At 70.4% G+C, this 461,373-nt stretch carries 394 protein-coding genes, 2 tRNA genes, 3 rRNA genes, 10 pseudogenes and 3 riboswitches (1 of these 412 cut by a window edge); of the genes and pseudogenes, 158 read left to right on the forward strand and 251 right to left on the reverse strand.

The window, feature by feature from the left end:
- Positions 1–779 precede the first annotated feature (779 nt).
- Positions 780–1,613, reverse strand: coding sequence for a YhjD/YihY/BrkB family envelope integrity protein (locus AB5J55_RS05460; RefSeq protein ID WP_369269564.1), 834 nt, complete (start codon positions 1,611–1,613; stop codon positions 780–782).
- Positions 1,614–2,844: 1,231 nt separating this feature from the next.
- On the opposite strand from AB5J55_RS05460, the gene AB5J55_RS05465 reads away from it, so the two are divergent.
- The 7 genes and pseudogenes from AB5J55_RS05465 (at position 2,845) to AB5J55_RS05495 (ending at position 9,814) form a co-directional block, all read left to right on the forward strand.
- The gene (locus AB5J55_RS05465; protein ID WP_369269565.1) at positions 2,845–3,276 is read left to right on the forward strand and encodes an Asp23/Gls24 family envelope stress response protein; all 432 of its coding nucleotides are present in this window, start codon (positions 2,845–2,847) and stop codon (positions 3,274–3,276) included.
- Positions 3,277–3,313: 37 nt separating this feature from the next.
- Positions 3,314–3,541, forward strand: coding sequence for a hypothetical protein (locus AB5J55_RS05470; protein ID WP_369269566.1), 228 nt, complete (start codon positions 3,314–3,316; stop codon positions 3,539–3,541).
- Positions 3,538–3,981 (forward strand): Asp23/Gls24 family envelope stress response protein, encoded by a 444-nt coding sequence (locus AB5J55_RS05475; RefSeq protein WP_369269567.1) that lies wholly within the window; start codon positions 3,538–3,540, stop codon positions 3,979–3,981. Before AB5J55_RS05470 ends, AB5J55_RS05475 begins: the two co-directional genes overlap by 4 nt.
- Positions 3,978–4,224: pseudogene (locus AB5J55_RS05480) on the forward strand (hypothetical protein); the annotation flags it as partial. The gene AB5J55_RS05475 and the pseudogene AB5J55_RS05480, both read left to right, overlap by 4 nt.
- Positions 4,225–4,669: 445 nt before the next feature.
- Entirely contained in the window at positions 4,670–5,041 is a 372-nt protein-coding gene (locus AB5J55_RS05485; protein ID WP_369269568.1) for a low affinity iron permease family protein, read from the forward strand.
- A 553-nt stretch (positions 5,042–5,594) separates the two neighbouring features.
- Complete coding sequence (locus AB5J55_RS05490; RefSeq protein WP_369269569.1) at positions 5,595–6,314, forward strand: HAD family hydrolase; 720 nt, start codon at positions 5,595–5,597, stop codon at positions 6,312–6,314.
- 41 nt (positions 6,315–6,355) lie between these two features.
- The gene (locus AB5J55_RS05495; RefSeq protein ID WP_369269570.1) at positions 6,356–9,814 is read left to right on the forward strand and encodes an NB-ARC domain-containing protein; all 3,459 of its coding nucleotides are present in this window, start codon (positions 6,356–6,358) and stop codon (positions 9,812–9,814) included.
- A gap of 14 nt (positions 9,815–9,828) precedes the next feature.
- Here AB5J55_RS05495 and AB5J55_RS05500 read toward each other — a convergent pair whose 3' ends face one another.
- The 4 genes from AB5J55_RS05500 to AB5J55_RS05515 all read right to left on the reverse strand — a co-directional run bounded on the left by AB5J55_RS05500 (position 9,829) and on the right by AB5J55_RS05515 (position 12,967).
- Entirely contained in the window at positions 9,829–10,422 is a 594-nt protein-coding gene (locus AB5J55_RS05500) for a GTP cyclohydrolase I (RefSeq protein ID WP_369269571.1), read from the reverse strand.
- A 58-nt stretch (positions 10,423–10,480) separates the two neighbouring features.
- Positions 10,481–10,951, reverse strand: coding sequence for an NUDIX domain-containing protein (locus AB5J55_RS05505; protein WP_369269572.1), 471 nt, complete (start codon positions 10,949–10,951; stop codon positions 10,481–10,483).
- The gene (locus AB5J55_RS05510) at positions 10,948–11,559 is read right to left on the reverse strand and encodes a cytidylate kinase family protein (protein ID WP_369269573.1); all 612 of its coding nucleotides are present in this window, start codon (positions 11,557–11,559) and stop codon (positions 10,948–10,950) included. The genes AB5J55_RS05505 and AB5J55_RS05510 overlap by 4 nt, the downstream gene beginning before the upstream one ends.
- A gap of 508 nt (positions 11,560–12,067) precedes the next feature.
- On the reverse strand, positions 12,068–12,967 hold the full coding sequence (locus AB5J55_RS05515; RefSeq protein WP_369269574.1) for an NAD(P)-dependent oxidoreductase: 900 nt from the start codon (positions 12,965–12,967) through the stop codon (positions 12,068–12,070).
- A 363-nt stretch (positions 12,968–13,330) separates the two neighbouring features.
- Here AB5J55_RS05515 and AB5J55_RS05520 point away from each other — a divergent pair, with 363 nt between their 5' ends.
- Complete coding sequence (locus AB5J55_RS05520) at positions 13,331–16,570, forward strand: BTAD domain-containing putative transcriptional regulator (RefSeq protein ID WP_369269575.1); 3,240 nt, start codon at positions 13,331–13,333, stop codon at positions 16,568–16,570.
- Positions 16,571–16,594: 24 nt separating this feature from the next.
- On the opposite strand, the gene AB5J55_RS05525 is transcribed toward AB5J55_RS05520, so the two are convergent.
- Both AB5J55_RS05525 and AB5J55_RS05530 read right to left on the reverse strand, forming a co-directional pair.
- On the reverse strand, positions 16,595–17,740 hold the full coding sequence (locus AB5J55_RS05525; RefSeq protein WP_369276101.1) for an RNA polymerase sigma factor: 1,146 nt from the start codon (positions 17,738–17,740) through the stop codon (positions 16,595–16,597).
- Positions 17,741–17,748: 8 nt separating this feature from the next.
- On the reverse strand, positions 17,749–18,168 hold the full coding sequence (locus AB5J55_RS05530; RefSeq protein WP_369276102.1) for a YciI family protein: 420 nt from the start codon (positions 18,166–18,168) through the stop codon (positions 17,749–17,751).
- A gap of 187 nt (positions 18,169–18,355) precedes the next feature.
- Here AB5J55_RS05530 and AB5J55_RS05535 point away from each other — a divergent pair, with 187 nt between their 5' ends.
- A complete protein-coding gene (locus tag AB5J55_RS05535; RefSeq protein ID WP_369269576.1) occupies positions 18,356–19,153 on the forward strand; it encodes an IclR family transcriptional regulator in 798 nt (265 codons plus the stop codon).
- A gap of 6 nt (positions 19,154–19,159) precedes the next feature.
- On the opposite strand, the gene AB5J55_RS05540 is transcribed toward AB5J55_RS05535, so the two are convergent.
- From AB5J55_RS05540 to AB5J55_RS05560, 5 genes are all read right to left on the reverse strand, one after another.
- Positions 19,160–21,598 (reverse strand): FAD-dependent oxidoreductase, encoded by a 2,439-nt coding sequence (locus tag AB5J55_RS05540; protein ID WP_369269577.1) that lies wholly within the window; start codon positions 21,596–21,598, stop codon positions 19,160–19,162.
- Positions 21,599–21,846: 248 nt separating this feature from the next.
- A complete protein-coding gene (locus AB5J55_RS05545; protein WP_369269578.1) occupies positions 21,847–22,818 on the reverse strand; it encodes an ABC transporter substrate-binding protein in 972 nt (323 codons plus the stop codon).
- A gap of 13 nt (positions 22,819–22,831) precedes the next feature.
- A complete protein-coding gene (locus AB5J55_RS05550; protein WP_369269579.1) occupies positions 22,832–24,835 on the reverse strand; it encodes an ABC transporter permease in 2,004 nt (667 codons plus the stop codon).
- The gene (locus tag AB5J55_RS05555) at positions 24,835–25,920 is read right to left on the reverse strand and encodes a glycine betaine/L-proline ABC transporter ATP-binding protein (protein ID WP_328883176.1); all 1,086 of its coding nucleotides are present in this window, start codon (positions 25,918–25,920) and stop codon (positions 24,835–24,837) included. Before AB5J55_RS05555 ends, AB5J55_RS05550 begins: the two co-directional genes overlap by 1 nt.
- Positions 25,921–25,940: 20 nt before the next feature.
- Positions 25,941–27,410: an aldehyde dehydrogenase family protein gene (locus tag AB5J55_RS05560; protein WP_369269580.1), complete on the reverse strand. Its 1,470-nt coding sequence runs from the start codon at positions 27,408–27,410 to the stop codon at positions 25,941–25,943.
- Between the two features lie 215 nt (positions 27,411–27,625).
- Here AB5J55_RS05560 and purU point away from each other — a divergent pair, with 215 nt between their 5' ends.
- Entirely contained in the window at positions 27,626–28,507 is an 882-nt protein-coding gene (purU, locus tag AB5J55_RS05565; RefSeq protein ID WP_369269581.1) for a formyltetrahydrofolate deformylase, read from the forward strand.
- A gap of 75 nt (positions 28,508–28,582) precedes the next feature.
- Here purU and betA read toward each other — a convergent pair whose 3' ends face one another.
- On the reverse strand, positions 28,583–30,253 hold the full coding sequence (gene betA, locus AB5J55_RS05570; RefSeq protein ID WP_369269582.1) for a choline dehydrogenase: 1,671 nt from the start codon (positions 30,251–30,253) through the stop codon (positions 28,583–28,585).
- Positions 30,254–30,419: 166 nt separating this feature from the next.
- Here betA and AB5J55_RS05575 point away from each other — a divergent pair, with 166 nt between their 5' ends.
- Positions 30,420–31,202, forward strand: a complete 783-nt coding sequence (locus AB5J55_RS05575; protein ID WP_369276103.1) for an IclR family transcriptional regulator — start codon at positions 30,420–30,422, stop codon at positions 31,200–31,202.
- Positions 31,203–31,211: 9 nt separating this feature from the next.
- On the opposite strand, the gene AB5J55_RS05580 is transcribed toward AB5J55_RS05575, so the two are convergent.
- The 5 genes from AB5J55_RS05580 to AB5J55_RS05600 all read right to left on the reverse strand — a co-directional run bounded on the left by AB5J55_RS05580 (position 31,212) and on the right by AB5J55_RS05600 (position 35,829).
- Positions 31,212–32,342 carry an aromatic ring-hydroxylating dioxygenase subunit alpha gene (locus tag AB5J55_RS05580; RefSeq protein WP_369269583.1) on the reverse strand — a complete coding sequence of 377 codons (1,131 nt, stop codon included), beginning with the start codon at positions 32,340–32,342 and terminating at the stop codon, positions 31,212–31,214.
- Positions 32,343–32,392: 50 nt separating this feature from the next.
- Positions 32,393–33,556, reverse strand: a complete 1,164-nt coding sequence (locus tag AB5J55_RS05585; RefSeq protein WP_369269584.1) for an NAD(P)/FAD-dependent oxidoreductase — start codon at positions 33,554–33,556, stop codon at positions 32,393–32,395.
- Positions 33,553–33,915, reverse strand: coding sequence for a bifunctional 3-phenylpropionate/cinnamic acid dioxygenase ferredoxin subunit (locus AB5J55_RS05590; protein WP_369269585.1), 363 nt, complete (start codon positions 33,913–33,915; stop codon positions 33,553–33,555). The genes AB5J55_RS05585 and AB5J55_RS05590 overlap by 4 nt, the downstream gene beginning before the upstream one ends.
- 196 nt (positions 33,916–34,111) lie before the next feature.
- Positions 34,112–34,747: an MBL fold metallo-hydrolase gene (locus AB5J55_RS05595; RefSeq protein WP_369269586.1), complete on the reverse strand. Its 636-nt coding sequence runs from the start codon at positions 34,745–34,747 to the stop codon at positions 34,112–34,114.
- Positions 34,744–35,829: an S-(hydroxymethyl)mycothiol dehydrogenase gene (locus AB5J55_RS05600; RefSeq protein WP_369269587.1), complete on the reverse strand. Its 1,086-nt coding sequence runs from the start codon at positions 35,827–35,829 to the stop codon at positions 34,744–34,746. The genes AB5J55_RS05595 and AB5J55_RS05600 overlap by 4 nt, the downstream gene beginning before the upstream one ends.
- A 230-nt stretch (positions 35,830–36,059) precedes the next feature.
- Between AB5J55_RS05600 and AB5J55_RS05605 the strand changes: the two genes are divergently transcribed.
- Positions 36,060–37,379 carry an alginate lyase family protein gene (locus AB5J55_RS05605; RefSeq protein WP_369269588.1) on the forward strand — a complete coding sequence of 440 codons (1,320 nt, stop codon included), beginning with the start codon at positions 36,060–36,062 and terminating at the stop codon, positions 37,377–37,379.
- Between the two features lie 16 nt (positions 37,380–37,395).
- On the opposite strand, the gene AB5J55_RS05610 is transcribed toward AB5J55_RS05605, so the two are convergent.
- The 3 genes from AB5J55_RS05610 to AB5J55_RS05620 all read right to left on the reverse strand — a co-directional run bounded on the left by AB5J55_RS05610 (position 37,396) and on the right by AB5J55_RS05620 (position 42,974).
- Complete coding sequence (locus tag AB5J55_RS05610; protein WP_369269589.1) at positions 37,396–38,628, reverse strand: glycoside hydrolase family 88 protein; 1,233 nt, start codon at positions 38,626–38,628, stop codon at positions 37,396–37,398.
- A 123-nt stretch (positions 38,629–38,751) separates the two neighbouring features.
- On the reverse strand, positions 38,752–40,641 hold the full coding sequence (locus tag AB5J55_RS05615) for a glycoside hydrolase family 97 catalytic domain-containing protein (RefSeq protein WP_369269590.1): 1,890 nt from the start codon (positions 40,639–40,641) through the stop codon (positions 38,752–38,754).
- Positions 40,642–40,673: 32 nt separating this feature from the next.
- Positions 40,674–42,974: a Tat pathway signal sequence domain protein gene (locus AB5J55_RS05620; RefSeq protein WP_369269591.1), complete on the reverse strand. Its 2,301-nt coding sequence runs from the start codon at positions 42,972–42,974 to the stop codon at positions 40,674–40,676.
- A 334-nt stretch (positions 42,975–43,308) separates the two neighbouring features.
- Here AB5J55_RS05620 and AB5J55_RS05625 point away from each other — a divergent pair, with 334 nt between their 5' ends.
- Positions 43,309–43,953: a hypothetical protein gene (locus tag AB5J55_RS05625; protein ID WP_369269592.1), complete on the forward strand. Its 645-nt coding sequence runs from the start codon at positions 43,309–43,311 to the stop codon at positions 43,951–43,953.
- Between the two features lie 115 nt (positions 43,954–44,068).
- Positions 44,069–44,386, forward strand: a pseudogene (locus AB5J55_RS05630) (SUKH-4 family immunity protein); the annotation flags it as partial.
- A 484-nt stretch (positions 44,387–44,870) separates the two neighbouring features.
- Here the strand turns inward: AB5J55_RS05630 and AB5J55_RS05635 are convergent.
- Positions 44,871–45,959, reverse strand: coding sequence for a sugar ABC transporter substrate-binding protein (locus AB5J55_RS05635; protein WP_369269593.1), 1,089 nt, complete (start codon positions 45,957–45,959; stop codon positions 44,871–44,873).
- Complete coding sequence (locus AB5J55_RS05640; RefSeq protein WP_369269594.1) at positions 45,956–48,493, reverse strand: SpoIIE family protein phosphatase; 2,538 nt, start codon at positions 48,491–48,493, stop codon at positions 45,956–45,958. Before AB5J55_RS05640 ends, AB5J55_RS05635 begins: the two co-directional genes overlap by 4 nt.
- A gap of 556 nt (positions 48,494–49,049) precedes the next feature.
- Here AB5J55_RS05640 and AB5J55_RS05645 point away from each other — a divergent pair.
- From AB5J55_RS05645 to AB5J55_RS05665, 5 genes are all read left to right on the forward strand, one after another.
- Positions 49,050–50,138, forward strand: coding sequence for a sugar ABC transporter substrate-binding protein (locus AB5J55_RS05645; RefSeq protein WP_369269595.1), 1,089 nt, complete (start codon positions 49,050–49,052; stop codon positions 50,136–50,138).
- A 46-nt stretch (positions 50,139–50,184) separates the two neighbouring features.
- A complete protein-coding gene (locus tag AB5J55_RS05650) occupies positions 50,185–50,958 on the forward strand; it encodes an ATP-binding cassette domain-containing protein (RefSeq protein ID WP_369269596.1) in 774 nt (257 codons plus the stop codon).
- Positions 50,959–51,068: 110 nt separating this feature from the next.
- Entirely contained in the window at positions 51,069–52,235 is a 1,167-nt protein-coding gene (locus AB5J55_RS05655) for a sugar ABC transporter permease (RefSeq protein WP_369276104.1), read from the forward strand.
- 117 nt (positions 52,236–52,352) lie between these two features.
- Positions 52,353–52,985, forward strand: a complete 633-nt coding sequence (locus AB5J55_RS05660; RefSeq protein WP_369276105.1) for a DedA family protein — start codon at positions 52,353–52,355, stop codon at positions 52,983–52,985.
- A 214-nt stretch (positions 52,986–53,199) separates the two neighbouring features.
- Positions 53,200–58,425: a family 43 glycosylhydrolase gene (locus tag AB5J55_RS05665; protein WP_369269597.1), complete on the forward strand. Its 5,226-nt coding sequence runs from the start codon at positions 53,200–53,202 to the stop codon at positions 58,423–58,425.
- A 34-nt stretch (positions 58,426–58,459) separates the two neighbouring features.
- Here AB5J55_RS05665 and AB5J55_RS05670 read toward each other — a convergent pair whose 3' ends face one another.
- On the reverse strand, positions 58,460–60,028 hold the full coding sequence (locus AB5J55_RS05670) for a LamG-like jellyroll fold domain-containing protein (protein ID WP_369276106.1): 1,569 nt from the start codon (positions 60,026–60,028) through the stop codon (positions 58,460–58,462).
- A 708-nt stretch (positions 60,029–60,736) separates the two neighbouring features.
- Between AB5J55_RS05670 and AB5J55_RS05675 the strand changes: the two genes are divergently transcribed.
- Positions 60,737–61,114 (forward strand): DUF779 domain-containing protein, encoded by a 378-nt coding sequence (locus AB5J55_RS05675; protein ID WP_369269598.1) that lies wholly within the window; start codon positions 60,737–60,739, stop codon positions 61,112–61,114.
- 76 nt (positions 61,115–61,190) lie between these two features.
- Positions 61,191–62,426 (forward strand): phosphodiester glycosidase family protein, encoded by a 1,236-nt coding sequence (locus tag AB5J55_RS05680; protein WP_369269599.1) that lies wholly within the window; start codon positions 61,191–61,193, stop codon positions 62,424–62,426.
- Between the two features lie 3 nt (positions 62,427–62,429).
- On the opposite strand, the gene AB5J55_RS05685 is transcribed toward AB5J55_RS05680, so the two are convergent.
- The 6 genes from AB5J55_RS05685 to AB5J55_RS05710 form a co-directional block, all read right to left on the reverse strand.
- Complete coding sequence (locus tag AB5J55_RS05685) at positions 62,430–62,624, reverse strand: hypothetical protein (RefSeq protein WP_328429264.1); 195 nt, start codon at positions 62,622–62,624, stop codon at positions 62,430–62,432.
- A 126-nt stretch (positions 62,625–62,750) separates the two neighbouring features.
- Positions 62,751–63,614: a phosphatidylinositol-specific phospholipase C/glycerophosphodiester phosphodiesterase family protein gene (locus AB5J55_RS05690; protein WP_369269600.1), complete on the reverse strand. Its 864-nt coding sequence runs from the start codon at positions 63,612–63,614 to the stop codon at positions 62,751–62,753.
- A 193-nt stretch (positions 63,615–63,807) separates the two neighbouring features.
- The gene (locus AB5J55_RS05695; protein ID WP_369269601.1) at positions 63,808–64,884 is read right to left on the reverse strand and encodes an acyl-CoA dehydrogenase family protein; all 1,077 of its coding nucleotides are present in this window, start codon (positions 64,882–64,884) and stop codon (positions 63,808–63,810) included.
- Entirely contained in the window at positions 64,881–66,065 is a 1,185-nt protein-coding gene (locus tag AB5J55_RS05700; protein ID WP_369269602.1) for an acyl-CoA dehydrogenase family protein, read from the reverse strand. Before AB5J55_RS05700 ends, AB5J55_RS05695 begins: the two co-directional genes overlap by 4 nt.
- Positions 66,062–67,039, reverse strand: coding sequence for an NADPH:quinone oxidoreductase family protein (locus AB5J55_RS05705; protein WP_369269603.1), 978 nt, complete (start codon positions 67,037–67,039; stop codon positions 66,062–66,064). The genes AB5J55_RS05700 and AB5J55_RS05705 overlap by 4 nt, the downstream gene beginning before the upstream one ends.
- 103 nt (positions 67,040–67,142) lie before the next feature.
- Complete coding sequence (locus AB5J55_RS05710) at positions 67,143–67,718, reverse strand: helix-turn-helix domain-containing protein (RefSeq protein ID WP_369269604.1); 576 nt, start codon at positions 67,716–67,718, stop codon at positions 67,143–67,145.
- A 77-nt stretch (positions 67,719–67,795) separates the two neighbouring features.
- Between AB5J55_RS05710 and AB5J55_RS05715 the strand changes: the two genes are divergently transcribed.
- From AB5J55_RS05715 to AB5J55_RS05735, 5 genes are all read left to right on the forward strand, one after another.
- Positions 67,796–68,743, forward strand: a complete 948-nt coding sequence (locus AB5J55_RS05715; protein ID WP_369269605.1) for an NAD(P)/FAD-dependent oxidoreductase — start codon at positions 67,796–67,798, stop codon at positions 68,741–68,743.
- Positions 68,744–68,772: 29 nt separating this feature from the next.
- Positions 68,773–70,311, forward strand: coding sequence for an ATP-dependent DNA ligase (locus AB5J55_RS05720; RefSeq protein ID WP_369269606.1), 1,539 nt, complete (start codon positions 68,773–68,775; stop codon positions 70,309–70,311).
- Between the two features lie 16 nt (positions 70,312–70,327).
- On the forward strand, positions 70,328–70,810 hold the full coding sequence (locus tag AB5J55_RS05725; RefSeq protein WP_369269607.1) for an NUDIX domain-containing protein: 483 nt from the start codon (positions 70,328–70,330) through the stop codon (positions 70,808–70,810).
- 76 nt (positions 70,811–70,886) lie between these two features.
- Positions 70,887–72,281 (forward strand): NADP-dependent succinic semialdehyde dehydrogenase, encoded by a 1,395-nt coding sequence (locus tag AB5J55_RS05730; RefSeq protein ID WP_369269608.1) that lies wholly within the window; start codon positions 70,887–70,889, stop codon positions 72,279–72,281.
- A 25-nt stretch (positions 72,282–72,306) separates the two neighbouring features.
- Entirely contained in the window at positions 72,307–72,543 is a 237-nt protein-coding gene (locus AB5J55_RS05735) for a DUF6213 family protein (protein WP_369269609.1), read from the forward strand.
- 163 nt (positions 72,544–72,706) lie between these two features.
- On the opposite strand, the gene AB5J55_RS05740 is transcribed toward AB5J55_RS05735, so the two are convergent.
- Positions 72,707–73,933: an acyl-CoA dehydrogenase family protein gene (locus AB5J55_RS05740; protein WP_369269610.1), complete on the reverse strand. Its 1,227-nt coding sequence runs from the start codon at positions 73,931–73,933 to the stop codon at positions 72,707–72,709.
- Between the two features lie 180 nt (positions 73,934–74,113).
- Here AB5J55_RS05740 and AB5J55_RS05745 point away from each other — a divergent pair, with 180 nt between their 5' ends.
- Positions 74,114–74,758: a TetR family transcriptional regulator gene (locus AB5J55_RS05745; RefSeq protein ID WP_369269611.1), complete on the forward strand. Its 645-nt coding sequence runs from the start codon at positions 74,114–74,116 to the stop codon at positions 74,756–74,758.
- A 6-nt stretch (positions 74,759–74,764) separates the two neighbouring features.
- On the opposite strand, the gene def is transcribed toward AB5J55_RS05745, so the two are convergent.
- The gene (gene def / locus AB5J55_RS05750) at positions 74,765–75,319 is read right to left on the reverse strand and encodes a peptide deformylase (protein WP_369269612.1); all 555 of its coding nucleotides are present in this window, start codon (positions 75,317–75,319) and stop codon (positions 74,765–74,767) included.
- 111 nt (positions 75,320–75,430) lie between these two features.
- On the opposite strand from def, the gene AB5J55_RS05755 reads away from it, so the two are divergent.
- From AB5J55_RS05755 to AB5J55_RS05785, 7 genes are all read left to right on the forward strand, one after another.
- Positions 75,431–76,669, forward strand: coding sequence for a MurT ligase domain-containing protein (locus AB5J55_RS05755; RefSeq protein ID WP_369269613.1), 1,239 nt, complete (start codon positions 75,431–75,433; stop codon positions 76,667–76,669).
- 34 nt (positions 76,670–76,703) lie between these two features.
- Positions 76,704–77,432, forward strand: a complete 729-nt coding sequence (locus AB5J55_RS05760) for a type 1 glutamine amidotransferase (protein WP_369269614.1) — start codon at positions 76,704–76,706, stop codon at positions 77,430–77,432.
- Between the two features lie 201 nt (positions 77,433–77,633).
- A complete protein-coding gene (locus AB5J55_RS05765) occupies positions 77,634–78,659 on the forward strand; it encodes a 6-phosphofructokinase (RefSeq protein ID WP_369269615.1) in 1,026 nt (341 codons plus the stop codon).
- A 108-nt stretch (positions 78,660–78,767) separates the two neighbouring features.
- Entirely contained in the window at positions 78,768–79,718 is a 951-nt protein-coding gene (locus AB5J55_RS05770) for a cytochrome c oxidase assembly protein (protein ID WP_369269616.1), read from the forward strand.
- Between the two features lie 181 nt (positions 79,719–79,899).
- Positions 79,900–81,234, forward strand: a complete 1,335-nt coding sequence (locus AB5J55_RS05775) for a DUF6777 domain-containing protein (protein WP_369269617.1) — start codon at positions 79,900–79,902, stop codon at positions 81,232–81,234.
- Between the two features lie 39 nt (positions 81,235–81,273).
- A complete protein-coding gene (locus AB5J55_RS05780; RefSeq protein WP_369269618.1) occupies positions 81,274–83,169 on the forward strand; it encodes a protein kinase in 1,896 nt (631 codons plus the stop codon).
- 12 nt (positions 83,170–83,181) lie between these two features.
- Positions 83,182–83,352 (forward strand): hypothetical protein, encoded by a 171-nt coding sequence (locus tag AB5J55_RS05785; RefSeq protein ID WP_369269619.1) that lies wholly within the window; start codon positions 83,182–83,184, stop codon positions 83,350–83,352.
- A gap of 3 nt (positions 83,353–83,355) precedes the next feature.
- Here the strand turns inward: AB5J55_RS05785 and AB5J55_RS05790 are convergent, their stop codons facing one another.
- The 4 genes from AB5J55_RS05790 to AB5J55_RS05805 form a co-directional block, all read right to left on the reverse strand.
- A complete protein-coding gene (locus AB5J55_RS05790) occupies positions 83,356–84,570 on the reverse strand; it encodes a histidine kinase (protein WP_328429243.1) in 1,215 nt (404 codons plus the stop codon).
- Positions 84,571–84,730: 160 nt separating this feature from the next.
- Positions 84,731–86,443: a cation acetate symporter gene (locus AB5J55_RS05795; RefSeq protein ID WP_369269620.1), complete on the reverse strand. Its 1,713-nt coding sequence runs from the start codon at positions 86,441–86,443 to the stop codon at positions 84,731–84,733.
- A 22-nt stretch (positions 86,444–86,465) separates the two neighbouring features.
- The gene (locus AB5J55_RS05800) at positions 86,466–86,825 is read right to left on the reverse strand and encodes a hypothetical protein (protein WP_369276107.1); all 360 of its coding nucleotides are present in this window, start codon (positions 86,823–86,825) and stop codon (positions 86,466–86,468) included.
- Positions 86,826–86,827: 2 nt separating this feature from the next.
- Positions 86,828–87,592 carry a LytR/AlgR family response regulator transcription factor gene (locus AB5J55_RS05805; protein WP_369269621.1) on the reverse strand — a complete coding sequence of 255 codons (765 nt, stop codon included), beginning with the start codon at positions 87,590–87,592 and terminating at the stop codon, positions 86,828–86,830.
- Between the two features lie 89 nt (positions 87,593–87,681).
- On the opposite strand from AB5J55_RS05805, the gene AB5J55_RS05810 reads away from it, so the two are divergent.
- From AB5J55_RS05810 to AB5J55_RS05835, 6 genes are all read left to right on the forward strand, one after another.
- Positions 87,682–88,179, forward strand: a complete 498-nt coding sequence (locus AB5J55_RS05810) for an Lrp/AsnC family transcriptional regulator (protein WP_369269622.1) — start codon at positions 87,682–87,684, stop codon at positions 88,177–88,179.
- Between the two features lie 153 nt (positions 88,180–88,332).
- Positions 88,333–89,145, forward strand: a complete 813-nt coding sequence (gene ddaH, locus AB5J55_RS05815; protein ID WP_369269623.1) for a dimethylargininase — start codon at positions 88,333–88,335, stop codon at positions 89,143–89,145.
- Positions 89,142–90,359, forward strand: coding sequence for an ornithine--oxo-acid transaminase (gene rocD / locus AB5J55_RS05820; RefSeq protein ID WP_369269624.1), 1,218 nt, complete (start codon positions 89,142–89,144; stop codon positions 90,357–90,359). The genes ddaH and rocD overlap by 4 nt, the downstream gene beginning before the upstream one ends.
- A 434-nt stretch (positions 90,360–90,793) precedes the next feature.
- On the forward strand, positions 90,794–93,253 hold the full coding sequence (locus tag AB5J55_RS05825) for a SpoIIE family protein phosphatase (protein ID WP_369269625.1): 2,460 nt from the start codon (positions 90,794–90,796) through the stop codon (positions 93,251–93,253).
- Between the two features lie 88 nt (positions 93,254–93,341).
- Entirely contained in the window at positions 93,342–94,574 is a 1,233-nt protein-coding gene (locus AB5J55_RS05830; protein ID WP_369269626.1) for a PP2C family protein-serine/threonine phosphatase, read from the forward strand.
- A 322-nt stretch (positions 94,575–94,896) separates the two neighbouring features.
- Positions 94,897–95,625: a lysophospholipid acyltransferase family protein gene (locus AB5J55_RS05835; RefSeq protein ID WP_369269627.1), complete on the forward strand. Its 729-nt coding sequence runs from the start codon at positions 94,897–94,899 to the stop codon at positions 95,623–95,625.
- Between the two features lie 15 nt (positions 95,626–95,640).
- On the opposite strand, the gene AB5J55_RS05840 is transcribed toward AB5J55_RS05835, so the two are convergent.
- The 7 genes from AB5J55_RS05840 to AB5J55_RS05870 all read right to left on the reverse strand — a co-directional run bounded on the left by AB5J55_RS05840 (position 95,641) and on the right by AB5J55_RS05870 (position 101,095).
- Positions 95,641–96,414 carry an urease accessory protein UreD gene (locus AB5J55_RS05840; protein WP_369269628.1) on the reverse strand — a complete coding sequence of 258 codons (774 nt, stop codon included), beginning with the start codon at positions 96,412–96,414 and terminating at the stop codon, positions 95,641–95,643.
- The gene (ureG, locus tag AB5J55_RS05845; protein ID WP_369269629.1) at positions 96,402–97,079 is read right to left on the reverse strand and encodes an urease accessory protein UreG; all 678 of its coding nucleotides are present in this window, start codon (positions 97,077–97,079) and stop codon (positions 96,402–96,404) included. Before ureG ends, AB5J55_RS05840 begins: the two co-directional genes overlap by 13 nt.
- A gap of 219 nt (positions 97,080–97,298) precedes the next feature.
- Positions 97,299–97,973, reverse strand: coding sequence for an urease accessory protein UreF (locus AB5J55_RS05850; protein WP_369269630.1), 675 nt, complete (start codon positions 97,971–97,973; stop codon positions 97,299–97,301).
- A 19-nt stretch (positions 97,974–97,992) separates the two neighbouring features.
- The gene (locus AB5J55_RS05855) at positions 97,993–99,714 is read right to left on the reverse strand and encodes an urease subunit alpha (protein ID WP_369269631.1); all 1,722 of its coding nucleotides are present in this window, start codon (positions 99,712–99,714) and stop codon (positions 97,993–97,995) included.
- Positions 99,707–100,018 (reverse strand): urease subunit beta, encoded by a 312-nt coding sequence (locus AB5J55_RS05860; RefSeq protein WP_369269632.1) that lies wholly within the window; start codon positions 100,016–100,018, stop codon positions 99,707–99,709. The genes AB5J55_RS05855 and AB5J55_RS05860 overlap by 8 nt, the downstream gene beginning before the upstream one ends.
- Positions 100,019–100,028: 10 nt before the next feature.
- A complete protein-coding gene (locus AB5J55_RS05865) occupies positions 100,029–100,331 on the reverse strand; it encodes an urease subunit gamma (RefSeq protein WP_147997413.1) in 303 nt (100 codons plus the stop codon).
- A 116-nt stretch (positions 100,332–100,447) separates the two neighbouring features.
- A complete protein-coding gene (locus AB5J55_RS05870) occupies positions 100,448–101,095 on the reverse strand; it encodes a TetR/AcrR family transcriptional regulator (protein ID WP_369269633.1) in 648 nt (215 codons plus the stop codon).
- A 106-nt stretch (positions 101,096–101,201) separates the two neighbouring features.
- On the opposite strand from AB5J55_RS05870, the gene AB5J55_RS05875 reads away from it, so the two are divergent.
- The gene (locus AB5J55_RS05875; protein ID WP_369269634.1) at positions 101,202–102,218 is read left to right on the forward strand and encodes an ABC transporter permease; all 1,017 of its coding nucleotides are present in this window, start codon (positions 101,202–101,204) and stop codon (positions 102,216–102,218) included.
- 130 nt (positions 102,219–102,348) lie between these two features.
- Here the strand turns inward: AB5J55_RS05875 and AB5J55_RS05880 are convergent, their stop codons facing one another.
- Positions 102,349–102,636, reverse strand: coding sequence for a type II toxin-antitoxin system Phd/YefM family antitoxin (locus AB5J55_RS05880; RefSeq protein ID WP_369269635.1), 288 nt, complete (start codon positions 102,634–102,636; stop codon positions 102,349–102,351).
- 68 nt (positions 102,637–102,704) lie between these two features.
- Here AB5J55_RS05880 and AB5J55_RS05885 point away from each other — a divergent pair, with 68 nt between their 5' ends.
- The 3 genes from AB5J55_RS05885 to AB5J55_RS05895 all read left to right on the forward strand — a co-directional run bounded on the left by AB5J55_RS05885 (position 102,705) and on the right by AB5J55_RS05895 (position 104,686).
- A complete protein-coding gene (locus AB5J55_RS05885) occupies positions 102,705–103,340 on the forward strand; it encodes an ATP-dependent Clp protease proteolytic subunit (protein ID WP_369269636.1) in 636 nt (211 codons plus the stop codon).
- Between the two features lie 7 nt (positions 103,341–103,347).
- Entirely contained in the window at positions 103,348–103,656 is a 309-nt protein-coding gene (locus tag AB5J55_RS05890) for a hypothetical protein (RefSeq protein WP_369269637.1), read from the forward strand.
- A gap of 342 nt (positions 103,657–103,998) precedes the next feature.
- Positions 103,999–104,209, forward strand: a riboswitch (cyclic di-AMP (ydaO/yuaA leader).
- Between the two features lie 3 nt (positions 104,210–104,212).
- On the forward strand, positions 104,213–104,686 hold the full coding sequence (locus AB5J55_RS05895; protein WP_369269638.1) for a C40 family peptidase: 474 nt from the start codon (positions 104,213–104,215) through the stop codon (positions 104,684–104,686).
- Positions 104,687–104,751: 65 nt separating this feature from the next.
- On the opposite strand, the gene AB5J55_RS05900 is transcribed toward AB5J55_RS05895, so the two are convergent.
- Positions 104,752–105,375, reverse strand: a complete 624-nt coding sequence (locus AB5J55_RS05900) for a LysE family translocator (protein ID WP_369269639.1) — start codon at positions 105,373–105,375, stop codon at positions 104,752–104,754.
- Positions 105,376–105,468: 93 nt separating this feature from the next.
- On the opposite strand from AB5J55_RS05900, the gene AB5J55_RS05905 reads away from it, so the two are divergent.
- Positions 105,469–106,386 (forward strand): LysR family transcriptional regulator, encoded by a 918-nt coding sequence (locus tag AB5J55_RS05905; protein WP_369269640.1) that lies wholly within the window; start codon positions 105,469–105,471, stop codon positions 106,384–106,386.
- Between the two features lie 15 nt (positions 106,387–106,401).
- Here AB5J55_RS05905 and AB5J55_RS05910 read toward each other — a convergent pair whose 3' ends face one another.
- Positions 106,402–106,860, reverse strand: coding sequence for an ATP-binding protein (locus tag AB5J55_RS05910; protein WP_328883115.1), 459 nt, complete (start codon positions 106,858–106,860; stop codon positions 106,402–106,404).
- Positions 106,861–107,073: 213 nt separating this feature from the next.
- Here AB5J55_RS05910 and AB5J55_RS05915 point away from each other — a divergent pair, with 213 nt between their 5' ends.
- Both AB5J55_RS05915 and AB5J55_RS05920 read left to right on the forward strand, forming a co-directional pair.
- Entirely contained in the window at positions 107,074–107,940 is an 867-nt protein-coding gene (locus AB5J55_RS05915; RefSeq protein ID WP_369269641.1) for a helix-turn-helix domain-containing protein, read from the forward strand.
- Positions 107,941–107,949: 9 nt separating this feature from the next.
- Positions 107,950–108,177 (forward strand): DUF397 domain-containing protein, encoded by a 228-nt coding sequence (locus tag AB5J55_RS05920; protein WP_369269642.1) that lies wholly within the window; start codon positions 107,950–107,952, stop codon positions 108,175–108,177.
- An 82-nt stretch (positions 108,178–108,259) separates the two neighbouring features.
- Here the strand turns inward: AB5J55_RS05920 and AB5J55_RS05925 are convergent, their stop codons facing one another.
- Positions 108,260–109,387 (reverse strand): 8-amino-7-oxononanoate synthase, encoded by a 1,128-nt coding sequence (locus AB5J55_RS05925; RefSeq protein ID WP_369269643.1) that lies wholly within the window; start codon positions 109,385–109,387, stop codon positions 108,260–108,262.
- A 146-nt stretch (positions 109,388–109,533) separates the two neighbouring features.
- Here AB5J55_RS05925 and bioB point away from each other — a divergent pair, with 146 nt between their 5' ends.
- From bioB to AB5J55_RS05945, 4 genes are read left to right on the forward strand one after another with little or no spacing between them, the layout of a single operon-like run.
- Positions 109,534–110,754, forward strand: a complete 1,221-nt coding sequence (gene bioB, locus AB5J55_RS05930; protein WP_369269644.1) for a biotin synthase BioB — start codon at positions 109,534–109,536, stop codon at positions 110,752–110,754.
- A complete protein-coding gene (locus tag AB5J55_RS05935) occupies positions 110,747–112,045 on the forward strand; it encodes an adenosylmethionine--8-amino-7-oxononanoate transaminase (RefSeq protein WP_369269645.1) in 1,299 nt (432 codons plus the stop codon). The genes bioB and AB5J55_RS05935 overlap by 8 nt, the downstream gene beginning before the upstream one ends.
- A gap of 2 nt (positions 112,046–112,047) precedes the next feature.
- The gene (bioD, locus tag AB5J55_RS05940) at positions 112,048–112,764 is read left to right on the forward strand and encodes a dethiobiotin synthase (protein ID WP_369276108.1); all 717 of its coding nucleotides are present in this window, start codon (positions 112,048–112,050) and stop codon (positions 112,762–112,764) included.
- Between the two features lie 29 nt (positions 112,765–112,793).
- A complete protein-coding gene (locus AB5J55_RS05945; protein WP_369269646.1) occupies positions 112,794–113,285 on the forward strand; it encodes a hypothetical protein in 492 nt (163 codons plus the stop codon).
- On the opposite strand, the gene AB5J55_RS05950 is transcribed toward AB5J55_RS05945, so the two are convergent.
- On the reverse strand, positions 113,282–115,723 hold the full coding sequence (locus AB5J55_RS05950; RefSeq protein WP_369269647.1) for a LuxR C-terminal-related transcriptional regulator: 2,442 nt from the start codon (positions 115,721–115,723) through the stop codon (positions 113,282–113,284). The two genes, AB5J55_RS05945 and AB5J55_RS05950, sit on opposite strands and share 4 nt — an antisense overlap.
- A gap of 114 nt (positions 115,724–115,837) precedes the next feature.
- On the opposite strand from AB5J55_RS05950, the gene AB5J55_RS05955 reads away from it, so the two are divergent.
- Together AB5J55_RS05955 and AB5J55_RS05960 are read left to right on the forward strand one after the other, a co-directional pair.
- Complete coding sequence (locus AB5J55_RS05955; protein ID WP_369269648.1) at positions 115,838–116,524, forward strand: esterase/lipase family protein; 687 nt, start codon at positions 115,838–115,840, stop codon at positions 116,522–116,524.
- A gap of 96 nt (positions 116,525–116,620) precedes the next feature.
- Positions 116,621–117,316, forward strand: coding sequence for a class I SAM-dependent methyltransferase (locus tag AB5J55_RS05960; RefSeq protein WP_369269649.1), 696 nt, complete (start codon positions 116,621–116,623; stop codon positions 117,314–117,316).
- Here AB5J55_RS05960 and AB5J55_RS05965 read toward each other — a convergent pair whose 3' ends face one another.
- On the reverse strand, positions 117,317–117,691 hold the full coding sequence (locus AB5J55_RS05965; RefSeq protein WP_369276109.1) for a fic family toxin-antitoxin system, toxin component: 375 nt from the start codon (positions 117,689–117,691) through the stop codon (positions 117,317–117,319).
- Positions 117,692–117,695: 4 nt separating this feature from the next.
- Positions 117,696–117,935 carry a toxin-antitoxin system HicB family antitoxin gene (locus AB5J55_RS05970; protein WP_369269650.1) on the reverse strand — a complete coding sequence of 80 codons (240 nt, stop codon included), beginning with the start codon at positions 117,933–117,935 and terminating at the stop codon, positions 117,696–117,698.
- A 223-nt stretch (positions 117,936–118,158) separates the two neighbouring features.
- Between AB5J55_RS05970 and AB5J55_RS05975 the strand changes: the two genes are divergently transcribed.
- The 9 genes from AB5J55_RS05975 to mug all read left to right on the forward strand — a co-directional run bounded on the left by AB5J55_RS05975 (position 118,159) and on the right by mug (position 128,536).
- Entirely contained in the window at positions 118,159–119,040 is an 882-nt protein-coding gene (locus AB5J55_RS05975; RefSeq protein WP_369269651.1) for an ABC transporter ATP-binding protein, read from the forward strand.
- Positions 119,041–119,044: 4 nt separating this feature from the next.
- Complete coding sequence (locus AB5J55_RS05980; protein WP_369269652.1) at positions 119,045–121,618, forward strand: ABC transporter permease; 2,574 nt, start codon at positions 119,045–119,047, stop codon at positions 121,616–121,618.
- Between the two features lie 46 nt (positions 121,619–121,664).
- Positions 121,665–122,570 carry an LLM class F420-dependent oxidoreductase gene (locus AB5J55_RS05985; RefSeq protein WP_369269653.1) on the forward strand — a complete coding sequence of 302 codons (906 nt, stop codon included), beginning with the start codon at positions 121,665–121,667 and terminating at the stop codon, positions 122,568–122,570.
- A gap of 56 nt (positions 122,571–122,626) precedes the next feature.
- Positions 122,627–123,052, forward strand: a complete 426-nt coding sequence (locus tag AB5J55_RS05990; RefSeq protein ID WP_369269654.1) for a GNAT family N-acetyltransferase — start codon at positions 122,627–122,629, stop codon at positions 123,050–123,052.
- Between the two features lie 183 nt (positions 123,053–123,235).
- Positions 123,236–124,579, forward strand: coding sequence for a hemolysin family protein (locus AB5J55_RS05995; RefSeq protein ID WP_369269655.1), 1,344 nt, complete (start codon positions 123,236–123,238; stop codon positions 124,577–124,579).
- Complete coding sequence (locus tag AB5J55_RS06000) at positions 124,576–125,589, forward strand: hemolysin family protein (protein ID WP_369269656.1); 1,014 nt, start codon at positions 124,576–124,578, stop codon at positions 125,587–125,589. Before AB5J55_RS05995 ends, AB5J55_RS06000 begins: the two co-directional genes overlap by 4 nt.
- A 61-nt stretch (positions 125,590–125,650) precedes the next feature.
- On the forward strand, positions 125,651–126,433 hold the full coding sequence (locus tag AB5J55_RS06005; RefSeq protein ID WP_369269657.1) for an SGNH/GDSL hydrolase family protein: 783 nt from the start codon (positions 125,651–125,653) through the stop codon (positions 126,431–126,433).
- 98 nt (positions 126,434–126,531) lie between these two features.
- A complete protein-coding gene (purB, locus tag AB5J55_RS06010) occupies positions 126,532–127,974 on the forward strand; it encodes an adenylosuccinate lyase (protein ID WP_369269658.1) in 1,443 nt (480 codons plus the stop codon).
- 13 nt (positions 127,975–127,987) lie between these two features.
- A complete protein-coding gene (mug, locus tag AB5J55_RS06015; RefSeq protein WP_369269659.1) occupies positions 127,988–128,536 on the forward strand; it encodes a G/U mismatch-specific DNA glycosylase in 549 nt (182 codons plus the stop codon).
- Between the two features lie 32 nt (positions 128,537–128,568).
- Here the strand turns inward: mug and AB5J55_RS06020 are convergent, their stop codons facing one another.
- The 3 genes from AB5J55_RS06020 to AB5J55_RS06030 are packed head-to-tail and all read right to left on the reverse strand — an operon-like array spanning position 128,569 to position 130,688.
- Positions 128,569–128,997 (reverse strand): hypothetical protein, encoded by a 429-nt coding sequence (locus AB5J55_RS06020; RefSeq protein WP_369269660.1) that lies wholly within the window; start codon positions 128,995–128,997, stop codon positions 128,569–128,571.
- 41 nt (positions 128,998–129,038) lie between these two features.
- Complete coding sequence (locus AB5J55_RS06025) at positions 129,039–129,764, reverse strand: ABC transporter permease (protein WP_369269661.1); 726 nt, start codon at positions 129,762–129,764, stop codon at positions 129,039–129,041.
- Positions 129,765–129,767: 3 nt separating this feature from the next.
- Positions 129,768–130,688 (reverse strand): ABC transporter ATP-binding protein, encoded by a 921-nt coding sequence (locus AB5J55_RS06030; RefSeq protein ID WP_369269662.1) that lies wholly within the window; start codon positions 130,686–130,688, stop codon positions 129,768–129,770.
- A gap of 109 nt (positions 130,689–130,797) precedes the next feature.
- Here AB5J55_RS06030 and AB5J55_RS06035 point away from each other — a divergent pair, with 109 nt between their 5' ends.
- The 3 genes from AB5J55_RS06035 to AB5J55_RS06045 all read left to right on the forward strand — a co-directional run bounded on the left by AB5J55_RS06035 (position 130,798) and on the right by AB5J55_RS06045 (position 133,933).
- A complete protein-coding gene (locus tag AB5J55_RS06035) occupies positions 130,798–131,967 on the forward strand; it encodes a sensor histidine kinase (protein ID WP_369269663.1) in 1,170 nt (389 codons plus the stop codon).
- Positions 131,968–131,981: 14 nt separating this feature from the next.
- Positions 131,982–132,644: a response regulator gene (locus AB5J55_RS06040; RefSeq protein ID WP_369269664.1), complete on the forward strand. Its 663-nt coding sequence runs from the start codon at positions 131,982–131,984 to the stop codon at positions 132,642–132,644.
- A gap of 131 nt (positions 132,645–132,775) precedes the next feature.
- Positions 132,776–133,933: an ROK family protein gene (locus tag AB5J55_RS06045; RefSeq protein WP_369269665.1), complete on the forward strand. Its 1,158-nt coding sequence runs from the start codon at positions 132,776–132,778 to the stop codon at positions 133,931–133,933.
- 122 nt (positions 133,934–134,055) lie between these two features.
- On the opposite strand, the gene AB5J55_RS06050 is transcribed toward AB5J55_RS06045, so the two are convergent.
- A complete protein-coding gene (locus tag AB5J55_RS06050; RefSeq protein WP_369269666.1) occupies positions 134,056–134,817 on the reverse strand; it encodes a GntR family transcriptional regulator in 762 nt (253 codons plus the stop codon).
- A 171-nt stretch (positions 134,818–134,988) separates the two neighbouring features.
- Positions 134,989–135,873: an RNA polymerase sigma-70 factor gene (locus AB5J55_RS06055; RefSeq protein ID WP_369269667.1), complete on the reverse strand. Its 885-nt coding sequence runs from the start codon at positions 135,871–135,873 to the stop codon at positions 134,989–134,991.
- A 203-nt stretch (positions 135,874–136,076) separates the two neighbouring features.
- Here AB5J55_RS06055 and AB5J55_RS06060 point away from each other — a divergent pair, with 203 nt between their 5' ends.
- Positions 136,077–136,907: an alpha/beta fold hydrolase gene (locus AB5J55_RS06060; protein WP_369269668.1), complete on the forward strand. Its 831-nt coding sequence runs from the start codon at positions 136,077–136,079 to the stop codon at positions 136,905–136,907.
- A 45-nt stretch (positions 136,908–136,952) separates the two neighbouring features.
- Here AB5J55_RS06060 and AB5J55_RS06065 read toward each other — a convergent pair.
- A pseudogene (locus tag AB5J55_RS06065) lies at positions 136,953–137,789 on the reverse strand (EamA family transporter); the annotation flags it as partial.
- 410 nt (positions 137,790–138,199) lie between these two features.
- Between AB5J55_RS06065 and AB5J55_RS06070 the strand changes: the two are divergent.
- The 5 genes from AB5J55_RS06070 (at position 138,200) to AB5J55_RS06090 (ending at position 147,084) form a co-directional block, all read left to right on the forward strand.
- Positions 138,200–139,615: a PLP-dependent aminotransferase family protein gene (locus AB5J55_RS06070; RefSeq protein ID WP_369269669.1), complete on the forward strand. Its 1,416-nt coding sequence runs from the start codon at positions 138,200–138,202 to the stop codon at positions 139,613–139,615.
- Between the two features lie 131 nt (positions 139,616–139,746).
- A complete protein-coding gene (locus tag AB5J55_RS06075) occupies positions 139,747–141,321 on the forward strand; it encodes an alkaline phosphatase (RefSeq protein ID WP_369269670.1) in 1,575 nt (524 codons plus the stop codon).
- 180 nt (positions 141,322–141,501) lie between these two features.
- Positions 141,502–142,911 (forward strand): SWIM zinc finger family protein, encoded by a 1,410-nt coding sequence (locus AB5J55_RS06080; protein WP_369269671.1) that lies wholly within the window; start codon positions 141,502–141,504, stop codon positions 142,909–142,911.
- Positions 142,908–145,607 carry a DUF6493 family protein gene (locus AB5J55_RS06085; RefSeq protein ID WP_369269672.1) on the forward strand — a complete coding sequence of 900 codons (2,700 nt, stop codon included), beginning with the start codon at positions 142,908–142,910 and terminating at the stop codon, positions 145,605–145,607. Before AB5J55_RS06080 ends, AB5J55_RS06085 begins: the two co-directional genes overlap by 4 nt.
- Before the next feature lie 97 nt (positions 145,608–145,704).
- Entirely contained in the window at positions 145,705–147,084 is a 1,380-nt protein-coding gene (locus AB5J55_RS06090) for a GNAT family N-acetyltransferase (protein ID WP_369269673.1), read from the forward strand.
- Between the two features lie 3 nt (positions 147,085–147,087).
- On the opposite strand, the gene AB5J55_RS06095 is transcribed toward AB5J55_RS06090, so the two are convergent.
- Positions 147,088–148,329 (reverse strand): PLP-dependent aspartate aminotransferase family protein, encoded by a 1,242-nt coding sequence (locus tag AB5J55_RS06095; protein ID WP_369269674.1) that lies wholly within the window; start codon positions 148,327–148,329, stop codon positions 147,088–147,090.
- A gap of 118 nt (positions 148,330–148,447) precedes the next feature.
- On the opposite strand from AB5J55_RS06095, the gene AB5J55_RS06100 reads away from it, so the two are divergent.
- Together AB5J55_RS06100 and AB5J55_RS06105 are read left to right on the forward strand one after the other, a co-directional pair.
- The gene (locus AB5J55_RS06100; protein WP_369269675.1) at positions 148,448–148,954 is read left to right on the forward strand and encodes an Lrp/AsnC family transcriptional regulator; all 507 of its coding nucleotides are present in this window, start codon (positions 148,448–148,450) and stop codon (positions 148,952–148,954) included.
- A gap of 64 nt (positions 148,955–149,018) precedes the next feature.
- Entirely contained in the window at positions 149,019–150,707 is a 1,689-nt protein-coding gene (locus AB5J55_RS06105; protein ID WP_369269676.1) for a DUF885 domain-containing protein, read from the forward strand.
- Positions 150,708–150,789: 82 nt separating this feature from the next.
- Here the strand turns inward: AB5J55_RS06105 and AB5J55_RS06110 are convergent, their stop codons facing one another.
- The 3 genes from AB5J55_RS06110 to AB5J55_RS06120 form a co-directional block, all read right to left on the reverse strand.
- Positions 150,790–151,623 carry an SDR family oxidoreductase gene (locus AB5J55_RS06110; RefSeq protein ID WP_369269677.1) on the reverse strand — a complete coding sequence of 278 codons (834 nt, stop codon included), beginning with the start codon at positions 151,621–151,623 and terminating at the stop codon, positions 150,790–150,792.
- Positions 151,624–151,686: 63 nt separating this feature from the next.
- A complete protein-coding gene (locus AB5J55_RS06115) occupies positions 151,687–152,202 on the reverse strand; it encodes an immunity 21 family protein (protein WP_369269678.1) in 516 nt (171 codons plus the stop codon).
- Positions 152,203–152,259: 57 nt separating this feature from the next.
- A complete protein-coding gene (locus tag AB5J55_RS06120; RefSeq protein WP_369269679.1) occupies positions 152,260–152,736 on the reverse strand; it encodes a rhodanese-like domain-containing protein in 477 nt (158 codons plus the stop codon).
- 95 nt (positions 152,737–152,831) lie between these two features.
- Here AB5J55_RS06120 and AB5J55_RS06125 point away from each other — a divergent pair, with 95 nt between their 5' ends.
- Positions 152,832–153,278: an Lrp/AsnC family transcriptional regulator gene (locus AB5J55_RS06125; protein ID WP_369269680.1), complete on the forward strand. Its 447-nt coding sequence runs from the start codon at positions 152,832–152,834 to the stop codon at positions 153,276–153,278.
- Between the two features lie 37 nt (positions 153,279–153,315).
- Here the strand turns inward: AB5J55_RS06125 and AB5J55_RS06130 are convergent, their stop codons facing one another.
- The 5 genes from AB5J55_RS06130 to AB5J55_RS06150 form a co-directional block, all read right to left on the reverse strand.
- Entirely contained in the window at positions 153,316–156,312 is a 2,997-nt protein-coding gene (locus AB5J55_RS06130) for an AAA family ATPase (protein ID WP_369269681.1), read from the reverse strand.
- Positions 156,309–157,472 carry an exonuclease SbcCD subunit D gene (locus AB5J55_RS06135; protein ID WP_369269682.1) on the reverse strand — a complete coding sequence of 388 codons (1,164 nt, stop codon included), beginning with the start codon at positions 157,470–157,472 and terminating at the stop codon, positions 156,309–156,311. The genes AB5J55_RS06130 and AB5J55_RS06135 overlap by 4 nt, the downstream gene beginning before the upstream one ends.
- A 137-nt stretch (positions 157,473–157,609) precedes the next feature.
- Entirely contained in the window at positions 157,610–158,236 is a 627-nt protein-coding gene (locus AB5J55_RS06140) for a YigZ family protein (protein ID WP_369269683.1), read from the reverse strand.
- Positions 158,237–158,304: 68 nt separating this feature from the next.
- Positions 158,305–158,850, reverse strand: coding sequence for a histidine phosphatase family protein (locus tag AB5J55_RS06145; RefSeq protein WP_369269684.1), 546 nt, complete (start codon positions 158,848–158,850; stop codon positions 158,305–158,307).
- Positions 158,847–159,572, reverse strand: a complete 726-nt coding sequence (locus tag AB5J55_RS06150) for a hypothetical protein (protein WP_369269685.1) — start codon at positions 159,570–159,572, stop codon at positions 158,847–158,849. Before AB5J55_RS06150 ends, AB5J55_RS06145 begins: the two co-directional genes overlap by 4 nt.
- A gap of 346 nt (positions 159,573–159,918) precedes the next feature.
- On the opposite strand from AB5J55_RS06150, the gene AB5J55_RS06155 reads away from it, so the two are divergent.
- Together AB5J55_RS06155 and AB5J55_RS06160 are read left to right on the forward strand one after the other, a co-directional pair.
- Positions 159,919–160,338, forward strand: a complete 420-nt coding sequence (locus AB5J55_RS06155; RefSeq protein WP_369269686.1) for a CoA-binding protein — start codon at positions 159,919–159,921, stop codon at positions 160,336–160,338.
- Between the two features lie 135 nt (positions 160,339–160,473).
- Positions 160,474–161,697 carry a 4-hydroxybenzoate 3-monooxygenase gene (locus AB5J55_RS06160; protein ID WP_369269687.1) on the forward strand — a complete coding sequence of 408 codons (1,224 nt, stop codon included), beginning with the start codon at positions 160,474–160,476 and terminating at the stop codon, positions 161,695–161,697.
- Positions 161,698–161,711: 14 nt separating this feature from the next.
- On the opposite strand, the gene AB5J55_RS06165 is transcribed toward AB5J55_RS06160, so the two are convergent.
- Together AB5J55_RS06165 and AB5J55_RS06170 are read right to left on the reverse strand one after the other, a co-directional pair.
- Positions 161,712–163,097 (reverse strand): SMI1/KNR4 family protein, encoded by a 1,386-nt coding sequence (locus AB5J55_RS06165; RefSeq protein ID WP_369269688.1) that lies wholly within the window; start codon positions 163,095–163,097, stop codon positions 161,712–161,714.
- Positions 163,098–163,183: 86 nt separating this feature from the next.
- On the reverse strand, positions 163,184–163,543 hold the full coding sequence (locus AB5J55_RS06170; RefSeq protein ID WP_369269689.1) for an ArsR/SmtB family transcription factor: 360 nt from the start codon (positions 163,541–163,543) through the stop codon (positions 163,184–163,186).
- Between the two features lie 80 nt (positions 163,544–163,623).
- Between AB5J55_RS06170 and AB5J55_RS06175 the strand changes: the two genes are divergently transcribed.
- A complete protein-coding gene (locus AB5J55_RS06175; protein ID WP_369269690.1) occupies positions 163,624–164,739 on the forward strand; it encodes a cation diffusion facilitator family transporter in 1,116 nt (371 codons plus the stop codon).
- 10 nt (positions 164,740–164,749) lie between these two features.
- On the opposite strand, the gene AB5J55_RS06180 is transcribed toward AB5J55_RS06175, so the two are convergent.
- Both AB5J55_RS06180 and AB5J55_RS06185 read right to left on the reverse strand, forming a co-directional pair.
- Positions 164,750–165,307, reverse strand: coding sequence for a YbaK/EbsC family protein (locus tag AB5J55_RS06180; protein WP_369269691.1), 558 nt, complete (start codon positions 165,305–165,307; stop codon positions 164,750–164,752).
- Positions 165,308–165,350: 43 nt separating this feature from the next.
- Positions 165,351–165,923, reverse strand: a complete 573-nt coding sequence (locus tag AB5J55_RS06185) for a helix-turn-helix domain-containing protein (protein ID WP_369269692.1) — start codon at positions 165,921–165,923, stop codon at positions 165,351–165,353.
- Positions 165,924–166,030: 107 nt separating this feature from the next.
- Between AB5J55_RS06185 and AB5J55_RS06190 the strand changes: the two genes are divergently transcribed.
- On the forward strand, positions 166,031–166,888 hold the full coding sequence (locus tag AB5J55_RS06190; protein ID WP_369269693.1) for an EamA family transporter: 858 nt from the start codon (positions 166,031–166,033) through the stop codon (positions 166,886–166,888).
- Position 166,889: 1 nt separating this feature from the next.
- Here AB5J55_RS06190 and AB5J55_RS06195 read toward each other — a convergent pair whose 3' ends face one another.
- Complete coding sequence (locus AB5J55_RS06195; protein WP_369269694.1) at positions 166,890–167,744, reverse strand: acyltransferase; 855 nt, start codon at positions 167,742–167,744, stop codon at positions 166,890–166,892.
- A 115-nt stretch (positions 167,745–167,859) separates the two neighbouring features.
- On the opposite strand from AB5J55_RS06195, the gene AB5J55_RS06200 reads away from it, so the two are divergent.
- A complete protein-coding gene (locus AB5J55_RS06200; protein ID WP_369269695.1) occupies positions 167,860–168,390 on the forward strand; it encodes a gamma carbonic anhydrase family protein in 531 nt (176 codons plus the stop codon).
- A gap of 66 nt (positions 168,391–168,456) precedes the next feature.
- On the opposite strand, the gene AB5J55_RS06205 is transcribed toward AB5J55_RS06200, so the two are convergent.
- From AB5J55_RS06205 to AB5J55_RS06220, 4 genes are all read right to left on the reverse strand, one after another.
- Positions 168,457–169,101: a DedA family protein gene (locus AB5J55_RS06205; RefSeq protein ID WP_369269696.1), complete on the reverse strand. Its 645-nt coding sequence runs from the start codon at positions 169,099–169,101 to the stop codon at positions 168,457–168,459.
- Between the two features lie 72 nt (positions 169,102–169,173).
- Positions 169,174–170,721: a carboxylesterase/lipase family protein gene (locus tag AB5J55_RS06210; RefSeq protein WP_369269697.1), complete on the reverse strand. Its 1,548-nt coding sequence runs from the start codon at positions 170,719–170,721 to the stop codon at positions 169,174–169,176.
- Between the two features lie 187 nt (positions 170,722–170,908).
- A complete protein-coding gene (locus tag AB5J55_RS06215; protein WP_369269698.1) occupies positions 170,909–172,771 on the reverse strand; it encodes a ricin-type beta-trefoil lectin domain protein in 1,863 nt (620 codons plus the stop codon).
- 389 nt (positions 172,772–173,160) lie between these two features.
- On the reverse strand, positions 173,161–173,598 hold the full coding sequence (locus AB5J55_RS06220; protein ID WP_369276110.1) for a DUF4442 domain-containing protein: 438 nt from the start codon (positions 173,596–173,598) through the stop codon (positions 173,161–173,163).
- 199 nt (positions 173,599–173,797) lie between these two features.
- Here AB5J55_RS06220 and AB5J55_RS06225 point away from each other — a divergent pair, with 199 nt between their 5' ends.
- Positions 173,798–175,099, forward strand: coding sequence for an MFS transporter (locus AB5J55_RS06225; RefSeq protein ID WP_369269699.1), 1,302 nt, complete (start codon positions 173,798–173,800; stop codon positions 175,097–175,099).
- On the opposite strand, the gene AB5J55_RS06230 is transcribed toward AB5J55_RS06225, so the two are convergent.
- The 3 genes from AB5J55_RS06230 to AB5J55_RS06240 all read right to left on the reverse strand — a co-directional run bounded on the left by AB5J55_RS06230 (position 175,061) and on the right by AB5J55_RS06240 (position 178,202).
- Entirely contained in the window at positions 175,061–175,906 is an 846-nt protein-coding gene (locus AB5J55_RS06230; RefSeq protein ID WP_369269700.1) for a spermidine synthase, read from the reverse strand. The genes AB5J55_RS06225 and AB5J55_RS06230 overlap by 39 nt on opposite strands.
- Positions 175,907–176,019: 113 nt before the next feature.
- Positions 176,020–177,189 (reverse strand): elongation factor Tu, encoded by a 1,170-nt coding sequence (gene tuf / locus AB5J55_RS06235; protein ID WP_369269701.1) that lies wholly within the window; start codon positions 177,187–177,189, stop codon positions 176,020–176,022.
- A gap of 290 nt (positions 177,190–177,479) precedes the next feature.
- Positions 177,480–178,202 (reverse strand): DNA alkylation repair protein, encoded by a 723-nt coding sequence (locus tag AB5J55_RS06240; RefSeq protein ID WP_369269702.1) that lies wholly within the window; start codon positions 178,200–178,202, stop codon positions 177,480–177,482.
- Positions 178,203–178,251: 49 nt separating this feature from the next.
- Here AB5J55_RS06240 and AB5J55_RS06245 point away from each other — a divergent pair, with 49 nt between their 5' ends.
- Positions 178,252–179,046 (forward strand): TVP38/TMEM64 family protein, encoded by a 795-nt coding sequence (locus tag AB5J55_RS06245; RefSeq protein WP_369269703.1) that lies wholly within the window; start codon positions 178,252–178,254, stop codon positions 179,044–179,046.
- Positions 179,047–179,071: 25 nt separating this feature from the next.
- On the opposite strand, the gene AB5J55_RS06250 is transcribed toward AB5J55_RS06245, so the two are convergent.
- Positions 179,072–180,241 (reverse strand): acetyl-CoA C-acyltransferase, encoded by a 1,170-nt coding sequence (locus tag AB5J55_RS06250; protein WP_369269704.1) that lies wholly within the window; start codon positions 180,239–180,241, stop codon positions 179,072–179,074.
- A 140-nt stretch (positions 180,242–180,381) separates the two neighbouring features.
- Here AB5J55_RS06250 and AB5J55_RS06255 point away from each other — a divergent pair, with 140 nt between their 5' ends.
- The 3 genes from AB5J55_RS06255 to AB5J55_RS06265 all read left to right on the forward strand — a co-directional run bounded on the left by AB5J55_RS06255 (position 180,382) and on the right by AB5J55_RS06265 (position 182,598).
- Positions 180,382–180,852 (forward strand): winged helix-turn-helix transcriptional regulator, encoded by a 471-nt coding sequence (locus AB5J55_RS06255; protein WP_369269705.1) that lies wholly within the window; start codon positions 180,382–180,384, stop codon positions 180,850–180,852.
- Between the two features lie 150 nt (positions 180,853–181,002).
- Complete coding sequence (locus tag AB5J55_RS06260) at positions 181,003–181,878, forward strand: undecaprenyl-diphosphate phosphatase (protein WP_369269706.1); 876 nt, start codon at positions 181,003–181,005, stop codon at positions 181,876–181,878.
- Positions 181,879–182,418: 540 nt separating this feature from the next.
- Positions 182,419–182,598, forward strand: a complete 180-nt coding sequence (locus AB5J55_RS06265) for a hypothetical protein (RefSeq protein ID WP_328883049.1) — start codon at positions 182,419–182,421, stop codon at positions 182,596–182,598.
- Positions 182,599–182,644: 46 nt separating this feature from the next.
- Here AB5J55_RS06265 and AB5J55_RS06270 read toward each other — a convergent pair.
- A pseudogene (locus AB5J55_RS06270) lies at positions 182,645–183,103 on the reverse strand (DUF4291 domain-containing protein); the annotation flags it as partial.
- Between the two features lie 260 nt (positions 183,104–183,363).
- On the opposite strand from AB5J55_RS06270, the gene AB5J55_RS06275 reads away from it, so the two are divergent.
- The gene (locus tag AB5J55_RS06275) at positions 183,364–185,424 is read left to right on the forward strand and encodes a restriction endonuclease (RefSeq protein WP_369269707.1); all 2,061 of its coding nucleotides are present in this window, start codon (positions 183,364–183,366) and stop codon (positions 185,422–185,424) included.
- A 174-nt stretch (positions 185,425–185,598) separates the two neighbouring features.
- Here the strand turns inward: AB5J55_RS06275 and AB5J55_RS06280 are convergent, their stop codons facing one another.
- The gene (locus AB5J55_RS06280; protein WP_369269708.1) at positions 185,599–187,857 is read right to left on the reverse strand and encodes a tetratricopeptide repeat protein; all 2,259 of its coding nucleotides are present in this window, start codon (positions 187,855–187,857) and stop codon (positions 185,599–185,601) included.
- 840 nt (positions 187,858–188,697) lie between these two features.
- Between AB5J55_RS06280 and AB5J55_RS06285 the strand changes: the two genes are divergently transcribed.
- Complete coding sequence (locus tag AB5J55_RS06285) at positions 188,698–189,321, forward strand: hypothetical protein (RefSeq protein WP_369269709.1); 624 nt, start codon at positions 188,698–188,700, stop codon at positions 189,319–189,321.
- Between the two features lie 327 nt (positions 189,322–189,648).
- A pseudogene (locus tag AB5J55_RS06290) lies at positions 189,649–190,768 on the forward strand (winged helix DNA-binding domain-containing protein).
- Between the two features lie 158 nt (positions 190,769–190,926).
- Here the strand turns inward: AB5J55_RS06290 and AB5J55_RS06295 are convergent.
- Positions 190,927–191,136, reverse strand: a pseudogene (locus AB5J55_RS06295) (DUF4291 family protein); the annotation flags it as partial.
- A gap of 66 nt (positions 191,137–191,202) precedes the next feature.
- Here AB5J55_RS06295 and AB5J55_RS06300 point away from each other — a divergent pair.
- Positions 191,203–191,688, forward strand: coding sequence for a nuclear transport factor 2 family protein (locus tag AB5J55_RS06300; RefSeq protein ID WP_369269710.1), 486 nt, complete (start codon positions 191,203–191,205; stop codon positions 191,686–191,688).
- Between the two features lie 109 nt (positions 191,689–191,797).
- The gene (lnt, locus tag AB5J55_RS06305) at positions 191,798–193,378 is read left to right on the forward strand and encodes an apolipoprotein N-acyltransferase (protein ID WP_369269711.1); all 1,581 of its coding nucleotides are present in this window, start codon (positions 191,798–191,800) and stop codon (positions 193,376–193,378) included.
- Here lnt and AB5J55_RS06310 read toward each other — a convergent pair.
- Both AB5J55_RS06310 and AB5J55_RS06315 read right to left on the reverse strand, forming a co-directional pair.
- On the reverse strand, positions 193,302–194,207 hold the full coding sequence (locus AB5J55_RS06310) for a Gfo/Idh/MocA family protein (RefSeq protein ID WP_369269712.1): 906 nt from the start codon (positions 194,205–194,207) through the stop codon (positions 193,302–193,304). The two genes, lnt and AB5J55_RS06310, sit on opposite strands and share 77 nt — an antisense overlap.
- Positions 194,179–195,405 carry an FAD-dependent monooxygenase gene (locus tag AB5J55_RS06315; RefSeq protein ID WP_369269713.1) on the reverse strand — a complete coding sequence of 409 codons (1,227 nt, stop codon included), beginning with the start codon at positions 195,403–195,405 and terminating at the stop codon, positions 194,179–194,181. Before AB5J55_RS06315 ends, AB5J55_RS06310 begins: the two co-directional genes overlap by 29 nt.
- A 124-nt stretch (positions 195,406–195,529) precedes the next feature.
- On the opposite strand from AB5J55_RS06315, the gene AB5J55_RS06320 reads away from it, so the two are divergent.
- The 3 genes from AB5J55_RS06320 (at position 195,530) to AB5J55_RS06330 (ending at position 197,300) form a co-directional block, all read left to right on the forward strand.
- Positions 195,530–196,120 carry a TetR/AcrR family transcriptional regulator gene (locus tag AB5J55_RS06320; protein WP_369269714.1) on the forward strand — a complete coding sequence of 197 codons (591 nt, stop codon included), beginning with the start codon at positions 195,530–195,532 and terminating at the stop codon, positions 196,118–196,120.
- Between the two features lie 57 nt (positions 196,121–196,177).
- The gene (locus AB5J55_RS06325) at positions 196,178–196,687 is read left to right on the forward strand and encodes a DinB family protein (protein ID WP_369269715.1); all 510 of its coding nucleotides are present in this window, start codon (positions 196,178–196,180) and stop codon (positions 196,685–196,687) included.
- Between the two features lie 112 nt (positions 196,688–196,799).
- Entirely contained in the window at positions 196,800–197,300 is a 501-nt protein-coding gene (locus AB5J55_RS06330) for a hypothetical protein (RefSeq protein ID WP_369269716.1), read from the forward strand.
- Positions 197,301–197,411: 111 nt separating this feature from the next.
- Here AB5J55_RS06330 and AB5J55_RS06335 read toward each other — a convergent pair whose 3' ends face one another.
- The 5 genes from AB5J55_RS06335 to fabG form a co-directional block, all read right to left on the reverse strand.
- Positions 197,412–197,888: a hypothetical protein gene (locus tag AB5J55_RS06335; RefSeq protein WP_369269717.1), complete on the reverse strand. Its 477-nt coding sequence runs from the start codon at positions 197,886–197,888 to the stop codon at positions 197,412–197,414.
- Positions 197,889–198,008: 120 nt separating this feature from the next.
- Positions 198,009–198,692, reverse strand: coding sequence for a uracil-DNA glycosylase (locus tag AB5J55_RS06340; protein ID WP_369269718.1), 684 nt, complete (start codon positions 198,690–198,692; stop codon positions 198,009–198,011).
- A 118-nt stretch (positions 198,693–198,810) separates the two neighbouring features.
- Complete coding sequence (locus AB5J55_RS06345) at positions 198,811–200,391, reverse strand: ABC transporter substrate-binding protein (RefSeq protein ID WP_369269719.1); 1,581 nt, start codon at positions 200,389–200,391, stop codon at positions 198,811–198,813.
- A gap of 227 nt (positions 200,392–200,618) precedes the next feature.
- On the reverse strand, positions 200,619–201,380 hold the full coding sequence (locus AB5J55_RS06350) for an SDR family oxidoreductase (protein WP_369269720.1): 762 nt from the start codon (positions 201,378–201,380) through the stop codon (positions 200,619–200,621).
- An 18-nt stretch (positions 201,381–201,398) separates the two neighbouring features.
- Positions 201,399–202,160 carry a 3-oxoacyl-ACP reductase FabG gene (gene fabG / locus AB5J55_RS06355; protein WP_369269721.1) on the reverse strand — a complete coding sequence of 254 codons (762 nt, stop codon included), beginning with the start codon at positions 202,158–202,160 and terminating at the stop codon, positions 201,399–201,401.
- A gap of 298 nt (positions 202,161–202,458) precedes the next feature.
- Here fabG and AB5J55_RS06360 point away from each other — a divergent pair, with 298 nt between their 5' ends.
- On the forward strand, positions 202,459–203,004 hold the full coding sequence (locus tag AB5J55_RS06360; protein ID WP_369269722.1) for an excalibur calcium-binding protein: 546 nt from the start codon (positions 202,459–202,461) through the stop codon (positions 203,002–203,004).
- 56 nt (positions 203,005–203,060) lie between these two features.
- On the opposite strand, the gene AB5J55_RS06365 is transcribed toward AB5J55_RS06360, so the two are convergent.
- On the reverse strand, positions 203,061–203,477 hold the full coding sequence (locus AB5J55_RS06365) for a DUF3037 domain-containing protein (protein ID WP_369269723.1): 417 nt from the start codon (positions 203,475–203,477) through the stop codon (positions 203,061–203,063).
- A complete protein-coding gene (locus tag AB5J55_RS06370; protein ID WP_369269724.1) occupies positions 203,474–204,238 on the reverse strand; it encodes a HipA family kinase in 765 nt (254 codons plus the stop codon). The genes AB5J55_RS06365 and AB5J55_RS06370 overlap by 4 nt, the downstream gene beginning before the upstream one ends.
- 219 nt (positions 204,239–204,457) lie before the next feature.
- Between AB5J55_RS06370 and AB5J55_RS06375 the strand changes: the two genes are divergently transcribed.
- Complete coding sequence (locus AB5J55_RS06375; RefSeq protein ID WP_369269725.1) at positions 204,458–204,943, forward strand: Rieske (2Fe-2S) protein; 486 nt, start codon at positions 204,458–204,460, stop codon at positions 204,941–204,943.
- Here the strand turns inward: AB5J55_RS06375 and AB5J55_RS06380 are convergent.
- A complete protein-coding gene (locus tag AB5J55_RS06380; RefSeq protein ID WP_369269726.1) occupies positions 204,930–205,580 on the reverse strand; it encodes a cysteine hydrolase in 651 nt (216 codons plus the stop codon). The two genes, AB5J55_RS06375 and AB5J55_RS06380, sit on opposite strands and share 14 nt — an antisense overlap.
- Positions 205,581–205,715: 135 nt before the next feature.
- On the opposite strand from AB5J55_RS06380, the gene AB5J55_RS06385 reads away from it, so the two are divergent.
- Positions 205,716–206,183 (forward strand): pyridoxamine 5'-phosphate oxidase family protein, encoded by a 468-nt coding sequence (locus tag AB5J55_RS06385; protein ID WP_369269727.1) that lies wholly within the window; start codon positions 205,716–205,718, stop codon positions 206,181–206,183.
- A 6-nt stretch (positions 206,184–206,189) separates the two neighbouring features.
- Here AB5J55_RS06385 and AB5J55_RS06390 read toward each other — a convergent pair whose 3' ends face one another.
- Complete coding sequence (locus AB5J55_RS06390; RefSeq protein ID WP_369269728.1) at positions 206,190–207,098, reverse strand: LysR family transcriptional regulator; 909 nt, start codon at positions 207,096–207,098, stop codon at positions 206,190–206,192.
- A gap of 38 nt (positions 207,099–207,136) precedes the next feature.
- On the opposite strand from AB5J55_RS06390, the gene AB5J55_RS06395 reads away from it, so the two are divergent.
- Positions 207,137–208,162: a DMT family transporter gene (locus tag AB5J55_RS06395; RefSeq protein WP_369269729.1), complete on the forward strand. Its 1,026-nt coding sequence runs from the start codon at positions 207,137–207,139 to the stop codon at positions 208,160–208,162.
- A 25-nt stretch (positions 208,163–208,187) separates the two neighbouring features.
- On the opposite strand, the gene AB5J55_RS06400 is transcribed toward AB5J55_RS06395, so the two are convergent.
- Positions 208,188–209,519, reverse strand: coding sequence for an aminotransferase class I/II-fold pyridoxal phosphate-dependent enzyme (locus tag AB5J55_RS06400; RefSeq protein WP_369269730.1), 1,332 nt, complete (start codon positions 209,517–209,519; stop codon positions 208,188–208,190).
- Between the two features lie 59 nt (positions 209,520–209,578).
- On the opposite strand from AB5J55_RS06400, the gene AB5J55_RS06405 reads away from it, so the two are divergent.
- Together AB5J55_RS06405 and AB5J55_RS06410 are read left to right on the forward strand one after the other, a co-directional pair.
- The gene (locus AB5J55_RS06405; protein WP_369269731.1) at positions 209,579–210,262 is read left to right on the forward strand and encodes a pyridoxamine 5'-phosphate oxidase family protein; all 684 of its coding nucleotides are present in this window, start codon (positions 209,579–209,581) and stop codon (positions 210,260–210,262) included.
- A complete protein-coding gene (locus tag AB5J55_RS06410) occupies positions 210,262–210,894 on the forward strand; it encodes an FMN-binding negative transcriptional regulator (RefSeq protein ID WP_369269732.1) in 633 nt (210 codons plus the stop codon). Before AB5J55_RS06405 ends, AB5J55_RS06410 begins: the two co-directional genes overlap by 1 nt.
- Positions 210,895–210,966: 72 nt before the next feature.
- On the opposite strand, the gene AB5J55_RS06415 is transcribed toward AB5J55_RS06410, so the two are convergent.
- The 3 genes from AB5J55_RS06415 to AB5J55_RS06425 form a co-directional block, all read right to left on the reverse strand.
- Positions 210,967–211,917 carry a DMT family transporter gene (locus AB5J55_RS06415; RefSeq protein ID WP_369269733.1) on the reverse strand — a complete coding sequence of 317 codons (951 nt, stop codon included), beginning with the start codon at positions 211,915–211,917 and terminating at the stop codon, positions 210,967–210,969.
- Positions 211,918–212,096: 179 nt separating this feature from the next.
- Positions 212,097–213,101, reverse strand: a complete 1,005-nt coding sequence (locus tag AB5J55_RS06420) for a DMT family transporter (protein WP_369269734.1) — start codon at positions 213,099–213,101, stop codon at positions 212,097–212,099.
- A 108-nt stretch (positions 213,102–213,209) separates the two neighbouring features.
- Entirely contained in the window at positions 213,210–213,794 is a 585-nt protein-coding gene (locus AB5J55_RS06425) for a Clp protease N-terminal domain-containing protein (protein WP_369269735.1), read from the reverse strand.
- 269 nt (positions 213,795–214,063) lie between these two features.
- On the opposite strand from AB5J55_RS06425, the gene AB5J55_RS06430 reads away from it, so the two are divergent.
- Positions 214,064–214,495 (forward strand): SRPBCC family protein, encoded by a 432-nt coding sequence (locus tag AB5J55_RS06430; RefSeq protein WP_369269736.1) that lies wholly within the window; start codon positions 214,064–214,066, stop codon positions 214,493–214,495.
- A gap of 106 nt (positions 214,496–214,601) precedes the next feature.
- On the opposite strand, the gene AB5J55_RS06435 is transcribed toward AB5J55_RS06430, so the two are convergent.
- Positions 214,602–215,228 carry a PadR family transcriptional regulator gene (locus AB5J55_RS06435; protein WP_362378765.1) on the reverse strand — a complete coding sequence of 209 codons (627 nt, stop codon included), beginning with the start codon at positions 215,226–215,228 and terminating at the stop codon, positions 214,602–214,604.
- A gap of 165 nt (positions 215,229–215,393) precedes the next feature.
- Here AB5J55_RS06435 and AB5J55_RS06440 point away from each other — a divergent pair, with 165 nt between their 5' ends.
- A complete protein-coding gene (locus AB5J55_RS06440) occupies positions 215,394–216,203 on the forward strand; it encodes a PhzF family phenazine biosynthesis protein (protein WP_369269737.1) in 810 nt (269 codons plus the stop codon).
- A 109-nt stretch (positions 216,204–216,312) separates the two neighbouring features.
- Here the strand turns inward: AB5J55_RS06440 and AB5J55_RS06445 are convergent, their stop codons facing one another.
- Positions 216,313–217,113 carry a CPBP family intramembrane glutamic endopeptidase gene (locus tag AB5J55_RS06445; RefSeq protein WP_369269738.1) on the reverse strand — a complete coding sequence of 267 codons (801 nt, stop codon included), beginning with the start codon at positions 217,111–217,113 and terminating at the stop codon, positions 216,313–216,315.
- 194 nt (positions 217,114–217,307) lie between these two features.
- On the opposite strand from AB5J55_RS06445, the gene AB5J55_RS06450 reads away from it, so the two are divergent.
- The gene (locus AB5J55_RS06450; protein ID WP_369269739.1) at positions 217,308–219,101 is read left to right on the forward strand and encodes a substrate-binding and VWA domain-containing protein; all 1,794 of its coding nucleotides are present in this window, start codon (positions 217,308–217,310) and stop codon (positions 219,099–219,101) included.
- A 46-nt stretch (positions 219,102–219,147) separates the two neighbouring features.
- Here AB5J55_RS06450 and AB5J55_RS06455 read toward each other — a convergent pair whose 3' ends face one another.
- Entirely contained in the window at positions 219,148–220,665 is a 1,518-nt protein-coding gene (locus AB5J55_RS06455; protein ID WP_369269740.1) for a glutamate--cysteine ligase, read from the reverse strand.
- A gap of 148 nt (positions 220,666–220,813) precedes the next feature.
- Here AB5J55_RS06455 and AB5J55_RS06460 point away from each other — a divergent pair, with 148 nt between their 5' ends.
- The 3 genes from AB5J55_RS06460 to AB5J55_RS06470 all read left to right on the forward strand — a co-directional run bounded on the left by AB5J55_RS06460 (position 220,814) and on the right by AB5J55_RS06470 (position 222,518).
- The gene (locus tag AB5J55_RS06460) at positions 220,814–221,017 is read left to right on the forward strand and encodes a hypothetical protein (protein WP_369269741.1); all 204 of its coding nucleotides are present in this window, start codon (positions 220,814–220,816) and stop codon (positions 221,015–221,017) included.
- A gap of 227 nt (positions 221,018–221,244) precedes the next feature.
- Positions 221,245–221,847: a hypothetical protein gene (locus tag AB5J55_RS06465; RefSeq protein ID WP_369269742.1), complete on the forward strand. Its 603-nt coding sequence runs from the start codon at positions 221,245–221,247 to the stop codon at positions 221,845–221,847.
- Positions 221,848–222,311: 464 nt separating this feature from the next.
- The gene (locus AB5J55_RS06470; protein ID WP_030053671.1) at positions 222,312–222,518 is read left to right on the forward strand and encodes a DUF5999 family protein; all 207 of its coding nucleotides are present in this window, start codon (positions 222,312–222,314) and stop codon (positions 222,516–222,518) included.
- Between the two features lie 135 nt (positions 222,519–222,653).
- Here the strand turns inward: AB5J55_RS06470 and AB5J55_RS06475 are convergent, their stop codons facing one another.
- The 6 genes from AB5J55_RS06475 to AB5J55_RS06500 form a co-directional block, all read right to left on the reverse strand.
- Complete coding sequence (locus AB5J55_RS06475) at positions 222,654–223,727, reverse strand: endo-1,4-beta-xylanase (RefSeq protein ID WP_369269743.1); 1,074 nt, start codon at positions 223,725–223,727, stop codon at positions 222,654–222,656.
- A gap of 55 nt (positions 223,728–223,782) precedes the next feature.
- Positions 223,783–224,547 carry a carbohydrate ABC transporter permease gene (locus AB5J55_RS06480; RefSeq protein WP_369276111.1) on the reverse strand — a complete coding sequence of 255 codons (765 nt, stop codon included), beginning with the start codon at positions 224,545–224,547 and terminating at the stop codon, positions 223,783–223,785.
- Between the two features lie 74 nt (positions 224,548–224,621).
- On the reverse strand, positions 224,622–225,620 hold the full coding sequence (locus AB5J55_RS06485; RefSeq protein ID WP_369269744.1) for a carbohydrate ABC transporter permease: 999 nt from the start codon (positions 225,618–225,620) through the stop codon (positions 224,622–224,624).
- Positions 225,621–225,626: 6 nt separating this feature from the next.
- Entirely contained in the window at positions 225,627–226,922 is a 1,296-nt protein-coding gene (locus tag AB5J55_RS06490) for an extracellular solute-binding protein (RefSeq protein WP_369269745.1), read from the reverse strand.
- Positions 226,923–227,593: 671 nt separating this feature from the next.
- Positions 227,594–228,934 (reverse strand): diaminopimelate decarboxylase, encoded by a 1,341-nt coding sequence (lysA, locus tag AB5J55_RS06495; RefSeq protein WP_369269746.1) that lies wholly within the window; start codon positions 228,932–228,934, stop codon positions 227,594–227,596.
- A 13-nt stretch (positions 228,935–228,947) separates the two neighbouring features.
- Complete coding sequence (locus tag AB5J55_RS06500) at positions 228,948–229,391, reverse strand: SAV_915 family protein (protein WP_369269747.1); 444 nt, start codon at positions 229,389–229,391, stop codon at positions 228,948–228,950.
- A gap of 324 nt (positions 229,392–229,715) precedes the next feature.
- On the opposite strand from AB5J55_RS06500, the gene AB5J55_RS06505 reads away from it, so the two are divergent.
- Positions 229,716–230,279 carry a universal stress protein gene (locus tag AB5J55_RS06505; RefSeq protein WP_369269748.1) on the forward strand — a complete coding sequence of 188 codons (564 nt, stop codon included), beginning with the start codon at positions 229,716–229,718 and terminating at the stop codon, positions 230,277–230,279.
- Positions 230,280–230,317: 38 nt separating this feature from the next.
- Here the strand turns inward: AB5J55_RS06505 and AB5J55_RS06510 are convergent, their stop codons facing one another.
- The 7 genes and pseudogenes from AB5J55_RS06510 to AB5J55_RS06540 all read right to left on the reverse strand — a co-directional run.
- Positions 230,318–232,861 carry a DUF4118 domain-containing protein gene (locus AB5J55_RS06510; protein WP_369269749.1) on the reverse strand — a complete coding sequence of 848 codons (2,544 nt, stop codon included), beginning with the start codon at positions 232,859–232,861 and terminating at the stop codon, positions 230,318–230,320.
- A 2-nt stretch (positions 232,862–232,863) separates the two neighbouring features.
- Positions 232,864–233,547 carry a response regulator gene (locus tag AB5J55_RS06515; RefSeq protein ID WP_369269750.1) on the reverse strand — a complete coding sequence of 228 codons (684 nt, stop codon included), beginning with the start codon at positions 233,545–233,547 and terminating at the stop codon, positions 232,864–232,866.
- Positions 233,548–233,680: 133 nt separating this feature from the next.
- Complete coding sequence (locus AB5J55_RS06520) at positions 233,681–234,349, reverse strand: potassium-transporting ATPase subunit C (RefSeq protein WP_369269751.1); 669 nt, start codon at positions 234,347–234,349, stop codon at positions 233,681–233,683.
- A 5-nt stretch (positions 234,350–234,354) separates the two neighbouring features.
- Positions 234,355–236,487, reverse strand: a complete 2,133-nt coding sequence (gene kdpB / locus AB5J55_RS06525; RefSeq protein ID WP_369269752.1) for a potassium-transporting ATPase subunit KdpB — start codon at positions 236,485–236,487, stop codon at positions 234,355–234,357.
- Positions 236,487–238,148, reverse strand: a complete 1,662-nt coding sequence (gene kdpA, locus AB5J55_RS06530; protein WP_369276112.1) for a potassium-transporting ATPase subunit KdpA — start codon at positions 238,146–238,148, stop codon at positions 236,487–236,489. Before kdpA ends, kdpB begins: the two co-directional genes overlap by 1 nt.
- 32 nt (positions 238,149–238,180) lie before the next feature.
- On the reverse strand, positions 238,181–238,270 hold the full coding sequence (gene kdpF / locus AB5J55_RS06535) for a K(+)-transporting ATPase subunit F (protein WP_016434100.1): 90 nt from the start codon (positions 238,268–238,270) through the stop codon (positions 238,181–238,183).
- A 242-nt stretch (positions 238,271–238,512) separates the two neighbouring features.
- Positions 238,513–238,903 (reverse strand): annotated as a pseudogene (locus tag AB5J55_RS06540) (amino acid permease); the annotation flags it as partial.
- A gap of 697 nt (positions 238,904–239,600) precedes the next feature.
- On the opposite strand from AB5J55_RS06540, the gene AB5J55_RS06545 reads away from it, so the two are divergent.
- Positions 239,601–241,556, forward strand: a complete 1,956-nt coding sequence (locus AB5J55_RS06545; RefSeq protein ID WP_369269753.1) for an APC family permease — start codon at positions 239,601–239,603, stop codon at positions 241,554–241,556.
- Between the two features lie 102 nt (positions 241,557–241,658).
- A complete protein-coding gene (locus AB5J55_RS06550; RefSeq protein ID WP_369269754.1) occupies positions 241,659–242,180 on the forward strand; it encodes a hypothetical protein in 522 nt (173 codons plus the stop codon).
- Here AB5J55_RS06550 and AB5J55_RS06555 read toward each other — a convergent pair.
- Entirely contained in the window at positions 242,158–242,742 is a 585-nt protein-coding gene (locus AB5J55_RS06555; RefSeq protein WP_369269755.1) for a DUF1707 domain-containing protein, read from the reverse strand. The genes AB5J55_RS06550 and AB5J55_RS06555 overlap by 23 nt on opposite strands.
- A gap of 108 nt (positions 242,743–242,850) precedes the next feature.
- Here AB5J55_RS06555 and AB5J55_RS06560 point away from each other — a divergent pair, with 108 nt between their 5' ends.
- Both AB5J55_RS06560 and AB5J55_RS06565 read left to right on the forward strand, forming a co-directional pair.
- Entirely contained in the window at positions 242,851–243,246 is a 396-nt protein-coding gene (locus AB5J55_RS06560) for a molybdopterin-binding protein (RefSeq protein WP_369269756.1), read from the forward strand.
- A gap of 101 nt (positions 243,247–243,347) precedes the next feature.
- Positions 243,348–243,767 carry a molybdopterin-binding protein gene (locus AB5J55_RS06565; RefSeq protein ID WP_369269757.1) on the forward strand — a complete coding sequence of 140 codons (420 nt, stop codon included), beginning with the start codon at positions 243,348–243,350 and terminating at the stop codon, positions 243,765–243,767.
- A 120-nt stretch (positions 243,768–243,887) separates the two neighbouring features.
- On the opposite strand, the gene gcvP is transcribed toward AB5J55_RS06565, so the two are convergent.
- Positions 243,888–246,773 (reverse strand): aminomethyl-transferring glycine dehydrogenase, encoded by a 2,886-nt coding sequence (gene gcvP / locus AB5J55_RS06570; RefSeq protein WP_369269758.1) that lies wholly within the window; start codon positions 246,771–246,773, stop codon positions 243,888–243,890.
- Positions 246,774–246,949: 176 nt separating this feature from the next.
- A riboswitch (glycine riboswitch) is annotated at positions 246,950–247,046 on the reverse strand.
- A 114-nt stretch (positions 247,047–247,160) separates the two neighbouring features.
- Here gcvP and AB5J55_RS06575 point away from each other — a divergent pair.
- The gene (locus AB5J55_RS06575) at positions 247,161–247,568 is read left to right on the forward strand and encodes a PRC-barrel domain-containing protein (protein ID WP_369269759.1); all 408 of its coding nucleotides are present in this window, start codon (positions 247,161–247,163) and stop codon (positions 247,566–247,568) included.
- Positions 247,569–248,117: 549 nt separating this feature from the next.
- Here AB5J55_RS06575 and AB5J55_RS06580 read toward each other — a convergent pair.
- The 13 genes and pseudogenes from AB5J55_RS06580 to AB5J55_RS06640 all read right to left on the reverse strand — a co-directional run.
- Positions 248,118–249,449, reverse strand: a pseudogene (locus tag AB5J55_RS06580) (DNA polymerase IV); the annotation flags it as partial.
- Positions 249,450–249,579: 130 nt separating this feature from the next.
- Positions 249,580–250,242, reverse strand: coding sequence for a MerR family transcriptional regulator (locus AB5J55_RS06585; protein ID WP_369269760.1), 663 nt, complete (start codon positions 250,240–250,242; stop codon positions 249,580–249,582).
- A gap of 261 nt (positions 250,243–250,503) precedes the next feature.
- The gene (locus AB5J55_RS06590; RefSeq protein ID WP_004002801.1) at positions 250,504–250,977 is read right to left on the reverse strand and encodes a bifunctional nuclease family protein; all 474 of its coding nucleotides are present in this window, start codon (positions 250,975–250,977) and stop codon (positions 250,504–250,506) included.
- A gap of 85 nt (positions 250,978–251,062) precedes the next feature.
- Positions 251,063–251,800: a MerR family transcriptional regulator gene (locus AB5J55_RS06595; protein ID WP_369269761.1), complete on the reverse strand. Its 738-nt coding sequence runs from the start codon at positions 251,798–251,800 to the stop codon at positions 251,063–251,065.
- 41 nt (positions 251,801–251,841) lie between these two features.
- Complete coding sequence (locus AB5J55_RS06600) at positions 251,842–252,747, reverse strand: FHA domain-containing protein (RefSeq protein WP_369269762.1); 906 nt, start codon at positions 252,745–252,747, stop codon at positions 251,842–251,844.
- Positions 252,748–252,808: 61 nt separating this feature from the next.
- Complete coding sequence (locus tag AB5J55_RS06605; protein ID WP_369269763.1) at positions 252,809–253,663, reverse strand: DUF881 domain-containing protein; 855 nt, start codon at positions 253,661–253,663, stop codon at positions 252,809–252,811.
- Positions 253,664–253,668: 5 nt separating this feature from the next.
- Positions 253,669–254,001, reverse strand: coding sequence for a small basic family protein (locus AB5J55_RS06610; protein WP_003988855.1), 333 nt, complete (start codon positions 253,999–254,001; stop codon positions 253,669–253,671).
- Positions 253,998–254,912 (reverse strand): DUF881 domain-containing protein, encoded by a 915-nt coding sequence (locus AB5J55_RS06615; RefSeq protein ID WP_369269764.1) that lies wholly within the window; start codon positions 254,910–254,912, stop codon positions 253,998–254,000. The genes AB5J55_RS06610 and AB5J55_RS06615 overlap by 4 nt, the downstream gene beginning before the upstream one ends.
- Before the next feature lie 97 nt (positions 254,913–255,009).
- The gene (locus AB5J55_RS06620) at positions 255,010–257,505 is read right to left on the reverse strand and encodes a sugar phosphate nucleotidyltransferase (RefSeq protein ID WP_369269765.1); all 2,496 of its coding nucleotides are present in this window, start codon (positions 257,503–257,505) and stop codon (positions 255,010–255,012) included.
- A gap of 112 nt (positions 257,506–257,617) precedes the next feature.
- The gene (locus AB5J55_RS06625; RefSeq protein WP_369269766.1) at positions 257,618–258,226 is read right to left on the reverse strand and encodes a CDP-alcohol phosphatidyltransferase family protein; all 609 of its coding nucleotides are present in this window, start codon (positions 258,224–258,226) and stop codon (positions 257,618–257,620) included.
- 110 nt (positions 258,227–258,336) lie between these two features.
- Positions 258,337–258,453 (reverse strand): 5S ribosomal RNA (rrf, locus tag AB5J55_RS06630).
- Between the two features lie 94 nt (positions 258,454–258,547).
- Positions 258,548–261,667 (reverse strand): 23S ribosomal RNA (locus tag AB5J55_RS06635).
- Positions 261,668–261,982: 315 nt separating this feature from the next.
- Positions 261,983–263,508: ribosomal RNA gene (locus AB5J55_RS06640) — 16S ribosomal RNA — on the reverse strand.
- Together the 16S, 23S and 5S rRNA genes form the textbook arrangement of a ribosomal RNA operon.
- A gap of 556 nt (positions 263,509–264,064) precedes the next feature.
- Between AB5J55_RS06640 and AB5J55_RS06645 the strand changes: the two genes are divergently transcribed.
- Both AB5J55_RS06645 and ptsP read left to right on the forward strand, forming a co-directional pair.
- A complete protein-coding gene (locus AB5J55_RS06645) occupies positions 264,065–264,514 on the forward strand; it encodes a PTS glucose transporter subunit IIA (protein WP_369269767.1) in 450 nt (149 codons plus the stop codon).
- Positions 264,515–264,596: 82 nt separating this feature from the next.
- Positions 264,597–266,267, forward strand: a complete 1,671-nt coding sequence (gene ptsP, locus AB5J55_RS06650) for a phosphoenolpyruvate--protein phosphotransferase (protein WP_369269768.1) — start codon at positions 264,597–264,599, stop codon at positions 266,265–266,267.
- An 81-nt stretch (positions 266,268–266,348) separates the two neighbouring features.
- Here the strand turns inward: ptsP and AB5J55_RS06655 are convergent, their stop codons facing one another.
- The gene (locus tag AB5J55_RS06655; RefSeq protein WP_369269769.1) at positions 266,349–267,242 is read right to left on the reverse strand and encodes a hypothetical protein; all 894 of its coding nucleotides are present in this window, start codon (positions 267,240–267,242) and stop codon (positions 266,349–266,351) included.
- 107 nt (positions 267,243–267,349) lie between these two features.
- Complete coding sequence (locus AB5J55_RS06660) at positions 267,350–269,317, reverse strand: acetoacetate--CoA ligase (protein ID WP_369269770.1); 1,968 nt, start codon at positions 269,315–269,317, stop codon at positions 267,350–267,352.
- 212 nt (positions 269,318–269,529) lie between these two features.
- On the opposite strand from AB5J55_RS06660, the gene AB5J55_RS06665 reads away from it, so the two are divergent.
- Entirely contained in the window at positions 269,530–271,908 is a 2,379-nt protein-coding gene (locus AB5J55_RS06665; RefSeq protein ID WP_369269771.1) for a TIM-barrel domain-containing protein, read from the forward strand.
- On the opposite strand, the gene AB5J55_RS06670 is transcribed toward AB5J55_RS06665, so the two are convergent.
- Together AB5J55_RS06670 and AB5J55_RS06675 are read right to left on the reverse strand one after the other, a co-directional pair.
- Positions 271,899–272,435, reverse strand: a complete 537-nt coding sequence (locus tag AB5J55_RS06670) for an NUDIX domain-containing protein (RefSeq protein WP_369269772.1) — start codon at positions 272,433–272,435, stop codon at positions 271,899–271,901. The genes AB5J55_RS06665 and AB5J55_RS06670 overlap by 10 nt on opposite strands.
- Before the next feature lie 49 nt (positions 272,436–272,484).
- Positions 272,485–273,067 (reverse strand): annotated as a pseudogene (locus AB5J55_RS06675) (M15 family metallopeptidase).
- A 194-nt stretch (positions 273,068–273,261) separates the two neighbouring features.
- Here AB5J55_RS06675 and AB5J55_RS06680 point away from each other — a divergent pair.
- The 5 genes from AB5J55_RS06680 to glpK all read left to right on the forward strand — a co-directional run bounded on the left by AB5J55_RS06680 (position 273,262) and on the right by glpK (position 279,516).
- On the forward strand, positions 273,262–273,687 hold the full coding sequence (locus tag AB5J55_RS06680) for a Zn-ribbon domain-containing OB-fold protein (protein WP_369276113.1): 426 nt from the start codon (positions 273,262–273,264) through the stop codon (positions 273,685–273,687).
- A complete protein-coding gene (locus AB5J55_RS06685) occupies positions 273,684–274,874 on the forward strand; it encodes a lipid-transfer protein (protein ID WP_369269773.1) in 1,191 nt (396 codons plus the stop codon). The genes AB5J55_RS06680 and AB5J55_RS06685 overlap by 4 nt, the downstream gene beginning before the upstream one ends.
- A 167-nt stretch (positions 274,875–275,041) precedes the next feature.
- Positions 275,042–276,694, forward strand: a complete 1,653-nt coding sequence (locus AB5J55_RS06690; RefSeq protein ID WP_369269774.1) for an EAL domain-containing protein — start codon at positions 275,042–275,044, stop codon at positions 276,692–276,694.
- 484 nt (positions 276,695–277,178) lie between these two features.
- On the forward strand, positions 277,179–277,976 hold the full coding sequence (locus AB5J55_RS06695) for an MIP/aquaporin family protein (protein WP_369269775.1): 798 nt from the start codon (positions 277,179–277,181) through the stop codon (positions 277,974–277,976).
- A 19-nt stretch (positions 277,977–277,995) separates the two neighbouring features.
- Positions 277,996–279,516: a glycerol kinase GlpK gene (glpK, locus tag AB5J55_RS06700; RefSeq protein ID WP_369269776.1), complete on the forward strand. Its 1,521-nt coding sequence runs from the start codon at positions 277,996–277,998 to the stop codon at positions 279,514–279,516.
- A 116-nt stretch (positions 279,517–279,632) separates the two neighbouring features.
- Here the strand turns inward: glpK and AB5J55_RS06705 are convergent, their stop codons facing one another.
- Genes AB5J55_RS06705 through AB5J55_RS06725 form a run of 5 tightly spaced genes read right to left on the reverse strand, consistent with a single transcriptional unit; the run spans position 279,633 to position 287,576 of the window.
- On the reverse strand, positions 279,633–280,238 hold the full coding sequence (locus AB5J55_RS06705; RefSeq protein ID WP_369269777.1) for an ATP/GTP-binding protein: 606 nt from the start codon (positions 280,236–280,238) through the stop codon (positions 279,633–279,635).
- Positions 280,219–283,869, reverse strand: a complete 3,651-nt coding sequence (locus AB5J55_RS06710) for a hydantoinase B/oxoprolinase family protein (RefSeq protein ID WP_369269778.1) — start codon at positions 283,867–283,869, stop codon at positions 280,219–280,221. Before AB5J55_RS06710 ends, AB5J55_RS06705 begins: the two co-directional genes overlap by 20 nt.
- Positions 283,870–283,893: 24 nt before the next feature.
- A complete protein-coding gene (locus tag AB5J55_RS06715) occupies positions 283,894–284,289 on the reverse strand; it encodes a DUF742 domain-containing protein (RefSeq protein WP_362381343.1) in 396 nt (131 codons plus the stop codon).
- 9 nt (positions 284,290–284,298) lie between these two features.
- Positions 284,299–284,736 carry a roadblock/LC7 domain-containing protein gene (locus AB5J55_RS06720; RefSeq protein WP_062704455.1) on the reverse strand — a complete coding sequence of 146 codons (438 nt, stop codon included), beginning with the start codon at positions 284,734–284,736 and terminating at the stop codon, positions 284,299–284,301.
- Entirely contained in the window at positions 284,733–287,576 is a 2,844-nt protein-coding gene (locus AB5J55_RS06725) for a nitrate- and nitrite sensing domain-containing protein (RefSeq protein WP_369269779.1), read from the reverse strand. Before AB5J55_RS06725 ends, AB5J55_RS06720 begins: the two co-directional genes overlap by 4 nt.
- A gap of 378 nt (positions 287,577–287,954) precedes the next feature.
- On the opposite strand from AB5J55_RS06725, the gene AB5J55_RS06730 reads away from it, so the two are divergent.
- Entirely contained in the window at positions 287,955–288,533 is a 579-nt protein-coding gene (locus tag AB5J55_RS06730) for a hypothetical protein (RefSeq protein ID WP_369269780.1), read from the forward strand.
- A gap of 70 nt (positions 288,534–288,603) precedes the next feature.
- Here the strand turns inward: AB5J55_RS06730 and AB5J55_RS06735 are convergent, their stop codons facing one another.
- The 4 genes from AB5J55_RS06735 to AB5J55_RS06750 all read right to left on the reverse strand — a co-directional run bounded on the left by AB5J55_RS06735 (position 288,604) and on the right by AB5J55_RS06750 (position 296,779).
- On the reverse strand, positions 288,604–293,310 hold the full coding sequence (locus AB5J55_RS06735; RefSeq protein ID WP_369269781.1) for a hypothetical protein: 4,707 nt from the start codon (positions 293,308–293,310) through the stop codon (positions 288,604–288,606).
- Positions 293,311–293,443: 133 nt separating this feature from the next.
- On the reverse strand, positions 293,444–294,325 hold the full coding sequence (locus tag AB5J55_RS06740) for a hypothetical protein (protein WP_369269782.1): 882 nt from the start codon (positions 294,323–294,325) through the stop codon (positions 293,444–293,446).
- A 31-nt stretch (positions 294,326–294,356) separates the two neighbouring features.
- A complete protein-coding gene (locus AB5J55_RS06745; RefSeq protein ID WP_369269783.1) occupies positions 294,357–295,883 on the reverse strand; it encodes a hypothetical protein in 1,527 nt (508 codons plus the stop codon).
- 191 nt (positions 295,884–296,074) lie between these two features.
- Positions 296,075–296,779 (reverse strand): GntR family transcriptional regulator, encoded by a 705-nt coding sequence (locus AB5J55_RS06750; protein WP_369269784.1) that lies wholly within the window; start codon positions 296,777–296,779, stop codon positions 296,075–296,077.
- Between the two features lie 139 nt (positions 296,780–296,918).
- Here AB5J55_RS06750 and AB5J55_RS06755 point away from each other — a divergent pair, with 139 nt between their 5' ends.
- The 5 genes from AB5J55_RS06755 to AB5J55_RS06775 are packed head-to-tail and all read left to right on the forward strand — an operon-like array spanning position 296,919 to position 301,353.
- Positions 296,919–298,217 (forward strand): MFS transporter, encoded by a 1,299-nt coding sequence (locus AB5J55_RS06755; protein ID WP_369269785.1) that lies wholly within the window; start codon positions 296,919–296,921, stop codon positions 298,215–298,217.
- 47 nt (positions 298,218–298,264) lie between these two features.
- Positions 298,265–299,083: a putative hydro-lyase gene (locus AB5J55_RS06760; RefSeq protein ID WP_369276114.1), complete on the forward strand. Its 819-nt coding sequence runs from the start codon at positions 298,265–298,267 to the stop codon at positions 299,081–299,083.
- Between the two features lie 31 nt (positions 299,084–299,114).
- On the forward strand, positions 299,115–299,873 hold the full coding sequence (locus tag AB5J55_RS06765) for a LamB/YcsF family protein (protein WP_369269786.1): 759 nt from the start codon (positions 299,115–299,117) through the stop codon (positions 299,871–299,873).
- Positions 299,870–300,487 carry an allophanate hydrolase subunit 1 gene (locus AB5J55_RS06770; protein ID WP_369269787.1) on the forward strand — a complete coding sequence of 206 codons (618 nt, stop codon included), beginning with the start codon at positions 299,870–299,872 and terminating at the stop codon, positions 300,485–300,487. Before AB5J55_RS06765 ends, AB5J55_RS06770 begins: the two co-directional genes overlap by 4 nt.
- Positions 300,484–301,353, forward strand: a complete 870-nt coding sequence (locus AB5J55_RS06775) for a biotin-dependent carboxyltransferase family protein (protein WP_369269788.1) — start codon at positions 300,484–300,486, stop codon at positions 301,351–301,353. The genes AB5J55_RS06770 and AB5J55_RS06775 overlap by 4 nt, the downstream gene beginning before the upstream one ends.
- A 328-nt stretch (positions 301,354–301,681) precedes the next feature.
- Here the strand turns inward: AB5J55_RS06775 and AB5J55_RS06780 are convergent.
- From AB5J55_RS06780 to AB5J55_RS06800, 5 genes and pseudogenes are all read right to left on the reverse strand, one after another.
- Positions 301,682–302,512, reverse strand: a pseudogene (locus tag AB5J55_RS06780) (SGNH/GDSL hydrolase family protein); the annotation flags it as partial.
- The gene (locus AB5J55_RS06785; protein WP_369269789.1) at positions 302,509–303,732 is read right to left on the reverse strand and encodes a glycosyltransferase; all 1,224 of its coding nucleotides are present in this window, start codon (positions 303,730–303,732) and stop codon (positions 302,509–302,511) included. The pseudogene AB5J55_RS06780 and the gene AB5J55_RS06785, both read right to left, overlap by 4 nt.
- A complete protein-coding gene (locus tag AB5J55_RS06790) occupies positions 303,729–304,859 on the reverse strand; it encodes a glycosyltransferase family 4 protein (protein WP_369269790.1) in 1,131 nt (376 codons plus the stop codon). The genes AB5J55_RS06785 and AB5J55_RS06790 overlap by 4 nt, the downstream gene beginning before the upstream one ends.
- A gap of 199 nt (positions 304,860–305,058) precedes the next feature.
- Positions 305,059–306,477, reverse strand: a complete 1,419-nt coding sequence (locus AB5J55_RS06795; protein ID WP_369269791.1) for a HEAT repeat domain-containing protein — start codon at positions 306,475–306,477, stop codon at positions 305,059–305,061.
- A 300-nt stretch (positions 306,478–306,777) separates the two neighbouring features.
- Positions 306,778–307,170 (reverse strand): ankyrin repeat domain-containing protein, encoded by a 393-nt coding sequence (locus AB5J55_RS06800; protein WP_328429059.1) that lies wholly within the window; start codon positions 307,168–307,170, stop codon positions 306,778–306,780.
- A gap of 318 nt (positions 307,171–307,488) precedes the next feature.
- On the opposite strand from AB5J55_RS06800, the gene AB5J55_RS06805 reads away from it, so the two are divergent.
- Both AB5J55_RS06805 and AB5J55_RS06810 read left to right on the forward strand, forming a co-directional pair.
- Complete coding sequence (locus AB5J55_RS06805; protein WP_004002760.1) at positions 307,489–307,683, forward strand: hypothetical protein; 195 nt, start codon at positions 307,489–307,491, stop codon at positions 307,681–307,683.
- A gap of 40 nt (positions 307,684–307,723) precedes the next feature.
- The gene (locus tag AB5J55_RS06810; protein WP_369269792.1) at positions 307,724–309,358 is read left to right on the forward strand and encodes an ABC transporter ATP-binding protein; all 1,635 of its coding nucleotides are present in this window, start codon (positions 307,724–307,726) and stop codon (positions 309,356–309,358) included.
- Between the two features lie 139 nt (positions 309,359–309,497).
- On the opposite strand, the gene AB5J55_RS06815 is transcribed toward AB5J55_RS06810, so the two are convergent.
- Positions 309,498–310,997 (reverse strand): PLP-dependent aminotransferase family protein, encoded by a 1,500-nt coding sequence (locus AB5J55_RS06815; RefSeq protein ID WP_369269793.1) that lies wholly within the window; start codon positions 310,995–310,997, stop codon positions 309,498–309,500.
- A gap of 40 nt (positions 310,998–311,037) precedes the next feature.
- Between AB5J55_RS06815 and AB5J55_RS06820 the strand changes: the two genes are divergently transcribed.
- The 4 genes from AB5J55_RS06820 (at position 311,038) to AB5J55_RS06835 (ending at position 314,638) form a co-directional block, all read left to right on the forward strand.
- Positions 311,038–311,763 (forward strand): YitT family protein, encoded by a 726-nt coding sequence (locus tag AB5J55_RS06820; protein ID WP_369269794.1) that lies wholly within the window; start codon positions 311,038–311,040, stop codon positions 311,761–311,763.
- Positions 311,760–312,530 carry a glycerophosphodiester phosphodiesterase gene (locus AB5J55_RS06825; RefSeq protein ID WP_369269795.1) on the forward strand — a complete coding sequence of 257 codons (771 nt, stop codon included), beginning with the start codon at positions 311,760–311,762 and terminating at the stop codon, positions 312,528–312,530. Before AB5J55_RS06820 ends, AB5J55_RS06825 begins: the two co-directional genes overlap by 4 nt.
- Before the next feature lie 69 nt (positions 312,531–312,599).
- Positions 312,600–313,985 (forward strand): MFS transporter, encoded by a 1,386-nt coding sequence (locus AB5J55_RS06830; RefSeq protein ID WP_369269796.1) that lies wholly within the window; start codon positions 312,600–312,602, stop codon positions 313,983–313,985.
- Between the two features lie 278 nt (positions 313,986–314,263).
- The gene (locus AB5J55_RS06835) at positions 314,264–314,638 is read left to right on the forward strand and encodes an RNA polymerase-binding protein RbpA (RefSeq protein WP_003977404.1); all 375 of its coding nucleotides are present in this window, start codon (positions 314,264–314,266) and stop codon (positions 314,636–314,638) included.
- A 170-nt stretch (positions 314,639–314,808) separates the two neighbouring features.
- On the opposite strand, the gene fxsA is transcribed toward AB5J55_RS06835, so the two are convergent.
- From fxsA to AB5J55_RS06855, 4 genes are all read right to left on the reverse strand, one after another.
- A complete protein-coding gene (gene fxsA / locus AB5J55_RS06840; RefSeq protein ID WP_369269797.1) occupies positions 314,809–315,363 on the reverse strand; it encodes an FxsA family membrane protein in 555 nt (184 codons plus the stop codon).
- A gap of 52 nt (positions 315,364–315,415) precedes the next feature.
- Positions 315,416–316,216, reverse strand: a complete 801-nt coding sequence (locus AB5J55_RS06845; protein WP_369269798.1) for a polyprenol monophosphomannose synthase — start codon at positions 316,214–316,216, stop codon at positions 315,416–315,418.
- 556 nt (positions 316,217–316,772) lie between these two features.
- Positions 316,773–318,377 (reverse strand): amidohydrolase, encoded by a 1,605-nt coding sequence (locus AB5J55_RS06850; RefSeq protein ID WP_369269799.1) that lies wholly within the window; start codon positions 318,375–318,377, stop codon positions 316,773–316,775.
- Between the two features lie 46 nt (positions 318,378–318,423).
- Positions 318,424–318,864: an Lrp/AsnC family transcriptional regulator gene (locus tag AB5J55_RS06855; RefSeq protein WP_328429053.1), complete on the reverse strand. Its 441-nt coding sequence runs from the start codon at positions 318,862–318,864 to the stop codon at positions 318,424–318,426.
- A 268-nt stretch (positions 318,865–319,132) separates the two neighbouring features.
- Between AB5J55_RS06855 and AB5J55_RS06860 the strand changes: the two genes are divergently transcribed.
- Entirely contained in the window at positions 319,133–319,567 is a 435-nt protein-coding gene (locus AB5J55_RS06860) for a hypothetical protein (RefSeq protein WP_369269800.1), read from the forward strand.
- A 37-nt stretch (positions 319,568–319,604) separates the two neighbouring features.
- Here AB5J55_RS06860 and AB5J55_RS06865 read toward each other — a convergent pair whose 3' ends face one another.
- From AB5J55_RS06865 to AB5J55_RS06875, 3 genes are all read right to left on the reverse strand, one after another.
- Positions 319,605–320,708, reverse strand: coding sequence for a phosphotransferase family protein (locus tag AB5J55_RS06865; protein ID WP_369269801.1), 1,104 nt, complete (start codon positions 320,706–320,708; stop codon positions 319,605–319,607).
- A 12-nt stretch (positions 320,709–320,720) separates the two neighbouring features.
- Positions 320,721–321,824, reverse strand: coding sequence for a hypothetical protein (locus AB5J55_RS06870; RefSeq protein ID WP_369269802.1), 1,104 nt, complete (start codon positions 321,822–321,824; stop codon positions 320,721–320,723).
- 350 nt (positions 321,825–322,174) lie between these two features.
- The gene (locus tag AB5J55_RS06875) at positions 322,175–323,347 is read right to left on the reverse strand and encodes an acyl-CoA dehydrogenase family protein (protein WP_369269803.1); all 1,173 of its coding nucleotides are present in this window, start codon (positions 323,345–323,347) and stop codon (positions 322,175–322,177) included.
- Positions 323,348–323,685: 338 nt separating this feature from the next.
- On the opposite strand from AB5J55_RS06875, the gene AB5J55_RS06880 reads away from it, so the two are divergent.
- Positions 323,686–324,927 carry a glycoside hydrolase family 18 protein gene (locus AB5J55_RS06880; protein ID WP_369269804.1) on the forward strand — a complete coding sequence of 414 codons (1,242 nt, stop codon included), beginning with the start codon at positions 323,686–323,688 and terminating at the stop codon, positions 324,925–324,927.
- Between the two features lie 68 nt (positions 324,928–324,995).
- Here AB5J55_RS06880 and AB5J55_RS06885 read toward each other — a convergent pair whose 3' ends face one another.
- The 5 genes from AB5J55_RS06885 to AB5J55_RS06905 form a co-directional block, all read right to left on the reverse strand.
- Positions 324,996–325,655, reverse strand: a complete 660-nt coding sequence (locus AB5J55_RS06885) for a TetR/AcrR family transcriptional regulator (protein ID WP_369269805.1) — start codon at positions 325,653–325,655, stop codon at positions 324,996–324,998.
- A 147-nt stretch (positions 325,656–325,802) separates the two neighbouring features.
- Positions 325,803–325,943: an SCO1431 family membrane protein gene (locus tag AB5J55_RS06890; protein ID WP_328429045.1), complete on the reverse strand. Its 141-nt coding sequence runs from the start codon at positions 325,941–325,943 to the stop codon at positions 325,803–325,805.
- Between the two features lie 63 nt (positions 325,944–326,006).
- Complete coding sequence (locus AB5J55_RS06895) at positions 326,007–327,368, reverse strand: peptidase C39 family protein (RefSeq protein ID WP_369269806.1); 1,362 nt, start codon at positions 327,366–327,368, stop codon at positions 326,007–326,009.
- Positions 327,369–327,619: 251 nt separating this feature from the next.
- Positions 327,620–329,161, reverse strand: coding sequence for an amino acid permease (locus AB5J55_RS06900; RefSeq protein ID WP_369269807.1), 1,542 nt, complete (start codon positions 329,159–329,161; stop codon positions 327,620–327,622).
- Between the two features lie 38 nt (positions 329,162–329,199).
- Positions 329,200–330,153: a hypothetical protein gene (locus AB5J55_RS06905; RefSeq protein WP_369269808.1), complete on the reverse strand. Its 954-nt coding sequence runs from the start codon at positions 330,151–330,153 to the stop codon at positions 329,200–329,202.
- A gap of 243 nt (positions 330,154–330,396) precedes the next feature.
- Between AB5J55_RS06905 and AB5J55_RS06910 the strand changes: the two genes are divergently transcribed.
- Positions 330,397–331,017 (forward strand): uridine kinase, encoded by a 621-nt coding sequence (locus AB5J55_RS06910; protein ID WP_369276115.1) that lies wholly within the window; start codon positions 330,397–330,399, stop codon positions 331,015–331,017.
- Between the two features lie 429 nt (positions 331,018–331,446).
- On the forward strand, positions 331,447–333,303 hold the full coding sequence (locus tag AB5J55_RS06915) for an AAA family ATPase (RefSeq protein WP_369269809.1): 1,857 nt from the start codon (positions 331,447–331,449) through the stop codon (positions 333,301–333,303).
- Positions 333,304–333,327: 24 nt separating this feature from the next.
- Here the strand turns inward: AB5J55_RS06915 and AB5J55_RS06920 are convergent, their stop codons facing one another.
- From AB5J55_RS06920 to AB5J55_RS06960, 9 genes are all read right to left on the reverse strand, one after another.
- The gene (locus tag AB5J55_RS06920) at positions 333,328–334,416 is read right to left on the reverse strand and encodes a hemolysin family protein (protein ID WP_369269810.1); all 1,089 of its coding nucleotides are present in this window, start codon (positions 334,414–334,416) and stop codon (positions 333,328–333,330) included.
- Complete coding sequence (locus AB5J55_RS06925) at positions 334,413–335,738, reverse strand: hemolysin family protein (RefSeq protein WP_369269811.1); 1,326 nt, start codon at positions 335,736–335,738, stop codon at positions 334,413–334,415. The genes AB5J55_RS06920 and AB5J55_RS06925 overlap by 4 nt, the downstream gene beginning before the upstream one ends.
- 221 nt (positions 335,739–335,959) lie before the next feature.
- On the reverse strand, positions 335,960–336,418 hold the full coding sequence (locus AB5J55_RS06930; protein ID WP_369269812.1) for a PH domain-containing protein: 459 nt from the start codon (positions 336,416–336,418) through the stop codon (positions 335,960–335,962).
- 19 nt (positions 336,419–336,437) lie between these two features.
- Positions 336,438–337,286 carry an ATP phosphoribosyltransferase gene (hisG, locus tag AB5J55_RS06935; protein WP_369269813.1) on the reverse strand — a complete coding sequence of 283 codons (849 nt, stop codon included), beginning with the start codon at positions 337,284–337,286 and terminating at the stop codon, positions 336,438–336,440.
- A gap of 49 nt (positions 337,287–337,335) precedes the next feature.
- A complete protein-coding gene (locus tag AB5J55_RS06940; protein WP_030946750.1) occupies positions 337,336–337,608 on the reverse strand; it encodes a phosphoribosyl-ATP diphosphatase in 273 nt (90 codons plus the stop codon).
- A gap of 34 nt (positions 337,609–337,642) precedes the next feature.
- Positions 337,643–338,128 (reverse strand): 6,7-dimethyl-8-ribityllumazine synthase, encoded by a 486-nt coding sequence (gene ribH / locus AB5J55_RS06945; protein ID WP_003988915.1) that lies wholly within the window; start codon positions 338,126–338,128, stop codon positions 337,643–337,645.
- A gap of 25 nt (positions 338,129–338,153) precedes the next feature.
- Positions 338,154–339,530: a bifunctional 3,4-dihydroxy-2-butanone-4-phosphate synthase/GTP cyclohydrolase II gene (locus tag AB5J55_RS06950; protein ID WP_369269814.1), complete on the reverse strand. Its 1,377-nt coding sequence runs from the start codon at positions 339,528–339,530 to the stop codon at positions 338,154–338,156.
- The gene (locus AB5J55_RS06955) at positions 339,527–340,168 is read right to left on the reverse strand and encodes a nicotinamide riboside transporter PnuC (RefSeq protein WP_369269815.1); all 642 of its coding nucleotides are present in this window, start codon (positions 340,166–340,168) and stop codon (positions 339,527–339,529) included. The genes AB5J55_RS06950 and AB5J55_RS06955 overlap by 4 nt, the downstream gene beginning before the upstream one ends.
- Complete coding sequence (locus AB5J55_RS06960; protein ID WP_369269816.1) at positions 340,165–340,797, reverse strand: riboflavin synthase; 633 nt, start codon at positions 340,795–340,797, stop codon at positions 340,165–340,167. The genes AB5J55_RS06955 and AB5J55_RS06960 overlap by 4 nt, the downstream gene beginning before the upstream one ends.
- A 146-nt stretch (positions 340,798–340,943) precedes the next feature.
- Positions 340,944–341,074: riboswitch (FMN riboswitch) on the reverse strand.
- Positions 341,075–341,289: 215 nt separating this feature from the next.
- Here AB5J55_RS06960 and AB5J55_RS06965 point away from each other — a divergent pair.
- The 3 genes from AB5J55_RS06965 (at position 341,290) to AB5J55_RS06975 (ending at position 345,463) form a co-directional block, all read left to right on the forward strand.
- Positions 341,290–343,611: a chitinase C-terminal domain-containing protein gene (locus AB5J55_RS06965; protein ID WP_369269817.1), complete on the forward strand. Its 2,322-nt coding sequence runs from the start codon at positions 341,290–341,292 to the stop codon at positions 343,609–343,611.
- Between the two features lie 96 nt (positions 343,612–343,707).
- Positions 343,708–344,595, forward strand: coding sequence for an RNA polymerase sigma-70 factor (locus tag AB5J55_RS06970; protein WP_369269818.1), 888 nt, complete (start codon positions 343,708–343,710; stop codon positions 344,593–344,595).
- A gap of 112 nt (positions 344,596–344,707) precedes the next feature.
- A complete protein-coding gene (locus tag AB5J55_RS06975; protein WP_369269819.1) occupies positions 344,708–345,463 on the forward strand; it encodes an SDR family oxidoreductase in 756 nt (251 codons plus the stop codon).
- A gap of 63 nt (positions 345,464–345,526) precedes the next feature.
- Here the strand turns inward: AB5J55_RS06975 and AB5J55_RS06980 are convergent, their stop codons facing one another.
- Complete coding sequence (locus AB5J55_RS06980) at positions 345,527–346,768, reverse strand: ROK family transcriptional regulator (RefSeq protein ID WP_369269820.1); 1,242 nt, start codon at positions 346,766–346,768, stop codon at positions 345,527–345,529.
- A gap of 131 nt (positions 346,769–346,899) precedes the next feature.
- Here AB5J55_RS06980 and AB5J55_RS06985 point away from each other — a divergent pair, with 131 nt between their 5' ends.
- Together AB5J55_RS06985 and AB5J55_RS06990 are read left to right on the forward strand one after the other, a co-directional pair.
- Entirely contained in the window at positions 346,900–348,111 is a 1,212-nt protein-coding gene (locus AB5J55_RS06985) for an MFS transporter (protein WP_369269821.1), read from the forward strand.
- 109 nt (positions 348,112–348,220) lie between these two features.
- A complete protein-coding gene (locus AB5J55_RS06990) occupies positions 348,221–349,630 on the forward strand; it encodes a uracil-xanthine permease family protein (protein WP_369269822.1) in 1,410 nt (469 codons plus the stop codon).
- Here AB5J55_RS06990 and AB5J55_RS06995 read toward each other — a convergent pair.
- The gene (locus tag AB5J55_RS06995) at positions 349,612–350,751 is read right to left on the reverse strand and encodes a glycoside hydrolase family 6 protein (RefSeq protein ID WP_369276116.1); all 1,140 of its coding nucleotides are present in this window, start codon (positions 350,749–350,751) and stop codon (positions 349,612–349,614) included. The two genes, AB5J55_RS06990 and AB5J55_RS06995, sit on opposite strands and share 19 nt — an antisense overlap.
- A gap of 173 nt (positions 350,752–350,924) precedes the next feature.
- Here AB5J55_RS06995 and AB5J55_RS07000 point away from each other — a divergent pair, with 173 nt between their 5' ends.
- Positions 350,925–351,611, forward strand: a complete 687-nt coding sequence (locus AB5J55_RS07000; RefSeq protein ID WP_369269823.1) for a DUF5995 family protein — start codon at positions 350,925–350,927, stop codon at positions 351,609–351,611.
- 80 nt (positions 351,612–351,691) lie between these two features.
- Positions 351,692–352,621: an LLM class F420-dependent oxidoreductase gene (locus AB5J55_RS07005; protein ID WP_369269824.1), complete on the forward strand. Its 930-nt coding sequence runs from the start codon at positions 351,692–351,694 to the stop codon at positions 352,619–352,621.
- A gap of 6 nt (positions 352,622–352,627) precedes the next feature.
- Here the strand turns inward: AB5J55_RS07005 and AB5J55_RS07010 are convergent, their stop codons facing one another.
- Positions 352,628–354,343 carry a flavin monoamine oxidase family protein gene (locus tag AB5J55_RS07010; RefSeq protein WP_369269825.1) on the reverse strand — a complete coding sequence of 572 codons (1,716 nt, stop codon included), beginning with the start codon at positions 354,341–354,343 and terminating at the stop codon, positions 352,628–352,630.
- A 50-nt stretch (positions 354,344–354,393) separates the two neighbouring features.
- Positions 354,394–355,182 (reverse strand): carbon-nitrogen hydrolase family protein, encoded by a 789-nt coding sequence (locus tag AB5J55_RS07015; protein ID WP_369269826.1) that lies wholly within the window; start codon positions 355,180–355,182, stop codon positions 354,394–354,396.
- Positions 355,183–355,499: 317 nt separating this feature from the next.
- Between AB5J55_RS07015 and AB5J55_RS07020 the strand changes: the two genes are divergently transcribed.
- Complete coding sequence (locus AB5J55_RS07020) at positions 355,500–356,039, forward strand: Repetin (protein ID WP_369269827.1); 540 nt, start codon at positions 355,500–355,502, stop codon at positions 356,037–356,039.
- On the opposite strand, the gene AB5J55_RS07025 is transcribed toward AB5J55_RS07020, so the two are convergent.
- The 6 genes from AB5J55_RS07025 to AB5J55_RS07050 all read right to left on the reverse strand — a co-directional run bounded on the left by AB5J55_RS07025 (position 356,008) and on the right by AB5J55_RS07050 (position 362,792).
- Positions 356,008–357,204 (reverse strand): MFS transporter, encoded by a 1,197-nt coding sequence (locus AB5J55_RS07025; protein WP_369269828.1) that lies wholly within the window; start codon positions 357,202–357,204, stop codon positions 356,008–356,010. The two genes, AB5J55_RS07020 and AB5J55_RS07025, sit on opposite strands and share 32 nt — an antisense overlap.
- Positions 357,205–357,324: 120 nt before the next feature.
- The gene (locus AB5J55_RS07030) at positions 357,325–358,791 is read right to left on the reverse strand and encodes an HAD-IA family hydrolase (protein ID WP_369269829.1); all 1,467 of its coding nucleotides are present in this window, start codon (positions 358,789–358,791) and stop codon (positions 357,325–357,327) included.
- Positions 358,792–358,852: 61 nt separating this feature from the next.
- Entirely contained in the window at positions 358,853–359,935 is a 1,083-nt protein-coding gene (locus tag AB5J55_RS07035) for an ABC transporter ATP-binding protein (protein WP_369269830.1), read from the reverse strand.
- 3 nt (positions 359,936–359,938) lie between these two features.
- Positions 359,939–360,751: an ABC transporter permease gene (locus tag AB5J55_RS07040; protein ID WP_369269831.1), complete on the reverse strand. Its 813-nt coding sequence runs from the start codon at positions 360,749–360,751 to the stop codon at positions 359,939–359,941.
- A complete protein-coding gene (locus AB5J55_RS07045) occupies positions 360,739–361,638 on the reverse strand; it encodes an ABC transporter permease (protein ID WP_369269832.1) in 900 nt (299 codons plus the stop codon). The genes AB5J55_RS07040 and AB5J55_RS07045 overlap by 13 nt, the downstream gene beginning before the upstream one ends.
- Positions 361,635–362,792, reverse strand: a complete 1,158-nt coding sequence (locus AB5J55_RS07050; RefSeq protein WP_369269833.1) for an ABC transporter substrate-binding protein — start codon at positions 362,790–362,792, stop codon at positions 361,635–361,637. The genes AB5J55_RS07045 and AB5J55_RS07050 overlap by 4 nt, the downstream gene beginning before the upstream one ends.
- A gap of 216 nt (positions 362,793–363,008) precedes the next feature.
- On the opposite strand from AB5J55_RS07050, the gene AB5J55_RS07055 reads away from it, so the two are divergent.
- A complete protein-coding gene (locus AB5J55_RS07055; RefSeq protein WP_369269834.1) occupies positions 363,009–363,749 on the forward strand; it encodes a GntR family transcriptional regulator in 741 nt (246 codons plus the stop codon).
- Positions 363,750–364,238: 489 nt separating this feature from the next.
- On the opposite strand, the gene AB5J55_RS07060 is transcribed toward AB5J55_RS07055, so the two are convergent.
- The 6 genes from AB5J55_RS07060 to rpe form a co-directional block, all read right to left on the reverse strand.
- Positions 364,239–364,691, reverse strand: a complete 453-nt coding sequence (locus tag AB5J55_RS07060) for an Lrp/AsnC family transcriptional regulator (protein WP_048581051.1) — start codon at positions 364,689–364,691, stop codon at positions 364,239–364,241.
- A 10-nt stretch (positions 364,692–364,701) separates the two neighbouring features.
- Positions 364,702–366,174, reverse strand: a complete 1,473-nt coding sequence (locus AB5J55_RS07065; protein ID WP_369269835.1) for an amino acid permease — start codon at positions 366,172–366,174, stop codon at positions 364,702–364,704.
- A 489-nt stretch (positions 366,175–366,663) separates the two neighbouring features.
- Positions 366,664–368,106 carry a GuaB1 family IMP dehydrogenase-related protein gene (locus AB5J55_RS07070; RefSeq protein WP_369269836.1) on the reverse strand — a complete coding sequence of 481 codons (1,443 nt, stop codon included), beginning with the start codon at positions 368,104–368,106 and terminating at the stop codon, positions 366,664–366,666.
- 131 nt (positions 368,107–368,237) lie between these two features.
- A complete protein-coding gene (locus tag AB5J55_RS07075; protein ID WP_369269837.1) occupies positions 368,238–368,552 on the reverse strand; it encodes a barstar family protein in 315 nt (104 codons plus the stop codon).
- A 104-nt stretch (positions 368,553–368,656) separates the two neighbouring features.
- Complete coding sequence (locus AB5J55_RS07080; protein ID WP_369269838.1) at positions 368,657–369,700, reverse strand: sugar-binding transcriptional regulator; 1,044 nt, start codon at positions 369,698–369,700, stop codon at positions 368,657–368,659.
- 78 nt (positions 369,701–369,778) lie between these two features.
- Complete coding sequence (rpe, locus tag AB5J55_RS07085) at positions 369,779–370,465, reverse strand: ribulose-phosphate 3-epimerase (protein WP_369269839.1); 687 nt, start codon at positions 370,463–370,465, stop codon at positions 369,779–369,781.
- Positions 370,466–370,599: 134 nt separating this feature from the next.
- On the opposite strand from rpe, the gene AB5J55_RS07090 reads away from it, so the two are divergent.
- A complete protein-coding gene (locus tag AB5J55_RS07090) occupies positions 370,600–372,777 on the forward strand; it encodes an MMPL family transporter (protein ID WP_369269840.1) in 2,178 nt (725 codons plus the stop codon).
- Positions 372,778–372,953: 176 nt separating this feature from the next.
- On the opposite strand, the gene AB5J55_RS07095 is transcribed toward AB5J55_RS07090, so the two are convergent.
- The gene (locus AB5J55_RS07095) at positions 372,954–374,372 is read right to left on the reverse strand and encodes an RsmB/NOP family class I SAM-dependent RNA methyltransferase (protein WP_369269841.1); all 1,419 of its coding nucleotides are present in this window, start codon (positions 374,370–374,372) and stop codon (positions 372,954–372,956) included.
- A gap of 75 nt (positions 374,373–374,447) precedes the next feature.
- Complete coding sequence (fmt, locus tag AB5J55_RS07100) at positions 374,448–375,380, reverse strand: methionyl-tRNA formyltransferase (RefSeq protein ID WP_369269842.1); 933 nt, start codon at positions 375,378–375,380, stop codon at positions 374,448–374,450.
- Positions 375,381–375,695: 315 nt separating this feature from the next.
- On the opposite strand from fmt, the gene AB5J55_RS07105 reads away from it, so the two are divergent.
- The gene (locus AB5J55_RS07105) at positions 375,696–376,238 is read left to right on the forward strand and encodes a hypothetical protein (RefSeq protein WP_363041129.1); all 543 of its coding nucleotides are present in this window, start codon (positions 375,696–375,698) and stop codon (positions 376,236–376,238) included.
- 177 nt (positions 376,239–376,415) lie between these two features.
- Here AB5J55_RS07105 and AB5J55_RS07110 read toward each other — a convergent pair whose 3' ends face one another.
- The 14 genes from AB5J55_RS07110 to pyrR form a co-directional block, all read right to left on the reverse strand.
- Entirely contained in the window at positions 376,416–378,569 is a 2,154-nt protein-coding gene (locus tag AB5J55_RS07110) for a primosomal protein N' (protein ID WP_369269843.1), read from the reverse strand.
- A 125-nt stretch (positions 378,570–378,694) separates the two neighbouring features.
- Positions 378,695–379,903, reverse strand: coding sequence for a methionine adenosyltransferase (metK, locus tag AB5J55_RS07115; protein WP_369269844.1), 1,209 nt, complete (start codon positions 379,901–379,903; stop codon positions 378,695–378,697).
- Between the two features lie 231 nt (positions 379,904–380,134).
- Positions 380,135–381,346 (reverse strand): bifunctional phosphopantothenoylcysteine decarboxylase/phosphopantothenate--cysteine ligase CoaBC, encoded by a 1,212-nt coding sequence (coaBC, locus tag AB5J55_RS07120; protein ID WP_369276117.1) that lies wholly within the window; start codon positions 381,344–381,346, stop codon positions 380,135–380,137.
- A gap of 107 nt (positions 381,347–381,453) precedes the next feature.
- On the reverse strand, positions 381,454–381,726 hold the full coding sequence (gene rpoZ / locus AB5J55_RS07125; RefSeq protein WP_003988945.1) for a DNA-directed RNA polymerase subunit omega: 273 nt from the start codon (positions 381,724–381,726) through the stop codon (positions 381,454–381,456).
- Positions 381,727–381,790: 64 nt separating this feature from the next.
- Positions 381,791–382,348 (reverse strand): guanylate kinase, encoded by a 558-nt coding sequence (gene gmk / locus AB5J55_RS07130; protein WP_369269845.1) that lies wholly within the window; start codon positions 382,346–382,348, stop codon positions 381,791–381,793.
- Between the two features lie 58 nt (positions 382,349–382,406).
- Complete coding sequence (locus AB5J55_RS07135) at positions 382,407–382,730, reverse strand: integration host factor (protein WP_369269846.1); 324 nt, start codon at positions 382,728–382,730, stop codon at positions 382,407–382,409.
- A gap of 319 nt (positions 382,731–383,049) precedes the next feature.
- A complete protein-coding gene (pyrF, locus tag AB5J55_RS07140) occupies positions 383,050–383,895 on the reverse strand; it encodes an orotidine-5'-phosphate decarboxylase (RefSeq protein ID WP_369269847.1) in 846 nt (281 codons plus the stop codon).
- Complete coding sequence (locus tag AB5J55_RS07145; protein WP_369269848.1) at positions 383,892–385,007, reverse strand: quinone-dependent dihydroorotate dehydrogenase; 1,116 nt, start codon at positions 385,005–385,007, stop codon at positions 383,892–383,894. The genes pyrF and AB5J55_RS07145 overlap by 4 nt, the downstream gene beginning before the upstream one ends.
- A 55-nt stretch (positions 385,008–385,062) precedes the next feature.
- Positions 385,063–388,371 carry a carbamoyl-phosphate synthase large subunit gene (carB, locus tag AB5J55_RS07150; RefSeq protein ID WP_369269849.1) on the reverse strand — a complete coding sequence of 1,103 codons (3,309 nt, stop codon included), beginning with the start codon at positions 388,369–388,371 and terminating at the stop codon, positions 385,063–385,065.
- On the reverse strand, positions 388,364–389,521 hold the full coding sequence (carA, locus tag AB5J55_RS07155) for a glutamine-hydrolyzing carbamoyl-phosphate synthase small subunit (RefSeq protein ID WP_369269850.1): 1,158 nt from the start codon (positions 389,519–389,521) through the stop codon (positions 388,364–388,366). The genes carB and carA overlap by 8 nt, the downstream gene beginning before the upstream one ends.
- The gene (locus AB5J55_RS07160; protein WP_369269851.1) at positions 389,518–390,105 is read right to left on the reverse strand and encodes a hypothetical protein; all 588 of its coding nucleotides are present in this window, start codon (positions 390,103–390,105) and stop codon (positions 389,518–389,520) included. Before AB5J55_RS07160 ends, carA begins: the two co-directional genes overlap by 4 nt.
- On the reverse strand, positions 390,102–391,388 hold the full coding sequence (locus tag AB5J55_RS07165; RefSeq protein ID WP_369269852.1) for a dihydroorotase: 1,287 nt from the start codon (positions 391,386–391,388) through the stop codon (positions 390,102–390,104). Before AB5J55_RS07165 ends, AB5J55_RS07160 begins: the two co-directional genes overlap by 4 nt.
- 5 nt (positions 391,389–391,393) lie before the next feature.
- Positions 391,394–392,371, reverse strand: coding sequence for an aspartate carbamoyltransferase catalytic subunit (locus tag AB5J55_RS07170; protein ID WP_369269853.1), 978 nt, complete (start codon positions 392,369–392,371; stop codon positions 391,394–391,396).
- A 135-nt stretch (positions 392,372–392,506) separates the two neighbouring features.
- Positions 392,507–393,079, reverse strand: a complete 573-nt coding sequence (gene pyrR, locus AB5J55_RS07175; RefSeq protein WP_328882898.1) for a bifunctional pyr operon transcriptional regulator/uracil phosphoribosyltransferase PyrR — start codon at positions 393,077–393,079, stop codon at positions 392,507–392,509.
- A 254-nt stretch (positions 393,080–393,333) separates the two neighbouring features.
- Here pyrR and bldD point away from each other — a divergent pair, with 254 nt between their 5' ends.
- Positions 393,334–393,837, forward strand: coding sequence for a transcriptional regulator BldD (bldD, locus tag AB5J55_RS07180; protein WP_004002691.1), 504 nt, complete (start codon positions 393,334–393,336; stop codon positions 393,835–393,837).
- Positions 393,838–394,014: 177 nt separating this feature from the next.
- Here the strand turns inward: bldD and nusB are convergent, their stop codons facing one another.
- From nusB to AB5J55_RS07250, 14 genes are all read right to left on the reverse strand, one after another.
- Positions 394,015–394,449 (reverse strand): transcription antitermination factor NusB, encoded by a 435-nt coding sequence (nusB, locus tag AB5J55_RS07185; RefSeq protein WP_328882897.1) that lies wholly within the window; start codon positions 394,447–394,449, stop codon positions 394,015–394,017.
- 1 nt (position 394,450) lies between these two features.
- Positions 394,451–395,017: an elongation factor P gene (gene efp / locus AB5J55_RS07190; protein WP_328428997.1), complete on the reverse strand. Its 567-nt coding sequence runs from the start codon at positions 395,015–395,017 to the stop codon at positions 394,451–394,453.
- A 51-nt stretch (positions 395,018–395,068) separates the two neighbouring features.
- A complete protein-coding gene (locus AB5J55_RS07195; protein WP_369269854.1) occupies positions 395,069–396,175 on the reverse strand; it encodes an aminopeptidase P family protein in 1,107 nt (368 codons plus the stop codon).
- Between the two features lie 289 nt (positions 396,176–396,464).
- A complete protein-coding gene (locus tag AB5J55_RS07200) occupies positions 396,465–397,355 on the reverse strand; it encodes a Pro-rich N-terminal domain-containing protein (protein WP_369269855.1) in 891 nt (296 codons plus the stop codon).
- 167 nt (positions 397,356–397,522) lie between these two features.
- Positions 397,523–398,614, reverse strand: a complete 1,092-nt coding sequence (gene aroB, locus AB5J55_RS07205) for a 3-dehydroquinate synthase (RefSeq protein WP_369269856.1) — start codon at positions 398,612–398,614, stop codon at positions 397,523–397,525.
- Positions 398,611–399,093 (reverse strand): shikimate kinase, encoded by a 483-nt coding sequence (locus AB5J55_RS07210; protein WP_328884544.1) that lies wholly within the window; start codon positions 399,091–399,093, stop codon positions 398,611–398,613. The genes aroB and AB5J55_RS07210 overlap by 4 nt, the downstream gene beginning before the upstream one ends.
- Before the next feature lie 32 nt (positions 399,094–399,125).
- Positions 399,126–400,310, reverse strand: a complete 1,185-nt coding sequence (gene aroC, locus AB5J55_RS07215; RefSeq protein ID WP_369269857.1) for a chorismate synthase — start codon at positions 400,308–400,310, stop codon at positions 399,126–399,128.
- A gap of 184 nt (positions 400,311–400,494) precedes the next feature.
- Entirely contained in the window at positions 400,495–400,824 is a 330-nt protein-coding gene (locus AB5J55_RS07220; RefSeq protein ID WP_369269858.1) for a hypothetical protein, read from the reverse strand.
- 51 nt (positions 400,825–400,875) lie between these two features.
- The gene (locus AB5J55_RS07225) at positions 400,876–401,733 is read right to left on the reverse strand and encodes a shikimate dehydrogenase (protein ID WP_369276118.1); all 858 of its coding nucleotides are present in this window, start codon (positions 401,731–401,733) and stop codon (positions 400,876–400,878) included.
- Positions 401,734–402,577: 844 nt separating this feature from the next.
- Positions 402,578–404,299 (reverse strand): endolytic transglycosylase MltG, encoded by a 1,722-nt coding sequence (gene mltG, locus AB5J55_RS07230; protein ID WP_369269859.1) that lies wholly within the window; start codon positions 404,297–404,299, stop codon positions 402,578–402,580.
- A 124-nt stretch (positions 404,300–404,423) separates the two neighbouring features.
- The gene (gene ruvX, locus AB5J55_RS07235; RefSeq protein ID WP_369276119.1) at positions 404,424–404,888 is read right to left on the reverse strand and encodes a Holliday junction resolvase RuvX; all 465 of its coding nucleotides are present in this window, start codon (positions 404,886–404,888) and stop codon (positions 404,424–404,426) included.
- A gap of 35 nt (positions 404,889–404,923) precedes the next feature.
- On the reverse strand, positions 404,924–407,596 hold the full coding sequence (gene alaS / locus AB5J55_RS07240; RefSeq protein ID WP_369269860.1) for an alanine--tRNA ligase: 2,673 nt from the start codon (positions 407,594–407,596) through the stop codon (positions 404,924–404,926).
- Entirely contained in the window at positions 407,596–407,946 is a 351-nt protein-coding gene (locus tag AB5J55_RS07245) for a hypothetical protein (protein WP_369269861.1), read from the reverse strand. Before AB5J55_RS07245 ends, alaS begins: the two co-directional genes overlap by 1 nt.
- Before the next feature lie 8 nt (positions 407,947–407,954).
- Entirely contained in the window at positions 407,955–408,410 is a 456-nt protein-coding gene (locus AB5J55_RS07250; RefSeq protein ID WP_328428987.1) for a DUF948 domain-containing protein, read from the reverse strand.
- Positions 408,411–408,574: 164 nt separating this feature from the next.
- Between AB5J55_RS07250 and AB5J55_RS07255 the strand changes: the two genes are divergently transcribed.
- Positions 408,575–410,731 carry an AAA family ATPase gene (locus tag AB5J55_RS07255; RefSeq protein ID WP_369269862.1) on the forward strand — a complete coding sequence of 719 codons (2,157 nt, stop codon included), beginning with the start codon at positions 408,575–408,577 and terminating at the stop codon, positions 410,729–410,731.
- Between the two features lie 29 nt (positions 410,732–410,760).
- Here the strand turns inward: AB5J55_RS07255 and rpsD are convergent, their stop codons facing one another.
- The 5 genes from rpsD to AB5J55_RS07280 form a co-directional block, all read right to left on the reverse strand.
- A complete protein-coding gene (gene rpsD, locus AB5J55_RS07260; protein ID WP_019758012.1) occupies positions 410,761–411,375 on the reverse strand; it encodes a 30S ribosomal protein S4 in 615 nt (204 codons plus the stop codon).
- 304 nt (positions 411,376–411,679) lie between these two features.
- The gene (locus tag AB5J55_RS07265) at positions 411,680–413,035 is read right to left on the reverse strand and encodes a replication-associated recombination protein A (RefSeq protein ID WP_369269863.1); all 1,356 of its coding nucleotides are present in this window, start codon (positions 413,033–413,035) and stop codon (positions 411,680–411,682) included.
- A gap of 45 nt (positions 413,036–413,080) precedes the next feature.
- Positions 413,081–413,743, reverse strand: coding sequence for a vitamin K epoxide reductase family protein (locus AB5J55_RS07270; RefSeq protein WP_369269864.1), 663 nt, complete (start codon positions 413,741–413,743; stop codon positions 413,081–413,083).
- A 207-nt stretch (positions 413,744–413,950) separates the two neighbouring features.
- The gene (hisS, locus tag AB5J55_RS07275; RefSeq protein ID WP_369269865.1) at positions 413,951–415,213 is read right to left on the reverse strand and encodes a histidine--tRNA ligase; all 1,263 of its coding nucleotides are present in this window, start codon (positions 415,211–415,213) and stop codon (positions 413,951–413,953) included.
- 12 nt (positions 415,214–415,225) lie between these two features.
- Positions 415,226–415,933, reverse strand: coding sequence for an MBL fold metallo-hydrolase (locus tag AB5J55_RS07280; RefSeq protein ID WP_369269866.1), 708 nt, complete (start codon positions 415,931–415,933; stop codon positions 415,226–415,228).
- A gap of 180 nt (positions 415,934–416,113) precedes the next feature.
- Here AB5J55_RS07280 and AB5J55_RS07285 point away from each other — a divergent pair, with 180 nt between their 5' ends.
- Together AB5J55_RS07285 and AB5J55_RS07290 are read left to right on the forward strand one after the other, a co-directional pair.
- Positions 416,114–416,932, forward strand: a complete 819-nt coding sequence (locus AB5J55_RS07285; RefSeq protein WP_369269867.1) for a peptidylprolyl isomerase — start codon at positions 416,114–416,116, stop codon at positions 416,930–416,932.
- A gap of 135 nt (positions 416,933–417,067) precedes the next feature.
- Positions 417,068–418,297 (forward strand): DUF349 domain-containing protein, encoded by a 1,230-nt coding sequence (locus AB5J55_RS07290; RefSeq protein WP_369269868.1) that lies wholly within the window; start codon positions 417,068–417,070, stop codon positions 418,295–418,297.
- A 65-nt stretch (positions 418,298–418,362) separates the two neighbouring features.
- Here AB5J55_RS07290 and relA read toward each other — a convergent pair whose 3' ends face one another.
- From relA to pdxS, 11 genes are all read right to left on the reverse strand, one after another.
- The gene (gene relA / locus AB5J55_RS07295; RefSeq protein ID WP_369269869.1) at positions 418,363–420,897 is read right to left on the reverse strand and encodes a GTP pyrophosphokinase; all 2,535 of its coding nucleotides are present in this window, start codon (positions 420,895–420,897) and stop codon (positions 418,363–418,365) included.
- A 363-nt stretch (positions 420,898–421,260) separates the two neighbouring features.
- Positions 421,261–421,800, reverse strand: coding sequence for an adenine phosphoribosyltransferase (locus AB5J55_RS07300; protein ID WP_369269870.1), 540 nt, complete (start codon positions 421,798–421,800; stop codon positions 421,261–421,263).
- Positions 421,797–422,921, reverse strand: coding sequence for a protein translocase subunit SecF (gene secF / locus AB5J55_RS07305; RefSeq protein ID WP_369276120.1), 1,125 nt, complete (start codon positions 422,919–422,921; stop codon positions 421,797–421,799). The genes AB5J55_RS07300 and secF overlap by 4 nt, the downstream gene beginning before the upstream one ends.
- A 2-nt stretch (positions 422,922–422,923) precedes the next feature.
- Positions 422,924–424,684, reverse strand: coding sequence for a protein translocase subunit SecD (gene secD / locus AB5J55_RS07310; RefSeq protein ID WP_369269871.1), 1,761 nt, complete (start codon positions 424,682–424,684; stop codon positions 422,924–422,926).
- A gap of 132 nt (positions 424,685–424,816) precedes the next feature.
- The gene (yajC, locus tag AB5J55_RS07315) at positions 424,817–425,314 is read right to left on the reverse strand and encodes a preprotein translocase subunit YajC (protein WP_369269872.1); all 498 of its coding nucleotides are present in this window, start codon (positions 425,312–425,314) and stop codon (positions 424,817–424,819) included.
- A 175-nt stretch (positions 425,315–425,489) separates the two neighbouring features.
- The gene (gene ruvB / locus AB5J55_RS07320) at positions 425,490–426,560 is read right to left on the reverse strand and encodes a Holliday junction branch migration DNA helicase RuvB (RefSeq protein WP_369269873.1); all 1,071 of its coding nucleotides are present in this window, start codon (positions 426,558–426,560) and stop codon (positions 425,490–425,492) included.
- Positions 426,561–426,654: 94 nt separating this feature from the next.
- Complete coding sequence (ruvA, locus tag AB5J55_RS07325; protein ID WP_328882876.1) at positions 426,655–427,260, reverse strand: Holliday junction branch migration protein RuvA; 606 nt, start codon at positions 427,258–427,260, stop codon at positions 426,655–426,657.
- Entirely contained in the window at positions 427,257–427,796 is a 540-nt protein-coding gene (gene ruvC, locus AB5J55_RS07330; protein ID WP_190073905.1) for a crossover junction endodeoxyribonuclease RuvC, read from the reverse strand. Before ruvC ends, ruvA begins: the two co-directional genes overlap by 4 nt.
- 137 nt (positions 427,797–427,933) lie before the next feature.
- A complete protein-coding gene (locus AB5J55_RS07335) occupies positions 427,934–428,686 on the reverse strand; it encodes a YebC/PmpR family DNA-binding transcriptional regulator (RefSeq protein WP_062707727.1) in 753 nt (250 codons plus the stop codon).
- A 48-nt stretch (positions 428,687–428,734) separates the two neighbouring features.
- Positions 428,735–429,343, reverse strand: a complete 609-nt coding sequence (gene pdxT / locus AB5J55_RS07340) for a pyridoxal 5'-phosphate synthase glutaminase subunit PdxT (protein ID WP_369269874.1) — start codon at positions 429,341–429,343, stop codon at positions 428,735–428,737.
- 13 nt (positions 429,344–429,356) lie between these two features.
- Complete coding sequence (gene pdxS, locus AB5J55_RS07345) at positions 429,357–430,262, reverse strand: pyridoxal 5'-phosphate synthase lyase subunit PdxS (RefSeq protein ID WP_328428971.1); 906 nt, start codon at positions 430,260–430,262, stop codon at positions 429,357–429,359.
- 147 nt (positions 430,263–430,409) lie between these two features.
- Between pdxS and AB5J55_RS07350 the strand changes: the two genes are divergently transcribed.
- Positions 430,410–430,853 (forward strand): VOC family protein, encoded by a 444-nt coding sequence (locus AB5J55_RS07350; protein WP_369269875.1) that lies wholly within the window; start codon positions 430,410–430,412, stop codon positions 430,851–430,853.
- On the opposite strand, the gene AB5J55_RS07355 is transcribed toward AB5J55_RS07350, so the two are convergent.
- From AB5J55_RS07355 to pgsA, 4 genes are all read right to left on the reverse strand, one after another.
- On the reverse strand, positions 430,850–431,392 hold the full coding sequence (locus AB5J55_RS07355; RefSeq protein WP_369269876.1) for a hypothetical protein: 543 nt from the start codon (positions 431,390–431,392) through the stop codon (positions 430,850–430,852). The genes AB5J55_RS07350 and AB5J55_RS07355 overlap by 4 nt on opposite strands.
- Positions 431,393–431,590: 198 nt before the next feature.
- On the reverse strand, positions 431,591–432,769 hold the full coding sequence (locus AB5J55_RS07360; protein WP_369269877.1) for a glycosyltransferase family 4 protein: 1,179 nt from the start codon (positions 432,767–432,769) through the stop codon (positions 431,591–431,593).
- Positions 432,766–433,692, reverse strand: a complete 927-nt coding sequence (locus tag AB5J55_RS07365) for a phosphatidylinositol mannoside acyltransferase (RefSeq protein WP_369269878.1) — start codon at positions 433,690–433,692, stop codon at positions 432,766–432,768. The genes AB5J55_RS07360 and AB5J55_RS07365 overlap by 4 nt, the downstream gene beginning before the upstream one ends.
- The gene (pgsA, locus tag AB5J55_RS07370; RefSeq protein ID WP_369276121.1) at positions 433,689–434,435 is read right to left on the reverse strand and encodes a phosphatidylinositol phosphate synthase; all 747 of its coding nucleotides are present in this window, start codon (positions 434,433–434,435) and stop codon (positions 433,689–433,691) included. The genes AB5J55_RS07365 and pgsA overlap by 4 nt, the downstream gene beginning before the upstream one ends.
- 218 nt (positions 434,436–434,653) lie before the next feature.
- On the opposite strand from pgsA, the gene AB5J55_RS07375 reads away from it, so the two are divergent.
- Both AB5J55_RS07375 and AB5J55_RS07380 read left to right on the forward strand, forming a co-directional pair.
- Positions 434,654–436,852 carry an elongation factor G-like protein EF-G2 gene (locus AB5J55_RS07375; RefSeq protein ID WP_369269879.1) on the forward strand — a complete coding sequence of 733 codons (2,199 nt, stop codon included), beginning with the start codon at positions 434,654–434,656 and terminating at the stop codon, positions 436,850–436,852.
- Positions 436,853–437,032: 180 nt separating this feature from the next.
- Positions 437,033–438,694 carry a hypothetical protein gene (locus AB5J55_RS07380; protein ID WP_369269880.1) on the forward strand — a complete coding sequence of 554 codons (1,662 nt, stop codon included), beginning with the start codon at positions 437,033–437,035 and terminating at the stop codon, positions 438,692–438,694.
- A 137-nt stretch (positions 438,695–438,831) separates the two neighbouring features.
- On the opposite strand, the gene AB5J55_RS07385 is transcribed toward AB5J55_RS07380, so the two are convergent.
- Positions 438,832–439,380, reverse strand: a complete 549-nt coding sequence (locus tag AB5J55_RS07385) for an HIT domain-containing protein (RefSeq protein ID WP_234762993.1) — start codon at positions 439,378–439,380, stop codon at positions 438,832–438,834.
- Positions 439,381–439,458: 78 nt separating this feature from the next.
- Between AB5J55_RS07385 and AB5J55_RS07390 the strand changes: the two genes are divergently transcribed.
- Complete coding sequence (locus AB5J55_RS07390; protein ID WP_369269881.1) at positions 439,459–440,118, forward strand: potassium channel family protein; 660 nt, start codon at positions 439,459–439,461, stop codon at positions 440,116–440,118.
- A 28-nt stretch (positions 440,119–440,146) separates the two neighbouring features.
- On the opposite strand, the gene thrS is transcribed toward AB5J55_RS07390, so the two are convergent.
- The 3 genes from thrS to AB5J55_RS07405 form a co-directional block, all read right to left on the reverse strand.
- Complete coding sequence (gene thrS / locus AB5J55_RS07395; RefSeq protein ID WP_369269882.1) at positions 440,147–442,123, reverse strand: threonine--tRNA ligase; 1,977 nt, start codon at positions 442,121–442,123, stop codon at positions 440,147–440,149.
- 121 nt (positions 442,124–442,244) lie between these two features.
- Positions 442,245–443,474, reverse strand: coding sequence for a hypothetical protein (locus tag AB5J55_RS07400; protein WP_369269883.1), 1,230 nt, complete (start codon positions 443,472–443,474; stop codon positions 442,245–442,247).
- Positions 443,471–444,037, reverse strand: a complete 567-nt coding sequence (locus tag AB5J55_RS07405) for a DUF4365 domain-containing protein (protein ID WP_328428959.1) — start codon at positions 444,035–444,037, stop codon at positions 443,471–443,473. Before AB5J55_RS07405 ends, AB5J55_RS07400 begins: the two co-directional genes overlap by 4 nt.
- Before the next feature lie 168 nt (positions 444,038–444,205).
- On the opposite strand from AB5J55_RS07405, the gene AB5J55_RS07410 reads away from it, so the two are divergent.
- A complete protein-coding gene (locus AB5J55_RS07410; protein ID WP_369269884.1) occupies positions 444,206–444,931 on the forward strand; it encodes a 3'-5' exonuclease in 726 nt (241 codons plus the stop codon).
- A gap of 74 nt (positions 444,932–445,005) precedes the next feature.
- On the opposite strand, the gene AB5J55_RS07415 is transcribed toward AB5J55_RS07410, so the two are convergent.
- Positions 445,006–445,077: transfer RNA gene (locus tag AB5J55_RS07415), tRNA-Val, on the reverse strand.
- A 39-nt stretch (positions 445,078–445,116) separates the two neighbouring features.
- Positions 445,117–445,575 (reverse strand): SRPBCC family protein, encoded by a 459-nt coding sequence (locus AB5J55_RS07420; protein WP_369269885.1) that lies wholly within the window; start codon positions 445,573–445,575, stop codon positions 445,117–445,119.
- A gap of 100 nt (positions 445,576–445,675) precedes the next feature.
- Here AB5J55_RS07420 and AB5J55_RS07425 point away from each other — a divergent pair, with 100 nt between their 5' ends.
- Complete coding sequence (locus tag AB5J55_RS07425; protein WP_369269886.1) at positions 445,676–448,153, forward strand: SCO7613 C-terminal domain-containing membrane protein; 2,478 nt, start codon at positions 445,676–445,678, stop codon at positions 448,151–448,153.
- A 62-nt stretch (positions 448,154–448,215) separates the two neighbouring features.
- Here AB5J55_RS07425 and AB5J55_RS07430 read toward each other — a convergent pair whose 3' ends face one another.
- From AB5J55_RS07430 to AB5J55_RS07460, 7 genes are all read right to left on the reverse strand, one after another.
- Positions 448,216–450,951 (reverse strand): Tat pathway signal sequence domain protein, encoded by a 2,736-nt coding sequence (locus AB5J55_RS07430; RefSeq protein WP_369269887.1) that lies wholly within the window; start codon positions 450,949–450,951, stop codon positions 448,216–448,218.
- A gap of 89 nt (positions 450,952–451,040) precedes the next feature.
- A complete protein-coding gene (locus tag AB5J55_RS07435; protein WP_369269888.1) occupies positions 451,041–451,670 on the reverse strand; it encodes a hypothetical protein in 630 nt (209 codons plus the stop codon).
- Positions 451,671–451,682: 12 nt separating this feature from the next.
- Positions 451,683–452,576, reverse strand: coding sequence for a carbohydrate ABC transporter permease (locus AB5J55_RS07440; protein WP_369269889.1), 894 nt, complete (start codon positions 452,574–452,576; stop codon positions 451,683–451,685).
- Positions 452,576–453,574 (reverse strand): carbohydrate ABC transporter permease, encoded by a 999-nt coding sequence (locus tag AB5J55_RS07445; RefSeq protein WP_369269890.1) that lies wholly within the window; start codon positions 453,572–453,574, stop codon positions 452,576–452,578. Before AB5J55_RS07445 ends, AB5J55_RS07440 begins: the two co-directional genes overlap by 1 nt.
- Positions 453,574–454,863 carry an ABC transporter substrate-binding protein gene (locus AB5J55_RS07450; RefSeq protein WP_369269891.1) on the reverse strand — a complete coding sequence of 430 codons (1,290 nt, stop codon included), beginning with the start codon at positions 454,861–454,863 and terminating at the stop codon, positions 453,574–453,576. Before AB5J55_RS07450 ends, AB5J55_RS07445 begins: the two co-directional genes overlap by 1 nt.
- A 381-nt stretch (positions 454,864–455,244) precedes the next feature.
- A tRNA-Val gene (locus AB5J55_RS07455) sits at positions 455,245–455,316 on the reverse strand.
- Between the two features lie 87 nt (positions 455,317–455,403).
- Positions 455,404–455,862 (reverse strand): TIGR02611 family protein, encoded by a 459-nt coding sequence (locus AB5J55_RS07460; RefSeq protein ID WP_369269892.1) that lies wholly within the window; start codon positions 455,860–455,862, stop codon positions 455,404–455,406.
- Positions 455,863–456,053: 191 nt separating this feature from the next.
- Here AB5J55_RS07460 and AB5J55_RS07465 point away from each other — a divergent pair, with 191 nt between their 5' ends.
- Both AB5J55_RS07465 and AB5J55_RS07470 read left to right on the forward strand, forming a co-directional pair.
- Positions 456,054–456,467 carry an SsgA family sporulation/cell division regulator gene (locus AB5J55_RS07465; protein WP_004002642.1) on the forward strand — a complete coding sequence of 138 codons (414 nt, stop codon included), beginning with the start codon at positions 456,054–456,056 and terminating at the stop codon, positions 456,465–456,467.
- A gap of 322 nt (positions 456,468–456,789) precedes the next feature.
- Entirely contained in the window at positions 456,790–457,350 is a 561-nt protein-coding gene (locus AB5J55_RS07470; protein ID WP_369269893.1) for a CGNR zinc finger domain-containing protein, read from the forward strand.
- 66 nt (positions 457,351–457,416) lie between these two features.
- Here AB5J55_RS07470 and AB5J55_RS07475 read toward each other — a convergent pair whose 3' ends face one another.
- Positions 457,417–457,569 carry a hypothetical protein gene (locus AB5J55_RS07475; protein ID WP_004002639.1) on the reverse strand — a complete coding sequence of 51 codons (153 nt, stop codon included), beginning with the start codon at positions 457,567–457,569 and terminating at the stop codon, positions 457,417–457,419.
- A gap of 155 nt (positions 457,570–457,724) precedes the next feature.
- On the reverse strand, positions 457,725–458,171 hold the full coding sequence (locus AB5J55_RS07480) for a hypothetical protein (protein ID WP_369269894.1): 447 nt from the start codon (positions 458,169–458,171) through the stop codon (positions 457,725–457,727).
- A gap of 226 nt (positions 458,172–458,397) precedes the next feature.
- Between AB5J55_RS07480 and AB5J55_RS07485 the strand changes: the two genes are divergently transcribed.
- Positions 458,398–458,922 (forward strand): DsbA family protein, encoded by a 525-nt coding sequence (locus tag AB5J55_RS07485; RefSeq protein WP_369269895.1) that lies wholly within the window; start codon positions 458,398–458,400, stop codon positions 458,920–458,922.
- A 30-nt stretch (positions 458,923–458,952) separates the two neighbouring features.
- On the opposite strand, the gene AB5J55_RS07490 is transcribed toward AB5J55_RS07485, so the two are convergent.
- The 3 genes from AB5J55_RS07490 to AB5J55_RS07500 form a co-directional block, all read right to left on the reverse strand.
- Entirely contained in the window at positions 458,953–459,777 is an 825-nt protein-coding gene (locus AB5J55_RS07490; protein ID WP_369269896.1) for a GNAT family N-acetyltransferase, read from the reverse strand.
- A 64-nt stretch (positions 459,778–459,841) separates the two neighbouring features.
- Positions 459,842–460,663, reverse strand: coding sequence for an aminotransferase class IV (locus tag AB5J55_RS07495; protein WP_369269897.1), 822 nt, complete (start codon positions 460,661–460,663; stop codon positions 459,842–459,844).
- Positions 460,660–461,373, reverse strand: partial view of a chorismate-binding protein gene (locus AB5J55_RS07500; protein ID WP_369269898.1) — the 3' portion only. It continues 333 nt past the right edge of the window; the window shows 714 of its 1,047 coding nt (coding positions 334–1,047); its start codon lies beyond the right edge, outside the window; its stop codon occupies positions 460,660–460,662. Before AB5J55_RS07500 ends, AB5J55_RS07495 begins: the two co-directional genes overlap by 4 nt.

The following is a 461,373-nucleotide window of genomic DNA, read 5'->3' on the forward strand; positions in this document are numbered from 1 at the left end:
CCGGCGCGGTTGGCCACTTGCCGCCTGTCGGGGAACCGCAGCGAGGGCTAACGTGCGACATGCCGCCCCTGCCCCCGGCAGCGTCGCACCGCCGGCGCGCTCCCAAGGGGCGCACCCTGCGCATCGGTGCCGGAACCCGCCGCGTCACGAGCAAGGCCGTTCCCATACGCGACCGCCGTCACGCGATCCCGGTCGCGCCCCGATGCGCCGCGAGCGGGCACCGATCTGCTGTCCGCCGTGTCGCACGTATCCCACACCAGGCGGTACACATGTACGCGCTGATCCTTCCCGCTTCGACTCCCTTCGTCCTGCTCGCCATCGTGATGGCCCTGTCCTGGTGGGAGGACCACTTCCTGCCGACATCGCCGACCGAGCCGGCGGAGGCCCCCGCCGAGGCTCCGTTCACCCCGGCGGCTCCCGGTACGGCCGCAGCCGCAGGTAATCCACCCCACTCCCCATCCCCCGCGCGAACGACCGCCTGTACGGCGATCACGCGCGGGAACCCATCCAGCGGACACGCACAGGACAGTCATGAGCGTCGGTCAGACGATCAAGCACAAGGCAACAAGCGGCACGGTTCTCTCACGGAGCGGCCGCTGTCACCCGAGCCCGCGAGCGCGACGTGACCCAATGGACCACCGCCCAGGAGCAGTTCGCCGGATCACCGCGGCAGGCCGTCACCGAGGCGGACGCGCCTGCCCTCACCTTGCATGCCAGCAGCATGGTCAGGGCAGGGCGGAGGGCGGTTCGTTGCCCCAGACCGGTTGCAGGGCCGCATCTCACCTGCGCCGTTTCAGTGCGTGTGCCATGCGTGGGAGTTCCTCGTACACCACTCGGCCGACCAGCGCCCCGCCGAAGACGACGACACCTACGCCGACCAGCCAGGACTGGACGACCAGGACGGTTCCGACGGGGCCGTAGGTGACGGCGTTGGATGCGATCAACGGCGAGAAGACGAGGCTGGAGAAGACCCTCAGGCCGAGCAGCCCGATCACGGTGGCGACGGCGCCGGGCAACAGGGCACGCCAGCGGATCCTTCCGCCGAGCAGCAGGCGCTGGGACCACCACAGGAACAGCACGGCGCTCAGCGAGGCCACGGCCCCACCTGCCAGGGGTTCGCGGCGCAGGGTCGTGGTGGCGGAGACGAACAGGTATCCGGTGAGGACGGCGAGCCACACCACGTGCCGCCACCTTGCCCACCAGCGGTTCGGTGGCAGGTCCCAGACCTTCTCGTAGCCGGTCTGCACGGCCGCCCCGAAGGTCAGACCGAACACGGCGAGAGCGGCCATGCCGAGCGCGGTCGTGGTCCGCAGCGCCTGGCCGGGCGGGATGAACAGCTGCTCGACCTGCCGCCTGGAGGCCGTCGACACGCCAAGTCCTTCCCCCAGCCACTGCGCGAACCCCCGCCCGTGCCCGGGATCGGCGGCGGAGACAATGATCAGCAGCGGCACCAGCGTGAGGAACCCCAGCGCGGCAAACCCCAGGGAACGCGACCACAGCTCGATATCCCTGCTCCGCCGCCATTCCCGCCCGACTGGCGAACGGCTGATCACGTGACGTAGCCGCCCGACCCAAGACGAACGGTCCGCGGCACCGGAAGGCTTCATCGGCATGCCTGTCGACTACCACGTTCGGAACCCTTGCCGCGCGAGGGCGCGACGCAGAAATCCCACCAACCCGGATCAACGGCTCAGGAGGCAGGCCATGGCTAGGACTCCACCGACCTGGGCGTGACGCTCAGTGGCCAGGACGGCGCACAGTCCGACCAGCATCTACCCTGCGAGGGAGGAGAGCGCCACAGTGGGCGAAGTCCCCCAGGCCGGTGGCATGGTTCTCCAGCGTTGAGCTGTCGTTTGGCGCGTCAGGGCACTGCAGCCGATGCCGCGGTTTCCGTGACGACGACGGCAACGGTCACCGGGCCCTGGCTGTCACTGATGGCTGCGTCGGTTACCGCTGCCCGGACGGCGCCGGCGACTTCCAGGGGTTGGTGTCCTGGCGCGACCGCGAGTTGGACCTCGATGCGCCTGCCGAGTGGATCGTCATGGTCCTCCACTCTGACCGGGCGGCTCCCCAGAACGGCGGTGAGGCGGGCGACGCCAGGAACGGCCGTCGCGATGTCAGCCAGCTCCCCGATGGGCCCCGCAGGGGTTCTGTTCGGGTCGCCGGGGCCGAGCTTCGCGCGGGTGCAGCTCCCGACGGGGGCGTCGTGGCCTTCTCTGCGGTCCGCGGCCTGACCGCTGTCTCCGTACCCTCATGGAGATCCATGACGCGCAGATCAGCGGCCACAGTGGTCAGCCCGAGCCGTTCAGCGGCGGCGCTGAGCAGTGTGCTCCTCAGCTGTTCGGCGGCCGGCTGTAGTGGCCGCGCAGCGGATGCGGAGAAGGATGCCTCGATCCTGAGCGGGCCAGGGGGTAGCGCGCCGGCCGGCGGGCGGACAGCCGGTTCGGACAGGGGGTCGTGCGGTGCCGGTCCGATGCGCATGGTCTCCAGCCAGATCCCGGGAACCTCAGCGGCCGTGCGCCAGAGGGTCCGGACGGCCGCTTGCTCGGTGATCCATGCCCGTCGCCGGGCCCTCCGAGCGGGAGCAGACGACCCAGGTAGCCCGGCCGACCGCCTGCGTCCTCGCCTCGGTTTTCACCTGCCCCCCTCTCCCAGGGGCGTTTGCCTTCCTGCCCTTGCGTCCGGAACGCCTTCAAGGGCTCCAGGCAGCCACGCTCACGGCGCCCGTCCGACCGCCCCGGCTCACGAGCCCACGCCAGCGACCTCGCCTCGAATAAACGTACTAAAATGAGTACAATTTGACCAGGCATCGACAGGTTTGCTCCTTAAAGGAGGAATGGCCCTATGGCTGAGAACTCAGGCGTAAAGCACGGTGGTGCGCCCGGCTCTCGCGGCCGGACGACTGTCGCCGATGGAGTGGTGGAGAAGATCGCCGGGATGGCGGCACGGGACGTGCTGGGCGTTCATGCCCTTGGCAGTGGATTCTCGCGCTCAGTGGGATCGATGCGGGAGCGGATGCCCGGCGCCGGCAGTGGCCAGTCCGTCACACGCGGGGTCAGTGTCGAGGTGGGAGAGGTACAGGCGGCCATCGATCTGGAGATCGTTGTCGACTACGGAGTCTCGATCACGGACGTGGCCGGTGCAGTCCGGGAGAACGTGATCTCCGCAGTGGAGCGGATGGCGGGGCGGGAAGTTGTGGAAGTCAACATCATGGTCAGTGATGTGGAGCTGCCCGACGAGGAGGACGAAGGGGAAGAGAGGCAGCGGATCCAGTAGCCGGGGCGGGGCCGCTGCTTGAGTGAAGGAGCGCGTGATGAGCAGGGCCGTGGTGGGGTTGATTGCCGGAATGGCGCTGGGCTTCGCCGGGTACTTCGGTGGCTTCGGAGCCTTCCTGGTGGTGCTTGCGGTGGGCGCCGCCGGACTCGTGGTTGGGCGGCTCATGGAGGGCGACCTGGAACCGGGTGACTTCGTCCGACGCCGCGACAATCAACAGCGGATCCGCGATGACCAGCGCCGAGCTCGGAGAGACTGGCGGCAGTGACCAGCGAAGTCGATCGGCGCCCGGCCGTCCCCCGCGGCGAGCGGGGCGCGACCACAGTCCACGACCGGGTCACTTCGAAGATCGCTGCCCAGGTGGCGCGCAGGGCGCTGAGTCGGTTCGTCGAGTCGGCCGGTCACGTACCTCCCGGCCGCCGGACGCCGCGCGTGACGACGTCCGTGCGGCGGGCACCGGAGCGTAATGGCAAAGGGCGGGAAGGCGATCCTGCCGAGAGCCGACCGATGCTCGGCGAAGTCCGGGTGCGCATCGCCGTGGAGCTGGGCTATCCGTCAGACATCGGGGCTCAGTGCGCTGCGGTGCGCCGAGAGGTCACCGAAGGTCTCAGGGAGTGGGCCGGCATGGGTGTATCCGACCTCTCGGTGTCGGTCGAGAAGCTGCACTCGGTTCATTCTCGGCGCACGGACCAGGAGAGGGTGAGATGAGCGCGAACACCCGGCGGCAGCCGACCGGCGACATCGACCGTCCCTCCGATCCTCAAGGCCTTCGTCCACGGCGGACCCCCGGACACCGGCGCGACAGCGACAGTCCGTGAATCGGGCAAGTCCCCGCACCGCTTCTGGTCTGCGCGGCGGATCCCCGCGAACATCGCGGCCCTGCTGTCGGTCGCAGCCACGGGATTGCTCCTGCACGACGTGGTCTCGGTGCGGGCAGGCCGGCCCGGGATGCGTTGCGCAACAACCGGCTGGGCCAGGTCCCCATCAACAGCGAAGACAGCGGGACGGCCCAACTCAACGGCCGCGCCCCGGAGGACGTGATCGAGAAAGAAGCGCAAGCCCTGGACGGAGTCTCGCGGGCTCACGTGCGGCTGACGGGTCGGCGTACTGCTCCGGTCGCACGAGTGCGGCTGTGGCTGGAGCCTCACGGGGAGCCGGAGCAGACCCTGGCTCGGCTCAACCGGGAGACGCTCGCACAAGCACGGGACTCGACAGGCTTGGACCGCCTCCCGTCGGACGTTCGCCTCCGGGAAGTCCGTCACGGCGCCCATCGCGTCGACTAGGAACCCTTCGCCGCGTACCAGGACGGAATCGCGCCGAACCCGCGGGGAGAACTCCCCATCCTGGCCGGGCGTGGCAGTCACCGGGCATGCCACGGTCGCTGTAGAGAATGGGCATGATTCTCAAGCATCCGTCCGACCGCGGGGGCTCGCGGAGTCAGCCGTTCGAGAGGCTGGCCGAGAATGCCTCACGGTTCACCAGTTCAGCAGCGTTCTTCGGGATCTGCCTGCTCCTGGTTGCCGTGGCTGTCACGTTGCACGTGATCAGTCTGCCGGTTACCTGGCTTCTGTTCGTGGGCGAGGCGATGTCGGCGGTGACCCTCCTCCTGGTGGCGCTGCTGAAGAACTCCGAACTGCGGGCCGAACGTGCCGTCCAGCGCAAGCTGGACGGCATCGCAGCCGCCCTGTTGGAAGCGCAGGAGGGCGGCGGTCCTGGGGAGGCACACCGGAAGCTGCGGTCCGCCCTCGGCAGGGAAGAGGAGTCCTGATGCGCCCGGTTCACGCTTGGGCCTGTGGGTTGTTGTGATCACTCTTCGGGTCCTGTTCCCGTGCCGGGGGCTGGGCGGTTACGCGCCAGCAGCCGGTGGTGGGAGATGCCGCGTGAGTTCGGCCCGCCAGGGGAAGACAAGCTCGGCGCCGCCGAGCAGAAGCGAGCCCGGCACAGGGAGCGGCCCGCCGGAACAGAACTGGCAGAACGTCAGCAACGGCTCCAGCCACGAAGCCGCACCGCCCCCGCCCTCGGGGCCGAACGCTGCTCAATGCGATGCGCACGAAGCCGAAAGCCGACCGTCACCACCTCGGTGCCGGCCGCCGCCTGACCGGCTGTCATCTCAGCGTCGTCCCGCCGCCGGTTCCTTCTCGATCAGTGACACAGGCTCGTCGGTAGGCCCATGACTCTCGCGCTCATCCTCGGTGGCGCGAACCCGCGTTCGCCAAGGTTCGGACACCCTTGCCGACAGCCTGGCTCCTCGCCACGGACACCATTCGTGTGAATTTCTGTGACGGCCGAGACCGGAGAACAGAGAGGACTAGGCTGCCGCCATGTTTCCGCCCCCACTAGTTGTCGGCTTCGACCTGGACATGACGCTGTTGGACACACGTCCAGGTATCAAGGCGACGTTGGACGCACTGGCCGCCCGCACCAAGACGTATATCGACAGCGATCTGGCCGTCACACGCCTGGGTCCGCCTCTGGGGACCGAACTCGCCCAATGGTTCTCCAGCGCGCAGGTACCCGAAGCACTCGCCATCTTCCGCGAGTTGTACCCGACTCACGCTGTGCCGGCGACCATTCCCTTGCCCGGTGCGATTGACGCCGTGCGTGCCGTGCGTGAGCGAGAAGGTCGGGTACTGGTGATCACGGGAAAGTACGAGCCCAACGCGAAACTGCACCTGGAGCACGCCGATTTGCAACCCGACGTACTGGTCGGCGAATTGTGGGCTGGGGAGAAAGGGGCAGCGCTAAAGGAACACGGTGCGGCCGTATACGTGGGCGACCATCTCGGCGACATCGAAGGGGCACGTGTCGCGGGAGCGTGCGCTGTCGCGGTGGCGACGGGGCCCTATGACGTGACTGAGCTACGCGAGGCGGGAGCGGACACGGCTCTGGCGGACCTCACGGAATTTCCCGACTGGCTCGACACCCATGTGCGAAGCCTCGCATCGGACGACGACAGCTGGGGGAGCACGGTCGCGGTGGAAGGCGTCCGCCCGAGCGGCCGTGCCGAGGCGATTTCCCTGGCGGAGACCCGCACGCCCTGAGCCGACGAATCGTATGCCTGGCCGGTGGGCACCATACCCACGTGAACGGTCATCCCCGGCACAACAGGCAATCACCCTGGGCGCGTATCGGATGGACGTTCGCGGGGGCGGCCTCAGCCGCACTGTGCGGAGCGCTTCCCGTGTGGGCCCTGTTCGGCGGTGAGTTCGACACCGTAGCCGGCTGGGCCAACATCCTCGCCTTCCCTCTGGGTGTACTGGGCCTCGTCCTGTCTGTCGGTATCGGCGGCCCGTCGGTTCACACACCACGAGGCCCGCAGGGCGGTGTTCCCTGGATGGCCCCGCCGCTGGACCGGATGATCGAGCGTCCGGAACTGGGCGGCCAGTTGCTTGCGGCGCTCACCGGAGAAGAGGGGCGCGAGGTCGGGCTGACGACCGGCCTGCAGGGAGCGGGTGGCTTCGGCAAGACACGGCTCGCAACCTGGGTGTGCCACCGACCCGAGCTGGTTGGGCGATACTCGGGCGGACTCCTGTGGGTCACGGTCGGGCAGGAAGTAAGAGGCGCCGCTCTGGCCGTTCGCATCAATGACCTGGCCTTTCTCCTGAGCGGTCAGCGCCCGGCAGTCTCGGAACCGGAAGCTGCCGGAGCTGAGCTGGGGCGCCTGCTCGACGAGCACGCCCCGGTGCTGCTCGTCGTGGACGATGTTTGGGACGAGTCGCAGCTGAGTCCTTTCCGGTTGGGCGGACACGGATGCACCCGGCTGTTCACGACGCGAGTGCCCGACCTGCTGTCGGCGGAAGCGGTGCGCATCCGCGTGGACGCCATGTCGGACGACCAAGCAAGACGCCTGGTGGCGGACGGGGTCACCGAACTGCCGCCCGCCGAGTTGTCGCAACTGGTGGCTCTGGCGGGCAGATGGCCAGTCCTGCTGAACCTCGTCAACGGTGCCCTGCGACGTCGCATAGCCTGGGGTCAGGCCCCGGACGCGGCGGCCAGGGAAGTGGTGCGGCAACTTGCCACGGACGGGCCCCAGGCGTTCGACGCCGCCCGCCCCATGGACCGCAATACGGCCGTGGCTGCCACCGTGCAGGCGAGCGCCGCCCTGCTCGACGCGGCAGACTACGAGCGCTACCTGGATCTGGCGATCTTCCCGGAAGACATCGACGTCCCTCTGTATCTGCTCGAGCTGCTGTGGGAGGGACGCCGCGCCGAGGACCTGTGCGGCGAGCTCGTCGGGCTGGGGCTGGTTTCCGAGTACCGCCTGGACGCACCGGAGCCCCGGCTCGTCATGCATGACGTGGTGCGCGCCTACCTCAGGCGGCAACGAGGGCAGGACGAACTTCGCCAGGTTCACGGCAGGCTGGTGGAAGCAGCGACCGTGCTACTGCCCGACGGAGCAGCGCAGGCTTGGTGGGAACTGCCACCACACGTCACGTACTTGTGGCACCACCTTCCCTACCACCTGGCCCAGGCGGGACTCACCAACGAACTGAGCAGTCTGCTCACCGACCTGCGCTGGACCGAGGTCAAGACCCATCGGCTCGGGTCGGTCGTCACGGTGCAGGCGGATCTGAGCCTGACCGATGAGCCCGTGCTCAGGACCCTGCACGAGCAACTGCGCCAGGCCGCACCTTTGCTCGGGTCCATCGACCCGCCGTCCGCACTGGGCGCGACACTCGCCAGCCGGCTGCAAGGCACCGTCGCGCTGGAGGACGTACTCGAACGCTTTCGCGCCCATCTGGACACCCCTCGTCTGGAGCCGGCGTGGCCGCTGCCGGACCGTCACGCCGTGGATCAGCCGAGGCCGGGCGGACACACCGGCGGAGTCACCAGCTGTGCCTTCTCGCCCGACGGTCAGAGCATCGCCACCACCAGCGACGATGCAACCGCTCGGATATGGAGGCTGTCCGATCGCGCCGAGACCGCTGTCCTGACGGGACATCAAGGCGGCGTCTGGAGCTGCGCCTACTCGCCCGACGGCAGTGTGCTGGCGACGACGAGCACCGACCACACCACGCGCCTGTGGCACATGGTGTCAGGGCAACAGATCGCCGTCCTGCGGGGACACACGGACTGGGTACGCGACTGCGCCTTCTCACCGGACGGAGCGCTGCTCTCCACTGTGAGTGCGGACCGCACCATGAGGCTGTGGCGCGTATCGGACGCAACCCAACTACGGGTCTTCGAGGGACACACGGACGAGATACGCGCCTGTGACTTCTCGCCCGACGGGTCGCTGATCGCCACGGCGGGCGCCGACGGGGCCGTCAGACTGTGGAACGTCACCACCGGGAGACAGCAGTCAGTGAGCGCCAACATCGGCCATGGCGTGTGGTGTTGCGCCTTCTCCCCCGACGGGAGGCGGGTGGCGGCCGCCGGTTACGGTGCGGTGCGATTGCTGACTTTCCCCGGTGGCAGCGCGCGGGACATCACAACCGGCCAGACCGACGAGGTGGACTCCTGTGCCTTCTCCCCCGACGGCAGCCTGATCGCAACCACCAGCTACGGTTCGGCTCAACTCTGGCGCACCGGCGACGGCAGCCAGAAGGTCAGGCTCGTAGGTCATACGGGAGCCGTGTGGTCCTGCGACTTCTCGCCGGACGGGACTCTGCTTGCGACCGTCAGCAATGACCAGACCCTGCGCGTGTGGCGCGTCTCCGACGGCTCGCCGCACGCGGTGATCGCCGGAAACGTAAGCAAGGTCAACAGCTGCGCATTCTCGCCCGACGGCAGCCTGATCGCGACCACCAGCTACGACTCGACCGTTCAGCTGCGCAGCGTCGCCGACGGCGGGCTGCTTCGCACCCTCTCCGGCCATGACAACCGCGTCATCAGCTGTGCCTTCGCTCCTGACGGGAGGGCACTGGCAACGACCAGCTATCGATCGGTACGCCTGTGGGACGTCCACACCGGCACCGAACGGGCCTCCCTCGACGGGCACACCGACTGGATCCGTAGCTGCGCCTACTCTCCGGACGGCCGGCTGCTCGCCACTGGCTGCGCCGACCACACGGTCAGGCTGTGGCATGCCGCAGACGGTTCGCCGCGCGCCGTTCTCGACGATCACTCCAGCGGAGTCAGGAGTTGCGCCTTCTCCCCCGACGGCCAACTGCTCGCCGCAGGCACGGCGAACGGCGTGGTGAAACTGTGGCGGGTGACGGACGGCATCGAGTACCTCGCCCTGCACGGCCACACAAGCGGGGTACAAAGCTGCGCCTTCTCCCCCGACGGGCACCTGCTGGCGACTGCCAGCGGCGATCGCACGCTGAGGCTATGGCGTGTCAGTGACGGTCAGGAGCACGTACGGCTGGCTGGGCACACGAGTTGGGCCGACCGGTGCGCCTTTTCCCCCGACGGCTCGCTGATAGCAACGGCGAGCAACGACCAGACCCTTCGCATATGGGACGTCGGAACAGGCCGTTGCTGCTGCGCGCTCCGCGTGGCCGGCCCTCTCGTCTGGGTCGCCTGGCACCCGGACGGGCGGCTGGTATGCGCCGTCGGAGGGGCCGGAGTCTATCTGTTCCACTACGTCTCCGGCTGAGGACACCCAAAGATCTACACACCGTTCTCCCAGGAAGTGAAGGCGTGTCGGTGGAACTCGTCCCGGAGTTGCGCATCCGATTTGAGGTGCCCCCACAGCGCCGTCACGCTCGGAAAGTCGGACTCCGGGCCTCCGCGGGATATGACGCAGAAGTGCTTGCCGCGGAGTACGACACCGACCCCCAACGGTTCCACCATTTCGACGAACTCCGCCACGAACTCATTGCAGAGGCGCTCGTCCATGGTGTAGCGGCAAGCGAAATGCCGGAACATCTTCACTATCTTCGAGTAGCCGATGAACGACCGGTCGGGCACGTACCCTATGGTTGCCTTGAGCCACGCCGGCGCATAGTGATGCTCGCACGCTGAAAAAGCGGTCGCTTTGATCGTCACCAGACCGACGCAGCTCTCACCTTTCACGGGGAATAACCGCAGCTCATCCCTCTTGTAGGCGTCCCGGGGCTCCGACAGCGCTTTCTCCTGCCAGCGTGCAAAACGATCCGGGGAACGCAGGATGACTTCTTCCGAGTCCTCACCGAAGGCCTCGCCGATCATTTGCTGAGCCTTCTCCAGCTTGGCCCTGTCCACGCCGGTAAGGTGATGTTCCATGACGGTCCCCTCCTGATCGCTGCATTGGGTAGCGCCGATCCGATCGATGCACCGCGTATCAGATCTGACCCATCTCCACGAGGCGCGGGATCACATGCTGGGCCATGATCGAGCTCACTTTGAAGCCCTTGGATTCGAATTCGGAGTCGATCCAGGCGTATTCCTTGATCTCATTGTGCGGCTGCGGTCGCCCGGCAATGTGCACACAGTAGGCGTGCAGGACGATGGGGGTTCCCTCAAAGACGGCAAGGTCTTCATACGAGCCGATGTACTGATAGTCGGCCACCTCGACACCCAACTCTTCCTGGAGTTCCCGCACCAGTGTCTGACGTTGGGTCTCCTCCCCCTCCATCTTCCCGCCGGCCATGAAGTACTCGTCCGTTCGCTGGCCTTTCTTGCGTACGACCATCACCTTGCCGTCGCTCACCACAGCCGCCCCGACCTTCTGGATGGCGTCCAGATTCGGGTCTCGCTTACGATCCTCGGCTTTCACAATACTTCCCTCACCCATCTTCTCTGTCAGAATCATTGTGGGCGCAATTTCCGCTCGACGGCCCGGCGAAGCTCCGGCTGGAATCCGGAAATACCGCGATCCGAGTCCGCGCGCGTGGCTTCGGTGATGAAGTGGCTGTTTTCGAGGTCGACGTCGAAATGCTGCCGAGCACCGTACAGGTCGAATCCATAGATCGACAGAAAACGCGCCCGCGTATCGTCATCCTTGTGCTTGATGAATTCCGAGTACCACTCGAGCGTGTTTCTGCACTCGTCCGAAACCGCCGCCTTCAGCGTTCGCGACCGATGGTCGGATTCAATCCACACGAACAGGCAGTTTTCCGGAGGAGCCAACCACGGTAAAGCCCACGCGTCGATCACCAGCCCCTCTTCGCAAGCGGCCTCATCGAGCAGGCGCGTATCCAGCTCTCGATCCAGGTTCGTGGTGTCCCGAAGTCTGGCAATTTCCTCGCCATACTTCTGCCAGAATCCCGAGTCGACTTCGGAGCGTGGTATCCCGATCATGTCGGCGATGATGGCGGTGGCCGAAACGTACCGATAGCCCAGCTCAGCAGAAAGCAGTCGACTGTGCGTGGTCTTTCCTGCCGCCGTGAGACCCGAGACTGCAATATTCAGACCGCGCAATGCCACCCCTTGTTCGATCGAGTGATCACGAGATGCTTTGCATGATTGCCGCGCCAGCCACGATACCGGAGACCGTCCCGCTTTTTCGATACTGCGTCAAATGGGAAGAAGACGTCCGGACCTGGAGTCGATGCCAGGGCTCTCGGCGAGTTGCCACGGCCGGTGAACCAGGCTGCCCGCGACCGGTGAAAGCTGGGTCAGGGCCCCGGTTACGGCCGCCGGGCCGCGCCGTCCGTTCCGTGAACCCCGTTGGTCCACTGTCGGTCTCCCAGCCGGGCTGGAAGACACGGGCTCGGGGGCGGTTGCAGCGGTCCGCGGTGATCATCGTGCAGTAGAGGGTCTGATGGACGAGAAGACGGCCGAAACAGCGGACGGCCCGAAGATCGGAAGGCCGGAAATCCGGACCGCGTTCCGCGGCGCCGGTGTTCGGGCATGTGGAAGGGACCGGCCCCGAGGAGGATTCGGAACCGGCCCCTTCGTCAGGGGGTGAAGCGAGTACCGGACCTGGTCACTGCTGCGGACGGCGGTACGCCTTCACGACACTGGCGTAACTGTTCTTGGCGTGGCCCTGGGCGATGATGCCCTCCATCAACCCCGCGGAGTACTTGGGCAGTTCGCTGTCGACGCCGAGTGCCTCGCTCTCCTCGACGAGGTGCTTGAGCGCGCCCAGGTGTGTCTCCAGGGTGGCGTCGTTGGCCGGGAACTTCTCGTCGCCGGCGTCGATCTGCGCGGCGTAGTCGGCCGTGAACATCTTGATGGCGTCGAGCCACATGTGCGCCCACGGCAGGAACTCCTGCGCCTTGACGCCGCCGGTCTCCACGATGGCGACGCCGTGCAGGAAGCTGTTGAGGGCACCCCACATCAGGCCGAGCAGCGACACGTCGAAGAGGGCGGGCTTGCCGTGGTCGGTGCCGAGGTAGGTGGTGCCGCCACCGAGGAGCTTCAGCACGGGCTCGTGGGCGTCGAAGACGGCCTGGTCGCCGGCGTAGAAGAGGACCGAGGTCTCGGCGCCGATGCCGGGCGGGGTGATCATGATGGCGCCGTCGAGGTACTTGGCGCCGTTCTTCTCCGCCCACTCGGCGGCCCGGCGGGCCTGTTCGGACGAACCCGTGGTCAGGTTGACCACGGTCTTGCCGTGCAGCTCGTCGCCCAGCGAGCCGATGACGTCGTGCACCACGTCGTACGTCGACACACACACGACCACGAGGTCGCTCGCGGCGACTGCGTCGGCGGGGGTCGCGGCGAGCACCGCGCCGTCCGCGACGAGGCCGTCGGCCTTGTCCGCCGAGCGGTTCCACACGGTGGTGGCATGCCCCGCCTTCAGGAAGGCGGCGGCCAGGGCCTGCCCCATCAGGCCGAGGCCGAGCACCGACACCGACACCGACACCGAGGTGTGGTTGCTAACCATGGATCAATTCCTCCAGTAAGAAATGGCGTTGCTGAACGGGCCGCCCGCGGGGCGTGCCGTTAGGAATGCGGTGGTCCGGGTGCCGGAGCCCCGTGCGAGGCGAGCCACTTCGCCGCGAGGTGCCCGAACCGTCCCTTCCTGATGCCGCCCATGATGATCGCCGGCCACGGTCGCTCCTGCCCGGCCACCTGCCCCGTACCTTCCGCCACGCCGCCGAACCGCATTCCTCGGGGAACCTTCGCGCATGCCCCTTCGGAATCGCTTCGGACGGCTTCGGAAATGCTGCGCCCAGGCACTTCGGGCAGGTGGTCGAGCTCTTTTCGTCGCAAGTCGCGGCAGGTGGCGGCCGGTTACGCTGAGATCATGGAATTCGGGGTGCTGGGGCCGCTGGAGGTGCGCACGGACAGCAGACGTGTCGTGCGGGTACCCGAAGTCAAGGTGCGGATGCTCCTCGCCGATCTGCTCGCACACCGCGGGCAGGTCGTCCCGGCGGGCCGGCTCATCGAGGGCCTGTGGGGCGGCTCGACGTTCACGGCACGGCCCACGGCGTCGCTCCAGGCCAAGGTCTCCCAGCTGCGGCGCGCGCTGGAGGACGCGGAGGCGGGCGGCCGTCAACTGGTCGCGCACCGGCCGCCCGGATACGTCCTGGACATCCCTGCCGGAGCGCTCGACGCCGGGCGGTTCCGCGAACTCGTCGCCCGGGCCAGGTCCGGCGAGGACCCGGTGACGCGGGCGGCGCTGTACACCAAGGCGCTGGGGCTGTGGCGCGGCCCCGCTTATGCCGAGTTCGCGGACCAGCCGTCCGTGCGGCCGACGGCGGCGAGCCTGGAGGAGGAGCGCCTCACGGCGGTGGAGGAACACGCCGGGGTACGTCTGGAGCTGGGCGAACACAACCTGCTGGTGGGCGAGTTGACGGAGCTGGTGCAACGGCATCCGTTCCGCGAGGGGCTGCGAGGCGCGCTGATGTGGGCGCTGTACCAGTCGGGACGCTCCTCCGAGGCGCTCGACTGCTTCAACGATCTGCGGCGCCGGCTCGACGAGGAGTTGGGGCTGACCCCCGGTCCGTCCCTGGAGGCACTGCAGCAGGCCATCCTGCGCCACGACCCCGTTCTGACCCGACCGGAGCCGCCCGCGCAGTCGGTCGCCGGGGTTCAGGCCGGTCCTGGGCCGATCGGTTCGGCCTCGCCCCTGGTGGGCCGCGAACAGGATGTTCAGGCGATCCGGACGCTGCTCCTACAGAGCCGTCTGGTGACGCTGACGGGCCCGGGAGGGGTCGGCAAAACCCGCCTCGCCGAGGCCACGGCGCAGAGCCTGGCCGACGCGTTCGGCGAGGGCACCCGGCTGGTGGAACTCGCGGACGCCGGGGGCCTGGAGCGGTTCGCCGACGCCGAGTCGCTGGCCGAGCAGGTCATGGCGACGGTGGGCATCCGCGAGAACACCTCGGACGACGACGCCAAGAGCCCGACGGAACGCCTGGCGAGCGCGCTGGCCGGCCGACGGCTGCTGCTCGTGCTGGACAACTGCGAACACGTCGTGGAGGCCGTCGCGCAGCTGGCCCGCCTGCTGCTGGGCCGGGCCCCGCACCTGCACATCCTGACGACCAGCCAGGAACCGCTGCGCACCCGGGACGAGACGGTGTATCCGGTGGCCCCGCTGTCGCTGCCCCCGGAGGGCCGACCGGACCTCGACGCGCTGACGAGCGCGGGCGCCGTACGTCTCTTCGTCGACAGGACCAAGGCCACGGACCCGGAGTTCGTGCTCGACGCCACCACCGCGCCGCTCGTCGCGGATGTGTGCCGGCGCCTCGACGGCATCCCGCTCGCCCTGGAACTGGCCGCCACGCGCGTGCGATCGCTGGGCATCAGGGAACTGCACGACCGTCTCGACGACCGCTTCAAGGTGCTCAACAGCGGTTACCGGGACGCCCCTTCACGGCACCGGACCCTCCAGGCCACGCTCGACTGGAGCTGGGGCCTGCTCGACGTCCGGGAGCAGACCGTGCTGCGCAGGCTGTCGGTGTTCAGTGAGGGCTCCGGTCTGCGGGCGGCCGAGGACGTGTGCTCCGGGGGCGGCGTGTCCCCCGCCGACGTCCTCGATGCGCTGAGCCTGCTCGTGGAGCGCTCACTGGCGGTCCGCACCGAGGGACCGCAGGGTCCGCGCTACCGGCTGCTGGAGTCCGTCGCGGTCTACGCGCGTGACAGGCTCGCCGAGTCCGGTGAGCACGCCGAGACCGCGGCCCGGCACCTGCACCACTGCGTCCGCCTCGCCGAGCGCGCCAGGCCGCATCTGCACGAGCGGGAGCAGTCCCGCTGGTTCCAGTACCTCGACCTGGAGGCGGGCAATGTGCAGCGCGCGCTGGCCGAGGCCGCCCGGGCCGGGGCCGCGCAGGAGGCGTTGCGCCTGGTCAACTCGCTGACCTGGTACTGGTACGTCCGGGGTCGGCTGGGTGAGGCCCGCAGGGCGCTGGCCACGGCCCTGGACACACCGGGCGAGGCCACGCCCGAGGAGCGCGGGGAGGCGGAGCTCTGGTACACGGGCATCCGCCTGCTGCTCGGCGAGCACGACCGGGAATGCGGCGCCCTGGACGCGTACGATCCCGCGTCCACCCTGGAGTCGACCAGGGCGCAGTGGTTCCTGGCGCACGCGCAGTGGACGGTGGGGGCGCTGGCCGCGGGCGAGCGGCGCGTCGAGCGCGTCCTGGTCCGCTTCCGCACCCTGCGCGACGCGTGGGGCACCGCCGCCGCGCTGACCACACGTGCCTGCTTCGCCCTGGCCCGCGGTGACCTGGAGTCGCTGCGCGGCAACGCCGAGGAGGCTCGCGCCCACTTCGCGGAACTGGGCGACCTGTGGGGCCGGTTGAAGACGACCGATGTGCTCGGCAGGCTCGCCGAGATCAACGGCGACTACGACCGGGCGGCCCGGTTGCACCGGGAGAGCCTACGGATCGCCCAGGCTCTGGAGACCTGGCCTGAGATGTCCACGAAGCTGTCGGGCCTCGGCAGGATCGCCCTTCTCACCCGGCGCTACGACGAGGCCGACGACCTGCACACGCGTGCCCTGCGGCTCGCGGTCGAACAGGGCAATCAGCCCGCCGAGCAGTTCGCCGCGCTGGGCCTCGCGCTCAGCGCCCGGCGCCAGGGCCGACTGGACGCCGCCGAGGAGTGGCTGCGGCCCTGGCTGGCCTGGAACCGCCGGCGCGGCGACGGACCGGGCCTCGCTCTGGTCCTGGCCGAGCTGGGCTTCATCGCCGAGCAGCGCGGCGAGGCGCGCCGGGCGCTCGCGTACCACCGGGACGGCCTCGCGGCCGCCTCGACGACCAAGGACCCCCGCTCGGTCGCCCTGGCCCTCGAGGGCCTGGCGGGTGCGTACTCCCTGGCCGGGGCCGTGGAGCGGGCGATCCGTCTGCTCGGTACGGCGGCGGCGACCAGGGAGCGGGCCGGGGCCCCGCTTCCCCCTGCGGAGCAGGGCGACGTGGAGCGCATCTCCGGCCGTCTGCGTGCCACGATCGACGAGGCCGCGTACGCCCACGAGTTCACCGTCGGCGCCCAGCGGGACCACGAGAGCCAGGTCGCGGCGGAGTCGACGCACCCGGCGCCCCGGTGAGCCGGCGGCGGCATGCCGCGGGGGTCAGCGTCGTCGGCGGGTGTTGAGGCGGGCGGCCTGGCGGGTCAGGTAGTCGCGTTCGGCGAGGTTGGGGGCCTTCTGGGCCGCCTCGGCGTAGAGCCGTGCCGCCGTCGCCAGGTCGCCGTCGCGCTCGTGGAGATAGGCCGCCACCGCGGTGTGGCGGGGCAGCGAGTCGTCCAGTTCCGCGAGTGCCGCGAGGCCCGCGCGCGGTCCGTCGGCCTCGCCCACGGCGACCGCTCGGTTGAGGCGGACGACCGGGCTGTCGGTCAGACGCGTGAGTTCGTCGTACCACTCGACGATCTGCACCCAGTCGGTCTCCTCGGCGACGGGCGCGTCGGCATGGAGTGCCGCAATGGCGGCCTGGGCCTGGAACTCGCCGAGCCGGTCGCGGGCGAGCGCCGTCTGCAGGATGTCGACGCCTTCGGCGATCGACTTGGTGTCCCACTTGCCGCGGTCCTGGTCGGCGAGCGGCACCAGGCTGCCGTCGGGCGCGGTCCGGGAGGCGCGCCGGGCGTGGTGGAGCAGCATGAGGGCGAGCAGCCCCGCCACCTCGGGGTGGTCGATCGCGGCCGCGAGCTGCCGGGTGAGCCGGATGGCCTCGGCGGCGAGGTCGATGTCGCCGGAGTAGCCCTCGTTGAAGACGAGGTAGAGCACGCGCAGCACGGTGGCGACGTCGCCGGGCTGGTCGAACCGCACGCCGGAGACGGTGCGCTTGGCGCGGCTGATGCGCTGCGCCATGGTCGCCTCGGGCACCAGGTAGGCCTGGGCGATCTGCCGGGTGGTGAGGCCGCCGACGGCGCGCAGGGTGAGCGCGACCGCCGACGACGGTGTGAGCGAGGGGTGGGCGCACAGGAAGTAGAGCTGGAGCGTGTCGTCGACCGCGGGCGCGGGCCCGGGCGCCGGCTCCTCGTCCACGAGGCCCTCACGCCGGCGGCGGGCTGCGTCCGACCGGGTCGCGTCGAGGAACTTGCGCCAGGCCACGGTGACCAGCCAGCCCTTCGCATCGCGCGGAGGGTCGGCCGGCCAGACGCGGAAGGCCTCGACCAGGGCGTCCTGTACGGCGTCCTCGGCCGCCGCGAAGTCGGCTCCGCGGCGGACGAGGACGGCGAGCACGCTCGGTGTGAGGCTCCTGAGCAGGGCCTCGTCGATCGATGAGGTCACTTGAAGGAGCACTCCGTGACGGTGGGCGCCGCGGCCAGGAACGGGCGCACCTCCAGCCACTCGTGGATCGGCTTGCCGCCCGCGCCGGGGGCGGCGGACAGTTCCCCGGCCAGCTCGACGGCGCGCTCGTGGCTGTCGACGTCGATCACCATCCACCCGGCGATGAGGTCCTTGGTCTCGGCGAACGGGCCGTCGGTGACCGGCGGGCGCCCCTCCCCGTCGTAACGGACCCAGCTCCCTTCGGGGGCGAGCGCCTGACCGTCGACGAACTCGCCGGTCTTCTCCAGCCGGGCCGCGAAGTCGTTCATGTACTGCACATGTGCGGAGATCTCCTCCGGCGTCCACTGGTCCATGGGCACGTCGTTGACCGCTGCAGGAGCGCCGCGGTAGTGCTTGAGCAGCAGGTACTTGGCCATGATGTTCTCCTCGGTGCTGGTGCGACCCATTGTGGTCGCGTTCACCCCGGGGACGGAGCAGGGCGCGGGTTCTCGACATCCGCGGCAGACTTTTTTCGCCGACACCTCCGAGGCCCCGATCACGATGAAGTGAGCTGACTCACACTCTTCGCTGGGCAGCCTTCGGGGCCCGGCCTATAGTTGCGCTATGAGCAACCACGCGGCAGATGGAGAAACAGCAGGTCCCGCGGTGGGCGGCGTGCAGTCCGTCGACCGTGCTGTCAGCGTCCTGGAGATCCTCGCTGAACGCGGTGAGGCGGGAGTCAGCGAGGTCGCCGCAGAGATCGACGTCCACAAGTCGACCGCGTTCCGCCTCCTGGGTGCGCTGGAGTCGCGCGGTCTTGTCGAGCAGACGGCCGAGCGGGGCAAGTACCGGCTCAGCTTCGGGATCGTGCGTCTGGCGGGCGCGGTGACGAGCCGCCTGGACATCACACAGCAGGGCCGGCCGGTGTGCGAGCGGCTCAGCGAGGAGATCGGCGAGACGGTCAACATCGCGGTCCTGCAGGAGCATTACGCCGTCAACCTCTATCAGGTACGGGGCCCGGGAGCGGTCGGTGCGCACAACTGGGTCGGGAGGCTGACCCCGGTGCACGCCACGTCGAGCGGCAAGATCCTGCTGGCCCACCGGCCGGCGAAGGAGCGCGCCGAAGTGCTGGCGGCGTCCGGGATGCAGAAGATGACCCCGCACACGCTCACCGCGAAGACCAAACTGGAGAGGAACCTCGCCGAGACCCGGGAGCGCGGATACGCGGTGACGCTGGAGGAACTGGAGATCGGACTGCACGCCGTCGCCGCCCCGATCCGGTCCCGCGAGGGCGACGTAGTCGCCGCCCTCAGCGCCTCCGGCCCCGCTTACCGCCTCACCGAGGAGCGCATCCACGAGCTCGCCCCTGCGCTGATGAGGGGCGCGGACGAGATCAGCCACCGGATGGGCTCTCCGGACTGAACACCCTCACCCACGGAGCCGGGACATCGACGGATCGAACAACGGCTCCTCGGCCACGACCGCCTCGACCCGCTGGTCGAAGTAGCCGATGTGCAACGCCGTACCGGGAGCCGTGAGCCCGCTCGGCAGCCACGCGTAGGCGATGCCCTTGCCGATCGTGTAGCCGTAGGCCGCGCTGGTGACGTAGCCGACCGCGCGGTCGCCGTCGTACACCGGCTCCTTGCCCATCACGACGGACTGCGGGTCGTCGATGGTGAGGCAGGTCAGCTTCCGTCGCACCTCCGTCCTACGGCGCTCCAGGGCCGCCTTCCCGATGAAGTCGTCCTTGTCGAGCTTGACGGCGAAGCCGACGCCGGCCTCGTAAGGGTCGTGCTCGTAGGTCATGTCGGTGCCGAAGGAGCGGTAACCCTTCTCCAACCGGAGGCTGTTGAAGGCGCCGCGACCCGCGATGACGCCGCCCAGCGGCTCGGCCGCCCGCCACAGGGTGTCCCACAGCTTCAGGCCCTGGTCGGCGGTGGTGTAGAGCTCCCAGCCGAGTTCGCCGACGTACGACAGGCGCATCGCCGTCACCGGGACGCTGCCGATGTAAGCGCGCTTGGCGCGGAAGTACTTCAGCCCGTCGTTCGAGAAGTCCTCGTCCGTCAGCGGCTGCAGGACCTTGCGGGCGAGCGGGCCCCACAGGCCGATGCAGCAGGTGCCGGGGGTGATGTCGCGGACCTGGACCGTGCCGCCGGCGGGGAGGTGGCGGGTGAACCAGTCGAGGTCGAGGTTGCCGTTGGCGCCGACCTGGAACCGGTCGCGGGCCAGGCGGGCGACGGTGATGTCACTGCGGATGCCGCCGTCGTGGTCCAGGAGGAGGGTGTACGTCACGGAGCCGACCGACTTCGCGACCTTGCCCGTGCACAGCCGCTCCAGGAAGGCCGCCGAACCGGGGCCGGTCACCTCCAGGCGCTTGAGGGCCGTCATGTCGTACAACGCGACCGTCTCGCGGGTCACTTGGGCCTCGGCACCGACGATGGGCGACCAGTACTGCGCGGCCCAGTCGTTGGGGGTGGGGACCGAACGGCCCTCGGTCAGCGCCGCGTTGGCCTCGTACCAGTGCGGGCGCTCCCAGCCGTTCGCCTCCAGGAAGAAGGCGCCGTGCTCGCGCTGGCGGACGTGGAAGGGGCTGGTGCGGATCGGGCGCGGGTCGCCCGAGGGCTGGAGGGGATGGAGGATGTCGTAGACCTCGACGAAGTTCTGGCAGTCACGGGCCAGGACGTACTCCGGGGAGAGCTGGTGCGGCTCGAAGCGGTTGACGTCGCACTCGTGCAGGTCGAAGGAGGAGCAGTACCCGTCGACCAGCCACTCGGCCATGGCCCGGCCGACGCCCGCCGAGTGGGTGACCCAGACGGCCTCGGCGACCCAGAAGCCCTTGACGTCCGGGGACTCGCCGAGGAGCGGGAAGTTGTCGGTGGTGAAGGAGAACAGGCCGTTGATGCCCTCCTCGACCTTGGCGTCCTTCGTGGCGGGCAGCAGGGACCGGGTCTCGGTCCAGGCGTCCTCGAAGTCCTCCTGCGTGAACTTCAGGACCGAGGGCATCTCGTCGGCCTCGTCGACGGAGAGGATGTCGTCGGCGGAGATCGGCATCGGGCGGTGGCCGTAGTAGCCGATGCCGATGCCGTCGAAGCGTTCGCGGTAGTAGAGGTCGGCGTCCTGGTGGCGCAGGATCGGGCGGACCGCCTTCTCGGTCTGGCCGGCGAGGGCCGGGACGGGGCCGGTCCAGGCGAGTTGGTGGGCGAGCGGGGTCAGCGGCAGGTTCATGCCGACCATGCGGGCGATCCTCGGGCCCCAGATGCCGGCACAGCACACCACGATGTCGGCGGGGATCTCGCCCTGGTCGGTGTGGACGCCGGTGACGCGGCCGTCGGCCTGCCGGACGTCGAGGACCTCGTGGCGGGCGAGGAAGCGCACGCCGCGTTCGGTGGCCCGGCGGATCTGCGCCTCGACGGCGAGCACCGCCTTGGCGAGCCCGTCCGTCGGGACCAGGAGACCGCCGAGGACCCGGTCGGGGTTGACCAGGGGGTGCTGCTCGACGCACTCCTCGGCGCTCAGCAGCCGGGACTCGATGCCCCAGGCGGTGATCCAGCCGTGGCGGCGCCGCAGTTCCGTCAGCCGCTCGGGCGTCGTTGCCACTTCCAGGCCGCCGACCTGGAGGAAGCACGGCTGGCCGTCGACGTCCAGGGAGCAGAGCTTCTCGACCGTGTAGCGGGCCAGCTCGGTCATGGTCTTGGAGGAGTTGGTCTGGAAGACCAGGCCCGGGGCGTGCGAACTGGAGCCCCCGGTGGCGGGGAGCGGGCCCTGGTCGACCACGGTCACTTCGGTCCAGCCTCGCGCGGAGATCTCGTCCGCGAGCGCCGCACCGACGACTCCCGCTCCGATGATGACCACTCGGGGACCCGCCATCGCCGCACCTCCGGTTGGCTAACCAGTCGATCCGATCCAGTTGCCGCTCACGCAACTTGGTTCAGGTTGCGCAACTCAATGTGCCCGTCGTGCAGGTGGGTGTCAAGGGGTGCAGCCTGCAGCCGGCCCGAGGCACCCCGGCCGGTCCGCGACCTCGGGAAACACGCCCGGACACAGCGATGCCCGGTGGGCGGTGCGCATCCCGCTCGCACCGCCCACCGGGCATCCGTGAAGGGCCCGCCAAGGGCCTACTTGAGCCAGGCGTCCACCTTGTCGCGGTTGGCCTCGACCCACTTCTTGGCCGCGGCCTCGGGGGTCATCTTGTCGACCGCGATGTACTTCGCCACGGCGTTCTGGTCGTCGTTGGTCCAGGTGAAGTTCTTGACCAGGTCATAGGCGGGGCTGCCGGACTTGGCGAACTTCGCGCTGACGATCTTGTCCAGCTCGTACACGGGGTAGTCGCAGGCGATCTTCTCCGCGTCGGCGTCACAGCCCGTCTTGTACTCCGGCAGCTTGACCTTGACGAGCGGCACCTCGGACATGAACCACTGCGGCTCGTAGAAGTAGCCGATCACCCATTCCTTGTTCTTCTCCGCCTTGCGGAAGGCCTGGATGAGGGCGGCCTCGCTGCCCGCGTACACCACCTTGTAGTCCAGCTTCAGGTTCTTCACCAGGGCCTCGTCGTTGGTGACGAACGACGGGTCGCCGTCGAGGAGTTGGCCCTTGCCGCCGGACTCGGACGTCTTGAACTCGGCGGCGTACTTGTCGAGGTTGTTCCAGTCGGTGATGTCCGGGTGCTCCTTGGCCAGCCACGGCGGCACGTACCAGCCGATGAGGCCTTTGTTGCCGGTCGGGCCGGCGTCGACGGCGGTCTTCTGGTCGGTGATGTACTTCTTCTTCAGGTCGTCGTGGCCCCAGTTCTCGATGACGGCGTCGACCTCGCCCGTCCCGAAGCCCTGCCAGGCGATCTCCTCCTTCAGGTCCTTCTTGACCACCTTGCAGCCGAGGTCCTGCTCCGCGACGTACGCGACGACCGCCGCGTTGGCCTCGTAGCCCACCCACGGGTTGATCGCGAGGTTGAAGGTGCCGCACTTGCCGGAACTGTCCGAGCCGCCGGCGCTGTCGTCACCGACCTTCGCGCCGCTGCATGCGGTGAGGGTGAGACCGAGGACGGCGATGCCGGCCACGCCGTATCTCCAGTGTGTTGCTTGCCTTGCCATGATCAGTGACTCCTTATGCGCCGGCACGTCGCGCCGCTGCCTGGGTGATCCGGTCGAACATGACTCCGAGAAGGACGATGGCGAGCCCCGCGGCGAGCCCCTTCCCGTACAGCTGGCCCTGCGAGAAGCCGGCCACGACGTCGTAGCCGAGGGCGCCCGCGCCCACCAGGCCGCCCACCACGACCATCGACAGCACATAGATCAGGCCCTGGTTGGTCGCCAGAGTCAGGGCGCTGCGTGCCATCGGCAGCTGGACCTTGGTGATGATCTGCCAGGTGTTGCACCCGGCGGAGGTGGCCGCCTCCACGGTGGTCGCCGGCACGTTCCGCACCCCGTCGGCGATGATCTTCATGGCGACGGGGGCCGCGTAGACGACGGCGGCGACGATCGCCGTGAAGCGGGTCGCGCCGAACAGGGCGAGGAACGGCACGAGATAGACGAACGGCGGCATGACCTGGGCCGCGTCCAGGGTGGGACGGATCAGCCGGTCCACCAGCGCGCTGCGCCCCATCCACACGCCGAAGCCGATGCCCAGCAACATCACGAGGACCGTGGCGACGACGGTCGACGCCAGCGTGGTCATGCTGTCCGACCACACCCCGGTGCCGACCAGCAGGCCCACGCAGACCGCCGTGGTGATGCCGGCGCGCAGGCCGCCGACGACGACGCCGAGCGCGATCAGGGCCGCGCCGACGAGCCACCACGGGGAGTCCGTGAGCAGCGTCTGGAACGGGTTGAGCAGACCGGTGGTGATGACGTCACGGATGGCGTTGGTGAGGCCCCCGAGGTTGTCCTGCGCCCAGGTGGTCACGTTGTCCGCCCCGCTGGAGATGGCGCTGCCGATGCCGCCCTCGCCGGGGAATTCCGCCGCCCACACATAGGTGTGGGAGATGAAGATCAGGACGGCCGTGACCGCCGCGCCCACGCCCAGCAGGGGGCGCCGCCAGCCCAGGAAGCGGTTCTTCGAACGCCGGGCCTCCTCCTCTCGTCCGCTCGCCGCGGTGGTGACCCGGTCCAGCACGATGGCCATGACGACGATGGCCAGCCCCGCGTTGAAGGCCGTACCGACGTCGAGGGACTGGAGTGCCTGGACGACGGTCTTGCCGAGGCCGGGCGCGTCGATCAGGGCCGCGATGGTGACCATGGCCAGGGCGGCCATGATGGTCTGGTTGACGCCCATCACCACGGTCCGTTTGGACATCGGCAGCAGCACCTTCGTCAGGGTCTGCCGTCGCGTGGCGCCCATCGAGTCGGCCGCCTCGACCGTGGTCGTCGGTACGGAGCGGATGGCGTGCGCGGTGATACGGATCGCCGGCGGTGCCGCGTAGATCAGCGTCGCGATGGTGGCGGAGGCCGGGCCGATGAGGAAGAACAGCGTCAGCGGGGCCAGATAGACGAAGGTCGGCATCGTCTGCATGAAGTCCAGGAAGGGCGTCACGATCCGGTTGACCCGGTCGGACAGCCCCGCCCACACACCCAGCGGGATCGCGAACAGCAGCGCCACGAAGACCGCGGAGACGGTGAGCGCCAGGGTGTCCATGCTCTCCTGCCACAGGCCCTGAAGGCCCAGGAAGGTGAAGCCGGCCACGGCGAGTAGCGCGACCCGCCAGTTGCCCACGGCCCACGAGACGTAGCCGGCGATGCCGACGACACCCAGCCAGCCGATCTGCGGGACGGGCCGACCGGGGGTGGGCTGCGAGATCAGTTCCTGGACGAAGGTCACCAGGGAGTCGATGACCAGCCGGATCTCGTTGAAGAAGTACAGGAAGAGCGGGTTGGAGTTGCGGTTCGCGCCGACCGAGTCGTTGACGTCGTTGAACCACCGGTGCAGATCGGTCAGGTCGGCCGCCGCCAGGGTCAGGGTCTGCTTGCCGCGCAGCACGAGGAACAGCACCAGCCAGACGACGAGGATCGCGGCGACCACCATGGGCCGGCTGATCCTGCGCTCGGCCCTGGCGGGAGCGGCCGGTTCCTCGACGGCTCCGGTCTTCTCGGGTTTCTCCACTGCGACGGTCATCACGCGTCGCCTTCCCGCCCGGCGACCACCGCGAGGATCTCCTCGTCGCCGACGATGCCGAGCAGCTTGCCGTTCTCGACGACCTTGACCGGCTTCTCGGCGGCCAGTACGGCCCGGGTGGCCTCGCGCACCACGACGTCCGGTCCCAACTCCGGTCCGTCCAGGGCGTCGTCGGGCTGCGCCGGGCGCATGATCCAGCGCAGGGTCAGCACGTCGCCGCGCGGCACGTCCTTCACGAACTCGCGTACGTAGTCGTCCGCCGGGGCGCCCACCAGCTCGTCGCCGGTGCCGCACTGGACCATTTTGCCGTCGCGCATGATCAGGATGCGGTCGCCCAGCTTGAGGGCCTCGGAGAGGTCGTGGGTGATGAACACCATGGTCTTGCCGACCTCGTGGTGCAGACGGATGACCTCGTTCTGCATGTCGCGCCGGATCAGCGGGTCGAGCGCGGAGAACGGCTCGTCGAAGAAGAGCACGTCCGGCTCGCCGGCCAGCGCGCGGGCGAGTCCGACGCGCTGCTGCATGCCGCCGGAGAGCTGGTCGGGGTAGGAGTTCTCGTAGCCGGCGAGGCCGACCAGTTCGACGACCTCCATGGCCCGCTTGGCCCGTTCGGCCCTGCCCATGCCGCGGATCTCCAGCCCGAACGCCACGTTGTCGACGACGCGGCGGTGGGGCAGCAGACCGAAGTGCTGGAACACCATGGAGAACTTGCGGCGCCGCAGGTCGCGCAGGCGTCCCGCGTCGGCCTTGCGGATGTCCTCGCCCTCGAAGACGATCTCGCCGGCGGTGGGTTCGATCAGCCGGGTCAGACATCGCACCAGCGTGGACTTGCCGGAGCCGGACAGGCCCATGACGACGAAGACCTCGCCGGGCGAGACGTCGAAGTGGACGTCCCGTACGGCTGCGGTGCATCCGGTGCGGTCCATGAGCTCGCGTCGGGTGAGGCCGCGCAACTCCTCGGAGTCAGGCACCTGGTCGGCCTTCGGCCCGAACACCTTCCACAGCCTGCGTACGGATATGACCGGGGTGGAGCCCGAGTCCTGCGGCGTGCCGCGCCGCTGCGGCACCTCGGTCTGTGTGGTCACGTTCGACCTCTTTTCGGCGTTCAGCCGCGGAACCAGTGTTGCGGCCGGGGTTGGATGTTCTGCCAGATGTGCTTGGGCTCCCGGTACTCGTTCAGGCCGGCCGGCCCCAACTCCCGGCCCACGCCCGAATGCCCGAACCCACCCCATTCCGCCTGCGGCACATAGGGGTGGTAGTCGTTGATCCACACCGTGCCGTGACGCAGCCGCCGGGCGACGCGCTGGCCCTTGCCCGCGTCCTGCGTCCAGACGGCTCCGGCCAGTCCGTACTCGGTGTCGTTGGCGATGCGTACGGCGTCGTCCTCGTCGGTGAAGCGCTCGACCGTGAGCACGGGTCCGAAGGACTCCTCGTGCACCACGCGCATGTCCTGTCGGCACTCGTCGAGGACGGTGGGCAGGTAGTAGTGGCCGTCTCCCAGCGCGGGGTCGTCCGGCCGGGCACCGCCGCAGCGCAGCACGGCGCCCTCGGCGAGGCCGGCCGCGACATACGCCTCGACCTTGGCGCGGTGCTGTGCGGAGATCAGCGCCCCGGTCTCGGCCTCGGGGTCGAAGGGGCCGCCGAGGCGGATCTGCCGGGCACGGCGGACGACCTCGTCGACGAAGCGGTCATGCAGGGAGTCCTCGACGATCAGCCGGGCGCCGGCCGAGCAGACCTGCCCGGAGTGCAGGAAGACGGCCGTGAGCGCGAAGTCCACGGCCGTCTCGAATTCGGCGTCGGCGAAGACCACGTTGGGGTTCTTGCCGCCGAGTTCCAACGCCACTTTCTTCACGCTCGCGGCGGCGGTGGCCATGATGCGTTTGCCGGTCTGAACGCCGCCGGTGAAGGAGACCATGTCGACGGCGGGGTGCTCGCTGAGCGGTGCGCCCGCCTCGGGCCCGGCGCCGAGGGCCAGGTTGGCGGCGCCGGCCGGGAGCCCGGCTTCCTCCAGGGCCTTCATCAGCAGGATGGAGGTGGAGGGGGTCAGCTCACTGGGCTTGAGGACGATCGTGTTGCCGGCGAGGAGCGCCGGGGCGACCTTCCAACTGGCCTGCAGCAGCGGGTAGTTCCAGGGTGTGATCAGCCCGCACACGCCGACCGGCTCGTGGACGACGCGGCTTACGGCGTCGTCGCGGCCGGTGTCGATCACACGGCCGGCGTCGGTGCCCCCGATGCCGCCGTAGTAGCGGAAACAGGAGACGACATCGGCGATGTCGTACTCGCTCTCCACCAGCCGCTTGCCGGTGTCCAGGGACTCGGCGCGGGCGAACTCCTTGGCGTCGCGCTCGATCAGGTCGGCGGTGCGCAGCAGCAGCGCGCCACGCTCCCGCTCGGGAGTGCCCGGCCAGTTCCCCTCGTCGAAGGCACGGCGGGCCGCGGCGATCGCCGCCTCGGTGTCGGCACGTGTCCCTTCCGACACGGTCGCCACGAGCGTGCCGTCGGCGGGGCACCGGATGTCCCGCTGCCCGCCGGCCACCGGCTCCCGCCATTCACCATCCACGTACAGGTCTGCCACGCGCCGAGCCTTTCAACGAAGTCGTTGCGCATCGTGCACCCGATTGCTTGTGGTGGAACACCCTTGCGAATGACCAGACGGACGTCAAGAGGTTGGCCGATGACGATTTGACCATGCGATCACGTTCCCGGCCACCCTTGACCGGAAGGGGCACCGAGCAGACCATGTTGCGCATCGCTCACCATGTTGTGCAATGCGCACCGACGGAGGCCGACGTGTCCCCCAAGTTCCCCCGATCGCCATCCGGCCGCGAGTACGTTCTCACCCTCTCCTGTCCCGACAGTGCCGGTCTCGTTCACGCCGTGAGCGGCTTTCTCGTCAGGAACTCCGGAAACATCCTGGAAAGCCAGCAGTTCGACGACCGACTCCAGGGCCGCTTCTTCATGCGGGTCCACTTCGACGTCTCCGATCCCGACGCCACTCCGGAAGGCCTGCGAAACCGGTTCGGTCCCGTCGCCCAGGCGTACCGCATCTCCTGGACCCTGAGCGAGGCGGCGACGCCGGTCCGGACACTGATCATGGTGTCCAGGTTCGGACACTGCCTGAACGACCTGCTGTTCCGCATGCGCACCGGCGCCCTCAACATCGAGATCCCCGCGATCGTCTCCAACCACCGGGACTTCGAGGGGCTCGCGCAGACGTACGGCGTCCCCTTCCACCACGTCCCGGTGACCAAGGAGACCAAGCCCGGCGCCGAGGCGCGGCTGCTGGAGCTGGTGCAGGAGCTGGACGTCGACCTGGTGGTGCTGGCCCGCTACATGCAGATCCTCTCCGACGACCTCTGCAAGCAGCTCGAGGGCCGCGCCATCAACATCCACCACTCCTTCCTGCCCAGCTTCAAGGGCGCACGCCCCTACGACCAGGCGTACCAGCGCGGCGTGAAGCTGGTCGGCGCGACCGCCCACTATGTGACGCCCGACCTCGACGAGGGGCAGATCATCGAGCAGGACGTGGTGAGGGTGGACCACTCGCTCGACCCCGGCGAGCTGGTCACGGTCGGACGGGACGTGGAGGCGCAGGTGCTGGCACACGCCGTGAAGTGGCACAGCGAGAGCCGCGTCATGGTGGACGGCAACCGCACGGTCGTGTTCCGCTGAACGACTCGGCCACATGGGTGAGTGGGCCGGCTCCCCGGCCCACTCGTCGTATACGACGGCCCTTCAGCCGCGCGTCTACTGCGCCTGCTTCCGGACGTCGGGGTAGCGGTAGTACGCGGCCGCGGACGGCTCCAGCGGCTTTCTGCCGAGGATGAGGTCGGCGGCCTTCTCCGCGATCATCATCACCGGGGCGTAGATGTTGCCGTTGGTGACGTAAGGCATCACTGAGGCGTCCACCACGCGCAGGCCCTCCAGGCCGTGCACCCGCATGCTGGTCGGGTCGACGACGGACATCTCGTCGGTGCCCATCTTGCACGTGCAGGAGGGATGCAGGGCCGTCTCGCCCTCCTCGGCCACCCAGGCGAGGATCTCCTCGTCGGTCGCGACGCCCGGCCCCGGCGAGATCTCCCCGTCGTTGTAGGGCGCGAGTGCGGGCTGTTCGAGGATTCTGCGGGCCACGCGGATCGCCTCGACCCATTCGCGGCGGTCCTGCTCGGTGGAGAGATAGTTGAAGCGCAGCGCCGGGTGCTCGTTCGGGTCCTTGCTCTTGATCTTCACGGAGCCGACGGCATCGGAGTACATCGGGCCCACATGCACCTGGTAGCCGTGGCCGCCGGAGGGCGAGGAGCCGTCGTAGCGGACGGCGACGGGCAGGAAGTGGAACATCAGGTTGGGGTAGTCCACGTCCTCGTTGCTGCGGGCGAAGCCGCCGGCCTCGAAGTGGTTGGTGGCGGCCGGGCCCTTGCGGAAGAGCCACTGGAGCCCGATGAAGGGGGCACGCCACTTCGCCATGTACGGCTGCATGGAGACGGGCTGCTTGCAGGCGTACTGGACGTAGACCTCCAGGTGGTCCTGCATGTTCTCGCCGACGCCCGGGAGGTCGCGGACCACGTCGACACCGAGGGCACGCAGCTCCTCGGCGTTGCCGACGCCGGAGAGCTGGAGCAGCTGCGGGGAGTTGATCGCGCCGCCGCAGAGGATGACCTCCTTGGCGCGGACCTGCTTGAGCGGGCCGCGGCCGCGCCGGCACTCGACGCCGACGGCGCGGTTGCCCTCGAACAGGACCCGGGTGACGAGGGTGCGGGTCATGACCGTGAGGTTCGGCCGACCCATGGCCGGCTTGAGGTACGCCTTCGAGGCGGACAGGCGGCGGCCGCGATGGACGTTGCGGTCGAACTTCGCGAAGCCCTCCTGCCGGTACCCGTTGACGTCTTCGGTGGGGGCGTACCCCGCCTCCTCGGTGGCCTTGAGGAAGGCACCGAACAGAGGGTTGGTGGCCGGGCCGCGTTCGAGCACGAGAGGGCCGTCGTGGCCGCGGAACTCGTCGTCCGGGTCGGCCGCGAGACAGTTCTCCATCCGCCGGAAGTACGGCAGACAGTGCGCGTAGTCCCAGGTCTCCATGCCCGGGTCGGCTGCCCAGCGCTCGTAGTCCATGGGGTTGCCGCGCTGGAAGATCATGCCGTTGATGCTGCTGGAGCCGCCCAGCACCTTGCCGCGGGCGTGATAGACGCGCCTGCCGCCCATGTGGGGCTCGGGCTCGGACTCGTACTTCCAGTCGTAGAACCGGTTGCCGATCGGGTAGGTCAGCGCCGCGGGCATCTGGATGAAGACGTCCCACGGATAGTCGGTGCGGCCCGCCTCCAGCACCAGCACCCGGTTGGCCGGGTCCGCGGAGAGCCGGTTCGCCAGTGCGCTGCCGGCCGATCCGCCGCCGACGATGAGGAAGTCGAAGTGCACAGAAGCCATGGTGCCTCGTCTCGCTCGCGCCGTTGATACGCGAGGCATGCTAGCGGTGGGTTCGCGATACGCACCAGGTTGCGAACCGCGCAACTTTTTAAGGGCTGATCACGGCTCTGTTGCTTGCCGTGGCGTTGTTTACTGCGCGTATAGTTTTACTGTGAGCAACTACAGCATGGACACGGAAACGTCGAACTCGCAGGCCGGCGGGGTCCAGTCGGTGGATCGTGCCATCAGCGTGCTGGAGATCCTCGCCCAGCGTGGTGAAGCAGGCGTCAGCGAGGTCGCGGCCGAGATCGATGTGCACAAGTCCACCGCCTTCCGCCTGCTCGGCGCCCTGGAGGCGCGCGGTCTGGTGGAGCAGGCGGGCGAGCGTGGGAAGTACCGGCTCGGTTTCGGCATCGTCCGGCTGGCGGGCGCGGTCACCGGCCGTATCGACATCACCCAGCAGGGCCGGCCGGTCTGCGAGCGCCTCGCCGAGGAGCTCGGCGAGACCGTGAACATCGCCGTCATGCAGGAGCACTACGCGATCAACCTCTACCAGGTTCGCGGCCCGGGCGCGATCACGGCGCACAACTGGGTCGGCCAGCTGACCCCGCTGCACGCCACGTCGAGCGGCAAGATCCTGCTGGCCCACATGCCCGCCAAGGAGCGCGCCGCGCTGCTGTCCACCACGGGCATGAAGAAGGTCACCCCGAACACCATCACCGCGAAGACCAAGCTCGAGAAGAACCTCGCCGAGGCCCGCGAGCGCGGCTACTCCTTCACGCTGGAGGAGCTGGAGATCGGCCTGCACGCCATCGCCGCGCCGGTCCGCAACCGGGACGGCGAGGTCGTCGCTGCCCTCAGCGCCTCCGGGCCGGCCTACCGCTTCACCGAGGAGCGCCTGCACGAGCTCTCCCCGGTGCTGCTCAAGGGCGCCGAGGAGATCAGCCACCGAATGGGTTACCTGGGCTGACCCGTCCGGCTACGCCCCGGGGACGCCGAGACGCTCGTTCACCCAGTCGTGGAACGCACCGATGTGGTGCTCGCTCGGCACCAGCACTCCCCCCTTGGCGTACAGCCGGGAGCTCATGCCGGGCTGCGTGCGTTCGCACGCGTCGAAGTCCTGGCGGTTGACCCGGTCGAAGAGTTCCACGGACCGGCTGACGTCCTTGCCGCTCTCGACGACATGCGGGAGGTAGAGCCAGTCGCACTCGACGATCGTGCGGTCGACGGACACCGGATACATCCGGTGGAAGATCACATGGTCGGGGACCAGGTTGATGAACACCTGCGGCCTGACGGTGATCGCGTAGTAGCGGCGGTCCTGGTCCTCCGCGACGCCGGGGATGCGGTCCAGGCCCTCGGACCCGTCGACCGTGAAGCCCTGCACGTCCGCACCGAACTCGGCACCGTGGCCGACGTAGTACTGGGCGGCGTAACCGTCCGCGAACTCCGGCAGCACCTCGGTGAGTTCGGGGTGGATGGTGGCGCAGTGGTAGCACTCCATGAAGTTCTCGATGATGAGCTTCCAGTTCGCCTTGACGTCGTAGACGATCCGCTTGCCCACCGAGAGGTCCTCGACACCGTAGCGCTCGATCGACTCGACGTCACCGAGGCGGGCGACGATCTCGCCGACGACCTCCTCCTCGAAGGAGGGCGGGTTCTCCGCGAGGCACACCCAGACATATCCGAGCCACTCGCGCACGGCCACGCTCACCAGGCCGTACTCGGTGCGGCCGACGTCGGGCATCTTGGTGAGGTTGGGTGCCGCGACGAGCTTGCCGTTCAGGTCGTACGTCCAGGCGTGGTACGGGCACTGGAAGGCCCGTTTGACCTCGCCGGTCTCCTGAGTGCAGAGCTTGGCTCCGCGGTGCCGGCACACGTTGAAGTACGCGCGGATACTGCTGTCCCTCGCCCGGGTGACGAGGATGCTCTCGCGGCCCACGTCGAGGGTGCGGAAGGCGCCGGGCCTGGCAAGGTCGGACGCGCGCGCGACGCAGAACCACATGGTCTCGAATATGCGCTCCTGCTCCTGGGCGAAGATCACCGGATCGGTGTAGGAGGAGCCGGGGAGGGTGGCGATCAGACTGTCCGGCAGGCTGGTCGAGGTCACGGTGCACTCCTCGGAGAACGTCGTGGCGGGGTGATGCCTCAGGGGCGGGGTCAGGACGTCGCCGCGGCGAGCTGCTTGCGCCAGCGGGTGAACAGGCGCGGCTGGTTCATGCCGAGCACGGCGACCGGGTCCCCGGCACGCCGGTAGACGGCCAGCACGTCACGGTCGTCGGCGGCGCCCGCCTCGACGGTCACGCTGTCGGCGCCGGCGGCGTGCCCGACGAACTGGATCTTCACGCCGTACTGGTCGGACCAGAAGTACGGTGGCCGGGGCACACCCGGTGCCACCGCGCCCCCCGCCAGCAGCGTGGCGACCGCGGCGTCGGGCCGCTCCCGCGCGCCGGTCCAGTGCTCGACACGGCGGTGGAAGCCGGCACGGGGGTCGTACCAGTTGGCGCAGTCGCCGACCGCGACGACACCGGCCAGGCTGGTGCGGCCGTCCGCCCCGCACTTGACGCCGTTGTCGAGTTCGACGCCGGAGCCGTCCAGCCACTGCACGCACGGTCGGGCGCCGACCCCGACCACGACGATGTCGGCGGGGAGGCTGCGCCCGTCCTCCAGCAGGACGGCGTCGACGCGGGTCTCCCCGCTCAGCCCCTTGACGCCCACACCGCACAACAGTCGTACGCCGTGGTCGGCGTGGAGCGCGGAGACGACGGCACCCATGGTCTCGCCGAGCGGTCCGGCGAGCGGTGTCGGCGCCACCTCCACCACGGTCACCTCGAGCCCGAGGGCGTACGCGGTGGAGGCGACCTCCGCCCCGATGAAGCCGCCGCCGATCACGACCAGCCGTCCGCCGCGGGCCAGTTCGTCGCGCAGGGCGCGGGCGTCGTCCAGGGTGCGCAGGGTGTGCACCCCGGACAGCCCCTCGGAGCCGGGCAGGGTGCGCGCCGCGGCGCCGGTCGCGAGGACGACGCCATCAGCGCGCACCTGGTGTCCGTCGGCGAGCCGGACGGCGCGCTCCGTGCGGTCGAGTCCGACGGCACGGGTGCCGAGCAGCCACTCGGCCCGCAGGTCCTCGTCGTCCGTCTCCAGCGCGAGTTCCGTCTCGCCGAGGGTGCCGGCCAGGAATTCCTTGGACAGCGGAGGTCTGTCGTACGGGCGGTGGAGCTCGTCCCCGATGACGACCAGCCGTCCGTCATAGCCCTGCTTGCGCAGGGAGCGCGCCGCCGACAGACCGGCCAGCGAGGCGCCGACCACGGCGACCGTCCTCACGCGACTCCCCCGGCGAGCCGGGCTGCGACGCAGGGCGGCAGGTTGGGGGCGTCCATGGACAGCCGGACGTGGACCACGCCGTCCTGGACGACGACCTCGTGGGTCCGGACCGGGAGCTTCGCCGGCGGGGCGTCGACCGCGCCGGTCCGCAGGTCGAACTTCGAGGCATGCAGCGGGCATTCCACCTCGCAGCCCTCCAGCCAGCCGTCGGCGAGCGAGGCGTCCTGGTGGGTGCAGGTGTCGTCGATGGCGAAGAGCTCGCCATCGTCGGTGTGGAACACCGAGACCGGCGGATCGATATCGAGCCGGAGGGCCTCGCCTCGCGGGAGATCCGCGAGACGGCACGCGGGAATCATCATGACACCTCGGTGCGTATAGCGAAACGGATTGCGATGAGCGCAACGCCAGTCTGAAGGCCGCCCAGAAGCGTTGTCAAGGCATCCATGGACCTCGTTCGGACAGGCCGTCCACGCGATTTCCGGGCAGCTCGAAACGCCCGAACCACCTGCGGAAACAGGTGGAACGGGCGCCGTACGAAGACCATCCGGGGGGCGGTCAGAAGCCGCGGTCGATCCACTCCTGGAGGTGCGGGGCTTCCGCGGCGACGGTCGTGGTCTCCCCGTGCCCCGTGTGCACGACGGTGTCGCCGGGCAGCGTCAGCAGCCGCTCCCGGATCGACTCGACGATGGTCGGGAAGTGGCTGTACGACCTCCCCGTCGCCCCCGGCCCGCCGGCGAACAGGGTGTCGCCGCTGAAGAGTGCCCCCAGATCCGGCGCGTACAGACAGACCGCGCCGGGGGCGTGGCCGGGCGTGTGCAGCACGGTCAGTTCGATGCCGGCCACCGTGAGCACCTGGCCGTCGGCCAGGTCGCCGTCGGGCATCCGGTCGGGGTGGATCTGCTTCCACAGCGGCAGGTCGTCGCCGTGGAGCAGGACCGGGGCACGGGTGCGCTCCGCGAGTTCCGGAGCGGCGTCGATGTGGTCGTTGTGGGCGTGCGTGCACACGATGGCCCGCAACGTGCGGTCCCCGAGGGCTTCGGCGATCGCCCCGGCGTCGTGGGCGGCGTCGATGACGATCGCCTCGGTGTCGTCGCCGACGATCCACACGTTGTTGTCGACGTCCCAGGTGCCACCGTCCAGGGAGAACGTCCCCGAGGTGACGAGGCGTTCGATGCCGGCGCCGGCCGTCACAGGACCACCACCGAGCGCAGCACGTCGCCGTGGTGCATACGCTCGAAGGCCTTCTCGACGTCGTCCAGCGCGATGGTCTCCGTGACGAAGGCGTCGAGGGGCAGCCGCCCCTGCAGATGGAGGTCGATCAGCATCGGGAAGTCCCGGCTCGGCAGGCAGTCGCCGTACCAGGACGACTTCAGCGCGCCGCCGCGCCCGAAGACGTCCAGCAGCGGCAGCTCCAGCTTCATCTCCGGCGTCGGGACACCGACCAGGACGACCGTGCCGGCGAGGTCGCGGGCGTAGAAGGCCTGCTTGTAGGTCTCCGGACGGCCGACCGCCTCGATGACGACGTCGGCGCCGAATCCGCCGGTCAGCTCCCGGATCACCTCGACCGCGTCGGAGTCCTTGGAGTTGACGGTGTGCGTCGCGCCCAGCTTCCTGGCGGTCTCCAGCTTGCGGTCGTCGATGTCCACCGCGATGATCTTCGCCGCGCCCGCGAGGTCGGACCCCGCGACCGCCGCGGCCCCGACGCCACCGCAGCCGATGACGGCGACCGAGTCGCCCCGGCCGACGTTGCCGGTGTTGATGGCCGCGCCGATGCCCGCCATCACCCCGCAGCCCAGCAGCCCGGCCACGGCCGCCGACGCGGCGGGGTCGACCTTCGTGCACTGCCCCGCCGCCACCAGCGTCTTCTCCGCGAACGCGCCGATGCCCAGCGCCGGGGACAACTCGGTGCCGTCCGGCAAGGTCATCCTCTGCTTCGCGTTGTGGGTGGCGAAGCAGTACCACGGCCGGCCGCGCAGACAGGCCCGGCACTGCCCGCACACCGCACGCCAGTTGAGGATGACGAAGTCACCGGGGGCGACATCGGTGACGCCCTCCCCCACCGACTCCACGACACCGGCGGCCTCATGACCGAGCAGGAAGGGGAAGTCGTCGCTGATGCCGCCCTCGCGATAGTGCAGGTCGGTGTGGCACACCCCGCAGGCCTCTATCTTCACCAGCGCCTCGCCCGGGCCCGGATCCGGCACGAGGATCGCCTCCAGGCTGACGGGGGCGCCCTTGCCCCGCGCGACGACAGCACGGACCTGGTGCGTCATGGCCACTCCTCGGCTGGTCGAGACCGGAATCAGATGTTGCTCATTACGGCACGCATCTCGTACGTCGCAACACAGCATCAGGGAGAGCCGAACGGCGGTCAAGGGCCCGGCAAACCGCGGCACGACCCCTTCCATCGACTCGATCGCCGTGGCATGCTCCCGCCAACACACATCTGAACACTATTCACACCCTTGAACTTCGACAGTCCTCGACAGTCAGGGAGTGGCTCATGACTGCAAGATCCCGCTTGCGTGTCCTGCTGGTGGTCCTGGCCGCGTTCACCACCGGCGCCGCCCCCGCCGCCTCGGCCCCGGCAGAGGCACAACCACCATCACAATCGCAGGCACAGGCACAGGCACAGGCACAGCAGGCGCCGCGCATCCCGCACACCGCCGTCCTGGACGGCCGGCGCCTGCACCGGACGAAGATCCGCCTCGATCGCGGCGACCCTCAACTCCGGCAGGCGCTGCGGGCGTTGCGGACACGCGCGGACAGCTGGCTGGACCAGGGCCCCTGGACGGTCGTCGACAAGCCCCGACCCGCGCCCGGTGGCGACGTCCACGACTACCTCAGTCAGGCGCCGTACTGGTGGCCCACCAAGGCGCCGACTCCGGACAACCCGTGGGGCTGCCCGTATGTGCAACGCGACGGCGAGCGCAACCCGGAGGTGGACTCCGGCACCGACCGCCAGGACGTGGAGAAGACCTTCGACTCCACCTACGACCTCTCGCTCGCCTGGTACTACACCGGCGACAAGCGGTACGCCGAGAAGGCCGGGCAGGTGCTGCGGACCTGGTTCCTCGATCCGGCCACGAGGATGAACCCGAACCTCGACCACGCCCAGTTCATTCCGTGCAAGTACGACGGCCGCGCCATCGGCATCATCGACTTCTCGCAGTCGTACACGAGCGTCCTCGACGCACTTGCCCTGCTGCAGACGGGCGCCCCCGGCTGGACCGCGAAGGACCGCGCCGGCATGGCGAGGTGGAACACCACCTTCCGCGACTGGCTCAGGAACAGCGACTTCGGCAAGCAGGAGGCCGCGGCCACCAACAACCACGGCACCTTCTACGACATGCAGCTCGCCGGTCTCGCGTACGCGACCGGCGACGAGGAACTGGCCCGCCGGACGGTCCTGGACGCCCGGAGCAAGCGCATCGCGCCGCAGATCGCGTCCGACGGCAGCCAGCCGCAGGAGCTGACCCGGACCAGGAGTTGGCACTACTCGACGTTCGACCTGGTCGCCTACACCCGGCTGGCCGCCATCGGCCGGCACGTGGGCGTGAACCTGTGGGCCTACCGTGGGCCGGACGGGCAGAGCCTGTTCAAGGCGGTGGACTATCTGCTGCCCGCCGCGACGGGAGCCGTCGCCTGGCCGCACCCCGAGATGGAGTTCCACCGGTACGCGGCGACCGACGTGGTGCACGCGGCCGCCGACGCCGGGGACAGGCAGGCGCAGCGAGCCGTACCGCTGCTGGAGGCGCCGCCGGGCGGCGACCTGTGGGCCCTGCGCCCGGCGGCGGAACAGCTGGACTCCATCGCGGGGTGACCGCCGGACCGCCGGTTCAGACCCTGGAGAGGTCGATCGCGCGGTCGACGTCCTGCGGTTGCAGCACCCGCAGGATGCCTTCCAGCAGGTAGTAGTCGGCGTAGGGAAGGGAGATCTCGATCCCGTCCTCGGCCGGCCGGTTGCGCGTGCAGCGGGCCACCACCGCTTCCGCGCGGGCCGAGTTCCTCGTCAGGCACGTCTCCGACAGCGCGGTGAGCAGTCGCAGTGCCACCTCGCGGTAGGCGTGCCTGCCGGTGGCCGCGGACAGGTCGAGCAGTCCGCACGCCATGATCGCCCCGGCCGACGCGTCCTTGATGTCGTACGGCTGTTGCGGCGCGCGGTAGTCCCACACCGGGACGTGGTCCGGGGTCAGCGCCCCGACCGCGAAGTCCGCGAGTCTGCGGGCGGTGGCCAGGAACTCGGGGTTCCCGGTGCGGCGGTACATCGTGGTGAACCCGTACAGCCCCCACGCCTGACCGCGCGACCAGCAGGACGCGGGGCTGTACCCCTGCACGGTGTTCGGGCCGATCGCGGCGCCGCTGTTCGGGTCGAAGTCGTAGACGTGGGGCGTCGATCCGTCCGGGCGCAGGAAGACCCGCTGAGCCGTCTTCGAGTGCTCCACGGCGATGTCCAGATACTTGGCGTCGCCGGTCCGGCTGCTCGCGAACGCCAGCAGGTCGAGGTTCATCATCGTGTCGATGATGACGCGGCCGGCGTTCCTCTCGTCGTTCAGCGCGCCCCACGCTCTGATGAAGCGCCCGCGCGGGTTGTACCGCTGGATCAAGGAGTCGGCCGCCCGTACGGCACCGGTCCGCCATGCCTCGTCGCCCGTCAGCCGCCAGGCGGTGACCCAGGACGGGTAGAAGAGGAAGCCGAGGTCGTGCGTGCCGGTGTCGTACTGGCGCGGCGCCAGCTTCTGCGCCGAGGCCAGTGCCTGCGTGCGGAAGGCGTCGTCCTTGCTGTAGAGCCACGCCATCCACAGCGCGCCCGGCCAGAACCCGCCGACCCAGTCGCCGTCCTGCGAGTAGGTCCACTTCTCGAACTTCGTGCCGACGGGGAAGGCGCTCACGGTCGGTGCGACGGCGTGCAGCTTCTCGACGGCGTAGTCGGCCGCCGCGCGGAGCTTGCGCAGGGTCGGTGCCGGTGTCCGAACGGCGTTCACGTCCGCGGCCGTGGCGGGTGTCGAGGCAGCACCTGTCGCTGCGGCGCCGACCGCCATGGCCAGCATCGTCCGCCGGGAAACGCTCATGCCGGTTCCTCCAACTGGTCAATGGGAGAACGGAGTTGACCGAGCGTTGCACGTCGGACGCACTGCTGTACACCCACGTGAGCCATGTTCATCAGTGTGAATAGTGTGGCGAGTCGACGGCGCTCACCTGTGGCAGCTGCTGGTCCCCGGGCGCCATGGGCAGGCGATTGCGGCGAAGCCGCCGTTGGCCATGACATCCACGCCCAGCGTGTCGCCGCCGCGCAGCACCTGCCGGTTCCGGACGAGCCCGTCGGCGCCGTCCTCGACCGTCTCGACCAGCCACCGTCCGGGGCCGATGGTCAGAGGCACCTCGGCCGTGCGGGCGGTGCCTGCGTAGACGCCGCCGAGGAACCAGCGGTCGCCGCTGCGGCGGGCGAGGACGGCCTCCTGACCGGGTCGGCCCGTGAGCAGCCGGGTGTCGTCCCAGGCCGCCGGGACCTGGTCGAAATAGGCCCGGGCCAGGGGCCGTTCGTCGTACGACTCGGGAGTGCCCGCGAACATCTGCTGGCCCGACTCGTAGGCGACGGTGAGCCCGACCTCGGCCGCGTCGGAGTTGGGGCGCAGGCCGACGCGCTGGAAGGCGCCCGGGGTGAAGTCCATGGAGCCGATGACGTTGCGGGTGAAGGGCAGAGTGGTGAGGTGGGCCGCGGTGTTGGTGCGCTTCTCCTCGCCGGCGACGCCCTCCAGGGTCATGACCTGCGGCCAGGTGCGCTGGATGCCTTTGGGGATCGTGGAGCCGTGGAAGTCGACCATGAGGTGGTGGGCGGCGGTCTCCGCGAGGATGGCGTCGTACCACCTGAGCATCGGCTGCGCCTCGGAGTTCATGAAGTCGATCTTGACTCCCTTGACGCCCCAGCGCTCCAGGGTGGGCAGCCACTGGGCGCGCTCCTCGGGTGTGTCGAGGTCGCGCTGGTGGATCCAGACGATGATGCCGACGCCCTTGGCGCGTGCGTAGTCGACGAGTTCGGGCATCCAGCTGTCGGTCTGCCAGTTCGGGTCGGTGGTGTCCCACTCGTCGGCCTTGAAGTACCAGCCCGCGTCGACGGCCTCGTAGGGCCAGTTCCGTTCGGCCGCGTAGTCGACGTAGGCCTTCTGCGCGGTGAGGCTCTGACCTGCCTCCTTGCCGCCCGCGAGCCAGGTCCACAGGACCGTGCCCGGCCGGATCCACGAGGTGTCGGCGACCTTGGAGGCGGGAGCGAGGTCGTCGGTGAAGGTCGATCGGGTGACGGTGGCGAGGTCGCCGGTGACCATGACCCGCCAGGGGGTGGCGAGCGGGCCGTCGGTGTGGATCCGGCCGTCGGCCAGCTTGATGCGGTAGGTACCGGTGCCCTTGTCGTGCACGAGTCGGGCGCCGGAGTAGGTGCCGGTGAGGTCGGACTCGGCGAGCAGGGTGTAGCCGCCGTCGGTCGCGAAGAGTGCCTGGTCCGAGTACTCGCCGGTGGGGGCGGTCGCGGCGGTGTACTGGGCGAACTGGCCCTCGTTGTCGACCCGGTAGGTGCCCAGCCACGCGCTCGCGTCCGGCGGAAGGTCGAAGGCGGAGGTCTCGCCGAGCACGTCGCCGTACCCGGCGGGCAGAACGTACCGGTAGGCGACGCCGTCGGCGGAGGCGCGGACGACGAGGTCCAGCCGGGCGCCGGTGGCGGTGGCGAAGGACAGCCGGGTCTCGTTCATACGGACCCTGCGGTCCAGCCGCTTCCCGGACTTGGTCCGGTACCGCTCGTCGACCAGCCGGTCCTTGCGGTGCAGGAAGCTCAAGTCCCTGGAGAGATCGGCCTGTTCGGTGACGATGCCGACCGGCGACGGCTGGATGACCGTCCGGCCGGCGCGGGACACCTCCAGGCTCAAGGTGCCGTCGTCCAGCGTCACTTGAACGCGGGGCGCAGCCTTGTGCTGGGGGCCGGACACGGACCAGACGTGCTCGTTCTGCTCGGCCCGCGCGGGTGCGGTCGTGAGGAGTGCGGCAACCAGCCCGGCGCAGAGCGCGGCGGCCGCGGTTCTGATCGGAACAGCCATGAGGGCCCTCCGTGGTGTGGATTCGATGGTTGCTAAGGCAGTCCCCAGGCCGGACCCGGCTCGCTGACGGCGACGGGGGCGATGACGAGGTCGGGGCGGGAGCCGGAGTGCACGAGGACCTCACGGCCCTTGGGCAGGTCGATGGCGAGGGTGCCGTCGCCCAGGTCGTGGGTGCGGGCCGGCGTGCCGTCGTCGAGCAGCACGGTGAGTCTGCCGGTGAGGCCGTGGCGGAGCTTGAGCGGTTCGCCCGCCAGGCTCCTGATCCGGATGAACCGGGTGGTCCCGGCCTCGCGGACGGCGCTGACCAGGAAGGCTCCCTGGGTGCGGAAGTCGTGCAGGGTGAGGTCCGCCCAGGCGCCGGGGACGGCCGGGAAGACGCGGATCACGCCGCCCCAGCTCTGGCAGAACATGTCATGCAGGGACTGCGAGGCGGACAGCGGCGTCTCGATGACCGGCCCGGCCTCGGTGTAGTGGGTGTTGGCCTGGCAGGGGTAGCGGGTCGAGGTGTCGAAGAACTTCCGCAGATATCCGATCGCCGTGTCGCCGTCGCCCGTCATCGCGTAGATCGAGGCTGCTCCGGTGTAGCTGTAGCCGCGGTGGGCGCCGGTGATGGCGTGCCAGTGCTCCACCGACTTGGTGATCAACTCCCGGCTCCCGGGCTGGTCCCAGTTGACGAGGTACAGCGGGTACACCATCAGCAGGTGCGAGTAGTGGCGGTGGGACTGCGCGTACGGGGTGTCGGCGCCGATCATGAAGCCGTTGGCGTCCACGGGGTACGGCGTGAGCCTGGCCAGTACCTCGCGCCAGCGCGGGATCAACTCGTCGTCGATATCGAGGAGTTCGGCGGAGTCGATGAGTGTCTGGCAGCCCCAGCGGATGAGGGCCAGGTCGTAGTTCGTGTCCTGGGGCGGTACGACGGGGTACTCGGGCGAGAGTGTGCTCGGCAGGTGGAGCTTGCCGTCGCTGCCCGGGGCGAGGAAGTGCAGGTAGTAGGTGATGGCCCGGCGCAGCACGGGGTAGATCGTGTCGCGCAGCAGGTTCCTGTCCATCGAGTGCCGGTAGGACAGCCAGACGTTGTGCAGCGCCCAGGTGAGGTTGCCGGCCTCGCCGCCGGTGCCTATCACCGGCACGTTCCGGGTGGCGAACATGTCGGAACTGCGGCCGACCCCGGAGCTGTCCGCGCGGTAGGCGGCGGGCACGTTGGCGATGAGCTGTTCCTGGTTCTGACGCACGGTGGTGGCGAGCGCGTCGAGTTCCGGGTGGTTGAAGCCGTGGATGAGCCAGTACTCCAGCTGGATGTTGAGGTTCCACCAGACCGCGGGCCAGGGAGTGGGTTCCAGCCAGGGGCCGCAGGTGGCCATGACCGGGCCGTCCGCGCGGCTGGCGGAGGCGACCTTGTAGAGCTGGATCCAGTGGAAGCTCTGCAGCCGCTGGTCGGGGAGCGAGACGAAGCTCTTCCGGTAGAAGGCGTGCCACCAGCGGGTGTGCCGACGCTTGAGGGTGCCGTAAGACGTCGCGCGCCGCAGGTTGCGCAGCGAGTCGGCCTCGGCGGCGGTGTCGGAGGGGAAGCTGTGTCCGACACCGAGCAGCAGGTCGTCGCCGGTCCTACGGTGCGCGGTGGCGGTCTGTCCGCCGCCGGTGAGGGGCTGGAGGACCTGCTCGGTGCCGTCGGCGGTGGTGTGCGTGGTCCAGGGCGGGTTGCCGGTGTAGCCGGTGGGCGGCGCCTCGCTGATCTTGCGGGGGCTGATGGCCTCCTCGGGGTGGAACGTCCAGGCGACCCGTTCGCCGCCGTCGGCCGTCGCGCGTACGGCCAGGACCTCGTCGTGGATGAGGGCGGCGAGGGTGAGCGTGCCGGCCGTGGTGGTGACGGTGCCGGTGAGTTCGGCGTTCCACAGGCTCAGTCGCCAGTCGACGGCGGTGATGGTGCCGACCGGGTCGAGCGTCAGGTGCCCCACCGGCAGCCGGCAGGTGCCCCAGCCGCTGCCGAACTCGGGGCGGTGGTCCTGGACTCGGCCGTGCTGGACGGTGAAGCGGATCCCGTTGGCGCCGGGCTCCTGGTAGACCATGCTGCCGAGCAGCCCGTCGCCGAGGAACGGGCCCTGGTACCAGCGGGTGGGCAGTTTGGTCCACAGCAGGTCCTGTCCGCGCAGGAACTTCGACCAAGCTCCGTCGGTGGTCATGGTGTTGCGGAGTTTCCAGGGGCGCCTGCCCGCCCGTAAGGGCACTTCCGCGTGGGCCGTCCCGGGAAGGGCCGCCGCTGCCGCGCCGCCGAGCGCGGTGCCGAGCACGGCTCGGCGGGCCACCTGCGAGCGTCTCTCCGGCTGTGAGGTCATGTTCGTCCTCCAGACCTGACGATCGTCGATACAGCAGATACATCGGGTGTATCGGGGAACCTAGCAGGCCTCGTACACCTGTCAATGACCTCAACTGCACCAGAATTAGGGCTGATAGAGCACAGCAAACCCCGCTGACCTCCGAGCCTACGTCAGCGAACCCTGTTCAAGTTCCTGACTCATCCGATGTATGCACTGAGACTCCGTGAGCCCGACAGCCTCCTCCGGTCATCACGGGGCGCCGGGCGGCCGAGTTGGCAGCGCCAAATCCGCTGAGGTTAGGAGGGCCGCGAGGCCCGGCCGGGGTGTCAGTGGTGGGTGACAGGACGGCCGTATGAGTGAAGATCTTCACGACGTACTGGCCGACCCCGCACGGCTGTCGACCGCCGACCGAGCGGTGGTGCGCGACCGCATCGCCGCCGCGGACGACACGCCGAGCGTGGGGCGTGAGGTCTTCCTCCAGGCCGAGGCGATCTTCGGTGGCGCGGACGTGACGCCCGCCGGGTTCGCCGCCCGGCTGCACTTCGCGGCCAAGGCGACCGGCCACGAGGAGTATGCCGAGCAGATCGCGAAGGCCGAGCCGGGGATGCCGTGGCGGACGGTGTGGGCGTGGTGGCGGCCGGCCAACTGGTTCATGGCCCACCCCAGCCTGAACGGCGACTACTACCAGGTCCACCGGCGCCTGCACGAGGGCCGGGAGCTCGTGGCCGACCAGCGCGGCCCGCTCCGGCTCGACGCGGAGACGGGCCGCAGAGTGCGGGTGCGGGAGGGAGGAGCCCTGCCGGAAGCCCCCTTGTCGCGGGAGGCGATTCGACGCACCCGAGCTGTACGACTGGAACTTGAACGCACCGCCGACCTGGGAGGGCGCGGCCGCGTTCGCCGCCGAGGGCGGCAGGATCCGCTATCTCATCGAGGGCAACCACGGCATAGCACTCTTGGAAACGGACGCGGAGGTGCTGCGGGACTGGCCGCACGGTGACGGGATCGACTACACCTCGTCCGAGGAGGCGCCGCCCGAGCCGGAACCGGAATCACACCGCCCGACGGGCCCGCTCACCCCGGACCGGGTCGACGACGCCTTCGGGGAGCGCCATGTGCTGCGCATACCCGAGAGCGACCTCCCCGAGGGGCTCGAACATCCGGGCAGCAGGCGGCACTTGCGGGACATCGGCCTGCCCGCGTTGCGGGTGTGCCACGGCGCCCAGTACGAGGCCCGTCCGACCGACGCCATGCGGCCCGCGTCCGACGGCGCCCTGTCCGAGGAAGGCCTGCCCGAGGGTGTCGCCGCGGCGGACCTGATCGTCTTCGGCGCATGCGAGTACGGCGAGCTCTATCTGCACCGCCACGACGGGACCGTGCGCATCTGGAGCGGACTACAGGGTCCGACGAAGCGGACTCTCGTGCCGCTCGCCCCTGACCTCGACGTCTTCACCCGCATCCTCGAAGCGATCTACCGCTACAGCAACGCGTGCTGGCACCCCTACCCCGTGGAAGGGAGCCAGGATTGGGTGGCGCACCTCTTCCTGGAGGAGATGGACGAGCTGGCCCCGGGTCTGTTCGACCGCGACACGCCCAGCGGCACCACGTGGAGCCGGCTACGCGGGCATCACCGAGTTGGGGGTGGACGGCTTCTAGCGTGCACCCGCTCTCCGCGATCACGGCGTCCTGAAGTCCTCCAGCCGTTCTCCTTCGGCCTGGGACGGCTCGGTCCTGGGGACGTCCGGGTGTTGCTGCACGGCCGTGCGCTCCGCCGGTTCGTCGCGTTCGCCCTCGGCCTGGGAAGGGGTGTGCGAGTACAGCCAGCGGTCGTAGTCCGAGGCTCCGGTCTTCATGGCTGACCTCCGTTGGTCGCTCATCTCCATGCTGCGCCCGGCTCGTCGCACCGACCAGCCCGGCTCACCCGGTGATTCCGAGCGCGGCACAGGCGGAGCGGAGCCTGGGCGTCGTGCAGATCTCCTGGCTGGTGTAGAGGCCTCCGTCGACGAGGGTCTGCTTGACGTTGGCGGCCGTCACCGCTTTCGGAGTGAGCAGGATCGACGGGATGTCCTGGTGCGTGGGACTGTCGGTGGTCGTCGTCGAGACCTCGTCGGCCCCCTCTCCGTTGCCGAGGGCGACGGCCATGGCGGCGGCCGCGGCGGCCTCCTTCTCGAACGGCTTGTACACCGTCATGTACTGCTCGCCGGCGACGATGCGCCGCACGGCCTCGAGGTCGGCGTCCTGCCCGGTGATCGGGGGAGGTTTGCGGACACCGGCCTTCTTGAAGGCGGAGACGACACCTGCGGCGATGGCGTCGTTGGCCGCGACGACACCGCTGATGCGGTCCGCCCCCAGGGCGGAGATGGCCGCGGTCATGTTGGCGTGGGCGTTCTCCTGGCTCCAGCCCACCGTGTCGTACGACCTGGCGATCTTGGCCTTGCCCGCGATGACGGACAGCGCGCCCTTGCGGAACCAGGCCGCGTTGGCGCTGCTCGGATCGCCGTTCATCATCACGACTGTTCGGCCGTTGCCCCTCTCCCGCATGGCCTTGAGGATCGCCTCGCCCTGCAGCCTGCCGACCTGATCGCCGTCGAAGCTGACGAAGCCGGAGATCGGGCCCTCGGCGAGCCGGTCGTACGCGACGACCGGGACACCCGCCCTGCGCGCCTCCATGATCGGGGAGCGCAGCGCCTTGCTGTCGGCGGGGTCGAGGATCAGGACCTTTACCCCCTTGGTGATCATGGAGATCATCTGTTCCCGCTGCCGCGCCGCGTCGTTCTCGGCGTTGGCGTACGCCATGGTGCAGTCGGGGCAGAGCTGCCTGAGGTGCTGCTCGATCAGCGGCTTGTCGGACTGCTCCCAGCGGGGTGTCACCCGGTTCGGGAGCAGCAGGCCGACCGTGAAAGTGTCCCCGCCGGCCTCGTCGTCCCCACTGCCGCAGGCGGCCAGGGGCACCGCAAGCAGTCCCGCGACGAGTGCCGCGACGAGGTGCAGCGTACGGGTCCTCATGGCAGCTCGCCTCGTTCCGAAGAGAGGCCCGACTCGGCGGGAGCGGGCCCGCGCCGCGGCACGGTGACCTCGCTCCACACCTGCTTCCCGCCGGCCACCGGCACCGAGCCGAAGGAGTCCGACACCGCTTCGACGAGCAGCAGGCCACGGCCGCCGGTCGACTCCCAGTCCACGATCACCGGCTTGGCGGGCGCTCGCGGCGAGGCATCGCTCACGCTGACCCGTACCCGGTCGCCGCGCAGCATCAGGTCGAGGGTGACCGATCCCTGAGTGTGCACCAGGGCGTTGGTGACCAGTTCGGACACTACGAGCAGCACCGCGTCGGCGGCTTCCTGGACGTGCCACTTGCGCAGGGTGCGCGCGGTGAAGCGGCGGGCGTGCATGACCGCGTCGGGCAGCCGCCACACCACCCAGCTGGACCGGATCGGCCGGGTCCGCATGCCGTCGTAGCGCAGCAGCAGCAGCGCCACGTCGTCCTCGCGCCGGCCGATGTCGCCGAGCAGCGCGTCGGCCATCCGTGCCGGGTCCGCGGGGTCGGCCGCGGCGAGGGCGCCGCGTGTCCGCTCCATGCCGACGTCCAGGGGCAGATCGGCGGCCTCGACCAAGCCGTCGGTGACCAGGGCGAGCACCGAGCCCGGGGTCAGTGCGACCGCGGTCATGGGGAAGTCCGCCTCGGCAAGGATGCCCAGTGGCGGCCCGCCCTCGACCTGCACCTCCTCGGTGCCGCCGTCAGGGTGGCGCAGCAGCGGTGACAGGTGCCCGGCCCGCACGAACAGGGTGTTGCCCTCCTCCATGTCCAGTTCGACATAGCAGCAGGTGGCGAACAGGTCGGTCTCCATGCCGACCAGGAGGCGGTTGGCGTGGGAGACGACCACATCGGGCGGGTGGCCCTCCACGGCGTACGCCCTGACCGCCGTACGCATCTGGCCCATGATCGTCGCGGCGGCGGCGCTGTGCCCCTGCACATCGCCGATGACCAGCGCCACCCGGTCCTGGGACAGGGCGATGACGTCGTACCAGTCACCGCCCACCTGGAGGCCGCGCCTGGCGGGCAGATAGCGGGCGACGGCCGTTCCGCCGGGCAGTTCGGGCAGGCGACGGGGCAGCAGGCTGCGCTGCAGCATGGTCGCGAGTTCCTGCTCGGCGTCGTAGGCGTGGGCCCGCTTGAGGGCCTGCCCGATCAACGCCGCGGTGGCGGTCAGCAGGGACCGCTCCTCGGGGATGAACTCGTGCGGCTGGTCCCAGCCGACCAGGCACACGCCGGTGACCCGGCCCTTGGCCGGGAGCGGCAGGACGGCCAGGCCGCCGGCACCGATGCCCGCGAGTCCGGGTTCGAGGGCCGAGCCCGCCGGCCACAGATCCATCCGGCCGTCCTGCAGGGCCATCTGCAGGGTGGGCAGGGCGCCGACCGGCGCGTCGGGCCACTCGGAACGCCACTGGGCCCGCCACAGATCCGGCCAGGCGTCGGGCTGCGGCGGGTCGAGCAGCGTCACGACGAGCCGGTTCTCGCGCACATCGGCGAGCGCCACCCGGTCGGCGCCGAGGGGCTCACGCAGCGCGGTGACCGCCACCCGGCCGACGTCACGGACCGTCGCGGCGTCGTCGAGTGCCGCGGTCAGCCACTGGATCCGGGAGACGTCGTCGGCGCTGCGGCTCTTGACCGAGGTGGCCGTCACCACGCCCAGCACCTGCTCCGGCCGGTCGTCGGTGTGCGGTACGACCCGGCAGATCAGGCTCAGCCAGCGCATCTCGCCGGTGGGGCAGCGGACCCGGAACTCCAGCTCCCGGCGGCCGGACGTCTGGGCGGACGGCTCCAGGACCGACATCAGCGCGGGCATGTCCTCGGGGAGGGCGTGTGCGAGGAGGGTGTCCGCCTTGCCGCCGAAGTCGTCCGCGGTCGTGCCGACCAGTTCGAGCAGGGTCCCGTCCGCCTCGATCAGCCCGGTGTCCGGCTCCAGTACGAAGGAGCCGACGCGCAGGCTCCGCAGGGCACGGCTCGGCAGGCCCGAGGCCACGGGCCGGCCGGACTCGGCCTGCAGCAGACCCGCGAGCGCGTCGGCGTACCGCTCCAGGAAGCGCTGTTGCCCGGCGTCGAAGCCGTCCGCGGAGGCCCCCACGACAACCAGGCAGCCCAGCCGGATGCCTTCCCTCTCCAGTGGCAGCGCGCCGAGCGACGCCGTCCTCGCTCGCGGCGGGGTGGGGGCGCCCACCGGGTAGGAGGCCAGGGCCGCGGCATTCAGCCACAGCGGACGGTCGGTGCGGAAGGCGTGCGCGGCGGCCGATCCGCCCGACAGGGCGAGCCGCTCCGGCAGCCGGTACTCGGGAGCGGCGCCACCGGCTGTCTCCAGCAGCTGAAGTTCGCCGTCGCCGGCGTTGGGCACGTAGACGGCCGCCAGCGCCGCTCCGGCGAACGTCAGGGCCCGGTCGCTCGTGGCGGCCTGCTGCCCCGTTGGCGGTGAACCGGTGTCTGCGGTGCCGACCTCGGATGCCCCCGGGGCCGAAACTCCGGTCCGGGCACGGCCGTCATGAGGCATGTCCGCAACCAACCTCCCGTCCGTGCCGGAGGTGCCGGAGGAGATCGGGGCACCTCCAGCCGCCCCGGTCGCTCCCCCACCAGAATCGCATACATGGATGAGCCGGACATATCTGCCTCATTGCTCTAGGTCGTCATCATCGCTCTCGGTCGTCAGCATCGCTCTCGGTCAACTTCATCGCTCTCAGTCCTCCGACGGCCGACCGCCGACCGCGCGGCACGGCGCATCCACCACCCGACGGGACGCCTTCGCTGCGTTCGCAGATCACCGCGGCCGGTGTCAGACTGACGACTGAGAAGGCCAGGTGTCGCCATGCTCGATGCGGCTGCCGTCGCTGCAGGACCGGCCGGGTTGAGCCACCGCCGCGCCGGGGTCGGTGAAGGCGCGCCGCACTGGCCGCACGCCTCGGCCCCGTGGACCCGCACCCCCGACACGGCGGTGCACGCGCACCGCTCCCTCCGCACTCGCCACGCAGGCCGAACCCCGGACACCCGTTGACGGCCGGTCACGGGCGCCGCCTCGTCACGCAAGGTGAAGCACAAGGGAGATCTCTCGCATGAAGGCCCGCATACGGGACGCGGTTGTCGCCATGACCGCCGTGTCCACGGCCGTCGCCCTCGCGGCCTGCGGGGCGGACGGCGGGAGCGACGGCGCGGAGAGCAGCGAGCCGGTGATCGGTGTGCTCCTGCCGGACGCCACCACGGCCCGTTGGGAGACCCAGGACAAACCGCTGCTGAACAAGGAGATCAAGAAACGGTGCGCGGAGTGCGCGGTCGATATGACCAACGCCAAGGGCGATGTGGCCCTGCAGCAGGAGCAGATGAACTCGATGATCACCAAGGGAGTCGATGCCATCCTGCTGGTGCCGCTGGACGCCAGGTCGCTCGCCGCCTCGGTCCGGAAGGCGGATGAGGCAGGCATCCCCGTCATCGCCTACGACCGTCTCGCCGAGGGCCCGATCTCAGGTCACGTCTCCTTCGACGGCGAGGAGGTCGGCAGGCTCCAGGGCAGAGCCCTGCTGACGGCCATGGGCGACGAGGTCCCCGGCGCCCAGATCGTCATGATGAACGGCGATCCCATCGACCCCAACGCGGTGTTGTTCCGGAAGGGCGCGTTGGACGTGCTCATGGGGAAGGTGAAGATCGGCAAGTCGTACGACACCCTCCAGTGGCGGCCCGAGACCGCCAACCTGAACATGTCCGGCGCCATCGCCGCCCTCGGCGTCGGGAACATCCAGGGTGTGTACGCCGCGAACGACGGCCTCGCCTCCGGCAGCATCTCCGCCCTCAAGGCGAACAAGGTGGAACCGCTGCCCCCGGTCACCGGGCAGGACGCCGAGCTCGGAGCCGTGCGGCGCATCGTCGGCGGCGATCAGTACATGACCGTCTACAAGCCCTTCGAGCCCGAGGCCGCGGCCGGCGCCGCCCTGGTCGTGGCCGCGGCGCGCGGGGAGAACCTCGACCGGGTGGCCAAGGACGAGGTGACGACGCGCGGTGGGCGGACGGTCCCCGCGGTCATGCTCACCCCCATATCCGTCACCGCCGACAACATCAAGGACACCTTGGTGAAGGACGGGGTGTACACGGTCCAGCAGATCTGCACCCCTCAACTCGGCGCCGCATGCGATGCGGTCGGGCTGACCTGACCACCGGTTCGCCCCCGGCCGGACCCACGGGAAGGAGATCGTCTCCGTGTCCGCTCCCCCACTGCTGGCGTTGCACGGCGTGTGCAAGCGCTACGGCGCCGTCGAGGTCCTCGAGGACATCGACCTGGAGATTCACGCGGGCCAGGTCGTCGCCCTCCTCGGCGACAACGGAGCCGGCAAGTCCACTCTGGTCAAGGTGATCTCCGGCGTCACCCCCGCGGACAGGGGCGTCATCGAGTGGGAGGGCCGTACGGTCCACATCAGGCGTCCCAAGGACGCCCGGGACCTCGGCATCGCCACCGTCTTCCAGGACCTCGCGCTGTGCGGGAACCTCGACGTCGTCGGCAACCTGTTCCTCGGACGGGAGATCCGCAGGTTCGGGTTCCTCGACGAGATGGAGATGGAGCGCCGCACCCTCCAGCTGCTGGAGCCGCTGACCAAGGGCGTCCCCGAGCTGCGTGCCCCCGTCGTGTCCCTGTCCAGCGGTCAGCGGCAGACGGTCGCGATAGCCCGCTCGCTCCTGGGCGATCCACGGCTTCTCCTGCTGGACGAACCGACCGCGGCCCTGGGACTCCAGCAGACCACCGAGGTCATGGACCTCGTCGACCAGCTGCGCGACCGCGGCCTGGGTGTCCTTCTCATCAGCCACAACATGGGCGACGTCAAGGCGCTCGCGGACCGGGCCGCCGTACTGCGGCTGGGCCGCAACAACGGCTTCTTCGACGTGAACACGGCGTCCCAGGAGCAGATCATCTCCTCCATCACCGGGGCGACGGAGAACGCGCCCCGCCGGCAGGCCCACCAGGAGGCGGGATGGTGAAAGGGACGCGCGACATGGCGGACAGCCCTCAGACCGAAGCCGCCGCACCCGCCACCGAGGCCCGTCAGGCCCACCGCGGGCAGGCCGCTGCCCGTGCCATCGAGAGCTGGATGGCCTTCTCGCGGCGCAAGCTCAGGGCCGGGGAGCTGGGCTCGGTCCCGGTCGTCGTCGTGCTCGCCGTCGTGTGGATCACCTTCCAGTCCCTCAACGAGAACTTCCTCTCCCCCCGGAACCTGTCCAATCTCAGCGTGGACATCGTGGGCACGGGCCTCATCGCGGTCGGCATCGTCTTCGTGCTCCTGCTCGGGGAGCTCGACCTGTCCGTCGGCTCGATCAGCGGGCTCGCGGCGGCCATCTTCGCCGTGCTGAACGTGAACAACGGCGTGCCCGAATGGCTCGCCCTCATCATCGCGGTCCTCGCCGGCATGGCGGCGGGAACCGTGCAGGGCTACTCCTTCGCCAGAACCCGGGTACCGGCGTTCGTCGTCACGCTCGCGGGGCTGCTCACCTGGAACGGCCTCATGCTCTACATCCTGGGCACCAGCGGCACGATCAACCTCGACGAGAACGGGCTCGTCGCCAAGCTGACCAGCTACTACTTCACCAATGACGCCGTCGCCTACGGCATCGCTGCGGTCGCAGTGGGCCTCGTCTTCCTCGTGTCCTACCAGGACAGACGGCGCCGCGTGGCCGCGCGGATGCCGCACCGCTCGTTGCAGGTCATCGCGCTACGTGCCGGAGGGCTCGCGGTGATCGCGTTCGCCGCCGCGTACCTGCTCAACCGCTTCCAGGGTCTGCCGCTCGCCCTGCTGATCTTCCTGGTTGTGGTGGCCGGCCTCGACATCGTCCTGCGCCGCACGCACTACGGACGGCAGGTCTACGCCCTCGGCGGCGGGGTCGAGGCGGCCCGCCGCGCCAGCCTCCGCGTGACGCGGGTGCAGACGGCGGTGCTCGCGGTCTCGGGCACGATGGCCGCGATCGGCGGCCTGTTCCTGGCCTCGCGCATCACCTCGGTGAGCCAGAGTTCGGGCTCGGGAGTGCTGCTGCTCAACGCCATCGCGGCGGCCGTCATCGGCGGCACCAGCCTGTTCGGCGGCCGTGGCTCCACCTGGTCCGCGGTGCTCGGCATGCTCGTCATCCAGTCGATCGCGTCGGGCATGGCGATCACGGACACCCCCGCCGCCGTCCAGTTCATGATCACGGGTGGGGTGCTCTTCGCCGCCGTGGTCATCGACGCACTGTCGCGACGGTCGCAAGAGGCACATGGGCGCGCTTGACCCCGCCGAGGGGACCGCGCTGTCGCGGCGGGTGCCGCCCTGCGCAAAGGCGCCTTTGTCCCTCCCACGGGATGCTGGACGGGGGCGACCGACGAGGACGGCCGGGAGGTGATGGCGATGTGGGCCGTCAACCCGATGGACGGCGACTCCGTGCTGGCGACCTTCGGCGCCCTCGGGGTCCTCGCGGTGATCTTCGCGGAGTCGGGTCTGCTGGTGGTCGGCTTCTTCCTGCCCGGCGACACACTGCTGATCCCGGCGGGCGTGCTGTGCGCGGCGAGCGCCGACCAGCCGGCGGGGCTGGTGCTGTGGCAGGTGCTGCTGTGCGCGGCGGTCGGCGCCGTGGCCGGAGGCCAGGTCGGCTATCTGCTCGGGCGGCACGGCGGGCGGACGTTCCTGGCCCGCACCTCGAAACGGCGCGTCCGGGAGACGGCGGAGCGGGCGGAGAAGCTCCTGGCCCGGTACGGCTACGGCAAGGCCCTGGTGATCGGCCGTTTCATCCCGATGGTGCGGACCGTCCTGCACCCGGCGGCCGGTGCGCTCGGCGTACCCGTAAGGACCTTCACCGTCTGGCAGATCGTCGGCGGCCTGCTCTGGTCGCAGAGTCTCGTCCTCGCCGGATACCTCCTGGGGGCCTCCGTCCCCGACATCGACGACTACCTGCTGCCGATGGTCGCCCTCGTCGTCGTGATCTCCCTGCTGCCCCTGGTTCCCCTGCTGACCGAGGCCCGCCGGGCGAGGCGCGATCGCTGACCGGCCACCGCTCGACCGAGGCTCAGCCCCAACACGCCCCCGATACCCGCCTCCTGACCCCGCGCGGATCCCTTGTTCGACCAGTCGGACATCGTTCGAAAACTCTTGACGCTGCACCACACGCCGATTGACACTCTCGCAACACGACGTCACACAGCCGAAACGGCAGGGTGCCCATGGCCGCGGCCCCGCCATGCCTCAGCAGGGAATCCACATGCCGTACATCGCACGCGTCCGTGTCCGCGCGAGACGCCTGGCGGACCAACTCGCCGGGCTGACCGCGGCGTCACTGTTGCTGGGCCTCACCGCACCCGCCCTTCCCGCGCAGGCGGCGGAGACGACCGGGGCGACGGAGATCACTGACGGTCTCGCCCTCTGGTACAAGCTCGACGCCACCTCAGGCAGCACGGTGACGGACGCCTCCGGCAACGGCCGCACCGGCACGGTCAGCGGCACCGCCGACTGGTCGGGCACCGGTCAGGGCCTCGCCTTCAACGGCTCGGACACCTACCTCAAGGTGCCGAACGACGTGATGAAGGGCATGGCCGCGATCACCGTCTCGCTGGACGTGCAGATCGACTCCGCGCAGAGCACGCCGTACTTCCTCTACGGCTTCGGCAACTCCAGCGGCGGCAGCGGGAACGGCTACCTGTTCACCACCGGCAACTCCTTCCGGACGTCCGTCGCGACCGGCAACTGGTCGACGGAGCAGACCACCCGGCCCGCCGACTCGCACAATCTGACCCGCTCGGTGTGGAAGCACGTCACCTACACCCAGACCGGCAGCACCGGCGTGCTGTACGAGGACGGCGTCGAGGTCGGCCGCAACACCTCGGTCACCATCACCCCCGGCGCCATCGGCTCCGGCACCACCACCGCCAACTACATCGGCAAGTCGGTCTACTCCGACGACAAGCTCTTCAAGGGCCGGATCCGCGACTTCCGCGTCTACGACCGCGCCCTCGCCGGCTCCGAGGTCGAGCAACTCGCCCTCCCCGTCGCCACACAGGGCGTCGCCGACGACACGGCCGCGCTGAGCCTCGGTGACACCGACGCCGTCACCGCCGACCTCGACCTGCCGAGGACCGGGACGGTCGGCGGCTCCGCGATCAGCTGGACCAGCGACAACCCCGGCGTCGTGTCCGGTTCCGGCGCGGTGACCCGCCCCGCCGCCGGTGAACCGGCCGCCCACGCCACCCTCACGGCGACCCTGAAGAAGGGCACGGTGACCGACACCAGGTCCTTCGACATCACGGTGCTCCCCGCCTTCGACGACCGGACCTCCGCCGAGCAGGCCGCCGAGGCCCTCATCGTCCACAACCTCGACGACGTACGCGGCAACCTCACCCTCCCGGCGACCGGTTCCTACGGCACCGACGTCACCTGGGCCTCCGCGAAGCCGGACGTAGTCTCCGCCGACGGCCTGGTCCACCGCCCCGCGCACGGCGCCGGCGCCACCACCGTCGCGCTCACCGCAACCGTCACCAAGGGCGAGGCGAAGGCGACCCGCACGTTCACCGCGAACGTGCCCGAGCTGCCGAAGCAGGAGGCCCTCAAGGGCTACATGTTCAGCTACTTCACCGGCGAGGGCACGGCCGACGGCGAGCACCTCTACGCGGCCCTGAGCAAGGGCAACGACCCGCTGCACTGGCGGGAGTTGAACGACGGCAAGCCCGTCCTGACGTCCACGCTGGGTGAGAAGGGCCTGCGCGACCCGTTCATCATCCGCTCCCCCGAGGGCGACAAGTTCTACCAGATCGCCACCGACCTGAGGATCTACGGCAACGGCGACTGGGACGCCGCCCAGCGCACCGGCAGCAAGTCCATCATGGTGTGGGAGTCCACCGACCTCGTCCACTGGACGAACCAGCGCCTCGTCAAGGTCTCGCCGGACAGTGCGGGCAACACCTGGGCGCCGGAGGCGTTCTACGACGCGCAGCGCGGTGAGTACGTCGTCTTCTGGGCGTCGAAGCTGTACGACAACGAGGCGCACTCCGGCGACACGTACAACCGGATGATGTACGCGACCACCCGCGACTTCCACACCTTCAGCGAGCCCAAGGTCTGGATCGACCGCGGCTACTCCGTCATCGACTCCACGGTGATCCGGCACGACGGAACGTACTTCCGTCTCTCCAAGGACGAGCGGAACAACTCCTCCTCGACCCCCAACAGCAAGTTCATCTTCGAGGAGAAGAGCGACTCGCTCCTGAACCCGTCCTGGGACGCCGTCGCCGAGGGCATCGGCAAGGGTGCGATGAACGCCGCCGAGGGGCCGCTGGTGTTCAAGTCGAACACCGAGGACAAGTGGTACGCGTTCCTCGACGAGTTCGGCGGTCGCGGCTACGTCCCCTTCGAGACGACCGACCTCGCCTCCGGTACCTGGACCCCGTCCACCGGCTACGACCTCCCGGCCAAGCCCCGCCACGGCACGGTGCTTCCGGTCACCCAGGCCGAGTACGACCGTCTGCTGCGCGCCTACCAGCCCGACCAGCTCGTCGAGAGCGTCGAAGCCGTGAAGGTGAGGACCAGAACCGGGCAAGCTCCCGTCCTGCCCGCCACCGTCATCGCCGGCTATGCCGACGGCGTCGAGCGTCCCGTCTCCGTCAGCTGGGAGGACGTCCCGGAGTCGAAGTACGCGCAGGCCGGCACCTTCACGGTGACGGGCAGCCTGCCGGACGGCGCCGCGCTCCCGGCCCGCGCCGAGGTCACGGTGTCGGAGGAGGGCCCGGACGTCCCGGCCGACCTGCTCCTGCACTACGACTTCGACGAGACCGGCGGCAGGATCGCCCGTGACTCCAGCGGCCACGGCCACCACGGCACCTACGTCCGTACGCCCGACTTCGGCTCGGGCGTGCACGGCGGCTCGTTCAAGATGTCCGGCGGATCGAGCAGTTCGACCACCTCGCCGTACGTCCGCATCCCGAACGGGGTGCTGAAGAACGCCGACAGCGTGACCGTCTCGACATACGCGAAGTGGAAGGGCGGTGACAGCTTCCAGTGGCTGTTCGGCCTCGGGCCCGACAGCGACAAGTACCTCTTCGCCACCCCCTCCAACGGCGGCTCCAGCCTCTACTCGGCGATCACCAAGGCGAGTTGGTCCGCGGAGTCGAAGCTGACGGCGGGCTCGCAGCTCACGCCGGGCGAGTGGCGGCACGTCACCGTCACCCTCGACGGCCCGACCGGCACGATGGTCCTCTACGTGGACGGCATCGAGGCGGCCCGCACGACGACCACCGTCAAGCCGTCCGAGCTGTACGACGCGAACAAGGACCACAGCGGCTACATCGGCAGGTCCCTGTACGCGGCCGACCCGTACTTCGGCGGCGAGGTCGACGACTTCCGCGTCTACGACCGGGCCCTCACCGCAGCGCAGGTCATGGAGCTCAGCGGCAACACCGCGGGTATCGCGAAGGTGACGGCCCCGGCGCTGAAGGTCGACGCGCTCGTCGACAACTCCGGCAGCACGATCACGCTGCCGATGAAGGAGGGCACCGATCTCACCGCCCTCGCCCCGGAGTTCACCCTGGCCCACGGCGCCGCGATCAGTCCCGCCTCCGGCAGCGTCCAGGACTTCAGCAAGCCGGTGACGTACGAGGTGACGGGCTCCGACGGCAAGAAGCGCACCTGGTCGGTCTCGGCGCTCGTCATGAGGAGCCCGGTGCTGCCCGGTCTCAACGCCGACCCGAACATCGTCCGCTTCGGCGACACCTTCTACCTGTACCCGACGACCGACGGCTTCGAGGGCTGGAGCGGTACGCAGTTCAAGGCGTACTCCTCCACCGATCTGGTCCACTGGAAGGACCACGGCGTCATCCTCGACCTCGGCCCGGACGTGTCCTGGGCGGACAGCAGAGCCTGGGCGCCGACGATCGCCGAGAAGGACGGGAAGTACTACTTCTACTACTGCGCCGACGCCAACATCGGTGTCGCGGTGTCCGACTCGCCGACCGGGCCGTTCAAGGACGCGCTGGGCAAGCCGCTGCTCAAGGCGGGCGACCACCGGGGCCAGATGATCGACCCGGCCGTGTTCACGGACGACGACGGCCGGTCGTACCTCTACTGGGGCAACGGCCGCGCGTACGTCGCGCCGCTCAACGACGACATGACCTCCATCGACACCTCGAAGGTCACGGACATCACGCCGAGCGGCTACAACGAGGGCACCTTCGTCATCAAGCGTGACGGCACCTACTACTTCATGTGGTCGGAGAACGACACCCGCGACGAGAACTACCGCGTCGCCTACGCCACCGGCCCCTCGCCCACCGGCCCCTGGACCAAGCACGGCGCGATCCTGGAGAAGGACCTCTCCCTCGGCATCAAGGGCCCCGGCCACCACTCGGTCGTACACGTCCCGAACACCGACGACTGGTACATCGCCTACCACCGTTTCGCGATCCCCGGCGGTGACGGTACGCACCGCGAAACGACCGTCGACAAGCTGGAGTTCGACGCAGACGGCCTGATCAAGAAGGTCGTGCCCACCCTGACCGGCATCGACCCGGTGACCGTCGTCCACGCCGGTCCGGACGGCAACGGCAAGGAGGGCGCCGACATCGCGCTGAACGGCTCGGTCTCCGGCGCGGCCGCCCCGAAGTGGACGGTGGCGGAGGAAGCTCCCTGCACGCTCGCCGACGCCACGGCCGCCCGGACCACGCTCACCTGCTCGGACGACGGCACCTACAAGGTCACCCTGACGGGCGGCCGCAGCAGCGACACCGCCGCCGTGACCGTCGCCAACGCGGCCCCCACGATCACCTCGACGACCGGCCCCACCGCCGCCGTGCCGACCGGCAGGCGAACCGTCGTGACCGCCGCCTTCGGCGACCCCGGCGCCCGGGACACCCACACCTGCACCGTCGACTGGAAGGACGGCACCCAACCGACGACCGGCACCGTCGCCGGCACCACCTGCCGGGCCCAGCACACCTACACCAAGGCCGGCATCCACCGCCCGGTGATCACGGTCGAGGACGACGACGGCGCGACGGACAGCGCCACGCTCCCCGAGCTGATCATCTACGACCGCACCGCGGGCCCCGCCCTCGGCACCGGCGTGATCGCCTCCCCGACCGGCGCCTACCCGGCCGAGCCGACCCTGACCGGCAAGGCGGCCTTCTCCTTCGGCGTCACCTACGCCCACCCGAGGGGCACCACGGCCCCCACCGGCAAGGCTGCCTTCGACTTCGGCCCGGCAAAGCTGAAGTTCCGCTCCACGGCCTCCGACTGGCTCGTGATCACCGGTGACCAGGCGGTCTACCAGGGTTCCGGCACCGTCAACGGCGACGTCGGCTACGCCTTCCGCATCACCGCCACCGACGGCCCGGACACCTTCCGCATCCGGATCTGGAAGAAGTCCGCCGGCGACGTCCTCTACGACAACACCACCGCCACGAAGCCCACGGGCTTCATCTCCTTGGGCACTGGTCGCCGCTAGCCCCTGCCGGCACCATCACCCGTGCACTGAGCTCTCAGCAGAAGCAGGGTCCGCCGCCCGAGCCCAGGAAGGCGATGTCGCGGTCCCGCAGGGCCCCGGCGTAGGCCTGCACCTCGTCGACGTCGCCGTGCAGGTACTCGCCCCAGCCGTCTCCGGCCTTGCCCCGGCCGATCTGCAGGGCACCGGAGCTGGGCAGGCCGTTGGGGAAGGTGGCGGTGGCGTCGGCGTTGGTGTAGCCGTCGAGGTAGAGCTGGATCCGGTCGGTGGCGTCGTCGTAGACGACTGCGAGCCGGTGCCCCTGGCCCTCGCCGCCGTCCGCGGACTCGATCTGCGAGACCACGACCTCGGGCGCGCCGGCCTCGTCCCTCAGCGGCATCACCAACTGCCACGCATGGACCGCCGGGTCGTAGCGCACCTTGAAGGCGTCCGTGTGCTCACCGGCCTGCGACAGCACGGTCATCGGCGCGGCCGGTTCGGCGTCGGCAAGGCGGACGACCACGCCGACGGTGAAGCTGTCCGAGGTGTCCACGACGGCACTCCCGGTGGTCGCGTGACCGGTCGCGCCGTCCAGCTGGAGGTGACCGTCACCGACGAGGGGGTAGGGCACGAAGGGGCAGTCCGGATCGAGGTCGGGGAGGCAGGAGCCGTCGGGGCCGCGGTGGATCGAGGCTCCCGGTCCGAGCGTCAGCGGCGCCTTGCCGCTCTGCTCGGGGCTCGCGCCGTCCGTGGCGGTCTCCAGCGACCAGTGACCGAGCAACGTCGGCTTGCGGTAGGCCAGTTCGGTGACCACCGCGGGAACGACCACCCGGTCGTAGGCGCGGACGTCGCCGACGGCGCCGTGCCAGCGGTCCCCGTAGCCGCCGCCCTTGCGGGAGCGGCCGATCTGGAAGGCACCCGCTGTCCGGTCCGGTGTCGCCTCGGCGGGCGTGCCGACCTCGTTGCCGTTGACGTAGAGCCGCGCCTCGCCGGTCTCCTTGTCGTACAGGCCCAGCAGATGGGCCCACTCGCCGGTCTCCGGGGCGCCGCCGGTGATCCGGGTGCCGCCGATCGAGAAGGACCACTGCGGGCCTTCGTGCCGGGTGCGCAGCCCCAGGGTGAAGGCCGCGTGCGCCCCCGCGTCCTGGCCGGCCACGGTCATGTTCCGGTCCGTCCGCGCGGGGCGCGCCCAAGCGCTGACGGCGAAGGTCTTTGCGGTGTCGACCGCCGGGGCGTGCGGGGTGAGGAAGGCGTGGCTGCTGCCGTCGAGGCTCGCCACGGAGGCCAGCGACGTTCCGCGCGGCGCGGTCGTGCCGAAGACCACCCGGGAGCCGGCGTCGGCGGCAGGGCCGGCCTCGGCGGCGGCCGTGGTGGAGCCCGCCGGGTCCGCCAGGTTCCAGTGGGCGACGGGGGCTCGGCCCGACTTGATCCGGATCCAGTACGTGGTCGTCGTACTGCTGCGGCCGGCACGGTCGATCGCGCGGACGCTGAGGTAGTCCGTGCCGGACTTCAGCGGGAGGTGCCGGATGGTGACGGGGCCGCCGAGCTCGTCGGGGCGGGCGGTCAGTTGCGGGCCGCCGATGAAGCTGTAGACGTACTGCGCGACATCGTCCGACGGGGAATCCATGGTGAAGCTGCCGTAGACGCCCACGCCGTCCCGGATCTGGTCCTCCGGATAGTCGGAGGACGTGACGACGGCCTTCTCCGGGCTGGTGTCGTCGTACACGAACTGGCAGACCGAGCCGCCGCCCTCGGAACTCCACGCGGAGAGCGCGGTGCCGTCGTCGGCACGCACGTGCCAGGAGACGACCGTGTTCGCCGGAATGTCGTCCGGCATCCGCCAACGCTGGGGTGAGCCGGACAGCGTCTCCGACGTGGTGTGGGTGCGGCGCTGTTCCACACCCTCGGCGTCGGTCCACCAGGCCTCGAACTCGCCCTTGACCATGTTGGCCTCTACGGGCTGGTTGTCCTCCTCCGGGTCGTACAGCACCGCCTCCAGCGTCGGCGCCGCCCCGACGTACGCCTTCTGCTCCCCCGCGGCGCACGCCTTCGTACCGGTCTGCAGATCCTGGACCAGCGGCTGACGCGGCGGCAGGTTCTCGGCGGCGTGGGCGACTCCGGGCGCAGTCAGGACGGCCGCGGTGACGAGGCAGCCCACCGCGATGCGGCCGGGTCTGTGCCGACTCCCGCTGCTTCTGGCAGTGTTCACGCTTTTCCTCCCCTGGTGAGCCCGTTGATCACACGGGCCGCAGGAGGTTAACAGTGCCCACTGACATGGACAGAGCCATTTTTGGTGCAACCCTCTCGCAACGTTCCCCGTGCTCCCCTTGCTCCCATGGATGAGGAGACCCCGCCGTACGACGAGACCCCCCGCGTCGAACTCACCCCCGCGGCCGCCGACCTGCTTCGCCGACTGCGGGCGACACACGGCCCGCTGATGTTCCACCAGTCCGGCGGCTGCTGCGACGGCAGCGCGCCCATGTGCTACCCGGAGGGCGAGTTCCGTACGGGCGGCTCGGACGTGCTGCTCGCGGAGCTGCACGTCGAGGGGGTCGAGGAGCCGGTGACCTTCTGGATGGCGCGCAGTCAGTACGAGGTGTGGAGCCACACGCGGCTGATCGTCGATGTCGTGGAGGGCAGAGGCAGCGGTTTCTCCCTGGAGGCACCCGAGGGGGTACGTTTCCTCACCCGTTCTCGCGTCGTCGGCGCCTAGAAACCCCGCAGCTCATTGCCGTCTGGTGCACTTCCCCTGAGTCCTGCCACATTTGACGAGACATCAGGGGGAGACTGTGACGCGTCGTCAGAAACGGTTCGGCACCGCCAGAGCGGCCCTCACGCTGCTCACGGCACTCAGCGCGCTGGCCGGTACGGCCGTTGTGGGCGCGGCACCGGCCGGCGCCGCGCAGGGCACCCCGGTCGGGCCGGGTGTCTCGTACGACGAGTTCGACATCGCGGCGGCGAAGGGCACGGCGCATGCCCATGTCCTCACCGTCGACCTGCGCAACCCGCGCGTGCGCCTCGACCTGCTGCATCCGGGGGCGGTGGCGGCCCGGGCGACCATCTCCGAGCAGGCCGGCGCGCAGGGCGCCGTCGCGGGCGTGAACGGCGACTTCTTCAACATCAGCGAGGTCCAGCACCCGGGCGTCCAGGCGACCGGCGCGAGCGTGGGACCGGCCATCGCGCGCGGCACGGCGCTGAAGGGCGCGGTGCCGACCGGACAGCGCTTCGGGCCCGCGCTGCCTCCCGGCACCACCACCGAGGACGTGTTCGGCCTGGGCGTCGACCGCCGGGCCCGCCTCGACGACCTGAGCCTCGACGGCTCGATCCGCACACCCGAGGGCCGGCTTCCCCTGCGCGGGTTCAACCAGTACGCCCTGCCGGTGGGGTCCATCGGGGCGTTCACCGCCCAGTGGGGCAGCGTCTCCCGGGTGCGCGCCACCTGCGGGACGGACACCGACCGGGCGGCTCCGTGCAGCACGGACACCTACGAGGTGACGGTCCGCCGGGGCCGTGTCGTGTCGACCGCCGACACACCCGGCAGCGGGCCGATCGCGCCGGACACGACCGTACTAGTGGGCCGCGAGGCGGGTGCGCAGCAGCTGCGGAAGTTCTACGCGGGCGAGCGCGTGACGGTGCGGCACCGGCTGGTGGCGTCCAAGTCACGCGTTCCGTTCCGCTTCGCGCTCGGCGGCTATCCGGTCCTGGACGACGGACAGCCCCTGCCCGGCCTCGACAACCGGGCCTCGGCCGTGCGCACGGCCGTGGGCATCGCGGACAACGGCCGGCGCCTGCTGCTGCTCGCGCTGGACGGCGCGCCCGAGTACCGCACCGGTCTGACCATCGCGGAGGTGGCCTCCGTCATGCGGGAGTTGGGTTCGGTCGACGCGTTCAGCCTGGACGGCGGCGGTTCGTCGACGCTGGTCGCCCGCGCGCCGGGAGCGGGGGCCGTCTCGGTACGGAACCACCCGTCCGACGGAGTGGAGCGCCCTGTCCCCAACGGCATCGGAGTCTTCTCGGCTCGCTGACCGTTACGGTCTGAGGCCGCTGACGATGTCCGCAGTGGCCGTCAGACCGCTGTTGATGGTGGGCGCCATGCTCGTGCTGGCCAGGTAGAAGCCGAGCAGCAGGCACACCAGCGCGTGGGTGATCTTCAGTCCGCCGTTGCGGACGAAGATCACCGCCAGGATGAACAGCAGCAACACCACAGAGATGGAAATGGCCATCGTCAACCTCCTCCGCCACGCCGCCTTGTCAAGGTTCGCGGCGTTCGGCCGCAAGTGTGGCGTAGCGGAGGGTTCGTCCGGGCGGCTGACCTGTCCTCCGAACGTGTGGTGTTCTCGCGCGGCGTTCTAGAAGGTCCGCCGGGCGTCGAGGAAGGCCTCCAGGCCGGCGAGGTCGTCGGTGTTGAGGAAATCGACGCCGGCGGCCAGCAGTTCGCCCCACAGCGCGTCCCGCGCCGGGCCGGCCACGTCCGGAGTGGCCCAGAACCGCACCTTCTGCCCGCGGGAGTGCGCCGCCCGGACGATGCCGCGCAGCTTCTGCCGCTCGGCGTCCGGGAAGGCGCCGACGCCCAACCAGGTGAAGTTGAGCGTCCAGTTGTCGCTGATGAGCGAGATGAAGGAGGCGGGCGCCGAGCTGCCGAGGTCGGCGAGGCGGCCGTCGTAGAAGGCGCGGCGGACGGTCTGGGCCTCCATCGGCGTACGGGCCGCACGGTCGCCGGAGATCACGGCGGTGACCGCCCCGGGGAGGACCCGGCCGTGGGCGTACGTCGTGAACAGGTGCTTGTAGCGCTTGAGGTGCTTGTCGAGTTCGAGGTACGTCGACGCGCCCTCGGTCTTGATGTCGATGAGCAGTTGGATCGGCTTGCGGTGTCCGCGGTGGACCCAGCCGTGGTTGGCCCGCACGCGGGCGGCCAGCGGGTCGAGGTAGAGGGACTCCAGTGTGCGGGTGGGGTCGAGGTCCTCGGGGTCGTGGGCGACGAGGAGCTGGTCGCCGACGAGGTAGATGTCGGCCTCAAGACTGCCGAAGCGGTGGTCGAGGGCGTCGAGGAGGGGGCGCGGGTGCTCGTAGTCGTTGTGGGCGTGGGCGCGCCACAACGGGCGGGGGCCGTGCTTCTGTTCGCCGGCCAGCGCACCGGTGGCGGGCAGGGCGACCGCGCCCGCGAGGGCGGCGCCGAGGGTGGTGAGGGCTCTGCGACGGGTGGTGAGGGCCATGTGCTGCCTCCCTGGCAGGGGCGTTTCAGGCGTTGGGAACCGCTGCGAGTATGCGATTCCGAAGCCTCAAACAGCAGAGCTGCGCGGCGAGTTGGCCGGACTGCCGTCCTGTGTTCACTTCACCCGTACTGCGCACACGAAAAAGCCCGCCCCAGGTCGGGCGGGCTTTTCGCGCGGTTCGCTCAGGTGGACGTCAGGGAGCCTGCAGGTCGACAAGTTCGGCCAGGGCCGCACGGTGGGCGCCCGCCGTGCCGTAGGCGATGGAGTCGGCCTTGGCGCGCTTCAGATAGAGATGGACCGGGTGCTCCCAGGTCATGCCGATTCCGGCGTGCAGTTGCAGCGCCTCCTCGGCGGCGTGCACGGCGACGGGCGCCGCGTACGCCTGGGCGACGGCAACCGCCACGTCGACGTCGTTCCCCGTCGTGAGCGCGTCGGCGGCGCCCCGGGCGGCCGCGCGGAGGTTGACGACCTCCAGCCACAGCTGGGCGAGCCGGTGCTTGAGCGCCTGGAAGCCGCCGACGGGCCGGTTGAACTGCTTGCGGTCTTTCAGATAGCGGACCGTCTCGGTCAACGTCCATTCGGCGAGCCCGAACTGCTCGGAGGCGAGCAGCCCGGCTCCGGCGCGCAGGGCTCGGCCCACGGCGGGTTCGGCGGCCCCCAGCAGCCGGCCCGACGCCCCGTCCAGGCGCACCGTGGCCACCGGCCGGGTCAGGTCCAGGGACACCTGCGGGGTGACGGTCACGGCCTCGGAGTCGACCGCGTACAGCCCACCGTCGTCCGCGGGCACGAGCAGCACGTCGGCGACGGCCGCGTCCGCGATGCCGGTCAGCTCCCCGTGCAGGACGCCGCCCTCGTGCCGTACGACCTTGTAGGCGCCGCCCGGAACCACGTTCAGGGCCACGGCGAGGGCGCCGATCCGCCGCCCGGACGCCAGCTCGGCCAGCAGGCCCGCGTCGGTCTCGCAGCCGAGCAGGGCCTCGGTGGCCACGACAGCGCTGGTCAGGAACGGCACGGGCGCGACCGCGCGCCCCAACTCCTCCAGTACGACGGCGACTTCGCGGTGGGTGGCGCCTTGGCCGCCCTGCTCCTCCGGGACCAGGAGTCCGGCCAGGCCCATCCCGTCCGCGAGCGCCTTCCAGGCCGCGAGGTCGTGCGGGGCGTCCGACTCGGTGCGCGCGATGACGCCGGGCGCGTCGCAGTGATCGGCGAGCAGGTCCCGTACGGCGGCCCGCAGTGCCTCTTCCTCCTCCGAGTACAACAGGTCGCTCATCGGGCGAGGTCCTTCCATGCGACGTCCTTGTCGGTGCGCGGCTCGGACGGCAGGCCCAGGACGCGCTCGGCGACGATGTTCAGCAGGACCTCGCTGGTCCCGCCCTCGATGCTGTTGCCCTTGGAGCGGAGGTAGCGGTATCCGGCGTCGCGGCCGGTGAAGTCCACGAGCTCCGGGCGGCGCATGGTCCAGTCGTCGTACAACAGGCCCTCCTCGCCGCGCAGTTCGACCTCCAGGCCGCTGATCTCCTGGTTGAGGCGGGCGAAGGCGAGCTTCATGCCGGCGCCCTCGGGGCCGGGCTGGCCCGCGACGAGCTGCTGGCGCAGCCGCTCCGCGGTGAGGCGGGAGACCTCGGACTCCACCCACAGCTTCAGCAGCCGCTGGTGCAGGTCGTGGGTGCGCAGCTCGGGCCGCTCGCGCCAGGTCCTGGCGATCGGGCCGATCATGCCGCCCTCGCGGGGCAGCCGCATGCCGCCGATCGCGACGCGCTCGTTGTTGAGCGTGGTCTGCGCGACCCGCCAGCCGTCGCCGACCTCGCCGAGGCGACGTGAGTCCGGGATGCGGACGTCGGTGAGGAAGACCTCGTTGAACTCGGCCTCACCGGTGATCTGCCGCAGCGGCCGGACCTCGACGCCGGGGTCGGTCATGTCGCAGAGGAAGTAGGTGATGCCCGCGTGCTTGGGCACGTCCGGGTCGGTGCGGGCGATGAGGATGGCCCAGCGGGCGATGTGGGCGCTGGACGTCCAGACCTTCTGCCCGTTGACGACCCAGTCCTCGCCCTCGCGGACGGCGCGCGTCCGGAGCGCGGCGAGGTCGGACCCGGCGCCGGGCTCGCTGAAGAGCTGGCACCAGACCTCCTCACCCGTCCACAGGGGCCGCAGATACCGCTGCTTCTGCTCCTCGGTGCCGTACTTCAGGATCGTCGGCGCGGCCATGCCCAGCCCGATCCCGATGCGCCGCGGGTCGTTGTCGGGGGCGCCCGCGGCCTCCAGCTCGGCGTCCACGACGGCCTGGAGGGAGCGGGGCACACCGAGTCCGCCGAGGCCCTCGGGGTAGTGCACCCACGCCAGCCCCGCGTCGAAGCGGGCGCGCAGGAAGTCCAGGCGGTCGGTGCCGGTGGGCGGATGGGCGTCCAGCAACTCGGCTGTCCGGCGGCGGAGTTCTGATGCGTCGATCGTCATGCGGCGGCTCCGTTCTCCAGCGACGGCACGACGGCGATACGGCCGGTGGTGACACCGTCGGCGACCTTCTGGACGGCGGCCGCGGCCCCGCTCAGCGGCACCCGCTCGCTCACCAGCGGCTTGATCGCGCCCCGGGCGGCCAGCTCGGTGAGCTGCTCGTGGCAGTGCTGGATCAACTTCGGGTTCTTGGTGTTGTACAGACCCCAGTGCAGACCGAGGATCGAGTAGTTCTTCACCAGCGCGTGGTTGAGCGCCGGGCTGGGAATCGTGCCGCTTGCGAAGCCGACGATCACGATCCGGCCCTCGAAGGCGACGACCTTGGCGGACTGGGCGTAGGCCTCGCCTCCGACGGGGTCGTAGATGACGTCGGCGCCCCGCCCGCCGGTGGCCTCCTTCACGGAGCCGATGACGTCCTCGGCACGCCGGTCGATGACGACGTCACAGCCCAGCTCACGGGCCACGGCCGCCTTGTCCGCGCCTCCCACGACACCGATGACCCGCGCCCCGGCCGCCTTGCCGAGCTGCACGGCCGCGCTGCCGACCCCTCCGGCGGCAGCGTGGACGAGCAGCGTCTCGCCGGCTTCCAGACCGGCCCGCCGGTGCAGGCCGAACCAGCCGGTCTGGTAGCCGATGTGCAGGGCGGCGGCCTCGGCGTCGTCCAGCGCCTCGGGCGCGGGCAGGACGGCGGCGGCGTCCGCGACGGCGTACTCGGCGAAACCGCCGTACGGCAGCGCGGGGTTGGCGAGGACACGGCGCCCGTCCTCGGTCTCGCCGCAGATCTCCACACCCGGCGTGAAGGGCAGTGGTGGCCTGACCTGGTAGTGGCCCCGGCACAGCAGGGCGTCCGGGAAGTTGATGTTCGCGGCGCGCACCTTCAGCAGGATCTGGCCGTCACCGGGCGTGGGCGTCTCGACGTCCTCGAGCCGCATCACCTCGCTCGGCTCGCCGTTGTCGTGCACTTGCCATGCCTGCATGCGGTGCCTCCACGGGGGACTGCTTCGTCTGACCGGGGTCGGTTCGCATACTAAGCGGTCGCTTGCCGATCAGGGAACAGTCCCGTGGGGACAGTCATGTGCGTCACGGCTTCTTGGGCCGCGCCCGCACATGCATCCGCTCCCCCTGCGGCCCGAACAGACTGAGGAACTCCACCGGCCCCTCCCCGGTCGACCCGAACCAGTGCGGCACCCGCGTGTCGAACTCGGCAGCCTCTCCCGCCGAGAGCACCACGTCGTGCTCGCCGAGCACCAGCCGCAGTCTGCCCGAGAGGACGTACAGCCACTCGTAGCCCTCGTGCGTACGCGGTTCCGGTTCGAGCCTGCGCTGCGGTTCGAGCACCTTGAAGGCCTGGAGGCCGCCGGGCTGGCGGGTGAGCGGCCAGTGCTTGCGGCCGTACTGCTCGATCGGCTTGGTGGCGCGCACCCGCGGATCGCCCACGACGGGATTGCCGACCAACTCGTCCAGCGGCACCTGGTGCGCCCGCGCGATCGGCAGCAGCAGTTCCAGACTGGGTTTGCGCAGGCCGGACTCCAGCCGGGAGAGCGTGCTCACCGAGATGCCGGTCACCTCGGACAGCGAGGCGAGGCTCACCTCGCGCTCTTTGCGCATCTGCCGCAGCCTGGGACCCACGCCCGCGAGAACTTCATCGGTACTCATGCCGGTATTGCAGTTTCGGCAAACTTGTTTGTCAATCCCGCGCCCTCGGCGGCACGGTCTGGGTGGAGGTGGTCACCATGACCGAAACGTACGAAGTGATCGTCGTCGGAGGCGGTGCGGCAGGCCTCTCGGCCGCCCTCGTCCTGGGCCGTGCCCGGCGCCGCACACTGGTCGTCGACGCGGGCGAGCCGCGCAACGCGCCCGCCGCGCACATGCAGGGCTATCTGACCCGGGACGGCATGTCCCCCGCCGAGTTCCTGACGATCGGCCGCGAGGAGATCGCCCGGTACGGAGTGGAGCTCGTCCGCGACACCGCCGTGGACGTCACCAAGGGCGAGGACTTCGCGGTCGAGCTGGCGAGCGGACGCACCGTGCGTGCCCGGCGGCTGGTGATCACGACCGGCCTCAAGGACGAGCTGCCCGCCGTCCCCGGCGTCGCCGAGCGCTTCGGGCGCGATGTGCTGCACTGCCCGTACTGCCACGGCTGGGAGGTGCGCGACCAGGCCTTCGGGGTGCTGGCGACCGGCCCGCTGAGCGTGCACCAGGCGCTGATGGTCTCCCAGTGGTCCAAGGACGTGACCTTCTTCCTGCACGAGGTCGCCGAGGACGACCTGCCGGACGACGACCTGCGCAGGCTCGCCGCGGCCGGCGTGCACGTCGTTCCCGGCGAGGTCGCCGGGCTCGTGGTCGAGGACGACCGGCTCACCGGAGTGCGACTGGCTGGGGGCACCCCCTCCGAGGAAGGCTCGGTCCACGACCGCCAGGCGCTGTTCGTCGCGCCCCGCCCGATCCCGCAGACCGCGCTGTTCGAGCGGCTCGGCGCCGAGATGACCGAGACTCCCTTCGGCGCCTACCCGGTGGTCGACGCGACGGGCCTGACCTCCGTGCCGGGCGTGTGGGCCGCGGGCAACGCGATGGGGTTCGCCGAGCAGGTCGTGAACGCGGCGGCGGGCGGCTACCGCGCCGGGGCCACGGTCAACGGGGAGCTGCTGATGACCGACATCGACCTGGCCGCGGGGGTGTAGAGCGGCCGCCTCCGTTGCACCATTGCTGCATGCTGCTGACCCGGCTGGCCCAGGTGTCCCAGGAGGTCGCCGCGACCTCTGCGCGGTCCCGGAAGATCGCTCTGCTCGCGGAGCTGTTCCGGGACGCCGAGGCGGACGACGTACCGATCGTCATCCCGTATCTGGCGGGACGGCTGCCGCAGGGGCGGCTCGGCATCGGCTGGAAGGTGCTGAGCCGGCCGGTCGCCCCGGCCGCCGAGCCGACGCTCACCGTGCGCGAGGTGGACGCCCGGCTGACCGGGCTCGGCAAGGTCTCCGGCACGGGTTCGCAGGCCGAACGGGGCCGTTTGGTCGGCGAGTTGATGGGCGCGGCCACCGAGGACGAGCAGCGCTTCCTGTTCGGGCTGATCACGGGCGAGGTGCGGCAGGGCGCGCTGGACGCGGTGGCGGTGGAGGGGCTGGCGCAGGCGACCGGGGCGCCTTCGGCGGACGTGCGCCGGGCGGTGATGCTCGCCGGGTCGCTCCAGACGGTGGCCGAGGCCCTGCTCGCGGACGGCCCCGCCGCCCTCGAACGCTTCCGGCTCACCGTCGGCCGCCCGGTCCTGCCGATGCTGGCGCACAGCGCCTCCTCGGTGGCCGAGGCGGTCGACAAGCTCGGCACCTGCGTGGTCGAGGAGAAGCTGGACGGCATCCGCGTCCAGGTGCACCGAGACGGCGACATCGTGCGGATCTACACCCGCACCTTGGACGACATCACCGACCGGCTCCCCGAACTGACGGCGACCGCACTGGAGTTGAGGGGAGATCGCTTCATCCTGGACGGGGAGGTCATCGCCTTCGACGACCGGGGCCGCCCCCGTTCCTTCCAGGAAACCGCCGGCCGCGTCGGCTCCCGCGTGGACGTGGCGACGGCGGCCAAGGAGGTCCCCGTCTCCCCCGTCTTCTTCGACGCCCTGTCCGTCGACGACCGCGACCTGCTCGACCTTCCCTTCGCCGAACGGCACGGGGAACTGGCCCGGCTGGTCCCCGAGCCGATGCGCGTGCGCCGCAGCCCGGTGTCCGGGCCCGAGGACCTCACGCTGGCCGAGGACTTCCTCGCCGAGACCCTCGAGCGCGGCCACGAGGGCGTCGTCGTCAAGGCGCTCGACGCCCCCTACAGCGCGGGCCGGCGCGGCGCCTCCTGGCTGAAGGTCAAGCCCGTGCACACCCTCGACCTGGTGGTACTGGCCGCCGAATGGGGCCACGGCCGCAGGACCGGCAAGCTCTCCAACCTCCACCTGGGCGCCCGCACGGCGGACGGTTCCTTCGCCATGCTCGGCAAGACCTTCAAGGGCATGACCGACACGATGCTGACCTGGCAGACCGAGCGGCTCCAGGAACTCGCCGTGGAACACCAGGGCTGGGGCGTGACCGTACGCCCCGAACTGGTCGTCGAGATCGCCTACGACGGCCTGCAGCGCTCCACCCGCTACCCGGCCGGCGTGACACTCCGCTTCGCGCGCGTGGTCCGCTACCGCGAGGACAAACGGCCCGAGGAGGCCGACACGGTCGAGACCCTGCTCGCCGCCCACCCGGACGTGAAGCCGTGACCGCGGGGGTGACGCCGTGACGCCGTCCGGCGAGAAGCGCGAGAAGCGCAGCGCGGGCCTGCTGCTGTTCCGCCACACCGATGACAGTCTGGAAGTGTTGCTCGGCCATATGGGCGGCCCGTTCTTCGCCAAGCGCGACGCCGGGGCGTGGACGGTCCCGAAGGGCGAGTACGAACCCGACGAGCCCGCCTGGGACGCGGCTCGCCGCGAGTTCCAGGAGGAACTCGGGCTGGCGCCACCCGACGGGGAGGCCGTGCCCCTCGGCGAGGTGAAGCAGTCGGGCGGAAAGATCGTCACGGTATGGGCGGTCGAGGCCGACCTCGACCCGGCGACGGTCGTCCCCGGCACGTTCGTGATGGAGTGGCCGCCGCGTTCGGGACGGACCCAGGAGTTCCCGGAGCTCGACCGGGTGGCGTGGCTGGGCGTCGACCGGGCCCGCGAGGTGATCGTGAAGGCCCAGGCCGCGTTTCTCGACCGGCTGGCGGAGCACTCGGCCTGAGCGGCCGTACACGCGTTGCGGTAGCCACCGCCGCGCGGGAAGGTCGAAGCATCAGCACGCTCCCAGGAGGTCGGTCATGCCCATCGCGACGGTGAACCCGGCGAACGGCGAGACGCTCAAGACGTACGAGGCCATGGGTGCCGAGGAGATCGAGCGCAGGCTCCAGCTCGCCGAGGCCACATTCCGCACGTACCGGACCACCAGCTTCACCGACCGGGCTCGCCTGCTGGTCCAGGCCGCGAGTCTCCTGGAGGACGACCAGGACGACATCGCCCGGACGATGACCACCGAGATGGGCAAGCCCATCAAGCAGTCGCGCGCGGAGGTCGCCAAGTGCGCCAAGGCGATGCGCTGGTACGCCGAGCGGGCCGAGGAACTGCTCGCCGACGAGGAGCCGCCCGAGTCCGACGTGAAGGACTCCGGCGCCTCGCGGGTCCGGGTGCGCTACCGGCCGCTCGGTCCGGTGCTCGCGGTGATGCCGTGGAACTTCCCGCTCTGGCAGGTGATCCGCTTCGCGGCCCCGGCGCTGATGGCTGGCAACGTCGGCCTCCTCAAGCATGCCTCGAACGTCCCCCAGACCGCCCTCTACCTGGAGGACCTGTTCCACCGCGCGGGCTATACGGAGGGCTGCTTCCAGACCCTGCTCGTCGGCTCCGGACAGGTCGACGAGATCCTGCGTGACGACCGCGTCAAGGCGGCCACCCTCACCGGCAGCGAGCCGGCCGGCCGCGCGGTCGCCTCCACCGCCGGGGAGATGATCAAGAAGACGGTGCTGGAACTGGGCGGCAGCGACCCGTATGTCGTCATGCCGTCGGCCGACGTCGACCGCGCCGCGCAGATCGCCGTGACCGCGCGCGTGCAGAACACCGGTCAGTCGTGCATCGCCGCCAAACGGTTCATCGTGCACACGGACGTCTACGAGGCGTTCGCCGAGCGGTTCGTGGAGGGCATGAAGGCGCTGGTGGTCGGCGACCCGATGCAGGAGGAGACAGAGGTCGGCCCGCTGTCCAGCGAACGGGGCCGGGACGACCTGGAGGAGCTCGTCGACGACGCCCGGCGCAGCGGAGCGGCCGTGCTGTGCGGCGGCCACCAGCTGCGCCGTCCCGAACTGCCCGGCTGGTACTACGCCCCCACCGTGCTCGCCGGCATCACCCGCGAGATGCGGATCCACCGCGAGGAGGCATTCGGACCGGTCGCCACGCTGTACCGGGCCGACGACCTGGACGAGGCGGTACTGATCGCCAACGACTCACCGTTCGGACTCAGTTCGAACGTGTGGACGCGCGACGAGGCCGAGGTCGACCGGTTCGTACGGGACCTGGAGGCCGGAAGCGTGTACGTCAACGGGATGACGGCGTCCCATCCGGCGTTTCCGTTCGGCGGAGTGAAGCGGTCCGGATACGGGCGTGAGCTGTCCGGGCACGGAATCCGCGAGTTCTGCAACATCACCACGGTTTGGCAGGGTGCGTGAGCGCCGCGCGACTACGATCCCGGGTGTGAACCGCGAAGTTACTCTGCCGCTGATCGTCGATCACCGCGGGACCTTGCAGGTGGCTGCGTCCGATGTGAGCAAGCTGCTGCGCACGGTGGGTGGTCGGTGGCTGCACCTTGTCGAGGCCGGGGAGGACGGGCTCGACGAGGACACGGTGGCCGCGCTGACCATCGAGCTGGCGAAGCTCGCGGATCGCATCGACGTGGCGTGCATCGCGCACAGCAGCGGTGGTGCGCCCTAGGGTTTCGGCGCATTGCCGGGTGCGGGTCGTGTGTGGCTGGTCGCGCAGTTCCCCGCGCCCCTCTCAAAGGTCGGCGTCCGCAACGCCCCTCAGGGGCGCGGGGAACTGCGCGCTCAGCCACGAACCAGCTGCAGACCGCGTACCTCGGAAACCTCCTCGGCGCTTATCGGATCGGCATCCCCGACAACGTACGGGCGATCACCAGCCGCTGGATCTCGCTCGTGCCCTCGAAGATCGTGTAGATCGCGCTGTCCCGGTGCATCCGCTCCACCGGGTACTCCCGGGTGTAGCCGTTGCCCCCGAGGATCTGTATCGCCTGGGCCGTGACCTTCTTCGACGTCTCGCTCGCGAACAGCTTCGACATCGACCCCTCGGCCGCGGTGAACGGCTTCCCGTTCACCGCCATCCAGGAGGCACGCCACACCAGCAGCCGCGCGGCATCGATCTGCGTCGCCATCTCGGCCAGCTGGAACGCCACACCCTGGTTGTCGATGATCGGCCGCCCGAACTGCTCACGCGTCATCGCGTAGTCGAGGGCGACCTCGTACGCGGCACGGGCCGTACCCACGGCCATCGCACCGACGGCCGGCCGCGAGGCCTCGAACGTGGCCATCGCCGCGTTCTTCACGCGCTCGCCGCCCGCCTTGGCCCGCTCGCGAGCCCGCGCCAGGCGCTCGTCCAGCTTCTCCTTGCCGCCCAGCAGGCAGGAGCCCGGCACCCGCACGTTGTCGAGGATGACCTCGGCGGTGTGCGAGGCACGGATGCCGTGCTTCTTGAACTTCTGGCCCTGGGCCAGACCCGGCGTGTTCGGCGGGACGATGAAGGACGCGTGCCCCTTGGAACCCAGGTCCGGGTCGACGACCGCGACGACCACGTGCACGTTGGCGATACCGCCGTTGGTCGCCCACGTCTTCGTGCCGTTGATCACCCACTCGTCCTTGGCCTCGTCGTAGACGGCGCGGGTGCGCATCGAGGCCACATCGGAGCCGGCGTCGGGCTCGGAGGAGCAGAACGCGGCAAGCTTGACATCGTTGGCATCGCCGTACATCTGGGGCACCCAGGTGCCGATCTGCTCCTCGGTGCCGTTCGCGAGGACGCCGACGGCGGCGAGGCCGGTGCCGACGATCGACAGGGCGATGCCCGCGTCACCCCAGAACAGCTCCTCCATCGCCATGGGGATGCCGAGACCGGTCTGGTCGAAGTACTGCTGGGCGTAGAAGTCGAGCGAGTAGATGCCGACCTTCGCGGCCTCCTGGATGACCGGCCAGGGAGTCTCCTCACGCTCGTCCCATTCGGCGGCCGCGGGGCGGATCACGTCGGCCGCGAAGCCGTGCAGCCAGTCCCGGACCTCCTTCTGTTCGTCGTTGAGCTCCATGGTGAACTCGGCCATGTCCCCTCCAGCGGCGTACGTGCATGCTTGATGCTTGTTACTAGCGGTAACCTTAGTTTGTTACTCGCGGGTAGATAAAGTCAACCCGCGACGCCCGGTCGGCAGTCCGTTCGATGGTTGCGGCTGGTTGAGTGTTAGTTTGCGCATGCGTCATCGATTCACCACGGGTGGGGAGAGCTCATGGACACCACGCAGCGGACCGAGCAACAGCGGTCCGCCGACCGCCGTCGGCGCGAGCTGCTGGAGGCCGCCGACAGAGTGGTGCTTCGCGACGGCCCGCAGGCCTCGATGAACGCGATCGCGGCCGAGGCGGGGATCACGAAGCCGATTCTGTACCGGCACTTCGGTGACAAGGGCGGACTCTACGCGGCATTGGCCATGAGGCATACGGACGCGCTGCTCGACTCGCTGCGGGCGGCGCTGGACGCCCCCGCGGACCGGCGTGAGCGCGTCGAGGCCACCTTGGACACGTACCTCGCGGCGATCGAGGCGCGGCCTCAGGTGTACCGGTTCCTGATGCATCCGGCGGAGGGGGGCCAGCCCGGGGACCCCGGCTTCGACGTCGGCAAGCACTCGGCGCCGCTGCTGCGCAGGATGGGCGAGGAACTGGCCACCGTCATCGAGGAGCGGTTGGACCTCGGGCCCGGCAGTCAGCAGCTGGCCCGGGTGTGGGGGCACGGGATCGTCGGGATGATGCATGCCGCGGGTGACTGGTGGCTCGGGGAACGGCCGTGCTCGCGGGCGGAGTTGGTGCGCAGTCTGGCCGACCTGTTGTGGGGGCGGTTGGCTGCGGCGGGGGACAAGATGGGCGGTCCGGGGTTCTGACGGTCCCTAGGTAGGCAGCGCCGGCCTGTGCCAAGAGGCTCGGGCCACCTGTCGCATCAGGCGTCTACGGCGCCAGCCCGTTACGCGGTCCGCGTACAGCGTGCCGTCCAAGTGGTCGTGCTCGTGCTGCAGGCAGCGTGCGAAGAACCCCGTGCCGTGGATCGTCACCGGCTCCCCCGTCATTGTGAAACCCTCGACCACCGCGTGGTCGTACCGCTCCGTGCCCGCCTCCAGGCCCGGCAGGGACAGGCAGCCCTCGGGGCCGCGGAGCACCACGCCGTCCGCCTCCACGAGTCGTGGGTTCACCACATGCCCGAGGTGCCGGACGTCCTCGTCGTCGGGGCAGTCGTACACGAACACCCGCAGCGGCTCGCCGATCTGGTTCGCGGCGAGACCCACGCCACGCGCCGCGTACATCGTCGCGAACAAGTCCTCCACCAGCGTCGCCAATTCGGGGCCGAAGTCGGTGACATCCTTGCAGGGTGCCTGCAGCACCGGGTCGCCGAGCACGGTGAGGGGACGGACGCGCCCGCGCGCGCCCGGAATGGAGCCGTTTCGCATGGCCGCAAGGGTACGGCGATTCGGGAGTGCGAATGGATCTCGATAGGCTGACCACCACCACGTTGCCGTCAGGCAGAGGCGCGGCGCGTACGCAAGGAGGATCGAGGACTGATGTCAGGCAACTCGGACCCGCTTTCGCCGCGGGCCAAGCTGGCCGTGACCGCGGGTAAGGCGGTCGCGGCGGCATCGCGTGCCGCGGGGCGCGGTAGCGGTTCGGTGATCGGCGGCCGGGTGGCACTCAAGCTCGACCCCGACCTCCTCGCCCGGCTCGCGCAGAACCTGGACGTGGTCCTGGTGTCGGCGACCAACGGCAAAACCACGACCACCCGGCTCATCGCGGAGGCCCTGCGGGCCGCCGGGCCGGTCGTCTCCAACGCCCTCGGCGCCAACATGCCCGCCGGCATCACCTCGGCGCTCGCGGGCAGCTCGGAGGCTCGCTACGGCGTCATCGAGGTCGACGAGAAGTACCTCGCCGGGGTCGCCCGGGACACCGACCCCAAGTGCATCGCGCTCCTCAACCTCTCCCGCGACCAGCTGGACCGCGCCGCCGAGACCCGCATGCTCGCCGAGAACTGGCGCGAGGGGCTCGCCGGCTCGAAGGCCGTGATCATCGCCAACGCCGACGACCCGCTGGTCGTGTGGGCGGCCTCCTCGTCCCCGAATGTGATCTGGGTCGCCGCCGGGCAGATGTGGAAGGACGACGCCTGGTCCTGCCCGTCGTGCGGCGGTGTGATGCAGCGCCCCGGCGACGACTGGTTCTGCGGTGAGTGCGGCTTCCGGCGGCCCACGCCGAGCTGGGCGCTGTCCGGTGATCACGTCCTGGACCCGCACGGGTCGGCCTGGCCCATTCACCTCCAGCTGCCCGGGCGCGCCAACAAGGCCAACGCCGCCTCCTCCGCCGCCGTGGCCGCCGTGTTCGGAGTGCCGCCCCAGGTCGCCCTGGAGCGGATGTACCAGGTGCAGGCCGTCGCGGGGCGCTACGACGTCGTGCAGTTCGAGGGGCGGGACCTGCGGCTGCTGCTCGCCAAGAACCCGGCCGGCTGGCTGGAGACGTTCTCCCTCATCGACCCGCCGCCGACCCCGGTGATCCTCTCCGTGAACGCGCGCAGCGCCGACGGCACCGACACCTCCTGGCTGTGGGACGTGGACTACACGCGGCTGACCGGGCACCCGATCTGTGTCGTCGGCGACCGCAGGCTCGACCTCGCGGTGCGGCTGGAGGTCGCGAACCAGCAGTTCCAGGTCTGCGACACCCTCGACCAGGCCGTGCAGCTGTGCCCGCCGGGCCGGATCGAGGTCATCGCGAACTACACCGCGTTCCAGGACCTGCGCCGCCGCGTCGGCAACTGACGTACTCAGACGTACTCACAAGGACAGTGACTTCATGAGCGACAACAGTCTGCGGATCGTCTGGATCTACCCGGACCTGCTCAGCACGTACGGCGACCAGGGCAACGTCCTCGTCGTGGAGCGCCGGGCGCGGCAGCGCGGCCTGGACGTGGCTCGTCTCGACGTGCGCAGCGACCAGCCGATCCCGACCTCCGGCGACATCTACCTGATCGGCGGCGGCGAGGACCGGCCGCAGCGGCTGGCGGCCGAGCGGCTGCGCCGGGACGGCGGTCTGCACCGGGCCGTCGAGAACGGCGCCATCGTGTTCTCGGTGTGCGCGGGCTACCAGATCCTCGGCCACGAGTTCATCAACGACCTCGGCCAGCGCGAGCCCGGTCTCGGCCTGATCGACGTGGTGTCCGTGCGCGGTGAAGGGGCCCGGTGCGTCGGTGACGTGCTCGGCGACATCGACCCGCGTCTCGGTCTGCCCCCGCTGACCGGCTTCGAGAACCACCAGGGCGTCACCCACCTCGGCCCCACCGCCCGCCCCCTCGCCAAGGTCCGTTTCGGCAACGGCAACGGCACGGGCGACGGTACGGAGGGTGCGTACAACGACACCGTCTTCGGTACGTACATGCACGGCCCGGTGCTCGCCCGGAACCCGCTGATCGCCGACCTGCTGCTGAAGCTCGCGCTCGACGTGAACGCGCTGCCGCCGACCGACGACCGCTGGTACGAGGCGCTGCGCAACGAGCGCATCGCTGCCGCGCAGCAGCCCGCCTGACGGTTCTCGCACCGGCTCGTACACCTGGGTTCCAGTCTGCTGTCACCAGCCCGTCTGACGGTGCGTCCGCACAGGTGAGCGGGGTCGTCCAGCAGGCGGACGCATGGTTCGGCCCCGCCCCCTGATGCCGCTAGGGTGGCGGGGATTCGAGCCGGACAGCGTGGTCCGGTCCCGGCCCACGTTGAGAAGGTTTTTCGGGCTATGCGCATTGGTGTCCTCACGTCCGGCGGCGACTGCCCCGGCCTGAACGCCGTCATCCGGTCCGTCGTGCACCGCGCCGTCGTCGACCACGGCGACGAGGTCATCGGCTTCCGGGACGGCTGGAAGGGCCTCCTGGAGTGCGACTACCTCAAGCTCGACCTCGACGCGGTGAGCGGCATCCTGGCTCGCGGCGGCACGATTCTCGGCTCATCCCGGGTCCAGCCCTCCCATCTGCGGGACGGCGTGGAGCGGGCGAAGGGCCACCTCGAGGAGCTCGGCCTCGACGCGATCATCCCGATCGGCGGCGAGGGCACGCTGAAGGCGGCCCGGCTGATGTCGGACAGCGGCCTGCCCGTCGTCGGCGTGCCGAAGACCATCGACAACGACATCGCGGTCACGGACGTCACCTTCGGTTTCGACACGGCCGTCGGCGTTGCGACCGAGGCCCTGGACCGGCTCAAGACCACCGCCGAGTCCCACCAGCGGGTGCTCGTGGTCGAGGTCATGGGCCGGCACACCGGCTGGATCGCGCTGCACTCCGGCATGGCGGCCGGCGCGCACGCCATCGTCGTGCCGGAGCGGCCCTTCGACATCGAGGAGTTGACCCGGGTCGTCGGCGAGCGGTTCGAGGCGGGCAAGCGCTTCGCGATCGTCGTGGCGGCCGAGGGGGCCAAGCCGAGGCCGGGCTCCATGGAGTTCGACGAGGGCGGCAAGGACATCTACGGGCATGAGCGGTTCGCCGGGATCGCCCGTCAGCTGTCCATCGAGCTGGAGGGGCGCCTGGGCAAGGAGGCTCGGCCGGTGATCCTCGGACATGTGCAGCGCGGTGGTACGCCCACCGCGTACGACCGGGTGCTCGCGACGCGGTTCGGTTGGCATGCGGTGGAGGCCGTGCACCGGGGTGAGTTCGGCAAGATGACGGCACTGCGCGGCACCGACATCGTGATGGTGTCGCTGGCGGAGGCCGTGGAGACGCTGAAGACCGTGCCGGAGGACCGGTACGAAGAGGCTGAGTGCGTGCTGTAGCTCCGGTTCGCCCTGGAACAGATGCCCCCGGTCGCAATGCCGACCGGGGGCAGTTCTAGTCTGTGTGCGGACAGACTTGCACAACCCCCACGAAACAGGAGCCGGCGGATGGATCACAGCGGGCACGGCATGATGATGGATTTGCCGCCGTTCACGCTGGGGCGGGGGCTCGCGTGGTCCGCGGACCCGTTCTTCCTCGTCGCCTGCCTGGTGGGGCTCGCGCTGTATGCGTGGGGTGTCGTGCGGCTCGCGCGGCGTGGGGACAAGTGGCCCGTGGGGCGGACCGTGTCGTACGTCGCCGGGGTGCTGTCCGTGATGCTCGTCATGTGCACCGGGCTGAATGACTACGGGATGGTCATGTTCAGCGTGCACATGGTGCAGCACATGGTGATCAGCATGTTGTCGCCGATTCTCCTCCTGCTCGGTGCGCCGATGACGCTGGCGTTGCGTGCGATGCCGCCGGCGGGGCGGGGGCGCAAGGGGCCGCGGGAATTGCTGCTGGCCCTGCTGCACAGCCGGTACATGCGGATCATCACGCATCCGGCGTTCACCATTCCGCTGTTCATCGCCAGCCTCTACGCGCTGTACTTCACCCCGCTGTTCGACTTCCTGATGGGCTCCAAGACGGGCCACATCGCGATGATGGTGCACTTCCTCGCCGTGGGTGTGGTGTTCTTCTGGCCGATCATCGGCGTGGATCCCGGTCCGCACCGGCCGGGGTATCTGATGCGGATGCTGGAGTTGTTCGCGGGAATGCCGTTCCACGCGTTCTTCGGCATCGCCTTGATGATGGCGTCGGAGCCGATGGTCGAGACGTTCAAGAACCCACCCGCCTCACTCGGCATCGACGCGCTCTCCGACCAGAACGCGGCCGGCGGCATCGCCTGGGCGTTCAGTGAGATTCCGTCCGTGCTGGTGCTGATCGCGCTGCTGTTCCAGTGGTACGGCTCCGAGCAGCGGCAGGCCAAGCGCAAGGACCGGGCCGCCGACCGGGACGGCGACAAGGAACTCGAGGCGTACAACGCCTATTTGGCCTCATTGAACGCACGCGGGAACTGAGGAAACCGAAAGGCTTCGCCTTTCAGTAGCATGAAGCGCGTCGGGGGAACCGCCGGGGGGAGCGGTAATGGCGTTTCGCGTTTTCGTGCACAGGTCCGAAATAGCGGCGATTCGGAGGATCGCCGTCCTGTTGGTCTTCATTCTGGCGCTCAGTGGGTGCGACCGGAACACACCGTTGTCCGTGGTGAAAGCGGTGGCCGCGGGAGTGCCGTCGCTCGCGCCCTTCTTCAACGAGAGCCAAGGGCTGGGGCGGGACGCGCAGGTACGGGCGCAGACGGCGCACGGAGGTCTGCAGCAGGGCGACACTCCTGGCCTGTACGGGGGTTCGAAGCAGCCGACGATCTGCGATGTCGCACGGCTGAAGGAGTTCCTCACCGACCCGGCCAATGAGCGCAAGGCTCAGGCGTGGGCAGCCGCGCTCTCCCTCACGACGGCCGAGATTCCGGATTATCTCGGCCGCCTCACACCCGTACTCCTGCGTCACGACACTCTCGTGAAGAACCACGACTACAAAAAGGGAAAGGCCGTCCCCTTCAACGCGCTGCTTCAGACGGGAATCGCGATTCTCGTCGACGAGCGGGGTCTTCCGGCGGTGAAGTGCTCGTGCGGAAATCCGCTGCGGCCCTTCGAGGGTGACACGACGCGGATAAAGGTCGAGTTCGACGACCGCAACGAGGAGTGGAAGGGCTATGAGAAGTCGTCCGTGGTGGCCGTGCGGCCCGCGACGCGGGAAGTGGAGCAGCTCGCTCTCGTCGATGTCCATGAACCCGACCGCGGCGTCAACCGGCCCGTCGGCACCACGGGCGAGGACGACACGACGTTCGACACGCGTGAACGGCGTGCGGTGCCCGACCTGGCCGGGACGACGTTCGGGCAGGCGAGCCGACGGCTGGCCGGCAAGGGGCTGGCGGCCGCCTTCGCCGGCGGAGGGCTGCCGCCGGACAACGCCCGGGTCATCGCGTCGGATCCGCCGGCCGGTGCGGAGTTGCGGTTCGGGGAGTACGTGACGTTGAGCGTGGCCGGAGGGGCGATGTCCGGTGGCTCGTCGAGTGGGACGTCCACTCCCCCGCAATCGGGGGCGGGGTCGGAGACCGGGTCGTCCGGGTCGACGCGGGATCCGTCGGGCTCCACGCCGTCGACGTCCCCGTCGTCCTCCACGTCCACGTCCCCGCCGTCCGGCTCGGCCCCACCGCCGTCGTCCTCCGTGTCCGGCAGCTCCGGACCGACCAGTCCGGGTCCCACCAGCGGGCCCCCGTCCGCGGGCCCGCCGTCCTCCGCGGCGCCGCCCTCGTCCGTTACGCCGTCCGCCGATCCGCCGCCCAGCTCGGCGAAGCCCCCCTCACCCAAGGACCCCACGTCCAGCTCGCCACCTCCGCCCACGACCGGCTCACCACCGGGGACCAGCTCGCCCCCGGCCAGTGCCCCGGTCACCAGCAGCGCGCCGCCGCCCGAGACCAGCCGGCCCGCGACGAGCGCCCCGCCCACCGGTGGGCCCACCGCGAGCACGACCGCCTGACAACCACGCAGCGCACCCGCAGAACCCGGGAGTCACCGGATGCCTTCAGGATCATCGACGTCGGGAGTGGGCCGGGTCGTCGCCGGCCGCTATCTGCTGCTGAAGCGGCTCGGCAGCGGCGGTATGGGCCATGTCTGGCTCGCCCACGACCAGAGACTCGCCTGCGAGGTCGCGCTGAAGGAGATCGTGTTCCGGGATCCGGTCGAGGCCGGGGAGCGCGAGGCCCGGGTGGCCCGTGCCCGTACGGAGGCCCGGCACGCGGCGGGGCTGCGCGGGCATCCGCATGTGGTGACCGTGCATGACGTGCTGGAGCACGAGGGGCTGCCGTGGATCGTCATGGAGTACGTGACGGGCGCCGTCGATCTGCGTGACCTGATCGATCAGCGCGGCCCGCTGGCGCCCGCGGAGTGCGCCCGCATCGGGCTGGCCGTACTCGACGCGCTGACGGCCGGACACGAGCGGGGCGTCATGCACCGGGACGTGAAACCGGCGAACATCCTTTTGGCGCCGGACCGCACCGGGGCGCCGTACGGGCGGGTGCTGCTCACGGACTACGGCATCTCGGTGCAGCCGGACGCCGGCGAGACGCGGTACACGCTGGCGTCGGTACTCGTCGGCACGGCGGGCTATCTGGCGCCGGAGCGGGTCACGGGCGGGGCGCCGACGCCGGCGACCGATCTGTTCTCGCTGGGCTGCACGCTGTACCACGCCGTCGAGGGCCGGGGGCCCTTCGACCGCGAGTCACATCTGGCCCAGGTCACGGCGGTGGTCATGGAGGAGCCCCCGCCGGCCGCGCGGGCCGGGGCGCTGGCGCCTGTCCTGCGGGCGCTGCTGGAGAAGGACCCGGCACTGCGGCTGTCCGCGGTGGAGGCGGAGGCGGTCCTGTCGCGGATCGTCGCTCCGGAGGTCGACGCCTACGCGCGGACTCAGACCGATCTGGGTTCGCAGCCGCACTGGGGCGGCGTGCCGCCGGGGCGCATGCCCGACGCGGCGCGCTTCGGCTCGCTGCCCGTGTCCGAGCGCCCCGGCGGCCCACCGGGCTTCGGTCCCGCGTCCGGTGAACGCGGCGGTCCACAGGGCCTCGGCCCCGGTCCCGGTCCCGACGTGCAGCGCCGAACCCGTCCCCGCATCCTGCACGCAGTCCTCGGCGGCATCCTCGGGCTGGCGCTCGCGGGCGCGGGCGTCTGGTACGCCATGGCCCAGTCGCCTGATACCAAGGGGACCGCGCGGCCGTACGGCGACACCGTCGGACTCGGCAGTGCGCTGAAGGACGGTGACTGCGTGCTCGCCGACTGGCCCGGCACGGCTCCCTTCCGGGGCACGCCCCGGCTGAGCCTTGATCCCAGTTGCCGGGAGAAGGTGCCCGACGGGCAGGTGGTGGCGTTCGTCGGGGCCGCGTCCGCCGCCGAGGCACGGGAGAAGGGACCGCGGGCGTGCGAGGAGCGGACGGAGGACGTCCGCGGGAGGCTGGCGGACGTCCGCAGCTTCGCCGTCGTCCCGACCGAGGCGGGGTTCGACGCGGCCGGGCGGCGCACCGCCTGTCTGGTGCTGGGCGCGCACGGGCCGGTGTACGGGCCGCTGGGCGGGCATCGGAAGCCGGGGTCGGCCTTCGCCGACACCGCGACCATGCAGCGGCGGGACTGTCTGGAGGTCCGCTCCCACCGGGACGCCCGCCTGGTGTCCTGCGCGGGCCCGCACGACGAGCAGGTGCTCGGGTTCACCCGACTGGGCGCCGACGTCACGCTGACCGAGGCACGCACCGAGTCGGACACGGCATGCGCCCGCGAGGTCCCGCCGCGCGACTACGGCTTCGATCCTTCCGTCTACACGGCGGGCTCCTGGACGAGCGAGGGGGCCTGGAAGACAGGCACTCATTTCGTCGTGTGCACCGTCAGGAAGCAGAACGGGGGCACCATGGAGGGGGACGAAGCCTAGGAGGGTGTTGCGATGCCCGGTTCTACGGACGGTTCTACCAAAACGATGGGGGTGGTCACCGTCGGCGGACTCGTCGTGGTGACGGCCTACACGGTGGCGCTCGGGAGCAATGGCTGGCTGTGGTTCGGGTGGGTGGTGCTGGGGCTGATCACGCTGGGGATGGTGGCCAGCCGCGGCAGCTGAGCCTCACTCCCGGGTGAGCCGCCCCGCGGAGTGCACGCCCGGCTGGTACTTCGGCAGCCGGGCGGTGATCTTCATGCCCGCTCCCGGGGCGGTCTCGATGACGAGCCCGTAGGCGTCGCCGTACACCTGCCGGAGACGGTCGTCGACATTGGACAGCCCGATACCGCCCGACGGGCTGACCTCGCCGGCGAGGATGCGGCGCAGCAGGACGGGGTCCATTCCGGCGCCGTCGTCCTCGATGACGACGAGGGCCTCGGCGCCGGCGTCCTGTGCGGTGATGCTGATGTGGCTCTTGCCCGCGGACGCCGCCTTGCCCTCCAGGCCGTGCTTCACGGCGTTCTCGACGAGCGGCTGGAGGCAGAGGAAGGGCAGTGCCACCGGCAGCACCTCGGGGGCGATCTGCAGGGTGACCGACAAGCGGTCGCCGAAGCGTGCCCGCACGAGCGCCAAGTAGTGGTCGATGGCATGCAGTTCTTCGGCCAGGGTCGTGAAGTCGCCGTGCCTGCGGAAGGAGTAGCGGGTGAAGTCGGCGAACTCCAGGAGCAGTTCGCGGGCGCGCTCGGGGTCGGTGCGGACGAAGCTGGCGATCACCGCGAGCGAGTTGAAGATGAAGTGCGGGGAGATCTGCGCGCGCAGGGCCTTGATCTCGGCCTCGATCAGGCGGGTGCGGGACTGGTCGAGGTCGGCCAGCTCCAGCTGGACCGAGACCCAGCGGGCCACCTCGCCCGCCGCGCGCACCAGCACGGCCGACTCCCGGGGCGCGCAGGCGACGAGGGCGCCGTGGACCCGGTCGTCGACGGTGAGCGGGGCGACCACCGCCCAGCGCACCGGGCAGTCGGGGGTGTCGCAGGTGAGCGGGAAGGCCTCGCCGCGGCCCGACTCCAGGGGGCCGGCGAGGAGTTCCATGATCTCCGTACGGTGATGTCCGCCGACTCCGTCCCAGACCAGGACGTCCTTCTGGTCCGTCAGACACAGCGCGTCCGTGCCGAGCAGTGAGCGCAGCCTGCGGGCCGACTTGCGCGCGGTCTCCTCGGTGAGTCCGGCGCGCAGCGGGGGTGCGGCGAGGGAGGCGGTGTGCAGGGTCTCGAAGGTGGCGTGCTCGACGGGGGTGCCGAGACCGCCGGAGTTCTCGGGACGGGCGGTGCGCCGGCCGAGCCAGAAGCCTGCGGCGAGCAGCGGGAGGATGGCCACGCACAGGCCCGCGATGAAGCCGCTCATGCCGTCTCCGCTTCGCGCCGTCCGACGATGACCCGCCTCACGGCAACGCGGCCGCACGCCGCCCGACGATGACCCGCCTCACGGCAACGCCGCCGCACGCCGCCCGGCGACGACCCGCCCCACGCCGACACTGCCGCACGCCGCCCGACGATGAGATGCCTCATGCCTTCACCTCCGCCCGCAGTTCCTCCGGCAGATGGAACCGCGCCAGGATCGCCGCCGTCCCGGCCGGCACCCGGCTCGGCGTGGCCAGGGAGACCAGCACCATGGTGAGGAAGCCCAGCGGCACCGACCAGAGCGCGGGCCAGGCGAGCAGCGCGTGCAGGGCTCCGGAGCCGGGGAAACCCGCCATCGTCGCCGCGACGGCCAGCAGTGCGGAGCCGCCGCCCACCAGCATCCCGGCGGCCGCGCCTGGCGGGGTCAGCCGTCGCCACCAGATGCCGAGGACGAGCAGCGGGCAGAACGAGGACGCCGACACGGCGAAGGCGAGGCCCACCGCGTCGGCGACGGGGAGCCCGCCGACCAGGGCGCTCGCGGCGAGCGGGACGGCCATGGCCAGGACCGTGCCGAGCCGGAAGTGCCGTACGCCGCGGGACGGGAGGACGTCCTGGGTGAGCACGCCCGCGACGGCCATGGTCAGGCCCGACGCCGTCGACAGGAACGCGGCGAAGGCGCCGCCCGCGACCAGCGCGCCGAGCAGGTCGCCGCCGAGGCCGCCGATCATCCGCTCGGGAAGCAGCAGGACGGCGGCGTCCGCGTCGCCGGAGAGGGTGAGTTCGGGGGCGTAGAGGCGGCCGAGGGCGCCGTAGACCGGGGGCAGCAGGTAGAAGGCGCCGATCAGGCCGAGCACGGCGACGGTGGTGCGGCGGGCGGCGACACCGTGCGGGCTGGTGTAGAAGCGGACGACGACGTGCGGCAGCCCCATGGTGCCGAGGAAGGTGGCGAGGATCAGTCCGTACGTGGCGTACAGCGGGCGTTCGCCGCGGCTCTCCGCCTGCGACGGCGACAGGCTGCCGCTGCCGCCGCGGTCGGGGTCGGGGACGGGGGCGCCCTTGTCGAAAGTCAGACGGGTGCCGGCCTCGATGTGGTGGGTGCCGGCGGGGAGTCGGACCTCCTGCTCCTCGTGCGTGCGGCCGTCGACCGTGCCGTCCACGGTGACCGTCAACGGGCTGTCGAGCTTCAGGTCGACGGTGTCGTCGACGCGGACGACGCTCTGTTCGCGGAAGGTCGCCGGTTCGTCGAAGGCCTCGCGGGGGGCGCCGTCGCCCTGCCAGGCGAGGATCAGGAAGAGGGCGGGGACGAGCAGGGCGGTGAGTTTGAGCCAGTACTGGAAGGCCTGCACGAAGGTGATGCTGCGCATGCCGCCGGCGGCGACGATGGCGACCACGACGACCGCGACGATGACTCCGCCGAGCCAGTCGGGCGCGCCCGTGAGCACGGTCAGCGTCAGCCCGGCGCCCTGGAGTTGGGGCAGCAGGTACAGCCAGCCGGTGCCGACGACGAAGGCGCCCGCGAGCCGCCGTACGGCCTGCGAGGACAGGCGGGCCTCGGCGAAGTCGGGGAGGGTGTATGCGCCGGAGCGGCGCAGCGGGGCCGCGACGAAGAGCAGCAGGACAAGGTACCCGGCGGTGTAGCCGACCGGATACCAGAGCATGTCGGGACCCTGGACGAGGACCAGGCCCGCGATGCCGAGGAAGGAGGCGGCGGAGAGGTACTCGCCGCTGATCGCGGCGGCGTTGAGGCGCGGGCCGACGGTGCGGGAGGCGACGTAGAAGTCGGACGTGGTGCGGGAGATGCGCAGGCCGAAGGCGCCGACGAGGACGGTCGCGAGGACGACGAGGGCGACGGCGGGGACGGCGTAGCTGGAGTTCACGACCGCATCGGTTCCTTCGGGCTCAGCGGTCTTCGACGAGCCGTACGAAGTCCCGTTCGTTGCGCTCCGCTCGGCGCACGAACCAGCGGGCGAGCAGGACCAGCGGTGCGTAGAGGCCGAAGCCGAGGACCGCCCAGACCAGGTGGCGGGCGTCCGGCATCGCAGCGAACAGCAGCGGCAGGGGGCCGATGAGCAGGCCCAGGACGGCGAACACCGCGAGGGCGGTGCGCAGTTGGGTGCGCATCAGGGAGCGGACGTAGGTGTGGCCGAGGGTGGTCTGCTCGTCGATCTCGGTGCGGGGCCGGTAGTACCCGGAGACGCGGCGGGTCTGCCGGGGCGGGCCGGTCACGACGACGCGGCGTTCGGCGGGGTTTTGGCCCATCGTCACGGCCTCCTCATCAGCAGGTCCCGCAGCTCGCGCGTGTGCCGTCGGCTGACCTGGAGTTCCTCGGAGCCCACCATGACGCTGACGGTGCCCGCGTCCAGGCGGAGTTCGCCGATGTGGCGCAGGGCGACGAGATGGCGGCGGTGGATGCGGACGAAGCCGCGGGAGCGCCAGCGATCCTCCAGGGTGGACAGCGGGATGCGGACGAGGTGGCTGCCCTTGTCGGTGTGCAGCCGGGCGTAGTCGCCCTGGGCCTCGACGTGGGTGATGTCCTCGACGGCGACGAACCGGGTCACGCCGCCTAGCTCCACGGGTATGTGGTCGGGGTCGGGCTCGCTCACCGGTATGCGGGGCGCGGCGTCGCGGAGCTCGGCGGCGCGCAGCTCGACGGCCCGGCGGACCGCCTCGGCGAGCCGCTCCTTGCGGACGGGCTTGAGGACGTAGTCGACGGCCTTGAGGTCGAAGGCCTGTACGGCGAAGTCCTCGTGGGCGGTGACGAACACGACCAGCGGCGGCTTGGCGAAACCGGTGAGGAGCCGCGCCAGGTCCAGACCGTCCAGGCCGGGCATGTTGATGTCGAGGAAGACGACGTCGATCGCCTCCGGCCCGCCCGGCCCCGACTCCAGCGCGCGGTTGATGCGGCGCAGCGCCTCGGTCGCGTCGCCGGCGCCCTCCGCGCTGCCGATGCGGGGGTCGGCGTTGAGGAGGTAGAGCAGTTCCTCCAGCGAGGGGCGTTCGTCGTCGACAGCCAGGGCGCGCAGCATGAACCCGGAGTGTAGGAGCAATTCGCACGCTTGGACATGCGCTCCGTCCGGACGTTCGCGCTGGGTGGCGGGCCGCTTACAGTGCCCTCATGAACAGCGGCGCGGCGTCCTTCGACGAACTCGACCGGAAGATCATCACCGCCCTGATGGCGAACGCCCGGAAGAGCTTCGCCGAGATCGGCACGAGCGTCGGACTGTCCGCGACGGCGGTCAAGCGGCGCGTGGACCGGCTGCGCGACACGGGCGTGATCACCGGGTTCTCGGCCACGGTCCAGCCGTCGGCGCTGGGCTGGCGTACGGAGGCGTACGTCGAGGTGTACTGCGAGGGCGCGGCCCCGCCGCGGCGGCTCGCGGAGGTGGTCCGCAACCATCCGGAGATCACGGCGGCGATGACGGTGACCGGGGGCGCGGACGCGCTGCTGCATGTGCGGGCGCGGGACGTGGAGCACTTCGAGGAGGTGCTGGAGCGCATCCGTGTCGAGCCGTTCATCCGCAAGACGATCAGCGTGATGGTGCTGTCCCACCTCATCCCGGAGAGTCCGGAAGCGGGGGCCGCGGGCCTCGCCACTCCGGAGGAAGGCGCCTGATCCCGGGGCGGCGCAGCATACGTGCGCCTGCTCGGCAAAAGACGCAGCATTCCTGCGTGGATACGCAATTTTCGTTGCTTGTCGCTCGTCAGGGTGCCTTCTTACCTTGGTGTCAATCCTCATCGACACCGTAGGAAGCGGAGGAACCCCTCTGTGACCGATACCCGTGTGCCGCACCGACGGCGCTTCCTCGTCTGCGAACCCAGACATTTCGCCGTGCAGTACGCGATCAACCCCTGGATGCAGCCCGACGTCCGCGTCGATGTCGATCTGGCCCATGGGCAGTGGCAGTCGCTGATCCGCGCCTACCGCTCCCACGGCCACGACGTCGACACCGTGGAGCCGGTCCCCGGTCTCCCCGACATGGTCTTCGCCGCGAACTCGGCCGTCGTGGTCGGCGGCCGCGTCTTCGGCTCCCTCTTCCACGCCAGCGAGCGCCGCCCCGAGTCCACGCACTACGACACATGGTTCAAGACGGCGGGCTTCGACGTGTACCGGCCCGAGGCCGTGTGCGAGGGCGAGGGCGACCTGGTGTGGACGGGCCGCTATGTGCTCGCCGGCACCGGCTTCCGTACCACCCGGGAGGCGCACCGCGAGGTGCAGGAGTTCTTCGGCCACCCGGTGATCAGCCTGACGCTGGTGGACCCGTACTTCTACCACCTCGACACGGCGCTGTTCGTGCTCGACGACGACAACATCGCCTACTACCCGGAGGCGTTCTCGCCTGGCAGTCGTGAGGTGCTCGCGCGGCTGTATCCGGACGCGGTGCTCGCCACCCGCGACGACGCCACGGCCTTCGGCCTGAACTCCGTGTCCGACGGCCGTCACGTCTTCATCGCGCCGCAGGCCGAGGCCCTGGCGGCCCGGCTGGACGAGCGCGGTTATGTCCCCGTCCCCGTCGACCTGTCGGAGTTCCGCAAGGCCGGCGGTGGCATCAAGTGCTGCACCCAGGAGATCCGCTCATGACCGCGCCCGCGCAGACCCGTTCGTCCGCCGATCTGATCCGCGCCGAGGAGCCGGTCCTGGCGCACAACTACCATCCGCTGCCCGTGGTCGTCGCCCGTGCCGAGGGCACCTGGGTGGAGGACGTGGAGGGCCGCCGCTACCTGGACATGCTGGCCGGCTACTCGGCCCTGAACTTCGGCCACCGCCACCCGGCACTGGTCGAGGCGGCGCACGCCCAGCTGGACCGCCTGACGCTCACCTCGCGTGCCTTCCACAACGACAGACTCGCCGAGTTCGCCGAGCGCCTGGCCGAGCTGACGGGCCTCGACATGGTGCTGCCGATGAACACCGGCGCCGAGGCCGTGGAGAGCGGCATCAAGGTGGCCCGCAAGTGGGCGTACGAGGTGAAGGGCGTCCCGGCCGACCAGGCGACGATCGTGGTCGCGGCGGACAACTTCCACGGCCGTACGACGACGATCGTGTCGTTCTCCACGGACGAGACCGCGCGGCAGGGCTTCGGCCCGTTCACGCCGGGTTTCCGGGTCGTGCCGTACAACGACCTGGCGGCGCTGGAGGCGGCGGTCGACGAGACGACGGCGGCGGTGCTGCTGGAGCCGATCCAGGGAGAGGCGGGCGTGCTCATCCCGGACTCCGGCTACCTGGCCGGTGTGCGCGAGCTGACCCGCCGCAAGGGCTGCCTGTTCATCGCGGACGAGATCCAGTCGGGCCTCGGCCGCACGGGCCGTACGCTCGCCGTCGAGCACGAGGGCGTCGTCCCGGACATGGTGCTGCTGGGCAAGGCCCTGGGCGGCGGCATCGTGCCGGTGTCCGCGGTGGTGGCCCGCCGGGACGTGCTCGGCGTCCTGCGGCCGGGCGAGCACGGCTCCACGTTCGGCGGCAACCCGCTGGCCGCCGCGGTCGGCACGGCCGTGGTCGGGCTCCTGGAGACGGGCGAGTTCCAGCGCCGGGCCGCCGAGCTGGGCACGATCCTGCGCAGCGGCCTGTCGGACCTGGTCGGCAAGGGCGTCGTCGGCTTCCGTGCGCGGGGCCTGTGGGCGGGCGTCGACATCGACCCGGCGGTCGGCACGGGCCGGGAGATCGGCGAGCGCCTCATGCGCGAGGGCATCCTGGTCAAGGACACCCACGGCTCCACGATCCGTCTGGCCCCGCCCCTGACGATCACGGCGGAGGAGCTGGTCGAGGCGCTGGGAACCCTGGAGAAGGTACTGAGGTAGCCCGGCCCGACGGCCCGGTTCCCCACGCGGGGGCCGGGCTGCCGGCGTCCGGTCGTGCCGCTGAAGTCCCCGGCCCAGGGGCCCCGCCGCGCGAGAGCGCCAAACACCGACACCGGCCCGGCTCCCGCCATCCGACTCAGCCTCACCCCCACCCAGCCCCGCAAAACGCTGGAGAAGGCACTGAAGTGGCTCAGCCCACCCGACAGCCCGGTTCTCCACACGGGGCCGGGCTGCCGGCGTCCCGGTGGGGCCGCCGAGATCCCCGGCTGAAGGGCCCCGCCGCGCAAGTCCACCCAACACCGACACCGCCGCGGCCCCCGCCAACCGGCTCCACCTCGCCCCCACCCGGCCCCCGCAAAGAGGCAACGCCCACCGGAAGGGTGAAGATGGGGACAAGAGGTGGTAGACCGCTCTAAGCGACAGAGAGGTCGGCCGTGGGCACACACGAGGAGCGGGGCGTTGCCCGGCAGTGGTTCGACGTGGCGGACGCCGCGCCTGTGCTGCTCGATGCGCAGGGTCGGGTGACGGGGTGGACCAGGGAGGCACAGCGGCTCCTGGCGTACGGGGCCGATGAGGCGGTGGGGCGGAACGTCGCCGAGCTGCTGAGCGCCGAGGACGCGGCGCGGGTGCCGGAGGTGATGGAGCGGTGCCGCGCGGACGGCGGGTGGGTGGGGTTGCTGACCGGCCTGCGCGGGGACGGGCATACTGCCGGGATCATGGTGCGGATCACCGCGGCCCTCGACACCGAGGGCCCCTCGCGGTGGCTCGCCCTCCTGTCGGAGCTGGACGAGGCACCCGGCTGGGACATGAGCCGGGCCGTGCTGGAGCAGATGGTCGCCCGCTCCCCCGTCGGGATAGCGATCGTCGACACGGATCTGCGCTACGTCTGGTCGAACGATGCCCTCGCCCGGTACGGGGGCGGCCCGCCCCACCGTCGGCTCGGGCTGCGGCTCGCCGACATACAGCCCGGACTGGACTCCGAGTCCATCGAGGCGCAGATGCGCCGTGCGCTGACGACCGGCGAACCGATCGTCGGCTACGAACACGTGGGGCACGCCCGCTCCCAGCCGCTGCGCGAGACCGCGCACATGATGTCGTTCACCCGGCTCGACGACGGTCACGGCCACCCCATGGGCGTGTACTACACGGTGGAGGACATCTCGGACCGGCACCGGGCCCGCCAGCGCCTGGCCCTGCTCGACCGGGCCGGCGAGCGCATCGGCCGCACGCTGGACATCAACCGCACCGCCCAGGAGCTGGCGGACGTGGCCGTACCGGGACTGGCCGACCTCGTCACCGTGGACCTGCTGGAGTCGGTGCTGCGGGGCGGCGAGCCCGCGGCCGGGCCGTTCGGCGACACCGAGCCGGTGACGCTGCGCCGCGCGGGACATCGTTCGGCCACCGAGCGGGTGCCGGAGGCCGTCGTGGGCATCGGCGACCTGGTCGCCTACCCGGCGGGCTCGCCTCCCATCCGCTCCCTCAGGACGGCCACGTCCTGGCGCGAGGAGAGACTCGATCCGCTCGGTGAGGCATGGGCCGAGCACGCGCACGGCGGAGAGGCCGCCATCTTCCTCGAACTGGGCCTGCACAGCGTGATGATCGTGCCGATCCGCGCGCGGGGCGTCACCCTGGGCGTCACCTCCTTCTTCCGGCGCCATCGCCAGGAGGCCTTCGAGGAGGACGACCTGAACCTGGCCGAGGACCTCGTCTCACGGGCAGCCGTCTGCGTCGACAACGCCCGGCGCTACACCCGCGAACGCGACGCGGCGCTGGTCCTGCAGCGCAGCCTGCTGCCGCACGTCCTGCCCGAGCAGGACGCCTTGGAGGTGTCCGCCTGCTACCGGCCGGCCGACGAGCTGACCGGCCTCGGCGGCGACTGGTACGACGTCATCCCGCTGTCGGGCGCCCGCGTCGCCCTGGTGGTGGGCGAGGTGCCGGGCCACGGCATCGACGCCGCCGCGGCGATGGGGCGGCTGCGGACCGCCGTACGCACCCTCGCCGTGCTGGATCTGCCTCCCGAGGAGGTGCTGGCCCATCTCGACGACCTGGTCGCGAGGTCGGCTCGCGAGGAGGGCGTCCAGGTGGGCGAGGAGGAGGCGGCCGTCGCCCAGTCCGTGGGGTCCGGGTGCGTGTACGTCGTCTACGACCCGGTCGACGGGCAGTGCACCATGGCCGCCGCGGGCCATCCCGCGCCCGCCGTCGTCATGCCCGACGGCTCCGTGGCCTTCGTGGACCTTCCGCAGGGCCCGCCGCTGGGCGTGGGCGGTCCCCCCTTCGAGTCGGTCGAGCTGGCCCTGGCCGAGGGCAGCACGCTCGCGCTGCACACCGACGGGCTGCTGGCGCGCGGGGACACCTGGGCCCTGGACACCGACCGGGACCGGCTGCGGCAGGCGCTGGAGCAGCGCGCGACCTCGATCGAACTGCACTGCCGGGCCGTGGTCGACGCCCTGACCCCCGACCGCCCGCACGACGACGTGGCCCTGCTGATGGCCCGCACCCGGCTCCTGGGCTCCGAGCAGGTCGCCGACTGGGACCTGCCCTCCGACCCCGCCGCCGTCGCGGACGCCCGCAAGACGGCCTCCCGGATGCTGGCGGACTGGGGCCTGGAGGAACTGATCTTCACGACGGAACTGGTCGTCAGCGAGCTGGTCACCAACGCGATCCGGTACTCCGACGGCCCCATCCGGCTGCGTCTGATCAAGGAGCGCGCACTGGTCTGCGAGGTCTTCGACGGCGGCGCCACGGCCCCGCATCTGCGCCATCCGCGCACCACCGACGAGGGCGGCCGCGGGCTCTTGCTGGTCTCCCAGGTCACACAGCGCTGGGGCACCCGCTTCGTCCCCGACGGGAAGATCATCTGGGCCGAGCAGTCCCTGACGGATCCGTCACCCTGAACTGACGAATCTCGACAGATGGAGTACATCGGTACATACCGTACACAGCATGGGAAACTGATCTGATCCCGGTGGTGAGGCGGGAGCCATGAACGAGAAGGCGATCGACTACGAGGCGGTGTTCCAGGCCCTGCCCGGAATGGTGGCACTGCTGACCCCGGAGTTGGTCTACGCCGACGCCAACGAGGACTTCCAGCGCCTGTCCGGACGCAGCCGCGCGGGGCTGGTGGGCCGGTACATCTTCGACGTCTTCCCCGAGAACCCGAACGACCCCGCCGCCACCGGCATGCGTGACGTCCGGGCGTCGATGCTGCGCGTGGTGGCCACCGGCGAGCGCGACACGATGGCGCTGCAGCGCTACGACGTCGAGGACGCCTCCCTGCCCGGCCACTGGGAGGAGCGCTACTGGAGCCCGATCAACGCGCCCGTCTTCGGCCCCGACGGGCAGGTGGCATTCGTCGCGCACCGGGTCGAGGAGGTCACCGAACTCATCCGCCTTCGGGGCGGCACCAGCGGCGACAGCCGGGTGAGAGTCCTGGAGGCCGAGCTGTACACCCGCGCCCGGGAGCTGCAGGAGCTCAACGAACGGCTGCGGCAGTCCCACGCCCGCGAACGCGAGGTGGCACTGGCCCTGCAGGAGGCGATGCTGCCCGCCCGCCGACAGGTGGGCAGCCACCGGGCCGCCGTGCGCTACCGGCCCGCGATGGGCGCGCTGAACGTGTGCGGCGACTGGTACGACCTGATCGACCTGGTGGGCGGCAACCGCATCGGCGTCTCCGTGGGCGACGTGGTCGGCCACGGCCTCGATGCGGCCGGCGTGATGGGCCAGCTGCGCAGCGCGCTCAGTGCCACCTCCCGGGTCGCGGACGGCCCGGCGCAGGCGCTCGACGTGCTGGGGCGGTACGCCCATGTCGTCGACGGCGCCGAGTCGGCCACCGCCGTCACGACGTTCATCGACTTCGACGCCCGGACCATCACCTACAGCAGCGCGGGCCATCCGCCGCCGGTTCTGGTGCACGCCGACGGCCGGGTGGAGTTTCTGGACCTGGCCACGGATCCACCCCTGGACGCCCGCCCCGACCCGAGGCCGAGACCGCAGGCCGCCATCACCTACTCCGACGGCGCCACACTCGCGCTGTACACCGACGGACTGATCGAGCGCCGCCGCGAGGACATCGACACGGGCCTGGCCCGTCTCGCCGACTCGCTCGTGCGCAACCGCACCTCCGACCCCGAGGCCCTCGCCGACGCCGTCCTGCTGGAGCTGCTGCCGCCCGGGGGCGCGACGGACGACACGGCGCTGATCATCGTGCGGCTGTGATGGACGAGCAGACCAGGCGACTCCCCGCAAGGGCGACCCACCTGCCACGCCGCACCCGTGATCACGCCAAACCCCGCCATGGAGTTGCCGCACACCGACCCCGGACACCAGGCTGGTCCGGCGGTCCTCCCCATCCGCAAACGCCGCCGCCCGCCAACTACCTGACATCCACTCAGAACGGTCTCTGCCGGTCGGCATCCGCCCGTCCCGGCCCGGTTCCGGCCTGTCACCCCTGCGCCTACACTGGCAGCCCCACGGCACGCTGGTTGACCTGCCAGAACGCGGCGGCCCAAGCTGATCCGCCGGAGTGAGGAGCGCCCCCTTGTTCTACTACGTACTGAAATACGTGTTGTTGGGACCTCTGCTGCGACTGGTCTTCCGGCCCCGAATAGAGGGCCTCGAACACGTACCGGCCACGGGTGCGGCCATCGTCGCGGGCAACCACCTGTCGTTCTCCGACCACTTCCTGATGCCGGCGATCCTCAAGCGGCGCATCACCTTTCTCGCGAAGAAGGAGTACTTCACGGGTCCGGGCATCAAGGGCCGTCTGACCGCGGCCTTCTTCCGCAGCGCCGGCCAGATCCCGGTCGACCGCACCGGCAAGGAGGCGGGCCAGGCCGCGATCCGCGAGGGTCTCGGGGTCCTGAGCAAGGACGAACTCCTCGGCATCTACCCGGAGGGCACCCGCTCGCACGACGGCCGGCTCTACAAGGGCAAGGTCGGGGTCGCGGTGATGGCGCTCAAGGCACGCGTCCCTGTCATCCCCTGCGCGATGATCGGCACCTTCGAGGCGCAGCCGCCCGGCAAGGTCATCCCGAACGTCCACCCGGTGAAGATTCGCTTCGGCGAGCCCCTCGACTTCTCCCGCTACGAGGGCATGGAGAACGAGAAGGCGATCCTGCGCGCCGTGACCGACGAGATCATGTACGCGATCCTGGCACTGTCCGAGCAGGAGTACGTCGACCAGTACGCGGCCGTCGCCAAGGCGGAGCAGGAAGCCGCAGCCAAGGCGGCGAAGCAACGCAAGCTGCCGCGGCTGCCCATAAGTTGACGCGCCCCGGGGGACTCAGCCGAGTGAGTCGAGCGCCTCGTCGAGCAGCCTGCGCAGCCGCAACGCATCCGCCGCCACGGCACTCACCAGGGCGGCGGGCCCGGCGAGGGGCATGACAGCGGCGTTCTCCCCCAGCACCCGAGCCGGCACCGGAGCGTCCGCGAACTCGGGCCGTACGACGACGAGTTGCCCGACCGCCCGAAACCCGCCCAGCCCTGCGGGCCCGTCCCAGCCACCCGGCGCACCGGGCCCGCAGGCCAGCTCCTGATCAAGAACGACCCGTCCGGCGACACCCACCCGGATCCGGCTCCCGAGCCGCCCCGGCTCCTCCCCCACCCGCCCGAGCACCTGCTCCTCACGCAGCACGAGTCGCCCGGTAGCACCGACATCGACGCGGGTCGTCACCCGCAGATCGCTGCCCCGGGCGGAGATCAACTGCTCGGGCAGCCAGTGCAGCTCACCCCCGTCGGCCACGGACAGCCGTACGTCGTAACGGGCCTCGCCCTTGCTCTGTCCCGGCAGCGCGATCGTGGCCGCTGCCGACTGGACGCGCAGCCGCGCGCCGGCCTCCACGTCGGCCTCAATGGCGAACTGATCTCCACCGAGCGGCCCGCTCATCGCCCCGACGAGTACCACCCGTGCCTCGGCGCCGCTCCCCCGCGTCCGCCTGAGCGCCAGTGGCCCGTCACCGTCGAGCACGGGCAGCGAGGTGCCGCCCCGCCCGTCGTCCCGGGCGACGATCCGCGCACGTGCCCGCACCCCACCGGCGGTGGCCGTCACGCCGTCCACGCCACGAGCTGAGCCCGCACCCAGTCGGCGACGTCCTTGACTCCGGACTCGCTCCTCAGCGACTGGAACACGACCGGCAGTTCGGCCCGCTGCGCCTTGGCGTCGGCTGCCATCCGTGCCAGGTCGGAACCGACGTGCGGAGCGAGGTCGGTCTTGTTGACCACGAGCAGATCGGCGGTAGTCACCCCCGGACCGCCCTTGCGCGGAATGTCGTCCCCACCGGCGACATCGATCACGAAGATCTGCGCGTCGACGAGCCCCTTGGAGAAGGTGGCGGTGAGGTTGTCCCCACCGGACTCCACGAGGATGAGCTGAAGCGGACCGACCGCGTCCTCCAGGTCCTCGACGGCCTCGAGGTTCGCGGAGATGTCGTCCCGGATCGCGGTGTGCGGACAGGCCCCCGTCTCCACGGCCGTGATCCGCTCGGGCGGCAGCACAGCCTCCCGCAACAGAAACTCGGCGTCCTCGCGCGTGTAGATGTCGTTCGTGACAACGGCCAGGGACAGCTCATCCCGCAGCGCCCGGCAGAGCGCGGCAACGGTGGCCGTCTTACCGGACCCCACGGGCCCACCGAGCCCGATCCGCAGGGCACGACGCGCCCCGTCGGGACGGTGGGCGTCGGCACTGACGGCGGAGGGACCGTCGTGGGAGTGGTCGAGGTGCATGGAGCGGCTCCTTTTGGGGCTTGGCTTCTCGGCTTTGGGGCTTGGCTTCTCGGCTTTAGGACTTGGCTTCACGGCTTTGGGACTTGGCCTCTCAGCGCCGGTCCAGGCATTCCAGCCCGTCCGGCGTTTGAGGACGAGGCCGTTCAGGCCGAAAGCGGGGGTCTGGGGGCGGCAGCCCCCAGGGACGGGACGGGTAAGGGCGGCGGGGGCGAGAACCACTCAGGACGCAAACAACCGCACGCCCCACGCCGCATGCACCTCCGCCCCGACCTCCAACAGCGGAGCAGAAGCCGCAGGCAACGCGTCCACCCCGCCATCGACAGCACGCCGCCCCGCCTCGACCGCCCGATCCACCACCCGGTCCACCTCAGGCGCCAACCGAGCCAGCACCCCCGTAGCGTCAAAGGGATCCAGGCTCAGCAACCGCACCGTCGCACTCGCCGGCCCACTCACACACTCGTAAGCCGCGCAGTAGGCCGCCTCCACGGCACCCAACCCCGCGGCCCGAGCCGCAACCCCCAGCACGACCGGCTGATGAGCCCCTTTGGGAAACCGCTGCGCCAGCTCATCCAGCTCCCCGGACGGCCAAGTGGCCCGAGCGGCCCGCATCAACTGCCGCCCCAGCTTCCGCGCGGCGAGCCGCAGGGCGGGCGAAGGCGTACGCGCGTCGGCCGCCGCGTCGAGGTCCACCGCAGCACCCCCGAGCGCAGCCGCCGCGGCGAGCGAGCCCGCGACCAGGCCCGCCGTGTGCAACCGCCCCCGGCAGAAGTCCTCCAGGCTCGCGGCCCCGGTGATCCGCCCCGCCTTGACGGCCGCCTCGGCACCGCCGGAGTGCGCGTGGCCCCCGGCGGGAAAGCGGCCGTCGGCAAGGACGAGGAGTGCAGCTCGTGACATCGGAACCAGCCACCAACCCTCAGAACAGGAAGTACCGCTGCGCCATGGGCAGTTCGGCGGCAGCCGTGGCCTCCACCAGCTCCCCGTCGATGTGCACGGCGAAGCTGTCGGGATCGATCCGCACCTCGGGCCGAGCGTCGTTCTCCCGCATGTCGGCCTTGGTGACCCCACGCGTCGACTCGATGGCCACGAACCGCTTCCCGAGCTGAAGCCGTTCCGGCAGCCCGTCCTCGATCGCGAGCGGGGCGACGAAGTTGACCGAGTTCGCCGCCGGCGCCCGCCCGATCGCGCCGAACATCGGGCGGGGCAGGATCGGCTGCGGCGTCGGGATGGAGGCGTTGGCGTCGCCCATCTGCGCGTACGCGATCTGCCCGCCCTTGATGACGAGTTGGGGCTTGACCCCGAAGAACGCCGGCTCCCACAGCACCAGGTCGGCGAGCTTGCCGGTCTCCACGGAGCCGATCTCGCGGCCGAGGCCCTGCGCGAGCGCGGGGTTGATCGTGTACTTGGCCACGTACCGCCGCACCCGCTGGTTGTCGGCCCGCCCGTCGCCCGGCAGCGCGCCCCGCCGCCGCTTCATCACATGGGCGGTCTGCCAGGTCCGCATGACGACCTCGCCCACCCTCCCCATGGCCTGCGAGTCGGACGAGATGATCGAGATCGCGCCGAGGTCGTGGAGTATGTCCTCCGCCCCGATGGTCGACGGGCGGATCCGCGACTCGGCGAAGGCGAGGTCCTCCGGCACCGCCGGGTTGAGGTGATGGCACACCATCAGCATGTCGAGGTGTTCCTCGGCGGTGTTGACGGTGAACGGGCGCGTCGGATTCGTCGAGCTCGGCAGCACGTGCGGCTCGGAGACGACGGTCATGATGTCCGGCGCGTGCCCGCCGCCCGCGCCCTCGGTGTGGTACGCGTGGATGCCCCGGCCGGCGATGGCGGCCAGCGTGTCACCGACGAAGCCGGCCTCGTTCAACGTGTCCGTGTGGATGGCGACCTGGATGCCGGTCTGGTCGGCGACGGTCAGCGAGGCGTCGATGACGGCCGGGGTGGTGCCCCAGTCCTCGTGCAGTTTGAGGCCGAGCGCGCCGCCGCGGATCTGGGAGAGCATCGCCTCGTGGGAGACGGTGTTGCCCTTGCCCAGCAGGCCGAAGTTGACGGGGTGGCCCTCCATCGCCTCCAGCATCCGGGCCAGATGCCAGGGGCCGGGCGTCACGGTGGTCGCCTTCGAACCCTCGGCCGGTCCGGTGCCGCCGCCGACCAGGGTCGTGATCCCCGACGCGAGGGCCTCGTCGGCGATCTGGGGGCAGATGAAGTGGACGTGCGCGTCGATGGCGCCGGCCGTAAGGATCCGTCCGTTGCCCGCGATGATCTCGGTCTCGGGGCCGATGACGAGGTCCGGGTGCACCCCGTCCATCGTGTCGGGGTTGCCCGCCTTGCCGATGCCGGTGATCCGGCCGTCGCGGATGCCGACGTCGGCCTTGACGATGCCCCAGTGGTCGATGATGACGACGCCGGTGATGACCGTATCCGGGGTGCCCTCCGCGCGCGTGGCCCGCGACTGGCCCATGGATTCGCGGATGACCTTGCCGCCGCCGAACACCGCCTCGTCACCGGCGAGTCCGGGGCCGCCGGAGCGGTCCTCCTCGATCTCGACCAGCAGATCGGTGTCGGCGAGCCGGATGCGGTCACCGGTGGTCGGGCCGAACAGGTCGGCGTACGCGGCACGGGAGATCTCAGGCATCGAGGGCACCTCCGGTCTCCCCGCGCAGGCCGGGCACCACACGGGCGCCGGTGAGCGGGACGAGTTCGACGTCGACGGGGATGCCGGGCTCGAAGCGCACGGCGGTGCCGGCGGCGACGTTGAGCCGCTTGCCGCGCGCGGCGGCGCGGTCGAAGTCCAGACCGGGGTTGGCCTCGGCGAAGTGGTAGTGGGAGCCGACCTGGACCGGCCGGTCGGCGGCGTTGAGGACGGTCAGCCGGGTGACCTCACGGCCCTCGTTGTATGCGATCGGGCCGTCGGCGAACAGGATCTCTCCGGGGATCATCGAGGCCCCTTCACACGATCGGGTCATGGACGGTGACGAGCTTGGTGCCGTCCGGGAAGGTCGCCTCGACCTGGACGTCGTGGATCATCTCGGGGATGCCGTCCATGACGTCGTCCCGCGTGAGCAGTTTGCGTCCGGAGGACATGAGCTCGGCGACCGTACGGCCGTCGCGGGCGCCCTCGAGGATGTGCGAGGTGATGAGGGCGACCGCCTCGGGGTGGTTGAGCTTCAGCCCGCGGGCCCGGCGCTTCTCGGCGACGTCGGCCGCCACGTGGATGAGCAGCCGCTCTTGCTCGTGCGGGGTCAGTTGCACGTCCCACCTCACAGTCCTCGCTCCGGACCGTGCGGGGTCCGGTTGCCGCAGCCGCCACGGGGCAAAGTGCCAGGTGGCGTGGATCGGCAGGCTAGTTGGACCGAGTTTCGGGCACGTTAACCCGGCTGTGATCCATCGGTCGTTCCCCGGTCGTCCCGCATGCTCATCAGCGCCCGCAGCCCCTCCCGGAGTACGTCGACCGGGGCGGGCCCGAAGAGGGACTGCTGGGCGATGAATCCCAGGACCGCGGCGATCATCGTGCGCGCCACATGGTCCGGCGCCGCGTCGGCCCGCATCATCCCGGCCTCCTGGTAGCCCTCGACGATCCGAGCCCAGGCCGTGCGTACCGAGCCGTAGCCCTCCCGCAGGATCGCCGCCAGTTCCTCGTTGCGCAGGGTCTCCGTCCACACCTGGATGACCAGCCGCGGAAACGCGGGCCTGCCGTCGACGACCAGGGACTCGCGCGCGGCGAGGGTCCTGCCGAGGACCGCGGCGACCAGTTCGTCCGGCGGCGGGGGCGGGCTCTGCCGTGCCGCCTCCTCGAAGGCCCCCCGGACCGACCCGAGCACCTCGGCGACGATCGCGCCGATCAGCGCCTCCTTGCCGCTGAAGTAGCGGTAGACCGCCCCCGCCGAGAGGTCGACCTCCTTCAGCACGTCCTGCATGGACGTGGCGTGGAAGCCGTTGCGGGCGAAGCAGATCGCGGCGCCGTCGAGGATCTGCCGGCGGCGGGCGTCGAGGTGTTCCTGGGATACGCGGGCCATGGTCACAAAGTAAAACGAACATTCCTTCTTGACAAGGAACGGCATCAGCAGGACGGTGGGAGCGTCATCAAAAACGAACGATCCTTCTTTTTAGCCGGGAGACCCCATGCCCACCCCGTCCGCTACGCCGCCCAGGTCCGCCGCACCCAGGCGCCTGATCGCGGTCGTCGTCCTCGTCCCCGTCCTCGCAGCCCTCGCCCTCTGGGCCTTCGCCTGGCCCGCCGCCCGCACCGCTCCCCGCGACCTGCCGCTCGGGGTGGCCGGACCGGCCGCCGCCACTGCCCAGGTGGAGAAGCAACTCGGCCGGCACGAGGGCGCGTTCGAGATCCACCGGTACGCAGACGCGTCCGCCGCCCGGGACGCGATCGAGGACCGGACCGTATACGGCGCTGTCGTCGTGACCCCCCAGGGCCCCGAACTGCTCACCGCGTCGGCGGCGAGCCCGGCGGTCGCCCAGCTGCTGCAACAGGCCGTGACCCAACAGGCCGCCGCCGAGGGCACCCAGGCCAAGGCCGTCGACGTCGTCCCCACACCCGTCAACGACCCGCGCGGTGCGGCCCTCGGCGCGAGCGTCCTGCCACTCGCCCTGGCCGGCATGGCGGCGGGCGCCGCGGTGACCCTGCTCGGGCTGCGCGGCATCCGGGCCGTGAGCGCCCTGGCCGGTGCCGCCGCCCTGATCGGCGTGGTCGCGGCCGCGCTCGCGCACAGCTGGCTGGGGATCCTCACCGGCGACTGGTGGGCGGAGGCCGGGGTGTTCTCGCTGACGACGCTGGCCGTGAGCGCGGCCGTCGCGGGGCTCGCCGCACTGATCGGCAACGCGGGCATCGGCATCGTGTCGTTCCTGGTGATGTTCCTCGGCAACCCCTTCTCCGGGGCGGCCTCGGCGCCGCAGATGCTGCCCGAGCCGGCCGGCGTCATCGGCCAGTGGCTGCCGCCGGGCGCGGGCACGACCCTGCTGCGCTCGGTGTCCTTCTTCGACGGCGCGGCGGCGATCGGCCCCGCCATGACGCTGACCTGGTGGGCCGCCCTGGGTCTGGGCGCCGTAGTGCTCGGGAACGCCCTGAGGTCCCGTACGCCCAGCGCCGAGCCCGCGTCCGAGAGGGAGCTCACCGCCGTCGGCTGAGCCACCGCCCGGCCGCACCGAACCGACCGTGCACCCCCGCTGTAGCGGACGGGGGTGCACGGTCCTGGCGTTCCGGGGTGTGGCGGACGGACGTCCGAACGCCGGGGCGGCGTCCGGAAGGGCGGCGGCCCTACGAGGGGCTCGACCCCCGATGCTCCGCGGCGATACCGAAGCGCTGTCGTTCGCGGGGAGCGGATCCGACCTCGCGGAGGCTGGAGACCGCGCTGATCACCTGCTCCTCGGTGAGCTCCGCCGACTCCCCGAGCTGCTCGAGTCGTTCGAGGTCAGAGGCGGAGACAAGGGCGACGAGGGGCTTTCCGTGGCGCGTCACGACGACGCGTTCACCGCCGTACACCACGCGATTGATCAGTTCGGCGAGCTCAGCCCTGGCTTGCGTCACCGGAATCTCGTAGGCCATGCTCCCTACATTACGTCATGTACGTCCTGTACATTTTTTACAGGCACCCCGGCAAGGGAGCGTGAGCCATGACCCGACCGTCCGCCCGCTATGTACTGCCCGAGTTCACCGAGCGCACGAGTTCAGGCCTCAGGACGCAGGATCCGTACTCGAAGCTGCTGGAGGAGCGGATCGTCTTTCTCGGCACGCAGATCGACGACACCTCGGCGAACGACGTGATGGCCCAGTTCATGCATCTGGAGCACAAGGACCCCGACCAGGACATCTCGCTGTACATCAATTCGCCCGGCGGCTCGTTCAGCTCCATGTCTGCGATCTACGACACGATGCAGTACGTCACCTGCGACGTGGAGACGATCTGCCTGGGCCAGGCCGGCGCGTCCGGTGCGGTGCTGCTGGCCGCGGGCACGCCGGGGAAGCGGTTCGCGCTGCCCGGGGCCCGTGTGGTGATCCATCAGCCGGGGCTGCCCGAACCGATCGATGGCCAGGCCGACGACCTGGCCATCCAGGCCGACGAACTGACGCGGATTCGGGCCCGGCTGGAGGAGATGCTCGCCCGGCACACCGGGCGCACCCGCGCGCAGGTGACCGAGGACATCGAGCGGGACAAGATCCTGAACGCCCAGGAGGCGCTGGAGTACGGACTGGTGGACCGGATCATCCCCAGCCGCAAGGCGACGCTCGCGCCGCCCACGGGGCGGTGATCGGCCGGTGCTGCCACCCGAGTTGCCGCCCCTGCCCGCGCTGACCCGCGCGGAGGGTGAGTTGATCGACCGTTATCTCGACGTGGTGGACCTGCTCGGCCGGATCAACCCGGCGCAGGACGGCGACACCTACCGCGGACTGCGGGCCGCCCAGGCGCTCGTCCGCAAGGCGGCCGAGCTGCGGGACGCGCTGGCGCTGATGCACCAGCGGGGCGAGACGGAGCTGCACGCTCCCACGCTCGCGCGTGCGCTGCGCGTGCTGGACGGGGAGCGCCGCACGGCTCGTGTCACGGTGCCGCCGCGCTCCGACAGTTGACGACGCGCACAGGCCGATCCCGGACGCCTCGATCCCACTGACGAGGCGTCCGGAACAAGGCTCAAACGGACCAAACGGCGTACCCCCAATCGGCGTAGCAACGGCTCCTTTTGCTGGCCCATCAGGGTTGCGCAACGGGCATGAGCCCAGGGCGGAACAAGGCGCTCCATCGCTGGTCCGGGACTCCTTCGCCCCCTGGACGCCCTCTCGAACACGCGGGTACCCACCCGAACGGGTGAGTGGTGACTAACACCACAAATCCCCGGTTCCGTTGGGTATTTCGCTCATCCGTGCGTCAAGATCCCTGTCTGACGACAAGCCCCCGCCGCAGCGGCGGGGCGGTCCGGGCGGACGCCGAGTCCTGCCGCCGCCCGGATGACCGGTCGACAGGAGTGGATCGGCAGGAGTGGAGGACCCGAGCAAGACGGGTCGCCGGAGCGGACGTTCGTTCGATCCGAGCAGCCCTTGGGGTGAAGCCGCGGCAACGCGGCCGGGCAACTTCGCCAGCCCGAATCCGACAGGTCATCCTTCACAGGCGGCTGACGAAGGGTTGCGCATGACTGCGCTCAATCGTGTCCCGTCGCTCATGGCCCGGGCCGGCACGGCCTCGGCTCTCACCATCGCCGCAGTGGGCGGCTCGATAGTGGCGCCCGGCTTCACGTCCGAAGCAGAGGCGGCCACACCGGCGACGAAGGCACTTCAGGTCGCGGCCTCCAAGAAGGGCTCCCCGTACAAGTGGGGTGCCACGGGGCCGAACCGGTTCGACTGCTCCGGGCTGACGCTGTACTCGTTCAAGAAGGCGGGCAAGAAACTGCCCCGTACGGCGGCCCAGCAGTACAACAAGACCCGCCACATCTCCGCCAAGAGCCGCAAGGCCGGAGACCTGGTGTTCTTCCACTCGGGGTCGTACGTCTACCACGTCGGCATCTACGCCGGGAAGGGAAAGATCTGGCACTCCCCCAAGAGCGGGGACGTTGTAAAGCTGCAGAAGATCTGGACCAGGAGCGTCTGGTACGGCCGGGTCAAGTGACCCTCCCGGGGGCGATGGCGGCGGCCTGACACGCCGTCATCGCCCCCGAGGCACCAGAAAGGCCGTCAGACGGCCATCAGCGGCCCGGCGAGGAGTCCCACGCCGAAGGCCGTCAGCGCGACGCCGGTGACGGTCGTGACCGCCCGGGCGGCGCGCGGCTGGCGGAGCCATCGCCCGAGCCGGTCCACCAGCAGGGCGACCACCTGGAACCACACCATCGCGATCGCCAGCACGATCAGGGCGAGCAGCAGCGTCCGGGGCAGCGCGGGAGCGCCCGCGGGCACGAACTGCGGCAGCACGCTGAGGAACGTGAGGGACGCCTTCGGGTTGAGGGCGTTGGTGACGAAGCCCTGCCGCAGCGGTCGCCCGGTGGAATCCTCGCGCGTGTCCGTCACTTCACTCACTTCACTGCGCCGTTGCCGCAGGGTCTGGACGCCCAGGTACAACACGTAGGCCCCGCCGACCACCTGGAGCGCACGGAACAGCGCCGGTACGGCGGCCAGGACCGCGGCGACCCCCAGCACCGCCAGCGTCACATGCACCAGCAGCCCGGCCCCGATCCCGAACGCGCACGCGATGCCGGCCCGGCGGGAGACGAGGGCGTTGCGCACGACGACGGTGAAGTCGGCGCCGGGCATGGCGACGAGGCCGGCGGAGACCCCGGTGAAGGCGATGAGCTGAGCGTCCATGGCACCCAGCGTGCCGCGCGGAAGCCTTCAGCAGGTATTTCGAATATCCTGGGCTGCCCTAAAGCATTGGTTTAGGCAGACGAGGAGCCCGGCATGTACGACCCGACCAGGCTCGCCGCCCTGGTGGCGGTCGCCGAGGCGGGTTCGATCACCCGGGCGGCCGAGCGGCTCGGCTACACCACGCCCGCGCTCTCCCAGCAGCTGGCCAAGCTGGAGCGCGAGGCGGGCACCGCCCTACTGGTACGGCACCACCGCGGGGCCCGGCTGACGGGTGCTGGCGAGCTGCTGGTGGCGCGGGCCCGGCGGGTGCTCGACGAGCTGGAGCGGGCACGGCACGAGCTGGCCCGGCTGACCGGCCTGTCGGGCGGCACGCTCCGGCTCGGCACCTTCCAGACCGCGGGGGGCATCCACCTGCTGCCGCCGGCCCTCAGCGCCTTCCGGCGGGCCCATCCGGACGTGGAGCTGACGGTCGCCGACTACGAACCGTCGGCCGGCGTCGCGGCCGTGGCGGCCGGTGAGGTGGATCTGGCCCTGACGCACGCGTATGAGCCGGGCGACCCGATCCCGCTGGCGTCCTCGGTCCGCGTCGAGCCGATCCTCGTCGAGGAGCTGGTCCTGGTGTCCGCTCCGGGCCACGCCCTCACCAGCGGGACCGCACGGCTGCCGCTGGCCGAGCTCGCCGGGCAGCCGCTGATCAGCATGGCGCCGGACGCTCCGGCCCGGCGGGGCGTGGAGGCGGTGCTGGCCCGGGCGGGGGCCCTGCCCTCGGTGCTGGTGCCGACGCCGGGGTATCTCCTGGTGTGCGCGCTGGCCAGTGCGGGGCTCGGGGTCGCGGTCGTACCGGAGATGGTGGCGCGTACGTCGGTCACTCCGGTCGGGGTGCGCGCGCTGGAGGGCGCACAGCTGCGCCGTACGATCTCGGTCGCCCACCGGAGCGAGGAGGCGGCTCCGGCCGCGGACGCCTTCCGGGCTCTGCTGCGCGGCACGTTCGGCCGGTCGCGGCAGACCTGAGGGGCGGGCTCGCGGCTACGGTTCCTGGGGTCCGGCGGTCGGCACGGGTTCCGCGGGCACCGTCCACGGCAGTTCGATGGAGATGGTCTTGCCGCCTTCGCGGGTCGGGCGCACTCTCAGCTTGCCGCCGCATTCCGCGGTCAGCCAGCGGATGATGACCAGGCCACGGCCGTTGTCCTGCTGGACGGCGGCGGGCAGCCGCTTGGGGAAGCGGGGGTGGCTGTCGGTGACCCCGATGCGCAGGTGTTCGTCACGGTCGAGCACGAGGTCCACCGTGAAGGTGGGTGACTGCCCGAGGGTGTGCTGTACGGCGTTGGTGGTGAGTTCGGAGACGATCAGGCGGATGGTGTCGGCCACTTCCGTGTCCGGTGGCAGTCCCCACTCCGCGAGGGTGGTGACCACGTAGGTCCGGGCCGCGGAGACCGAGGCGGGATCGCTCGGCAGAGTGACGGATGCTTCCAAATGATCTGCCATGGCGATGTCGTCCCTTTCCCAACGGGACCGCAGTCCGACACGGAGCGGAGGGTTCGAGTACGGTCCCGGACTGGTGCTTCGTCGCCAGACTGCCATTACCAGGGCCGTCACGGTGCCGATCCCCCAAGATATGCATATATCTGTCGCTCGAAGCGGTGAACTCTGCGACGGCAGACCGTATTTGGGCGGCTCGGTTGGAGTAAGGAGTTGCCCATGCAGCACGGTCCCGCGGTGCGCCGCCGGAAACTGGGCGCGGAACTGCGTGCGTTGCGCACCGGGGCGGGGCTCACCAGTGGTGAGGCGGCCCGGCTGGTGGGCTGGCACCAGTCCAAGGTGAGCCGGATCGAGACGGGCGCCAGCGGGGTGAAACCGGCCGATGTGCGGTTACTGCTCGACGTCTACGGCGTACAGGATGCCCAACTACGTCAGTTGCTGCTGGTGTTGGCGGGCTCCCACGAGGGTGGCGGCCGGGATCACTGGTGGCACGCCTACCGCGGAGTGCTGCCGCCGACGTACCGCGACTTCATCAGCCTGGAGTCCCAGGCGAGCGCGATGCGCACGCTGGAGACGTCCGTGGTGCCCGGGCTGCTGCAGACGCCGGAGTACGCCCGTGCGGTGACCCGGGCCGCGGTGGGCGGGCTCGACGACGCCGATGAACGTCTGGACGCCCTGGTCGCCGTCCGTCTGGCCAGGCAGGACGTGCTGCGCGCCGAGCCGCCGCTGGAGCTGAGCGCGGTGCTCGACGAGGCGGTGCTGCACCGGGAGATCGGCGGGCCCGAGGTGATGGAGCAGCAGTTGAGGCGGCTGATGGAGGCGGCGCGACTGCCGCAAGTCCGGCTGCAGGTCCTGCCGTTCGCGGCCGGCGAGCATATCGGCATCACCGGGCCTTTCGTTATCTTCTCATTTTCGCGCACTTCTGATCTGGATGTGGTTGTTCTCGACCACTTGACGAGTAGCCTCTACCTCGAACGGAAAGAAGACCTCCAGGCCTACACGGAGGCCTTCAACGCCCTTCGGATCCACGCCCTTTCGCCCGAGGAATCGATGGATTACATCGCCGCACTGGCTGGCGGCGCGTAAGGAGGCACCATGACCGCTCTGCCTCGGAAGGTGAGTTCAAGCACCGAACTGCCTGGTGCACGCTGGCTGCGCAGCAGCTACAGCACCGGAGCCAACAATTGCGTCGAGACGGCGCGGCCGCACTCGGGTCCCTGGACCGGACTGCTCGCCGTGCGCGACTCCAAGGACCCGGCCGGACCCGCGCTGCTCTTCTCCCCCGAGAGCTGGGCGGGCTTCACGGCGGCGCTCCAGTCCTGACAGTTTCCCGATCAGCCTGACCGATTCCGATCATTTCCGATCGGTTCCGCCGGGCGCGACGGCAGGGCCGTGTCACGCCGACTCATGGTCGTGTCTCGCCGATGACCCGTACAGCGCGTTCGATCTGCCCCTCGGAGAGGTCCGCGCGGGCGGTCAGCCTCAGCCGAGAGATGCCGTCGGGGACGGAAGGAGGTCGGAAGCAGCCAACGGCCAGGCCTGCCGCTCGGCACTCGGCCGACCAGCGCACGGCCCCCTCCGGGGACGGTGCGCGCACGGAGACGACCGCCGCGTCCGGCCGTACGGCTTGGTGGCCCGCGGCGGTCAGGCGTGCGTGCAGTTCGCTCGCCACCTGGCGGGCCCGCGCCGCGCGCTCCGGCTCGCGGCGCAGCAACCGCAGTGCCGCCAGGGCCGCGCCCGCCGCCGCGGGGGCGAGGCCGGTGTCGAAGATGAAGGTCCGGGCCGCGTTGACCAGGTGGTCGATCACCCGGGCGGGGCCGAGCACGGCGCCGCCCTGGCTGCCGAGCGACTTGGACAGCGTGACCGTGACGACGACGTCGTCGGCGCCCGCGAGCCCCGCCGCGTGCGGGGCGCCGCGGCCGCCGTCGCCGAGCACACCCAGGCCGTGGGCGTCGTCGACGACCAGCCCGGCGCCGTGGTCCCTGCCCGCCTCGGCGAACCGGGCCAGCGGGGCCGCGTCGCCGTCGACCGAGAAGACGGTGTCGGACACGACGACGGCGGGCCCGTCGTGCGTCTGGAGAGCCTTGCGCACGGCATCCGGGTCGGAGTGCGCCACGACCTGTGTCGTGCCGCGCGCCAGCCGGCAGCCGTCGATCAGGGAGGCGTGGTTGCCCGCGTCGGAGACGATCAGCGAGCCGTGCGGCGCCAGTGCGGTGACCGCGGCGAGGTTGGCCGCGTAGCCGGAGGAGAAGACCAGAGCCGCCTCGACGCCGCAGAAGTCGGCCAGCTCGCGCTCCAGCTCGGTGTGCAGCTCGGTCGTGCCCGTCACGAGCCGGGAGCCGGTCGCGCCGCCGCCCCACGCCCGCGCGGCCCGCGCGGCGCCCTCGGCGACCTCGGGGTGGCGGGCCAGGCCCAGGTAGTCGTTGCTCGCGAGGTCGAGGAGCGGCGATTCGGCGGGGCGGGGGCGCAGGGTCCGCACGAGTCCGGCGCGGCGGCGCAGCTCCGCCTGCTCGTCGATCCAGCCGAACGCCATGACTCCTCCGGGCTTTTGTAGGCAGTGGACAGACACTAGCCGCAGCGGCGGGCCCCCACGGTGTGGCAATACCCACACATCGAATGGACAGGGTTGTGCAAACTCTCCTTGGCTCGGAGCCCCTCCGTACGTCAGGATCAGCTCCCATGGACCTGCTGAACACGCTGGTGGACAAGGGGCTTCGGCGCGAGCTGCCGACCCGCGAGGAAGCCTTGGCCGTCCTCGCCACTTCCGACGACGACCTGCTCGATGTGGTGGCCGCGGCCGGGAAGGTGCGCCGGCAGTGGTTCGGCCGACGGGTGAAACTCAACTATCTCGTCAACCTCAAGTCGGGCCTGTGTCCGGAGGACTGCAACTACTGTTCGCAGCGGCTCGGCTCGACCACCGGCATCCTGAAGTACACCTGGCTCAAGCCGGACGAGGCCTCCCAGGCCGCGGCCGCCGGTTTGGCGGGAGGCGCCAAGCGGGTCTGCCTGGTGGCGTCCGGGCGCGGCCCCACCGACCGGGACGTCGACCGGGTCTCCAAGACCATCAAGGCGATCAAGGACCAGAACGAGGGCGTCGAGGTGTGCGCGTGCCTCGGCCTCCTCTCCGACGGCCAGGCCGAGCGGCTGCGTGAGGCGGGCGCGGACGCCTACAACCACAACCTCAACACCTCCGAGAGCACGTACGCGGACATCACGACCACGCACACCTACGCCGACCGGGTCGACACCGTGAACAAGGCGCACGCGGCGGGCCTCTCGGCCTGCTCGGGCCTGATCGCGGGCATGGGAGAGAGCGACGAGGACCTGGTCGACGTCGTCTACTCGCTGCGCGAGCTGGACCCGGACTCGGTGCCGGTCAACTTCCTGATCCCGGTCGAGGGCACCCCGCTCGCCAAGGAGTGGAACCTCACCCCGCAGCGGTGCCTGCGCATCCTGGCGATGGTGCGGTTCGTCTGCCCCGACGTCGAGGTCCGGATCGCCGGTGGCCGCGAGGTCCATCTGCGCACGATGCAGCCCCTCGCCCTGCACCTGGCCAACTCGATCTTCCTCGGCGACTACCTGACCACCGAGGGCCAGGCCGGCAAGGCCGACCTGGAGATGATCGCGGACGCCGGGTTCGAGGTGGAGGGCACCGACCAGGTGACGCTGCCGGAGCACCGGGCGACGGCCGGGGGCGGGTGCGGCTCGCACGAGAGCGCGGGGTGCGGATCGCACGAAGGTGCCGGATGCGGGTCGCACGAGAGCGCCGGGTGCGGGTCGCACGAAGGTGGCGGTGTGTGTGGTACGGCCGAGCCCGCCGCGCCGGTCGGCGAGCCTCGCACCGACCTGGTCGCCGTGCGCCGCCGGGGCGCCGGAACGGACCTCGCACCCAATGCCTGACCCGCGTCACGTGGCCGGCCTGACCGTGCCCGAGCTGCTGGAACTGGACCGGCGGCACGTCTGGCATCCGTACGGCCCGATGCCCGGCCGTACCGAGCCGCTCGTCGTGGAGTCGGCGAGCGGGGTGCGGCTGACGTTGGCGGACGGCACGGGCGAACTGGTCGACGGCATGTCGTCCTGGTGGTCGGCGATCCACGGCTACAACCACCCGGTGCTCAACGAGGCCGTGCGCGAGCAGCTGTCGCGGATGAGCCACGTGATGTTCGGCGGCCTCACCCACGAGCCCGCCGTACGCCTGGCAAAGCTCCTTGTCGACATGTCGCCCGACGGTCTGGAGCATGTCTTCCTCGCGGACTCCGGGTCGGTGTCCGTCGAGGTCGCGGTCAAGATGTGCCTGCAGTACTGGCGTTCACTGGGCCGCCCCGGCAAGCAGCGGCTGCTGACCTGGCGTGGCGGCTACCACGGCGACACCTGGCAGCCGATGTCGGTGTGCGACCCCGAGGGCGGGATGCACGAGCTGTGGACCGGGGTGCTCCAGCGCCAGGTGTTCGCGGACCCGCCACCGGCCGAGTACGAGGAGTCGTACGCCGACCAACTGCGCTCGCTCATCGAGCGGCACGCCGACGAGCTGGCGGCGGTGATCGTCGAGCCGGTCGTGCAGGGCGCGGGCGGGATGCGCTTCCACTCCCCCGGGTATCTGCGGGTGCTGCGGGAGGCGTGCGACGCGCACGACGTGCTGCTGGTGTTCGACGAGATCGCGACCGGATTCGGGCGCACGGGCGCACTGTTCGCGGCGGACCACGCGGCGGTGACGCCGGATGTGATGTGCCTGGGCAAGGCGCTGACCGGCGGCTACATGACGATGGCCGCGACGCTGTGCACCTCGCGCGTGGCGGACGGGATCTCGCGGGGCGATGTGCCGGTCCTGGCCCACGGCCCGACGTTCATGGGCAACCCGCTCGCCGCCGCGGTCGCCTGCGCCTCGATCGAGCTGCTTCTCGGCCAGGACTGGCCGGCCGAGGTCAAGCGGATCGAGGCGGGGCTGCGTGAGGGGCTCGCCCCCGCGGCGGACATCCCGGGCGTCAAGGACGTACGGGTCCTCGGTGCGATCGGGGTCGTGCAACTCGACCACGCCGTCGACATGGAGGCGGCGACGGCGGCCGCCGTGCGCGAGGGCGTGTGGCTGCGGCCGTTCCGCGACCTCGTCTACACGATGCCGCCGTACGTCACGGACGACGCGGACGTGGCACGGATCGGCCGCGCGGTGTGCGCGGCAGTGCGGGAGGGATGAAGATGCCGATCCTGGTGATCACGGGGACGGGCACGGAGGTCGGCAAGACGGTCACGACCGCCGCGGTCGCCGCGACCGCGATGGGCGCGGGCCGGTCGGTGGCGGTGCTCAAGGCCGCGCAGACCGGCGTAGGGCCGGACGAGAGCGGGGACGCGGCGGAGGCGGCGCGGCTCGCGGGCGCGGTGACGACCGCCGAACTCGCCCGCTACCCGGACCCGTTGGCCCCGGCGACGGCGGCGCGACGGGCCGCTCGGCCTCCGGTCCGCCCGCAGGAGATCGCCGAGGCGGCCGCCAAGTTGGCCACCGAGCACGACCTGGTGCTGGTGGAGGGGGCGGGCGGACTGCTCGTCCGCTTCGACGAGACGGGCGGCACGCTGGCGGACGCGGCCGAACTGATGGCGGCGCCGGTTCTCGTCGTGGCGTCGGCGGGGCTGGGCACGTTGAACACGACGGAGCTGACGGCGCGTGAACTGCGCTCACGCCGACTGGACCTGCTGGGCGTGGTGATCGGCAGCTGGCCTACGGCACCGGATCTGGCGTCGCGCTGCAATGTCGCGGACCTGCCCGAGGTGGCGGGGGCTCCGCTGCTGGGTGCGGTGCCGACCGGCGCGGGGGCGCTGGCACCGGCCGACTTCCGTGCTGCGGCGCCGGGTTGGCTGGCGCCGCGGTTGTTCGGGACCTGGGATGCGGAGGGGTTCCGAGGGCGGGAGGCGCCCTGAAGCCCGCCGCTCCAGCCGAGTGGGACGACTTGATCGACACGTGGGACGAGATCCGCCAGGGCTACTACCTCGGCGATGCGCCGGAAGCGGTACTGGACTGCGCGACGAACCTCGAGGCGAGCGTCCGGGCCGACAGTCCGGACACCGCCCTGTGGACCCTCGGACTGGTGCTGATAGGGCCCTACGTGATCTACGCCCGTCCGGATGCGGCAGCCGAGGCCCGTGTGCTGAGGGCGATGGGCGCCGTCGAGCAGGCTCTCGGAGGGGCGACCTGCGCCCATGACGAGCATCCGTGCGACGACATGCCGCTCGACGACGAGCTGGACAACATTCGCCATGTCCTGGAAATGCTGGCCCACCCGGAGCGGGACACCGCAACACCGGATGAAGCCGAACCGGCCCACGACGAGTTCTCGCCCGACGACGAGTCGGACAACTGGTTCGAACACCGGATGACGCGTGAGATCTGGGCCTGCCCGCGGAACCTCGCCGGGTTCGCCCGCGCCTTCGCCGACGCCTAGCCGGTCTCGCCTCCCCCGCTCTCGTCGACTTCGGCGATGAGCCGCACCAGCTCGATACGGGAACGAATCCCCAGGCGGCTGAAGACGCCGCGCAGATGGTGGTCGATGGTGCGCGGGCTGAGGGCGAGGCGATCGGCGATCTCGCGGTTGGTGGCTCCCTCGGCGGCCATGCGGGCGACCAGGAGCTGCTGGGCCGTGAGGCGGGCGGCCGGATTGTCGGGGCCGCTGCGCGCGGGGGTGGCCGGGGTGCCCAGGGCGCGGAGTTCGGAGCGGGCCTGGGCCGCGCAGTGCGGGGCGCCGAAGGAGTCGAACGCCTCCAGGGCGCTGTGCAGGCGGTCGCGTGCCTCCGTACGGCGGCGCAGTCGGCGCAGGGTGCCGCCGAACAGCAGCTCCGTGCGGGCGCGTTCGAAGTCGCGGGTGCCGTGGGCGTGCAGGTCGAGGGCCGCGCGGTAGTGGTCCACGGCTTCCGCGCCGGACGTGAGCAGGGCTCGGCAGCGGGCGCTGAGGGCCAGGTCGTCGGGGCTGCGCACGGCGTTCGCCCAGCGGTGGTAGTCGGCGTGCGCGACGCGGGCGACCCGGGTGTCGCCGGTGCGGACGGCGGCCTCGACGTAGTGCGGGGTGGCAAGGTGGCGGACGGCCCGGTGGCCGTGCCCGGGTCCGAACCCGGCCAGGGCGCGCAGCCGGGCGGCCGCGGCGGCGAAGCGGCCGCTGCTCAGGTCGAGGACGGCGAGCGCCCAGTGGGCGAGCGCGGCGGGCAGGCCCAGACCACGGGCGAGGGCGTACGACCGTGCGCTCGCGGCGCGTTCGCGGCAGAGGTCCGCTTCTGCGGTGAGCGCCGAGAACATGGCCAGGGCCGCCTGGAGATGACAGGCGCCGTTGTCCTGACCGGTGGCGTGGGCCTGCCACAGCGCGTCCGCCGCGGCGGCCTCGCCGGCACGGGGGCGTCCGGTCCAGAAGTCGGCGTACGCACGGAACTCCATCGCCTGCGGCACGGTCACCGGGGTACCCCGAGCCCGGGCGGAGGCGGCCGCGCGGACGGTCGCGGTGGCCGCGCGGGTGTGGTCGCCGAGGAGCAGGCTGGCGATCCCGGCGTGGATCAGAACAGTGGGATCACCCCCTGGCCCGCACCGCCCGGCCGCGGCCTTCAGCAGCTCCCGCGCATCCTCGTACCGCCCGTCGAACGCCGCCACGAGCCCGCCCAGCGTCCCTGGCGGGACGACGCCGAGCCGGTCGGCAACCCGCGCGGCCTCGTGCAGGCGACGTAGATCTCCGGTGTAGATGGCGGCTTCGGTCGCGCGGGCGAGGAGGTGGACGGCGGGGGCCGGGGTGCGGGGGGTGACCGTGACTGAGGTGGTGGGGGCGGGGGTGACGATGGCGGCCGAAGGAGCGGAGGCAGGGGTGGCGACGGCAGCCGACGGCGCGGAGGCAGGGAAGACGACGGCAGCCGACGCGACCGGTACTGCGTCGGCGGGAGTTGCCGAGAGCCTGGCGGGGGTACGGGCCGTGGACCGCAAGCCCGCCCCTGCACCGCCCTCGCCCTCGCCCTCTCCCTCGCCGGCATCACTCCCCGCCCGCACCACCGCCGACACCAACGCGTCGAACGCCTCGCCCGCATTCCCCGCCCGCAGGGCAAGCACGCCGCTGAGGGCGTCCTCGGTGCCGGCAGCCGCCAACCGCCGTGCCCGTTCACCGTCGCCCGATCGCCAGGCGTACCCGGCTGCCCGGGACAGCAGGCGGGCCTGCTCGGACGGTTCGGGGCACAGGGCTGCGGCCCGTTCCGCCAATGCCCGTGCCAAGGGGAGCCGCCCCGCAGTGGCTGCCTTGCGCGCGGCGGCGCCGAGTTCCGCCGCGAGTCGGCCGCTGGGGCCGGGGGCGCCGGCGCCCCGGTGCCAGGAGCGCCACGGCGTCTCGCCCGCGCCGCCCAGCACGCGGGCCAGCAGGCGGTGGACGTCGCGGCGGTCGGCCGGGGAGCCCGTCTCGTAGGCCGCGATCCGCGTCCACGCGTCGCGGAACACCACCCCGCCGGCCCCCGCGTGCGCGATCCCGGCAGCGTCGGCCGCGTCCAGGGACCGGGTGTCGAGGCGGGCGGCCATGACGGCGCGCAGGAACGCGTCGGTGGAAACCGGGTACTGGTCGGCCGCGGCGAGGAGCAGGAGCAGGCGGGAGTCGTCCGGCAACGCCCGTATCTCCGCCCGGCGTTCACGCAGCAAGGCCGGGGCCAGCTCGGCAGGGTCAGTGGGCAGCGGGTCGAGGCCCCTCGCCTGGCGGTCGGTCAGACGCGGGACCAGTTCGGCGGCGGCGCGCGGATCGCCGTACACGGCACGCGACACCCGTACGCGGACCCCTTCGGAAAGGGTGGCGGCCAGCTCTCGCCACGCGTCGGTGAGCCGCGGTGGCGAAGTGCGGTCAAGAGGTGGGGGGTTCACCGGTGTCACCACACGAATGACGTTACTGGCGAGTTACTTGAACCGTAAAGACCGGCGATTTCACCGATGCGGCGCGCGTAGACCGGCTCGACACTCCTGCCAACCCCACACGTTTCAGGAGGCATCATGCAGCGCCGCAACCGTCGCATCGCCACGGCCGCCTCGGCCCTGGCCGCATCGCTCCTTCTGTCACTGTCCCTCTCCCCCACACCCGCGCACGCCGCGACCCACGACCCCGTCGTCTTCGTGCACGGCCTGAGCAGCTCGGCGAGCAGCTGGGACGACTGGGCCGGCTACTTCGAGGCCGACGGTTATACGGCGGCCGAGCTGGACGCCTGGTCGTACGACTGGGCGCAGTCGAACGCCACCACCGCCCAGCAGCTCGCGACCGAGATCAGAAACGTGCTCGCCCGGACCGGCGCCTCGAAGGTCGACCTGGTCGTCCACTCGCTGGGCGCGCTCAGTTCCCGCTACTACCTCAAGAACCTCGGCGGTACGTCGTACGTCGACGACTTCGTCTCCACGGCCGGCGTGAACCACGGCACGTCCACCGCCTCGTGGTGCGCGTGGCTGTACACCTCGTGCGCGGAGATGAACACCGGCAGCTCGTTCCTGAGCGCCCTGAACTCCGGCGACGAGACGCCGGGCGGCGTGTCGTACGCCAGCTACTGGTCGAACTGCGACGAGGCGCTCACGCCCGACACCACGGCGATCCTGAGCGGCGCGACGAACGTCGAGGTCGGCTGTGTCTCGCACACCGACATGAACAACGACCGCGGCGTGTACGAGCAGGTCCGGGACTTCATCGGCTGAGCCGGCCCGGAACGACAGCCACCGCAACGGCGGGGGGTGCGTCGGCCCCGTACGGGGGACAATCAGGGTGAGCCCCGTCCCGCCCGGGAGGTCCCCATGGCCCTACGGTCCCCACGGTCCGCCGCCTCCGGGAAGGTGCCACGGGATGCCGTGCACCACCCGCTGTTCGCCCGCTTCTATGCCCGGACCAGCGTCAGCGCCGAGACCCGGATGGGCATGGGCGGCGTCCGTGCCCGCCTGCTGGCCGGGCTGTCCGGCCGGGTGATCGAGATCGGCGCGGGCAACGGCTTGAACTTCGCGCACTATCCGAGTGCCGTCTCGGAGGTCGTCGCCATCGAACCGGAGCGCCTGCTGCGGAAGTTGGCGGTGGAGTCGGCGCTGCGCGCGGGCGTGCCCGTGGACGTCGTGCCGGGCGCGGCGGAGGCGCTGCCGGTCAAGAGCGAGGCCTTCGACGCCGTGGTGCTCTCGCTGGTGCTGTGCAGCGTGCGGGACGTGCCGCGTGCGCTCGGTGAGGTACGGCGGGTGCTGCGGCCCGGCGGTGTCGTGCGCTTCTTCGAGCACGGCCGGGGCGGCGGACGCGCGATGCTCCTCACTCAGCGCGCCCTGGACCGGACGGTGTGGCCGCTGGTGAGCGGCGGCTGCCACGTCTCCCGCGACCCGGTCGGGGCGCTGCGCGGAGCCGGCTTCGAACTCGGCCCCGTCCGGCGGGTGATGATGCCGGAGCAGGGGCCGGCGTTGCCCTCGTCGTACTGCGCTCTCGGGACGGCGTGGCGTCCGCCGATCAGCGAGTAGTCACAGGCTCCACTGCCGCAGTTCCCGCGCGATGTCGTGCACCGTGGCCTCCCCGCTCTTCACCAGCCGGGCCAGGTCGCGCACCCGCTCGGCCGAGGTGACGACCTTGAGGCCGCTGGCGACGAGATAGGCGTAGGCGACGGCGGAGGCGAACAGGGCGTTGGAGCGCTCCAACGCGGGGACGTGGATGAGGAGTTGCAGCAGGGAGGCGGCTCGGGTCTGCGGGCTGTCGTAGACAGGGACGTCGAATATCTCGGCCTCATGGCGTGCGACGGCCGCGACGAGGGCTCCCCAGTCGGTGACCTGGGGGTCCCCCGGCGTGTTCTGTTCGGCGAGCATCAGCAGCCAGGCGAGGTCGATGTTCAGATGGCTCAACGGATCAGTGGCGACCTTCGCGCGCGCCCTCACGGTCCGCGCCGAACTCCTCGGCGAACACCGACTCGTACTGCTTCATGAAATCGGCGGCGGCCTCCACGAACGTGTTGCCGACCTCGCCGGTGTCCTGCATGACCAGCTCCTCGATGTAGCGGTTGACGCTCACACCTCGGGCCAGCGCGCGTTCGCGGGCGGCGCGGGCCGTGCCCTCGTCCACTCTCACGTTCAACTGGGTCTTCGCCATACTTCGAAGCTAGCGCGATCGCGCTAGCACGGCAAGGGCCCAACCCCGGAGCTCGACCGGAGATCAAGGGGCCGCCCTGGATCGACGGGTGCCCCTTACATCGATACCAGGGACCCGACCTGCGGCGGAGACCGACCGGGACCTCGGGGGGATACCGGGTGTGCGGTGGATCACATTAGTCTCGGCGGTGACGACGACTCGTTCCGTCCGTGAGGAGGCGGTCTTGTCCACAGCAGCTGCCCGGTACGCCCCCGGCCCCGCGTCGGCCGACGGCATCGCGGCCCGCGCCCGCGGTCTGACCAAGGCGTACGGCTCGGGTGAGACCACGGTGCTCGCCCTCGACTCGGTGGACGTGGACATCGCGCGCGGGCGCTTCACCGCGGTCATGGGGCCGTCGGGTTCCGGGAAGTCCACGCTGATGCACTGTCTGGCGGGTCTCGACAACGTCTCGGCGGGGCAGGTGTGGCTCGGCGACACCGAGATCACCGGGCTGAAGGACCGTGAGCTGACCCGGCTGCGGCGGGACCGGATCGGGTTCATGTTCCAGTCGTTCAACCTCATCCCGACCCTGAACGCGGCCGAGAACATCACCCTGCCCATGGACATCGCGGGCAAGAAGCCCGATGAGAAGTGGCTGGAACAGGTCATCGACACGCTCGGGCTGCGGGACCGCCTCAAGCACCGGCCGTCCCAGCTCTCGGGCGGGCAGCAGCAGCGCGTCGCCTGCGCCCGCGCGCTGGCCTCCCGGCCGGAGCTGATCTTCGCGGACGAGCCGACGGGCAATCTCGACTCGCGAGCAGGCCTGGAGGTGCTCGGCTTCCTGCGCGAGGCCGTCGACCAGCTGGGGCAGACCGTCGTCATGGTCACCCATGACCCGGGCGCCGCCGCCCACTCCGACCTGGTGCTCTTCCTGGGCGACGGGCGGATCGTCGACGAGATGGAGCGGCCGACGGCGGATGCCGTGCTGGAGCGCATGAAGCGTTTCGACGTGACCCGTGGCCAGTTCGACGGCGGCGGCCCCGCGCCGGGGGCGATCCCCGACGACCGGCCGCCGTCCGATTCGCCCGCGCCGCCCAAGTGGCCCGCCCCGCCCGAGGAGCGCTGACCCGGTGCTCAAGGCGACGCTCAGGAGCTTCCTCGCACACAAGGGGAGGCTGCTGCTCTCCGCCCTGGCGGTGATCCTGTCCGTGGCCTTCGTCGCGGGCAGCCTGATCTTCTCGGACACCGTCAGCCGCACTTTCGACCGGCTCTTCGCCTCGACCGCCGCCGACGTCACCGTCACCCCGAAGAAGACCTTCGACGAGACGATCCCCTCCGGGCAGACCCTGACCCTGCCGGCCTCGCTCGCCGACCGGCTGGCCCAGGTCGACGGCGTGGCGGCGGCACGCCCTGAAGTGGACGTCGAGGGCCTCACCGTCGCCGACAAGAACCGCGAGTCGGTGGGCCCGACCACCGGCGCCCCGACCATCGGCACCGCCTGGAACCCGACCGAGCGCAGCCCCGTGGAGCTCACCTCCGGGCACGCCCCGAAGGGCGACGCGCAGGTGCTGATCGACGCGGAGACCGCCGACAGCAAGGACGTGCGGATCGGTGACCGTCTGACGGTCATCGGGCAGGAGGGCTCCTTCCCGGTCGAGGTCGTCGGCATCGCCACCTTCACCACCACCAACCCCGGCGCCGCACTGGTCTTCTTCGACACAGAGGCCGCTCAGGCGAAGCTCCTGGGCGACCCGCGGGCGGCCACCAGCATCTCGCTCGACGCGGCCGAGGGCGTCAGCGACGCGGACCTCAAGCGGCGCGTGGCCGAGCAGCTCGGCGGTGACACCGGCGCCTACGAACTGCGCACCGCCGACGAGCAGGCCGAGTCGGACGTCGAACAGCTGGGCGGGTTCCTCGACATCATCAAGTACGTCATGCTCGGCTTCGCCGGGATCGCCGTACTCGTCGGCGTCTTCCTGATCGTCAACACGTTCTCCATGCTGATCGCCCAGCGCACCCGCGAGCTGGGCCTCCTGCGGGCCCTCGGCGCGGACCGGCGCCAGGTGCGGCGCTCGGTCCTCGCCGAAGCGCTGCTGCTCGGCCTGGTCGGCTCGACGCTGGGCCTCGCGGCCGGCATCGGGCTGGCCGTCGCGCTCATCGAGCTCATGGGCCTGCTGGGCATGAACATCAGCGCCGCCGAGATGGTCATCGGCTGGGGGACGCCGGTGGTCGCGTACGTCGTCGGCCTCGGAGTCACCTTCGTCGCGGCCTACCTCCCGGCCCGGCGCGCGGCGGGCGTCTCGCCGATGGCGGCCCTCGCGGACGCCGAGATCGCCGACATCGGGCGGCCGTTGCGGCTGCGGGCGGTCGTGGGCGCGGTGGTCGGGGCGGCCGGTGCGGCGGCGCTCGTGGGCTGTGCCGTGTCGTCCAAGACATCGACGGCGGCGTCCCTGCTGGGCCTCGGCGTCATCCTGACGCTCATCGCGACCGTGATCGCCGGCCCGCTGCTCGTACGACCGGTGATCCGGGTCCTCGGCGGGGCCTTCCCCGCGCTGTTCGGCTCGATCGGCCGGATGAGCCAGCGCAACGCCCTGCGCAATCCACGCCGCACCGGCGCCACGGCCGCCGCCCTGATGGTCGGCCTCGCGCTGGTCGGCGGGATGTCGGTGGCGAGCGCCTCGATGACCAAGTCGTTCGACGAGCAGATCGACAAGACGCTGGGCGCCGACTTCGTGGTGCAGAACAGCAACTTCGTGCCGTTCCCCCGGGAGATCACCGACCGGATCCGGGGCACCGAGGGCGTGGGCCTCGTCGTACGCTCGCAGTTCACGACGATCGCGGTACGCCTGCCGGACGGCGACCGCGTTCAGACGACCGCCGCGGCCTATGAGCCGAAGCTCGACGAGGTCGCCAACATCACCTACGCGCAGGGCGACAGCGCGGCGGCCCTCGCGGACGGTCGCCTCGCCATGGACAAGGACTTCGCCGCGGACCACGGCGTACGCGTCGGCAGCACCGTCCCCGTCGAGTTCCAGGGCGACCGGCGGGCCGAACTGACGGTGGGTGCCCTCACCGACCAGGAGTCCGCCGACGGGTTCGGCTCCCAGGGCGGCATCTACTTCGGCCTGGCCACGCTGGAGAAGTACGCGCCGGGCGGGCAGGACGCCGCCGTGTACGTCAACGCCGCCTCCGGCACGAGCGCGGGCGACCTGCGGGCCGGCCTGGAGAAGACGCTGGACCCGTATCCGCAGGTGCAGGTCCGGGACATCGCCGACTACAAGCAGCTGGTGCACGATCAGATCGCCGTGCTGCTCTACCTCGTGTACGCGCTGCTCGGCCTCGCGATCATCATCGCGGTGCTCGGCGTGGTCAACACCCTCGCGCTGTCGGTCGTCGAGCGCACCCGGGAGATCGGGCTGCTCAGGGCCATCGGACTCGCCCGAAGGCAGCTGCGCCGCATGATCCGCCTGGAGTCGGTGGTGATCGCCGTGTTCGGCGCGGTGCTCGGGCTCGCGCTGGGGCTGGTGTGGGGGGTGTGTACCCAGCAGGTGCTCGCGTTGCAGGGCATGACGGCGCTGGCGATCCCCTGGGGCACGATCGTGGCGGTGGTGATCGGCTCGGCGGTGGTGGGCGTGGTGGCGGCGCTGCTGCCCGCGTTGCGTGCATCGCGCATGAATGTGCTGGCGGCCATCGCGCACGAGTGATGGAATCGCGGCAGCTGCTCAAGTCCCTTGAAGGTGAGGAGAGTTCATGTCGCTACCGGCTGGCCCGCGTCCGTTCCGCTTCGGCGTCAACCTGATGACCGCCGCCCCTGCCGACGAGTGGCGTGCCAAGTGCCGCCGGGCCGAGGAACTCGGCTACGACGTGATCCTGGTCCCGGATCATCTGGGCATGCCCGCGCCGTTCCCGGCCCTGGTCGCGGCGGCCGAGGCGACCGAGCGGCCGCGTCTGGGCACGTTCGTGCTCAACGCGGGTTTCTGGAACCCGGCCCTGCTGGCCCGGGAGGTGGCCACGACCGACGCACTGACGGGCGGGCGGCTGGAGCTTGGGCTGGGCGCGGGTTACGTGCAGGCGGAGCACGATACGGCGGGTCTGCCGTTCGGCACTCCTCGCGAGCGCGTGGACCATCTGCGGCGCACGGTCGAGGAACTCGGGCGGCTGCTCGGGGCCGAGTCGTACCGGCCGCAGCCGACGCAGAAACCGCGAGTGCCGCTGCTGGTCGGCGGCAACGGCGACCGCGTCCTGCGGCTGACCGCCGAGCTCGCCGACATCGCGGCGTTCGGGGGCGCCTACCCGGACCCGAAGAGCTCGACCGGGCGGCTGCTCCCCGTCACGGCCGAGCAGCTCGACGAACGGGTGGCCCGCTACCGGAAGTTCGCGGCGGACCGGCCGGAAGCCGCCGAGCTGAACCTGCTCCTCCAGATGGTGACCGTCACGGAGGACCGCGAGGCCGTGATCCAGCCGCTCCTCGAACGGGTGCCGGAGCTGACCCTGGAGCAGGCCCTGGAGCTGCCCATCGTCATGACCGGCACCCTGGACCAGATCACCGCGCAGGTGCTGTCCCAGCGCGAACGGTACGGATTCTCGTATCTGACGGTCCTCGAGCCGTTCATGGAGGCATTCGCCCCGGTGATGGCGCGGCTGCGCGGCAAGTAGTCGTCCGGATACTGGAATTCCGCTTCCCGTTCGGCCGCCCGTGATGGGATCACGGCATGACTGATCTGCGGATACGGCCCGCGACGGCCGGCGACCTCGACAGCGTGCTGGCCTTCTGGAAGTCGGCCGCCGAGGGCACGAGCATCAGCGACGACCGGGACGGCGTGGAGCGGCTGGTCGCCCGCGATCCCGAAGCGCTGATCCTGGCGGAGCTGGACGGCGAGCTGGTCGGCACGGTGATCGCGGGCTTCGACGGCTGGCGCTGCCATCTGTACCGGCTGGCGGTGCACCCGCAGCGCCGCCGCCGGGGCATCGGCTCGGCGCTGCTGGCCGCCGCGGAGGAGCGGTTCGTACGACTCGGAGGGCGCCGCGGCGACGCGATGGTGCTCCAGCGCAACGAGTCCGCGCACCATGCCTGGCGCGCCGCTGGGTACTCGCCGGAGGATCACTGGCGGCGGTGGGTGAAGCCGCTGAACGACTGAATCACCTCGGACAGGGATCACACACGGATCACATACGGAATCACTTTGCCCGTCCTTTACTATTGCTGGACCACTTCGGCCCTCCAAGGAAAGGTGTGAGCGTCCGCCCATGGGCGAGCCTCCCAGTACCCGACATCGCGCGATCCTCCCCACCCTGTCCGACCATGGGACGGAGGTGACCCGATGACCGAAGTGCTCCTCCTGCTGGTGGCGATCCTGCTGTCGCTCGCCTGCGGTGCCTTCGTCGCGGCGGAGTTCTCGCTGACCACGGTCGAGCGCAGCGAGCTGGAGCGGGCCGTGGAACGCGGCGAGCGGGGCGCGTCCGGCGCCCTGAAGGCCGTACGGAATCTGACGTTCCAGCTCTCCGGCGCACAGCTCGGCATCACGGTCACCAACCTGGTCGTCGGCATGCTCGCCGAGCCGTCGATCGCGAGGCTCATCGCGGGCCCGCTGGAGTCGATGGGCATCTCCCACTCGGCGGCCGGCTCGATCGCTCTGGTGATCGGCACGGCGCTGTCGACCATCGTCCTGATGGTCGTCGGCGAGCTGGTGCCCAAGAACTGGGCGATCTCCTCACCGCTGGCCGTGGCCAAGCGGGTCGGAAACGCGCAGCGCTGGTTCAGCGCGATCTTCCGCCCCTTCATCACCCACCTCAACAACACGGCGAACCGGATCGTCCGCCGCTTCGGCGTGGAACCCACCGAGGAGCTGGCCGCCGCGCGCGGACCCCAGGAACTGGCCGCCCTCGCCCGCCACTCCGCCCGTGAGGGTGCGCTGGAGGCGGACACCGCCGAGCTCTTCGTTCGGACACTGAACCTGGCCGACCTGACCGCGGAGAACGTCATGACCCCGCGCGTCCAGGTCGTCGCCCTCGACGCCCAGGCGACCTGCGAGGACGTGGCGAACGCGACCCGGGCGACCGGGCTGTCCCGGTTCCCCGTCTACCGCGGCAGCCTCGACTCCGTCGTGGGGACCGCTCACATCAAGGACATCCTGGCGGTGCCCGCCGAGGCCCGTCCGCGCGTCTCCGTCGCCGAGCTGATGCGCGAGCCGCTCCTCGTCCCCGAGACACTCACCGTCGACCGGCTCCTGGACCGGCTGTCCGGCAAGCGCACCATGGCCGTTGTGATCGACGAGTACGGCGGCACGGCGGGCGTGGCGACGCTGGAGGACATCGTCGAGGAGGTCGTCGGCGAGGTGCGGGACGAGCACGACCCGCACGAGACGCCCGACCTCGCCCAGGCGGGCAGCGACGACGAGGGCCGGGCGCTGTACTCGGCCGACGGTTCGGCGCGGATGGACCAGCTCACGCGCGTGGGGCTGAGGGCGCCCGACGGGCCGTACGAGACGCTGGCCGGTCTCGTCGCGACGGAGCTCGGCCGGATCCCCGCGGTCGGTGACTGTGTCGAGGTCGCCGGCTGGCGCCTGGACGTGGTGGATGCCGCGGGTCGCAGGGCCGCGCGGGTGCTGATGCACGCGCCGCTGGACGAGGCGGCGGAGCAGGACGAGAAGGAGGGCGGGCGATGACCGCCGTACAGCTGCTCATCGGTTTCGCGACGCTGGTCGTGAACGCCTTCTTCGTGGGCGCCGAGTTCGCGCTCATCTCGGTTCGGCGCTCGCAGATCGAGCCGTACGCCGACCAGGGCGACCGGCGCGCCAAGAGCGTGCTGTGGGGTCTGCAGCACGTGTCCGCGCTGATGGCCGCGGCGCAGCTCGGCATCACGCTGTGCACGCTGGTGCTGGGTGTGGTCGCGGAGCCCGCCATCGAGCACCTGCTGGAGCCGGTGTTCCACGCGGTGGGCGTGCCGGAGGGCGCGGGGCACGTGGTGTCCTTCGTCATCGCGCTTTCGCTGGCCACGTATCTGCACATGCTGCTGGGCGAGATGGTGCCGAAGAACATCGCGCTGGCCGAGCCGGTGCGCAGCGCCCTGGTGCTCGGCCCGCCGCTGGTCACGCTGTCGCGGGCGCTGCGGCCGGTGATCTTCACGATCAACGCCTTCGCCAACGCGCTCCTGAAGCTGATGCGCGTCGAGACCAAGGACGAGGTCACCGCCACGTTCTCGGACGCCGAGCTGGCTCGTCTGGTGCGGGATTCCGGTGAGGCCGGCCTCATTGACGAGCGCGCGCGGGAGCGGCTGCACGACGCCCTGGAACTGGGCCGCCGGCCGGTGCGCGACGTGGTGCTTCCGCTGGAACGCGTCGTCTACGCGCGCGTGGGCGTCACTCCGGAGGAGTTGGAGGCGCTGTCGGCCGAGTCGGGCTTCTCCCGCTTCCCGGTCGTCGACTCCGGCCGCCACATCGTCGGCTATCTGCATGTGAAGGACGCGCTGGACGCCTCCCCGCGGGACGTGCCGTTCCAGGTGGACGACATGCGGCCCATCGCGCGCGTACGGGAGAGCACGCCGCTGGACGACGTGCTCACCGCCATGCGCGGCAGCCGGACGCACCTGGCGGCCGTGCTGGGGAGCGACGGGCGGCTGGGCGGTGTGGTGACCATGGAGGACGTGCTGCGGGAGCTGTTCGGGCAGCGGGCGTGAGATTCGGGGCCGGAGGCCGACCGACCGATGGGTATGTGCACGGGATACTATTTCTGTCGCCATGCAGACGAACCCCACCTACAGCAGCCTGGTCGCGGTCGGCGACTCCTTCACCGAGGGCATGTCGGACCTCCTCCCGGACGGCTCCTACCGGGGCTGGGCCGACCTCCTCGCCGGCCGGATGGCCGCCCGTACGCCCGGCTTCCGGTACGCCAACCTCGCGGTGCGCGGGAAGCTGATCCGCCAGATAGTCGACGAGCAGGTAGAGGTTGCGGCGGCCATGCAGGCCGACGTGATCACGCTGGTCGGCGGGCTCAACGACACCCTGCGGCCCAAGTGCGACATGGTGCGCGTGCGCGCTCTGCTGACCGAGGCCGTGGAGCGGCTGGCCCCGTCCTGCAAACAGCTGGTCCTGATGCGCAGCCCCGGCCGCCAGGGCCCGGTGCTGGAGCGGTTCCGGCCGCGCATGGAGGAGCTGTTCGCCCACGTGGACGAGCTGGCCGCGCGGCACGGCGCTGTCGTCGTGGACCTGTACGGCGCCCCGTCCCTCAGCGACCCGCGCCTGTGGGACGTGGACCGGCTGCACCTCTCGGCGGAGGGGCACCGCAGGGTCGCGGAGGCTGTGTGGCAGACGCTCGGGTACGACCCCGAGGACACCGAGTGGCGCACACCGATGCCGGCCACGCTGCCGCCGGGGTGGACCTCGCGGCGGGTCGCCGACGCACGGTTCGCCCGGCAGCACCTTCTGCCCTGGATCGGACGCCGCCTGACCGGCCGTTCCTCCGGAGACGGCCGGCCGGCGAAGCGGCCGGGCCTGCTGCCGTACGAGGACACGGTGGAGTAGCGCCGGAGCCGGCAGGGCGACGTGACGCACGTCTCGTACGTTCCGCCCAACCGGGCCGCGGCGCTGGCCTGCACAAACCGCCAGTAGAATCTGGACACGTGACTTCTGCGCCCGCCAAGCCCCGCATCCCGAACGTCCTCGCCGGACGCTACGCCTCCACCGAGCTCGCCACGCTCTGGTCCCCCGAGCAGAAGGTGAAGCTGGAGCGGCAGCTCTGGCTCGCCGTGCTGCGGGCCCAGAAGGACCTCGGCATCGAGGTGCCGGACGAGGCGCTCGCCGACTACGAGCGTGTCCTCGACACCGTCGACCTGGCCTCCATCGCCGAGCGCGAGAAGGTCACGCGGCACGACGTGAAGGCGCGGATCGAGGAGTTCAACGACCTCGCCGGGCACGAGCACGTCCACAAGGGCATGACCTCGCGCGACCTCACCGAGAACGTGGAGCAGCTGCAGATCCGGCTCTCGCTGGAGCTGATGCGCGACCGCACGGTGGCCGTGCTGGCGCGCCTGGCCAAGCTGGCCGGCGAGTACGGCGAGCTGGTCATGGCCGGCCGCTCCCACAACGTCGCCGCCCAGGCCACGACGCTCGGCAAGCGGTTCGCCACCGCCGCCGACGAGCTCCTCGTCGCGTACGGCCGGGTCGAGGAGCTCCTCGGCCGCTACCCGCTGCGCGGCATCAAGGGCCCGGTCGGCACGGCACAGGACATGCTGGACCTGCTCGGCGGGGACGCGGCGAAGCTGGCGGAGCTGGAGAACCGGATCGCCGGGCACCTGGGCTTCGCGCAGGCGTTCACCTCGGTGGGCCAGGTCTACCCCCGCTCGCTGGACTACGAGGTCGTGACCGCGCTGGTGCAGCTCGCGGCGGCGCCGTCGTCGCTGGCGAAGACGATCCGCCTGATGGCCGGGCACGAGCTGGTGACCGAGGGCTTCAAGCCGGGCCAGGTCGGTTCGTCCGCGATGCCGCACAAGATGAACACCCGCTCCTGCGAGCGCGTCAACGGCCTGATGGTCATCCTGCGCGGGTACGCGTCGATGACCGGCGAGCTGGCGGGCGACCAGTGGAACGAGGGTGACGTGTCCTGCTCGGTGGTGCGCCGGGTCGCGCTGCCGGACGCGTTCTTCGCACTGGACGGCCTGCTGGAGACGTTCCTGACGGTGCTCGACGAGTTCGGCGCCTTTCCGGCGGTCGTCGCCCGCGAGCTGGACCGCTACCTGCCGTTCCTCGCCACCACCAAGGTGCTGATGGGCGCGGTGCGCGCCGGCGTCGGCCGTGAGGTCGCGCACGAGGCGATCAAGGAGAACGCCGTCGCCTCCGCGCTGGCGATGCGCGAGCAGGGCGCCGAGCGCAACGAGCTGCTCGACAAGCTGGCCGCCGACGAGCGCATCCCGCTCGACCGCGCCGGACTGGACGCCCTGATGGCCGACAAGCTGTCCTTCACGGGTGCCGCGGCCGACCAGGTCGGCGTCGTCGTGGGCCGGATCGAGGAGATCGTGAAGCAGCGCCCGGCAGCCGCCGGTTACACGCCCGGGGCGATCCTCTGACGTCGCCCACGGCATGACGCGCTTCACCGCCGAGCAGTTGGAGGCCGCCCGCGACCGTCTGGTGCCGGACGTCGTCGCGGACGGTCTCCATGTGCTGTTCTGCGGCATCAACCCCGGTCTGATGACGGCCGCGACCGGCCATCACTTCGCCCGCCCGGGCAACCGTTTCTGGCCGGTCCTGCATCTGTCCGGGTTCACGCCGAGGCTCTTGAAGCCGTCGGAGCAGGAGGAGTTGCTGTCCTACGGGCTCGGCATCACGAACGTCGTGGCGCGGGCGAGCGCGCGAGCCGACGAGCTGAGCGCGCAGGAGTACCGTGACGGCGGGCGGCTGCTGGCGACGAAGGTGGCTCGGCTGCGGCCGCGTTGGCTGGCCGTCGTCGGGGTGACCGCCTACCGGGCGGCGTTCGACGACCGCAAGGCGCAGGTGGGGCCCCAGGAGCGGGTGATCGGGGGCACGCGCGTGTGGGTGCTGCCGAACCCGAGCGGGCTGAACGCGCATTGGACGGCGCAGACGATGGCGGAGGAGTTCGCCAGGTTGCGGGTGGCGGCGGAGCAGGCCTGACCAAGACACGGTGGGGCGACTCACCTGACGCGTCACGGTGGGTCGACGTCCGTGACCACGGCCAGGAGTTGGACGTCGTCGGCCGGGTCCCGGTCGACGACCGCCACCGCGATCCAGCGGCCCGTCCCCTCCGCCTGCCAGAGGTGGGCGACGTCGGCGCCGGCACTGAGAAGCCGCCAGGGCTCGGGTATCTCCTCCCGCTCGGTGCGCAGCAGCACGGTCTGCAGGTTCAGCGGATGGGTGTGCCGCCATTGGGGCGCGTACACCTCGTACAGGGCGTCCCGGTACTTCTCGAACTGCTCCACCGTCGCCGCGCGCGTCCCGCAGTCGTCCCCGCTCCTCTCTAACACCGCGACGTGATACCCAGGCCCTCCGTCGCCGACGTCCGACGGGCCGTGCTCCGCCGGAAAGGGGCGGAAGCACAGCTCGTCGATGAGGGCGATGTGCCGTGCGATGTTCATGGGGTCCAGTAAACCCGGCCGCACTGACAATTGGTGTGTCGTCAGGCGTCCCGGCGCCGCACGCTCCATGCCCCCGCCAGCAGCGCCGCCGCCGTCCACAGAGCAGTCACCGCGAGGCCCGACCACGGCCCGAGGGTGCCGTCGTAGGTCTGGTGAAGGGCGATCTGGCCGGCCTTGTCGGGCAGGAAGTCCGCGACGGTGCCGGCGGCGTCGCCGATCACGAACGACACGACGAGGATGAACGGGATCAGGATGGAGAGCGTGGCGACACCGCTGCGCAGCACCGCGGTGAGACCGGCCGCGAACAACGCCATCAACATGAGGTAGATCCCGCAGCCCGCGACCCCGCGCACCTGCTCGGCCGTGGTGAGCCCGCTCGCCGCCGAGCCGAGTCCCGGGCGTGCCACCACCAGCGCGGTGAAGGCGGTGACGAGTCCCACGAGCAGTGCCGGCACGGCGATGGCCGTCACCTTCGCCGCGAACCAGCGTCCGCGCTGCGGAACCGCCGCGAGCGACAGCCTGAGGGCACCCCCGTGGTACTCCGACGACACGGCCGTCGCCCCGAACGCGATGGCGGCGATCTGGCCCGGCAGAATCCCGAACATGGCCGTGAACAGCGGGTCGAACTCCGGGTCGGAGCTCCCGTCGGTGCCGGCCGGCACGGAGAATGCCGTGGTCACGGCGAACAGCGCCAGCAGCGCTCCCGACAGTGAGCGCAGCGTGCGGATCTTGAGCCACTCCGAGTGGAGTACGGGCGCGAATGCCATGGTTCAGGCCTCCTGGGGCTGTGCGGTGAACTCGGCCTCGGCCGCGGTCAGAGCGAGGTAGGCCTGCTCCAAGGTGCCCTCTTCGGCGGCGAGTTCGAGGATGGGGACGCCGGCCTCGGACACGCGGCGGCCGATGTCGTCCACGCGCGCGTGGTGCACGCTCCAGTGCCCGTCCTCGTGCTGGACGGCGTCGTGACCGTGCCGGGCGAGCGCGGTCTTCAGTGCGGTGGCGTCCGAGGTACGGATACGGACGCGGGGTTCCACGCGCGCGTGGATGAACTCCCGCATGGGGGTGTCGGCCAGCAGGCGCCCCCGGCCGAGGACCACGAGGTGGTCCGCGAAGGACGCGGTCTCGTTCATGAGATGGCTGGAGACCAGGACCGTGCGCCCCTCCCCCGCGAGCCGGCGCAGCAACTCACGGATCCAGATGATGCCTTCGGGGTCGAGGCCGTTGGACGGCTCGTCGAGCAGCACGACCTCCGGGTCACCGAGGAGGGCCGCGGCGATGCCGAGCCGCTGGCGCATGCCCAGGGAGTACGTCCTCACCCTGCGGCCCGCCACCGAGGCCAGCCCCGTCTCCTCCAGCACCGCGTCGGCGCGGCGGTTCGGGATGCGGTTGGTCGCGGCGAGGACGCGCAGATGGTCACGGCCGGTTCGGGAGCCGTGCGCTGCCTGGGCGTCGAGCAACGCGCCCACCTGCCGCAGGGGTCGGTCGAGTGCGGCGTAGGCGCGACCGCCGATCGCGGCGGTTCCGGAGGTCGGCCGGTCCAGGCCGAGGACGAGCCGCATGGTGGTGGACTTTCCGGCGCCGTTGGGGCCGAGGAAGCCGGTGACGCGGCCGGGGAGGACGGTGAAGGTCAGGTCGTCCACGGCTCGCCGGTTGCCGTACTCCTTGGTGAGGGCTCGGACTTCGATGCTGGTCATGGCGGTAAGCCTGGCCGCCCGGGGTGCGGCGGCTCTTCCCCCACGGGTGGAGATCGACTCCCCCGTGCGGGGGAGGTCCGTTGTCAGTGGCGGCTGGCACGATGACGAAATGGTCCGCTTGCTGCGCCCGTTCGGTCGGGCGGTGACGTACACACGGCTGCTGCATCTGTTCATCGGCATCGTGTGGCCGAGCATGTGGCTGTTCGTCCGGGAAGCGTGGTGGATCTGGCCGGTGGCCGCAGCCGCGCTCGCCCCCGCCGCACTGGTGCCCGCGATGCGGACCGCGGAGGGGCTCCAGGCGAGGCTGCTGCTGACCGGGCACCGGCACGACCAGGCGAGCACGGACATCGTGGTCGCGCCGTCCGCCTCCTGGGGCGACCGGGGGCGGCTCGTCGTCTGGCTGGAGGCGCGGCTCCTGCTGGGCTACGCGACCGCGATATGCGTCACCCAACTGCTCTTCGGCACGGTGAGCCTGCTGATGGCGCCGTTCGACCGGGACTTCGAGGAGGGCGGACTGTTCACCCTCGATGGCCGCGGCTGGTGGAACGTCCTGCTGGTGCCGCTGCTGCTGGTCGCACTGGCGGTGACGGTGGTCGCCTCCGGCCATCTCATCACCGCACTCGCCCGCCGCCTCCTGGGCCCCACGCCGGCCGAGCGCCTCGCGGCCATGGAGGAGCGCACCGAACAGCTCCTGGAACGCACGCGCATCGCCCGTGAACTCCACGACTCCATCGGCCATGCCCTGACCGTGGCCGTGGTGCAGGCGGGTGCCGCGCGCGCGGCCCGCGACCCCGCCTTCACCGACCGGGCCCTGGACGCCATCGAGGAAACCGGCCGGGCCGCGCTGGAAGACCTGGAGCGGGTCCTCGGCATCCTGCGCGAGTCGGAGCGGCCGGTCAGCAGCCGTCCGACGCTGACGGACGCGGACCGTCTCCTGGAGTCCGCGCGGGCGTCGGGCGCGAAGGTCGACATCGAGCTCACGGGACCGTTGGACACCGTGCCCGGTCCTGTCTCCCGGGAGGGCTACCGCATCCTCCAGGAATCGTTGACCAATGTGCTGCGGCACGCGGGCGCGGTCCCGGTCGGGGCACGCATCGCCGTCGCGGACGGCACCCTCACCCTCGAGGTCCGCAATCCGCTGACCGCCGACATACCCGGGCCCGGCCGGGGCAGCGGCCTGCGCGGCATACGCGAGCGCGCCGCCCTGCTGGGCGGACATGCGCGAACCGGCCCCGAGGAAGGTGACTGGCAGGTACATGTTGAGCTGCCGCTGAGTTGATCTAGGCTGACCGGATGCCGGTCACCGTTCTCCTCGTCGACGACGAGCCCCTCGTACGCGCGGGTCTGCGGGCCGTGTTGGAGGCGCAGCCGGACATCGAGGTCGTCGGGGAGGCCGCCGACGGTGCGGCGGTGATCCCGCTGGTGCGGCAGCTGCGGCCCGACGTGATCGCCATGGACGTACGGATGCCGCTGCTGGACGGGATCGAGGCCACGCGCGCGGTGCTGCGCACGGTCGACGATCCGCCGAAGATCCTTGTCGTCACGACCTTCGAGAACGACGAGTACGTGTACGAGGCGCTGCGGGCCGGTGCCGACGGCTTCCTGCTGAAGCGGGCCCGGCCTGCCGAGATCGTGCACGCGGTGCGGCTGGTCGCCGAGGGCGAGTCGCTGCTGTTCCCGGCGTCGGTGCGGCAGCTGGCCGCGCAGTACGGCGACGACGGCGGCAACCGAGCGGCGCGCGCGGTACTGGAGCGGGCCCGGCTCACCGAGCGGGAGGCCGAGGTGCTGCGGCTGATGGCACGCGGACTGTCGAACGCGGAGATCGCTGTCCGGCTGGTGGTCGGGACGGAGACGGTGAAGTCCCACGTGAGCGCCGTCCTGGCCAAACTGGGGGCGCGGGATCGCACGCAGGCGGTGATCACGGCGTACGAGTCGGGGTTCGTGGCACCGGGGTGACCCCTGCCCCGGACCGAGGCGAGGCCAGCCGGACGGACCGACCGGTAGGTCCGGGGGTGCCCGACACTCGCCCGGGTTCGCCACTGCGAGTACCATCCGCCCAACATGCGCACGAGCTGGGAGGACGGACGTTGGGGCCACTGACCGGCGGGGATCCCTCGCTGCTGCGAAGGATCAACTCCGCGGTGGTGCTGCACGCACTGCGTGCCACGGACGCCGCCACGCTGACGGAGATCACCCGGGTGACCGGACTGTCCCGGCCGACCGTCGAGGGCGTCGTCGAGGGGCTCATCGAGGCGGGGTACGTCGTCGAGAAGGCGGCCGACGAGAGTGTCGTGCGGCGCCAGGGCCGGCCCGCGCGCCGGTTCCGGTTCCGGGCCGAGGCCGGTCATCTGCTCGGCGTGGAGATCGGGTCGCATCGGGTCGCGGCGCTCCTCGCCGACCTGGACGGCCGGATTCTCGGCGCCATCGCCAAGGACGTCGACGAGACTGCCCCCGCCGACGAGCGCCTCGATCGGGTGCGTACGGGCGTTGCCGAGCTGCTGCGCCGGGCCGGTGTGGCACGCAACTCGCTGCGTGCCGTGGGGGTCGCGACGCCGGGCATCGTCGAGGCCGACGGGACCGTGCGGCTGGGCGCCGCGCTGCCCGAGTGGACGGGTCTCAGGCTGGGCGAGCGGCTGAGCCGTTCCTTCAAGTGCCCGGTCCTGGTGGAGAACGACGCCAACGCGGCGGCCGTGGCCGAGCATTGGAAGGGCTCCGCCACCGAGTCCGACGACGTGGTGTTCGTGCTGGCCGGGCTGAGCCCGGGTGCCGGTTCGCTGATCGGCGGTCAGCTGCACCGGGGCTTCGGCGGCGCGGCCGGTGAGATCGGCGCGCTGCATCTGCTGGGCCGGGAGGCGACTCCGGAGACGCTGCTGTCCACCACGGACGAGCCCCTGCGCCCGCTCGACGAGCACGCCGTCGCCAAGGTCTTCGCCCAGGCCCGCGACGGCGACCGGCACGCTCTCGCAGCCGTGGAACGCTTTATCCAGCGCCTCGTCCACGACGTGGCCGCCCTCGTCCTCGCCCTCGACCCCGAACTCGTCGTCGTCGGCGGGTGGGCGGCCGGCCTGGACGGAGTTCTGGAGCCGCTGCGCCGCGAGCTGGCCCGCTACTGCCTGCGCCCGCCGAAGGTCGCGCTGTCCCTCCTCGGCGAGGCCGCCGTGGCGACCGGAGCACTGCGGCTCGCTCTCGACCATGTCGAGGAGCAGTTGTTCGCGGTGGAGGGGACCGTGACGGGGCGACGCTGACGGCCACCGGTCAGGCATCGGCACGGCGCGCCACCGGCAGGCGGTGGCGCGCCCCCTGCGCTTCTGGATACGCGACGCGCCCCGGAGCGGATCCGGGGCGCGGGACAGGTGCCGGTACTACGTCAGGACGCCTGGCGCTCCGGGCCCTGGTGGATCTCCACGCCACCGGAGTCGCCGAACGTCAGCCGGCAGGTGTCCGCACGGTAGGTGGCGACGGAGAGCGCGGCGGTACGGCCCTCGGCGATGTAGCGGGTGGTCACGACGAGAACGGGCGCCCCCGGGAGCCGGTCCAGCTCCTTGGCGTCGTCCGCGCGGGCCGAGCCCAGCTCGACGGCGCTGTCCTGGCCCTCCAGCTCCAGGCGCTGCAGCTCGCGCAGCACGGCACGCGCGCGTGCCGCTCCGGACGGGGCGTCGATGGCGGAGAGGTCGGGCACCGACGACTGCGGGACATACAGCAGCTCGGCGGCGACAGGCTGGCCGTGGGTCACGCGAGAACGGCGCACGGTGTGCACGGCCTCGTCCCGGCCGCTCTCCAGGGCGTCCGCGACGGACGCGGGCGGAGCCGCCAGTGCGCAGTCCGCGGGCTGCCAGACGTCGTCGGTCGCCCCCGGCCAGGCGTGCTGCTCGCCCCCGACGGACACGCCCACGCGCGGCGGCGCGACAGTCGTACCGACACCGCGGCGGCGCTGCAGCCTGCCTTCCAGTTCGAGCTGTTCCAGGGCCTGCCTGAGCGTGGCCCTGGCGACGCCGAAACGAGCTGCCAGGTCGCGTTCGTTGGGCAGAATCTCGCCAACGGTGAACTCGGAGTCCAGTGCCTCACTGAGCACGGTCCTCAGATGCCAGTACTTCGGTTCCGGCACCGTTTCCAGCTGCGTGGTCCCCACCCTGTCCTCCGCAATCGCCGTGGCCCGTCGGCGTTTTAGCGCCCTTGTTTATTAAAGGTTGTTGCACTTATCTGCGACCATAGGGCGGCCCTCACCCTTGGTCAATACCAATCGCCGGGAACGTTCACGGGACCGGCTCGCGCCGACACCGCCGGGACGGGGCGGTGGGAGCTACGCCGTCGCCAGTGACGTCAGCTTGTCGGGGTTGCGGATGATGTAGACCGACTGGATCCGCCCGTCCAGGACGTCCAGTTGGAAGACGCTGTCGGGCTTGTCCCCGGACCGCACCAGCACCGCGGGACCGCCGTTGATCTCCAGGAACCGGAAGGTTACGTCGGGGACGCCGTTGCGAGTGACGCCCACGAGGAAGCGCCCGACCTTGTCGGCTGTCTCCAGGACCCGCACCGGCGCCTTTGCCTTGCCGCCGCTGTCGCCGACGAGACGGACGTCCGGGGCCAGCAGCGACATGAGCCCCTCCAGGTCGCCCCCTGCCGCCGCGGCCAGGAACCGTTCGGTGAGATCGCGTCGCTGGGCCGGGTCCACCTCGTACCGCGGCCTGCGCTCGTCGACGTGCTTGCGCGCCCGCCCGGCCAGCTGGCGCACCGCCGCCTCGCCGCGGTCGAGCATGGCGGCGATCTCGGCGTACGGATAGCCGAAGGCCTCCCTGAGGACGAACACCGCCCGCTCCAGCGGCGACAGCGACTCCAGGACGACGAGGACGGCAAGGGAGACGGAGTCGGCGAGAACGGCCCGCTCGGCGGTGTCCGGGACGGCGTCCCCGAAGTCGGTGACGTACGGCTCCGGCAGCCAGGGGCCGACGTAGGTCTCGCCGCGCGCCTTGACCTGGCGCAGTCGGTCGATGGCGAGCCGGGTCGTGATGCGGACCAGGTAGGCGCGTGGTTCGCGCACCTCGGACCGCTCGGCGCCCGACCAGCGCAGCCAGGTCTCCTGCACCACGTCCTCCGCGTCGGCCACACGCCCGAGCATGCGGTAGGCGACCCCCAGGAGGACGGGGCGGTGCTCTTCGAAGACGTCGGTCTCGGTGTCGGTGGTCACCGCTCCATCCCAGCCGACACGCCCGGTCGTGTCCAGGCGAAATCGTCGCCCTTGGCCCTGTGTCGTTCAACCTTGGGGGCCGCAGGGCGGGTTGGGGGCACGCGGGCCCGATGTCCACGACCGTCAGGGTCTACCCGTCGGTAGCAATTGCTGACAAGCTGTCTACGGCCGTCCGTCAGCATGTCCCAGCCGAGGAGCACCCCATGTCCGCCACCGTCTCCTTCCAGGTCGCCTCTCCCCACGGCCCGCAGAGCGTGAGCGTCGACTATGCGCGCGTGGGGAGCGGCGAGCCCCTGCTCCTGCTGCACGGGATCGGGCACCACCGACAGGTCTGGGAGCCGGTGGTGGACATCCTCGCGACCGAGCGGGATGTGATCTCCGTGGACCTGCCCGGCTTCGGAACATCCCCGGGCCTGCCGAACACCCTCTCCTACGACCTGGCGACGACGACGGCCGTGTTCGGTGCCTTCTGCGAGGCAATGGAGCTCGACCGGCCGCATGTGGTGGGCAACTCGCTGGGCGGCCTGATCGCGCTCGAACTCGGCCGCGAGAAGCTCGTGCGGTCCGTCACCGCCCTCTCCCCGGCCGGGTTCTGGTCGGAGGCCGAGCGGCGTTACGCCTTCGGCGTGCTGCTCGCGATGCGGCACATCTCGCGCCGGCTGCCGCTGCCGCTGGTGGAGCAGCTGTCCCGGTCGGCTGCCGGCCGTACGGTCCTGACGAGCACGATCTACGCCCGACCCGGCCGCCGGTCACCCGACGCCGTGGTCGCCGAGACCCTGGCGCTGGCGCGGGCCACGGGCTTCGACCAGACCCTCGACGCCGGCCGGACCATCCGGTTCTCCGACGACATCCCCGGGATCCCGGTCACCGTGGCCTGGGGCACCAGGGACCGGCTGCTCGTGCGCCGCCAGGGAGTGCGCGCCAAGCAGATCATCCCCCGGGCGCGCCTCGTCAGGCTGCCCGGCTGCGGCCACTGCCCCATGAACGACGACCCGGCCCTGGTCGCGCGCGTCATCCTCGACGGCAGCCGCTGACCCACGCGGGGCGCGCGCCGACGCGCCCGACCCCAGGGCGACTCCGGCACCGACCAGGGCGCTCCCCAGCGCCTGTACGGCGCCGTAGGAGCCGCTTCCGACGAGCGGGGCGGTGCATGCGGCGGCCACCGGGATGAGGCCGGAGAAGAGCGTGGCGCGCTCGGCGCCGATCCGCTGCATGCCCATGTACCAGCACACGAAGCCGACCACGGTCACGACCACCGCCTGCCACAGCAGAGCCGCCGCCTCGGTGGTGTCGGGCCGTCGCAGCCACGCGGTGCCGTCCAGGAGCAGTCCGGCCGCCGCGGACTCGACCGCCGCGACACCGCACACCGTGGCGGACAGCAGCCGCGGACCCAGGGGGCGCAGCACGGGCACGGCCAGGACGGCGAAACCGACCTCGCCGACCAGCGCGCACACGGAGAAGGCGATGCCGGCGCCGTCCGTGCGCCCCCAGCCCTGGACCGTGACCGCGCCCGCTGCGACGAGCAACGCCCCGTACAGGACCGTCCGTTGGGGGCGGCGCTTGTCCAGCAGGGGGACGACGACGGCCACGACCACGGGCGCGCAGCCGACGAAGACTCCGGGAACCGCCGGTTCGGCCGTCCGCTCGGCGGCGATCACAGCCAGGTTGAAGCCGACCATGCCGACGGCGGCGAGCACCACGAGTCGGGCCCACTGACGGGCCGCGAGCGCGCGCAGCCGGGCCGCGGCGTCGCGCCCGGCCAACGGGACGAGCAGGAGGCAGGCGAGGGTGTAACGCAGGAACTGACCGCCGGCGTACGGGTAGTCGCCGAGGAGGCTGTTGGCGGTGAAGGATCCCCCGACGAGGATGCAGGCGAGCGCGGCGAGGAGGGCTCCGCGCGTGGTGTCGGCGTTCATGGAAGCGACGCTAGGAAGCGCAGCGGTCCGGATTAAGGTCCACTTTCATGACGCCATCGCAGACCAATCCGGCCGGTAGGACGGCACGGCACGCCTCGGAGGCCTCGACGGGCGATTCCGCGGGGCAGGAGGCGCGCACGGCGGGGTCACGCGGAGGCGATCCGGCCGGGTCGGCTGAATCGGCTCGGCCGGCAGCGTCCGCTGCGGGAGGCCGGGCGAGCGGCCCCAGGGGGCGGGCGCAGCCCTCTGCGACGCCTTCCGCGGACGATCCGGCGGAGCGGGCACCTCGCGCGGACGGACCGGAGACTTCAACTCCTCGCGCCGCCACTCCACCGCCCAGTGGTCTCACCGGTCTCAGCGGCAGAGCGAAGGGCCCTGAGACGCCGACCTCGGGCGACCCGCAGCCTCATGTGGACTCCGCCGCCTGGGAGTTGCTGCTGCCCGCCGCTTCGGCGCCGGCACGCGCGCGTGGGCGTTCGCTGCAGGCGGCGCTGCGTGAGGCGGTGCGGTCGGGGCGGCTGGCTCCGGACACGCGGCTGCCGTCGAGCCGGGACCTCGCGGCCGACCTCGGTGTGTCGCGGGGGCTGATCACGGAGGCGTACGAGCAGCTGACGGCGGAGGGCTATCTGCGCAGCGGTCGGGGTGCCGGGACGTGGGTGGGCAGTGCCGTACGGGCCGCGCGGCCACGCGCGCGTGATCTCGCTCCACGCGCCACCGGCGCCCACGCCGACTTCGTACCCGGGACGCCGGACATGTCGCTGTTCCCGCGCGCCGCGTGGGCCGCCGCACAACGCGGAGTGCTGGCCGAACTGCCGCACCACGAGCTCGGCTATCCCGACCCGCGCGGGCTGCCCCGGCTGCGGACGGCACTGGCCGAGCTGCTGGCGCGGCGCCGGGGCGTCGTCGCGGACCCCGAGCGCATCGTGGTGGTCTCCGGGGTGGCGCAGGCGACGACGCTGCTCGGGTTCGTGCTGCACGCGCGCGGGATGCGCGAAGTGGGCGTGGAGAACCCTGGGAGCCCGCAGCACGACGCCCTGTACGCGGCAGCCGGGGTGACCACCGTGCCGCTGCCGCTGGACGAGGAGGGGCTCGCCCTCGGCCCGCTGCGGGAGTCGGGCCTACGGTCCGTCGTCACGACCCCGGCCCACCAGTTCCCCACGGGCATCGCCTACTCCGCGCGTCGCCGTGCCGAGCTGCTCGACTGGGCGCGGTCCGTCGACGGACACGTCCTGGAGGACGACTACGACGGCGACTTCCGGTACGACCGTGCGCCCGTCGGCGCACTCCAGGGGCTCGACCCCGAGCGCGTCGCGTACGCGGGGTCGGTCAGCAAGTCCCTCGCACCGGGGCTCCGGCTCGGCTGGCTGCTGGTGCCGGAGGTGCTGGCCGAGGATGTCGTCGAGCGGAAACGGACCATGGACCTCGGTCATCCCACCCTCGATCAGGCGCTGTTCGCCCGCTTCGTGGAGCGCGGCGACTACGACCGCCAGCTGCGCCGGTGCCAGCGCGCTTACCGGGAGCGCCGCGACACCCTCGTATCCGCCCTGGAGGAGCACTTCCCGGGCGCGGAGGTGTCCGGGATCGCCGCGGGCCTGCATGTCATCGCCGCACTTCCGGAGCGGTACGGGCCCCAGGAACGGTTCCTCGCGCGCGTGGCCGCGGCCGGGGTGGCGGTGCGCCCTCTGACGGACTACACACACGCGCGTGCCGGGGAGGGCGGGCGCCCGGGTGTGCGGCTGGTCCTGGGATACGCGCACCTGGCGCCGACGCGGATCCGGGCGGGTGTACGGCTCATGGCCGAGGCCTCGGTCGCGGGTCCGAGCTGAGCGGTGCGGCTTCTGCACACCGGTTCCTCTGCCCATACGGTCAGTTGTTCACTTGTGGTTTCCGTGTGCGCTGCGGCGCACCAGTAGTTGTGGCACTGCACACTGGCCGGATCCCGCCCCTGGAGGCCTCCATGTCACACCGTCCGTCCCCGGGCCGCCGCAGCGTTCTGCGCGGCTCACTCGCCGCTTCGGCGGCGCTCACCCTGCCCACCGCGCTCGGCTCGGCACCGGCGTTCGCCCTTTCGGGACGTCCCAAGGCGGGCTGGGGCGTACAGACGGGCGACGTGACCTGCGACTCGGGGCTGGTGTGGGTGCGGTCCGACCGTCCGGCCCGGATGATCGTCGAGACGTCCGCGACCGAGTCGTTCCGCAAAACGCACAGATGGCACGGCCCGCTGCTCGGCGCGGACACGGACTTCACCGGCACGACCCGGCTGCGCGGCCTGCCGTCCGGCGAGCAGATCCACTACCGGGTGCTGCTGGCCGACCCCGACGACCCGCGCCGCACCGGCGAGCCGGTGACCGGCACGTTCCGTACGGCCTCGGCACGGCGGCGCGACGGAGTGCGCTTCGTGTGGTCGGGCGACCTCGCCGGGCAGGGCTGGGGCATCAACCCGGACTTCGGCGGCTACCGGATCTACAACGCGATGTCCGCGCTGGACCCGGACTTCTTCCTCTGCAGCGGCGACAACGTCTACGCCGACGGCCCGATCACGGCGTCGGTCACCCTGCCCGACGGCAGCACCTGGCGGAACATCACCACCGAGGAGAAGTCCAAGGTCGCCGAGACCCTGACCGAGTTCCGCGGCAACTTCCGCTACAACCTGCTCGACGACAACCTCAAGCGGTTCAACGCCCAGGTGCCGTCCATCATCCAGTGGGACGACCACGAGGTCACCAACAACTGGTATCCCGGCGAGATCCTCGCCGACTCCCGCTACACCGAGAAGAACGTCGACGTCCTGGCCGCACGCGCCCGGCAGGCGTTCTCGGAGTACTTCCCCATCTCCACCCTGCGCCGCCCCGACGGCCGCGTGTACCGGGTGGTCAACCACGGTCCGCTGCTGGACGTGTTCGTGCTGGACATGCGCACCTACCGCAACGCCAACTCGACCGACGACCAGGCCACCGACACGCAGGGCATCCTCGGCGCCGAGCAGCTGCGGTGGCTCAAGCGCGAGCTGGCCCGCTCCCGGGCGGTGTGGAAGGTGATCGCCTCCGACATGCCGCTGGGTCTGGTGGTGCCGGACACCGGGGACGGCAAGCCGAACATCGAGGCCGTCGCACAGGGCGACCCCGGGGCTCCGCTGGGGCGGGAGCTGCAGATCGCCGAGTTGCTGCGGTTCATCAAGCACCGCCGCATCACCGGCACCGTGTGGCTGACCGCCGACGTGCACTACACCTCGGCCCAGCACTACCAGCCGTCGCGGGCCTCGTTCACCGACTTCGAGCCGTTCTGGGAGTTCGTCTCCGGCCCGCTCAACGCGGGCGCGTTCCCGGCGAACACCCTCGACGACACCTTCGGTCCGGACCGGGTGTTCATCAAGGCGCCGACGACCGCGAACGTCTCACCCGCCGGTGGCTACCAGTTCTTCGGCGAGGTCGACATCGACGGCGGCAGCGGCGAGCTGACGGTGCGGCTGCGCGAGTCCGACGGCACCGTGCTGTTCACACAGGTCCTGCAGCCGGGCCGGGTCGGCCAGTAACTCCCGTGGCCGGGAGGGCTTAGCCTGGAATCCGTGCCGCGCACCGGCGTCATCCCCCGGGGCGCGGCACGGTCGTACCGCAGCACGGCGAGCCCGGCGCGCCATCGGCGAACTCTCCGCCCCAGATCGTGTTTTCGCAGGTCAGGACCGATTGTCAGTGGTCGCCTCTACGGTTTTTCCATGACGCGATCAGTGCAGGCCGTGGCCTATTGCCGACCCTCCGTGCTGGAGTCCGCCGCGGACGGACAGCGCCTGGGGCTCGAGACCTCACGAGGTGCGACGCCCTCGGGCGTCGAGGACCACCCGCGGTTCTTCGCAGGCTTCCTGACGTCTCCTCAGGTGGCCTCCGCCGGGCTGCTCGCGGTGGCCGACGTGGCGGCCGCGCGGTACTACCAGCGTCAGCTGCGTGCCTCCCTCGACCCGGTGGTGACGGGGAACGGCGACCGGCTGCGCTTCGAGTCCTTCTCAGGCTGCTGCGGGGTGTACGCCCGTCTGGACGTGCTGGAGCCGGGCCTGGACGGCGACGAGGTGGGGCACGGCACGACGAACGTCGACGTCAACAACCCCCTGCGGGACGCCCTGTCGAGGATCGGCGCCGACGATCCCCTCCATCTGCGGGTGGGCCCGGAGGAATTGGCGGTGACCACGCTGGACGGGCCGGTCGTGGAGAAGAAGGTTCCGCTCCCCGACCGCTGGCTGCGGGGCTTCGCGGAGGCCCAGGTGATAGCGGCCGGCTTCGACCTGCGGGCCGAGCTGCCGGCCGCGGAGGCCGTGCGGTTCCTGCGGGCCCAGCCGCGCGGTGGGGCAAGGGGCGCCTCGATCGGCGCGCGATGGGTGGTGCCTTCGGGGAGCGGGCTGCGGCCGACCACGCGCGCGGTGCCCGGCGCGGTGTGCCTGCCCGGCCCCGAGCGGCTGGTCGCGCTCCAGCGGGTGCTGCGACATGCCACGGCCCTGCGGGTGTACGGCCCTTCGGTCACGGGCGGCGCCGCCGCGACGGCCAGTGCCTGGGAGGTGGTCCTGCCGGGCATGCGGCTGACGCTGACGCTGTCACCCGACGCCTCGCGCGGCTTCTCCGGCGAGGGCGGTGTCCTGGACGCACTCGCGGCGGACGAGGCCGCCGAGGACGCGGAGCTGATCGCGGTGCTCCTCGCGTGGGAGCCCCGCGTCGACGTGGCCGACCTGGCCGCCGCCTCGGGACTCACGCCCGAGCGCGTCCGGGCGGCGCTGGTCCGCCTGGGCACGTCGGGGCGGGTCGGATACGACACCGCGGAGGCGGCCTACTTCCACCGGGAGCTGCCGTACGACGCCGAGCGCGTGGAGCGCCACAACCCGCGGCTGCGTTCAGCGCGGACGCTGGTGGCGGCGGGCGCGGTCGCCCTGGACGGCACCGTGGGGACGGTGACGGCCGAGGACGGGCACGTGCACCGGGTGCGCGACGAGGCGGGGGTGCTCAGCTGCAGCTGTCTGTGGTGGGCGAAGTACCGGGGCGGGCGCGGGCCGTGCAAGCACGCGCTGGCGGTACGGATGGTGCGGCGAGGCATCGCCGCTGCGGAGCGGGACATGGCACGAGTCGACGGGGGTGCGCGATGAGTTCGCTGATGGAAGCGGTACGGGCCGGGCGGACGGCCGAGGTGGTGAGCCTGCTGGACGGTATGACGGATGCCGAACGGCGGGCGCTCTTCCCGGAGTTGAAGGCGCTGCGCAAGGAGCTGAGGGCGGATCAGTGGACCGCGCAGGCCCGCAGCGCCTATCCCACCCTGCATGCGGCGGGGACCGCGTGCCAGACCGGCGCGGCCGGCGTGGCGAACTGGCTGGCGGCCTCCGACATGCGCTGGTGGCCCGCTCCACCAGCGGTGCTGATCGACCTCCTGGGCGACCGGTCCCCCAGCTGGCTCGGCGACGTGGCGCACCGGCTGGCCGAGCGGCCGACCGGCTCGCGTGTGCCGTATGAGCTGATGGCGGGCCTGGTACGGCTCTCCGGCTGCCCGGTGCCGACCACGGAGGCCTACGTCCACGGGTGGGTGGAGCACATCGGCCATGTCTGGCAGCGCGGTGACACGGTCCTGGACCGGCTGCGCAAGGACCCGCACCTCGCGCAGCTCACGGCCGCGCTCTTCGAGACGAACGACATCGGCAGCCGTCTGGCATGGACCGCGGACGAGGGTCCGAACAGCTGGACCGAGGCGCTGGCGACGCTCACCACGGAAGGCGTCCTGGACCGGAAGGCCACGGTCGACGCATGCCTGGCCCGGCTGCTGCGGGGCGGTCCGGCCGCCGACCACCGGGTGTTCCTGCGCATGCTGCGCACACTCACTCTGACCCGCGACGAGGAGCGGGAGCACACGGCCGAGTGGCTGGCCCTGGCTTCCGACGCCGCGTCCGTCGTGGCCGCGCACGCCCAGTCGGTGCTGGCGTCCCTGGCCCTGGACAGTGAACTGACCACTCGTCAACTCACGGAGATGTCGGGCGCGGTCCTCTTCCGCCACGAGAAGAAGCTCGTGCGCGCCCAGCTGGTCCTGCTGGGCAAGGTTCTCGCCCGCGACGCATCCGCCGCCGACGACCTGCTGCCCGCCGTCGCCCAGGCCTTCGGACACGAGGACTCGGACGTACAGGAGCGGGCGCTGAAGCTGGTGGAACGGCATGCGGGGAAAGCCGGTACGGACGAGACACGGGAGGAACTCGCCTCCGCCGCCGCACAGTTGATCCCCACGCTCCGGATGCGTGCCGCCCAGAGCCTGGGGGCGTCCTCCGAGGCGCTGGAGCCGGTGCCGTACGAGGAGGTGTTGCCGCCCGCACCGGAGCCCGTGCGACTCGCACCCGCGCCCGGGTCCGCGGCGGAACTGGCCGAAGAGGTCGGGGCATTGCTCGCGTCCGACGGTGACGTGGCGGCATTCGAGCGGACCCTGGACGGACTCGTGCGTCACGCGTACCGCGATCGGGACGGGCTGCTGGAGGCGCTGGACCCCGTCGTCGCGCGCCGCTGGTGGGACGGCCGGGAGCAGGCGTACGCGTACAGCGCGGACGACTACTTCACCAGGCACCACGGCCTGATCAACGCGGCGCACGGTCTCGAACTCATGCTGGCGACCCTGTGCGGGAAGGTGCTCACGGCCACGCTCCACAAGGCCGTCCAGCGCGGGACCGTCACCGGCGACTGCGGCCACAGCCCGCTCGCCCGGGCCTTCGAGGCCCGCATCTGGGAGACGGCGTACCGGATCCGCGCCGAGCCTCTGCCGTTCCTGCTGTCCACGCCCACCTGGGGCACAGGTCTGCTGGAGCCGGACGAGCTGGTGGCGCGTCTCGACGAGTACCGGCGGCTCGGCGCACGGGTGTCGGAGGCCGACTTCGCGCAGGCGCTGCTGCGGGTCCGACGAGGTGACCGTGCGTTGGCGGAAGCGGCCGCGGAGCGGGCGATGACGCTGGGCACGGCGGAGGGCACGCGTCTCGCCGAGTGGCTGACAACCGGGGCTCCGGCCGTGCCGGCGTTCCACCGGCAGATGTCAGGGGACCGCATACTCGTCGAATCCGGGGAGATCGCCGAGCTGCAGGGTGACTTCCCGGCCGGATTCCGTCCGTTGGGCCGGCCGGTGAGCTTCGACCGGGATCGCTGGCACTGCTGGCACTGGGGCGACGGCATGCGCCGGCACTGGCTGGCCCTGTTGCCGGAGCAGCGTGAACTGGTGGCGGTCAGAATGCTGCGCGAACTGTCGGCGGTCGCCGTCGACGACACCCGGGGCGAGGCGGCGGTCTTGCCCGCGCTCGCCGAATCGGGCGGCGAGGCCGGTGACGCGGTGCACTTGGCCGTGGCGTACGGGCTCGGTGCGCGGCACCCGGAGGACCGGCTCGCCGCCGTGGACGCCCTGCTGGTGCTGGCGGCGCGCGGGCAGCTCGACGCGGCCCTGATGGGCGCGGATCTGGGGCAGTTGGTGCGACGCGGGGCCGTGAAGCCGTCGCGGCTCGTGGAGTCGGCGCGCACGGCGGCGGCCACGGGGGCGAACGCCGCCGTCTGGGAGATGCTCCGGCACACCCTGCCCGTCCTGCTCGCGGACCTCGCACCAGACGGAACTACCGGCGGGGCGACCGGTGCTGCGACCGGCGGCACCACCGGTGGGGCGACCGCGCCCCGACGGGGCCTCGCGGATCTCCTTGCCCTCGCCGCGGAGTGCGCCGAGCGAACGGGGGCACGCGAGGAACTGCCCCACTTGGCGCGGGCAGCGGACCGCCGTGGCTCGTCCCGGCTCGTGGCCCAGGCCCGGCGCCTGCGCAGTGCGTTGGCAGCCGCGTGACCCGACGAAAAAGGTAAAAAACAATACAAAAAGGTTCTTTACCGCCCGGTCACAAAGCGTTCGTGATCACGCAACACCGTTCCTTCACAGTGGGTGCATGAGTCGAGACATATCTGATGTGACGCGTGCGAAATCCGGACGTTCTGTCCACCCCTGGCGGAGGAACGTCGTCCAGGTCACCGAACTCTTCACGGCGGGGTTCCACTCATGGTGGTCACGCCGCCACGGTCACGCGCCTCCGACGGGCGATACCGGTGCCCGGCCGCGCTCCGACGCGCAGGCCGGGCCGTCGGACCGGTCGCCGGAGACGTCCGCGACGGTGTCCGATGAAGGCGCCCTGTGGCGGATGCGGACGACGGTGCAGGACGAGCCGGGGTCGCTGGCCGCGCTGTGCACGGCCCTCGCCGGACTGCGGGTGGACATACTGAGCCTGCAGACGCATCCGCTGGCCGAGGGCACGGTGGACGAATTCCTGCTCCGCGCACCCGGCGGGCTCACGGCGGCCGACATCACCCGTGCGGTCTCGGAGGCCGGCGGTTCCGGGACCTGGATCGAGCGGGCCGACGCCCACGACCTGGTGGACGCGCCGACCCGGGTGCTGGGCCTTGCCACCCGTACCGCCCTGGACGCCGCCGAACTGCCGCTGGCACTGCGGCAGTTGCTCGGACGGTGCACCATCCGCTCCCTGCCCGCAGTGCCTGCCGTGGGCACAAGGGGACCCGAACCGGTCCCCGTGGAGGGCGTGCTCGAGGACACCGTGATGCGGCTGCGGGCGCCGGAAGGCGGAGTGATCACCGTGGAGCGGCCATATCTGCCGTTCACGCCGACCGAGTTCGCGCGGGCGCGGGCCCTCGTGGAGCTGGACGCCCGGCTCGGCCCGCGCGTGCCGGGCAGCCAGGACGTCCTGACGCTGCCCGAGGGCAACGACATCACCGTGCGGCGGGCGGACACCGGTGACGTTCAGGCCGCGAAGGAGATGCACGAGCGGTGCTCGACGCGGACGCTCGCGATGCGATACCACGGGCCGGTCGGTGACGCGGACCGGTATCTCAACCACCTGCTCAGCCCCCGCTTCGGCCGCACGCTCGCCGTGCAGACCGTGTCGGGCCGCGTCGTCGGGCTCGGTCACCTGCTGTGGGACGGCGACGAGACGGAGGTCGCGCTGCTCGTCGAGGACGCCTGGCAGCGGCGCGGCATCGGCAGCGAGTTGCTGCGCAGGCTGGTGGGGATGGCGGTCGAGGCGGGCTGCGAGAGCGTGTACGCCCTGACGCAGTCGTCCAACACCGGCATGGTCGCCGCGATGCGCGCCCTGGGCCTCCCCCTCGATTATCAGATCGAGGAGGGGACCCTGGTGATCACGGCGCGGTTGGCTCCGCCGGTTCAGCAGCCGGCCCCGACCGGTGAGCCGGAAGGGGCCGTGGGGGTTGTGGGGCGCGTGTCGAGTTCGAGTGAGTGGGGGTACCCCGAGGCGCCGTAGGGGCTACTGGCGGCCGGCGACAGCCGGTTCGCCGTGGCTGGTCGCGCCCCGTGGCGGAGCCGCATGTCGTTGCGGCCCCGCGCCCCTCCGGGGGCGCGGGGCCGTCCCCAGCGCTCCGTCCAGGTCCATCCACAGGTCCTCCACGTCCTCCAGCCCCACCGACATCCGCAGCAGCCGGTCGCTCACCCCGGCGTCGCGTCGGTCGTCCGCGTCGACGATGCGGTGGCTGATGGACGCCGGGTGCTGGATGAGGGTGTCGACGCTGCCGAGGCTCACGGCGGGGGTGATCAGGCGGACGTCGGCGATGACCTCGTGCGGGTCGCCGTGGACCTCGAAGGCGATCATGGCACCGCCGATGCGCGGATAGTGGACGCGGGCGACGCGCGGGTCGTCGGCCAGGCGGCGGGCGAGTTCGGCGGCGCTCGCTGAGGCGGCCCGTACCCGCACCGGGAGGGTCGACAGGCCCCGCAGCAGCAGATAGCCGGCCAGCGGATGCAGGACGCCGCCCGTGGCGAACCGTATCTGCCGCAGCCGCCCGGCGAACTCCTCGTCGCAGGCCACCACGCCCGCCATCACGTCCCCGTGGCCGCCGAGGTACTTGGTGGCGCTGTGCAGCACGAGCCGCGCGCCCTGTTCCGCGGGGCGCTGGAGCACCGGCGTGGCGAAGGTGTTGTCCGCGAGCAGCGGCACGGAGCCGCAGGCATGGGCCACCGCCCGCAGGTCCACCTCGGCGAGCGTGGGATTCGCCGGGGACTCGACCATCACCAGGCCGGTGTCCGGACGCAGCGCCTCCGCGATTCCGGCCGGGTCGGTCCAGGTCACCTCCGAGCCCAGCACTCCGGCGGTCAGCAGATGGTCGCTGCAGCCGTACAGGGGACGTACGGCGACGACGTGGCGCAGGCCCATCGACGCGCGTGCGAGAAGAACGGCGCTCAGTGCCGCCATCCCGCTGGCGAAGGCGACCGACGCCTCGGTGCCCTCCAGCCGGGCGAGCGCTGTCTCGAAGCGGGCGACGGTCGGGTTGCCCAGGCGGCCGTAGACGGGCGGGCCGTCCGGCTCGGCGCCGGTGGCGGCGAAGGCGTCGATGCGGGCGGCCTCGCCGCGGCTGTCGTAGGAGGGGTAGGTGGTGGACAGATCGATCGGCGGAGCGTGCAGGCCCTGACGGGCGAGGTCGTCGCGGCCGGCGTGCACGGCCTCGGTGGCGAGTGCTCTCGGTGCGGTGCGTACGTCGTCGTACCCGTGCATAAGGTCGTATGCCTCCCTGCTCGCTGGGTCCATGGGCAGCCATGGGCTGAGGGCCGAACAGCGGAAGACTGAACAGCGGGCGGGGACCAGTGGTGGATGCCCGTGTTACGTTCGGCCAATGGCCGAATCTGTCGTACTGGATCCGGTCGATCTGCATCTGCTGCGGCTCCTGCAGAACGACGCCCGGACCACCTATCGAGACCTCGCCACGCAGGTCGGGGTCGCGCCGTCGACGTGTCTGGACCGGGTGACGCGGCTGCGGCGTTCGGGCGTGATCCTCGGCCATCAGCTCAGACTGGACCCGGCAAAGCTGGGCCGGGGGCTTCAGGCGCTGCTGTCCGTGCAGGTCAGACCGCATCGCCGGGAGTTGGTGGGGCCGTTCGTGGAGCGGATCCGGGCGATGCCGGAGTCGCTGACCGTCTTCCATCTGACCGGGCCGGACGACTATCTGGTCCATGTCGCGGTCGCGGACATGGCGGATCTGCAGCGGCTGGTGCTGGACGAGTTCACCTCCCGGCGCGAAGTGGCGCGGGTGGAGACGCGGTTGATCTTCCAGCAGTGGGACTGCGGCCCGCTCTTGCCACATGACACGCCGGAGAACACGCCCTCAGCGAAATCGGGCTGATGTGGGACAAGCGCCGGAGAAACCGGGCTGACGCGGCGCCGGTCGCCGTATGAGGATGGACCGCATGTCTGAGACCAACAGCCCGCTGCCCCGTGAGGTCGCCGACGCGTATGTCGACGAGCTCATCGCCCTCGACCCGGTGACCGGTACGTACCTTGGCGTGAAGGAGAGTTCGAGCAAGCTGCCCGACCTCTCCCCCGCGGGCCAGGACGCGCTCGCGGACCTCGCGCGGGCCACGCTCGCCCGGCTCGACGAAGCCGAGCGGCTGCCCGGCGCGGACAGTGACATCGAGCGCCGGTGCGCGCGCCTGCTGCGGGAGCGGCTCACCGCGGAACTCGCCGTGCACGAGGCCGACGAGGGTCTGCGAGCGGTCGGCAACATGGCCACGCCCGCGCACTCGGTGCGCGAGATCTTCACCGTCACCCCGAACCAGACCGACGAGGACTGGGCGGCGATCGCCGAGCGGCTGCGCGCGGTGCCGACCGCGTACGCGGGCTACCGCGAGTCCCTCACCCTGGGCCTGGAGCGCAAGCTGTACGCGGCCCCGCGTCCGACCGCCACGTTCGTCGAGCAGCTCACCGAGTGGTCCGACACCGGCGAAGGGCAAGGCTGGTTCGAGGACTTCGTGTCGGCCGGGCCCGATTCGCTGCGCGCGGAGCTGGACGAGGCCGCCCGCGGGGCCACGGCCGCCGTGGTGGAGCTGCGGGACTGGATGCGCGACGTGTACGCGCCGGCGACGGAGGGCGCCCCGAACACGGTGGGCCGCGAGCGGTACGCCCGCTGGGCGCGCTACTTCAACGGCATCGACCTCGACCTGGACGAGGCGTACGCGTACGGCTGGGCCGAGTACCACCGGCTGCTCGGCGAGATGAAGAAGGAGGCGGCGAAGATCCTTCCCGGCGCCGCGACCCCATGGGTGGCACTGGCGCACCTCGACGAGCACGGCCACCACATCGAGGGCGTCGACGAGGTCCGCGACTGGCTCCAGGGCCTGATGGACGAGGCGATCGAGAAGCTCGACGGCACGCACTTCGAACTCGCCGGGCCGGTACGCAAGGTGGAGTCGTGCATCGCCCCGCCCGGCGGCGCGGCGGCCCCGTACTACACGGCCCCCTCCGAGGACTTCTCGCGACCTGGCCGCACCTGGCTGCCGACGATGGGACAGACCCGCTTCCCGGTCTACGACCTGGTCTCGACCTGGTACCACGAGGGTGTGCCGGGCCATCACCTCCAGCTCGCGCAGTGGACGTACGTCGCCGGGAACCTCTCCCGCTACCAGGCCACCATCGGCGGGGTCAGCGCCAACGCCGAGGGCTGGGCCCTGTACGCGGAGCGGCTCATGGACGAGCTCGGCTTCCTCACGGACCCGGAGCACCGGCTGGGCTACCTCGACGCGCAGATGATGCGGGCCGCGCGGGTCATCGTCGACATCGGCATGCACCTGGAGCTGGAGATCCCGGCCGACTCCCCGTTCCACCCGGGCGAGCGCTGGACTCCGGAGCTCGCCCAGGAATTCTTCGGCTCGCACAGCAGCCGTCCGGCGGACTTCGTGGAGAGCGAGCTGACCCGTTATCTCACGATTCCGGGCCAGGCCATCGGCTACAAGCTGGGCGAGCGGGCGTGGCTGCTTGGCCGCGAGAAGGCCCGCGAGCGGCATGGCGACGCCTTCGACCTCAAGGCGTGGCACATGGCGGCCCTGTCCCAGGGTTCCCTGGGCCTGGACGACCTGGTGGACGAGCTGGCCCGGCTCTGAGGCGGACGCCGGCGCCTGCCGCGCAGGCCGACGCCTGCTGCAGGCTCCGGCATCGTCCCCTTCAACCTCCGGCATCGTCACCTCAACGCAGGAATCCCCCCTCGGAGTTGATGACCTCCCCGGTGATCCAGCCCGCCTCGTCCGTCGCCAGCCAGGCGATGAGGCGGGCGGGGTCGTCGGGCATGCCCCACCGGCGGGCGGGGAAGCGGGCGGCCACGGCCTGGTACGCCTCGCCCGTCAGGTAGTCCGTGTCGACGGGGCCGGGGTTGACGGTGTTCACCGTGATGCCCTGCCCGGCGAGCGTGGTGGACAGCGAGCGGGTGATCGAGGCCAGGGCACCCTTCTGCAGGGCGTAGGCGATCTCCCCGGGCATGCCGCCTGCGATGTCCTGCCCGGAGGTCATCATCACGACGCGGCCGCCGGGACCGGCCGGCCTCAGCCGGGCGTGGGCCTGGACGAGGAGCAGTACCGCACGGGTGTCGACGGCCCAGTGCGTGTCGAGCATCGCGGCGTCGATCTCGTCGAGGGTGCCGTCGCAGCCGCTGACGGCATGGTTGGCGATCAGGATGTCGAGCTGTCCGCCCAATGCCGTGGCGGCCGTGGCGATCAGTTCGGCGGGCGCGGCCGGGTCGGACAGGTCGCCGGGTCCCGCGAGGACCTGGGCATCGGGGTCGCCGAGCGCCGCGCGCACGGAGGCGACGACGTCGTCCGGGCTGTCGGCTCCCCAGGGCATGACGGCGTCGTGCGGTACATGGTGGTGCAGATAGACACTCGCTCCGTAGGCGGCGAGCCGCCGTGCCACCGCATGGCCGATGCCGGCGCGTCTGCTGGCCCCCGTGACCAGAGCGGTCCGGCCGCGCAGGGGCAGAGGGTCACGGCGCAGGTCTTCGGGGGTGGGGTGCGGAAGTCGAGGCATGGCAGATCATGATGGCGATCGACCGGGTGCGGCGCACCCGGATATTCACGCACCTGGGTGGCGTCAGTGCGGCAGCCGTCGCAGCTCGATGAGCCCCAGCCAGATCTCCGGGCCGGGCTGAACCTGCGCGGCTCGGACGGCGTACGCCCCCGGTTCCAGGGTCACGCGCAGATGCTCGGTGCGTTCCGTCTCCCGCCCCGGCCAGGCCGAGTCGAACAGGACCACGGTCCCGGGCACGTTCCAGCGCACCTCGTGTCCCCAGGCCGCCGTGGCGAGGGCGTCCGGGACCCGGGCCAGCAGTTCCGCTTCGGAGTCGGCCGCGCACCAGCGCACGAAGATGCCCTGGTCGGGCAGGTAGGTGGTCGAGGCGGGCTCGTCGCCGAGCACCAGTGCCGCGCTGTCTCCCACGGGCAGGAGTCCGACGAAGCCGTCGATTTCGCAGGCCCGGTCGTAGTCCGAGGCCGTCTCGTCACCGTCGGCGCCCGCCCAGAACGGAAGCACCGTCTCCGGCACCGCTATCAGCGGACCGCCGCCCGACTCCACCCACTCCACCGCGCTCGGTTCCGCGTATCGCACCATGGCAGCAGAACCTACACGCCCCACGTTGCGCTCGGATCACCGTGCCCAACTACCGCTTCAGCAGCCGCAGTTGTCAGCACCCATTCGCGGTGCGGTCAGCGGGTCGGCCTCTCGACGCCCTCGCCCCTGCCAGGTCTCGTACTCGAAGCCCTCTCGCGCCCAGTACTCGAATCCGCCGAGCATCTCCTTGACCTGGTAGCCGAGTTCGGCAAGGGCCAGGGCGGCCCTGGTCGCACCGTTGCAGCCGGGGCCCCAGCAGTACGTCACGACAGGCACGGACCTGTCGAGGAGCTGATCCGCCTGCTCGGGGATCAGCGCGGTGGGGAGGTGGATCGAGCCGGGGATGTGGCCCTGGTCCCAGGACTCGGTGGAACGGGAGTCCAGGACGACGAAGCCGGGGTCGGCGTCGGCCGCGAGCGCGGCGGCGACATCGGACACATCGGCGTGGAAGACGAGGCTGGCACGGAAGTGGGTGGCGGCCTGGGCAGGCGTGGCGGGTGCGACGCGCAGGACAGCGTTGGGCGTAGTCGTCATGACCGAAAATCTACGACCGGTGATCCCACGCCCTGAAGAGGAAATCCCCTGCGCTCCTCTTGATCCGCCGGGGAATGCCCTGCTATTCCTCGGCCATGACCGCGTATTCCCCGGACGCCACCGACTGGCGCATCCTCGACGTCCTCCAGCGCGACGGCCGCGCCAGCTTCGCCGAGCTCGCCAGGGCCGTGTCCATGTCCGCGAGTGCGGTCACCGAGCGGGTGCGGCGGCTGGAGGAGGCGGGCGTCATCCAGGGCTACGCCGCCGTGGTGGACCCCGAGCGGCTGGGCCTGCCGATCCTGGCCTTCGTCCGCCTCCGGTACCCCAACGGCAACTACAAGCCGTTCCACGACCTGGTCGCCGCGACGCCCGAGATTCTGGAGGCCCATCACGTCACCGGTGACGACTGTTTCGTCATCAAGGTCATGGCCCGTTCGATGCGGCATCTGGAGGAGGTGTCCGGCAAGATCGGCACACTGGGCTCGGTAACGACAAGCGTCGTCTACTCGTCCCCTCTGCCCCGCCGTCCGCTCGGCCACTGACGCCACCCCTGCCCGGCCACCCCCTGGGCCGCTGACGTCACCCGACACCCCGTTGCCGCAGCACCGACCCCGATCTCCCCTTCACGACCTCCAACTGCGCATGGATCCGCCGCCGCAGATCCGCGACATGGCTGACGATCCCGACGCTGCGGTCGCGCTCGCGCAGGGAGTCGAGCACGTCGAGCACCTCGTCCAGGGTCTGGTCGTCGAGGCTGCCGAAGCCCTCGTCGATGAAGAGCGTGTCCAGGCGGACCCCGCCGGCCTCGTCGGTCACGACATCCGCGAGGCCGAGAGCGAGGGCGAGAGAGGCGAAGAACGTCTCCCCGCCCGACAGCGTCGCCGTGTCCCGCTCCCGCCCGGTCCAGGCGTCGACGACATGCAGCCCGAGCCCGCTGCGGCCACGGCCGGCCCGGTCGTCGGAGTGGACGAGGGTGTAGCGGCCGGACGACATGCGTTGCAGCCGCACGGTCGCGGCGGCGGCGACCTGTTCGAGGCGGGCCGCCAGGACGTACGACTCCAGGCGCATCTTGCGCTCGTTGTCCGACGATGTGCCGGCGGTGAGCGTGGCGAGGCGGGCCACGCGGTCGTACTCCTCGCGCAGCGGGGCGAGTTGGCGCACGGCGGCGGTCGCGCGCGCGGACAGCCGGTCGAGCTCGGTACAGCGCCGGGCGGCGGCGTCACGCGCGGAGGCGGCATCGCGGGCCCGCTGGGCCGCTGCGGAAGCGGCGCGCTCCGCGGACCCCACCTCGGCCGGCGGCTGCTGGGCGGCGGCTGACGTGTCGGACTCGGCGAGGACGGCGCGTACGGCCGACTCCTCGGACTGCCAGGCATCCAGCCGTCGTTGGAGGTCACGGTGGGCGGCGTCGTCGAGGAGCGCGGCGGCAGCGGCCTGCGGGGTGTCGAAGCCCGCGCGGAAGGCGGCGTCGGCCAGGCGGGCGTCGGCGTCCTTGAGCCGTTGGGTGATGTCCTCCGCGGCGCGCGCGGTGTCGGCGGCGTCGGTGAGCAGCTCGGCCTGCCGCTCCAGTTGGGCGGCTCGCGCGGCCACGCTGGCGGCGGTGCCGCGGGCCTGGGCCAACTCCCCCTCCAGGGTGGTCCGTTCCCGGTCCAGCCGCTCGCGGTGGCCCACCCGGGACGCGACTCTGACCGCCGCGCGCTGCCGGTCGGCGGTCCGCTGCTCGTACTCCGCCTCGGCCCGGCGCAGTTCCTCGTGCGCCGGATGCAGCGCGGACGCGTCCCGGCGGGCCTGCGCCCACAGGCGCTCCAGCTCCTCGCAGTGCGTGGCCAGTTGATCGGTCGGCGAGTCTCCGGCTTCGGCCGTGGCGGCGGCCAGTGCCTCGCGTACGACGCCCAGGTGGCGCTCCTTCTCGCTGTGCCGTTCCTCCGCCTGCTGGTAGGCGGCCAGTGCGCGCTCCTCCGCCTCCCGGTCCACGTGCCCGGCGTCCTTGCGGGCGGGAGCGGGGTGCTCGGTGGCCCCGCAGACCGCGCAGGGCTCGCCGTCCTGCAGCTGGGCGGCCAGTTCGGCGGCGATGCCGTTCAGGCGCTGTTCCTTCACGTCGAGCCAGTGCGCCTTGGCCTCGAGCACCTGTTCCTGGGCGAGTCGGGCCTGTCCGGCGGCCGCGTCCGTGTCACCGGCGAGCTGGTCACGCATGCGCGCGGCACCGAGCCGCTGCTGCGCGGGCTCACGCTGTACGGCGAGCTGCTCGGCCCGGGTCGCGGCGTCCTGGGCGGTGTCGATACGGGCCTGCAGTGCGGCGCGGTTCTCCTCCCAGCCTGCGAGCCAGTCCTCGGCGTCCTGCAGCAGGCCCTCGTCGGCCCGCTCCTGACGGTCCAGCTCGTCGCGCTCGTCGACGAGGTCGGCCAGTCGCTGTTCGCCGCGACGCGCAGACTCCAGTCCGCCCAGTTCCTCGGCCGCCCGGCGCGCGGCGACCGCGAGCCCGGCGGCGCCTGCCCCCGCGAAGGTCTCCGGCAACAGTCCACGCGCGCGTGCCTCGGCCGCCTCCGCCCGCCGGTGCTCCGCCTCGGCGGCGTCACGCAGCTCCAGCGCGGGCGCCACGGCCTCCGCCTTGCGGGACCGCTCCATCCGGGCCTGCGCCTGCCGGTAGCCGTCGGCGCGCTCCTCCAGCAGCGCGGCCCGCTCCCGTGCCTCGGTGAACCGCCGCTGCAGCCGGGCCACTTCGCGTACGTCGGCCAGGGCGCGCTCGGCGGCTGCCTGAGCGGACTCGGCGGCCAGGAGGCGGCAGTGGGCGACGGTCAGCTGCTCGCGGGCGGTGCTGCGGGCGATGGCGGCAGCACCGAGGATGGCCTCGGCAAGGCCCGGCTCGCCCGGTGCGAGGTCGGGCGGCAACTGCATCGCGTTACCCGCCGCCTGCTGCATCCGGTGGGCGTCGGCCAGCAACGCGGCGTCGCCGTCCCGCACCTGGGCCTCGGCCGCCCGCCGGCGCTCGGCGAGGCGCTTCTCGACCTCGGCGAAACGATGAGTGTCGAAGAGGCGGCCCAGCAGCTTGCCGCGCGCCTCGGCGTCGGCGCGCAGGAAGCGCGCGAAGTCGCCCTGGGGCAACAGCACGACCTGGCAGAACTGCTCACGGCTCATGCCGAGCAGCTGGGTGATCTCCTCGCCGATCTCCTGGTGCGAACGGCTGAGGTCCTTCCAGGCCCCGGCCTGCGCGTCGTACGCACGCAGCCAGGTCTGAGCCTTGTCGAGCGTCGTGCCCGAGCCGCGCTTCTTGGGGCGCTCCCAGGGCGGCTGCCGGGTGACCTCCAACCGTCGTCCGGCGACGGTGAGTTCGAGCCGGACCTCCGTGCGCGTGCCGGCCGCGGCGTGATCGCTGCGCAGGGCCATGCCCTGGCCGCTCTGGCGGGCACCCGGCACGGTGCCGTAGAGCGCATAGCAGACGGCGTCCAGGACGGAGGTCTTGCCGGCGCCGGTCGGTCCGTGCAGCAGGAAGAGGCCGGCCAGGGACAGCGCGTCGAAGTCGACGGTCTGCGAACCGCCGAAGGGCCCGAAGGCCGTCACGTCGAGGCGATGGAGCCTCACCGCGCCACCTCCCGGACAACCTCGTCGGTCCGCACCGCGTCGAACGCGTCCTTCAGCACGCCCTGTTCGTGCTCGTCCGGTCCGGCCCCGCGCACATGTGCCACGAAGTCCTCCGCGATCTCCTGATCACTCCGGCCCGCGAGCCGCTGCGCATAGGACACCTCGGGATCGTCGGGCGCCCGCTCGGGGTCGAAGACGAGACTGAGCGTGTGCGGGAAGCGCTCTGCGAGGCGGGCCATGGGGTCGGCCGGGCGCACGGCGTCCGTGAGCGTCGCCTCGATCCAGGCCTCCTCGCACCGCGTGAGCGCGGGGTCGGCGAGCAGGTCCTCCAGCGTCCCCCGGATCCGGGCCAGCGCACGCGGCGCCGGGCACTCGACCCGCTCGGCGGTGACCGCTCCGTCGGCGTCCAGGTCGACGAGCCACATGCTCTTGCGGTGATCGGCCTCGGAGAAGGAGTACGGCAGGGGCGAGCCCGAGTAGCGGACGCGCTCGGTGATGGTCTGGCAGCCGTGGAGGTGGCCCAGCGCCACGTAGTCGACGCCGTCGAAGACCCCCGCGGGCACCGCGGCCACCCCGCCGACGGTGATGTCCCGCTCACTGTCGCTGGCCTCGCCCCCGGTGACGAAGGCGTGCGCGAGGACGACCGACCGCGTGCCACGCGCGCGTGCGGCGAGGTCCGCGCGCACCCGGCCCATGGCGGCGGCGAGCACGGCCTCGTGTCCGGGCTTGTCGACGCCGAACTCGTCCTTCACCAGGGCGGGTTCGAGATACGGCAGCCCGTAGAAGGCCACATCGCCGAAGTCGTCCCGCAGCACGACCGGCGTCCCGCACGCCGACGGCTCGGTCCGCAGATGGACACCCGCACGGCCGATCAGCCCCGCTCCCACACCGAGCCGACGGGCCGAGTCATGATTTCCCGAGATCATCACCGTCGGGACGCCGAGGTCGGCGAGCCGGTGCAGGGCGTCGTCGAACAGCTCGACCGCGGCGAGCGGCGGCACCGCCCGGTCGTACACGTCTCCCGACACGACCACCGCGTCCACACCGCGCTCACGCACGGTCGCGACGAGGTGACCGATGAACTCGGCCTGGGCCCCGAGCATGTTCACCCGGTGGAACGCCCTGCCGAGATGCCAGTCGGAAGTGTGCAGCAGCCTCATGATCCCCGAGACTAACGGCCGGGTCTGACAGCACGGGCGGTTACTCCCGTATCGCCCCGTCATGACAGGGACTCCATGCGCCCGTTACGGACATTTCACCCACCATGTCCGGCTCGGTTGTCGCCCAGCCCAGCCCCTCACGCGTCCCCGTACGCCTCTCCCCCGAGTTCGAACCCCGCCGCCCCTGCCGTCGCGTCCGCCAGCCACGCCCGGAACGCCTCCACGTCGGCGTCCGGCAGGCCGATCTCGATCGTCACCGCCTCGCCGTACCGCACGTCCCGGACCTCGCGCCCGGTCGACCTGAGGTCGTTCTCCACCTTTCCCGCGCGCTGGTGGTCGACGGTCACCGTGGCCAGCCGGAAGCGGCGGCGGGTGAGCGTGCCGAGCTCGTCCATCGCCTCCCCCACGGCACCGCCGTAGGCCCGGATGAGCCCGCCCGCGCCGAGCTTCACGCCGCCGTAGTAGCGGGTGACGACGGCGACGACGTACCGCATGTCTCGGCGCAGCAGCATCTGGAGCATGGGGACGCCGGCCGTGCCGCCCGGTTCGCCGTCGTCACTGGCCTTCTGGATCGCGGCGTCGGCACCGATGACGTAGGCCCAGCAGTTGTGGGTGGCGTCCGCGTGCTCCTTGCGGATGCCGGCGATGAAGTCCTGGGCCTCCTGTTCGGTGGCCGCCGGGGCGAGCGCACAGATGAAGCGTGAGCGGTTGACCTCGGTCTCGTGCACGCCCGCGTGGGCGACTGTGCGGTACTCGTCCTGCATCCGGCCAGCCTATGCCGACCTTCCGCGGACCCTCGTCCCGAGGCCCGAGGCCACAGCCGGTCATCGGTTCATGTCTTCTTTTTGCCCCGCGCCACCATCACCCCCGTCAGCAACGCCGTACCCGGCGTGAGAGCCCGCCATGCGGGGCCGTGCCAGGCCAGTACGGCGATCGCCGACGTCGGGAACTTCGTACGGACCTCGTCGAGCGCATCGTCGAGGTCGTCGCCCGCGAGGTCGAGGACGAGGTCCTCCAGGCCGGGGTTGTGCCCGACCAGCAGCAGCGTCTCGACCTCGGCGGACACCTCGTGCACGACCGCCAGCAGGTCGGGCACGTCGGCCGCGTACAGCCGCGGGTCGTGACGCACCGGTGGCGGCGTGCCCCACTGGGAGGCCGCCAGTTCCCAGGTCGCACGCGCGCGTACGGCGGTCGAGCACAGGGCGAGGTCCGGCAGGCAGTCGGCCTCGGCGAGCATCCGGCCCGCGACCGGGGCGTCGCGCAGGCCGCGTGGGGCGAGAGGGCGTTCGTGGTCGGCGACACCGACCGGCCAGGCCGACTTGGCGTGCCGCAGCACGACCAGGCGGCGCAGCGGACCCGCTCCCACGCGCGCGGTCATGCCGGGTTTCCCAGGTCGCGCGCGAGGTCGAGGCCGAGGAGCCGGTCGGCGTAGGCGTACGTCTCGAAGCGGGCGCCGTCCGACAGCTCCGGCGCGGTCTCCACCCAGCGCAGGACCCCGAGCACGCCGGGTACGTCGAGGTCGTCCTCCCAGGCGGTACGCAGTTCTGTGCGCACCTCGTCGGGAATGGGCCGTGACGGCCGCTGCGCCCAGCCCGCGACGGCACGACGCCAGCGGACGAGCGTGTCGTGGGCCTCGGCCAGCGCGGCCACGTCGAGTCGTACGGGCACGCTTCTGCGCCGCGAGAGCAGTGCGAGGCGCAGGGCGGCGGGGTCGCCCTCCTCGGGGGGTGCCTCCGAGTGCACGGGCGCGACGGCGACCCGTACGCCGTCGGGTTCCGCGTCACCGCCTTCGCGTACGACGTGGATCACCTGTGCCTCGCCCAGGCCGCCCGAGGCCGCGTCCCGGCCCTCCTCGAAGGGCCGGATGCCGAGCGCCGCGGCGCCCGCTCGCAACTCCGCCCGCTGCCGCTCCTCGTCGAGCAGTGACCAGACCGGCGTACCGCCGAGCTCCAGGGCGCGGACGAGGAGGTCGGCGACCAGCAGCACCCGCAGGGCGGTGACGTCGAAGCCCTCCGTATGCGCCTCGATGCGGGTCAGGCCGCGGCGGGCGGGCGCGGCGTCGACGGGCTTGCCGGTTCGGACGTCGATGATGCGCAGCACGGAGCGAGCGTAGGCGCACGCGCGGTCGTCCGCAGCCATCCGGCCCGCTTTCCCGTCAGCGTGGCGGGCGTCGGGTCTGCCGGGACTTGGCTGGTCATCCATGGTCGTACAGCCCATTCACGCGCGCGAGGCGTCTGTCGTACCCGGGCATCGCCACCCCCTGCCGTGCGGACTGCCCGAACGGTACTGCGCACCGGCCCGCCCGGACAGGAGCTCGGACCAGGGTTCCGAGGATCCGCGGCGTGTCGGGGAATCCTCGGGGGTCGTCGGCCGTTGTCGGTCATGAGAGCAGCTGGACGGCTGTTGTACGAGACACGGGTACGTACGAAGCACAGGGAGGCCGACGGTGTACGGCGACGAGGCAGCGGTCCGCAGGATCCTCACCGAACTGGGCGACACCTGGGCCGTCGTGGGCCTGTCGTCGAACGAGCGGCGGGCTGCCTATGGGGTCGCCGATGTACTGCAGCACTACGGCAAGCGCATCGTTCCTGTCCATCCCAAGGCGGAGACGGTCCATGGCGAGCGCGGCTATGCCTCCCTGGCGGACATCCCCTTCGACGTGGACGTGGTCGACGTCTTCGTGAACAGCGACCTCGCCGGCCCGATCGCCGACGACGCGGTCGCCAAGGGCGCCAAGGCGGTCTGGTTCCAGCTGGGCGTCATCGACGAGGCGGCGTACGAGCGCACGCGCGCGGCCGGACTGGAGATGGTCATGGACCGCTGCCCGGCGATCGAGATACCGCGCCTCGGCCGGCCCCACCACTGACACTGGGTCGCACCTGCGCGAGCCGCCGTTTCATCACGTCACCATTTCACCGCGTCACCGTTTCGCCGCGCCGCCGCTGCGCCGAGCCGCCCCGGAACCCTCCCCTCCCTCCGAGGGCCAGCCCATAATGCTCGGGTGACCTCCACCTCCCCCCACTCCGACTCCACCGCCTCGCAGCGCTTTCCGGTCGTCATCGTGGGCGCCGGCCCGGCCGGCCTCACCCTCGGGAACATCCTGCGGGCGGCGTCCGTCGACTGTCTGGTCCTGGAGATCGAGACACGCCAGTCCATCGAGCAGCGGCCGCGGGCCGGCGTCATCGAGGAGTGGGCCGTACGCGGACTCGAGCAGCGAGGCCTCGCGGACACCCTGCTGGAGCGGGCACAGCGGCACACCGAGTGTGAGTTCCGGTTCGCCGGGGAGCGCTACCGGTTCGAGTACGCACAGCTGACGGGCGCTCATCACTGGGTCTACCCCCAGCAGTTCCTGGTGACGGACCTGGTGCGCGAGTACGCGGACGTGCGCGAGGGCGCCATACGCTTCGGCGTGCGGGACGTGCAGCTGCACGACCTCGACACCGACCGGCCCTCGGTCTCGTACACCTGCCCGGAGACGGGGCAACGGGAGGTCGTGCACTGCGACTTCGTGGCGGGCTGCGACGGGGCGCGCGGCGTGACGCGGGCCGCGCTTCCCGCCGACCGTGCCCGCATCTCCCGCAGCGACTACGGCATCGGGTGGCTGGCGCTGCTCGCCGAGGCGCCGCCGTCCTCCGACTGCGTCCTGTTCGGCATGCATCCCAGCGGGTTCGCCGGCCACATGCCGCGCAGCGCCGGGGTCACCCGCTACTACCTCGAGTGCCCGCCCGGCGACGACCCGGAGAACTGGTCGCACGACCGGGTCTGGACGGAGCTGCAGCAACGCCTCGGGGCGAACGGCGTGCCGCCGCTGACGGAGGGGCGCCTCATCGAGAAGCGCGTCCTCGACATGCACAACTACGTGGTCGAGCCCATGGTGTTCGGCCGACTCTTCCTGGCCGGCGATGCCGCCCACCTGACCGCCCACATCGCCGCCAAGGGCATGAACCTCGCCCTGCACGACGCCTTCCTGCTCGGCGACGGGCTCGTCGCCCACCTGACGAAGGGCGACAGCACCGGCCTGAACGGATACTCGCAGGCCTGCCTGAACCGGGTGTGGGACTACCAGGAGTTCTCCCACTGGCTCTCCGAGGTCTACCACGGCACGTCCTCGGGCGACCCGTACCGCGCGGGCACCACGCTCGCCCGCCTCCGCCGCATCTTCGGCTCCCCGACCGCGGCGATGGCGTTCGCGGAGCAGTACCTGGGCAAGCACGTTGACGCCTGACTATTGACGCCTGACTACGCCACCTCGGGACCGAGGTCGCCTTCGAGGACGGTCCGGGTGATCGGGGGACGGTCCCACAGGGCGAGGATCTCGTTGGCGAGGTCCACGATCGGGAGCGGGTGCGGGGCCCCGTCCACCTGGATGGCGGCGGCCGACAGGCTGCGCGGGACGGCCCCGGCGGCGAGCAGGGCGCGCCACTCCTGCGGGCCGAGCTTCAGGAACTCCAGCCCGGTCAGCTCGGCGATCTCCTGCGGGTCGGCGAGTGTGCCGGCGTATGCGGTGAGGGTGCGCAGGCGGGGCAGGCCGGTGAGGGGCGCGAGGCTGAACGGCTCTCCGTCCCACACACCGATGCTCAGCGCTTCCAGCTCGGGGTGGGCGGCGGCCTGGATGCTGGTCAGGCTGCTGCTGTTGACCCACACCACGGCCGGCGGCCGGTCCCCGCGAGAGTCGCCGCCCGCTTCCCCCCTCTTCCCGTTCAGCACCAGATCGGTCAGCGAGTCGGCGAGCAGTTCGGCGCCGATGTTCCACTCGTGGCTGAGCATGACGATCTGCCCGAGGTGCCCGCGCGGACCGGGTGTCAGGTCGACCGCGATACGGTCGCCGCCGCCGTTGTCGCCGAAGACGATCCAGCCGGGTGAGCCGACCAGTTGCTGCACCGCGGCGTCGGGCGGGGTGACGACCGCCTCCATCGCCGCGAACTCCCAGCGGCACGGGCGGGAGGAGGCGTCGGCGACGAACAGGTCCTCCAACGCGAGGAGTTCACAGCCGACTGCGTCGTAGACGACTTCCGCCGTCTCGTAGTCGCCCCAGTCCGCCCACCGCGCCCGCGTCACCCGGTAGAGCGCCTTGAGTTCGTCGGGCAGCGCGACGCCGAGGCGTGCTTCCGCGGCGGCGATCTCCGCCTCGGTGGCGCCGATGGCGTCGGGGAGCCGCTCGCGCAGGGTCCGTTCCAGCTGCGCCGGGTCCGCCGATGGTGCCGGCACCGCGCCGGGCATCGGATCGGGCAGGCGGCGCCACGGCTCGGCCACGGCGTCCTCGACCAGGAGGAGAGAGCCCGGGTACGGACCGGCGATACCGGGATCCGCGGCGGGGCCACAACTGATCAGATGGAGCACGGTCCGACCCGCCGGCGAGATCTCGGCCACGAAGGCGATGTCGTCGGTTTCGGCTTCCAGGAGAGCGTTGCGCACCACCTCGACCGCGTCCCACTCGTCCTGCATGTCCTCGACCTGGGCGGCTCGTCCCGGCTCCGGTGACCGGCGCCGCACGGGCACGCTCCACCCGTACACGCCGATCTGGCCGGTCACATAGCCGCCCGGAGCTGTCAAGCGCTCCTCGTTGCTCGCCCGTAGGACCCGCAGGATGGGTTCCCAGGTTGCGAAGTCATGTATCGAGGGCAACGGTGGCCTCCGGTCGTTCCGTCGGTCGTGACGGAGCCGATTATCGCTGAGATCGGCCGTTCGTCCGCCGGGCGGGGCGACCGGCTTCAGTCGTGCAGCGGCCGGTCGCTGAGCCGGTGGTCCGCCACGTTCAGCGCCTCGTCGACGAGGCGGCGCAGATGGCCGTCGCGGAGCGAGTAGATCACCCGCCTGCCCTCCTTGCGCGTGTTCACCAGACCGGCGAGACGCAGCCGTGCCAGATGCTGGCTGACGGCGGGCCGAGCCGCGCCGCAGGCCTCGGTGAGGGTCGTGACATCGGCCTCGCCCGCCGTCAGGGCGTGCAACAGCGTGAGGCGGGTGCGGTCGCCCACCAGGGCGAGGAGTTCGGCGGCGAGCGCGAACTGCTCCTCGCCCGGGGTGCGCGGGTGCGCATCGTGCGCAGTTGATAGGTGCATGCGTGCGCTCATACGCACATAATGGCCTCATGGACGGCCCGCGTCCACATCTGCGCAGCGGACCTCCACACTCACGACGGAAGGGGAATGCCGTGGGCGACCGGCACGAGCACGAGCACCACCATGGGCACGGTCACGGCCGGGGCCCGGCGAGCCGGCACGAGCACGCGCACGACCATCCCCACCCGCACGACCACCCCCACCGGCACGACCGCTCCCCCACCGGCCTCCGCCGACGCCTCGCCCACCTCCTCACCCCCCACTCCCATGAGACGGCCGACAAGCTCGACTCCGCCCTGGAGTCCTCGGCCCGCGGCATGCGCGCCCTGTGGGTCTCGCTGGCGGTCCTCGGTGTGACGGCACTCGCCCAGGCGGTCGTGGTGGTCGCGTCCGGGTCGGTGGCGCTGCTCGGCGACACGGTGCACAACACCGCGGACGCGCTGACCGCCGTACCTCTCGGCATCGCCTTCGTCCTGGGCCGGCGCGCGGCCACTCGCCGCTTCACCTACGGCTACGGACGGGCCGAGGATCTCGCCGGCATCGCCATCGTGCTGACGATCGCGGCGTCCGCGGCCTTCGCGGCGTGGACAGCCCTCGACCGCCTTCTCGACCCGCGCCCCATGCAGCAGATCCCGGCCGTGGCCGTGGCGGCGCTCGTCGGGTTCGCGGGCAACGAGTGGGTGGCCCGCTACCGGATCCGGGTCGGCCGGGCGATCGGCTCGGCCGCGCTGGTGGCGGACGGCCTGCACGCGCGTACGGACGGATTCACCTCACTTGCCGTCCTGTTGAGCGCGGGCGGTGCTGCGCTGGGGTGGCAACTCGCGGACCCGATCGTGGGGTTGGCGATCACGGCCGCGATCACGCTGGTGCTGCGGGACGCGGCGCGCGAGGTGTTCCGGCGGGTGATGGACGCCGTGGACCCGGCCCTGGTGGACCGGGCCGAGCGGGCGCTGCGGGAGGTCCAGGGCGTGCGCGGGGTCGGCGAGTTGCGGTTGCGCTGGATCGGGCACCGGCTGCGCGCCGAGGTGGCGGTCGTCGTGGACGGCGAGGCGACGGTACGGCAGGCGCACGCCATCGCCGTCGACGCCGAACACGCGCTGCTGCACGCCGTACCCCGGCTCACCGCGGCCCTGGTCCACGCCGACCCGGCACCGGTGCCGGGCGAGGCGGATCCGCACCACGCCCTCGCCCACCACACCGCGGCCTGAGCCCGTGTGCTCAGGCGACGCCGAGCCCCTCCAGTACGACCGCCCCCGGCAGCTCGGCGAACGCCTTGCCCGGCACCAGCAGCTTGCCGCGCCGCCGGCCGCTGCCGACCAGGACGTACGGCAGGTCGAGGACGGCCGAGTCCACCAGCACCGGCCAGCCGTCGGGGAGCCCGATCGGGGTGATGCCGCCGTACTCCATGCCGGTCTCGCCGGTCGCCGTGTCCATCGAGGCGAACGACGCCTTGCGGGCACCCAGTTGACGGCGCACCACGCCGTTGACGTCGACCCGGGTGGTGGACAGCACGACGCACGCGGCCAGTGTCGTCCCGCCGCCGCGCTTGCCCGCGACGACGACGCAGTTCGCGGACTGTTCGAGGAGTTCCTGTCCGTAGTGCTCCACGAACACGGCGGTGTCGGCCCACTGCGGATCGGTCTCGACGTAGATGATCTGCTCGGCGGGGACGCTGCCGTGCCACTGGCGTACGGCGTCGGCGACCGGTCGGGTGAGCTCGTCGAGGCAGTCCGGGGCGGGGGCGGCGGTGTCGAAGTGTCCGATGGGTGCGTCCATGAGCGCACGCTAACAGGACCGCGGAGGCTTCCGGCCGGGCGTCTCAGTGCACGAGGGGGACCGAGACCGTCAGGGTCATCTGCATCGGTACGTCGCCCTGATTGGCGTAGCCGTGCGGGGCGTTGGCGTCGAACGTGACGCTGGAGCCGGCCGCGACGCGGTACTCCACACCCTCGACGGTCAGGGTCAGTTCGCCCGCCGTGACATGGGCGATCTCGACCGTGCCGGCGGGATGCGGGTCCGATCCGCTGCTCTCGCCCGGCATCAGTTTCCAGTCCCACATCTCCAGCGGACCGGGCGCCTCCGTACCGGCGAGGAGCCTGCTGTAGCTGCCCGCGTCGGTGTGCCACAGCCGGACCACCTGCTCGGGCGGGACGACGCGCACCTTCGGGCCCTGCTCGTAGTCGAGGAGGGTCGTGATGCTGACCCCGAGCGCGTCGCCGATCTTGACCACGGTGCCGAGGCTCGGGTTCGTGCGGGCCTGTTCGATCTGGATGAGCATGCCGCGGCTGACCCCGGCACGCGCGGCGAGCGTGTCCAGGGTGAAGCCGCGCTCGGTGCGCCAGCGCTTGACGTTGCGCGCCAGGGACTGGGTCAGCAGGTCGAGGTCCGACACATTCCGTCCAACGTTGCGGAGTCAAATATTCTGAATGACAGGGTCCACTCGCCTGTACTACGGTGAGCTGCACCCTATCGTGCACCGAACTGTACTGCGAGGCACTCGTGACAGCACTCTTCGCCCTGGCCACCAGCCTGCTGTGGGGGCTGGCGGACTTCGGCGGCGGACTGCTGACGCGACGCACCCCGGCCCTGACGGTGGTCGTCGTCTCGCAGGGGATCGCCGCGACCGTGCTCGGCGTGATCGTGGTCGCCACCGGCGCCTGGGGTGAGGCCGGTGACCAGCTCTGGTTCGCGGTCGCCGCCGGAGTGGTGGGCCCGGTCGCCCTGCTCTGCTTCTACAAGGCGCTCGCGCTGGGCCCGATGGGCGTGGTCTCCCCGCTCGGCACGGTCGGCGTGGCCGTCCCGGTCGGGGTCGGCCTCTTCCTCGGCGAGCGGCCAGGAGTGATGCAGGTCGCGGGGATCGCCGTCGCCGTGCTCGGTGTGGCGCTCGCGGGCGGACCGCAACTGCGGGGCGCACCCGTGCAGCGGCAGGCCATCCTGCTCACGCTGGTCGCGGCCTTCGGTTTCGGCGCGGTGTTCGCGCTGATTGCGGAGGCGTCCACCACCATCACGGGCCTGTTCCTCGCGCTCTTCGTCCAGCGTGTGGTCAACGTGGTGGCGGGCGGCCTCGCCCTGTACGCCTCTGTGCGGCGGGGCGCCGCCGCGCTCCCGGACGGCACCTTTCCCTGGCGGGCCCTGCCGGCGTTCGCCTTCGTCGGTCTCGCCGATGTGGCGGCGAACGGCACCTATGTGGTCGCCGCCCACCACGGCCCGGTCACCGTGGCCGCCGTGCTCGCCTCGCTCTACCCGGTGGTGACGGCGGTGGCCGCGCGCGGCTTCCTCAGGGAGCGGTTGCGGGGAGTGCAGGCGGCGGGTGCGGGGCTCGCACTGGTGGGCACGCTGCTGCTGGCGACCGGCTGACTCAGGACTCCGCGTCCAGATCGGCGAGTTCGACAGCCGCCGGCTCAGCCGGCTTCGCCGCCGCCCTGTCGTCCAGCCCGTCCCGCTGCGCCGCGGCCTTCTCGTCCAGCTCCGCCAGCTTCGCCACCGTCTCGTCGTCCAACTCGGCCAGCGCCTGCAGTTGTCCGGGAGTGATCCCGTCGGGTATCGGCACGGGCGCTGGGGTCCGAAGCGGCGGCTGCCAGCCGTCGTCGGGGGTCCAACGCCGTACGACACGGGCGGGCGCCCCCGCGACGACGGCATGGTCGGGCACCACGCCCCGGACCACCGCACCGGCTGCGACCACGACGTTCCGCCCGATCCGCGCCCCGGGCAGGATCACGGCCCCGGTACCGATCCAGCACCCCGGGCCGATCTCGACCGGCTCCATCCGCGGCCACTGCTTGCCGATGGGCTCGTGCGGATCGTCGTACGAGTGGTTCGTGGACGTGACGTACACATACGGCCCGAAGTAGCAGTCGCTGCCGATGGTGACCGTCGTGTCGGCGATGACATGGCTGCCGCGGCCCAGCACGACGCCGTCCCCTATCCGCAGGATCGGCTCCGGGCCGAGGTCCAGGTCGGGCATCAGACCGGCCGTCAGCGTCACCTGCTCGCCGACGATGCAGTGGGAGCCGAGGTGGATCCAGGGTTCGCCGAATACCGTGCCGAGCGGGAAGGCCAGCCGGGTGGCCTCACCGATCGAGCCGAAGTGGAAGCGGCCGGGGTTCTCGGACGTCACCGACCCCGTGCGCTGCACCCAGGCCCAGCCCGCGTGGACGGCGCGCTGTGTGAGGCTGCGCCGCCAGGACGAGAACGTGTTCTTGCGCTTGGGCACCCGCTTACCGTACTTAGCGTGCCGGGCCCTTATGAGGTCGAGGGCCTGTGATCTTCGCCCTACCGGGTGGCGTACCGTGCGCAGTGTCTACGACGTTTGCGGTGAGGAGAGGGCGATGACGCAGAAGGCGCTGGTCATGGGCATCGGGGGCCGGGAACCGAAGATCGACGAAGCTGCGTTCGTGGCACCGACCTCGTCGGTGATCGGGGACGTGACGCTGGAGGCGGGAGCCAGCGTCTGGTACGGCGCCGTCGTGCGGGGTGACGTGGAGCGGATCTCTGTCGGGGCCGAGTCCAATGTTCAGGACAACTGCACGTTGCACGCCGACCCCGGGTTCCCGGTGACCATCGGGGAGAGGGTGTCGGTCGGGCACAACGCCGTGGTGCATGGCGCGACCGTTGAGGACGACTGTCTGATCGGGATGGGGGCGACTGTCCTGAACGGTGCGGTGATCGGGGCCGGGTCCTTGGTCGCTGCTCAGGCTCTGGTGCCGCAGGGCATGCAGGTGCCGCCCGGGTCCCTGGTCGCCGGGGTTCCGGCGAAGGTGAAGCGTGAGCTGACAGAGGAAGAGCGTCAGGGCGTCACGCTCAACGGAACCATGTATGCGGAGTTGGCTAAGGCTCACCGGGAGGAGCACGGGGCCTAGGGTCCTACGCGGTCCGCGGGTTCGTGGGGGCTGATCGCGCGGTTCCCCGGGCCCCTCGAGGGGCGTTCAGTCCCCGGCAGCCACCGGTTCCGGCTCCTTCTGTGCGACCTGCGCCTTCTTCGCCTTGCGCTTCAGGATCAGCATCGAGGTCAGACCGACCAGAACCGCCGCCACCAGGCCCAGCCACGAGAAGCGCTTCAGCCAGGACTCGGCGACCACTCCGACGTAGTAGATGACCGCGGTCGTGCCGCCCGCCCAGAGGATGCCGCCGAAGACGTTGGCGATCAGGAACTTCCAGTACGGCATCCGCAGGACGCCCGCGAGGGGCCCGGCGAAGATGCGCAGCAGGGCGACGAAGCGGCCGAAGAAGACGGCCCACATGCCCCACTTCTGGAAGGAGCGCTCGGCGGTGGCGATATGGCCCTCGCTGAAGTGCTTGGGGAATTTCGCGCCCAGCCAGGCCAGCAGCGGGCGGCCGCCCCTGCGGCCGATCGCGTAGCCGATGGAGTCACCGATGATCGCGCCCGCCGTCGCGCAGGCGCCCAGCACGAAGGGGTCGATCTCACCGTGCTGTGAGGCGAGCAGCGCCGAGGAGACCAGGATGATCTCGCCGGGCAGCGGGATGCCCAGGCTCTCCAGACCGATGACCACGCCGACCAGCAGATAGATGGCGAGCGGGGGCACCGTTTCGAGCCATTCCTGGACGTGCAACGCCGCTTCCTCCCATGTCGTGCACCCTGCGTTCCCGGCGCACGCTCGGTCGTGAGCGTGCGCCGGGGCAGCCTACCCGTTCTGAGTGACGGTCTCGGCGTCCCACAGGTTGCACTGGTGCGCACGGTGCACAGCGGTGCTCGGCGCGTTCCCGCCGGCGGACGAGGTGCGCAGGGACAGCACCGTCCCGGGCCGGCTCGGCATCGCGGGCTGTCCTGTGGCGCGCGGCACTCCGTCGCGGACGAAGGACCCCCAGTACTGGATCATCTGCCGCGCCAGCGTCCGCTGCTCGGCGTTCAGCGGTGACCGGAGGCCGAAGTGCTTGAAGAGGTACTGCACCTCGTTGACGTGGGTCGCGCCGAAGTCGAAGTCCGTGCCGAGGTTGCGCAGGGAGGCGAAGGGCGGGGAGGTGCGGTCGGCGAACTCGTACGCGTAGACCTTGCCGCGTCCGGCGAGGGTGCCGTCGAGGCGGAGCGCCGGGCAGGCGAACAGCTGGTCGCCCTGGGCGGTGGCGTACGCGATGGTCGGCGAGGGGTGGGCGGACAGCGGGTAGCGCGCGAGGGCCTCGTCGCCGTAGTCCTCCCGCATGACGGCCGGGTACCGCTCGGCGGTGAGCGGGGCTCCGCTGAGGTCGAACCGGGCGAAGGCGAACAGCCGGCCCTCGTCCTGGTTGGCCCCGTTCATGACCGGCACGCCCGCGGCGGCCCCGCGGGCGAACGCCTCCTCGGGCTGCCTCGGCAGAAAGTCGCCGCCGACCACCGGCGCCCAGTCGAACGCGCTCTGGGCGGCCAGGACCTCGGCAGCCGGCTTGGCGCGCAGACAGGCCAGGTCGGCACATCCGAGCTTGTGCGCGAAGTCGGCACCCTGGGCCACGGCCGTACCGTGCGGACGGGCACCGCAGTCGCCGTACGCCCCGCTCTGCATGATCCCGGCCCGGAACAGCCCCTTCGCCGTCGGCGAGGCGAGCTGGGTGCAGACGGAGCGGCCGCCCGCCGACTCGCCCGCGATGGTCACGCGGGCCGGATCGCCGCCGAAGCGGCCGATGCTGGCGCGCACCCAGCGCAGTGCGGCCTGCTGGTCGAGCATGCCGAAGTTGCCGGAGACGCCGTCGCGCGCCTCGCCGTCGAGCCCGGCCGTGGCGAGGAAGCCCATCGCCCCGAGGCGGTAGTTCACGGTCACGACTACGGTGCCGGTCTGCCTGGCGAAGGTGTCGGGGACGACGTCCCGACCGGCCCCGGCGGTGAGCCCTCCGCCGTGGAACCAGACCAGGACCGCGCGACGGGTGGCGCCTTCGGGGACGTACACATTGAGGTCGAGACAGTCCTCGGTGTGGCTGGGCTGCTCATAACCGGGGTCCCAACTGGCGTTCTGCACACACGTGTTGCCGAAGTCCCGTGCCGTACGCACTCCTTGCCAGGGCCGGACCGGACGCGGCTCCCTCCAGCGGAGCCTCCCGACGGGCGGCTCGGCGTAGGGGATGCCGAGGAACTGTCTGCCCTCGGCGGTGTTCTCGCCCCGCACCCAGCCCGCGTCCGTGCGGACGACCGGCGGGTCGGCGGCGGCTTGCGCGGGCGCGGGCGTGACGAGCGCGGCCGCGAGGGCCATCAGCGCGACGGACATACGACGTAACACCGGTCCACCTCCATATTTGTCCACTGTCGAAAGTTCAAATGGGGCTGCTGGGCGCGGCGGGAAAACTATGAGCGTCAGTTACTCGTGTCAACACGGTGCACAAGAAACGGCCGAATGACGCAGGCAACGATGAAGGGGTCACCCCTGCGGGGTGACCCCTGACCTGACGGAAGGCCTAGCGCAGGGCGGAGTCGAGCGTCGCGCCGGCCGCGCCCACGACCGTGGAGACCGTGGCCGGCACCTTGGCAGGGAGGGCCACGACGGCGTCGACGGGGGTGGCGGGCTCGGCTTCGTTGCCGGAGTCGTCCTGGACGTATCGCGTCTCGTAGGGCGACTGCGGGTCCCCCTCCGGCAGGTCCTGCTCGTCGCGCGGAGACTCCGCGTCGGGCGGCTGGGGGACGGTGTTGTCCGGCGACCCGTGGCCGGGTTCCGAGGGGGCGTCGGGCTGCGCGGGTGCCCCGTTCTCCTGCCCCTTCTTCTCCTCCGGCTTTGCCCCTCTCTTCTCCTGTGTCCTCTCGGAGCCGGATTCCTCTCCGCGCACGTCCGCGAGCCCGCCGTCGAGCATCCAGCGCTGCGCCTCGGACCCGTCCCGTTCGGCGACCACCACGCTCACGCCCTCACCGGACGCGACGGCCAGCCCCTCGGACCGGCGTGGCAGCAGTTCGCCGTGGACGGTGAGGTCGTAGCGCACCTCACCGGCGTGCGCGAGGCAGTCCGCCAGGACGACCGTGCCCTCGTCGGCGTCGGAGTCGAGGCAGAGAGTGGGGTCGGCGGCACTGCCCAGCAGGCCGTTGTCCCGGTACGACCACTGCTGGGAAGCGGCTGACGAGCACTCCGCCAGCTCGGCCCGGGCACCGGTGCGGATCGTGCCGTCGCGGAGGTCCAGGCACAGGCCCTGACCGAGATTGCGGAGCCGACCCTGAGCGATCTCGACCGGGTCCTCGGCCGAGGCGGCCGACGGTGAGCCGCCGGACGAGGGCGGGGACACCGCGCCCGGGTGGACGGTCTTGCCGCTGGGCGCGCCCCAGGTGGCACCCGGGGCGGGGACGCCGCTCTCCTCGGTCCAGCCCTTGGCGGCGAGGACCGTCACGAGCAGCGCGAGAACGGTGAGACCGACCCCCATGGCGACGGCCCTCGGACGGACGCGCGGCGGAGCCAGGCGCTCCGGACGGTGCCGCCCACCGTGTCGCGGGCCTTGCAACGGTGTCGTCCCCGAGCCGCCCCGCCTGGGCCGGGAGTCGAGATAGCGCCGGGCGCCCCACCCGAGCACGGTCTCGGCGAGCAGCGCTTCGAGGCCGCCCTCGAAGTGGCTGAGCTGCTCGGCGGCGTGACGGCAGTAGCGGCATTCCGTCAGATGCTGCTGTACGTCGGGCAGCAGGGCACCGCCCCGGCGAATGGGGACATCCAGGAGACGGTTGTAGTAACGGCATTCCCGGGTGGGCGCGAGTTCGCCGTGGGCGCGGACGCAACCCCTCCTGAATTGCTCGCGCACTCCCTCCAGTGCGGCCGACGCGGTGACCGCGTCCACTCCCAGCAGACCAGCGGGTATGGTTATCGGTTCCGCCTCGACCTCGGTGTGCCAGAGAAGGCATTGCGAGGCCCCGGACAGCGCACGGAAAGCGCGTTCGGCGATGTGCCGCCTTTCGGGCGTCTCGGACCGCGCGGCACGCAGCCCGCGGCCGCCCGTCGGTTTGCCGAGTTCCGGCAACAGAGCGGAAATTTGGCCGTCTGCCGCCCACTCCTTCACCAGATCCCTTACAGCGGTGAGGAGGCGGGGACGCAGGGCGCCGCCGTCCGGTCGGCCGAGCACGCGATGGAACGCGGCTGCGGCCACCATGGAGGCCGAACTCTCCGTGGACACCAGGCAGATGGCCGCGTAGTCGTAGGTGGCACGCCAGTGCCGGGCCATCAGCAGCGCGACGGCATGAGCGTCCGCGCCGGCCTTGCCGAGCCTCGCGACGAGATCGCGGTCGGACTCCGAGGGGCTCGCCCCGGGGCGTGGCGGGTAGGGGGGTCGTGGGGGGTAAGGGGATTGCACTGAACCATTTCCTTCCCGGCCTCAGGACGGCATGGGGAAAGCACGTCCGTCGGAAAGCAGGTGCCTGATTGGTGCGTACCTAGGCCGCGTCACCTGTGGACCGGCTATCGGGCCGCTCACTTTCGCACAAGCGACGTACTGGAAACAAGAAGTTCGAGTGACTGACGTTCAAAAGGCGAGAAATTCAGGAATAGTTACCGGCGGTATCCGCACCCGCATTCGATAGCGGCACGGAGTTGTGCGCCAAGTTGTGTGCAGCCAGGGACACTTGGTCCACGGAATCTTCAACTCCGCATCGACCGGCGACATGAGCGCTGCCGGTCGGCCGGGACACGGAAGAGGGGCCCCGCACGCACGGCGGGGCCCCTCTTCGTCGTCGTGCGGCCGACTCAGCCGTTCGGACGCAGCGTCCAGACGACCGTCATCTCCCCGGTGACGGCTCCGTCACCGCGCTGGATCTCAATGGCCACGGGGAACTCGGGCCGCTCCCCCGCCTCCAGCTCCGCGACGACGTCGGCGGCCGGACGGCCCAGCGTCGCGGTGGCGGTGACGGCACCCATGGCGAGCTTCTTGTAGGCGATCTCGGCGCTGACGGCGAGCGGAACGGCGCGCGAGAGCTGGTCGCCGAACGCAGCCAGCACGATCGCCCCGCTGGCGGACTCCCCGAGCGTGAACATGGCGCCGGCATGCGGCCCGCCCACGTGGTTGTGGTACTCACCCTGGTCCGGCAGAGCCACCACGGCCTTCTCCGGCGTGGTCTCCAGGAACTCGAGGTTCAGGGTCCGGGCCATGGGCACGGTGGCGGCGAGCATCTCGCCGATCGACATCTGGTCTGCGCTCATGGGGGTCATGTTACCCACGAGTAGGCTCCGGGGAACAGGGCGTGTGACGCAACAGATAGGTGGTCGACGTAAGGGGACAGTGGAGGTGACGGGCGACTGACGGCGTTCGGGGCGAAGCGGTGCATCCGACCCGTGACCTGCAGTTCGTTTGGCAAATCGAGGGCCGGGCGGCGATAGTCGGCCGGTGACCTCCGCCGCCGATCCCCGCCGCCGATCCCGCCGCCCCGCCTGGGCGGGCCGCAACTACAGCCTGCTGACCGCCTCGGCGTTCGTCACGAACCTCGGCAGTCATGGCGCGCTGATCGCCGCGGCGTTCGCGGTACTGGAGGCCGGCGGCGACGGCGGCGACGTGGGCCTGGTGGCCGCCTCCCGCACCCTTCCCCTGGTGCTCTTCCTGCTGATCGGCGGCGCCGTCGCCGACCGGGTCCCGCGGCACCGGGTGATGGTCGCGGCCAACGCCCTCAACTGTCTCTCCCAAGCCGCCTTCGCCGTGCTCGTCCTCGCCGGCGAGGCCCAGCTGTGGCAGATGATGCTGCTGACCGCCCTCGGCGGCACCGGGCAGGCGTTCTTCAGCCCGGCGGCCGAGGGCATGCTGCTGTCGTCGGTCCAGGGCGAGCAGGCGAGCCGGGCGTTCGCCGTGTTCCGGATGGCCATGCAGGGTGCGGCGGTCGGCGGTGCCGCCCTCGGCGGTGCCATGGTGGCCGCGATCGGGCCCGGCTGGGTGCTGGCGGCGGACGCGGCGGCCTTCGCCGTCGCCGGATCCATGCGGGCGTTCCTCGACGTGAGTCACATTCCGCAGCGCGCGCCGGGCGGCGGAATGCTCGCCGATCTGCGGGACGGCTGGCGGGAGTTCGCCGGGCGGCCGTGGCTGTGGGCTGTCGTCATCCAGTTCTCCATCGCGAACGCGGTCGTCGCCGCGGCCGACGCGGTCTACGGCCCACTGGTCGCCCGGGACCACCTGGGCGGGGCGGGCCCGTGGGGCCTGGCGCTGGGCTTCTTCGGCGCGGGCACAGTCGCCGGCGCCCTGCTCATGACCCGCTGGAAGCCACGCCGCCTGCTCCTCGCCGGCACTCTGTGCGTCTTCCCGCTCGCCCTCCCCTCCGCCGCGCTCGCCATTCCCGCGCCGATCAGCGTGCTGTGTGCGGTGATGTTCCTCACCGGCGTGACGCTGGAGGTGTTCGGCGTCTCCTGGATGACGGCACTCCATCAGGAGATACCGGAGGAGAAGCTGTCCCGGGTCTGCGCGTACGACTGGTTCGGCTCGGTCGCGCTGGTCCCGCTGGCGACGGCGCTGGCCGGCCCGGCGGAGGTGGCGGTCGGGCGCACGTCCGCGCTGTGGGGCTGCGCCGCGCTGGTCGTGTTCGTGACGGCGGCGGTCCTGTGCGTACCGGACGTACGGAACCTACGGCGTCGTACCAAGCAGGTGAGCGCGGGCGGCCACCTCGGCTCAGCCGATGCTGAAAGCCCCGTCCGGGGGCTCGGGTGACGGTACGGCGTCCTCGTCCCGCACCGGTCGCGCCCCGCCGATGAACTCCCGCAGGCCGGGCCCGTGTTCGACCCTCGCCGCAAAGGCGTCGGAGGCGGTGAGGCGGGCCAGGGCCGCCGTGTCGAAGGGCCGGTGCGCGGCGACGAGCACCGCGTTGCCGAACCGCCTGCCGCGCAGCACACCCGGCTCGGCGATCAGCGCGAGCTCCTCGAACACCGTGCGGTAGGTGGCGAGTTGGGAACGCAGGAAGGCGAAGGGCGCGGCATCGGCGAGGTTCGCCACATAGACGCCGCTTCCCCGCAGAACCCGCTCGGCCTGACGGACGTAGGCGACCGACGTCAGATGCGCCGGCACCCGTGACCCACCGAAGACATCGGCGACGAGCACGTCGGCCGAGTCGTCCACGGCGTCCTCCAGCCACGCCCGGGCGTCCCCGGCGTGCAGCCGGATGCCGACCCCGTCCGGAACCGGAAGATGCTCGGCGACCAGCTCCAGCAGACCCCGGTCGGCCTCGACCACGTCCTGCTGTGAGCCGGGCCGGGTCGCGGCCACGTACCGGGGCAGCGTGAGCGCGCCGCCGCCGAGATGCAGCACGTCCAGCGGCCGCCCCGCCTCGGCGACGGTGTCGAGCACGTGCCCCAGCCGCCGGGCGTACTCGAACTCCAGGTGTGTCGGCTCGTCAAGATCCACGTACGACTGAGGAGCCCCGTCGACGGTGAGCAACCAGGCACGCTTCCGATCGACGTCGGGCATCAGCTTGGCGGTGCCGTAGTCGACGGGCCGGGTCACGGGTATGGGCTCATTCACCTTCTCATTGTGGCGGCAGGACTCCGCAGCAACGCACGGGAGCGCCCCGACAGGGGCGCGGGGCACTGCGGGATCAGCCACGACGATCCCGCAGTCCCCCACGAACCGCCCCCTCACACGACGGCGGTCACGGTCCCCGCCCCGACAGTCCTGCCACCCTCACGGATGGCGAACCCGAGCCCCGGCTCCAAAGGCACCTCACGCCCCAGCTCGACGGTCATCGCAACCGTCTCCCCGGGCCGCGCGACACCCACCTCACCGAGGTCGATGTCACCCACCACATCCGCCGTACGGATGTAGAACTGCGGCCGATACCCGGTGACGACAGGAGTCGTACGCCCGCCCTCACGGGCCGAGAGCACATACACCTGCGCGGAGAAACGACGGCGCGGAACGACACTGCCCGGCGCGGCCACCACGTGCCCCCTGCGCACCGCGTCCCGGGGAACCCCGCGCAGCAACAGCGCCACGTTGTCCCCGGCCTGCGCCTCGTCCATCGGCTTGCCGAACGTCTCAAGGCCGGTGACCACGCTCTCCAGCCCGGCCCCGAGCACTTCGACCCGGTCGCCGACGCGCACGGTGCCCCGCTCCACGGCGCCGGTCACCACGGTCCCGCGGCCGGTGATCGTGAGCACGTTCTCGACCGGCAGCAGGAACGGCGCGTCCACATACCGCTCCGGCATCGGAACGTACGTGTCCACCGCGTCGAGCAGCGCCTCGACCGATGCCGTCCACTTGGGGTCCCCCTCCAAGGCCTTCAGCCCCGACACGCGTACGACGGGCGCGGCGTCGCCGCCGTAGCCGTGCTCGGTGAGCAGGTCGCGGACCTCCAGCTCGACGAGGTCGACGAGCTCCTCGTCACCCGCGTCGGCCTTGTTGAGCGCGACCACGATGTGGTCGACGCCCACCTGCCGGGCGAGCAGCACGTGTTCGGCGGTCTGCGGCATGATCCCGTCGAGTGCGGAGACGACGAGGATCGCCCCGTCGAGCTGCGCGGCGCCGGTGACCATGTTCTTGACGTAGTCGGCGTGGCCCGGCATGTCGACGTGCGCGTAGTGGCGGGTGTCGGTCTCGTACTCGACGTGCGCGATGTTGATGGTGATGCCGCGCGCGGCCTCCTCCGGCGCCCGGTCGATGCGGTCGAACGGAACGAACGTGGAGGACCCGCGCTCGGCGAGGACCTTGGTGATGGCGGCGGTCAACGTGGTCTTGCCGTGGTCGACATGGCCCATCGTGCCGATGTTCAGATGCGGTTTGGTGCGCACGTATGCCGTCTTGGACATGGCTGTACCTCGAAGTCTCTGCAAAAGTGATCTCGCGTAGGTGGAGCTCGCGTGCGAGATGGGGACCCCAAGGACTTGCCGACCCTCCCCCTGCGGGGTCCGCCGGACTATCCGGAGAGGGTCAGCTTCGGGCGCCGTCGACTGCGGTCAGGAGGACCAGAACGGCAGCCTTCGTGGCATCCGCGACTGCGGATGCTGCGAGGACGAAGGCGTGCCGGAACATGAGGTCGATCATCGTCGACGCCGTGCCCGGCGTCGAATGGTTTTTCGCGGATGGGGAGTTCGGGGCCTTATGCCCCGATGTTCTTCAGTGCCTCCCGCACCGACAGTGGCGCGAACCTCCCCCGCTCCCGCGCGAGGAACTCCCGTACGGCCTCCGGGTCGGTCTTGGCGTACTCGCGCAGGCACCAGCCGATCGCCTTACGGATGAAGAAGTCGCTGTGCCCGGACTGGCGCAGGCAGTAGGCGAAGAGGCGTCGGGGGTCGGTGTGGTCCTTGTAGCGCAGCTGGTGGAGGAGGGCGGTGCGGGCGACCCACAGGTCGTCGTCGGCGATCCAGCCGTCCATGTCGGCGGTGAGTTTCGGGTCGGCCGCGACGAGGCCGCCGACGACGTGCGCGGCGAGTGCGTCGACGGTGTCCCACCAGGAGACGGTGGTGATGAGGTGCCGGGTCACCGGCAGGAAGCCGGAGGAGCAGCGCCCCACGTGCCGGCGCAGATAGTCGACGGCGAAGTAGTGGTACTCGCGCTCGGGCAGCTCCCAGCAGCGCAGGGCGATCGCGGTGCAGTCGGCCTCGTCGGGGCGTGGTGTGCCCTTGAGGACGGCGCGGGAGAGAGCGCGGCGCTCGGGGGTGGGGATGCCGAGGAACGGGGCGACGTCCTTCATGTACGCCCGGGCGGCGGCAGCGCGCTCAGGGTCCGCGGCGGCGGCATACGTGGCGGTGAGCCGCTCCAGGACCGTGTCGGCCAGACCACTGCGGGGAACTTCCGTTGTTCCCCCTCCTGTGACGCTCATGAGACGAACCATACGGCGATCACACATCTTTGTCGGTTACTGTCGCCGGATGCTCGACGATGCCACCACCCGCTCTGGGGGCACCGCCAAGGCCTCCCCCGGGGCCGCCGCCACGGAGCTCGCAGTACTCGCCCCCGCAGCCGTCCCTGTTCCCGTCCCCGTGCCCGGGGGCTTCGCCGCGCGCTGCACGAGAACCCTGCTGTCGCCGTGGTCCCGGCTGTCCCTGCTCCTGGTCCTGCTCGCGGCGGCGGCGTCGTCCGTGCTGCTCTTCGAGCCGCAGAAGCTGCTGGCGGACGGCTGGCCGCCCCAGGTGGCGGGCCCGGCCGCGGTGGTGTTGTTCGCCGTGGCGTACGGGCTGATCACGGTGGCGTTCGTGCCGCGGCCGCTGCTGAACCTCGCGGCGGGCGCGCTCTTCGGTTCCGAGTGGGGCATCGGCGCGGCCATGGCGGGCACGGTGCTGGGGGCCGGGATCGCCTTCGGGCTGGGCCGGTTGCTCGGCCAGGAGGCGCTGCGCCCGCTGCTGCGCGGCCGGTTGCTGAAGGCGGCGGACGGCCAGTTCAGCCGGCACGGCTTCCGCTCGATGCTGGCGGTGCGGCTGTTCCCCGGTGTGCCGTTCTGGGCCGCGAACTACGCCGCCGCCGTCTCCCGCATGGGCTACGTCCCGTTCCTGCTCGCGACGGCCATCGGGTCGATCCCGAACGTCGCCGCGTACGTCGTCGCCGGCGCCCGTGCCTCCACGCCGACGTCGCCCGCCTTCCTGATCGCGCTCGCCTGTATCGCGCTGCCGGCGCTGGCCGGCGCGGTGGTGGCATGGCGCAAGCGCCACCACCTGCGGGGCCGCTGAACCGTTTCGCCTGCTGCGGGCGCGGCTACACGGACTCCAGGATCATCGCGTTGGCCAGGCCGCCCGCCTCGCACATCGTCTGCAGGGCATAGCGGGCGCCGCGCTCGCGCATCGCGTGCACCAGGGTCGTGGTCAGCCGGGTTCCGCTGGCACCGAGCGGATGGCCGATCGCGATCGCGCCGCCGTGCACGTTGACCTTGGCGAGGTCGGCGCCGGTCTCCTGCCGCCAGGCGAGCACGACGCTGGAGAAGGCCTCGTTGACCTCGAACAGGTCGATGTCGTCGAGGGACAGGTTCGCCCGGCGCAGCACCTTCTCCGTCGCCGGTATGACCCCGGTGAGCATGAGGACCGGGTCGGAGCCGGTGACGGAGAAGCTGTGCAGCCGGGCAAGGGGACGCAGGCCGAGCCGGGCCGCCGTCTCGCTGGACGTGACGAGCACGGCGGAGGCGCCGTCGTTGATGGGGCTCGCGTTGCCCGCGGTGACGTTCCACTCGATCTGCGGGAAACGCTCGGCGAAGACCGGGTCGTGGTAGGCGGGCTTGAGGCCGGCGAGGATCTCGGGGGTGCTGCCGGGGCGTACGCATTCGTCGCGCGAGACGCCCTCCAGGGGCGCGACCTCGGCGTCGAAGAGGCCGTTGTCCCAGGCCGCGGCGGCCTTGTGGTGCGAGGAGACGGCGAACGCGTCCATCTGCTCGCGCGTGATCGACCACTTGGCCGCGATGAGCTCGGCGCTGATGCCCTGCGGGACGAGCCCCTCGGGGTAGCGCTCGGCGATGCCGGGGCCGAAGGGGTCCTTGCCGGGCGGCACGTTCGACCACATCGGCACCCGGCTCATCGACTCGACCCCGCACGCGACGACCATGTCGTACGCGCCCGAGATGACGCCCTGGGCGGCGAAGTGCACGGCCTGCTGGGAGGAGCCGCACTGGCGGTCCACGGTGGTCGCCGGGACCGTCTCCGGGAAGCCTGCCGACAGGGCTGCGTAGCGGGTGGTGTTCATGGCCTGCTCGCCGACCTGGTCGACGGTGCCGCCGATGACGTCGTCGATCAGCGCAGGGTCGACGCCCGAGCGCTCGACGAGGGTGCGCAGGGTGTGGGCGAGGAGTTCGACGGGGTGGACGTGCGCCAGGGCTCCGCTCGGCTTGCCCTTGCCTATCGGGGTGCGTACGGCTTCGACGATGACTGCGTCACGCATGGTGCGGGCCTCCTTGGCCGCCGGGGCGATCACCGGCGCGATTACCAGTGAGTAGGAAATTCGAACTCACCATAGCCCGGTGAGTTGGAAAATCAAACCCGCAAGTTGGAAAGTCGAACCCTCCCCCTAAACTGAGCCGCATGGCCGCCACCAAAGACCCGCGCCCCTGCTCCATCGCCGACGCCCTGGCGCTCGTCGGCGAGAAGTACTCGCTGCTCGTCCTGCGAGAGGTGTGTCTGGGCAACGGCCGCTTCGACCAGCTCGTGCGCAACATCGGCGCCCCGCGCGACATCCTGGCCACCCGGCTGCGCCGACTCGTCGACGCCGGCATCCTCACCAAGCGGGCCTACAGCGAGCGCCCGCAGCGGTTCGAGTACCGGCCCACGCCTGCGGGACTGGAGCTGGAACCGGTCCTGATGACCCTCATGGCCTGGGGCGACCGCCACCTGCGCGGGGCCGACGACCGCCCCATGGTGATCGAGCACACCTGCGGCAACGAACTGGTCGCGGTCGTCACCTGCCGGGCCTGTGGCGGCGCGGTGCACCACGAGGACCTCACGGCCCACCCCCAGGCGCCCGGATGGACGGTGACGGGACCGGCGGCATCCTGAAGCCCGTCGCTCCCGCCGGAGCGAGGCCCCTGTGCCGGAGCCGACTTCGCGGGGCGCTACGCTGCCCCTCGACACCTGCGATCACTGCGCCGCCGACGCGGTGTCCCCCTTCATCCCTTGCCGCAACCAGCACTTGGACTCCGTAACTTCATGTCTTGGTTTGAATCGCTCATCCTCGGACTCGTCCAAGGGCTGACCGAGTTCCTCCCCGTGTCCTCCAGCGCGCACCTGCGCCTGACCGCGGCGTTCTCGGGATGGGAGGACCCCGGTGCGGCCTTCACGGCGATCACGCAGATCGGCACGGAGATTGCCGTACTGATCTACTTCCGCAAGGACATCGGGCGGATCATCTCTGCGTGGCTGCGCTCGCTGACCAACAAGGAGATGCGGCAGGACCACGACGCCCAGATGGGCTGGCTGGTGATCGTCGGCTCGATCCCGATCGGCGTGCTGGGCCTGACGCTCAAGGACCAGATCGAGGGCCCCTTCCGCGACCTGCGCATCACGGCCACGATGCTGATCGTCGTCGGCATCATCATCGGCATCGCGGACCGGCTGGCGGCACGCGACGAGTCGGGCGGCCGGCACCGCGCCGCCAAGCAGCGCAAGGGACTTGAGGACCTGGGCGTGAAGGACGGCCTGATCTTCGGCCTGTGCCAGTCCGCGGCGCTCATCCCCGGAGTCTCCCGCTCCGGCGCCACCATCAGCGGCGGCCTCTTCATGGGCTACTCCCGTGAGTCCGCGGCCCGCTACTCGTTCCTCCTCGCCATCCCGGCCGTCCTCGCCTCCGGCCTGTTCGAGCTCAAGGACGCGATGGAGAGCGGCCACGTGTCCTGGGGCCCGACGATCTTCGCGACGGTGATCGCCTTCGTGACCGGCTATGCCGTCATCGCCTGGTTCATGAAGTTCATCTCGACCAAGAGCTTCATGCCCTTCGTCTGGTACCGCATCGCACTCGGCATCGTCATCATCGCCCTGGTGGCGGCAGGCGTCCTGAGCCCGCACGCGGCGGAGTCGGCGGGCTGACGAGCACGCCGCCCATGACTCTCAACCAGCAGTTCGCCTGCGTCACCCCGGCCTGACTCGAACGCTGCCGGACGTCGACACTCGACTCGCCGGGGGAGCGCCGGGTCGGGCTCCACCGCCGGCCGATCTCCTCGACACGGGCTGGGCGATCTGGGGCCTCATCCGGCACTGCCACGCGACGGGAACCGACGCGGCCCTGATCGCACTGCTCGACCGGGCCGCCTCCGGCGACCCCGGCGGGGACATCGGCTTCCTCGACCACGACGAGGTCTACGACGGCATCGAGGGGCCGCCCCCTCCTCGCCCCTGCCACAGTCACGGAGATTGCCCGCGCTTCGGCGCGATGCGGGAGTTCCACGGCGGCGCAACTCAGCGGGGGCAGTGCGTGGTCGTGTGCACCGACTGACGTCCGACCTGCTGACCGATAGGTCAGTACGGACGCTCACCGAAACGCCCACCCGGAAATCCGTGACCAATCACATACGTTCTGCGTAGCCGTCCGGTAGCGCACTGTCAGTCCTTGCCCCTAGGCTTGCCTGCATGTCCCCCCATTCCTTAGGCCCTGGTTCCGTGCGGTCTGCTGCCGAGGTGAACGAGGAGATTCGCGCCCTGTGGCTGCGCGCAGGCGGCTCGCTGTCGGCGCAGGAGCGCGCGGAGTACGAGCTGTTGGTGGTCGAGTGGGCTGCCGCGATCCGAGGTGCGGTCATCGAGGCGGCTTGAAGCGAGGACCCCGGGGCGAGCAGCACCGGTTGACGATCGGCCGCGTCTAGGCGGCCAGGTGCGCCAGGACGTCCTCCCTCAACGGGTATGGCCGCTCCTTCGGCAACAACTCGGCCGCACGCTCCAGTTCACCCGCCCGCACACGCGCGTGCATCTCCCTGGCGAGCGGCGTCACATCCTCGATGCCGAGGATCCATTCGTCCGCGTACTGTGCCGGCGCCTCCCCTCCGAGCCCCAGCTGCAATGACCGGTACGGCAAAGGGTTGAGGCGCAGATCGCGCTCCGGATCCCACTGCACGCGCGCGGGCGCCGCCCTCAACTGCCGCTTCCAGGCGTCCCGGTCGCCGTGCAGGGCAGGCACGTAGTGCGAGAGGCACGCGTGACGCAGCGCCCACTCGAAGCCCTCGCGGCTGATCTCGACGGCGAGAACGGTCTCCTGGTTCTCCTTCATGGCCCAGCCGCAGCGGTACATCATCCACAGGAACGACGGCTTGATCCATGTCAAGCCGCGTTCATAGACCTTTCTGTTTCCGGTGCGCGCTGCGAGAACAGTGCTGGGGAATGCGGCCGTTTGGGTACTGCAGCCCCGACGATCCTGGTTACCCTCCAGTCACGTTGACCTGCGGGGATGGACCGACCGCGCTTCCTTTGACGAGTGGATATGCGGGACGGTGATTGCTGGCTAGAGTCGTCTTGTTACAACTGGTTGCGGGGACAACCAAAGTGCCTTTCGGCTGCCAACGTCCTGGGGAGGGCCTGCAGCACATGAGTCGTCGCTCTACTGGTTTTGTCGGCGTCTGGGCTGAGATGCAACGGCAGCAGCAGCGCCAACTGGAAGCCGAAGCCAGACGGCGGAGACAGCAAGATCAGCAAGCGCGGGCCTACCAGCGGCGAGCTGCCCAGAGCCACCGCGACTACCGGCAGGCAGAGGCTCTACGACGCACGGAGGAGCTGGACGCGCAGGTTGCGTCGTTGCAAGGTCTTCTTGCCTCGGGTTGCCAGGCTCCGGCCTTCAGGGCTGCCTCTCTCATGCGACCTGAGGAGGTCCAGCCCTTCGCTCCAGGACCATTGGCACAGCCAGTGCCCATGCCGGATTTCAATCACTACCAAACGCAGAGCGGCTGGACTGCGAGTCGCCGGGCCCAGGCGCAGGCCGAAGCACGAGCGCGCTTCGAGCGGGACTGGCAGGTTGCTCAAGCCGCGGAGGCTCACCGACAGCAACAGTTGGCGTCGTACCAGCGGGAGTACCAGCAGTGGGCCGATACTCAGCTGGCTGATGTACGGCGGCACAACGCCGGCGTCGTGGCGATAACCGAAGGCGTAAGGCGCCAGGATCCCGATTCCGTGATCGAGTACTTCTCTGCCGCTCTCTACGCCTCGACGGCATGGCCGGAAGGTTTCCCACGCCAGGTGGCAGCAGCCTACGACCCGGCAGCCCGGCAATTGGTACTGGATTGGGAGTTGCCTGCCTACAGCATCGTGCCGGAGGCCAGGGCCGTTCGGTACATGTCCGGGGTCGACCAGGACAAGGAGACTCCCCGCCCAGCAGGCCAGCGCCGTTCTTTGTACAGGGAGGTTCTGGCTCAGTGCATGCTGCTTGTTTTGCACGAGCTGTTCGCCGCAGATGAGCTGGGTGCGCTTGAGTCAGTGACCTTGAACGGGTTCGTCGATGGGCATGACCCTACGACGGGCCGACCGGGCCAAATTTTCCTCGCAACCGTCATGGCCTCGCGCTCTTCGTTCCGTGACTTGCACCTGGCGCAGGTGGACGCAGGTAGTTGCCTGGCTGACGCCCTGCGCGGGCAGCTCTCGGCTCGACCGGACCAGCTCGCACCGGTACGGCCGAGTAGGCGGCCGCAGGATGTCGGGAACCGCGTTGTCGCCCACGGCAGCGATGAGGAGCCGGACCTGTTCGCCATGGACCCGATCGCCTTCGAGAATCTCGTTGCCGATCTCTTCCGGGCCATGGGGATGCAGGCGGTGACCACCCAGCGCTCCAACGATGGTGGTGTGGACGTCGACGCACTGGATCCGGCACCGATCCGAGGCGGCAAGATCGTCGTGCAGGTGAAGCGCTACCGCAACACGGTGCCGCCCACCGCTGTGCGCGACCTGTACGGAACCGTGCAGGACGCCGGTGCCAACAAAGGTGTCCTCGTGACGACGTCAGGGTTCGGCCCTGGCTCGCACACTTTCGCCAACGGCAAGCCGCTGGAACTCATCTCGGGCTCCGAACTCGTAGACCTGCTGCATCGTCATGGGCTGCGTGGGCGGCTTGGTGACGGCGATCGGCAAGTCTCAGCACAGCCGACGCCCTCCGTGCCGGACACTCGGCTGCCAAACGATTACAACGTCTTGGGCATGTCGTGGACCGGAAGCGTCGCCTTGGACGTGTGTGCTCTCGTCTGCCGTGGCAACCGGGTCCTCAGTGACGATCACTTCGTCTTCTTCAACAACCCGCAGACGCCGGACGGCTCAGTGCGTGCTCTCCCCGCCACTGCGCCTGACAAGGCCGCGATCTGTGTCTCCTTCGACGGATTGCCCGATGAGGCTGATCGGTTCGTACTCGTGGCGGCCATCGACCCAGAGGTCAACCCGGACGCCGACCTCTCCGGTTTCACGGACGCCAGCATCCGCCTGCTCGACCCGGGGCTGGCTGAACAGGGACAGCTTGAAGTCTCCGACGGCCGGCCGCGCGAAACAGCCTTGGTACTCGGCTCCTTCCGCCGAAGGTCGAACGGAGACTGGGACTTCGTCCTGGGCGGCAAGGGCTACACGGGCGGTCTGGAGGAACTCGTTCAGGATTTCGGCATCGAGGTGGAGTAGCTCCACCTGGGTCCAGAGCTGCTGCGCTGGATGAGGGCTGTGAACGCGGCTTGATGATCCAAGTCAAGCCGTGTTCATAGCCCTTTAGGATCACTGTGAAACGACCACCGCGCTGGCGCAGCCATTGGTCACAAGCACTCTGCGGACCGCATCTGCCGTGGTGTCGCTGACTCGTCAACGCCCCGTACCTCGCAGCGCAGCCAATGATCGTTCGAGTGCATCGCGGCTTTCAACGGCTTCCGGATGTTCGGCGTCCAGGTTCCGCGTCCTCGCCTGCAGTACGTCTCGGTGGATTCGAGCCGCTTCCCCGAACTCACCGAGCCCGTGCAAGGCCGTGGCGAGTGCGTGGCGGCCGTTCAGGGTGCGGGGGTGATCGGGGCCGAGCGCCTGGTGGGCCATCCGAACCGTCTCGCGCGCGAGGCGAGCAGCTCGCGCGTGTTCGCCGAGGCGGTTCAGGGAATCGGCCAGGTGGTTGAGGCTGGAAATCGTACGAGGGTGAGTGGGCCCCAGCACCCTCGTACGGATCTCCGCCACCGCGGTATGGATCTCGGCCGCTTCCCGGTGACTTCCTAAGCTGTCCAGGGCCAGAGCGAGGACGTCACGGCTGGCCAGCGTTTCGGGATGGTCCGGGCCGAGCGCGTGAGTCAAAGCGCTGGTGGTGCTCATGGCCAGGTCGACGCTCTCGGCATAACGACCCATGTACCGCAGTGCCCTTGCGAGGTGATGACCGCTGGAGATCGTGTCGAGGTGACTCGGACCGAGTACACGGGTCCGCACGGCCAGAACCTCTCTGTGTCGGTCGATGGCCGCACTGTAGTCCCCCGTGGCGCGTAGCGCGCGAGCGTACTTGCTAAGACACTCCAGAGTGTCTGGGTGGTCGGCGCCCAGGATCTGCCGGGCTATGTCGTGCGCGTTCCGCCTTAAAGTGAGCTGGAGTGGATGGGCGCCCGCGTCACTGAGGAGCGCGGCGAGACTCTCCAATGCGCCCAGGGCATCCGGAAGTGGAATGGAGCCGTCTGCGCCGAGCTCGGCGACGAGAGCGAAGTGAGGTGCGATGAGCCGGGCGCGGTCCCATGACGACTGCGAGACTTCCGACAATTCCCGGGCCCGGGACATCAGATGCAGCCCAACCTCCCGGCGCCAACCAGGAACGTCTGCGGTCGTCGTGGACAGGATGTACACGTTCACTTCGCGCACCAGTGGGTGCAGGACGAGACATGGGACTGAGACATCACCACCGTGGGCAGTCTCCGTGGCCTGTAGAAGGTCATAACGGCGGAGACCGGATAAGGCGTCGTCGAGGGCCCCTTCGGTGACGGTTTCGCCGATGACCGCCTGAACAAAGCCACCAACGACGAGGTCCCTGGGAATGGGCGCGTCGGCGAAAAGAGACAGCAGCCGCAGAACCGGGCGGGCCAGCGGCCTCCGGTCCCCGGCAAGCTGGTCGAGCGAGATCTCCCAGGTATGGCGAACCACGTCCCGGGCCACCTCTGGGTCGGTCGCATCGGGCTGTTCCGGGCCGAGCAAGGGAGACAGATCCTGGTCCAGCGCCTGCTGGTATGCGGTGAACGTGCGGTACCTGCTGGTCGTCTCGGTCAGGTAGCGGCCGGCTGCTCGCAGCGCAAGGGGCAGACCTCCCAGGCGAACGGCGAGCGACTCGGCCTCGGACAACGTCCCCGACTGTGGTGCCAGGTCGAGGAGAACCTGTCCTCCTGCTGGTGTGGTCAGCGGCCGGAGCCTCAGTAGTTCGGCTGCGGAGCCCCAGACGTCCTGGCTCGTATCTCGGCTCGTCAGGAGCAGGAGGCCGCCGCCGTAGGGCCGGACCCAACCGCGGTAGTGACTCAGTTGTTCTGTCGCCGGAACGATCGGGCTGGGATCGTCGATGTTGTCGATGACCAACAGCCACTTGCGGGTGCGGGCCAAATGCAGCCAAAAGACGTCTGGAAGGCTGTCATGGCCGGCCCGGGCCCGCTCCAGGAGTGCAGGGGGAAGGCCACAATCAACGGCGACCTGTATGAGCTGTGCTTGCAAGGACTCAAGGCCCTGCCACCGTACCCAGTAGGCGTCGTACCCGGCTTCTGCCGCTTTGGCGCACAGCATCGCGGCCACCGTGGTCTTCCCCATGCCGCCACCTGCGCAGAGCACGGCGAAGCGTCCGTTCGGTGTACGGAGCATGTGGGTGAGACGGTCCAGTTCCGCCTGTCGACCGTGCATCAGCTCCGCCTCGATGTGCGGGGGGCGAAGAGAGGCGGGGCTCACCGAGGCGAGTGGGCGAACGGGGGTCAGCGTCGAGGGCGGGGACGTCTCGCCACCCCAGCGCGTGCTGAACCACGTCAAACCGATGCTGAGCAGGGCCAGCGCAGCGAAGGTGGGCCAGATCACCCAGGCATGGCCGGCCCACCAAGGTACAGCGTCACTGGCGTAGTTGGTCACCGGTCCCAGGAGCACCGTTATGACAGCCAATAGTCCGGCGACTCCCGCACCCGTGCGGGCCTGAGACTGACGTCGCATGCGCTGCTCCTCGCCCAGCGTGTCGCTGCCGGCCTATCAATGCCCACGGTTCGGGCTGGCGACACCGAGGGCGTCGCCACAGCCGCTGGTCGGCATAGAGGCGGGGCGGATGTGGAGCTCCGGGCCAACTCGTCGTCCCGGTGCCTGAGCAGATCGGGTGCATGCTTGTTGCAGAGTTGGCTTCAATCTCAGAAGTGGTCTGTGGGCGCGGCTTGATGACTCATTTCAAGCCGTGTTCGCAGGCCTTTTCTTTGAAGGTGCTGGCTCAGTCAAATTCGCTGCGGAGTCGCGTCCGTACCCGGGCTGCTCCCGCCCGTGCCCGAGACATTCTCAAGGCTTGCGCGGAACTGAACGGCGCTAATGTACTTTCGGCGTCGAAGACCGGGGAGGGGTCCCAGAGTGACCAGGACGTGGTGGCTCATGCAGGGTGATGTGCGGGTCGGTGAACTCCGCGAGTACGGGATCGACCAGCCGACATTCTTGTGCCACTTCCTGCCTGGACCGGGCTGGGAGCCCGTCAGTCTGCTGTTCGAGGCGTGGGCGGCCGTTCCGGGCCTTGATCCTGACGGGAGCCGGAACGCGGAGGCCATCCGCCCCTTGATGGATCTCGGGCTGACCCTGCACCCTTCGGACGGAGGCGCGCCCTTGCGCTGCTTCAGAGACTGCATCCTGCGCATCTATGGGGACACGGCCCGCCTCCGTTGCTGACCTGCCGACAAACGCACGTGCCTGTCCAGGCCGGCGCTGTTACGGTGCCGCATCGTGAGTACGGACATCCATGGCGGCATCGAGTTTCGTCACCCCGGCGTCGACACCGACAACTACGAGGGCGAGCCTTGGGTAACCGCCATGGATCTTTGGCCGCTGTACGACGAGACCGACTACGCCGCCTTCGGCTGTCTCTTCGGAGTGCGCAACTACGCGGGCTTTCAACCGCTCGCACCAGACTGCGGCCTTCCCATCGATCTGTCGAGCAGGATGCGTTCGCAGTTGGGGGCCTGGGTTGCATCGGGCGACCTGCATAGCGCGACCTGGGTCAGCTGGGCGGAGCTCGCTTCGATGGATCTTGCGACCGTGCCTGATCACTTCATCGGCCGGCTCACCTGGCACACAAAAACGCTGCCATCGACACTGCACCAACAACTCGTGTCCGATTCCTGGCCGCCGGAAGCTCTGTCCGCGGTAGGCATGCCACCGGCGGACTTGCACAGCGCGACGGGACGTGTGGAGTGGACCACCGACGAAGTGACGTGCACATACGAACCGTTGACCGTCGGTGCTGCCCTGGGACCTGAAACGCACTGGCCACATGTGTTCGCAGTGATGAAGTCTCTGGCAGACCGCTTCGGTGATGACGGCGTCCGCCTAGTCGTGGCGTTCGACTGACTGCACAGAGCCTCTCATCTCGCACACCGCAGCGCCGCTGTCGGTCCCCCTCGCGGGTCACCCGTTCACCTCTCCAGACAGCCGTCTGGTTCGACCCGCGCTGGCCCACACCTCGGCCAACCTTCTCAAGCAGGCCATCAGGAGCACGGACGGTGTCGGTGAAAGCGGCTTGATGACTCATGTCAAGCCTCGCTCACAGACCGTTGTCTCGGCTCCGCCGACTGCAACTGGCAAGTTATTGACCGCGGAACTCTGAACTGCTGGTGGACTGACGGAAGTCGGGGCGGGCTGGCCCCTGGGGTTACCCGGGGGAGACATAATCCGGGCGTGATACTCACTGGTCGACAGCTCGCCCTGGCCACCCTGGACCGTCAGCTCTTGCTCGAACGCCAACGCCTGGACGTGGCGGAGGCTGTTCGCCGTGTCTGTGCTTTGCAGGCGCAGGCGCCGGCATCACCGTATCTGGCGTTATGGAATCGCGTGCGCGACTTCGCGCCTGAGGATCTCGACGCGGCGTTCGCGGACCGCCGGATCGTGAAGGCAACCCTCATGCGGCTCACGCTGCATGCCGTCCATGCCGAGGACTACGAGCCCTATCGAGCTGCCATGCTCAGCACTCTGCGGGCGTCGCGGCTGTACGACCGACGTTTCACCGCGACAGGGCTGGCCCCCACCGACGCTGACGCGCTACTCCAGGAGCTCGCCGGGTTCCTGGAGCGGCCCCGCACCGGCACCGAGGTGGAGGACTACGTCACGGGGAGGTTCGGCGAGCACGCGCACCGTGTGTGGTGGGCGCTGCGCACGTACGCGCCCGTGCATCATGTGCCGACGGGCGGCCCGTGGTCGTTCACACAGCCGAACACCTACCGTGTCCCCCCAACCGCCCCTGGATCCGCTCCACTGGAATCGGACGCTGGGGTTCAGTGGCTGCTGCTCGCCTACCTACGGGCGTTCGGGCCTGCGTCGGCCCAGGACTTCGCCCGGTTCACCCTGCTGACGCGCCCCGTGATAACCCAGACGCTGCACAAGCTTGGCGACCAGGTGGTACCAGTGGCAGGGCCGGGCCGCGCCGCCCTGTTCGACCTCGTGGACGCTGTCCTGCCCGCCGAGGCTGCTGCCGATGTGGGACAGCACGCTGTTGGCCCACGTCGTCCCCGGTCGCGTCATGCCCGAGAAGTACCGGCCGCTGGTCGTCCGGCGCAACGGAGACGTGCTGCCCTGTCTGCTCGTCGACGGGCAGGTCGCCGGAGTATGGCGTGCAGCGGACGGCGGGCTGGAGTTGACCACGTTTCGCAAGCTCGGCAAGGCCACGTGGCAAAGTCTGATGGAGGAGGCGGAGAGGCTGTCAGCGCTGCTCGTCAAGCGCGATCCATCTGTCTACCGGCGTTATGGACATTGGTGGGACAAGGGGTTTCCCGCTGTCGAGAGCATGACGGTCAAGGGCTGACCGCGCCGCCAGGTTGCATCCTTGCCTTTGGGACTTCGTCCGCGGCGGCAAGGGCGCACGGGCGGCTTGGAAGAGGTCGTCCGGGCCCACGGCATCGACGTGGAATAGATCAGCCCGTGCCCGGACGCTGCCAGCAGGACGGTCGTGGTCTGTGAACGCGGCTTGATGACCCACGTCATGCGGTCGCGGCTCCAGGAAGGCGGAAAGCGCCCACTCACGGCCGCGGCCCGGCCGATCTCGGGTCGATAGGCCTGATAGACGGTGACGGTGGACTCTGTGTGCTGGGCGCGCACACGGAACTTGGGTTCGTGCTCGGCGGGCCGGTCGTTCTGATCATTCACGGGGACAGCTTCGCCCCCTGGCCGCATCCCCATCCAGCGAATATCGCTGCACGCCCCCTTGGCTCCGTGCACCTCATGCCCAACACTGAGCCGATGACGCAGCGTGTGGAGCTCGCCACCCTTAGGGACCGGATGGCGGTCGACGGAATGGTCACCGAGTACGCGGTGGCCGTGGACGACGGGGACTGGGAGGCATACCGGAGTCTGTTCACCCCGGATGGACACGCGGACTACCGGTCGGCCGGCGGGATCGAGGGGGACGCCGAGAGGGTGGCCACATGGCTCGCGGAGAGCCTGGGGCTGTTCTCGATGCGGCAGCACCTGATCGTCAACCGCAGGGTGCGCTTCGGGATCCTGGAGCAGGACATCGGCGACACGGCCAGGGTGCAGGCCGACTACATCAATCCGATGCGGTTCGCCGCGAACGGCGAAGGCTCCTCCGCCCCCGACTTCGTGTGCGGCGGCCGCTACGCCTTCGGGCTGCTGCGCACGGACGACGGCTGGCGGCTGCACGAGGTGGTCGTACAGGAGAAGTGGCGCCGGCTGCCCGACCGGACCGCACCGGCCGTCACCACCTGACGTGATCACCGCGCGTGATCACCGGCCGTGATCACCTGAGCGGACGCCCACTGTCCCACTGTCAGTGCCTGGCCGCACACTGGAAGGACCACGGGGTAGGAGGCGATACATGAAGACGATCAACCACTGGCTCACCTCCCGGTGGCGGCGTTCGATCACCGCCGTTCTGGCCGGCGCACTGCCCGTGCTGGCCTTCCCCGAGCCGTCGTGGTGGTGGTTCGCTTACGTCGCCCTGGTTCCGTGGATCGCGCTGCTGCGCTCCGCCCCGAGCGGACGGCGGGCGCTGCACGACGGCTGGTGGGGCGGCTTCGGCTTCATGCTGGCGATGCACCACTGGCTGCTGCCGAACCTGCATGTGTTCACGTTCGTCATCGCCGCCCTGCTGGGCGCGCTGTGGGCCCCCTGGGGCTGGCTGGTGCGCCGCTTCCTGGCCGCGCGGCCGTCTCCGGGGCGGGTCGCGGCGGCCCTCGTCGTGCTGCCGTCCGGCTGGCTGCTGATCGAGCTCGTCCGCTCCTGGCAGGAACTCGGCGGGCCGTGGGGCGTGCTCGGCTCCAGTCAGTGGGAGGTGGAACCCGCGCTGCGGGTCGCCTCGGTGGGCGGCGTGTGGCTGATCACCTTCCTGATAGTGGCCGTCAATGTCGCGGTCGCCGTGCTGGTGGTGCTGCGCAGGTGCCGGATCCCCGCACTGGCCGGGCTGCTCGCCACGGCCGTCGCCGCCTCGGCCTCCTGGGTGTGGTCCCCGCGACCGGACGTGGAGGACCGAGTCCGGATAGCCGTGGTGCAGCCGGGCGTCATCCAGGGCGCGGACAGGCCCGAGCGGCGTTTCGACCGGGAGGAGCACCTCACCCGCGAGCTGGCCGGCCGGGGCGTCGACCTGGTCGTCTGGGGCGAGAGCAGCGTCGGCTACGACCTCGACGACCGGCCCGACTTCGCGCGCCGGCTCGCGGCGCTGTCCCGCGAGACGGGGGCGAACATCCTGGTCAACGTGGACGCGCAGCGCTCCGACCGGCCCGGCATCTACAAGAGCTCGATCCTCGTCGGCCCGGACGGCCCGACCGGCGACCGCTACGACAAGATGCGGCTGGTGCCCTTCGGGGAGTACATACCGCTGCGCTCGATGCTGGGCTGGGCCACCTCCGTCGGCAAGGCCGCCGCCGAGGACCGCCGGCGCGGCACCGAGCAGGTCGTGATGGACACCGGGCACGGGCTGCGCATCGGCCCGATGGTCTGCTTCGAGTCCGCGTTCTCCGACATGAGCCGCAACCTCGTCGACCGCGGCGCCGAGGTGCTGATCGCCCAGTCGGCGACCTCGACGTTCCAGCAGAGCTGGGCCCCGGAGCAGCACGCCTCGCTAGCCGCACTGCGCGCCGCAGAGACCGGCCGGCCGATGGTGCACGCGACGCTGACCGGCGTCTCCGCCGTGTACGGCCCCAGCGGACAGCGCATGGGTTCCTGGCTGGGGACGAGCGAGAGCACCAGTACGGTCTACGAGGTTCCGCTGGCCGACGGTGTCACGCCGTACGTCCGCTTCGGCGACTGGCCGCTGCAGGCGGCGCTGCTGATCATGGCCGCGTGGGCCGCGACCGAGGGCGTTCGGACCCTGCGGCCCCGGTTCAGGCGCCCTGCTCCTGCACCGCGCGTACGACCCGCTCGCACAGCTCATGGGTCGCCAGCGCGTCCCGGGCGCTGAGCACCTTGCCCGCACGCACGGCGTCGAGGAAGGCGAGCACCACCTGCTCGATGCCGCGCTGCCGGGCCACCGGCACCCAGTCGCCGCGCCGCCGCACGGTCGGCTGGCCCTTGTGGTCGACGACCTCGGCGAGGTTGAGGACCTGACGCTTGGTGTCCTGCCCGGACACCTCGAGGATCTCCTCGGCCGATCCGCTGAGCCGGTTCATCACGCCGAGCGCGGTGAAGCCGTCCCCGGCGAGCTGCAGCACGACATGGTGCAGCAGCCCGCCCTCGACGCGGGCGCGCACGGTCACGTCGTCGACGGGGCCGGGCGCGAGGAAGCGGAGGGTGTCCACGACGTGGATGAAGTCGTCCAGGATCATCGAGCGCGGCTCTTCCGGCAGCCCGATCCGGTTCTTCTGCATCAGGATCAGCTCGCGCGGATGGTCGGCGCACTGCGCATACCCGGGGGCGTAGCGCCGGTTGAAGCCGACGGCGAGGCTCACGTTCCGCCGCTCGGCGAGCGCCACCAGCCGCTCGGAGTCGGCGAGTTGATAGGCGAGCGGCTTGTCGACGTACGTCGGCACGCCCGCCTCCAGCAGCCGGGTCACGATCTCCGGGTGCACGACGGTGGGAGCGTGCACGAAGGCGGCGTCTAGGCCCTGGGCGAGGAGCGAGTCGAGGTCCGTGTGCCGCCGCTCCGCCGGCAGATGGAGGCCGTCCGCGACCCGGGCGAGCGTCGCGGGCGTACGGGTCTGCAGGTGCAGTTCGACCCCGGGCTGCACACCCAGCACCGGCAGGTAGGCCTTCTGCGCGATGTCACCGAGTCCGATGCAGCCGACCTTCACGGGGTGTTCTCCTCAACTGCTTGCCTGCCGGGGTCTGCCTGGAAGCATACGGCTGCTGCGGCGGCCCCCAGTCGGCGATCGCCTCGAAGCTCCGCAGGAACAACGCGGGCGCGACCTTGGACAGGCCCGCGAGTGTGGTGTTCCGTACGACGGTCGCGGCGCGGCCGGTCATCAGGTTGAGGCGGGCGACCTTGACGGCCTGGCGGGCGAGGGCGGTCGTACGCGGGAGGCGGGCTGCCGTGTAGGCGGCGAGGTCGCCGCAGTGGTGGGCGAGGACCACGGCGTCCTCGATGGCCTGGTTGCCGCCCTGCCCGAGCATCGGCGGCATAGCATGCGCGGCGTCCCCGACCAGGGCGACCCGCCCGCGGTGGTAGGCGGGCAGCGCCTCGGCGATGTGGTGGACGTCGTGACGCAGGACGTCCTCGGGGCGGGCGGCGGCGAGGATCGCGGGGATCGGGTCGTGCCAGTCGCCGTAGCGGCGCAGCAGTTCGGCCTTCTCGTCGTCGGGAGCGCGCTCTGCGGCGGGCGTGATCGCGGCGGCGTATGCGTAGACCCGGCCGTCCTTGAGCGGGTGCGAGCCCCAGATGCGGCCCCGGCCCCAGGACTCGTGCGAGGCGAACTCCGCGCCGGGCACCGGGAGCACCATCCGCCATGTGGTGAAACCGGAGTAGACGGTGCCGGGATGGTCCGGGAAGAGCACGGGGCGGACGCCGGACCGGATGCCGTCGGCGGCCACCACGAGGTCGGCCTCCATCTCGTCGTCCGATGTCGCCACGCGCGCCGGACGGTCGGAGTCGCCGGGGTCGGTGACGGTCGCGGCGACTCCGGTGCGGACGGCTCCGGACGGGAGCAGTGCGGCGAGACTGTTGATGAGGGTGGCCCGGTGAAGGAGGACGAGGGGGCCGCCGAAGCGTGCGGCGACCGCGTCGGCGTCGGTGCGGGAGAGCCAGCGTCCGGATGGTGTGCGTACTCCCCCGTCGCCCTGCCAGGCGGCCAGGTCGCGGATCTCGTCGCCGAGGCCGATGACGTCCAGCGCGCGCAGGGAGTTGGGCGCGAGGGAGATGGCCGCACCGACCGGCTCCAGGGACGGGGCCCGCTCCAGAACGGTGACCTCCCAGCCGCTTTGGTGCAGCGCGGCGGCCGCTGTCAGGCCTCCGATGCCGCCGCCGATCACGACGGCCCGCTTGGACTGTGCCATGGCTCCTCCTGCGTGACTACAGATGTAGTGCTCAGTGCGTCGACTGTACTACAGCTGTAGTTCGATGCACTACAGACGCAGTTCGACGTACTACAGACGTAGTGCGAGAGGTAGGTTGATCTCCATGTCCGAGCACACCCCGCGCGCCGCGCGCTCCGATCTCGTCGCCGACACCGCCCTCGCGCTGCTCGCCGAGCGCGGGATGCGCGGGCTGACGCACCGGGCGGTCGACGAGACGGCCGGCCTTCCCCAGGGCTCGACGTCCAATCTGGCGCGTACCCGGCAAGCACTGCTGGAACTGGCGGTGCGGCGGCTCGCCGACCGCGAGGCGCGGGTACTGGCCCTGGAGGAGCTGCCCGACCCGCGCGGCGGCCTCGACTCGCTGGTCGACGGCCTGGCCCTGGCCGCACACCGCGCCCTGACCCGCAACCGCGAACTGACGCTGGCCCGCTACGAACTGGCCCTGGAGGCCACGCGCCGCCCTGAGCTGCGCGCCTACTTCGACGCGACCGGCGCCCGCTTCCGCGACCAGCTCACCACCCTGGTGACCGCGATGGGGTCGACGGACCCGGCACGGCACGTGCTGTCACTGGTCGCCTGGGCGGACGGGCTGATGTTCAGCTGCGTCGCCGGGTCCTTCAGCTCGCAGACGCCGGGGCCGGCGGAGGTGCGGGCGAGCCTGCGCGAACTGCTCGACGGGATGTTCGGCCGGTGAGCCGTCCGACCGCGATAACTCCTGGTCAAAAAAATCGAGTTGAGAAACGATGCGGGCATGACCATCGAACGCCATGAGCCCGACACCACCGCCGACGAGCGCACCATGCTGGAGGGCTGGCTGGACTACCACCGGCAGACCCTCGCCTGGAAGTGCGAGGGCCTGACCGACGCCCAGCTCAGGACCGCCTCCGTGGAGCCGTCCGAGCTGACCCTGATGGGGCTGGTGCGGCACATGGCGGAGGTGGAGCGGTTCTGGTTCCACGAGATCCTCCTGGACGAGGACCTCGGGGTGCTCTACTGCAGCGAGGACGACCCGGACGGCGACTTCCACTTCACCGAGGCCGACACCTGGGACGAGGCGCACGCGACTTGGCAGACCGAGATCGACAACGCCCGTCGCAATGCGGCCGGCTTCGGCCTGAACGACATCTCCAAGGGCAGGAGCCGGCGGGGCGAGCCCTTCAATCTGCGCTGGATCATCACCCACATGATCGAGGAGTACGCCCGTCACAACGGCCACGCCGACCTGCTCCGCGAGCGTGTCGACGGCGCCACCGGCGACTGACGTCAGCGGCGGCGGGATCGGGCCGCCCTTACGGGGTCAGAGATCACCCGTAGGAAGCAAGGTTCGCTCGTCCGCTGTCCCAACGGCCGCTGAACCCAGCAGAGTTGCGCGGGTGCATCGAACGACGACCACCGCAACGCTCCTGGTCACCATGGCCGTCTCGGCCCTCTCCGGCTGTACGACGGTCCAGCGCCCGCCGGCGTCCGACGCGCCGCCGACACCGTCCCAGCCGGCGGCGCCGGTCCCGAGCGGGCACAGGGACCCGGAGATCGTGCAGGCACCGGCCCGCGAGGCCCTGGCGTTCATCGGCCCGTCCCGCCGTCCGACCCCCTCGTCGTCCGCCGCGCACTCCACGTCACCCGGCTCCCCGCCCCCGGCGCACACACCACCGGCCCCTCGCTCGCAGCCCCACTCCCGTCCCGAGCACCAGGAGCCCCGCCGCCCGGCCCCCAAGGTCCCGAAGGCGCCGTCGGTCAAGATCCCCGACGTGCCGGATTCGACCCGCCCGGAGGTCCCGAAGAACACGAACGTCTGCGCGCTGGGCAAGCAGTACGGCGGCTGGCGGGCCGACAGCCCGGAGTCGAGGATCTGCGAGCAGACGTACGGCCATTGAGCGGCGGGGGCGCGGAGGCGGGTACGCGGCATGCGCCGCCCTCCTTGGTGCCGCCGGGGCCCCCGGCCTCCCCCGGCTCCCGCTACGGCCGTCCTCCGCCCCCGTCTGCCGCTACGGCCCCTCCCCCAACCACACCTCCAACCGCCTGATCTCCGCCCGCACCCCGTCCCCATACCTGTCGTCCGCCAAGGCCCCCGCCGCTCCCCGTGCCCGGCGCAGATGGACGCGGGCGGCCTCGGCGCGGTCGAGCTTCACATAGTCGGCGGCCAGATTCAGGTGCAGCGAGGGATACAGGGCCCGTACGGCCGGCGCGTCATGTCCGTCGCCTGCACCGGCACCGGCCCCCTCGGCCTCGGTCAACGCCCGCAGATCCCATGCCAGTTCGTCCGAGGGGTCGTCCTGTGTGTCGGCCAGGTAGTGCGCCAGGGTGCAGCGGTGCAGCGGGTCGCCGTCCTCGCCGAGCTCCGTCCACAGGTCCAGCAGCCGGCGCCGTGCCTCCTCGCGGTCCCCCGCGTGGTGCAGCATGACGACCTGCCCGATCCGCGTCAGCACGGCATCGGGCGCCGTACGCTCCTGTCGCTCCGCCACCGCGTCCTCCGGGCCATCGTCGGCTGATCCCTCGACGCTAACGGCCCTCACCGCCAAACCCGGTCAGGCGGCTCCGTACGGCACCGGGCCGGTCCGGGGCAGGACCGGCCCGGCCGCGGCTCAGCCCAGGTCCGGGATCCGCCAGTCGATGGGGTCGTGCCCCTGCCGGGCCACCGCCTCGTTGATCTGCGTGAAGGGGCGGGAGCCGAAGAACTTCTTCGCCGACAGCGGCGAGGGATGCGCGCCCTTGACCACCACGTGCCGCGTCTCGTCGATGAGCGGGAGCTTCTTCTGCGCGTAGTTGCCCCACAGCACGAACACCGCGGGATCGGGCCGGTGGGCCACGGCCCGGATCACAGCGTCGGTGAACTTCTCCCAGCCCTTGCCCTTGTGCGAGTTGGCCTCGCCGCCGCGAACCGTCAGCACCGCGTTGAGCAGCAGGACGCCCTGCTGGGCCCAGGGCATCAGATAGCCGTTGTCGGGGACGGGGAGGCCGAGCTCCTCCTTCATCTCCTTGTAGATGTTGCGCAGCGACGGCGGCGTCTTCACGCCGGGGCGCACCGAGAAGCACAGACCGTGGCCCTGGCCCTCGCCGTGGTAGGGGTCCTGGCCGAGGATCAGGACCTTCACCTGCTCGTACGGCGTCGCGTCCAGCGCGGCGAAGACCTCGTCGCGCGGCGGGTGGACGGGACCCTTCGCCCGCTCCTCCTCGACGAACTCGGTCAGCTCCTTGAAGTAGGGCTGCTGAAGCTCGTCGCCCAGAACCCCGCGCCAGGACTCGGGCAGCATGGCGATGTCGGTCACGTCAACTTCCTTACGATGTACGGCGAACGGTGAGAGGCGACCGCGCTGCGGTCACCTCCAGGCCACAGAACCTACAGGCGGCCACTGACAATCGCCCCGCCCACCGCACATCCCACCGCTACCAGCTGGTCTTGCGGTACAGCTCACCCATCATCATGATCGTCGACGGGTCGAGCGCCCGCTCGGCGCCCGAGACCTCGGCGCTCGCGGCCACGTACTGCCGCCCCTGCCACAGCGGCAGCAGTCGCGCGTCGTCGACGAGGATGCGCTGGGCGTCCTCGAAGTCCTTGACCACGTTGGCCCGGTCGCTCTGCGCGCGGGAGTTGGGCAGCAGGGTCTCGGTGATCTTGGGCGTCACGTACGGCGTGCCCAGCGCGTTCTGCTCGCCTACGAACGGCGCGATGAAGTTGTCGGCGTCCGGGAAGTCGGGGAACCAGCCACGCCCGAACACCGGGTACTCGCCCTTCTGGTATCCGGCGACGTACGTCTTCCACGGGCGGCTCTTGAGGGTGATCTCGAAGAGACCGGACTTCTCCAGCTGGCTCTTCAGCTCCTCGAACTCCGCCTTGGTCGCGGAGCCGTAGCGGTCGCTGGTGTACCAGAGCTTGAGCGGGACCGGGGTCGTGATGCCCGCGTCGGCGAGGATCTCGCGGGCCTTGGCCGCGCTGGGCTCGCCGTAGTCGTCGAAGAAGCCCGTGGTGTGGCCGGTCAGACCCTTGGGGACCATGGAGTACAGCGGCTCGACGGTGTCCCGGTAGACCTTGTGGGCGATCGCCGGGCGGTCGATGACCTGGGCGATGGCCTTGCGGACGGCGGACTTGCCCGCCATCGGGTCCTTCGGGTTGAAGACCAGGTAGTTGATCTCGGTGCCGGAGCCCTCGATCAGCTGGAGCTCGTCGTCATCGTCGGCCTGGAGATCGACGATGTCGTCGGCGGCGAGGCCACGGAAGGCGACGTCGAGCTCCTTGTTGCGCAGGGCCGCGACCATGGGGGGCGAGTCCTGGAAGTAACGGATGGTTACCGCATCGTTCTTGCGCTCCGCGTACCCCTGGTAGCCGTCGTTCTTGACGAGTTCGGCTCGCTTGCCCTCCTCGTAGGACTCCAGGGTGTACGGCCCGGATCCGACGATGGTGCCGTCCTCGCGCAGCTTGTCCGCCGGGTAGTCCCCGGGGTCGACGATCGACATCGCGGGCGTGGCGAGCACGAACGGGAAGGTGGCGTCGGCCTTGTTGAGGTGGAAGACGACCTCGCGGTCGTTCAGCACCTGGACTCGTTCGAGGCTGCCGAGCAGACCGGCGGGGCCACCGTTGACGTTGATCTTCCGGATCCGGTCGATCGAGTACTTGACGGCCTTCGCGTCGAGCGCGTGCCCGTCGGAGAACTTCAGGCCCTCGCGCAGCTCGCACTGGTACTTCATGCTCGAACTGTCGGTGAACTGGCAGCTCTCGGCGGCGTCGGGCTCCGGTGCCGTCGAGCCCGAGGGATAGCTGAGCAGTGTCTGATAAATGTTGCGGAACAGTTCCCAGGAGCTGTCCCAGGACGCGGCGGGATCAAGGGTGCTGGGGGCTGCGGTGGTGCCCACGACGATCGGCCCCTCCTCGTCCGTCGAATCGGACGAGAGGACTCCGCACCCTGCCACCAGGGACGATATGGACGCGATGGCCGCCACCTGCCGCAGGCGTCGGATCCAGTTGAACACGCGCACGCTCCTCGATCTGCCATACCAAGGGTCGGCAGACCATACCGCAGTGTTCCGGCCGTCGGACCTCCCGTCTCAATGAGCACTTGTTCGATCTTGTGGTGACTACGTTGTCACCGGTCGTTCGTCTCCTGATCGGGATCTCCTGATACGTCGACACGGGCGCCGCTGGTGTCCAGCGGCGCCCGTGTCGAGGTCTCGTGTCGACCGTGCAGCGGTCCCCTCCGTCAGCCGACGCCGGCGTTGAGGAAGATGCCGCCGTCGACGACCAGCGTCTGCCCGGTGACCCAGTCGGACTGGTCCGAGGTGAGGAATGCGGCGGCTCCGCCGATGTCGGAGGGCACGCCGAGCCGGCCCAGCGGGTAGGCCGCGGCGGCCTCCGCCTCCCGGCCCTCGTACAGGGCCTGCGCGAACTTGGTCTTCACCACGGCCGGGGCGATCGCGTTGACCCGCACCTTGGGCGCGAACTCGTGCGCCAGCTGCTGGGTCAGGTTGATCAGCGCGGCCTTGCTGACGCCGTAGGCCGCGATGAACGGCGACGGCGCGATCCCCGCGACGGAGGCGATGTTGACGATCGCGCCGCCGTTGTCCTTCTGCCAGGCGTGCCAGGTCTTCTGCGCGAAGCCGAGCGCCGAGATCACGTTGGTCTCGAAGACCTTGCGCGCGACTCCCAGGTCGAGGTCGGCGATCGGCCCGAACACCGGGTTCGTACCGGCGTTGTTGACCAGGTGGTCGACGCGGCCGAAGGCCTCCATGGTGCGCTCGACGGCGACGGCCTGGTGGGCCTCGTCGTGCGCCTTGCCCGCCACGTAGATGGCGCGGTCGGCGCCGAGCTGCTCGACGGCCTCCTTGAGGGCGTCCTCGTTGCGGCCGGTGATGCACACGCGGTCGCCGCGCGCGACGAGCGCCTCGGCGACGCCGTAGCCGATGCCTCGGCTGGCGCCCGTGATGAGGGCGACCTTGCCGGAGAGTTCAGGCAGTTCAGTCATGTCCGTGTCTTCCCAGTCCTAGTCGAGCGGTCCGCCGGCGACGTACAGCACCTGGCCGGAGACGAATCCGGCCGCCTCGCCCGTGAAGAAGGCGATCGCGTTGGCGATGTCGTCCGGCTCGCCGACCCGCGCGACCGGGATCTGGGTGGCGGCGGCGGCCTTGAAGTCCTCGAAGCCCATGCCGACGCGGTCGGCGGTGGCCTTGGTCATCTCGGTGGCGATGAAGCCGGGCGCGACGGAGTTGGCGGTGACGCCGAACTTGCCGAGCTCCTTGGCGAGGGTCTTGGTGAAGCCCTGGAGACCGGCCTTGGCCGCGGAGTAGTTGACCTGGCCGCGGTTGCCGAGCGCGGAGGACGAGGAGAGGTTGACGATCCGGCCGAAGCCCGCGTCGACCATGTGCTTCTGGCAGGCCTTGGACATCAGGAAGGCGCCGCGCAGGTGCACGTTCATGACGGTGTCCCAGTCGGCGACGCTCATCTTGAACAGCAGGTTGTCGCGGAGCACACCCGCATTGTTGACCAGGATCGTAGGAGCGCCGAGCTCCTCGGCGATCCGTGCGACGGCCGCCTCGACCTGTGCCTCGTCGGAGACGTCGCAGCCGACCGCGAGGGCCTTGCCGCCGGCCGCGGTGATCTTCTCCACGGTGTCCTTGCAGGCGGCCTCGTCGAGGTCGATCACGGCGACCGCGCGGCCCTCTGCGGCCAGTCGTACGGCGGTGGCGGCACCGATGCCCCGCGCTCCGCCGGTAACCACGGCGACCCGCTGCTCAGTGGTGGACATTGCTGGTTCTCCTCGCCCTCGAGATGCGGCTCGTGCGGCGCGCCCGATGGTGAGCGACCGCTTAGTACCTTCAGCAAGACGTGACGCTAGAAGCCCTGGCACCCGGTGTCAACGGCCGACCGGCTGCGTGTGATCGATTCCCCGTACGCCCGGCGCGAACCGGGCGTACCCAGCCATGGTCCCCGCTCGGCCGTGTCCCGCCGTGCACACCCGAACGGCCTACGGCTGCGAGCCGCCGAGCACAAGGGCACCTAGCGTCGAAGCGCGAAGTCATCGATGGCCGGAAAGGAGGCGCTCCATGCGCCGTCGCACCGGTGCCGTCGGCACGCTGTTCGTGATCGCCGCGATTGTGCCGTTCGCCGAACCCGCTCACGCACAGGATCTGGACTGCCGCAGTTTCACCTTCCAGGAGGACGCGCAGGCTCTCTTCGACTCGGACCGCAACGATCCTCATCGGCTCGACGAGGATCAGGGACGGGACGACGGGATCGCCTGCGAGACGCTGCCCCGTCGCGGCGGCAACGGGGACGACGGGGGCCTCACCTCGTCCACGACGCGGCCCAGGACCCGTTCCTCGGCGCCCGTGACGCCTGAGACTCCAGACGCTGCCATCACTCCTGCCACGCCGGCCACTCCGGCCGCTCCTGTCACACCTGCGACTCCACGTGCCACCGCCACACCTGCCACTCCTCGTGCCACCGCCACCCCGACCCGCGGCACGCGAGGCGGGATCGGCGGCGCCACGACGTCCGGCCCCGGCGGCTGGGACATCGCCATCGGCCTGGCCTTCGTCACGGGCTCCGCGCTCGCCGCCGGTCATGTGCTGAAGCGGCGCAGGGGCTGACGCCCGACGCGCGTGCACTGACGCCCGACGCACGTGCGGTGCCGACGCGGGGGTGATCACCGCACCAGCAGGTCCAGCAGTCGCTCCGTCTCGGCCGCCGGATCGGCGGTGAGCCCCGTGTGCACGGGTCCGGGCTGCACGACCGTCGAGCGGGGCGCGATCAGCCAGCGAAAGCGTCGCCCCGGGTCGTCGCCCGCGGCCTGCCCCGCCGCGTCGCCGCCCGCGCAGACACCCTCGACGGCACGGAGTGCGGCCCGTACCCCGGCGACGTCGGCATCGGGGTCCAGCGCGCGCAGTCTGGTCTCGTCCAGGTGGGTCCGGGCAGCGACGTAGGACTTCGCCCGGCAGTACACGAGCACTCCGGCGTTGATGCACTCGCCGCGCTCGACGCGGGGTACGACGCGCAGGACGGCGTACTCGAAGACGTCGCGGTCGCCGCCCTGGCCCGGCTTGATGAAGTGGCGGTCGCTCACTTGGTCCCCTCGATTCCGGTGACGCGTTCGTGGACGACGACTGCCCGTGCCAGCAGCGGCCGGGCGTAGGCCCGCCTGAGGTCGTCCGCGGTGTCGAAGCCGGGCTCGGCGGCCAGCCAGGCGTCCGGGATCTCGGCGGTCACCTCGGTCAGCAGGTCCTCGGTGACCAGCGGCGCCAACTCGGCGGCGGCTGCCCGCACGTCGGGGGCGAAGCGGGCGAGGGCGTGGTCGGAGGCGTCGTACGGGCGCTCCGCCGAGGCCTGTGCGCCGGGCCAGTTGTGCTGCCAGATCATGGTCGCGCCATGGTCGATGAGCCACAGTTCGCCCTGCCACATCAGCAGGTTGGGGTTGCGCCAGGACCGGTCGACGTTGTTGACGAGGGCGTCGAACCAGACGACTCGGCCGGCGTCCTCGGGGCTCACCTCGAAGGCGAGGGGGTCGAAGCCGAGCGCGCCGGAGAGGAAGTCCATGCCGAGGTTGGTGCCGCCGCTGGACCTGAGCAACTCCTGTACCTGCTGGTCCGGTTCGCCGAGCCCCAGCACCGTGTCGAGCTCCACCGTCACCAGCCGGGGCACCCGGAAGCCCAGCCTGCGGGCGAGTTCACCGCAGACGACCTCCGCGATGAGCGTCTTGCGGCCCTGTCCGGCGCCGGTGAACTTCATGACGTACGTCCCGAAGTCGTCGGCCTCGACGAGTCCCGGCAGTGAGCCGCCCTCACGCAGCGGCGTGATGTAGCGGGTCGCGATGACTTCCTTGAGCATCGCCCCAGGTTACTGGCGCGGGGACGGCGTCCGGGGGCGGCCCGGGGTGTGGTGCGCCGCCGCGTCGACAGCAAACCGACAGCCCTCGACAGGGAACCGACAGCTCCGCTTTACCCACGTCCAGTCGGGACCGGGTCAGGATTTCGACAGCGTCTGAACAGCCGGTCCGAACGGACCGTACCTCTCGGCAGATCACGAATGACCGGAAGGAACGTCAGCATGACCAGCGAATCAGTTCAGCCCGTGTCGGGTCCGAGCCGCCGTACCGTCGTGGCGGCGGTCGGCGCGGCAGGGCTCGCCGTTGCGCTGACCGCGTGCGGATCGGACGACGACGCGTCCGGCTCGTCCACCGAACAGGGCGCCGGCGCCGGCGCGACCACCGAAGCGGGCGGCTCGTCCGGCGGGGCCGGCGCGGGCGGTGCGGCGCTCGCGAAGACCGCCGACATCCCGGAGGGCAGTGGCAAGGTCTTCAGCGACGAGAAGGTCGTGGTCTCGCAGCCCGCGGCGGGCGACTACAAGGCCTTCTCCACCATCTGCACCCACCAGAACTGCCCGATGACGGACCTCAAGGAGGACACCCTCTCCTGCGCCTGTCACGGCAGCCAGTTCTCCGTTCTCGACGGCAGCGTGAAGAAGGGGCCCGCGACCCAGCCGCTGGCCGCCAAGCAGATCAGCGTGTCGGGCGACTCGATCACGCTCGCCTGACCCGGGACGGACGCTTGAGGCCGCCCAGCACCTCGTCCGTGGTCGCGACCGTGGCGACCAAAGCGAGGGTGTGGCGGATCATCGCCGGGGTGTAGTCGGAGGGCACCCCGGCGATGGCGTCCCGGGGCACGACCACGACGTATCCCCGGTTCACCGCGTCGAAGACGGTGTTGGGGATCGCGACGTTGGCCGAGACACCGGTGACGACGAGCGTGCGGCAGCCGAGGTTGCGCAGCAGTGCGTCGACGTCGGTGCCCTGGATCGGGGACAGGCCGTGCAGTCGTCGTACGACGAGGTCCTCGTCGGTGACCCCGATCGGCGCCGCCACGCGTACCGCCGTCGTTCCGGACAGCTGCTGGACGGGGAGCCGTTCGGCGGCGCGGAAGAGGCGGGCGTTGTGGCTGGCACCGCGACCGTCGGGGCGGCGTTCGGCGATCGCGTGGATCACCTGGACGCCGCTCTCATGGGCGGCGGCGACCAGCCGGGCGACGTTGCCGAGGGCGCCCGAGGAGCGGGCCTCCTTGGCGAGTTCGGGCAGCGCACTGTCCGGTCCGACGACGCCCTGCTGGCATTCGACGGTGAGCAGGACGGTGGTCGCGGGGTCGAGGAGTTCACTGAGCTCTGCAGGCGACGGCATGGTTCCCCCTGTGACCGACGGCGTGGACGGGCGAGCGTAGCCACCATTGCGTGTGGACGGAAGACGACCCATCCTTTTCTGACGTGATGTCAGAGGATCTCTCCTCTGGCACGACGTGAGAGAAGAGGGGGCCGCATGACCGTCACTCAACGCCGGGGCCGGAAGATCATGATGACGCCCGGTGAGCTGGACGAGTTTCTCGCCACGCAGCGCACCTGCCGGGTCGCCACGGTGTCCGCCGACGGCTTCCCGCATGTCAGCGCGCTGTGGTTCGCCTGGGACGGCAACTCGCTGTGGCTGTACTCGGTGGTCCGCAGCAAGCGGTGGACCGAGCTGCGCCGTGATCCGCGGGTCGCCGTCGTGATCGACACGGGCGAGGAGTACGAGCAGCTGCGCGGGGTCGAGCTGTCCGGCACCGTCGAGTTCGTGGGCGAGATCCCGCGCGTCGGCGAGCTGCGCGCCGAACTCGACGTCCCCGAGACGCTGTTCGCGCGCAAGAACTTCGGCCTCGACGACATGCCGCACGACGGCAGGCACGCCTGGATGCGGCTGACGCCGCAGAAGATCGTGTCCTGGGACTTCCGGAAACTGGGTTCGCGCTAGGCACCATCAGTCTCCGGTGATCTTCTCGGCCGCCGCCTGGAGGGCCCCCACCGCCGCCCGGATCGACGGGCGGCGGTCGGCGTCCGCGCGCCACACCGCGTACACATACCGGTGGACCCGATGGCGCACGGGCACGACCCGCACCCCGGGCGGCATCGGGTCACGGCCCAACCGTGGCGCGACACAGACTCCCAAACCGGCGGCGACCAGCGCGAGTTGGGTGTGGTGCTCCTCCGCGCGATGGGCGATACGGGGCTCGATGCCCTTGGTGCGCAGCGTGTAGACCAGCCACTCGTGACAGAACTCGCCCTCGGGCCAGGCGACCCACTCGTCGTCCGCGAAGTCCTCCAGGTCGACCTCCCGCCGGTCGGCGAGCGGGTGCCCCTCGGGCATGGCGATCTCCACGCGGTCGTCGAGGATCGCGGCCTTGGCGAGCCCCTCCGGCATGGGCAGCGGCTTGTTGTACCAGTCGAGGACGACGGCCACGTCGGCGTCCCCCCGGATCACCGCGGCGACTCCGTCCTCGGGCTCCAGCTCCCTCGTCCGCAGGCGCAGCGCCGGATGGCCGGCTCGCAGCGTGGTGAGCGCGGCGGGGAACAGCCCCCGCAGGGCGGTGGGGAACGCGACGAGCCGGAGCTCACCGACCACCTGGCCGCGCTGTGCCTCCAGATCGGACTGGGCGAGCTCGACCTGCGACAGGATGCGCGCCGCGTGCTCGGCGAGCAGCCGCCCCGCGTCCGTGAGCCGCACACCCCGGCCGTTCTTGGCGAGGAGCTGCTGGCCGATCTCCCGCTCCAGCTTGGACATCTGCTGCGAGACGGCCGATGTCGTGATGTGCAGGCCCTCGGCGGCACCGCTGACCGAGCCGTGCCGGGCGAGGGCGTCGAGGGTGCGCAGGCGCTCCAGGTTCAACATGTAAGCAATGCTACGAGATACCGCACCGAAAAACTCGATTGTGCTACGAGATCGTTTGGCGGATCGTTGCCGCCATGAGCATCGCCTCCTCCGCCGGCTCCGTCTCCACCGGCCCCGCTTCCACTGACTCCGTCTCGACCGGCCCCGCCTCCCCCGCCTCCCGCGAACCGGCCGAGGCCGCCCCGCGCCCCCGCCTCGACTGGCGGCTGCGCTTCGCCGCGCTGTCCCTGATCTGGGGCTTCAGCTTCCTGCTCATCAAGGTGGGCACCGACGGCTACGCCCCCTTCCAGGTCACGCTGGGTCGGCTGGTGTTCGGCACGGCGGTGCTCGCGGTCGCGATGGCGGTGAGGCGGGAGCGGCTGCCGCGGGGGGTGCGGACCTGGGGGCATCTGGCGGTCGCCGCGTTCCTGCTCAACGCGCTGCCGTTCTCCCTGTTCGCGTACTCCGAGCTGACGATCCCGTCCACGCTCGCGGGGATCTGCAACGCGACCTCGCCGCTGTGGGGGATGGCCCTGTCCCTGGTCGCGCTCTCGGAGGACCGGCCGACTCGGATCAGGGTCGCCGGGCTCGGGGTCGGCTTCCTGGGCGTTCTGACCGTGCTCGGGGCGTGGCAGGGCTTTCACGGGCTGGATGCCACGGGGACGGCGATGGCGCTGCTCGCCTCCTTGAGCTACCCGATCGGCTGGATATACATCCGGCGTACGCTGGCCGGCTCCAGTGAGTCGCATCTGTCGCTCACCGGTGCGCAGTTGTTGCTCGCCGCGGTGCAACTCGCCGTTGTGACGCCGGTGTTCACCTCCGCGCCGACCCGCTTTCCGATGCTGCCGCTGCTCGCGATCGTGGCGTTGGGGGCGCTCGGGACGGGGCTCGCGGTTCTGATTCAGTACGGGCTCGTCGCGGAGGTCGGGCCGACCACGGCTCAGATGGTCACGTACTTCATTCCTGTCATCGCCACGGTGGCCGGCGTTGCCGTACTCGGCGAGTCGTTGACCTGGACCACACCGGTCGGGGCGGTGATCGTTCTTGTGGGGGCGGCGCTTACTCAGGTGAAGCGGGGCGCGTAATGGAGATCGGCCATGCCCAGCCGTGTCATGCGTAGCTCCTCGCCGGCGTCGACGCCACCGCCGTGGCCACCGCGTCCGCCAGCGGGGTGACCTCGTCCGGGGAGAGCGTCGCGACCGTGATGCGGATTCCGGGTGGAGCGCTCATTCGGAATCGCGCGCCCGGCGCCACCGCCCAGCCGGCGTGCAGCAGTCGGGCCACGGCGCCCGTCTCGTCGGGTACCGGGACCCACACGTTCAGGCCGCTGCGGCCGTGCGCCGTGATCCCCCGCTCCACCAGCGCGGCGATCAGTGCGTCACGGCGAGCGGCGTACGCCGCTGCCACCCTCGTCGGGTCGACGGCGCCCTCGGCCCACAGCCGCACCAGGGCCCGCTGACCGAGGCGGCTCACCCAGCCGGGACCGAGGCGCTGGCGGCCGCGCACCCGGTCGACGGTGACGGGGTCGCCGGTGAAGACGGCGAGCCTCAGGTCAGGGCCGTAGGCCTTGGCGGCCGAGCGGACGAAGGCCCAGCTGCGGGTGGTGCCGGCGAGGGCGTGCACAGGCAGGTCGACGATGCCGTGGCCGTGGTCGTCCTCGATGAGCAGCACGTCCGGGTGGTCCGTCAGCACGGAGCGCAGGGCACGCGCGCGTGCGGCGGTCACGGCCGCGCCCGTCGGGTTCTGCGCCCGGTCGGTGACGATCAGGGCGCGTGCTCCCGCCTCCAGAGCCCGGCGCACGTCGTCCGGCAGCGGACCCTCGTCGTCCACGCCGACAGGGGCGGTCCGCAGTCCGACCGCCGGGGCGAGGTCGAGCAGGCTGCCCCAGCCGGGGTCCTCGACGGCGACGGTGTCGCCGGGCTTGAGATGGGCCGCGAGGACTCGTTCGATCACGTCGAGCGAGCCGGAGGCGACGGCGATCGGCCCGTCCGGGACGCCGTCGGCGTCGAATGCCGCCCGCGCACTGCGCGCCAGCTCCGGTTCCACGGCCGCGTCCCCGTACATGACGGGCTCCCGGTCGTTCTGCTCGGCGGCCGCGGCGAACGCCTTGGCCAGGGGCGGCAGCAGTGCGGGGTCCGGGTTGCCTCCGGCCACGTTCCGTACGCCCTCCGGCACGTCCACCCGGATGGACTCGCGCCCGGTCGTGGCCGGCTTGGGCCGCACCCGGCTGCCCCGGCGCCCGGCCGTCTCGATGACCCCGCGCTCCCGCAGGATCCGGTAGGCGGCCGCGACGGTGTTGGGATTGACGCCCAGCTCCACAGCCAACTCCCGCATGGGCGGGAGGACTTGCCCCGGCTCCAGGTCACCGGCACCCACCGCACGCTCGACGCTCGACGCAATCTCCGCTGCGCGACGCCCTTCGATCCGATATCCTCCTAGCACAAAGAAGATTATGTACTAGTGCAATAAAGATCGCAAGGCACATCGCAAGGGAGACCGAAATGCAGGGGACCACACAGCCGACGCAGCAGCCCGCCGCCTATCCGGCGACCGACCGCACGGTCCCCACGCGCTCCCCGGACCGGGCCTCGTACGACAAGGAGCTCGTGCACGCGATACTCGACGAGGCCTACGTCTGCCACCTCGGCTTCGTCCGCGACGGCGCACCGGTCGTGCTGCCCACGCTGTTCGCCCGGGTCGGTGAGACGCTCTACGTCCACGGCTCGACGGGTTCGCGCCCGCTGCGGATGACCGGCCGGGCCGACCCGGGACTGCCGGTGTGCCTGACGGTCACGCATGTCGACGCGCTGATCCTGGCCCGCTCGGCCTTCCACCACTCGATCAACTACCGGTCCGTGGTGGTGCACGGCACCGCGTACGACGTGACGGACCCGCAGGAGAAGCAAACCGCCCTGGACGCGCTCGTCGACCACGTCGTGGCCGGCCGGTCCCGGGACTCCCGCCCCGCCAACAAGAAGGAACTGGCCGCCACCGCCGTCATCCGCCTCGACCTCGACGAGGTCTCCGCCAAGCTCCGCACCGGCGGCGTGAACGACGAGCCCGAGGACCTCACCCTCCCCCACTGGGCCGGCGTCGTCCCCCTGCGCAAGGGCTACGACGCGCCCGTCGACGACCCCGACCTGGCTCCCGGCACCGAACTTCCCGACTACCTCAGGGCGCTGTGATGCTGATACACCCCTGGGACGCGCCCCGCGACGACGCCGAGTGGCAGCGGTGGCTGGCCGTCCACGACTTCGGGCACCTCGTCGTCAACGGCCTTGACGGCGAGCCGCCGTTCGCCCAGCCACTGCACTTCGCGTACGACGCCGAGCGCGGCGAGGTCGTCACCCACCTGGCCCGACCGAACCCGATGTGGCCCGCCCTGCTGGCGCACCCCGAGGTCGTGCTGAGCGTGGTGGACGACTACGCGTACGTGCCGGGCCCGTGGCAGGCGGCACCGGACGCGCCGCCCGAGCACGGTGAACCGACCAGCTTCTACGCGGCGGTCCAACTCCGATGCCGGGCCCATGTCGTGGACGACCCGGCCGAGAAGGCCGAGCTCCTCAACCGCCAGGTCGGCCACTTCCAGCCGGAGGGAGGCTCGGCGGAGGTGGCGGTCGGCGAGGCACCGTTCGGCAGGCTGTTGTCCGGCGTCCGCGGGCTGCGCCTCGAAGTCACCGGCGTGCGCGCGAAGTTCAAGTACGCGGGCAGGCGCACGGCGCAGGTGCAGGACCGGATCGCCGCGAAGCTGACGGAGCGGGCCGGTCCGGGTGACGCGGCGGCTCGCGAGCACATGCTGCGTCGCCGCCCGGCCTGAGGCGAAGGGGCGCTCAACGGCCCTCCGCTCACCCGAGGGGCCCCGCACCGGGCGGTGCGGGGCCCCTCACGCTCACGCCGGCAGCCGCCGCGCGCCCCGGGCCTCCGCCACCGCCAGCCCTGTGACGGACCCGAGCATCAGCAGGGTGCCGGCGAGGGTCGGTGCCGTCAGGTGTTCGCCGAGCAGGAGGACGGCGAGTACCGCCGCGCTGACCGGCTCCAGCAGCATGATCACGGACACGGTGGCCGACCGTACGGCGGCAGCGCCCGCGAAGTAGAGGGCGTACGCGAGGGCGGTGGGGACGGCCGCGATGTACGCCAGCAGCCAACCCAGCCGTACGGGTTCGGCCGTGTGCGGCACGAGTCCCTCGGCGAGGGCGAACGGCAGCAGACACAGGCTGGTGACCGCAAAGGACCGCACGGACGTACCGGCGGCGCCCGCCCCGCCGTCGCGGCCCCACATCCGCGTCAGCAGAGTCATCACGGAGTACCCGGCCGCGGACACGAGCGCGAGCAGCACGCCCCACGGCCGTACGGTCGGCCCCTCGCCGCCGAGTGCCAGCACCGCGAGCCCGATGAGCGCGCCGGCCACGGCCGCGACGCCACCACGGCCGAGCCGCTCCCCCAGCGTCAGCCGGGCGCCGAGCGCGATGAACACCGGGCCGGCGCCGAGGGTGACGACCGTGCCCACGGCGAGTCCGGTGACGTCGACGGCAGCGAAGTACGCCGTCTGGAACACGGCGAGCCCGACGCCCGTGGCCCCGGCCCGCAGCGCCTTGCGGCCGAGCGGCTCGGGTGCGACGGTCCGCGCCTGCACAGGCAGGCGCGGCCGCAGCAGGCGGACGGCCAGCAGCAGCACGAACCCGATCGCGCAGCGCCAGAAGGAGAGGGCGACCGGTCCCATGTCACTGGCGCGGTAGACCAGGGAGGCGGCGGCGCCCGCGGTGCCCCAGGCGGCACCGGCGACGATCAGATAGAGAAGGCCACGCCCGATGGGCAGGCCGGAGACAGCGGTGTTCGACACGACTTTTTCTCCGCAGACATGCAGAAGTGCTGGAAGGAGCCCGGCTCAGCGGGATCCGTGGACTTCGTCTGCGGGCAGCACCGTTCCGCCCGGCGTGACGCCGGGCAGGCGTTCCGGAGGGCCCGCCTCAGGCGGCCGGAGGCGGAAGAACGAGTGCCGTGGAGTGCATGATCCGCACCTTATGCGGCCGGTTCGCGGGCCGACAAATCCCTTTCCGGACCGCCGCTCGCCACCGGCTCGGGGGAACCCTTCGTGGGCGCCGACGACTGCGCGATGAACGCGCCGGCCAGGACAACCGCTCCACCGATGATCTGCGGCGCGGAGAGGTGCTCGCCGAGCAGGAACCAGGCGAGGACGGTCGCGATGACCGCTTCGAGGCATGCGACGACGCCGGCGACCTGCGGCGAGAGCCGGCGTACGGAGACAACGCCGGTGACGTACGCGATGACCGTGGCGACCAGGACGATCCAGGACAGCAGCAGCACGGCCGCGACCGGGGTGCCGCCCATGTGCGCGGTGCCGCCGAGCACGGACCAGTCCATCGTCCAGGGGCGGGCGACCACGGTGAGCACGCCGGCGCCGATGAGGAGGCCGTAGGCGATCACGCCGAGCGGGTCGGGGGCGTCGGCGCCGGAGTCGCTGCCCTGGTCGGACAGGACGAAGTAGCCGACCTGGCAGCAGGCGGCGCCGAGAGCGAGGAGCAGTCCGAGCGCGTCGAAGCTCAGCCCGGACCAGATCTCGACGACACAGGCGAGTCCGCCGACCGCGAGGACGACCCCGACCGCAGCGGCGGGCGTGACCGGCCGCCGCTGCACGAACCGCACCCAGCCGAGGACGAGCGCGGGGGCGAGGTACTCGACGAGCAGCGCGACCCCGACCGGGATACGGGATATCGAGGCGAAGTAGAAGGCCTGCACACCGGCCACGCCGAGCAGTCCGAACCCGGCGAGCAGGGCGGGGCGGCGGCGCAGCAGCGCGCGGTGGCGCACGGCGAGCGGCAGCATCACGAGGGCCGCGCCGGCGACCCGGAGCCACACGACGTGCAGCGGGTCGAGCCCCGCCTCGATCAGAGGCTTGGCTGCGACACCGGATCCTCCGAAGGCGACCGCGGAACCGAGCGCCAGACCGAGCCCGACGCCCTTGCCGCGGCCGGCGTGACTGTTTTCAGACATACGCACCGGCACATGATGACAGGGGATGACATGAGCGTCACCCCCAATGACACCTGTCTCAGCGAGTGGACGGCGGGACCGCGCCGCGAGGGAGCCAGGGGATGCGTGGGCCGCGTGGGCCTAGCGGGCGGTTTCGGCGCCGCCGACGTATTCGTCCCGGTTTTCGTCCCGGTTTTCGTCCCGGTTTTCGTCGATGCGGGCACGCAGGGCGTTCGCGTCGATTCCGGCGCGGGCGAGCACCTCGACAGCGCGAGCCTGCGGGTCCACGACGATCGCCGCGAGGAGGTCGATGCCGCGGGCCCGAGTGTCGCCGCGCGAGGTGGCACGTCGGCAGGCGTACTCCATCGCGTTCGCGGCCAGCGGGGAGAACCCCTCACCCTCCATGACCACGGGTACGCCGCCGGAGTCCTCGACGCTGCCCTGCCAGCGCAGGCCGTAGCCGATGGTGCGCTGGACGAGGTAGCCGAGGAGGCGGGCGATCTGGGGTCCTTCGCCGAATACGGCGTACACATCCCGGTCGTGCTCAAGGAGGGAGTGCAGCAGATGGGCCGTGTCGATCTGCCGGTCCCCGTCCCTGACCGCCCGGCGGCGGGCGCCGGAGATCACCGCTGCCAGCTCGTCGCTGAGCCTGGCATCGTCCGCCGCGGCGTCCGGGCGCCGGCGGTCCTGCTCCTGGGCCGACTGCCGGGGGATACGGGGTTGCACATCCCCTACCTCATCAACGGCTTAGAGCCGAGTCATCCCCGAGGGGAAGCATTTGCGCGTCCCACACAGAGTGGACTCAGGCGGCCGGAATCTCCTCCCTACGGATGAGATCACGCCGAAAGACCCTGATGGGCGCGCGCCGCCTTGCCGTGCGCCTCGGACGACCTGTCGGGCGTCTCCACATTTTCTGATGGTTCATCAGTATTGAATGTTCCACGCCCCACAGCTACGTTCCGCGACACCGTAGCCCGAGACGAAGGGGTGGTCGCATGGCCGAAGTCAGCGCGGAGGCACGCATCGAGGCACCGGCCGAGAAGGTCTGGGCGCAGCTGACGGACTGGTCGGCATGGAACGAGTGGAACGCCACCCACACCAGCTTCCCGGGCGGCGGCCCCACAGCACTCGAAGTGGGCGGGACCTTCCAGGAGAACATGAAGCTGATGGGGTTCCCGGCCGAGGTCGAGTGGACCATCGAGGAACTGCAGTCGGCACGAGTGCTCGCCATTCGCGGCAAGGGCCCGATGGCGGTGACCGTGGCCACGCGCTACACACTGGCTCCGGACGGCGACAGCGCCACGACCGTGCGCATCGACGGGGAGTTCACGGGTGCGGCGGTGTCGTTGATGGCGGGCAAGCTCAAGGATTCGGCGACGGCGGCCCTGAACGAGTCGCTGCGGAAGCTGGCGGGACTGGTGACCTGAAGGGCGTCGCCACGCACAGGAAGGCGCCCCGCGGATCACTCCACGGGGCGCCTTCACTGGCGACGGGGAGGCCGTACGTCAGTCGCCGTACGACAATCGCCGTACGTCAGTCCTCGTCGGCGAGGATCAGGTACAGGCGCTTGCGGGCGTCGTTGATGACGGTCAGCGCCTTCTCGCGCTGCTCCTTGCTGCCCGTCTTCCAGACCTGCCCGAAGGCCTCCATCAGACCGAAACCGGCCTGACGGATCTCACCGAGGGCCTCCCAGTCGACACCGCGGGAGGCTTCCTCCCAGGGCGCCTCGGGCCCGGCCTCGGCCGCCTCGCGGCCCGCCTCCGTGAGCGAGAACAGCTTCTTGCCGCCCTCACTCTCACTGGCGATCAGACCCTCGTCCTCCAGCAGCTGGAGGGTGGGGTACACCGAGCCGGGACTGGGCTTCCACGCCCCGCCGCTACGCTCGGCGATCTCCTGGATCATCTCGTAGCCGTGCATGGGGCGGTCCTTCAGCAGGGCGAGGATCGACGCACGCACATCGCCGCGCCGCGCCCTCCCTCGCGGTCCGCCTCGACCACCCCTCGGCCCCCAGGGGCCGGGTCCGAATCCAGGCCCACCGAAACCGGGGCCGCCGGGGCCACCCGGCCCGAACGGCCCGAAGGCGCCGCGAAGCCCCTCGAAGCCGCCTCGGCCGTGATGACCGTGTCCACCGTGTCCACGCTCGAATCCATGGGAACGCATCGCAATCACTCCATCCATCGTTGATCTGTCGCGATGGCTCAACGATATATCGGAACAGTTCGCTGAGCAAGAGCGGGAAGAGATGCGATGGCGACCTCGGAATCGGTCCAGCACCCACGAATTGGCCTTGGCCGCCCTCTCCTCGCACCCTCTACCGTCTCCGGCATGCGGATTCGAATCGTCGATGCCTTCACCGACCGCCCTTTCGGCGGCAACCCGGCCGGGGTGCTCCTCCTGGACGGCTTCCCGGAGGACGACTGGCTTCAGAACGTGGCCATGGAGGTCAATCACGCCGAGACGGCGTTCGCGCACCCGTTGGAGGAGGGCGGGGAGGCGGACTGGGCGTTGCGGTGGTTCACGCCCGTCGCCGAGGTGGCGATGTGCGGGCACGCCACGCTCGCCACGGCCCATGTGCTGCACGGCACCGGCGGCCACGAGGGACCCGTACGGTTCGCCACCCGCAGTGGCGTCCTCGTCGCCACGCCTCGCGAGGACGGTTCCATCACCCTCGACTTCCCGACGGCCCCGCTCACGCCGGTCGAGGTACCGGACGGGGTCGCACAGGCGCTGGGCACCGAGCCGCTCGTCGCCTTCGACACCGGCCCGAACGTCGGCGACCTGCTCCTCGAAGTCGCCGACGAGAAGACGGTCCACTCCCTGCGCCCCGACCTCAAGGCCCTGGGCGCCTACTCCGAGCGCGGCATCATCGCCACCGCCCGCGCCGAGGACCCCACCCGCGGCCACGACTACGTCTCCCGCTGCTTCTTCCCGAACGTCGGCATCGACGAGGACCCCGTCACCGGCAGCGCCCACACGGCCCTCGCGCCCTTCTGGTCCGAGCGCCTCGGACGCACGGACCTCACGGGCTTGCAGGCCTCCCGCCGCTCGGGCCACGTCCGCACGGAACTGCGCGGCGACCGCACGCTGCTGAGCGGCCGCGCGGTGACCGTGATCGAGGGGGAGCTGATCGCCTAGACGCGTCGGCCGGTCCACGCGGCGCGCAGACCGGCCGAGCGTGTCGAAGGGGGCGTACGACTGTCTCGTACGCCCCCTTCGACACGCTCCTGGTGACCGCCGACCGGCGTTACGCCGTGGGCAGCCATCCCACCTTCCCGGCCAGGAGCGCGTACCCCACGAACGCCCCTATGTCGAGCAGGGAATGCGCCACCACCAGCGGGCCCACCCGGCCCCATCGCCGGTACAGGTAGACGAACACCACGCCCATCGCCATGTTGCCGAGGAAGCCGCCGATGCCCTGGTAGAGGTGGTACGAGCCGCGCAGTACGGAACTGGCCACCAGCGCGGCGCCGGGTGTCCAGCCCAACTGGTCCAGCCGGCGCAGCAGATAGCCGACGACGATGACCTCTTCGAGGATCGCGTTCTGCATCGCCGAGAGGATGAGGACCGGGTACTTCCACCACACGTCCGGCAGGGCCTCGGGCACCACGGTGAGGTTGAAGCCGAGTCCGCGAGCGGCCAGGTAGAAGGCGATTCCGGTGCTGCCGATCACCGCCGCGACGCCCGCGCCACGGCCGAGGTCCGGCCAGGGGCGAGTGCGGTCGAAGCCGAGGGTGCGCAGGCTCCGCCCCTCGCGCAGCAGGAAGTGCGCGACGAGCGCGACGGGGATCAGGGCGGTGGTGATGCCGAACAGCTGCCACGCGAGATCCAGCCAGGGACGGCCCGGCGCGGCCGAGGCGTTGAGCGTGGCCGCCTGGTCCTTGAGGCCCCCCGGTTTGGTGACCGAGCCGACAAAACTGATCAGGGCGGAGACACCACTCGCACCGAGCGAAAGCCCCAGAACGAGCAGCGTCTCATCACGGAAGATCCGTCGCGAGGGCCGCTCATGCGGAAAAGAATCGGCCACGGGGCCTGCCTCGCCCTGCACACCTGCCTCCAGTTGAGTAATCCCGCCTCATCCTCATCGCCACCCCGCTAGGGTCTCGAATGCACTTACGAAGACCGTGCGCGACAGGCCGTTGGGGGGACGGGCGCCGTACGGGGCGTACCGCCCCTTTGCCTGCCATACGGCCGGACTCCGGCACGTGGTTCAGCAGGGCAACAGGGAGGGGCACCACCGTCATGGGACGTCACAGCTTGCCCGATCAGTATGGGGCGGGCGGCAGCGACCCCCGTCGACGCGGCCTGCGTCGAGGCGCACGCCGCCGGACGGTGGTCATCGCGACCGCCCTCGTCCTGACCGTCGCCGGCGGTACGGCCGCCGCGGTCGGGGGCGGGCTGCTCTCCTTCGGCTCCTCCTGCCAGGACGACCCGGTGCGGCTGACCCTGGCCGCGTCCCCCGACCTCGCCCCGGCCCTGCAAACGGCGGCGAAGCAGGCCAGGGAGGCCGACCTCACCTCGGACGGGCGCTGCGTCGCCGTGACGGTGAGCGCTCGCGAGTCGTACGCGGTCGCGGACACACTCCTGGCGGGCAAGGACCCCGGCGCCGAGGTGTGGGTGCCGGACTCGGAGCTGTGGCTCCAGCGGCTCACGGCGGACGGCGGCGCGGCTGCGATCTCCACGGTGGGCCATGTCGCCTCCACACCGGTCGGGGTGGCGATGGTGCCCGCGGCCGCGAAGTCGCTGGGATGGCCGAGGAAGACGTACAGCTGGCTGGAGCTGGCCGGTGCCCGCCTGCGCGACGACTCGCTCCGGCTCGGCGCGGCCGACCCCGCGCGCAGCGCGAGCGGGCTGCTCGCCCTCACGCAGCTGAGCACGGCTGCCGGCGCGGGCGAGGGCGGGGACACGCAGGCCGCGGCGATGATGAAGGCGCTGTCGCAGCGCGTCTCCGCCAGTGACGGCCAGGTGCTGGAGACCCTGCCGCGCGACTCCTCGGGCACCGAGCTGGGCAACCCGAAACGCAACCAGGCGCTGGTCGTGAGCGAGCAGGCGGCACACATGTACAACTCCGGGGCGGACGGCGGCAGCAGCCTGGACTTCTTCTATCCGAAGGACGGCTCGCCCCGCCTCGACTACCCGTATGCCCTCCTCGACCAGACTGGGCTGACGACCGACGAGAGCCGGGCCGCGATCCGGTTCATGAGCTACCTCGGCGACGCTCGACAGCGGCGGCTGCTGGAACGGCACGGCTTCAGGACGTCCGACGACGCGGCGCCGCCCGACGTGCTGGTCACCCGGGCAGGCGGCAGCAGTGCGCAGCCGTACGCGGAGCCGGCGGGCCGGCCGGCCTCGGCGGTCGCGGTCCAGGAGACGCTCGGCGTGTGGACGATCACCGTGCAGAGTGCGCGGATCACCACGGTCGTGGACGCCTCCGCGTCCATGGCCGAGCCGGTGCCGGGCACCGAGCAGTCGCGGATGGACGTCACCAAGGCGTCGCTGCTGCAGGCCCTCGCCACGTTCACGGCGGACGACGAGATCGGCCTGTGGGACTTCGCCACCGAGCTGGACGGCGACAAGGACTACCGCGTACTCGTGCCGACCGAACGGCTCGGCGACGGGAACGGTGGCGGCGCGCAACGCGAAAGGCTGTCGACGGCGTTCGGCGACCTGGAGCCGGTGCCGGACGGTGCGACCGGCCTGTACGACACCACGCTCGCCGCCTACAGGGCGGCGACCGACTCCTACGCCAAGGGCAGGTTCAACGCCCTGGTCGTCCTCACCGACGGCAGGAACGAGGACCCGGGCAGCATCTCGCGCGCCGACCTCATCACCCGTCTGGAACGCCTCACCAACCCCGAGCGCCCGGTCCCCCTGATCATGATCGCCGTCGGCCCCGACGCGGACCGCGAGGAGGCCGACCGCATCGCCAGGGCGACGGGCGGCTCGGGCCACGAGGTCACGGATCCGTCCCAGATCCACTCGGTGATCCTCAAGGCCATCGTGGGGGCGGCGTCACCGGGCGCCCCCAGCAGCTGAGAGGCCGACGTCCGCCAACCGCACCCTTCCCGCCCCGTCAGGGCCGTCATCTGAGCGGCACCGGCTCCAGCAACCCCACCGGCCACGTGTGCACCGGATCCCCGCGGTGCATCAGCTCGCGGTACCGGCGCGTCGTCGCCGCCAGGGCCGCCTCTCGGGACAGGCCGGACTCCAGGGCCCGGTGGAAGGTGGCCGCCTGCCAGGACGCGCCGTTCGTGCGCCTGCGACATCGCTCCTCGATGACGCCCAGGTAGAAGTCCCGGTCGGCCGGCTCGACGCCCCACGCGTCCAGGCCGACCTCGGCGAGCGGCAGCAGTTCGTCGCGTACGAGGCTCACCGCGTCGACCTCGGCCGTCCCGCCGTAGCGCCCCCTCCGGGGCCAGCGCAGCCGCGCGTCGATGCCGTGTTTGCACGCCTCGTCGAAGTTGGCGGCCGCGGCCTCGAAGGGCAGCCGGGTCCACACGGGCCGCGACTCCTCGGCGAGGGCGCGGACGACGCCGTAGTAGAAGGCCGCGTTGGCGACAACGTCCGTGACGGTCGGCCCGGCGGGCAGCACGCGGTTCTCCACACGCAGGTGCGGGACGCCGTCGGCGATGCCGTAGACCGGCCGGTTCCAGCGGTACACGGTGCCGTTGTGCAGGACGAGTTCGGCGAGCGACGGTGTGCCGCCGGCGTTCAGGACTTCGAGGGGGTCCTCGTCGTCGCAGATCGGCAGCAGGGCGGGGAAGAACCGCAGGTTCTCCTCGAAGAGGTCGTACGCCGAGGAGATCCACCGCTCCCCGAACCAGGTGCGCGGCCGCACGCCTTGGGCCTGGAGTTCGGGCGGCCGGGTGTCGGTGGACTGCTGGAACAGCGGCGGCCGCGACTCCCGCCACAGCTCGCGCCCGAAGAGGAACGGCGAGTTGGCGCCCACGGCGACCTGCGCGGCCGCGACCGCCTGTGCCGCGTTCCAGACGTCGGCGAAGCGGCCCGGCGTGACCTGGAGGTGCAGTTGCACGGAGGTGCAGGCGGCCTCCGGGGCGATGGAGCCCGAGGTGCACGTCAGGCGCTCCACACCGTCGATGTCGAGCGTGAACTCCTCACCGCGGGCAGCCACGATCTGGTCGTTGAGCAGGGTGTAGCGGTCGACGGCGGAGAGGTTCGAGGAGACCAGGTCGTCCCTGTCCAGCGTCGGCAGAATGCCGATCATCACGATTCCCGCGTCGAGCTCACCCGCTTTTCGGTCGGCATATGCCAGTGACGTACGGAGCTCTTCGGCCAGCCGGTCGAATACCCGCTCCTGAAGCCGGTGCGGGGCGATGTTGACTTCCAGGTTGAACATGGCGAGTTCCGTTTGGAAATCGCGGCTCGCGATCCGCTCCAGTACCTGCATGTTCAACATTTTCGGCATGCCGTCGGCGCCGGCGAGATTCAATTCGATCTCCAGCCCCATGAGGTTCTTGGGGCGGTCGAACCGCTTCTCCTCCAGCAACCGCTCCAGGCCCGTCAGACACTGCCGCAGCTTCTCGCGGTAGTGCTGGCGATCGGACAGATCGAACCGACCTGCCACGACCTTCTCCCCCATCGAAGCTTCCCTCCTCGGATGGCCGGGCTCTGCGGCCCGCTCGGCGGACCCTGGATCCGACCGCAGGTCCCGGGTCAGGTGGGATGATGCCCAGCGGAAGCGATCGATAACGTCCCGCGGCGGCCCGGCGGCCGCTACTCTGTCCGACGTGACCGGCGGCACATTCACCGGGCATGCAGCACTATGCAGTTGCGGACGGCTCAAGGAAGTCGTGAAAAACGCCGACGAGAATTGGCCGACCGCACCCGGGGTATTTTTCGAGGTCATGGCCGTATGGCCGGTCGGCAATCGGGATGATTCCCGCAAATCGCCGACCGAATGGGCCCTTGCCGGGTGCACCGAAAGCGGCTAGATGAAACATCGTCTGAACACTCGTCGTATAAACTCCGCAATCAAGGCAGAGGGTTGGCGCCCACGGTCCCATGGACCTGCCGTCAGGTGACGTGCGGCAGGCCTCGCTCATCCCCCTCGCGCTCCCAGACCCCGGCCCCCGCCTCTCTGACCTCCGTGAGCAGACAGCGCCGTCCGCCCCCGCCACGCCCTCGCGCCACCGTGCCTGTCAATGAGAGGCGACCCACCATGCCGCTGCATGTTCCCCCGGCTCCCGCGCCCGCACTTCGCTCCGTCCTCACCGCACTCGGCTCGCCCACCGCGGTCCGCGAGGCCCGAACACCCTCCCTGCGCGCCGCCCAGGGCCCCGCCACGCCCGAACTCCCGCTGCCCGTGCACGTCGTGGACGAAATCACCCCGGCAGGCGTGACCGCGACCCGGCTGGCCGGCTGGCGCTTCCTGATCCGGTGCGGCGAACGAGCAGTGGCCGCGGCCGAGACCCGGCTGACCCCGGACGGCTGGACCTTCTCGCACTTCTTCGAGGGCCCGTACATCGCCTCCACCGAACGGGCGTTGCGCCAGGCCGAGACGATCGCACAGCCCTACCAGCCGCGGCTGCTGTCGTTCCCCGGCCTCTACATGCTCACCCTCTGGCTGCACGGCGACTGCACCGCGGACGCCGCCACCGGCCACCCGGCCGCCACGGACCTCCTGGTGCCGCTGGCCCCGGCCCCGCCCGGCATCGCGGCCGATCTGCCGCACCTGGTCGCCGAGCTGCTCCCGGTGCTGACCCACCGGGCGACTCAGGCTCCGCTGCCCCCTCTGCCTCCCCTGCTCGGCTCACCCGCCTGACAGCGCACCGCGCGAGCGCCCGCGTACCCCGCCGCCCCATTTCCGGGTTGCGGGGTACTCGGCTTTAAGACACGCGACACTCGGTCGCAATCGGCACTCGTACGAGCAGGAAAGCACTCGCCTGAGCGCACAATAGTCGAGCACGCGAGAAAAGCATCGCTCGCGCGAGCGACAATGCGCTCGAACGAGCCACTCTAGGCCCCGGCCCGTCCGGACTAGCCCCATCCGACCACGGCGAACCACCCGAAATGACAGTGGAGTTGGGATGAACCATCCGCGCGGGCGATGCGTCATCAACCTGTGAGAAAGCGGTGCTGCGAAATCCCTGCGGATTGACGCCCGTGGGGCAACACTGGGTTCCGACCGACTAATCACAACGGGGGGCGGCCATGAACGAAGCTTCACGCCGCGAAACAGACGCCACAGCCATCTCACACATCACGACAGAGCGAAAGATCCCATCCATGTGCCAGCACCAGCCACCGTGTCCCTCAGCCGACTCCGCCGACCGGGAATCCGCCCGTCTCGTGGCGCACCACCCGGAGCAGGGTTGGAGCCTGCTGTGCAACGGTGTCCTGCTCTTCGAGGACACCGGTGAGCTCCTGCCGGACGGCCAGATCATCGCCCCGCACCGTCCGCTGGGCACCGGCAAGGTGATGACCGCCGCGTAGCGCCTGCCGGCGGCATGCCGGAAAGGTCCTGCAGCACTACCGGGCGCAGCGATGACCGACGCCCGGCGTACTCCCAGGGGCCGGTCGCAGACCCTGACTGCGAGCCGGCCCCCACGTGTGTCCAGGGGTGGTCACTCAGCGTAGTTCGCCGTGCGCCGTGGCGACCTGCCTCAGCGCCTGCCGTATCGCGAAGTACGCCGGCTTCGGACGCAGTTCCTCGTCCCACGGCAGGGCGGCACCCTCGCCCTCGAAGAACGCCGGGATCCAGGAGTACTTGTCGGTGTAGTCCCAGACGGTGATGCCGACACAGCGGCGCACGGCCAGGCACGCCTCGGTCAGATCCCGGTACCACTCGGCCTGCTGGGCAAGCTTCTCCGCGGTCGCGGGCAGGATCATCCGGATGTCGACCTCGGTGAGCGCGGTGTCGAGCCCCAGCCCGGCGAAGCGCCGGAGGTTGTCCTCAAGCGTGGTCGGATAGCCGTACTGCAGGGCCAGGTGGGCCTGCAGGCCGATGCCGTCGAGCGGGACGCCCTGGGCTTTCAGTTCCTTCGCGAGACGGTAGTAGGCGTCGCTCTTCGGGCCGACCGCCTCGATGTTGTAGTCGTTGAGGTAGAGCTTGACCTTCGGGTCGGCCTGGCGGGCCCAGCGCAGGGCGTCGGCGATGTAGCCGGGGCCGAGCGTCTTGTAGAAGACCGTCTCGCGGTAGGTGCCGTCCTCGTTGAAGGCCTCGTTGACGACGTCCCAGGCGAACACCTTGCCCCGGTAGTGCCGCACCTCCTGCTGGATGTGGTTCTTCAGCACGGCCCTCAGCTCGTCCGCCGTCCACTCGCGGCCGGTCAGCCAGCCGGGCAGCTGGCTGTGCCAGACGAGGGTGTGGCCGCGCACCTTCTGGTGGTTGGCGCGGGCGAGGCGCACGATCTCGTCGCCCTTGGAGAAGTCGAACACGCCCTGCTGCGGCTCGGTGGCGTACCACTTCATGCCGTTGCCGGGCGTGATCTGGTCGAACTCGCTGCCGAGGAGCGCCTTGTACGGCTCATCGACGAGCTCGGGGTTGTCGGTCGCGCTTCCGAAGTAGCGGCCGTGGCGCTGGGCGAGGTCGGCGAGGGTGGGCGGCTTGCCGTGAGCCCGGGCTGCCGGGCCGCTCGCGACGCCCGCGGCGACCAGGACGGCGGCGAGGGCGCCTGCGAGTCTCAGACGGTTCTTGCGCATGGTGCGACTCCTCACGTAGCGGTGGTGTGTTGAGCCGTACGTCCGCCTGCGCGCGTCAACCCTTGGTCGCACCGGCGGTGAGGCCGCCGACGAGTTGGCGCTCGGCGACCGAGTAGAAGGCGAGGGCGGGGACCATGGCCAGCACCAGGTAGGCGAAGACACGGGCGTAGTCCGCCGAGTACTGGCCCTGGAACTGCTGGACGCCGATCGGGATGGTCCACCACGTGGAGTCGGTGAACACCAGCAGCGGCAGGAAGAAGTTGTTCCAGCTGGTGACGACGGCGAGGACCGAGACAGTGCCCAGCGCGGGCCGCGCCATCGGCAGCAGCACCCGCCAGAAGAAGCCGAAGGAACTGCACCCGTCGAGCGTGGCCGCCTCCTCCAACTCGCCGGGGATGTCCCGGAAGAAGCCGCGCAGGATGATGATGGTCATCGGCAGCCCGAAGGCGGCCTGCGGAAGGATCACGCCGAGCGGGTTGTCGAGCAGGCCCAGGGAGCGCAGGAGCAGGAACAGCGGGAGGGCCGCGACCGCGAAGGGGAACATCAGCCCCATCGTGAAGAGCGTGAACAGCGTCTCCCGGCCCCGGAAGGCGAACCGCGCGAAGGAGAAGGCCGAGAGCGCGGAGACCGCCACGACCAGGACGGTCGTCCCCACCGCGATCAGTGTGCTGTTGCCGATCAGCCGCCAGAAATCGCCCGAGCCGAGGATGCCCGTGTAGTTGGCGGCCACCCACGACTCCGGCAGCCCGACCGGGTTGCGGGAGAGCTCGTCGGTGGACTTGAAGCCGGACACGACGGCGTAGAGCAGTGGCACGACCATCACGGCACCGACCACCACGAGGATCACGTGCAGCGGCAGGCTCTTCCTGCCGGTCTTCCTGCCGGACGTGGCCGTCACTTGGCGCCTCCCCGCATGGTCGTGGTGGCCCCTTCGAGGTCGCGGCGGAGCACGAACCGCTGGTAGGCGAGGGCGAAGACGAGGCTGATGCCGAACATGACCACGCTGATCGCGCTGGCGTAGCCGACCTGATAGCGCTTGAACCCGTACTGGAACATGGTCACGGCCATCGTCTCGGAGTGGTGGTCGGGACCGCCCGCGGTGGTCACCCAGACCAGGTCGAAGAGCTGGATCGACCCGATGACGGACAGGAACACGCTGATGCGCAGGGTGGGCGCGAGGAGCGGCAGGGTGACGCTGCAAAAGCGCTGCCAGGCGTTCGCACCGTCGATCAGCGCGGCCTCGGTCAACTCGGCCGGGACGGACTGGAGTCCGGCCAGGTAGAGCATCATGTGGAAGCCGAAGTACTTCCACGTCATGACCAGGAACAGGGTGGCCATGACGGTGGACGGGTCGGCGAACCACTCGCCGCCGAGGCCGTCGAGGCCGATATGGCCCAGGACCTGGTCGGCGAAGCCGTCGCCGGGGGCGAAGATCATGCCGAACAGGACGCCGGTGATGGCCTCGGACAGGACGTACGGCCCGAAGAACAGCATCCGGTAGGCGGCCCGGCCGCGCAGCCTCTGGTTGAGCAGTACGGCCATGGCGAGCGCGAACGGCAGCTGGACGGCGAGCGACAGCACGACCAGGAGCAGGCAGCGCCACAGGTCGCCGAGGAAGACGGGGTCCTGGAAGAGCCGGGTGAAGTTGTCGGCGCCGATGTAGTCGGAGGGCATGCCGAAGCCGCCCCAGCGGAAGAACGCGGCGTACAGCGCGAACAGCATCGGCAGCAGCACCAGGACGAGGAACAGCACCAGCGCGGGCACCTGGAAGCCGACCGCGGTGAGCCAGTGCAGAGCTCGACGCCGGGCCCGTCCGCGAGCCGCGCCGGGGGACGGGGGCGCCGGATCGACGCCGGCGCCGGTGCGTTTGTCCGGCAGGAACGTGGAGGTCATCGCCGGCTACTGCTCTTCCTTCGCGGTCTGCGTGATCGACTCGGCAACCTGCTGCGGCGACTTGGACCCGGCGACGAGCGCGCCGACGCTGTCGTTGACCTCCTGGCCGACGGCGGGGGCATAGGCCTGGTCGAGATAGAGCTGGAAGCCGGTGGCGCCCTTCAACTGCGCCTGTACGGCCTTGATGTTGGGGTCGGTGATGGCGCTCTCGGCGGCCGGGACCACCGGCAGGGCGCCCGTCTTCTTGACGAGCTCCACGTCGGTCGCCTCGGAGGCGAAGAACTTCAGAAAGTCGACGGCGGCCTGCGGAGCCCCGCTGCGCAGGGCGTGCCCGCCGCCCCCGCCGAAGACCTCGGTGATCGCGCCCTCGCCCCCTTCGACCTCGGGGAACGGGAAGAACCCGAGGTCCTCGCCAAGACCCTTGCCGGCGTCCGCCTGCACGACCGGGGCCCACTGCCCCATGAGCTCCATCGCCGCCTTGCCGTTGCCGACCGCGGCGGCCTGACCGGTGGGAGTGGAGTACGCGGCGCCGAGGAAGCCCTTCTGGAACGGCTGGAGGTCGACGAGTTCCTGGAGGTGCTGACCGGCCTGGACGAAGGCGTCGCCGGTGAAGTCCTTGTCCTCGTACGCCTTCTGCAGGGCGGAGGCACCCGCGGTGCGCATCGAGAGGTACGCCCAGTAGTACATGCCGGGCCACTTCTCCTTGCCGGCGAGGGCGAGCGGGGTGATGCTCTTGGCCTTCAACTTCCGTACGGCGTCGAGGAATCCGCTCCAGGTCGTCGGCGGCTCGCTGACGCCCGCGTCCTTGAAGAGGGCCTTGTTGTACCAGAAGCCGATCATGCCGATGTCGAACGGGATGCCGTAGATCCTCTCGTCGAGGAGGTACGGCTCCTTCGCGACCGGCAGCAGGCCGTCGGCGAAGTCCTTGGTGCGGTCGGTGAGGTCCTCGACGAGCCCGGCGTCGACCTGCTGCTTCAGGACGCCGCCGCCCCAGGTGTGGAAGATGTCGGGCAGTTTCCCGGAGGCGGTCAGGGCCGTCATCTTCGACTTGTAGGCGTCGTTCTCCAACTGGACGATCTTTACCTTCACCTTGGGGTTCTGGGCCTCGAACTTCTTGGCCAGCGCCGCCCAGACGCCCTTCGTCGGCTCGGTGGTGGAGATGTTCCACCACTCGATGGTGGTCGCGCCGTCCGACGACCCTCCGTCCGAGTCGCCGCCGCAACCGCTCAGTGCCGTCATGCCCACACCGGCCGCGGCCGAGGCCGCCAGGAAGCCTCGGCGGGACAGTCCCGGGTCGCCCATGATGCGCTCCTTGGGTACGGGACGGCTCGCCCATGGGCCGTCCGTCGGATCCGCCTGGATCGAAAGTTTCGGAATAGATCCAGAAAGCTGCGTTGCTGCCGCACCCTAGAGACAGCTGCCGAACGGTGGCAACCCTTTGAACGTGGTGAATTGGCCGCCGACTGCCTCAGCTTGGTGACCGAAACATTCGACCTTGACGGCGATCCATACGCGGCGGATTGAACCCAGGATGCCCGCGTCGGCATAAGGCCGACTCGGGCGCAGTGGGGGGGTGACACCCCGATTCGTTGCAGCAGCCCCGCCGCCAGCGGGCCCAGGGACAGGGCCGGCGGGAAGTTGAGGGGCGCCACCGCGAACGCCGCGCGGCCGAGGATCGCCGTTGGGGCGACCAGCGCGTACGAGTGGGGACGGGGGAACCCCGGAGCGGGGCTCGGTTCCCTCGTCCTGCCCGCCGACCGCCTCGGTCACGGTGCCGTTGTGGGCGCTCGGCGCGAGGTTGCCGATGGCGAGGAGCAGGCCCAAGAGGAGCCGACCACCGCGGGCAGCGTCCAGCTCCGGCGGAGGGAACCGACCATGCGGCCGTAGGCGCTGATGAAGGCGGACACCTCCGGGCGAGGGCCGGGCCGGTTGCTCGCCCGGAGGTGGATCGGGGAAGTGCGGGGATGCGGCGGCTACAGACCCACGTCGCGGCTGCGGATGTCCTCCAGCGACTCGCGGCGGATCAGGAGCCTGGCCCGGCCGTCGTCCACCGCGACCACCGGCGGGCGGCCGACCATGTTGTAGCCGGATGCCATGGACAGGTGGTAGGCGCCTGCCGCCGGGACGGCGAGCACGTCGCCGGGACGGATGTCGTCGGGGAGTTCGACGTCGGCGGCGAGGATGTCGCCCGCCTCGCAGTGGCGGCCCACCACGGTCACCGGGGTCGGGGCCGCGGTGCTGTGCCGGCCCACCAGACGGGGCGCGTAGGAGACTCCGTACAGCGCGGGCCGGGGGTTGTCGCTCATGCCGCCGTCCACCGCGACGTAGGTGTGCGCTCCCGTGCGCTTGACGGAGAGGACGTGGTAGAGCGCGACTCCGGCCGGGCCCGCGATGGCCCGCCCCGGCTCGATGATGAGGCGGGGCACGGTGATTCCGGCCGCCGCGCACGCCCCGGCCAGCTCGGTGCGCACCCTGCGGGCCAAGGTGGTGAGGTCCAGGGCGGGTTCGCCCGGTCGGTAGGCGATGCCGTGGCCGCCGCCCAGGTCGAGTTCGCGCAGGACCAGGCCGTGCTGCTCGTACAGCCGGGCCATGAGGCCGACCATGCGGCGTACGGCGGCCAGATAGGGCTTGACGCTGGTGATCTGGGAGCCCAAGTGGCAGTGCAGGCCGGTCAGTTCGAGCTGCGGCTGGTCCAGTATCCGGGCGATGGCGTGCTGGGCGTAGCCGTCCCTGATGGACAGGCCGAACTTCTGGTCCCCGGTGCCGGTGCGGATCTTCTCGTGGCCCCCGGCGCTGATGCCGGGCACCACGCGGACCATCACCTTCTGGTGACCGTCGGGCCCGACCGCCGCGGCCAGCCGGGCGATCTCGGAGGGGCTGTCGATGACGATCCGGCCGACGCCGAGACGCAGGGCGGTCTGCAGGTCGCGCGGGGACTTGGCGTTGCCGTGCAGCACGATCTTCTCCGGCGGGAAGCCGGTGGTGACCGCGAGCTCCAGCTCGCCGGCCGAGCAGACATCCAGGCCCAGGCCCTCCTCGTCCACCCAGTGGATCATCGCCCGGCACAGGAACGCCTTGGCGGCGTAGAGGACTTCGGCCTCGGGAAAAGCGTGCTGGTAGGTGCGGCAGCGCTCGCGGACCTCGTCCTCGTCGATGACGTAGACGGGCGTACCGAAGCGGTCGGCGACCTCGGCGAGCGGCACACCGCCGACGGTGATCTCGCCCTCGCGGGGCTCGACGGCCGAGGCCGGCCACACCGAGAGGGCGTGGGCGGCGGTCGCGGTGGTGACGGCGGGCTCGTGAATGGTGGTCATCGTGCGTTCCCCCTCAGCCGATCCACATGCTCAACGCGGAGATGAGCGCGGGGGCGCCGGTCACTCGCAGGGCTCCTACGGCCTGGGGGGCCCAGGCGCCTTCACGGAATCGGGGACCGGAGTGCTCGGCGCTCTCCCGCGTGGACGGCGCGGGACGGGCGGTCGCGGTCGGGGCGGGGGCGCAGAACTGGGGGTCCACCGTGACGGTCGTGACGCCGAGCGGCGCCGTCAGGGAGCGCAGGGCGGGCTCGGCAAGCCGGATCCAGGGCTGGTCGGGGCCGAGCGTCGCGGTCAGTTTCCGCTGGGAGGTGAACCCTACGGCCGTGCGGTCACCGATGGGTGTGCGGAAGAGGCGGGCCGCGCAGGCGGCCTGTCCCGGCCGGACCGGAACGTACAGAGGGCCGGCCGGGGACCGATCAGAAGGCTCCGGGTCTTCGTCGTACCGGATGTCTGCCATGGGTGCCTCCGGATGGAACCGAGGTGGATCGGGTGGTTGCTGATGCCCCGGACGCGGGGAGGCGGACCGGGGCTCGCAACTGACGCTATGCCCGGTGACCCCGGGTTCCGGACGGCTCATGACGGGATGCTGACGGCGATCGGCCGGACACTGACGTGATGCTGACACCGGCCCGCGCAGCGTGGGAGGACGCCGTCAGAAGTGCGCCAAGAAGTGCCGTCGGGGCTGGCTGTGGGAGTGCGGCGGGCGTGTGATGGAAGGGGCCCGTGGTGGGCTTCCCGCGGGAGCAGTTCGCGGGCACGCGCAAAGAGGAACGGTGGAGTCATGTCTGGTGGCGGCGGCCCTGCGGCACCACGGGCCGTGGTGGGCGTGAGCGGATCCCCGGGGAGCCTCACCGCCCTGTCCCGGGCCGCCGACGAGGCGCGACGGCGCGGCGCCGAGCTGTGGCCGGTGCTCGCCTGGCAGCCGCCGGGCGGGGACCTCGCCGCGCGGCGGGGTCCGGCGACGAGCCTGCTGGCCGGCGAGTGGCAGCGCCTGGCGCGTGAGCGGCTCGTCGGCGTCCTGAAGGACGTGTTCGGCGAGGCCGGCCCCGGCGTGTGGAGGTACGCCCTGGTCGCCCAGGGCAGCCCGGGGCCGGCCCTGGTGGAGATCGCCGACCGCGCGGACGACGTCCTGGTGGTCGGCGCGGGCCGCCGCAGCCACCTGCACCGCGCCTGCCACCGCTCCGTGAGCCGCTACTGCCTGGCCCACGCCGCCTGCCCGGTCCTCGCGGTGCCGCCCTCCCCGCTGGAGTCCGAGCTCGCGGCCGTGCGCCGGCGCAACGCCTGGCGGCTGCGGTTGCACACCGGGCACCTGGCCGAGAAGACGGGGCCCCAGCAAGGGGCGTGACCCGGGCCGGCACCGTGCAGGGTGTCGTGGCGGCGCCGCTACGACACCACCACTGCCGGCAGCTCCGGATCCTCCGGCCGCCGTCCCTGGGCCATCGGCAGGCTCAGCACCATGGTCAGGCCGCCCCCGGGCGTGTCCTCGGCCGTGATCGTGCCGCCCATCGCCTCGGCGAACCCGCGGGCGACCGCGAGGCCGAGTCCCACGCCCGCGCCGCGCGGGGCGTCGCCGTAACGCTGGAAGGGCTCGAAGATGCGTTCCTTGGCCTCGTCCGGGACGCCCCGGCCGCGGTCGATCACGCGCACCTCGACCCGGTCACGGATGGCGCTCGCGGAAACCAGCACGGGCTTGTCCTGCGGGCCGTACTTGACTGCGTTCTCGACGACGTTGGCGACGGCGCGCTCCAGCAGGCCCTTGTCGACGCTGACCATGGGCAGCGTCTCCGGAATGTCGAGCCCCACGCTGCCGTCCGGCACCCCGCCGAGCGCCATCGGCACCACCTCGTCGAGGTCGATCTCCCGGATCAGCGGAACGACCGTGCCGGTCTGCAGGCGCGACATGTCCAGCAGATTGCCGACGAGGAGGTCGAGCCGGTCGGCGCCCTCTTCGATCGCCTGGAGCAGTTCGGCCTCGTCCTCCTCGGACCAGGCCACGTCGTCGGACCGCAGTGAGGAGACCGACGCCTTGATGCCGGCGAGCGGCGTCCGCAGGTCGTGGCTGACGGCGGCCAGCAGGGCCGTACGGATGCGGTTGCCCTCGGCCAGTTCCTTGGCCTTGTCGGCCTCGTGCCGCAGGCGCCGGCGGTCGAGGACCACAGCCGACTGCGCGGCGAAGGCGGCGAGCACCCGGCGGTCCTCGGCGGGCAGCACCCGGCCGGTCAGCGCGAGCGCCAGGTGGTCGCCGGCCGGCACGTCCACGTCCGCGTCGTCGGGGTCCTGGCAGGGCCGGGAACCCACACTGCCCGCGCAGGTCCAGGGATCGACGTCACTCTCCCGTTCCAGCAGCGCCACCGACTCCATGCCGAACGTCTCGCGCACGCGCTCCAGCAGCGCTTCCAGGCTGGTCTCACCACGCAGCACGTTCCCGGCGAGGAAGGAGAGGATCTCCGACTCGGCGCGCAGGCGGTTCGCCTGGTGGGTGCGGCGGGCCGCCAGGTCCACCACCGAGGCCACCGCGACCGCCACCCCTACGAAGATCGCGATGGCGACGATGTTCTTCGGGTCGGCGATGGTCAGCGTGTGGACGGGCGGGGTGAAGAACCAGTTGAGCAGCAGCGAACCGACCACAGCGGAGGCCAGCGCCGGCAGCAGGCCGCCGAGCAGCGCCGACACCACCGTCAGCGACAGGTACAGCAGCATGTCGTTGGCGAGGCCGACTTCGGGGGCGACATGCGTCAGCAGCACGGTGAGGAGGGCCGGGCCGAGCACGCCGACGAGCCAGCCCCAGATGATCCGCGAACGGCCGAGCCGCGCACTGCGGGGCAGCGGCAGCCCGCGCCCCTTGCCCGCCTCGTCGTGCGTGATCAGGTGGACGTCGAGGTCGGGGCCCGAGTCGCGGGCGACCGTGGCACCGACGCCGGGTCCGAAGACGTACTGCCAGCTCTTGCGCCGGGAGACGCCCAGCACTATCTGGGTGGCGTTCACTCCGCGCGCGAAGTCCAGCAGGGCGGCGGGGACGTCGTCGCCCACGACGTGGTGGAAGGTGCCGCCGAGGTCCTCGACCAGCCCTCGTTGTACGGCGAGTTCCTTCGGCGACGAGGACGTCAGCCCGTCGCTGCGGGCGATGTACACGGCCAGCACCTCACCGCCGGCGCCCTTCTCCGCCAGCCGGGCGGCCCGGCGGATCAGCGTCCGGCCCTCGGGACCGCCGGTGAGCCCGACGACGATCCGCTCGCGCGAACCCCAGATCGTCGAGACCTCGTGCTCGCTGCGGTAGGCGTTGAGGTATTCGTCCACCCGGTCCGCCACCCAGAGCAGGGCCAGCTCGCGCAGGGCGGTCAGGTTGCCGGGACGGAAGTAGTTGGACAGGGCCGCGTCGACCTTTTCCGGCGTGTAGATGTTGCCGTGCGCCATCCGCCGCCGCAGCGCCTGCGGCGACATGTCGACCAGCTCCACCTGGTCCGCCCGGCGTACGACCTCGTCGGGGACGGTCTCCTGCTGCCGCACACCGGTGATCGACTCGACGACGTCTCCCAACGACTCCAGATGCTGGATGTTGACGGTCGATATCACGTCGATGCCGGCGGCGAGCAGCTCCTCCACGTCCTGCCAGCGCTTGGCGTTGCGCGAGCCCGGGATGTTGGTGTGGGCGAGCTCGTCGACCAGCGCCACCTCGGGCCTGCGGGCCAGGACGGCGTCCATGTCCATCTCCGTGAAGGAGGCGTCCCGGTACTGGAGATCCTTTCGCCGGATCTGCTCCAGACCGTGCAGCATCACCTCGGTGCGCGGCCGGCCGTGGTGCTCCACGAACGCGACCACGCAGTCGGTGCCGCGTTCCACCCGCCGGTGCGCCTCGGACAGCATCGCGTACGTCTTGCCGACACCCGGTGCCGCACCGAGATAGATCCGAAGCTTGCCGCGTGCCATGTTCACCCTTCGAAGCGGTAACCCATGCCGGGTTCGGTGATGAGAAAGCGGGGGTGCGACGGGTCCGTCTCCAACTTGCGCCGCAATTGCGCCATGTAGACCCGCAGGTAGTTGGTCTTGCTGCTCTGGGAGACCCCCCAGACCTCCTGGAGCAGATGCTTCTGTGTGACGAGGCGGCCGGGGTTGGTGACCAGGATCTCCAGCAGGTGCCACTCCGTCGGTGTGAGCCGGACGTCACGACCGGCGCGCGCGACCTTCTTGGCGAGCAGGTCGATGGTGAACTCGCCCGTCTCCACAAACGCCGTCTCAGGGCCGAGCGGGCTCTCCTCCGTGCGGCGGACGGCGGCCCGCAGCCGGGCCATCAGCTCGTCCATGCTGAAGGGCTTGGTGACGTAGTCGTCCGCGCCCGCGTCCAGCGCGGCGACCTTCTCCCCGGAGGCCTGCCGGGCCGACAGCACGAGGATCGGCACCCGGGTCCAGCCGCGCAGGGCCTTGACGACATCGACGCCGTCCATGTCGGGCAGCCCCAGGTCCAGCAGGACCACGTCGGGCTGGCGGGCCGCCGCCAGCCGCAGGGCTGTGGCCCCGTCGGGCGCCGGGTCCACCCCGAACCGGCGTGCCTGCATGTTGATCACCAGCGCCCGCACCAGCTGCGGGTCGTCCTCCACCACCAACACCCTGGTCATGGGTGCACGCCTTTCCTGTCTGACGGTCGGCCATGATCTCCGGCAGCGCCGCGACCGGCTTCATGGCGGCGGGAGCCGGCGGAACCGGGAGGTTTCCCAGGCCACCGACTCCCGCTCGGGTCGCGTAACGCCATCAGCCCTTGGCCACGAGTTCCTTGAGCGCGATGTTGAGTTCGAGGACGTTCACACGGGGCTCTCCCATGAAGCCGAGCGTGCGGCCCTCCGTGTTGTCGTCGACCAGCTTCTGCACCTGGCCGGTCGACAGCCCGTTCTTCTCGGCGACCCGGTGGACCTGGAGGTCGGCGTACGCCGGGGAGATGTTCGGGTCCAGGCCGGAGCCCGAGGACGTCACCGCGTCGGCGGGGACCTCGGACGGCTTGACCTTGTGGTCGGCGGTCGAGTTGTCCCTGACGACGGCGGCCTTGGCGTCCTTCACCCACTGGATCAGCTCTCCGTTGTCGCCGGACCGGTTGGTCGCGCCGGACAGGATGAGCTTGTACTGGGTGTTGACGCTGTTGGTGCCGAGCCCGTTCTGCGGGCGGCCCTGGAACCATTTCAGATCGGGCTCCGGGGTCTCCTGGCCCTCCTTCAGCGGCAGGTTGTACGCCTGGCCGATCAGCGAGGAGCCGACGACCTTGCCGTCCGCCTTGATCTCGGAGCCGTTCGCCTTGTTGTTGAACAGCGCCTGGGCCACACCCGTGACGACCAGCGTATAGATGACACCCGTCACCAGGGTCAGCACGAGGAGGGCACGCAGGCCCGCCCCGAGCAACCTGGCGGTGTTCGATACGGAGTTGTTCATGGCGGTCAGCCGATCCCGGGGATGAGGGAGATGAGGAGGTCGATGATCTTGATGCCGATGAAGGGCGCGATCAGGCCGCCGAGACCGTAGACGGTCAGGTTGCGGCGCAGCATCCTGTCGGCGCTGACCGGCCGGTACTGCACGCCCTTCAGGGACAGCGGCACCAGCGCGATGATGATCAGCGCGTTGAAGATGACCGCGGACAGGATCGCGGAGTCCGGCGAGGACAGGCCCATGACGTTGAGCTTGTCCAGACCCGGGTAGACGGCCGCGAACAGCGCCGGGATGATCGCGAAGTACTTCGCGACGTCGTTGGCGATGGAGAACGTGGTCAACGCGCCCCGGGTGATCAGCAGTTGCTTGCCGATCTCGACGATCTCGATGAGCTTGGTCGGATTGGAGTCGAGGTCGACCATGTTGCCGGCCTCCTTGGCGGCCGACGTACCGGTGTTCATCGCCACGCCGACGTCCGCCTGAGCGAGCGCCGGGGCGTCGTTCGTACCGTCACCGGTCATCGCGACCAGCTTGCCGCCCGCCTGCTCCCGTTTGATCAGCGCCATCTTGTCCTCGGGAGTCGCCTCCGCGAGGAAGTCGTCGACGCCCGCCTCGTCGGCGATCGCCTTGGCGGTCAGCGGGTTGTCACCCGTGATCATGACGGTCTTGATGCCCATGCGACGCAGTTCCTCGAACCGCTCCCGCATGCCGTTCTTGACGACGTCCTTGAGGTGGATGACGCCGAGGATCCGAGCGCCGTCCGCATCCTCCACGGCGACCAGCAGCGGGGTGCCACCGGCCTCGGAGATGCGGTTGGCGATCGTGTCCGCGTCGTCGGCGATCGTGCCGCCCTGGTCCCGCACCCAGGCGATGACCGAACCGGCGGCGCCCTTGCGGATCTTGCGCCCGTCGACGTCGACGCCGGACATGCGGGTCTGCGCGGTGAACGCGATCCACTCGGCACCGGACAACTCGCCCTGGTGACGCTCGCGCAGGCGGTACTTCTCCTTCGCCAGTACGACGATGGAGCGGCCCTCGGGCGTCTCGTCGGCCAGCGACGACAGCTGGGCTGCGTCGGCGACCTCGGCGTCTGTCGTCCCGGTGACCGGCACGAACTCGGAGGCCTGTCGGTTGCCGAGCGTGATGGTGCCGGTCTTGTCGATCAGCAGCGTGGAGACGTCACCCGCGGCCTCGACCGCGCGACCCGACATCGCCAGCACGTTGCGCTGCACCAGGCGGTCCATGCCCGCGATGCCGATCGCGGAGAGCAGGGCGCCGATGGTGGTCGGGATCAGACAGACCAGCAGGGCGACCAGCACCACCATCGTCAGGTCCGTGCCCGCGTAGTCCGCCAGGGGCGGCAGGGTGGCACAGGCCAGCAGGAAGACGATCGTCAGCGAGGCGAGCAGGATGTTCAGCGCGATCTCGTTCGGCGTCTTCTGCCGGGCCGCGCCCTCGACCAGGTTGATCATCCGGTCGATGAAGGTCTCGCCGGGCTTCGTCGTGATCTTGATGACGATGCGGTCGGAGAGGACCTTCGTGCCGCCGGTGACCGCGGAACGGTCGCCGCCGGACTCACGGATGACCGGGGCCGACTCACCGGTGATCGCCGATTCGTCGACGGACGCGACGCCCTCGATGACGTCTCCGTCACCCGGGATGATGTCGCCGGCCTCGCAGACGACCAGGTCGCCGATCCTCAACTCGGTGCCCGCCACGCGCTCTTCGACAGACCCGCTGAGCCGGCGCGCCACCGTGTCCGTCTTGGCCTTGCGCAACGTGTCGGCCTGCGCCTTGCCGCGGCCCTCGGCGACGGCCTCAGCGAGGTTGGCGAAGACCACCGTCAGCCACAGCCAGGCGCTGATCGTCCAGCCGAACCAGTCGCCCGGGTCCTTGAAGGAGAAGACGGTGGTCAGGATGGAGCCGATCCACACCACGAACATCACGGGGGACTTGACCATCACCCGCGGGTCGAGCTTGCGGAACGCCTCCGGCAGCGACTTGAGAAGCTGCTTCGGATCGAAGAGGCCCGCGCCGACACGGCCCTCGGGGGACTTGTGCCCGGTGGGTACGTCGCTGTGCGGCGCCCGGGTCGCAGTGGCTGTGGACATCGAGTCCTCTTGCTTCTCTGTGCGGGTGGTCATCACGCCAGCCCCTCGGCCAGCGGTCCCAGCGCGAGGGCCGGGAAGTACGTCAGACCGGTGATGATGATGATCGTGCCGACGAGCAGACCCGCGTACAGGGGCTTGTCGGTGCGCAGCGTGCCCGCGGTGGCGGGTACCGGCTTCTGCTCGGCGAGCGAGCCGGCCAGCGCCAGCACGAACACCATGGGCAGGAAGCGGCCGAACAGCATGCACAGACCGAGGGTGCTGTTGAACCACTGCGTGTCCGCGTTCAGACCGGCGAAGGCCGAGCCGTTGTTGTTGGAGGCGGACGTGTAGGCGTAGAGGATCTCGGAGAATCCGTGCGCCCCGCTGTTGGTCATGGAGTTCGCCGGGGTCGGCAGCGCCATCGCGAAGGCGGTGAACACGAGGACCAGGGCCGGCGTGATCAGGATGTAGCAGGCGGACAGCTTGATCTCGCGGGAGCCGATCTTCTTGCCCAGGTACTCGGGCGTACGGCCGACCATCAGACCGGCGATGAACACCGCGATGATCGCCATGATCAGCATGCCGTAGAGGCCGGAGCCGGTACCACCGGGCGCGATCTCGCCCAGCATCATGCCGAGCATGGTGATGCCGCCGCCGAGGCCGGTGAAGGAGGAGTGGAAGGAGTCCACCGCGCCGGTCGAGGTGAGGGTGGTAGCCACAGCGAAGATCGACGAGCCACCGACGCCGAAGCGGAGCTCCTTGCCCTCGTACGCCCCGCCCGCGAGGTCGAACGCCGGGCCGTGGTGGGCGAACTCGGTCCACATCATCAGGGCCGTGAAGCCGAGCCAGATGGTGCCCATCGTGGCGAGGATCGCGTAGCCCTGCTTGACCGAACCGACCATGACGCCGAACGTGCGGGTCAGCGCGAACGGAATGACGAGGATCAGGAAGATCTCGAAGAGGTTGGAGAACGGGGTGGGGTTCTCGAACGGGTGGGCGCTGTTGGCGTTGAAGTAACCGCCACCGTTGGTGCCCAGCTCCTTGATGGCCTCCTGCGAGGCCACCGCGCCGCCGTTCCACTGCTGCTGGCCGCCCATGAACTGGCCGACCTCGTGGATACCGGAGAAGTTCTGGATGGCACCGCACGCGACGAGGACGATCGCACCGATCGTGGCGATCGGCACCAGGATGCGGACTGTGCCGCGGACCAGGTCCGACCAGAAGTTGCCCAGCTCACCGGTGCGCGAGCGCGAGAACCCGCGTACCAGCGCCACGGCGACGGCGATACCGACGGCCGCGGAGACGAAGTTCTGCACGGCCAGACCGGCGGTCTGCACGACGTGGCCCATGGCCTGCTCGCCGTAGTACGACTGCCAGTTGGTGTTGGCCACGAAGGACACGGCGGTGTTGAACGCCTGGTCCGGGTCGATCGAGGCGAAGCCCAGCGAACCGGGCAGCACGCCCTGCATCCGCTGGAGCAGGTAGAGGAACAGGACGCCGACGGCGGAGAAGGCGAGGACACCGCGCAGGTACGCGGTCCAGCGCATCTCGGTGTCGGGGTTGGCACCGATGCCCTTGTAGATCCACTTCTCGACACTCCAGTGCTTGTCGGAGGAGTAGACCTTGGCCATGTAGTTGCCCAGCGGCTTGTAGACGAGCGCCAGTGCTGCGATCAGGGCGAGCAGCTGGAGTACGCCTGCGAGTACGGGACCCATGTCGCCCGCTGCGGTAGCAGCTGATATCACGGTCAGAACCTCTCCGGGAAGATCAGGGCGAGGACGAGATAGCCCAGCAGGGCGACGGCCACGACGAGGCCGACGATGTTCTCGGCTGTCACAGCTTGGTCACCCCCTTGGCGACGAGAGCCACCAGTGCGAAGCACGCGATCGTGGTGACGACGAAGGCCAGATCGGCCATCGTGGACTCCTGGAGTGAGGTTCGATTGGACAGGGACGGTTAGAGGAAACAGCCTTCGTGGCCGGAACCGAGCGCCGTTGACGGCTCCCTTACGGCCCACTGCGCGCCTTTGACGGAACTCATACGGCGAGACGATCACCGCAGGTCGCAGAGGCGCCGAAGTCACAACAAGCGGAACCGCAACCGGCAGATCACCGCGTCCGTCTCCTTGCGCACGGCATGCGCGACGACCGCGCCCCGCTCGTTCTGGAGGAGCCGTTGCCACAGCCGCTCCGGTTCGGTCTCCGGGATCAGGACGGTCACCCGGGTGGCCGGCTCCGAGGCCAATGACGTCACGGACGTAGACGGCGATGGGGCGGCCCAGGGAGCGCCGCTGGCTGGTGAGCCGGACCAGGGGGACACCGGGGTCCCCCTCGGCTCAGGAGAGCTCCAGGGCGTGCAGCGCGGCCCGGTTCTCGGGCTCGGGGTGGCAGACGGTGACCGCCCGGACCTCGTCGCCCAGGGACGCGGCCGCGGTGAGGGCCTCACAGGTGAGCCGGGAGAGCGAGGAGACCGCCGACAGCGGCACCGGCCGACACCGACGCCCTGACCGCCCTCGGCCCCGACGCGGCGTGGATCTCGGCCAGTTGGGGCGGACCGCTGGGCCTGGCTTCCTCAGGGCACGACTGGGCGGCGGTGAAACGCAAGGGGCGGATCCTGGCCGTCGCCTGCACGTACTTCCGGGGCAGCCGGTACGAGGATGTCGGGGTCTTCACGGCGCCGGACCATCGCCGCCATCGCCTCGGGAGCCGGCCTGCGTCAACGCGCTGAGCGCGGACATCGTCGCGCGCGGCCGGCTGCCCAGCGGGAACTGCTCGGTGCTCAACCGCGGCAGCCGCCTCCTCGCGTGGACCGGCGGTTTCCGCCCGGTACGCGAGTACGTCCACTTCGCGGTGGGCAGCCCGCGGTGTCCCGGGACCGGCGCAACGCGTGAACGTGACACGCCCACCGACCACCACGGCCGACGATGACGCTGGGTGTCCACCCTCGCCCTGTCGTCGCTCGCCCCCGTACAGCCCAACTCCTGACGGACCCGTTCCAGAGCTCACATCCTGATGTGCACCCAACGCCGACCAGGCCAGTCTTAACGGAAGCTTGACGCCCATGCCCCCTTGATCCGTGGGCCCGTACGTCACTCTCCGCATACGCTGGTGCGGCCGTCCGCGTGATGGCCGAAATCCCACGCCGTCCCGCATCTCAGGAGCACGCCGATGGCCTCGACCGAGCACCTTCCCTCCAGTCGCTTGCGCGCCTGGATGCTGGAGGGCCTGGCCGACATGGGCAAGGGCCACGGCAGCCAGGAACAGCGGACCCAGTCCAAGCTGGAGCACCAGGGTCAGCCCTGGTACCGCGTCATGTGCCTCACCGGCGTCGACTACTTCTCCACCCTCGGCTACCAGCCCGGCATCGCGGCCCTCGCGGCCGGCCTGCTGTCGCCCATCGCCACCATCGTGCTCGTCATCGTCACTCTCGCGGGCGCCCTGCCCGTCTACCGGCGCGTGGCCGAGGAAAGCCCCCACGGCCAGGGCTCGATCGCCATGCTGGAGCGGCTGCTGACCTTCTGGAAGGGGAAGCTGTTCGTCCTGACCCTGCTGGGCTTCGCGGCCACGGACTTCCTGATCACCATCACGCTGTCGGCCGCCGACGCCTCGACCCACCTGGTCGAGAACCCGCACCTGGAAAGCGCCCTGCACGACAAGCAGCTGCTGATCACCCTGATCCTCGTGGCACTGCTCGGCGCGGTGTTCCTCAAGGGCTTCCTGGAAGCGATCGGCGTCGCGGTCGCCCTGGTGGGCATCTATCTCGCGCTCAACGCCGTCGTCGTGGTCTCGGGCCTGTACCACGTGATCACCGAGGGACACGTGGTCACCGACTGGTCCAACGCCCTCACCGCGGAACACGGCAACGTCTTCGTCATGATCGGCGTGGCCCTGATCGTCTTCCCCAAGCTCGCGCTCGGCCTCTCCGGCTTTGAGACCGGCGTCGCCGTGATGCCCCACGTCAAGGGCGACCCGGGCGAGACCGAGGAGAACCCCAAGGGGCGGATCAGGGACACGAAGAAGCTGCTCACCACCGCCGCCCTGATCATGAGCTGCTTCCTCATCGCGACGAGCTTCATCACCACCTTGCTGATCCCGGAGAAGGAGTTCGAGGCGGGCGGCGAGGCCAACGGCCGTGCGCTCGCGTTCCTCGCCCACGAGTACCTCGGCAACGCCTTCGGCACGGTCTACGACGTCTCGACGATCGCCATCCTGTGGTTCGCCGGCGCCTCCGCCATGGCCGGGCTGCTCAACCTGATGCCGCGCTATCTGCCCCGCTACGGCATGGCCCCGCACTGGGCGCGCGCGGTGCGCCCGATGGTCATCGTCTTCACGCTGGTCGCCTTCCTCGTCACCTGGATCTTCGACGCCGACGTCGACGCCCAGGGCGGCGCGTACGCCACCGGCGTGCTGGTGCTGATCAGCTCCGCCGCGATCGCCGTGACCATCGCGGCCCGCAAGGCCGGTCAGCGCAACTGGACCATCGGCTTCGCGGTCATCTCCGCCGTGTTCCTGTACACGACCGTCGTGAACGTCATCGAGCGCCCGGACGGTGTGAAGATCGGCGCCTGCTTCATCGCCGGCATCATCCTCGTCTCCCTGCTCTCGCGGCTGATGCGCGCCTTCGAGCTGCGCGTGACCAGCGTGACGCTGGACGGCATGGCGGAACGTTTCGTCCGGGACATGGCCAGCCGCAAGATCCGGTTCATCGCCAATGAACCCGACCGGCGCGACAAGGCCGAGTACCGCGACAAGATCGAGCAGATCCGCAACGACAACGACGTCCCCGTCCAGGAGGACTTCGTGTTCGTCGAGGTGACGGTCACCGACCCGTCCGAGTTCGAGGCGGGCGTGACCGTGCGCGGCGAGGTCCTGCACAACCGCTACCGGGTCCTCACCCTGGAGTCCTCCTCCATCCCCAACGCCCTGGCCGCGCTGCTCCTCCACGTCCGCGACACGACGGGCTGCATCCCGCACATCTACTTCGAGTGGACCGAGGGCACTCCCTTCGCCAACTTCCTGCGCTTCTTCCTCTTCGGCCAGGGCGAGGTCGCCCCGGTCACCCGCGAGGTGCTGCGCGAGGCGGAGCCCGACCGTGACCGCCGCCCCCGGGTGCACACCGGCTGAAACGGCCGCGGGCATCAGGATCGCGTCAAGGTTGCACCGTAAGGCGTCAGAGCACCGGCAGCGGCGGTCTTTCCTCCGCCCCGGAGCCCTACCGTCTGCACTGTGCAGGGAAGCGGACCTCGCCCGGTGCCGACCGGCGACCGCCACTGGCGTGGCAGCGCCCGGTTCGCCGTGGGCTGCGCCCTGGCCTTCCTCGGCATGACCCTGCTGGTCGATTTGGACGGGGAGACGCTGACACCGCCACGAGCCCTGCTGTGGCTGGCCCTCACCGCCCTGCTCTTCACGATCCTGCTCCCCCAGCGGGTGACCGCGGGCCCGGGCTGGCTGGCGGTGCGTGGCCTCGTACGAGGGCAGTCGGTGCGTACGGACGCGCTGGTGGCCGTACGACAGCACGGCCGTGTCTCCGCTCTGCTGACCCTGCGCGACACGGACGGCTGCCGCCTGGATCTGGACCCGCGGATCCTCGTCGCCAACCCGCTTCTCTGGCACGAGTTGGACACCGGGGTGCGCCGCTCGCTCGAACGCGGGACGCTCCTCGAAGGCACGGACGTGGTCGAGCGGTTGGGCCACCAGATCGACGACGCCACGGCGCAGGCGGTACTCAGGGCGTCGGGGATGTTCTGAACAACGTGCGCCGCGGAGGACGTACCGCTATCCGGCCGTACTGCATCCGCCCGGCGATCTCGACCCGCAGGACCACCGGCGCACCGGCATCACCGGCCGGACGGGTCCTCACCTTGGCGTACTCGATCGCCAGGGAGTCGGTGTCCACCACCACGCCGGGCCGCGTGACCAGCCTCAGTGTGCCGCCGCGCATGTCCAGGTCGATCCGCAGGCTCCCGTCGGCTATCACCGCCTGCGTGAAGTCGAGGGTCACATCGCCCCAGGACGACTCGATCTCCATCCGCCGGGGCACCACCCAGGCCCCGCCCCGCACGGCCGAACCGCCCTGTTGCTCGATCCGGACGACGTCCTTGACCTCGACACCCCCCGGCGCCGCAGGCAGATCCACCGTCAGCTCGGCCAACTCACCCACCGTGCGGGCGGAGAGAGCAGCGGTCACCCGCTCGTCCAGCTCCTCCACGGTCAGCCGGCCGTCCCCCGCCGCGACGTTCAGCACGTCCACCGCACGGTCCCGGTCCGCGTCCGAGGCCCGCAGCCCCGTGCGCGACAGCTCAGCCGCCATGCCCTCACCCCGTTCGAACCCGACCGACACCACTAACGCTATATCGCGTTATACCCAACGGCCAACCCCCCGCCTCGAGTTCCACGCCCGACCCCTATCGTGACCGGCATGCAGTCCTACACGATCGGCCAGGCGGCGCGGCTGCTCGGCGTGAGCCCCGACACCGCGCGCCGCTGGGCGGACGCCGGCCGCGTCGCGACCCACCGCGACGACACCGGACGGCGACTCATCGACGGCAAGGACCTCGCCGCGTTCTCCGTCGAACTCGCCAGGTCCGGCAGTGACGAGGAGGAGACCTCCTACACCTCCGCCCGCAACGCCTTCCCCGGCATCGTCACCGCGATCAAACTCGGCGACGTGGCGGCCCAGGTGGAGATCCAGGCCGGCCCGCACCGACTGGTCTCCCTCCTGACCCGCGAGGCGGTCGAGGAACTGGGCCTGGAGGTCGGCATGGAGGCCACCGCCCGCGTGAAGTCGACGAACGTCCACATCGACCGCACGTAACCGGACAGTCGACGTCGTTACGGTAGGGGCCGGAGTCCGCAAACCCTCACAAATCCCCACTCACTCCCCTCCCGCTCCCACCGTCTGCGAGGCGTCCCTCCATGAGCCTGAGCATCCGCAACCAACTTCCCGGCACGATCACCGCCATCACCCCCGGTGAGGTCATGGCCACCGTCAAGGTCCACCTCGACGCCGGTCAGGACCTCACCGCGGCGATCACCCTGGACGCCGTCGAGGACCTCGGCCTGGCCGAGGGAACGAGCGTGACCGCCCTCGTGAAGGCAACGGAGATCTCCCTCTCCACCACACCGATCAGCGGCCTGTCCATCCGCAACCAACTCCCCGGCACGATCACCGGCATCGCCACCGGCGGCGCGATGGCCTCGGTGAAGATCGCCGTGCAGGGCGGGGTGCTGACGGCGGCCATCACCAGGGACGCCACCAACGACCTTGCCCTGGCGCCCGGGATGCCCGTCGTCGCGCTCGTCAAGGCGACGGAGGTGGCACTGACGACGGCGTGACGCAGGAAGGCTCCGGCCTCGACGTGACGTACGAGGGCTGCACGCACCGACCTGACGCACGAGGGCTCCGCCCGACCGAACACGGCCGGAGCGGAGCCCTCGAACACCTACGCCGGTGCGTCAGCCCTCGTACGCATCCATCGGCGGGCAGGAGCACACCAGGTTCCGGTCACCGAAGGCCTGGTCGATCCGGCGCACCGGCGGCCAGTACTTGTCGGCGGCCGACACCCCGGCCGGGAACACGGCCTCCTCACGGCTGTACGCGTGCTCCCACTCACCGCCCAGCGCACCGGCGGTGTGCGGAGCGTTGCGCAGCGGGTTGTCGTCCGCGGGCCACTCACCCGACCCGACCTTCTCGATCTCCGCACGAATGGCGATCATCGTCTCGCAGAACCGGTCGAGTTCGTTCAGGTCCTCGGACTCGGTCGGCTCGATCATCAGCGTTCCGGCCACCGGGAACGACATCGTCGGCGCGTGGAAGCCGTAGTCGATGAGCCGCTTGGCCACGTCGTCGACGCTCACCCCGGTCGCCTTGGTCAGCGGCCGCAGATCGATGATGCACTCGTGCGCGACGAGCCCGCCCGGCCCGGTGTAGAGCACCGGGTAGTGCGGCTCCAGCCGCTTGGCGATGTAGTTGGCGGACAGCACCGCCACCTGCGTGGCCCGCTTGAGCCCCTCGCCGCCCATGAGCCGTACGTACGACCACGAGATCGGCAGGATCCCGGCGGAACCCCAGGGCGCGGCCGAGATCGGGCCGACGCCCGTCTCCGGCCCGGCCGCGGGCTGCAGCGGGTGGTTCGGCAGATACGGCGCCAGGTGCGCACGCACACCGACAGGGCCGACGCCCGGACCGCCACCGCCGTGCGGAATGCAGAAGGTCTTGTGCAGATTCAGATGCGAGACGTCACCGCCGAAGTGGCCCGGCTTGGCAAGCCCCACGAGGGCGTTGAGGTTGGCGCCGTCGACGTACACCTGCCCGCCGGCCTCGTGCACCTGAGCGCAGATGTCGGCGACGTGCTCCTCGAACACCCCGTGCGTCGACGGGTACGTGATCATCAGCACCGACAGCTCGTCCCGGTGCTTCTCGATCTTCCCCCGCAGATCCTCGACGTCGATCTCACCGTCGTCGGCGGTCTTCACGACGACGACCTTCATGCCGGCCATGACGGCGCTGGCCGCGTTGGTCCCATGGGCGGACGACGGAATCAGACAGACGGTCCGCTGCTCGTCCCCGTTGGCCCGGTGGTACCCGCGTACGGCGAGCAGCCCGGCCAGCTCACCCTGCGACCCGGCGTTGGGCTGCAGCGACACCTTGTCGTAGCCGGTGACCTCGGCGAGACGTTCCTCCAGCTCACGAATGAGCGTCAGATAGCCCTGCGCCTGCTCGGCGGGCGCGAAGGGGTGCAGCTGCCCGAACTCCGGCCAGGTGACCGGCTCCATCTCGGTCGTCGCGTTGAGCTTCATGGTGCAGGAGCCCAGCGGGATCATGCCGCGGTCGAGCGCGTAGTCGCGGTCGGCGAGCCTGCGCAGGTAGCGCAGCATCGCGGTCTCGGAACGGTGCTGCCGGAAGACGGGGTGCGTCAGGACCTCGTCGCTGCGCAGCAGCCCGCCCGGAAGGGCGTCCTCGGCTCCCTCGTCCAGCGCCTCGACGTCACCCTCGACCCCGAACGCCGTCCATACGGCACCCAGTTGGGCCCGCGTGGTGGTCTCGTCGCAGGCGAGAGACACGTGGTCGGCGTCGACGAGGCGCAGGTTGACGCCGTTCTGCCGGGCGGCGGCGACAACTTCGGCGGCCTTCGCAGGCACCCGCACGGTCAGCGTGTCGAAGTAGGAACCGTGCACGACCTCGACCCCACCGGCCGTGAGACCCGCGGCGAGGATGGCGGCGTACCGGTGAGTGCGCCGGGCGATACCGCGCAGCCCCTCGGGGCCGTGGTACACGGCGTACATACCGGCCATCACGGCGAGCAGCACCTGAGCCGTGCAGATGTTGCTGGTCGCCTTCTCCCGGCGAATGTGCTGCTCACGCGTCTGCAGAGCCAGCCGGTACGCCCTGTTCCCATCGACGTCCACGGACACGCCCACGAGCCGCCCGGGCAGGCTGCGCGCGAACTTCTCGTGTACGGCCATGTAGCCGGCGTGCGGCCCGCCGAAGCCCATCGGCACACCGAACCGCTGCGTCGTCCCGACCGCGATGTCCGCCCCGAGCTCACCGGGGGACTTCAGCAGCGTGAGCGCGAGCAGATCGGCGGCAACGGTGACGAGGGCGCCGAGCCCATGGGCCTGCTCGATGACGGGCTTGATGTCCCGTACGACGCCGGAGGCGCCCGGGTACTGCACCAGCACGCCGTTGATCTCGCGCCCGGCGATCCCTGCCGGAATGCCGTCGCTGAGGTCGGCGACCACGACCTCCACTCCGGTGGGCTCGGCACGGGTCTCGATCACGGCGATGGTCTGCGGAAGCACATCCGCGTCGACCAGGAACAGCCCCTTCTTGTTCTTGCCCATCCGCAGCGACAGGGCCATGGCCTCGGCCGCCGCGGTCCCCTCGTCGAGCAGCGAGGCACCGGAGGTCGGCAGCCCGGTGAGGTCGGCGACCATGGTCTGGAAGTTCAGCAGCGCCTCGAGCCGACCCTGCGAAATCTCGGGCTGATACGGCGTGTAGGCCGTGTACCAAGCCGGGTTCTCCATGACGTTGCGCAGGATGACCGGCGGCGTGAAGGTCCCGTAGTACCCGAGCCCGATCATCGAGTCCAGCACCTGGTTGCGATCGGCGAGCGACCGCAGCTCGGCGAGCACCTCGGCCTCGGTACGCGCCCCCGGCAGTTCGAGGGAGTCGGCGTTCTTGATCACATCCGGCACCGCGGCGGCGGTGAGCTCGTCGAGCGAGCCGTACCCGACCTGGGCGAGCATCTTGGCCCGAGCCTCATGATCAGGACCGATATGACGCTGCTCGAAGGGAATACCTTGCTCGAGCTCGGAGAGCGGAATGCGATGGGCGGTCATTGCGGAGGCCTCCTGGTCTGACACGACCTTCGAGGGGCACCACGGCGCGGGTACCCGGACGGCCTCCCCCTCTGTCATCTCAACCTGAGAGCTTCACCGGGTCACCACAAGGTGCCCGGTTTTCACCGTCGGTGAGAGCGGAGGCCATCGACACCCGCCCTGCTTTCCAGAGTGACCTCGTCCGTGCGGTACGTGTGCCTGAGAGATTCCGGGGAGGATTTGCTCCTTCGGCGCCTCCGGATGGTTCCCGGAGGACTCTCCCGCACGGGGTCAGCAGCCGCTAGCCAGCCTACCAGCGGGGTCAACGCACGGTCCTTCGAGTGGCCGGGCTCACCAATGTGCCTTTTCGTAGTGCTTACGGATGAGTTGCGACCAAGTGGAGGGCCCGTGCAGACCGACATCGATCCGCGCAATCTGATCGGCCGCAAGGCTTTCGACCGCAACGGCACCAAGATCGGCACCATCGACGAGGTCTATCTCGACGACGCGACCGGAGTGCCGGAATGGGCGGCGATACGCACCGGCCTGTTCTCCCGGGACGCCTTCGTCCCCCTTGAGCCCAGCGATCTGGTCGAGGGCAGCCTCCACGTCCCCTTCGACCGCGCCCTCATCAAGGACGCCCCCGACTTCGGCGTGGGCCGCCACCTCTCCCCCGAACAGGAACTCCAGCTCTACCACCACTACGGCCTCGACGTAACCGCCCCACCCCCGCCCCCCGACCGAGACTTCGGCAACCTGGCAACCACAGAAACCCCGGACGACAACGGCCCCCGCACATCCCACCCTCACCCCTGACGACGCCCCCTTCCACCGCACATCCCCCAGGCCGCACAGCCACGCCCGCGTCCGGCCCGCCCGCAGCTGACACGCCGCCTGTCACCTCCGCGCGCCCGAGCCCCTTGCCCAGCCGCACCCCATCGCACCGCAGCGCCCGCGGCAGCGGACGACCCACCTAGGCCCTGTCGTTTGGATCAGCTCGGCTGTGCGGATCGGTTCCTCTTGGCGGACCCGAGCAGGGCCCGCGACGCCGAGGTGATCCAAACGACAGGGCCTAACTGCGGGCAGTCGTGCCGCTGGGCGGCACGGGTGGGCGCAGCGGCACCCCGCGAGCGCGGGCGAGCGACCCCCCTTGCGGCACCCGCAACGCCGGGCGCCCGGAACCAACCGCACGTCCGTTCCGCCCGCCCACGTCCTAGCCAGGCACCACAGGCGGCGCCTCCCCTATGCCTCCGCCACCCTGCTCCCGCCCCGGTGACCGACCTCCACCCCTAAAACCCCACCAGCCCCAGTTCCCCCACCTCCCGCATCCTTCCCGTCTCCCCCAGACACCCCAGGTCTTCCCCGCACCAACGGCAACGGCTCCGCCGCCTCCAACCCCGGATCGTCAACCCGAAACGTCCGCACCCTCCCCGGCTCCGACGACTCAGGCGTCTCGAACCGCACAGTCACCCGCCCCAGCCCACTCCCCTGCACCCACCCATGCCCGTACTCGACGTGCCGCACATCGTGCCCAGCGACCCACCGCCGCTCGACGGGCAGCGCAACCTCCCGCTCCGCCAGTGGCTCCTCGCGGTCGCCCTCCTCGCCGTGCTCGACCCGCTCCCCCGCCACCTGCGCGAACAGATCCTCCTGCGTGTAGTCGGCCAATCCACTGACCCCGACCCCCAGCAGCCGTACCCCACCTGTCGTGTCGACGGAATCCAGCAGCCGCAGCGCGGCCTCCCGCACCACACCAGGATCATCCGTCGGCCCACGCAACGTCTCGGACCGGGTCAGCGTCGAGAAGTCGTAGCGCCGCACCTTCAGCACGATGGTCCGCCCGGACAGCCCGGCCCCCCGCAGCCGCCGCACACAACGATCGGCCAGCCGCTGCACCTCCAGCCCCACCCGGACCCGGTCATGGATGTCCACGTCGTACGTGTCCTCGACGGACACCGACTTGGCCTCCCGCTCGGCCACCACGGGACGCTCGTCGTGCGCCAGCGCCATGGCGTACAGGGCATGCCCGTGGGCCTTGCCCAGCAGCCGCACGAGCTCGTCCTCACCCGCCTCGGCGATCTCGTCGACCGTGTGGATCCCGGCCCGCCGCAGATGATCCCCGGTCGCCGGCCCCACCCCCGGCAAGGTCCGCACCGACATCGGCGCGAGCAACGCCCGCTCCGTGCCCGGCTCGATCACCACCAGCCCGTCGGGTTTGGCCTCCTCCGAGGCGATCTTCGCCAGCATCTTGGAGGCGGCCAGGCCCACCGACCCCGCGAGCCCGGTGGCGGCCCGTATGTCTGCGCGCAGCTTCACCCCCACCAGCCGCGCGGACTCCTCGTCCCAGGCCACCCCACCGGCCTCCAGGTCCACGAACGCCTCGTCCAGGCTCAGCGGCTCCACCAGCGGCGACAGCTCCCGCAGCAGGCCCATCACCTGCTCGCTGATGTCGCGGTAGATCCCGAAGCGCGGCACGAGATATGCGGCATTGGGCGCCAGCCGACGTGCCTGCCCCATGGGCATCGCCGAATGCACCCCGAACACCCGAGCCTCATAGGACGCGGTGGCGACGACCCCCCGCGGCCCGAGCCCGCCCACGATCACGGCTTTCCCGCGCAGGCTCGGCTTGGATGCCTGCTCCACCGAGGCGTAGAAGGCATCCATGTCGAGATGCAGGATCGTAGGCGCGTTCCTCACATCTCCGATGCTGCCTCACGCCACTGACAATGCCCTGCTGCAACCGCCTGATACGCCGCCCGGGGCCGACCGATCGACCCCACCCGGCCCGCCCACCGCGCCACTACGCAGGTGCGCCGGCGAAGACCGCTCAGACCGCCCGGTTGCGCCGCCGCGCCAGTTCGTCCGCCGGATTGTGCCCGACCAGCGTCTCCCCGGTGTCGATCCGCTCCCCGTGCAGCTGCGACAACGCACTCTCGACGTCCCGCCACACCACACCCACGGCGATCCCGAAGACCCCCTGCCCACCCTGGAGCAGTGCGTGCACCTCGTCCGGGGAGCTGCACTCGTAGACCGTCGCACCGTCGCTCATCAGCGTCAGGCGCTCAAGATCCCGAAAGCCGCGCTCCCGCAGATGCTGGACGGCGGTACGGATGTTCTGCAGCGACACACCGGTGTCCAGGAACCGCTTGACGATCTTCAGGACGACGACGTCCCGGAAGCTGTAGAGCCGCTGCGTCCCCGACCCATGAGCCGGCCGCACGCTGGGCTCGACAAGGCCGGTGCGCGCCCAGTAGTCCAGTTGCCGGTATGTGATTCCCGCGGCCGCACAAGCCGTTGGACCGCGATAGCCGATCTGCTCGGTCGCCATGGACGCCGCCCCTCCGCCGCTGCTCGGCACGGCCGTCGGTCGCTGCGGAGCGTGATCGGCCGCGCTGCCCTGAAGCGGGCTGCTGTGAAGCGGGTACGGGCCGCTCGCCCCGAGACTGCGTCCGGGGGCACCCCCAGCCGTACCGTCGCCGCTGCTTCTCACGCCGACCTCCGTCCTTGACCTGCCTTCTCGACGGTAGGCAGTCACCAGGGGTGCGTCAACGATCGCCACACTCGGCACGCCGAGTGATAATCACCCTAGGAGTGGTTTCCCGTGCCCCACCGCGGGGAAAGGCTAGCCGAATGCGCTCGGAGCAGGCCGCAGGACGCTCTTCCTCGCCGCTGGCAAATGCCGGCATTTGAGCCGTAACGGACTGCGGGCCGCACCACCACGGACGCGCGTCCGCCGGGCAGCCCACGCGCCTCACTGACTGCTGGTACCGAAGTCCTCCGGCGAGATCTGGTCGAGGAACTCGCGGAACTTCTCCACCTCATCCTCCTGCTCGTCCGGAATCGCGATGCCCGCGTCGTCGAGCACGCCGTCGCTGCCGTAGATCGGCGTTCCGGTGCGCAGGGCCAGCGCTATGGCATCGGAGGGGCGGGCACTCACCTCGACGCCGCTGGCGAAGACCAGCTCGGCGTAGAAGACGCCCTCACGCAGATCCGTGATGCGCACTTCGGTGAGCTCCTGACCGACGGCCTCCAGCACGTCCTTGAACAGGTCGTGGGTCAGCGGTCGCGCGGGGGCCATGCCCTGCTGGGCGAAGGCGATCGCCGTCGCCTCCCCCGGCCCGATCCAGATGGGGAGGTAGCGATCGCCTCCCACTTCACGCAGGAGCACGATCGGTTGGTTGGAGGGCATTTCGACCCGGACACCTACGACATCGAGCTCGTTCACACAGCAACCCTAGGCCGTGCTCGGGACGTTTGGGTAGTCGGGCCGAGAACGGGTGGCCGATCCGGGCTCACCGCCCCTGCCCGGCTCAGGGCAGCCGCACCCCGAGAGCGGTCTGCACCAGGGCGGCGTGCAGCTTCACGGCGAGTCCCGCCAGTTCCTTCGTACGCGCCTCGGCATGAGCCCTGGTCTGCGGATTGCGGTGCCGCCGCAGGGGCGCCACGACCTGGTCCACGAGCCCGGCCTCACGATCTGCGGCCGCCTTCATCACCCGCAGATGCCGTGGCTCGATGCCGAAACGCCCCAGCTCCACGACGAGCGAGGCCACGGTGACCGCCTCCGCGTCATACGCCCCGTCGGGCAACGGGGCAATCAGGCCGTACGACTCCCACTCCGCGAGCTGCTGCTCACCGATCTCGGCGGCGACCAGCAGCTCGGCCCGCCCGATCCGGGCCGCCGTGGGCGCCTCGACGGGCTCCAGGACCGTTTCTCCATCGCGCTGCCGGCACACGGTCGGCAACGGTGCGGCCTCCCCGCGCTCCATGGCGTCCAGGTGCTCGCGGATCACTTTGAGCGGCAGATAGTGGTCCCGCTGCATCCGCAGGACGTGGCCGAGCCGCTCGACGTCCTGCGCGCTGAATTTGCGATACCCCGAGGGGGTCCGCTGCGGCTCGACAAGACCCTCCGACTCCAGGAAGCGGATCTTGGAGATGGTGATGTCAGGGAACTCGTCGCGCAGCACGTTCAGCACCGTGCCGATGCTCATCAGCCGACCGTCCGTGGCGGCGATGCCGTGCCCGGCACCGCCGCTCGGTGTTTTCAGCATGGACCTTCCCTGGGTCTCCCCGGACGGGCTCCGGGGGAGGGTCAGTAGCCCCGCTGGCTCGCGTAGAAGACCAGCCGGTACTTGCCGATCTGCACCTCGTCACCGTTGTTCAGGGCGACCTGGTCGATCCGCTCGCGATTCACGTACGTGCCGTTCAGGCTGCCGACGTCGGCCACCGTGAACGAGCCGTCCTGAGCGCGACGGAACTCCACGTGCCGACGCGAGACCGTCACGTCGTCCAGGAAGATGTCGCTCTGCGGGTGCCGCCCGGCCGTGGTCAGATCGCCGTCCAGGAGGAACCGGCTGCCCGAGTTCGGTCCGCGGCGCACCACCAGGAGCGCGGAGCCCAGCGGCAGCGCGTCGACGGCGGCCTGCGCCTCCGGAGACAGCGCCGGGATCGCCGTTTGACCGGTGGTCTCGGCGTCGTAGGCCTCAAGACCGGAGATGGAGATCGTGGAGGTCGTCTCGGACGGACGCTCGGGCGTCGCACCCGGCCGCAGCGGGGCGCCGCAGTTGGAACAGAAGCGGCTGTTCTCCGCGTTGCGGTTACCGCACCTCGTACACACCAGGGCCGACATCGGGGAAAACCCTCCACCCGTACTTGAGGTTGACGGTTGCCCGAAACCTATGCCGCCGGACTGGCCAGGGTCAACTGACGGCGCGCCCTGACCACCGGAAATGTCCCCACCCGGCCCAGGTACCTGGTCCCTGAACAGTGGGCGCTGGCCCTCATCGTCCCCCTGTGCGCGGTGACGAGCGGTCGCGTTGTCGCTACCCTCTCGCGCGCTCTTGCCGAACAACTTCGCAAACAACTTCACGGGCGATTCCCCTTGACCGAAACAGACCCGCCCGTGGGGCAGGACGAACCCTGACTGCACTCCCTGACCGACCCGGACATCTTCACAACGTCCGTCTCCACCAGACAGTTTCCACCACGCACCACCCATTCGGTGCGCCGACCCCCCGCAACCTCATGCCCTAGGCTGACGTCCCCCATGCACCGCCGGTTCACTGGGAGGACGACCGAGCGTAGTCAGGCCGCTTCGCCGCTCGCAAGGCGTCCACGACGATCTTGTCCGACCGCTCGATGGTCACTGTGGCCTGCTCCTTCTCGAGAGTCTGAACCACGCCTCCAGGGATGTTGAGCGCTGGCTCGAGGTCCTGCGACTTGCCGATGACCTTGAAACGATAGGGAGCGTTGATCTTGTTCCCGTCGACGCCAACGCTGTTGCCGGCGTCGGTCAGATAGGTGCCGGCGACGACGCGTACGCCGTTCACCTGGATCGCTTCCGCGCCGGCCGCGCGCAGCTCCTGGATCGCGTCGAGCAGCATGTCCGCCTCGACCGTCCCCTTCGTGTCGTCGATGGTCATCGTGATGCCGGGTCCCTGAGCCGCCACGGTGCCCGCCAGAATGCCGAGTTGCCTCTCCTTCTCGACCGTCTGCCTGCGGGCCTCCTCGGCCTGGTTCGAACTGTTCTCCAGTTCGTCGCGCTGCTTCTCAAGACCTTGCTTCTCGTCCTCAAGACGCTGAGTACGGTCATCCAGTTCATCGAGGATGCGAACGAGATCTTCCTGACGTGCGCCGCGCAGGGCCCCGTCACCTTCACTGTTCGACGCGACCTGGACGGCCAGGCCGAAGCCGAGGCCGAACAGCAGGACGGCGACGATGAGTTGGGCCCGACTGACCCGTGGCGGCCACAGCCCCTTCACGAGCCGCTGCCGACCGGTCAGGGCGGTCGTCGGTCCCTCGGTGCCGTCCGCGGCCTGCGGGGCGTTGTCCATGGCCTCGGTCGCCCCCGCAGGCATCTCCTCGGGCAGCTCCTTGCGCAGCCTGTTCTCCGGTGCCTGGTCCTGGTTGCTCATCGGCCTCACGCCCGGAAGACGTGCCGGCGAATCGCCGCGGCGTTGGAGAAGATACGGATGCCGAGCACGACCACCACGCCGGTGGACAGCTGGGCGCCCACGCCCAACTTGTCACCCAGGAACACGATCAGCGCGGCGACGACCACGTTGGACAGGAACGACACGACGAAGACCTTGTCGTCGAAAATGCCGTCGAGCATGGCCCGCAGACCTCCGAAGACGGCGTCGAGAGCCGCCACGACGGCGATCGGCAGATACGGCTCGACGACCGCCGGAACCTCAGGCCGGACCAACAGGCCGGCCACGACTCCCACGACGAGGCCCAGTACGGCGATCACGATGTGCCCTTCTCGGTTTTCTCGGTATTCGGCTGTGCTGTACGTACGGTCACGCTCGGGGCGGCGGGCAGCCGGAGGTCGTCCTGCACGGAAATGCCGGTCCGGATCCCGAAGTTCTCCTGCAGGGCGTGCAGGTACAGACCGTCGGCGCTGTCCTGGAACCTGGTGCTCAACCGCTCGCCATCCCCCACCGCGAGCACCGTGTACGGCGGAACCAGCGGCTTGTTGTCGACCAGTATCGCGTCTCCCGCGGCCCTGATCGCCGACAGGGCCGTCAACCGCTGACCGTTGATCGAAATAGCCTCGGCGCCCGACTCCCACAGCCCGTTGACCACACGCTGCATGTCGCGGTCGCGCACCCGACCGGTGTCGGAGAACCCGGACGTTGCACGGGGGTCGCCGTCACCGCCCGAGACGGTCTCCTTGGCGTCGTTGACGATCAGCTTCACACCGGGCCCGTGCACCTCGACAGCGCCCGCCAGGATGCCCACGAGCTCGCCCTGATCACTGTCACCGGTCGACTTCAGCGCCTCCCGCTGCCGCGCGCTCACGTCGTCGCGGAGCTTGTCGACGGTCTCCTCCAGCTGGTCCGCCGCCGAGGTCTCACGGTCGATGCGGTCGACCAGCTCCTCGCGCTCCTTGGCAACGACGGGCGCCGCGACCCGCGCCTGAGCCGCCCCCACGGTCACCACGAGCGCCGCGAGCACCAGACCGGCAGCGAGCCCCAGCTTCGCCCTCAGCGTCCTGGGCAGCCCTCCGTCGCCCGCGGCCTTCTTGCGCGCGGCTGCCTCGGCGTAACCGTCGTCGAGGCTGTGATCCATGACGTTGGTGAGCAGCGACATGGACGCGTCCGGGCGCGCGGGGCGCGTAGGTGTGCTCCGAACGGGGGGCTGCTGCGGCATGCCGCACATCGTCGCACGTCGCCGCCGATACCTCCGAATGGCCCCACCGGCGTGCCGGACAGGCCCCTTGGGGACGCCTGTCCGGCACGCGCGCGTGGTCCGTGTTTCAGCGGCCGGCGCTGTCCACGACCGCCGCCCATTCGTCGAGCAGTGCCTGCGCGGAGGCGTCGTCCGGGCCCTCCGCCCACAGATGGGTAACCGCCTCGGCCGGGTCGGGCAGCACCATCACCCAGCGCCCGTCCGTCTCCACGACCCGAACACCATCGGTCGTGTCGACAAAGCGATCTCCCGCCTCCTCCACGACCCGGCGCATCACCAGTCCCTTGACGGCCCAGGGAGTCGCAAGATCCCGCTTGATGACATGGGCCCGCGGAATCCGCGCGTCGATCTGGCTGAGCGTGAGCTGCGTCCGCGCCACTAGGCCGATCAGCCGCACGAAGGCTGCCGAACCGTCGAAGACACTGCTGAACTCGGGGACGATGAACCCGCCCTTACCGTCGCCGCCGAAGATCGTCGTGTCGTCACGACCGACCCGGGTCAGGTCGTCCGGCGAGGTCGTCGTCCATTCCACCTGCGTCCCGTGGTACGCCGCCACCTGCTCGGCGATCCTCGTCGTGGTCACCGGCAGCGCCACCCGCCCGCTACGCCTCTCCGCGGCCACCAGGTCGAGCATGACGAGCAGGGCTCGGTCGTCCTCGACGATCCGCCCCTTCTCGTCCACCAGCGAAAGCCGCTCACCAACAGGGTCGAACCGCACCCCGAACGCGGCCCGCGCGGACGCCACGATCTCTCCCAGGCGCACCAACCCCGACCGGCGCGTATCCGCCGACTCGGTGGGCCTCGACTCGTCGAGACCGGGGTTGATCGTCAGCGAGTCCACACCGAGCTTGCCGAGCAGGCTGGGCAGCACGAGCCCCGCGCTGCCGTTCGACGCGTCGACGACGACCTTGAGCCCCGACTCCGAAATCCCCGTCGTATCGACGTTCCGCAGCAACGACCCGGTGTACGAGTCAAAGACACTGGCCGGAAAATGCAGGTCCCCGATCTCTCCGGGGAACGCACGCCGGTACTCCTGCCGCGCGAAAACCCTGTCCAACTTCCGCTGACTGGCCTGCGACAGATCGGCACCCCGCCCGTCGAAGAACATGATGTCCACGGAATCCGGCACTCCTGGAGTCGTACGGATCATGATCCCGCCTGCACTGCCCCGCGCAGTCTGCTGCCGCGCCACGGGCAGCGGTACGTTCTCCAGGTCCCGTACGTCGATGGCGCTGGCCTGCAGCGCCGAGATGACCGCCCGCTTGAGCGCACGGGCACCGCGGGAGTGGTCGCGAGCCGTGGTGACGGTGGACCCCTTCTTCAGGGTCGTCGCATACGCGCCGGCGAGTCGCACGGCAAGCTCGGGCGTGATCTCCACGTTCAGGATGCCGGAGACGCCACGGGCACCGAACAGATGCGCCTGCCCCCTGGACTCCCAGATCACCGAGGTGTTGACAAAGGCGCCGGCCTCGATGGTCTTGAACGGATAGACGCGCACATTGCCCTGGACGATCGATTCTTCACCGATCAGGCACTCGTCACCGATGACCGCGCCGTCCTCGATCCGGGCCGCGCGCATGATGTCGGTGTTCTTGCCGACAACGCACCCGCGCAGATTGCTGTGCTGCCCGATGTACACGTTGTCGTGCACGACGGCCCTGTGGAGAAAGGCTCCGCTCTTCACGACCACGTTCGAGCCGACGACGGTGTGCTCTCGGATTTCCACACCGGCCTCGACCTTGGCATAGTCCCCGATATACAGGGGACCACGGAGAACGGCATCAGGATGCACCTCGGCGCCTTCCGCCACCCAGACGCCCGGGGAGATCTCGAAGCCGTCGAGCTCGACGTCGACCTTGCCCTCCAGGACGTCGGCCTGCGCCTTCACATAGCTCTCGTGGGTGCCGACGTCCTCCCAGTACCCCTCCGCGATATAGCCATAGATGTGCTTGCCTTCCTTCATGAGCTGCGGGAAGACGTCGCCGGACCAGTCCACGGGGACGTCGGCCTCGACATAGTCGAAGACCTCGGGCTCCATGACATAGATGCCGGTGTTCACCGTGTCCGAGAAAACCTGACCCCAGGTCGGCTTCTCGAGGAAGCGTTCAACCTTGCCTTCCTCGTCGACGATCGTGATGCCGAATTCCAGCGGATTGGGCACACGCGTCAAACAAACCGTGACGAGCCCGCCCTTTTCCTTGTGGAAATTGATCAGCTCGGTGAGGTCGAAGTCGGTCAGGGCATCACCGGAGATGACCAGGAAAGCATCGTCCTTCAACGCCTCTTCGGCGTTCTTGACGCTTCCGGCGGTACCGAGTGGCTTCTCCTCATTGGCATAGCTGAGCTCCATTCCGAGCTCTTCACCGTCGCCGAAGTAGTTCTTGACCAGAGAGGCCAGGAACTGCACTGTCACGACGGTTTCATTCAGCCCATGCCTTTTGAGCAGCCGCAGAACGTGCTCCATGATCGGCCGGTTGGCCACCGGCAGGAGCGGCTTGGGCATGCTTGAGGTCATGGGACGAAGGCGCGTGCCTTCGCCCCCGGCCATCACGACGGCCTTCATGTCGGAAGCGTCCTCCTCGAAGAGACGACTGTCTAGCCGACTTCACCCGTCCAGATTGTCCCGCACTTTTCCGTCGCGGGCCATCGAGCGCTACGGGCTCCAATCCGCGAGTTCAATCGGCCATGGCGTCCGCACGGACCAGGCGGCGGACTTGTACCACGTAGAGGACTCCTGCCCACCAGTACAGGGTTGTACCCCATCCGGCGAACGCCCATCCGAAAATAGCAGCGAGTGACGGGATCCACCCACTTCCGTCGCTGAGCAGCAGCAGCGGGAAGGCGTACATCAGGTTGAACGTTGCAGCCTTCCCAAGGAAGTTCACCTGCGGTGGCGGATAGCCATGGCGTCTGAGGATGCCCACCATCACCAGCAGGAGCAGCTCACGCGCCAAAAGTGCAGCGGTCAACCAGACCGGCAGAATCTCGCGCCAGGTGAGGCCGACCAAAGTCGAGAGAATGTAGAGCCGGTCGGCCGCGGGGTCGAGAAGCCGGCCCAGGCTGCTGATCTGGTTCCAACGCCGCGCGAGCTTGCCGTCCAGGTAGTCGCTGACGCCACTCAGAGCCAGCACCAGAAGGGCCCAGCCGTCACTCTTGGGCCCACCGAACTCAGGCCTGAGAATCAGCCACAGGAACAGCGGCACGCCAAGGAGCCGCGCCATGCTGAGGATGTTGGGGATGGTGAGCACTCGATCCGTCTGGACGCGAGTCTCCTGGACCTCCACCCGGGGGCCTCCTGTGGGAAACGTACCTAACGATGCCCCCTGACCCTACCTCAACACAAAAAAGCTCTGGCCCTCGGGCTGTATGCCCAAGAGCCAGAGCTCTAAAAGGAGTTCGGCGGCGTCCTACTCTCCCACAGGGTCCCCCCTGCAGTACCATCGGCGCTGTAAGGCTTAGCTTCCGGGTTCGGAATGTAACCGGGCGTTTCCCTCACGCTATAACCACCGAAACACTATGAAACTGTCGAACCATGCCGCACCATACCGTGGCCTGGCATGGGGCTGTTCGTGGTTTCAGAACCAACACAGTGGACGCGAGCAACTGAGGACAAGCCCTCGGCCTATTAGTACCGGTCACCTCCACACGTTACCGTGCTTCCAGATCCGGCCTATCAACCCAGTCGTCTACTGGGAGCCTTACCCCATCAAGTGGGTGGGAATACTCATCTCGAAGCAGGCTTCCCGCTTAGATGCTTTCAGCGGTTATCCCTCCCGAACGTAGCCAACCAGCCATGCCCTTGGCAGAACAACTGGCACACCAGAGGTTCGTCCGTCCCGGTCCTCTCGTACTAGGGACAGCCCTTCTCAATATTCCTGCGCGCGCAGCGGATAGGGACCGAACTGTCTCACGACGTTCTAAACCCAGCTCGCGTACCGCTTTAATGGGCGAACAGCCCAACCCTTGGGACCGACTCCAGCCCCAGGATGCGACGAGCCGACATCGAGGTGCCAAACCATCCCGTCGATATGGACTCTTGGGGAAGATCAGCCTGTTATCCCCGGGGTACCTTTTATCCGTTGAGCGACGGCGCTTCCACAAGCCACCGCCGGATCACTAGTCCCGACTTTCGTCCCTGCTCGACCCGTCGGTCTCACAGTCAAGCTCCCTTGTGCACTTACACTCAACACCTGATTGCCAACCAGGCTGAGGGAACCTTTGGGCGCCTCCGTTACTCTTTAGGAGGCAACCGCCCCAGTTAAACTACCCATCAGACACTGTCCCTGATCCGGATCACGGACCCAGGTTAGACATCCAGCACGACCAGAGTGGTATTTCAACGGCGACTCCACGAACACTGGCGTGCCCGCTTCAAAGTCTCCCACCTATCCTACACAAGCCGAACCGAACACCAATATCAAACTGTAGTAAAGGTCCCGGGGTCTTTCCGTCCTGCTGCGCGAAACGAGCATCTTTACTCGTAGTGCAATTTCACCGGGCCTATGGTTGAGACAGTCGAGAAGTCGTTACGCCATTCGTGCAGGTCGGAACTTACCCGACAAGGAATTTCGCTACCTTAGGATGGTTATAGTTACCACCGCCGTTTACTGGCGCTTAAGTTCTCAGCTTCGCCAGGACGAATCCTGACTAACCGGTCCCCTTAACGTTCCAGCACCGGGCAGGCGTCAGTCCGTATACATCGCCTTACGGCTTCGCACGGACCTGTGTTTTTAGTAAACAGTCGCTTCTCGCTGGTCTCTGCGGCCACCCCCAGCTCGAGGAGCAAGTCCTCTCACCAAGCGTGGCCCCCCTTCTCCCGAAGTTACGGGGGCATTTTGCCGAGTTCCTTAACCATAGTTCACCCGAACGCCTCGGTATTCTCTACCTGACCACCTGAGTCGGTTTAGGGTACGGGCCGCCATGAAACTCGCTAGAGGCTTTTCTCGACAGCATAGGATCATCCACTTCACCACAATCGGCTCGGCATCAGGTCTCACCCTGTATGAATGGCGGATTTACCTACCACTCGGGCTACACCCTTACCCCGGGACAACCACCGCCCGGGATGGACTACCTTCCTGCGTCACCCCATCACTCACCTACTACAGGTCTGGTCCGTCGGCTCCACCACTCCCCTTTGCCCGAAGGCTCCAGGGCGGCTTCACGGACTTAGCATCGCCCGATTCAATGTTTGACGCTTCACAGCGGGTACCGGAATATCAACCGGTTATCCATCGACTACGCCTGTCGGCCTCGCCTTAGGTCCCGACTTACCCTGGGCAGATCAGCTTGACCCAGGAACCCTTAGTCAATCGGCGCACACGTTTCTCACGTGTGAATCGCTACTCATGCCTGCATTCTCACTCGTGAACCGTCCACAACTACCTTCCGGTGCTGCTTCACCCGGCACACGACGCTCCCCTACCCATCACGATCCCCGTTGGGGGTACATATCGCAATGACACGACTTCGGCGGTACGCTTGAGCCCCGCTACATTGTCGGCGCGGAATCACTAGACCAGTGAGCTATTACGCACTCTTTCAAGGGTGGCTGCTTCTAAGCCAACCTCCTGGTTGTCTCTGCGACTCCACATCCTTTCCCACTTAGCGTACGCTTAGGGGCCTTAGTCGATGCTCTGGGCTGTTTCCCTCTCGACCATGGAGCTTATCCCCCACAGTCTCACTGCCGCGCTCTCACTTACCGGCATTCGGAGTTTGGCTAAGGTCAGTAACCCGGTAGGGCCCATCGCCTATCCAGTGCTCTACCTCCGGCAAGAAACACACGACGCTGCACCTAAATGCATTTCGGGGAGAACCAGCTATCACGGAGTTTGATTGGCCTTTCACCCCTAACCACAGGTCATCCCCCAGGTTTTCAACCCTGGTGGGTTCGGTCCTCCACGAAGTCTTACCTCCGCTTCAACCTGCCCATGGCTAGATCACTCCGCTTCGGGTCTTGAGCGCGCTACTGAATCGCCCTATTCGGACTCGCTTTCGCTACGGCTTCCCCACACGGGTTAACCTCGCAACACACCGCAAACTCGCAGGCTCATTCTTCAAAAGGCACGCAGTCACGAGAATGTGCAAGCACATTCCGACGCTCCCACGGCTTGTAGGCACACGGTTTCAGGTACTATTTCACTCCGCTCCCGCGGTACTTTTCACCATTCCCTCACGGTACTATCCGCTATCGGTCACCAGGGAATATTTAGGCTTAGCGGGTGGTCCCGCCAGATTCACACGGGATTTCTCGGGCCCCGTGCTACTTGGGTGTCTCTCAAACGAGCCGCTGACGTTTCGACTACGGGGGTCTTACCCTCTACGCCGGACCTTTCGCATGTCCTTCGCCTACATCAACGGTTTCTGACTCGTCCTGTTGCCGGCAGACAACAGAAGAGAGATCCCACAACCCCGCATACGCAACCCCTGCCGGGTCTCACACGTATACGGTTTAGCCTCATCCGGTTTCGCTCGCCACTACTCCCGGAATCACGGTTGTTTTCTCTTCCTGCGGGTACTGAGATGTTTCACTTCCCCGCGTTCCCTCCACATACCCTATGTGTTCAGGTATGGGTGACAGCCCATGACGACTGCCGGGTTTCCCCATTCGGAAACCCCCGGATCAAAGCCTGGTTGACGACTCCCCGGGGACTATCGTGGCCTCCCACGTCCTTCATCGGTTCCTGGTGCCAAGGCATCCACCGTGCGCCCTTAAAAACTTGGCCACAGATGCTCGCGTCCACTGTGCAGTTCTCAAACAACGACCAGCCACCCATCACCCCGAACCAACCGGTTCGAGTTCACTGGGGCCGGCATCGAAGGCTCCCGGCCAAACGGCCGTACCCTCAGACACCCAACAGCGTGCCCGACACCCTCGCCACTCATGATCAGCGTTCCACACTCCGAAGAGCAGTACTGGCAGCCCGAGATGACTGAAAGTGCCGAATAATCAACGTTCCACCCATGAGCAACCAGCATCAGACATTCGCTGATGTACTGGCCTCTGAACCAGGCAAGCCCGGCTTAGAAGTGCTCCTTAGAAAGGAGGTGATCCAGCCGCACCTTCCGGTACGGCTACCTTGTTACGACTTCGTCCCAATCGCCAGTCCCACCTTCGACAGCTCCCTCCCACAAGGGGTTGGGCCACCGGCTTCGGGTGTTACCGACTTTCGTGACGTGACGGGCGGTGTGTACAAGGCCCGGGAACGTATTCACCGCAGCAATGCTGATCTGCGATTACTAGCAACTCCGACTTCATGGGGTCGAGTTGCAGACCCCAATCCGAACTGAGACAGGCTTTTTGAGATTCGCTCCACCTCACGGTATCGCAGCTCATTGTACCTGCCATTGTAGCACGTGTGCAGCCCAAGACATAAGGGGCATGATGACTTGACGTCGTCCCCACCTTCCTCCGAGTTGACCCCGGCGGTCTCCTGTGAGTCCCCATCACCCCGAAGGGCATGCTGGCAACACAGGACAAGGGTTGCGCTCGTTGCGGGACTTAACCCAACATCTCACGACACGAGCTGACGACAGCCATGCACCACCTGTACACCGACCACAAGGGGGCGACCATCTCTGGCCGTTTCCGGTGTATGTCAAGCCTTGGTAAGGTTCTTCGCGTTGCGTCGAATTAAGCCACATGCTCCGCTGCTTGTGCGGGCCCCCGTCAATTCCTTTGAGTTTTAGCCTTGCGGCCGTACTCCCCAGGCGGGGAACTTAATGCGTTAGCTGCGGCACCGACGACGTGGAATGTCGCCAACACCTAGTTCCCACCGTTTACGGCGTGGACTACCAGGGTATCTAATCCTGTTCGCTCCCCACGCTTTCGCTCCTCAGCGTCAGTAATGGCCCAGAGATCCGCCTTCGCCACCGGTGTTCCTCCTGATATCTGCGCATTTCACCGCTACACCAGGAATTCCGATCTCCCCTACCACACTCTAGCTAGCCCGTATCGAATGCAGACCCGGGGTTAAGCCCCGGGCTTTCACACCCGACGTGACAAGCCGCCTACGAGCTCTTTACGCCCAATAATTCCGGACAACGCTTGCGCCCTACGTATTACCGCGGCTGCTGGCACGTAGTTAGCCGGCGCTTCTTCTGCAGGTACCGTCACTTTCGCTTCTTCCCTGCTGAAAGAGGTTTACAACCCGAAGGCCGTCATCCCTCACGCGGCGTCGCTGCATCAGGCTTTCGCCCATTGTGCAATATTCCCCACTGCTGCCTCCCGTAGGAGTCTGGGCCGTGTCTCAGTCCCAGTGTGGCCGGTCGCCCTCTCAGGCCGGCTACCCGTCGTCGCCTTGGTGAGCCATTACCTCACCAACAAGCTGATAGGCCGCGGGCTCATCCTTCACCGCCGGAGCTTTCGACCCCCACCCATGCGAGTGGAAGTGATATCCGGTATTAGACCCCGTTTCCAGGGCTTGTCCCAGAGTGAAGGGCAGATTGCCCACGTGTTACTCACCCGTTCGCCACTAATCCCCACCGAAGTGGTTCATCGTTCGACTTGCATGTGTTAAGCACGCCGCCAGCGTTCGTCCTGAGCCAGGATCAAACTCTCCGTGAATGTTTTCCCGTAATCGGGACCACACATCACGAGAGCGGAACAGCCAGGCGGAATAAGCCCGGCCGTTCACAGCGTCCTCGCTGTGTTTTTTCAAAGGAACCTCGTCCCGACCATGACGGCCGGTAGACGGGGTATCAACATATCTGGCGTTGATTTTTGGCACACTGTTGAGTTCTCAAGGAACGGACGCTTCCTTTGTACTCACCCTCTCGGGCTTTCCTCCGGGCGCTTCCCTTCGGTGTTTCCAAACTCTATCAGGGTTTTTCCGGCTCCCTGACCACCATCCTGCGAGCATGCAGAAGGTGACCCCGAGGATAGGATCTGACAAGTTTGTTGCTGCCGGGCGAGGTTGCGAAGTCGCGTCGCTCAGCCCCAAGCAGGAGTACGACAGTACACGCGGTCACGGAGCGGGTGCAAATCGATTTGGGGTATGGTCTAGACCACTCCGGTCCGCCCGCGCGGAACCGGCACTTCATGTGACATACGCTGCTGAACAGTGTGCCGTCCAGCACAGGCAGCGACGGCCATATCGATCTCCACCCCTGGGAGGCTTCCCATGACCACCGTGACGTCCCCATTGGCAGGACGCGCCGTTGGACTGGCGTCCGTGCCGGATCCGGTCTTCTCCGGGGCCATGGTCGGCCCGGGCACAGCGATCGACCCGGTGCGTGAACCGTCCGAGGCTGTGTCCCCCGTGGACGGAGTCATCGTCTCTCTCCATCCGCACGCCTTCGTCGTCGTCGACGAGCAGGGCCACGGTGTCCTCACCCACCTCGGCATCGACACGGTGCAGCTCAACGGCGAGGGCTTCGAGTTGCTTGTGAACAAGGGCGACACCGTGACGCGCGGCCAGAGCATCGTCCGATGGAACCCCTCGGCCGTCGAGGCAGCCGGCAAGTCTCCGGTGTGCCCGGTCGTGGCCCTTGAGGCAACGGCGGAGGCCCTCTCCGAACTGCGTGACAGCGGCGATGTGAAGGCCGGCGACAGTCTCTTCGTCTGGAAGTGACTTCGGTGCCGTCGCATGGCGGCACGTAGGGACGACAACCACTGCGGCGGCCGGGCCCGCCGCCTTATCGGAGACGGGTGAGATGGAGACAACGCTGCGAGGCGTCGGGGTCAGCCACGGTGTGGCGATCGGCGAGGTTCGGCACATGGGAACGGCGGTCCTCGAGCCGCCTGCCAAGCAGATCCCGGCCGAGGACGCGAAGCGCGAACAGGGGCGCGCCCGGAAGGCCGTAGATGCTGTGGCCGCCGACCTCATGGCGCGCGGCAATCTGGCGGGGGGCGAAGCGCAAGCTGTGCTCGAGGCTCAAGCCATGATGGCCCAGGACCCCGAGCTGATGGCGGATGTGGACCGGCGTATCGCGGTGGGCAGCACTGCCGAGCGTGCCGTGTACGACGCCTTCGCCGCGTATCGCGAGCTGCTGGCCGGTGCCGGTGAGTACCTTGCCGGCCGGGTGGCCGACCTCGATGACGTGCGGAATCGTATCGTCGCTCGTTTGCTCGGGGTTCCGATGCCGGGTGTGCCTGACAGCGACGAGCCCTATGTCCTTGTCGCCCGCGATCTCGCTCCGGCCGACACGGCGCTGCTCGATCCGGCCTTGGTCCTCGGCTTTGTCACCGAGGAGGGCGGGCCGACCAGCCACAGCGCGATTCTTGCGAGGGCACTCGGTGTGCCGGCCGTGGTCGCGCTGCCGGGTGCCGGTGAGCTCACCGAGGGTACGGTCGTAGCTGTGGACGGCAGCACGGGCGACGTCTTCGTGCACCCGAGCGACGAGAAGAAGGCGGAGCTTGAAGGCGCTGCCGCCGCGCGCAAGGCCGCCCTCGCCGCGTCTACCGGGCCGGGCGCCACGGCCGACGGCCACAAGGTGCCGCTGCTTGCCAATGTCGGCGGACCGTCCGACGTTCCGGCCGCTGTCGAAGCGGGTGCCGAGGGTGTCGGTCTGTTCCGGACCGAGTTCCTCTTCCTCGACGACAGCAAGAAGGCGCCGTCGGAGGAGAAGCAGGTCGAGGCCTACCGGCAGGTTCTCGAGGCCTTCCCCGAGGGTCGGGTCGTCGTACGTGTTCTGGACGCGGGTGCGGACAAGCCGCTGGACTTCCTGACGCCGGCCGATGAGCCGAACCCGGCGCTGGGTGTGCGGGGTCTGCGGACGTTGCTGGACCACCCCGAGGTGCTGCGCACCCAGCTGACGGCGCTTGCGAAGGCGTCGGAGGGTCTGCCGGTCTACCTCGAGGTCATGGCCCCGATGGTGGCGGACCGTACTGACGCGAAGGCGTTTGCGGACGCCTGTCGTGCGGCCGGGCTGCGGGCGAAGTTCGGTGCGATGGTGGAGATTCCGTCCGCCGCACTGCGGGCGCGTTCGATCCTGCAGGAGGTCGAGTTCCTGTCACTGGGGACGAACGACCTCGCGCAGTACACCTTCGCCGCGGACCGTCAGGTCGGTGCGGTGTCCCGTCTGCAGGATCCTTGGCAGCCCGCGCTGCTCGACCTGGTCGCGCTGTCCGCGGAGGCGGCGAAGGCCGAGGGCAAGAGCTGCGGCGTCTGTGGTGAGGCCGCTTCCGACCCGCTGCTGGCGTGTGTGCTGACCGGTCTGGGTGTCACCTCCCTGTCCATGGGTTCGGCGTCGATTCCCTATGTCCGGGCGACGCTGGCGAAGTACACGCTGGCGCAGTGTGAGCGTGCTGCTGCGGCCGCGCGGGCGGCGGACAGCGCCGAGGAGGCACGCCACGCCGCTCAGGCGGTGCTGTCGGGCGAGTAGTCGGAGCAGGACGTCTGCGCGATGGTTGCCGGCCCGTTGTGATGGGGCGCTCCACCTGTTGGTGGGGCGCCCCATCCGCGTTCAATGGTGGTGGCCCGGTGGCATTTCCTCACTGCCCAGGTCCGGTGGCACGCAGTAGTCGACGCCGGATTCCGGGGAGATGAGGTCTCCGGATTCGATGTCGGTGCAGTAGGCGTCGAAGACCTCGCCGGCGGTCAGGGGTTCCAGACCGTCTCCGCGCAGGCGCCATCCGTAGATGCGGTCGGACGTGCCGGGGGCGCTGGTCCGCATGACGAGTCCGCCTGGGCTCCGAGTGGCGAGGCCGACGGCGAGGACCGTGGTGAACTCCAGGGCTTCGGCCTCGTCGAGGTGCGTGGCGCCCTCGGTGTCCTCGTCGGCGTGCAGGACGGACACGAGTGCTTCCGGGGTTCCGGTGACGCTGCAGACGAGGTGCCGGCTGCCCGGCTGGGCTGTGTCGAGGATGCGGACGAGGAGGCTCGAGGCGCGCACGAAGGCCGCACGGCCGATGTCCTCGCCGCAGGTGGCGCAGGCGCCGAGGCGTGCCAGGAGTGTGGACGCGTACTCCCACGTGGCTTGTCGGACGGCTTCGTCGACGAGGGCCGGGACGAGGTCTGTGAGGGGCTGGCCCTGGTAGGGGACGGTGGGTCCCGTGGCCGCGAGTTCGGCTGTGAAGCGTGTGCGGCTCGCCGCGTTGTCGGGGTCGAGGCCCGTTTCCGCGCAGAACTCGGCGTACTCCTGCGGATCGAAGAGTGCGATCGTCGTATGGCTGCCTTGGGAGGCCCGAGTCCTGAGGAGGGCCTCCATCTGCTGGAGATAGATCTTGTGGTCGTCGAAGGTGAAGCTGCGGTAGTGCCGCATGGCACGGAAGTCGTGCTCGTCGGTGAGCAGGCCGATCGTGCCGGCGATTTCGCGGCGCAGGACGCGTCGCATCGTCAGGTCGTTGGTATGCGCCATGTTTCCCCCTGTGTGTGCGCAATCGATCAATGCTCACTCACAGTAACCGGCAGCACTGACAACGTGCCCGGCTCGTCGTGGTGCGACGAGTCCGAGGCCGGTGTCGGTCAGGCGCGCTTGCGGGCCAGTTCCTCGTAGAAGTGCAGGAGGTCGAGGTTGTCGATGGAGCCGGGGTTGACGGCCCGCTCCAGGGGTGTGCCTTGGAGAAGGCGTTTGACCGGGACCTCGATGCGCTTGCCCGTGAGGGTGTGGGGGATGCCGGGAACTTCGATGACCTCGTCGGGGACGTGTCGCGGTGAGAGCTGTTCGCGGATGGTCTGCTTGATGCGGCTCAGGAGCGCTTCGTCGAGCACAGCTCCGGGGGCCAGGTGCACGAACAAGGGCATCCAGTAGCCGCCGTCGGGCTGCTCGACGCCGATGACGAGGGATTCCTTGATTTCTGGGAGACGCTCGACCGCTTCGTAGATGTCGGCCGATCCCATGCGGACGCCTTGGCGGTTGAGTGTGGAGTCGGAGCGGCCGTGGATGACGACTGAGCCGCGTGAGGTGAGAGTGATCCAGTCGCCGTGGCGCCAGACGCCGGGATAGGTGTCGAAGTAACTGTCGTGGTAGCGCCTGCCGTCGGGGTCGTTCCAGAAGTAGATCGGCATGGACGGCATGGGGTTGGTGACCACGAGCTCGCCCACCTCGTCGATGAGGGGTTCGCCGCTCGGGTCCCAGGACTGCAGATCGGTGCCGAGGCCCGGGGCCTGGAGTTCGCCTACATACACAGGCACGGTGGGCACGGCTCCCGCGAAGCAGGAGCACACGTCCGTGCCGCCGCTGACGGAGGCGATCCAGAGGTGGTCGCGGACCTCGTCGTGCAGCCAGCGGAATCCGTCGGGCGGCAGTGGGGATCCCGTGGTGGCGACGCACTGCACCTTGGTGAGGTCGAAGTCGCGCGCGGGGTGCACGCCGGCCTTGCGGCAGGCCATGACGTACGCGGCGGACGTGCCGTAGAGGGTGGCTCCCGTGCGTTCGGCGACTCGCCATTGGGCGCCTGTGTCGGGGTAGCCCGGGCTGCCGTCGTACAGGACGATCGTGGTGCCGGTGAGGAGGCCGGAGACGAGGAAGTTCCACATCATCCAGCCCGTCGACGTGTACCAGAAGAAACGGTCCTCTGGGCCCAGGTCGCAGTGCAGCCCGAGTTGTTTGAGGTGCTCGACGAGGATGCCGCCCTGGGACTGCACGATGGCCTTGGGGAGGCCGGTCGTGCCGGAGGAGTAGAGCACCCAGAGAGGGTGGTCGAAGGGCACCTGCTCGAAGACGGGTTCCTCGTCGGCGGCAGTGAGGGCCGACCACTCGAGCGCACCTTCGGGGGCAGCTGTGCCGAGGAGTGGGATATGCACCACGGCGCGCAGCGTGGGCAGTTCACGGCGAAGCTCGGAGACGATGTCGCGGCGGTCGTGCTCCTTGCCGCCGTAGCGGTAGCCGTCCACGGTGAACAGGACGACCGGTTCGATCTGCTGGAAGCGGTCGAGGACGCTGCGGGCACCGAAGTCGGGGGCGCAGGAAGTCCACACTCCGCCCACGGCGGCGGTGGCGAGGAGGGCAACGACGGCTTGCGGGATGTTCGGTAGGTAGCCGCTGACGCGGTCGCCGGGGCGCACGCCGAGGGCGCGCAGCTCGGTGGCGAGGGACCCCACCTGGCGGCGCAGCTCGGACCAGGTCACAGGGCTCGGCTCGTGGGATTCGTCCACGTACAGGAGTGCGGGTTCATCGGCGCGGGTCTCAGCGGCTCGCAGGGCGTGCTCCGCGTAGTTCAGGGTGGCGCCGGGGAACCACTGGGCACCGGGCATCGAACGGTCGCCCAGCACGCGCGCGTACGGCGTGGAGAAGCGTACGTCGAACCACTGCGTGACGGCCTTCCAGAAGGTGTCCAGTTCGTCGACCGACCAGCGGTGCAGTGCCCCGTAGCCGCCCTCGGAGGGGGCGCCGTGGTGCTCGGCGGCCCAGGCCTGGAACTTGGTGACCTGAGCCCGGGCGATGCGCTGGGGATCTGGCTGCCAGAGCGGCTGAGGGTTCACGATCGACATGGAGCGGCTCCCGGACTGTGCGCGTCGTGTGCGTCTTCCGCGCACGGCTGGGTTGTGCGCGTGACGCGGCTGACAGGGACGATGCCATGTGATCGACTTCTACACCAGGGTGCGCCCCACACAGTCCGTGTCGTGAAGATGTGGTCCCGGCACGGGTGAACGGAAGTTGAACGGCGCACGCGCGTGGGGCGGTCAGTGGCAGGCTGAGCAGCATGAACGGTCGTGACCTGGTGCGTTCGATGAAGGTGGTCGGTTCTGTGGGAGCGGCCCAGGGGTTGCGTACCGTGCGAGCGGCGTGGCGCAGGAGGCGTGTCGACGCCGCGGGGTTGCCGCCGCGGGGTGCGGAGCGTGCCCGGGTACCTGGGCCGGTGCAGGAGGTGCAGCCGGGTCCGGGCGGCGGTGTCATCCGGTTCAGCCGGTCCGAGCTGTGCGTCACCGTCGCAGTGAACGGTGCCGTGTTCTGGGGCTGGGACGGGGCCACTCCCGAGCCGTCGTACGCGCTCGCGGGTCGCTGTCCGGAACCGGATCCGCGGGCGGTGCTGGAGCCCGACAAGGAGGGTGGCTGGCGGGTCGTGGCGGAGCGCGTCACGGTCGTCATCTCGCGGCACGGCACCGTGGAGGTGAAGACGCCCGGTGGCGTGACACTGCGCCGCGACCTGCCTCCGCGCTGGTGGGAGCCCATCGACGGTGGGGCGGCACGGTGGATGCAGCGGTCGGAGGTGGCCGCGGACGCGCGGTTCTTCGGGCTCGGTGGGAGGGCATCCGGGCCCCGGCTGAAGGATGGAACGTACCGGCTGTGGAACACCGACCCGGGCCATGCCTTCGGTCCTGGTGACGATCCGCTCTACATCACCATGCCCGTGCAGGTCGTGGTGGCCGACGCGGCCACGCACCTGGTGTTCCACGACACCTCGTGGGACGGCACGGTGACGTTGCGGGAGGGCGAGGAGGGCGCAGGATCCGGGCACGACAGGGCGGGGACGTGCGAGGTGCGGATGGACGGCGGTCCGCTGCGCTGCTGGGTCATGGTGGGCACCCCCGCGCGCGTGCTGCGCGCCTGGGCCGCACTCACCGGCGCGCCCGCTCTACCGCCGGCGTGGGCGCTGGGCCACCATCACGCGCGGTGGGGTTTCGGCAGCGAGCAGGAGGTCCGGCGGATCGTTTCGGGCTACCAGGAGCGTGGTCTGCCTTTGGACGCGGTTCATCTGGACATCGACCACTTCGACGAGCACCAGGTGTTCACGGTCGATCAGGATGCCTTCCCCAAACTGCCGCAGCTCGCCGAGGACCTGCGCCGGGAGGGTGTGCGCCTGGTTTCCATCGTCGACCCGGCGGTCAAGGCCGCGCCAGGCAATGCCGTGTACGACAGCGGGACGGCCGAGGACGCGTTCGTACGGGACGCCTCGGGCCGGCCCGTGCGGGGAGTCGTCTGGCCCGGGGAAGCGGTCTTCCCGGACTTCACGCACGCGCGCGTACGCAAGTGGTGGGCTGGGCTCTACGAGGAGCGGTTTGCACAGGGTTTCTCGGGCTTCTGGCATGACATGAACGAGCCGACCTCGTTCGCGGCCTTCGGGGAGGCGACGCTGCCGCGTTCGGCCCGGCACTCCCTGGAAGGGCGAGGCGGGGATCATAGGGAGGCCCACAACGTCTACGGCCTGTGCATGGCCAGGGCCGGCTACGAGGGCTTGCTCGAACTGGCACCCCAAGAACGGCCCTTCGTCTTCTCCCGTTCGGGGTGGGTCGGCATGCAGCGCTACGGGGGGACCTGGTCCGGGGACGTGGCCACAGGCTGGCCGGGGCTGCGGGCGTCGCTGTCGCTGGTCATGGGCCTCGGGCTGTGCGGGGTGCCGTACTCGGGGCCGGACGTGGGCGGATTCGACGGGAGTCCGTCGCCGGAGCTGTATCTGCGCTGGTTCCAGTTGGCCGCCCATCTGCCGCTGTTCCGTACGCACGCGAGTCTGCGGGCGGGGCGCAGGGAGCCGTGGGAATTCGGTCCCGAGGTGCTGGAGCACGCGCGCGTGGCACTCGTCGAGCGCCGCAGGTTGCTGCCGTACTTCGTGACGCTGGCGCATCTGGCCCGGCGCACAGGGGCGCCGTACGTCCGTCCGCTGTGGTGGTCGGCTCCGGAGGACCGCACGCTGCGCGACTGCGAGGATGCGTTTCTGCTGGGCGACTGTCTGCTGGTGGCACCGGTGCTGGGTCCGGGAGCTGACCGGCGTGCGGTGCAGTTGCCGCGAGGGCGCTGGTACGACACCGCGACGGGGCGAGCCTACGAGGGGCCGGGGCAGGTTCTCGTGGACGCGCCCCTGTCCCGGGTCCCGGTGCTGGCACGCTCGGGTGCCGTCGTCCCCGTGCGTGGGGACGACGGCGGGCTGGAACTGGACGTGTGGGCGCCCGCCCCTGGACGCACCGGGGGCGGGCTGGTCGTGCCGGACGCCGGTGACGGCGAGGACGAGGCGGAGATCGAGCGGTATGTCACCCGCTGGGAAGGCCGAGAGCTGGTCGTCGAGTTGGAGGGCGAGAACGGCATGATCGCCTCGCCTCGTCCGGTGCGCATACGAGGGCTCGATGAGCCTTCGGCTCAGATGTAGCGGCCCTCGAAGAACGCCCTGACGGCCAGCGTGTGCAACGGGAAGGCGAGCTCCTCCGGCCTGCGCAGGAGGTGCCAGCCCTCCGTCTCGTCCGTGGCGGCCGAGGCCGGCAGGCGGTCGGCCGGCCGTTCCGGAAGCAGCCCGAACAGCAGCAGATGGCCGCCTGGGGAGCTCATCGCGTCGACGAGGCGTACGTCGCGGCCGGCTGCGTCGATGCCGGTCTCTTCCTTGAGCTCGCGGACGACGGCCTGCCGCCAGTCCTCGCGGTCGTCGATGTAGCCGCCGGGCAGGGCGATGCCTCCGCGCGCGGGGGCGACGGTTCGGGTGATGACGACCAGGGCGGTGCCCTGGCTGTCGTACACGGGCTGGAGCGCGATCGCTACCGGCAGCGGATTGCGGTAGGCCACGGCGCCGCACGCAGGGCAGGTGCGGGGCCAGCCGGAGACGCCCTCTCCGTAGGGCGCGCCGCAGCTTGAACAGTGGGAATCCGCTGCGGAGTTGGGGGCGGAGTGCTGAGTTTCGGACACGCGGCGGACTGTATCCGATCAGTGGAGGGGCCTCTTCCGGGGGGCGTCGCTAGCGTCCGGCCAGGGATTTCCAGGACACGGGGAAGTCGAAGTAGGTGTCCGGATAGGTCCGGCTTGAACGTGTAGTGCCACCACTCCTCGGCGAGATTCACGAAGCCGAGGGCTTCGACGGTGTGCTTGAGCAGCAGTCGGTTGGTCCGTTGTTCGCCCTGGATGTGCGGGTCGAGGGTGTGGGACAGGGTGTCGAAACAGTCGAAGCCGGTGCCCATGTCGACGGAGCTGTCGGGGAAGCGCTCGGCCTTGGGTGCGTAGCAGGGTACGAGGCGCTCTCCTGGTACGTACGGCCTGGTGGGCAACAGCCGCCTCTGGGCCTTGTGGAGGGCCTAGGCGGCAGGTCGGGTCAGGATGCACAGGGGCTGTCGGTAGCCGTCGATGCGCTCGCCCACGAAGTTGTGCGGGGTGGAGTACCGCATCTCCTGAACGATGGTCGGGTCCCCTGTTCGCAGCGCCACGAAGTCCTTCGGCGCTTTGGGCTCCGGCTTCGCCTGGACGACTGTCGGGGCGGCGGTCACGGCGAGGAGGGTGGCGAGCGTGGTGACCAGTCCTCGTACCGCGGTCGAGAGTCGTGTCATGTCTCCTGCGTCTATCAGGAGTGTGTTCCTTCGCGGAAGCGATCGGATGCATTCCGCCCCTGAAGCCGGACAGGAAGGCCGGTGCCGCCGGTGAGCCCAGGCGGCCCTGCCGCTTTTCCGTTGCCCGTGGCAGACTTCTGACGTTCCGTCAGATCGTACGATCAGGAGGGGCTATGCCACGCACGCGCACACCGGTGGTCGCCGGGTGGTTCGCCGGGGACGAGACCGACTTCCGCCTCCTCGGCACCCGCTGCTCGGCCTGCACCTCGGTCTTCTTTCCGCGGGAGGACGGCCACTGCCGCAACCCCGACTGCCCGGGCGGTGACCTGGAGGAGATCCCTCTCTCGCGGCGGGGGCACGTGTGGTCGTACACGGACAGCCGGTACCGGCCTCCGTCACCCTATGTGACCAACCCGGAACTTCCCTGGGAGCCCTACGCGTTGATCGCTGTGGAGCTGGAGTCCGAGCGCCTCGTCGTGCTGGGACAGGCGGTTCCCGGGGTCACCGTCGCCGATCTGACGGTGGGCATGGAGGTGGAGGTCGTCCCCGGCGTGCTGCATGAGGACGCGGAGACGATCTGGACGACGTGGCAGTGGCGGCCGACGGGGGTGGCGGCATGACGGACGAGGTGGCGGTGCTGGGCGCGGGCATGCACCCGTGGGGCAAGTGGGGGCGCAGCTTCGTCGAGTACGGCGCGGCGGCGGCTCGCGCGGCGATCGCCGATGCGGGACTTGAGTGGCGGGACATCGGGTCGATCGTCGGCGCGGACACCGTGCGGGGCGGCTATCCGGGGTATGTGGCGGGGGCGACGTTCGCGAAGGCGCTCGGCTGGCAGGGAGCCCGGGTCACGAGCGTGTACGCGGCGTGCGCGTCCGGGGCGCAGGCCATCAACACGGCGCGGGCGCAGATACTTTCGGGGCTCGCGGACGTGGTGCTGGTGGTGGGTGCCGACGCTGCTCCCAAAGGCTTCTTCCGGCCTGCGGGCGGCGACCGGCCCGACGATCCGGACTGGCTTCGCTTCCGCGCCCTCGGTGCGACCAATCCGACGTACTTCGGGTTGTACGCGCGTCGGCGGATGGCCGTGCACGGGGACACACCGGAGGACTTCGCGCAGGTCAAGGTGAAGAACGCCGCAGTGGGTGCGCTCAATCCCTACGCCCGCTACCGCAAGCCGGTCACCGCCGAGGAGGTCGCCGCCTCCGCCGTGGTCGCCGATCCCCTACGGCTGCTCGACATCTGCGCGACCTCGGACGGAGGTGCGGCGCTCGTGCTGGCCGGTATGGAGTTCGCGCGTCGGCACGGAACCGGGGATCCGGTGCGGATCCGGGCGGTGTCCACCGTGACACCGCGTTACCCCAACACCGTCCTGGATCTGCCCGACATCGCGACCGACTCGGCAGTGGCAGTGCCACCGGCGGCCGAGACATTCCGGGAGTCGATCGCACGCGCGGCCTATGAGGAAGCCGGCATCGGCCCCGAGGATCTCTCCTTGGCGGAGGTCTACGACCTGTCCACCGCGCTGGAGTTGCAGTGGTACGAGGATCTGGGGCTGTGCGGCGAAGGGGAAGCCGCGAAGTTGCTGAGGGAGGGCTCCACGGCACTCGGCGGGCGAGTACCGGTGAACGCGAGCGGCGGTCTGGCCTCCTTCGGAGAGGCGGTTCCGGCCCAGGCGATAGCGCAAGTATGCGAACTCACCTGGCAGTTGAGGGGCGCCGCGGCCGACCGGCAGGTCACCGGGGCACGTGTGGGAATCGCCGCCAACCAGGGACTGTTCGGGCACGGGTCGGCCGTGGTCGCGGTGCGATGAGTCGCGAGGGCTCCACGGGCCCGGACACTCGCGGTTGTGAGCGTGGCTTCGGCGCCGCATCACCACGGACGACGTGGCGTTTCTACACTGCGTGAGCACGCCGGAATCCTGCGTGAACGTCTCATGAACTGGGCTCGGGCGGTCTTCGGTGGCGCCATCATGCTGCCGTGGACGCCTGGACGGATACTCTCCGCTTCGCCTTCCAACCGGTGGTCAATCTGACGACCGGTGGAGTCGCGGGGCTGGAGATTCTCGCCCGCCCGGAGACCGGCGACGTCCTGGCCGAGGCGCGCCGCGATCCCGAACTCGACGGCCGGCTCGCCGTGTTGGCGTTCCGTGCCGCGGCCCGCAAGGAGACGTTGCTGCCCCTGCACGTCAATGTGTTCGCCGGTACCCTCGCCGACCTCGGTGGGCTCACACCGCTGCACGACGCCGTGCGCGCGGCGGGTCGGCTGCCGTGGGAGGTGACGATCGACATCGGTCCGCCGTACACGCACGTGCCGCAGCACGCGCTGCTGGAGGCGCTCGGCGCGCTGCGAAACCAGGGCTTCCGGATCAGCGCGGACGGCGTCGGAGACGGAGACCTCCCGCTGCGCCTGCTCACGGACATGGCGCCGGATCTCGTGAAGCTCGACGCGTCCCTGCTGGCGCGCCCGGCCGCGGTGCGGGCGATGCGGACGCTGTGCGACCAGCAGGGCGCACTCCTGTGCGTCGAGGGTGTCGAGACGGAGCTCCAGTGCGCTTCCGCGCGGTCGGCCGGTGCGCAGCTGGCGCAGGGGGAGCTGTTCGCCCCACCGGCTCGGCTGCCCGCGGCGGAGGTATACGTTCCGCCGCGCTCCCCCGGACTGTCGGTGACGCCACGGTCGGGACCGTCTGTACGGCAGTTCGTGCGGCCGGCCGCGTTGCTACCCGCCACCGCGTCCGCGGGCCAGGTGCGGGCGCTGCTGACCGGGTCGCCGGACGTGTCCGGGGTGCTCCTGGTGGACCGGAGCGGCGTCCCGGTGCGGTCGGTGCACCGTTCCCGCTTCCTGCTGTCGATGTCGGGCCGCTACGGCCATGCCCTGTACGCGGACCGGCCCGCGGCCAAGCTGGGAGATCTCCCCCGCACGGTGGGCGTCGACGCCACCGCGTGGGAGGTGCTGGACGTGGTCGCGGACGGCGGGAGCAACCGTACGTCGGACGATGTGGCGGTGGTCGACCGGTACGGCCGCTGCGTGGGCGTCGTACGGCTCGCGGACCTCGTACGAGCTCTCGCCGAGAATCGCGTCGAGGAGGCGGCGGGGCTCAACCCGCTGACCCGGCTGCCCGGTTCGGATGCGATCACCGGTGAGGTGGACCGGCGGATCGCGGACGGCCGGAGGTTCGCTCTGAGCTGGCTGGATGTGGACCACTTCAAGCAGGTCAACGACGGAGCCGGGTTCGCGGCGGGCGACGAGCTGATCCGGTCCGTCGGACGGGTACTGCAGCACGCGGCGACGGAAAGTATCCGCGTGGGCCACATCGGCGGGGACGACTTCCTGGTGCTGGCGGATCCGGAGGGGCTGGATCCGCTGGCCACGTCGGTGCTGGACGCGCCCTGGTCCGCGGGTGGACTTGCCATCACGCTGTCCCTCGCCACGGTCCTGTGCGAGCCGGGCAGCGTGACGGACCACCGGCAGGCGGCCGCCTGTCTGGCGCCGCTGAAGAAGGCCGCGAAATCGCTGAGCGGAGCGAGCTGGGTGCTGGGCCGGGCAGGGCTCCCGGGGCACGAGATCCTGCGCGGGGTGGACGAGGCGACGGCCCGGGCCGAGTGGGCGGTGGCGGAGCCGGGCAGAGGGTGAGACGCTTCTCCTACCAGGTCGGCGGAGGCCGAGGCGGCGTCCGTGCGGCTTCAGTGCAAACATCATCATCGGCCCCCGTCGGGTCCGGCAGGAACTGGCCTCCCTGCCGCCCAAGCGGGGCCCCCGGTGCCCGTCCCGCCCGCGAGTGGCGTGCTCTGAGCCCGGTCGACGACATTCCGTGACCGTGGGCACGCCCAGAACCGTTGACGTCCGCGACCTTGACGCCCCTTGGACGCCGGTGAACACTTCCCGGTGTCAGTCGACATCGCCGTACATTGCCGGCGTATCCACGCACTGCGCCGCGCGGTTGCGCCTGGACCAGAGCCCTTTTCTCCACGGGCGAGTCGACTGCGACGGCACGCTCGTCACGGACGCCGGGCGGGGCGCGGGACCCTTCCCTGCCTTCCGCTGAAGTAGCCAAGGGAAACGCACCCTGCACGGAGGTTCGGGGTCGATCACCCCGGGCCACGGCCAAGGAGCCGCCATGACCAACGGAGACATATTCGTCGGCGAGATGATCGGTACGGCGATCCTGATCCTGTTCGGCGCCGGCGTCTGCGCCGCCGTCACGCTGAGATTCTCGAAAGCACGCGCCGCCGGCTGGGTGGTGATCGCCTTCGGCTGGGGATTCGGTGTTCTGGCGGGTGCCTACACGGCCGCTCCCCTCTCCGGCGGTCACCTGAATCCGGCCGTCACCTTCGGACTCGCCGTCGACACCGGCGTGTGGGACAAGGTCTGGGTCTACCTGCTGGGTCAGATGGCCGGAGCCATGATCGGCGCCGTGCTGTGCTACCTCACGTACTTCTCCCAGTTCCAGGCCAATGTGCGGCAGACGGGGACCACGGAGGGCACCCTGGACGAGCCGGTGCCGACGCTCGGCATCTTCTCCACGATCCCGGAGATCCGGAGCACGGTGGCCAACCTGGTGACCGAGATCCTCGCGACCATCGCCCTGGTGCTGCCCCTCCTGGCCCTGGTCGGCAACAACAGGCACGTGGAGGGGATCGGCATCGGACAGATCGTGGGCCAGGCCGACGGCATCTACGGTTCCGGTATCTCGATCCTCCTCGTTGCCCTGCTGGTCGTCGGTATCGGCCTCTCCCTGGGCGGCCCCACCGGGTATGCCATCAACCCGGCACGTGACCTCGGACCGCGCATCGTGCACACGTTCCTGCCTATCCCGAACAAGGGCACGTCCGACTGGGGCTACTCGTGGATCCCGGTCGTCGGGCCACTGATCGGCGGCCTGCTCGGTGGCCTCATCTACAACGCAGCCTTCTGAATCAGCCCAAGGGGTAGCCATGACGGACAACGTCGAAAAGTACGTCGCCGCAATCGACCAGGGCACCACCTCCAGCCGCTGCATCGTCTTCAACCAGAACGGCGCCATCGTCGCCGTCGACCAGCGCGAACACCGCCAGATCTTCCCCAAGCCCGGCTGGGTGGAGCACGACGCCACCGAGATCTGGTCCAAGGTGCAAGCGGTGGTCGCCGGCGCGATAGCCAAGGCCGGACTGCGTGCCGACCAGCTCAGCGCGCTCGGGATCACCAACCAGCGCGAGACGACGGTCCTGTGGGACCGCGCCACGGGCAAGCCGGTGCACAACGCGATCGTGTGGCAGGACACCCGTACGGCGGCGCTGTGCAACCAGCTGGGAGGCTCCGACGGTCAGGATCGATTCCGTGAGCAGACCGGACTGCCGCTGGCCAGCTACTTCTCCGGCCCCAAGGCAGCCTGGCTGCTGGACAACGTGCCCGGCCTCAGGGACCGCGCCGAGCGCGGCGAGATCGCCTTCGGCACCATCGACTCCTGGCTGATCTGGAACCTCACCGGCGGCACGGACGGCGGGCATCACGTCACCGACGTGACGAACGCCGGACGCACCATGCTGATGAACCTGGAGACCCTCCAGTGGGATCCCTCGATCCTGTCCGCCATGAACGTCCCCGAGGCCGTCCTCCCGGAGATCAAGTCCTCGTCGGAGGTGTACGGGACCGCCGTCGGCCAGCTGGCCGGGGTGCCGGTCGCCTCTGCCCTGGGCGACCAGCAGGCGGCTGTGTTCGGGCAGGCCTGCTACGACGTCGGCACCGCGAAGAACACCTACGGCACGGGCAGCTTCCTGCTGCTCAACACGGGCAACCGGCCGGTGCCGTCGAAGAGCGGGCTGCTGACGACCATGGGCTACAAGATCGGCAGCGAGGCACCCGTGTACTGCCTGGAGGGAGCAATAGCCATAACGGGTGCGCTGGTCCAGTGGTTCCGCGACCAGCTCGGCATCATCGGCACCGCCGACGAGATCGAGCCACTTGCGGCGAGCGTCGAGGACAACGGCGGCGCGTACATCGTGCCCGCCTTCTCCGGCCTTTTCGCGCCGTACTGGCGTTCCGACGCGCGCGGGGTGGTCACCGGCCTGACGCGGTACGTCACCAAGGCGCACCTCGCTCGCGCGGTGCTGGAGGCGACGAGCTGGCAGACGCGCGAGGTCGTGGACGCCATGTACCAGGACTCCGGCGTGCAGATCACGACCCTGAAGGTCGACGGCGGCATGACGAAGAACAACCTGCTCATGCAGCACCAGGCGGACGTGCTCGACGTGCCGGTGATCCGGCCCAAGATCTCCGAGACGACCTGCCTCGGTGCCGCGTACGCGGCGGGGCTGGCCACCGGCGTGTGGAACGACCTGGACGAGCTCAAGGCGCACTGGGCGAAGGACGTCGAGTGGACGCCGACCATGACCGCCCAGGAGCGGGACCGCGAGTACCACAACTGGCGCAAGGCGGTGGAGAAGAGCTTCGGCTGGCTGGAGGACGGCGAGAGCTGACCGCGCTCCCAAGGCGGTCCACGCGTGCGTGCGCTCCGCGTGAGCCACGCGCGCGTGCCGTGAGCCACGGCTCGTACCCCGGTCGGCGGGGGTACGGGCCGTGCCCGTCCCTCGGCTCAGGTGGTCACGGTCTGCCGGCGGTCCGCCTGGTAGGCCATCGCGTGCTGGACGACGCCGATGAGGATCTCCTTGACGGACTCCCGGTCGCGGGCGTCGCACAGCAGCAGCGGTACGCCGTCGTCGAGGTCGAGGGCCTGACGGATGTCCTCCGCCGGGTAACGGGCGGATCCCTCGAAGCAGTTGACGCCGACGAGGAAGGGTATGGAGCGCCGCTCGAAGTAGTCGACGGCCGCGAAGCAGTCCTCCAGGCGCCGAGTGTCGGCGAGCACGACAGCGCCCAGCGCACCCTCGGACAGCTCGTCCCACATGAACCAGAACCGCTCCTGGCCGGGCGTACCAAAGAGGTACAGCACCAGGTCCTCGCGCAGGGTGATGCGCCCGAAGTCCATGGCCACCGTGGTGGTGCGCTTGCCCTCGACACCGCTCGTGTCGTCGACCGGGCGTCCGGCCTCCGTGAGCAGTTCCTCGGTGCGCAGCGGCCTGATCTCGCTGACCGCGCCGACGAGGGTGGTCTTGCCCACGCCGAAGCCGCCGGCCACCAGGATCTTGAGCGTGACGGGCTCGACCGGAGGCTTCCCGCGCTCAGAACGCCCGAAGATCATCGATCTCTTCTCCTGCTTGATGGGGGTCGCGCGACGGTGGGCCGTAGCCTCCGCCGCCAGGGGTTTCGATGACGAGTACGTCGCCGGCTCCGACGTCCGCCGAGTCGCTGGCGCCGAGTGCGGTGACCGTGCCGTCCGCGTGCTCGACGCGGTTGGCTCCCAGCGCGCCGGGTTCGCCGCCCGCCATGCCGTACGGCGGGACCCTGCGGTGCTGGGACAGGGTGGAGACGGTCATGGGCTCGTGGAACCGGATGCGGCGCACGGCGCCGTCCCCGCCGCGCCACTGCCCGGCCCCGCCGCTGCCGCGCCGTACGGCGAACTCGTCGAGCTGTACCGGCAGTCGCCACTCCAGCACTTCGGGATCGGTGAGCCGCGAGTTGGTCATATGGGTCTGGACGACGGGCGCGCCGGGGAACCCGTCGCCCGCTCCGGACCCGGAGGCCACGGTCTCGTAGTACTGATGCCGTTCGTTGCCGAAGGTGACGTTGTTCATGGTGCCGGAGCCCTCGGCCTGGACACCGAGCGCGGCATAGAGGGCGCCGGTGATGGCCTGCGAGGTCTCCACATTGCCCGCGACGACCGCTGCCGGGGGTTCGGGGGCGAGCATGGAGCCGGGCGGCACGACGATGTCGATGGGGCGCAGGCAGCCGTCGTTGAGCGGGATGTCGTCGGCGACGAGGGTACGGAAGACGTACAGCACTGCCGCGTTGACGACCGAGAAGGGGGCGTTGAAGTTCGTGGCCAACTGCTGGGACGTGCCGGTGAAGTCGACGGTGGCGCAGCGGTTCTCGCGGTCCACGCGCACGCGTACCCGGATGGTCGCGCCCGAGTCGGTCTCGTAGGCGTACTCCCCGTCGTCCAGGGCGTCGATGACCCTGCGTACCGCTTCCTCCGCGTTGTCCTGGACGTGCTTCATGTACGCCTGGACGACGTCGAGACCGAAGTTCTCGATCATCCGGGCGACTTCCTCGACGCCCTTGCGGTTGGCGGCGATCTGGGCGCGCAGATCGGCGAGGTTGGTCTTGGGGTTGCGCGACGGGTAGGGCGCCTCGGTGAGCAGACGGAGGGTCTCCTCCTCGCGGAAGCGGCCGTTCTCGGCGAGCAGCCAGTTGTCGAAGAGGATTCCCTCCTCCTCGATGGTGCGGCTGTCGGCGGGCATGGAGCCGGGGGCGATGCCGCCGATCTCGGCGTGGTGGCCGCGTGAGGCGACGTAGAAGAGGATCTCCGGCTCACCCTCCGTGTTCGTCGTGCTTTGCGCGTCGAAGACCGGGGTGATCACGGTGACGTCGGGCAGGTGGGTGCCGCCGTGGTACGGGTCGTTGACGGCGTAGGTGTCGCCGGGGCGCATCCGGGAGCCGCGGCGCCGGATGACCTCCTGCACGCTCGTGCCCATCGAGCCCAGGTGGACGGGGATGTGCGGGGCGTTGGCCACCAGGTTTCCGTCCGGGTCGAAGAGTGCGCAGGAGAAGTCCAGGCGCTCCTTGATGTTGACGGACTGGGCGGTGGATTCGAGCCGGGCTCCCATCTGTTCGGCGATGGACATGAAGAGGTTGTTGAAGACCTCGAGGAGAACCGGGTCGGCTTGCGTGTCGAGATCGGAACTCTGCGTAATCGCCGTGCGTTCCATGACCAGATGCCCGTCGTCGGTCGTCGCGGCTTGCCAGCCGTCGTCGACGACGGTCGTCGCACTGGCCTCGGTGATGATCGCCGGGCCGGTGACGGTTTCGCCGGGAGGCAGGTGTTCTCGGCGGTGGAGGGGTACGTGGCGCCAGGTGCCGCCCGTGTGGAGGGGGACGGTGCCCGGGGTGGCCGACCTGGCCTCAGGGGCGGCTTCGTGAGGGGCGAGAGCGGAGAGATCGGGGGGTTCGGTGATGCCAGTGGCTTCGACGGAGAGGGCTTCGACGACGATCGGGCGATCGAGGGTGAAGGAGTACGTGGCGCGATGACGTTCTTCGAAGGCGTGCCTCATCGTGTCGGGCTCGGTGAGCTCGACGGTGAGGGTGGTGTCGGTGCCGTCGTAGCGGAGTTGGGCGCGGCGGGTGATCCGGATGCGGTCCTCGGGGACGTCCTCGTCGAGGAGTTCGGTGCGGGCGGCTGCTTCCAGGTCGTCCGCGGTCTTCAGGATCCCGGGCATCGAGGCGTCCCGCAGAGGTGCCTCGACGGACTGTTCGCGCATGGCCGTCGTGTCGGCGAGGCCGATGCCGAGCGCGGAGAGGACGCCGGCCATGGGGGGCACGAGAACCGTGCGAATGCCGAGCGAGTCGGCGACCATGCACGCGTGCTGGCCGCCCGCACCACCGAAGGTGGTGAGGGCGTAGCGGGTGACGTCGTGGCCCTTCTGGACGGAGATCCGCTTCACGGCGTTGGCGATGTTGGCGACCGCGATCTGCAAGTAGCCCTCGGCGACCTGCTCGGGCGTTCGGTCGTCGCCGGTCTGCTCGCCGATCTCGTTCGCGAGGGCGGTGAAGCGCTCACGTACGAGCGCGTCGTCGAGGGGCTGGTCCCCGTCGGGTCCGAACACCTTGGGAAAATGGGCGGGTTGGATGCGGCCGAGCATGACGTTGGCGTCGGTGACCGCGAGCGGCCCGCCGCCCCGGTAGCAGGCAGGGCCCGGGTCCGCGCCCGCCGAGTCCGGCCCTACGCGGTAACGGGACCCGTCGAAATGGAGGACCGACCCGCCGCCGGCCGCGACGGTGTGGATGTCCAGCATGGGGGCGCGCAGCCGCACACCGGCGATCTGTGTGGTGAAGACGCGTTCGTACTCACCCGCGAAATGCGAGACGTCGGTCGACGTACCGCCCATGTCGAAGCCGATGACGCGGTCGAAGCCGGCGAGCTGCGACATGCGGGCCATGCCGACGATGCCTCCGGCGGGCCCGGAGAGAATGGCGTCCTTGCCACGGAACTGACCGGCTTCCGCGAGGCCGCCATTGGACTGCATGAACATCAGCCGCACGCCCTCGAGTTCGTCGGCGACGTGCTGGACGTAGCGGCGCAGGACGGGCGAGAGGTAGGCGTCGACGACGGCGGTGTCCCCGCGCGGGACGAGCTTCATCAGCGGGCTGACCTCGCTGGACAGCGAGATCTGCGGGAAGCCGATGCGGTCGGCGAGCTCTCCGACGGCCTGTTCGTGGGCGGGGTGGAGGTGGCTGTGCAAGCAGACCACGGCGACGGCGCGGATCCCGTCGTCGTAGGCCTCCTGGAGGGGGCCGGCGAGGGCGTCCAGGTCGGGAGCGTGCAGCAGGGTGCCGTCGGCGGCGATGCGCTCGTCGACCTCGACGACCCGCTCGTAGAGCAGCTCGGGCAGTTCGATGCGGCGGGCGAAGATGCGGGGGCGGTTCTGGTAGGCGATGCGCAGGGCGTCGCGGAAACCGCTGGTGATGACGAGGAGGGTCCGCTCGCCCTTGCGCTCGAGGAGGGCGTTGGTGGCGACCGTGGTGCCCATGCGGACGGCCTCGATGGGGTCCTCGGAGCCGTCCAGCAGTTGACTCACGCCCGCCACGGCCGCGTCGGAGTATCGCGCCGGATTCTCCGACAGCAGCTTGTGCGTCAGCAGACGGCCGTCCGGGCGTCGCGCGACGATGTCCGTGAAGGTGCCGCCTCGGTCGACCCAGAACTGCCAGCCTGTCACGTCACTACCCCGCTTCCGCGCCGCTCACAGCGCCCGCAGGCCGTTGATCACGTCGCGCAGAATACTCTCGTCCACCAGCTCGGCAGGCGGTACCGGCCGGTTCACATGGACGAATTCCGAGTCCACGAGATCTCCGACGAGGACCCGTACGACGCCGATGGGCAGATCGAGCTCGGCGGAGAGTTCGGCCACGGACTGCGGAGCGTCACGGCACAGGCCGACGATGTCCACATGTTCCGGGGACAACGTCGAGTCCGCCTCCGGATCGTCCGCCTGCGGTTCCGCGACGACCACCGCGATCAGGTCGAGACGGTGCTGGGCCGCACTGGTGGTGCGGCCGCGCGTCATGGCGTACGGACGGACGACCGGTCCGGCCTCGTCGTCGAACCAGTGGCTTCTTCCCTGACCGTCAGCGCTCATGCCATCCCACTACCCGCCTGCGGGCAGATCGGTGCGCGGAGCGGTACCCAGATGCACGCCGACACGCTTGACGAGGAGGGTCATCTCGTACGCGACCAGACCGACGTCGGAGTCGGCGTCCGAGAGCACCGCGAGGCAGCTGCCGTCGCCGGCGGCCGTCACGAACAGGAAGGCGTCATCGAGCTCGACGACGGTCTGCCGGACGTTGCCCGCCTCGAAGTGGCGGCCCACGCCCTTGGCAAGGCTGTGGAAGCCGGAAGCGACGGCAGCCAGGTGCTCGCTGTCCTCGCGGGTCAGGTCCTTGGACACCCCTGTCGGCAGGCCGTCGCCGGAGAGCACGAGGGCCTTTCGGATGCTGGCGACGCGGTCCACGAGGTCGTCGAGGAGCCAGTTGAGCTCTCCGGACTGGTTGGTCGCGGTGTGGCCGGTCGCTTTCGGTGCGGTCATCGACCGTCCCCCTTAGTCGTTCGTTGTGGTGCTGTGCCGCTGTGGGCGTCATCGCCCGCGGCGTTCTCCCGGCGGCCGCGCTGCCAGCCGCGCTGGAGGGAGGCCATTCGGCTGCGGACCTCGTCCGCGTCCCGCTCGGCGAGCTCCGGCTTCTCCTCGGTGCGCGGTGCCGGGCCCTGTTTGAGCTGGGGAGCCAGGCTGGCCTGGCGTACGCGCCGGGGCAGCGCTCCCGCACCGGGGCCGGCCTCCTGGGGCGGGGCGGTAGGGCTCGGGGCGGAGTCGCTCGAGGCGATCGCGGGACGACGTGTGCGCCTCGGGAGAGCCGGGGGCTCCGGCGACTCACTGTGGTCGTGCCCGGCGGAGGGCGCTGCGTCGGTACGGTCACCGACCCGATCGGGCGTGCCGGCTCCCTCGCCATGGGGTCCCGTGCCGCGGCGGCGGGCCGGCAGCGGAGAGAGGCCGTTCGGCTGCGGACGGCTCGGACCTGTCGACGACTCGGCGTCTGCCTTCTCCCACCGGGAGCGCTGCTCGGTGACAGGGCGCCCGTGCGAACTGACCAGCTTGGGCGTCCCGCGGCGGGGCAGCGGGACAGGCGCGCTCGCCTCGTTGTCCGAGTCCACGTCGTCCGGTCCGCCGTGGATGCCGGAGACCGGGTGCTGGGTGCCGTGCGGGCCCGTCGCTTCGTCCTCCATGGGGGCGAGGGTACGACGCGGGCGGAAAAGGCCGCCGCGTTCGCCGTCCTCGTCGCCGAGCGCGTCCGGGAAGTCACTGAGGGCGTCGAGATCGACCGGAGCCTCCAGCTCTACCGGGCCGTCGAGGAGCGCGGCGGGCAGGCCGGGCACTCGGGCCGGCACCTGGGAGAGTGCAGCCCGGCGCGACTCCTCCAGCTCGGCCCCCTTCGAGGGCGTGGGCCGGTCGAGACGGAACCCGATGCCGTTGGTGTCCGGGACGTCGTCGGTGAGCAGCGCGTCGGGGATGAACACGACGGCGGTGGTGCCGCCGTACGGCGACGGCTGCAGCGAGACCCGGACGTTCTGCCGCTGGGCGAGCCGGCTGACGACGAACAGGCCCAGCCGGTCGGTGTCGGACAGCTCGAACTCGGGTGTCTCGGCGAGTCGGAGGTTGGCGTCCAGCAGGACGTCGGCCGCCATACCCAGGCCGCGGTCGTGGATCTCAAGGGTGAAGCCATTGGCAACCCGCTCGCCCAGCACCTGGACGGCGGTGTGCGGCGGGGAGAACACCGTGGCGTTCTCCAGGAGTTCGGCCACGAGGTGGGTGATGTCCGCGACGGCCGGGCCCGTGACGGCGACGCGGGGCAGGCGGCGGACCTCGATGCGCTCGTAGTCCTCGACCTCGGCGACCGCGGCGCGCACGACGTCCATGAGCTGCACGGGCTTGCGCCACTGCCGGGAAGGAGCGGCGCCGGAGAGGATCACCAGGCCCTCGGCGTGCCGGCGCATACGGGTGGTCAGGTGGTCCAGGCGGAACAGGTCGGCGAGTTCGTCGGTGTCCTCGGTCCGGCGTTCCATGGTGTCGAGGAGGGTGAGCTGCTTGTGGAGGAGGACCTGGCTGCGGCGGGCGAGGTTGACGAAGACCTCGGAGACCCCGGCGCGCAGTTCTGCCTGCTTGACGGCGGCCTCGACGGCGGCGCGCTGCAGGGTGTTGAGGGCCTGCCCGACCTCGCCGATCTCGTTCTTGTCGTACTCCAGGCGCGGGACCTCGGTCTCCACGTCGACCTGTTCTCCGGCGGAGAGGCGCCGCATCACGCTGGGCAGTCGTACGCCGGAGGCCTCGTGGGCATCCAGCCGCAGCTGCCGCAGGTCGCGGACGAGGCTGCGGCCGATACGCACGGAGAGGAAGAGGGAGAAGAGCAGGGCGAGCAGGCCGAGGACGCCGGCGAGGGCCGCCTTGACGATGACACCCATCGCGACGGGGCTGACGCGGTCCTGATATCGGGCGCCCGCCTCGTCGTTGAGTTTGCTGAGCTCCTCGAGGACGCCTCCGGCGACGGTGTCCCAGCGCTTTGCGTCGACCGTGCTGGGCCTGCCCGGCTCGGCGGAGATGACGTCCTGCTCGGCGACTCGCAGCGGAGCGGTGGAGGCGTTCTTCCAGAAGCGCTCGTAGCGGACGCGCTCGGACGAGGGCAGGTCCGTCAGGCTGACCTCGTACATGAGGGTGCGCTGGGCGACGAGATCGGAGACGTCGCGTATCTCGTCTCTGGAGAGCTTGCCCACCACCAGGGCGGAACTGAGCAACGCGTCCTCGCGGGAGAGCAGTTCGCGGGCGCGGGTGACGTTGAGAAGGGCGCGGGCCTGCTTGTCCATTGCCACGTTGTCGACGCCGTCGAGAGAGGCCAGGAGGGTGTAGCAGGGGTCAACGAGAAGGTTGTACTGGTGGAGGGCGTCGGCCCGGCTGACCGTTCCGTCCTCGACGCTGCGACGCAGGGGGTTGATGCCGTCGAAGGCGTCCAGGACGGCAGTGAGGCGTTCGCTGTCGCCCTGGTCCAACCCGTCGCGGACGTCGGGATCCTTGGCGTTCTTGCGGATCTCGGCGACGGCGGCGTCGGTGGCGTTGCGGGTGACCCGCAGGGCGGACAGCGCGTCCGAGGCCCGGCGGTCGGCGAGATACACCAGCGCCTGGCGACGTTCCTGCTGCAGGACGCGGACGGCGTCCTCAGTGGAGTAGCCGATCTTCTCTACGAGGGACGACACCGTGAAGAGCTGCGCCGCACCTCGCCCTGTGAGGACCGTGGCGAAACCCCAGATCGCGGTGAGGGACACCAGCGGCACGAGAAGCAGCGCCACCATCTTCCGGCGGATCGACGTCCCGCGAAAGCGCATGGCCTCCCCCAGCTCAAACCCCCACCCGGTCAGGGGGCACACATGTGCGTCAACAATCGGCGCGAGCCTACTACCGACGCACACGTAACTCGAAGAGAGATCCGGAATCTCAACTTCCGCACCGGTGACGAGACATGGGGAGTTGTCCGGCCATTGCGGGAGATTGCCTCCCGCAATCCCGCGGCACCCCGGAGGACGAATCGGGCCGGTCTGTCCGGCCAGTTGGCCGGAAATCTACCTTCCTTGGGAATCTTCAGGACGCGCCGATCGTCCTTCTCTACGGAAATGGGGGCGGATTGGGCCACAGGAGCCGCATCCAGCCTCCGGGCGGCGTAAAACAGCGCAAGCCGGGCAACCGCTGGGGAGCTGAGTCTTCGGATGCGGGCGAGCGGTCTGCTGACGGTGGGGAGTGAGACGGTGACGGGCACGGTGGAGCGGCACGTGGCGCCTGAGGACGGCGATGCGGCGCGCCGGACAGTGCGACAGGGTCCCGAGGCGCTGGATCGCGACATTCCGGCACCCGGAGACGGGACCGCCGAGAGCGCCGCGGCTAATGAGCAGCCGCATTACCAGCCGTTGTGGATCGAGGAGCCCGCCCGCCGGCGCCGGATGCCCGATCCGGTGCGTACGGCCGCGGTGCGAGCGGTTCTGATCATCGCCTTGACGATGATCCAGGCGATGGTGGCCTTCCTGTGCACGCTGGCCGGATCATGGCTGGCATTCCCGATGGTCATCAGCAGCGTGACGAGCACCGTGGTGGCGACGTGGGCCGCGCTCGACGTCTGGGTGACGCGCCAGGTGTGGAACCAGCGCAACGGCGTGGTGTCGGCACCCAGCAGCACCGCCCGGTCCCTGCGGCGCGAGCGGAGCAGGGCACGGCGGCAGGCGCGCGCTGCGGAGCGGACTCAGGAGCGCATACGCCGGCAGGGCGGGACGGGGCGGTTGTCGCACCCCTGAGGTAGCCGGCACGGACGGGCACACTCGCGAGGACAGAATCCACGCTGATCTCCCGGCTTCGGCCGTGCGGCTAGGGGGTCGTATGCGCCGCCGGGCGTTTGAACATCCGTGTGGCCGTGATCTCGCTGCGCACCGCCTCCCCCGCCTGGGGCTGCTGCGGCAATCCCGGGCGGAGGTGTTCCTCCACGCTGATGTACTTCAGGCCCGCCCTGAGGTCGGCGTCGTTGCGCAGTCGGATGACCAGCGGGAACTCCGCGAGGGCGGTCGTGTCGAACAGGCCGGTCGTGTACAGGAGTTGGACGCCGAGGGCGTCCGAGACGGCTCGCTGCAGCTCCAGGAGGTAGGTGGCGTTGGCGCGTCCGATCGGGTTGTCCAGGAACAACGTGCCGGCGTGGCGGTGCTTGTCCCGGCCCCGGTCGTTCGAGCGCAGGGCGGCCATCGTGCAGTACAGGGCGATGGCCGCCGTGAGCAGCTGTCCGCCGGAGAACACGTCGCCCATCTGCCCGACGGGCACGCGCTCGGCACGCAGTACGGCATCCGGCTTGAGGATCTCGACGGCGACGCCCTTCGGCTGAAGGGCCGCGGCAACACCGCGAAGGAGCAGGGACATGCCGTCTCGCCGCATGTCCGAGTTCTTCTTCACCGCCGCGCGCGTGGCCTCGTCGATGACCTCGCCGAGCCGTTCCGTGAGGGTGGCCTGGTCGGGCTCCTCGAAGCGGATGCGCAGGAACTCCTGTCCGGACCACTCGCCGAGGCCCTCGGGCAGACGGGACAGCCGCTGGGCGGACCGCAGGGTCGTCAGCGCCGACTCGACCAGGCCGCGGAGGCGGTCCACGATGGAGTCCCGGTTCCGTTCCAGCTGGGCCAACTCGTCGGTGAGCACGCGCAGTCGGGGCGCGAACGCGTCCGCCCACTTCTGCGCGTGCTCGGGCAGCGCGGAGGCAGGCAGCTCGCGGATCTGCTGGCGGGCTGGGGTGCGGACCTGCTCGTAGCGCGTGGAGTTGGCGTGCCGTACGAGCACGTCGCTCGCCTCGCGGACGGCGGCCTCGGCGGCGGAGAGGTCGGCGGCGCAGCCGCGCAGCGACCGGCGGGCCTCGGCGGCGGAGTGCCGGGCCTCCTCCGGACTGCCCGGGTACGGCTCCGACGCCTCCTGCTCCTCGTCCGAGGTGTGCTCCCGCAGCAGGTCGCGCAGCATCGCGGCGATCTCGTCGAAGCCGCCGGCCGCGTCGTCGGCGGCACGGTGGGCTTCGAGGAGTTCCGCGTGCGCCTCGCGGGCCTGTGCCAACGCCTCGGTGCGGGAGGCGAGTTCGGCGGTCGCCGTGCGCAGCAGCGCCTGCGCGTGCTCGGCGTCGCGCGGCTGGAGCTCCTCGGACAGGTCCGTGTGGGTCTCGCCGTCCTCGGGCGCGTGCCGTTCGGCCTCGCCGCGAAGCCGTCCGAGCTGCTCGCTCGCGCTGGACATCCGGGTCTCCAGGAGCTGGACGAGTTCCTCCGCGCGCGAGGCCGCCGCCTGCCGGGAGGGCCCGTCGGAGCCGTCGGGCGACTGAAGGAGCTGTTCGGCCCGGGTGCGGACCTTGTTGCTCAGCCGGTCCAGTTCCGCGCGGGCCGCGCTCTCGTCGCTCTCCGCGCGGGCCTGCTCGGCGCGCAGATCGGCGCCGACGCCGACTTTCTCGTACACCTGGGAGGCGGCCCGGTATGCCTCTCGCAGCGCGGGTAGGGACGCCCTCGGGGCTTCCGTGTCGGTGTCCGGCACGTCGTCGGGGGCGCCCGCGATCTCCGAGCGCTCGGCCCGCAGGGCACGCGCGGTGCGACGCGCGTCGTCTGCGGCGCGCTGGGCGGCGCGGCGGTCCTCGTCGGCAGCGCGGGCGCGCTCCAGGCAGGTCTGTGCCCGGGCCTCGGACTCGGTGGCCTCGTCGGCGAGTTCGCGCAGCTTGACCTGCCAGCCGGCCCGCTCGCGCAGCCGGAAGGCCAGCCCGGCCAGGGCGTCGGCGGCTCGCCGCGCCTTCTGGGCGGCCTCCTGACGCTCGTCGCGGACCTGTGCGGCCTCGGCTGCGGCTTCGTCGGCCTCGGCCCGCGCCGTCCGCGCCTCGGCCAGCTCCGCCTCGGACTCCTCGGCGAACGCACGCGCGTCCCGGGCTGCCTGCGCCAGCTCGACCAGCCGGCCGGCCGGGCAGCCGGTCCGCCACGAGGCGAGGCGCGCCGCCAGTTCCCGGTCCTTGCCGAGCCGCGCGGCGAGGGCGCGGATCTCCTCGTCCCGCTCGGTGGCCCGCGCGCGCAGCGCCTGCCTCTCCTCGTCGGCGGCGTGCTCGTCGTGCATGGCGGGGTTCGGCGGCACGAGGAAGACGTCAGGAGAGGCCCCGCTCGGGGACTCCGGCGCCGGAGTCGGGGCGAGCAGGGCAGCCGCGGTGCCGACCGCCACGGCGGACCGGGGCAGCAGCGCGGCGTCGCTCAGCACCTCGCGGGCACGCGCGTGCGTGGCGGGGTCGGTGATGATCACGCCATCGACCAGTTCGGGACGGGCGGCCAGCACGCGCGCGTGGTCGGCCGGGTCGACCGCCTGCGCGAGGTAGCGCCAGCCCGGCAGCGCCGGGATGCCCTGCTCGCCGAGGAACTCCACGGTGGCCAGCACGTCCGGGCCGGGCGGCAGCAGCCCGCCGTCCCCGAGCGCGCCCAGGATCCGGGAGTCGTCGGCGGCTGCCGTCCGCAGTTCGAACAGCTGCCGCTCGGCGGTGGAGACGCGGTCGTCGAGCAGTTCGCGCAACTCGTCGGCGAACCGGTCCAGCTCTTCCGGCGTGAGGGCGCCCTCGTCGACCGAACCCCGGGCGACCGCATCAGCGGCGTCCTGCGCGGCCGTGCCCCCCTCGCCGTCGTCACCCGCGCGAGGCGCAGGTACGGCCCCCGGGGCAAGAACGGCCCGGCGCTTCGCGCCCGACTCGCCGGTCAGGCCGATCAGTTCCGCGAGCCGCTCCTCCGCCGCCAGTCCCTCGGCGAGCCGGCGCTCGGCGTCGTAGGCACGTTCCGCGGCGGCTGCCGCGTCGGCCGCGCGGGCCGCCGTCAGCTCGGCGCGGGACTCGGTCGAGGCCGCCTCGCGCGCGTGCTCCGAGGCACGCCGGGAGGCCTCGCGGGCGGTGTCCCAGGCCGCGACGGCCGTCTTCTCGGCGTCGCTCGCCGCAAGGGCCGCGCGGGCCGGGTCGGCGTCGGGCGCGCTGTCGTCGAGCCAGCCGGCGCGCACGGCCTCGGCGGTCTCCTGCTCGACCTCGGACAGCCGCTGGCGCAGGTGCCCGACCTCGCTGCGGGCGCGCTGGGCCTCTGTGGCGGCGGCGGTGGAGTCCCGGTACGCGGACTCGCTGACCTCCTGGAGGGCGGCGGACCGCTCTTCCCCCTCGTTGGCGAGGCTCTCGGCGCTCTCCGCGGCCGCGTGCAGGGCCCGTACGAGGTCGACGGCGGCCTTGGCGCGGGCGGCCAGCGCGGGCGCCGCGTCGCGTTCGGCCTCCTGGATGGCGACGGCCACGCGCGCGACCCGGTCGGCTGCGGCGCGGTGCCGCAGGACGGCCTCGGCGGCCTGCCAGGCCGAGTGCAGCGTGCGGGCGTCGGCGAGCTCGCGCTTCTGCGCCGCCGCCGACTTCTCGGCAGCCGCGAGTGCCAGCGAGGCATGCCGGTAGGCCAGTTCGGCCGCGATCAGCGCGCTGCGGTCCCGGCCCGCTTCGGCGTGGGTGACGGCGGACGCGGTGGCGGTGACCCGCTGGGCGAGGTCGGCGGCCCGCACGCGCTCCTGGACGCCCCGCGCGGACAGCCGCCGGGCCAGGGTCCGGGTGCGCCGCTCGGCACCGGCGTGGATGTCACGCGCGCGTGAGCGGGCCTCGGCGGCCTCGACGATCCGCCCGAGCAGGTCGACGGAACCGGCGGTGAAGTCCCGCTCGGCGATCAGCTCGGCGCGCCGGCCCAGCTTGTTGCCGAAGCCGCCGACCAGGTCGGCCAGGCCGTCGGTGTCGCGCGTGTCCGTCACGGCCCGCAGCAGCAGGTCGGTGAAGTCGGAGTCCTTCTTGACCGCGAAGAGGCCCGCGGCCTCGCCCTCGTCGGCGTTCATCTCCCGCTGGTATCGGAAGAGTTCGGGGTCGAGGCCGAGGTCGCCGAGGTGCTCGATCCAGCGGTCGTGGATCTCCTCCCAGTGCACCTCCAGATGCGGGTACGCCTTGCCCGCCTCCGTGATGGCGTCCCGGAAGCCCTTCATGGTGCGCCGCCGGCCCCGCGCTCCCGACTGGCCCTCGGCGGGCGGCCGTACGGCGGTGGACTCCGCGACGGGCAGGTTGTCCAGGCTCAGCCCGGGTCCCGGGCGGAAGGAGTACCAGGCCTCGGCGAACTTCCGCGGGTCGTTGGAGACCTGACGCCCGCGCCACTCGCTCGCTTTTCCGACCACGACGCACTCGCCGGTGAGCGTGTGCTGCCACTCCAGGGCGACATGCCCGCAGTCGTCTGCGAGCAGGAACTTACGCAGTACGCCGGAGCTGGCGCCGCCGAGGGTGTTGCGGTGGCCCGGCAGCATCACGGAGAAGATCAGCTTGAGCAGGACCGACTTGCCCCCGCCGTTCTCCAGGAAGAGCACCCCTGCGGGAGCCGGCCGGCGCGGGGGCCCGACGGGCTCCTCCTCGAAGAACTCCGCCTGCATGGGCGCGGGATCGGGCACGGGCTCGCCGACACCGCGCAGGTCAAGCACGGTGTCGGCGTAGCGCGCACCGGCCGGCCCGATGGAGTAGAGGCGGACCCGGGACAGCTCGTACATGGCGGACTCTCGTAAGTCTTCGTCAGATCGGGGGAGTTCGGGACTTGGGACGGATTCGAGGATTCAGGCGGTCGAAGGTGCGGGCCGGTTCGGGGATTCGGGTGGGCTCGAAGGTGCGGGCCGGTTCGAAGATTCACGCGGAGTGGAACGGCAGCCCGGCCTCGGCCACCAGCTCCAGGTCTTCCGTGTCCTCGGCGGCGAGCAGTGTCGGTGTGCCGTCGGTGACCGGGACCACGCCCAGCTCCAGCAGTTCGGCCATGGCGGCGCTGCCCGCCATGTCACGGACCTGGAGTTGGTAGCGGGCGTTCGTCCGGTAGGTGCCGCCGCTGTCGTCGCCCGTCCGCTGGAGGAATCCGGAGTCGGTGAGAAACGCGGCCGCCTTGCCGACGATGCCGGTGGTCGAACCGGCCAGTCTGCGTGAGTCCTTGGTGGCGCCGGTCGCGCTGCGTCTCACCCAGATCCGCCAGGCAGCCTCCAGGCCGGGCGCGTCCGTAGCGGGGTCGGTGTTCTCCCCCTGCTCGTCCGCCCGCTCCTCCAGTCGGCGGCAGGCCTGCCGGACGAAGGCGTCGACGCCGTTGACGGTCACGCGCCCGATGTAGCCGTCGTCTGCCAGGTCCTCGGGCCGTGGGAACGCCATGGCGGCGATGGCGAGATGGGCCAGCCCGTGCAGGAACCGGTCGCTGCCGTCGGCCGACGTACGACGCGCGTAGTCGCCCATGCGGACGGCGAACACGGAGTCCTCGGCGGCCGTGACGGCCATCCCCGCGCGCGGCGACACCTCCAGCACCACGAGCCCGAGCCCGGCGGCCACGGCATCCGCGAGCCGCGCGAAAGGCGGGTCCTCCCGGTACCGCCGCAGCAGCTCCGTGTACTCCTGGTCGCGCGCGGGCTGCAACTTCGGCTGCAGCCCGAAGGCGACCAGCCGGGCCGCGTCAGCGGCGTCGGCGGGGGTCACGGCGGCGGTCGCCGACGGGGTCGCAACCTCCGTGTCACTCCACTCGGCGTGCTCGCTCACGGTCGGGGCTCCTTGCTGCGTTCTTGCTCACTCATGCTGCTTCCGTCCTGTCCGCCGCCATCCCGGCCGCGTCCAGCAGAGCCGTCCCCACGATCAGGTCGGCGCCGCCGAACTCGGGATCCTCCAGCTCCGTCCCGTCGTCCACGGCGAACAGCAGCTTCTCCTCGCCCTGCCGATAGGCCGTACCGACCGGCGGACTGGCCGCGTGGACCGCCAGCAGCGCCACCAGGTAGGGCAGCTCGGGATCCTGCCGACGCGCCTGGGCCAGCAGCCCCGACAGCCTGCGCGGGGCATCGGCCGGCAGGTCCAGCAGGTCCATCGCCGCGGCCAACTGCTCCTCGCTGAACCGGCTGTCGTCCGGTGTCGCGATGAGGTCGGGCTCGGGCATTTCGGCGCCCAGGTGCTCCCGCTCCACGGGCGGCGTCAGCAGTATGTCGACGAGATCACCCACCCGGGTCGACACCGGCGTACGCAGTCCCGTCCCGCGCGCGAAGAAGGCGTCCGTGACCCGGACGGACTGCTCCAGGGGCAGGGGCAGGACAGGGGCGACGAGATGGCCGTACAGGTCGATCCCCGATGTCGTCATCGGGGTCGCGAAGGCCTGCCGGTCCTGCTCGGCGCGGAACAGCGGCCCGGCCTCCAACAGGCGGGACTGCAGCTGGGTGTGGCGTCGGATGCAGTCCTTGACGATGTCGACGAGCTCGGCGGCACGGCGCTTGTGCTCCGGGTCCTCGGTCTCGTCGCGTGCCTTGCGGATGTTGGTCAGGATCGCGTTCTCGTGGCGGTACCGGTCGGCGACATGGTCGAGCGCCTCGGCGATCATGTCCGGCACGGCGTTCAGCCAGTCGACCGCCCGGACGTTGCGCCGGGTCGCGTCCAGGGCCCTGCGGAGTGTCTCCGAGTACTGCACGGTCCGGTACCGGGCCTGCTCGGCGGCCAGCTGGGCGTCGGCGAGCCGGCCGCGGTTGATCAGGACCTCTAGCTTGACCTCGGCGGCGATCTGGGCGCTGGTGACGTCGGTGTCGAGGGCACCGACAAGGACGTTGACCGCCTCGTCGGTCGTACGGAGATACACCGTGCCGCCAGGGCCCGGCACCTCCTCGATCAGCTTGAAGTCGTAGTCACGGCGGACATAGCTGCCGTCCGGCGCGAACGTGCCGTACACGGCACGAAAGCCGCGGTCCACACTGCCGACGTTGATCAGGTTCTCCAGGACCCAGCGGGCCACCCGCTCGTGCTCGGCAACCGGCCGCCGCGGCGCCTGGGCGGCGATGCGCGGGATGAGCCGGGCGACGATCTGGTCGTGGTCGGCACCCGTGTCGAAGTCCATGTTCAGCGTGACCAGGTCGATGGCGGCGAGCGCCACCTCCGCCATGCCGTACACCGAGTACTCCCCGGCGAGGTTGCCCTTGCGCGCATCGAGGTCGTGCAGCGGCGCCGTGCAGGCGAGCGCGCGCAACCGCCGCGCCAGCCCTTCGTCGGCGGCCGGGCCCGGAGCAGGGCGCGGCCCCGCGCTGAGCTGGGGCGGAACACGGTCCGTCGATGCGGGTGAAGTCACGGTGCACAGACTAGGTCCTAGGTCTGACAACGACCCAAACGACGCCGATCGCCCACGGCGGCACCGCACGTCGACCCGGCCCTGCGCCCTGGCGGTCTGTCGACGCGGCCCCCCGACCTGGCGACATGTCGACCGAACCCCGCGCCCCCGCCGCCCCACGCCCCAGCCGCATGCAGGCAGAGCCCCGCCCTCTAAGCGAGGGCTTCGCCCTCCCCCACCCGCCGCCGATACACCTCAACCACCCGCTCCAGCGAGTCGTCGAGATAGACCGCGAGTATCTTCTCGGCCCCGCTCCGGTCCCCCGCCTCCAGCGCCCGGAGGATCTGCTGGTTGCGCGCGAGGTACGGCTCGTGCAGCCGGTGTGGATCGTCGACGACGTGGAACGCGAGCCGCAGCTCGGCGAAGACGCTGCGCATCAGTTCGTCGGTGCGTTCGCTGCCCGCGAGCGCCACCAGTTCGCGGTGGAAGTGGATGTTGGCCGTTCCCAACCCTTTCCAGTCACCTTCGCGCACCGCGCGCTGCCCTTCGGCGACGGCTTCGGCGGGCCCCTCCAGGGGGTAGGGCGGTTCGCCGAGCCCGCGTACGACGGCGCACTCGACGAGGCGCCGGGTGCGGTAGATGTCCTCGACGTCCTCCACCGTCAGGACGCGCACGAACACGCCCCGGTTCAGCTCGTGAACGAGGAGTCGTTCATGGGTGAGCAGCCGGAACGCCTCGCGCAGTGTGTTGCGGGACACACCGAGCGCCCCTCCGATGCTGTCCTCCGACAGCCGGGTGCCGGGCGCGAAGTAGCCCTCGGCGATGCGGCTTCTGAGGATGTCCGAGACCCGCTCCGCCGTGCTCGTACGGCCCAGGAGGGCACGGTCGTCGGCCAGTCCGGCCAGCTGCTCTGCCATGCCCGGAATTCAACCGCAGACCCGAGAACGAGACAACAGGGGTATTGAAGGATCGTTCAACGATCCTCTACCTTGCTGCTCACCGTTCAGCTCCGTTCGGCTCAGTTCCGCACCCCCGTCCCCTCTCTGCGAGGTGCCCATGAGCACGACCCCTCCACCGCAGGCCCTGAAAGACACCCACACCCCGAGTGGCGAACGCGCCGACGACGACGGCGCGTTGGGCTGGCTGCGCGCCCTCGGCCCGCGCGGCCGCCGCGCCTTCGCGGGCGCTTTCGGCGGATATGCCCTGGATTCCTACGACTACTTCACCCTGCCCCTGAGCATGGTCGCGCTGGCGGCGTACTTCGGCCTGGACAGCGGCCAGACCGGCCTCTTCACCACCGTCACGCTCGTGGTCTCCGCGATAGGCGGCGCGCTCGCCGGAGTCCTGGCCGACCGGATCGGCCGGGTCAAGGCCCTGATGATCACCGTCATCACCTACGCGGTCTTCACCGTCGCCTGCGGTTTCGCCCCCAACTACGAGTGGCTGCTGGTCTTCCGCGCCCTCCAGGGCCTCGGCTTCGGCGGCGAATGGGCGGTCGGCGCGATCCTGGTCGCCGAGTACGCGAGCGCCAAGCACCGTGGCCGCACGCTCGGCGCGATCCAGAGCTCGTGGGCCGTCGGGTGGGCCCTGGCCGCGATCATGTACACCGTCGTCTTCTCGCTAGTGGACGACGACCTGGCCTGGCGCGTGATGTTCTGGACCGGCGCGCTGCCCGCGCTGCTCGTCATCTGGATGCGGCGCCGGGTGCACGACGCTCCCGAGGCTGTCGCCGTACGTGAACAGAGCCCCCAGAAGGGTTCGTTCGCGGCGATTTTCAAGCCCGGGCTGCTGCGTACGACGATCTTCGCCGGACTGCTCTCCACGGGCGTTCAGGGCGGCTACTACACCCTCGCCACCTGGGTGCCGACCTACCTGAAGACCGAGCGCGACCTGTCGGTCGTCGGCACCGGCGGTTATCTGACGTTCCTCATCTCGGGCGCCTTCATCGGCTATCTGACCGGCGGTTACCTCACCGACCGGCTGGGCCGTCGGCGCAACATCTGGCTGTTCGCACTGCTCTCGGCCGTCTGCATCATGGCCTACGCGAACATCCCCAGCGGCTCCAACACCCTGCTCCTGGTGCTCGGTTTCCCGCTCGGGTTCTGCATGTCGGCGATCTTCAGCGGCTTCGGCTCCTACCTGAGCGAGCTGTACCCGACGGCGGTGCGCGGTACGGGACAGGGCTTCACGTACAACACCGGCCGCGCGGTGGGCGCGGTCTTCCCCACCACGGTCGGCTTCCTGGCCGACAGCTGGGGCGTGGGCGGCGCGCTGGTCTTCGGTGCGATCGGCTACGCCATCGCCGCACTGGCCCTGCTCGGGCTGCCGGAGACGCGCGGGAAGGAGCTGGCGTGAAGCGCACGAAGGACCGTCCACTCACCCTGGAAGAAGACCGTCCGCCCATCCTCGCAGCGGACCGCCCGCTCACCCTCGTCGACGAGCACGCACGCGCGTGGAGCCCTCAAACGGCGCGCACTCGCTTCAGGGAGGGCCTCACGGGGCCCACGGCCGGGGTCGCCGCGGGGCACACCCAGGTCAACCTGATCTCGGTGCCCGCCGACTGGGCGTACGACATGCTGCTGTTCTGCCAGCGCAATCCCAAGCCCTGCCCGGTCCTGGACGTCACGGACGCCGGGTCCTGGACGACCGTCCTCGCCGACGGTGCCGACCTGCGCACCGACCTGCCGCGCTACCGGGTGTGGCGGGACGGCGAGTTGGTGGACGAACCGACGGACGTACGCGCGCACTGGCGCGACGACCTGGTGTCGTTCCTCATCGGCTGCAGCTTCACCTTCGAGTGGGCGCTGGCCGAGGCCGGCGTCCCGATCCGCCACGTCGAGCAGGGGCGCAACGTCCCGATGTACGTGACCAGCCGCCAGTGCCGGCCGGCGGGGCGGCTGCACGGCCCGATGGTGGTCTCCATGCGCCCGGTGCCGCCGGAGCACGTGGCGGCGGCACTGCGGGAGACCGGTCTCCTCCCGGCGGTGCACGGCAGTCCCGTCCACTGCGGCGATCCCTCGGCGCTGGGCATCGCCGACCTCGGCCGCCCCGACTTCGGCGATCCGGTCGAGGCCGAACCGGACGACATCCCGTTGTTCTGGGCCTGCGGAGTGACCCCGCAGGCCGCCGTGATGGCCTCGCGCCCGCCGTTCGCCATCACCCACGCACCGGGCCAGATGTTCCTGACCGACGCCCGCGACCAGCAGTACCGCATCGCCTGAGAAGTCACCCGACAGGAGAATCGACGGACCGATGACCTCCATCGACCTCAACGCCGACCTCGGCGAGGGCTTCGGCCGCTGGCAGCTCACCGACGACGAACGGCTGCTGTCGATCGTCACCAGCGCCAACGTGGCCTGCGGCTTCCACGCCGGGGACGCGGCCACCATGCGGCGGGTGTGCGAGCAGGCGGCCGAGCGCGGGGTACGGATCGGCGCCCAGGTCTCCTACCGGGACCTGGCGGGGTTCGGGCGACGCGCGATGGACGTGCCGCCCGCCGAGCTGGCGGCCGAAGTGGCGTACCAGATCGGCGCCCTGGCGGTCTTCGCGCGGGCGGCGGGCACGCGCGTGTCGTACGTCAAACCGCACGGCGCGCTCTACAACCGCGTTGTGCACGACGAGGAGCAGGCCGGCGCGGTCGTCGACGGTGTTCTCCTGGCGGACGCCTCGCTGCCCGTGCTCGGTCTGCCGGGCTCACGGCTGCTGGAGTTGGCCGCCAAGGCGGGGCTCCCGGCCGTCAAGGAGGCGTTCGCGGACCGCGCGTACACGGAGCAGGGCACGCTCGTGCCGCGCGGCCAGAAGGGCGCCGTGGTCACCGACCCGGAGGCCGTCGTGGAGCGCTCGGTGGGCCTGGCCCGCGCGGGAGTGGTCACCTCCCACTCCGGAGTTCCCGTGGAGGTACGCGCGCGTTCCCTGTGCCTGCACGGGGACACGCCCGGCGCCGTCGAGCTGGCCCGGCGGGTGCGGGCACGGCTGGAGGAGTCGGGCGTGCGGGTGGAGGCCTTCGTATGAGGGCGCTGCCCGTCGGCGACGACGCCCTGCTCGTCGAGGTGGCGTCGGGCGATGAGGCCCGGGCGCTGCACGCCGAACTGCTGCGCCGCCGCGCGGACGGCTCGCTGTCCGTCCGCGAGATCGTCCCCGCGGCCCGCACGGTCCTGCTGGACGGGCTCGCCGACCCGGCACGCCTGGCCTCCGAACTGACCACCTCCGAAGTGCCGCCCGCTCCCCCACGCGCGCGTGAGGTCGTCGAACTCCCGGTGCGCTACGACGGCCCGGACCTGGCCGACGTCGCCGCGCACTGGGGCGTCTCCCCGACCGAGGTGGCCCGCATCCACGCGGACACCGAGTTCAGCGTCGCCTTCTGCGGTTTCGCCCCCGGGTTCGGCTACCTGACCGGCCTGCCGCCGCGCTATGACGTCCCGCGCCGGGCCACGCCGCGCACGGCCGTCCCCGCCGGTGCGGTGGCGCTGGCGGGCCCGTACACGGGCGTGTACCCGCGATCGTCGCCGGGCGGCTGGCAACTGATCGGCACCACGGACACCGTGCTGTGGGACCACACGCGCGTGCCGGCCGCGCTGCTGTCGCCGGGCACGCGCGTGCGCTTCGTCCCGGTGGGGAGCTCATGACCGACCGCGCGCTGTTCGTCGTACGCGCCGGGGCGCTCACCACCGTGCAGGACCTCGGCCGGCCCGGGCACGCCCACCTCGGCGTGCCCCGCTCGGGTGCGCTGGACGGGCCGGCGGCGGCGCTGGTCAACCGGCTGGTCGGCAACGCCCCCGAGGCCGCCGTACTGGAGAGCACGCTCAACGGCTGTGCGCTACGTCCCCGTTCGACGGTGACCGTGGCGGTCGGCGGCGCGCCGTGCCGGGTCACGGTGGACGGACGACCGGTCGCCTGGGGTGCTGCGGTGCGCGTGCCCGCCGGTGCGCTTCTGGACGTCGGCGGGGCCATGTCCGGCGTACGGAGCTATGTGGCCGTGTCCGGCGGCATCGCCGTCGAGCCGGTCCTCGGCAGCCGCTCCACGGACCTGTTGTCGGGCCTCGGCCCACCGCCTCTCACGGACGGCACAGTGCTTCCCCTGGGCCGGCCGACGCAGCTGCACGCACACGTGGACGTCGCCCCGCAGCCGGCGCCCCCCTCCGAACTCGTCCTGCGGGTGACGCCGGGCCCGCGCGACGACTGGTTCACCCCGGCGGCCGTGCGTGCCTTCACCTCCCGCCCCTACCGCGTGTCCGCCGCGAGCAACCGCATCGGGCTGCGCACCGAGGGCCCCGCCCTGGAACGGGCGCTCACCCGCGAACTCCCCAGCGAGGGCGTGGTCCTCGGCGCGGTCCAGGTCCCGCCCGACGGCCGGCCGGTCGTGTTCCTTGCCGACCACCCGACGACGGGCGGCTACCCGGTGATCGCCGTCGTCCGCGCGGCCGACCTCCCGGCCGCCGCACAGGCGGTGCCGGGCACGCCGGTTCGCTTCGTGGCCGTACGCCGTCGCTGACGCCCGCCACGTACGCGTGCGCCGCACCCGCCTCAGGCAACCGCTACGCCGCCTCAGGTGCGGGCTGTGGCTCCTGGACCGAGCGCTGTCCGGGCACGGGCACCGACAGTCCCTCCGGCAGGCACAGGTGCTCGGGCATGGACCGACGATCGGGGACCAACCGATGCTCGGCCGCCGGTCGATGGTCGGACACCGGTCGATGGTCGGGCACCGGTCGATGGTCGGGCACCGCCGGATGCTCGGGCAACGCCACCGTGTCGGACCGCGACCCGTGACCGGCCGACGCCACCGACTCGGACACCGACGGGCGCCCGGCCAACGCCATCCCGTCCGGCATCGACAGCACGGCCAGCGCCCTGGACACCGACTGTGCCGCGCGCAGGTCGAGCCGATCGCTGGTGCCCTTCGCGCGGTGCCGCATCTCGACGGCGGCGAGGCGGATCAGCTGGGGCAGCAGGTCGTTGCAGCGCCGGATCATCCAGGCGGTACCCGCGGTGGCCAGCCACAGCAGGCTCGCCGACTTGGTGGGCGGCGGGAACTCGGGCTCGGGCGAGGGCCCCGTCTGTGTCGCGATGCCCCGGTGCGCAAGCATCGCGTGGAAGCGCAGGGCGATCTGCCGGTGCCCGCGCTCCCCGGGGTGCAGCCGGTCGGAGCTCCACATGGCGCGCTCCATGATCCAGGCGTCGTCGACCGCGTGCAGATGCAGTGCTCCGTACCGCTCGGACAACGTGTGGACCACCGTGTTGACGGCCCGCTGCCGACGAGCCAGCGGGTTGCCCAGGACCCCCGGCAGTCCCAGCATCGTGCCCGGGTCGGGCAGACATGCCGTGAGCACGGCCGTGCCCTGACGGGTGAAGGACGCGTAGACCTTGTCCAGGCGCTCGGCGATCTTCTCTATGTCGAAAGTGCTGCGCAGCGTGTCGTTGACGCCCACAAGGACGGACGCGACGTCGGGCCGCAGGGACAGCGCCGTCGGCAGCTGCTTGTCCAGCACGTCCCGCGTCTGTGCCCCGCTGACCGCGAGGTTGGTGAACTCGGCAGCCGGCTCGGACAGTCCGCCGGCGAGCAGCGCGGCCCAGCCGCGCCACCCGTTCCCCACGGGATCGCCCACCCCCTCGGTCAGCGAGTCCCCGAGAGCGACGTAGCGGAGCGGTCTCATGCCGCGCCCTCCGCACGGGCGAAGGGACGTACCGGCACCGCCGCTTCGTGCGCGGTGAGGAAGGCGTCCACCGCCGTGCCCCAGCCGAAGCACTCCGCACGCGCGCGTGCCGCCTCGCGGCGCTCGCGCTCGGGACGGTCGAGGAGCATCTCCACGGCGTCCGCGAAGGCGTCGCCGTTGTCCGTCGCGGTGGCTCCGGCGGAGCCGATCACCTCCGGCAGCGCGGAGGACGCGCTCGCCACGACAGGCGTGCCGCAGGCCATGGCCTCCAGCGCGGCCAGCCCGAACGTCTCGGCGGGCCCGGGGGCCAGGCAGACGTCGGCGGAGGCCTGCAGCGCGCCGAGCAGGCTGCGGTCGGCGACATGGCCGAGGAAGGTCACCGGAAGGTCGCGCTCCTGCGCCCGCTTCTCCAGGCCCGCCCGCAGGGGCCCGTTTCCGGCCACCACGAGTACCGCTCGCACGCCGCGCTGGCGCAGCGACTCCAGGGCGTCCAGCGCGGTGCCGGGCCGCTTCTCCACGGAGAGCCGGGAGCACATCACGAGCAGCTTCTCGTCCGCACGCGCGTGGGTCTCACGCAGCGCCGCGTCCCGCAGGGTGGGCCGCCGGTTCATCAGGTCGACGCCCAGCGGAGCCCGGACCACGTTGCGGGCGCCGATCCGTACGAACTCCCGCTCGGCGAACTCGGTGGTGCACACGACCTTCGAGTAGGTGTGGGCGGTACGGACGTTGAGGGCGTCGGCGGCCCGCCGGGACAGGTTCTCCGACAGACCCCAGGTGCGCAGCACACCGTCGGCGGTCTCGTGGGAGACCATCACGGCGCGGACCCGCGCGCGGCGGGCCCACTTGCCGGTCCACCGCAGCGTCGTCCGGTCGGAGACCTCCAGCCGGTCGGGGGCGAGCTCCTCCAGGAGGGCCGCGACCCGCCGCTTGTCGACGAGCACGCGGTAGCCGCCGGTGCCGGGCAGCATCGGGCCGGGCAGGGTGATCACGCGGCCCTGCTCGGTCTCGCAGTCGCCGTACTTCTCGCCCGGCACGATGAGCACGGGGTCGTGGCCCGCCAGCTTGAAGCCCTTGCCCAGCTCGCGCAGCGCAGTGCGCAGCCCCCCGGAGGCGGGGGCGACGAAGTTCGCCAGCCGGACGATGCGCAGCCCGGTGTTCGTCGACGGGTTCACGGACGGGTTGCTCGAGGAGTTCACCGAGGAGTTCACCGAAGAATTCATACCGCCACCGCCGGCCTCCGCGCCTTGAGCACGGCCTCGTAGTGGGCTATGAGCTGATCGCCGATGGCCGCCCAGGTGCGCCCATCGACCGTCGCGTGCCCGGCGGCCCCGTACGCGGCCCGCAGCGCCGGGTCGGCGACCAGGGAGCATACGGCGTCCCGTACGGCGTCGGCGTCGCGCGGCGGCACCAGCAGCCCGGTGCGGCCGTGGTCGACCAGGTCCAGCGGACCGCCGGCGGCCGGCGCCACGACGGGCACGCCGCTCGCCATGGCCTCCTGCACGGTCTGGCAGAAGGTCTCGAACGGACCCGTGTGGGCGAAGATGTCGAACGAGGCGAAGATCCGCGCGAGGTCGTCCCCGCCGCGGCGGCCCAGGAAGACCGCGCCGGGCAGCGCCTCGGCGAGCGCGGGCTGGCTCGGCCCGTCGCCGACGATCACGACCTTCACGCCCGCCAGGCCGCACACGCCGGAGAGCAGCTCGATGTGCTTCTCCGGGGCGAGCCGCCCGACGTATCCGACGATGACCTCGCCGTTCGGGGCGAGTTCCCGGCGCAGTTTCTCGTCGCGCAGCTCGGGGCGGAAGCGGGCGGTGTCCACGCCGCGTGCCCACAGCTTGAGCCGGGGCACCCCGTGGGCCTCGAGGTCGCTCATGGACGCGCTGGACGGGACGAGGGTGAGGTCGGCGGCGGAGTGGACGGACCTTATGCGCCGCCATGCCGCCGCCTCGCCGGCGCCCATGTAGGTGCGGGCGTATCCGGCCAGGTCGGTCTGGTAGACGGCGACGGCGGGGATGCCGAGCCGGGCGGCGGCGGCCATGCCGCGGACGCCGAGGACGAAGGGGCTGGCCAGGTGCACGATGTCGGGCTGGTGCTGGATCAGCGCGGCGGCCAGGCGCCTGCTGGGGAGCGCAACCCTGACCTGGGGATAGCCGGGGAGCGGAAGGGAGGGGACATGGACGACGGGGCAGGGCGCCAGGGCGGCGGCTGCCTTGTTCCCGGGAGCGGGAGCGGGTGCGACGACGAGGGGAGCGTGACCGCGGTCGACGAGGTGTCGGGCGGTCTGGAGCGCGCAGTGGGCCACGCCGTTCACATCGGGGGGAAAGGATTCGGTCACGATGACGACACGCATACCGGTGTTGTCGCCGTGCTGGACGTGGCCGCGTCAACGTGGATCTTTCCAAACAAGAAACGTCCCATGAGCGTTCCGCTCCGCGATCGAGCGGGTCAGGTTCCGGCCATGCACACCTGACCCGTCGGCCACCCCGAGTTCACCTTGCGGGCGGATCTCCGCGGACGTTCACCGTGCGATCACATGTCCCGGCCCCTGATCAGCCGGCGGTCGTGTCGGGTCCGATCCGGCTGCGTACGGCCGTCTGGACCTCGGCTTCCTCGGCCGGATCGGCGGCGAGCCGGCGCAGTCGCTCGACGACGCGCGTGTCACCGGTCTCGGCGTGCCGGGCGGCGATCTCGCGGGTGGTCTCCTCGCAGTCCCAGAGGCACTCGACGGCGAATCCCGAGGCGTAGGAGGGGTCGGTGGCGGCGAGGGCGCGAGCGGTGCGGCCCCGTAGATGGGAGGACGCCGTCTCGCGGTAGATATGACGCAGCACGGGGGCCGCGCAGGCGATGCCGAGCCGTCCGGTGCCGTCGACCAGGGTCCACAGGGTCGGGGCGTCGGGACCTTCGCCCCGTACGGCCTCGCGCAGCGCCGCCAGGACCAGGTCCTTGTCCTCGGCTCCTCCCAGGCAGGCGAGCATGCGTCCGGCGGCGGCGCCGAGCGGATCGGGCCGCCGGGCCCAGCCGCGCGCGCGGTCGATGGCAGCGACGCTGCGCATCCGCTCGAAGGCGTCGAGAGCCGACTCCACGACCGCGGATGTGCCGGTGATCACGGCTGCCTCGATCAGGTCGAGGGCATCGGGATCGTTGTTGTCGGCGAGGTAGCGCAGGGCGGTGCAGCGGGCTCCGTCGGTGCCGTCCTCGGCGGCGGCGACGATCTCGGGCCGGTCCTCGGGCCCGGCCACGGCCATGAGGCACCGCGCGGCGGGCACATGGAGCGCGGCTCCGCGCTCGAGGCCCTGCTGGGCCCATTCGAAGACCGCCTGCACGCTCCACCCCGGACGGGGCCCGGTAGGTCGCATCTGGCGCTGCCAGCGGTCGAAACAGCCGGCCTCGTGAGCGGCACGCACACGCGTGGCGATCGAGTCGCGCGGATCCTCGGCCCACAGCCGCCACGGCCGTGGCTCAAAAGCATCGCGTACGGCGGCGGCCAGCTCGGCCTCGCCCTCGGGATCGGCCGGGAACCGTGCCAGCACGGGCGCGGCGAGGGCACGCAGCCCCGCGTCGTCGTCCCTAAGCGCGAGTTCGTCCAGGGCCCAGGCCCAGTTGGAGCCCGAGGCGGCGTACCTGCGCAGCAGCGCGAGGGCGTCCAGCCGGCCGTACGAGGCGAGGTGGCCGAGGACGGCCAGGGCCAGCCCGGTGCGTGACTCCTCGGTGTCGAGGGCGTCCTCGACGTCGAAGAGGTGGGCCTCGATCTCGTCCAGCTCGCCGTTCAGGTCGAGGTAGAGACGGGCGTAGTACAGGGAGCGGTTCTCCACCTGCCAGTCGTGGCGGGGGTCCCGCAGTACACAGTGGTTCAGGGCCGCGAGCGCTTCGGCGCGCGGGGCGGTGAGCGCGTGCAGTGTGCCGTCGCCGCGGCCCCGCTGGAGCAGGCCGAGCAGCGTACCGCTGGGCGCTATGACCGGTTCGAACATGGGAAACAGCCTCACATCAAGCGTCGACGCAACCGGGGTTCTTGCTTCACCTGGCCGCGTGACAACACGTCGGGGCGCCCGCCGTTTCCTGCTTGCTGTAGACCATCTTCCTCTGCCTCTCGTCGGTGGCCCATGCGGACCGATCACGGCCCGCGCGGTGCGGCAACACCTGCCCAGCCATCGCGTCCGTGAATCACGACGTCATGATGACTCGGCACTTCCATCTGCCGCGACCGAAATTTCGGCGGCCCTGTACCGCCTCCCCCGTTTTCTGCGTTTTCGCTGGTCAGAACATTCGGATCAGTGTGCGCCGAACAGTTCGAGCAGTTCCGTCTTGGCGAACATCCGGGCCGTGTCGACGGCCGACGGCGTTCCGGAGGCGGGGTCGGCGCCGCCCTCAAGCAAGGCCTTGATCACTTCCGTCTCACCCTTGAAGACGGCACCGGCGAGCGGCGTCTGCCCCCGGTCGTTGACGTGGTCGGCCTCGGCACCCCGGGCGAGCAGGGCGCGCACCGCCTCGGCGTGACCGTGATAGGCGGCGAGCATCACGAGGGAGTCGCCGCGGTCATTGGTGAGGTTGGCCGGAACGCCCGCGTCGACATACGCCACGAGCGCCTCGGTCTGCCCCTGCCGGGCCAGATCGAAGATCTTGGTCGCCAGCTCCACGACCTCTGGGTCGGGGGCATCAGTCATCGGCCGGACCGCCTCTCACTACGTACACGGGGACTGCGGGAACTGCTGGGAACACGGGTACGGCCGCGAGCGGTGCTCGGCCGTACGAGTGATTCGCCAGGGTACTGGCTCGCGCGGCACATGACCTGATGCGCTCGCGGCAAAGATCATCGCAGACACGGCCGGACGCAACACCCAAGCTCATCCGCCTCAGGACACTCCGCCAACAGGGGGAAATCTGACGAATTTCACCCAGTTGCACCTTTTATCGTATAGATACATCCTGTGAGCCTGGAAGTACTCATGGTGACTGTCCCCACCAAAACCAGGAGCACTCACATGATCCTCTCCATCTCAGGCGTCGTTCTGCTCGGCATCGTCGTCTTCATCTTCTTCCGCAAGGACGGGCTGAAGGCGTCGCACGCCCTGATCTCGGCCCTGTTCGGCTTCTATCTGGCAAGCACGGCCATCGCCCCGAGCATCAAGGCCGGCGGCGAGAGCCTGGCGAGCCTGCTGGGCGGCATCCAGTTCTGACGCCGCCCCACCCGCCCGTACGCACCTGTAGGAGACAGCAGTGGCCCGCCGCCCCCTCCCCCGCATCCTGAGCACAGGCAGCGCGCAGATCACCCGAAGCCGGGAACTGGCCCGGGCGCAGTTCGCCCGTAGCCGGGAGCTGGCCCGGACGGCGGGCGACAGCGCCTCTGACGTCCTCCACCCACTGATCACGATCACCCGTGGTCTGCGCCGGCTGGCCTCGGCCGGGCGGCGCAAGTGGGCCGACACCCCCAAGGACAAACGCGGACCGCTGCTGTTCCTGGTGGCCTCGGTGATCCTGGTCGTGGCGCTGGTTCCGTACGGGCCGCTGCTCGCCGTCATCAGCCTGATGGCGGCGGCAGCCTGGCAGGGCCGGGACCGCAAGCCCTCGACGCCCGACGGACCCGACGAGTCCCAGACGGAGCGGCTGAGGGCGCTGTACGAGGCCCTGGTCCCGTACTTCTCGGCCGCCGAGGACCCGGCCCCGCTGTACACCCACGGCGGCGACTGGGAGAAGGCCTTCCCGGAGTTCGCGTTCGACGGCACGGGCCGCGTCAGCAGCCTGCTGATCCGGTACCCGGCCTACTTCACCGACGGCGAGGCGGAGTCCCGCGCGCGGATCGAGCACCTGCTGACCGCGAAGTCCGGCCGCGGCCGTGAGTACCACTTCGCCTGGGACGAGGAGGGCAACGAGCTGACGGTCACCGTCCTGGCCGCACTGCCCACCGACATCGCCGCACAGCGCTTCGTCACGACCCCCGGCGAGACCGTCCTCGGCTTCACCGACCCCACCCACGTCCAGCGCACGCTCCCGCTCACCCACGGCGTCGAGCAGCGCGACGTACCGCCGGTCGTCTGGCGCACCGGCCTCCGCTCCACCGAGCCCCATCTGCTGGTCATGGGCCAGCCCGGCAGCGGCACCTCGACCCTGCTGCGCTCGATCGCCCTGCAGGCCCTGCAGTACGGCGACGTCGTCATCGTCGAGGGCGGCAGCACCGGCGAGTACGCCTGCCTGATCGGGCGCGACGGCGTCCTGGCGGTCGAGTGCGGGCTGTCGGGGGCGCTGGCGAGCGTGGAGTGGGCGGCGACGGAGACGGAGCGGCGCCTGATCGCCGTGAACCGCGCACGTCAGGCGGGCAACCCGCCCCCGGACGACACCAAGCGCCCGCTGTGGATCCTCCTGGACCGCCCGACCGCGTTCACCCACCTCGCCGCGGCGGACCACCGCAAGGACCCGCAGTCCCTGCTCCAGGTCCCGCTCAGGCATGGCCGCGCGGTAGGCGTCACGGTGGTCGTGGCCGAGCAGTGGGACGCCATGGACGCCCTGTCCGAAGCGGTACGACAGCACACACGCGCGCGTGTCGTGCTCGGCCCCGCGACGGCGGAGCAACTCCGGACCGTCCTGGGCGCTCCCCCGCACACCACCCCGGTCGCCGACGTCCCACCCGGCCGCGGCTACGCCCGCCTCGGCGCGGGCCCCGTCCACCGCCTCCAGGTGCCGGCGACCCCGGACCCGTACGACGACGCAACGAGCGACGCCCACCGGCAGGCGGTACTGGACCTGCTGCCGGAGCGGACGACGCCGGTGGAGGCGGAGGCACTGCCGAAGCTGGAGAAGCCGGAACAGCAGCCGGAGCCGGTACCCGCGGAAGCAGTGGTGGCCGAGACTTCGTAGGAGCCGACACAGCGGACGCGAACAGAGGTGCCGCCGAGCGGTCGCCCGCCGCAGCCCCCGCGCATCCCCCGGCGGCACCCCGCAAGCGCGGGTGGGCGTCCCACCCCGACGTCATCCCCAACGTCATCGCCCACGCCGCTCACGCGACGAACGGCCTCACCGCGTCGCCGCCCCCGGAAGCCCCGCTCTCCACCAACCGCGCCGCCGCCCCCAACCGCACCGCGGCCTCCTCGGCCACCGCACCCCCCACGGTGAACGGCAACCGCACATACCCCTCGAAGGCGCCGTCCACCCCGAACCGAGGCCCGGACGGCACCCGAACCCCCACCCGCTCCCCCACTTCCGCGAGCCGCGACCCCGACAGACCACCCGTCCGCACCCACAGCGTGAGCCCGCCCCGCGGTACCTCGAACTCCCACTCGGGCAACTCCCGCCGCACGGCCGTGACGAGGGCGTCCCGGTTGTCCCGGGCCTGGGTGCGCCGCAGGTCAACCGCCTGCTCCCAACCTCCCGTGCCGAACAGCCAGTTCACGGCCAGTTGCTCCAGAACCGGCGTCCCCAGGTCGGCGTACGCGCGCGCGGCCACGAGGCTGCGGATCACATCCGGAGCCGCCCGCACCCAGCCGATCCGCATCCCCGCCCAGAAGGCCTTGCTGGCCGACCCGACGGTGACGACGGTCGACCCCGCGGGGTCGAAGGCGCACACCGGCCGCGGCATATCGATGTCCGGATCGAGCCACAGCTCGCTCATCGTCTCGTCGGCGACGAGCACCGTCCCCGCCGACCGCGCCGCGTCCACCAACCGCCTGCGCTGGTCGTCGTCGGCCAGTGCCCCGGTCGGATTGTGGAAGTCGGCGACGACATAGGCGATCCGGGGCGCGGCGTCCCGCAGGACCTGCCGCCAGCGGTCCATGTCCCAGCCGGCCAGCCCCTCGGCCATGGCGACGGGCACCAGCCGGGCGCCCACCTCCCGCATCAGCTGGAGGATGTTGGCGTACGACGGCGACTCGACCGCGATCCGCTCACCGCGGCCCGCGAACAGATGACAGATCGCGTCGATGGCGCCCATCGCCCCGGTCGTCACCATGATCTGCTCGGGCATGGTCGGAATCCCGCGCGCGGTGTACCGGTCGGCGATCGTCGAGCGCAGCGCGGGCAGCCCGGCCGGATAGTCGCCGTGGGTGTGGGCGTACGGCGGCAGCTCCTCCAGGGCGCCCTGCACGGCGCGGGTCAGCCACGGCTCGGGGGCGGGCAGCGCCGCGCAGCCCAGGTCGATCATCGAGCCCAGCGCCTCGGGCGGCAGCGGCTCCAGGCCGCGCGCGGGCAGCGGGTTCCCGGCCGGTACGGCGGTCCAGCTGCCGGCCCCGCGCCGGGACTCCAGGAAGCCCTCGGCGCGCAGTGCCTCATACGCCGCCGCCACCGTCGTACGGCTCACGGACAGCGCGAGGGCCAGCTCACGCTCGGCGGGCAGTCGCGCGGCGACCGGGACACGGCCTTCCAGAACGAGCAACCGGATACCGTCGGCCAGCGCCCGGTATGCGGGCGGGCGCTTGCTGCCGGGGCCGGCGGGGCGGTCCTGCTGGGACGTGAGAAGCCGGGCAAGTTGCGCGGCACCTACCGCAGAAGTCCACTGCGCCATGATTTCCAGTCCACCTTCCCCGAATTGGCCATGGAGGGCGATGCCTCCCAAGCCACAGGGTGTCACGCAGCAGGCCACTACCACCACAGGGGGGCACGTCTTGTCCACACAAGGGGCCACAAAGCGGCATCTCGTACGCCGGCTGTCACAGCTCTACATCGGGCTCGCGCTGTATGGCGCGAGTTCGGCTCTGCTTGTCGAGGCGGGCCTGGGCCTTGAGCCCTGGAACGTGCTGCACCAGGGCCTCGCCGAGCGCACCGGCCTGACGATCGGCGTCGTATCGATCGTCGTGGGCGCGGCGGTGCTGCTCCTGTGGATCCCGTTGCGCCAGCGCCCGGGCCTCGGCACGATCTCCAACGTCTTCGTGGTCGGCATCGCCATGGACGGCACGCTCGCCCTGCTGCCCGAGGCGCACTCCCTGGCCGTGCGGATCCCCCTCCTCGTGGCCGGCATCCTGCTCAACGGCGTGGCCACCGGCCTCTACATCGCCGCCCACTTCGGACCGGGGCCCCGGGACGGTCTGATGACCGGGCTGCACCTGCGCACCGGCCGCTCGATCCGCTTGATGCGCACGGCCGTCGAGATCGCGGTCGTCGTGACCGGCTTCGCCCTGGGCGGCACCGTCGGCGTCGGCACCCTCCTGTACGCGGTGTCCATCGGCCCGCTCGCCCAGCTCTTCCTGCGCGTGTTCGCCGTCCCGTCGGCATCGGACGGCAGCACGGTCGTTGCCACCGGGCAACCCCGGCGCGCGATACTGCGTCCGTGAGCACCACGCGCATACGCCACCCCTATCTCGACCACCCCGGCCCGATCCCCTTCGCCCATCGGGGCGGGGCCGCGGACGGCCTGGAGAACACCGTGATGCAGTTCCGGCGCGCGGTCGACATGGGCTACCGGTACATCGAGACCGACGTCCACGCCACGCGCGACGGCAAGCTCGTCGCGTTCCACGACGCGACCCTGGACCGGGTGACGGACGGGGCCGGCCGGATCGCCGACCTGCCCTGGGACGACGTACGGGACGCGCGCGTGGCGGGCAAGGAGCCGGTGCCGCTCTTCGAAGAGCTCCTGGAGACCTTCCCCGACGTGCGCTGGAACGTCGACCTCAAGGCGGAGCCGTCACTCCACCCCTTCCTCGACCTGATCGAGCGCACAGGCGCCTGGGACCGCATCTGCGTCGGCTCCTTCTCCGAGGCGCGCGTCATCCGCGCCCAGCGACTGGCCGGCCCGCGCCTGGCGACGTCGTACGGCACCCGGGGCGTGCTCAATCTGCGGCTGCGCTCCTGGGGCGTGCCCGCCGCGCTGCGCCGCTCGGCAGTCGCCGCGCAGGTGCCCGAGACGCAGTCCGGGATCCAGGTGGTGGACCACCGCTTCGTACGCGCCGCCCACGCGCGCGGGCTGCAGGTGCACGTGTGGACCATCAACGATCCCGATGCGATGCACCGGCTCCTGGACCTGGGAGTCGATGGCATCATGACCGATCACATCGACACATTGCGCAAGGTCATGGAGGACCGGGACGTCTGGGTTTGACCGCCTGGGTCTGCCCCCCGTCCGGACTCCACCCGCGCGCGGGATCATCACGGAAGAGTGAGGGCGCGGGTGGGCACCGACACCGTGCGGACGGAGGCGGCCGACGATGCCGCCGGGCGCCGGCGCGAGCAGCGCGGCTGGTACTTCTACGACTGGGCGTGCTCGGTCTACTCCACGAGCGTGCTCACGGTCTTTCTGGGCCCCTATCTGACGTCGGTCGCCGAGGAGGCGGCGGACGCGGACGGGTTCGTCCACCCCTTGGGCATCCCGGTGCGCGCGGGCTCCTTCTTCGCGTACTCGGTGTCCCTGTCGGTGATCGTGGCCGTCCTGGTGATGCCGCTGGTCGGCGCGGCAGCGGACCGCACCGGCCGCAAGAAGCCCCTCCTCGCGGCCGCCGCCTATCTGGGGGCCACGGCGACCGCGGCCATGTTCTTCCTGGACGGCGACCGCTATGTGCTCGGCGGCCTGCTCCTGATAGTCGCGAACGCGGCGCAGTCGGTCGCGATGATGCTCTACAACTCCTACCTCCCGCAGATCGCACCGCCCGAGGAGCGCGACGCGGTCTCCTCCCGGGGCTGGGCCTTCGGCTACGCGTCGGGCTCGCTGATGCTGGTCATGAACCTGGTCCTGTACCTGGCACACGACTCCTTCGGCGTCTCCGAGAGCATGGCCGTCCGGATCTGCCTCGCCTCCGCCGGCCTGTGGTGGGGCACGTTCGCGATCATCCCGCTGCGCCGCCTGCGCGACCGCAGGTCCGCCGAGAACCCGGCGAAAGCGAACGCCGCGAACACGCAGGCGGCCGGAAAGCCCGCCTCCCAGGGCTTCCGGCAACTGGCGGCGACCCTTCGCGACATGCGTCGCCACCCGCTGACGCTCGCCTTCCTCCTCGCCTACCTCGTCTACAACGACGGCATCCAGACGGTGATCTCCCAGGCTTCGATCTACGGCTCCGAGGAACTGGGCCTCGGACAATCGACGCTGATCGGCGCCGTCCTGCTGGTCCAGGTGCTGGCGGTGGCGGGGGCGCTAACCATGGGGCGGCTGGCCCGGATCTACGGGGCGAAGCGGACGATCCTCGGCTCACTGGTCGCGTGGACGGTGACGCTGACGGCCGGGTACTTCCTGCCGGCCGGGGCGCCGGTCTGGTTCTTCGTGCTGGCGGCCGGCATCGGGCTGGTCCTGGGCGGCAGCCAGGCCCTGTCCCGGTCCCTGTTCTCCCATCTCGTCCCGCCGGGCAAGGAGGCCGAATACTTCGCGGCGTACGAGATGAGCGACCGGGGCATGAGCTGGCTGGGCCCGCTGCTGTTCGGGATCACCTACCAGCTGACCGGAAGTTATCGGGACGCGATCATCTCGCTGGTGGCCTTCTTCGTCATCGGATTCGCCCTGCTCGCGAGGGTTCCGGTGCGCCGGGCGATCAGCGACGCGGGCAATCCGGTGCCGACCACGATTTAGCGTTCCGAGTCAAAGGGCGGTAGTGTACGCGTTTGGCCTGCCAGGCGTACCGTTACTGCGCGTCAAAGATGCCGAAACGCTGGGTTACATCTGCTAGCAGATGTGACAAACCGGGCGCCGGTGGGTACGACATTGGTCAGCAAGGCTGCGGCTACGACGGCGACGCATCACCCGGAACGGGACACGGAACGGGAATCTTTACCGCCGACCGGACGTTGACCGGATGACGACGACAGCGACACCTGTCCTGTGGGCGACAAGCCCGGGAGGCACGATTCATGAGTGAGCGAGCTCTTCGCGGCACGCGCCTCGTGGTGACCAGCTACGAGACGGACCGCGGCATCGACCTGGCCCCGCGCCAGGCCGTGGAGTACGCATGCGAGAAGGGGCACCGGTTCGAGATGCCCTTCTCGGTCGAGGCGGAGATCCCGCCGGAGTGGGAGTGCAAGGTCTGCGGGGCCCAGGCACTCCTCGTGGACGGCGACGGCCCTGAGGAGAAGAAGGCCAAGCCCGCGCGTACGCATTGGGACATGTTGATGGAGCGGCGTACCCGCGAGGAACTCGAAGAGGTCCTCGAGGAACGGCTCGCCGTTCTGCGTTCCGGGGCGATGAACATCGCAGTTCATCCCCGGGACAGCCGCAAGTCCGCGTAGCGGGACGCCGCAAACAACACACGCCAAGAACCGCAGGTGCCGTACGTCAGCTTGACGTACGGCACCTGCGGTTCTGTGCGTTCCACCTCGACGAGCGTCGGACAAGACCGACGAGGGTCGGACAAGAAAATCCGGGGGCTTCGCCCCCGGATCACCTCCAGCCGCTCAGCTCACTTGCTCAGCGGCGGCCTCGGCCCCTGCGGGGCATCCCCGGGCTCGTCCCGGATGACCTCACCCTGCACGACCTTGCCGTCGGGCCGGTGCATACGGGCCTGCTGGAAGGCGTCGCCGAACGAACCCGGGCCCGCCTCACGCAGCTTTCGGTCGAAGGTCCGCTCCGCATAGCCGCTCAGGGCCTTCTGGACCGGCGGAATCAGCAGGATCAGGCCCAGCGCGTCCGAGATCAGGCCCGGCAGCATGATCAGCAGGCCGCCGAGCATCATCAGGCCGTTGCCACCGCCGCGCTCCGGGGTGCCGCCGCGCTGCAGCGCCTCGTTCAGCGCCTGGAAGGCTCGTCGCCCCGCCCGCTTGATGACCACCGAGCCCAGCACGAGACCGGCGAGCAGCAGCAGGAACACCGTGAGCCCGCCCGCCACGTCCGCGACCACGGTCAGCAGCCAGATCTCCAGCACCAGCCAGGCGGCGATGCCCAGCGGCAGGAAGGTGCGCAGCCGGGAGCGCCGAGGCCGGGCGGGATAGGTGGGGGGCGGAGCGCCAGTCGTCATGCGTCCAGTGTGCCTGGCCACGGCTCAGAGCGGGATAAGAGCACGATGGCCGCTACGACGGCGACGACTTCGTACGGTCCAGCAGCTTGCCCACCCGCTCCCGCGCGCCCCACGACGTGACCCGCCACAGCGCCTCGACGAGGATGTCGCGGCTCATCTTCGAGTCACCGAGCTCGCGCTCGACGAAGGTGATCGGCACCTCGACGACATGGAAGCCGGCCTTGACCGCGCGGCGGGCGAGGTCGACCTGGAAGCAGTAGCCCTGGGACGCGACATCGTCGAGGCCGAGGCCCTCCAGGGTCTCGCGGCGGAAGGCGCGGTAGCCGCCCGTGATGTCGCGCAGGGGCAGGTCCAGGGCGACCCGGGAGTAGAGGCTGCCGCCGCGAGAGATGAACTCACGGGACTTGGGCCAGTTCACGACCCGGCCGCCCGGTACCCAGCGGGAGCCGAGGACCAGGTCGGCTCCCTTGAGGGCGGTCAGCAGACGGGGCAGTTCCTCGGGCTGGTGGGAGCCGTCGGCGTCCATCTCGACCAGGACGCCGTAACCGTTCTCCATGCCCCAGTGGAAGCCCGCGAGATACGCGGCGCCGAGGCCCTCCTTGCCCTTGCGGTGCAGGACCTGAACGTGGTCGTCCTCGGCGGCCAGTTCGTCCGCGAGCTTGCCGGTGCCGTCGGGGCTGTTGTCGTCGGCCACGAGCACGTGCGCTTCGGGGACCGCCTTGCGGACCCGGCCGACGATGCTCTTGATGTTCTCCGCCTCGTTGTAGGTCGGAATGATCACCAACGCCGTGCCGAGCGGCCCGAACCGCTTCCCCCGGTCATGAGCCGCGAGGGTCCCGTCGCCGTCGTTCACTGCTGCCCCTTCACATCCGTACGCAGACGTCCACCATAGTGGGCGCGGCCTGCGCTGACGTGACAGCACGTTCGTATGGCGGTGTCGATTCCGCAAGGGCCGGGTAAGCATGGGTTTTGCGCATCCGTGCGCCGGTGCACACCTCCTGCGGATGGGGGCCCGGCGCCCTTCGGGCCGACCTGGGACCCGCTGGCTGCGGGTCGACCGAAAGCCGTTGTCTACTGAGCGCCCGGGCCCCACCCGGGTCACACCTCCCCGACCGGCCGGAACGTTCCGTCGTCGCCGCGCGGGCACTGAGCCTGGCTCCCAGTGACGGTGCCCCGGTGCGGCACACCGTCCCTGACCCAGCGGCGTTGCGACGGGTTCCCGGAAGTTCCGCGGTTCCCCGGTCGGGCGTCCGGTGGTGGACTCGGCCGAACCTACCGGCCTCGGACCTCCGCCTGTCAACAGCCGTTTGACCTGCGGAAATCCGCCCAATTCGCTGGTCAGCGCAGAGGATGTGCAGGTCGAGCGACGGGGCGGAGCGGATCGATCCGGTTCGCGCCACCCCGGGAGATCACTCGCCCGGCCGTACGAAGACCGTTCGTCCGCTCACAACCGTGCTCAGGCAGGTCGGGAGTTCCCGGCCGGGGGTCAGGTCGGGCAGGCCGGGGGTGCCGGAGCGGGGGTCGGTGGACCAGCGCGCGACCCGGTCGTCGGGGGCCTGGACCACCAGTTCGCCGGTGCGCCACACGGCGTAGTCGGCGGGCGCGCCCGGCACCAGGACTCCCGCGTCGTCGCGTCCGATCGCCCGCCAGCCGCCGCGCGTGTGCGCCGTGAACGCGGCGCGCACGGACACCTGGTGCTCGGGCGTGTGATGGAACGCGGCCGCACGGACCGTGCCCCAGGGGTCGAGGGGCGTGACGGGGCTGTCGGAGCCGAAGGCGAGGGGTACGCCGGCGCGCAGCAGGGCCGCGAAGGGGTTCAGCGAGCGGGCGCGTTCGGCGCCCAGGCGCTGGGCGTACATGCCCTCCTCGCCGCCCCACAGCGCATCGAACGCGGGCTGCACCGAGGCGGTCAGGCCCAGCTCGGCGAAGGCGGCGATGGTGTCGGGGCTGAGCATCTCGGCGTGCTCGACGCGATGACGGGCGGCGCGGATGCGGGCGAGCCCGAGCTTCTCGGCGGCGGCGCGGACGCCCTCGACGACAGCGGTCACGGCGGCGTCGCCGATCGCGTGGAAGCCCGCCTGGAGGCCGGCCTCGGTGCAGGCGGCGACGTGGGCGGCGACGGCGGCCGCATCCAGGTAGGCGGTGCCGGTGTGGGCGGCGTCGGCGTACGGCTGGTGCAGACAGGCGGTGTGGGAGCCGAGGGCGCCGTCGACGAACAGGTCACCGGCCGCGCCGATCGCCCCCAGCTCCCGCGCCTTGTCGGCATCCTGCTCCGCCCAGTAGCCGACGACCCGCGGGCCGGCCTCCTCGGCGGCGAGCCGGAGCAGGCCGGTGAAGTCGTCCTCGGAGGAGATGTCCGGCCCGGCGCACTCGTGGACGGTGCCGATGCCGAGGGAGGCGGCGTGGGCGAGGGCGGCGCGCTGGGCCTCGGTGCGCTGGGCCGGGGTGATGGCGGCCAGCGCGGTGGCGCGTACCGCGTGGTGTGCGCCGGCGACGAGCGGGGCGTCCGCCGCGCCGAGGTCGCCGGGTGTCAGGTCCAGCAGGGCCGTGGTGACGACCGCGGAGTGGACGTCGATGCGGGAGAGATACAGGGGGCGGCCACCGGTGGCCTCGTCCAGCTCGGCACGAGTCGGCGGACGCCCCCCGGGCCAGCGCGAGGCGTCCCAGCCGTGACCGAGCAGTACGCGGTCGTGCGGCCGGGCGGCGGCGAAAGTCCGTACGAGGGCGAGGGCCGCCTCCAGGGAGGGTGCGCCGGACAGGTCGAGGCCGGTGAGGGCGAGGCCCGTGGCGGTGGTGTGCACATGCGCATCGGTGAACGCGGGCGTGACCAGAGCACCGTCCAGATCGACGACCTCGTCCACACCGTCCGCGAAGGCATCGGCGGCCCCCTCGGAGCCGACCCACGCGACCTGTCCGCGCTCGACGACCATCGCGGTGGCGAAGGGGTCGGCGGGGCTGTGGACTTCTCCGCGGCGGAGAAGGACGGTCTTCGGTTCGGCGCTGCGCTCACTCATGGAGAACAGTCTCGCGCCTCGCGCCGACCGCCCCGGACAGGGGGCACTAGATCTTGGGCGGCCGAGCCTCATAGGGCGTGGACAACACCACGGTGGTCCGCGTCGACACCCCGGCCAGCGACCGCAGCCGGGCCAGCAGTTCCTCCAGCTCGTGCGGCGTGGCCACACGGACCTTCAGGATGTAGTTCTCGTCGCCGGCGACGCTGTGGCAGGCCTCGATCTCGGGAACCCCGGCCAGCCGGTCCGCGATGTCGTCGGGGGCGCTGGGGTCGAACGGTTTCACCGAGATGAACGCGGTCATGGGCAGCCCCACCGCCTCGGAGTCCACGACCGCGGCATAGCCGCGGATGACGCCGCGCTGCTCGAGCCGGCGCACCCGCTGGTGCACGGCAGACGTGGACAGGCCCGTGGCCTTGCCCAGGTCGGTGTAGCTCATCCGCCCGTCTTTGACGAGCAGCTGCACGATTTGTCGGTCCAGCTCCTCCATGGCGCAAGAACCTACAGTGCGCCTGATCTCCCCGGATACCCGAGCAGTCCAGGTCATGCCCGGTTTGTGATGTCTCCGAGAGGCTGCTGTGAGCCGACCGAGGGACAAACCGGCCGCCGCGGGCACCTGCGAGCGGCATGTGACGAACGCCACAGGCCTCGAACAGGCTCCGTGATGTTCTCGTGATTACCGCCGAGACCGGACGGGAAGTGCTTGCTGTGGTCGAGGCCGCAGTGCCTTCACGGCCCAGCCCGAGGGGGAGAACCCAATGCAGAGTCTTAAGCGCCCTGGTCGTACCGCACCCAAGCGGCTCCAGCCGGTCGACGAACCAGCCCCGGAGGGCGTCGAACCCGACGCCTTCGACGACGAACTCGACGCGTACGACACCTTCGAGATGTACCGGGTGATCTGCCCGGACTGCGCACAGCCCATCGCCCTGCTGGCGGACGAGGAGGTTCTGCCGGAGCACGCGCTGTGCGCCTCTCCGTGGAACCCGTTCGGCCTCACGGTCTGCGCCGGTACGGGCCGCAGGGCGGCCGAGGCCCGCTCCGCGGACGAGTCGGAGGAGCCCTACGAGCAGGACACCGCCCTGCTGTTGACGCTCCCTCAGGGACTGGACTGGCGGACCCAGCCCTTCTCGCACGTCGGCGGCCCGGGCTCCCGTCCCATCAGGGTCCCGGACATGCGGCGTCAGGCCGCCTGAGCGCACAACGCCCCGCGCGGCGCGACCGCCGCATCGCTCAATTCCAGTAGCTGCCCTGCACCATGGCTCGCAGGCTGCCGTGGTGCAGGATCAGTGTGTCCGGGTCCGCCGGGACGGCGACTTCGCCGAAGTAGGCCTGGCGGTAGGCGATCCGCAGCATGACGACGGCGTGCCGCAGGGCGGCGTACAGCGTGTGGAAGTCCATGTCGCGTGGCGTGTGACCGGTGAGGTCGGCGTAGCGGGCCTCTACGCGGTCGCGGCGCAGGAAATCGGGCAGACCGCGCTGTCCGAAGGCGACCGTCAGGTCCTGGAAGAAGCGGTGCAGATAGACGGTCCAGCCGAGGTCGACTTCGCGCGGGGCGAGTGCCGCCATCTCCCAGTCGAGCACGGCGGCGGGCTCGAAACCGTCGTAGATGACGTTCCCGATGCGCGCGTCGCCCCAGTTGAGCACGGGTGCGCCCGGATCGCTCGGCCAGAGCTCCTCCAGGCGGTCGAAGGCGTCCTCGATGAGGGGTGAGCGGGCGAGTCCGTCAACCACCCATTCGTAGTAAGCGCGTTGGGCCGTGACATGCCGCCGCAGTGCGTCACCCTCGCCCGGGAGGGTGAGGAACTCGGCGTCCTTCGGCGGGACTTGGTCGTGCAGCCGGGCCAGCAGCCCGATGGTGGCCCCTTCCAGACCCTCGCGCTCCTCGTCGCTCGCGGCGTGCAGCCAGTTGCCCTCGTAGGTGTACGGCATGACGTCCGGCGGCACGCGCCCTGCGACGCGCTCCATGACGAAGAAGGGCGCCCCCAGCGGGCCGGGGTCCTCCTCCAGCCACAGCGCCCTCGGCACGGGCAGATCCGTGTGCTCGGCGACGACGCGCAAGGTCCGGTACTGGCGCGGCATGTCGTACACCGGGAAGACGGTGTACGCCGCCGGGTCCGCCGCGAGCCGCAACGCGCAGGCGCACACCGGTGTTTCGGGGTGCTCGATGTCGAAGAGCAGGGTCTCGCTGGACATGCCGTTGGACTCGGGGGCCGTGACGCCGACCGCCTTGGCCCCCGGCAGTCGGGTGCCGAGCCACGCCGTGAGACGGCGGGTGATCTCCTCCGGATCGCGGGTGGTGGTGCGCGGGCGGGGCCGGGGTGCCGTGGCTGCCATGCTGCAAACCCCCTACGGTGCAACCGACTTGAAGTCCGCGAACCCGCTCGGGTCGTGGCGTCCGAACGAGCCGTGCTCGAAGATGCCGTGGCCGACCCGGCCGTCCAGCCGGAAGCGCGCTGCGTGGTCGATGACGCCGTACGCGGCCAACGGGTGGGGCTCGGCGAGGTCGTAGGTGCGCCGGTCGGTCCATCCGCGCCCGCGCCACATGCCGTGCTGCCAGTCGTCCGCGGGCGGGTAGCCGGCGCCGACGGCGAGCGGGGAGGAGGCCAGGACCTCCACCTCGAGCTCCTGCGGCTTGCGGATGTCGCCGAGGTGGATGAGGGCGCGTTCCGGATGGCGGGTGCCCGAGCGGTAGCCGATCTCGGCCTGGGGCCAGCCCAGTTGGCGGTCGCGGTGGCCGGGGCGGACCATCGTCGCCTCGCTCAGCGAGCGATGCCCGTCGGCGTCCTCCTGGACGATCACCATCAGGAACCGGTCCTCGAAGCGCACCGGGCACCAGATCCAGTGGAAGCCCTCCGTCGGGTGCTCCTCGGCGAACCGCCCGCCCTCCTCGCCGGGCATGGGGCGCACACCCCAGCTGCGGTCGCGGGTGCCGGTCCACTCGGTGGGCGTGACGCGGAACTGGGCACCCCCCGCGCGCACGACACCCTGCACGCCGCCCGCCTGCACGAAGCGGCGCCCTTCGAGGGTGAGCCGGTCGCCACGGCGCTGGAGGTGGTGCGGTTCCCAGAGGGCCGGGAAGTCGGCGGTCCAGGTGATGTCGTACGACAACTCGTCGTCGTCGCACGTCAGTCGCAGGCGTCGCAGGGGCTCCGCGACCTCGATGCGCAGCGGTCCGACAGCGAGCCGCATCCGGTCCTCGCCGAGGGCGTCCGAGGCCCGCACCGCGTGCAGCGTGTCACCCACCCGCAGGGTCGCGTAGGCATCGATCACACCGGCGTTCGGGTAGACCCCGAGGCCGAGGATGAGCAGGGCACGTCCCTCGTGGTCGAGGACGTGGAAGATGCAGCGGTCGTAGGCGTTGCGGTCGCTGGTCGCGACGTACCTCATGGACAGCGGCACCTGGTGCACCGGGTACTCGTCGAGCGGTACGGGGCGGTGGTCGTCGGCCATGGCTGACCTCCCTGGCGGCGGCTGGGCTGACGGTACGTCAGACAGCCCTACGTGGCCAGAGAGTGAGCCGGACGTCCGTGAACTCACGCCCGATTTCGGCGAGCGGTGACTTGTCCGCCCACCTCCGCGTTGCCCTGGTATGCCCCCCACCTATTCGGCGACCGGACCGCAGCGCCGCATCTTCGTTCCGCGGCCCGCAGGAACGCTTGCGCCGGCGCCTCCGCAGCAGCCGGATCCGCCCATCTACCGCGAGTTGATGCGCACCTGGGCCGACCGTGGCCGCACCCTGCCCGGGCACCACGACCCGGAGTGGATCCGGCTCGCGGCGCCGCAGGTCAAGCGTGGTCAGTTCAGCGTTCCTCAGGACCTGCTAGGTGACGGGCGATGACCATCCGCTGAATCTGGTTGGTGCCCTCGACGATCTGCAGGACCTTGGCCTCGCGCATGTAACGCTCGGCCGGGAAGTCCGCGGTGTAGCCGTACCCGCCGAGGATCTGGACGGCGTCGGTGGTGACCTTCATCGCCGTGTCGGTGCAGTGCAGCTTGGCCATGGCCGCCTGCTTGGCGAACGGCCGGCCCGCGTCGCGCAGCCGCGCCGCCGCCAGGTACAGCGCGCGTCCCGCCTCGATCTGCGTCGCCATGTCGGCGATCATGAACCGCAGGCCCTGGAAGTCGGCGATCGGCTTGCCGAACTGCCGTCGCTCGGTCGCGTACGCCACCGCCTCGTCGAGCGCAGCCTGGGCCACGCCGATCGCGCAGGCCGCGATGCCGAGCCGTCCGGAGTCCAGCGCGGACAGGGCGATCGCGAAGCCCTGGCCCTCGTCGCCGATGCGCCGCTCGTCGCCGACCCGGACCCCGTCGAAGTGGACCTGGGCCGTGGGCGAGCCCTTCATCCCCATCTTCTTCTCGGGCGCCGCCGCGCTCAGCCCCTCCGCGTCGCCGGGCACGAGGAAGGCCGTGATGCCGCGCGGGCCGTCCTCGCCGGTGCGCGCCAGGACCGTGTAGAAGTCGGCGATGCCGCCGTGCGTGATCCAGGCCTTGGACCCGGTGATCACCCAGTCGTCGCCGTCGCGCACCGCCTTGGTGCGCAGGGAGGCCGCGTCCGAGCCCGACGCCGGTTCCGACAGGCAGTACGCGCCGAGCAGTCCGCCGCCGAGCATCGCGGGCAGGTGCTCGACCTGCTGCTGCTTGGTGCCGTAGGCGGCCAGGGAGTAGGAGGCCAGGGTGTGCACGCTGGCACCGAGGCCGACGGTGAGACGGGCCGCGGCGAGTTCCTCGAGGACCTGTAGGTAGACCTCGTAGGGTTGGTCGCCGCCGCCGTACTCGACGTCGTAGGGCAGGCCGAGCAGTCCCGATTCCGAGAGCAGGGTGAAGACCTCGCGCGGGAAGCGTCCGGCGTCCTCCTCCTCGGCCGCCTTCGGGGCGATCTCGCGCTGCGCGATGTCGCGGACGAGCGAGATCAGATCCCGGGCCTCGTCCGTGGGCAGTTGACGGTCCACCGGCTGCGGGGCGCGGTCGGGCATGTCGACGATCCTCCCTGTCGGGCACGTCGGCGGACGTACGCCTTGGGTGTGGCGGCTCCGCCGGGTCTCACTGGTGCCGGTCCGATGCTCGCAATTTCCGGGTCTCGAAAGCTGCTGACCAGCGGCTGTGCCCTGTGAGTATGCCCGATCGGAGGCACTCGGTCACCAGTTAACGACCGCTCACTCCAAGAAGTATCCAGCAAGTTATCCGCGGCACCGAAATTGGTCCGAACCATTGACGTACTGGTCTAGTCCTCCTACCTTGGCGGAGCGGTTCACATCATCGCGTTCATGCCAAGCGGCCCAGCTCCCCTCTCCCCCACGGAGGAGACACCCCGATGCTCACTTCGCACCGCCCCCGCGTCCGGTTCCGGGCGCTCGTGTCCGCCGCGTGCGCGGCCGTCCTCGGCGCCGGGCTGCTCGCCGGCGCCGGCGCCGCCACGGCCGAACCCGCCCCCTCGGCACCGAGACTGGCCGCCGGATCCAAGGTCGTCGGCTACTTCACCGAATGGGGCACGTACGACCGCAAGTACTACGTCAAGAACATCGAGACGTCCGGCTCCGCGGCCAAGCTGACCCACATCAACTACGCGTTCGGCAATGTCACCGGCGGCAAGTGCGCGATGGGCGACAACTACGCCGCGACCGAACGCACCTACACCGCGGCCGAGTCCGTGGACGGCGTCGCCGACACCTGGGATCAGCCGCTGCGCGGCAACTTCAACCAGCTGCGCGAGCTCAAGAAGAAGCACCCGGGCCTCAAGGTCCTGTGGTCCTTCGGCGGCTGGACCTGGTCGAACGGCTTCGGCGAGGCGGCCCGCAACCCCGCCGCCTTCGCGCAGTCCTGCTACGACCTCGTCGAGAACTCCAAGTGGGCCGACGTCTTCGACGGCATCGACATCGACTGGGAGTACCCGAACGCCTGCGGCGCCACCTGTGACACCAGCGGACGGGAGGCCTTCAAGAACCTGATGTCTGCGGTGCGCGGCAAGTTCGGCTCCGGCAACCTGGTCACCGCGGCGATCACGGCCGACGCCACGAGCGGCGGCAAGATCGACGCGGCGAACTACGCGGGCGCGGCGCAGTACGTCGACTGGTACAACCCGATGACGTACGACTTCTTCGGGGCCTGGGACGCGACCGGTCCGACGGCTCCGCACTCCGCGCTGAACTCCTACGCCGGCATCCCGAAGGCCGGCTTCCACACCTCGGCGACCATCGCCAAGCTCAAGGCCCTCGGCATCCCGTCGTCCAAGCTGCTGCTCGGCATCGGCTTCTACGGCCGCGGCTGGACGGGCGTCACGCAGTCGGCGCCCGGCGGCACGGCGACCGGGGCGGCCGCCGGCACCTACGAGGCGGGCATCGAGGACTACAAGGTCCTCAAGACCAAGTGCCCGGCGACCGGCACGGTGGGCGGCACCGCGTATGCCAAGTGCGGGAGCAACTGGTGGAGTTACGACACCCCCGCGACCATCGCGACGAAGATGGCGTACAAGAACCAGCAGGGGCTGGGCGGGACGTTCTTCTGGGAGCTGAGCGGGGACACGACGGGCGGTGAGCTGATCAAGGCGATCAACTAGCCGGTCGCACGGGGGGCCAGGGGCGGAGGACCACGAGACCTCCGCCCCTTGTCGTGGGCGCGGCCGGATCAGGCGTCGCGGCGGGCCGGCTCCGGCGCGGGGTAGCCGGGGTCCATCTCCTCGATGGCGCGCATGGCGCCGCCGAGGGTCTTCACCAGCAGTTCGCGCATGGTGTCGCGAGGCAGCCCGGGGCGGTCGATCCAGTCGAGAGTGGCGCCTTCGACGCTGCACACCCAGGCGAGCAGGCCCATCCGGGCCAGCGGAGCGATGTCGGTACGGCCGTAAGCCCCCTCGGACAGGGTCGCCACGATCGCCTCGCGCACGCCGTCCCGGATGGCGTGCACCTCGGTGTCGAAGCCGACGCCACCGCTGACGATGGTGCGGTAGGCGGCCTGGTTGTGCTCGGCGTAGCGGAGGTAGCTGTCGATGGTGCGGTGGACGCGGTCCACCGGCGGCAGTTCGAGGCCGCTCGCGGCGAAGGTGACCAGGTCGGCAACGGAGTCCTGGATGATCGCGAGGTAGTAGCCGCGCTTGGACTGGAAGTAGTAGTAGATGAGCCCCTTGGCGACATGGGCCTGCCGGGCGATGTCGTCCATGGAGAGCGCGTCGTACGACGTGTCGGCAAACAGCTTCCGCCCGATGACGATGAGTTCGGCACGGCGCGCCATCGAGCGCTCGGTGCCGCGGGCCCGGGGGCGGGCCGAGTCGCGCTGCTGACTGATATTCAATTTCGACCCTGTTATCCAACGGGCGGCGGGACATCCGCAGTATGGCAGAGGCACACCAGCTGCTCGTTCGAGTCTGATCGACTTTGATGAAGCCGCTCTACAGCAGAGTCGGTAAATGTCCGGCCAAAGATGCCTGTGTGTGTCAAGTCACAGCAGACCGAGCTGCGTGACCAGCATCGCGACGACCACGACAAGGGTCCAGCCCATGACGTGCTCGAGGATCTTCGGGCCGTCTTCCTTGGGGCCGCCGGTACGGACGCGGGTGGCGGTGGCTGAGTGCGCGGTCATACGCCCACCCTGCCACCGCGAACGGCAAATGCGGCAGAGAGGTTGCTCACAGCACAAACCCGCTCAGCGCACCCCCACCGCCGCGAGCGCCGCGCGCTGGCTCGGGGTCGGACGCGCCGGGAAGTAGAGGTAGCACACGCCGCCGGTGCCGGAGACGACCTTGCCGTCGGCGTTGTACCGCTTGGTCCGCAGCCAGATGTTCTCCCACTCGCGCCTCTTGTAGACGCGTCGCACCGCCTCGTTGCTCGGCGAGTTCGGGTCGTTGGCGATCACGTCGCCGTCGGCGGTGAAGCCGATGACGGTCATCAGATGCCCGGCCGTGCCGTACCCGGCCCCGGTCAGCTCCTCCTTCAGGAAGGACTGGGACGTTATGGCCGGGATGCCGGCCGCGATCAGCCTCTCCAGGTCGGTGAGCGAGCGGAGCCGGGTGACGACGCCCTGCATGTCCTTGAAGGTGGCCGCGTAGGCGGCGTTGAACGGCCAGTTCCCGCAGCCGTCGTACTGGTAGTCGAACGTGAACCGGGCCGCGTGGCAGACCTGCGGGTCGGCGAACGCCGGGTCGACCCAGGCCAGCTGCTCCTGGGTGAGCCGGCCGCCCCAGTACTCGACGATCATCTGTGAGGAGGTGGGGCTGCACCAGGCCTCGCCGCCGTTGTCGTACTCGGGGTACTGACCGACGTGGGTCTCCTGCGAGTAGCGCGGGACGGTCAGCTCCCGGGCGCGGCCCGGCGTGGAGGCCGGGACGGTGAAGCGGTCGGGGACGTCGGAGCCCATCGCGCCGACCCGCCAGACCTTGGGGGTGATCTTCGTGCCGGGCTTGCGGTAAAGGGTCAGCCGCAGCCGGTAGGAGGCCAGGCGCAGCCCGGTAGCCGGGTCGTCGATGGCGAACGTGTCCGTCCAGACGCTGCTCTTGTCGTCGCTCTGGTCGTCGACCGAGGTCCGCCGGATGTCCTGGTCGCCGGCGGCCCAGCGGCCCAGCACGTACCAGGGGGTGGCGGTGCCGTCCGAGTACGTCCCCTGCAGTTCGATCCCGAGCCAGCTGCCGTCGGGGGTGTGCGCGTTCCAGGAGGCGATCGCCTCGGTCGCGGGGACGGTGAGCCGGTGGACGGGGGACGTCCAGGTCGCGTACTCCCAGCGGGCGGTTTTGCCGGTGTGCGGGTCCGTGTAGTCGGTGGTGCCGGCGGCCTTGGCGATCACGATGCCGGGGCGGGCGCCGGCGATGGCCCGAGTGCCCCGGGCTGCGCCGCTGTGCCAGTCGGCGTACGAGGTCCAGAACCGGTTGTCGACGGTGCGGGCCGGGGCGGAGGCGGGGTCCTTGGCCTCGGGGCGGACGTCGGCCACCGCGGAGCCGGCGCTGCCGGTGACGGCTGCGGCGACCGCGGCGGCCAGAACGATTCTGCGGGACGGCTGTTCGGCTCTGCTCATGGGCGGAAGAACCCCCAGGTGTCCGAGTCGGGCGGGTCCGGTGCACGTTTGTCCGCCAACTATGACCGCGGGTGCCTTCATCTGCCAGCACTTGGCGCCTGGCGCGCCCCACCAATATTGGTGTCGACCAGTGGCACGGATCGAGGCCGGCTGCCTGCCACCAACCGCCCTGCGCGCGAGGTGGGGTGGACGAGCTGTGGTCCCGGCGTACGCCACTGCGGCGGCGTACGCCGGGAAGGGGTGACGAATCGTCAGACGAGGTCCATTGCGGCGACCTCGTCGGGGCGGCCATAGCTGACCGGGCCGTGGAAGCGGCGGCGGGCCGAGGCGAACCACCACACCGTGGCCACGGCCAGGACGCCGGCCAGCGCGACCGGTGCGTAGTTGAAGGTGTCGGCGGTGACCGGCGAGGCGTGCGGCAGCATGAACAGGACGCTGCTGAGCAGGATCCAGGTCACCGCGACCACCCCGACCGGCCGTCCCCAGCGGCCCAGGTGCCACGGCCCCGGCTGGAACTCGTCACCGAGGCGCAGCCGGAGCAGGATCGGGACGGCATACGCGAGGAAGAGTCCGACGACGTTGACGCTGACGATGGCGGTGAACGCCGTGTGCGACCACCAGCCGGGCAGCACGAGCGCCAGCGAGCAGGCGACCGCGAGCCACACCGCCTTGACGGGGGTGCGGGTGCGCGGCGAGACCGAGTGCCACCAGCGGGAGCCGGGCATCGCGCCGTCCCGGGAGAAGGCGAAGATCTGCCGGGTGTTGCTGGTGAGGTTGGCGAGGCCGCAGAAGAGCATCGCGCCGATCACGATCAGCAGCAGCACCTTGGCGGTGCCCACTCCGAGCCCGTCGATCAGGATCTGCACGGGCGGTGCGTCGGCGCTCGCCACACGGTCGTAGTCACGAATGCTGTAGACCAATGCGAGCATCAGCAGCAGTCCCGCTATCGCGGAGTATGCGATCGCCCGCGTGATCCCCCGCGGCGCATTGACCGTCGCGCGGACGGTTTCCTCGGACATGTGGAAGCTGCCGTCGAAGCCGGTGAAGGTCCAGCTCGTGACCAGCAGACCGAGCATGCCGCCGTAAAGGGCGCTCGTGAAACCGGTGTTGTTCGCGAAATGCGTGACGAACGAAGCCGACTGATGGTGATCGGGCATGACGATCAAAGCGCTCACGATGACGACGAGCCCGATCAGCAGCCACCACACCGAGATCCGGTTCAGCACGGCCACCAGGTGCACGGTGTAGGTGTTGGCCAGCCCCTGCAGCACGATGATCAGGGCTGTGATCAGCACCGTCCGGTGGCCCGACGGCTCGTAGGAGGGCCACTGCAGGGCGATGAACGCCTGGATGAAGGTCGCGGCGGCGTACCCGGTGGCGGCCGTGCCGCCGACCTGGCCCACGAAGTTCAGCCAGCCGGTGTACCACGACCAGGCGCCCTTGTGCCGTTTGGCGAGCTTTCCGGCGGAGAAATACAGCGCACCGCTCGTCGGATAAGCGGAGGCGACTTCCGCCATTGCTGCTCCCACGAAGAGCACCATGACGGAGACGCCGATCCAGCCGAATACGAGTACGCTCGGACCGCCCGCGTTCAGACCGAATCCGAATCCCGAGAAGATTCCCGAGATTATGTTGATGATGGTGAATGAGATGGCGAAATTGTCGAACGCCTGAAAGCGGCGGGTGAGTTTTCTCGGATAACCCATCGCATGCAGGGTCGCGTCGTCGTCGAGCGCGCTCGGATCGGCTCCCCCGCGCACTCGGGCACGCGGGGCCGTCATCCGTTCTGACACGGGGTCGGACCTTTCTCTTGGTGGGGGGTTGTGGTCCGTCAGGCGCCCGGCACGGGCAGGCCGCAGACGCGGCGCGCCCGGGACAGCTGCTCGGCCGGGTCACCGAAGGCGGACCAGGGCATGCGCGAGGCGTACGGCCCCATCGCCGTGAACGCCTCGCGTGCCTCCTCCTCGTGCCGGGCCATGACCAGGGCATGCGCGAGGTAGGCCAGGTCGAGGACCGGCGTGAAGGAGTAGTCGGTGACCGTGGGCAGCCAGTTGTGATGGATCGCCAGAGCGGTCGTACGCCACTGCGGCTGCTCCCAGACCCGGTCGGCGAGCAGCTGGGTCGGGTTGTAGCACTCCACCAGGGCGACCAGCGGCAGCAGGCGCAGCGGCGAGTCGGCGGGCGCCCGCTGGCCGAGGAAGGCGGCGACGTCCCAGGCGGCGGTCACGGAGCCGCCGTACCGGGTGAAGAAGCAGGCCAGAAAGCGGTGGTGGGCCTCGCGGTGCCAGGGGTCGATGGAGAGGATGTGCGCGAACAGGCGCCACGGCCCGGGCGGGGCGGTGAGCAGCCCGCGCGGCGCCCGGTCGCGCAGCCGGTGCAGCCGGGCCATGGCCAGCTTGGCCACCCAGGGCGTGGGATCGGCGGGGTCCGCCGTCGCGGCCCGGTCGCATGCGGCCAGCGCTATCCGCTCCAGCGCCTCGGTGCGCGAGTCACGCGCGTCGGCCGCGCGCAGCGCCCGCAGCACCGCCACCCGCGCCCACAGCAGCGCCGCCTCGGGTCCGGGTTCCTCGGCGAGCCAGCGCTCGACGAGATCGGAGTCGGCGGCCTCCGAGGCGAGCACGAGAGAGCGATGGGCCCGCAGGGCGAAGTCACCGCGAGTTTCGGCCAGGGCGTCGCCGGCGCTCAGATATCGCCCGGCCCGGACATCGACGCATACGCTCGCGAGCACGCGGTCGTCGGCAGCCGGATGCCACACATACTGCCCTTCGAATAACCCCGCGGCCATCTGTCCCAGCCCATCCCCGTTGCGGCGCCTCACAGTTGCACACCAGGCACCTTACTCAGCGTGCGGCTCAACCGGAACGCAGATTTCACTGTGGTGGCTTGAGTTTTTCGGCGGCATTGCGGACATCCGGCGGCTAGTTCAAAGCGACACCTTTTCTCATCCCGTCTCTGCATCCGCTTTCACCCGCTACTAGAATGTTCCAACGAAATATGCCCACCACCCCGTCTCACTTCAGGAAAAACGATTCACGACCTCGCCACCCGGCTCCGCCGTCTCCCCCCGTCCTGCGGCCCGGTCCGCCTGATCGGCGTCGACGGGCACGCCGGCTCCGGAAAGTCCACGTTCGCCGGGCAGTTGGCCCGGGCACTGGGTGACGCCCCGGTGTTGCGCCTCGACGACATCGCGAGCCACGACGAGCTGTTCGAGTGGACCGAGCGGCTGCTGACCCAGGTCATCGAACCGCTCGCGCAGGGCGGGACCGCCCACTGCACGCCCTACGACTGGCGGGCCCGCCGCTTCGGACCGCCCCGCGCGCTGCCACCCGCTCCGGTGATGCTCGTCGAGGGTGTCGGCGCCGGCCGCCGCGCCCTGCGCCCGTATCTCGCCCAGCTGCTGTGGATGGAGGTGCCGCGCGAGGAGTCCTGGGCGCGGGGCCGCGCGCGGGACGGGGAGGAGCAGCGGGAGTTCTGGGACGGGTGGGTCGGGGCGGAGCGAAAACACTTCGCCGAGGACCCGTCCAGGCCCTTCGCCGACCTTCTGGTGCGGCAGTGCGGGAAGGGATATGAGGTGATTCCTGGGCCTGCCGAGACCAATGGACCGGACCACGTCATCACACAGGGTGACGACCCATTGGCAATGTGCTGAACTTGTGAAGAGCCCTCCGGAGCAAGTTCGCGGAGTGCCTCAACTCTGCTTGACCCGGGGGCCGTACAGGACTTACGTTCTCAATGTGCGGTCATTCGAGGCCGCCCGCAGACGCGAAGCCCCCGGTTGTTCCCCCGTGATCGGGGGCTTCGTTCTGCCCTCACCCTACTTTTCGGGCGCCGAGAGGCGCGATTCGCTCACCCTCGGTCACCGAGGGCGCTCCGCCCGATCTGCTCCCACCCAGACAAACGGCCGGTGCGGCACCCTGGGGCGGGCGACACCCTCGCAGGTACGATGCCATCGGTGCGACCTACGGACGGCTGCTCTGCGCACCGTTGCAACTCCGGTCTGCGGCACGGCGGTTCGACCACGGCGGCCGACGGACGAGCGGTCGGCCAACCGACGGGGGCACGGTTTGTGGGGGACGTGATGGACTTCGGCACGCGGGGCCCCGAGGCCCCGGCCGACCTCGCCTGGTTGCGAGGCGTGGATGCCTACACGATGGGGGCCTATCCGCAGGCGGAGGAGGAGTTCCGCACCGCGGTCCGGATCGATCCCGGGATGGCCGACGGCTGGCTCGGCCTGCACGCGCTGCGCGTCGACACGACGACCGCGCTGCTGCGGATGTTCCGGCACCGGGACCGCTTCGGGGAACAGCGCGCGCGGCATCGGCGGACCATCAACTCCTGGTACTGGCTGGGCTGGTGGGTGCAGCCGGTGCTGGAGAGCCCGCGCGATCTGCTGCTGGCGCACGCCTCGCACTGGCTGGACGGGCGGCACGTCCCGGAGCTGGACCGGGCGCTGGCCGGGCTCCCGCCCGTGGACACCGATCACCAGGTCCGCTTCCTGCACGCCTGCCGCGCCTATCTGGTCAAGGACTGGGACCAGCTGGTCCGGCACACCGACCCACTGCTCGACGACACGATGCTCGGCATCGAGGCGGGCCTGTTCGGCGGCATGGCGCGGGTCCGGCTGGAGATGTACGGGCAGGCCGAACCGCTGCTGTCGGCCGCGCTGATGCGGTGCCGCAGCGAGCAGCCGCAGCGCAAGGAACTTCGGTATTGGCTGGCCCGGGCGCACGAGGGCACGGGCCGGTCCGCCGCGGCCCTCCCGCTCTACCGTGCCGTGCACCGCGTCGACCCCGCCTTCATGGACACCTCGGCCCGGCTCGCGGCCATCGCCGAGGGCGACGGATACGACGACCCGGCCGACCTCGCGGCGATCACCCTCACCGGGATCGGGCAGGACCTGGGCGACGGGCTCGACCCGCTCTTCGGCATGGAGGGACGGGACCTGAAACTGTCGGACCCCGATCTGCCGCCGACCGGTCCACTGCCGTCGGTGGGCGACCCGGCGGTGCGCGAGAAGACGGCCGTACCGCCGCATCAGCTGCCCGCCGGGCCCACCGACCCCCAGTTACTCGAGGAGGCGCTCGCCGAGCTCGAGCGCATGGTCGGGCTGGAGCCCGTCAAGCGCCAGGTCAAGGCGCTGTCCGCCCAGTTGAACATGGCCCGGCTGCGCACCGGGCAGGGCCTGCCGGTGCAGCCGCCCAAACGGCACTTCGTCTTCTCCGGCCCCTCCGGCACCGGCAAGACCACGGTCGCCCGGATTCTGGGCCGCGTCTTCTACGCCCTCGGGCTCCTCGGCGGCGACCATCTCGTGGAGGCCCAGCGCGCCGATCTGGTCGGCGAGTACCTGGGCCAGACCGCCGTGAAGGCCAATGAACTCATCGACTCCGCGCTCGGCGGGGTGCTCTTCGTCGACGAGGCCTACTCCCTCTCCAACTCCGGCTACGGCAAGGGCGACGCGTACGGCGACGAGGCCCTCCAGGTGCTCCTGAAGCGGGCCGAGGACAACCGGGACCACCTGGTGGTGATCCTCGCCGGCTATCCCGAGGGCATGGACCGGCTGCTGGCCGCGAACCCCGGTCTGTCCTCGCGCTTCACGACCCGCGTCGACTTCCCCTCGTACCGTCCCCTCGAACTGACCTCGATCGGCGAGGTGCTCGCCGCGGAGAACGGGGACGTGTGGGACGAGGAGGCGCTGGACGAGCTGCGGTCCATCGCCGGGCACGTGGTCGACCAGGGGTGGATCGACGAGCTGGGCAATGGACGGTTCCTGCGGACGCTGTACGAGAAGAGCTGCGCGTACCGGGATCTGCGGTTGTCGACCTATCCGGGGGCGTTGACGAGGGACGACCTGTCGACGCTGCGGCTGCCGGATCTGATGCAGGCGTACGGCGAGGTGCTGTCGGGAAGGGGCCCGCAGGATCCGTCGGCCATGTGACGGATCCCGCGAGCCGGTGCGCGATCAGCCGGCCATTGCCTCTTCCGGCTCCCCGGTGTTCACCCGCGGCGCAGTCACCCGCACCTCGGGCAGCTCCCGGTGCGCAGGGTCCCGTACCTCGCCGACCAGGAGTTCCAGTACGTCCTCCAGCGCGACGAGCCCCAGCACCTTGCCGGACGCGTCGGCCACCTGGGCGAGGTGGGTCGCGGCGCGGCGCATGACCGTGAGGGCGTCGTCCAGAGGCAGTTCGGAGCGCAGTGTCGCCATCGGATGCCACACCTGCTGCGGCACCGCGCGTTGCGACTCCTCCAGGTCGAGTACGTCCTTCACATGCAGGTAGCCCATGAAGGCGCCGTTCTCCGCCGCGACCGGGAAGCGGGAGTACCCGGTGCGGGCGGTGAGCGCGACGATCTGGCCGGGGGTGACCGACGGGCTGACGGTCACCAGGGACTCACGCTTCAGCAGGACGTCCGTCACCGGGCGGGAGCCCAGCTCCAGGGCATCCTCCAAACGTTCCTGCTCCTCGGGGTCGAGCAGGCCCGCCTGGCCGGAGTCCTCGACGAGCCGGTTGAGCTGCTCGCTGGTGAACACCGCCTCGACCTCGTCCTTCGGATCGACGCGGAAGAGCCGCAGGATGGCATGCGATACGGCGCCGAGGGCCACGGTGATCGGCTTGCAGAAGCGGGCGAACCAGACCAGGCCGGGGCTGAGCCACAGCGCGACCTTCTCCGGCGCCGCCATCGCCAGGTTCTTCGGCAGCATCTCGCCGATGACCAGGTGGAAGAAGACCACCGCAGCCAGCGCGATGACGTAGGTGAGCGGATGGATCAGGCCGTGCGGCAGGTGGATCCACTCGAACACCGGCGTCAGCAGGTGCGCCACCGTCGGCTCGGCGACGGCGCCCAGCGTCAGTGAGCAGACGGTGATGCCGAACTGGGCCGCCGCCATCATCTGCGGCAGCCGCTCCAGGCCGTACAGCACCTGACGGGCCCGTGCCGTGCCCAGCGGTTCGATCTGGCTGCGGCGGACCGAGACGAGGGCGAACTCGGCGCCGACGAAGAATCCGTTGGCGAGCACGAGCAGCGCGGCGAAGAGGAGTTGGAGCACGCTCATCGGGCGACCTCCACCACGGCACCGGTCCGGACCAGCCGGACGCGCTCGGCGCGGTAGTGGCCGACCCGGCGCACCGACAGCCGCCAGCCCGGCAGTTCCGCCTTGTCCCCGACGGCCGGGATCCGGCCCAGCAGGTCGGCGACCAGTCCGGCGACGGTCTCGTACGGCCCCTCGGGCACGTCGAGTCCTATGCGCAGGAGGATGTCGACGCGGCAGCTGCCGTCGGCGTCCCAGGCGGGGCGGCCGTCCTCCGGCGGAGCGGCGGCGAGTTCGGGCAGGTCCTGGCCGTCGTGCTCGTCGCGGACCTCGCCGACGATCTCCTCGACGATGTCCTCGAGCGTGACCACCCCGGCCGTGCCGCCGTACTCGTCGACGACGACCGCGATGGGCTGCTCGCTGCGCAGCTGGGCGAGGAGGGGCTGGACCGGGAGGGTCTCGGGGACCAGCAGCGCCGGGCGGGCGATGCGGCCGACCGGGGTGCGCAGACGATCACTCGAACGGATCGCCAGCGCGTCCTTCAGATGGACCATCCCGACGATCTCGTCGATCTTCTCCCGGTAGACCGGGAAGCGCGACAGACCGGTGGCGCGGGTCAGGTTCACCACGTCCTCGGCGGTCGCCGACGACTGCAGCGCGCTGACCTTCACGCGCGGGGTCATGACGTGCTGCGCGGTGAGTTCGGCGAGCGACAGGGTCCGTACGAAGAGGTCGGCGGTGTCCTGTTCCAGGGCGCCGGCCCGGGCGGAGTGCCGGGCCAGGGAGACCAGCTCCCCCGGCGTGCGGGCGGAGGCCAGCTCCTCGGCGGGCTCGATGCCGAGCGCGCGGACGAGACGGTTGGCGACGGAGTTCAGGCCGGCGATCACCGGGCGGAACAGCCGGGCGAAGGCGTGCTGCGGGCCGGCGACGAAGCGCGCGACCTGCATCGGCCGGGACACCGCCCAGTTCTTCGGCACGAGCTCGCCGATCACCATCTGCACGGCCGAGGCCAGCAGCATGCCGACGACCACGGCCACCCCGGACACCGCGCCGTCGGGGATGCCGATCGCGGTGAAGGGGCCGCCCAGCAGCTCCGCGAGCGCCGGTTCGGCGAGCATGCCGACGACCAGGGAGGTGATGGTGATGCCGAGCTGGGTGCCGGAGAGCTGGAAGGACAGTTCCTTGAGCGACTCGACGACCCGGTGGGCCCGTCGGTCGCCTTCCGCGGCGGCCTTCTCGGCGTCCGTCGCCTCGACCGTGACCAGGCCGAACTCGGCGGCCACGAAGAAGCCGTTGGCGAGAATCAGGAGGAAGGCGGCTGCGAGAAGCAGCAAGGGGGTGCTCATGATGCCGCCGCCCCGGTATGTCGGGAGGGGGCGGCGCAGGTACTACAGGACGATCCGTCCATCGCTGGAGGGAATCACTCCTCGGGTAGCAGGGGACCTCTGAAGGCCGGTTGGACCATCAAAGGCGGAGGCGTCACAGAAACGCCTCCGCCAACAGATTAATCAAGACATCGCGATTTACGGCAGGGGGAATGCCCCCGAGTCAGCCCTTGGGGCCTGTCTCAGCCCTGATGCTCCTCGGGATCCCTGATGGAGCGGGCCTCGGCGAGCGTCCGCAGGGTGCGTGCGTCGGCGATGGCGCGCTGCTTGGCGATGCCCGGCTGGATGCCGAGTGCGGGCAGGCTGGTGCCGTCGCTGAGGTTGAGGAACACCCAGGGGTCGCCGGGGCGCAGGTTCACCTGAACGATCTCGGCCCACTCCAGACGACGCCTGGTGGCGATGTTCACCACGGTGACGCCGGACTCGTCGGCGACGACCTTCACGCGCGCCAGCATGGCCAGCACGCCGAACATCAGCGCGCCGGTGAAGATGAAGCTGAGCCGCTCCCCCGGGCCGAGCTTCTCCAGCAGCAGCGCGACCGCCGTGATGACGACGAAGATCGCCGTGCCGGCGGTGAGCAGGACGGCCCGGGTGCGACCCGGCCGGAACGTGACGGGCAGGGTGGGCAGTTCGGAGGACATCGGTGTACGGCCCCTCGGCTCAGAGGCGGCAGGCGTGGATGGCCGTGGTCAGGATGGCCCGTGCCCCGATGTCGTACAGGTCGTCCATGATCCGCTGGGCCTCCTTGGCCGGGACCATCGCCCGGACGGCGACCCAGCCCTCGTTGTGCAGCGGTGACACGGTCGGGGACTCCAGGCCCGGCGTGAGGGCGACGGCCTTCTCGAGCTGCTCGACGCGGCAGTCGTAATCCATCATCACGTACGTCCGCGCGACCAGGACGCCCTGCAGACGGCGCAGGAACTGCTGCACCTTGGACTCCTCGGCGTCCGCGCCGGTGCGGCGGATCACGACGGCCTCGGACTTCATGATGGGCTCGCCGAAGACCTCCAGGCCCGCGTTGCGCAGGGAGGTGCCGGTCTCGACGACGTCGGCGATGACCTCGGCGACCCCGAGTTCGATGGCGGTCTCGACAGCGCCGTCGAGGTGGACGACGGAGGCGTCGATGCCCTGCTCGGTCAGGTGACCGGCGACGATGCCCTCGTAGGAGGTGGCGACCGTCTTGCCCTTGAGGTCCTCGATGCCGTGCGCCGTGCCCGGCTTGGCGGCGAAGCGGAAGGTGGAGCGGGCGAAGCCGAGCGGCAGGATCTCCTCGGCGTCCGCGTCGGAGTCGATCAGCAGGTCGCGGCCGGTGATGCCGATGTCGAGCTTGCCGGAGGACACGTAGATCGCGATGTCGCGCGGGCGCAGGTAGAAGAACTCGACCTCGTTCACCGGGTCGACGATCCGCAGTTCCTTGGACTCGCGGCGCTGCTGGTAGCCGGCCTCATGCAGCATCTCCGCCGCAGGGCCGGACAGGGAACCCTTGTTGGGGACGGCGATGCGCAGCATGAGGTCGGCTTCCTTCGTTCGCTCTTACGGAGTGCGGGGGTGGTGGTGCTCAGAGGTGGGCGTAGACGTCGTCCAGGGAGATGCCGCGGGCGACCATCATCACCTGGACGTGGTACAGCAGCTGCGAGATCTCCTCGGCGGCCGCTTCCTTGCCCTCGTACTCGGCGGCCATCCAGACCTCGGCGGCCTCCTCGACGACCTTCTTGCCGATGGCATGGACGCCCTTGCCGACCAGCTCGGCGGTGCGGGAAGTGGCGGGGTCGCCGTGGGCTGCCTTGTGCTGGAGCTCGGTGAAGAGCTCCTCGAACGTCTTATTGGACATGGTGACGCTCAGCCTATGCCACATGTGCCTTTCGTCAGCGCCAGGGTTCAGATACTGAGCGCAGGGTCGCCGCCGTCGCCACGGCCGCCGTCACCGCCTCGTGCCCCTTGTCCTCGTTGGACCCCTCGATGCCCGCACGGTCCAGGGCCTGTTCCTCGGTGTCGCAGGTCAGCACGCCGAAGCCGACCGGGACGCCGGTCTCGACGGACACCTGCGTCAGGCCCTGGGTCACGCCTTGGCACACGTACTCGAAGTGGGGGGTGCCGCCGCGGATGACGACGCCGAGGGCGACGATCGCGTCGTAGCCGCGGCCCGCGAGGACCTTGGCGACCACCGGGAGTTCCCAGCTGCCGGGGACCCTCAGCAGGGTCGGCTCGTCGATGCCCAGGTCGTGCAGGGCGCGCAGGGCGCCGTCCACCAGACCGTCCATCACCTTCTCGTGCCACTGCGCCGCGATGACCGCGACCCGCAGGTCGCCCACATTGCGTACGGACAGTTCGGGTGCGCCCTTGCCGCTCACGTTCTCAGGTCTCCTCGGTGTGCTCTTACTGGTTGGTGCAGGTGGTCAGGGGGGCCACGGGTGCCGGGTCCAGCCAGGGCAGGTCGTGTCCCATCCGGTCGCGCTTGGTGCGCAGGTACGTCAGGTTGTGCTCGCCCGCCTGTACGGGCATCGGCTCCCGCTCGGTGACCTTGAGGCCGTGACCGAGGAGCGCGTCCGACTTGTCGGGGTTGTTGGTCAGCAGGCGCACGCTGCGCACGCCGAGGTCGGCCAGGATCTGCGCCCCGGCGCCGTAGTCGCGTGCGTCGGCGGGCAGGCCGAGTTCGAGGTTGGCGTCGAGGGTGTCGCGGCCGCGCTCCTGGAGTTCGTAGGCGCGCAGCTTGGACATCAGGCCGATGCCCCGGCCCTCGTGTCCGCGCAGGTAGACGACGATGCCCCGGCCCTCGGCCTGGATGCGCTCCAGGGCCGCCTCCAGTTGGGGGCCGCAGTCGCAGCGCAGCGAGTGGAAGACGTCGCCGGTGAGGCATTCGGAGTGGACGCGGACGACGACGTCCTCGCCGTCGCCGATCTCGCCGTGGACGAGGGCGACGTGCTCGACGCCGTCGACGGTGGAGCGGTAGCCGTACGCCGTGAAGGTGCCGTGGGCGGTGGGCAGGTGGACCTCGGCCTCGCGGCGGACGGTGGGCTCGGCCGCGGCCGGTCGTTCGGAGCGGGCCGGTCGCCGCTCGGCCCGGGTCGGCTCCTGCTCGGCCGGCTTCGGCAGCTCGGCGCCGCGGAGGTGGGCGATGAGGTCCTCGATGGAGATGATCGTCAGGCCGTGCTTGCGGGCGAACGGGATCAGCTCGGGCAGCCGCAGCATCTCGCCGTCCTCGCCGGCGATCTCGACGATGGCGCCGGCCGGGCGCAGCCCCGCGAGCCGGGCGAGGTCGACGGCGGCCTCGGTGTGGCCGTTGCGGACGAGGACGCCGCCGGGCCTGGCGCGCAACGGGAAGATGTGGCCGGGGCGGACGAGGTCCGAGGGCTCCGCCTTGCCGCTCGCGAGGAGCTGCAGCGTGGTCGACCGGTCGGAGGCCGAGATGCCCGTGGTCACGCCGTGCGCGCCCGAGGCGTCCACGGAGACCGTGAACGCGGTCTTCATCGACTCGGTGTTGTCCTCGACCATCTGCGGCAGGCCCAGCCGGTCCAGCTCCTCGGGCTCCATGGGGGCGCAGATCAGGCCGCGGCACTCGCTCATCATGAAGGCGACGATCTCGGGGGTCGCGTGCTCGGCGGCGATGACGAGGTCGCCCTCGTTCTCCCGGTCCTCGTCGTCGACGACCACGACCGGGCGGCCGGCCGCGATGTCGGCGATGGCCTGCTCGACGGGGTCGAGAGTGAGGTGCTCGATGTCCTCGGTGCGGTACAGGGTCGGTGCCGTGGTCATGCCGGCGCTCCTTCCAGGACGGGCCGCGCATCCTTGCGGGAGCGCAGCCACCAGTCGCGCATGCCCCACAGGACGAGTGCGCCGTAGATGACGTAGACGAAGCCGGAGAAGGCGTAGCCGTTGGCGAAGTTCAGGGGCACGCCGACCAGGTCGACGAGCAGCCAGGCGAACCAGAACTCGACCATGCCGCGCGCCTGCGCGTACATGGCGACGATGGTGCCGACGAATATGTAGGCGTCGGGCCAGGGGTCCCAGGACAGGGTCGGGTACGCCTTGAAGAGCAGCGCCACCGCGACGGTGCCGGCGGCGGCCGCGGCGACCATCGCCCCGCGCTCGCGCCAGGTGGCGAACCGTACGGCGATGTGGCCGTCCTCGCCCTGTCCCTTGCCGCGCTGCCACTGCCACCAGCCGAACAGGGCGACGAGCATGACGACTGCCTGCTTGCCGGCGCTGCCGGTGAGGTGGCCGTAGAAGGCGCCGAAGAGGATCAGGCCGGCCAGGAACTGCACGGGCCAGGTCCAGATGGAGCGCCGCCAGCCGAGGGCGAGGGCGGCCAGGCCGAAGAGGTTGCCGACCATGTCCGACCAGAGGATGTGCTGGCCGAAGAGGGTGAAGGCCTCGGAGTTCAGCGAGTTCACTTGGCCGTCGCCCCTTCGGAGGAGACCCGGTCCGGGGAGACCCGGTCGCCCAGCATCCGCTCGACGTACTTGGCGATGACGTCGACCTCGAGGTTGACCGGGTCGCCGGGCTGCTTGAGGCCGAGCGTGGTCAGGTCGAGGGTGGTGGGGATGAGGCTGACGGTGAAGTAGTCGGGTCCGGCGTCGACCACGGTGAGGCTGATGCCGTCGACGGTGATGGAGCCCTTCTCGACGACGTACCGGGAGAGGTCCGCGGGGAGCGAGATCTTCACGATCTCCCAGTGCTCGGAGGGCTTGCGGTCCAGCACCTCGCCGGTGCCGTCGACGTGGCCCTGCACGATGTGGCCGCTGAGGCGGTCACCCACGGCGGTGGGGCGTTCGAGGTTGACGCGGGAGCCGACGGTGAGGGCGCCGAGGCTGGAGCGGTTGAGGGTCTCGGCCATGACGTCGGCGGTGAACTCGTCGCCCTCGTGGTCGACGACCGTGAGGCAGACGCCGTTGACGGCGATGGAGTCGCCGTGCTTCGCGCCTTCGGTGACGACGGGGCCACGCAGTCGGAAGCGACAGGCGTCGTCGAGGGTCTCGACGGCCGTGACCTGGCCCAGCTCTTCGACGATTCCGGTGAACACTTCCCGGGTCCTCCTGCCACATCGGGGCACGGACTCCGGGGCTGTCGATGACGACAGAATGTACGAGCAGAGACACCGAGGGCGACGCCGGACAGGGCTCGCCTCGAGGGCGAACCGGTACGGCGGCGCGCACGAATGCCCGCCCGCCGCGCACTGCCTCCCATCCGGACTTTAACCGTCGGTCCAGGAATTTCACCTGGTCAACCGGCCGCTGGAGGCGACCGGGTCGCGGACTGTAACCGCCGGTTCGGACTTTCACCGACCCCGGAGTGCGCTGCTACTGGTACAGAGCCAGTGTGCCACGCCTGATCGGCGTCCATACGGGCGAATTCTGTGGGGTGGCTCACAGACCGCCTGACTGGACTTCTCCGCCCGAAGGCGGCGCCGGGATTCAGCCGTACTTACGGACCCATCACCTATTGGTCCATACCTATTGACTGACTGGTCTAGTCCTCTTTAGGGTCTGCCCAACTTCCGTGGAGAGGAACCGACTTGCTGTCCCTTTCACGCAACCGGGCGAGACCGGCCCTGCTCGCCGCCCTCGGTGCGGTCGCCGGCCTGGTTCTGGCCGGACTCCCGGCGACCGTCTCGCACGCCGCCGACAACGACTCCTGCCGCCCCGACGGCCTCTACCGGACCCCCGGCGTCGACGTCCCGTACTGCTCGGTCTACGACTCGGCCGGCCGGGAGAAGATGGGCGCCGACCACCAGCGCCGGGTGATCGGCTACTTCACCGGCTGGCGCACCGGCAAGGACGGCACACCCGCCTATCTCGCCTCCGACATCCCGTGGGACAAGGTCACCCACCTCAACTACGCCTTCGCGCACATCGACGGCAGCAACAAGATCTCCGTCGGCGCGGACAGTGCGACCAACCCGGCGACTGGCATGACCTGGCCCGGTGTGAGCGGCGCGGACATGGACCCGGCGCTCTCCTACAAGGGCCACTTCAATCTGCTGAACAAATTCAAGAAGCAGCACCCGGACGTCAAGACGCTGATTTCGGTGGGCGGTTGGGCCGAGACGGGCGGCTATTTCGACGACAGCGGCACACGAGTGAACTCGGGCGGCTTCTACTCGATGGCCACGAACGCCGACGGCTCGGTCAATCAGGCCGGTATCGACACGTTCGCGGACTCGGCGGTCGGGTTCATCAGGAAGTACGGATTCAACGGCGTCGACATCGACTACGAGTACCCGACGTCCATGAAGGACGCGGGCCACCCGTTCGACTGGTCCGTCTCCAACGCCCGCCGGTCCGGCCTCGTCAAGGGCTACGCGGCCTTGATGAAGACGCTCCGCGAGAAGCTCGACCGCGCGGGCTCGGCGGACGGCAGGCACTATCTGCTCTCCGTCGCGGCGCCCTCCTCCGGATATCTGCTGCGCGGCATGGAGACGTTCCAGGTCCAGAAGTACCTGGACTACGTCAACATCATGTCGTACGACCTGCACGGCGCCTGGAACGAGTACGTCGGCCCGAACGCCTCGCTCTTCGACGACGGAAAGGACGCCGAACTCGCGGCGGCGGGCGTGTATTCCACGTCCCAGTACGGCGGAATCGGCTATCTGAACACCGACTGGGCGTACCACTACTTCCGCGGTTCGATGCCCGCGGGCCGGATCAACATCGGGCTCCCCTACTACACAAGGGGATTCAAGAACGTCTCGGGCGGCACGGACGGACTGTGGGGCAAGGCTCCCTCGACGACCTGTCCGGCCGGCTCCGGCCTGACCAAGTGCGGGGACGGGGCCGTCGGGATCGACAACCTCTGGCACGACCTCGACACCGACGGCAAGGAGTCACCGGCGGGTTCGAACCCCATGTGGCACGCCAAGAACCTGGAGAAGGGGGTCGTCGGGGACTACGTCACCAAGTACGGCTTCCCGGCCGAGACCCGGCTGACCGGCACGTACGCCCGCAAGTACGACTCCACGCTGGTCGCGCCCTGGCTGTGGAACGCCGAGAAGAAGGTGTTCCTGTCCACCGAGGACGAGCAGTCGGTGAACGCCAAGGCGGACTACGTCGTCGACCAGGGCATCGGCGGCACGATGGTGTGGGAGCTGGCCGGGGACTACGGCTGGAACGCGAGCAAGGGCCAATACGAGCCGGGGTCGGCCCTGACCTCCGCGATGTACGAGAAGTTCAAGTCGGCCTCTCCGTACGGCGCAAAGCGGTCGACGATCGACCTTCCGGCCGAGGCGCTGGACATCGACGTCGACTTCGGGCAGTTCCCGCTCGGCGACTCCAACTACCCCATCAGCCCCAAGTTGAGGATCACCAACAACTCGACGGCGCCGCTGCCCGGCGGTACGGAGTTCCGGTTCGACTACGGCACCTCGGCGCCCGCGAACGCCAAGGACCAGTCGGGCTGGGGGACTTCGGTGATCCGCAGCGATCACACGGGGAGCAACGTCGGCGGGCTGAAGGGCGACCATCACCGGGTCTCGCTGAAGCTGCCGAGCTGGCAGACGCTGGCGCCGGGGGCGTCGGCGGAGCTGGACTTCGTGTACTACCTGCCCGTGTCGACGCCGTCGAACTGGACGGTGACGTTCGGCGGGAAGACGTACGCGCTGGCCGGGGACCTGGCACGCGGGACGACCGTCGTGGAGCCGGGGTCGGGAACCCCGTCCCCCACTCCTACCTCTTCCCCTGGAGAGTGCACGGGCCCCGTCTGGAACGCCACGGCGGAGTACGGCGGAGGCAGCACGGTGTCCCATGAGGGGCACTCGTGGAAGGCCAAGTGGTGGACCAAGGGCGAGGAGCCCGGCACCACCGGTGACTGGGGTGTGTGGCAGGACCTCGGAGCCTGCTGAGCCCCGCACAGACGGCCCGGCGGCGGTGACGACGGCCCTTGCCCGCCGCCGGGTCTCCCAACAACCGCCGCGGGCGGCTCTGGCAGGGTGAGAGGCATGACGACCGCCATCGCCGACGAGTTCGAGACCCACCGCCCCCGGCTGTTCGGCCTGGCCTATCGCATCCTGGGCTCCGCCGACGAGGCCGAGGACACCGTCCAGGACGCGTACCTGCGCTTCAGCGGTGCCGACCGTGACGCGATCGAGTATCCGGGAGCCTGGCTCGCCAAGGTCGTCACGAACCTCTGCCTCACCCGGCTGACCTCGGCAAGGGCCCGGCGCGAGCAGTACGTCGGGCCCTGGCTGCCGGAGCCGGTCGTCACCTCGGACGGCACGCTCGGGCCCCTGGAGTCCGCCGAGCAGCGGGAGGCCGTGTCCATGGCGATGCTGGTGCTGCTGGAGCGGCTCACGCCGACCGAGCGGGCCGTGTACGTGCTGCGCGAGGCGTTCGCGTACGGCCACCGGGAGATCGCCGAGGCGCTGGAGCTGACCGAGGCCAACTGCCGGCAGCTGTACCGGCGGGCGGTGCAGCGGGTGGGTGAGCAGCGGTCGCGGTTCGAGTCGACTCCCGAGCGGCAGGACGAGCTGGTCCGGTCGTTCCTCACGGCGGCCCGCGACGGCGATCTCGGCGGGCTGGAGAAGCTGCTGGCAGCCGACGTCGTCTGGTCCAGCGACGGCGGCGGCAAGGCCTCGGCGGCCAGGCGGCCGATCGAGGGCCGGGACAAGGTCTTCCGCTTCCTGGCGGGTGCGACGCGGACGTTTCTGGCCGGCGTGCACTTCACTGCGGTCGAGATCAACGGCTCGACCGCGCTGGCCGCCTGGGAGGGCGACACGCTGCTCACGGTGGTGGCCTTCGAGCTGCGGGACGGTCTGATCGCGCACGCGTGGGCAATGGTGAACCCGGACAAGCTGGACTTCGTACGCCGTCAGCTGGCGCGGGTGTAGAAGGGCCGCCGGGGCGGGCGTCCGGCGCTGTCACATTTCGGATGGGGTACTCGGTCCCAGCTGACGAAGGGGCTCCAACCGGGAGTGCCCGGCGTCCGAAGGGACCAACAGCATGACCACGATCCTGGTGACCGGCGGTACCGGAACACTCGGCCGGCTCGTCAGCGAACGGCTGCGCGCGGACGGGCACGAGGTGCGGGTGCTCAGCAGGCGTGCCCAGCCGTACGCCGTCGATCTTCGCAAGGGCGGTCCCGGCCTGGACGTGGCGCTGGAGGGCGTGGACACGGTCGTGCACTGCGCGAGCTCGCCGGGCGGCGGCGACGAGAAGGCGGCGGCGCATCTGATCGCGGCGGCGCGCAGGGCCGGGGTGGGGCACCTGGTCTACATCTCGATCGTCGGCGTCGACCGGGTGCCGTACGGCTACTACAGGTCCAAGCTCGCCGTGGAGACGTTGATCGAGGAGTCGGGGCTCGACTGGACCGTCCTGCGCGCGACCCAGTTCCACGACCTGCTGGTGAGGGTGCTCGGCTTGCTGTCCAAGCTGCCCGTCATGCTGCTGCCGGCCCGCGTGAAGGACCAGCCCATCGAGGTGGCGGAGGTCGCGGACCGCCTCGCCGAACTGGCCGTCGCCGCACCCGCCGGGCGGGTCGAGGACATGGGCGGCCCCGAGGTGCGGACCTTCGACTCACTGGCCCGCGCGTATCTGCAGGCGACGGGCCGGAAGCGGGCCGTGGTGAGCTTGCCGCTGCGGGGCAAGGGGTACGAGGGGTTCCGCTCGGGCGGCCATCTGGCGCCGGAGCATGCGGTGGGGAAGGGGACGTTCGAGGAGTATCTGGGGCGGCGGTTCGGCGGCGGGCACGGGGGCTGAGGGCGGCTCCTCGGGCTGACGGACTCCTGACCTGGGCCTCCGGGCGCCGTACGGCCGAGCAGGTCAGCGGTCCGGCGGTGCGAACAGATCGTCCTGGGCGGCCTCCCGCGCGGTGAGCAGCGCTCCGCGCAGGACCGCGCCGCCGCCCAGGCTGCTGGGTCGCACCACCGTGGCCAGGGGCGACATCCTCCGGACCCGCTCCTGCACCCGCCCGGCGAGCAGCTCTCCCCCGGCCTGCCCGACCTCCCCGCCGAGGACCACACAGCCGGGGTCAAGGATCGCGACGACGGAGGCGACACCCAGGGCGAGGCGGTCGGCCAGGGCGTCGAGGAAGCGGTCGGCGGACCCGGCAGGGCTCGCGGTGCCCGACACATGACCCGTCTCGGCTTGATACGAACCGCCGACCACCGCCACCGCTTCCCGCACCACCCCCGCCGCCGCGGGCTCATGCACGGATGCCCCCTCGACGCTCACCCGGTACGCCCCCGCCAGCTCCACGATCGCCGCCGACCCGGCCAGCGAGTGGAAGCCGCCCTCGCAGTCCACCGCCGACGGTGGCCCCGGCGTTCCCGGTACCGGCAGGAACCCGATCTCGCCGGTGCCGCCGGAGGCACCCCGGCGCAGCGCGCCGTCGAGGACCACGGCGGCGCCGGTGCCGTGGCCGAGCCACAGCAGGACGAAGGTGTCCCGGTCCCGGGCCGCTCCGTCGCGCTGTTCCGCGAGGGCGGCGAGGTTGGTCTCGTTCTCGACGTTGACGCGCGCTGCGGGGAGCCGTTCCTGGAGGGCTGCCACCAGGCGGCGGTGCCATTCGGGCAGGCCCGTGGAGTCACGCAGCTCACCGGTCGCCGGGTCGATCAGGCCGGGGGCGCCTATCCCGACCGTATGGAGCCGGTCCGCCCCCGCCTCCTTGGCGACCTGCTCCACCAGCGCCACCGCCTGTTCCACCGCGGGCCCGGTCCCCATGTCGCCGCCGATCGGCACCGACGCCTCGGCGAGCACGGCCCCCACCAGGTCGGAGACGACTACGGAGACGCCCTCGGTACGCACGTCCAGCGCCGCCAGATGGGCGCGGTCGGCGACGATGCCGTACAGCTTGGCGTTCGGGCCGCGCCGCTGTTCCCCGGCCTCGCCGACCACCGCGATCAGGCCGGCGTCGGTGAGGCGCTCGACGAGATCGGCGACGGTCGGCCGGGACAGTCCGGTCAGCTGCTTCAACTGCCCTGCCGTCAACGGGCCGTCCTGCTGGAGCAGTCGTAGAGCGAGCCGGTCGTTGATGGCCCGGGCGGTGCTCGGTGATGCGGGCATGCCGGGATCCTTCCAGATCGGCGAGGTGCGCAGTGGGCGGCCCTGGCCCGCAATTCTCTATCTATCAGGCAGGGTTCCTGATAGTTTACGGCGTCGCACGGTACGAAGCGAGCACCGGGAGGAGCCGGACGATGAGCGAAGTGGTCTACGACCTGCGCGAGGTGAGGCGGGCCCGGTATGCCGTGGCGTCGGTCTTCGCCGTGCACGGCGCCGTCACGGGCTCGTTCGCCACGCGCGTGCCATGGATCCAGGACCATGCCGGTGTCAGCGCGGGCCAGTTGGGGCTGGCGCTCGCCTTCCCCGCGCTCGGCGCCTCCGTCGCGATGCCGGTGGCGGGCAGCATCAGCCACCGCTTCGGGGCCCGCAACGCCTTGCGCGGGCTGATCGCCCTGTGGACGCTCGCGCTCACCCTGCCCGCCCTCGCCCCCAATCTGCTGACCCTGTGCCTGGCCCTGTTCACCTTCGGCGCCACGGCGGGCATGGCGGACGTGGCGATGAACGCGCTCGGCGTCGAGGTCGAGAACCGCCTCGGGCGGTCGATCATGTCCGGTCTGCACGGCATGTGGAGCGCGGGCGCCCTGATCGGCTCGGCGGCCGGCACGCTCGCGGCCCACCTGGGCTCGGACGCCCGGCTGCACCACGCGCTCGCCGCGGCGGCCCTCACCGTCCTCGGCATCCTGGCCTGCCGGTGGGTCCTCGACCTGCAGCCCGCCGAGGACGAGGAGCCGCCGCCCCGGTTCGCGCTGCCGCCCCGGTCGGCGCTGCTCATCGGCGCGGTCGGGTTCTGCGCGGTCTTCGCGGAGGGCGCCAGCCTGGACTGGTCCGCGGTCTATCTTCGGGACCGACTGGACACCTCGGCCGGTCTCGCTGCGGCCTGCACGACCGGCTTCACACTGACCATGGCGCTGGCCCGGCTGGCCGGCGACAAGGTGGTGGACCGCTACGGCGCCGTGCGCACGGTCCGGGCCGGCGGCGTCCTCGCCACGCTCGGCGGCCTGCTCATCGTCGTGTCGGACAGTCCGGCTCTGGCGATGACCGGGTTCGCGCTGCTCGGACTGGGCATCGCGGTGGTCGTGCCGCTGTGCTTCGCGGCGGCGGGCCGCAGCGGCAGCAACCCCTCGCTGGCCATCGCGGGCGTCGCGACGATCACGTACACCTCGGGTCTGGTCGCCCCGAGCGCGATCGGCGGGATCGCCCAGGCCACCAGCTTGATGGTGTCCTTCTGCCTGGTCACCGTGCTGTCCTCGGGGCTGGTCGTGTTCGCCCGCGTCCTGCGCGCGGGCGACCGCGACCGCCCGAAGATCAGCCGCCCGGACGCGGCAGTTCCCGACCCGCGCCCCTGAACTCCCCGTTCGGGAGGAGTCGGGCCTGATCAGCCCCGGTCGGCGCCGCCCCGGACGTCCCCGACAATGGTCCGGTCACCCGCACGCACGACGAAAGCGAAACCGCACCATGGATCTCGGCGTCCGCTGGAAACTGCACGGCGACGGACGCACCCCGGCGCCAGGAGCGGTGGTCCGCCCCGACGAACGGCTCTCCTGGCCCCGCACCGCCGGGCTCGGCGCCCAGCACGTGGTGGCCATGTTCGGCGCGTCCTTCGTGGCGCCGGTGCTGATGGGGCTCGACCCCAACCTGGCGATCATGATGTCCGGTGTTGCGACGGTCATATTCCTGCTCGCCACCCGCGGCCGGGTGCCCAGCTACCTCGGCTGCTCCCTCTCCTTCGTCGGCGTCGCCGCGGTCATCCGGGCCGACGGCGGTTCGAGCGCGACCGTCACCGGCGCGGTCCTCGTCGTCGGCGTCGTGCTGTTCCTCATCGGTCTCGCCGTACAGCGCTTCGGCGCGCGGATCATCCACACCACGATGCCGCCGATCGTCACCGGCGCCGTCGTGATGCTGATCGGCTTCAACCTCGCCCCCGTGACGGCCTCGACGTACTGGCCGCAGGACCAGTGGACGGCGCTGCTGGTGATGCTGTTCACCGGTCTGGCGGTGGTCTGCCTGCGCGGTTTCTGGTCCCGGATCGCGATCTTCCTGGGCCTGGTCTTCGGCTATGGCATCTCCTGGGTCTTCGACCGGATCTTCGGCAGGATCCACTCCGCCGACGCGAGCGGCAAGGTCACCGACCACTGGCGGCTCGACCTGTCCGGCGTCGCCAAGGCCGACTGGATCGGCCTGCCCGATCTGCACGGCCCGTCCTTCCAGTGGTCGGCGATCCTGGTGGCACTGCCCGTCGTGATCGCCCTGGTCGCCGAGAACGCCGGGCACGTCAAGGCGGTCGGCGAGATGACCGGCGACAACCTGGACGACAAGCTGGGCACCGCGATCTCCGCGGACGGCGCCGCCTCGGTGCTCTCCACCGCGGTGGGCGGCCCGCCCAACACCACGTACTCCGAGAACATCGGCGTGATGGCCGCGACCCGCGTCTACTCGACCGCCGCCTACTGGGCCGCCGCCGGCTTCGCGCTGCTCTTCGGCGTCTGCCCCAAGTTCGGCGCGGTGGTGGCCGCGATCCCGGGCGGCGTCCTCGGCGGCATCACCGTCATCCTGTACGGCATGATCGGCCTGCTCGGCGCGCAGATCTGGATCAACGCCAAGGTGGACCTGCGCAATCCGCTGAACCTGGTGCCCGCCGCCGCGGGCATCATCATCGGCGTCGGCAACGTGACCCTGGAGTTCACCGACACCTTCGAGCTCAGCGGCATCGCGCTGGGCACGCTGGTGGTCATCACCGGCTACCACGCGCTGCGGGCGTTCGCCCCGGCCCACCTCAGGACACAGCACCCGCTGCTCGACGAGGGCACGTCCTCCTACGACGAGGAGAGCGACACGGGCGAGGGGTCTCAGCGCGCCAAGTCGTAGGCGTACGACGCGGTGAAGGTCCCGGGCCTGCCCTTGCAGCCGTCCGACTCCCCCGGCAGCTTCACCCACAGATAGGCGTCGATCCGCGCCTCGCCGGTGCTGAGGGTCGGCACCCGGCCCAGCCTCCGGCCGGCGGGGTCGCACCACTCCCCATCGGCCGGAGCGCCGGCGCCGTTGCGGCTGGTGTCGATGACGGCGCCCAGGCTCGCGGGGCCGTCGAGGGCGTCGAGGACCTGTCGGTCGTAGGCGATCTCGTCGGTCGTGGCGTGGAAGTTGGAGACGTTGCTGAAGATCCCGTCGGAGGAGGCGGCCGAGGCTGCGCCGGCCTGCTTCAGCCACCCGGCCTGCTTGCCGGGCGCGTTCCAGCCGGAGTGCCCGGCGTCGTAGTAGACGCGCGCCCTGGGGTTCGCCGCCTTGAAGGCGCGGCCCGCGCGGGCCAACGAGGCGAAGCGGTCGGCGCGTTCGCCGGCGGAGAGGCATTCGGCCTGGGCGACGGAGTCGGGCTCCAGGATGACGATGACATCGCCGGAGCCCAGCCCCGCGGCGAACCTGTCGATCCAGGCGTCGTAGGCGTCGAGGCCGGGCGCCCCGCCCTCGGAGTACCCGCCGCAGTCACGGCCAGGGATGGCGTACGGCACGACCACCGGCACCCGCCCCAGCGCGGACCCGCCCGAAGTGACCGCGCGGACCCGGGCGGTGATGGTGTCAGGCGTGAAGTCGGCGAACCACACCGCCGCCGGCTGGGCGGCGATCCGGGACGCGATGACTGCGTGGCGCGGGTCGCCGGCGTTGTCGCGGACCCAGTCGAGGACCTGGGAGTCGGGGTGGCGGTAGAGGCGGGCGGACACCACGGCGGGCTGCTGCTTCCTCTCGGTCCTGGTCGGCGAGGGCGTGGGGCTCTTCGAGGCGGGCTGCTTCCTCGGCGTCGGTGAAGCGGAGGTCGGCGAAGGGGACTTCGTGACCGACGGGGAGGGTGAGGGCACGAGCGGCAGGCGCTCCAGGCTCGGCGAGCGGGTCACCTCCGGTGGCCCGGCCTGGTCGGTACGCCCTTTGTCGTCGAGTGCGGACATCATGCCGGTCACCGTGCCGACGGCGACCACGACGGAGGCCGCCACGACCATGGCATGGCGCCGGACCGCCCTCCTGCGCTCGGACCTGCGTGCGGCCAGTCGCTGGGCACGTAAGCCTGACACGGTCCTGCTCCCCCTCCGCCACAGCGGGCGCGTTCCCCCGTTCTGGGGAAGCGCCGGGCCCGCCGACACTCCCGTCAGCCTAAAGCTGGGACTCTGCCCCCATGGCGCAATGCGAACAATTCACCACGCCCGTCGACGCGGTCATCTCCCGTATGCGCGCCCTCGAAGCGGCCCTGCCCGAACGAGACGGAGTCGCGATCTTCAACCGTGTCTACCTCGCCGTCACTCAGACCGTCGACCGGCACATCGACGGGGGTCGGTTCACCGACGCGCGGGCCGCGATCACGCTGGACGTGAGGTTCGCGGAGCGGTATCTCACGGCGGTGGACAGGGCCGAGCAGGAGGGGCGCCCGCCCGCGTGCTGGCGGCCGCTGTTCCAGATGCGGCGGCATCCCGGCGTACGACCGCTGCAGTTCGCGCTCGCGGGCATCAATGCGCACATCGGCCACGATCTGGCGCTCGCCGTGGTGGACGCCTGTCGTAGCCTCGGCTGCGAACCCGCCGAGCTGGAGGACGAGTTCGACCGGGTGGGTGATCTCCTCGTCTCGCTGGAGGAGCGCATCCGCGAAGAGCTGATGCCGGGTCCCGACCTGCTCCAGATCGCCGACCCGCTCACCCATCTGCTCGGCTCCTGGAGCCTGGAGCGGGCCCGGGACGCCACCTGGTCGGCGGCGCGGGCCCTGTGGGCGCTGCGCCGGCTCCCGGACCTCGCCGGGGAGTTCACCGAGCGGCTGGACGCGGCGGTGGGGTTCGCGGGACGCATGCTTCTCACGCCCCTGCCGGACTGACCGGTCTTCGAGTGGCAGTTCCCCGTGCTCGCAGTACGTTGGCCGGTGGGGGCCCACCGATCGTGAAGGAGTACCCAGTCATGGCCATCCGTCTCGGACTCGGTCTTCCCCAGCTCCGGCAGTACGACCTCGCCAAGGACGTGACGGACGTCGCCCGCACGGCCGAGCAGATCGGCTACGACAGTCTGTGGGTCTACGAGCGGCTGCTGGTCCCCGAGTCCCCGACCCAGGGCCTGTACGGCGTCCCGGGCCTGCCCTGGCCGGACTTCTACCGCGGTATGGCCCATCCGCTGGTCACGCTGACCCTGGCCGCGGCGGTCACCGAACAGGTCCGGTTGGGCACGGGCATCGTGGTCGCACCGCTGCACGGGCCGTTCCAGCTGGCCAAGGCCCTGGCCTCGCTGGACGCGGCGAGCGGTGGCCGGGTGGTCGCCGGTCTGGGCACGGGCTGGTCGACCGACGAGTTCGCCGCCGCGTCGGTGCGGCCGATCGAGGAGCGCGGCCGGGTGCTGGACGAGGTGATCGACGTCTGCCGGGCGGTGTGGGGCCCGGACCCGGTGTCGTACGAGGGCCGGATCACGAAGATCGACGCGGCCGTGGTGGGCCCCAAGCCCGTGCGGCCGATCCCGATCCTCGTGGCCGCGGGAGGCGGGAAGGCCCTGACGCGGGTCGTGGACCACGGCGACGGCTGGATCCCGGTCGCCATGGACGTGCAGGGGTATGCCGCGGCGTGGCAGCGGATCCAGGACATCGCCGCCGAGCGCGGGCGCACGCTGCCGATCGAGCGGGTGCCACGGGTGAATGCCATGTACTCGGCCAAGGCCTACGACGGTGACGACCGCCAGCCCTTCCAGGGCAGCGCCGAGCAGATCGTGACGGACCTCGCGGCGTACGCCGAGGTCGGCGTGGACGAGGTCCTCCTCGACCTGCAGACCACCCCGCGCGACGCCCAGGAACTCAAGGACGCCGCCGCGGAGGTGTACGAGAAGGCGCGGGCCGCCGGGATCTGACCTTGGTCAGTCCTCCGGCAGCTCGACCGGCGCGATCTCGTCGTAGACGTCGCCCGGTCCGGGGTTGGAGCCGTCGGTCGCCCCGCCGAAGTGGTGCATGACGCCCCAGACCGCGTTCAGCGCGGTCTGGACGGCGCCCTCGGCCCAGCCGGCCGTCCAGGAGATGTCGTCGCCGGCGAGGAAGATGCCCCGCTTGTCCTCGGGCAGCCGGTCCTGCATGAAGTGCGTGAACAGGCGGCGCTGGTAGCGGTAGTGACCCGGCAGGTTGGCCTTGAACGCGCCCATGAAGTAGGGCTCGTTCTCCCAGGAGACGGTCACCGGGTTGCCGATGATGTGCTTCCGGATGTCGACCTTCGGGTAGATCTCGCCGAGCGACTTCAGCATGACCTCCATCCGCTCGCTCGCGGACAGCGGCAGCCACTTCAGGCTGTCGTCGCACCAGGTGTAGGAGAGGCAGATGACGGCGGGCTTGTCCGGACCGTCGTCGAGCAGGTAGGTCCCGCGCGTCATACGGTCCGTCAGCGTCATCGACATGACGTCCCGGCCGGTCGGATTTCCCCTGTCGTCGACGGCCTTGTCCAGCCAGAACGGCCGGTCGACGGGCACGAAGAGCTTGCTGGACTCCATGTAGTGCGTGCGCTCGATCGCGGTCCAGTGGTCGATCGGGAACAGCGAGTCGTCGCAGGCGATCTTCGACAGCAGCATCCAGGACTGCGCGGTGAAGATCGCCGCCCGGTACGTGCGGATGTCGCCGTTCGCGTCCGTCACGGTGATCCGGTTGCCGGCGGTGCGGTGCAGCCGGGTCACGGCCGGGCGGGGCGCGCCGTTGTCGTGGAGCGTGGCGAGCGAGGTCCCGTAGGGCCAGTGGACGATCTTCTCCGGCTCGCGCTCCCACATTCGCAGCGGCAGCTGCTGGGAACCGCCGACGATGCCGCGGTGGTGGTCGTCGGCCTCGGTGTAGACGACCCGCAGGATCTCCAGGATGGAGTTCGGGAAGTCGGTGTCCCAGCCGCCGGTGCCGAAGCCGACCTGGCCGAAGATCTCGCGGTGCCGGAAGGACTTGAAGGCCTCGGATTCGCAGAGGAAGCCGTAGAAGGTCTGGTTGTCGAGCTTCTCGACGAGCTGCGCCCAGATCTCGCGGATGCGCGGCACGTCCCGCTCGCGCATCGCGCGGTTCATGTCGGTGAAGTCGGCGCCCTCTTCGAGGCACTTGTTCCAGGCCTCGGCGACGTCCCGGTAGACCTGCGGGAGGTCCTCGATCGTCTCGGCGTAGTGCGACTCGCCCTTGAGGTCGACGACGGTCGACGGGGTGGCCTCGGCGAGCGGGTTCGGGAAGGGGCTGGTCTTCAGGCCCACGAGGTCGATGTAGTGCTGGAGGGCCGTGGAGGACGGCGGGAAGCGCATCGCGCCCATCTCCGCCGTGAGCCCTTCGGTGCCGGCGCCGTCGAAGCCGACGGTGCGCAGCCGGCCGCCGATCTCGTCGGCCTCGTACACGACGGGCTTGAGGCCCATCTTCATCAGCTCGTAGGCGGCCACGATGCCGGACAGGCCGCCGCCGATGACCGCGACCTCGGTGCCGTGCTCGGTCGCGGGTATCTGGCCGAGCCCCGCGGGGTGGGCGAGGAAGTCGTCGTAGGCGTAGGGGAAGTCCGGGCCGAACATGGTGATCGGCGGCTGCTGCTCGTCGGCGTGCTGGACGGCGTTGGGCACCGTGGACGTCATGGGGTACGGACTCCTTGCGACTGCGACTGCGAGGGGAAGCGGGGGGAGGTTCAGACGAGCGACCCGTAGAGGCCGGGGCGGCGGTCGGTCAGGTACGGGTTCGCCTCGCGCGAGGCGGCGAGGAAGGCGGGGTCGACGTCGGCGAGGACGAGTTCCGCACCGCGGCCGGCGCGGGTGCGGGCGACTCCGTCGGGGCCGGCGAGGGTGGAGAGGCCGACGAACTCGAACTCCCCTTCCCGGCCGACCCGGTTGACGTACGCGACGTACATCTGGTTCTCGAAGGCGCGCACCGGGATCATCGACTCGGCGACGAACTGGAACGGGTGCATCTGCGCGGTCGGCACGACCAGCAGGTCGGTGCCCGCGAGGGCGTGGGCGCGGACGTTCTCCGGGAACTCCACGTCGTAGCAGATCAGGATGCCGACGCGGAGGCCGTCGATCTCGGCCTGGACGACCTGCTGGTCGCCCGGCGTGAAGTGGTCGCGCTCGAAGCAGCCGAAGAGGTGGGTCTTGCGGTAGTTGGCGAGCCGGGTGCCGTCGGCGGAGATCAGCTGGGCGGAGTTGAAGACGGCGTCGCCGTCCCGCTCGGGGTAGCCGTAGGCGACTGCCAGGCCGTGCTGTGTCGCGATCTCGGCGATCGCGTCCGCGCAGTCACCGTCGGCGGGCTCGGCGAGGCGGGCGATGTCGTCGCCGATCGCGTACCCGGTGAGGAACATCTCCGGCGCGACCAGCAGCCCGGCGCCCGCGGCGGCGGCGCGGCCCGCGGCCTCGTCGAGGACCTTGAGGTTCTCGACGGTCGAGCCGGGGCGGCCGGAGCTCTGGAGCAGGGCGGTGCGCATGCGTGGTCCTCACCGGGCGGAAGGGGGTTGGGGGCCATGTAGGGGCCACGTAGACGGTACGGGCGGCCGACCGGAGCGGACAAGAAGGAGCCGTTGCGTGCCGGTGAGCGGTTTGTTGCGTGCTCCAGCGGGTCGGCGGAGATTCGTTGCGCGACCGCGGTCGTAGTCCCGGTCCTCCTGGCAGCGCAGGTCCCGCCGGTCTTCCCCGCCGGACGGCGGAGAGGCGGTCCCGTCCCGGGCGCGATGTGTCGCGGGCGCCGCGCCGGGAGAGTGGGGACCGTCCGCTCGACCTGGTTTGACCTGCGGAAAGGACCACGATGAAGCGTCGTACGAAGATCGTTGTGCTCGGCTGCGCACTGCTGCTCACCGCCGGAGCGGCCTCGGCCGCCACCGCCTCCGACGACCCACCGCGGCAGCGCGAGGCCGCAGCGCTCACCGGCACCGCCAAGCTGTACCGCTCGGCCGGGGACGACATCACGTTCTCCTTCGACGCGCATCTGGCGGCGAAGGACAACGCCGACCCGACCGAGGCCACCGGCACCTTCGAGTTCAGCCACTACCTGAACGGCGAGGGCGCCCGGGCGAAGGCGAAGGTCGACTGTCTGCTGACCGGCGGGAAGGTGGCCGTGGTCTCCGGGGTCATCACCTCCTCCGATCTGCCGGGCGCCGAGGGCAAGCGGGTCGGCGTCACGGTCCACGACGTCGGCCGCCACGACCGGCTCGGCTACAGCTGGGCCTCCACGGGCAACCCCGTCGAGACGAAGGAGCTGCCCAAGTGCGTGAGCTCCGCCCCCTTCGAGAAGGTCAAGAAGGGGACGGGTGACTTCACGGTCGTGCCGTGGCGGCCCGACTTCTAGCCAGCGCCAGCGCCGTCACCAGGTAGGGAACCGCCAGCACCGCGAAGACCGTGCTGTGCGCGGCGCCCGTGCCGAGCAGCGCGTACACGCCGAACGTGGCGACCGTGGCGAGCTCCGTGCCCAGGCTCGCCACGGAGGTGAGCGTGGCCCGTCGGGACTCGTCGATACGGTGCTGGAGGCGGACGTCTGCGAGCACCTCCGCCAGCTGGAACCCGGCAAAGGCGAGGCTCACCAGCGCGATGCCGGCCAGTGAGCGGGCCCCGGCGCCGGCGGCCAGGGCGAGCGCCGCGCCCGCGAGCAGCGCCGCGAGCCCCCTCGTGCCGAGACGTTCGGCGGGTCCGGCCACGAGGCTGCCGGCGGTGACGCCCGCCCAGATCAGCATGATCAGGTAGGGCACGGTCGCCTCGGCGAAGCCGATCTCCCGGACCAGCAGCGGGGTGTACTCGTCGAGCGCGCCCCATACCGCGGCCACGGCCGGGATCAGCAGCAGGGCACCCCGCACCGAACGGTCCCTGTGGACCTGGGCGAGCCCGGTCCGCAGGGTCGTCGCCCAGCTGTCGCCCCCGGTCTCCGGCCGCACCCGGTGCTCCGGGAACCGGGTGGCGGTGAGGGCGGTCAGCACACAGGCCAGGAAGCTCGCGGCGCCGACGGCCGGGTAGCCGCCCTGGGCGATGACGGGCCCCGCGAGGCCGGTGGAGGCGACGGTGCCCACCAGCCGCGCGGCCCGGGACCTGCCCATGACCCGCGCATAGCGGTCGGCGGCGCCGAGGTGGTCCAGCTCGTCGTACACCAGCGCCTCCAGCGCACCGGAGCCGAGCGCTCCGCCGGCGCCCCACAGGACGAAGCCGACCGCGAAGGCCCAGTACGAGGGGACGGCCACCCACAGTCCGAAGCCGACGGCCGTGAGCAGCGGGCCGATCCACAGCAGCCGGCGCCGCGAGACGGCGTCGGCCCAGGCGCCGGAGGGGACCTCCAGCACCACGCCGGTGATCGACCACAGGGCGAACAGGGAGGAGATCTGCCAGAGCGACATGCCGGTGTCGGCGAACAGCAGCGCGTACACCGGGTAGAGCAGGACGAAGTCGTCGAGGAACGAGTAGCCGTACAGCGTGGTCGTGAGCCGCCGGACACCGGCGGCGGGCACACGCGCAGGTGAGAGTGTCATGAGGCCTTCCCGCAGGGACAGTTCGGACGCCGGAGGTACGGCGGCCGAGGTGGCCCTCGGGAGGCACGGCTGGTGGATCAATGTCGCCAGGTCATGACACCGATGGTAGGCGGCGCGGGCTCACTCGCACAGGGAGAATGTGGTGATCACGGCCGCGTGGTCGGACGGCCACTCGTTGTGCTCGACGTCCGGCCAGGGGCTCGGGTGGCCGCTGACGTAGGTTTCGGAGTCGAGCACGCGCAGACCACGGTGGAGGACGAAGTCGATCCGGTCCTGCGGCTCCAAGCGTCCACTGCCGTCCTCGTGCAGGGCGTGGATCGGCGACCAGGTGTGTCCGGGGTGGGCGATCGGGTCGGGATGCGCCTCGCGGTAGGAGTCCCGCAGCCCCGCCTCCTCGGCCGCCTTCGTCACCGGCCACTCCACGTCCGGCCGGTCCAGGTGGGAGGGGCTGTTGAAGTCTCCGACGAGGACGACGGGCACGGCGGGGTCGGCGGTCTCCTCGATCCGGTGCAGGGTGTCCCGCATCTGCGCGAGCCGCACCTGCTCGTGCGCGATCAGCTCGGCCGCGTCCAGCCCGTCGAAGGCGGACTCGTACGGGCCGTAGGGCGTGTAGTCGAGGTGGGCCGTCCAGAGGTCGACCTGCCGGTCCCCCGCTTCGATACGGACCCCGGCCGCCCCGTAGAAGCCGACGTCGGGGTCGCCGAAGCGGGCCGTGATCGGGTGGCGGCTGATGACGCCGAGGTTCTCGCCCGCCCGGTGGTGGTACCAGCCGAGGGCGTCGGCCAGTTCCTGGGTGGCGGTGCCGTGCGTCTCCTGGAGTCCGACCACGTCCACGCCGGTCTCGGCGATGACCTTGAGCTGCTTGGCCAGGTGGTCGCGGACCTTGGTGCCGCCGTGCCAGAGGTTCCAGCTCATGACGCGCAGTTCGTCCGTCGGCAGGGCGTGTGCCTTGCGGAGACTGCGCAGGCGCTCGGGGGTGACCTCCTCCAGGCTGGCGAGGACGGTCCGTCCGGCCGCCGGCTCGATCGGGGCCAGCGAGGGCACCGCGAGCACCGCGCAGCCGGCCGCCTCGGCGGAGCTGACGCCGGTGCGGGTGTCCTCGACGGCGACGCAGGCCCTCGGGTCGACGCCGAGGGCTCGGCAGGCGGCGAGGTACGGGTCGGGGGCGGGCTTGGTGCGGTCGGTGTCGTCGGCGGTGACGGAGACCGCGAAGCGGCTCGCGCCGAGGGCTTCGAGGACGGTGTCGGCGACGGTGCGGGGTGATGCCGTGACCAGGGCCGTGGGGATGCCGTCGCGGGCCAGGGCGTCGAGCAGGTCGAGGGCGCCGGGGCGGGGGACGATGCCGGCGCGGACGCGGTCGGCGAACTCGCGGTGCAGCGCGTCGGCGAGGTCGGCGGCCGGGGCGCCGGTGGCGGCGGCCAGCCAGTCGGCGGTGTGCTCGACGGGCCGGCCCAGCACCTCCGCCTCGTCGGCCTGGGTCAGGGCCCGCCCGGCGACGTGCTCCACCGCCTCCCACCACAGTCGCTCGGTGTCGACGAGCGTTCCGTCCATGTCGAACAGGACGGCCTGGAGCGGGAGTTGAGTCACGGTTGTCTTCTCTTTCGTGCGTGGGGGGATCAGGGGGTTCTTCGTTCGGGGAGTCCGGCGATCAGCGGCTGCGTTCGGCCACCAGCACCGGTCGTTCCGGCAGCGACACGCCGACCGCGGCGCCGACGCCGAGCGCGGCCGTCTCATGCGCCGGCAGGTCGGCCTTGACCTCGGTGCCGTCGGCGAGCCGTACGGTCAGCCGGGTGGTGGCGCCCAGGAACGCCGTGGCGACCACGCGCGCGCCGGCCGCGTCGTCGGCGCGCACCGTCACCGCTTCGGGCCGTACCAGCACGTCGACGTCGGACACCGAGGGCACGTCGCCGTCGACGGGCAGCCGCCGGCCCAGCACCTCGACACCGCCCTCGACGAGCCGGCCCGGAATGCGGCTCATCGTGCCGACGAACTCGGCGACGAAGGCGGTGGCGGGCCGGCCGTACAACTCGGCCGGGGCGGCGCACTGTTCGAGCCGTCCGGAGCGCATGACCGCGACCCGGTCGGCCATGGACAGGGCCTCCTCCTGGTCGTGGGTGACGAACAGCGTGGTGATGCCCAGCTCCCGCTGGAGCCGTCGGATCTCCTCGCGCAGCGTCAGCCGCACCTTGGCGTCGAGCGCCGACAGCGGCTCGTCCAGCAGCAGGACGCGCGGGCGCAGGGCGAGGGCCCGCGCCAGGGCGATGCGCTGCTGCTGGCCGCCGGAGAGCTGGTGCGGGTACCGCTCGCCCTTGTCGGCGAGGCCGACCAGCTCCAGCAACTCGGCGGCGCGTCCGCGCCGTTCGGCGGTGCGCACCTTGCGCATGCGCAGCCCGAAGGCCACGTTGTCGAGGGCGTTCAGATGCGGAAAGAGGCTGTACGACTGGAAGACCATCCCGGCGTCCCGGCGATGCGCGGGGATACCGGTGACGTCCTCGCCGTCCACCAGCACCTCACCGGAGTCGGGATGCTCGAACCCGGCGAGCATGCGCAGCGCGGTGGTCTTGCCGCAGCCGGACGGGCCGAGCAGGGCGAGGAGTTCGCCCGGCCGGACGGTGAGGTCGAGTCCGCCGAGGGCGACGGTGGTGCCGAACTCCCGGCGCAGCCCCCGGAATTCGACGGTGGCGGCCTGCGCCGCTGCCTTTTCAGGCGCTGTCTTGTCAAGCACGGTCATGGTTCATCCCCGGGAGGTAGTACGGGTACGGCCGCCGAAGCCGGCGAGCACGAGGAGCAGCACCCAGGTCACGAGCAGGCTGAGCACGGACACGGCGACGGACAGCTGGGCCTGCGAGCCGCTGACGTTCACGATCCACACCGCGAAGGGCTGGAAGCCGAGCAGCTGCGCCACGGTGAACTCGCCGAGCACCAGGGCGAGGGTGAGGAAGGAGGCGTTGAGCAGGGCGCCGCGCAGGTTGGGCAGGACGGCCTGCACCAGTGCCTGCGGCCAGCTCGCCCCGCAGCTGCGGGCGGCCTCCACGAGGGTGGGCACGTCGATGGCGCGCAGCCCGGCGTCCAGGGCCCGGTACACGAACGGCAGCGCCATCACGACGTAGGCGAGGACGAGCACGAACGGGAAGTCGGGGTTCTGGATCGCGACGAACGTCTGGAACAGCGGGGTCCGCGACAGGTGCTCGGGCCCCCACTTCAGCACCGTCCCGATCCCGGCGACGAACGCGATCGGCGGCACGACCAGCGGCAGCGAGCACACGATCTCGACGACCGGCCGCAGCCGGGGCGCGCCGAGCCGCAGCGCGACCATGGCGGGCACCATCAGCAGCAGGACGACGGCGATGGTGGCGAGGGCCAGCTCCAGGGAGAGCAGCAGGCTGGAGGTGAAGCCGTCGGTGGAGAAGATCTGACCGTAGGCGTCGAAGGTGAGACCCTGCCCGGGCACGTCGACCGTGAAGACCACCGACGCGGCGAGCGGCACCAGGAAGTACAGTCCGGCGAGGCCGAGCACGCCCCACCGCCACAGGTTCAGGCGAGCCATCGTGCGCTCCGTCGTTGCAGGGGCAGATACACCGCCATGACCAGGCCGGCGACCAGGACCATGTCGAGGCTGAGGGCGAGTGCCACGTTCTCCTGGCCGACCAGGACGTTGCCGGAGAGGGCGTCGGCGATCTGGAGGGTGACCAGCGGGACGGAACTGCCCACCATCGCGGCGGCGGTGGCGTACGCGGCGAAGGCGCTGCCGAAGAGCAGGACGAACCCGCCGAGGAGCGTGGGCAGCAGCACGGGCAGGGCCACATGGCGCCAGTACTGCACGGCCGTGGCGCCGTTGTTCTGCGCTGCCTCGCGCCACTGGGAGCGCAGGCCGTCCAGGGCCGGGGTGATGGTGAGGACCATCAGCGGGATCAGGAAGTACAGGTAGACGAGGACCAGGCCCCAGAAGCTGTAGAGGTCCCAGCCCTTGTCCGTGAGGCCCAGGTGGCGGGTCAGCACACCGGCGTTGCCGAGCGTGGCGACGAAGGCGAACGCCAGCGGGACGCCGCCGAAGTTGGCGAGCACTCCGGACGCGGTGAGCACGGCCTCGCGCAGGGCGCGGAAGCGGGAGGTCACCACGGCCTGGGCGAGCGGCAGCCCGAGCAGGGCGCCGAGCGCGGCGGAGACGGCGGACAGTTTGACGCTGCCGAGCAGGGCCGTGAGGTACGCGCCCTGGAGCGAGGCAATCAGGTTGTCGGCGCTGTACGAAGTCGCCCCCGTGGCCGGGTCCTTGACGGTGAAGGCGCCGTCCAGCATGGCCAGGGCGGGCAGCCCGAAGGCGAGCGCGGTGAAGACGAGGAGCGGGACGACGGCGAGCGAGCCGCCGAGGGGACGGCGCCGCCGCTTGCGCGCAGCGGCGGGCGCCGTGTCGGCCCCGGTGAGGGTGGCCGTCATCCGGAGACGGCCTTCGCCCAGCCCTGGCCGAGCACCGTCTTGGCCTTGTTCTGCTGGGCCTCGGTCGGGAAGGAGGGCGTGCCGGAGACCTCGGGCAGCTTGGCCGCGGCCGTCTTGTCGAGGGTGCCGGCCTTCTCCATGGCGGTCATCAGGGCCGGACGGGCGTAGCCCTTCAGCCACAGGTTCTGGCCCTCGGTGCTGTAGAGGTACTCCTGCCACAGGCGGGCGGTCGCGGGGTGCGGGGCGTCCTTGTTGATCGCCTGGGAGTAGTACTGCGAGAACTGGCCGTCGCTCGGCACCGACACCTGCCAGTCGACGCCCTTGGACTTGAACTCCTCGGCGTAGCCGGCGTTGAGGTAGTCCCAGTCGATGCTGATGGGCGTCTCGCCCTTCTCGACGGTGGCCGGGGTCGACTCGACGGGCGTGTAGTTGCCGTTCTTCTTCAGCTTGGCGAAGAAGTCGAGGCCGGGCTGGATGTCGTCGAAGGAGCCGCCGTTCGCGAGCGCCGCCGCGTAGACGCCGCCGAAGGCCGAGCCGGACTTGGTGGGGTTGCCGTTGAGGGCGACCTGGCCCTTGTACTGCGGCTTCAGCAGGTCGGCGAAGGTCTTCGGGCACTCCTTGACCCGCTTGGCGTCGCAGCCGATGGAGATGTAGCCGCCGTAGTCGTTGAACCAGCGGGCCTGCGCGTCCTTCTGGCCCTCGGGGATGTCGGCGAAGGCCTCCACCTTGTACGGCGCGAGCAGCCCCTGCTGGGCGGCGCTGATCGCGAAGGAGCTGCCGAGGTCGAGCACGTCGGGGGCGCGGTCCTGCCCCTTCCGGGACGTCACGGCGTTGATCTCGTCCTGGCTGGAGCCGTCGGGGTTCTCCACCTCGACCTTGATGCCGTACTTCTTCTGGAAGCCGTCGATGAGGGCGCCGTAGTTGGCCCAGTCGCGGGGCAGCGCGATGGCATGCAGCGTGCCCTCCTTCTTGGCCGCCTCGACCAGCTTGTCGATGCCGCCGAACTCCTCGGCGGAGGTGGCGGTGGCGGCGCTCTTGCCGTCGGCGGAGGTGGACGCGTTGTCGGGAGCGGCGCCGCAGGCACTGAGGGCGAGCGCGGCGACGACGGCGAGGGCGCCGCTGCGGGCAGCCGTTCTCGGCAGGGAAACGGACACGGTTTCTCCAGGGGACGCGCGAGGGTGGAGGAGGCCCCACGGGGCCAACTTGTCTGAACAAGTTGGCCTCAGTACGCCCGGTCTCGATGTCCCGAAAGTGAACGCCGGTGAAACCCTGACCCCATGCTTCGTGCACAGTCCCGGCTGGCACGGAGCACTGTCGGATCTCGTTTACGCTGGTCACTCTGTGCACAACAACCGACTCAGAGGGGAAGCATGACGGCGCGACACGAGGAGATCGCCGACGAGCTGCGCCGCGCGATCGACCACGAGGAGTACACGGTCGGCAGCCTGCTGCCCGCCGAGACGGACCTCGCGGCCCGTTACGGCGTCTCCCGCGGCACGGTCCGGCAGGCCGTCGCCGCACTGACCGCCGAGGGACTCATCGGCTCACGCCAGGGCGCCCGTCGGGTGGTCCTGGCCAGTCGCCGCAGCCAGAGCTTCGCCGAACTGCGCAGCTTCGCCCAGTGGGCGCATGCGATGGGCCGGGAGGCGACCGGCCACGTGGTCGCGCAGGACCACCGACCCGCGACGAAGGAGGACGCGGTCCGCCTCCAACTGAGCGCCGGAACACCGGTGTTGCATGTCCTGAGGGTGCGCGGCCTGGACGGCGAACCGGTCCTGCTGGAGCGCACGGTCTACGCCGACTGGATCTCCCCGGCCGTCGAGGCCATAGAGCCCGACTGCCCCTCCGTCACCCAACGCCTGTACGACGACACGGGGTTGGTCTTCGCCTACGGCGAGCACGTCATCGACGCGGTGTCAGCGGGCGCCCAGGACGCCGAGTTGCTGGGCATCCGCCGCACGAGCCCCCTGCTCCGGGTGCGCCGCGTGACGACGACCCGCGAAGGCCGCCCGGTCGAATGGTCGGACGACCGCTACCGCTCGGACGCGGTGAGCTTCAGCGTGCACAACTCGATCGACAACAACGCGCTGGCCCGCAAGACGGCGGACTGACCCTCTCCCCCGAACGGCTACCCGCCTCCGCCTGCCGGAGGAGGCCCGGCCGCGGGCGACCGGACGAGACTTCCCCCATGGACTCGACCGACATCCCCGCCCTGCCGTTCATCGACGAGCACACGACGACCATCGAGGCGACCACCGACACCGTCCGGCACGAACTGGGCGCCTTGATGAACGGCTCCCGGGGCTTGCGCGTGGCGGTGTCGGTCCCGGGCAAGGAACTGGCCTACGTGGGCCACCACCCGTTCTCGACGTACGCCCTGCTCTTCCACCTGGACGTGCCGGCGGAGGGCCACACCCGTCTGCGGGCCGAGACGAGGGCCGACTTCCCCGGCCGCGCGGGCGCCCTCTACCGTCGGCTGGTCATAGGCACGGGCGCCCACGCACTGGTCGTACGGCACATGCTGAAGAAGGTCCGCAGGAACGTCCTGCAGGGGCGCGGGGAACTGTGCGAACGGCCCCCACCGGCCCGCGCCCGGAGGACTACGTGGGCGACCCGGACGAAAACCGCCGCAACAAGGGCGACAGCACCAGCACCGACTTGGTCCGCTCCACGAACGGTTCCCCGGCAATCCGCTCAAGCACCCGCTCGAAGTGCCGCATGTCCGAGGCGAACACCTGCACCACGGCGTCGGCGTCCCCGGTGACAGTGGAGGCGGCCACAACCTCCTGGTACCGCTCCAGCCCCCGCCGGATGGTGTCCGGCGAGGTGTTGTGCCGGCAGTAGATCTCGACGAACCCCTCGGTCTCCCAGCCGAGGGCCGACGGATCCACCCGTACGGTGAATCCGGTGATCGCTCCGGTGGCGCGCAGCCGGTCCACGCGCCGCTTCACGGCGGGCGCGGACAGGCCGACCAGTTGCCCGATGTCCGCGTAGGAGCGGCGGGCGTCCTCGGCGAGGGCGTGCACGATGCGTTCGTCGAGATCGTTCAGCACTGCGGGTGGTTCACTTCACTTCTGGTGTCGCAAGACGGGAACGGCGATAGCCGTACACGAAGTAGAACACGAGACCCGCCGCCATCCAGAACCCGAAGACCACCCAGGTCACGGTGTCCAGGCTGAACATGTTGTATGCGCAGAACAGGAAGCCCAGCACCGGCAACACCGGCCCGAACGGCACCCTGAACGTGCGCTCGAGCTCCGGGCGCCGGTAGCGCAGGATGATCACCGCGATGTTGACCAGCGCGAAGGCGAACAGCGTGCCGATGCTGGTGGCGTCGACGAGCTTGCCCAGCGGGATGAGGGCGGCGAGCGCACCGCAGAAGAGGGACACGATGACCGTGTTGATGCGGGGGGCGCCGGTCTTCTTGTGAACCTTGCCGAACGCCTTCGGCACCAGGCCGTCACGGGACATCGCGAACAGCACGCGGGTCTGGCCGTAGAGCACGGTGAGCACGACGCTCGCGATGGAGATGACCGCGCCGAGCGCGAGCAGGGTGCCCCAGAAGGACTGGCCGCTGACGTCGTTCATGATCGCGGCGAGGGAGGCGCTGGAGCCCTCGAACTTGGTCCAGTGCCAGGCACCGACGGCGACACCCGCGACGACCACGTACAGCGCGGTCACGATGATCAGCGACAGCATGATGGCCCGCGGCAGGTCCCGCTTGGGGTCCTTGGCCTCCTCACCGGCGGTGGAGGCGGCGTCGAAGCCGATGTACGAGAAGAAGAGCGTGGCGCCCGCGGCGCTCACGCCGGCCATGCCGAGCGGCATGAAGTCCTCGTAGTTGCCGGACTTGAAGCCCATGAAGCCGACCGCGCAGAACAGCACCAGCGCGGCGATCTTGACGGCGACCATGATCGTGTTGGCCCGGGCGGACTCCCGGACGCCACCGAGCAGGAAGATCATCGCCAGCAGCACGACGATCAGGGCGGGCAGGTTGATGATCCCGCCCTCACCGGGCGCGGAGGACAGCACGGCGGGGATGGTGACGCCTATGGTCCCGTCGAGCAGCTCGTTGAGGTACTCGCCCCAGCCGACGGCGACGGCGGCCACCGACACGCCGTACTCCAGCACCAGACACCAGCCGCAGACCCAGGCGACGAGCTCGCCCATCGTTGCGTACGCATACGAGTACGACGAGCCCGCGACCGGGATGCTGCCCGCCAGCTCGGCGTACGACAGGGCCGAGAACAACGCCGTGAGACCGGCGATCACGAAGGCCAGGGTGACCGCGGGGCCGGCCTCCGGGACGGCGTCGCCCAGGACGACGAAGATGCCGGTGCCGAGGGTGGCACCGATGCTGATCATGGTCAGCTGCCACATGCCGAGAGAGCGCCGCAGGGACCCTCCCTCACCCTGGCCACCCTCCGCGACCAGGTGTTCCACGGGCTTGCGACGCATGAGGCGCGCGCCGACTCCGAGGGACGCGGGGGCGGCGGTCTGGCTTGGGTTCTGCGGGGGTGCGCCTTGGTCGAGCACGCGCTGGCTCCTTATCGCTGCCGGTCAGGGCGGCAGGGACCGGCGGCACCCTTCGAGCAGGGACCCACCGAGCGGGGTCCCTGCCACGCCACGTACGAGGCGACAGCCTACGAGGATCGGCGTTGCTGGTGAAATGCAGCAACCTTGCGCATGCCCGCAAGATCATTGCGTGTCTGGGGGCTGGGTGGGTGTTCGTTGCGGCGGGGCTTTGAACCGTTGCGCGGAGGTCCTCCCGGACGGCTTCAGAGAGGCTCGACCAAGAACACGCAGGGCTCTGCCCGCCCATGCCGCGCATCGCGCGCAGCGCCCTCTACGTACGCTCGGCAAACGCCCCCAGGGGCGCGGGGAACTGCGCGACAAGCCACCGACTGCACGCAGCCGCCCGGATACATCTGAACCCGAGCTATGAGGCGAAAGGGCGGCACGCAAAACGGCCCCCGATGTTCCCGGCGAACGGGACAACGGGGGCCGCGGACAAGGCAGTTGGCGTCAGCTCCAGCTGGCGTGCAGGGGCTTGCCCTCCGCGTAGCCGGCCGCGCTCTGGATGCCGACAACCGCCTTCTCGGCGAACTCCTCCAGGGAGCCGGCGCCGGCGTAGGTGCACGACGACCGCACGCCCGCGATGATCGAGTCGATCAGGTCCTCCACGCCCGGCCGGGCCGGGTCGAGGAACATGCGCGAGGTGGAGATGCCCTCCTCGAACAGCGCCTTGCGGGCCCGGTCGTACGACGACTCGTCGGACGTACGGTTGGCCACGGCCCGCGCGGAGGCCATGCCGAACGACTCCTTGTAGAGGCGGCCGTTCGCGTCCTGCTGGAGGTCGCCCGGCGACTCGAACGTCCCCGCGAACCAGGACCCGACCATCACGTTGGACGCACCGGCGGCCAGCGCCATGGCGACGTCGCGCGGGTGCCGGACGCCACCGTCGGCCCAGACGTGCTTGCCGTACTTCTTCGCCTCGGCGGCGCACTCCAGGACCGCGGAGAACTGCGGCCGGCCGACGCCGGTCATCATGCGGGTCGTGCACATGGCGCCGGGGCCGACACCGACCTTGATGATGTCCGCGCCGGCCTCGACCAGGTCCCGCACACCCTCGGCGGCCACGATGTTGCCGGCCACGATCGGCACCTGCGGGTCGAGCGCCCGCACGGTCCGGATCGCGGCGATCATCGACTCCTGGTGGCCGTGCGCCGTGTCGATGACGAGCGTGTCGACGCCCGCGTCGAGCAGCTGCTTGGCCTTGCCCGCCACGTCTCCGTTGATGCCGACGGCGGCCGCTATGCGCAGCTTGCCGTCGGCGTCGGTGGCCGGCGAGTACAGTGTGGCCCGCAGGGCGCCCTTGCGGGTGAGGATGCCGGCGAGACGGCCGTCGGAGTCGACGGCGGGGGCATAGCGCCGGTTGTGGTGGTCGAGCGTGTTGAAGGCCTCGCGCGGGTCGAGGGCCGCGTCCAGCAGCAGCAGGTCCCGGGACATGACCACTTCGAGCTGCGTGAAGCGGTCCACGCCGGACAGGTCCGAGTCGGTGACCACGCCGATCGGCTTGAAGTCGTCGTCGACGACCACACCGGCGTTGTGCGCGCGCTTCGGCAGCAGGGCCAGCGCGTCGGCGACGGTCTGGTGCGGGGCCAGCACGATCGGCGTGTCGAGGACGTGGTGGCGGCTCTTCACCCAGGAGATGACGTCCGTGATGACGTCGATCGGGATGTCCTGCGGGATGACCACCAGGCCGCCGCGCCGGGCCACCGTCTCGGCCATCCGGCGGCCGGCGATGGCGGTCATGTTGGCGACGACCAGCGGGATGGTGGTGCCCGTGCCGTCCGGGGAGCTGAGGTCCACGCCCTGCCGCGACCCCACCGCGCTGCGGCTCGGGACCATGAAAACGTCGTCGTACGTCAGGTCGTACGCGGGCTGGATGTCATTGAGGAAACGCACGTGCTGCACATCCCAGTCGATCAGAGGTGGCCCCCGGACAGGTCAGCCAGGGGGAAGAGCACGTACTTCATTGTCCCATGCTGACCGGAATGCGATGCACGGTCGCATCATCCAAGCAGGTCAGACACCCCCTAGGAGGATCCTCCAAGAGCAAGCACGACCGTGAGCGCCTGCGTCCGGTCCACCGCCTCGGAGAACACGTCCTGGGCGATCTCCCACTCGTCGGGCCGCGCCTTCGCGTACGGCCGCCAGTTCCGTACGACGACCAGCAGCCCCTGCTCCACGGCGCCCGCCGGCCAGACGGTGTGGTCGGAGAGGGAGTCGGCGAGCGCGTCCCAGTTGCGGCCGAACCAGTCGGGCAGGTCCAGGGCGCGGGCGCAGCGGTCCATCAGGCCGGCCTTGTCCGTGATCCCGTCGAGGTCCAGCGGGACCACGAGCTCCGTCATCTCAGTACCGCCAAGGTCATAGTGATCGGATGAAGCGAATGAACCCGGATGAAGCAAATGAACGAAGGGGGCGACCTCTGGGCCGCCCCCCTCCTGACACGCCGTCAGTGCCCGTCCGGATCCGTCCTGTTGAGCGTCGGCTTCGGCGTCGGACCGGCCGTCATCAGATAGTCCGCCGCCGACGTGTCCGTCACCAGGCTGGTGACGAGCCCGGACCGCAGCACCGCGTCGATCGCCGGTCCCTTGCGCTGCCCGCCGGCGATCGCGACGACCTCCGGGATACGGCGGAGCTGGTCGGCCTTGACCGTGATGCACCGCTCCCCCAGGTCCCGGCCGACCCGGCGTCCCTCGGCGTCGAAGAGGTGCGCGGACATCTCGGCGGCGACGCCGAGCGAGGCGTAGTGCGCCCGCTCCTCGTCGCTGAGCATGTCGTGCACCGTCGAGATGCCCGGCTCCCAGGAGCCGATGGAGACGCAGGCGACCGTGACCTTGTCGAAGTACTCGAAGGCCCGGGCGATTCCGGTCTGGTGCCGCAGCGCCGCCGCGGTGGCCGCGTCCGGCAGCAGCATCGGCGCGTAGATGGGGTGGGCGTCGCCGCCGGACACCTGGGCCGCGCGGCGCACCGCCTCGACCGAACCGCGCTCGGCGGTCCCGGCGTCGTACACGCCCGTCAACTGCACCACCGTGCACGGCGGCAGCCGGTCCAGGGCCGCGGCCATGTGGATGGTGGACCGGCCCCAGGCCAGGCCCAGCACATCCCCTTCGTTCACCAGCTCGCCGAGCAGGTCGGCGGCCACCTCTCCCAGGTTCTCGGGGTCGGGCGACTCCTCGGCCTCGGCCGGGGACTCGACCACGACGGCGTGCCTGAGGCCGTACCGGGCGCGCAGCGCGTCCGAGCGATCGGCGTCCAGTTCGGCCGGTACGCGGATTTCGATGCGCACCAGATCCCGTTCGAGAGCGGTCTCCAGGACCCGGGCCACCTTGAAGCGGCTGACGCCGAACTCCTCGGCGATCTGGATCTTGGATTTGCCCTCGAGGTAGAAGCGGCGGGCCATGGCCGCCGCCTGCACCAGCTCAGCGGGTCCCATCCGCATGGCTGACCGGCCCGCCGACATACCCGACACGGCGATCTCCTCACTGCTGTTCACACTCTGGATTCGCCGTTCATCCTTGCAGATCCGGCGCTCTTGATCCGCCCTGATGGGCGCCGTTCACGTTCCCTTGGCTCAGTGGTCGCATGCCCAGGCCGCGGACTTCGTCACCGCCTCCGCCTGCGCGCGCAGCGCACGGACCGCCGCGGCCGGGTCATCGGCCCCGTACACCGCCGAACCAGCGACGAAGACGTCCGCGCCCGCCTCCGCACACCGCTCGATCGTCGAGGCCGAGACACCGCCGTCGACCTGGAGCCACAGGTCCAGGCCGTGCTTGCTGATCAACTCGCGGGTGCGGCGAATCTTCGGAAGCATGATGTCGAGAAACGCCTGACCACCGAAGCCCGGCTCGACCGTCATGATCAGCAGCATGTCGAGCTCGGGGAGCAGATCCTCGTACGGCTCGATGGGTGTCGCGGGCTTGAGCGCCATGGAGGCACGGGCGCCCTTGGCCCGGATCTCCCGGGCAAGCCGTACCGGTGCCGCGGCGGCCTCGACATGGAAGGTGACGGAGGAGGCCCCCGCTTCGACGTACTGGGGCGCCCACCGATCGGGGGCCTCGATCATCAGATGGCAGTCCAGCGGCGTGTCCGTCGCACGGGCCAGGGACTCTACGACCGGCACGCCGAGCGTGAGGTTCGGGACGAAATGGTTGTCCATGACGTCGACGTGGAGGTAGTCGGCTCCCTCGACCGCCTTTGCCTCGTCCGCGAGGCGGGCGAAGTCGGCGGACAGGATGCTGGGGTTGATCTGCGCGGCCATGACCCAAGACTGCCATGCCGGAGCACGAATGTTCGCGCCAGTACAGACCTAAGACGTTCATCGGATGTTGTGTCCGGTTCGTGCGTGCCATGCTGGGCGGCCGACCGGCTCCACGGAGAGCTGCGGGGGTGGGCATGACTCAGACCCAGGAGAAGGGGCAGTCCCCTTCGGGACAGCGGGGCGTCGCCCATCTGGTGTGCGGACGGCGCGCCAAGTGGGTGGTGCTCATTCTGTGGCTGGCGGTGCTGTTCCTGACGGCACCGTTCGCGCAGAAGCTGACCGACGCGCAGGACAACGACGCGGCCTCCTGGCTGCCTGGGTCCGCCGAATCCACCCAAGTCCTGGAGATCTCCGAGGACTTCAGGCCGGAGCAGATCCCGGCGATCGTCATCTACGCCCGCGACGGCGGCCTGACGGCCCAGGACCGCGCGGCGATCACCGCGGACGTGGCGCAGCTCAAGCAGCTCACCGACCACGGCATCCGCGGCGCCGAGACCCGGGGCCCGGTCTTCGACCGCGAGCTGGACCCGCGCGCGGCCCAGGTCCAGGTCCCGATCACGATGGACGAGAAGGGCTGGGAGCGCATCGCCCCCGCCGTGGACTCCATCAAGGACGTCGTCGGCGAGGGCGGCGGCGGGCTGACCGTGCACATCACGGGCCCGGGCGGCACTTCCGCGGACTTCTCCGAGGCCTTCGAGGGCATCGACTCCACGCTGCTGTTCTCGGCGATGGTGGTCGTCATCGTCATGCTCCTGCTCACCTACCGCAGTCCCACCCTGCTGGTCGTCCCCCTCATCGCCGTGATCGTCGCCCTGTTCACCGCGCAGGCCCTGATCTATCTCCTGGCGGAACACGCGGGCCTGACCGTCAACGGCCAGAGCGCGGGCATCCTCACGGTCCTGGTGTTCGGCGCGGGCACGGACTACGCACTCCTGCTCGTCGCCCGCTACCGGGAGGAACTGCGCCGTCACGAGGACCGCCACGAGGCGATGGCCCTTGCCCTGCACCGCGCCGGCCCGGCGGTGATCGCGTCCGGTGCGACCGTCGTGCTGAGCATGCTGGTGCTGCTGGCGGCGGAGATGAACTCCACGAGGGGCCTCGGCCCGGTGGCCGCGATCGGCGTGGCGGTGGCCCTGCTCGCGATGATGTCCCTGTTCCCCGCGCTCCTGGTGATCTTCGGCCGCTGGATCTTCTGGCCGGTGATCCCGCACCTGGGCACCGAGAACCCGGACAAGCGGGGCATCTGGGCCCGCATGGGCCGCCGTATCTCCCATCGCCCGCGCATGGTCTGGGTCGTCACGGCGATCGCCCTCGCGGTCTGCTCCCTCGGGCTGATCCAGCTGCGCGCCGAGGGGCTGAGCAATGCCGACGCGTTCACCGACAAGCCGGACTCGATCACCGGCCAGGAGATCTCGGCGCGCTATTTCCCGGCCGGCAGCGGCGACCCCCTGGTCATCGTCAGCAACCAGGCCCAGGCCGTGGAGGTCGGCCGCGCGGTGGCGGAGACACAGGGCGTCGTCCCCACCTCACTGGGCCTGCCACCAGGCACAAAACCGTCGTTCCAAGGCAAGGTCCTCTTCGAGGCGACGATGACCGCTCCCGCCGACAGCGAGGCCGCGAAACAGACCGTCGAGAGGGTCCGCGACGCCGTCCACGCGGTGCCGGACGCCGACGCCCAAGTGGGCGGCGGAACGGCGGCCCTCCTGGACATGGACAAGGCGACGACGCACGACAACATCCTGATCATCCCGCTGGTCCTGCTGGTCGTGCTCCTGATCCTCTGTGCCCTGCTGCGCGCCCTGATCGCCCCGCTCCTGCTGATCGGCACGGTGATCCTGTCCTTCGCGGCAGCCCTGGGCATCAGCGCGCTCGCCTTCCGCCACATCTTCGACTACGCCGGGGAGTCGACCGACTTCCCGCTGTTCGTCTTCGTCTTCCTGGTGGCGCTCGGCATCGACTACAACATCTTCCTCACCACCCGCATCCGTGAGGAGGCAGCCCACCAGGGCACCCGCCCCGGCGTGATCACCGGCCTCGCCGCCACGGGCGCCGTCATCACCTCGGCCGGCCTGGTCCTCGCCGGCACCTTCGCAGCCCTGGGCACCCTCCCCATGGTCGCCTTCGCCGAAATCGGCTTCGCAGTGGCCCTGGGCGTACTCCTGGACACCTTCATCGTCCGCTCGGTCCTGGTGACGGCCCTGTTCCTGGACGTCGGCCCCAAGGTGTGGTGGCCACACCGCCTGGCCCGCGAGGACGGGGGAGCTCCGGCGGTACGGGAGCCGGAGGAGGGCATGGCGGGGAGGGGTGGCTGAGTGGAGGTGCGTACAGCGGCACCTTTCAACGCCGGTCCTGCTCTTTCAGCCCGTCCGGCGTTTGAGGACGAGGCCGTTCAGGCCGAAGCGGGGGTCCAGGGGGCGGCAGCCCCCTGGTGGGTCGAAGGGGCGGAGCCCCTTCACGGACGGGGCGGGCAGGGGCGGCGGGGGCGAAATCACCCCACCCGCCGAATCAGCGCCAAGTACATCGCATCGGTCCCATGCAGATGAGGCCACAACTGCACATCAGGCCCCTCCCCCAGCTCCGGCACCCCCGGCAGCAAGGGCCGTGCATCAACCAGTTCACCCGCGGCCCCGTGCTTCAGCACGTCGTCCACGACAGCCCGGGTCTCGGCAAGATGCGGCGAACACGTGGCGTACCCGACGACACCCCCCACCCGCACGGACTCCAACGCCGCCCGCAGCAACTCCCGCTGCAGCGGCCCGAACCCCTCCAGATCCTCCGGCCGCCGCCGCCACCGAGCCTCCGGCCGCCGCCGCAACGCCCCGAGCCCCGTGCACGGCACATCCACCAGCACCCGGTCGAAGCTCCCCGCCCGCCAGGCCGGCCGCGTCCCATCGGCGGCGATGACCTGATACGGCCCAGGATTCCCGGCAAGCGCCTTGGCCACCAGCCCGGCCCGATGCGGCTGCTTCTCGGAGGCAAGCAACATGGCCCCCCGCTCGGCGGCCAACGCCCCGAGCAGCGCCGCCTTGCCCCCGGGCCCGGCACACCCGTCGAGCCACTTCTCGTCGGGCCCGTCCAGCGGCGCGTTGGCCAGGGCGAGCGCAACCAGTTGAGACCCCTCGTCCTGCACCCCCGCCCGGCCTTCCCGCACGGCCTCGATGGCCCCCGGCTCCCCGCCCTCGGCCAGCCGCACGGCATAGGGCGACCAGCGCCCCGGCACCGCGGCCTCCTCACCGAGGAGTTCCTCGGTCGTGGCCCGCCCCGGCCGCGCGACGAGCGTCACCTCGGGCCGCTCATTGTCGGCCTCCAGCAACCGCTCGATCCCGGCCCGCCCGCCACCGAGCGAGTCCCACAGCGCCGAGACGACCCACCGCGGATGCGAGTGAACGACGGCGAGGTGCTCTTCGGGATCGTCGTCGTACGGCGGCGCGACCCGCTGGATCCACCCGTCGAGGTCGTCCTGCGCGACCTTCCGCAGCACGGCGTTCACGAACTTCGCGCGCCCGTCACCGAGGACGACCCGGGCGAGCTCAACGGACGCCGATACCGCCGCATGCGTGGGAATCCGCGTCCCCAGCAGCTGGTGCACGCCCAGGCTGAGCACATCGAGCACGGGCGGGTCGACCTCACGCAGCGGCCGGTCCACACACGCGGAGATCACGGCGTCGTACGTCCCCTGCCGCCGCAGCGTCCCGTACACCAGCTCGGTCGCGAGCGCGGCGTCCCGCCCGTCGAAGTCGCCCTGCTCGCGCGCCTTGCGCAGCAGCGGCGGCAGTACGAGGTTGGCGTACGCGTCCCGCTCGTCCACGGCGCGCAGTGCCTCGAAGGCGAGGACGCGGACGGGGTCCTTCTTGGGCCGTCGGTAGGGCTTGCCGGGCTTACGGGGCCGACGGGTGGTGTCGCTCACGAAAAAGGTGCTCCGGATTGCTGGATGAGATGTACCGACCAGCCTACGTCGCACCGTCGGCCAGGCGTGGGCCGGTCACTCCCCGACGCGCTCCCCGTCCCCGATCCGCACGCCCCGCGCCCAGTCAGCGGCCCGCATCGGCTTCTTGCCCTGAGCCTGCACCCACAGCAGCTCGACGGCGTACGACCCGGTCCCGACGTACACGTTGTTCTTGCCCACGGAGAGCGCGCCGGGCGCGAGATCGTCCCGCCCGGGCACCGGCTGCACCTGGATGAGCTTGAGCCGCTCGCCGCGGAAGGTGGTCCAGGCACCCGGTGCGGGAGTGCACCCGCGCACGACGCGGTCGACGCGCAGGGAGGGAGCGGCCCAGTCGATGTGGGCGTCCTCGACGTTGACCTTGGGGGCGAGGGTGACCCCTTCGCTCGGCTGCGGTACGGCCTTCAGCGTGCCGTCCTCGATCCCGTCCATGGTCGCCGCGAGCAGCCCGGAGCCGGCGAAGGCCAGCCGGGTCAGCAGGTCGCCGCTGGTGTCGGTGGTCCGGATCTGCTCGGTGACGGTGCCGTAGACGGGCCCGGAGTCGAGTCCCTCCTCGATCAGGAAGGTGGAGGCCCCGGTGATCTCGTCGCCGGCCATGATGGAGTGCTGCACGGGCGCGGCCCCGCGCCAGGCGGGCAGCAGCGAGAAGTGCAGGTTGACCCAGCCGTGGGCCGGGATGTCGAGGGCAACGCGCGGCAGCAGGGCGCCGTAGGCGACGACGGGGCAGCAGTCGGGCGCGATCCCTCTGAGCCGCTCCAGGAACTCGGGGTCGCGCGGCCTGGCCGGCTTGAGCACCTCGATGCCCGCCTCCTCGGCCCGCTCGGCCACCGGGCTCGCCACCATCCTGCGCCCCCGCCCGGCCTGCGCGTCTGGCCGCGTCACGACGGCGGCCACCTCGTGCCGCCCGGAGGCGATCAGAGCGTCCAGAGCGGGAACGGCGACCTCGGGGGTACCGGCGAAGACAAGCTTCATGGGTGGGCACGGGCCTCTCGGACGGGGTTGGTTGGGGCAGCACACAAGTCTATGTGCGGGCACGAGGAGGGCTCACGTCGGCGGCACCACGAAGGAATTCACCACGGCCAGGAGGGACAGCGAGGCACCCGAGGCCGAAGGTCCGGACATCGAGGCGCGTACCCCCACCCAGGGGCGTAGGCATATGCCCATACGCCCCCACTGCGTGACCCGCGGACCGCTCCCGCGTTGGTCAAGAAAGAGTTGACCACAACGGGCCGCACCCGCCGTATCCGCGGCCCCTTCCTTTTCAACGCCGGTTCGAGAGGCTTGTTCATGGCCGACCACGCAACCCACGACGCCCAGGCTCGGGCCAGCCTGCACTTGCTGGTGCGGGACATCGAGCGGGTCCGCCGGCAGGTGGACGCACTGCGCACGCTCACCGCCCAACTGGGCAACGTCTACCGCCCGCGCCGCTCCGGCCCCTCCACGGGCTTCGTCGTCTACGGACGCGCCCCCGCCCCGACGGTCCGTCTCGCCCAGGAGTTGCGGGACAGCGTCGAAACCCTGGTCACGGCAGCCGTGGACTTCGACCGCTCACTCGGCTTCTCGTGGGACGCGGTGGGTTCCGCCCTCGGCGTCACCAAGCAGGCGGTCCACCGACGCTACGGCGCGCGCCGCGCCGCCACTCAGGCGGCGGCCGAGGCCGAGCGGACGACCGAGCCGGCGGGCAGCCGGACGGTGAACGTCACCACCGCTCTCCCTCCGGTGCCGACGGTCCCCGCAGCCCGTTCCATGCCGACGCAGCCGACGGCAGGCAGCCCCGGCCTGCGCGACGAGGCCAGGCCCACGGTCTTCCCCGGCCCTCGCAACGGCTGACACCGCGACTGCCCCACCTCGCTCTGCCCTCCCGATGCGCACCCGGGAGGGCAGAGGCATACCTGCCCAGGCCCTGACCAAGCCCTGCGCGGCACCGCAGGGCAGGCAGCACCAGGCAGCACCAGGCAGCACCAGGCAGCACCAGGCAGCACCAGGCAGCACCAGGCAGCACCAACGTCACCCGATATCAGGCGGATCGATCCGAACCCGCACCGCGATCTCCCCAGCCCCACGCGCCATCCGCGCCGCCTGCGCGGCCTTCAGCGCGGACGCCAACGCCGCCCCGCTTCCCGGCGGAACCCGGATCAGCGCCCGGTCCCAGTGCTCCCCGGGTGGCGGACCCCCTACGCGCCGCGGGCGTCCCACCGCCGTCACGGGCACCGGTACGGGTCCCAAGACCTCGGCCTCCGGCGGCAGTTCGGCGGTACGGAGAAACTCGGCCACCGCCTCTCCCGGCCCGGCCACGGAAGCCATCCGGGACACCGGCGGAAACCCCAGCTCGGCCCGCTCGCCGAGTTCCCGCACCGCATGCCCGACCGGGTCCCACCGCACCAGCGCCTGCACGGGCCGCAGCGTGGGCTCGGCGACCACGACCACGGTCCCCCCGGCGCCCTGCGGCCGTACCAGCGCAGCGGCGGCAATCCAGCGCCGCAACGCGTCCTCCCCCGCCCGTAGGTCGGGCCGCCCGAGCATGGCCCAGCCGTCCAGCAGCAGCGCCGCCGCATACCCGCCCTCGGCGACGGGCTCGGCGCCCGGTGTGCTCACGACCAGCGAGGGTGTGCCCGGCACGGTGTCGAGCACATGCTCACGCCCGGAGGTCCGCACCGGCACAGCGGGAAAGGCCCGCCCGAGCTCCTCGGCGGTCCGCCGCGCCCCCACCACCTGAGCCCGCAGCCGGAACGCACCGCACTCCGGACAGTGCCAGGCCCCCTCGTCACGCCCGCACCACCCACACCGCAGCTCGACCCCGGAGCCCTGCGCCTCCAGCGGCCCGGAGCAGTGCCGGCACCGAGCGGGAGCCCGGCAGTTGGCGCAGGCCATCCGCGGCACGTATCCGCGCCGCGGCACCTGCACGAGAACCGGCCCCTGGCGCAGCCCCTCCCGCACCGCCTGCCAGGCGAGCGTGGGCAGCCGAGCGGCCCGAGCGGCCTCGTCCCGCGCGAGATCCCCGTCCCCCACGGTCCGTACGAGCGGAGCCGCGCCCCGCACCTGCTCCCGGGTGGCGACCAACGGCCGGGCCCAGCCGCTCTCCACGAGCTGGGCGGCCTCGACCGTGCAGCTCCAACTCCCCAGCAGAAAGCCGCACTTGTCCTGCGCGGCCCGGAGCAACAGGACTTCACGCGCATGAGGCTGCGGGGCGTGCTGCTCGCTGTGGCTGTCGTCGCCGTCGTCCCAGAGGGCGACCAGCCCGAGGTCCTGCACGGGCGCGAACATGGCGGCCCGCGTCCCCACGACCGCCCGGACGCTCCCGCGCCGTACGGCCAGCCACTCCCGGTACCGCTTCTCGGGCCCCGCATCGGCGGTCAGCACCGCATGCCGGCCCTCGCCCATCAGCGAGGTCAGGGCAGCGTCGACCCGAGCGACAGCTCTCCCGTCCGGCACCACGACGACGGCCCCGCGGCCGGAGGCGAGCGTCGCCGCGACGGCCCGGGCCAGTTCCTCGCTCCACTCGGGACCGGGCAGAGCGTTCCACACGGCACGCGGCGCACCTCCGGAGGCCAGGGACTCCAGGAAGGCGGCGCCTCGCTCGTACCGCCCCCAGGACCCCACCTCGGGCCTGCCAGGCGGCGGGAGCGGCTCCGGTGAGGGCCGCTGCTCGGCACGCGCACTGCGCGGCGGCACGGCCAGCTGCAGCACATCGGCAAGCCCTCCGGCATACCGGTCGGCCACGGCCCGCGTGAGCCCGAGCAGTTCCTCGCTCAGCACCCGCTCAGGCGAGACGACCTGCGCGAGTGCCGCCAACGGCCCGGAGTAGTCGGACTCGGCAAGCCGCTCGACGAGGAAGCCGTCGATGAGCCCCCCGCCCTCACGCCGCCCCTCACGCACCCGGTGCCGCCCGGCTCCGAACCGCACCCGCACCCGCACCCCGGGCTGCGCCTCGGCGTCCAACTCCTCCGGCACGGCGTAGTCGAAGTACCGATCGAGATGCAGCACACCCTTGTCGACCAGCACCCGCGCCACGGGCAGCTCCTTGGCCAGCGCGGCCCCCCGCCAGGTCCGCGGCTTGGCCCGCGGGACCTTGGCCTTGCGCACACTGTCCCGAATGAGCGCGAGCTGCTCGGGCGACGCCCCCTCGGCCTCGCCGTCACCGGTCTCGTTCTCGCTGCTCACGCCTGTATTCCTACCAAACGCCACTGACAACCGCCGGAGCCCGAGTTCCCCCACGAGCGCGGGTACACCGAGGCCCGGCGCCCCACCAGGGACGCCGGGCCTCGAACAAACCCGTGAAGCAGGCCTTACTGACCCACTGCCTTGCGCAGCGCGTCCACGCGGTCCGTCCGCTCCCAGGTGAACTCCGGCAGCTCACGGCCGAAGTGGCCGTAGGCGGCGGTCTGGGCGTAGATCGGGCGGAGCAGGTCCAGGTCGCGGATGATCGCGGCCGGACGCAGGTCGAAGACCGCGTCGATGGCCTTCTCGATCTTCTCGGTCTCGACCTTGGCCGTGCCGAAGGTCTCGACGAAGAGACCGACGGGCTCGGCCTTGCCGATCGCGTACGCCACCTGCACCTCGCAGCGCGAGGCCAGGCCGGCAGCGACCACGTTCTTGGCGACCCAGCGCATCGCGTACGCCGCCGAGCGGTCCACCTTGGACGGGTCCTTGCCGGAGAACGCGCCGCCACCGTGGCGGGCCATGCCGCCGTACGTGTCGATGATGATCTTCCGACCGGTCAGACCCGCGTCACCCATCGGGCCGCCGATCTCGAAGCGACCGGTGGGGTTCACCAGAAGGCGGTAGTTCTCGGTGTCCAGCTTGATGCCGTCGTCGAGCAGAGCCTTCAGCTCGGGCTCGACCACGAACTCCCGGATGTCGGGCGCGAGGAGGGAGTCCAGGTCGATGTCGCTCGCGTGCTGCGAGGAGACGACCACGGTGTCCAGACGGACCGCCTTGTCACCGTCGTACTCGATGGTGACCTGCGTCTTGCCGTCCGGGCGCAGGTAGGGGATCGTGCCGTTCTTGCGGACCTCGGAGAGGCGCTTGGACAGGCGGTGCGCCAGGAAGATGGGCAGCGGCATCAGCGTGGGCGTCTCGTCCGTCGCGTAGCCGAACATCAGGCCCTGGTCGCCGGCGCCCTGGCGGTCCAGCTCGTCCTCGTCGCCCTCGACACGGGACTCGTACGCCGTGTCGACGCCCTGCGCGATGTCCGGCGACTGCGAGCCGATCGAGACCGAGATGCCGCAGGAGGCGCCGTCGAAGCCCTTCTTCGAGGAGTCGTAGCCGATCTCGAGGACCTTGTTGCGGACCAGCGTCGCGATGTCCGCGTACGTCTTGGTCGTGACCTCTCCGGCCACGTGCACCAGGCCGGTCGTGATCAGGGTTTCGACAGCGACCCGGGACGACGGGTCCTCGCGCAGAAGCGCGTCAAGAATGGTGTCGCTGATCTGGTCAGCGATCTTGTCGGGGTGACCCTCGGTCACAGACTCCGAGGTGAACAGGCGACGGGACACAACGCTCCCTGGGGTTGCAGCGGCTGCTGGCTGATCATTGTTGGACGGGACGGGGGCTGCGCCCGGCGTCGTCCGAGGACAGTTTATCTGTCGCGTTCGGCCACGGACCCCCTGTCTCGCCTCTCGGGAGGGCTGTGACCTGCGGCACGGGCATTCTGCCCAATGTCATGTGCCCTTGGCCAGGGGCGCCACACCCGAATCGAGCGCTGCCGGAGGGAAGTCCGCAGCCCATCAACCATGGGTGCCCAACCGGCGCGCCACCAGGTCCCACACGGTTTCGGCCAGGGCTTCCTTCGGCCCGTACGGCACGGGCGTCTCGCTGCCGTCGGCGCCCAGGACGACCGCCTCGTTCTCCTCGGAGCCGAAGGTCTTGCGCTCGCCCACCTCGTTCACCACGAGAAGGTCACACCCCTTGCGCTCCAGCTTTCTTCGGCCGTTGGCCAGCACGTCGTCCGTCTCCGCGGCGAAGCCGACGATCACCTGGCCGGGGCGGGCACGGTCGGTCGAGATCTCCGCGAGGATGTCCGGATTTCGCACCAGGACGATCGGGTCCGGCTCGTGGTCGTCCTTCTTCTTGATCTTTCCGGTGGCGTACGACGCCGGACGGAAGTCCGCGACCGCTGCCGCCATCACGACCGCGTCGGCGTCCGCGGACGCCTTGAGGACCGCTTCCCGCAGCTGTACGGCCGTGCCGACCTGGACGACGTCCACGCCCGCCGGGTCGGCCAGCCCGGTGTTGGCGGCGATCAGCGTCACCCGGGCGCCCCGGGCGGCGGCGGTGCGGGCGAGAGCGTAGCCCTGCTTGCCGGAGGAGCGGTTGCCGAGGAAGCGGACCGGGTCGAGGGGCTCGCGGGTACCGCCGGCGCTGACGACGACGTGCAGTCCGGCGAGGTCGGCTTCGGTGACGCCCCGGGCGAGCACCCGGCGGCAGACCTCGAAGATCTCCGCGGGCTCGGGCAGCCGGCCCTTGCCGGTGTCGACGCCGGTGAGGCGGCCGACGGCGGGCTCGATGACGATCGCGCCGCGCCGACGCAGCGTCGCCACGTTCTCCTGGGTGGCCGCGTGCTCCCACATCTCGGTGTGCATGGCGGGGGCGAAGACCACCGGGCAGCGGGCGGTGAGCAGGGTGTTGGTCAGCAGGTCGTCGGCGAGGCCGTGCGCGGCCTTCGCGAGCGTGTCGGCCGTGGCCGGGGCGACGACCACCAGGTCGGCCTGCTGGCCGATGCGGACGTGCGGTACCTCGTGGACGTCGTCCCAGACCTCGGTCGAGACGGGCTTGCCGGACAGGGCGGACCAGGTGGCGGCGCCGACGAAGTGCAGCGCCGAGGCGGTGGGAACGACCCGGACGTCGTGTCCGGACTCGGTGAGTCTGCGCAGCAGCTCGCAGGCCTTGTACGCGGCGATGCCACCGCTGACCCCCAGAACGACCTTCGGCTTGTCCACCGTCTCTCCCCGGACCTCGGAAACGTACGACATCCATGACACACCACAGGCCCGGCAGACGCGCTGCCGGGCCTGTGGAAAAGCCTTCTGCAAGCTGCAGATACTACTTACTGCGCCGGGCCCTCGACGGCCTCGGACGTCAGCAGACCCGCGTTGATCTCGCGCAGGGCGATCGACAGCGGCTTCTCGTGGACGTGGGTGTCCACGAGCGGACCGACGTACTCGAGGAGGCCCTCGCCGAGCTGCGAGTAGTACGCGTTGATCTGGCGGGCCCGCTTGGCCGCGTAGATCACGAGGCTGTACTTCGAGTCGGTTGCCTCGAGGAGCTCGTCGATCGGCGGGTTGATGATGCCCTCGGGCGCGGAGATGGAAGAGGACACGCTCTACCTTCCGATGGATGGGAAAGAATCAGTCGATGTGATCACTCAGTACGAGCAGTCACGATCACACAACGTCCATCAAGGCTAGCAGCTCACGCGCCACGTCCTCGACGGAGGTATTGACCAAGGTCACATCGAACTCCGGCTCGGCCGCCAGCTCGACCTTCGCCGCGTCCAGGCGGCGTGCGATCACCTCGGGCGGCTCGGTGCCACGTCCGGTGAGTCTGCGTACGAGCTCCTCCCAGGAGGGGGGAGCCAGGAACACCAGCTGGGCGTCGGCCATCGACTCACTGACCTGCCGGGCGCCCTGGAGGTCGATCTCCAGGAGAACGGGCTCACCCGCCTCCAGCCGCTCCAGCACCGCCGCACGCGGCGTGCCGTAGCGGTTGCCGGCGAACTCGGCCCACTCCAGCAGCTCCCCATTGGCGATCAGCTTGTCCATCTCTTCGTCGGTGACGAAGAAGTAGTGGACTCCGTGCTGCTCGCCGGGGCGGGGCTTGCGGGTCGTCGCCGACACCGAGAGCCAGACCTCGGGGTGTTCCTTGCGCATATGGGCGACGACCGTGCTCTTGCCGACCCCGGAGGGGCCGGAGAGCACGGTCAGCCGCGGACGTTCACTCATGCAGCGATTATTCCAGCAATCCCGGAGTGCCCGGGACTCCCGGTCCCAAGTGCCCGGATCAGGAGCCCGTGCTGCCGAACTCACGCTCCAGGGATGCGATCTGGTTCGAGCCGAGGCCACGCACGCGGCGGCTCTCGGAGATGCCGAGTCGCTCCATGATCTGCTTGGCGCGGACCTTGCCCACGCCGAGCAGGGACTCGAGCAGGGCGGAGACCTTCATCTTTCCGATGACGTCGTTCTCCTGGCCCTGCTTGATGACCTCGTGAAGGGAGGCGCCGGAGTGCTTGAGTCGATTCTTGACCTCGGCCCGCTCCCGGCGAGCCGCGGCGGCCTTTTCGAGCGCGGCTGCGCGCTGTTCAGGGGTAAGGGGCGGAAGAGCCACGCCTACGTCACCTCGGATGTTGAACTGTCGGATACGGACCGGTGAGGAACCTAGTCGCCCCACACCTGGGGAGGCACGAGCAACACGCTGCCCGTTCTCCCCCACTGCTTTGGGAGCGTGGGAGGTGCTCCCACTCGTCGGAGACTAGCGGCCAAGTCCGCCAGAGTCAGCGAGAACAGCGGAAAAGTCCTGGTCAGCCTCCGTCAGGCCGGACATTTAGGACATAATGCCCCGGATTTGAGGATGTATTCAGACTCAAGTCGGCCCGGGCCACTCATCGGAGGACTCGCTCGAGCGGGTCGAACACCCCTGACGGCGGTCAGGCACCCGACACAGCGACCGCGACCTCTTCGGCGAAGCGTGACGCGGCGTCACGCAGTGCGACGACGTCGGGCCCGAGCCGCAGCACGCCCCGGCTGACGTTCGGGACGACATTGCGCGCCGCGGCCCCGAAGACCCGGGGAAGATCCGCCGGGGTGGCGCCCTGCGCCCCGATGCCGGGGGCGAGAAGCGGACCGTTGATGTCGAGGTCGTAGGACGAGAGGTCACCGAGCGTGGCGCCGACGACCGCCCCGAAGGAACCCATGGGCTCCTCCCCCGTGTTCTCGGCAGCCAGGTGCGCCAGCATCGTCGCGCCGACATTGCGGCCGTCCGCGCGGACCGCGTGCTGGACCTCGCCGCCCTCCGGGTTCGAGGTCAGCGCGAGCACGAAGAGGCCGGTGCCGCTCTCCCGGGCCAGCGCCACGGCCGGCGACAGCGAGCCGTAGCCGAGGTACGGCGAGACGGTCAGCGCGTCCGAGAACAGCGGGGAGTCCTTGCGGAGGAAGGACTCGGCGTACGCGGCCATGGTCGACCCGATGTCGCCTCGCTTGGCGTCCATCAGCACCAGCGCCCCGGCGTCCCGCGCCTCCTCGACCGACTTCTCCAGGACGGCGATGCCACGCGACCCGAACCGCTCGAAGAACGCGCTCTGCGGCTTGAGCACGGCGACCCGGTCGGCCATCGCCTCGACGACCGTACGGCTGAACCGCTCCAGGCCGGCCACGTCGTCGTTCAGGCCCCACTCGGCGAGCAGCGAGGCGTGCGGGTCGATGCCGACGCACAGGGGGCCACGCTCGTCCATGGCCCGGCGCAGGCGTGCGCCAAAGGGTTCCAGAGCACTCATGCGGTCTTCCTTGCCTTCCTGACCTCGGCGCCGACCGCGTCGGCGAGGGTGTCGTACGGGCTGGTACGGAGGCGTGCGGCGAGTCCCTTGTGGATGGCGCGGCCCCAGAAGGGCCCCTCGTAGATGAAGGCGCTGTACCCCTGGACCAGCGTGGCGCCCGCCAGGATCCGCTGCCAGGCGTCCTCGGCGTTCTCGATGCCCCCGACGCCCACGAGGGTGATCCGGTCGCCCACACGCGCGTACAGGCGCCGCAGCACCTCCAGGGAGCGCGCCTTCAGGGGTGCTCCCGAGAGACCGCCCGCCTCCTTGACCAGCGAGGGTTCGGATTTCAAACCGAGCCCCTCGCGCGCGATGGTGGTGTTCGTGGCGATGATCCCGTCCAGGCCGAGCTCGACGGCGAGGTCGGCGACCGCGTCGACGTCCTCGTCGGCGAGGTCCGGCGCGATCTTCACCAGCAGCGGCACTCGGCGGGTGGTCACCGTACGGTCGGCTGCCTCGCGGACCGCGGCCAGGAGGGGCCGCAGCGCCTCGGTGGCCTGCAGGTTGCGCAGGCCGGGCGTGTTGGGCGAGGAGACATTGACGACCAGATAGTCGGCGTACGGCGCCAGCCGCTCGGTCGACTTCACGTAGTCACCGACGGCCTCCGTCTCCGGGACGACCTTGGTCTTGCCGATGTTGACGCCCACGACGGTCCTGAAGACCGGCGTACGGGAGGCCAGGCGGGCCGCGACGGCCAGCGAGCCCTCGTTGTTGAAGCCCATGCGGTTGATCAGCGCCCGGTCCTTCACGAGGCGGAACAGCCGCTTCTTCGGGTTGCCCGGCTGCGCCTCGCCCGTGACCGTGCCGATCTCGACGTGGTCGAAGCCGAGCATCGACATACCGTCGATGGCGACCGCGTTCTTGTCGAAGCCGGCGGCGAGCCCGAAGGGGCCGTGCATCCGCAGCCCGAAGGCCTCTGTGCGCAGCTCCTTGTGGCGGGGCGCGAGGGCGGCGGCGGCGAACGTGCGCAGTACGGGGATGCGGACGGCGAGGCGGATCCAGCGGAAGGCCAGGTAGTGGGCCTGTTCCGGGTCCATCCGCTTGAAAACCAGACGGAAGAAAAGCTTGTACATGTCGGTGTCCTCATGAAGAGGGGGACACCGTTTCCGGTGTCCCCCTCGTCGGCTGCTAGTCGCGGGCCGCGGTCAGGTGTTCCGCGTGTTCCTGGAGTGAACGGACGCCCACGTCACCGTGGTTGAGGGCGTCGATGCCCTGAACGGCGGCGGCGAGCGCCTGAACCGTCGTCAGGCACGGAACCGACCGCGCCACGGCCGCCGTACGGATGTCGTAGCCGTCGAGGCGGCCGCCGGTGCCGTACGGCGTGTTGACGATGAGGTCGACCTCGCCGTCGTGGATGAGCTGGACGATGGTCTTCTCGCCGTTCGGGCCGGTGCCCTCGGACTGCTTGCGCACGACCGTGGCGTTGATGCCGTTGCGCTTGAGCACCTCGGCCGTGCCGGACGTGGCGAGCAGCTCGAAGCCGTGGGCGACCAGTTCACGCGCCGGGAAGATCATCGAGCGCTTGTCCCGGTTGGCGACCGAGATGAAGGCGCGGCCCTTCGTCGGCAGCGGTCCGTAGGCGCCCGCCTGCGACTTGGCGTACGCCGTGCCGAAGACGGAGTCGATGCCCATGACCTCGCCGGTGGAGCGCATCTCCGGGCCGAGGACGGTGTCGACGCCGCGGCCGTGGATGTCGCGGAAGCGCGACCACGGCATGACGGCCTCCTTCACGGAGATCGGCGCGTCGAGCGGCAGCTCACCGCCGTCGCCGGTCGCCGGAAGCAGCCCCTCGGCCCGCAGTTCGGCGATGGTCGCGCCGAGCGAGATCCGGGCGGCGGCCTTGGCCAGCGGCACCGCAGTCGCCTTCGAGGTGAAGGGGACCGTACGGGACGCGCGCGGGTTGGCTTCGAGGACGTACAGGATGTCGCCGGCCATCGCGAACTGGATGTTGATCAGGCCGCGCACGCCGACGCCCTTGGCGATGGCCTCGGTGGAGGCCCGCAGGCGCTTGATGTCGAACCCGCCCAGCGTGATCGGCGGCAGCGCGCAGGCCGAGTCGCCGGAGTGGATGCCGGCCTCCTCGATGTGCTCCATGACGCCGCCGAGGTAGAGCTCCTGGCCGTCGTAGAGCGCGTCGACGTCGATCTCGATCGCGTCGTCGAGGAACCGGTCGACGAGGACCGGCCGCGAGGGGCTGATCTCGGTCGACTCGGCGATGTAGGACTCCAGCCGGGTCTCGTCGTAGACGATCTCCATGCCGCGCCCGCCGAGGACGTACGACGGCCGCACCAGGACCGGGTACCCGATCTCGTCGGCGATGGCCTTGGCGCCGGCGAAGGTGGTCGCGGTGCCGTGCTTCGGCGCCGGGAGGCCTGCCTCCGCGAGGACGCGCCCGAAGGCGCCGCGGTCCTCGGCCGCGTGGATGGCCTCCGGGGACGTACCGACGATCGGCACGCCGTTGTCCTTCAGCGCCTGCGACAGCCCCAGCGGGGTCTGGCCACCGAGCTGCACGACGACACCCGCGACGGGGCCGGCCTGCCGCTCCGCGTGGACGATCTCCAGGACGTCCTCCAGCGTCAGCGGCTCGAAGTACAGCCGGTCGGAGGTGTCGTAGTCGGTGGAGACGGTCTCCGGGTTGCAGTTGACCATCACCGTCTCGTACCCGGCGTCGCTCAGCGCGAAGGAGGCGTGCACGCAGGAGTAGTCGAACTCGATGCCCTGGCCGATGCGGTTGGGACCGGAGCCCAGGATGATGACGGCCGGCTTCTCGCGGGAGGCGACCTCCGTCTCCTCGTCGTAGGAGGAGTAGAAGTACGGCGTCTGCGCGGCGAACTCGGCGGCGCAGGTGTCGACCGTCTTGTAGACCGGGCGGACGCCCAGCGCGTGCCGCACCTCCCGCACGACGTCCTCGCGCAGCCCGCGGATCTCGGCGATCTGCACGTCGGAGAAGCCGTGCCGCTTGGCCTCGGCCAGCAGGTCCGGCGTCAGCTCCGGGGCCTCGGCGAGCTCGTCGGCGATCTCCTTGATGAGGAAGAGCTGGTCGACGAACCAGGGGTCGATCTTCGTGTACTCGAAGACCTCCTCGGGCGTGGCACCCGCGCGGATGGCCTGCATGACGGCGTTGATCCGACCGTCGGTCGGGCGGACCGCCTCTTCGAGCAGCGCGATCTTGTCGCCGGGCTCGCCGACGAACGTGAACTGGCTGCCCTTCTTCTCCAGGGAACGCAGCGCCTTCTGGAACGCCTCGGTGAAGTTGCGGCCGATGGCCATGGCCTCGCCGACCGACTTCATGGTGGTGGTCAGGGTGGAGTCGGCCTGCGGGAACTTCTCGAAGGCGAAGCGCGGGGCCTTCACGACCACGTAGTCGAGGGTCGGCTCGAAGGAGGCCGGGGTCTCGCGGGTGATGTCGTTCGGGATCTCGTCGAGCGTGTAGCCGACGGCCAGCTTGGCCGCGATCTTGGCGATCGGGAAGCCGGTGGCCTTGGAGGCCAGAGCCGAGGAACGCGACACGCGCGGGTTCATCTCGATGACGATGACCCGGCCGTCCTCGGGGTTCACCGCGAACTGGATGTTGCAGCCGCCGGTGTCGACGCCGACCTCACGGATGACGGCGATGCCGATGTCGCGCAGAGTCTGGTACTCGCGGTCGGTCAGCGTCATCGCGGGCGCGACGGTGATCGAGTCACCGGTGTGCACACCCATCGGGTCGAAGTTCTCGATGGAGCAGACGACCACGACGTTGTCGTGCTTGTCGCGCATCAGCTCCAGCTCGTACTCCTTCCAGCCGAGGATGGACTCCTCCAGGAGCACTTCGGTGGTGGGAGACAGGGTCAGTCCCTGGCCGGCGATGCGGCGCAGTTCCTCCTCGTTGTGCGCGAAGCCGGAGCCGGCGCCGCCCATGGTGAAGGAGGGACGGACGACGACGGGGTAGCCGCCGAGCGTCTCGACGCCCGCGAGGACGTCGTCCATGGAGTGGCAGATGACCGAGCGGGCGGACTCGCCGTGCCCGATCTTGCCGCGGACGGCCTCCACGACCTCCTTGAAGAGGTCGCGGTCCTCGCCCTTGTTGATGGCCTCGACGTTGGCGCCGATCAGCTCGACGCCGTACTTCTCGAGCGTCCCCGCCTCGTGCAGCGAGATCGCCGTGTTGAGGGCCGTCTGGCCGCCCAGGGTGGGCAGCAGCGCGTCCGGCCGCTCCTTGGCGATGATCTTCTCGACGAACTCGGGGGTGATCGGCTCGACGTAGGTGGCGTCGGCGATCTCCGGGTCGGTCATGATCGTCGCCGGGTTGGAGTTGACGAGGATGACCCGCAGGCCCTCGGCGCGCAGGATGCGGCACGCCTGGGTGCCGGAGTAGTCGAACTCGGCGGCCTGGCCGATGACGATCGGGCCGGAGCCGATGACCAGGACGGACTGGATATCGGTGCGCTTAGGCACGCTGGCCCTCCATCAGGGATACGAAGCGGTCGAACAGGTAGGCGGCGTCGTGCGGGCCGGCTGCCGCTTCGGGGTGGTACTGGACGCTGAAGGCCGGGCGGTCGAGGAGCTGGAGTCCCTCCACCACGTTGTCGTTGAGGCAGACGTGGGAGACCTCGGCGCGGCCGTAGGGGGTATCGGAGACCTGGTCGGTCGGGGCGTCCACGGCGAAGCCGTGGTTGTGCGCGGTGACCTCGACCTTGCCGGTCGTACGGTCCTGCACCGGCTGGTTGATGCCGCGGTGGCCGTACTTCAGCTTGTAGGTGCCGAAGCCGAGCGCGCGGCCCAGGATCTGGTTGCCGAAGCAGATGCCGAACAGCGGGGTGCCGCGCTCCAGGACCGTCTGCATCACGGAGACCGGGTGGTCGGCGGTGGCCGGGTCGCCCGGGCCGTTGGAGAAGAACACGCCGTCCGGGTTCACGGCGAAGACGTCCTCGGCGGTCGCCGTCGCGGGCAGCACGTGCACCTCGATGCCGCGCTCGGCCATCCGGTGCGGGGTCATGCCCTTGATGCCGAGGTCGACGGCGGCGACGGTGAACTTCTTCTCGCCGATCGCGGGGACGACGTACGCCTCCTTGGTGGCGACCTCGGCGGAGAGGTCGGCGCCCTTCATCTCGGGGGCCTGGCGCACCTCGGCGAGCATGGTGCCCTCGTCGGGCAGCGCGTTGCCGGAGAAGATGCCGACGCGCATGGCGCCGCGCTCGCGCAGGTGGCGGGTGAGCGCGCGGGTGTCGATGCCGGAGATCCCGACGACGCCCTGGTGGCGCAGCTCGTCGTCCAGCGAGCGCCGGGAGCGCCAGTTGGACGGCACGCGCGCGGGGTCGCGCACGACGTAGCCGGCGACCCAGATCTGCTTGGACTCGGGGTCCTCGTCGTTGACGCCGGTGTTGCCGACGTGCGGGGCGGTCATCACGACGACCTGGCGGTGGTACGACGGGTCTGTGAGGGTCTCCTGGTAGCCGGTCATGCCGGTGGAGAACACGGCCTCGCCGAAGGTCACCCCCACGGCCCCGTAGGCACGGCCGCGGAAGATGCGGCCGTCCTCCAGGACGAGTACGGCGGGAGCCGCCTTGTGCCTCTGCGAGGCGGTCCCCTGGATGGAGGTCGTCATCGTTCGGCGCCTTCCGTGCTGTTGTTCTTGATCATGGAGTTAATGACGTCGACCCACTCGTTGTGCTCGGCCGCGTGGTCCGAGCGGAACCCTGAGTCGATCAGCCGTTCGCCGTGCGCCCAGGTCACGACGAGCAGTCCGCCCTCGGTCAGGACCTTGCCGGCGATGCCCTTGTCGAGCCGGGCCTCACGCAGCTGAGAGACCGGGACGAAGAAGTCGGTCGCGCCGGGGCGTACGACGTCCAGTCCCGCCTCCGTGAGGGTGAGCTCGACCCGGCTGCGGGTACCGAGGCCGTGGGCCACGATGCGGTCCAGCCACTGACCGGCGGTGGTCGAGCCGTGGTAGCGGCCACTCATGCTCAGTCTCGCCGGGCCGGCCTCGTCCGGCGCGCTGGGCAGCTCGGGCAGGTCGCCCTGGAGCGTGCCGCGCCACTTCCAGCCCTCGCGCATCAGCCAGTAGACGAGCGCGACGAAGAGGGCGAGTCCGACGACCCAGCCGATGCGGGCGGCCCAGTCGGTCACGTCGGCCGACTTCTGTTCGGCCGCGAGTCCGGTTCCGGCTGCGAGCAGTGTTGCAGGTGTCACGTGAGCTTCCCGTCGACGAGCGTGGCCTTGCCCCGGAGCCACGTGTGCGTCACACGGCCCGGCAGCTCACGCCCCTCGTACGGAGTGTTGCGGCTGCGCGAGGCGAAGCCCGCGGGGTCCACGGACCCACGGTATTCCGTGTCGACGAGCGTGAGGTTGGCGGGCTCACCAGCCGAGACGGGACGCCCGTGCCCCTTCGCCTGCCCGATCTGCGCGGGCTTGAAGGACATGCGCTCGGCGACCCCGGCCCAGGTGAGGAGCCCGGTGTCCACCATGGTCTCCTGCACCACTGACAACGCGGTCTCCAGGCCGACCATGCCCATGGCGGCCGCGGCCCACTCGCAGTCCTTGTCCTCGTGCGGGTGCGGGGCGTGGTCGGTGGCGACGATGTCGATCGTGCCGTCGGCGAGGGCCTCGCGCAGCGCGAGCACGTCACGCTCGGTGCGCAGCGGCGGGTTCACCTTGTAGACCGGGTTGTAGCTGCGCACCAGCTCGTCGGTGAGGAGGAGGTGGTGCGGGGTGACCTCGGCGGTGACGTCGATGCCGCGGGACTTGGCCCAGCGCACGATCTCGACGGACCCGGCGGTCGACAGGTGGCAGATGTGGACGCGGGAGCCGACGTGCTCGGCGAGCAGGACATCCCGGGCGATGATCGATTCTTCGGCCACCGCGGGCCAGCCGCCGAGCCCCAGCTCGGCGGAGACGACGCCCTCGTTCATCTGGGCGCCCTCGGTCAGCCGCGGCTCCTGCGCATGCTGGGCGACTACGCCGCCGAAGGCCTTCACGTACTCCAGGGCCCGCCGCATGATCACGGCGTCGTCGACGCACTTGCCGTCGTCCGAGAAGACGGTGACACCGGCGGCCGAGTCGTGCATGGCGCCCAGCTCGGCGAGCTTCCTGCCCTCCAGGCCGACGGTGACGGCGCCGATGGGCTGCACGTCGCAGTAGCCGCCTTCCTGGCCGAGCCGGTAGACCTGCTCGACCACGCCGGCGGTGTCGGCGACCGGGAAGGTGTTGGCCATGGCGAAGACGGCCGTGAAACCGCCGGAGGCGGCCGCGCGCGTGCCGGTCAGCACGGTCTCGGAGTCCTCGCGTCCGGGCTCGCGCAGGTGGGTGTGCAGGTCCACGAGCCCCGGCAGGAGCACCTTGCCGGCGGCCTCGACGACCTCGGCGCCCTCGGTGCTCAGACCGGCGCCCACCTCGGCGATGGTCCCGCCGTCGATCAGGACGTCCTGCGGCTCGCCGCCGAGCACCTTCGCACCACGGATAAGGATCTTGCTCATGTGTCTTACTTCTCCTCGGTACGGGTGTGGGTGGCGGCGGGCTCGTTGCCGCCGAGCAGCAGGTACAGAACGGCCATCCGGATGGAGACTCCGTTTGCGACCTGCTCGATGGCGGTGCAGCGCTCGGAGTCGGCGACCTCGGCGGTGATCTCCATGCCGCGCACCATCGGGCCGGGGTGCATCACGATCGCGTGCTCGGGCATCCGCGCCATGCGGTCGCCGTCGAGGCCGTAGCGCCGCGAGTACTCGCGCTCGGTCGGGAAGAAGGCGGCGTTCATGCGCTCGCGCTGTACGCGCAGCATCATCACCGCGTCGGTCTTGGGCAGCGTGCTGTCGAGGTCGTACGACACCTCGCAGGGCCAGGTCTCGACGCCGACCGGCACCAGGGTCGGCGGCGCGACGAGGGTGACCTCGGCGCCGAGGGTGTGCAGCAGGTCGACGTTGGAGCGGGCGACCCGGCTGTGCAGGACGTCGCCGACGAGCGTGATGCGCTTGCCGTCGAGGTCCTGTCCGATCCCGGCGTCCCGGCCGACCAGCCGACGGCGCATGGTGAAGGCGTCCAGCAGGGCCTGGGTGGGGTGCTGGTGGGTGCCGTCACCGGCGTTGATGACGGCGGCGTCGATCCAGCCGGAGTTGGCGAGGCGGTAGGGCGCCCCGGAGGCGCCGTGCCGGATGACGACGGCGTCGACGCCCATGGCCTCCAGGGTCTGGGCGGTGTCCTTCAGGGACTCGCCCTTGGACACGCTGGATCCCTTGGCGGTGAAGTTGATGACGTCCGCCGACAGCCGCTTCTCGGCGGCCTCGAAGGAGATACGCGTGCGCGTGGAGTCCTCGAAGAAGAGGTTCACGACGGTCCGGCCGCGCAGGGTCGGCAACTTCTTGATCGGCCGGTCTGCGACCCGGGCCATCTCCTCGGCGGTGTCGAGGATCAGGACGGCGTCGTCGCGGGTGAGGTCGGCGGCCGAGATGAGATGACGCTGCATCTGTCAGGCTCCGTAAGGCAGTTAAGTCAGGATCCGGGGTGTCCGGGGGATGTCCCCCAGGAGGCCCAGCGGGGCAGACGGGTGCGCGCTAGCGCGCACTGAGCGGGCGTACGACAGCGGCGTACGCCGTGGGCGCTACTGGGAGGTCTGCTTGGCACCGAGCAGCACGGTGTCGCGACCGTCCTCCTCGGCGAGCTGGACCTTGACCGTCTCCCGCAGCGACGTGGGGAGGTTCTTGCCGACGTAGTCGGCACGGATGGGCAGTTCGCGATGGCCTCGGTCGACGAGCACCGCGAGCTGCACCGCGCGCGGACGCCCGATGTCGTTCAGGGCGTCCAGGGCGGCGCGGATGGTGCGGCCCGAGAAGAGGACGTCGTCGACGAGGACGACCAGCCGGCCGTCGATGCCGTCACCGGGGATGTCCGTGCGGGCCAGCGCGCGCGGCGGGTGCATGCGCAGGTCGTCGCGGTACATGGTGATGTCGAGCGAACCGACCGGGATCTTCCGGTCGGTGATCTCCTCGAGCTTGGCGGCGAGCCGCTGGGCGAGGAAGACACCTCGGGTCGGAATGCCGAGGAGCACCACGTCGTCGGCGCCCTTGGCGCGTTCGACGATCTCGTGGGCGATGCGGGTCAACACCCGCGCGATGTCAGGGCCTTCGAGAACGGGCCGGGCATCGGACGCTTGCGTGTCCTGTTGCCTGTCCATACGAAAGGGACCTCCTTCTCCGCCTCACGGGACGGACCTTAAAGGACGTCTGGTTTACGTCGTCCACCGTAGCAGGCCGGTGAGGCACCCCCTGTCACCCACTTGGCCCAATCGGTCACCGATAGCACGGAAGCGTCGGTGTGGACCATTCGGCTTGACGCGCCAGAGTAACGCTGCGTAACCTCACAGTGAGTTACCAACCGCGCGGCATGGAACCCAAGCCACGTCGCGTCGACCCAGTGCCGGGGAGCTATATGTCCAGCGAATACGCCAAACAGCTCGGGGCCAAGCTCCGGGCCATCCGCACCCAGCAGGGCCTTTCCCTTCACGGTGTCGAGGAGAAGTCCCAGGGACGCTGGAAGGCCGTCGTGGTCGGTTCGTACGAGCGCGGAGACCGCGCCGTAACCGTGCAGCGCCTCGCCGAGCTGGCGGATTTCTACGGCGTTCCGGTGCAGGAGCTGCTGCCGGGCACCACGCCGGGCGGGGCCGCCGAGCCGCCGCCGAAGCTGGTCCTGGACCTGGAGCGACTTGCCCACGTACCCGCCGAGAAGGCAGGCCCCCTGCAGCGGTACGCCGCGACGATCCAGTCGCAGCGCGGTGACTACAACGGCAAGGTGCTCTCGATCCGCCAGGACGACCTGCGCACACTCGCCGTCATCTACGACCAGTCCCCCTCGGTCCTCACCGAGCAGCTGATCAGCTGGGGCGTGCTGGACGCGGACGCGCGTCGCGCGGTCTCCCACGCCGAGGAGAGCTGAGCGCTCCACGGGTTGAGCCCATTGAGAAGAAACGTGCCGCCGGGGTGGCCGGAACTTTGCGGTTCCGGCCGCCCCGGCGGCGTTCTGCGGGCCTGAAGGGGTCCCAGTGGCACAGGGAACGCCGGAGGGCCCGCAGCATCCTTGCTGCGGGCCCTCCGGCGTCTTCGGTCGAAACCCTTACGCTTCCTCGCGGCGCAGCGTGGGCTTCAGGTCCTTGAGCCGACCGAGGAGGCCGTTGACGAACGAGGGCGAGTCGTCCGTGGAGAACTCCTTCGCCAGCGCCACCATCTCGTCCAGCACGACGGCGTCCGGGGTCTCGTCGACCCAGATCAGCTCGTACGCGCCGAGACGCAGGATGTTGCGGTCCACGACCGGCATCCGGTCCAGCGTCCAGCCGACCGCGTACTGAGCGATCAGATCGTCGATGCGCCGCGCGTGCTGCGCGTAGCCCTCGACCAGCTGCATCGTGTACTCGCTCACCGGCGGTTGCCGGGTGTCGTCCCGGGAGAGCCGGATCCAGTCCGCGAGGACCGTCAGGACTCCGGCGTCGCGCTGGTCACCCTCGAAGAGGATCTGGAAGGCGCGCTTGCGGGCCGTGTTGCGGGCAGCCAATTTAGCTGTTCACCCGGCCGAGGTAGTCGCTCGTGCGGGTGTCGACCTTGATCTTCTCACCGGTGGTGATGAAGAGCGGGACGTTGATCTGGTGACCGGTCTCCAGGGTGGCGGGCTTGGTGCCGCCGGTGGAGCGGTCGCCCTGGACACCCGGCTCGGTCTCCTGGATCACGAGCTCGACGGCGGCGGGCAGCTCGACGAAGAGCACTTCGCCCTCGTGCTGCGCGACGGTGGCCGTGAAGCCCTCGATCAGGAAGTTGGCGGCGTCGCCGACGGCCTTGCGGTCGACCATGAGCTGGTCGTAGGTCTCCATGTCCATGAAGACGAAGTACTCGCCGTCCATGTAGGAGAACTGCATGTCGCGCTTGTCGACAGTGGCCGTCTCGACCTTGACGCCGGCGTTGAACGTCTTGTCGACGACCTTGCCGGAGAGCACGTTCTTGAGCTTGGTGCGCACGAAGGCCGGGCCCTTGCCGGGCTTGACGTGCTGGAACTCGACGACGGACCAGAGCTGGCCGCCTTCGAGCTTGAGCACCAGGCCGTTCTTGAGGTCGTTCGTGGAAGCCACGGTTGCGGAATCTCCTGGACTGACGTGGACGACCCCGGGGCACGCCACTGCCTAGAGGGCGAGCAGCTCCTTGGTCGTGATGGTGAGTAGCTCGGGTCCGCCGTCCGCCTCGGGGCGAACGACGAGCGTGTCATCGATCCGGACGCCGCCCCGGCCCGGGAGGTGGACCCCCGGTTCGACGGTGACCGGCACGCAAGCGTCCAGTTTACCCATGGCCGCGGGAGCCAACTGCGGGTCCTCGTCGATTTCGAGTCCCACGCCGTGTCCCGTCAGCGCCGGAAGGCCCTGCGCGTACCCCGCGGAGTCCAGCACCTGCCGTGCCGCACGGTCCACATCACGATAGGCGGCGCCGGGCACCAGAGCCTCCCGTCCGGCGCGCTGAGCGGCGAAGACGAGGTCGTACAGCTCGATCTGCCAGTCGGCGGGTGACGTACCGATCACGAACGTACGGCCGATCTCGCAGCGGTATCCGCGATACGTCGCCCCGAGGCAGACGGAGAGGAAGTCGCCCTCCTCCACACGGCGGTCGGTGGGCCGATGCGCGCGGCGACCGGCGTTCGGGCCGGTGGCGACGGAGGTGGCGAAGGCAGGGCCGTCGGCGCCGTGATCGACGAGGCGTCGTTCGAGTTCGAGGGCGAGGTGGCGTTCGGTGCGGCCGACGAGGATGGATTCGAGCAGTTCCCCGAGGGCCTGGTCGGCGATCTCCGCGCCGATCCGGAGACAGGAGATCTCTTCCTCGTCCTTGACGACCCTGAGCTGTTCCACGGCACCGCCGAGGTCGGCGAGGCGCAGGCGCGGGACGACCGAGCGGATGGCTCTGTGGCGGGCCACGGTGAGGTGGTGTTCCTCCACGGCGAGGCAGACACCTCCCTGCGCCGCAGCGAGGTCGGCAGCGGCGACTGCTGGGTCGCCTCCGGGGCCGGGAAGGGCGTGGATCCGCAGTGCCTCGTCGGGGCGGCCCTCCGTGGGGCGGTCGTCGGGCGGGCCGGTGCACACGAGCAGGTCTTCGGTCTTGCCGAGGAGCAGCACGGAGCCCTGCGGGGCGGCGCCCGCGAGGTAGCGGACGTTGGCGGGGCGGGAGATCAGCGCGGTGGCGCTGCCGCTGGCCTGGCAGCGGTCCCTCAGCCTGGAGCGGCGGGTGGCGTACACCTCTGACATGACCCGAGCGTATGAGCTTCGCTGGGTTGGCGCCGGTTGAGGGCGTCTGAGTGGGCGGTGTCTGGAATGTGCGGGTCGGGTGGGGTGCCGTTCTGGGGGCGGCGTGAGGTTGTATGCGGTCCGCGGGGCCGGTGCGGGCCGGTCGCGCAGTTCCCCGCGCCCCTGGGTGGCTCCGGTCGCGTTGGCTACCAGGTCAGGGGGGTGCGGCGTGAGGTTGTGTGCCGTCGCGGGGTCGGTCGGGGCCGGTCGCGCAGTTCCCTGCGCCCCTGGGTGGCTCCGGTCGCGTTGGTTACCAGGTCGGGGGGCTGGCGATTGATCTTGCCAGTACGTCGTCCAGGATTTGGGCTGTCTGGGGGACGTCGAGTTGGGAGTTGTCGATGATCGGGAGGCCTGAGCCGTACCAGCCGGCCATGCGGCCGTGGATGCGGGCCACCTCCTCGTCGGTGAGGCGGCGGTTGCCCGTGCGTTCGGCGTTGCGCTCCAGGACGATCTCCAGGCCCGGCAGCAGGACGACCGGGAGGAGGCCGGGGCCGACGTGGCGCTTCCAGCCGCCGAGGCCGACCACCGGGCGGTCGGGGAAGACCGCGTCGTCGAGGATGCACGAGATGCCGTTGGCCAGGAAGTTCCGCGCGGCGAAGCCGCAGGTGCGGCGGGCCAGGCGGTACTGGGCCTCGGAGTTGTCGTTCCACCCGGACTGGGGGTCGGCGAAGCCCGAGCGGACCCATTCGCGGACGTCATCGAGGCTGATGTGAGCCGTGGGGACGCGGCGGTGGTCCGCCCAGTACTTGGCGACGCTGGTCTTGCCGGCGCCGGCCGGCCCGATGAGCAGCACGGCGAGGGTGGTGGTCGCCGGGTCCGGGACCGCGGTGGCGGGCGGGGCGCTCGGCATGCCGACCGGGCCGCCGGGCGGCAGCGGTACGTGGCCCGTGGTCTCCGGCGCGGGCGGGACGTGGGCGTGCGGTGGCGCGGGCGGGACCGGTCCGGAGGGAGTGCCGGGTGGTGTTCCGGGGGGTGTGAAGCCCGGTGCCGGGGGTGGCGGAGGCACGGGGGCGGAGCCCTGGTGCGGGGCGGGTCCCTGGTGCGTGCCCGGGTGATGCGGACCCGGGTGTTGTGCGGCCGGCGACCAGCCGTTCCCCGACTGGTGGGGCGGCGGCAGCGGAGAACCCACTGCGTGCTGCATCCGGTGCCACTCCGTCTCGTCTTCCATGGCCATTGGCGCTGGCAGCGGGCACAACCCGCTCGCTACCGAACGGTACCGCCCCCGGCCGTCCTTTGGTGAACGGCCGGGGGCGGTCCGAAGTGCCCATCGCCACAGGCGAATCAGACGGAAGCGCGCTTTTCGTGGACTTACTGGCCGACTTCGCCGTACGCGGCGAGCAGCACGGCCGGGTCCGGTCCCTCCAGGACGGTCGGCTTGGCCAGGCCGTCCAGCACGATGAAGCGCAGCAGATTGCCGCGGGACTTCTTGTCGACCTTCATGTTCTCCAGCAGCTTGGGCCACTGGTCGTAGCGGTAGTGCAGCGGCAGGCCGACCGCTTCGAGGATCGTGCGGTGCCGGTCGGCCGTCGCGTCGTCCAACCGCCCGGCGAGACGGCCGAGTTCGGCGGCGAAGTGCATGCCGACGGAGACCGCGGCGCCGTGCCGCCACTTGTAGCGCTCGTTCTTCTCGATGGCGTGGCCGAGGGTGTGGCCGTAGTTGAGGATCTCCCGCAGGCCGGACTCCTTCAGGTCCGAGGAGACGACCTCGGCCTTGACCCGGATGGAGCGCTCGATCAGCTCGGCGGTGTGCGGACCGGCCGGGGTGCGGGCGGCTTCGGGGTCGGACTCGATGAGCTCCAGGATCGCCGGGTCGGCGATGAAACCGGCCTTGATGATCTCGGCGAGCCCGGACACGTAGTCGTTGACCGGGAGGGACTCCAGCGCGGCCAGGTCGCACAGCACACCGGCCGGCGGGTGGAAGGCGCCGACGAGGTTCTTGCCCTCGGCGGTGTTGATGCCGGTCTTGCCGCCGACGGCCGCGTCGACCATGGCGAGCACGGTGGTCGGTACGGCGATCCAGCGCACCCCGCGCAGCCAGCTCGCGGCCACGAAACCGGCGAGGTCGGTGGTCGCGCCGCCGCCCACGCCGACGATGACGTCGGAGCGGGTGAAGCCGGACTGGCCCAGCGCCTTCCAGCAGTAGGCGGCGACCTCGGCGGTCTTGGCCTCCTCCGCGTTCGGCACCTGGATGGCGACCGCGTCGTAGCCCTGCTCGACCAGGTCGGCCCGCAGCGCGTCGCCGGTCTCGGCCAGCGCCTCCGGGTGGATGACCGCGACCCGCTCGGCCTTCTCACCGATCAACCCGCCGAGCTCGCTCAGGAGTTGACGGCCCACCAGAACCTCGTACGGTTCGCTGCCCGCGGTGCCGCCGACCTGGATCCGCGTCACTGCCTCACTCATACGTCCTTCAACTCCAGTGCGTCCAGGGCGGCTTGGGTCACTTCTTCGGGGGTACGGCCGTCGGTGGCCACGACCGCCGTGGCCACCCCCTCGTACAGGTGGCGGCGGGCCTCCATCAGCTCGCGCCACTGCTTGCGCGGGTTGACCGCGAGCAGCGGGCGGGCGGCGTTTAGGCCGGTGCGCTTGACCGCTTCCTCGACGTCCATCGACAGGTACGCCACGCGCTGGCCGGCCAGCAGCGCACGCGTGTCCGCGTCGAGGATCGCCCCGCCACCGAGGGCGAGGACGCCGTCGTGCTCGGCGAGCGCCCGGTGCACCGCCTGCTTCTCGATCGCCCGGAAGGCGGGCTCGCCCTCGTCGACGAAGATCTCGGCGATGGTCCGGCCCTGCTCGGCGACGATGTCGTCGTCGGTGTCCCGGTAGCCCACGCCCAGGCGGTCGGCCAGCATCTGCCCCACTGTGGACTTGCCCACGCCCATCGGGCCGACGAGGACGACCACGGGTGCTGCGCTCACCGGATGGCCAGGTTGTCGAGGTACGAAGTCACGTTGCGGCGGGTCTCGGTGACCGAGTCGCCGCCGAACTTCTCCGCCACCGCGTCCGCGAGGACGAGCGCCACCATGGCCTCGGCGACGATGCCGGCGGCCGGGACCGCGGACACGTCGGAGCGCTGGTGGTGAGCCTGCGTCGCCTCACCCGTGGTCACGTCCACGGTCTGCAGGGCGCGCGGCACGGTCGCGATCGGCTTCATCGCGGCGCGGACCCGCAGCAGTTCACCGGTGGTGAGGCCGCCCTCGGTGCCGCCGGAGCGGCCGGAGACGCGGCGGATGCCCTCGGGTGTGTTCACGATCTCGTCGTGCGCCTTGGAGCCGGGCACCCGCGCCAGCTCGAAGCCGTCGCCGAGCTCGACGCCCTTGATCGCCTGGATGCCCATGAGGGCACCGGCGAGGCGGGCGTCCAGCTTTCGGTCCCAGTGGACGTGCGAGCCGAGGCCCACGGGGACGCCGTAGGCGAGCACCTCGACCACACCGCCGAGGGTGTCGCCGTCCTTGTGGGCCTGGTCGACCTCCGCGACCATCGCCTTCGAGGCGTCCGCGTCGAGGCAGCGCAGCGGGTCGGCGTCCAGCTTCTCGACGTCGGCCGGCGTCGGGTACACACCCTGCGGGGCCTTCACCGAGCACAGCTCGACAACGTGGCTGACGATCTCGATGCCGGCCGTCTCCTTCAGGTACGACCGGGCGACCGCGCCCAGCGCCACCCGCGCCGCCGTCTCACGAGCGGAGGCACGCTCCAGGATGGGCCGGGCCTCGTCGAAGCCGTACTTCTGCATGCCCGCGAGGTCGGCGTGGCCGGGGCGCGGGCGGGTCAGCGGCGCGTTGCGGGCGAGGCCGGCGAGGATCTCGGGGTCGATCGGGTCGGCCGACATGACCTGCTCCCACTTCGGCCACTCGGTGTTGCCCACCATGATCGCGACCGGGGATCCCAGCGTCAGACCGTGCCGGACGCCACCGATGAACGTGACCTCGTCGCGCTCGAACTTCATGCGCGCACCGCGTCCATAACCGAGTCGGCGCCGGGCCAGGTGGTCCGCCACCATCTCCGTGGTGATCGGCACGCCGGCGGGAAGGCCCTCCAGCGTCGCCACGAGTGCGGGACCGTGGGACTCCCCCGCGGTCAGCCAGCGCAACCTGCTCAACGGTGCTCCTCAGTGCTCGCGCCCTGGTACTGCCCTGCGTACGCGCGTCCTCGCGTACGTCGACGGCGTGACCAGGTGCGCGGCCCCGGCCCGCCACCTTCGATCCTCCCACGTCCCGGGCCGGTGCCCGGCCGCCGGTCCACCAGACGGACGGCCGGCGGCCGCCGCCGGACAGCGCCGGGGATCACGCGGGACGGTTGCCCTGGGGCTGCTGAGGGGCGTACGCGCCGAGGAAATCGGCACCGCTCGGCTGCTGAGGCTGCTGCTGCGGAGCGTAAGGGCCCAGATAGTCGGCGCCCCGCCCCTGCCCGTGCTGAACCGGCACCTGAACGGCCTGCCCCTGGCGCCTCGCACGCCGACGGTCGATCTTGCGCTTCAGCTTGAAGGCCCACGACCCGACGACGAGCAGCACGATCAGGACGAGCACCGGGATCTGCACCCAGTCCGGCATGAACTGCAGGACGATCTCGAATATTTCGCTCTTACCGGACGCCAGTGGCACACCAGTGAACACTGCTTGTACTCCCCCTCGAACCGCTCCGCCCCCTGCGGAACCCAGCGGATCCTAGCGGTTCGCGAGAGCGCGCTCGCCCGCTTTTCGCATGGCCTCAAGAGGCGCCGGGACTCGGCCCGTCATCTGCTCCACCTGCAGCACCGCCTGATGCACCAGCAGGTCGAGCCCGCTGACGACGGCGCCGCCGTACATCGACCAGCGAGCCGCGAGGGCGGTCGGCCAGGGGTCGTAGAGCACGTCGAACAGGGTGGCCGGGCGCTCGGGCACGGCGGCGGCGAGGGCGTCCGTCGCACCGGCCGGGGTGGTCGCGATCACCAGCGGCGCGTGCAGCGCCCGGTCCGCTTCGGCCCAGTCCGCCGTACGGATCTCGACGTCGAGCCTCTCGCCCCACTGCCGCATCTCGGCGGCGCGGGCCTCGCTGCGTACGTACGCCACGACCTCGCCGGTACAGATGCGGGCGAGTGCGGCGAGCGCGGAAGACGCCGTGGCGCCCGCGCCGAGGATGGCCGCCGAGTCGACCTGTTCGATGCCGTGCTCCCGGAGCGCGGCGACCATGCCGGGGATGTCGGTGTTGTCGCCGACCCGGCGGCCGTCCGCGGTCATGACGACCGTGTTGACCGCCTCGACCGAGACCGCCGTCTGCGTGACCTCGTCGAGCAGCGGGATGACGGCCCGCTTGAGCGGCATGGTCAACGACAACCCGGCCCACTCCGGCCCCAGTTCCGAGACGAACCCGGGCAGCGCGGCCTCGTCGATCTCGAACCGGTCGTACGACCAGCCCGTCAGCCCCAGCTCCGCGTAGGCGGCCCGGTGCAGTACCGGGGAGAGGGAGTGGGCGATGGGCGAACCGAGCACGGCGGCTCTTTTAGCTCTGTCATGAACCACAGCATCTCCATGAGAATCATCCATAAAGATATCAGTTTGCCTGAATATCACGCGACCGCCACCAGTTGGCAGCGATATGAAGATTCGACATCATCATCATGGTCTTGATTTTTCCGGGGCATCTACATCACTATCTTGCACTTCGGAAAAATAGGACAGAAAAAACATTTATCGCACCGGCCGGTTGCGGTTTCACTCGACGCCCAGTCATCACAATTAGATAAGGAGTAAGAGGAATTAGAATGAGGGGACGCTCCATACTGGCCTTCACAGGCTGCCTGCTCATGGCCACCCTAGCCACTACGGGCACTGCGCAAGCCGTCACGGACGGTTATGCAACTTGCACCACCACGGGCGCTTCTGGAGCCATGTACTACAAATACTGGGATACCGGCATTTTCGGGGAGCACGATGTCAGCCTGAGCATCAGCGACATGAACGCAGATGGACACCATGTGCGAGTTCGACTGATAACTCTCGACAGCAACAACGATCCTCACAACTGGCCGTGGCGTTCCTGGTATGACGGGGCTGGCACCGGCAACACGTGGCACACAACCGCACAATCGAACCAAGGCATAAGAAGTCTGGGAGTTGAAGTCGCCCGCTTCGAAGGAGACAGACGCCTGAATTCATGCACTGGCTGGGAGTAGTAGCTCATATGTGAGGAGGGGTCACCAATTGGTGGCCCCTCCTCACATATGAGGAAAACTCTAGTCCAGATACATGGGGCCGATCTAGGTCCTGCACAACTGCGGTCATTGCGAATAGCACCCTCCTTCTGACCCCAACTGACCACCGCCCTAAAGCCGCACCTCCTCGGCGACCCAACACTACTATGAGCAGGCCACCCCTTTCGCGGCTGCCGTTACCCCTTATTCCTTGACGCATTCCACTCGTCAACAAGTTTCTCGTGTTCCGCGAGCGTCTTCGTGAACTTGCTGGTCTTGCCGTCCAACGAGATGAAGTAGTACCAGCCATCGTCAGTCGGGTTGAGCGCACCCCTGAGCGCCTCTTCTCCGGGGTTGTCGATGGGGCCGGGCGGAAGCCCCTTGACGAAGTAGGTGTTGTACGGGTTGTCGTATTGCCGCAACTCGGCGATGCTCAGGTCAATCTTGCTCTGGTTTTTCACGTAGTTGTACGTGGAGTCGAATTCCAGGGAGCCATAAGTCTCGCGGTTCCCCGACTTGAGGCGGTTGTAAACGACCTCGGCCATCTTGCGGAAGTCGTCGTGGCTCGTGCCTTCGGCCTGCGCCAGGCTCGCCACGGTGAGCAACTGCCACGGTCCGTCCAGACCAAGGCCCTTGGCCTTCTTTTCCAGACCCAGCTCTTCGTACTTGTCCGTTGCGCGCGCAACCATTTCCTTGAGAATGGTCTCGGGTTTCTGACCCTCACTTGCCGCATAGCTGGAAGGGTAGAGGAATCCTTCCAGCGGGTCCTTCAGATCGGGATGGTTCAGCGCCCAGTCGGGAAGGCCGAGGTCCCGGTACTTCTTCTTCGCAACGCTCGCCGTGGTGCCCTCGTCCACCCCAAGGCGCTTGTCGATCAGCGCATAGACCGCCGTATTCCGTGAGCCCTCGGCGATGATCAGGTTGTCACGGCTCTTCGGGCTAAGCATCAGTTCGACAGCACTCGCGGCCGACATCTGCTTCTCCAGCGTGTAGACACCATCCTGAATCGATTTGCCGTCGGGGTTCGAGCTCTGCGCGGCGACGAAAGCGTCAACGCTCTGGATTACGCCAGCCGTTTTCAGCTTCTGCCCGATGACATAGCCGCCCGCACCCTTGGGGATGACGACGCTGACTTGCTCCCCGTTGCCATCACCCGCGAAGTCCGGCGCATCGCCGAAACGATCCTGGTAAAACTGATAACCGAAATATCCGACTCCGGCCACACCCGCGCCGAAGACCAGCACGACCACCAGACAGGCCATGCCGCTGCGGCGCTTCTTGGGCTTCCCGCCGCCGCGCCCGCCCCGGCGGTCACCGCGCCCCCGGCCGCCGCCCGACTCCTCGTCGAAGTCGTCGTCGTCCTTGTCGTCGCCACCCGCGAAGAAGGCGTGTTCACCCTGGTCAGGACCTGGGTCCCAGTCGGTCTGAGGCGGCTCCGGTTCGGCCTGCCGACGGCTCGGCGGCTCCGGCGGCGGGTACGCGTCGGGTGAGCCGTAGTAGTCGTGCTGGTCGCCGCCGTACGCCGCGGTCTGCTGCCCGTAGGGGTCCGCCGGGTCGGGGTACTGGACCTGCGGGTGGGAGCCGGTGGCCCAGCCGTTGTTGTCGTAGGCCTGCTGCCCGTGACCCGGGTACTGCTGCTGGTCGTACTGCTGGGGGTACTGCTGCCCCTGCTGCGGGTACTGCTGTCCCTGCTGCCCGTACTGCTGCGCCTGACCGTATGCGGCCTGCTGGCCGGTGCCCCAGTCGCCGTAGTGCTGCGGCTGCTGCGGCTGCTGCTCCGGATAGTGCTGCGGCTGGCCGCCGTAGGCAGCCTGCTGGCCCGCATGGGCCTGCTGCTGCCCTTCCCATCCGCCGTCCCCGTACAACGGGTCCTCCGGATGCCACGGTTCGGAGCCTTGGCCCCGGCCATACTCAGTCATCGATCCCCTAGAGCCGCGAGGCGGCGGTCACGCGGCTGCTGACGATCCGGATCCCGTCCCGCCTCTCTTTGTGCGCCGGCTGTTCGAACACCGTCGCATCGCGCGGAACGTTACCGTATCGCGATCAGATAACCACTTCGACGCTCTCCCCCGGTGCTTTACCTGACACCCGTTCGGATTCGAGCGCCTGCTGGAGGATGATCACAGCGGCCGCCTGATCGATCACCGACCGGCCCTTCTTGGACTTCACGCCAGAGGCACGCAGTCCCTGACTGGCAGTCACGGTCGTCATCCGCTCATCCACCAGCCTGACCGGTACGGGCGCGATCATGCGTGCCAGTTCCTGCGTGAAGCCCCTGACCTTGACTGCGGCCGGGCCCTCGCCTCCCTTGAGGGAGCGTGGGAGACCGACGACGACCTCGATCGGCTCGTACTCGTCGACGAGTTGCTTCAGGCGCCGGTGAGCTGCCGGGATGTCCCGGCCCGGGACCGTCTCCACCGGGGTGGCGAGGATCCCGTCGGGGTCACAGGAGGCGACGCCGATGCGGGCGTCCCCGACGTCGATGGCCAGGCGACGGCCGCGGCGCATGCCGCGGCCGTCACCGCTCGACTGTGTGTCGGCGCTCACTTGGCCGTTTCCGCCACGAGCCGCTCGACGGCGTCGACGGCCTCGCCGACGGCGGCCGGGTTCTGGCCGCCGCCCTGGGCGACGTCCGGCTTGCCACCGCCTCCGCCACCGAGGGTCTTGGCGGCCGTACGGACCAGGTCGCCGGCCTTGAGGCCGCGCTCGCGGGCGGCCTCGTTGGTGGCGATGACCGTGAGCGGCTTGCCGTTGTTGACGGTGAACAGGGCGACCACGGCGGCACGTCCGCCCTGGATCCGGCCGCGCACGTCGAGGACCAGCTTGCGCAGGTCGTCGGCCGTGGTGCCGTCCGGGACCTGACCGGTGACGACGGCGATGCCACGGACGTCCTTGGCGGACTCGACGAGACCGGCGGCGGCCTGCAGGACCTTCTCGGCGCGGAACTTCTCGATCTCCTTCTCGGCGTCCTTCAGCTTGCCGAGCATGGCGGAGACCTTCTCCGGGAGCTCCTCCGGGCGGCCCTTGATCAGCTCCTGGAGCTGGGCGACGACCGTGTGCTCACGGGCGAGGAAGTTGTAGGCGTCCACGCCGACGAGGGCCTCGATACGGCGCACACCGGAGCCGATCGACGACTCGCCGAGCAGCTTCACCAGACCCAGCTGGGCGGTGTTGTGCACGTGCGTGCCGCCGCACAGCTCCTTGGAGAAGTCGCCGATGGTCACGACGCGGACGCGCTCGCCGTACTTCTCGCCGAACTCGGCGATGGCGCCCTGCTTCTTGGCGTCGTCGATGCCCATGACCTCGGCGTGCACGTCGAGGTCGCGGGCGAGGACCTCGTTGATCTTCTGCTCGACGTCGGTCATCACGGCCGTCGGCACGGCGGACGGGGAACCGAAGTCGAAGCGGAAGCGACCCGGCTGGTTCTCGGAGCCGGCCTGGGCGGCCGTCGGGCCGAGAGCGTCACGCAGGGCCTGGTGGGTGAGGTGCGTGGCCGAGTGGGCGCGGGCGATGGCCTTGCGGCGGCGGCCGTCGATGGAGGCGTGGGCCTTGGCACCGACCGTCACCTCGCCGACCTGCACGACGCCCTTGTGGACGTAGACACCCGGGACCGGCTTCTGGCAGTCGCGGATCTCGATGACGGCACCGGAGTCGACCTTGATCCGGCCGGTGTCGCCGATCTGGCCGCCGCCCTCGGCGTAGAACGGGGTGCGGTCGAGGACGATCTCGACCTCGTCGCCCTCGGTGGCGGCCGGGGACGAGGCCCCGTCGACGAGGATGCCGACGATGGTGGACTCGCCCTCGGTGTCGCCGTAGCCGATGAACTCGGTCTCGCCGGTCTTGTCGGCGATCTCACGGTAGGCACCGGCGCCGGCGTGACCGGTCTTCTTGGACTGGGCGTCGGCCTTGGCGCGCTCCCGCTGCTCCTTCATCAGGCGGCGGAAGCCGTCCTCGTCCACGGACAGCCCCTGCTCGGCGGCCATCTCCAGGGTGAGGTCGATCGGGAAGCCCCAGGTGTCGTGGAGCAGGAAGGCCTTGTCGCCGGGCAGGACCGTGGAGCCGGAGGCCTTGGTGTCGGTGACGGCCGTGTCGAGGATGTTGGTGCCGGCCTTCAGCGTCTTGAGGAAGGCGTTCTCCTCGGCGAGGGCGACCTTCTCGATGCGCTCGCGGTCGGTGACCAGCTCGGGGTACTGCTGGCCCATCATCTCGATGACCGTGTCGATCAGGTCCTTGACGACCGGGCCGGTGGCGCCGAGCAGCCGCATGTTGCGGATGGCGCGGCGCATGATGCGGCGCAGGACGTAACCGCGGCCCTCGTTGCCGGGGGTCACGCCGTCGCCGATGAGCATCACGGACGTGCGCATGTGGTCGGTGACCACGCGCAGGGAGACGTCCGAGCCATGGGCGTCGCCGTAGGCCACACCCGTCAGCTCGGTGGCCTTCTTGATGACGGCCATGGAGGTGTCGATCTCGTACATGTTCTGCACGCCCTGCAGAATCATGGCGAGTCGCTCGAGGCCGAGGCCCGTGTCGATGTTCTGGCTCGGGAGGTCGCCGAGGATCTCGAAGTTGTCCTTGCCGATGCCCTCGCCGCGCTCGTACTGCATGAAGACGAGGTTCCAGATCTCCACGTACCGCTCGTCGTTGACGGCGGGGCCGCCCTCGGCGCCGAACTCGGGGCCGCGGTCGTAGTTGATCTCGGAACAGGGGCCGCAGGGTCCGGGGACGCCCATCGACCAGTAGTTGTCCTTCATGCCGAGGCGCTGGATGCGCTCCTTCGGCACGCCGACGACGTCGTGCCAGATGCGCTCGGCCTCGTCGTCGTCCTTGTAGACGGTGATCCAGAGCTTCTCCGGCTCCAGGCCGTAACCACCCTTGTCCTGGGGGCTGGTGAGCAGCTCCCAGGCGTACTTGATGGCGCCTTCCTTGAAGTAGTCACCGAAGGAGAAGTTGCCGCACATCTGGAAGAACGTGCCGTGCCGGGTGGTCTTGCCGACCTCTTCGATGTCCGGCGTGCGCACGCACTTCTGGACGCTGGTGGCGCGGGCGTAGGGCGGCTTGACCTCACCCAGGAAGTAGGGCTTGAAGGGCACCATGCCGGCCGGGACGAGGAGCAGAGTCGGGTCGTCCGCGATGAGCGACGCCGAAGGGACGACGGTGTGCCCGCGCTCCTCGAAGAAGCTCAGCCAGCGGCGGCGAATCTCGGCCGACTCCATCAGTGGTCCTCGTTTCGGTTGTACGAGTACGTCGTCCTGTCGACGTACTTCGGGTCATTGCGGTTCTCGATGGCGGCGTACCGCCGAGGGGCGGGGAGGTCTTGGTCGACGGGGGCGTTGATGCCCAGCGCGTCGCCCAGTTCCTCCTCCCGCTGGGCCATGTTGTCGCGGACGTCGAGGGCGAAGCCCACCGCGCGGTCCTTGAGCCGGTGACCGGCCTCGATCGCCTTGTTCGCCGCGGACGCGGCGAGGCTCTCGGGGGTCAGCTGCTTCAGCTTCCGATTGACCTTGGTGGTGGCCCACACACCGGCGGCGACGCCCGTGGTGAACCAGAACGTACGGCGGAACATGCTGGGTCTCAGTCCCTCTTTCCGCGGAGGTTTCGCTTGTCCCGTCGCGAGGCCGGAACCGTGCGGCCCACGATGACGGTGCGGCGGGGCGCCTTGGCCGGCGCGTCGTCCTTGCGGCCGCCGAGGGCCCGGCGGACGCCGTAGCCGAAGGCCGCGACCTTGACCAGGGGGCCGCCGAAGGTGGAGGCGACGGTGGTCGACAGTGCCGAGGCGTTCGACGTGACCTCCTGGACGTCGGTGGCGATCGCGTCGACCCGGTCGATCTGGGTCTGCGCCGAGCGCACCGCCGTGGAGGCCTCTGCCAGGAGCGGGACGGCCTGGTCGGTCACGTCCGCGACGAGCTTGGTGGTCGCCTTGAGCGTCTGGGCCAGCCTCACCAGTGCAACGGCGAGGAAGGAGACCAGGATCGCCCAGAAGACGGCCACCAGGATCCCGGCCACCTCTCCACCGGACACTGTGTGCACCCGCTCCCTGAAACGTGCCTCTACATCGGTCTACATCGAAAAAGTCGTGCACCGAGCCTATCGCGCCGGGGATGCCGCTCCACACCGGATTACCGCCCCGCGCGGAGCCGAGTCGCGAGAGGCGATTGTACGGACCGAACACGCTTCAGTACGCTCCGTATCCCATGCGGGATCAACAGCGCACCCACTCCCCCGAGCCCGTCGGTCCGCCCCTGGACCTCAGCACGTTCGTGGGCCGTTCGGCCGAACTCGCCGGGCTGGCCGAGGCGCTCGGCACCGCTCGGCTGGTGACGGTGACGGGGGCGGGCGGCGTCGGCAAGTCACGGCTGGCGGCGCGCGCGGCCTCGCGGTGCACGCCCCGCGACGGTGTGTGGCATGTGGACCTGGCGTCGGTGCGCGACCCGGAGTTCGTCGACTATGCGGTCGCGGAGGCGCTGGAGCTGACGGACCACACGACCCGCCTGCCCCACGAGATGCTGCTGGCGCATCTGGCCGACCGTGAACTCCTGCTGATCCTGGACGGGTTCGAGCACCTCGTGGACGCCTGTGCGGAGCTGGTGAGCGGGCTGCTGCGCCGGCTGCCGGACCTGCGGGTGCTCGCCGTGGGACGCAGGCCGCTGGGCGTGACGGGTGAGCTGCTGTTTCCGCTGGCGCCGCTGGGCGAGGACGAGGCGGTGGAACTGCTCGTGGACCGGGCGGCACAGCCGGGAGTGGTCGTACGGGACGACGCGGACGTACGGGAGGTGTGCCGTCGCCTGGACGGGATCCCGCTGGCGATCGAGCTGGCCGCCGGACGGCTGCGGATGCTGTCCCCGAAGCAGGTGCTGGAGCGGCTCGACGACCGCTTCCGGCTGCTGACCGGCGGCGGGCGGGACGGGTTGCCGCGCCATCGGACGCTGCGTACGGCGGTCGGCTGGAGCCATGAACTGTGCACGCCCGAGGAACGGTTGCTGTGGGCGCGGCTGTCGGTGTTCGCGGGCCGGTTCGACCTGGAGGCCGTCGAGTACGTGTGCGGCGGCCAGGGCCTGCACTCCGACGACATCCTCGAGGTGCTCTCCCAGCTGCTCGCGCAGTCCGTGGTCACGCGCGAGGAGACCCCGGCCGGGGTGCGCTACCGCATGCTGGACACGATCCGGGCGTACGGCGCCGACTGGCTGGCGGCGACCGGGGACGCGGTCAGGCTGCGGCGGCGGCACCGCGACTGGTATCTGGGGCTGACGACCTGGTGCGAGCTGGAGTGGTTCTCACCTCGGCAGGACGAGGTGGCGGCGCGGGTCGAGGCGGAGCTGCCGAATCTGCGGCGCGCCCTGGACCACTGCCTGAGCGAGCCGGACGACGCGCATCTGGGCCAGTACCTCGCGGGCTCCCTGTGGTTCTACTGGGTCGGCTGCGGCCGGCTGTCGGAGGGGCGGCACTGGCTGGAGCAGGCCATGGCGCTGGACTCCGGACATGAGCAGTCCCGGCTGAAGGCCCTGTGGGTGCTCGGCTATGTGGCGATCCTGCAGGGTGACACGGTGCCCGCCCTGGGGGTGCTGTCGGAGTGCCGTGAGGCGGCGGAACGTGCCGCCGACCCCACGGCGTTGGCGTACGCCGAGCACCGCACCGGCTGTCTGGCCCTGCTCTCGGACGACATGGAGCGTGCCGAAACGCTGCTGCGCTCGGCCCTCCGCCGCTATCAGGAGATCGGCGAGCTCAACAGCAATGTGCTGATGGGTCAGGTGGAGCTGGCGATGACGCGGGCGTTCCAGGGCGACCTGCCGGACGCGGTGCGGCTGTGCGAGGACGTCCGCCGGGTGTGCGAGGACCACGGCGAGCGCTGGGCGCGCTCCTACGCGCTGTACGTCCTGGCGTACGCCGCCTGGGCCGACAGCGACCTGACCGGCGCCCGCACGCTGCTGACGGACTGCCTCGGCAGCGCCCACTCCTTCCACGACCTGCTCGGCTCGGTGCTGGCGGTGGAGCTGCTGGCCCTGGTCACCGACGCGGAGGGCGATCCCGTGGAGGCCGCGGTGCTGCAGGGCGCCGCGACGGGGATGTGGCCGTCGGTGGGGCTGCCGCTGTTCGGCTCGGCGTGCTTCAACGCGCCGCACGAGCTGTGCGAGACGGCGGCTCGGGAACGGCTCGGCGACGGGCGGTACGAGGAGTGCGTACGGCAGGGGGCGGCGCTCGGCCGGGAGGAGGTCCTGCGCCGGGCACTGGGGCGGCTGCCGTCGGACGCCGTTCCGTCGCCGCGAGGTCCGGTACGGCATGTCACGGCGACCGTGACCATGCGAAAGCCCGCCGCCTCCCCCACCCGCAAGGGCGGGGAGACGACGGGCTGAGGCGCAGAAGTCCTACGACCGCTGAAGGATCAACGGGCGTAGTACTCGACGACGAGCTGCTCGTCGCAGATCACCGGGATCTCCTTGCGGTTCGGCTCACGGTCCAGGCGGAACGCCAGGGCCTTGAGGTTCACCTGGAGGTAGCGCGGGGTCTCACCGTCGGGGGCGAAGCCACCCTCGCGGGCGATCGAGAAGAGGGTCTTCTCACGGCTGCGCTCACGGACCATCACGACGTCGTCGGGCTTGACGCGGAAGGACGGCTTGTCGACCTTCTGGCCGTTGACCTCGATGTGGCCGTGAACGACCATCTGACGGGCCTGGTAGATGGTGCGGGCGATGCCCGAACGCAGCACCAGGGCGTCCAGACGACGCTCGAGCTCGATGATCAGGGCCTCACCGGTCTTGCCCTGAACCTTGGAGGCACGCTCGTAGGCGCGGACGAGCTGGCGCTCGGACACGTCGTACTGCGCACGCAGACGCTGCTTCTCCAGCAGACGGACCTTGTAGTCCGAGTTCTGCTTGCGGCCACGGCCGTGCTCACCCGGCGGGTAGGGACGGGCCTCGAAGTACTTGACGGCCTTCGGGGTCAGCGCAATGCCGAGGGCACGCGACTTCTTGACCTTGGGGCGGGACTGATTCGCCACTGCTTCTCATTTCCTTGTTCTCGGCTTGTCAGGGTTGAGGGAGGTCGCATCCGCAGCCGGGGAAACCCTTCAGGTCCGAGGACCTGCCGGGCAGCCGCTCCCCTGGTCTGGGCACATACGTGCAGCACGCGAGTGGCCCACCGACCGTTCTCGTCGTGCGACGAGTGGTGGTGGGCTGCCCGCGACACCTAATCGACGGTGCGCGACGCTCCTGGAGCCGGCCTTCCGAGGAGGACCGGGCTCCGGCTGACCGTCCCGTTCTGACTGCACGGGACACAGCACTCCGACGAATTCTACAGGGTGCTCAGGACCGCTTCCGACCGAGGTGTTTCCTGGTCCACTCCACCGCGTCCGCGTACCGTGCCTCGGCGCCGTGCCGGGTCGGGGTGTAGTACTCGCGGTCCTTGAGGGCGTCCGGGGCGTACTGCTGCTCGGCGATGCCCTCGGAGAGATCGTGCGGATAGACGTACCCCTGCGCATGTCCGAGCTTGGCGGCGCCCTTGTAGTGCCCGTCTCGCAGGTGGGGCGGCACCGGACCCGCCATGCCCTTGCGTACGTCGTCCATGGCGGCGCCGATCGCGGTGGTCGCGGCGTTGGACTTGGGCGCGAGGGCCAGGGCGATGGTGGCGTGGCTGAGGGTGAGGGCGGCCTCGGGGAAGCCGATCATGGCGACGGCCTGGGCGGCGGCGACCGCGATCGGCAGGGCGTTCGGGTCGGCCAGGCCGATGTCCTCGCTGGCGGAGATCATCAGGCGGCGGGCGATGAAACGGGGATCCTCGCCGGCCTCGATCATCCGGGCCAGGTAGTGCAGGGCGGCGTCGACGTCGGAGCCGCGGATGGACTTGATGAGGGCGCTGGCCACGTCGTAGTGCTGGTCACCGTCACGGTCGTACTTCACCGCCGCCCGGTCGACCGTCTCCTCCAGCGTCTGGAGGCCGATCTGCGACTCGCCCTTGTCGAGAGCCGCCCCGGCTGCCGCCTCGAGGGCGGTCAGGGCGCGGCGGGCGTCACCGCCGGCGATGCGCAGCAGGTGGTCCTCGGTGTCCTCCGGGAGCCCGACGGCGTCGCTCAGTCCCCGTTCGTCGCTCAGTGCCCGCTTCAGCAGGCCCCTGACGTCGTCGTCGGTGAGGGGTTCGAGGGTGAGCAGGAGGGAGCGGGACAGCAGCGGGGAGATGATCGAGAAGTACGGGTTCTCGGTGGTCGCCGCGATCAGGGTCACCCAGCGGTTCTCGACGGCCGGGAGGAGGGAGTCCTGCTGGGCCTTGCTGAAGCGGTGGATCTCGTCGAGGAAGAGAACGGTCTCCTTGCCGAAGCCGCCGGTGGCACGCCGTGCGCCCTCGATGACCGCGCGGACCTCCTTCACCCCGGCGGTGATGGCGGAGAGCTCGACGAAGCGCTTGTTGGTGGCCTTGGAGACCACGTACGCCAGGGTCGTCTTGCCGGTGCCGGGCGGGCCCCAGAGGATAACCGAGGACGGTCCGGCGGGCCCGCCACCGGACTCGCCGACGAGTCTGCGCAGGGGCGAGCCCGGTTTGAGCAGGTGCTGCTGGCCCACGACCTCGTCCAGGGTGCGCGGGCGCATGCGCACCGCCAGGGGACTTCCGGCTGGGTCCTTTTCCTGGCGTTCTTCTGCGGCGGCGGTGAACAGGTCGGGCTCCACGTTGGAAACCCTAAATCACCGCACTGACATCGACGTCCGAGCGGGTTAGGAGGCGGCCCAGAGCTGGCTGCCCCAGCGGGTCAGGATCAGCATGACGATGACACCGCAGTGCGTCACCGGGAGTACCCAGGTGAACTCGGCGAGGAAGTTCTTCAGCGGGCGCGGCGCGGGCAGGAAGCCGTTGCGGACGTTGAAGGAGGTCACGTACCAGAACATCGTGATCGTCGCGGCCCAGGCGAGCGAGCACCACAGGCACAGCGCGTTGATGTTGTACAGCGACTGGTACATCAGCCAGGTGCAGAAGGCGACGCCGAAGAGCGTGCCGAAGTTGAAAGTCAGCCAGTACCAGCGCGGGAAGCGGGCGCGGGTGAGCAGGCTCATACCGACGCAGATGACCATGCCGTAACAGACCAGTCCGAGCATGGGGTTGGGGAACCCGAAGACGGCCGCCTGCTTGCTCTCCATGATGCTGCCGCAGGAGACGATCGGGTTCAGGCTGCAGCCGGGCGTGAAGGTCTTCCCCTCGGCCTTCGCCTCGAGGATCTTGAACTTGTCGATCGTGATGACCCACGCGGCGAGCAGGCCGGCCGCGCCGGTGATCACCAGCATCAGGGCGAACGCACGGCTGCTGCCCGCCGAACCGGGTGACGCCTCGGCCCGCTCCGACTCGGGCTCGGTGGAGACGTCTTTGACTGTCGTCTTGCTCATCACGCCGATTCCGTCACTTGAGACTTGGAGTTTCTCCGGACAGGGCACATTGTGCCGTACACGCACGCCTTCCCACCGTTCGCTGAGCATAAGGAAATACGCGCGACCGTTCCGGGGCGCACGGTTCAGGACAGCGTCAGGACGCCTTCAGCACGGCAAAAGGGCGGGCACCCAAGCGGTGCCCGCCCTTTCCGAACCTCTCCGAACTCAGCCCAGTCGGGCTTCCAGTTCGGCCACGATCTCGTTGACGCCGACAGCCGCCTGCTCACCGGACTCCATGTCCTTGAGCTGGACGACGCCCTCGGCGAGGTCACGCTCGCCGGCGACGATCGTGTAGCGCGCGCCACTGCGGTTGGCGTTCTTCATCGCGCCCTTGAGGCCCTTGCCGCCGAACGAGAAGTCCGCAGCGATGCCGACCTTGCGCAGCTCGGTGACCTTGGAGAACAGCACCCGGCGGGCCTCCTCGCCGAGCGGTACCGCGAACACGCTGGTGGACGACGGGAGTTGGAGTTCCACGCCCTCCGCCTCCAGCGCGAGCACCGTGCGGTCGACGCCGAGTGCCCAGCCGACGGACGGCAGCGCGGGGCCGCCGATCATCTCGGACAGCCCGTCGTAGCGGCCGCCGCCGCCCACCGCGGACTGGGAACCCAGACCGTCGTGGACGAACTCGAAGGTCGTACGCGTGTAGTAGTCCAGACCGCGCACCAGCTTCGGGTCGTCCTCGAAGGCGACGCCGGCCGCCGTGATCAGCTCGCGGACCTCCTCGTGGTACGCCTTGCAGGCGTCGCAGAGGTAGTCGCGCAGCAGCGGGGCGTCCCCGAGCTGCTTCTGGACCGACTCGCGCTTGTCGTCCAGGACACGCAGCGGGTTGATCTCCGCCCGGCGCAGGGTGTCCTCGTCCAGGTCCAGGCCGCGCAGGAAGTCCTGGAGCGCGGCCCGGTAGACCGGACGGCACTCCTGGTCGCCCAGGCTGTTGAGCAGGATGCGGAAGTTGCTCAGGCCCAGCGAGCGGTAGGCCTGGTCGGCCAGGATGATCAACTCGGCGTCCAGCGCCGGGTCCTCGGCACCGAGCGCCTCGGCGCCGACCTGGGAGAAGTGCCTGTAACGGCCCTTCTGGGGGCGCTCGTAGCGGTAATAGGAGCCGGAGTACCAGAGCTTGACCGGGAGGTTGCCCGCCTTGTGCAGGTTGGCCTCCAGGGCCGCGCGCAGGACCGAGGCCGTGCCCTCGGGGCGCAGGGCGAGCTTGTCGCCGCCCTTGGTCTCGAAGGCGTACATCTCCTTGGTCACGATGTCGGTGGACTCGCCCACGCCGCGTGCGAACAGCTCGACGCTCTCGAAGCCGGGCGTCTCGATGTAGCCGTAGCCGGAGTTGCGCAGGGGAGCCGCGATCGCCTCGCGGACGGCCAGGAACTTGGCGGAGTCCGGCGGGATCAGGTCGTACGTGCCCTTGGGTGCTTGAAACGTGCTCACGGAAGTCTCTCGTCACATTCCTCGTCGGGGAGCCTCGGGGGCTCCCAGGCCGGCGGCCACCTGCCGCAGATAGGGGTTGGTGGCGCGCTCCTGGCCGATGGTCGTCTGGGGGCCGTGGCCGGACAGCACCACGGTCGAGTCGTCGAGCGGCAGGCACACGCGGGCCAGCGAGTCGAGGATCTCGGCCATGTCACCGCCGGGCAGGTCGGTGCGTCCGATGGAGCCGGCGAACAGCAGGTCGCCCGAGAACAGGATCGGCGGGATGTCCGCCGCCTCGGGCAGGCCGAAGGTCACCGACCCCTTCGTATGGCCCGGCGCGTGCGCGACGGTGAGCTCCATCCCCGCCAGCGCCAGCTTCGCGCCGTCGGTCAGCTCCTTGACGTCGTCCGGCTCCCCGACGGTCAGCTCGCCCATCAGCTGCATGCCGATGGACCGGCCCAGTGCCTTCTCGGGATCGCTCATCATGTACCGGTCCTCGGGGTGGATCCAGGCCGGTACGTCGTGCGCACCGCACACGGGGACGACCGAGGCCACATGGTCGAGGTGGCCGTGGGTGAGGACGACGGCGACGGGCTTGAGCCGATGCTTCTTGAGTGCTTCCTCGACTCCGGGGGCCGCCTCGTGGCCCGGGTCGATGATCACGCACTCCTCACCGGCGGCGGGGGCGACGAGATAACAGTTCGTCCCCCAGGCCCCGGCGGGGAACCCGGCAATGAGCACGATCGTCCTTCGTTTGTGTCGACACGGGTGGTTTGTCGGCGGGCTCCGCCTGACGTCAGAGCCTACCGGCGCTGCCGATTCCTCAGCGAACCCATATACGGTACGGGGCACACGCAGGCAGTCGGCTCACCGGACGCACGCGTACCGGTCGACACCCACGACGCATGAGGAGAGAACCCGGTGGTCAGCCAGGAACAGCGGCGGCGTCAGCTCGCCCGGGAGAAGTTCTTGCGGCAGCAGCAGCGGCGCACGTCCGCCCGGCGCAAGGCGCGGATGCGCAACTCGGTGATCGCGTCGGTGCTCGGAGTGGTCGTCATCGGCAGCCTCGCGCTGTACACGACCGGGGTACTCAAGGACGAGGGCACCAAGAAGGAGAACGCGGGCGCGGAGGTCAGCCCCACTCCGACCAGCAAGGCCCCGGACCCGTGCGAGAAGCCCGCCGAGGGCAAGGTCAAGACGGCGACCTGGAAGAAGGAGCCGGAGCTGACCGTCGACAAGTCCGCGAAGTACTCGATGAAGCTCGCGACGACGTGCGGTGACATAGACATCGCGCTGAAGGCGTCGGCCGCGCCGCACACCGTGAACTCGTTCGACTTCCTCGCCGGCAAGGGCTACTTCGACCACTCCAAGTGCCACCGGCTCACCACCAACGGCATCTACGTGCTGCAGTGCGGCGACCCGACGGGCACCGGCACCGGCGGGCCCGGATACACGATTCCGGACGAAAACCTGAAGGACAAGAGCCTCAAGGGCAACGTCTACCCGGCGGGCACCGTGGCGATGGCGAACACCGGCCAGAAGAACTCCGGCGGCAGCCAGTTCTTCCTCGTCTTCCAGGACAGTCAGCTTCCGCCGACCTACACACCGTTCGGTACCGTTTCCGAATCCGGCATGAAGGTACTCAAGAAGATTGCCGACGCTGGTGAGAGCACTGGCGCGGGCGACGGGGCGCCGAACGCGACGGTCGTGATCAACAAGGCGACGGTCAGCAAATCCTGAGCCTCAACTGCGAGATTTCGGTCGCGCGGGATGCGGACAGGCAACCCGCCGGTCGCCTATGTTGGCCGTGACGAAACTGTGGACGATGCCCGGGGGAACACAAGCCCCTCGCAGGCATCATGTGGAGGAGGCGCTGTGAGCAGCGACCCGTGGGGCCGCGTCGACGAGACGGGGACCGTGTACGTGCGTACGGCCGACGGCGAGCAGGTTGTCGGCTCTTGGCAGGCAGGCACTCCTGAAGAGGCGCTGGCCTATTTCGAGCGCAAGTACGAGGGCCTGGTTGTCGAGATCGGCCTCCTCGAGAAGCGGGTAAAGACCACCGATCTGTCGGCGAAGGACGCGCAGACCGCGATCGACCACATCCGTGAGCAGGTCGACGCCCATCACGCGGTCGGCGATCTGGACGCGCTGAAGACCCGGCTGGACAAGCTGGTCGAGACGGTCGACAAGCGCCGCGAGGAGCGCAAGCAGCAGCGGGCGAAGCAGTCCGACGAGGCCCGGCACTCCAAGGAGGCGCTGGTCACCGAGGCCGAGGAACTGGCGCAGTCCGATCAGTGGCGGGCCGCCGGTGAGCGGCTGCGGGCGCTGGTGGACACCTGGAAGGGTCTGCCGCGGCTCGACCGCAAGTCGGACGACGAGCTGTGGCACCGCTTCTCGCACGCCCGGTCGGCGTTCTCCAAGCGCCGCAAGGCGCACTTCGCGCAGCTGGACGCGCAGCGCGAGGAGGCCCGCAAGACCAAGGAGCGGCTGGTCGCCGAGGCCGAGTCGCTGTCCGGGTCGACCGACTGGGGTCCGACGGCGGCGCGCTACCGCGAGCTGATGTCGGAGTGGAAGGCCGCGGGCCGCGCCCAGCGCGAGCACGAGGACGACCTGTGGAACCGCTTCCGCGGCGCCCAGGACATCTTCTTCGCCGCCCGCAGCTCGGTCTTCGCCGAGCGGGACGCCGAGCAGGCCGAGAACCTGAAGCTGAAGGAGGAGCTGGCCGAGGAGGCCGAGAAGCTCCTGCCGATCGGCGACCTGAAGGGCACACGCGCCGCCTTCCGCTCGATCAACGAGCGCTGGGAGGCCATCGGCCACGTGCCCCGCGACGCCCGCCCGAAGGTCGAGGGCCGGATGCACGCCGTCGAGCGGGCCATCCAGGACGCCGAGGAGAACGAGTGGCGCCGGACCAACCCGGAGGCACGCGCCCGTGCCGAGGGGCTGACCGGTCAGCTCCAGGCCGCCGTGGACAAGCTGAGGGGTCAGATCGAGCAGGCCCGCGCCCAGGGCAACAACGCCAAGGCCGACAAGCTGGAGCGTGAGCTGGAGGGCCGCCAGGCGCTGCTGGACCAGGCTCTGAAGGGTCTTCAGGAGTTCGGCGGCTGACACCGGTCGACATCAGAGAAGGGGCTCCCCGCGGGGAGCCCCTTCTTCGTTCCCTGTGCGGGGGTCTACGACCGGCTGCGCGCCGACGTCACCCGGTACACGTCGTAGACGCCCTCGACGCCCCTGACCGCCTTCAGGACGTGCCCGAGGTGCTTCGGGTCGCCCATCTCGAAGGTGAAGCGGGACGTGGCGACGCGGTCGCGGGAGGTCTGGACGGCCGCGGAGAGGATGTTGACGTGCTGGTCGGACAGGACGCGCGTGACGTCCGAGAGGAGCCGGGAGCGGTCCAGGGCCTCGACCTGGATGGCGACCAGGAAGACCGAGGACTGGGTGGGCGCCCACTCGACCTCGAGGATGCGCTCGGGCTCGCGGGACAGTGACTCCACGTTCACGCAGTCGCTGCGGTGAACCGATACTCCGCTACCCCGCGTGACGAACCCGATGATCGGATCGCCGGGTACGGGCGTGCAGCAGCGGGCCAGCTTGACCCACACGTCCTCGACGCCCTTGACGATCACACCCGGGTCGGCGCTGGAGCGGCGCTTGCGGCTGCGTCCACGGGCCGGCGGAACCGACTCGTCGATCTCCTCGGTGGCGGCTTCCTCGCCGCCGAGGGCCTGTACGAGCTTCTGCACGATGTTCTGTGCGGAGACATGGCCCTCGCCGATCGCCGCGTACAGCGCGGAGATGTCCGCGTAGCGCATCTCGTGGGCGAGCGTGACGAGCGAGTCGCCGGTCAGGATGCGCTGGATCGGCAGGTTCTGCTTGCGCATCGCGCGGACGATGGCGTCCTTGCCCTGCTCGATCGCCTCGTCGCGGCGTTCCTTGGAGAACCAGGCCCGGATCTTGTTGCGGGCGCGCGGCGACTTCACGAAGCCGAGCCAGTCGCGGGAGGGGCCCGCGCCGGGTGCCTTGGAGGTGAAGACCTCCACCAAGTCGCCGTTGTCCAGGGTGGATTCGAGCGGTACGAGTCGGCCGTTGACCCGCGCTCCTATGGTGCGGTGGCCGACCTCGGTGTGGACCGCGTACGCGAAGTCGACCGGGGTGGCGCCCGCGGGGAGCGCTATGACGTCGCCCTTCGGAGTGAAGACGAAGACCTCATTGCGGGACAGGTCGAAGCGCAGGGACTCCAGGAACTCGCCCGGGTCCTCGGTCTCCTTCTGCCAGTCCAGGAGCTGGCGCAGCCACGCCATGTCGTTGAGGTGGTCGTCCTTGCCCTTGCCGGACGACTTGGGCGCGTCGGAGCGCACCTTGGAGGCGCCGGCGACGGCTTCCTGCTTGTACTTCCAGTGCGCGGCGATGCCGTACTCGGCGCGGCGGTGCATGTCGAACGTACGGATCTGGAGTTCGACCGGCTTGCCGTTGGGGCCGATGACCGTCGTGTGCAGCGACTGGTACATGTTGAACTTGGGCATCGCGATGTAGTCCTTGAACCGGCCGGGGACCGGGTTCCATCGCGCGTGCACGGTGCCGAGGGCGGCGTAACAGTCGCGGACCGTGTCGACAAGTACACGAATCCCCACCAGGTCGTAGATCTCCGCGAAGTCACGGCCGCGGACGATCATCTTCTGGTAGACGCTGTAGTAGTGCTTCGGGCGGCCGGTGACGGTCGCCTTGATGCGGGCGGCCCGCAGGTCCTGCTGGACCTCGTCGGTCACTATGGCCAGATACTCGTCACGCTTCGGTGCCCGCTCGGCCACCAGCCGTACGATCTCGTCGTACATCTTGGGGTAGAGGATCGCGAAGGCGAGGTCCTCCAGTTCCCACTTGATGGTGTTCATGCCGAGGCGGTGAGCGAGCGGCGCGTAGATCTCGAGGGTCTCGCGCGCCTTCTTCTCCTGCTTCTCGCGCTTGAGGTAGCGCATGGTGCGCATGTTGTGCAGGCGGTCGGCGAGCTTGATGACCAGGACGCGGGGGTCCTTGGCCATCGCCACGACCATCTTGCGCACGGTCTCGGCCTGCGCGGCCTCGCCGAACTTGACCTTGTCGAGCTTGGTGACGCCGTCGACGAGCAGCGCCACGGAGTCGCCGAAGTCACGGCGGAGCTGGTCGAGGCCGTACTCGGTGTCCTCGACGGTGTCGTGCAGCAGGCCCGCCATCAGGGTGGCCGGATCCATACCCAGCTCGGCGAGGATGGTGGTGACGGCGAGGGGGTGCGTGATGTACGGGTCGCCGCTCTTGCGCTTCTGGCCGCGGTGCCAGCGCTCGGCGACCTGGTAGGCCTTCTCGATCTGGCGGAGCGTCGCGGTCTCGATCTTCGGGTCGTTGCTGCGCACTATGCGCAGCAGCGGCTCCAGCACCGGGTTGTACGGGTTGGAGCGCTGGACACCGAGGCGGGCGAGGCGGGCACGGACGCGGTTGGAGGAGCCGGTGCGAGCGGGCTGGCCGGTGTTCGGGCGCACTGCCGGTGCGGGGCGCTCGGGCGGGGCGGGCTTGGGTCGCGTCTGCTCGGCCGGCTTGTCGACGGGCGCGGACTGGGCATGCTCGACCGCCCCACGCGCGTCGTTCTTCGCGTGTGACGCGTTCGGCGCGGGCTTCGCCGCGGGCGCCGAGGCGGACTCGGGCTTGGCGGCGGTCAGGTGCTGGGCCTCGTCTGGCAAGAGGGCTCCTCGTGCGCGATCCGGGTCCCCCGGTCAGGCTCCGGAGACCCCATGGTAGCGATCCTGCGCCCCGGGATCGCCTGCAGCCGGATGTGAGGACCGTCTACCGGAGAAACACAAGGGGCTCCCGCAGGATTCCGCGGGGCCGGTCAGGACGGTGTCCGGACGGTGGCGTGGGGGTTGCGCAGGCCTGGCACAAGGGTCTCACGCACGACCCTCATGCATCAGGTAGCGAGGGGTTCACGCCATCCAGGAGAGGGGAGGCCGGGGGCGGGCGGCTGCCGCGCGGGCCCGGCATGCCGGATGCCGCGCCCCTGTCGTGCAGGTGCGCGGCATCCGGTACTGCTGTGGGTGTTCCTCGGATCAGACCGTGAGCAGTGACTCCAGTGGGGCGCCGGCCAGGGTCGGTTCCAGGCGGGCTCGGCCGCCGAGGAAACCGAGTTCCATGAGAACGGCCAGGCCGGCCACCTCGGCACCGGCCCGGCGGATCAGCTGGACCGAGGCCTCCGCGGTGCCGCCCGTCGCGAGGACGTCGTCGATGACGAGGACACGGTCACCGGCGGCCAGGTCCTCGGCGTGGACCTCGATCTCCGCGGAGCCGTACTCCAGGTCGTACACCTGGCTGAGGGTCGCCCCGGGGAGCTTGCCGGCCTTGCGTACGGGGATGAAGCCGACGCCCGCGCGGACGGCGACCGGAGCTCCGAGGATGAAACCGCGGGCCTCCAGACCGACGATCTTCGTGGCGCCGGTGCTCCCGGCGATCTCCGCCAGCGCGTCGGTGAGCGCGGTGAACGCCGCCGGGTCCGCCAGGAGCGGCGTGATGTCCTTGAACATCACGCCCGGCTCCGGGTAGTCCGCCACGTCGCGGATACGGCTGAGCAGCAGCTCCTCGATGTCCGTCATCGCCGCTTCCCCGAGGGTCGGCCACGGCCCCGGGTACGGGACGCGGGCTGGTTGCGCGGGCCGACCACCGCGGGGGTGGCGTCCTCGGGCTCGTCGTCCAGCAGCTCGTCGCCGGCCGCGGCGTCCGGGGACTCGCCCTGCGCGGCGGACTGTGCCCGCTTGGCGAGGACGCGCTTCCTCAGGGCCTTCATCTGCGGCTCGCGCTCCTTTAGGTCGGCGACGAGCGGCGTGGCGATGAAGATCGAGGAGTAAGCACCGGCGGCCAGACCGACGAACAGCGACAGCGAGATGTCGTTGAGCATGCCCGCACCGAGGAACCCGCCACCGATGAACAGCAGGCCCGCCACCGGCAGCAGCGCGACCACCGTGGTGTTCACGGAACGGACCAGGGTGCTGTTGATCGAGCGGTTCGCGATGTCGCTGTAGGTCCAGCGGGTCTGTTTCGTGATGTCCTTCGTCTGCTCCTTGAGGCTGTCGAAGACGACGACCGTGTCATAGAGCGAGTAACCGAGGATGGTCAGCAGACCGATCACCGTGCCCGGTGTGACCTCGAATCCGACGAGGGCGTAGATGCCGACCGTGATCGTGATGTCGTGGATCAGCGCGACGAACGCCGCGAGTGCCATGCGCCACTCGAACGCGATCGCCAGATAGATCACCACAAGGACCAGGAAGATCCCGAGGCCCTGCCAGGCCTTGTTGGCGATCTGCTCACCCCAGCTGGGACCGACCAGCTCGCCGGTGACGTCGTCCTCGTCGACCCCGAGCTTCTCCGCCAGCTCTGCCGAGACCTTGTTGGCCTGCGTGGTGTCGATGCCCGCGACCTGGATGCGCAGCGTGGCCTCGTCGCCGTCGCCGAGCTTCTGGACGATCGCGTCGTGGCCGGACGCCTCTTCCGCGTATTCCTGCGCCTGGGACACCGAGACGCTGGTCTTCGGGGTGTTGAAGACGGCCCCGCCCTGGAACTCGATGCCCATGTTCAGGCCGCGCACCGCCAGGCCGACGATGGCCGTGATGGTGATCAGGATCGAGAGGCCGTACCAGAGCTTGCGGTTGCCGACGAAGTCGTAGCCGACCTCGCCACGGTGCAGTCGGGCGCCGAGGTTGCCGAGCTTCGACATACTCACGCCTCCTTCGGGTCGACAGGGCCGGCGGGGTGGGCGGGACGGCGGTTACGGCGCAGCGGCGGCTTGGCACCCAGGCGCTTGGGGTCGAGACCGGACCAGCTGTGGCCACTGGAGAAGAACTTGCTGCGGGCCATGAGCGTCAGCAGCGGCTTGGTGAACAGGAACACGACGACCACGTCGAGCAGGGTGGTCAGGCCGAGCGTGAACGCGAAGCCCTGGACCTTGCCGACGGTGACGATGAAGAGCACCGCGGCGGCGAGGAACGACACGAAGTCGGAGACCAGGATCGTGCGCCGGGCGCGCGGCCAGGCCCGCTCGACGGCGGGCCGCAGCGAGCGGCCCTCGCGGATCTCGTCCCGGACGCGTTCGAAGTACACGATGAACGAGTCCGCTGTGATGCCGATGGCGACGATGGCACCGCAGACGGCCGGCAGGTTCAGCGCGAAGCCGATGGTCGGGCCGAGCAGCGACATGATCGTGTAGGTCAGGGCCGCGGAGATCAGCAGCGAGAGGATCGCGATCAGCGACAGGCCGCGGTAGTAGACCAGCAGGTAGATGACGACCAGGGCGAGACCGATCGCACCGGCGATCAGACCGGCCTTCAGCTGCTCACCGCCGAGCGCGGCGGTCACCGTGGTGACGCTGTCCTCCTGGAAGGACAGCGGCAGGGCGCCGTACGACAGCATGTTGGCCAGGCTCTGCGCCGAGTCCTGGTTGAAGTTGCCGGAGATCTCGGCGCTGCCGCCCGTCAGGGCTTCGCGGACGAACGGGTCGGAGACGACCTCACCGTCCAGCACGATGGCGAACTGGTTCTGCGGGGACTGGTTCTTGGCCAGCTTGCCGGTGGTGGCGGCGAACTTCTTGCTGCCCTCGCCCGTGAACTTCATGTTCACGGTCCAGCCGGCGCCGGTCGTGGTCTGGAAGACGGCCTGGGCGCTCTTGACGTCCGTGCCGTCGACCTCGGCGGGGCCGAGGATGTACTTCTGCCACTGGCCCTGCGAGTTCTGACCGCAGGCGACGGTGGGGTCGGTGGGCTTGGCGCCGTCACCGGCCTTGGCGCGGGCCGCCTTCTTAGAGCAGTCCAGGGCGGCGTACTGCGCTTCGAGCTTGCTGGTCGAGGAGTCGCCTGAGGGGGTGCTGCTCGCGGACGGGGAGCCGCTGGAGGAGGCGCTTGTGGACGGCGTGGGGTCGGCCTTCAGGGCGTCGGTGACCGCGCGGCCCTGCGTGGTGGAGCTCGCCGAGGGGCTGGTGGACCCGGAGGGCGAGGCCGAGGAGGTCGCCTTCTCGGTGGAGTCACCCGACGCGCTGCTGGAGGCGCTCGGTGAGGGGGTGGGGGTCGCACCGCCACCCGACACCTCGGTGGCAACGACCGGCCGGAAGTACAGCTTGGCGGTGGTGCCTACCTGGGCCCGGGCTTCCTTGGAGTTCGTGCCCTTGGGGATGTTGACGATGATGTTCTTGTCGCCCTGGGTCTGAACCTCGGACTCCGAAACACCAAGACCATTGACACGGCGCTCCATGATCTCGACCGCGGTGTCCATGTTGGTCTTGTTGATCGCGGATTCCTGACCGGGCTCGGCAACCGCGCGAAGCGTGATGCTCGTGCCGCCGGCCAGGTCGATACCGAGTCGCGGAGTGGTGTGCCCCGAGGCGAACATCCCTCCGGTGAGCGCCACGATGGCGATCAGGATGAGGGCCAGCGAGCGCCCTGGCTTGCTCTGGGCGCTCGCGTTCCGGCCCTTCTTAGGTGCTGCCACCTTCTCGTACTCCCTCTCGGGCCGCCTCGCTCCGGATCAACAGGCGGGCGGCCATGACATGGTGTCGGGATCCCGTGCGAGCTCAGCATGCCCGGGGGCGCGCAGGCGTGGCCCGCGCGCCCCGGAGCATGGCTACTTCGCGTCGGTGTCGCCGTCGGTCTTCTTCGGCTCGTCGTCCGTCTTCGCCTCGGCGGCAACGGCGTCGGACGGCTCCTCGACCTCGTCCTTCTCGTCCTTCTTACCAAGGTCGACGGACTTCTCGTCGGAGGCGGCGGCAGCGGCGGGCTCGTCGGCCTCGGTGAGGGAGGAGGCGTCGTCCGGGACGACGTCGGACTTCAGGTCGTGCTCGATGCCGTGCACGATGCGGTTGTACTCGTCGTCGGACAGGACGGCACCGATCGCGTTCTTGGCGAAGAGAAGCTCCACGCCCGGGCCGGCGTCAACGAGGACCGTGTCTTCGCTGACCTCCTTGACGGTGGCGTACATCCCACCGATGGTGCGGACACCGGATCCGGGCTGCATCTGGTTCCGCATGTCGGCGGCCTGCTGCTGCTTCTTCTTGGCCGACCGGGTCATCAGGAACATGGCCCCGATGAGCACGATGAACGGGAGGAGGGTCACGAGACTCACGGGTCGGAACTTCCTTCACACGACCGCGATGGTGAGCGGCCTGATGGTTGGGGGTATGTGTGCCGCCGACATAGGCGGCATCGGCGGAGTCTAAGCGAGTCTCCGCGCATGGAACAACGCTCAGCATGGCACTGGGGTTCCTGCTCCGGCCACTGTGCTCGCCGTGACCGGGCCGTCACGCCCCGAACAGGTCCTGTTGTCCGTTTCCCGCAGTGTGCGAGCCCGGCGGGGTGAGGCCGAGATGCGCCCATGCCGCCGGAGTGGCGACCCGGCCGCGCGGGGTGCGGGCGAGCAGGCCCTCCCGTACGAGGAAGGGTTCGGCGACCTCCTCGACCGTCTCGCGCTCCTCCCCCACCGCGACGGCGAGTGTGGACAGGCCGACCGGGCCGCCGCCGAACAGTTTCAGCAGGGCCTCCAGGACGCCGCGGTCGAGGCGGTCCAGCCCGCGCTCGTCGACCTCGTAGACGGCGAGGGCGGCCGCGGCGATGTCCCTCGTGATGATCCCGTCGGCCTTGACCTGGGCGTAGTCGCGGACCCGGCGCAGCAGGCGGTTGGCGATACGGGGCGTGCCGCGGGAGCGGCCGGCGATCTCGGCGGCGCCGTCGGCCTCGATCTCCACCTCGAGGAGGTTGGCCGAGCGGTGGATGACGCGCTCGAGCTCGACGGGCTCGTAGAACTCCATGTGCGCGGTGAAGCCGAAGCGGTCGCGCAGCGGGGGTGGCAGCAGGCCCGCGCGCGTGGTGGCGCCGACCAGGGTGAACGGGGGCAGCTCCAGCGGGATGGCGGTGGCACCCGGCCCCTTGCCGACGATGACGTCGACGCGGAAGTCCTCCATCGCCATGTACAGCATCTCCTCGGCGGGCCGGGACATGCGGTGGATCTCGTCGAGGAAGAGGACCTCGCCCTCCTGCAGGGAGGAGAGGATCGCGGCGAGATCGCCGGCGTGCTGGATGGCGGGGCCGCTGGTGATGCGGATGGGGGCGCCCATCTCGGCCGCGATGATCATCGAGAGGGTGGTCTTGCCGAGGCCGGGGGCGCCGGAGAGCAGCACGTGGTCGGCGGTGGCGCCACGCGCGCGTGCGGCGCGCAGCACGAGGTCGAGCTGTTCGCGAACCTTCTCCTGGCCGATGAACTCGTCCAGGTCCTTCGGGCGCAGCGCGGCCTCTACGGCCTGGTCCTCACGGTCGGCGGACGCACCGACGAGCCGCTCGGGGGCGGGGGTGTCGGTGGTGTCGTCCCAGTTCATGGAGTGTGCCTCGCGGTCGCGGTCGGGTGGATCGTACGAGGATCAGTGCGTCCCCGGAGCGGTGCCTTCGGGCCCTTCCGGGGCATCGCTCGATTCAGCGGGCTCTGTTCAGGGTCTGAAGCGCGGCCTTCAGCAGCTGACCCACCTGGGGCGTGCCCTCGGCCGCCTCGGCCTGCGGAGCCACCGCGGCGACCGCCTCGTCGGCCTCACGCGTCGCGTACCCGAGGCCGATCAGGGCGGCGTGCAGCTGGTCGCGCCAGCCCTGGGTGACCGGGGCGCCCACCGCAGGCGCGCCGATGGGCTCGCCCAGGCGGTCCTTCAGCTCCAGGAGCAGCTTCTGGGCGCCCTTCTTGCCGATGCCGGGGACGGCGGTGAGCGACTTTTCGTCGGCGGTCGCGACGGCTCGGCGCAGGGCGTCGGGCGAGTGCACCGCCAGCATCGCCTGGGCCAGGCGCGGTCCCACTCCGCTCGCGGTCTGGAGCAACTCGAACGTCTGCCGTTCGTCGTCGTCCGCGAAGCCGTACAGCGTGAGGGAGTCCTCGCGGACCACCAGCGAGGTGTGCAGCTTTGCGGGCTTGCCGAGGCGCAGTGTCGACAGGGTGTTCGGCGTGCACTGGACGGCCATGCCGACTCCGCCCACCTCGACGACCGCGGCGTCCGGAGCGAGTGCGGCCACTGTGCCACTGACGAAGGCGATCATGCCGTACGGCCTTTCGGTGCTTTGGCTGTGTGCAGGGCGACGGCCTGCTGGAGTCGGTTCTGCGCGGGGGCGCGCCAGATGTGGCAGATGGCGAGCGCGAGGGCGTCGGCGGCGTCGGCAGGCTTGGGCGGGGCGCTGAGCCGCAGCAGGCGGGTGACCATGGCACCGACCTGGGCCTTGTCGGCGCGACCGCTGCCGGTGACTGCGGCCTTGACCTCGCTGGGGGTGTGCAGCGCGACGGGGATGCCGCGGCGGGCGGCACAGAGCATGGCGACGGCGCTGGCCTGGGCGGTGCCCATCACCGTACGGACGTTGTGCTGGCTGAACACCCGCTCCACGGCGACGAATTCGGGCCGGTACTCGTCCAGCCACTGCTCGATGCCCTGTTCGACGGCGACGAGGCGGTGTCCCAACTCGGCGTCCGCGGGCGTCCGTACGACGCCGACGCCGAGCATGGTGAGCGGGCGTCCGGCGACGCCCTCGACCACGCCGACTCCGCATCGGGTCAGCCCCGGGTCCACCCCCAGTACGCGCACCGCGCCCCTCCCATCGATCGCCTGTTTGTGCAGGCTATCGGGTGCCACCGACAACGCCGGGCTGCAACTCCCGGCAAAGCGACGGGCCGACGGGTGTGTCCCGTCGGCCCGTTGAGCCCGTGCAGCTCGCAACAGCGTTATGCGTCGACCTTCTCCATGATCTCGTCGCTGACATCGAAGTTGGCGAAGACGTTCTGCACGTCGTCGCTGTCCTCGAGCGCGTCGATCAGCTTGAAGATCTTCTTGGCGCCCTCCTCGTCCAGCTCGACCTGGACGGAGGGCACGAAGCTGGAGTCGGCGGAGTCGTAGTCGATGCCGGCCTCCTGGAGGGCGGTGCGGACCGCGACCAGGTCGGTGGCCTCGCTGATGACCTCGAAGGACTCACCGAGGTCGTTGACCTCTTCGGCGCCGGCGTCCAGGACGGCGGTGAGGACGTCGTCCTCGGTCAGCTCGCCCTTGGGGACGATGACGACGCCCTTGCGGCTGAACATGTACGACACCGAGCCCGGGTCGGCCATGTTGCCGCCGTTGCGGGTCATGGCGACGCGGACGTCGGAGGCGGCGCGGTTGCGGTTGTCGGTGAGGCACTCGATGAGCACGGCGACACCGTTCGGACCGTAGCCCTCGTACATGATCGTCTCGTAGTCGGCACCGCCGGCCTCGAGACCGCCACCGCGCTTGATCGCGGAGTCGATGTTCTTGTTCGGGACCGACTGCTTCTTGGCCTTCTGAACGGCGTCGTAGAGCGTCGGGTTGCCCTCGAGATCGACGCCGCCCATCCGCGCAGCGACCTCGATGTTCTTGATCAGCTTCGCGAAGAGCTTGCCACGCTTGGCATCGATGACGGCCTTCTTGTGCTTCGTCGTGGCCCATTTAGAGTGGCCGGACATCTGCCTGTCTCCTTCGCGTAACCCATCTATGAACGAACGCCAGAGATCCTACAAGGACTCGGCTGTCCGGTTCGCGCGCACCATGTCGACGAACAGGCCGTGCACGCGGTGGTCGCCGGTCAGTTCCGGGTGGAACGACGTGGCGAGCGCGTTGCCCTGGCGGACCGCGACGATGTGACCGTCGTGCTCGGCGAGGACTTCGGTCTCGGCGCCGACGGACTCGACCCAGGGGGCGCGGATGAAGACGCCCTCCACAGGATCGCCCGCGATGCCCTGGACGTCGACCGCCGCTTCGAACGACTCGTTCTGCCGTCCGAAGGCGTTGCGGCGCACGATCATGTCGATGCCGCCGATCGTCTCCTGGCCCGAGCGCGGGTCGAGGATCTTGTCGGCGAGCATGATCATGCCGGCGCAGGTGCCGTAGACGGGCATGCCGCCCCGCACGCGCGCGCGTAGGGGCTCCATCACGCCGAAGAGGACGGCCAGCTTGGAGATGGTCGTGGACTCGCCGCCGGGGATGACGAGGCCGTCCACCTCGGCAAGCTCTTCGGGGCGCCGCACCGGCCTGGCCACGGCGTCTGCCGCGGCCAGGGCGATGAGGTGCTCCCGTACGTCGCCCTGCAGGGCCAGGACGCCTATGACGGGGGTGTTGCTCATGGGATGTGGTGCCTTACCAGCCGCGGTTGGCGTAGCGCTCGGTCTCGGGGAGGGTGTCGCAGTTGATGCCGACCATGGCCTCGCCGAGGTTGCGGGACGCGTCCGCGATGATCTTCGGGTCGTCGAAGAAGGTGGTCGCCTTGACGATGGCGGCGGCGCGCTTGGCCGGGTCGCCGGACTTGAAGATGCCGGAGCCGACGAAGACGCCCTCGGCGCCGAGCTGGCGCATCAGCGCGGCGTCGGCCGGGGTGGCGACACCGCCGGCGGAGAACAGCACCACCGGGAGCTTGCCGAGCTCGGAGACTTCCTTGACCAGCTCGTACGGGGCGCGCAGGTCCTTGGCGGCGGCGTACAGCTCGTTGTTGTCGAAGCCGCGCAGCTTGGCGATCTCGTTCTTGATCTGGCGCAGGTGGCGGACGGCCTCGACGACGTTGCCGGTGCCTGCCTCGCCCTTGGAGCGGATCATGGCCGCGCCCTCGGCGATGCGGCGCAGGGCCTCGCCGAGGTTGGTGGCGCCACAGACGAAGGGGGTGGTGAAGGCGAACTTGTCGGAGTGGTTGACCTCGTCGGCCGGGGTGAGGACCTCGGACTCGTCGATGTAGTCGACGCCGAGCGACTGCAGGACCTGGGCCTCGACGAAGTGGCCGATGCGGGACTTGGCCATGACCGGGATGGAGACGGCGTCGATGATGCCCTCGATCATGTCCGGGTCGGACATCCGGGCCACGCCGCCGTCCTTGCGGATGTCGGCGGGAACCCGCTCGAGGGCCATGACGGCGACGGCGCCCGCGTCCTCGGCGATCTTCGCCTGCTCCGGCGTGACGACGTCCATGATCACGCCGCCCTTGAGCTGCTCGGCCATGCCGCGCTTCACGCGTGCGGTGCCGGTCTCGGGGGCCTGGTTTTCGGAGATGGACACGGGTTGACCTCGCTGTGTGAAAGAGGGTTACTGCAAGCATCGAGGAAACGTGAAGTGTACGGGCCACTTCAAGGGCCAATGGTGAGGCGGTGGATCGTTTTGTCTGCCGGGGCGCCGCCCTGACCGTGCCGCGTTAGTGTCCTTGCCATGGAACAGCGCATCAGCCTGGTCACGCTGGGAGTCTCCGACGTGGCGCGCTCCCGTGCCTTCTACGAGGCCCTGGGCTGGCGGGGCCAGGAGGTCGAGGAGACCGTCTTCTTCCAGGCGGGCGGGCTGGCCCTGGTGCTGTGGGGCCGCGACAAGCTGGCGCTGGACTGCGGGCTGACCGACGGCGCGGCCGGCCCGGCGGGCGGCTTCGGCGGGATCGCGCTGGCCCACAACGTGCGCTCCGACGCCGAGGTCGACGAGCTGCTCGCGGCCGCGGCACGGGCCGGGGCAACCGTCACCAAGCCCGCGGCCACCAATGCCGTCGGCTTCTACTCCGGGGCCTTCGTCGACCCCGACGGCCACGCGTGGGAGATCGCGCACAACCCCGGGTTCCCGCTCGCCGCCGATGGTTCCCTCACGATCCCCGACTTCGGCGCGTCCTAGGCGGGCCGGTCCGCCAGGGCCACCGGGGGCTCGTCGTCCATCTCGAAGGCCAGCGGGAACGGGGCGTGACCCGCCAGGCGGAACAGGCGGACCTTGCGGTGGCGCCGCAGCGCTCTGGCCGCCCGTACGGCGTCGTTGTGGAAGCGGCGGGCCATCGGTACCCGGCGCACCGCCTCCGTCAGCTCGCGGGCCGCTTCCTCGCCCCCGGGCGCCTCCCGTACGGCCTCCACCTGCTGGGGCTCGGCGAACACGGCCCGCAGCGCCTGGCTCAGCTCGCTCTCGGCGACCTCCCGCTGCTCCTCCTCGGCCTGCCGAGCGGCATGTGCGGCCTCGTACAGGACGATCGACGCGGCCGGATCCAGCACACCGGAGGTGGCCAGTTCCTGGGCCACCGAGGCGCGGCGCAGCAGCTGCGCGTCGAGTGCGGCGCGGGCCGCGTCGATCCTGGCGTGCAGCCGGTCCAGGCGACCTGCCGTCCAGCTCAGGTAGAGGCCGATCGCCACGAGGACTACGAGGATCCAGATCAGAGTTGCGGTCACGGGCGGCACCCTAGCTCCGCCGGGTCAGCCGGGGTTCGTGCGGGGCGTCGGTGTTGCGTGCGGGGGCGCCCGTGTTGCCGTCGCCGGGGGCCGCCGCCCCCAGACCCCCGCTTCGGCCCTGAACGGGCCTCGTCCTCAAACGCCGGACGGGCTGAAAGCCGGGACCGGCGCCTGGAACAACCCGCTGCTCGCTCGCCCTCAGTCCCGTGCCAACCCCAACCGAGCCCGCAGCCCGCCGACCCCACCGCTCCCGGTCCGCTCGTCCGCGGCCACCGCCGCAGCGCCCGCCGTCACCGTCTCGTACACCGACAGGATGTCCGCCCCCACGGTCGACCAGTCGAAGCGGCGTACGTGCGCGCTCCCCCGCTTGTGCAGCTCGGCCCGGCGGACCGGGTCCTCCAGGAGGCGTACCGCCGCCTCGGCCAGGGCGTCCGCGTCCTCGTTGGTGAAGAGTTCGCCCGCCGCGCCCTGGTCGAGGACCTGGGCGAAGGCGTCCAGGTCCGAGGCGAGGACGGGGGCGCCGGCCGACATCGCCTCGACCAGGATGATCCCGAAGCTCTCACCGCCGGTGTTGGGAGCGACGTACAGGTCGACGCTGCGCAGGAAGCGGGCCTTGTCCTGGTCGCTGATCATGCCGAGGAACTCGACGCGGGAGCGGAGCTCGGCGGGCAGGGACTCCACCGCCTCCTCCTCGTCGCCGCGGCCCGCCACCAGGAGCCTGGTCTGCGGACGGGCGGCGAGGATCTTCGGCAGGGCCCTCATCAGGACCGGCAGGCCCTTGCGCGGCTCGTCGATGCGGCCGATGAAGCCGATCGTGTCGCCCTGCCAGTCGGGGTTGGGCTCGGCCTTGGCGAAGAAGTCGACATCGACGCCGTTGGGAATGGTGACCGCGTCGCCGCCGAGGTGTTCCACCAGCGTGCGACGGGCGTACTCGCTCACCGCGATCCGGGCGCTGATCTTCTCCAGGGCCGCCTGGAGGATCGAGTACGCGGCGATCATCGCCCGCGAGCGCGGGTTGGAGGTGTGGAAGGTGGCCACGATGGGGCCCTGCGCGGCCCAGCAGGCCAGCAGGCCGAGGGACGGCGACGTCGGCTCGTGGATGTGGATGACGTCGAACCGGCCGTCGTGCAGCCAGCGGCGGACCCTGGCCGCCGAGAGGAAGCCGAAGTTCAGGCGGGCGACCGAGCCGTTGTACGGGACCGGCACCGCGCGGCCCGCCGAGACGACGTACGGCGGCAGCGGGGTGTCGTCATCGGCCGGGGCCAGGACGGACACCTGGTGGCCGAGCCGGATGAAGTACTCGGCGAGGTCGCGGATGTGGAACTGGACGCCACCTGGCACGTCCCAGGAGTACGGGCAGACGATGCCGATCCTCACGGACGCTCTCCTGCCGGGCCGTCGGCCGGTCGTGGTTCCAGGTCTGCGAGCCACAAGCGCTGGAGCATGTGCCAGTCCTCCGGATGTTCGGCGATCCCCGTGGCGAAGGCGTCGGCCAGCGCCTGTGTCATGACAGACGTCTTCTCGGCCCGGGTACCTGTCTCGGGTACCTCGATCGGGGGATGCACGCGCCCCTGCATGACGGGCGACTCGTCGTACCAGAGCGTGACGGGGAGCAGCAGCGCCCCGGTCTGCTGGGCCAGCAGCGCCGGGCCGGCGGGCATCCGGGCCGTGTCGCCGAAGAACTCGACCTCGACGCCGGACGCGGACAGGTCACGGTCGGAGACCAGGCAGACCAGGCCGCCGTCGCGCAGCCTGCGGGCCAGCGTGCCGAAGGCGGTGCCGCCGCTGTGCGGAAGGACCTCCATGCCGAGGCCCTCGCGGTAGGCGACGAAGCGGTCGTACAGCGTCTCCGGCTTGAGACGCTCGGCGACCGTCGTGAACGGCGTCTCCAGCTTGGTGGTGACCCAGGCGCCGGCGAGGTCCCAGTTGGCCAGGTGCGGCAGCGCGAGTACCACGCCCTTGCCGGCGGCCAAGCCGTCGGTCACGTAGTGGACGTCCTTGACGTCCAAGCCGCTCTTGACGCGCTCGGCGCTCCAGGCCGGGAGCCGGAAGGACTCCATCCAGTAGCGCAGGTACGACCGCATGCCCGCGCGCGAGAGCTCGGCCAGGCGCTCCGGGGTCGCGTCGGGCACCACGCGCGCGTAGTTGCTCTCCAGCCGCCGGACGCCCTTGCCCCGCTGCTTCCAGGCGAGGTCGGCGATAGTGCGGCCGAGCCGTACCGCCACCGGCTCGGGGAGCTTCTTGACGGTGCCCCAGCCGAGTCCGTACAGCGCGTCCGTGAGGCGGTCCTGGGCGCTCACTTGGCGGCCTCGCTCCCCTGGGAGGCTCCCTGCGACTTGTCCTGCGCGTCCGCGGCGGCCTCCGCCTCGGCGGACTCGCGACGGACCGTGACGACCCGCTGGATCAGCGTGACGAGGCTGCCGACGGCGACGATCCACAGGGCGACGGGCAGCAGGTACTGGATGCCCGGTACCCCGAACTTGTGCAGGCCCGCCAACCCGGCCGCGACCAGCGAGATCACCAGACGCTCGGCGCGCTCGACCAGTCCGTTGACCGCGACCGGCAGCCCGATCGACTCGCCGCGCGCCTTGGTGTACGACACCACCTGGCCGCTGGCCAGGCAGAAGATCGAGACGGCGCACAGGACGAGGTCGTCGCCCCCACCGGCGTACCAGAGGATGAAGCCGCCGAAGATCGCGCCGTCGGCGACCCGGTCGAGCGTGGAGTCCAGGAAGGCACCCCAGCGGCTGGAGCGGCCGAGCTGACGGGCCATGTTGCCGTCGACGAGGTCGGAGAACACGAAGAGCGTGATCACGACCGTGCCCCAGAAGAACTCGCCCATGGGGTAGAAGACCAGCGCGCCCGCGACGACTCCAGCCGTGCCGAGGAGCGTGACCGTGTCCGGGCTGACGCCCCGCCGGATCAAAAACGCGGCGAACGGTGTGAGAACACGCGTGAAGAATGCACGCGCGTACTTGTTCAGCATGGCCTTCCCGAGGGTCGGTGTGGCGCCGCGGCCCCTGCTGGCCACCGGCTGGCCCATCGTAGCCACGCGCGCGTGCGTGCGACCGCCGGGCACTCGTACCCGGGTCCGGCGGGCAGGTCCACCGGTGCCGGATGGCGCGATCGCGTCCGCCGTATGGACGCACCGTGACGGGAGTGGAAAGCTCGAAGGACCGCGGGCGTCACCGGAGCCGCCATCGCACGCGGATCCGCATGTCCGCGCCCACAGTGACCTCACCGTGCACGGGAGGCAGGACCATGGGCGACAAGGCGAACGCACACCCCGGAGCCGCCGGCAGGGCTACAGCGGCCGACCACCCCGCGTCCGTACGGAATGTGGTACTGGTCGGCCACTCCGGATCGGGCAAGACCACCTTGGTGGAAGCCCTCGCACTCACAGCGGGGGCGGTGAACCGGGCGGGCCGCGTCGAGGACGGCGGCACCGTCTCGGACTACGACGAGATCGAGCACCGGCAGCAACGCTCGGTACAGCTCTCCCTGGTGCCGGTCGAATGGGACGGCATCAAGGTCAACCTTCTGGACACCCCCGGATACGCCGACTTCGTCGGGGAGCTCAGGGCCGGTCTGCGAGCGGCGGACGCGGCCCTTTTCGTCGTCTCGGCCTCGGACGGCGTGGACGGCTCGACCCGCATGGTGTGGGAGGAGTGCGCGGCCGTCGGCATGCCGCGCGCGATCGTCGTCACGCACCTGGAGTCCGCCCGGGCCGACTACGAGGAGATGACGCGGATCTGCGCGGAGGCCTTCGGCGGGGAGGACCCCGACGCCGTGCTCCCGCTGTATCTGCCGCTGCACGGCCCGCAGGCCCCCGACGGGCACGCGCCCGTGACCGGACTGATCGGGCTGCTGTCGCAGCAGCTGTTCGACTACGCCTCCGGGGAGCGCAAGGAGTCCGAACCGGGCGAGGACCAACTGCCGCAGATCGAGGAGGCCCGCAACCGGCTGATCGAGGGGATCATCTCCGAGTCGGAGGACGAGACCCTGATGGACCGGTACCTCGGCGGCGAGCAGGTCGACGTCAAGACGCTGATCGAGGACCTGGAGCGGGCCGTCGCGCGCGGTGCCTTCCATCCCGTCCTGGCCGCGGCACCCGCGACCGACGGCGCCCGGCAGGGGCTCGGCACCATCGAGGTGCTGGAGCTGATCACGCGCGGGTTCCCCACCCCGCTGGAGCGGGAGGCGCCCGCGGTCACCACGGTCGACGGCAAACCCCGCGCGCTGAAGGTGTGCGACCCGGACGGGCCGCTGGTCGCGGAGGTCGTGAAGACCGCGTCCGACCCGTACGTCGGCCGGATCTCGCTGGTACGGGTCTTCTCCGGCACCCTGCGCCCCGACGAGACGGTGCACGTATCCGGGCACGGCCTGGAGGACCGTGGCCACGAGGACCACGACGTCGACGAGCGCATCGGCGCCCTGTCGGCGCCGTTCGGCAAACAGCAGCGCACGCTCAGCCACTGCATCGCAGGTGACCTCGCGTGCGTGGCGAAGCTGAGCCGCGCGGAGACCGGCGACACGCTGTCGGCCAAGGACGATCCGCTCCTGATGGAGCCCTGGCAGATGCCCGACCCGCTGCTGCCGCTCGCCATCCAGGCGCACAGCAAAGCTGACGAGGACAAACTCTCGCAGGGCCTGTCCCGGCTGGTCGCCGAGGACCCGACCATGCGACTGGAACAGAACCAGGCCACCCACCAGGTCGTGCTGTGGTGTCTGGGCGAGGCTCACGCGGATGTCGCGCTGGAACGGCTGCGCAGCCGCTACGGCGTCCAGGTCGACGTCGTACCGCACATGGTCTCGCTGCGGGAGACGTTCGCGGGCAAGTCGGCGGGTCGCGGCCGGCATGTGAAGCAGTCCGGCGGGCACGGGCAGTACGCGATCTGCGAGATCGAGGTCGAGCCCCTGCCGGGCGGTTCGGGAATCGAGTTCGTGGACAAGGTCGTCGGCGGCGCGGTGCCGCGCCAGTTCATCCCCTCGGTGGAGAAGGGCGTAAGGGCCCAGGCGGCCAAGGGAGTTGCGGCCGGCCATCCGCTCGTCGACGTCCGGATCACACTGCTCGACGGCAAGGCGCACTCGGTGGACTCCTCCGACGCCGCCTTCCAGACGGCCGGCGCGCTCGCGCTGCGCGAGGCAGCTGCCGACGCGAAGATCCATCTGCTGGAGCCGGTGGCCGAGGTGTCCGTCCTGGTCGGTGACGACTACGTCGGCGCCGTGATGAGCGACCTGTCCGGGCGGCGCGGCCGTGTCCTCGGCACCGAGCAGACCAACGGCAGCCGCACGCTCATCAGGGCCGAGGTGCCCGAGATCGAGATCGGGCGGTACGCCGTCGATCTCCGCTCGCTGTCGCACGGCACGGCACGCTTCAACCGTGCGTACGCACGGCACGAACCGATGCCGGCGCAGATCGCGGAAAGGATTCGTGAAGAGGCGCGCGACGCCTCGTAGTTCACGCCGGCGCCACCAAGTGGCCTGTGCGGAACGCTCCCCTCCGCGTCGGCGGGCGGCTTCAGCCGTCCGCCGACGAATGTCGGTGGCGGAGGATACGCTGATCATTGATCAACAGGTGTGCGACGTACGGAAGTCGGGAAGGCCGCAGGAGCGACACTGCGGCGATCGGGGGCGGGAATGACCGTTGAGAGCGGTTACGCGGACATCTTCGGTCCGCAGGTGCCGCGCACGGCAGGCGAGGGCCAGACGGCGACGTTCGCGCTGGCCTCGGCGGCCTATCGGGACAATCCGTACGAGGACATCAAGAAGGCCGACAACGAATGGCACCAGACCGACATCAAGGCGGGCCGCGGCTGGGCGAGGATCTTCCGTCCCAACCTCGGTGAGGCCTTCTCGCGGGCCGTGGTCGACCGCATGCTCGGCAGCGGCCGCAAGCCCCTGATCCAGTCCTTCGGCACCGAGCCGCAGGTCGTCGTCGAGCACTGTCTGGCCGCGAACAACATCCGCAAGGCGCGCGACCGGATGCTCAGCGCCATCACCGTGATCTGCGGTGTGCTGTTCCTGCCCGGGCTCCTGGTGTGGCTGCTGGTCTTCACGCTGCGCACCACCATCGTCAAGCGGGACGAGAAGCGCGGCGGCGCCCTCGCGTCGGTGCTGCTCGTGGCGGTGGGCGCGCTCGCCGTGCTCTTCCTGCTGCGCATGCCGTTCACCGGCTTCTGGGCCTGGTATGCGCGGGCCTCGGTCCTCATGCCCGTGGTCGGATGGTTCTGGGCCAAGCAGGTGTGCGAGCGCACCGCGAGGGATCTGCGCGAGCGCTGGGACAGCCTGCTGGCCGGCAGCAGCGTCGGCGCGAAGGTGCCGGAGGCGGTGCCGACCAGCCCCACCGAGACCCAGGCCGAGCAGCTGCGCCAGTCGCTGGCGAAGCTGAGCGCCGAGCAGCAGTCCAACTCCGTGTTCTACGCCGGGCCCAAGGGGATACTCGGCATGGGCACACGCTGGGGCAGCTGGCAGCTGGCGGAGGACCTGGTGGCCGCGGACTCCACGCGGGAGATCCACCCGTTCCGCAGCTGGGACGTCATCCGCTCGATCCACGACCAGCTGCGCATGCTGGAGCGCGGTCCGCTGAACACCGGTGGTTTCCCCAAGCCTTCGATACGGCACTGGGTCGTCACGCCGATCGCGGAGGGTGCGAAGGCGGTGTCCCGCCCGGAGGGCACGGACGTCGAGGCGTACCAGGTCAAGACCCACGCGATACAGGACATCTGCAACAAGCAGCAGTTCGGCAGCGGTGACCGGCACTACCTGGGCGTCCAGTGGACGCTCTGGGACGGGCAGTTGATCATCACCATGCTGATCACGGTGACCGTGCTGCACGAGACGTTGCGCATCGAGGTGACCGGTCATGCCCTCGGTCCGGTGAACGGGCTCTTCCAGGAGAAGCCCGAGGCGCCGACCAAGGAGGTCACCAAGTCGTTCAAGCCGTGGGAGACCCGCAAGGTCAAGCTCCCCCTGGTCAACCCCGACGAGGTGGTGCGGCTGGCGGTGCGGGCCCCGATCTCCTGGTATCCGCCGCTGCTGAACTGGCTCGGCGGGACGATGGGGCTGCCCGAGCCGTTCGGCCTGCGGCACGCGTGGGCGGACCAGCCGTGGCGGCACCGGTTCATGGCCGACGACGCGCTGCGCGCGGCCACGCCGGTGCTGCGGGTGGTGCATGCCGCGGCGATCAAGGTGCTCGACGAGAACGGCGTCGACACCGACAAGTTCGGTTCACGGTCGGCGTTCCTGAGCACGGCGGTGCAGGATCCGATGCCACGGAAGGCCGACGTGTACGACGCGTAGGCCTCCGGCGGTTGAGCCGCGAGGTGGGTCTGGGTGACCGGCCCTGAGGGCTGCGCCCCCCAGACCCCCCTTCGGCCTCAACGGCCTCGCCCTCAAACGCCGGACGGGCTGGTTGATCGGCACCGTCGGCCCAGGCGTCAAGCCGCCGGCCAGGCCTCCGCCAGCATCTTCCGGGTGTCCGCCAGCAGCTGTGGCAGCACCCGCGTGTGGCCCACCACCGGCATGAAGTTCGTGTCGCCGCCCCAGCGCGGGACGATGTGCTGGTGGAGGTGGGCCGCGATGCCGGCGCCGGCGACCGTGCCCTGGTTCATGCCGATGTTGAAGCCGTGGGCCCCGGAAGCGGTCCGCAGGGCCGTCATCGCCTGCTTGGTCAGGGCGGCCAGCTCGACCGTCTCCGGCTCGGTGAGGTCGGTGTAGTCGGCGACGTGGCGGTAGGGCACGACCATCAGGTGGCCGCCGTTGTACGGGTACAGGTTGAGGACCGCGTACACCTGCTCGCCGCGCTTGACGACCAGCCCGTCCTCGTCGGATTTGGCCGGGATCGAGCAGAAGGGGCAGCCGTCGTCCGCGCCGGGACCGGTCGGCTTGTTCTCACCCTGGATGTAGGCCATCCGATGGGGCGTCCACAGGCGCTGGAACGCGTCCTGGATCCCCACTCCCCACTGCTGCTCCGGCTCACTCGTCATGCGTGCAGCATATTGCTTCGTCCGTTCGTGGCGTGTCGCCGGGGCGACGGGAGAGCGGCCACCGGCCAAGCTGAGTCAGTGGACGACGACAGCCTTTACACCCGCTGGGAGCAGCGCACCGAGATCCCTCTGTTTCTGGCATCGCTGGTCTTCCTGACCGCCTACGCGGTCCGCGTCCTGGCCGTGAGCATGCCGTCCGGCTGGCAGCGCGTGTGCGAGATCACGATGTTCTCGCTCTGGGTGTTGTTCGCCGTGGACTACGTCGTCCGCTGGCAGCTGAGCGAGCAGCGCTTCCTGCGCTTCGCCAGGACCCACTTCCTGCACACCGTGGTGGTCGTCCTGCCGCTGCTGCGGCCGCTGCGGATCGTTCCGCTCTACGACGTCATTCAGCACCGGCAGGGGGAACCCCGGCTCGCCCTGCACGCCCGCGTGATCGCCTACGCGAGCCTGGCGACCCTGCTGCTCGGCTTCGCCGGTTCCCTGGCGGTCTACCAGGCGGAACGGGGAGCGTCGGGCGCCACCATGCGGACGTTCGGGGACGCGCTGTGGTGGGCCGCAGCGACCCTCACCACGGTCGGATACGGCGACATCACCCCGGTGACCACGCGTGGCCGGTCGATCGCGATCGCGATGATGGCCGGCGGGCTGGCCCTGCTCGGCGCGGTGACGGGCTCGTTCTCCTCCTGGCTGCTCCAGGTCTTCTCCCGTGAGAGCGACAAGAGGCCCCCGGAGAGCTGAACCTCCGGGGGCCTCTTGAGCTGTCGGATCAGACCTGCGCCCGCTCCTCGACAACCTTCGCGATCTTCGCGATGGCCTCGTCGAACGGGATGCCGTTCTCCTGCGAGCCGTCGCGGTAGCGGAAGGAGACGGCGTTGTTGGCCATGTCCTCGTCGCCCGCGATGACCATGAAGGGCACCTTCTGCTTCTGGGCGTTGCGGATCTTCTTCTGCATACGGTCCGAGGAAGAGTCGACCTCGACCCGCAGGCCCTTCTTCTTGGCCGCCGCGGCGAACTTCTCCAGGTAGTCGACGTGACCGTCGCCGATCGGGATGCCGAGGGCCTGGACCGGGGCCAGCCACGCCGGGAAGGCGCCCGCGTAGTGCTCCAGGAGCACCGCGAAGAACCGCTCGATCGAGCCGAACAGCGCGCGGTGGATCATGACCGGGCGCTGCTTCGCACCGTCCGGACCGGTGTACTCCAGGTCGAAGCGCTCCGGCAGGTTGAAGTCGAGCTGGATGGTCGACATCTGCCAGGTGCGGCCGATCGCGTCCTTGGTCTGGACGGAGATCTTGGGCCCGTAGAAGGCGGCCCCACCCGGGTCCGGGACCAGGGGCAGACCCTGCTTCTCGGCGACCTGGCGCAGCGTCTCGGTCGCCTCCTCCCAGACCTCGTCCGAGCCGACGAACTTCTCCGGGTCCTTGGTGGACAGTTCCAGGTAGAAGTCGGTCAGACCGTAGTCGCGCAGCAGACCGAGGACGAAGGTGAGCGTCTTGTCGAGCTCGTCCGACATCTGCTCACGGGTGCAGTAGATGTGCGCGTCGTCCTGCGTGAAGCCACGTGCGCGGGTGAGGCCGTGCACGACGCCCGACTTCTCGTACCGGTACACGGTCCCGAACTCGAAGAGGCGCAGCGGCAGTTCACGGTAGGAACGCCCGCGCGCGTCGAAGATCAGGTTGTGCATCGGGCAGTTCATGGGCTTGAGGTAGTAATCCACGCCCTCGTCGAGCTGCATGGGCGGGTACATGCCCTCGGCGTACCAGTCCAGGTGCCCGGACGTCTCGAAGAGCTTCCCCTTCGTCGCGTGCGGGGTGTAGACGAACTCGTAGCCCTCCTCCTCGTGCCGGCGGCGCGAGTAGTCCTCCATCACGCGGCGGACGATGCCGCCCTTGGGGTGGAAGACGGCGAGGCCGGAGCCGATCTGCTCGGGGATCGAGAACAGGTCGAGTTCGTTGCCCAGCTTGCGGTGGTCGCGCTTCTCGGCCTCGGCGAGGAAGTCGAGGTAGCCCTTGAGCTCGTCCTTGGTCGGCCAGGCGGTGCCGTAGATGCGCTGGAGCATCGGGTTCTTCTCGCTGCCGCGCCAGTAGGCGGCCGCGTTGCGCATCAGCTTGAACGCCGGGATCGCGCGGGTCGACGGCAGGTGGGGACCGCGGCAGAGGTCCTTCCAGCACAGGTCGCCGGTCTTCGCGTCCAGGTTGTCGTAGATCGTCAGCTCACCGGCGCCGACCTCGACGTCCGCGCCGTCGTCGGAGGAGGCGGAGCCCTTGAGGCCGATCAGCTCCAGCTTGTAGGGCTCGGCGGCGAGCTCCTCCCGGGCGTCCTCGTCGCTCACCACGCGGCGGGCGAACTTCTGCCCCCGCTTCTGGATCTCCTGCATCTTCTTCTCGATGGCCTTGAGATCCTCGGGCGTGAACGGCTTCTCGACGTCGAAGTCGTAGTAGAAGCCGTCCTTGACCGGCGGGCCGATGCCCAGCTTGGCCTCGGGGAAGAGCTCCTGCACCGCCTGCGCCATCACGTGCGCGGTGGAGTGACGCAGGATGTTCAGACCGTCCTCGGAGGAGATCTCGACGCCCTCGACCTCTTCGCCGTCGGCGAGCACGTACGACAGGTCCTTGAGCTCGCCGCCCACGCGCGCGGCGATGATCGAGCGCTCGCCGGCGAAGAGGTCGGCGGCCGTAGTGCCCGTCGTCACCACGCGTTCTTCCCGCTCGGAATCGCGTTGGATGATCACACGGACGTCTGACACCGGTCTCTCCTGACTGAAGGTGGAATACGGCGCCATACCAGGAGCGCGCGCATTACGCGATCGTACCGACCTCGGAGGGCCGACCGCGAAACGGTCACCTTCAGTCCCGGGCGGGCATCCCTCAGTCCCCGGCGTCCTCCCCGCCGCAGGCCTCCTCGAAGAAGTCCAGATCCTCCTGGAGGGACTTCATCAGCCGGTCCCGTTCGGCCTCGTCCACCTGTACGGGTACGACGCCCGAGGCCCCGGTGATCTTGCGGAAGCCGCCTCGGCTCTCCAGGCGCCCGTGCACCCGCACCGGCAGCCCGACCAGGTGGGCGTGCCCGGCAATGCGGTACGACTCCTCGTCCAGGGTCAGCCGGATGTGCGGGATCTCGGCGCCCGCAATGACACGCAGCCTCACGGTGCCCTCCCCGCGCGTTCCCGATCGGCGCATCCGTACGACCGTGCCCGTGATCCGGACCGGCACGGAGGGTTCCTCGCGCAGGTAGCGGGCCCCGGCCTCACGCAGCACGGGCAGGTCGCCCGGCGAGAACTCGACCGGCTCGACTCCGCCCGCGCAGTCCTCGGGCACCCCGGCCGCGGGCGCCCACTCGACGGCGATGCGGGCCCCCTCCGTACCGCGGACGAGGGCGATCAGGGCCTCGGTGAGTTCGCGGCTGACGCCCGCCTCGACGGCGCCGTCGAAGGCGTCCATGCCGCCGGTGGCCCGCTGGTAGTCGATGGCCTCGCGGGCGGCGTACAGGGCCTGGTGGAGACGTACGGCGAGCGGGCGGCCCGCGCCGACGGGCACGAAGGCGGCGAGGTGGCCGCCGCCGGCCGCGGAGCCGACGAAGACGCTCTCCAGCATCGCGGCGGCCGAGCGGCGGTGCCGTGCGCCGTAGTAGCCGGCACGCGCGCGCGTGGCGAGCGCCGCGGCGAGGAGCATCTGGCGGGCGGCGGTGCGCAGTTCCTCCTCGACCGTCCAGGGCGCGGCCCCGGCCGGCCCGCTCGGCGCGTCCCGCCACCAGCGGACCTCGTCGCTGGGCACGGCGAGCCCGACCAGCACCTCGCGCGCGGCGGGCGTGCCGCTGCGGGAGAGCGCGTCAAGCGCCTCGCCGAGCAGGTCGTCGCTGTCGGGGAAGGCGCGGGACTCGGGGACGAGCAGGCTCGTGCCGTTGCCGCCCGGTCCCGGCGGGGTCCAGCGGCCGTAGCGTCCCGCCGCGCCCCCGCGCCGCTGCCAGCCGTGCCGGTGCAGCAGGGCGCTGAGGACGGCGGGGTCCACGTCGCCGGGCTCGGGGGGACGGTCCCAGGACGCGTGGACCGGGTGCGGCCTGACCGGCCGTACCGGCTCCTCCAGGGGGCGGTGTGTCATGGTCTGCCTCCCGTACCGACCCGCGTCATGATCTCGCAGAGCGCCCGGTCGTCGAAGATGCGTGAGGTCGGTATTCGCACGGTGGTGCGGCGGCGGCCGGTGATCGCGTGACCGGCGAGGTTGACCCAGTAGCAGCAGTGCCGCAGGTCGAGCCGGTCGTGACTGGCACGCAGCCAGTCGTCCTGGGTGCGCGGAACGAGCATCACGACGAGGATCTTGTGCACCGAGACCGGGGTGCGGGCGAGCTTCGCCAGGTGGTCGTTGTCGAGCGTGAAGGAGAAGAAGCGGCCGGGCGGGTTCGGCGCGATCTGGTAAGTGGCTTTGAGCTGCACCTTTATGGTGACCTCGTCGTCGACCGTGTGGCCGGGCGCGCTGTGGCTGACGTGCCAGTCGATGCCGTTGTCCGGAAATGGCTGCGACAGGGAACACCCGGCCGCCGCCGCGACGGCGTGCAGATAACCCACCTGCAGTGTCTCCATGCAGGCGGTGGTGGCGAGTGAACCGCGATGGGGGCCCGTGAGTTCGGGCAGCAGCCCGCCCCGCTCGGGCTGCGCTATCGCCATGACCAACAGCCTTCCACGCCAGGTAAATCCCCGTAGCGGGCCGCTGAACTGCAAAGACCCGCACTCCTGTTGTGTCCTCCCGGCGTACGCCGCAAACAGCCCGGGTATCACCAAACGGGCAGAAGACGGTACGTCAGCTGCCGTGGGTGAACGAGGGGTTGTGTAGGTATGGCGTGCTGGTATGAGGGCCCGCTGGCGGCATTCGACACGGAGACGACAGGCGTGGACGTCGAGACCGACCGGATCGTTTCGGCGGCCGTCGTCGTCCAGGACGCCCCGGGTACCCGGCCACGGGTGACCCAGTGGCTGGTGAACCCGGGTGTCCCGGTGCCGGAAGCGGCAACGGCGGTACACGGACTGACGGAGGAGCATCTCCAGCGCAACGGCCGCTGGCCGGCGCCGGTGATGCAGGAGATAGCCGAGGAGTTGGCCGGTCAGGCCGCGACGGCCCGGCCGATCGTGGTGATGAACGCGCCTTTCGATCTGACGCTGCTGGACCGCGAGTTGCGCCGTCATCGCGCCTCCTCGCTGGACCACTGGTTCGAGACGACGCCCTTGCTGGTGCTCGATCCGCGCGTGCTGGACAAGCATCTGGACCGCTATCGCAAGGGTCGCCGCACCCTGACCGACCTGTGTGCGCACTACGGCGTCACGCTGGACGGCGCGCACGACGCGGCGGCCGACGCACTGGCCTCACTGGAGGTCGTACGGGCGGTGGGGCGCCGCTTCGCCGCCCGCCTGGAGCGCCTGTCCCCCGCCGAGCTGCACACGCTGCAGGCGGTGTGGCACGCGGCACAGGCGCGCGGGCTGCAGGCGTGGTTCGCCCGCAGCGGCAGCGACGAGGCGGTGGACCCTGCGTGGCCACTGCGTCCGGATCTGCCGGCGGCCGCATAGGAGGAAAGGCGCACCGCATAGGAGGCACAGCGCACAAAAAAGCCGGTCCGCTGTGGCGGACCGGCCTTTCCCGGTGGGCGATACTGGGTTCGAACCAGTGACCTCTTCGGTGTGAACGAAGCGCTCTCCCACTGAGCTAATCGCCCGGGAACGGACTGAACAATACAGGTCCCCGCGCGTTTCCTTCAAACCGCTTGCTGACCACCGGCCAGGTAGGCCGTCAATCCGCGCCGCCCGGAGCGCATCATCAGCCAGTGGTTGGCACGGAAGACGGGCCGCCCGGGTACCGCGAGCCGCCGCAGCAGCGGCTTGTTCACGTCGACGACCTGCTCGTAGCGAGCCAGACTCCCCCGGCCGCGCGGGGTGACGGTCCAGCGCGCCCAGCCGTCGAGGTCGCCGGACATGGCGATCTCGAGCACCCCCGCCCCGCGGTCCTGCCGCACCTCGCGCGCGGTGAAGGTCATGTCGTACGGCAGGACGGAGCGGATCGTGATCACGCCGCTGGTGTCGTCGATCCGGGTCACCTCGCGCACCTGGGGCCACCAGCGGGGGTAGTCCTCGGCCCGTTCGAGGGCGTCGTGGACCGCGGCGGGCGGCGCGGGCAGGGCCCACAGGCTTCGGAAGCGGTAGTGGCTCCAGTCCATGGGCCGAGTCTGCCCCCGCCAGGGGGTTTCCGCCGTATCTGAGTACGTACTGAGTATGCGCACTCATGTCCTGCGGCGTGACGCGGACCACACTCCTGGCATGACGCACTTTCCGCCCCCGGCCGAGGAGTTGCGGCTCCTCGACCTCGAGCTGCGCCAACTGGACGCCCGTCGGGCCCAGTTGCTGCACCGCCGAGCCTGGCTGGTCACCGCGCTGCAAGCGGCGGCGCCCCGGTCCGCTCCGGCGCCTCTCGCCCCGCCCCGCCCCGAGGCCTCGGCGCCCCGGGTGCAGAACGTCCTGCTGGTGCTGGGCGGTGTCCTGCTGACGGTCGCCGCGATGGCGTTCACGCTGGTCAGTTGGGGGCACATGGGGATCGCCGGGCGGGCCCTGGTGCTCGGCGCGGTCACGGTGGCGGTGCTCGCCGCGCCGCTGCCGCTGCTGAAGCGCGGGCTGCGGTCGACGGCCGAGTCGGTGGCGGGCCTGGGGCTCGTGCTGACTGCGCTCGACGCCTACGCGCTGCACGAGGTCGGGTTGGCCGACGTGGACGCCACCGGCTACCTCGCGGCCGCTTCGGCCGTGCTGGCGGCCCTGTGGACGGCGTACGGCCTGCTGCCGCGCACCTCCGAGCTGCATCTGCCCCTGCCCGCCGCTCTGCTCGCCGCCCAACTCCCGCTCACCCTGTGGGCGGTGGCGGCCGACGCGAGCATGCTCGGGATCACGGCCGCCGTGCTGGTGACGGCCGGGTTCGACGCGGGTGTGGCGCTCCGGGTGCCTGCCGGGTCCGTACGGATCACCGCTGTGATCGGTGCGTACGGCATGGGCGCGTGGGGCGTGTGGGCCGCCGGCTGGCTGTCCTGGACGGCCACCGGCCCGAGCGCCGCCGCCCGTGCGGCGGCGCTCCTCCTCTTGGCCGCGGGCATCGCGGTCTCGGCGGCGTGGCAGGAGGCCGCCGCGAAGCAGGCGCTCGGCCTCTCCGTCGCCGCCGGTCTCCTCACGGTCGCTGCGCTCGGCGGCACCGCCCGCCCCGTGCTGCCGGAGGCGTGGACGGTTCCGGTGTATCTGGTGTGCGGGATCGCCCTGCTCGCGGCGATCCGCGCGGACCGGCTGCCGCAGGCGCTGCGCGACGGGCTCACCCGGGCCTCCGCCGCCGTACAGGGACTCGCCCTGCTGTGGACGCTGCCGCTGGTGGCGATCGCGCTCGCGGGTCCGGTGGCCTGGGTGGATCAGGTGTGGTCCGGGGCGCCCGGCGATGTACGGCAGGCGATGGCGGCCGACGCTCCTTGGCCCCCGCATTCGGAGACGGTGCCGGTCGTCCTGGCGACGGTCGCCGCCGTACTGCTCCTCGCCGCACGCGACACCGCGTGGCGGACCCGGGCCCTGACCGGCGTACTGGCGCTGGCGTGGGCGACGGCGCTGGTCCTGCCCGCCGTGCTCGAAGTCCCCTACGCCGTGGGCCTGGCGGCCCTGGCAATCACCACGGCCGGCGCCCTCGCGGCGGCCGCGTGGATACGACCGTCCGAACAGCCGGCGACGGCGCAGGAGCCGTCGGCGGCCTCGACGCAGGAACCCACCACCGCCGGGGAGCCCGCAGCCGTTACAGCCACTCCCATCGGCGTCCCCACCCCTCGCGCGACCGCCATGGTCCTCGCCCTCCTCACCTCACTCCCCCTCGCCTTCCTCTCGCTGACCAGCGAGGCCGCGACCCTCACCGTGCTCGCCGCGCTGACGGCGCTCTTCGCGGCGGGCTCCTGGAAGGCGCACCTCGCTCCGGTCACGGCCCCGGCCGGGCTCGCGTACGCCGCCGGGCTGGCCTGTGCGGCGGGGGCTGCGGCCGGCTGGCAGGCGCAGTACGTCGCCCTGCTGGTCCTGGTGGTCCCGGTGGCGGCGGCTCTGCTCGCGGCACGGCTCGGTGACGCGCGGGCGGCGGTCCCGGTCGAGGTGACGGGCGCGATCGCCGCGCTGCTCGCCGTCGCGCTGGCCGCGGCACCGGCCGACCTGCCGATGCTGGCCCTGGTGCTGGCGCTGTGCGGTGTGATCACGGCCGGTACGGCGGTCCGCCCGGAACGCCGGTCCGTGGCCTACGCCTCCGCCGCGCTGTTCGTACTGGCCACGTGGGTGCGTCTGACGGCCTGGGACGTCGGGACGCCCGAGGCGTACACGCTGCCGGTCACGGTCCCGGCTCTGCTGGTCGGCGCCCTGCACAGGCGCCGCGATCCGCAGACCTCGTCCTGGACGGCGTACGGCCCCGGACTCGCCGCCACCCTCGTGCCGAGCCTCCTCGCGGCCTGGGGCGACCCGCACTGGACGCGCCCCCTGCTCCTCGGCCTGGCGGCCCTGGCGGTCACCCTGCTCGGCGCCCGCCACCACCTCCAGGCACCGCTCCTCCTCGGCGGCGCGGTGCTGGCCCTGGACGCCCTGCACGAACTCGCCCCGTACATCGCCCAGGTGACCGACGCACTCCCCCGCTGGGTACCGCCCGCCCTGGCCGGCCTTCTCCTGCTGGCCATCGGAGCGACGTACGAGCAACGCCTCAGGGACGCCCGAAAGATGCGGGAATTCCTGGGCAGCATGCACTAGCCCACAGAGGCGCGGGGAACTGCGCGACCAGCCACAACGGACCCGCAGTTCCCCACCACCTGTTACGGCATCCTGTCCCCCAGCAACGCCAGGTTCTCAATGGCCGCGAGCCCGTACAACGCGGTGTCGTTCGTGGACACCCAGGCCGCCTCGCTGCCCGGGACCAGCGCGTCGGGGCCGCTCAGCTTCTCCGTCCGCCACGGCGCCGACTCCTTGTAGCCGTCGGAGTTGTAGAACTTCTCCCACGCGCGAGTGGCGAGCTTCTCGTCGCCGGTCCGGACGGCGGCGTACGCGTCGAGGCGCGAGTGGCCCTGGAAGAGCAGCAGAGAGCCGAAGTTGGAGCCGTAGCGGGCCGCCTGCTCGGTCTTCGTCGCGTTGAAGTAGCGGCAGTAGTCGAAGTACGCCTCGTTGAACTCCGGCATGTCGACGAGGTCGATGAGCTCGGCGCACAGTTCGTTGAGGCCGAACACCGCGGAGAGGTGGGAGACGCCCACGACGGGCTTGCCGGCTACGGCGAACCTGCCCGTGTCGAGGTCGTAGAGACCGCTGCCCTGCACGAAGCCGTTGGGCTGCGCGGCGATCGTCTCCATGGTGGACAGGACCCGCGCCTTGGCCTTCTCCCACTTGGGGCCCTTGCGTTCCCACTCGGTCAGCCAGGCCGACACCAACCCGCTCCAGTCGGTGCCGAAGCCGATCGACAGCGCGTGCCGGTCGGGGGTGTACGGCTCGGTGCGGATCTTGCGGATCGGGTCGAGGACGAGGAAGGTCTCGTCGGAGTCGACGTTGGCGTGCATGAGGTCGCCGACGCGTTCGTCCCCGGTGAGGAAGTAGTAGTAGCGGCGGTACGTGGTATTGGCGATGCGCTGCTGCTTGGCGCTGTCGGCGTAGTGCTGCACGCCGTGCCGGGTGCCGAGGCCGGCCCATTCGCCGAGGTGGTAGACATCGACCTCGCCGGTGTGCCGGGTCATGGCCTCGGCGAACCGGAAGATGTCAGCGCGCCCGCTTCTGAGATAGGCGAACCACAGCCACAGGTCGGGCGAGAGCTCGGAGTTGTCCCAGGCGTAGCCGCCGATGTCGTACCGCCACTGGTGTCTGACGGTGTCGTAGGTGTGCATGATGTCGCCGTAGTCCCAGAAGCCGTACCAACGGCGCATCTCCACCTGGCCCTTGTAGTAGGTGAAGAGGAAGTCGAGGTGGTCCTCGATCTTTGCCTTGGCGGGTGTGGAGCGGTCCGGCTCGGAGTACAGGCCCGGCCCGAAGACCCCCGCCTTGATGAGCTGCGCGGGCGGGGCGGCGAGCTGCGGCAGCACCCGTACGGCCTCGACCTGTTGGGCCAGGACTTCGGGCGAGGGCGTCGACTCGTTGGCCCAGAAGAGGAGTTCGGAGGTGCGGGCGATGCCGTAGGGCGTTCCGAACTCGGGCTCGTAGTCCTCATAGGTGATGTTGAGGCCTTCGAGCTGCTCGGGGTAGGTGTCCTGGCCCATGCCGTCGTGGTAGAAGCGCAGGTCCATGGGCTGCGCCTCGGGCGACCAGAGCCACATGGTGACCTCGGCCGCGTCGGTGTGGGCGTCGCGGATGTCGAGCTGGGCGGGGAACTTCTCCCAGAAGTCCCGCAGCCCGAAGGAGAACCCGCCGCTGACACCACCGACGTATCCGAAGCCGGAGGCACGCCTGCCACCGCCGGCGCCGATCCAGCCGTAGCCCTTCTTCGTGCGCTTGCGCAGAGTGAAGCCGTCGGCGGAGAGCTGGGAGAGGGTGTAGTCGCCCCACTCGGGGATGTACTGCAGCCGGGTCGTCACGCGCTGGTCCCAGGTCGACGGATCGGGCAGCTTCTCCCCTGCGAACTGCGCCGCCTGTACGGCGGCCCCTGGATCGCGCCTCAGCCCGGTGATGCCCTTGACGGCCTCACGGAGCATGCCGGTGCCCTCGCCGCCGATGCGGATGTGACGGTCGTACGACTCGTCCCGCATGGGGACCGTGAAGCGCACGCCGAGGCCGCGGATGAAGTCGCCGCTCGCCTTGCCGGGCTCCTGGGTGCCGTCGTAGGTGATGGTGTGCACCATGCGGAAGGAGTCGGCGCCGGCGTAGAAGTAGAGGCGGATGGAGAAGGGGAGCCAACTCCGGCCGCCCTTGCGGTGCTTGCCGTCGATGCGGACGAGCGCGCGGACGGGGCCCTTCTGCTCGACGGTGACCTCGGAGATGGCGCCTTCGAAGCGCTCGGTCTTGACCGAGCCCTGGTCCTCGTCCTCGATCTCGGGCTGGCGGATCAGCACGAGGCGACCGTTCCTGGCGATCTCGGTGGAGCCGCGCGTGACCGACTTGATCAGCGTGGCGCCGGACTTGCCGATCCTCGCTGTGATGACACCGGTGGAGACGTCGATGGTGCCGCCGCTGTTGTCGACTGTGACCTTCTTGGCAGGCGCGGCGGCCGCACCGGGGCTCAACGTGAGCTTGCCGTTGCCCGAACCGACCGCGTGGGCCGTCCACTTGAGGGAGCCGTCCGGCCAGTAGGCGATCGGCCACGACTGCACGGGCACGGCCTTGCCGTCCGCGTCCGTCAGCGCGAACGTCTGGTCCTCCTGGTACACACCCTTCGGCCAGGGCACGCCGACGGTGGAGCCGGGGGCGGTGCCCAGACCGCCGTCCTCCAGCCAGTCCAGGGTCACGGGATCGGCATCGGCGCCGGCGGCTCTGGGCGCGGCCTGCACGTCCTTCGCCCCTAGCGCCCAGCTGAACTGTGCGGCGGCTCCGGCGACGGCGGCCGCCTTGAGGAGGGACCTGCGGGGGATGGGGGACATGGCCTTTCCTTTCCACGTACGAATGGTCAGGGGCATGACAGATAGAGTGCGGCGCCCGGAGCGCCGACCTGGTGCGAGGCACCGCAGGTTCAGCGGTGCCGGTACCGCTCCTCCACGGCGACGGCCGCCGCCGCGACGGCCCCCAGGACAGGGACCGCCAGCGGCGCGGCGAACCAGGCGGAGGCGGCCGCGACGGCCAACCCTCCGATGATCAGGAAGGACCCGGCAGGGTCGAGCACGGTACGGCGTCCGGCGCCCGCGAGCAGCGACCACCAGCCGGCGTCCGGCGTCCAGACCGCCGTGGCCCGCAGCAGTGCCACGAGGGCACCGATCAGTGCGAACACCCCGATGGCCCCGACGAGGGGTCCACCGGGAATCCCGGCCCGCGCGGCCTGGACGTCCAGCCGGACCGCGCCCGCCCCGGCCCACCCGGCGAGCCCGACGACCCACCCACGCCGCACGGCCACCCGGAAGTCGGCGACGAATTCCCGCAGGCCACCGCCCTCATGTGCGATACGGCGACGCAGATGCCGGGCGCCGGCGGCGAGAGCGGCCGGATAAGTGACCACTCCGAGCGAGGCGACCGCGATCCAGACACCGGTCAGCAGGCACTCGGCGAACACGGCGAACCGCTCGGCGAAGAGCGATTCCCCGCGAGCCTCCCGACGAGTCGTACGAACCGCACGAGCCGTACGAGCCTTCACGCGCGCCTGGGCCATCGTCGCTTCACCTCAGCCCTTCAGTCCGGACGTCGCCATGCCGTCGATCAGGTATCGCTGGAAGGCCAGGAAGAAGGCCAGGACCGGCAGCAGGGCGACGAGCGACATGGCGATCATGCCGCCGTAGTTCGCGATGCCCTCCTGGTCGACGAACATCTTCAGGCCGAGGGAGACGGTGTACTTGTCGGGCTCGTTGAGGTAGATCAGCGGGCCCATGAAGTCGTTCCAGGCGTTGATGAAGGTGAAGATAGCGCTGGTGATCAGGGCCGGCCGGCACAGCGGCAGCATGATCGACCAGTAGATCCGCAAGTGCCCGCAGCCGTCGAGGCGGGCCGCCTCGTCGAGTTCCTTGGGCAGGTTCCGCATGAACTGCACCATCAGGAAGACGAAGAACGCCTCCGTGGCCAGGTACTTCCCCAGCAGCAGCGGGGTGTAGGTGTTGATCATCTCCATGTTGCGGAACAGCACGTACTGCGGGATCAGCAGGACGTGGTACGGCAGCAGGAGCGTGCCGATCATCAGCGTGAACAGCAGATTCCGGCCCGCGAACCGGATCCTCGCGAAGGCGTACGCCGTCAGCGAGCAGGACACCACGATCCCGATCACCGACCCGACCGCGAGGAAGAGCGAGTTGAGGAAGAAGGTGGAGATCGAGATGTCGGCGATGCCGTCGGCGAGGCTGGTGTAGTTGGAGAAGCTCGGGTCGCCCGGGAAGAGGTCCAGGCTGCCGATGATGTCCTCGCTCTGCTTGAACGAACCGCCGACGACCCAGATCACCGGGTACAGGATCACCGCGAGGACCAGCAGGGACCCGATGTGCCAGGCGACGGAACCGGGCAGTCGGCGGCGCAGCGCCCCGGCCCGCGCGGAGGGCGCCGGCTTGATGTCGGTTGCCGGTGCGCTCATCAGGCGCCCTCCTCGTAGTGCACCCAGCGCTTCTGGGACCAGAACAGCACCGCCGTCACCAGGGCGACCGCGACGAGCAGCATCCAGGCCATGGCTGAGGCCAGGCCCATCCTGCTGTTCTCGAAGCCCTGGACGTACAGATAGCAGGTGTAGACCATCGAGCCGTCGGCCGGACCGCAGGCGTTGCCTCCGGCTCCCCCGCCGACGATGTACGCCGAGCTGAAGATCTGGAAGGAGTGGATGGTCTCCAGCAGGACGTTGAAGAAGAGGACCGGGGAGATCATCGGCAGGGTGATGTTCCAGAACCGCCGCAGCTTGCCCGCCCCGTCGACCTCGGCCGCCTCGTACAACTCACGCGGGACCTGCTTGAGGCCGGCGAGGAAGATGACCATGGGGGCGCCGAACTGCCAGACGGTGAGCGCCACCAGGCTGTAGATGATCAGGTCCGGATCGCCCGTCCAGCCGCCGACGTCGATCCCGAAGACCTTCTGCGTCCGGTCGACGATCGCGTCGTCGGAGAAGATCGCCTTCCAGACGATCGCGACGGAGACGCTCGCGCCGATCAGCGACGGGGCGTAGAAGGCGGCCCGGTAGAAGGCCTGCCCGCGCCGCTTCTGGGCCAGGAGGAGCGCCACGCCGAGGGCCGCGAGCAGCTTGAGCGGCGTGCCGACGACGACGTACCAGAGCGTCACCTGCACCGAGTGGCGCCAGCGCGGGTCGCCGAACATCTCGGAGAAGTTGTCGAGGCCGATCCACTTGGGCGCGTCGAAGAGGTTGTAGTCGGTGAAGGCGAAGTAGAGCGAGGCGATCATCGGGCCTGCCGTGAGCAGCAGGAACCCGGCGATCCAGGGGGACATGAAGAGATAGCCGGCCAGGTTCTCCCGGCGGACCCGCCGCTTGAGGGCGGCGGGACGCAGGGGCTGCACCGGCCCGTGCCGCGGCTCGGAGCCCGTGGCCGGGCCCTCCACCGCAGGGGCGTGTGTCACGGCGGTTCCCATCAGCCTGCGAGAGCCGTCTTCGACTCGGTGAAGTACTGCTTGACGGCCTCGTCCACCGAACGCTTGCCCAGCGCGAGCTCTTCGGCGATGCGCAGGAACGCCGCCTCGCAGATGTCGGCGCCGTTCGGGTGCGGGGTGATGGGTTCCAGGACGCCCGCCTCGACGAGGGACGTCTCGTAGGCGGCGATCCCCTTGTTGACCTCGTCCGTCGGCTGGAACGCGTCGAACTGGGCCTGGGTGGCGGGCACACCGCGGTCGTAGCCCATGATCTTGGCGACCTCGGGGTCGTGGACCATGAAGTCGATGAACTGGGCGACCTCCTTGGGGTGCTCGGTGCGCCTGGAAGCGCTGAGCATCAAGGAGCCCAGGTACTGGCCGGTCTTCTTGCCGTCCGTGGTCGGGATGGGAGCGAGGCCGTACTCGCTCTTGCCCTCGGACGTGTAGCGGACGGTGAAGTTGTCCCAGGTGAACTCGCCGCCGGCCAGCTCGGCGGAGACGGCCGACTTGGGCTTGATCTGGGCGACCTTCTTGGCGTCGGCGTAGATGCCCTCCTGCACACCCTTCTCGGCCTTGGTCCACCAGTCCGTCAGATCCGCCTCGGTGAAGCCGAGTCCGTCCTCGGTGAAGAACGCCTTGCCGTTCTGGCGGAGGTAGAGGTCGTAGAGGTACATGACGCCGTACATGCCGCTGTCGCCGGCGCGTCCCGCCCTGTCGCGGATCTTCTTCATCGCCGCGTCGAAGTCGTCCCAGGTCCAGCCCTGTTCCGGCTTCACGCCCGCCTTGGTGTAGACGGGCTTGTCGATGACCAGGGCCATCGAGTTGGACCCGACGGGAACCCCCAGGAGCTTTCCGTCGATCTCGCCGAACTTCTCGAGTCCCGCGCGGAAGCCGTCCATCGACAGATTGCCGGCCTCGACCTGCTCATTGAGATCGAGCAGCACATTCTTCGCGTCATATTTGCGGAGGAAGCCGATGGCATTCTGGAACACGTCCGGCGGATTCCCCCCGGAGGCCTGGGTGTTGAACTTCTTCCAGAAGTCGGTGTACGGCTGAAAGTCCGTCTTGACCTTGATCTTCGGGTACTTCTTGTGGAACAGCTCAATGGTCTTGTTGATGCGCTCGGCCCGGTCCTCGGCACCCCACCACGCGTAACGGATCGTCACCGTCCCGTCGGCGGAGGCCCCTCCGTCCCCACCGCAGCCCGTCGTCGCGGCCAGCCCGAGTGCGGCCGCCGTGGCGCCGGCCGCCTTCAGGATCGTACGCCTCTCAACATTCCTGCTGGTTCTCACCGTCGAGCCTCCCCGCAGCGTCGCTACCGCTTCATGAATCGTTTCAAGTAAGCGCTTGCTGGCACAAGTTACGGAGGGCCTCGGAGTGCGTCAATGATTCGGACAGGAATTTCTTGGCGGCCCGCGGGGCCGGGTGACGGCAGATGGAGGCGAGTTGGCCGGACCGGTCGGACGTCGGCGCAGGTCAGACGCGCGAGGTCGAGGCATCGAACAACAAGTCGGCCACCCTATGTCCATCTCGACCGAGCGCAGCATGGCCACGGGCGAGTTGACGGGATGTCGCCTCAGGTGGCAGACACCCCTGCCGTGTCGCGTCGCGCATGCCGGCCGGAAACGACGGCGGCCCGCCTGCACAGTCGCAGGCGGCCCGCCGGATCCGGGTGGGCGATACTGGGTTCGAACCAGTGACCTCTTCGGTGTGAACGAAGCGCTCTCCCACTGAGCTAATCGCCCGGACGCAGGAAGAACATTACCCCATGTCAGGGGGTGCGAGTGACCGGCGCGAAGCCGTACCGGCAGACGTCCGCACCCCCTCGCGGATCACTGGTCCTTGATCTTCCAGGGCATCACTATGCCGAACTTCCACAGGTAGATCCCGAGCAGCACGCCCACGATCACCAAGCCGATCGTCGTCAGGATGATGTTGCGACGGCGCACCTTCGGATCGAGGGCCCGCTGGGCCGCCTCGGTGACCTTGCGCTTGGTCCAGCGCAGCACTAGCTGGGCCCATACGAACTCGGTCGCCCAGACCGCCATGCCCCCGAAGATGATCACCCAGCCCGGACCGGGCAGAGGCAGCAGGATGATGCCGGTGACGACTATCGCCAGGCCGATGACGAAGACGCCCACCTGCCAGCTCAGATGCAGCGCTCTACGCGCCTTGACGAACTCCGGCGCTCGTGAGCCGAGCCCCTGCTCGCTGTCGCCCTTCACACCGTCCACTTCGGTCTCGTCGGTAGCCAGGGCAACCTCGCCCGACTCGTTACTCCCCGTATTCATACGGCCAAACCCTACCGGACGGAAACGAGTCACCGGAATGGTCGTACCTCGCGAACGGGTTCTCGGCCGGAAGAGTTACGTAAACACACGCAAAACACTCAGAGGGGTTTACAACGGCACCGTAGGTGGCATGTCGATTTCGCCGACGTGCGAATCCCCGAGCGCACACTGAGCGAAAGGCCCTGGCGCTTATGAACACCACGGTCAGCTGCGAGCTGCACCTGCGCCTCGTTGTGTCGAGCGAGTCATCCCTGCCTGTCCCCGCAGGCCTGCGGTACGACACGGCCGACCCCTACGCCGTGCACGCCACCTTCCACACCGGAGCCGAGGAAACCGTCGAGTGGGTGTTCGCCCGCGACCTCCTCGCGGAGGGCCTCCACCGGCCCACCGGAACCGGCGACGTCCGCGTCTGGCCGTCGCGCAGCCACGGTCAGGGCGTCGTCTGCATCGCCCTGAGCTCTCCGGAGGGCGAGGCCCTGCTCGAGGCCCCTGCACGGGCCCTGGAGTCCTTCCTGAAGCGAACGGATGCCGCGGTGCCCCCAGGTACGGAGCATCGGCATTTCGATCTCGATCAGGAGCTCTCGCACATCCTGGCGGAAAGCTAGGCCGAGGCCCCCCGCAAGCCGCCCGGCGCCGTCGACTCGGGGAGACGGCTCGGGCCAAGACAACCGCATAGGGCACACGTCAGCGCCGCCTCCGCTCCGCGGGGGCGGCGTCGGCGCGCTCGGGGAGCGGAGGCCGTGTCGGTCACCGTGAGTAAGCGCCGACGGTTCCCGTCCGGGCCGGGCCGGACGGGAACCGTCAACGCCCCTGCGGCGTTGTATTCGAAGCCACGTACGGTCGCGGCCGGTCTGTGGGCGCTGCGAGCCACTACCATCGGCCAGCATCGGCGGGCGCCCCGCCCGACCTCAGGCCAGGGAGCGAAACGTGCTGATCACCCATGACACCCGGTGTGCGCTCGATGCCGTGGTGGATCTGGTGAACACCGCACCGGAGGGCGACGAGACTCCGGACGCACTGCCGGACGTCGCGGCGCTCGCCGATTTCGTACGAAAGCACGAAATCAGCGATGTCGGTGTCCTCTCGGAGTTCGATCTGTCCGCGGTGCGCAAGGTGCGCGGCCGGTTCGCCGAGATCTTCGCGGAGCCCGACGCGCGGACCGCTGCCGGGCTGATCAACGAGCTGATCGCCGCCGCCGGAACCACCCCCCGGCTCACGGACCACGACGGCTACGACTGGCATGTGCACTACTTCGCCCCCGGCGCCTCCATCGCCGACCACCTGGCGGCCGACTGCGGCATGGCGCTGGCGTTCTTCGTGGTGGCGGGCGAGCAGGAGCGGCTGCGGCGCTGTGAGGCGCCGGACTGCCGGCACGCCTTCGTGGACCTCTCCCGCAACCGTTCGCGGCGCTACTGCGACAGCCGCACCTGCGGAAACCGTCTGCATGTGGCCGCCTACCGGGCTCGCCGCAAGGAAGCGGCGGGCTGAGCGGTCGCCGAGATACCGGTGTCGACGCGGGCCCCGGCGGGTGGCGCCGGGGGCCGCGGGTACGGCTCAGAGCAGCAGCAGATCGTGCAGCGCAGCCATGAGCAGCAGACACCCGATCACCGCAAGGAAGATCATCAGCGGTGGCTGGGAAAGGGCGAAGAGGCACCCGCGGGGCTCGTCCTGAGGTGGCGCGGCCTCGCTTTGTGTCGTGTCCAGCATCTCGCGGCGATGATGACGTAGTTGTCCCTCGTGGCGCGATCAACACGCCCGCGATGAGCGGGAGTTCGCCGAATTCCTCGATGTCCGGTTCGAGTGATGATCACTTACGGCCGGGCGGCGACCCACTGTGTCGTTTCAGTCATGCGTGCGGGGGGTCAGATGCCGTGCTTCTTGAGGATGGCCTCGATGTCGCTGAAGTCGTCCGAGGCGGCCTCGGCCCTGGGTGCGGTCGCGGGCCGGGTCGACTGACGGGAGCCCGCCCCCAGGGAGGGCGCCGAGGCCGCCGGGGCCACCGCCTCGCGCTGTGCGCCGGCCTTGGCTTCCTTGCGCTCCTTGCGGGTGCCGCCACGGCGGCGTTCCACCGCGCGGCTGCTCGCGAACAGCAGCCAGGCGACGCCGAGGACTCCGAAGCCCGCCCAGGCGGTCGGGCTGAACGCGGTGTCCGCAAGCCAGTCGACGACACCGGTCATCACCAGCCCCAGGGGCACCAGCGAGTACGCGGCGATGCGCGTGGCCGCGAGGAAACGCTTGCGGTACGCCGTGACCGCCGCGATGCCCAGGCCGGCCGCGGCGGCGGCGGAACAGACGGTCTCGGCAATCATCCGGTCCTCCAGGGCAGGCTGAGTCGGTCAGGGCACTTCGTCCCTTCCATCCTGCACCGTGGCAACCCCGCCCGGCCACGCCTGGGCCCGACATCAGGGACATCTCCGGGTCATCTCCTCCGCAGGTCCCGGTCGCGGTGAACGGCCCGGGTCCGCGTCAGGGCCGTCGTCGGCGAAGCACCCGGTCGGATTGGGTCGCCCGCGCCGCTGCTGGGAGACTGGAACCATGAGCGACTCCTCCCCCGACCGCGCCACCGCCCCCGTCCTCGACGTCTGGTGCGAGGTGCAGTGCCCCGACTGCCGCAGCGCCCTGGACGATCTCCGTGCCCTGCGCGCCCGCTACGGCGACCGGCTGGAGCTGCGGCTGCGGCACTTCCCGCTGGAGAAGCACAAGCACGCCTTCGCCGGCGCGCAGGCCGCCGAGGAGGCTTTCGAGCAGGGGCAGGGGTGGCCGTACGTGGAGGCCGTGCTGGGCCGGGTCGAGGAGCTGGGCCGTAAGGGTGAACCCTTCCTGGTCGAGGTGGCCGGGGAACTCGGCCTGGACACCGAGGAGTTCGACACCGCTCTGGTCGACGGCCGGCACATCCTGATCGTCGACGCCGACCAGGCCGAGGGCAAGGCCATCGGCGTGACCGGCACGCCGACGTATGTGATCGGCGGCGAGCGCCTCGACGGCGGCAAGAGCCAGGAGGGGCTGCGCGAGCGCATCGAGGAGATCGCGGACCGGCTGCTGGCGGAGCCGAGCGCCTGACCTCCGCCGGGCCCCTCGGCCGGCCGACGGCTACAGCAGTGTCTTGAACATGGCGTACCGCGTCGTCTCGTAGCCGAGTGACTCGTAGAGCCGCTCGGCGGGGGCGTTGTCCGCGAAGACGTTGAGGCCGATGACCCGGTGCCCCGCGGCGATCGCCTGGGCCTCGGCCAGCAGCATCAGCGTGCGCCCGTGCCCCCTGCCCCGGTGGGCCGGGGCGGTCTCCACGTCGTAGACGTACGCGCGGTCGTCCTGCGCCACCATCCACAGAGTGCCCACCGGAGTTCCCTCGTGCTCAAGGACGCTCAGGACCGCACCCGGCGTGCGCAGACCGTCCGGCAGCAGTACGGCGTGGTCCCGCTCGGCCTTGGCCCGGGCCGCGGCCTCCGGGACCCCGCGCTCGACCCAGCTGCGGAAGTATTCCTCGAAGCTCTTGTCCGCCCAGGGTCCGTACTCGGCCTCCGTCATGGGTCGTCCCCGGCTGCCCCGGGGCAGATCGGGCGCGGTGTCGCCGAGCGCCTTCTCCATGCCGCGATTGCGGACGACGTAGCCCAGCGCCGTGGCGAGGCGCAGCGCCGGTCCGGCGGCACCGGGGACCGTCGCCTCGATGCGCCGGCAGCCCCAGCCGCGCGCCACCTCCTCCGCGGCGAGGGCGGCCACCGTGCCCCGGCCGCGGCGCCGGTCCGGTTCCTCGATGCGCAGCTCCGATATCCGGGCGACCGTGCCGCCGAAGACGGGATGCGTGCCGAGGTGAAGTGCGCCCACGGGGCGGCCGTTCACACACACCTGAAAGCGGCGCGAACGGGTCCCGTCCTCGTTGTGCTGAAGCGGCTCAGTCGGCCGCAGGGTCGTGGTCATCAGGGGTGTTCTACCCACCGCGCCGGGGCCACGGCAGCCCATTTTCTTCGCGTGCCCGTTGCTCCTACGGATCCAGGTCGTCGCCCGACCGCTCCGCGAAGATCCGCATCGCCTTGGCGGTCACCGGCCCCGGCGCGCCCGGGAGTTCGCGGTCGTCGACGCGGTGCACGGCCTGCACGTCGCGGAGGGTGGAGGTGAGGAAGACCTCGTCGGCCCGCTGAAGGACGTCCAGTGGCAGGTCCGTCTCCTTCGCGCCGGTCCACTCGATCGCCAGCACGCGCGTGATGCCCGCGAGGCAGCCCGAGGCGATCGGCGGGGTGTGGATCTCGCCGTCCAGGACGACGAAGACATTCGACCCGGTGCCCTCGCAGAGCTGCCCGACCGTGTTGGCGAACAGGGCCTCGGAGGCGCCGTGTTGGTGGGCGCGGGCGAGGGCGACGACGTTCTCGGCGTACGAGGTCGTCTTCAGGCCGGTGAGCGCGCCACGCTCGTTGCGGGTCCAGGGCACGGTGATGACCGCCGTGGAGTCGGGGCGGCGGGCGGTCTCGCCGAGGGCGACGACGAGGGTCGGTCCGTGCTCGCCACGGTCGGAGCCGAGGGGGCCGTGGCCGCCGGTGTAGGTGATGCGCAGCCGGCCGAGCGGCATCGGGTTGGCCTCCAGGACGGCGGCGCAGGCGCGGCGCACCTCGTCGTGGTCGGGCTCGGGCAGACCGAGACCGCGCGCCGAGCGCGTCAGCCGGTCGAGGTGCCGGGTCAGCGCGAACGGACGGCCGTCCACCGCCTTCACCGTCTCGAAGATGCCGTCGCCCACGGTCAGCCCGTGGTCGAAGACGGAGACACGGGCGGACTCGATGTCCTGCAGCCCGCCGTCCAGCCAGATCTTCACGATTGCAGTCCCTCTCCACTCACCTCGTACGCCCCCGACGCTACCGCGAGCAGCCGGGACGCCTTCAGCTCGGTCTCCCGCCACTCCCCCTCGGGGTCCGACCCCCAGGTGATCCCCGCGCCGGTACCGAACCGCAGCACGCCTTCGGCCCGGTCGATCCAGAAGGTACGGATCCCGACAGCCAGCTCGCCGACCCCGCGGTCGGCGTCGACCCACCCGATGCCACCGCAGTACGGGCCCCGGGGCGCCGTCTCCAACGCGTCGATGATCCGCAGGGCGCTCGACTTGGGCGCACCGGTGACCGAGCCGGGCGGGAAGGCGGCGCCGAGCAGCTCGGGCCAGCCGGCGCCGGCTCCCAGCTCACCGCGGACGGTGGACACCAGATGGACAAGGCCCGGGTGCTTCTCGACGGCGCACAGATCGGGCACGGTCACCGTCCCCGTGGCGCACACGCGACCGATGTCGTTGCGCACCAGGTCCACGATCATCACATTCTCGGCGTAGTCCTTCTCCAGCAGGTCCGCCTCGGTCCGCCCGGTGCCCTTGATCGGCCCGGACTCGACAACACGCCCGTCACGGCGCACAAAGAGCTCGGGAGACGCGGTGGCTATCTCAACCCCGTGCTCCGGCAGCCGGATCGTTCCCGCGTAGGGCGCCGGGTTGCCGCGGGCCAGCAGGGCCGTCAGGTCGTCCACATCGGCGTCCGGCCC

Origin of the sequence: Streptomyces sp. R11 (assembly GCF_041051905.1) — a bacterium.
Taxonomy (GTDB): domain Bacteria; phylum Actinomycetota; class Actinomycetes; order Streptomycetales; family Streptomycetaceae; genus Streptomyces.

Coding starts and splice junctions, on each gene's coding strand:
- AB5J55_RS05460 (WP_369269564.1), bottom strand. CDS start 1,613: ATGCCGATGAAGCCTTCCGGTGCCGCGGACCGTTCGTCTTGGGTCGGG.
- AB5J55_RS05465 (WP_369269565.1), top strand. CDS start 2,845: ATGGCTGAGAACTCAGGCGTAAAGCACGGTGGTGCGCCCGGCTCTCGC.
- AB5J55_RS05470 (WP_369269566.1), top strand. CDS start 3,314: ATGAGCAGGGCCGTGGTGGGGTTGATTGCCGGAATGGCGCTGGGCTTC.
- AB5J55_RS05485 (WP_369269568.1), top strand. CDS start 4,670: ATGATTCTCAAGCATCCGTCCGACCGCGGGGGCTCGCGGAGTCAGCCG.
- AB5J55_RS05490 (WP_369269569.1), top strand. CDS start 5,595: ATGTTTCCGCCCCCACTAGTTGTCGGCTTCGACCTGGACATGACGCTG.
- AB5J55_RS05500 (WP_369269571.1), bottom strand. CDS start 10,422: ATGGAACATCACCTTACCGGCGTGGACAGGGCCAAGCTGGAGAAGGCT.
- AB5J55_RS05505 (WP_369269572.1), bottom strand. CDS start 10,951: ATGATTCTGACAGAGAAGATGGGTGAGGGAAGTATTGTGAAAGCCGAG.
- AB5J55_RS05515 (WP_369269574.1), bottom strand. CDS start 12,967: ATGGTTAGCAACCACACCTCGGTGTCGGTGTCGGTGTCGGTGCTCGGC.
- AB5J55_RS05520 (WP_369269575.1), top strand. CDS start 13,331: ATGGAATTCGGGGTGCTGGGGCCGCTGGAGGTGCGCACGGACAGCAGA.
- AB5J55_RS05530 (WP_369276102.1), bottom strand. CDS start 18,168: ATGGCCAAGTACCTGCTGCTCAAGCACTACCGCGGCGCTCCTGCAGCG.
- AB5J55_RS05535 (WP_369269576.1), top strand. CDS start 18,356: ATGAGCAACCACGCGGCAGATGGAGAAACAGCAGGTCCCGCGGTGGGC.
- AB5J55_RS05540 (WP_369269577.1), bottom strand. CDS start 21,598: ATGGCGGGTCCCCGAGTGGTCATCATCGGAGCGGGAGTCGTCGGTGCG.
- AB5J55_RS05545 (WP_369269578.1), bottom strand. CDS start 22,818: ATGGCAAGGCAAGCAACACACTGGAGATACGGCGTGGCCGGCATCGCC.
- AB5J55_RS05550 (WP_369269579.1), bottom strand. CDS start 24,835: ATGACCGTCGCAGTGGAGAAACCCGAGAAGACCGGAGCCGTCGAGGAA.
- betA (WP_369269582.1), bottom strand. CDS start 30,253: ATGGCTTCTGTGCACTTCGACTTCCTCATCGTCGGCGGCGGATCGGCC.
- AB5J55_RS05575 (WP_369276103.1), top strand. CDS start 30,420: ATGGACACGGAAACGTCGAACTCGCAGGCCGGCGGGGTCCAGTCGGTG.
- AB5J55_RS05590 (WP_369269585.1), bottom strand. CDS start 33,915: ATGATGATTCCCGCGTGCCGTCTCGCGGATCTCCCGCGAGGCGAGGCC.
- AB5J55_RS05600 (WP_369269587.1), bottom strand. CDS start 35,829: ATGACGCACCAGGTCCGTGCTGTCGTCGCGCGGGGCAAGGGCGCCCCC.
- AB5J55_RS05605 (WP_369269588.1), top strand. CDS start 36,060: ATGACTGCAAGATCCCGCTTGCGTGTCCTGCTGGTGGTCCTGGCCGCG.
- AB5J55_RS05610 (WP_369269589.1), bottom strand. CDS start 38,628: ATGAGCGTTTCCCGGCGGACGATGCTGGCCATGGCGGTCGGCGCCGCA.
- AB5J55_RS05615 (WP_369269590.1), bottom strand. CDS start 40,641: ATGGCTGTTCCGATCAGAACCGCGGCCGCCGCGCTCTGCGCCGGGCTG.
- AB5J55_RS05620 (WP_369269591.1), bottom strand. CDS start 42,974: ATGACCTCACAGCCGGAGAGACGCTCGCAGGTGGCCCGCCGAGCCGTG.
- AB5J55_RS05625 (WP_369269592.1), top strand. CDS start 43,309: ATGAGTGAAGATCTTCACGACGTACTGGCCGACCCCGCACGGCTGTCG.
- AB5J55_RS05635 (WP_369269593.1), bottom strand. CDS start 45,959: ATGAGGACCCGTACGCTGCACCTCGTCGCGGCACTCGTCGCGGGACTG.
- AB5J55_RS05640 (WP_369269594.1), bottom strand. CDS start 48,493: ATGCCTCATGACGGCCGTGCCCGGACCGGAGTTTCGGCCCCGGGGGCA.
- AB5J55_RS05645 (WP_369269595.1), top strand. CDS start 49,050: ATGAAGGCCCGCATACGGGACGCGGTTGTCGCCATGACCGCCGTGTCC.
- AB5J55_RS05655 (WP_369276104.1), top strand. CDS start 51,069: ATGGCCTTCTCGCGGCGCAAGCTCAGGGCCGGGGAGCTGGGCTCGGTC.
- AB5J55_RS05660 (WP_369276105.1), top strand. CDS start 52,353: ATGTGGGCCGTCAACCCGATGGACGGCGACTCCGTGCTGGCGACCTTC.
- AB5J55_RS05665 (WP_369269597.1), top strand. CDS start 53,200: ATGCCGTACATCGCACGCGTCCGTGTCCGCGCGAGACGCCTGGCGGAC.
- AB5J55_RS05670 (WP_369276106.1), bottom strand. CDS start 60,028: ATGGATTCCCCGTCGGACGATGTCGCGCAGTACGTCTACAGCTTCATC.
- AB5J55_RS05675 (WP_369269598.1), top strand. CDS start 60,737: ATGGATGAGGAGACCCCGCCGTACGACGAGACCCCCCGCGTCGAACTC.
- AB5J55_RS05685 (WP_328429264.1), bottom strand. CDS start 62,624: ATGGCCATTTCCATCTCTGTGGTGTTGCTGCTGTTCATCCTGGCGGTG.
- AB5J55_RS05690 (WP_369269600.1), bottom strand. CDS start 63,614: ATGGCCCTCACCACCCGTCGCAGAGCCCTCACCACCCTCGGCGCCGCC.
- AB5J55_RS05695 (WP_369269601.1), bottom strand. CDS start 64,884: ATGAGCGACCTGTTGTACTCGGAGGAGGAAGAGGCACTGCGGGCCGCC.
- AB5J55_RS05700 (WP_369269602.1), bottom strand. CDS start 66,065: ATGACGATCGACGCATCAGAACTCCGCCGCCGGACAGCCGAGTTGCTG.
- AB5J55_RS05705 (WP_369269603.1), bottom strand. CDS start 67,039: ATGCAGGCATGGCAAGTGCACGACAACGGCGAGCCGAGCGAGGTGATG.
- AB5J55_RS05710 (WP_369269604.1), bottom strand. CDS start 67,718: ATGAGTACCGATGAAGTTCTCGCGGGCGTGGGTCCCAGGCTGCGGCAG.
- AB5J55_RS05715 (WP_369269605.1), top strand. CDS start 67,796: ATGACCGAAACGTACGAAGTGATCGTCGTCGGAGGCGGTGCGGCAGGC.
- AB5J55_RS05720 (WP_369269606.1), top strand. CDS start 68,773: ATGCTGCTGACCCGGCTGGCCCAGGTGTCCCAGGAGGTCGCCGCGACC.
- AB5J55_RS05730 (WP_369269608.1), top strand. CDS start 70,887: ATGCCCATCGCGACGGTGAACCCGGCGAACGGCGAGACGCTCAAGACG.
- AB5J55_RS05740 (WP_369269610.1), bottom strand. CDS start 73,933: ATGGCCGAGTTCACCATGGAGCTCAACGACGAACAGAAGGAGGTCCGG.
- AB5J55_RS05745 (WP_369269611.1), top strand. CDS start 74,114: ATGGACACCACGCAGCGGACCGAGCAACAGCGGTCCGCCGACCGCCGT.
- def (WP_369269612.1), bottom strand. CDS start 75,319: ATGCGAAACGGCTCCATTCCGGGCGCGCGCGGGCGCGTCCGTCCCCTC.
- AB5J55_RS05755 (WP_369269613.1), top strand. CDS start 75,431: ATGTCAGGCAACTCGGACCCGCTTTCGCCGCGGGCCAAGCTGGCCGTG.
- AB5J55_RS05760 (WP_369269614.1), top strand. CDS start 76,704: ATGAGCGACAACAGTCTGCGGATCGTCTGGATCTACCCGGACCTGCTC.
- AB5J55_RS05765 (WP_369269615.1), top strand. CDS start 77,634: ATGCGCATTGGTGTCCTCACGTCCGGCGGCGACTGCCCCGGCCTGAAC.
- AB5J55_RS05770 (WP_369269616.1), top strand. CDS start 78,768: ATGGATCACAGCGGGCACGGCATGATGATGGATTTGCCGCCGTTCACG.
- AB5J55_RS05780 (WP_369269618.1), top strand. CDS start 81,274: ATGCCTTCAGGATCATCGACGTCGGGAGTGGGCCGGGTCGTCGCCGGC.
- AB5J55_RS05785 (WP_369269619.1), top strand. CDS start 83,182: ATGCCCGGTTCTACGGACGGTTCTACCAAAACGATGGGGGTGGTCACC.
- AB5J55_RS05790 (WP_328429243.1), bottom strand. CDS start 84,570: ATGAGCGGCTTCATCGCGGGCCTGTGCGTGGCCATCCTCCCGCTGCTC.
- AB5J55_RS05800 (WP_369276107.1), bottom strand. CDS start 86,825: ATGGGCCAAAACCCCGCCGAACGCCGCGTCGTCGTGACCGGCCCGCCC.
- AB5J55_RS05805 (WP_369269621.1), bottom strand. CDS start 87,592: ATGCTGCGCGCCCTGGCTGTCGACGACGAACGCCCCTCGCTGGAGGAA.
- AB5J55_RS05810 (WP_369269622.1), top strand. CDS start 87,682: ATGAACAGCGGCGCGGCGTCCTTCGACGAACTCGACCGGAAGATCATC.
- rocD (WP_369269624.1), top strand. CDS start 89,142: ATGACCGCGCCCGCGCAGACCCGTTCGTCCGCCGATCTGATCCGCGCC.
- AB5J55_RS05830 (WP_369269626.1), top strand. CDS start 93,342: ATGAACGAGAAGGCGATCGACTACGAGGCGGTGTTCCAGGCCCTGCCC.
- ureG (WP_369269629.1), bottom strand. CDS start 97,079: ATGCACCTCGACCACTCCCACGACGGTCCCTCCGCCGTCAGTGCCGAC.
- AB5J55_RS05850 (WP_369269630.1), bottom strand. CDS start 97,973: ATGTCACGAGCTGCACTCCTCGTCCTTGCCGACGGCCGCTTTCCCGCC.
- AB5J55_RS05855 (WP_369269631.1), bottom strand. CDS start 99,714: ATGCCTGAGATCTCCCGTGCCGCGTACGCCGACCTGTTCGGCCCGACC.
- AB5J55_RS05860 (WP_369269632.1), bottom strand. CDS start 100,018: ATGATCCCCGGAGAGATCCTGTTCGCCGACGGCCCGATCGCATACAAC.
- AB5J55_RS05870 (WP_369269633.1), bottom strand. CDS start 101,095: ATGGCCCGCGTATCCCAGGAACACCTCGACGCCCGCCGCCGGCAGATC.
- AB5J55_RS05875 (WP_369269634.1), top strand. CDS start 101,202: ATGCCCACCCCGTCCGCTACGCCGCCCAGGTCCGCCGCACCCAGGCGC.
- AB5J55_RS05880 (WP_369269635.1), bottom strand. CDS start 102,636: ATGGCCTACGAGATTCCGGTGACGCAAGCCAGGGCTGAGCTCGCCGAA.
- AB5J55_RS05885 (WP_369269636.1), top strand. CDS start 102,705: ATGACCCGACCGTCCGCCCGCTATGTACTGCCCGAGTTCACCGAGCGC.
- AB5J55_RS05895 (WP_369269638.1), top strand. CDS start 104,213: ATGACTGCGCTCAATCGTGTCCCGTCGCTCATGGCCCGGGCCGGCACG.
- AB5J55_RS05900 (WP_369269639.1), bottom strand. CDS start 105,375: ATGGACGCTCAGCTCATCGCCTTCACCGGGGTCTCCGCCGGCCTCGTC.
- AB5J55_RS05905 (WP_369269640.1), top strand. CDS start 105,469: ATGTACGACCCGACCAGGCTCGCCGCCCTGGTGGCGGTCGCCGAGGCG.
- AB5J55_RS05910 (WP_328883115.1), bottom strand. CDS start 106,860: ATGGCAGATCATTTGGAAGCATCCGTCACTCTGCCGAGCGATCCCGCC.
- AB5J55_RS05915 (WP_369269641.1), top strand. CDS start 107,074: ATGCAGCACGGTCCCGCGGTGCGCCGCCGGAAACTGGGCGCGGAACTG.
- AB5J55_RS05920 (WP_369269642.1), top strand. CDS start 107,950: ATGACCGCTCTGCCTCGGAAGGTGAGTTCAAGCACCGAACTGCCTGGT.
- AB5J55_RS05925 (WP_369269643.1), bottom strand. CDS start 109,387: ATGGCGTTCGGCTGGATCGACGAGCAGGCGGAGCTGCGCCGCCGCGCC.
- bioB (WP_369269644.1), top strand. CDS start 109,534: ATGGACCTGCTGAACACGCTGGTGGACAAGGGGCTTCGGCGCGAGCTG.
- AB5J55_RS05935 (WP_369269645.1), top strand. CDS start 110,747: ATGCCTGACCCGCGTCACGTGGCCGGCCTGACCGTGCCCGAGCTGCTG.
- bioD (WP_369276108.1), top strand. CDS start 112,048: ATGCCGATCCTGGTGATCACGGGGACGGGCACGGAGGTCGGCAAGACG.
- AB5J55_RS05955 (WP_369269648.1), top strand. CDS start 115,838: ATGCAGCGCCGCAACCGTCGCATCGCCACGGCCGCCTCGGCCCTGGCC.
- AB5J55_RS05960 (WP_369269649.1), top strand. CDS start 116,621: ATGGCCCTACGGTCCCCACGGTCCGCCGCCTCCGGGAAGGTGCCACGG.
- AB5J55_RS05970 (WP_369269650.1), bottom strand. CDS start 117,935: ATGGCGAAGACCCAGTTGAACGTGAGAGTGGACGAGGGCACGGCCCGC.
- AB5J55_RS05985 (WP_369269653.1), top strand. CDS start 121,665: ATGTCGCTACCGGCTGGCCCGCGTCCGTTCCGCTTCGGCGTCAACCTG.
- AB5J55_RS05990 (WP_369269654.1), top strand. CDS start 122,627: ATGACTGATCTGCGGATACGGCCCGCGACGGCCGGCGACCTCGACAGC.
- AB5J55_RS05995 (WP_369269655.1), top strand. CDS start 123,236: ATGACCGAAGTGCTCCTCCTGCTGGTGGCGATCCTGCTGTCGCTCGCC.
- AB5J55_RS06000 (WP_369269656.1), top strand. CDS start 124,576: ATGACCGCCGTACAGCTGCTCATCGGTTTCGCGACGCTGGTCGTGAAC.
- AB5J55_RS06005 (WP_369269657.1), top strand. CDS start 125,651: ATGCAGACGAACCCCACCTACAGCAGCCTGGTCGCGGTCGGCGACTCC.
- mug (WP_369269659.1), top strand. CDS start 127,988: ATGACGCGCTTCACCGCCGAGCAGTTGGAGGCCGCCCGCGACCGTCTG.
- AB5J55_RS06020 (WP_369269660.1), bottom strand. CDS start 128,997: ATGAACATCGCACGGCACATCGCCCTCATCGACGAGCTGTGCTTCCGC.
- AB5J55_RS06025 (WP_369269661.1), bottom strand. CDS start 129,764: ATGGCATTCGCGCCCGTACTCCACTCGGAGTGGCTCAAGATCCGCACG.
- AB5J55_RS06030 (WP_369269662.1), bottom strand. CDS start 130,688: ATGACCAGCATCGAAGTCCGAGCCCTCACCAAGGAGTACGGCAACCGG.
- AB5J55_RS06035 (WP_369269663.1), top strand. CDS start 130,798: ATGGTCCGCTTGCTGCGCCCGTTCGGTCGGGCGGTGACGTACACACGG.
- AB5J55_RS06040 (WP_369269664.1), top strand. CDS start 131,982: ATGCCGGTCACCGTTCTCCTCGTCGACGACGAGCCCCTCGTACGCGCG.
- AB5J55_RS06060 (WP_369269668.1), top strand. CDS start 136,077: ATGTCCGCCACCGTCTCCTTCCAGGTCGCCTCTCCCCACGGCCCGCAG.
- AB5J55_RS06075 (WP_369269670.1), top strand. CDS start 139,747: ATGTCACACCGTCCGTCCCCGGGCCGCCGCAGCGTTCTGCGCGGCTCA.
- AB5J55_RS06080 (WP_369269671.1), top strand. CDS start 141,502: ATGACGCGATCAGTGCAGGCCGTGGCCTATTGCCGACCCTCCGTGCTG.
- AB5J55_RS06085 (WP_369269672.1), top strand. CDS start 142,908: ATGAGTTCGCTGATGGAAGCGGTACGGGCCGGGCGGACGGCCGAGGTG.
- AB5J55_RS06090 (WP_369269673.1), top strand. CDS start 145,705: ATGAGTCGAGACATATCTGATGTGACGCGTGCGAAATCCGGACGTTCT.
- AB5J55_RS06095 (WP_369269674.1), bottom strand. CDS start 148,329: ATGCACGGGTACGACGACGTACGCACCGCACCGAGAGCACTCGCCACC.
- AB5J55_RS06100 (WP_369269675.1), top strand. CDS start 148,448: ATGGCCGAATCTGTCGTACTGGATCCGGTCGATCTGCATCTGCTGCGG.
- AB5J55_RS06105 (WP_369269676.1), top strand. CDS start 149,019: ATGTCTGAGACCAACAGCCCGCTGCCCCGTGAGGTCGCCGACGCGTAT.
- AB5J55_RS06110 (WP_369269677.1), bottom strand. CDS start 151,623: ATGCCTCGACTTCCGCACCCCACCCCCGAAGACCTGCGCCGTGACCCT.
- AB5J55_RS06115 (WP_369269678.1), bottom strand. CDS start 152,202: ATGGTGCGATACGCGGAACCGAGCGCGGTGGAGTGGGTGGAGTCGGGC.
- AB5J55_RS06120 (WP_369269679.1), bottom strand. CDS start 152,736: ATGACGACTACGCCCAACGCTGTCCTGCGCGTCGCACCCGCCACGCCT.
- AB5J55_RS06125 (WP_369269680.1), top strand. CDS start 152,832: ATGACCGCGTATTCCCCGGACGCCACCGACTGGCGCATCCTCGACGTC.
- AB5J55_RS06135 (WP_369269682.1), bottom strand. CDS start 157,472: ATGAGGCTGCTGCACACTTCCGACTGGCATCTCGGCAGGGCGTTCCAC.
- AB5J55_RS06140 (WP_369269683.1), bottom strand. CDS start 158,236: ATGCAGGACGAGTACCGCACAGTCGCCCACGCGGGCGTGCACGAGACC.
- AB5J55_RS06145 (WP_369269684.1), bottom strand. CDS start 158,850: ATGACCGCGCGCGTGGGAGCGGGTCCGCTGCGCCGCCTGGTCGTGCTG.
- AB5J55_RS06170 (WP_369269689.1), bottom strand. CDS start 163,543: ATGAGCGCACGCATGCACCTATCAACTGCGCACGATGCGCACCCGCGC.
- AB5J55_RS06180 (WP_369269691.1), bottom strand. CDS start 165,307: ATGGACGCACCCATCGGACACTTCGACACCGCCGCCCCCGCCCCGGAC.
- AB5J55_RS06200 (WP_369269695.1), top strand. CDS start 167,860: ATGACGCAGAAGGCGCTGGTCATGGGCATCGGGGGCCGGGAACCGAAG.
- AB5J55_RS06210 (WP_369269697.1), bottom strand. CDS start 170,721: ATGTCCGTCGCGCTGATGGCCCTCGCGGCCGCGCTCGTCACGCCCGCG.
- AB5J55_RS06220 (WP_369276110.1), bottom strand. CDS start 173,598: ATGTCGATCGGCGAGATGCTCGCCGCCACCGTGCCCATGGCCCGGACC.
- tuf (WP_369269701.1), bottom strand. CDS start 177,189: ATGTCCAAGACGGCATACGTGCGCACCAAACCGCATCTGAACATCGGC.
- AB5J55_RS06240 (WP_369269702.1), bottom strand. CDS start 178,202: ATGAGCGTCACAGGAGGGGGAACAACGGAAGTTCCCCGCAGTGGTCTG.
- AB5J55_RS06245 (WP_369269703.1), top strand. CDS start 178,252: ATGCTCGACGATGCCACCACCCGCTCTGGGGGCACCGCCAAGGCCTCC.
- AB5J55_RS06250 (WP_369269704.1), bottom strand. CDS start 180,241: ATGCGTGACGCAGTCATCGTCGAAGCCGTACGCACCCCGATAGGCAAG.
- AB5J55_RS06255 (WP_369269705.1), top strand. CDS start 180,382: ATGGCCGCCACCAAAGACCCGCGCCCCTGCTCCATCGCCGACGCCCTG.
- AB5J55_RS06260 (WP_369269706.1), top strand. CDS start 181,003: ATGTCTTGGTTTGAATCGCTCATCCTCGGACTCGTCCAAGGGCTGACC.
- AB5J55_RS06265 (WP_328883049.1), top strand. CDS start 182,419: ATGTCCCCCCATTCCTTAGGCCCTGGTTCCGTGCGGTCTGCTGCCGAG.
- AB5J55_RS06275 (WP_369269707.1), top strand. CDS start 183,364: ATGAGTCGTCGCTCTACTGGTTTTGTCGGCGTCTGGGCTGAGATGCAA.
- AB5J55_RS06300 (WP_369269710.1), top strand. CDS start 191,203: ATGACGCAGCGTGTGGAGCTCGCCACCCTTAGGGACCGGATGGCGGTC.
- lnt (WP_369269711.1), top strand. CDS start 191,798: ATGAAGACGATCAACCACTGGCTCACCTCCCGGTGGCGGCGTTCGATC.
- AB5J55_RS06315 (WP_369269713.1), bottom strand. CDS start 195,405: ATGGCACAGTCCAAGCGGGCCGTCGTGATCGGCGGCGGCATCGGAGGC.
- AB5J55_RS06320 (WP_369269714.1), top strand. CDS start 195,530: ATGTCCGAGCACACCCCGCGCGCCGCGCGCTCCGATCTCGTCGCCGAC.
- AB5J55_RS06325 (WP_369269715.1), top strand. CDS start 196,178: ATGACCATCGAACGCCATGAGCCCGACACCACCGCCGACGAGCGCACC.
- AB5J55_RS06350 (WP_369269720.1), bottom strand. CDS start 201,380: ATGACTGAACTGCCTGAACTCTCCGGCAAGGTCGCCCTCATCACGGGC.
- fabG (WP_369269721.1), bottom strand. CDS start 202,160: ATGTCCACCACTGAGCAGCGGGTCGCCGTGGTTACCGGCGGAGCGCGG.
- AB5J55_RS06360 (WP_369269722.1), top strand. CDS start 202,459: ATGCGCCGTCGCACCGGTGCCGTCGGCACGCTGTTCGTGATCGCCGCG.
- AB5J55_RS06370 (WP_369269724.1), bottom strand. CDS start 204,238: ATGCTCAAGGAAGTCATCGCGACCCGCTACATCACGCCGCTGCGTGAG.
- AB5J55_RS06375 (WP_369269725.1), top strand. CDS start 204,458: ATGACCAGCGAATCAGTTCAGCCCGTGTCGGGTCCGAGCCGCCGTACC.
- AB5J55_RS06380 (WP_369269726.1), bottom strand. CDS start 205,580: ATGCCGTCGCCTGCAGAGCTCAGTGAACTCCTCGACCCCGCGACCACC.
- AB5J55_RS06385 (WP_369269727.1), top strand. CDS start 205,716: ATGACCGTCACTCAACGCCGGGGCCGGAAGATCATGATGACGCCCGGT.
- AB5J55_RS06390 (WP_369269728.1), bottom strand. CDS start 207,098: ATGTTGAACCTGGAGCGCCTGCGCACCCTCGACGCCCTCGCCCGGCAC.
- AB5J55_RS06405 (WP_369269731.1), top strand. CDS start 209,579: ATGCAGGGGACCACACAGCCGACGCAGCAGCCCGCCGCCTATCCGGCG.
- AB5J55_RS06410 (WP_369269732.1), top strand. CDS start 210,262: ATGCTGATACACCCCTGGGACGCGCCCCGCGACGACGCCGAGTGGCAG.
- AB5J55_RS06430 (WP_369269736.1), top strand. CDS start 214,064: ATGGCCGAAGTCAGCGCGGAGGCACGCATCGAGGCACCGGCCGAGAAG.
- AB5J55_RS06435 (WP_362378765.1), bottom strand. CDS start 215,228: ATGCGTTCCCATGGATTCGAGCGTGGACACGGTGGACACGGTCATCAC.
- AB5J55_RS06440 (WP_369269737.1), top strand. CDS start 215,394: ATGCGGATTCGAATCGTCGATGCCTTCACCGACCGCCCTTTCGGCGGC.
- AB5J55_RS06450 (WP_369269739.1), top strand. CDS start 217,308: ATGGGACGTCACAGCTTGCCCGATCAGTATGGGGCGGGCGGCAGCGAC.
- AB5J55_RS06455 (WP_369269740.1), bottom strand. CDS start 220,665: ATGGGGGAGAAGGTCGTGGCAGGTCGGTTCGATCTGTCCGATCGCCAG.
- AB5J55_RS06465 (WP_369269742.1), top strand. CDS start 221,245: ATGCCGCTGCATGTTCCCCCGGCTCCCGCGCCCGCACTTCGCTCCGTC.
- AB5J55_RS06470 (WP_030053671.1), top strand. CDS start 222,312: ATGTGCCAGCACCAGCCACCGTGTCCCTCAGCCGACTCCGCCGACCGG.
- AB5J55_RS06475 (WP_369269743.1), bottom strand. CDS start 223,727: ATGCGCAAGAACCGTCTGAGACTCGCAGGCGCCCTCGCCGCCGTCCTG.
- AB5J55_RS06480 (WP_369276111.1), bottom strand. CDS start 224,547: ATGGTCGTGCCACTGCTCTACGCCGTCGTGTCCGGCTTCAAGTCCACC.
- AB5J55_RS06485 (WP_369269744.1), bottom strand. CDS start 225,620: ATGACCTCCACGTTCCTGCCGGACAAACGCACCGGCGCCGGCGTCGAT.
- AB5J55_RS06490 (WP_369269745.1), bottom strand. CDS start 226,922: ATGGGCGACCCGGGACTGTCCCGCCGAGGCTTCCTGGCGGCCTCGGCC.
- lysA (WP_369269746.1), bottom strand. CDS start 228,934: ATGACCACCATTCACGAGCCCGCCGTCACCACCGCGACCGCCGCCCAC.
- AB5J55_RS06500 (WP_369269747.1), bottom strand. CDS start 229,391: ATGGCAGACATCCGGTACGACGAAGACCCGGAGCCTTCTGATCGGTCC.
- AB5J55_RS06505 (WP_369269748.1), top strand. CDS start 229,716: ATGTCTGGTGGCGGCGGCCCTGCGGCACCACGGGCCGTGGTGGGCGTG.
- AB5J55_RS06510 (WP_369269749.1), bottom strand. CDS start 232,861: ATGGCACGCGGCAAGCTTCGGATCTATCTCGGTGCGGCACCGGGTGTC.
- AB5J55_RS06515 (WP_369269750.1), bottom strand. CDS start 233,547: ATGACCAGGGTGTTGGTGGTGGAGGACGACCCGCAGCTGGTGCGGGCG.
- AB5J55_RS06520 (WP_369269751.1), bottom strand. CDS start 234,349: ATGAACAACTCCGTATCGAACACCGCCAGGTTGCTCGGGGCGGGCCTG.
- kdpB (WP_369269752.1), bottom strand. CDS start 236,487: ATGACCACCCGCACAGAGAAGCAAGAGGACTCGATGTCCACAGCCACT.
- kdpA (WP_369276112.1), bottom strand. CDS start 238,148: ATGGGTCCCGTACTCGCAGGCGTACTCCAGCTGCTCGCCCTGATCGCA.
- AB5J55_RS06545 (WP_369269753.1), top strand. CDS start 239,601: ATGGCCTCGACCGAGCACCTTCCCTCCAGTCGCTTGCGCGCCTGGATG.
- AB5J55_RS06555 (WP_369269755.1), bottom strand. CDS start 242,742: ATGGCGGCTGAGCTGTCGCGCACGGGGCTGCGGGCCTCGGACGCGGAC.
- AB5J55_RS06560 (WP_369269756.1), top strand. CDS start 242,851: ATGCAGTCCTACACGATCGGCCAGGCGGCGCGGCTGCTCGGCGTGAGC.
- AB5J55_RS06565 (WP_369269757.1), top strand. CDS start 243,348: ATGAGCCTGAGCATCCGCAACCAACTTCCCGGCACGATCACCGCCATC.
- gcvP (WP_369269758.1), bottom strand. CDS start 246,773: ATGACCGCCCATCGCATTCCGCTCTCCGAGCTCGAGCAAGGTATTCCC.
- AB5J55_RS06595 (WP_369269761.1), bottom strand. CDS start 251,800: ATGCTGAAAACACCGAGCGGCGGTGCCGGGCACGGCATCGCCGCCACG.
- AB5J55_RS06600 (WP_369269762.1), bottom strand. CDS start 252,747: ATGGGTGGTGCGTGGTGGAAACTGTCTGGTGGAGACGGACGTTGTGAA.
- AB5J55_RS06605 (WP_369269763.1), bottom strand. CDS start 253,663: ATGAGCAACCAGGACCAGGCACCGGAGAACAGGCTGCGCAAGGAGCTG.
- AB5J55_RS06615 (WP_369269764.1), bottom strand. CDS start 254,912: ATGTGCGGCATGCCGCAGCAGCCCCCCGTTCGGAGCACACCTACGCGC.
- AB5J55_RS06620 (WP_369269765.1), bottom strand. CDS start 257,505: ATGAAGGCCGTCGTGATGGCCGGGGGCGAAGGCACGCGCCTTCGTCCC.
- AB5J55_RS06645 (WP_369269767.1), top strand. CDS start 264,065: ATGACCACCGTGACGTCCCCATTGGCAGGACGCGCCGTTGGACTGGCG.
- ptsP (WP_369269768.1), top strand. CDS start 264,597: ATGGAGACAACGCTGCGAGGCGTCGGGGTCAGCCACGGTGTGGCGATC.
- AB5J55_RS06655 (WP_369269769.1), bottom strand. CDS start 267,242: ATGGCGCATACCAACGACCTGACGATGCGACGCGTCCTGCGCCGCGAA.
- AB5J55_RS06660 (WP_369269770.1), bottom strand. CDS start 269,317: ATGTCGATCGTGAACCCTCAGCCGCTCTGGCAGCCAGATCCCCAGCGC.
- AB5J55_RS06665 (WP_369269771.1), top strand. CDS start 269,530: ATGAACGGTCGTGACCTGGTGCGTTCGATGAAGGTGGTCGGTTCTGTG.
- AB5J55_RS06685 (WP_369269773.1), top strand. CDS start 273,684: ATGACGGACGAGGTGGCGGTGCTGGGCGCGGGCATGCACCCGTGGGGC.
- AB5J55_RS06695 (WP_369269775.1), top strand. CDS start 277,179: ATGACCAACGGAGACATATTCGTCGGCGAGATGATCGGTACGGCGATC.
- glpK (WP_369269776.1), top strand. CDS start 277,996: ATGACGGACAACGTCGAAAAGTACGTCGCCGCAATCGACCAGGGCACC.
- AB5J55_RS06705 (WP_369269777.1), bottom strand. CDS start 280,238: ATGATCTTCGGGCGTTCTGAGCGCGGGAAGCCTCCGGTCGAGCCCGTC.
- AB5J55_RS06715 (WP_362381343.1), bottom strand. CDS start 284,289: ATGAGCGCTGACGGTCAGGGAAGAAGCCACTGGTTCGACGACGAGGCC.
- AB5J55_RS06720 (WP_062704455.1), bottom strand. CDS start 284,736: ATGACCGCACCGAAAGCGACCGGCCACACCGCGACCAACCAGTCCGGA.
- AB5J55_RS06725 (WP_369269779.1), bottom strand. CDS start 287,576: ATGCGCTTTCGCGGGACGTCGATCCGCCGGAAGATGGTGGCGCTGCTT.
- AB5J55_RS06730 (WP_369269780.1), top strand. CDS start 287,955: ATGCGGGCGAGCGGTCTGCTGACGGTGGGGAGTGAGACGGTGACGGGC.
- AB5J55_RS06735 (WP_369269781.1), bottom strand. CDS start 293,310: ATGTACGAGCTGTCCCGGGTCCGCCTCTACTCCATCGGGCCGGCCGGT.
- AB5J55_RS06750 (WP_369269784.1), bottom strand. CDS start 296,779: ATGGCAGAGCAGCTGGCCGGACTGGCCGACGACCGTGCCCTCCTGGGC.
- AB5J55_RS06755 (WP_369269785.1), top strand. CDS start 296,919: ATGAGCACGACCCCTCCACCGCAGGCCCTGAAAGACACCCACACCCCG.
- AB5J55_RS06765 (WP_369269786.1), top strand. CDS start 299,115: ATGACCTCCATCGACCTCAACGCCGACCTCGGCGAGGGCTTCGGCCGC.
- AB5J55_RS06770 (WP_369269787.1), top strand. CDS start 299,870: ATGAGGGCGCTGCCCGTCGGCGACGACGCCCTGCTCGTCGAGGTGGCG.
- AB5J55_RS06775 (WP_369269788.1), top strand. CDS start 300,484: ATGACCGACCGCGCGCTGTTCGTCGTACGCGCCGGGGCGCTCACCACC.
- AB5J55_RS06785 (WP_369269789.1), bottom strand. CDS start 303,732: ATGAATTCTTCGGTGAACTCCTCGGTGAACTCCTCGAGCAACCCGTCC.
- AB5J55_RS06790 (WP_369269790.1), bottom strand. CDS start 304,859: ATGCGTGTCGTCATCGTGACCGAATCCTTTCCCCCCGATGTGAACGGC.
- AB5J55_RS06795 (WP_369269791.1), bottom strand. CDS start 306,477: ATGTTCGAACCGGTCATAGCGCCCAGCGGTACGCTGCTCGGCCTGCTC.
- AB5J55_RS06800 (WP_328429059.1), bottom strand. CDS start 307,170: ATGACTGATGCCCCCGACCCAGAGGTCGTGGAGCTGGCGACCAAGATC.
- AB5J55_RS06805 (WP_004002760.1), top strand. CDS start 307,489: ATGATCCTCTCCATCTCAGGCGTCGTTCTGCTCGGCATCGTCGTCTTC.
- AB5J55_RS06815 (WP_369269793.1), bottom strand. CDS start 310,997: ATGGCGCAGTGGACTTCTGCGGTAGGTGCCGCGCAACTTGCCCGGCTT.
- AB5J55_RS06820 (WP_369269794.1), top strand. CDS start 311,038: ATGCCTCCCAAGCCACAGGGTGTCACGCAGCAGGCCACTACCACCACA.
- AB5J55_RS06835 (WP_003977404.1), top strand. CDS start 314,264: ATGAGTGAGCGAGCTCTTCGCGGCACGCGCCTCGTGGTGACCAGCTAC.
- fxsA (WP_369269797.1), bottom strand. CDS start 315,363: ATGACGACTGGCGCTCCGCCCCCCACCTATCCCGCCCGGCCTCGGCGC.
- AB5J55_RS06850 (WP_369269799.1), bottom strand. CDS start 318,377: ATGAGTGAGCGCAGCGCCGAACCGAAGACCGTCCTTCTCCGCCGCGGA.
- AB5J55_RS06855 (WP_328429053.1), bottom strand. CDS start 318,864: ATGGAGGAGCTGGACCGACAAATCGTGCAGCTGCTCGTCAAAGACGGG.
- AB5J55_RS06860 (WP_369269800.1), top strand. CDS start 319,133: ATGCAGAGTCTTAAGCGCCCTGGTCGTACCGCACCCAAGCGGCTCCAG.
- AB5J55_RS06865 (WP_369269801.1), bottom strand. CDS start 320,708: ATGGCAGCCACGGCACCCCGGCCCCGCCCGCGCACCACCACCCGCGAT.
- AB5J55_RS06870 (WP_369269802.1), bottom strand. CDS start 321,824: ATGGCCGACGACCACCGCCCCGTACCGCTCGACGAGTACCCGGTGCAC.
- AB5J55_RS06875 (WP_369269803.1), bottom strand. CDS start 323,347: ATGCCCGACCGCGCCCCGCAGCCGGTGGACCGTCAACTGCCCACGGAC.
- AB5J55_RS06880 (WP_369269804.1), top strand. CDS start 323,686: ATGCTCACTTCGCACCGCCCCCGCGTCCGGTTCCGGGCGCTCGTGTCC.
- AB5J55_RS06890 (WP_328429045.1), bottom strand. CDS start 325,943: ATGACCGCGCACTCAGCCACCGCCACCCGCGTCCGTACCGGCGGCCCC.
- AB5J55_RS06895 (WP_369269806.1), bottom strand. CDS start 327,368: ATGAGCAGAGCCGAACAGCCGTCCCGCAGAATCGTTCTGGCCGCCGCG.
- AB5J55_RS06905 (WP_369269808.1), bottom strand. CDS start 330,153: ATGGCCGCGGGGTTATTCGAAGGGCAGTATGTGTGGCATCCGGCTGCC.
- AB5J55_RS06915 (WP_369269809.1), top strand. CDS start 331,447: ATGGACTTCGGCACGCGGGGCCCCGAGGCCCCGGCCGACCTCGCCTGG.
- AB5J55_RS06920 (WP_369269810.1), bottom strand. CDS start 334,416: ATGAGCGTGCTCCAACTCCTCTTCGCCGCGCTGCTCGTGCTCGCCAAC.
- AB5J55_RS06925 (WP_369269811.1), bottom strand. CDS start 335,738: ATGAGCACCCCCTTGCTGCTTCTCGCAGCCGCCTTCCTCCTGATTCTC.
- AB5J55_RS06930 (WP_369269812.1), bottom strand. CDS start 336,418: ATGTCCTCCGAACTGCCCACCCTGCCCGTCACGTTCCGGCCGGGTCGC.
- hisG (WP_369269813.1), bottom strand. CDS start 337,286: ATGCTGCGCATCGCCGTCCCCAACAAGGGTTCCCTGTCCGGCCCTGCG.
- AB5J55_RS06940 (WP_030946750.1), bottom strand. CDS start 337,608: ATGTCCAATAAGACGTTCGAGGAGCTCTTCACCGAGCTCCAGCACAAG.
- AB5J55_RS06950 (WP_369269814.1), bottom strand. CDS start 339,530: ATGACCACGGCACCGACCCTGTACCGCACCGAGGACATCGAGCACCTC.
- AB5J55_RS06970 (WP_369269818.1), top strand. CDS start 343,708: ATGACGACCGCCATCGCCGACGAGTTCGAGACCCACCGCCCCCGGCTG.
- AB5J55_RS06975 (WP_369269819.1), top strand. CDS start 344,708: ATGACCACGATCCTGGTGACCGGCGGTACCGGAACACTCGGCCGGCTC.
- AB5J55_RS06980 (WP_369269820.1), bottom strand. CDS start 346,768: ATGCCCGCATCACCGAGCACCGCCCGGGCCATCAACGACCGGCTCGCT.
- AB5J55_RS06985 (WP_369269821.1), top strand. CDS start 346,900: ATGAGCGAAGTGGTCTACGACCTGCGCGAGGTGAGGCGGGCCCGGTAT.
- AB5J55_RS06990 (WP_369269822.1), top strand. CDS start 348,221: ATGGATCTCGGCGTCCGCTGGAAACTGCACGGCGACGGACGCACCCCG.
- AB5J55_RS06995 (WP_369276116.1), bottom strand. CDS start 350,751: ATGGTCGTGGCGGCCTCCGTCGTGGTCGCCGTCGGCACGGTGACCGGC.
- AB5J55_RS07000 (WP_369269823.1), top strand. CDS start 350,925: ATGGCGCAATGCGAACAATTCACCACGCCCGTCGACGCGGTCATCTCC.
- AB5J55_RS07005 (WP_369269824.1), top strand. CDS start 351,692: ATGGCCATCCGTCTCGGACTCGGTCTTCCCCAGCTCCGGCAGTACGAC.
- AB5J55_RS07010 (WP_369269825.1), bottom strand. CDS start 354,343: ATGACGTCCACGGTGCCCAACGCCGTCCAGCACGCCGACGAGCAGCAG.
- AB5J55_RS07015 (WP_369269826.1), bottom strand. CDS start 355,182: ATGCGCACCGCCCTGCTCCAGAGCTCCGGCCGCCCCGGCTCGACCGTC.
- AB5J55_RS07020 (WP_369269827.1), top strand. CDS start 355,500: ATGAAGCGTCGTACGAAGATCGTTGTGCTCGGCTGCGCACTGCTGCTC.
- AB5J55_RS07025 (WP_369269828.1), bottom strand. CDS start 357,204: ATGACACTCTCACCTGCGCGTGTGCCCGCCGCCGGTGTCCGGCGGCTC.
- AB5J55_RS07035 (WP_369269830.1), bottom strand. CDS start 359,935: ATGACCGTGCTTGACAAGACAGCGCCTGAAAAGGCAGCGGCGCAGGCC.
- AB5J55_RS07040 (WP_369269831.1), bottom strand. CDS start 360,751: ATGGCTCGCCTGAACCTGTGGCGGTGGGGCGTGCTCGGCCTCGCCGGA.
- AB5J55_RS07045 (WP_369269832.1), bottom strand. CDS start 361,638: ATGACGGCCACCCTCACCGGGGCCGACACGGCGCCCGCCGCTGCGCGC.
- AB5J55_RS07055 (WP_369269834.1), top strand. CDS start 363,009: ATGACGGCGCGACACGAGGAGATCGCCGACGAGCTGCGCCGCGCGATC.
- AB5J55_RS07075 (WP_369269837.1), bottom strand. CDS start 368,552: ATGACGGAGCTCGTGGTCCCGCTGGACCTCGACGGGATCACGGACAAG.
- rpe (WP_369269839.1), bottom strand. CDS start 370,465: ATGGCCGCGCAGATCAACCCCAGCATCCTGTCCGCCGACTTCGCCCGC.
- AB5J55_RS07090 (WP_369269840.1), top strand. CDS start 370,600: ATGACTCAGACCCAGGAGAAGGGGCAGTCCCCTTCGGGACAGCGGGGC.
- fmt (WP_369269842.1), bottom strand. CDS start 375,380: ATGAAGCTTGTCTTCGCCGGTACCCCCGAGGTCGCCGTTCCCGCTCTG.
- AB5J55_RS07105 (WP_363041129.1), top strand. CDS start 375,696: ATGGCCGACCACGCAACCCACGACGCCCAGGCTCGGGCCAGCCTGCAC.
- gmk (WP_369269845.1), bottom strand. CDS start 382,348: ATGAGTGAACGTCCGCGGCTGACCGTGCTCTCCGGCCCCTCCGGGGTC.
- pyrF (WP_369269847.1), bottom strand. CDS start 383,895: ATGAGTGCTCTGGAACCCTTTGGCGCACGCCTGCGCCGGGCCATGGAC.
- AB5J55_RS07145 (WP_369269848.1), bottom strand. CDS start 385,007: ATGTACAAGCTTTTCTTCCGTCTGGTTTTCAAGCGGATGGACCCGGAA.
- carA (WP_369269850.1), bottom strand. CDS start 389,521: ATGACGACCTCCATCCAGGGGACCGCCTCGCAGAGGCACAAGGCGGCT.
- AB5J55_RS07165 (WP_369269852.1), bottom strand. CDS start 391,388: ATGAGCAAGATCCTTATCCGTGGTGCGAAGGTGCTCGGCGGCGAGCCG.
- AB5J55_RS07170 (WP_369269853.1), bottom strand. CDS start 392,371: ATGCAGCGTCATCTCATCTCGGCCGCCGACCTCACCCGCGACGACGCC.
- pyrR (WP_328882898.1), bottom strand. CDS start 393,079: ATGGACAGGCAACAGGACACGCAAGCGTCCGATGCCCGGCCCGTTCTC.
- bldD (WP_004002691.1), top strand. CDS start 393,334: ATGTCCAGCGAATACGCCAAACAGCTCGGGGCCAAGCTCCGGGCCATC.
- AB5J55_RS07195 (WP_369269854.1), bottom strand. CDS start 396,175: ATGTCAGAGGTGTACGCCACCCGCCGCTCCAGGCTGAGGGACCGCTGC.
- AB5J55_RS07200 (WP_369269855.1), bottom strand. CDS start 397,355: ATGCAGCACGCAGTGGGTTCTCCGCTGCCGCCGCCCCACCAGTCGGGG.
- aroB (WP_369269856.1), bottom strand. CDS start 398,614: ATGAGTGAGGCAGTGACGCGGATCCAGGTCGGCGGCACCGCGGGCAGC.
- AB5J55_RS07210 (WP_328884544.1), bottom strand. CDS start 399,093: ATGGGCGTGGGCAAGTCCACAGTGGGGCAGATGCTGGCCGACCGCCTG.
- AB5J55_RS07225 (WP_369276118.1), bottom strand. CDS start 401,733: ATGGATGATTCTCATGGAGATGCTGTGGTTCATGACAGAGCTAAAAGA.
- mltG (WP_369269859.1), bottom strand. CDS start 404,299: ATGACTGAGTATGGCCGGGGCCAAGGCTCCGAACCGTGGCATCCGGAG.
- ruvX (WP_369276119.1), bottom strand. CDS start 404,888: ATGCGCCGCGGCCGTCGCCTGGCCATCGACGTCGGGGACGCCCGCATC.
- alaS (WP_369269860.1), bottom strand. CDS start 407,596: ATGGAGTCGGCCGAGATTCGCCGCCGCTGGCTGAGCTTCTTCGAGGAG.
- AB5J55_RS07245 (WP_369269861.1), bottom strand. CDS start 407,946: ATGTTCCGCCGTACGTTCTGGTTCACCACGGGCGTCGCCGCCGGTGTG.
- AB5J55_RS07255 (WP_369269862.1), top strand. CDS start 408,575: ATGCGGGATCAACAGCGCACCCACTCCCCCGAGCCCGTCGGTCCGCCC.
- AB5J55_RS07270 (WP_369269864.1), bottom strand. CDS start 413,743: ATGAGCAAGACGACAGTCAAAGACGTCTCCACCGAGCCCGAGTCGGAG.
- AB5J55_RS07300 (WP_369269870.1), bottom strand. CDS start 421,800: ATGACGGACATCGAGGAGCTGCTGCTCAGCCGTATCCGCGACGTGGCG.
- secF (WP_369276120.1), bottom strand. CDS start 422,921: ATGTCGAAGCTCGGCAACCTCGGCGCCCGACTGCACCGTGGCGAGGTC.
- ruvB (WP_369269873.1), bottom strand. CDS start 426,560: ATGAACTGGGACGACACCACCGACACCCCCGCCCCCGAGCGGCTCGTC.
- ruvA (WP_328882876.1), bottom strand. CDS start 427,260: ATGATCGCCTTCGTCAGTGGCACAGTGGCCGCACTCGCTCCGGACGCC.
- AB5J55_RS07335 (WP_062707727.1), bottom strand. CDS start 428,686: ATGTCCGGCCACTCTAAATGGGCCACGACGAAGCACAAGAAGGCCGTC.
- pdxT (WP_369269874.1), bottom strand. CDS start 429,343: ATGAGCAACACCCCCGTCATAGGCGTCCTGGCCCTGCAGGGCGACGTA.
- AB5J55_RS07350 (WP_369269875.1), top strand. CDS start 430,410: ATGGAACAGCGCATCAGCCTGGTCACGCTGGGAGTCTCCGACGTGGCG.
- pgsA (WP_369276121.1), bottom strand. CDS start 434,435: ATGGGCCAGCCGGTGGCCAGCAGGGGCCGCGGCGCCACACCGACCCTC.
- AB5J55_RS07375 (WP_369269879.1), top strand. CDS start 434,654: ATGGGCGACAAGGCGAACGCACACCCCGGAGCCGCCGGCAGGGCTACA.
- AB5J55_RS07380 (WP_369269880.1), top strand. CDS start 437,033: ATGACCGTTGAGAGCGGTTACGCGGACATCTTCGGTCCGCAGGTGCCG.
- AB5J55_RS07385 (WP_234762993.1), bottom strand. CDS start 439,380: ATGACGAGTGAGCCGGAGCAGCAGTGGGGAGTGGGGATCCAGGACGCG.
- AB5J55_RS07400 (WP_369269883.1), bottom strand. CDS start 443,474: ATGACACACCGCCCCCTGGAGGAGCCGGTACGGCCGGTCAGGCCGCAC.
- AB5J55_RS07405 (WP_328428959.1), bottom strand. CDS start 444,037: ATGGCGATAGCGCAGCCCGAGCGGGGCGGGCTGCTGCCCGAACTCACG.
- AB5J55_RS07410 (WP_369269884.1), top strand. CDS start 444,206: ATGGCGTGCTGGTATGAGGGCCCGCTGGCGGCATTCGACACGGAGACG.
- AB5J55_RS07420 (WP_369269885.1), bottom strand. CDS start 445,575: ATGGACTGGAGCCACTACCGCTTCCGAAGCCTGTGGGCCCTGCCCGCG.
- AB5J55_RS07425 (WP_369269886.1), top strand. CDS start 445,676: ATGACGCACTTTCCGCCCCCGGCCGAGGAGTTGCGGCTCCTCGACCTC.
- AB5J55_RS07430 (WP_369269887.1), bottom strand. CDS start 450,951: ATGTCCCCCATCCCCCGCAGGTCCCTCCTCAAGGCGGCCGCCGTCGCC.
- AB5J55_RS07435 (WP_369269888.1), bottom strand. CDS start 451,670: ATGGCCCAGGCGCGCGTGAAGGCTCGTACGGCTCGTGCGGTTCGTACG.
- AB5J55_RS07440 (WP_369269889.1), bottom strand. CDS start 452,576: ATGAGCGCACCGGCAACCGACATCAAGCCGGCGCCCTCCGCGCGGGCC.
- AB5J55_RS07445 (WP_369269890.1), bottom strand. CDS start 453,574: ATGGGAACCGCCGTGACACACGCCCCTGCGGTGGAGGGCCCGGCCACG.
- AB5J55_RS07460 (WP_369269892.1), bottom strand. CDS start 455,862: ATGAATACGGGGAGTAACGAGTCGGGCGAGGTTGCCCTGGCTACCGAC.
- AB5J55_RS07465 (WP_004002642.1), top strand. CDS start 456,054: ATGAACACCACGGTCAGCTGCGAGCTGCACCTGCGCCTCGTTGTGTCG.
- AB5J55_RS07475 (WP_004002639.1), bottom strand. CDS start 457,569: ATGCTGGACACGACACAAAGCGAGGCCGCGCCACCTCAGGACGAGCCC.
- AB5J55_RS07480 (WP_369269894.1), bottom strand. CDS start 458,171: ATGATTGCCGAGACCGTCTGTTCCGCCGCCGCCGCGGCCGGCCTGGGC.
- AB5J55_RS07485 (WP_369269895.1), top strand. CDS start 458,398: ATGAGCGACTCCTCCCCCGACCGCGCCACCGCCCCCGTCCTCGACGTC.
- AB5J55_RS07490 (WP_369269896.1), bottom strand. CDS start 459,777: ATGACCACGACCCTGCGGCCGACTGAGCCGCTTCAGCACAACGAGGAC.